The organism is Tamlana crocina (assembly GCA_040429635.1).
Lineage (GTDB): Bacteria > Bacteroidota > Bacteroidia > Flavobacteriales > Flavobacteriaceae > Flavisericum > Flavisericum crocinum.
Genome location: CP158972.1, coordinates 1,978,089 through 2,439,461, shown reverse-complemented (window position 1 = coordinate 2,439,461; position 461,373 = coordinate 1,978,089). Strand labels below are relative to the sequence as shown.

402 protein-coding genes, 2 tRNA genes, 1 other RNA gene and 3 pseudogenes (1 of these 408 cut by a window edge) are annotated in these 461,373 nt (G+C 37.5%); 250 read left to right on the top strand and 158 right to left on the bottom strand.

All coding sequences use genetic code 11. The features are described from left to right. Nucleotides 1-106: 106 nt before the first annotated feature. The 9 genes from ABI125_10855 to ABI125_10815 all read left to right on the top strand — a co-directional run bounded on the left by ABI125_10855 (nt 107) and on the right by ABI125_10815 (nt 9,375). A complete protein-coding gene (locus ABI125_10855) occupies nt 107-1,171 on the top strand; it encodes a hypothetical protein (GenBank protein XCF05222.1) in 1,065 nt (354 codons plus the stop codon). A gap of 67 nt (nt 1,172-1,238) precedes the next feature. Then, complete coding sequence (locus ABI125_10850; GenBank protein ID XCF05221.1) at nt 1,239-3,200, top strand: AAA family ATPase; 1,962 nt, start codon at nt 1,239-1,241, stop codon at nt 3,198-3,200. An 80-nt stretch (nt 3,201-3,280) separates the two neighbouring features. Next, a complete protein-coding gene (locus tag ABI125_10845) occupies nt 3,281-3,868 on the top strand; it encodes an NUDIX domain-containing protein (protein XCF05220.1) in 588 nt (195 codons plus the stop codon). A gap of 22 nt (nt 3,869-3,890) precedes the next feature. Continuing rightward, entirely contained in the window at nt 3,891-5,132 is a 1,242-nt protein-coding gene (locus ABI125_10840) for a DUF6638 family protein (GenBank protein XCF05219.1), read from the top strand. A 61-nt stretch (nt 5,133-5,193) separates the two neighbouring features. After that, on the top strand, nt 5,194-5,550 hold the full coding sequence (locus tag ABI125_10835; protein ID XCF05218.1) for a four helix bundle protein: 357 nt from the start codon (nt 5,194-5,196) through the stop codon (nt 5,548-5,550). Between the two features lie 109 nt (nt 5,551-5,659). Beyond that, nucleotides 5,660-6,205, top strand: coding sequence for a hypothetical protein (locus tag ABI125_10830; protein XCF05217.1), 546 nt, complete (start codon nt 5,660-5,662; stop codon nt 6,203-6,205). 124 nt (nt 6,206-6,329) lie between these two features. Beyond that, nucleotides 6,330-8,024 (top strand): hypothetical protein, encoded by a 1,695-nt coding sequence (locus tag ABI125_10825; GenBank protein XCF05216.1) that lies wholly within the window; start codon nt 6,330-6,332, stop codon nt 8,022-8,024. A 5-nt stretch (nt 8,025-8,029) separates the two neighbouring features. Beyond that, nucleotides 8,030-8,818 carry a hypothetical protein gene (locus ABI125_10820; protein ID XCF05215.1) on the top strand — a complete coding sequence of 263 codons (789 nt, stop codon included), beginning with the start codon at nt 8,030-8,032 and terminating at the stop codon, nt 8,816-8,818. A 218-nt stretch (nt 8,819-9,036) separates the two neighbouring features. After that, entirely contained in the window at nt 9,037-9,375 is a 339-nt protein-coding gene (locus ABI125_10815) for a hypothetical protein (GenBank protein ID XCF05214.1), read from the top strand. A 21-nt stretch (nt 9,376-9,396) separates the two neighbouring features. Here the strand turns inward: ABI125_10815 and ABI125_10810 are convergent, their stop codons facing one another. Continuing rightward, nucleotides 9,397-10,416 carry a formimidoylglutamase gene (locus ABI125_10810; protein XCF05213.1) on the bottom strand — a complete coding sequence of 340 codons (1,020 nt, stop codon included), beginning with the start codon at nt 10,414-10,416 and terminating at the stop codon, nt 9,397-9,399. A gap of 111 nt (nt 10,417-10,527) precedes the next feature. On the opposite strand from ABI125_10810, the gene ABI125_10805 reads away from it, so the two are divergent. Continuing rightward, the gene (locus ABI125_10805; GenBank protein XCF05212.1) at nt 10,528-11,412 is read left to right on the top strand and encodes a chromosome partitioning protein ParA; all 885 of its coding nucleotides are present in this window, start codon (nt 10,528-10,530) and stop codon (nt 11,410-11,412) included. Between the two features lie 250 nt (nt 11,413-11,662). After that, complete coding sequence (locus ABI125_10800; GenBank protein ID XCF05211.1) at nt 11,663-12,238, top strand: Crp/Fnr family transcriptional regulator; 576 nt, start codon at nt 11,663-11,665, stop codon at nt 12,236-12,238. A gap of 164 nt (nt 12,239-12,402) precedes the next feature. Here ABI125_10800 and ABI125_10795 read toward each other — a convergent pair whose 3' ends face one another. The 5 genes from ABI125_10795 to ABI125_10775 form a co-directional block, all read right to left on the bottom strand. Continuing rightward, complete coding sequence (locus ABI125_10795; protein ID XCF05210.1) at nt 12,403-12,660, bottom strand: hypothetical protein; 258 nt, start codon at nt 12,658-12,660, stop codon at nt 12,403-12,405. Next, nucleotides 12,641-12,955, bottom strand: coding sequence for a thioredoxin family protein (locus tag ABI125_10790; GenBank protein ID XCF05209.1), 315 nt, complete (start codon nt 12,953-12,955; stop codon nt 12,641-12,643). The genes ABI125_10795 and ABI125_10790 overlap by 20 nt, the downstream gene beginning before the upstream one ends. 152 nt (nt 12,956-13,107) lie before the next feature. Further along, nucleotides 13,108-13,746 carry a peroxiredoxin gene (locus tag ABI125_10785; GenBank protein ID XCF05208.1) on the bottom strand — a complete coding sequence of 213 codons (639 nt, stop codon included), beginning with the start codon at nt 13,744-13,746 and terminating at the stop codon, nt 13,108-13,110. 194 nt (nt 13,747-13,940) lie between these two features. Continuing rightward, nucleotides 13,941-15,437 carry a Na+/H+ antiporter NhaC gene (gene nhaC, locus ABI125_10780; protein ID XCF05207.1) on the bottom strand — a complete coding sequence of 499 codons (1,497 nt, stop codon included), beginning with the start codon at nt 15,435-15,437 and terminating at the stop codon, nt 13,941-13,943. A gap of 122 nt (nt 15,438-15,559) precedes the next feature. Then, a complete protein-coding gene (locus ABI125_10775) occupies nt 15,560-16,759 on the bottom strand; it encodes an aminotransferase class I/II-fold pyridoxal phosphate-dependent enzyme (protein XCF05206.1) in 1,200 nt (399 codons plus the stop codon). 412 nt (nt 16,760-17,171) lie between these two features. Here ABI125_10775 and ABI125_10770 point away from each other — a divergent pair, with 412 nt between their 5' ends. The 10 genes from ABI125_10770 to ABI125_10725 all read left to right on the top strand — a co-directional run bounded on the left by ABI125_10770 (nt 17,172) and on the right by ABI125_10725 (nt 25,205). Next, on the top strand, nt 17,172-17,630 hold the full coding sequence (locus tag ABI125_10770) for an Lrp/AsnC family transcriptional regulator (protein XCF05205.1): 459 nt from the start codon (nt 17,172-17,174) through the stop codon (nt 17,628-17,630). Nucleotide 17,631: 1 nt separating this feature from the next. After that, nucleotides 17,632-18,258: a CPBP family intramembrane glutamic endopeptidase gene (locus tag ABI125_10765; GenBank protein ID XCF05204.1), complete on the top strand. Its 627-nt coding sequence runs from the start codon at nt 17,632-17,634 to the stop codon at nt 18,256-18,258. A 73-nt stretch (nt 18,259-18,331) separates the two neighbouring features. Beyond that, nucleotides 18,332-18,838: a hypothetical protein gene (locus tag ABI125_10760; protein XCF05203.1), complete on the top strand. Its 507-nt coding sequence runs from the start codon at nt 18,332-18,334 to the stop codon at nt 18,836-18,838. Between the two features lie 35 nt (nt 18,839-18,873). Next, entirely contained in the window at nt 18,874-19,566 is a 693-nt protein-coding gene (locus ABI125_10755; GenBank protein ID XCF05202.1) for a hypothetical protein, read from the top strand. Then, on the top strand, nt 19,542-20,342 hold the full coding sequence (locus ABI125_10750; protein XCF05201.1) for a histidine kinase: 801 nt from the start codon (nt 19,542-19,544) through the stop codon (nt 20,340-20,342). The genes ABI125_10755 and ABI125_10750 overlap by 25 nt, the downstream gene beginning before the upstream one ends. Before the next feature lie 83 nt (nt 20,343-20,425). Then, entirely contained in the window at nt 20,426-20,848 is a 423-nt protein-coding gene (locus ABI125_10745; GenBank protein ID XCF05200.1) for a PaaI family thioesterase, read from the top strand. A 2-nt stretch (nt 20,849-20,850) separates the two neighbouring features. After that, nucleotides 20,851-21,966: a chorismate-binding protein gene (locus ABI125_10740; GenBank protein XCF05199.1), complete on the top strand. Its 1,116-nt coding sequence runs from the start codon at nt 20,851-20,853 to the stop codon at nt 21,964-21,966. A gap of 52 nt (nt 21,967-22,018) precedes the next feature. After that, entirely contained in the window at nt 22,019-23,779 is a 1,761-nt protein-coding gene (gene menD, locus ABI125_10735; GenBank protein XCF05198.1) for a 2-succinyl-5-enolpyruvyl-6-hydroxy-3-cyclohexene-1-carboxylic-acid synthase, read from the top strand. A 131-nt stretch (nt 23,780-23,910) separates the two neighbouring features. Then, nucleotides 23,911-24,249, top strand: coding sequence for a DUF2853 family protein (locus ABI125_10730; protein XCF05197.1), 339 nt, complete (start codon nt 23,911-23,913; stop codon nt 24,247-24,249). Nucleotides 24,250-24,374: 125 nt separating this feature from the next. Further along, complete coding sequence (locus tag ABI125_10725) at nt 24,375-25,205, top strand: S1-like domain-containing RNA-binding protein (GenBank protein XCF05196.1); 831 nt, start codon at nt 24,375-24,377, stop codon at nt 25,203-25,205. Here the strand turns inward: ABI125_10725 and ABI125_10720 are convergent. Next, the gene (locus tag ABI125_10720) at nt 25,197-25,622 is read right to left on the bottom strand and encodes a hypothetical protein (GenBank protein ID XCF05195.1); all 426 of its coding nucleotides are present in this window, start codon (nt 25,620-25,622) and stop codon (nt 25,197-25,199) included. The genes ABI125_10725 and ABI125_10720 overlap by 9 nt on opposite strands. 216 nt (nt 25,623-25,838) lie before the next feature. On the opposite strand from ABI125_10720, the gene mnmE reads away from it, so the two are divergent. The 20 genes from mnmE (at nt 25,839) to ABI125_10620 (ending at nt 50,622) form a co-directional block, all read left to right on the top strand. Then, nucleotides 25,839-27,257 carry a tRNA uridine-5-carboxymethylaminomethyl(34) synthesis GTPase MnmE gene (gene mnmE, locus ABI125_10715; protein XCF05194.1) on the top strand — a complete coding sequence of 473 codons (1,419 nt, stop codon included), beginning with the start codon at nt 25,839-25,841 and terminating at the stop codon, nt 27,255-27,257. Between the two features lie 236 nt (nt 27,258-27,493). Further along, nucleotides 27,494-28,537, top strand: a complete 1,044-nt coding sequence (locus ABI125_10710; protein ID XCF05193.1) for a site-specific integrase — start codon at nt 27,494-27,496, stop codon at nt 28,535-28,537. Then, nucleotides 28,534-29,550, top strand: coding sequence for a DUF6617 family protein (locus ABI125_10705; protein ID XCF05192.1), 1,017 nt, complete (start codon nt 28,534-28,536; stop codon nt 29,548-29,550). Before ABI125_10710 ends, ABI125_10705 begins: the two co-directional genes overlap by 4 nt. Nucleotides 29,551-29,781: 231 nt before the next feature. Continuing rightward, complete coding sequence (locus ABI125_10700; GenBank protein XCF05191.1) at nt 29,782-30,081, top strand: helix-turn-helix domain-containing protein; 300 nt, start codon at nt 29,782-29,784, stop codon at nt 30,079-30,081. Continuing rightward, entirely contained in the window at nt 30,078-30,374 is a 297-nt protein-coding gene (locus tag ABI125_10695) for a helix-turn-helix domain-containing protein (GenBank protein XCF05190.1), read from the top strand. The genes ABI125_10700 and ABI125_10695 overlap by 4 nt, the downstream gene beginning before the upstream one ends. Next, the gene (locus ABI125_10690; GenBank protein XCF05189.1) at nt 30,361-31,281 is read left to right on the top strand and encodes a BT4734/BF3469 family protein; all 921 of its coding nucleotides are present in this window, start codon (nt 30,361-30,363) and stop codon (nt 31,279-31,281) included. Before ABI125_10695 ends, ABI125_10690 begins: the two co-directional genes overlap by 14 nt. A gap of 3 nt (nt 31,282-31,284) precedes the next feature. After that, complete coding sequence (locus ABI125_10685; GenBank protein XCF05188.1) at nt 31,285-33,099, top strand: DUF3987 domain-containing protein; 1,815 nt, start codon at nt 31,285-31,287, stop codon at nt 33,097-33,099. A gap of 254 nt (nt 33,100-33,353) precedes the next feature. Then, a complete protein-coding gene (locus tag ABI125_10680) occupies nt 33,354-33,653 on the top strand; it encodes a helix-turn-helix transcriptional regulator (GenBank protein ID XCF05187.1) in 300 nt (99 codons plus the stop codon). A 2-nt stretch (nt 33,654-33,655) separates the two neighbouring features. Beyond that, nucleotides 33,656-35,419: a class I SAM-dependent DNA methyltransferase gene (locus ABI125_10675; protein ID XCF05186.1), complete on the top strand. Its 1,764-nt coding sequence runs from the start codon at nt 33,656-33,658 to the stop codon at nt 35,417-35,419. 3 nt (nt 35,420-35,422) lie between these two features. Then, nucleotides 35,423-36,184: a hypothetical protein gene (locus ABI125_10670; protein XCF05185.1), complete on the top strand. Its 762-nt coding sequence runs from the start codon at nt 35,423-35,425 to the stop codon at nt 36,182-36,184. A 4-nt stretch (nt 36,185-36,188) separates the two neighbouring features. Then, nucleotides 36,189-37,232: a virulence RhuM family protein gene (locus ABI125_10665; protein ID XCF05184.1), complete on the top strand. Its 1,044-nt coding sequence runs from the start codon at nt 36,189-36,191 to the stop codon at nt 37,230-37,232. Nucleotides 37,233-37,257: 25 nt separating this feature from the next. After that, nucleotides 37,258-40,218 carry a type I restriction endonuclease gene (locus ABI125_10660; protein ID XCF05183.1) on the top strand — a complete coding sequence of 987 codons (2,961 nt, stop codon included), beginning with the start codon at nt 37,258-37,260 and terminating at the stop codon, nt 40,216-40,218. A gap of 15 nt (nt 40,219-40,233) precedes the next feature. Next, nucleotides 40,234-42,333: a Piwi domain-containing protein gene (locus ABI125_10655; GenBank protein ID XCF05182.1), complete on the top strand. Its 2,100-nt coding sequence runs from the start codon at nt 40,234-40,236 to the stop codon at nt 42,331-42,333. A gap of 20 nt (nt 42,334-42,353) precedes the next feature. Beyond that, a complete protein-coding gene (locus tag ABI125_10650; protein ID XCF05181.1) occupies nt 42,354-44,438 on the top strand; it encodes a DUF262 and DUF1524 domain-containing protein in 2,085 nt (694 codons plus the stop codon). A gap of 52 nt (nt 44,439-44,490) precedes the next feature. Further along, complete coding sequence (locus ABI125_10645; protein ID XCF05180.1) at nt 44,491-44,997, top strand: hypothetical protein; 507 nt, start codon at nt 44,491-44,493, stop codon at nt 44,995-44,997. After that, nucleotides 44,997-46,133, top strand: coding sequence for a protein kinase (locus tag ABI125_10640; GenBank protein ID XCF05179.1), 1,137 nt, complete (start codon nt 44,997-44,999; stop codon nt 46,131-46,133). The genes ABI125_10645 and ABI125_10640 overlap by 1 nt, the downstream gene beginning before the upstream one ends. Nucleotides 46,134-47,670: 1,537 nt before the next feature. Next, the gene (locus ABI125_10635) at nt 47,671-48,327 is read left to right on the top strand and encodes a hypothetical protein (GenBank protein XCF05178.1); all 657 of its coding nucleotides are present in this window, start codon (nt 47,671-47,673) and stop codon (nt 48,325-48,327) included. Between the two features lie 177 nt (nt 48,328-48,504). Further along, the gene (locus ABI125_10630; protein ID XCF05177.1) at nt 48,505-49,146 is read left to right on the top strand and encodes a DUF6266 family protein; all 642 of its coding nucleotides are present in this window, start codon (nt 48,505-48,507) and stop codon (nt 49,144-49,146) included. Between the two features lie 346 nt (nt 49,147-49,492). Then, a complete protein-coding gene (locus ABI125_10625; protein XCF05176.1) occupies nt 49,493-49,717 on the top strand; it encodes a hypothetical protein in 225 nt (74 codons plus the stop codon). Nucleotides 49,718-49,791: 74 nt separating this feature from the next. After that, a complete protein-coding gene (locus tag ABI125_10620) occupies nt 49,792-50,622 on the top strand; it encodes an IS3 family transposase (GenBank protein ID XCF05175.1) in 831 nt (276 codons plus the stop codon). 214 nt (nt 50,623-50,836) lie between these two features. Here ABI125_10620 and ABI125_10615 read toward each other — a convergent pair. Beyond that, nucleotides 50,837-50,921, bottom strand: a tRNA-Ser gene (locus ABI125_10615). Nucleotides 50,922-51,105: 184 nt separating this feature from the next. Between ABI125_10615 and ABI125_10610 the strand changes: the two genes are divergently transcribed. From ABI125_10610 to ABI125_10595, 4 genes are all read left to right on the top strand, one after another. Then, complete coding sequence (locus tag ABI125_10610; protein ID XCF05174.1) at nt 51,106-51,735, top strand: NAD(P)H-dependent oxidoreductase; 630 nt, start codon at nt 51,106-51,108, stop codon at nt 51,733-51,735. A 130-nt stretch (nt 51,736-51,865) separates the two neighbouring features. Further along, nucleotides 51,866-53,062: a DegT/DnrJ/EryC1/StrS family aminotransferase gene (locus ABI125_10605; protein XCF05173.1), complete on the top strand. Its 1,197-nt coding sequence runs from the start codon at nt 51,866-51,868 to the stop codon at nt 53,060-53,062. Between the two features lie 243 nt (nt 53,063-53,305). Then, entirely contained in the window at nt 53,306-57,181 is a 3,876-nt protein-coding gene (locus ABI125_10600; protein XCF05172.1) for a two-component regulator propeller domain-containing protein, read from the top strand. A gap of 390 nt (nt 57,182-57,571) precedes the next feature. After that, nucleotides 57,572-58,786 (top strand): T9SS type A sorting domain-containing protein, encoded by a 1,215-nt coding sequence (locus tag ABI125_10595; protein ID XCF05171.1) that lies wholly within the window; start codon nt 57,572-57,574, stop codon nt 58,784-58,786. Nucleotides 58,787-58,874: 88 nt separating this feature from the next. On the opposite strand, the gene ribB is transcribed toward ABI125_10595, so the two are convergent. From ribB to tpx, 6 genes are all read right to left on the bottom strand, one after another. Continuing rightward, nucleotides 58,875-60,035 carry a 3,4-dihydroxy-2-butanone-4-phosphate synthase gene (ribB, locus tag ABI125_10590; GenBank protein ID XCF05170.1) on the bottom strand — a complete coding sequence of 387 codons (1,161 nt, stop codon included), beginning with the start codon at nt 60,033-60,035 and terminating at the stop codon, nt 58,875-58,877. A 16-nt stretch (nt 60,036-60,051) separates the two neighbouring features. Further along, nucleotides 60,052-61,980, bottom strand: a complete 1,929-nt coding sequence (locus tag ABI125_10585; GenBank protein XCF05169.1) for an LptF/LptG family permease — start codon at nt 61,978-61,980, stop codon at nt 60,052-60,054. A gap of 156 nt (nt 61,981-62,136) precedes the next feature. Beyond that, complete coding sequence (locus ABI125_10580; GenBank protein XCF05168.1) at nt 62,137-62,772, bottom strand: outer membrane lipoprotein carrier protein LolA; 636 nt, start codon at nt 62,770-62,772, stop codon at nt 62,137-62,139. 8 nt (nt 62,773-62,780) lie between these two features. Continuing rightward, nucleotides 62,781-65,180: a DNA translocase FtsK gene (locus tag ABI125_10575; protein XCF05167.1), complete on the bottom strand. Its 2,400-nt coding sequence runs from the start codon at nt 65,178-65,180 to the stop codon at nt 62,781-62,783. 108 nt (nt 65,181-65,288) lie between these two features. Next, nucleotides 65,289-65,660: a diacylglycerol kinase family protein gene (locus tag ABI125_10570; protein ID XCF05166.1), complete on the bottom strand. Its 372-nt coding sequence runs from the start codon at nt 65,658-65,660 to the stop codon at nt 65,289-65,291. Beyond that, complete coding sequence (tpx, locus tag ABI125_10565; protein XCF05165.1) at nt 65,653-66,156, bottom strand: thiol peroxidase; 504 nt, start codon at nt 66,154-66,156, stop codon at nt 65,653-65,655. Before tpx ends, ABI125_10570 begins: the two co-directional genes overlap by 8 nt. Before the next feature lie 253 nt (nt 66,157-66,409). Between tpx and ABI125_10560 the strand changes: the two genes are divergently transcribed. Together ABI125_10560 and katG are read left to right on the top strand one after the other, a co-directional pair. After that, nucleotides 66,410-66,904: a fasciclin domain-containing protein gene (locus ABI125_10560; protein ID XCF07900.1), complete on the top strand. Its 495-nt coding sequence runs from the start codon at nt 66,410-66,412 to the stop codon at nt 66,902-66,904. A gap of 181 nt (nt 66,905-67,085) precedes the next feature. After that, nucleotides 67,086-69,266 carry a catalase/peroxidase HPI gene (gene katG / locus ABI125_10555; protein ID XCF05164.1) on the top strand — a complete coding sequence of 727 codons (2,181 nt, stop codon included), beginning with the start codon at nt 67,086-67,088 and terminating at the stop codon, nt 69,264-69,266. A gap of 76 nt (nt 69,267-69,342) precedes the next feature. On the opposite strand, the gene ABI125_10550 is transcribed toward katG, so the two are convergent. The 3 genes from ABI125_10550 to ABI125_10540 form a co-directional block, all read right to left on the bottom strand. Next, nucleotides 69,343-70,404 carry a hypothetical protein gene (locus ABI125_10550; GenBank protein ID XCF05163.1) on the bottom strand — a complete coding sequence of 354 codons (1,062 nt, stop codon included), beginning with the start codon at nt 70,402-70,404 and terminating at the stop codon, nt 69,343-69,345. 82 nt (nt 70,405-70,486) lie between these two features. Then, on the bottom strand, nt 70,487-71,227 hold the full coding sequence (locus ABI125_10545; GenBank protein ID XCF05162.1) for a hypothetical protein: 741 nt from the start codon (nt 71,225-71,227) through the stop codon (nt 70,487-70,489). Next, nucleotides 71,214-71,780: an RNA polymerase sigma factor gene (locus ABI125_10540; protein XCF05161.1), complete on the bottom strand. Its 567-nt coding sequence runs from the start codon at nt 71,778-71,780 to the stop codon at nt 71,214-71,216. Before ABI125_10540 ends, ABI125_10545 begins: the two co-directional genes overlap by 14 nt. Before the next feature lie 259 nt (nt 71,781-72,039). Here ABI125_10540 and ABI125_10535 point away from each other — a divergent pair, with 259 nt between their 5' ends. The 3 genes from ABI125_10535 (at nt 72,040) to ABI125_10525 (ending at nt 76,849) form a co-directional block, all read left to right on the top strand. Beyond that, a complete protein-coding gene (locus ABI125_10535; GenBank protein ID XCF05160.1) occupies nt 72,040-73,785 on the top strand; it encodes a leucine-rich repeat domain-containing protein in 1,746 nt (581 codons plus the stop codon). A 128-nt stretch (nt 73,786-73,913) separates the two neighbouring features. Further along, nucleotides 73,914-76,100, top strand: a complete 2,187-nt coding sequence (locus ABI125_10530) for a tetratricopeptide repeat protein (protein ID XCF05159.1) — start codon at nt 73,914-73,916, stop codon at nt 76,098-76,100. Continuing rightward, nucleotides 76,100-76,849, top strand: coding sequence for a LytTR family DNA-binding domain-containing protein (locus ABI125_10525; GenBank protein ID XCF05158.1), 750 nt, complete (start codon nt 76,100-76,102; stop codon nt 76,847-76,849). Before ABI125_10530 ends, ABI125_10525 begins: the two co-directional genes overlap by 1 nt. Before the next feature lie 85 nt (nt 76,850-76,934). Here the strand turns inward: ABI125_10525 and fumC are convergent, their stop codons facing one another. Next, entirely contained in the window at nt 76,935-78,332 is a 1,398-nt protein-coding gene (gene fumC, locus ABI125_10520; protein XCF05157.1) for a class II fumarate hydratase, read from the bottom strand. 212 nt (nt 78,333-78,544) lie between these two features. Here fumC and ABI125_10515 point away from each other — a divergent pair, with 212 nt between their 5' ends. Continuing rightward, nucleotides 78,545-79,186, top strand: a complete 642-nt coding sequence (locus ABI125_10515) for a peroxiredoxin (protein XCF05156.1) — start codon at nt 78,545-78,547, stop codon at nt 79,184-79,186. A gap of 94 nt (nt 79,187-79,280) precedes the next feature. Further along, nucleotides 79,281-79,460: a hypothetical protein gene (locus ABI125_10510; protein ID XCF05155.1), complete on the top strand. Its 180-nt coding sequence runs from the start codon at nt 79,281-79,283 to the stop codon at nt 79,458-79,460. 76 nt (nt 79,461-79,536) lie between these two features. Here ABI125_10510 and ABI125_10505 read toward each other — a convergent pair whose 3' ends face one another. The 4 genes from ABI125_10505 to prfB all read right to left on the bottom strand — a co-directional run bounded on the left by ABI125_10505 (nt 79,537) and on the right by prfB (nt 84,254). Next, the gene (locus ABI125_10505) at nt 79,537-82,062 is read right to left on the bottom strand and encodes an outer membrane beta-barrel protein (protein ID XCF05154.1); all 2,526 of its coding nucleotides are present in this window, start codon (nt 82,060-82,062) and stop codon (nt 79,537-79,539) included. A 119-nt stretch (nt 82,063-82,181) separates the two neighbouring features. Further along, on the bottom strand, nt 82,182-82,523 hold the full coding sequence (gene arsC, locus ABI125_10500; GenBank protein ID XCF05153.1) for an arsenate reductase (glutaredoxin): 342 nt from the start codon (nt 82,521-82,523) through the stop codon (nt 82,182-82,184). Further along, nucleotides 82,520-83,140 carry an HAD family phosphatase gene (locus ABI125_10495; protein ID XCF05152.1) on the bottom strand — a complete coding sequence of 207 codons (621 nt, stop codon included), beginning with the start codon at nt 83,138-83,140 and terminating at the stop codon, nt 82,520-82,522. Before ABI125_10495 ends, arsC begins: the two co-directional genes overlap by 4 nt. Nucleotides 83,141-83,143: 3 nt before the next feature. Then, a protein-coding gene (gene prfB, locus ABI125_10490) for a peptide chain release factor 2 (GenBank protein XCF05151.1) occupies nt 83,144-84,254 on the bottom strand; the annotation gives its coding sequence in 2 pieces (ribosomal slippage) (nt 83,144-84,190 and nt 84,192-84,254; 1,110 coding nt in all). Nucleotides 84,255-84,364: 110 nt separating this feature from the next. Here prfB and ABI125_10485 point away from each other — a divergent pair. Beyond that, nucleotides 84,365-85,522, top strand: a complete 1,158-nt coding sequence (locus tag ABI125_10485) for an ATP-grasp domain-containing protein (GenBank protein XCF05150.1) — start codon at nt 84,365-84,367, stop codon at nt 85,520-85,522. Between the two features lie 175 nt (nt 85,523-85,697). Here the strand turns inward: ABI125_10485 and ABI125_10480 are convergent, their stop codons facing one another. Next, nucleotides 85,698-86,021, bottom strand: coding sequence for a YbaB/EbfC family nucleoid-associated protein (locus ABI125_10480; protein XCF05149.1), 324 nt, complete (start codon nt 86,019-86,021; stop codon nt 85,698-85,700). A gap of 98 nt (nt 86,022-86,119) precedes the next feature. On the opposite strand from ABI125_10480, the gene ABI125_10475 reads away from it, so the two are divergent. The 3 genes from ABI125_10475 (at nt 86,120) to ABI125_10465 (ending at nt 90,797) form a co-directional block, all read left to right on the top strand. Continuing rightward, on the top strand, nt 86,120-88,171 hold the full coding sequence (locus ABI125_10475; protein XCF07899.1) for a S9 family peptidase: 2,052 nt from the start codon (nt 86,120-86,122) through the stop codon (nt 88,169-88,171). Between the two features lie 76 nt (nt 88,172-88,247). Then, nucleotides 88,248-89,288, top strand: coding sequence for a cysteine synthase family protein (locus tag ABI125_10470; GenBank protein XCF05148.1), 1,041 nt, complete (start codon nt 88,248-88,250; stop codon nt 89,286-89,288). Nucleotides 89,289-89,537: 249 nt separating this feature from the next. Then, a complete protein-coding gene (locus tag ABI125_10465; protein XCF05147.1) occupies nt 89,538-90,797 on the top strand; it encodes an aminotransferase class I/II-fold pyridoxal phosphate-dependent enzyme in 1,260 nt (419 codons plus the stop codon). Between the two features lie 55 nt (nt 90,798-90,852). Here ABI125_10465 and ABI125_10460 read toward each other — a convergent pair whose 3' ends face one another. Both ABI125_10460 and ABI125_10455 read right to left on the bottom strand, forming a co-directional pair. Further along, nucleotides 90,853-91,974, bottom strand: coding sequence for a GTP cyclohydrolase (locus ABI125_10460; protein XCF05146.1), 1,122 nt, complete (start codon nt 91,972-91,974; stop codon nt 90,853-90,855). Between the two features lie 26 nt (nt 91,975-92,000). Beyond that, nucleotides 92,001-93,011, bottom strand: coding sequence for a transporter (locus ABI125_10455; protein XCF05145.1), 1,011 nt, complete (start codon nt 93,009-93,011; stop codon nt 92,001-92,003). 142 nt (nt 93,012-93,153) lie between these two features. Between ABI125_10455 and ABI125_10450 the strand changes: the two genes are divergently transcribed. The 4 genes from ABI125_10450 to ABI125_10435 are packed head-to-tail and all read left to right on the top strand — an operon-like array spanning nt 93,154 to nt 98,612. Next, a complete protein-coding gene (locus tag ABI125_10450) occupies nt 93,154-93,417 on the top strand; it encodes a DUF4834 family protein (protein XCF05144.1) in 264 nt (87 codons plus the stop codon). 31 nt (nt 93,418-93,448) lie between these two features. Beyond that, on the top strand, nt 93,449-95,887 hold the full coding sequence (locus ABI125_10445; GenBank protein ID XCF05143.1) for a YfhO family protein: 2,439 nt from the start codon (nt 93,449-93,451) through the stop codon (nt 95,885-95,887). Then, nucleotides 95,880-97,157, top strand: a complete 1,278-nt coding sequence (locus ABI125_10440; protein XCF05142.1) for a glycosyltransferase family 4 protein — start codon at nt 95,880-95,882, stop codon at nt 97,155-97,157. The genes ABI125_10445 and ABI125_10440 overlap by 8 nt, the downstream gene beginning before the upstream one ends. Further along, nucleotides 97,158-98,612, top strand: coding sequence for a lipopolysaccharide biosynthesis protein (locus tag ABI125_10435; protein ID XCF05141.1), 1,455 nt, complete (start codon nt 97,158-97,160; stop codon nt 98,610-98,612). 84 nt (nt 98,613-98,696) lie between these two features. Here the strand turns inward: ABI125_10435 and ABI125_10430 are convergent, their stop codons facing one another. Further along, nucleotides 98,697-99,881 carry a hypothetical protein gene (locus ABI125_10430; GenBank protein XCF05140.1) on the bottom strand — a complete coding sequence of 395 codons (1,185 nt, stop codon included), beginning with the start codon at nt 99,879-99,881 and terminating at the stop codon, nt 98,697-98,699. Between the two features lie 222 nt (nt 99,882-100,103). Here ABI125_10430 and ABI125_10425 point away from each other — a divergent pair, with 222 nt between their 5' ends. Beyond that, complete coding sequence (locus ABI125_10425) at nt 100,104-100,973, top strand: cupin-like domain-containing protein (GenBank protein XCF05139.1); 870 nt, start codon at nt 100,104-100,106, stop codon at nt 100,971-100,973. Here ABI125_10425 and ABI125_10420 read toward each other — a convergent pair. Beyond that, complete coding sequence (locus ABI125_10420) at nt 100,970-101,866, bottom strand: LysR family transcriptional regulator (protein ID XCF05138.1); 897 nt, start codon at nt 101,864-101,866, stop codon at nt 100,970-100,972. The two genes, ABI125_10425 and ABI125_10420, sit on opposite strands and share 4 nt — an antisense overlap. A gap of 122 nt (nt 101,867-101,988) precedes the next feature. Here ABI125_10420 and ABI125_10415 point away from each other — a divergent pair, with 122 nt between their 5' ends. Then, nucleotides 101,989-102,573 (top strand): HPP family protein, encoded by a 585-nt coding sequence (locus ABI125_10415; GenBank protein ID XCF05137.1) that lies wholly within the window; start codon nt 101,989-101,991, stop codon nt 102,571-102,573. 2 nt (nt 102,574-102,575) lie between these two features. Here ABI125_10415 and uvrA (ABI125_10410) read toward each other — a convergent pair whose 3' ends face one another. Then, nucleotides 102,576-105,362: an excinuclease ABC subunit UvrA gene (uvrA, locus tag ABI125_10410; protein ID XCF05136.1), complete on the bottom strand. Its 2,787-nt coding sequence runs from the start codon at nt 105,360-105,362 to the stop codon at nt 102,576-102,578. A 237-nt stretch (nt 105,363-105,599) separates the two neighbouring features. On the opposite strand from uvrA (ABI125_10410), the gene ABI125_10405 reads away from it, so the two are divergent. Beyond that, a complete protein-coding gene (locus tag ABI125_10405; GenBank protein XCF05135.1) occupies nt 105,600-106,184 on the top strand; it encodes a sigma-70 family RNA polymerase sigma factor in 585 nt (194 codons plus the stop codon). Nucleotides 106,185-106,415: 231 nt separating this feature from the next. Here the strand turns inward: ABI125_10405 and nth are convergent, their stop codons facing one another. Further along, a complete protein-coding gene (gene nth, locus ABI125_10400; GenBank protein XCF05134.1) occupies nt 106,416-107,075 on the bottom strand; it encodes an endonuclease III in 660 nt (219 codons plus the stop codon). Nucleotides 107,076-107,110: 35 nt separating this feature from the next. Between nth and bcp the strand changes: the two genes are divergently transcribed. Next, a complete protein-coding gene (bcp, locus tag ABI125_10395; protein ID XCF05133.1) occupies nt 107,111-107,566 on the top strand; it encodes a thioredoxin-dependent thiol peroxidase in 456 nt (151 codons plus the stop codon). Nucleotides 107,567-107,727: 161 nt separating this feature from the next. Here bcp and ABI125_10390 read toward each other — a convergent pair whose 3' ends face one another. Next, nucleotides 107,728-109,191: a TonB-dependent receptor gene (locus ABI125_10390; protein ID XCF05132.1), complete on the bottom strand. Its 1,464-nt coding sequence runs from the start codon at nt 109,189-109,191 to the stop codon at nt 107,728-107,730. A gap of 93 nt (nt 109,192-109,284) precedes the next feature. Here ABI125_10390 and ABI125_10385 point away from each other — a divergent pair, with 93 nt between their 5' ends. Further along, nucleotides 109,285-110,046: an MBL fold metallo-hydrolase gene (locus ABI125_10385; GenBank protein ID XCF05131.1), complete on the top strand. Its 762-nt coding sequence runs from the start codon at nt 109,285-109,287 to the stop codon at nt 110,044-110,046. Nucleotides 110,047-110,055: 9 nt separating this feature from the next. Continuing rightward, entirely contained in the window at nt 110,056-110,556 is a 501-nt protein-coding gene (locus ABI125_10380; protein ID XCF05130.1) for a hydrolase, read from the top strand. Nucleotides 110,557-110,559: 3 nt separating this feature from the next. On the opposite strand, the gene ABI125_10375 is transcribed toward ABI125_10380, so the two are convergent. Beyond that, a complete protein-coding gene (locus tag ABI125_10375) occupies nt 110,560-110,928 on the bottom strand; it encodes a DNA topoisomerase IV (protein XCF05129.1) in 369 nt (122 codons plus the stop codon). Between the two features lie 37 nt (nt 110,929-110,965). After that, a complete protein-coding gene (locus ABI125_10370; GenBank protein ID XCF05128.1) occupies nt 110,966-111,361 on the bottom strand; it encodes a helix-turn-helix transcriptional regulator in 396 nt (131 codons plus the stop codon). Nucleotides 111,362-111,650: 289 nt separating this feature from the next. Here ABI125_10370 and ABI125_10365 point away from each other — a divergent pair, with 289 nt between their 5' ends. The 5 genes from ABI125_10365 (at nt 111,651) to ABI125_10345 (ending at nt 115,935) form a co-directional block, all read left to right on the top strand. Beyond that, nucleotides 111,651-112,796: a M14 family zinc carboxypeptidase gene (locus ABI125_10365; protein XCF05127.1), complete on the top strand. Its 1,146-nt coding sequence runs from the start codon at nt 111,651-111,653 to the stop codon at nt 112,794-112,796. 70 nt (nt 112,797-112,866) lie between these two features. Beyond that, nucleotides 112,867-113,346 carry a winged helix-turn-helix transcriptional regulator gene (locus tag ABI125_10360; protein XCF05126.1) on the top strand — a complete coding sequence of 160 codons (480 nt, stop codon included), beginning with the start codon at nt 112,867-112,869 and terminating at the stop codon, nt 113,344-113,346. A gap of 176 nt (nt 113,347-113,522) precedes the next feature. After that, complete coding sequence (locus ABI125_10355; protein XCF05125.1) at nt 113,523-114,974, top strand: MBOAT family O-acyltransferase; 1,452 nt, start codon at nt 113,523-113,525, stop codon at nt 114,972-114,974. Nucleotides 114,975-114,979: 5 nt separating this feature from the next. Continuing rightward, nucleotides 114,980-115,393, top strand: a complete 414-nt coding sequence (locus tag ABI125_10350; protein XCF05124.1) for a hypothetical protein — start codon at nt 114,980-114,982, stop codon at nt 115,391-115,393. After that, on the top strand, nt 115,369-115,935 hold the full coding sequence (locus ABI125_10345; GenBank protein ID XCF05123.1) for a hypothetical protein: 567 nt from the start codon (nt 115,369-115,371) through the stop codon (nt 115,933-115,935). The genes ABI125_10350 and ABI125_10345 overlap by 25 nt, the downstream gene beginning before the upstream one ends. Nucleotides 115,936-115,942: 7 nt before the next feature. Here the strand turns inward: ABI125_10345 and ABI125_10340 are convergent, their stop codons facing one another. From ABI125_10340 to ABI125_10280, 13 genes are all read right to left on the bottom strand, one after another. Next, on the bottom strand, nt 115,943-116,887 hold the full coding sequence (locus ABI125_10340) for a hypothetical protein (GenBank protein XCF05122.1): 945 nt from the start codon (nt 116,885-116,887) through the stop codon (nt 115,943-115,945). Between the two features lie 4 nt (nt 116,888-116,891). After that, nucleotides 116,892-117,941, bottom strand: coding sequence for an HTTM domain-containing protein (locus tag ABI125_10335; protein XCF05121.1), 1,050 nt, complete (start codon nt 117,939-117,941; stop codon nt 116,892-116,894). 3 nt (nt 117,942-117,944) lie between these two features. Beyond that, nucleotides 117,945-118,385, bottom strand: coding sequence for a hypothetical protein (locus ABI125_10330; GenBank protein ID XCF05120.1), 441 nt, complete (start codon nt 118,383-118,385; stop codon nt 117,945-117,947). A gap of 81 nt (nt 118,386-118,466) precedes the next feature. Continuing rightward, nucleotides 118,467-119,291 (bottom strand): cupin-like domain-containing protein, encoded by an 825-nt coding sequence (locus ABI125_10325; protein XCF05119.1) that lies wholly within the window; start codon nt 119,289-119,291, stop codon nt 118,467-118,469. A gap of 87 nt (nt 119,292-119,378) precedes the next feature. Then, nucleotides 119,379-120,536, bottom strand: a complete 1,158-nt coding sequence (locus ABI125_10320; GenBank protein ID XCF05118.1) for a GNAT family N-acetyltransferase — start codon at nt 120,534-120,536, stop codon at nt 119,379-119,381. A gap of 14 nt (nt 120,537-120,550) precedes the next feature. Then, entirely contained in the window at nt 120,551-121,705 is a 1,155-nt protein-coding gene (locus ABI125_10315) for a GNAT family N-acetyltransferase (protein ID XCF05117.1), read from the bottom strand. Nucleotides 121,706-121,725: 20 nt separating this feature from the next. Next, complete coding sequence (locus ABI125_10310; protein ID XCF05116.1) at nt 121,726-122,628, bottom strand: GNAT family N-acetyltransferase; 903 nt, start codon at nt 122,626-122,628, stop codon at nt 121,726-121,728. A 1-nt stretch (nt 122,629) separates the two neighbouring features. Further along, the gene (locus ABI125_10305; protein ID XCF05115.1) at nt 122,630-123,802 is read right to left on the bottom strand and encodes a GNAT family N-acetyltransferase; all 1,173 of its coding nucleotides are present in this window, start codon (nt 123,800-123,802) and stop codon (nt 122,630-122,632) included. 41 nt (nt 123,803-123,843) lie between these two features. Next, on the bottom strand, nt 123,844-125,094 hold the full coding sequence (locus ABI125_10300; GenBank protein ID XCF05114.1) for a GNAT family N-acetyltransferase: 1,251 nt from the start codon (nt 125,092-125,094) through the stop codon (nt 123,844-123,846). Nucleotides 125,095-125,097: 3 nt separating this feature from the next. Then, nucleotides 125,098-127,755, bottom strand: coding sequence for a peptidoglycan bridge formation glycyltransferase FemA/FemB family protein (locus ABI125_10295; GenBank protein ID XCF05113.1), 2,658 nt, complete (start codon nt 127,753-127,755; stop codon nt 125,098-125,100). Between the two features lie 5 nt (nt 127,756-127,760). Then, on the bottom strand, nt 127,761-128,402 hold the full coding sequence (locus ABI125_10290; GenBank protein XCF05112.1) for an acetyltransferase: 642 nt from the start codon (nt 128,400-128,402) through the stop codon (nt 127,761-127,763). Nucleotides 128,403-128,487: 85 nt separating this feature from the next. Further along, a complete protein-coding gene (locus ABI125_10285; protein ID XCF05111.1) occupies nt 128,488-129,111 on the bottom strand; it encodes a sugar transferase in 624 nt (207 codons plus the stop codon). Nucleotides 129,112-129,277: 166 nt separating this feature from the next. Continuing rightward, nucleotides 129,278-130,447 carry a glycosyltransferase family 4 protein gene (locus tag ABI125_10280; protein XCF05110.1) on the bottom strand — a complete coding sequence of 390 codons (1,170 nt, stop codon included), beginning with the start codon at nt 130,445-130,447 and terminating at the stop codon, nt 129,278-129,280. Between the two features lie 515 nt (nt 130,448-130,962). On the opposite strand from ABI125_10280, the gene ABI125_10275 reads away from it, so the two are divergent. The 5 genes and pseudogenes from ABI125_10275 to ABI125_10255 all read left to right on the top strand — a co-directional run bounded on the left by ABI125_10275 (nt 130,963) and on the right by ABI125_10255 (nt 139,117). After that, nucleotides 130,963-132,588, top strand: coding sequence for a right-handed parallel beta-helix repeat-containing protein (locus tag ABI125_10275; protein XCF05109.1), 1,626 nt, complete (start codon nt 130,963-130,965; stop codon nt 132,586-132,588). Nucleotides 132,589-132,781: 193 nt separating this feature from the next. After that, nucleotides 132,782-134,683 (top strand): hypothetical protein, encoded by a 1,902-nt coding sequence (locus tag ABI125_10270; GenBank protein XCF05108.1) that lies wholly within the window; start codon nt 132,782-132,784, stop codon nt 134,681-134,683. Between the two features lie 447 nt (nt 134,684-135,130). After that, nucleotides 135,131-136,111, top strand: a complete 981-nt coding sequence (locus ABI125_10265) for a leucine-rich repeat domain-containing protein (protein XCF05107.1) — start codon at nt 135,131-135,133, stop codon at nt 136,109-136,111. Between the two features lie 494 nt (nt 136,112-136,605). Next, the gene (locus tag ABI125_10260; protein ID XCF05106.1) at nt 136,606-137,784 is read left to right on the top strand and encodes a T9SS type A sorting domain-containing protein; all 1,179 of its coding nucleotides are present in this window, start codon (nt 136,606-136,608) and stop codon (nt 137,782-137,784) included. A gap of 135 nt (nt 137,785-137,919) precedes the next feature. Next, nucleotides 137,920-139,117 (top strand): annotated as a pseudogene (locus ABI125_10255) (IS256 family transposase). 58 nt (nt 139,118-139,175) lie between these two features. Here the strand turns inward: ABI125_10255 and ABI125_10250 are convergent. The 11 genes from ABI125_10250 to ABI125_10200 all read right to left on the bottom strand — a co-directional run bounded on the left by ABI125_10250 (nt 139,176) and on the right by ABI125_10200 (nt 151,464). Continuing rightward, nucleotides 139,176-140,564 (bottom strand): phenylacetate--CoA ligase family protein, encoded by a 1,389-nt coding sequence (locus ABI125_10250; protein XCF05105.1) that lies wholly within the window; start codon nt 140,562-140,564, stop codon nt 139,176-139,178. Nucleotides 140,565-140,615: 51 nt separating this feature from the next. After that, on the bottom strand, nt 140,616-141,590 hold the full coding sequence (locus ABI125_10245) for a DUF2334 domain-containing protein (GenBank protein XCF05104.1): 975 nt from the start codon (nt 141,588-141,590) through the stop codon (nt 140,616-140,618). Nucleotides 141,591-141,633: 43 nt separating this feature from the next. Continuing rightward, the gene (locus ABI125_10240) at nt 141,634-142,749 is read right to left on the bottom strand and encodes an EpsG family protein (GenBank protein XCF05103.1); all 1,116 of its coding nucleotides are present in this window, start codon (nt 142,747-142,749) and stop codon (nt 141,634-141,636) included. A 16-nt stretch (nt 142,750-142,765) separates the two neighbouring features. Further along, entirely contained in the window at nt 142,766-143,647 is an 882-nt protein-coding gene (locus ABI125_10235) for a glycosyltransferase family A protein (GenBank protein XCF05102.1), read from the bottom strand. Then, on the bottom strand, nt 143,634-144,737 hold the full coding sequence (locus ABI125_10230) for a glycosyltransferase (protein XCF05101.1): 1,104 nt from the start codon (nt 144,735-144,737) through the stop codon (nt 143,634-143,636). Before ABI125_10230 ends, ABI125_10235 begins: the two co-directional genes overlap by 14 nt. Then, the gene (locus ABI125_10225) at nt 144,730-145,713 is read right to left on the bottom strand and encodes a glycosyltransferase (GenBank protein XCF05100.1); all 984 of its coding nucleotides are present in this window, start codon (nt 145,711-145,713) and stop codon (nt 144,730-144,732) included. The genes ABI125_10230 and ABI125_10225 overlap by 8 nt, the downstream gene beginning before the upstream one ends. Before the next feature lie 4 nt (nt 145,714-145,717). After that, complete coding sequence (locus ABI125_10220; protein XCF05099.1) at nt 145,718-146,794, bottom strand: polysaccharide pyruvyl transferase family protein; 1,077 nt, start codon at nt 146,792-146,794, stop codon at nt 145,718-145,720. Between the two features lie 29 nt (nt 146,795-146,823). Beyond that, the gene (locus ABI125_10215) at nt 146,824-147,588 is read right to left on the bottom strand and encodes a formyl transferase (protein ID XCF05098.1); all 765 of its coding nucleotides are present in this window, start codon (nt 147,586-147,588) and stop codon (nt 146,824-146,826) included. Then, complete coding sequence (locus tag ABI125_10210; GenBank protein XCF05097.1) at nt 147,573-149,111, bottom strand: oligosaccharide flippase family protein; 1,539 nt, start codon at nt 149,109-149,111, stop codon at nt 147,573-147,575. Before ABI125_10210 ends, ABI125_10215 begins: the two co-directional genes overlap by 16 nt. Further along, nucleotides 149,111-150,391, bottom strand: a complete 1,281-nt coding sequence (locus ABI125_10205; protein XCF05096.1) for a nucleotide sugar dehydrogenase — start codon at nt 150,389-150,391, stop codon at nt 149,111-149,113. The genes ABI125_10210 and ABI125_10205 overlap by 1 nt, the downstream gene beginning before the upstream one ends. Before the next feature lie 77 nt (nt 150,392-150,468). Beyond that, nucleotides 150,469-151,464 carry an SDR family oxidoreductase gene (locus tag ABI125_10200; protein XCF05095.1) on the bottom strand — a complete coding sequence of 332 codons (996 nt, stop codon included), beginning with the start codon at nt 151,462-151,464 and terminating at the stop codon, nt 150,469-150,471. 1,051 nt (nt 151,465-152,515) lie between these two features. Between ABI125_10200 and ABI125_10195 the strand changes: the two genes are divergently transcribed. The 4 genes from ABI125_10195 to ABI125_10180 all read left to right on the top strand — a co-directional run bounded on the left by ABI125_10195 (nt 152,516) and on the right by ABI125_10180 (nt 158,824). After that, nucleotides 152,516-153,646, top strand: a complete 1,131-nt coding sequence (locus ABI125_10195) for an aminotransferase class I/II-fold pyridoxal phosphate-dependent enzyme (protein ID XCF05094.1) — start codon at nt 152,516-152,518, stop codon at nt 153,644-153,646. Then, nucleotides 153,643-155,592, top strand: coding sequence for a nucleoside-diphosphate sugar epimerase/dehydratase (locus ABI125_10190; GenBank protein XCF05093.1), 1,950 nt, complete (start codon nt 153,643-153,645; stop codon nt 155,590-155,592). The genes ABI125_10195 and ABI125_10190 overlap by 4 nt, the downstream gene beginning before the upstream one ends. A 90-nt stretch (nt 155,593-155,682) precedes the next feature. Beyond that, nucleotides 155,683-156,405: a polysaccharide biosynthesis/export family protein gene (locus tag ABI125_10185; protein ID XCF05092.1), complete on the top strand. Its 723-nt coding sequence runs from the start codon at nt 155,683-155,685 to the stop codon at nt 156,403-156,405. Between the two features lie 16 nt (nt 156,406-156,421). After that, entirely contained in the window at nt 156,422-158,824 is a 2,403-nt protein-coding gene (locus tag ABI125_10180) for a polysaccharide biosynthesis tyrosine autokinase (GenBank protein XCF05091.1), read from the top strand. A gap of 81 nt (nt 158,825-158,905) precedes the next feature. On the opposite strand, the gene aroB is transcribed toward ABI125_10180, so the two are convergent. Beyond that, the gene (aroB, locus tag ABI125_10175) at nt 158,906-159,973 is read right to left on the bottom strand and encodes a 3-dehydroquinate synthase (protein ID XCF05090.1); all 1,068 of its coding nucleotides are present in this window, start codon (nt 159,971-159,973) and stop codon (nt 158,906-158,908) included. Nucleotides 159,974-160,057: 84 nt separating this feature from the next. Here aroB and ABI125_10170 point away from each other — a divergent pair, with 84 nt between their 5' ends. Next, nucleotides 160,058-161,230 carry a proline dehydrogenase family protein gene (locus ABI125_10170; GenBank protein XCF05089.1) on the top strand — a complete coding sequence of 391 codons (1,173 nt, stop codon included), beginning with the start codon at nt 160,058-160,060 and terminating at the stop codon, nt 161,228-161,230. Here ABI125_10170 and ABI125_10165 read toward each other — a convergent pair whose 3' ends face one another. The 4 genes from ABI125_10165 to ABI125_10150 all read right to left on the bottom strand — a co-directional run bounded on the left by ABI125_10165 (nt 161,231) and on the right by ABI125_10150 (nt 164,623). After that, nucleotides 161,231-162,301, bottom strand: coding sequence for a polysaccharide biosynthesis protein (locus tag ABI125_10165; GenBank protein XCF05088.1), 1,071 nt, complete (start codon nt 162,299-162,301; stop codon nt 161,231-161,233). A gap of 119 nt (nt 162,302-162,420) precedes the next feature. Continuing rightward, on the bottom strand, nt 162,421-163,017 hold the full coding sequence (locus ABI125_10160) for a sugar transferase (GenBank protein ID XCF05087.1): 597 nt from the start codon (nt 163,015-163,017) through the stop codon (nt 162,421-162,423). Beyond that, nucleotides 163,007-163,390: a hypothetical protein gene (locus ABI125_10155; GenBank protein XCF05086.1), complete on the bottom strand. Its 384-nt coding sequence runs from the start codon at nt 163,388-163,390 to the stop codon at nt 163,007-163,009. Before ABI125_10155 ends, ABI125_10160 begins: the two co-directional genes overlap by 11 nt. Nucleotides 163,391-163,423: 33 nt before the next feature. Next, on the bottom strand, nt 163,424-164,623 hold the full coding sequence (locus tag ABI125_10150; GenBank protein XCF05085.1) for an alanine dehydrogenase: 1,200 nt from the start codon (nt 164,621-164,623) through the stop codon (nt 163,424-163,426). Nucleotides 164,624-164,790: 167 nt separating this feature from the next. Between ABI125_10150 and ABI125_10145 the strand changes: the two genes are divergently transcribed. Continuing rightward, complete coding sequence (locus ABI125_10145) at nt 164,791-167,217, top strand: outer membrane beta-barrel protein (protein ID XCF05084.1); 2,427 nt, start codon at nt 164,791-164,793, stop codon at nt 167,215-167,217. Between the two features lie 485 nt (nt 167,218-167,702). On the opposite strand, the gene ABI125_10140 is transcribed toward ABI125_10145, so the two are convergent. From ABI125_10140 to ABI125_10130, 3 genes are all read right to left on the bottom strand, one after another. Further along, nucleotides 167,703-167,843: a hypothetical protein gene (locus tag ABI125_10140; GenBank protein ID XCF05083.1), complete on the bottom strand. Its 141-nt coding sequence runs from the start codon at nt 167,841-167,843 to the stop codon at nt 167,703-167,705. Between the two features lie 185 nt (nt 167,844-168,028). Further along, nucleotides 168,029-168,433 carry a tRNA (adenosine(37)-N6)-threonylcarbamoyltransferase complex ATPase subunit type 1 TsaE gene (tsaE, locus tag ABI125_10135; protein ID XCF05082.1) on the bottom strand — a complete coding sequence of 135 codons (405 nt, stop codon included), beginning with the start codon at nt 168,431-168,433 and terminating at the stop codon, nt 168,029-168,031. 91 nt (nt 168,434-168,524) lie between these two features. Continuing rightward, a complete protein-coding gene (locus ABI125_10130; protein ID XCF07898.1) occupies nt 168,525-170,078 on the bottom strand; it encodes a bifunctional response regulator/alkaline phosphatase family protein in 1,554 nt (517 codons plus the stop codon). A gap of 91 nt (nt 170,079-170,169) precedes the next feature. Between ABI125_10130 and ABI125_10125 the strand changes: the two genes are divergently transcribed. From ABI125_10125 to ABI125_10000, 26 genes are all read left to right on the top strand, one after another. Next, nucleotides 170,170-171,390 carry an HD domain-containing protein gene (locus ABI125_10125; GenBank protein XCF05081.1) on the top strand — a complete coding sequence of 407 codons (1,221 nt, stop codon included), beginning with the start codon at nt 170,170-170,172 and terminating at the stop codon, nt 171,388-171,390. 53 nt (nt 171,391-171,443) lie between these two features. Beyond that, nucleotides 171,444-172,466, top strand: coding sequence for a UDP-3-O-(3-hydroxymyristoyl)glucosamine N-acyltransferase (gene lpxD / locus ABI125_10120; GenBank protein XCF05080.1), 1,023 nt, complete (start codon nt 171,444-171,446; stop codon nt 172,464-172,466). After that, nucleotides 172,457-173,863: a bifunctional UDP-3-O-[3-hydroxymyristoyl] N-acetylglucosamine deacetylase/3-hydroxyacyl-ACP dehydratase gene (locus ABI125_10115; GenBank protein ID XCF05079.1), complete on the top strand. Its 1,407-nt coding sequence runs from the start codon at nt 172,457-172,459 to the stop codon at nt 173,861-173,863. Before lpxD ends, ABI125_10115 begins: the two co-directional genes overlap by 10 nt. A 9-nt stretch (nt 173,864-173,872) precedes the next feature. After that, nucleotides 173,873-174,658 (top strand): acyl-ACP--UDP-N-acetylglucosamine O-acyltransferase, encoded by a 786-nt coding sequence (gene lpxA / locus ABI125_10110; GenBank protein ID XCF05078.1) that lies wholly within the window; start codon nt 173,873-173,875, stop codon nt 174,656-174,658. A gap of 3 nt (nt 174,659-174,661) precedes the next feature. Then, on the top strand, nt 174,662-175,228 hold the full coding sequence (gene efp, locus ABI125_10105; protein XCF05077.1) for an elongation factor P: 567 nt from the start codon (nt 174,662-174,664) through the stop codon (nt 175,226-175,228). Nucleotides 175,229-175,295: 67 nt separating this feature from the next. Next, entirely contained in the window at nt 175,296-176,234 is a 939-nt protein-coding gene (locus ABI125_10100; protein XCF05076.1) for a UDP-3-O-(3-hydroxymyristoyl)glucosamine N-acyltransferase, read from the top strand. 95 nt (nt 176,235-176,329) lie between these two features. Further along, a complete protein-coding gene (sucD, locus tag ABI125_10095; GenBank protein ID XCF05075.1) occupies nt 176,330-177,202 on the top strand; it encodes a succinate--CoA ligase subunit alpha in 873 nt (290 codons plus the stop codon). 135 nt (nt 177,203-177,337) lie between these two features. Next, nucleotides 177,338-177,919, top strand: a complete 582-nt coding sequence (locus ABI125_10090; protein ID XCF05074.1) for a DUF4082 domain-containing protein — start codon at nt 177,338-177,340, stop codon at nt 177,917-177,919. Nucleotides 177,920-178,032: 113 nt separating this feature from the next. Beyond that, nucleotides 178,033-178,779 (top strand): 3-oxoacyl-[acyl-carrier-protein] reductase, encoded by a 747-nt coding sequence (fabG, locus tag ABI125_10085; protein XCF05073.1) that lies wholly within the window; start codon nt 178,033-178,035, stop codon nt 178,777-178,779. Between the two features lie 154 nt (nt 178,780-178,933). Continuing rightward, entirely contained in the window at nt 178,934-180,877 is a 1,944-nt protein-coding gene (locus ABI125_10080; GenBank protein XCF05072.1) for a VWA domain-containing protein, read from the top strand. An 8-nt stretch (nt 180,878-180,885) separates the two neighbouring features. Further along, nucleotides 180,886-181,656: an SDR family oxidoreductase gene (locus tag ABI125_10075; protein XCF05071.1), complete on the top strand. Its 771-nt coding sequence runs from the start codon at nt 180,886-180,888 to the stop codon at nt 181,654-181,656. A 45-nt stretch (nt 181,657-181,701) separates the two neighbouring features. Beyond that, nucleotides 181,702-182,517, top strand: a complete 816-nt coding sequence (locus ABI125_10070; GenBank protein XCF05070.1) for a prohibitin family protein — start codon at nt 181,702-181,704, stop codon at nt 182,515-182,517. Between the two features lie 321 nt (nt 182,518-182,838). Beyond that, nucleotides 182,839-183,696: an ATP phosphoribosyltransferase gene (hisG, locus tag ABI125_10065; GenBank protein XCF05069.1), complete on the top strand. Its 858-nt coding sequence runs from the start codon at nt 182,839-182,841 to the stop codon at nt 183,694-183,696. A gap of 121 nt (nt 183,697-183,817) precedes the next feature. Next, complete coding sequence (gene hisD, locus ABI125_10060) at nt 183,818-185,101, top strand: histidinol dehydrogenase (protein ID XCF05068.1); 1,284 nt, start codon at nt 183,818-183,820, stop codon at nt 185,099-185,101. A 106-nt stretch (nt 185,102-185,207) separates the two neighbouring features. Further along, a complete protein-coding gene (hisC, locus tag ABI125_10055) occupies nt 185,208-186,254 on the top strand; it encodes a histidinol-phosphate transaminase (protein ID XCF05067.1) in 1,047 nt (348 codons plus the stop codon). Nucleotides 186,255-186,340: 86 nt separating this feature from the next. Continuing rightward, the gene (gene hisB, locus ABI125_10050) at nt 186,341-187,477 is read left to right on the top strand and encodes a bifunctional histidinol-phosphatase/imidazoleglycerol-phosphate dehydratase HisB (GenBank protein XCF05066.1); all 1,137 of its coding nucleotides are present in this window, start codon (nt 186,341-186,343) and stop codon (nt 187,475-187,477) included. A 65-nt stretch (nt 187,478-187,542) separates the two neighbouring features. Next, nucleotides 187,543-188,136 carry an imidazole glycerol phosphate synthase subunit HisH gene (hisH, locus tag ABI125_10045; GenBank protein XCF05065.1) on the top strand — a complete coding sequence of 198 codons (594 nt, stop codon included), beginning with the start codon at nt 187,543-187,545 and terminating at the stop codon, nt 188,134-188,136. A 14-nt stretch (nt 188,137-188,150) separates the two neighbouring features. Then, nucleotides 188,151-188,507, top strand: coding sequence for a four helix bundle protein (locus ABI125_10040; GenBank protein XCF05064.1), 357 nt, complete (start codon nt 188,151-188,153; stop codon nt 188,505-188,507). 43 nt (nt 188,508-188,550) lie between these two features. Further along, the gene (gene hisA, locus ABI125_10035; protein XCF05063.1) at nt 188,551-189,282 is read left to right on the top strand and encodes a 1-(5-phosphoribosyl)-5-[(5-phosphoribosylamino)methylideneamino]imidazole-4-carboxamide isomerase; all 732 of its coding nucleotides are present in this window, start codon (nt 188,551-188,553) and stop codon (nt 189,280-189,282) included. A 52-nt stretch (nt 189,283-189,334) separates the two neighbouring features. Further along, nucleotides 189,335-190,090: an imidazole glycerol phosphate synthase subunit HisF gene (hisF, locus tag ABI125_10030; protein ID XCF05062.1), complete on the top strand. Its 756-nt coding sequence runs from the start codon at nt 189,335-189,337 to the stop codon at nt 190,088-190,090. Between the two features lie 58 nt (nt 190,091-190,148). Further along, on the top strand, nt 190,149-190,742 hold the full coding sequence (gene hisIE / locus ABI125_10025) for a bifunctional phosphoribosyl-AMP cyclohydrolase/phosphoribosyl-ATP diphosphatase HisIE (GenBank protein ID XCF05061.1): 594 nt from the start codon (nt 190,149-190,151) through the stop codon (nt 190,740-190,742). A 15-nt stretch (nt 190,743-190,757) separates the two neighbouring features. Beyond that, entirely contained in the window at nt 190,758-191,537 is a 780-nt protein-coding gene (locus ABI125_10020) for a tRNA pseudouridine synthase A (protein ID XCF05060.1), read from the top strand. Nucleotides 191,538-191,706: 169 nt separating this feature from the next. Then, nucleotides 191,707-192,213: a Dps family protein gene (locus ABI125_10015; protein XCF05059.1), complete on the top strand. Its 507-nt coding sequence runs from the start codon at nt 191,707-191,709 to the stop codon at nt 192,211-192,213. A 119-nt stretch (nt 192,214-192,332) separates the two neighbouring features. Next, on the top strand, nt 192,333-192,557 hold the full coding sequence (locus ABI125_10010) for a hypothetical protein (protein ID XCF05058.1): 225 nt from the start codon (nt 192,333-192,335) through the stop codon (nt 192,555-192,557). A 43-nt stretch (nt 192,558-192,600) separates the two neighbouring features. Then, nucleotides 192,601-193,155 carry a hypothetical protein gene (locus ABI125_10005; protein ID XCF05057.1) on the top strand — a complete coding sequence of 185 codons (555 nt, stop codon included), beginning with the start codon at nt 192,601-192,603 and terminating at the stop codon, nt 193,153-193,155. Nucleotides 193,156-193,234: 79 nt separating this feature from the next. Beyond that, complete coding sequence (locus tag ABI125_10000; protein XCF05056.1) at nt 193,235-193,915, top strand: DUF2461 domain-containing protein; 681 nt, start codon at nt 193,235-193,237, stop codon at nt 193,913-193,915. Here ABI125_10000 and ABI125_09995 read toward each other — a convergent pair. Together ABI125_09995 and ABI125_09990 are read right to left on the bottom strand one after the other, a co-directional pair. Then, nucleotides 193,908-194,354 carry a hypothetical protein gene (locus ABI125_09995; GenBank protein XCF05055.1) on the bottom strand — a complete coding sequence of 149 codons (447 nt, stop codon included), beginning with the start codon at nt 194,352-194,354 and terminating at the stop codon, nt 193,908-193,910. The genes ABI125_10000 and ABI125_09995 overlap by 8 nt on opposite strands. 7 nt (nt 194,355-194,361) lie before the next feature. Further along, entirely contained in the window at nt 194,362-194,778 is a 417-nt protein-coding gene (locus tag ABI125_09990) for a glyoxalase (GenBank protein XCF05054.1), read from the bottom strand. A gap of 129 nt (nt 194,779-194,907) precedes the next feature. Here ABI125_09990 and ABI125_09985 point away from each other — a divergent pair, with 129 nt between their 5' ends. From ABI125_09985 to leuB, 6 genes are all read left to right on the top strand, one after another. Beyond that, nucleotides 194,908-195,795, top strand: a complete 888-nt coding sequence (locus ABI125_09985) for a DUF72 domain-containing protein (protein XCF05053.1) — start codon at nt 194,908-194,910, stop codon at nt 195,793-195,795. Nucleotides 195,796-195,935: 140 nt separating this feature from the next. Beyond that, entirely contained in the window at nt 195,936-196,322 is a 387-nt protein-coding gene (locus ABI125_09980) for a hotdog domain-containing protein (GenBank protein ID XCF05052.1), read from the top strand. 219 nt (nt 196,323-196,541) lie between these two features. After that, nucleotides 196,542-197,945 (top strand): 3-isopropylmalate dehydratase large subunit, encoded by a 1,404-nt coding sequence (gene leuC / locus ABI125_09975; protein ID XCF05051.1) that lies wholly within the window; start codon nt 196,542-196,544, stop codon nt 197,943-197,945. Nucleotides 197,946-197,998: 53 nt separating this feature from the next. Continuing rightward, nucleotides 197,999-198,598 (top strand): 3-isopropylmalate dehydratase small subunit, encoded by a 600-nt coding sequence (gene leuD, locus ABI125_09970; GenBank protein ID XCF05050.1) that lies wholly within the window; start codon nt 197,999-198,001, stop codon nt 198,596-198,598. Between the two features lie 32 nt (nt 198,599-198,630). Next, nucleotides 198,631-200,148, top strand: coding sequence for an alpha-isopropylmalate synthase regulatory domain-containing protein (locus ABI125_09965; protein XCF05049.1), 1,518 nt, complete (start codon nt 198,631-198,633; stop codon nt 200,146-200,148). A 19-nt stretch (nt 200,149-200,167) separates the two neighbouring features. After that, the gene (gene leuB / locus ABI125_09960) at nt 200,168-201,223 is read left to right on the top strand and encodes a 3-isopropylmalate dehydrogenase (GenBank protein ID XCF05048.1); all 1,056 of its coding nucleotides are present in this window, start codon (nt 200,168-200,170) and stop codon (nt 201,221-201,223) included. A gap of 277 nt (nt 201,224-201,500) precedes the next feature. Here the strand turns inward: leuB and ABI125_09955 are convergent, their stop codons facing one another. The 3 genes from ABI125_09955 to ABI125_09945 all read right to left on the bottom strand — a co-directional run bounded on the left by ABI125_09955 (nt 201,501) and on the right by ABI125_09945 (nt 203,555). Continuing rightward, a complete protein-coding gene (locus ABI125_09955; protein XCF05047.1) occupies nt 201,501-201,929 on the bottom strand; it encodes a DUF4268 domain-containing protein in 429 nt (142 codons plus the stop codon). 163 nt (nt 201,930-202,092) lie between these two features. Then, nucleotides 202,093-202,767 (bottom strand): ZIP family metal transporter, encoded by a 675-nt coding sequence (locus ABI125_09950; protein XCF05046.1) that lies wholly within the window; start codon nt 202,765-202,767, stop codon nt 202,093-202,095. Between the two features lie 56 nt (nt 202,768-202,823). Then, complete coding sequence (locus ABI125_09945; protein ID XCF05045.1) at nt 202,824-203,555, bottom strand: methyltransferase domain-containing protein; 732 nt, start codon at nt 203,553-203,555, stop codon at nt 202,824-202,826. Between the two features lie 155 nt (nt 203,556-203,710). On the opposite strand from ABI125_09945, the gene ABI125_09940 reads away from it, so the two are divergent. Both ABI125_09940 and ABI125_09935 read left to right on the top strand, forming a co-directional pair. Next, nucleotides 203,711-204,868 (top strand): class I SAM-dependent RNA methyltransferase, encoded by a 1,158-nt coding sequence (locus tag ABI125_09940; GenBank protein XCF05044.1) that lies wholly within the window; start codon nt 203,711-203,713, stop codon nt 204,866-204,868. Nucleotides 204,869-204,890: 22 nt separating this feature from the next. Beyond that, on the top strand, nt 204,891-205,532 hold the full coding sequence (locus ABI125_09935) for a hypothetical protein (protein ID XCF05043.1): 642 nt from the start codon (nt 204,891-204,893) through the stop codon (nt 205,530-205,532). Between the two features lie 141 nt (nt 205,533-205,673). Here ABI125_09935 and ABI125_09930 read toward each other — a convergent pair whose 3' ends face one another. Beyond that, complete coding sequence (locus ABI125_09930; protein ID XCF05042.1) at nt 205,674-206,468, bottom strand: cation transporter; 795 nt, start codon at nt 206,466-206,468, stop codon at nt 205,674-205,676. A gap of 99 nt (nt 206,469-206,567) precedes the next feature. Here ABI125_09930 and ABI125_09925 point away from each other — a divergent pair, with 99 nt between their 5' ends. From ABI125_09925 to ABI125_09915, 3 genes are all read left to right on the top strand, one after another. Beyond that, nucleotides 206,568-208,340 carry an ABC transporter ATP-binding protein gene (locus tag ABI125_09925; GenBank protein ID XCF05041.1) on the top strand — a complete coding sequence of 591 codons (1,773 nt, stop codon included), beginning with the start codon at nt 206,568-206,570 and terminating at the stop codon, nt 208,338-208,340. A gap of 357 nt (nt 208,341-208,697) precedes the next feature. After that, the gene (locus ABI125_09920; protein ID XCF05040.1) at nt 208,698-209,330 is read left to right on the top strand and encodes an acyloxyacyl hydrolase; all 633 of its coding nucleotides are present in this window, start codon (nt 208,698-208,700) and stop codon (nt 209,328-209,330) included. Nucleotides 209,331-209,380: 50 nt separating this feature from the next. Then, on the top strand, nt 209,381-209,899 hold the full coding sequence (locus tag ABI125_09915) for a DinB family protein (GenBank protein XCF05039.1): 519 nt from the start codon (nt 209,381-209,383) through the stop codon (nt 209,897-209,899). 37 nt (nt 209,900-209,936) lie between these two features. On the opposite strand, the gene ABI125_09910 is transcribed toward ABI125_09915, so the two are convergent. After that, nucleotides 209,937-211,145, bottom strand: coding sequence for a multidrug effflux MFS transporter (locus tag ABI125_09910; protein XCF05038.1), 1,209 nt, complete (start codon nt 211,143-211,145; stop codon nt 209,937-209,939). 101 nt (nt 211,146-211,246) lie between these two features. Here ABI125_09910 and ABI125_09905 point away from each other — a divergent pair, with 101 nt between their 5' ends. Further along, nucleotides 211,247-211,831, top strand: coding sequence for a Crp/Fnr family transcriptional regulator (locus ABI125_09905; protein XCF05037.1), 585 nt, complete (start codon nt 211,247-211,249; stop codon nt 211,829-211,831). Nucleotides 211,832-211,939: 108 nt separating this feature from the next. After that, nucleotides 211,940-212,338, top strand: coding sequence for a hypothetical protein (locus tag ABI125_09900; GenBank protein ID XCF07897.1), 399 nt, complete (start codon nt 211,940-211,942; stop codon nt 212,336-212,338). Here ABI125_09900 and ABI125_09895 read toward each other — a convergent pair whose 3' ends face one another. After that, nucleotides 212,339-212,896: a biopolymer transporter ExbD gene (locus tag ABI125_09895; protein XCF05036.1), complete on the bottom strand. Its 558-nt coding sequence runs from the start codon at nt 212,894-212,896 to the stop codon at nt 212,339-212,341. It lies immediately after the preceding gene. 211 nt (nt 212,897-213,107) lie between these two features. Between ABI125_09895 and ABI125_09890 the strand changes: the two genes are divergently transcribed. Beyond that, nucleotides 213,108-213,776, top strand: a complete 669-nt coding sequence (locus tag ABI125_09890) for a hypothetical protein (GenBank protein ID XCF05035.1) — start codon at nt 213,108-213,110, stop codon at nt 213,774-213,776. A 6-nt stretch (nt 213,777-213,782) separates the two neighbouring features. Here ABI125_09890 and mgrA read toward each other — a convergent pair whose 3' ends face one another. Further along, the gene (gene mgrA / locus ABI125_09885; GenBank protein ID XCF05034.1) at nt 213,783-214,796 is read right to left on the bottom strand and encodes an L-glyceraldehyde 3-phosphate reductase; all 1,014 of its coding nucleotides are present in this window, start codon (nt 214,794-214,796) and stop codon (nt 213,783-213,785) included. Between the two features lie 197 nt (nt 214,797-214,993). Here mgrA and ABI125_09880 point away from each other — a divergent pair, with 197 nt between their 5' ends. From ABI125_09880 to ABI125_09860, 5 genes are all read left to right on the top strand, one after another. Further along, on the top strand, nt 214,994-216,553 hold the full coding sequence (locus ABI125_09880; GenBank protein XCF05033.1) for a DEAD/DEAH box helicase family protein: 1,560 nt from the start codon (nt 214,994-214,996) through the stop codon (nt 216,551-216,553). Nucleotides 216,554-216,642: 89 nt separating this feature from the next. Next, nucleotides 216,643-217,557 (top strand): EamA family transporter, encoded by a 915-nt coding sequence (locus tag ABI125_09875; protein XCF05032.1) that lies wholly within the window; start codon nt 216,643-216,645, stop codon nt 217,555-217,557. Continuing rightward, entirely contained in the window at nt 217,547-218,392 is an 846-nt protein-coding gene (locus ABI125_09870; protein XCF05031.1) for a DMT family transporter, read from the top strand. Before ABI125_09875 ends, ABI125_09870 begins: the two co-directional genes overlap by 11 nt. Before the next feature lie 235 nt (nt 218,393-218,627). Next, the gene (locus ABI125_09865) at nt 218,628-219,674 is read left to right on the top strand and encodes a glycosyltransferase family 9 protein (GenBank protein ID XCF05030.1); all 1,047 of its coding nucleotides are present in this window, start codon (nt 218,628-218,630) and stop codon (nt 219,672-219,674) included. Between the two features lie 85 nt (nt 219,675-219,759). Further along, nucleotides 219,760-220,587, top strand: a complete 828-nt coding sequence (locus ABI125_09860) for a dienelactone hydrolase family protein (GenBank protein ID XCF05029.1) — start codon at nt 219,760-219,762, stop codon at nt 220,585-220,587. 46 nt (nt 220,588-220,633) lie between these two features. Here the strand turns inward: ABI125_09860 and ABI125_09855 are convergent, their stop codons facing one another. Then, on the bottom strand, nt 220,634-221,458 hold the full coding sequence (locus tag ABI125_09855) for a DUF1853 family protein (protein ID XCF05028.1): 825 nt from the start codon (nt 221,456-221,458) through the stop codon (nt 220,634-220,636). 112 nt (nt 221,459-221,570) lie between these two features. On the opposite strand from ABI125_09855, the gene ABI125_09850 reads away from it, so the two are divergent. The 4 genes from ABI125_09850 (at nt 221,571) to ABI125_09835 (ending at nt 223,827) form a co-directional block, all read left to right on the top strand. Continuing rightward, a complete protein-coding gene (locus tag ABI125_09850; protein ID XCF05027.1) occupies nt 221,571-222,128 on the top strand; it encodes a DUF4251 domain-containing protein in 558 nt (185 codons plus the stop codon). Nucleotides 222,129-222,250: 122 nt separating this feature from the next. Then, entirely contained in the window at nt 222,251-222,874 is a 624-nt protein-coding gene (locus ABI125_09845) for a hypothetical protein (GenBank protein ID XCF05026.1), read from the top strand. Between the two features lie 158 nt (nt 222,875-223,032). Then, nucleotides 223,033-223,461 (top strand): peptidylprolyl isomerase, encoded by a 429-nt coding sequence (locus ABI125_09840; GenBank protein ID XCF05025.1) that lies wholly within the window; start codon nt 223,033-223,035, stop codon nt 223,459-223,461. Between the two features lie 165 nt (nt 223,462-223,626). Next, the gene (locus ABI125_09835; GenBank protein ID XCF05024.1) at nt 223,627-223,827 is read left to right on the top strand and encodes a CsbD family protein; all 201 of its coding nucleotides are present in this window, start codon (nt 223,627-223,629) and stop codon (nt 223,825-223,827) included. A 71-nt stretch (nt 223,828-223,898) separates the two neighbouring features. Here ABI125_09835 and ABI125_09830 read toward each other — a convergent pair whose 3' ends face one another. Next, a complete protein-coding gene (locus tag ABI125_09830) occupies nt 223,899-224,288 on the bottom strand; it encodes a hypothetical protein (GenBank protein XCF05023.1) in 390 nt (129 codons plus the stop codon). Nucleotides 224,289-224,290: 2 nt separating this feature from the next. Beyond that, complete coding sequence (locus tag ABI125_09825; protein ID XCF05022.1) at nt 224,291-224,596, bottom strand: HPF/RaiA family ribosome-associated protein; 306 nt, start codon at nt 224,594-224,596, stop codon at nt 224,291-224,293. A gap of 175 nt (nt 224,597-224,771) precedes the next feature. Here ABI125_09825 and ABI125_09820 point away from each other — a divergent pair, with 175 nt between their 5' ends. The 4 genes from ABI125_09820 (at nt 224,772) to ABI125_09805 (ending at nt 227,527) form a co-directional block, all read left to right on the top strand. Then, nucleotides 224,772-225,689 (top strand): mechanosensitive ion channel domain-containing protein, encoded by a 918-nt coding sequence (locus ABI125_09820; GenBank protein XCF05021.1) that lies wholly within the window; start codon nt 224,772-224,774, stop codon nt 225,687-225,689. A gap of 45 nt (nt 225,690-225,734) precedes the next feature. Continuing rightward, nucleotides 225,735-226,400, top strand: coding sequence for an FAD-binding oxidoreductase (locus ABI125_09815; protein XCF05020.1), 666 nt, complete (start codon nt 225,735-225,737; stop codon nt 226,398-226,400). A 179-nt stretch (nt 226,401-226,579) separates the two neighbouring features. Continuing rightward, entirely contained in the window at nt 226,580-227,086 is a 507-nt protein-coding gene (locus ABI125_09810) for a peroxiredoxin-like family protein (protein ID XCF05019.1), read from the top strand. Nucleotides 227,087-227,122: 36 nt separating this feature from the next. Continuing rightward, the gene (locus ABI125_09805) at nt 227,123-227,527 is read left to right on the top strand and encodes a VOC family protein (GenBank protein ID XCF05018.1); all 405 of its coding nucleotides are present in this window, start codon (nt 227,123-227,125) and stop codon (nt 227,525-227,527) included. A 317-nt stretch (nt 227,528-227,844) separates the two neighbouring features. Here ABI125_09805 and ABI125_09800 read toward each other — a convergent pair whose 3' ends face one another. From ABI125_09800 to ABI125_09790, 3 genes are all read right to left on the bottom strand, one after another. Continuing rightward, nucleotides 227,845-228,744 (bottom strand): EamA family transporter, encoded by a 900-nt coding sequence (locus ABI125_09800; GenBank protein ID XCF05017.1) that lies wholly within the window; start codon nt 228,742-228,744, stop codon nt 227,845-227,847. A 449-nt stretch (nt 228,745-229,193) separates the two neighbouring features. Further along, nucleotides 229,194-232,766 (bottom strand): hypothetical protein, encoded by a 3,573-nt coding sequence (locus ABI125_09795; protein ID XCF05016.1) that lies wholly within the window; start codon nt 232,764-232,766, stop codon nt 229,194-229,196. Continuing rightward, the gene (locus ABI125_09790; GenBank protein ID XCF05015.1) at nt 232,763-233,881 is read right to left on the bottom strand and encodes a metallophosphoesterase; all 1,119 of its coding nucleotides are present in this window, start codon (nt 233,879-233,881) and stop codon (nt 232,763-232,765) included. Before ABI125_09790 ends, ABI125_09795 begins: the two co-directional genes overlap by 4 nt. A 767-nt stretch (nt 233,882-234,648) precedes the next feature. Here ABI125_09790 and ABI125_09785 point away from each other — a divergent pair. The 3 genes from ABI125_09785 to ABI125_09775 all read left to right on the top strand — a co-directional run bounded on the left by ABI125_09785 (nt 234,649) and on the right by ABI125_09775 (nt 236,883). Then, entirely contained in the window at nt 234,649-235,266 is a 618-nt protein-coding gene (locus tag ABI125_09785) for a VTT domain-containing protein (GenBank protein XCF05014.1), read from the top strand. A gap of 74 nt (nt 235,267-235,340) precedes the next feature. Then, a complete protein-coding gene (locus ABI125_09780) occupies nt 235,341-235,637 on the top strand; it encodes a DUF3817 domain-containing protein (protein XCF05013.1) in 297 nt (98 codons plus the stop codon). After that, nucleotides 235,630-236,883, top strand: coding sequence for a mechanosensitive ion channel domain-containing protein (locus tag ABI125_09775; GenBank protein XCF05012.1), 1,254 nt, complete (start codon nt 235,630-235,632; stop codon nt 236,881-236,883). Before ABI125_09780 ends, ABI125_09775 begins: the two co-directional genes overlap by 8 nt. Nucleotides 236,884-237,125: 242 nt before the next feature. Here ABI125_09775 and ABI125_09770 read toward each other — a convergent pair whose 3' ends face one another. From ABI125_09770 to ABI125_09760, 3 genes are read right to left on the bottom strand one after another with little or no spacing between them, the layout of a single operon-like run. Further along, nucleotides 237,126-237,617, bottom strand: a complete 492-nt coding sequence (locus ABI125_09770) for a GNAT family N-acetyltransferase (protein XCF05011.1) — start codon at nt 237,615-237,617, stop codon at nt 237,126-237,128. Between the two features lie 40 nt (nt 237,618-237,657). After that, entirely contained in the window at nt 237,658-238,284 is a 627-nt protein-coding gene (locus ABI125_09765; protein ID XCF05010.1) for a hemolysin III family protein, read from the bottom strand. Between the two features lie 3 nt (nt 238,285-238,287). Continuing rightward, complete coding sequence (locus ABI125_09760) at nt 238,288-238,968, bottom strand: DUF4294 domain-containing protein (protein XCF05009.1); 681 nt, start codon at nt 238,966-238,968, stop codon at nt 238,288-238,290. Between the two features lie 103 nt (nt 238,969-239,071). Here ABI125_09760 and ABI125_09755 point away from each other — a divergent pair, with 103 nt between their 5' ends. The 5 genes from ABI125_09755 (at nt 239,072) to ABI125_09735 (ending at nt 244,411) form a co-directional block, all read left to right on the top strand. Then, nucleotides 239,072-240,160, top strand: coding sequence for a M42 family metallopeptidase (locus ABI125_09755; protein XCF05008.1), 1,089 nt, complete (start codon nt 239,072-239,074; stop codon nt 240,158-240,160). 150 nt (nt 240,161-240,310) lie between these two features. Next, nucleotides 240,311-240,862: an NUDIX domain-containing protein gene (locus ABI125_09750; protein XCF05007.1), complete on the top strand. Its 552-nt coding sequence runs from the start codon at nt 240,311-240,313 to the stop codon at nt 240,860-240,862. A gap of 59 nt (nt 240,863-240,921) precedes the next feature. Then, entirely contained in the window at nt 240,922-241,410 is a 489-nt protein-coding gene (locus ABI125_09745; protein ID XCF05006.1) for a biotin/lipoyl-containing protein, read from the top strand. Between the two features lie 5 nt (nt 241,411-241,415). Beyond that, nucleotides 241,416-242,858 carry an acetyl-CoA carboxylase biotin carboxylase subunit gene (gene accC, locus ABI125_09740; GenBank protein ID XCF05005.1) on the top strand — a complete coding sequence of 481 codons (1,443 nt, stop codon included), beginning with the start codon at nt 241,416-241,418 and terminating at the stop codon, nt 242,856-242,858. Nucleotides 242,859-242,860: 2 nt separating this feature from the next. Beyond that, nucleotides 242,861-244,411 (top strand): acyl-CoA carboxylase subunit beta, encoded by a 1,551-nt coding sequence (locus ABI125_09735; protein XCF05004.1) that lies wholly within the window; start codon nt 242,861-242,863, stop codon nt 244,409-244,411. 8 nt (nt 244,412-244,419) lie between these two features. On the opposite strand, the gene ABI125_09730 is transcribed toward ABI125_09735, so the two are convergent. The 3 genes from ABI125_09730 to ABI125_09720 form a co-directional block, all read right to left on the bottom strand. Continuing rightward, complete coding sequence (locus ABI125_09730; protein ID XCF05003.1) at nt 244,420-245,013, bottom strand: acyloxyacyl hydrolase; 594 nt, start codon at nt 245,011-245,013, stop codon at nt 244,420-244,422. Between the two features lie 189 nt (nt 245,014-245,202). Beyond that, nucleotides 245,203-245,781, bottom strand: a complete 579-nt coding sequence (locus ABI125_09725; protein XCF05002.1) for a YceI family protein — start codon at nt 245,779-245,781, stop codon at nt 245,203-245,205. 148 nt (nt 245,782-245,929) lie between these two features. After that, complete coding sequence (locus ABI125_09720) at nt 245,930-247,906, bottom strand: dehydrogenase E1 component subunit alpha/beta (protein ID XCF05001.1); 1,977 nt, start codon at nt 247,904-247,906, stop codon at nt 245,930-245,932. Between the two features lie 138 nt (nt 247,907-248,044). Between ABI125_09720 and ABI125_09715 the strand changes: the two genes are divergently transcribed. From ABI125_09715 to ABI125_09690, 6 genes are all read left to right on the top strand, one after another. After that, nucleotides 248,045-248,998 (top strand): 2-oxoglutarate and iron-dependent oxygenase domain-containing protein, encoded by a 954-nt coding sequence (locus ABI125_09715; protein ID XCF05000.1) that lies wholly within the window; start codon nt 248,045-248,047, stop codon nt 248,996-248,998. Nucleotides 248,999-249,030: 32 nt separating this feature from the next. Next, nucleotides 249,031-249,360, top strand: a complete 330-nt coding sequence (locus tag ABI125_09710; protein ID XCF04999.1) for a translation initiation factor — start codon at nt 249,031-249,033, stop codon at nt 249,358-249,360. A gap of 4 nt (nt 249,361-249,364) precedes the next feature. Then, nucleotides 249,365-250,306, top strand: coding sequence for a DUF1835 domain-containing protein (locus ABI125_09705; GenBank protein ID XCF04998.1), 942 nt, complete (start codon nt 249,365-249,367; stop codon nt 250,304-250,306). Continuing rightward, entirely contained in the window at nt 250,296-251,171 is an 876-nt protein-coding gene (locus tag ABI125_09700; GenBank protein XCF04997.1) for a nucleoside phosphorylase, read from the top strand. The genes ABI125_09705 and ABI125_09700 overlap by 11 nt, the downstream gene beginning before the upstream one ends. A gap of 39 nt (nt 251,172-251,210) precedes the next feature. Then, nucleotides 251,211-252,065 carry a substrate-binding domain-containing protein gene (locus tag ABI125_09695; GenBank protein ID XCF04996.1) on the top strand — a complete coding sequence of 285 codons (855 nt, stop codon included), beginning with the start codon at nt 251,211-251,213 and terminating at the stop codon, nt 252,063-252,065. 97 nt (nt 252,066-252,162) lie between these two features. Next, nucleotides 252,163-253,536 (top strand): TlpA disulfide reductase family protein, encoded by a 1,374-nt coding sequence (locus ABI125_09690; GenBank protein XCF04995.1) that lies wholly within the window; start codon nt 252,163-252,165, stop codon nt 253,534-253,536. A gap of 32 nt (nt 253,537-253,568) precedes the next feature. On the opposite strand, the gene ABI125_09685 is transcribed toward ABI125_09690, so the two are convergent. Continuing rightward, nucleotides 253,569-255,149 (bottom strand): NAD(P)H-hydrate dehydratase, encoded by a 1,581-nt coding sequence (locus tag ABI125_09685; GenBank protein ID XCF04994.1) that lies wholly within the window; start codon nt 255,147-255,149, stop codon nt 253,569-253,571. A 343-nt stretch (nt 255,150-255,492) separates the two neighbouring features. On the opposite strand from ABI125_09685, the gene thrA reads away from it, so the two are divergent. The 3 genes from thrA to thrC are packed head-to-tail and all read left to right on the top strand — an operon-like array spanning nt 255,493 to nt 260,165. Continuing rightward, complete coding sequence (gene thrA, locus ABI125_09680) at nt 255,493-257,937, top strand: bifunctional aspartate kinase/homoserine dehydrogenase I (GenBank protein ID XCF04993.1); 2,445 nt, start codon at nt 255,493-255,495, stop codon at nt 257,935-257,937. 3 nt (nt 257,938-257,940) lie between these two features. After that, on the top strand, nt 257,941-258,870 hold the full coding sequence (locus ABI125_09675) for a homoserine kinase (protein ID XCF04992.1): 930 nt from the start codon (nt 257,941-257,943) through the stop codon (nt 258,868-258,870). A 2-nt stretch (nt 258,871-258,872) separates the two neighbouring features. Next, nucleotides 258,873-260,165, top strand: a complete 1,293-nt coding sequence (gene thrC, locus ABI125_09670; protein ID XCF04991.1) for a threonine synthase — start codon at nt 258,873-258,875, stop codon at nt 260,163-260,165. 161 nt (nt 260,166-260,326) lie between these two features. On the opposite strand, the gene ABI125_09665 is transcribed toward thrC, so the two are convergent. Continuing rightward, nucleotides 260,327-260,824, bottom strand: coding sequence for a CAP domain-containing protein (locus ABI125_09665; GenBank protein XCF04990.1), 498 nt, complete (start codon nt 260,822-260,824; stop codon nt 260,327-260,329). A 163-nt stretch (nt 260,825-260,987) separates the two neighbouring features. After that, nucleotides 260,988-261,632, bottom strand: a complete 645-nt coding sequence (gene pdxH / locus ABI125_09660; protein XCF04989.1) for a pyridoxamine 5'-phosphate oxidase — start codon at nt 261,630-261,632, stop codon at nt 260,988-260,990. A gap of 82 nt (nt 261,633-261,714) precedes the next feature. On the opposite strand from pdxH, the gene ABI125_09655 reads away from it, so the two are divergent. Both ABI125_09655 and ABI125_09650 read left to right on the top strand, forming a co-directional pair. Continuing rightward, nucleotides 261,715-262,125, top strand: coding sequence for a hypothetical protein (locus ABI125_09655; protein XCF04988.1), 411 nt, complete (start codon nt 261,715-261,717; stop codon nt 262,123-262,125). Nucleotides 262,126-262,168: 43 nt separating this feature from the next. Further along, nucleotides 262,169-262,582, top strand: a complete 414-nt coding sequence (locus ABI125_09650) for a hypothetical protein (protein ID XCF04987.1) — start codon at nt 262,169-262,171, stop codon at nt 262,580-262,582. On the opposite strand, the gene ABI125_09645 is transcribed toward ABI125_09650, so the two are convergent. The 7 genes from ABI125_09645 to rpsA form a co-directional block, all read right to left on the bottom strand. Beyond that, nucleotides 262,579-263,484 (bottom strand): ribonuclease Z, encoded by a 906-nt coding sequence (locus tag ABI125_09645; protein XCF04986.1) that lies wholly within the window; start codon nt 263,482-263,484, stop codon nt 262,579-262,581. The two genes, ABI125_09650 and ABI125_09645, sit on opposite strands and share 4 nt — an antisense overlap. After that, complete coding sequence (locus tag ABI125_09640; GenBank protein ID XCF04985.1) at nt 263,481-263,957, bottom strand: DUF3291 domain-containing protein; 477 nt, start codon at nt 263,955-263,957, stop codon at nt 263,481-263,483. Before ABI125_09640 ends, ABI125_09645 begins: the two co-directional genes overlap by 4 nt. A 1-nt stretch (nt 263,958) precedes the next feature. Beyond that, complete coding sequence (locus ABI125_09635) at nt 263,959-264,291, bottom strand: ribonuclease Z (GenBank protein ID XCF04984.1); 333 nt, start codon at nt 264,289-264,291, stop codon at nt 263,959-263,961. A 3-nt stretch (nt 264,292-264,294) separates the two neighbouring features. Further along, nucleotides 264,295-265,224, bottom strand: a complete 930-nt coding sequence (locus ABI125_09630) for an aspartate carbamoyltransferase catalytic subunit (GenBank protein ID XCF04983.1) — start codon at nt 265,222-265,224, stop codon at nt 264,295-264,297. 155 nt (nt 265,225-265,379) lie between these two features. Beyond that, nucleotides 265,380-265,919, bottom strand: a complete 540-nt coding sequence (pyrR, locus tag ABI125_09625; protein ID XCF04982.1) for a bifunctional pyr operon transcriptional regulator/uracil phosphoribosyltransferase PyrR — start codon at nt 265,917-265,919, stop codon at nt 265,380-265,382. Nucleotides 265,920-266,022: 103 nt separating this feature from the next. After that, nucleotides 266,023-266,904: a hypothetical protein gene (locus ABI125_09620; protein XCF04981.1), complete on the bottom strand. Its 882-nt coding sequence runs from the start codon at nt 266,902-266,904 to the stop codon at nt 266,023-266,025. Nucleotides 266,905-267,042: 138 nt separating this feature from the next. Beyond that, nucleotides 267,043-268,875, bottom strand: a complete 1,833-nt coding sequence (gene rpsA / locus ABI125_09615) for a 30S ribosomal protein S1 (protein ID XCF04980.1) — start codon at nt 268,873-268,875, stop codon at nt 267,043-267,045. A 461-nt stretch (nt 268,876-269,336) separates the two neighbouring features. Here rpsA and ABI125_09610 point away from each other — a divergent pair, with 461 nt between their 5' ends. Continuing rightward, complete coding sequence (locus tag ABI125_09610) at nt 269,337-269,717, top strand: LysM peptidoglycan-binding domain-containing protein (GenBank protein ID XCF04979.1); 381 nt, start codon at nt 269,337-269,339, stop codon at nt 269,715-269,717. Between the two features lie 142 nt (nt 269,718-269,859). Here ABI125_09610 and ABI125_09605 read toward each other — a convergent pair whose 3' ends face one another. After that, on the bottom strand, nt 269,860-271,725 hold the full coding sequence (locus tag ABI125_09605) for a hypothetical protein (protein ID XCF04978.1): 1,866 nt from the start codon (nt 271,723-271,725) through the stop codon (nt 269,860-269,862). 128 nt (nt 271,726-271,853) lie between these two features. Between ABI125_09605 and ABI125_09600 the strand changes: the two genes are divergently transcribed. Further along, complete coding sequence (locus ABI125_09600) at nt 271,854-272,678, top strand: hypothetical protein (protein XCF04977.1); 825 nt, start codon at nt 271,854-271,856, stop codon at nt 272,676-272,678. On the opposite strand, the gene ABI125_09595 is transcribed toward ABI125_09600, so the two are convergent. From ABI125_09595 to ABI125_09585, 3 genes are all read right to left on the bottom strand, one after another. After that, nucleotides 272,632-273,258 (bottom strand): MarC family protein, encoded by a 627-nt coding sequence (locus tag ABI125_09595; GenBank protein XCF04976.1) that lies wholly within the window; start codon nt 273,256-273,258, stop codon nt 272,632-272,634. The genes ABI125_09600 and ABI125_09595 overlap by 47 nt on opposite strands. Before the next feature lie 23 nt (nt 273,259-273,281). Then, nucleotides 273,282-274,268 (bottom strand): aldo/keto reductase, encoded by a 987-nt coding sequence (locus tag ABI125_09590; protein ID XCF04975.1) that lies wholly within the window; start codon nt 274,266-274,268, stop codon nt 273,282-273,284. Between the two features lie 124 nt (nt 274,269-274,392). After that, complete coding sequence (locus ABI125_09585; GenBank protein XCF04974.1) at nt 274,393-275,013, bottom strand: L-threonylcarbamoyladenylate synthase; 621 nt, start codon at nt 275,011-275,013, stop codon at nt 274,393-274,395. Between the two features lie 251 nt (nt 275,014-275,264). On the opposite strand from ABI125_09585, the gene ABI125_09580 reads away from it, so the two are divergent. The 6 genes from ABI125_09580 to ABI125_09555 all read left to right on the top strand — a co-directional run bounded on the left by ABI125_09580 (nt 275,265) and on the right by ABI125_09555 (nt 280,407). After that, nucleotides 275,265-275,630, top strand: a complete 366-nt coding sequence (locus ABI125_09580; GenBank protein XCF04973.1) for a nuclear transport factor 2 family protein — start codon at nt 275,265-275,267, stop codon at nt 275,628-275,630. A 10-nt stretch (nt 275,631-275,640) separates the two neighbouring features. Beyond that, nucleotides 275,641-276,240 carry a YdeI/OmpD-associated family protein gene (locus ABI125_09575; GenBank protein XCF04972.1) on the top strand — a complete coding sequence of 200 codons (600 nt, stop codon included), beginning with the start codon at nt 275,641-275,643 and terminating at the stop codon, nt 276,238-276,240. Between the two features lie 60 nt (nt 276,241-276,300). Continuing rightward, nucleotides 276,301-276,735, top strand: a complete 435-nt coding sequence (locus ABI125_09570) for a universal stress protein (GenBank protein ID XCF04971.1) — start codon at nt 276,301-276,303, stop codon at nt 276,733-276,735. A gap of 170 nt (nt 276,736-276,905) precedes the next feature. Next, nucleotides 276,906-277,520 carry a fumarylacetoacetate hydrolase family protein gene (locus ABI125_09565; GenBank protein ID XCF04970.1) on the top strand — a complete coding sequence of 205 codons (615 nt, stop codon included), beginning with the start codon at nt 276,906-276,908 and terminating at the stop codon, nt 277,518-277,520. Between the two features lie 247 nt (nt 277,521-277,767). Next, nucleotides 277,768-279,687: a DUF294 nucleotidyltransferase-like domain-containing protein gene (locus ABI125_09560; protein XCF04969.1), complete on the top strand. Its 1,920-nt coding sequence runs from the start codon at nt 277,768-277,770 to the stop codon at nt 279,685-279,687. Between the two features lie 57 nt (nt 279,688-279,744). Continuing rightward, the gene (locus tag ABI125_09555; GenBank protein XCF04968.1) at nt 279,745-280,407 is read left to right on the top strand and encodes a 3'-5' exonuclease; all 663 of its coding nucleotides are present in this window, start codon (nt 279,745-279,747) and stop codon (nt 280,405-280,407) included. Between the two features lie 7 nt (nt 280,408-280,414). Here ABI125_09555 and acs read toward each other — a convergent pair whose 3' ends face one another. The 4 genes from acs to ABI125_09535 all read right to left on the bottom strand — a co-directional run bounded on the left by acs (nt 280,415) and on the right by ABI125_09535 (nt 286,007). Beyond that, complete coding sequence (gene acs, locus ABI125_09550; protein ID XCF04967.1) at nt 280,415-282,322, bottom strand: acetate--CoA ligase; 1,908 nt, start codon at nt 282,320-282,322, stop codon at nt 280,415-280,417. Nucleotides 282,323-282,439: 117 nt separating this feature from the next. After that, a complete protein-coding gene (locus tag ABI125_09545; protein XCF07896.1) occupies nt 282,440-284,137 on the bottom strand; it encodes a sodium:solute symporter family protein in 1,698 nt (565 codons plus the stop codon). 22 nt (nt 284,138-284,159) lie between these two features. Further along, nucleotides 284,160-284,414: a DUF4212 domain-containing protein gene (locus ABI125_09540; GenBank protein XCF04966.1), complete on the bottom strand. Its 255-nt coding sequence runs from the start codon at nt 284,412-284,414 to the stop codon at nt 284,160-284,162. Nucleotides 284,415-284,648: 234 nt separating this feature from the next. After that, entirely contained in the window at nt 284,649-286,007 is a 1,359-nt protein-coding gene (locus ABI125_09535) for an alanine/glycine:cation symporter family protein (GenBank protein ID XCF04965.1), read from the bottom strand. An 89-nt stretch (nt 286,008-286,096) separates the two neighbouring features. Between ABI125_09535 and ABI125_09530 the strand changes: the two genes are divergently transcribed. Further along, nucleotides 286,097-287,197: a heparan-alpha-glucosaminide N-acetyltransferase domain-containing protein gene (locus tag ABI125_09530; protein ID XCF04964.1), complete on the top strand. Its 1,101-nt coding sequence runs from the start codon at nt 286,097-286,099 to the stop codon at nt 287,195-287,197. Between the two features lie 65 nt (nt 287,198-287,262). Continuing rightward, nucleotides 287,263-288,384: a formylglycine-generating enzyme family protein gene (locus ABI125_09525; GenBank protein ID XCF04963.1), complete on the top strand. Its 1,122-nt coding sequence runs from the start codon at nt 287,263-287,265 to the stop codon at nt 288,382-288,384. A 120-nt stretch (nt 288,385-288,504) separates the two neighbouring features. Here ABI125_09525 and tnpA read toward each other — a convergent pair. The 10 genes and pseudogenes from tnpA to ABI125_09475 form a co-directional block, all read right to left on the bottom strand. Further along, nucleotides 288,505-288,870: pseudogene (tnpA, locus tag ABI125_09520) on the bottom strand (IS200/IS605 family transposase). A 120-nt stretch (nt 288,871-288,990) separates the two neighbouring features. Further along, complete coding sequence (locus tag ABI125_09515; protein XCF04962.1) at nt 288,991-290,019, bottom strand: AraC family transcriptional regulator; 1,029 nt, start codon at nt 290,017-290,019, stop codon at nt 288,991-288,993. 196 nt (nt 290,020-290,215) lie between these two features. Beyond that, nucleotides 290,216-290,374, bottom strand: coding sequence for a hypothetical protein (locus ABI125_09510; protein XCF04961.1), 159 nt, complete (start codon nt 290,372-290,374; stop codon nt 290,216-290,218). A gap of 187 nt (nt 290,375-290,561) precedes the next feature. Continuing rightward, entirely contained in the window at nt 290,562-293,156 is a 2,595-nt protein-coding gene (locus ABI125_09505; protein XCF04960.1) for an ATP-binding protein, read from the bottom strand. Between the two features lie 7 nt (nt 293,157-293,163). Continuing rightward, nucleotides 293,164-293,610: a response regulator gene (locus ABI125_09500; protein ID XCF04959.1), complete on the bottom strand. Its 447-nt coding sequence runs from the start codon at nt 293,608-293,610 to the stop codon at nt 293,164-293,166. A gap of 14 nt (nt 293,611-293,624) precedes the next feature. Then, complete coding sequence (locus ABI125_09495; GenBank protein ID XCF04958.1) at nt 293,625-294,185, bottom strand: AraC family transcriptional regulator; 561 nt, start codon at nt 294,183-294,185, stop codon at nt 293,625-293,627. Between the two features lie 96 nt (nt 294,186-294,281). After that, nucleotides 294,282-294,890 (bottom strand): nitroreductase family protein, encoded by a 609-nt coding sequence (locus tag ABI125_09490; protein XCF04957.1) that lies wholly within the window; start codon nt 294,888-294,890, stop codon nt 294,282-294,284. Nucleotides 294,891-295,030: 140 nt separating this feature from the next. Next, nucleotides 295,031-296,032 carry an NAD(P)/FAD-dependent oxidoreductase gene (locus ABI125_09485; protein ID XCF04956.1) on the bottom strand — a complete coding sequence of 334 codons (1,002 nt, stop codon included), beginning with the start codon at nt 296,030-296,032 and terminating at the stop codon, nt 295,031-295,033. A gap of 475 nt (nt 296,033-296,507) precedes the next feature. Then, a complete protein-coding gene (locus ABI125_09480) occupies nt 296,508-296,984 on the bottom strand; it encodes a lipid-binding SYLF domain-containing protein (GenBank protein XCF04955.1) in 477 nt (158 codons plus the stop codon). 343 nt (nt 296,985-297,327) lie between these two features. Further along, a tRNA-Arg gene (locus ABI125_09475) sits at nt 297,328-297,401 on the bottom strand. Between the two features lie 271 nt (nt 297,402-297,672). Here ABI125_09475 and ABI125_09470 point away from each other — a divergent pair. The 7 genes from ABI125_09470 (at nt 297,673) to ABI125_09440 (ending at nt 304,237) form a co-directional block, all read left to right on the top strand. Then, nucleotides 297,673-298,665 carry a GntR family transcriptional regulator gene (locus ABI125_09470; GenBank protein XCF04954.1) on the top strand — a complete coding sequence of 331 codons (993 nt, stop codon included), beginning with the start codon at nt 297,673-297,675 and terminating at the stop codon, nt 298,663-298,665. A gap of 12 nt (nt 298,666-298,677) precedes the next feature. Continuing rightward, nucleotides 298,678-299,826 carry a galactokinase gene (gene galK, locus ABI125_09465; GenBank protein ID XCF04953.1) on the top strand — a complete coding sequence of 383 codons (1,149 nt, stop codon included), beginning with the start codon at nt 298,678-298,680 and terminating at the stop codon, nt 299,824-299,826. 17 nt (nt 299,827-299,843) lie between these two features. Then, nucleotides 299,844-300,866, top strand: coding sequence for a UDP-glucose--hexose-1-phosphate uridylyltransferase (locus ABI125_09460; GenBank protein ID XCF04952.1), 1,023 nt, complete (start codon nt 299,844-299,846; stop codon nt 300,864-300,866). 234 nt (nt 300,867-301,100) lie between these two features. Continuing rightward, complete coding sequence (locus ABI125_09455) at nt 301,101-302,663, top strand: hypothetical protein (protein ID XCF04951.1); 1,563 nt, start codon at nt 301,101-301,103, stop codon at nt 302,661-302,663. A 105-nt stretch (nt 302,664-302,768) separates the two neighbouring features. Further along, complete coding sequence (locus ABI125_09450) at nt 302,769-303,350, top strand: cyclic nucleotide-binding domain-containing protein (protein ID XCF04950.1); 582 nt, start codon at nt 302,769-302,771, stop codon at nt 303,348-303,350. 82 nt (nt 303,351-303,432) lie between these two features. Continuing rightward, nucleotides 303,433-304,047: a hypothetical protein gene (locus ABI125_09445; GenBank protein ID XCF04949.1), complete on the top strand. Its 615-nt coding sequence runs from the start codon at nt 303,433-303,435 to the stop codon at nt 304,045-304,047. Further along, a complete protein-coding gene (locus tag ABI125_09440) occupies nt 303,986-304,237 on the top strand; it encodes a DUF6326 family protein (protein XCF04948.1) in 252 nt (83 codons plus the stop codon). Before ABI125_09445 ends, ABI125_09440 begins: the two co-directional genes overlap by 62 nt. Here ABI125_09440 and ABI125_09435 read toward each other — a convergent pair. After that, nucleotides 304,234-305,431: pseudogene (locus tag ABI125_09435) on the bottom strand (IS256 family transposase). The gene ABI125_09440 and the pseudogene ABI125_09435 sit on opposite strands and share 4 nt — an antisense overlap. A gap of 129 nt (nt 305,432-305,560) precedes the next feature. Here ABI125_09435 and ABI125_09430 point away from each other — a divergent pair. Then, nucleotides 305,561-305,806 carry a DUF6326 family protein gene (locus ABI125_09430; protein XCF04947.1) on the top strand — a complete coding sequence of 82 codons (246 nt, stop codon included), beginning with the start codon at nt 305,561-305,563 and terminating at the stop codon, nt 305,804-305,806. 202 nt (nt 305,807-306,008) lie between these two features. Here ABI125_09430 and ABI125_09425 read toward each other — a convergent pair whose 3' ends face one another. From ABI125_09425 to ABI125_09415, 3 genes are read right to left on the bottom strand one after another with little or no spacing between them, the layout of a single operon-like run. Further along, the gene (locus tag ABI125_09425) at nt 306,009-306,776 is read right to left on the bottom strand and encodes an FAD-dependent monooxygenase (protein XCF07895.1); all 768 of its coding nucleotides are present in this window, start codon (nt 306,774-306,776) and stop codon (nt 306,009-306,011) included. Next, nucleotides 306,773-307,144, bottom strand: a complete 372-nt coding sequence (locus ABI125_09420; protein ID XCF04946.1) for an NAD(P)-binding protein — start codon at nt 307,142-307,144, stop codon at nt 306,773-306,775. Before ABI125_09420 ends, ABI125_09425 begins: the two co-directional genes overlap by 4 nt. Next, complete coding sequence (locus ABI125_09415) at nt 307,141-307,557, bottom strand: hypothetical protein (GenBank protein ID XCF04945.1); 417 nt, start codon at nt 307,555-307,557, stop codon at nt 307,141-307,143. The genes ABI125_09420 and ABI125_09415 overlap by 4 nt, the downstream gene beginning before the upstream one ends. Before the next feature lie 82 nt (nt 307,558-307,639). On the opposite strand from ABI125_09415, the gene ABI125_09410 reads away from it, so the two are divergent. Continuing rightward, on the top strand, nt 307,640-308,272 hold the full coding sequence (locus ABI125_09410; GenBank protein XCF04944.1) for a TetR/AcrR family transcriptional regulator: 633 nt from the start codon (nt 307,640-307,642) through the stop codon (nt 308,270-308,272). Between the two features lie 123 nt (nt 308,273-308,395). On the opposite strand, the gene glyA is transcribed toward ABI125_09410, so the two are convergent. Then, nucleotides 308,396-309,667, bottom strand: a complete 1,272-nt coding sequence (gene glyA, locus ABI125_09405; GenBank protein ID XCF04943.1) for a serine hydroxymethyltransferase — start codon at nt 309,665-309,667, stop codon at nt 308,396-308,398. A 205-nt stretch (nt 309,668-309,872) separates the two neighbouring features. Between glyA and fahA the strand changes: the two genes are divergently transcribed. Then, a complete protein-coding gene (gene fahA, locus ABI125_09400) occupies nt 309,873-311,156 on the top strand; it encodes a fumarylacetoacetase (GenBank protein ID XCF04942.1) in 1,284 nt (427 codons plus the stop codon). 213 nt (nt 311,157-311,369) lie between these two features. Then, complete coding sequence (locus tag ABI125_09395; GenBank protein ID XCF04941.1) at nt 311,370-312,554, top strand: hypothetical protein; 1,185 nt, start codon at nt 311,370-311,372, stop codon at nt 312,552-312,554. Between the two features lie 66 nt (nt 312,555-312,620). Here ABI125_09395 and ABI125_09390 read toward each other — a convergent pair whose 3' ends face one another. From ABI125_09390 to ytxJ, 3 genes are all read right to left on the bottom strand, one after another. Further along, on the bottom strand, nt 312,621-313,715 hold the full coding sequence (locus ABI125_09390) for an adenylate/guanylate cyclase domain-containing protein (protein ID XCF04940.1): 1,095 nt from the start codon (nt 313,713-313,715) through the stop codon (nt 312,621-312,623). Between the two features lie 69 nt (nt 313,716-313,784). Continuing rightward, complete coding sequence (locus ABI125_09385; GenBank protein ID XCF04939.1) at nt 313,785-314,192, bottom strand: gamma-glutamylcyclotransferase family protein; 408 nt, start codon at nt 314,190-314,192, stop codon at nt 313,785-313,787. A 3-nt stretch (nt 314,193-314,195) separates the two neighbouring features. Beyond that, a complete protein-coding gene (gene ytxJ / locus ABI125_09380; protein ID XCF04938.1) occupies nt 314,196-314,585 on the bottom strand; it encodes a bacillithiol system redox-active protein YtxJ in 390 nt (129 codons plus the stop codon). Between the two features lie 203 nt (nt 314,586-314,788). Here ytxJ and clpB point away from each other — a divergent pair, with 203 nt between their 5' ends. The 5 genes from clpB (at nt 314,789) to ABI125_09355 (ending at nt 323,839) form a co-directional block, all read left to right on the top strand. Then, nucleotides 314,789-317,395 (top strand): ATP-dependent chaperone ClpB, encoded by a 2,607-nt coding sequence (gene clpB / locus ABI125_09375; protein ID XCF04937.1) that lies wholly within the window; start codon nt 314,789-314,791, stop codon nt 317,393-317,395. A 355-nt stretch (nt 317,396-317,750) separates the two neighbouring features. Beyond that, complete coding sequence (locus ABI125_09370; protein ID XCF04936.1) at nt 317,751-320,276, top strand: PIG-L family deacetylase; 2,526 nt, start codon at nt 317,751-317,753, stop codon at nt 320,274-320,276. A gap of 116 nt (nt 320,277-320,392) precedes the next feature. Beyond that, nucleotides 320,393-322,105: a sodium:solute symporter gene (locus tag ABI125_09365; GenBank protein XCF04935.1), complete on the top strand. Its 1,713-nt coding sequence runs from the start codon at nt 320,393-320,395 to the stop codon at nt 322,103-322,105. Then, nucleotides 322,083-323,069 (top strand): Gfo/Idh/MocA family oxidoreductase, encoded by a 987-nt coding sequence (locus ABI125_09360; protein XCF04934.1) that lies wholly within the window; start codon nt 322,083-322,085, stop codon nt 323,067-323,069. The genes ABI125_09365 and ABI125_09360 overlap by 23 nt, the downstream gene beginning before the upstream one ends. Nucleotides 323,070-323,143: 74 nt before the next feature. Continuing rightward, nucleotides 323,144-323,839 (top strand): DsbA family oxidoreductase, encoded by a 696-nt coding sequence (locus tag ABI125_09355; GenBank protein ID XCF04933.1) that lies wholly within the window; start codon nt 323,144-323,146, stop codon nt 323,837-323,839. Nucleotides 323,840-323,924: 85 nt separating this feature from the next. On the opposite strand, the gene ABI125_09350 is transcribed toward ABI125_09355, so the two are convergent. Then, nucleotides 323,925-324,773, bottom strand: a complete 849-nt coding sequence (locus tag ABI125_09350) for a DUF2911 domain-containing protein (GenBank protein XCF04932.1) — start codon at nt 324,771-324,773, stop codon at nt 323,925-323,927. 195 nt (nt 324,774-324,968) lie between these two features. Between ABI125_09350 and ABI125_09345 the strand changes: the two genes are divergently transcribed. The 16 genes from ABI125_09345 (at nt 324,969) to ABI125_09270 (ending at nt 337,344) form a co-directional block, all read left to right on the top strand. After that, on the top strand, nt 324,969-325,625 hold the full coding sequence (locus ABI125_09345) for a TetR family transcriptional regulator C-terminal domain-containing protein (protein XCF04931.1): 657 nt from the start codon (nt 324,969-324,971) through the stop codon (nt 325,623-325,625). Between the two features lie 8 nt (nt 325,626-325,633). Continuing rightward, nucleotides 325,634-326,944, top strand: a complete 1,311-nt coding sequence (locus ABI125_09340; GenBank protein XCF04930.1) for an AarF/UbiB family protein — start codon at nt 325,634-325,636, stop codon at nt 326,942-326,944. Continuing rightward, entirely contained in the window at nt 326,944-327,579 is a 636-nt protein-coding gene (locus ABI125_09335) for a flavin reductase (protein XCF04929.1), read from the top strand. The genes ABI125_09340 and ABI125_09335 overlap by 1 nt, the downstream gene beginning before the upstream one ends. 29 nt (nt 327,580-327,608) lie before the next feature. Next, complete coding sequence (locus tag ABI125_09330) at nt 327,609-329,033, top strand: SDR family oxidoreductase (GenBank protein XCF04928.1); 1,425 nt, start codon at nt 327,609-327,611, stop codon at nt 329,031-329,033. A gap of 26 nt (nt 329,034-329,059) precedes the next feature. Further along, on the top strand, nt 329,060-330,592 hold the full coding sequence (locus tag ABI125_09325) for a cryptochrome/photolyase family protein (GenBank protein ID XCF04927.1): 1,533 nt from the start codon (nt 329,060-329,062) through the stop codon (nt 330,590-330,592). After that, nucleotides 330,582-332,081: a deoxyribodipyrimidine photo-lyase gene (locus ABI125_09320; protein ID XCF04926.1), complete on the top strand. Its 1,500-nt coding sequence runs from the start codon at nt 330,582-330,584 to the stop codon at nt 332,079-332,081. Before ABI125_09325 ends, ABI125_09320 begins: the two co-directional genes overlap by 11 nt. A gap of 84 nt (nt 332,082-332,165) precedes the next feature. Further along, a complete protein-coding gene (locus tag ABI125_09315) occupies nt 332,166-332,594 on the top strand; it encodes a hypothetical protein (protein XCF04925.1) in 429 nt (142 codons plus the stop codon). After that, the gene (locus ABI125_09310; protein ID XCF04924.1) at nt 332,591-332,863 is read left to right on the top strand and encodes a TIGR03643 family protein; all 273 of its coding nucleotides are present in this window, start codon (nt 332,591-332,593) and stop codon (nt 332,861-332,863) included. The genes ABI125_09315 and ABI125_09310 overlap by 4 nt, the downstream gene beginning before the upstream one ends. Nucleotides 332,864-332,900: 37 nt before the next feature. Continuing rightward, a complete protein-coding gene (gene folE, locus ABI125_09305) occupies nt 332,901-333,596 on the top strand; it encodes a GTP cyclohydrolase I FolE (GenBank protein XCF04923.1) in 696 nt (231 codons plus the stop codon). Between the two features lie 4 nt (nt 333,597-333,600). After that, complete coding sequence (locus tag ABI125_09300) at nt 333,601-333,825, top strand: hypothetical protein (protein XCF04922.1); 225 nt, start codon at nt 333,601-333,603, stop codon at nt 333,823-333,825. Between the two features lie 165 nt (nt 333,826-333,990). Next, the gene (locus ABI125_09295; GenBank protein XCF04921.1) at nt 333,991-334,206 is read left to right on the top strand and encodes a hypothetical protein; all 216 of its coding nucleotides are present in this window, start codon (nt 333,991-333,993) and stop codon (nt 334,204-334,206) included. A gap of 23 nt (nt 334,207-334,229) precedes the next feature. After that, nucleotides 334,230-334,913 carry an SDR family oxidoreductase gene (locus tag ABI125_09290; GenBank protein ID XCF04920.1) on the top strand — a complete coding sequence of 228 codons (684 nt, stop codon included), beginning with the start codon at nt 334,230-334,232 and terminating at the stop codon, nt 334,911-334,913. Nucleotides 334,914-334,931: 18 nt separating this feature from the next. Beyond that, entirely contained in the window at nt 334,932-335,108 is a 177-nt protein-coding gene (locus ABI125_09285; protein ID XCF04919.1) for a Lacal_2735 family protein, read from the top strand. Continuing rightward, entirely contained in the window at nt 335,095-335,556 is a 462-nt protein-coding gene (locus ABI125_09280; protein XCF04918.1) for a TspO/MBR family protein, read from the top strand. Before ABI125_09285 ends, ABI125_09280 begins: the two co-directional genes overlap by 14 nt. 4 nt (nt 335,557-335,560) lie before the next feature. Next, nucleotides 335,561-336,043: an SRPBCC family protein gene (locus ABI125_09275; protein ID XCF04917.1), complete on the top strand. Its 483-nt coding sequence runs from the start codon at nt 335,561-335,563 to the stop codon at nt 336,041-336,043. Further along, on the top strand, nt 336,040-337,344 hold the full coding sequence (locus ABI125_09270; GenBank protein ID XCF04916.1) for a deoxyribodipyrimidine photo-lyase: 1,305 nt from the start codon (nt 336,040-336,042) through the stop codon (nt 337,342-337,344). The genes ABI125_09275 and ABI125_09270 overlap by 4 nt, the downstream gene beginning before the upstream one ends. A gap of 251 nt (nt 337,345-337,595) precedes the next feature. Here ABI125_09270 and ABI125_09265 read toward each other — a convergent pair whose 3' ends face one another. Beyond that, nucleotides 337,596-338,495 carry a mechanosensitive ion channel domain-containing protein gene (locus ABI125_09265; protein ID XCF04915.1) on the bottom strand — a complete coding sequence of 300 codons (900 nt, stop codon included), beginning with the start codon at nt 338,493-338,495 and terminating at the stop codon, nt 337,596-337,598. 388 nt (nt 338,496-338,883) lie between these two features. Here ABI125_09265 and ABI125_09260 point away from each other — a divergent pair, with 388 nt between their 5' ends. From ABI125_09260 to ABI125_09215, 10 genes are all read left to right on the top strand, one after another. Continuing rightward, nucleotides 338,884-340,989 (top strand): bifunctional aldolase/short-chain dehydrogenase, encoded by a 2,106-nt coding sequence (locus ABI125_09260; GenBank protein XCF04914.1) that lies wholly within the window; start codon nt 338,884-338,886, stop codon nt 340,987-340,989. Between the two features lie 78 nt (nt 340,990-341,067). Further along, nucleotides 341,068-342,348 carry a sugar isomerase gene (locus tag ABI125_09255; GenBank protein ID XCF04913.1) on the top strand — a complete coding sequence of 427 codons (1,281 nt, stop codon included), beginning with the start codon at nt 341,068-341,070 and terminating at the stop codon, nt 342,346-342,348. 95 nt (nt 342,349-342,443) lie between these two features. Beyond that, entirely contained in the window at nt 342,444-343,814 is a 1,371-nt protein-coding gene (locus ABI125_09250) for an FGGY family carbohydrate kinase (GenBank protein XCF04912.1), read from the top strand. A gap of 91 nt (nt 343,815-343,905) precedes the next feature. Further along, nucleotides 343,906-345,195 (top strand): class II aldolase/adducin family protein, encoded by a 1,290-nt coding sequence (locus tag ABI125_09245; GenBank protein XCF04911.1) that lies wholly within the window; start codon nt 343,906-343,908, stop codon nt 345,193-345,195. 41 nt (nt 345,196-345,236) lie between these two features. Next, entirely contained in the window at nt 345,237-346,652 is a 1,416-nt protein-coding gene (locus ABI125_09240; protein ID XCF04910.1) for a hypothetical protein, read from the top strand. Between the two features lie 210 nt (nt 346,653-346,862). Further along, nucleotides 346,863-347,744, top strand: a complete 882-nt coding sequence (locus ABI125_09235) for an AraC family transcriptional regulator (protein XCF04909.1) — start codon at nt 346,863-346,865, stop codon at nt 347,742-347,744. Between the two features lie 138 nt (nt 347,745-347,882). Next, nucleotides 347,883-348,665 carry a glucose 1-dehydrogenase gene (locus ABI125_09230; GenBank protein XCF04908.1) on the top strand — a complete coding sequence of 261 codons (783 nt, stop codon included), beginning with the start codon at nt 347,883-347,885 and terminating at the stop codon, nt 348,663-348,665. A 24-nt stretch (nt 348,666-348,689) separates the two neighbouring features. Then, on the top strand, nt 348,690-349,550 hold the full coding sequence (locus ABI125_09225; GenBank protein XCF04907.1) for a fumarylacetoacetate hydrolase family protein: 861 nt from the start codon (nt 348,690-348,692) through the stop codon (nt 349,548-349,550). A 4-nt stretch (nt 349,551-349,554) separates the two neighbouring features. Continuing rightward, nucleotides 349,555-350,706: an alpha-hydroxy acid oxidase gene (locus ABI125_09220; protein XCF04906.1), complete on the top strand. Its 1,152-nt coding sequence runs from the start codon at nt 349,555-349,557 to the stop codon at nt 350,704-350,706. 177 nt (nt 350,707-350,883) lie between these two features. Beyond that, nucleotides 350,884-351,600 (top strand): hypothetical protein, encoded by a 717-nt coding sequence (locus ABI125_09215; GenBank protein ID XCF04905.1) that lies wholly within the window; start codon nt 350,884-350,886, stop codon nt 351,598-351,600. A gap of 227 nt (nt 351,601-351,827) precedes the next feature. Here the strand turns inward: ABI125_09215 and rocD are convergent, their stop codons facing one another. After that, nucleotides 351,828-353,072, bottom strand: coding sequence for an ornithine--oxo-acid transaminase (gene rocD / locus ABI125_09210; protein ID XCF04904.1), 1,245 nt, complete (start codon nt 353,070-353,072; stop codon nt 351,828-351,830). 245 nt (nt 353,073-353,317) lie between these two features. On the opposite strand from rocD, the gene rlmD reads away from it, so the two are divergent. From rlmD to ABI125_09195, 3 genes are read left to right on the top strand one after another with little or no spacing between them, the layout of a single operon-like run. Next, the gene (gene rlmD, locus ABI125_09205; protein ID XCF04903.1) at nt 353,318-354,730 is read left to right on the top strand and encodes a 23S rRNA (uracil(1939)-C(5))-methyltransferase RlmD; all 1,413 of its coding nucleotides are present in this window, start codon (nt 353,318-353,320) and stop codon (nt 354,728-354,730) included. 15 nt (nt 354,731-354,745) lie between these two features. Further along, the gene (locus ABI125_09200) at nt 354,746-355,288 is read left to right on the top strand and encodes a DUF6452 family protein (GenBank protein XCF04902.1); all 543 of its coding nucleotides are present in this window, start codon (nt 354,746-354,748) and stop codon (nt 355,286-355,288) included. Then, nucleotides 355,254-356,036 carry a DUF6048 family protein gene (locus tag ABI125_09195; GenBank protein ID XCF04901.1) on the top strand — a complete coding sequence of 261 codons (783 nt, stop codon included), beginning with the start codon at nt 355,254-355,256 and terminating at the stop codon, nt 356,034-356,036. Before ABI125_09200 ends, ABI125_09195 begins: the two co-directional genes overlap by 35 nt. Nucleotides 356,037-356,322: 286 nt before the next feature. On the opposite strand, the gene dnaK is transcribed toward ABI125_09195, so the two are convergent. Further along, the gene (dnaK, locus tag ABI125_09190) at nt 356,323-358,233 is read right to left on the bottom strand and encodes a molecular chaperone DnaK (protein XCF04900.1); all 1,911 of its coding nucleotides are present in this window, start codon (nt 358,231-358,233) and stop codon (nt 356,323-356,325) included. Nucleotides 358,234-358,535: 302 nt separating this feature from the next. Here dnaK and panB point away from each other — a divergent pair, with 302 nt between their 5' ends. The 9 genes from panB to ABI125_09145 all read left to right on the top strand — a co-directional run bounded on the left by panB (nt 358,536) and on the right by ABI125_09145 (nt 366,095). Further along, on the top strand, nt 358,536-359,354 hold the full coding sequence (gene panB, locus ABI125_09185; protein XCF04899.1) for a 3-methyl-2-oxobutanoate hydroxymethyltransferase: 819 nt from the start codon (nt 358,536-358,538) through the stop codon (nt 359,352-359,354). Between the two features lie 44 nt (nt 359,355-359,398). After that, complete coding sequence (locus tag ABI125_09180; protein XCF04898.1) at nt 359,399-359,752, top strand: four helix bundle protein; 354 nt, start codon at nt 359,399-359,401, stop codon at nt 359,750-359,752. A gap of 9 nt (nt 359,753-359,761) precedes the next feature. Further along, nucleotides 359,762-360,460: an RNA pseudouridine synthase gene (locus tag ABI125_09175; protein ID XCF04897.1), complete on the top strand. Its 699-nt coding sequence runs from the start codon at nt 359,762-359,764 to the stop codon at nt 360,458-360,460. Between the two features lie 28 nt (nt 360,461-360,488). Further along, nucleotides 360,489-361,865, top strand: a complete 1,377-nt coding sequence (locus ABI125_09170; GenBank protein XCF07894.1) for an aldehyde dehydrogenase — start codon at nt 360,489-360,491, stop codon at nt 361,863-361,865. A gap of 85 nt (nt 361,866-361,950) precedes the next feature. After that, nucleotides 361,951-363,033, top strand: coding sequence for a glycine cleavage system aminomethyltransferase GcvT (gene gcvT, locus ABI125_09165; protein XCF04896.1), 1,083 nt, complete (start codon nt 361,951-361,953; stop codon nt 363,031-363,033). A gap of 24 nt (nt 363,034-363,057) precedes the next feature. After that, a complete protein-coding gene (locus tag ABI125_09160; GenBank protein ID XCF07893.1) occupies nt 363,058-363,897 on the top strand; it encodes a sugar nucleotide-binding protein in 840 nt (279 codons plus the stop codon). A 43-nt stretch (nt 363,898-363,940) separates the two neighbouring features. Then, nucleotides 363,941-364,234 carry a 4a-hydroxytetrahydrobiopterin dehydratase gene (locus ABI125_09155; GenBank protein XCF04895.1) on the top strand — a complete coding sequence of 98 codons (294 nt, stop codon included), beginning with the start codon at nt 363,941-363,943 and terminating at the stop codon, nt 364,232-364,234. An 88-nt stretch (nt 364,235-364,322) separates the two neighbouring features. After that, the gene (locus ABI125_09150) at nt 364,323-365,042 is read left to right on the top strand and encodes a YebC/PmpR family DNA-binding transcriptional regulator (protein XCF04894.1); all 720 of its coding nucleotides are present in this window, start codon (nt 364,323-364,325) and stop codon (nt 365,040-365,042) included. 69 nt (nt 365,043-365,111) lie between these two features. Next, nucleotides 365,112-366,095 (top strand): Gfo/Idh/MocA family oxidoreductase, encoded by a 984-nt coding sequence (locus tag ABI125_09145; GenBank protein ID XCF04893.1) that lies wholly within the window; start codon nt 365,112-365,114, stop codon nt 366,093-366,095. Between the two features lie 335 nt (nt 366,096-366,430). Here the strand turns inward: ABI125_09145 and ABI125_09140 are convergent, their stop codons facing one another. After that, a complete protein-coding gene (locus tag ABI125_09140; protein ID XCF04892.1) occupies nt 366,431-367,174 on the bottom strand; it encodes an NYN domain-containing protein in 744 nt (247 codons plus the stop codon). A gap of 163 nt (nt 367,175-367,337) precedes the next feature. Between ABI125_09140 and ABI125_09135 the strand changes: the two genes are divergently transcribed. After that, nucleotides 367,338-369,902 carry a zinc-dependent metalloprotease gene (locus tag ABI125_09135; GenBank protein XCF04891.1) on the top strand — a complete coding sequence of 855 codons (2,565 nt, stop codon included), beginning with the start codon at nt 367,338-367,340 and terminating at the stop codon, nt 369,900-369,902. Nucleotides 369,903-370,100: 198 nt separating this feature from the next. On the opposite strand, the gene ABI125_09130 is transcribed toward ABI125_09135, so the two are convergent. From ABI125_09130 to ABI125_09110, 5 genes are all read right to left on the bottom strand, one after another. Beyond that, nucleotides 370,101-371,183: an iron-containing alcohol dehydrogenase family protein gene (locus ABI125_09130; GenBank protein ID XCF04890.1), complete on the bottom strand. Its 1,083-nt coding sequence runs from the start codon at nt 371,181-371,183 to the stop codon at nt 370,101-370,103. A 111-nt stretch (nt 371,184-371,294) separates the two neighbouring features. Further along, complete coding sequence (locus ABI125_09125; GenBank protein XCF04889.1) at nt 371,295-371,999, bottom strand: HAD family hydrolase; 705 nt, start codon at nt 371,997-371,999, stop codon at nt 371,295-371,297. After that, nucleotides 371,990-372,718 carry a 3-deoxy-manno-octulosonate cytidylyltransferase gene (gene kdsB, locus ABI125_09120; GenBank protein ID XCF04888.1) on the bottom strand — a complete coding sequence of 243 codons (729 nt, stop codon included), beginning with the start codon at nt 372,716-372,718 and terminating at the stop codon, nt 371,990-371,992. The genes ABI125_09125 and kdsB overlap by 10 nt, the downstream gene beginning before the upstream one ends. A gap of 119 nt (nt 372,719-372,837) precedes the next feature. Next, a complete protein-coding gene (locus ABI125_09115; GenBank protein ID XCF04887.1) occupies nt 372,838-373,413 on the bottom strand; it encodes a DUF4126 domain-containing protein in 576 nt (191 codons plus the stop codon). Nucleotides 373,414-373,474: 61 nt separating this feature from the next. Then, nucleotides 373,475-374,908 carry an ATP-binding domain-containing protein gene (locus tag ABI125_09110; protein ID XCF04886.1) on the bottom strand — a complete coding sequence of 478 codons (1,434 nt, stop codon included), beginning with the start codon at nt 374,906-374,908 and terminating at the stop codon, nt 373,475-373,477. A gap of 132 nt (nt 374,909-375,040) precedes the next feature. Here ABI125_09110 and ABI125_09105 point away from each other — a divergent pair, with 132 nt between their 5' ends. The 4 genes from ABI125_09105 (at nt 375,041) to ABI125_09090 (ending at nt 377,807) form a co-directional block, all read left to right on the top strand. Continuing rightward, nucleotides 375,041-375,778 carry a hypothetical protein gene (locus ABI125_09105; protein ID XCF04885.1) on the top strand — a complete coding sequence of 246 codons (738 nt, stop codon included), beginning with the start codon at nt 375,041-375,043 and terminating at the stop codon, nt 375,776-375,778. Next, entirely contained in the window at nt 375,762-376,589 is an 828-nt protein-coding gene (locus tag ABI125_09100) for a DUF3822 family protein (GenBank protein XCF04884.1), read from the top strand. Before ABI125_09105 ends, ABI125_09100 begins: the two co-directional genes overlap by 17 nt. After that, nucleotides 376,589-377,134 (top strand): 16S rRNA (guanine(966)-N(2))-methyltransferase RsmD, encoded by a 546-nt coding sequence (rsmD, locus tag ABI125_09095; protein XCF04883.1) that lies wholly within the window; start codon nt 376,589-376,591, stop codon nt 377,132-377,134. Before ABI125_09100 ends, rsmD begins: the two co-directional genes overlap by 1 nt. 154 nt (nt 377,135-377,288) lie before the next feature. Then, the gene (locus tag ABI125_09090; protein XCF04882.1) at nt 377,289-377,807 is read left to right on the top strand and encodes a nuclear transport factor 2 family protein; all 519 of its coding nucleotides are present in this window, start codon (nt 377,289-377,291) and stop codon (nt 377,805-377,807) included. Between the two features lie 116 nt (nt 377,808-377,923). Here the strand turns inward: ABI125_09090 and rnpB are convergent. Continuing rightward, nucleotides 377,924-378,275, bottom strand: an RNA gene (gene rnpB, locus ABI125_09085) — RNase P RNA component class A. Between the two features lie 240 nt (nt 378,276-378,515). Here rnpB and dnaX point away from each other — a divergent pair. Further along, the gene (dnaX, locus tag ABI125_09080; GenBank protein XCF04881.1) at nt 378,516-380,234 is read left to right on the top strand and encodes a DNA polymerase III subunit gamma/tau; all 1,719 of its coding nucleotides are present in this window, start codon (nt 378,516-378,518) and stop codon (nt 380,232-380,234) included. An 18-nt stretch (nt 380,235-380,252) separates the two neighbouring features. Further along, on the top strand, nt 380,253-380,834 hold the full coding sequence (locus ABI125_09075) for a tRNA-(ms[2]io[6]A)-hydroxylase (GenBank protein XCF04880.1): 582 nt from the start codon (nt 380,253-380,255) through the stop codon (nt 380,832-380,834). Here the strand turns inward: ABI125_09075 and ABI125_09070 are convergent. From ABI125_09070 to ABI125_09055, 4 genes are all read right to left on the bottom strand, one after another. Further along, on the bottom strand, nt 380,831-381,415 hold the full coding sequence (locus ABI125_09070) for a porin family protein (GenBank protein ID XCF04879.1): 585 nt from the start codon (nt 381,413-381,415) through the stop codon (nt 380,831-380,833). The genes ABI125_09075 and ABI125_09070 overlap by 4 nt on opposite strands. 170 nt (nt 381,416-381,585) lie before the next feature. Beyond that, on the bottom strand, nt 381,586-382,491 hold the full coding sequence (locus ABI125_09065; protein XCF04878.1) for an exopolyphosphatase: 906 nt from the start codon (nt 382,489-382,491) through the stop codon (nt 381,586-381,588). A 1-nt stretch (nt 382,492) separates the two neighbouring features. Beyond that, nucleotides 382,493-384,559: a polyphosphate kinase 1 gene (ppk1, locus tag ABI125_09060; protein ID XCF04877.1), complete on the bottom strand. Its 2,067-nt coding sequence runs from the start codon at nt 384,557-384,559 to the stop codon at nt 382,493-382,495. A gap of 91 nt (nt 384,560-384,650) precedes the next feature. Then, on the bottom strand, nt 384,651-385,136 hold the full coding sequence (locus ABI125_09055; GenBank protein ID XCF04876.1) for a histidine phosphatase family protein: 486 nt from the start codon (nt 385,134-385,136) through the stop codon (nt 384,651-384,653). 507 nt (nt 385,137-385,643) lie between these two features. On the opposite strand from ABI125_09055, the gene ABI125_09050 reads away from it, so the two are divergent. From ABI125_09050 to ABI125_09025, 6 genes are all read left to right on the top strand, one after another. After that, nucleotides 385,644-386,168: a hypothetical protein gene (locus ABI125_09050; GenBank protein ID XCF04875.1), complete on the top strand. Its 525-nt coding sequence runs from the start codon at nt 385,644-385,646 to the stop codon at nt 386,166-386,168. A gap of 30 nt (nt 386,169-386,198) precedes the next feature. Next, complete coding sequence (locus ABI125_09045; GenBank protein XCF04874.1) at nt 386,199-394,103, top strand: gliding motility-associated C-terminal domain-containing protein; 7,905 nt, start codon at nt 386,199-386,201, stop codon at nt 394,101-394,103. A 103-nt stretch (nt 394,104-394,206) separates the two neighbouring features. Then, on the top strand, nt 394,207-395,127 hold the full coding sequence (locus ABI125_09040) for a type IX secretion system membrane protein PorP/SprF (protein XCF04873.1): 921 nt from the start codon (nt 394,207-394,209) through the stop codon (nt 395,125-395,127). Nucleotides 395,128-395,139: 12 nt separating this feature from the next. After that, entirely contained in the window at nt 395,140-397,068 is a 1,929-nt protein-coding gene (locus ABI125_09035; GenBank protein ID XCF04872.1) for an OmpA family protein, read from the top strand. A gap of 67 nt (nt 397,069-397,135) precedes the next feature. After that, on the top strand, nt 397,136-399,067 hold the full coding sequence (locus tag ABI125_09030; GenBank protein XCF04871.1) for an OmpA family protein: 1,932 nt from the start codon (nt 397,136-397,138) through the stop codon (nt 399,065-399,067). A gap of 127 nt (nt 399,068-399,194) precedes the next feature. Then, nucleotides 399,195-399,755 (top strand): hypothetical protein, encoded by a 561-nt coding sequence (locus ABI125_09025; protein ID XCF04870.1) that lies wholly within the window; start codon nt 399,195-399,197, stop codon nt 399,753-399,755. On the opposite strand, the gene ABI125_09020 is transcribed toward ABI125_09025, so the two are convergent. The 8 genes from ABI125_09020 to ABI125_08985 form a co-directional block, all read right to left on the bottom strand. Then, nucleotides 399,739-401,277, bottom strand: a complete 1,539-nt coding sequence (locus ABI125_09020) for a GH3 auxin-responsive promoter family protein (protein XCF04869.1) — start codon at nt 401,275-401,277, stop codon at nt 399,739-399,741. The two genes, ABI125_09025 and ABI125_09020, sit on opposite strands and share 17 nt — an antisense overlap. 83 nt (nt 401,278-401,360) lie before the next feature. Next, entirely contained in the window at nt 401,361-402,500 is a 1,140-nt protein-coding gene (bshA, locus tag ABI125_09015; GenBank protein XCF04868.1) for an N-acetyl-alpha-D-glucosaminyl L-malate synthase BshA, read from the bottom strand. Nucleotides 402,501-402,518: 18 nt separating this feature from the next. Next, entirely contained in the window at nt 402,519-405,437 is a 2,919-nt protein-coding gene (locus ABI125_09010; protein XCF04867.1) for a glycoside hydrolase family 3 N-terminal domain-containing protein, read from the bottom strand. A gap of 121 nt (nt 405,438-405,558) precedes the next feature. Further along, nucleotides 405,559-406,044: an ABC transporter ATPase gene (locus tag ABI125_09005; GenBank protein XCF04866.1), complete on the bottom strand. Its 486-nt coding sequence runs from the start codon at nt 406,042-406,044 to the stop codon at nt 405,559-405,561. A 26-nt stretch (nt 406,045-406,070) separates the two neighbouring features. Next, a complete protein-coding gene (locus tag ABI125_09000) occupies nt 406,071-406,865 on the bottom strand; it encodes a (Fe-S)-binding protein (GenBank protein XCF04865.1) in 795 nt (264 codons plus the stop codon). 47 nt (nt 406,866-406,912) lie between these two features. Beyond that, nucleotides 406,913-408,226: a (Fe-S)-binding protein gene (locus ABI125_08995; GenBank protein ID XCF04864.1), complete on the bottom strand. Its 1,314-nt coding sequence runs from the start codon at nt 408,224-408,226 to the stop codon at nt 406,913-406,915. 12 nt (nt 408,227-408,238) lie between these two features. After that, nucleotides 408,239-409,201, bottom strand: coding sequence for an MlaD family protein (locus tag ABI125_08990; protein XCF04863.1), 963 nt, complete (start codon nt 409,199-409,201; stop codon nt 408,239-408,241). Between the two features lie 51 nt (nt 409,202-409,252). Further along, nucleotides 409,253-410,350 carry an N-acetylmuramoyl-L-alanine amidase gene (locus ABI125_08985; GenBank protein XCF07892.1) on the bottom strand — a complete coding sequence of 366 codons (1,098 nt, stop codon included), beginning with the start codon at nt 410,348-410,350 and terminating at the stop codon, nt 409,253-409,255. 163 nt (nt 410,351-410,513) lie between these two features. Here ABI125_08985 and ABI125_08980 point away from each other — a divergent pair, with 163 nt between their 5' ends. After that, complete coding sequence (locus ABI125_08980; GenBank protein ID XCF04862.1) at nt 410,514-413,273, top strand: putative LPS assembly protein LptD; 2,760 nt, start codon at nt 410,514-410,516, stop codon at nt 413,271-413,273. Nucleotides 413,274-413,302: 29 nt separating this feature from the next. Beyond that, the gene (locus ABI125_08975) at nt 413,303-413,683 is read left to right on the top strand and encodes a RidA family protein (GenBank protein ID XCF04861.1); all 381 of its coding nucleotides are present in this window, start codon (nt 413,303-413,305) and stop codon (nt 413,681-413,683) included. Between the two features lie 56 nt (nt 413,684-413,739). On the opposite strand, the gene ABI125_08970 is transcribed toward ABI125_08975, so the two are convergent. From ABI125_08970 to ABI125_08950, 5 genes are all read right to left on the bottom strand, one after another. After that, entirely contained in the window at nt 413,740-414,618 is an 879-nt protein-coding gene (locus ABI125_08970) for an RsiV family protein (GenBank protein ID XCF04860.1), read from the bottom strand. Nucleotides 414,619-414,633: 15 nt separating this feature from the next. Continuing rightward, nucleotides 414,634-415,089 (bottom strand): pyridoxamine 5'-phosphate oxidase family protein, encoded by a 456-nt coding sequence (locus ABI125_08965; protein ID XCF04859.1) that lies wholly within the window; start codon nt 415,087-415,089, stop codon nt 414,634-414,636. Between the two features lie 129 nt (nt 415,090-415,218). Further along, a complete protein-coding gene (locus tag ABI125_08960; GenBank protein ID XCF04858.1) occupies nt 415,219-415,497 on the bottom strand; it encodes a hypothetical protein in 279 nt (92 codons plus the stop codon). Between the two features lie 175 nt (nt 415,498-415,672). Continuing rightward, complete coding sequence (locus ABI125_08955; protein ID XCF04857.1) at nt 415,673-418,036, bottom strand: UvrD-helicase domain-containing protein; 2,364 nt, start codon at nt 418,034-418,036, stop codon at nt 415,673-415,675. Nucleotides 418,037-418,150: 114 nt separating this feature from the next. Next, nucleotides 418,151-419,710, bottom strand: a complete 1,560-nt coding sequence (locus ABI125_08950; protein ID XCF04856.1) for a hypothetical protein — start codon at nt 419,708-419,710, stop codon at nt 418,151-418,153. Between the two features lie 83 nt (nt 419,711-419,793). Between ABI125_08950 and ABI125_08945 the strand changes: the two genes are divergently transcribed. Further along, on the top strand, nt 419,794-421,374 hold the full coding sequence (locus ABI125_08945; protein ID XCF04855.1) for an FMN-binding glutamate synthase family protein: 1,581 nt from the start codon (nt 419,794-419,796) through the stop codon (nt 421,372-421,374). 6 nt (nt 421,375-421,380) lie between these two features. Then, nucleotides 421,381-421,902, top strand: coding sequence for a hypothetical protein (locus ABI125_08940; protein ID XCF04854.1), 522 nt, complete (start codon nt 421,381-421,383; stop codon nt 421,900-421,902). A 1-nt stretch (nt 421,903) separates the two neighbouring features. Here the strand turns inward: ABI125_08940 and ABI125_08935 are convergent, their stop codons facing one another. After that, the gene (locus tag ABI125_08935) at nt 421,904-422,815 is read right to left on the bottom strand and encodes a patatin-like phospholipase family protein (GenBank protein ID XCF04853.1); all 912 of its coding nucleotides are present in this window, start codon (nt 422,813-422,815) and stop codon (nt 421,904-421,906) included. Between the two features lie 210 nt (nt 422,816-423,025). Here ABI125_08935 and ABI125_08930 point away from each other — a divergent pair, with 210 nt between their 5' ends. Next, nucleotides 423,026-429,109: a PKD domain-containing protein gene (locus tag ABI125_08930; protein ID XCF04852.1), complete on the top strand. Its 6,084-nt coding sequence runs from the start codon at nt 423,026-423,028 to the stop codon at nt 429,107-429,109. 10 nt (nt 429,110-429,119) lie between these two features. Further along, on the top strand, nt 429,120-430,115 hold the full coding sequence (locus ABI125_08925) for a PorP/SprF family type IX secretion system membrane protein (protein ID XCF04851.1): 996 nt from the start codon (nt 429,120-429,122) through the stop codon (nt 430,113-430,115). 28 nt (nt 430,116-430,143) lie between these two features. On the opposite strand, the gene ABI125_08920 is transcribed toward ABI125_08925, so the two are convergent. Both ABI125_08920 and ABI125_08915 read right to left on the bottom strand, forming a co-directional pair. Beyond that, complete coding sequence (locus ABI125_08920) at nt 430,144-432,141, bottom strand: M1 family metallopeptidase (GenBank protein XCF04850.1); 1,998 nt, start codon at nt 432,139-432,141, stop codon at nt 430,144-430,146. A 46-nt stretch (nt 432,142-432,187) separates the two neighbouring features. Beyond that, on the bottom strand, nt 432,188-433,876 hold the full coding sequence (locus tag ABI125_08915) for a histidinol-phosphatase HisJ family protein (GenBank protein ID XCF04849.1): 1,689 nt from the start codon (nt 433,874-433,876) through the stop codon (nt 432,188-432,190). Nucleotides 433,877-434,028: 152 nt separating this feature from the next. Between ABI125_08915 and recG the strand changes: the two genes are divergently transcribed. Then, on the top strand, nt 434,029-436,191 hold the full coding sequence (recG, locus tag ABI125_08910) for an ATP-dependent DNA helicase RecG (GenBank protein XCF04848.1): 2,163 nt from the start codon (nt 434,029-434,031) through the stop codon (nt 436,189-436,191). Nucleotides 436,192-436,419: 228 nt separating this feature from the next. Continuing rightward, a complete protein-coding gene (locus ABI125_08905; protein ID XCF04847.1) occupies nt 436,420-438,594 on the top strand; it encodes a DNA mismatch repair protein MutS in 2,175 nt (724 codons plus the stop codon). Nucleotides 438,595-438,667: 73 nt separating this feature from the next. On the opposite strand, the gene ABI125_08900 is transcribed toward ABI125_08905, so the two are convergent. After that, nucleotides 438,668-440,209, bottom strand: a complete 1,542-nt coding sequence (locus ABI125_08900) for a thiol-activated cytolysin family protein (protein XCF04846.1) — start codon at nt 440,207-440,209, stop codon at nt 438,668-438,670. 309 nt (nt 440,210-440,518) lie between these two features. Between ABI125_08900 and ABI125_08895 the strand changes: the two genes are divergently transcribed. The 3 genes from ABI125_08895 to ABI125_08885 all read left to right on the top strand — a co-directional run bounded on the left by ABI125_08895 (nt 440,519) and on the right by ABI125_08885 (nt 444,949). Continuing rightward, entirely contained in the window at nt 440,519-442,399 is a 1,881-nt protein-coding gene (locus tag ABI125_08895; protein XCF04845.1) for a tetratricopeptide repeat protein, read from the top strand. Between the two features lie 114 nt (nt 442,400-442,513). Next, nucleotides 442,514-442,930: a DCC1-like thiol-disulfide oxidoreductase family protein gene (locus tag ABI125_08890; protein XCF04844.1), complete on the top strand. Its 417-nt coding sequence runs from the start codon at nt 442,514-442,516 to the stop codon at nt 442,928-442,930. 120 nt (nt 442,931-443,050) lie between these two features. Continuing rightward, nucleotides 443,051-444,949 (top strand): mucoidy inhibitor MuiA family protein, encoded by a 1,899-nt coding sequence (locus ABI125_08885; protein ID XCF04843.1) that lies wholly within the window; start codon nt 443,051-443,053, stop codon nt 444,947-444,949. A 41-nt stretch (nt 444,950-444,990) separates the two neighbouring features. On the opposite strand, the gene ABI125_08880 is transcribed toward ABI125_08885, so the two are convergent. The 3 genes from ABI125_08880 to glmM form a co-directional block, all read right to left on the bottom strand. Then, nucleotides 444,991-445,803: a sulfurtransferase gene (locus ABI125_08880; GenBank protein ID XCF04842.1), complete on the bottom strand. Its 813-nt coding sequence runs from the start codon at nt 445,801-445,803 to the stop codon at nt 444,991-444,993. Between the two features lie 140 nt (nt 445,804-445,943). Beyond that, nucleotides 445,944-447,269 (bottom strand): dicarboxylate/amino acid:cation symporter, encoded by a 1,326-nt coding sequence (locus tag ABI125_08875; protein ID XCF04841.1) that lies wholly within the window; start codon nt 447,267-447,269, stop codon nt 445,944-445,946. A 191-nt stretch (nt 447,270-447,460) separates the two neighbouring features. Then, nucleotides 447,461-448,849 carry a phosphoglucosamine mutase gene (gene glmM, locus ABI125_08870; protein XCF04840.1) on the bottom strand — a complete coding sequence of 463 codons (1,389 nt, stop codon included), beginning with the start codon at nt 448,847-448,849 and terminating at the stop codon, nt 447,461-447,463. Nucleotides 448,850-448,935: 86 nt separating this feature from the next. Here glmM and ABI125_08865 point away from each other — a divergent pair, with 86 nt between their 5' ends. The 3 genes from ABI125_08865 to ABI125_08855 all read left to right on the top strand — a co-directional run bounded on the left by ABI125_08865 (nt 448,936) and on the right by ABI125_08855 (nt 452,018). Then, complete coding sequence (locus tag ABI125_08865; protein XCF04839.1) at nt 448,936-449,532, top strand: acyl carrier protein phosphodiesterase; 597 nt, start codon at nt 448,936-448,938, stop codon at nt 449,530-449,532. Continuing rightward, nucleotides 449,529-451,223 carry a gamma-glutamyltransferase gene (gene ggt / locus ABI125_08860; GenBank protein XCF04838.1) on the top strand — a complete coding sequence of 565 codons (1,695 nt, stop codon included), beginning with the start codon at nt 449,529-449,531 and terminating at the stop codon, nt 451,221-451,223. The genes ABI125_08865 and ggt overlap by 4 nt, the downstream gene beginning before the upstream one ends. 96 nt (nt 451,224-451,319) lie before the next feature. Further along, complete coding sequence (locus tag ABI125_08855; GenBank protein ID XCF04837.1) at nt 451,320-452,018, top strand: hypothetical protein; 699 nt, start codon at nt 451,320-451,322, stop codon at nt 452,016-452,018. 296 nt (nt 452,019-452,314) lie between these two features. Here the strand turns inward: ABI125_08855 and ABI125_08850 are convergent, their stop codons facing one another. Both ABI125_08850 and ABI125_08845 read right to left on the bottom strand, forming a co-directional pair. After that, a complete protein-coding gene (locus tag ABI125_08850) occupies nt 452,315-452,539 on the bottom strand; it encodes a hypothetical protein (GenBank protein XCF04836.1) in 225 nt (74 codons plus the stop codon). Nucleotides 452,540-452,684: 145 nt separating this feature from the next. After that, nucleotides 452,685-453,209: a hypothetical protein gene (locus ABI125_08845; GenBank protein XCF04835.1), complete on the bottom strand. Its 525-nt coding sequence runs from the start codon at nt 453,207-453,209 to the stop codon at nt 452,685-452,687. Nucleotides 453,210-453,321: 112 nt separating this feature from the next. Between ABI125_08845 and uvrA (ABI125_08840) the strand changes: the two genes are divergently transcribed. The 5 genes from uvrA (ABI125_08840) to ABI125_08820 form a co-directional block, all read left to right on the top strand. Continuing rightward, a complete protein-coding gene (gene uvrA / locus ABI125_08840; GenBank protein XCF04834.1) occupies nt 453,322-456,153 on the top strand; it encodes an excinuclease ABC subunit UvrA in 2,832 nt (943 codons plus the stop codon). Between the two features lie 114 nt (nt 456,154-456,267). Next, nucleotides 456,268-456,435 (top strand): lmo0937 family membrane protein, encoded by a 168-nt coding sequence (locus ABI125_08835; protein XCF04833.1) that lies wholly within the window; start codon nt 456,268-456,270, stop codon nt 456,433-456,435. Between the two features lie 156 nt (nt 456,436-456,591). After that, nucleotides 456,592-457,281 carry a TIGR00730 family Rossman fold protein gene (locus tag ABI125_08830; protein XCF04832.1) on the top strand — a complete coding sequence of 230 codons (690 nt, stop codon included), beginning with the start codon at nt 456,592-456,594 and terminating at the stop codon, nt 457,279-457,281. A gap of 226 nt (nt 457,282-457,507) precedes the next feature. Next, nucleotides 457,508-460,246, top strand: coding sequence for a metalloprotease (locus tag ABI125_08825; protein ID XCF04831.1), 2,739 nt, complete (start codon nt 457,508-457,510; stop codon nt 460,244-460,246). 164 nt (nt 460,247-460,410) lie between these two features. Continuing rightward, nucleotides 460,411-461,373: the 5' portion of a thiamine pyrophosphate-dependent enzyme gene (locus ABI125_08820; GenBank protein XCF04830.1), read on the top strand. 1,449 nt of this gene lie beyond the right edge of the window; the window shows 963 of its 2,412 coding nt (coding positions 1-963); the start codon lies at nt 460,411-460,413; its stop codon lies beyond the right edge, outside the window.

Genomic DNA, 461,373 nt, shown 5'->3' with positions numbered 1-461,373 from the left:
GTAACGGAAAGCCCGACCCTTGTGGTAACGCCCAAAAAATTAACTAAAATATGAGTGTGTTCGTAGCAAAACTGCCTACTGAAGACTGAGAACTGAATACTAAACCATGTCCATAAACCATATTGTAACCCCTTTAGATTCTGCAATTTTAGACTCGAAAGAGCAATACGTGTTTTACCATAAGATGGTCGATTTTGCTTTTAAGGAACTCATTGTTGCGGTGCAGCGCCAAAACATTTGTAATGCTGATGAAGTGAAATTGTTTAAGCAATATTGCGATTTGTTACTGTACTCGGTTGAGGCTATGCGCATCAAGTACATGTATGACGATGAGGATAATATGAAGGTGGATTTGACGGATTCTGGGTTTCCGAATTATTTGGAGTTTCGGTATTTGTTCAATGATTTGGAATTGCGAGACGAGTACATTGGCAAATTAACGCCCATAGCCAAACTGAAAGAGGAATTTTTGGATACGTTGCTGCGGAAAAAGGAACCTGTAAAAAAGAGTAAGCTGTTTCAGGCATCTTCTATTGTGTATTATACTTCGGTAAACAAGCAATATATTTTCAATCGGTTTGTACAGGGGAAAATATTAAATGCTCAGGAAGATTCGCCAGCAGATTTGTTAACGAGTTGGAGTTTTTATGATGTCTCACACAACCGTCCATTTATCTGTTTTATGTACTTTGATTTTGACGGCAAAAGCATCAACGATTATAAAGACGAGATTTATGAGGTTTTAAAAACGGTGGCCGATCGCGACATGAGCCTGGACATGATGGCACATACCATTGACCGAAAACTCCCGAAAGTATTTCCAAAATTGATAAAACGCATCGATTTGGGACCTTTGCACAACGTTTTTGCCAAGGATGAAAACAAAATTACCCACGCCATTTTAGAAAGTATTGGTAAAAAGGAAGTGGCGCTGGAATCGTATGCCCTGTCACTGAAAGTCCACGAAGTGGCCTCGGAAAGTGAATTTAAGGAAGGCGGATTTTTTAGCAAACAAATTTTACAAAAATGGGGCGATGTGTTTAAACAAAAATATGTTTTGGCACCACATCGGGTCATTCAATTGCTGTATAACAAAACGCCAGAAATTATGAACAGTTTAGCTAAACCGCCTATTGAAGTGGCTGAATTAAAAATAGATTTAAAAAAGTAAACAGTCGCAGTCACAGTATTCAGTTTTCTAAACTGATACTGAGACAGGAAACTGAAAACTAGAAAACATGGAACACAACTCAACATTCCCCATAAAATTATCAGAACTCGATGTGCTTCGCGATGAGGCCACTTCCTATTTAAAAAGTGTGCAATGGGAGCAAGGTTCGCGAGCCAAAAACCGAGATAAAGATGCCAAGGACGAGTCTATTTTACTATATCTATCGAGGGTGAATAACGGAACGCAAACAGCGCAGATTACTTCGGTCTCCAAAACCATATTGGCATTAAAAAAACGCTTGTTGCCCGATTCGGTGGCCATTCCTGTTTTTTTGAACCAAGCGCTTTTTGCAGTTCAGGAAGGCATCACTTTGGGCATTTGGGTAAAAGATAGTTATTCCGATTCTTCGGGGCTTTCGCGATTAAATGAAAGCAAATCGGCCTTAGATACCAACGGAAAGCGGGAGTACGAAAGCAAGATGCACACCGCTACGGCGTTTATGTTATTTGCTTCGGCCTATAAAATATTGAACGATTTAAAACCATACGCTTCGGATGATTTGAGTGTCATGAAACAAAAGTTTGCTGGCATTCCCGAGGTGTCGTTTTTGTTGCCCATCAAAGGTATTTCGTGTGCTTTATTTTACTACGATAAGTATTTGGGGCATCCCGAAATTATCAAGTCCGACAAGGATGTGATTGATTTTACGGTGGTGTATTTTGAAGCTTTGATTGATGAAATACAACTTCGGAAAAGCACTTTGGAATATACCGATACCATTGTGGATCGAACCTACAAACTTGAAAAATCGGAGTTTGCCATTTCGGGCTGGAACAACGTTTTTGAGGGCACGGCAAAAAGTGTGGAATTCAATAAAATACAATTCGAACAAATTGTTGGTAATCGTGATGCGAAACATTTTGCACGCCGACTCACCGAGCGTTTGTTGAGTTACGATTTTACCGCAAAGAAAAATCCGTTTCAAGAATTGGGCGGTTTTATGCCTGTTTTTATGGGCTACGGTATTCCGGGTACTGGAAAAAGTATGCTCATCGCCGCTATTGCCACCCGGTTGAAGGAACACTGCGATACTTTGGATATTCCATTTTTATTCCACCCGATGCCCGATACTTTGATTAGTACCTTTCAAGGCGGTTCGGCCGAAAAAATGGTAGAGTGGATGAAACCCATGCAAGACCCCACAAAACTCATTTTTGCACCCATTGACGATGCCGAAAACAATTTGCAGGAACGTACCGCACAAGGTGTTTCGGCAGGTGTAAAGGAAGTCATTGGCGTGTTTTTGCGATATACCGAAGGTGCCTATGCTGTAAATTACGGCAACAGTTCCATTGGGCTGTTTACCAATTTGCCAGAAATGTTGGATAAGGCTGTGATTTCACGTGTTCAGGGGCGTTTTAAAATCGATGGTGCGCGTACCGAAACCGATTTTTTGGACCAAGACCATTTATGGTGGCGGAAACTGGACGATACCATGCCCGATTTTGTAAACATGCAAGGCCCTGAAAATTACAGCTATTTGCAAGACCAAGGTTTAGCAAAAAATATGGGTGAAATTCTCAACACGGTAGAAAAGCCTACTGAAGCGCGCGTACATGAAATTTACGATAGGGTTGAAAAACAATTTAAAACCAATCAGCATTTATTTTACGCGCATTTGTATAAAGACATGCAAAAGGCGTTTCCATTTTTCTCGTCACGTGATGTTCGGAACATTCAAAGTGCCATTTCGTTGCGACTGACCGATTTTGATTTGGATGAAAACTGGTTCGAAAACCCCGAAATTTATTTTAAAAAAGATTATGACACCAAATTCAACATGCTTCAAGAATTGATGCGGGCCAATATGAAAGGGTTGGATTTTTCAGAAATCCGTCGTCAAGAAGTGGTGCGCTACCTGGATAATGTTGCCACCATTGCCGATACCGATTTTAAACGAAAAGTTGATGCCCGAGTGAACCAATTGAATATTGAAACCGAAGCGAGAAAGACTTTTGAAAGCTTATAATGGGTGTTGGGCTAACAAGTGAATAAACAAGGAGTATGTCGGTTTCAGAAAAAGGAATCGTGGAAAACTAAAAATGAAGAATGAGCGATAAACGAATAAAAAACATAGAAAAGAAACTGCTGTCCGATAATTATTATATTCTAAACCGGGTCACTTTTGATTATTTGACGAGCAGCGGAACATGGGTGAACCAAATGCGCGAGGTTTATGATAGGGGCGACGGCGCAGGAATCCTTCTTTATAATAAGGAAAAGCAAACGGTTATTTTAACCAAGCAGTTTAGAATGCCCACCTATTTGAACGATAATAAAGACGGCTTTTTGGTTGAAATCACGGCTGGCATGTTGGATAAAGATAACCCCGAAGCCTGCATTATCCGTGAAACCGAAGAAGAAGTGGGCTACCGATTAAAAGAAGTAAAAAAGGTTTACGAAGCCTATTCGTCGCCCGGGGTAATGACCGAAAAGATGCATTTTTTTGTTGGCGAATACACCGATGATATGAAGGTAAATGATGGCGGAGGATTGGACAGTGAACATGAAGATATTGAGGTTTTGGAGTTGCCATTTGAAAAAGCAATAAACATGCTCAACAATGGTAAAATTGAAGATACCCGAACCATTGTGTTGTTGCAGTATGCGCAAATTCATAATTTGTTGGGTGTTTAAATTGAAGGTAATTTGTGTCTAAATGAACAAACTAAAAACAGCAAATCTATTTAAAAGTGAACTCATTCCGGTAAGCGGAAAACTGGTGGAGCGTTACAATAAATGCTTGGTGAAGCTTGGCTTTTCGGAAACGAAATTAAAGACTTTCCATATTGACGGAATGGGGTGGAGCCCCGAAGTGGCCGAAGAAAAAGCTGAACAATATTATATGTGCAACGGTGAGGCCAATCCGTGTGGCATCATTATTTCACCGTTACAAAAAGGAAAGCCCGTGTATTTGCCTGCCCACACTTTTGATCGTGATATTATGAAATTCGTGTTTAAAGTCCACGGTGAAAAAATAAAGGACATTACTCGCGATTGTGCTATTTGTTTGGATTTCGACCAAGGCATCGATGCGTTCTACGAGCCTTTGGATGTACTTAAATACGATAAAGTAACCGTTCATTTCCATTTAATCAACGATTTGGATAAAATCCAAAAACAGCAGTTAAAATTGGTCGATACGTTTAGTAAGGGCAATAATTTTATTGATGAAAATTTGCATCAGCAATTGTTGGAATCAGCCCAAAAGCATGGCGATTTGCGGTATCGAGATTTAGAGTTGCACGAGCTGGAATACACTACCGATTCTTTCTTTACAAGATCGTTTGGCGGCGTTTACGTATTGCGAGATTTTATAACGCCCATTGTGGTGTTCGAAGATGAAAAGTGGTACAAGGAAGCCATCAAGGATACGAGCCATGACGTTTTGATTTATCACATTTCACAGCCCCAACTTATGGAAAAACTACGCGACCACGTTATTGTGGAGTGCGATTTGGAAAAAGTGATTAAAACAAATCAGTACGATCGCATTAAAAAATTTGAGTTGGCACAATGTTTAAAAAAACCGCAACACCCTATCAATGATATTTTAAACGATTCCATTTTATTTAAAAGTTACCTGAACAAATTGGATATTGATTCGCGCAAAAAAGTGATGGGCGTAGAGCGCTATTTGGAAAAATTAGAGGTGAGCAACGAATTTAAAATAGGCGATGTTATCGATTTAAAATTCTATGAGGCATTGCACCAACCACATTCGTCGTTGGAAGCAAAACACCAAGACTTAATTTGGAAACTATTGGTAAACATTTCACCAAAAGACGTGCTGTTTTGGTATTGGTACGATAAGGAAACGTTTTATGGTGCCTATAAAAATTGGGACGATTCCTTAAAAGATTGGGTTGTGGGGACGATAAGTGGGAACGTTGGTGGTTAGAAGTTAGAAGTTTGGAGCTTGGAGATGTAAGAAGAAAGCATGAAGTTTAATTTATTTATAAATGAAATTTAAGTTTGAAGATTTAATCATTTGGCAAAAAGAAATGGACTTAGGGGAAGACATGAATATTTTGGTATCTAAGTTTCCTAAAGATGAAAGGTATAATTTGTCATCGCAATTAAAAAGAGCTTCCGATTCTATTGCGTTAAATATTTCAGAAGGTTCAATTTTGCAATCTGGGCCAGAATATAGAAAATTTTTAGGATACGCTATAAGATCTTTGGCAGAAGTAGTAACTTGTTTGCACAAAGCAAAAAGTAGAAACTATCTTGAAGAAGATATTTTTAGGCGATATTACAAAGACTGTTTCGATTTAATAAATATGACCATAGCTTTCAGGAATAAAATAAAAAATTAAAGCGCAAGAGTAAGAAACTTCCAGCTTCCAACTCCAAGCTTCAAACAAAAAAAAGCAGCATGAGTAAGCAGCTTCAAGCTTCTAACTCCATGCTTCAAACTTTATAACTATGACACTAGAACTAATCATCTTCATCGCATCCATACTTTTTGGAGCATTGATTTACTGGCGCGAATCCAACGGAAACGGTTTATACCGGTTTTTCAACAAACTGATGTATTCGAAAGAATTGCAAATGAAACCATCCGATAAAACCGGATTTGTGTATCAGCAAAAATTTATTATTCGGTTGGTATTCATAGGCTTTTTGTTTTTGATAGGCATCGTTATCACACAGTTTTTAATCCCTATTGACGTGGCCACGGTATCCATTTTTGCTTCCATGATTTTCGGCACATTACTAGGTACGTATTTAGCCAATTTTATTTTTAAATCGAGTGAAGTGATAGACGAAAAAAGCGATTCGTTGGAAGGTATGGTACAGGATACTATTGAAAAAGGAAAGGATTTTATTGAGGATTTAAAAACCAAGGACGCCAATGAAACTGATAGTTTGGATACTGAGCGTAGTCGAAGTGTGGAATCAAAACAAGAATCCCTGAAAAAAGAAGAAAAAAGTGCTCGTGAACGGTTGAAGGATAAAGGGTTGCTTTAAATTTAGAATTAAAATGTCACACTGAGTGCAGTCGAAGTGTCTGTTGAAACGAAACAAGTTAAATTAAAAAAGATTCTGCCGAAGTTCATCTTGAGAGATAGCCGAAAGGTGGGAATGACAAAACATGATAAAAAACTACTGGAATAAAGGCAAAAAACAAAAAACAATAATCATAATTGTTTCCATTATTTTATTAATTGCGCTTTTTGTTTTGCGCGACGATTACCAACCTGCTTTATTATTTATAAGGAAATATATTTTTGTTATCCTGTTAAGTGCCACTGTACTGTTTTTTGGCCTTCGGAAGTTTAGAAAATCGGCCAGTACGGGTGGTAGATTGGGCATTTTGGCGTTGTTGCTCATTTTCTTCGGGCTGCTGTATGTAGTGGGTTGGCATTTCAAAATGTACGATTATATGAAAACCTACAATGTTTTCAACCATTTGAATAAAGTTGAAATCAGCGAGTTGCCATTAACACAAAATGAGCGCATTCAGCCATTACGCAATATTTTTTCCATGGCTAATGAAAGTGTGGGCGAAACCAAAGATGTATCGCTACCACATTTGGTGCGTATTGGTAACGAAAATAAATGGACCATGGCCATCCAGCCCACTGAAAAATACATGTGGCAGGGCATGACCGATAATACCGAGGAAGTGTTTGCGGTATCGAGTACCACACCGTTCCCGAGATTTTCAAGTGAAAACCGAATTCCCGTTACCTTTTCCATTGGTGAATCATTGAAATTTAGCCGAAATACCTATAACGCGGTGGTGCAGCGTTTCAATATTTTCCAATTGTTCACCATGGAACCCAGCGACACCTATTACATGAAAAACGATTCTGGGCAATGGGTAGAAGTGGTGAGCTTAATAAAGTGGAAAGGCTTTTTGTTTCCGTACCCAACCTTTGGCGGCGTAATGGTCATTGACAATGGCGAGCATGATTTTAACGATTACATCGAGCGTATTTTAATCGGGAAAGGCACTTATGTGAGTCCAGAGTACATGAAAAACCACCCTTATTTAACACGTCAAAATACCTTAGCGGAAAAGGTGTCGAGGTTGCAAGCAGAATCCTTAAAGTTTTTGGGCGGATTTAGCGATCCGTTGCCATGGAATATGGAAACGGCGGTGAAAATCCCGACCATGCCTAAAGACCAAAACCAGCAGCCCTATGTTACCGATTTCGATTTTTCGGAAACCGATGTGGAGGCTTACAGTGGTCTGTACCATTGGTTTGGTTTGGAGCCCGTTGGCGACGAGCGTACCAGTTTAAGTTTCAGCGTTTTTGTACCTGCCGATGGCACCGACAAACTGTATTATTATAATCATGCCGCAAAAAAGCAAGGTTACGCTGGGGTTTCGGCCATGCCGTTAAAGGTAAAGGAATCGCGAAAGGAATACGATTGGAGTGCCAATACACCAGTTGAATTTCGACCTTACATAAAAAATATAGCTGGTAAAAAGCGTATGTTTTTTATGGGAACGGTTTCGGCCATTAGTGATAATAATGCGCAACAGTTTGACGGTTCGGCTACACCCGATTTGGTGCTGGTAGATAGCGAGTACCGCGATGTGGTTTGGATTGATGTAAAACACCCCAGCCAGTGGGATAAAACGGTTTACCATCAACTTAACGAAGCCTGGCGAGCCAGTGAGGGCATTGGCTATTATTTTGTTGAGGAAAAGAAAGAAATTGATTTTGGTGAAGCCGTAAAAGATTCTATAAACCAAATGGTTCCTGATACGGACGTTAAGGCTGAATTGCTTGAAAAATTGCAAAAGCAGATTGATTCTTTGAAGGCTGCTAAGTAAATTTTATGTCCATTACATCTTTCTTTTATTCCAAAAAGAATCTTTCCATAGGTAAAATTCATGTTGAAAATATTGATTTTCATTGTGATGATATTGGGATGTGCAGCCTCAGCAGAATTCATGATTTTGAATATCGTCATGTTTCTATTTCGAGTGATGTACTTTGGGAAGATTTATTAAATGAAACCTTTAATTTGACTTTTCTTAGGCTATTAAGCAAGAAAATAATCAGGGTAGAAGTAGTTAATTTTCAAGAAAGTTATTTTGGCAATTTTTACAGTCATAAAAAAAGAGTCTTTTCAATCAAAAAGGAAAGAGAAACGGATGACAACGATTTTTTTTCAAATGTAATTTTAGAGGTCATCGGTAAATTATTAAAGAAGAATAAGGGTACAGTTTATCTTCATCAAGTTATTACTGAAATTTACAATGTTCTAATTGGGGAATATGAGCGCTACTTGAAACCTGAAAAACAAATGCTGCTGCGCATACTTAACCTTTATACTGAAAGGTACGATTGGTTGAAATTTGATGAGGATTATAGCTTGCTGGGAACTCAATTTAAACATAAAATAAACATTGAGCCCATTTATATTCCACGGTTGAAAATGCAATACAAAGATATATCGGATTTTCAAAAAAAGACATTAAAAGGTAATGCTCCATATATGCAATTTAAAAGGCGGATGGGTGAGGTTTTAGAATTTAACAATCAAGCTCGTTGTTCGATTTTTTCTAGGCGTAAAAGCAGATATGATAAAGGAATTGAGTTTGCTGTTCCAACAAACTTTTAATCACTTGTTTCTTTCACTGTAACAAATACTAAAGTTTAAAGACCTATAAATAAAGGTCAATTATGGGTTACATGGGATTTGGGATGCAAAAATGGATTTACTCAAGAAATTCCAAAAGGGTCCTTTTCGAGCGGAAAGGCGTCCCTTCGTTTAATCCTCTGCAAAGTTATTCCAGAACATTTTCAATAAAACCTAACATTTCAGTAAACAAAACCTTTATGGGGATTTTAAGTTTTGTTATTGGTATCATATTACTTTTCATTGGTACTTTTTCATTTGTGAGCTTCAACCATTATTCAAAAGCGCACTCGCAAGAAATGAGTGATTTAGAAGCCTACGAAGATAAAAAAGCATTCCGTTTTCTTATAGCTTCAGGAAAAGAAAGGTTGAAAATGAACCAAATACATGGGGCGTATTCAGAGTTTAAATTGGCATATAAGATTTATCCAAACAATAAAGAATTGCATGATTACATATCTGAAACTTTGTTGGTTTTATGCGAAACTGACCAAAAATATTGTTTGGAATTGAGTGCTTTTTTACTGGAAAGGTTATAATATATTTTCGGTAAAAAAGCACTATTTTTTATTGGCTCGAATAAAATCCGTAATCAAATAAGTAATGAGTTTTCCAACTTGGTCGGCCGATTTTTTTTTGGGTGCTGCTTCGCAAATATGCAAATACGTAGCGTACTGGTTGTTCGCAAAATGGCTCACAAATTGTCGGGCTTGGGTAACGGTAAATCCGCTGGGCGTTTGGGCGCTACTGGGTATGTTCTCAATGGCATCGCAATCTATTTCAATACCGAAGTGGTTTGCGGTAATGTGTTCGGTGGCCCGTGCCAATTCCTTTTTAAATCGGCGTTCATTTCTAATTTCCAAACTTTCAAAAGTGTTGTAATCCAAATATTTTGAATTTTCAAAAGTGTTGAAAATGGCATCTGAAGTATAATTTTCATGCAGCCCGAAAACGAAATAATTTTCCAAAAAGCCTTCCGCGAAAGCGTAACTGAAACCGTTTCCGCTGTGCCGCCCTTCAACAGACCTAAAATCGGTATGGGCATCTAAATTAACTGCATTTATGGAGGTGTTAAGAGCCAAGCTACTGCCTTTTATGTTTCCGTAGGCATTGTTGTGTCCGCCGCCAATTACGATTGGAATTTTGCCCGCCGAAACAATTTGATGGATTATGTATGATACTTCGGCATCAATTTTTTCAACCCATTTTCTGGCTTTTAAAACATCCTTCTTTTTCGTTGGTTTTAATTTTGCAATTTCATTAAGTTCTTCGGTAAAATCCAAATGGCCTAAAATCAAAACATTAGAAGCATAGGTGTGTTTATTGCTCTGTACGTTTAGCAGACTTTTTAGAGCCGTATTCCAAGCGCTTGCAGTACCCGTTTTTCCGTGGTTGGCAAACACACCAACATCTTCGGGCAAACCTAAAATCACATAATTAACATCCAAATTACAAAGTTGTTCGTATATATTGGAAATGCTGGTTAATGTTTGAACATGTTGACCAAACTTAGACTCACCAGAGCGTTTACTTAAAAGTTTGTTTCGGGCGGCGCTATTAAACAAAACGAGTTTATCCATAGGTTTCTTAAATGGGTTTGAATATTAAAAATACGGCATTATTTGTTTATAGTTTTATAAAATTAATTAGATTAAACAAAAATTTAACCTTAACACATTAAATTAAAGATTATGGAAAATAGCAAAAGCAACACGGGGCTTAAAGTGGCATTGGGCATTGCACTGGTTTTATTTTTAGCAACCGGTTTTTATACAATGAATTTGTATAAGAAAAGTAATGAAACCCAAAAAGAACTAACCGCTGAAAAAGAATTGGTAATGAACGATTTAAACGCCATGGCCAAGCAATATGATGAAGCCATTGGTGAAAACGAAATAGCCAACGCCGACTTGGTAGAGGCTAGAGCAAGAATACAAGGGTTAATCGATTCGTTGAAAATTTCTGAAACCAACGTAAAAAGCTTGTGGCGATATAAAAGTAAATACATGTCGTTACAAAAGGAAATGGATGTACTGTTGGCACAAAACGACTCGTTACGTATAGAGAATTCTTATTTGGCAACTTCGCTTGACAGCACAAGAGTGCGTTTGGAAGAGCGTACCATTTTCACCGATTCGTTATTGGTACAAAACAACGCTTTGGCCGAAGTGGTTGAAAATGCGTCGGCTTTAAATACCGTAGGACTTAAAGGTTTTGGGGTTATTGAAAGAACTTCGGGCAAATTAATCCCAACAGAACGTGCCAGAAGAGTAGATAAAATTAGAGTGTGCTTTACAGTAGCCAAAAACGCTTTGGTTTCTGAAGGCGACCAGGAGCTTTATGTACAGGTTATTGGCCCAAAAAACAATATTTTAGGATTGAACGAACAAGTACAATTTGGTGAAAAAACGTTGAATTATAGCGTAATTAGTAAGTTCAATTATGAAAATAGCAGTTTGAATGTTTGCGAATTTGTGGCCTCAAAAGGAGACAACGATTTTGAAGAAGGCCGCTATGTGGTAAACGTATTCAATGAAAAAGACTTGGTTTCAACCTCTGAATTTACATTAAAGTAAATCTTTATTTAACACTTAAGGTTTAGCCATAAAAGCTCCGAACGAAAGTTCGGAGCTTTTTTTATACTTTTGATTTTCAGATTGGTTTTTAACTATTGTATATACAACTAAACTAGTATATCTGCTCATGACAGATTAATTATGAGCAAGAAAGAAAAAGATATTACTTTAGAAGTACGGAAAGTAAATTGACGTAGTGAAAGGATTAAAAAATATAATAACATAAGGTTTGTTTCAGCCAACCCAAAAGATGAATAGCAGTTTTGAATTTTTAAATTCCGTTGGAGAAATTCCAGAGGATTTGTTCAAGGAACTTGAAGGTATTAGCGAGCTCAAAAAGGTTAAAGCTGGGCATCAAGTTGTAAAATTCAATGAGGTGCCGACCAAGGTGTATTTATTGGTATCGGGGATTATTCGTTGTTATTTAAGTTCCGAATCGGGAAAGGAGTATAATAAGAGTTTTTATTTCCCAACGTCTTTTATGGGGCCCTTAACGGCTTTGGTAAAAAAACAACCCTCAAGGTTTGTGTTTGAATCTATTTCAGAATGTGAACTTTATGAGGTAGATTACGCCCAACTGATGCAACTGTATAAAAAAAGCACTGCCCTTAAAGTGTTTTACAGTAGGGTTTTAGAAATGGTTTACATGCAGTACGAAAAGCGTTTGGTAGATTTAATTTCTTTGAATGCCACTCAGCGTTATTTAGAGTTGCGAAAGCAAAACCCTAATATAGACAGCTTAATTTCACAATACCATATCGCCTCATATTTAGGTATAACGCCGGTTCAGTTAAGCAGGATAAGAAAAAAAATAGGTGCGAATTAACATTTGTTATTTTCAAAAACACGGTTAAACTATATATTTGAGGAACTTCTTATTATGTAAAGTTCCATCATAAGAAATGATTAATAGCTAACCAACCAAAAAAACAGGTGAAATTTATTTTACCTGTTTTTTTTATCCTACACCTAAATGGTGGATACTATCTTTTACTTGTCAATGGAGCCCAACACCCTCGACATAAAGGTATTTAAAGCTTCTTTTTTGTCAGTGCCATCCTTTATCATTTTATTGACCTCTAGGGCACCATACATGTTTGAAATCAGTTCGCCGATAACATCCAATTCTTCATCCTTTAATGAAGGAACTTCCGTTAGGGCTTCAAGGGTTTCAACGGTTTCGATCACATAATCTTCGTCGTTTTCCTCAATAAACTGCGTTAAATGTTTAATTACCGGTAACTTCATTTACTAAATCTTTTAATACATCAAACTTATTGGTTTGAACTTGATTAACAAACGCACCATTTTTAAAAGTGGCGAATGTTGGTAGATTATCTACAGTTGCTAATTTTCGTGACTCCGGAAATTTTTCGGCATCAGCAATAACGAAAGATGTACTTTCATTTTCCGTAGCCAACTTTTTAAATTTCGGTTTCATAATTCTGCAATTCCCGCACCAAGTGGCCGAAAACTGAACGACAACAGTTTTATTACTCGAAACGATTTCGTTTAAATTGTCTTTTTCTAATTCTTTAACCATTTTTATATTTTTTAAGTAGAGGCTGTCTCAAAAGATGTCATTCTTAACTAAGTGAAGAATCTTAAAAAGATGAATTCTTAGTTTCAGTATGATGCGATTTCTCGACTCCGCTCGAAATGACAAAAGTACTTTTAAGACAGCCTCTGTATAAATTAGTTTTTAGCTAAATACTCTGCAGTAGCTTTAGCATTGGCGTTCATAGCCTCTTTACCTTCTTCCCAGTTTGCTGGACAAACTTCACCTTTTTCCTGTACATGTGTTAGGGCGTCAACCAAACGGATGTACTCGTTTACATTTCTTCCTAAAGGCATGTTGTTGATGCTTTCGTGCTGTACCACACCGTCTTCATCAATAATGTAAGTAGCTCTGTAAGTTACATTGTCACCTTCAACTTGTACAGTTCCGGTAGCTTCGTCAAAAGTTTCGTTGGTAATATCCAAAATACCTAAAATGCTAGATAAGTTTCTGTTGCTATCTGCAATAATAGGGTAGGTTACACCTTCAATACCGCCGTTATCTTTAGCAGTGTTTAACCAAGCAAAGTGAACTTCTGGAGTATCGCAAGAAGCACCGATTACCACTGTGTTACGTTTTTCGAATTCTGGTAAAGCGGCTTGGAAAGCGTGCAATTCTGTTGGACATACAAAAGTGAAATCTTTTGGGTACCAAAATAAAACTACTTTTTTCTTGTTGTCTCTTGCGGTTTCAAGAACGTTCAATTTAAAAGTGTCGCCCATTTCGTTCATTGCGTCAACATTTAAATCTGGAAATTGTTTTCCTACTAGTGCCATATTTTTTTCGTTTTTTAAATTATTAATTTGAAGCAAAACTACTAGAATATACGTGTTGACAAAATAAAGTTTGATTATATAATTTTATAATGCAATAAGCATTGTGAATAGCAATAAAAAAGATGGTTGAAAATTAATAATCACGTAAAATATCACGACATAAAATGTGAAATTCTTGGTTTTTGTGCTAAAATTTATGAATATTTTGGAGAAGCGATAAGTTGCTTAATTTTAATTTTAAAAGCAGCGAATATTAAAGTTATAAAAGGGCTTAACCAGTTGAAGATGGCGTAGAAAAAATAGTCGGCAACGGGTACCCCAAGTACGCCCGAATGGTAGGCTCCGCAAGTATTCCAAGGTATAAGCACCGATGTAACTGTACCGGAATCTTCAAGGGTTCTACTCAAGTTTTCAGGAGCAAGACCTTTTTCTTGAAATGCTTTTTGATACATTTTGCCAGGAACAACAATGGCTAAATATTGGTCGCTGGCCAAGGCATTCAGACCAAGGCAACTTATAACGGTACTGGCAAAAAGCCCAAATACCGAATCGAATAAATTCAATATCGATTTACTTATTTTGGCCAATGCGCCAATGGCGTCCATAATGCCGCCAAAAACCATGGCACAAATAATCAGCCAAATCGTGCCCAACATACCGCTCATTCCACCGGAAGAAAACAGGTCGTTGAGCTCTGCACTACTCGTTTCTACCGACGCATCAACGGTTATAGCATTCATAACACCTTTGTAGGCTGAAGTAAAAGTTAGGGATTCGGCATCAGCCACCGATAAAACGATATGGTGTTGGGCGATTATTGCAGCCACGGCTCCCAAAAGTGTACCAACCAATAGCGCAACTAAGGGCGATGTTTTCTTTACAATCATTAAAATCACCACTACCGGTACTAAAAATAGCCATGGTGAAATATTAAAAGCTTGATCTATGGCGATTAATTTATCTGAAACATCTGGTGTTCCTGTGGTGTTTGTATTTAATCCGATAATGGTGAATACTATAAGCGTAACCACTACCGTTGGTACTGTAGTTAAGGCCATATAGCGAATGTGCGAAAACAATTCACCACCAGCCATGGCAGGGGCTAAGTTTGTGGTATCACTTAAAGGTGACATCTTATCTCCAAAATAAGCTCCAGATAAAACGGCACCAGCTGTCATTCCCACCGATACATCCAAGGTTTTTGCAATTCCAATTAAGGCAATACCAACGGTGGCCGAAGTGGTCCACGAGCTTCCTGTTGCTACAGAAATAATGGCACATATAATGACGCAGGCTGCCAGAAATATAGTGGGGTTTAATATTTGTAAGCCGTAATAAATCATGGAAGGAATGATGCCGCTAATTAACCAACTGCCGGCCAAAGCCCCCACCATGAGAAGTATTAAAATAGCACCAACGGTAGATTTTATGTTTTCGGCCACTTCTTCCAGCATTTGTTCGAAAGAGACTTTATTGAAAAAACCAACAAGAGCCGCTACAGCCGCACCAAGCAATAAAATAAACTGATTGCTGCCGCTCAAAGCATCGTCGCCATAAACAAAAAACACATTGTAAAATAACATGCCCACCAAAGCAAAAACCGGTATAAGCGCTTCCCAAATGTTAAGTTCTTTATTTTCAATAATATATTGGTTTTTGGGTTCGCTGGTTTTTATGTTTTGGCTATCCATAAAGCATGTTTAAAATTAACATTGTAATGTTACAACTTTCACATAAGGTATGCAAATACTTCAAAATGGAGATATTCTACAATGTCAATTGAAGTTAATTGTATAGGTTTTAGGATGTATTTTTAGAGGATTTTTAAGCTTTTCATGCAATGGTTCATTTTGGCATAAGTACGTTCAATATCGGCATCCAGCCCAATGGAAAAACGTATCAGTCCGTCGCTCAAGCCCATTGCTTTTTGTTCGTGCTCAGGGATTTCCGAGGAAGTAGAACTGCCTGGAGCGCTAAAAAGCGTTTTATAAAAACCGAGACTTACCGCTAAATAACCTAAGTTTTTGTGCTGCATGAGTTCCATAAGTTGGTTGGCTTTTTCCAACGAACCCACATCGATGGTGAGCATGGCGCCATAGCCATATTCGGCATTCATCATTTGTTTGAAAAGGTTGTGCGATGGATGCGATTTTAATCCGGGGTACACGGTTTTCAAACCGTCGTTTTCAAATTTTTCGGCCAAAAACAAGGCATTTTTACTATGCTGTTGCATACGGATATGCAATGTTCTTAGGTTTTTTAAAACGGAAGCTGCTCGTAAACTATCCATGGTCGAGCCCAAAAGCATGGATGCGCCGTTGTTTACATTCCGTAGTTCGTCAATAAAATGTTGGGTACCGCAAACCACACCGCCAACGGTATCGCTGCTGCCGTTTATAAATTTGGTTAAGCTATGAATGGTCACATCGGCGCCCAAAACCGCAGGAGAAATGGATAGCGGCGAAAAAGTATTATCGACCACCAATTTTAAATCGTGCTTTTTCGCCAGTTTGGCAAGGGCTTTAATATCGGCGACTTCCAACAACGGGTTGCTTACCGATTCGCAATACAGCACCTTTGTTTTTGGGGTAATGACTGCTTCAACTTGATGCAAATTCATAATGTCAACAAAAGTGGTTTCGATACGAAAACGCGGAGCAAAATTTTTAAAAAAGGCATAAGTGCCACCGTAAATGGTTCGGCTGGAAACTACATGGTCGTCCGCTCCGCAAAGTTGCAGCATGGTAGCGGTAATCGCGCCCATGCCCGAAGCAAATACACAGGCTGTTTCGGTGCCTTCCATGGCCGCCAAAGCCTGACCCAAATATAAATTTGAAGGCGACGAGTGCCGCGAGTACAAATAGCAACCATCGGCATTGCCTTCAAAAGTATCGAACATGGTTTTGGCCGATAAAAAGGTATAGGTGGATGAATCGGAAATGGATGGGTTAACGCCTCCAAATTCGCCAAAGTATTGTAGATCCTGTATTTGATTTGCCGGTTTAAAGTTCATGGTGTTTGGTTTTTAACGTTAGTTCGATATAAAAAGTGTTGATTTTTAGAGGGTTGACTTAGAAACACCCCTAAAGTCCCCTCTAGGGGACAATCCTGCCGAGTAGATTCCTCCCTTGAGATTAACGAAATTAAAGCACGTCTTTAATTGAAGTTAGAGAGCATAGCTCTTATTAAGGAGGGTGTTTTCAATCAAAATATTTTCAACCTTAATATAATCAGTGATTTGAAATAGGTTTTTTTATAGTTTAAGTTATATCGAACTCACGTTTTTATGTAAATTTATAATTAATTGGTTATAAAATCAATAAAAATTGATATTATTAGAAAATAAATCTATAAATTGTATTTATTATAATATTTGTTTTTATTCTAAATTCACGTTCAACCAAAAATCAGAAAAATATTCAGCCATGATATTTGATGCCACCGATAAAAAACTGTTAGAGTATTTGCAAACCGACAGCAAACAGACCAACAAAGAGCTTTCGGTTAAATTGAATCTTTCCGTCACCGCCATTTACGAGCGTATTAAAAAACTGGAACGGGAAGGTTTTATTGAAGGTTACACCGTGTTGCTCAACAAAGAAAAGATTAATAAAAATTTTATGGTATTTTGCCATGTAAAATTGGTGCAGCATAGCCAAGAACACGTTATGAGTTTTGAGCGTGAAGTCGCCAAGCTCAATGAAGTTTTGGAGTGCCACCACGTTAGTGGGGATTACGATTATTTATTGCGGGTTTTGGTAGCCGATATGCCCGCTTTTCGCAAGTTTATAGTTGAAAAATTGACTACCATTAGCTATATTGGCAGTACGCACAGCATGTTTGTCATCAATAAAGTAAAACATACTACGGTTATTAAGTTTTAATATGCATTCCGCCCAGATAAAAACCATAGAATTTTTTGCCATTTTTATAGCCACGCCAATAAGTTTTGCATTTGGCTATCCGGTTTGGCTGAAGTTGAGTGTTGGCGTTTTGGGATTTGCTTACGTCGTTTTTGTACTGCTGAAGGTTGAAAAGGAAAGATTCAGACTGTCTAAATCCATAAACTGGAAACGCTTTTGGAAAGAAACGGCCGTTACCTTTTTGCTTATAGCAGGCATTTCGGTTATTTATGTTTGGGCAACCAATCGCGATGCCCTTTTTGATGTGATGCTGAATAAACCGAGTTTATGGCTTTTACTGTTGTTTATTTACTGTGTGTTTTCGGTTTATCCGCAAGAGGTGCTTTACAGAACGTTTTTCTTCAAGCGGTACGAGCCATTTTTCAGTAGTAAATGGATGGCTATTTTTACCAATGCTCTGGTTTTTTCGTTGGGGCATTTGTTTTTCAAAAATCCGTTGGTGTTGTTTATAACCTTTGTAGGCGGGTTGCTGTTTGCGCATAGTTTCTATAAAACCCAATCTACACTTTTGGTTTCCATCCAGCATGCCATTTACGGCAGTTGGCTATTTACGGTTGGCATGGGCGGTATTTTAGGATTTCCTGTGTGATATCTGTATTTATATTCTGCAATAAAATCTTTTTACTATTTTAGTCGGGCTATTATTAACCAAAACCATTAATATGAAAAAACTAATCTACCTGATTTTAGGCTTTTTGGTAGGAGCCGTTTTAACCTATTATTTTTGCCCGAGACCAGAAGGGGAAGAGGCCGAACCCAAAATTGTTAAACCCAAAGGCGTTATTTCGGTGGAACAAGCCACTGTTTTAAGCGATAACTGGACCCGATACCGCAAAGCTGCCGTAGATTCTGCCGCACAGGCACAAGGCCGTGAGCAAGACGACCGTTCGGTATTTTGGCCGTTGGAAGATGTGGAGCTTTACCTTGAATATGCCAAACATTATTCCGATAGCTTGGGCTATAGAATGACGGGCATACAAGTATATTTGGGCGTTTATGGAAAAGAGGCCGGTTCAGAAAAAAGCAATTTAACCACCATGTTTATGGCGCCCACAGGCGTGAAGTACGACTCAAAAAGCAGCTCGACACCTTTTAAATTGCGTGGAGACGACAAACCACCTGTGCCACCGTTAAATGAAGGAGAAGGCGGGAATGGAGGTTATCCATGATAGCATTGGAAGAGTTTTTATTTAAAAATTATACGTTGTTAACACACTCGGTTGAGGCCATTGCGGCTTTAACCGGTGTGTTTTTTTATAGAAAATATCGAAATACTTCAACCAGATATTTTATTTATTTTCTAGTTTATATTATACTGTTGGAAAAGTCTGGAACTTATACTTGGTATGTACATCCTGATAGATTTTTGGAATTTCTTTTAGGGACGGTCATACAGAAAAATTACTGGATGTTTACAATAGGATGGAGCATTGTGGCCGTGATGTTTTTTGGGTTTTATTACCGAAAAATTTTAGAAAATGAATCTTTTAAAAAGGTTGTAAAATACACTAGCTATGCTTTTTTATTCTTTTCGTTAAGCTATATTTTATTGCATTGGGATGCCTTTTTCAATATGTTTTTTCCTGTTATAAAAGTATCTGGAGGCATAGTGGTTTTACTGTGTACGGTATTCTATTTTTTTGAAACCTTGCAAAGCGAAAAAATTTTGACCTTTTATAAATCCATTAATTTTTACATCAGTATGGCTTTATTTATTTGGTTTTTAGTGATCACCCCCATGGTGTTTTTTGATAAATATACAAGTTATGACCCACTAGTTTATGAACGGGATTGGAACTATATTCGCCTTAGAAGGTTGGTTTTTTTGTCATGTAATATATTTATGTATTTAACCTTTACTTTTGCCTTAATATGGTGCAAACCGGAGAACGATTAGCCAGCACCGCCTCCGAGCGGTATTTATTAGTATATATGATAGCCGTTTTGGTTATTGTAAGTACTTTGATTATCGTGTTTTTTGTGGTGTTTTTAAAACGGAAAAACAAACTGCTACAAGAAAAAATGGAACAACAGCGTGCTTTTGAGGCCGAAATAGCCCAAGCCCAAACCGAAACCCAAGAACAAACCCTAAAGAATGTTGGGTGGGAGTTGCACGATAACGTAGGGCAATTGCTGTCGTTTGCCAATATGCAGCTCAGCATTTTAAAAATGCAGGTTTCGGATGATGTAAAGGAAAAGTTTAAGGACACCACCGATGCCCTAAAGGAAAGTTTGGCCGAAGTGCGGGCGCTTTCAAAAACGTTGAATAACGATGTGATTTTAAATAATGGTTTTGAAAAATCAATCACCAATGAATTAAACCGATTGAAGAAGATGAAATTTGAGTCGGCCGAATTGAAAATCATTGGTGAAAAAAGACCTTTTCCGAATCGAAAACACGAAATTATTGTATTCAGGATTCTTCAGGAGTTTTTATCGAATTCCGTAAAATATTCCAAAGCCAAAAACATCGAAATCATTTTGGATTACCAACCCGAAACCTTGCGTGTTACCGCAACCGACAACGGCCAAGGCTTTGATATTAACGATGTTGAAAAAGGCTCGGGGTTAATCAATATGAAAAGCCGTGCCGCTTTAATAAACGCCCAATTAGATTTAAAATCGAAACCTGACGAGGGCACGGCGCTTTCCATTATGTATCCGTTGGGTTAACCAATGGGTTTTAACAACTCTTTACCATCTCATTTTAGTAGGGTTTTGTACTTTTACGGGCGCAAAAAAGAATAGAAAAACACATGAAGTTATCAAAAGAAGCCGTTTTGGAACAAGCCAACAAAGTGTGCAAAAACACGTTGATGGAAACCTTAAATATTGAAATGATTGATTTTGGAAAAGATTTTCTAGTGGCCCGTATGCCCGTTAATTCGCGAGTGTACCAGCCCGATGGGGTTTTGCACGGCGGCGCTACGGCAGCTTTGGCCGAAAGTGTGGGGAGTTTTGCTTCAAATATTTTTCTGGATTCCGACAAGTTTTTTGTGCGCGGTATAGAAATTACTGCCAACCATGTTAAAAGCGTAAAAGATGGATACGTTTATGCCAAAGCGACCTTTTTGCACAAAGGGCGTACCACCCAATTGTTGGATATTCGGGTAACTGACGATGAAGATAATCTTATTTCTATCTGTAAACTATCCACCATTTCCCTGCCTAAAAAATAAGAATGATTCAAGCTGAGTTTTTTAAGCGTATCGTAACCCAATACCAATCCAATCTTCCTTTTGTAGCTTACCGAAAACCCAATAGGCAAGAGGTAAATGCTTTTATCCAGCAAACGGACGATTTGTTTTTTTCTGAAGATTATTCCGAAACGGGGTTTGTGTTCGCACCGTTTGATGACGCAGAAAAATCGGTGTTGATGCCGTTGGGGCATTCCGAAGTTTTAAAGTCGACTTATGAGGTTTCCGAGGAAAATAGAATCACTGAAGTTATTGGTGTTTCCGATGCATCGGAAAAGGAAAACCACATCGATTTAGTAAAAAAAGGGATTAATGCCATTGAAAACGATGTGTTTAAAAAAGTGGTGCTTTCAAGAAGTGAAACGGCACGGCTTTCAGAACACAATCCCATTGCCATTTTTAAAAGGCTGTTGAACACGTATCCATCGGCATTTGTGTACTGCTGGTTTCATCCCAAATTGGGGTTGTGGTTGGGCGCAACGCCCGAAACTCTAATAAAGATTGAAGGTGCGCAGTTTTCAATCATGGCGCTTGCCGGAACGCAAAACTATAACGGCACGCTCGACGTCAATTGGCAAGAAAAGGAAAAGCAGGAGCAGCAATACGTTACCGATTTTATTACCGAAAATTTAAAACCCGCTGTGGAACGCTTAACGGTATCGGATACCGAAACAGTAAAGGCGGGCAATTTGGTGCATTTAAAAACTATGATTTCGGCACGTTTAAAAACTGATGTGGCGTTAAAACAAGTCATTGATGCATTGCATCCCACACCTGCTGTTTGTGGTTTGCCTAAACTGGTAGCTAAACAGTTCATTTTAGAACATGAAAACTACAATCGGTCTTTTTATACGGGTTTTTTAGGCGAACTCAATATGGAAAAAACAGCCAAACCACGCTCTGGAAAACGCAACATAGAAAATAGGGCGTACGCCATAGCTAAAAAAAGTACGCAGCTTTATGTGAATTTACGGTGCATGCAAATAAAAGACAAAAACGCTATAATTTACGTTGGAGGTGGCATTACCGAAAGCTCCAATCCAGAAAGTGAGTGGCAGGAAACCGTACAGAAATCCTTAGTGATGAAAAACATTTTATAAGCATTTTTATTGGCTGAGTAATTTGTTATTTTTGGCTATTGATTAAAACTACATGACCTATCCAAAAATACCTCTAGCACAAACTACTGTCCAATTGTGCAAAGCCAAAGGCATAAAGCATATTGTAATTTCACCGGGTAGCCGTAATGCGCCATTAACCATTGGGTTTACAAACGACGATTTTTTTAATTGCTACAGCATTGTTGACGAGCGTTGTGCAGCGTTTTTTGCATTGGGCATTGCCCAAAAGTTGCAACAACCCACGGCTGTGGTTTGCACTTCGGGCAGTGCGTTGCTTAATTATTACCCGGCGGTGGCCGAAGCTTTTTATAGCGATATTCCGTTGGTAGTCCTTTCGGCCGATAGGCCAAAACACTTGGTTGGTATTGGCGACGGACAAACCATTAACCAAAAAAATGTGTTTGATAACCATATTTTGTATTCGGCCAATTTAAAGCTCGATTTAAAGGATGAAAAGAATGTGCCTAGCCACGAGGAATTGCCTATTTTCAAAAATCTGGAAAATAAATTCGAGCGGTTTTTGGGCCTTCAAAAGGATATCCAAATTTTTAATGAAGAGGAAATCAACACGGCTATTAATTTTGCACTTTTAAAAAGGGGGCCAGTGCATATCAATATTCCGTTGGATGAACCGCTTTATGAAACTACCGATAAACTTTCGGTAAACCCGAAACCCATTGAGGAAAACGAAAAGGAGCTGGAGATTGAAGACTACGTATTAAAATCTTGTTTGGAAGACTGGAATTCGGCCACTAAAAAAATGATTTTGGTTGGGGTAAACCAACCCAACCAGATTGACAAAAAATGGCTGGACGAGTTGGCGCAAGACGATAGTATTTTGGTTTTTACTGAAACCACATCCAATTTGCACCACTCCGGTTTTTTTCCCAGTATAGACCAGATTATCGCACCGCTTTCCTCTGAAGAACAAAAGGAATTACAACCCGATATCTTGCTCACTTTTGGCGGTTTGGTGGTATCAAAAAAAATAAAGCAGTTTTTGCGGAAGTTCCAGCCCAAACACCATTGGCACATAGACCCCAAAACGGCATATGACACATATTTTTGTTTAGAAAATCATATTGAAGCGACGCCAAATCAGTTTTTTGAAGCCTTTTTACCTAAGGTGACGCATTATGTAAAAAGTGGCTATAAAACCCAATGGACGTTGGTAAAGCAACGCAGATTAAAACGGCACAAAACCTATTTGGAGGAAATTCCGTTTTCAGATTTTAAGGTATTTAGTAGAGTGTTGAAGTCTGTTCCGGAACATTCGGTGCTGCAAATGGGCAATAGTTCGGCTATTCGTTACACGCAGTTGTTCAAACTCGATAAAACTTTAGAGGTGTATTGCAATCGAGGCACTAGTGGTATTGATGGTAGTACATCAACCGCTATTGGGTTTGCCGTAGCTAGTGAAAAACCGACTGTTTTCATCACTGGCGATTTAAGTTTTTTGTATGACAGTAATGCCCTTTGGAACAATCATATTCCGAATAATTTTAGAATCATCGTGATAAACAATCAGGGTGGTGGTATTTTCAGAATTTTGCCCGGGCATAAAAACACCGAAAATTTCGATACCTATTTTGAAACCAACCACAATCATACCGCAAAACACCTTTGCGATATGTATGGTTTTAATTATGAAACTGCCCACGACGATGAAGGCTTAAAAACAGCCTTAAGCTCATTTTATAGTGAAGGCAGTCAGCCAAAATTGCTCGAAGTATTTACGCCCAAAATCGTAAATGACGAGGTGCTTTTAAGATATTTTGAATTTATAAAATAGTTTTCTTCCAAAAAAAAATGATTTAAGAGGAAACAAGTGACGTGTAAGGGTTTTATGTGTCTAAAAAAATAGTTACCTTTAAACGGTTATCAATTAACTGTTTCACTAATACTTAAAAAACAAAAATCATTATGAGTAAAAGAGACGAGCTTATTGCAAAATATGCTGAAGATTTAAAAGAAAAGTGCGGCGTTAGCGCAGACATGGATTTGTTAACGAAAGTTACCATTGGTTGTGGGCCTTCAATTTATAACGCCGATGCAGCCACGGTTTCTGGATCGGACGAGTCGGAATTAGAAACTGTAAAAAAGAACTTTTTAATTAAAAAATTAGGATTAAAGGATGGCCCTGAGTTAGATAAGGGTATTGATTCCGTAATGGAAACCTACGGAAAATCCAACCGCAATAAGTATCGAGCCGTGGTGTATTATTTATTGACCAAACATTTTAAGAAAGAGTCGGTATATTAAAACCGGAATTACATAAATATTAAAAGCGTTGCATGTTGTAACGCTTTTTTTTTTTCGATTTTACAGACTAAGAAATTATTGTTTGTAATTATGATTATAAACAACGTTATCACTACCTTTGCAGCATGATTAGATTAGGCGAAATAAATACCATGGAAATACTTCGTGAAACGGACCACGGGGTGTATTTGATTGATAAGGATGATGAAGAAGTGTTGCTTCCAAACCGCTACGTCCCCGAAAGTTTTAAAATTTGGGACGAGCTGGAAGTTTTTGTCTATTTAGATAATGAAGAGCGCCCAGTAGCTACTACCGACAGGCCTTACATCATGAAAGGCGATTTTGCATTGTTGCGCTGCAATCAAGTTACAGAATACGGCGCTTTTTTGGATTGGGGTATGGTAAAGGAATTGTTTTGTCCGTTTAAAGAGCAGGCCTTTAAAATGAAACCTGGAGGTTGGTATTTGGTATATTGTTATTTGGACGAAAAAACCAATAGGTTGGTGGCTTCGAGCAAAACCAATCGGTTTTTGGATAATAAAAAATTGACCGTAAAGGAATTTGACGTAGTTGATTTAATTGTGTCGCATCCGTCGGATATGGGCATGAATGTTATTGTCAACAAAACGCACACAGGCTTAGTTTACAAAAACAATATTTTCAAGGATTTAAGTGTTGGTGATAAATTGAAAGGTATTGTTAAAAAAATCCGATCAGGAAACAAACTCGATATTACTTTAGAGCAAGTAGGCTACCGAAATATAGAGCCCAATGCCGAAAAGGTTTTACAGGAACTTCAAGACAATGGGGGCTATTTGGATTTAACCGATAAATCGTCACCCGAGGAGATTAAGGAAGTTTTGAAAATGAGCAAAAAGAACTTCAAAAAAGCTATCGGGAGTTTATACAAACAACGCAAAATAGAATTAGAAAAGGATGGTATTCGTCTAGTTTAACGAAAACGTGCTGCTTTTCACTTTTTCAGAAACGGTTTTTATGGCTTCCGTAATGGTGTTGTAATCTATCTTTTCAGAAACGCAAAATCCATTTTCTATTTCGGCATTCATTTTACTGGCCAAATCGTGTCCAACCACGCCATAGGCTTTCAAGTTTTTCGCTTGTGTTCTAAAATATGGGGCGTCCATTAGGTTGATTGAATAGGAATTTATCCTATTGGCTACAATGCCATACGGTTTTGTATTACCAAAATAGCTTTCCAATTCATTAATAATGGTTGCAGAATTGTTCATATCAAAATGAACGCCTTCACGCAACTCAACAACGGCAATGTTTTCAAAAAAATAAACATCGCCCATTTTATTTTCAACAGTTTTTAAGATTTGATTGGCAAAATCGGTTTCTAATAATTTCATTTTAATTTCAAATAGGGTTAAAAAAAACACTTTGTAAGTGTTTGAATATTAGACACGTTAAGGTGAAAAAGTCACATTTTAGGTGCTATTTTTTTAGAAAATTCATGCAAAAGTACTGTGTAAGCATAGTATTTAGGGTTAAAATTTAGTTAAACTTTAAATTGATAAAATCGTTAATTTTTAATTAAGCGATTCTATTATTAGTATTTTTGTAATATGATAAATAATGATACCATTGTTGCTTTGGCAACACCTTCGGGAGCTGGTGCTATTGCTGTAATTCGCCTATCGGGCAGCGAAGCCGTTGATATTGCCGAAACGTGCTTTAGGTCCATAAAAAAAGGTAAGCGCCTTAGCCAACAAAAAACACATACCATCCATTTGGGGCACATTGTTGATGGAAACAAAACGGTAGACGAGGTGTTGTTGTCTGTTTTCAGAAACCCTAATTCGTACACAGGTGAAGATGTAGTTGAGGTGTCCTGTCATGGGTCGAGTTATATCCAACAAGAAATTATCCAATTGTTTTTACGGAAAGGCTGTAAAATGGCATCGGCGGGCGAATTTACTTTGCGTGCTTTTTTAAATGGTAAGTTAGATTTATCTCAAGCTGAAGCTGTTGCTGATTTAATATCTAGTGATAATGAGGCCTCTCATCAAATTGCCATGCAACAAATGCGCGGTGGGTTTTCTTCTGAAATTGCTAAGCTTAGAGAAGAACTTTTAAATTTTGCATCTCTAATTGAATTGGAATTAGATTTTGCAGAGGAAGACGTTGAGTTTGCTGATAGAAGTCAGTTTAAAGATTTAGTAGAACGTATCCGATTTGTTTTAAAGCGTTTGATTGATTCGTTTGCAGTTGGTAATGTTATAAAAAACGGAATTCCAGTGGCTATTGTAGGTGAGCCTAATGTAGGCAAGTCTACACTTTTAAATGCATTATTGAATGAAGAGCGCGCTATAGTTTCAGATATTGCTGGAACAACTCGTGATACTATTGAAGACGAAATTAGTATTGGAGGCATCGGTTTTAGATTTATTGACACTGCAGGAATAAGAGATACAAAAGATGTTGTTGAAAGTATAGGTATAAAAAAAACGTTTGAAAAAATAGATCAGGCTCAGGTAGTTATTTATTTATTTGATGCTGCAGACTTTAAAGCGAATAGCTCAAAATTTAAAGTTGAAATTGAAAAAATTAAAAATAAATATCCACAAAAGCCACTTTTAATCATAGCCAATAAAATTGATACGCTTTCTGAAAGCGAGGTTAAAAGTTTAGATAAAGACCTAGCTATTATTTCCAAAACAAGTGAAAAATCTCATGGGCAATTACTTTCAGCAAAACAGAACATAGGAGTAGAGGCGTTAAAAAATAATCTTTTAAGTTTTGTTAATACTGGTGCGCTTAGAAATAATGATACTATTATAACTAATTCTCGTCATTACGATTCTTTATTAAAAGCTTTTGAAGAAATTGATAAAGTAAAACAAGGTTTAGATACAGGTTTATCAGGAGATTTGCTGGCTATAGATATCCGTCAAGCTTTATATCATTTTGGTGAAATTACTGGCGAGATTACTAATGATGATTTGTTAGGTAATATTTTTGCTAATTTTTGTATCGGAAAGTAATTACACTTCCTTTAATTGGTTAAACCCTTCTTTTATTGGTGTTTACGAAGATTTAACTATTCTTCTTTGTTGCTAATTTGTCCTTTTTTACGTATCTTTCGTTTCTAATTTGTTGTTATAGAAACAAATTTTGTTGTTAACAACAAGTTTGCTGTTACAGAAACAACTGCAAATTTTTTTGAGATATGAAGGTTACACTAAGAAAACGCAATCAAGGTGGTAAGACCAGTTTATACTTGGACTACTACCACAAAGGCAAACGTAAAACAGAGTATTTAAAACTCTATTTAGACCCTAATGCCAAAACCAAGGATGAAAAGGAAGTCAATAAAAAAACGCTTCAATTAGCTGAGACAATCAGAGCACAGCGACAAATCGAAATCCAAAACGGTGTTTATGGCTTCCGTGACAATGAGAAATTAAAAGCCAGTTTTACCAACTACGTTCAGCTTCTTACCGATAAGCGAAAAGACAGTTCAGGTAATTACGGAAATTGGGATAGTATGCTAAAGCATTTGCAATCCTATATTCCTATGGACATCACCTTTGCGGAAGTTGATAGAAAGTTTGTCCAGGGCTTTAAAGAATATCTTGATAAAGATGCCAAAACAAAGAGTAACCAGAACTTATCTCAAAATTCAAAGTACTCCTATTTCAACAAATTAAGAGCTGCATTAAAACAAGCTGTTAAAGATGGTATCATTCCAACCAATCCTTCTGAAGGTGTAGATGCATTCAAACAAGGAGAACCTCAGCGAGAGTTTCTAACGCTTGAAGAATTGCAAGCTGCGGTACAAGCGGAATGTGAAATTCCACTAATGAAAACAGCATTTATATTTTCTTGTCTTACCGGATTGCGTTGGTCAGATGTAAATAAGTTGCTTTGGTCAGAAGTTCAGCATTCAAATGAAATGGGTTACTATATCCGTTTCAGACAAAAGAAAACCAAAGGAGCGGAAACCCTTCCTATTTCAGAACAAGCCTTCGGCTTGCTCGGTGAACGTCAGGATAAGGACGAAAGAGTATTTAAAGGATTACGTTATTCAGCTTGGCACAACTTAAAGTTGCAGCAATGGATGATGAGAGCAGGAATTTCTAAGACAATAACCTTCCATTGTGCAAGACACACCTACGCTACACTACAGCTTTCCGCAGGAACAGACATTTACACGGTTTCAAAATTACTTGGTCATAGAGAATTGAAAACCACTCAGATTTATGCTAAGGTAATCGACCAACAAAAGAAAGAAGCCGCTAACAGAATTAAACTGGATTTATGAGTAAGCAAAACAACACCTTAGATAAAATCCTTGATTATGAGTTAAGACCTTGGCTTGCTCAAAATAGTATGGATGATGTATTTGCTTCAAAATTCAGAAGTTTAAAGGAATACACACCTCAACAGCCTTTACAGTTTGAAATTGAATTTTTCAGACCATTTGACAATAAAACCAAATACTATTCAAGGCTTATTCTGAATACCGTTAAATCTGATTTCGATACGATATACCAAACCATTGATGAAGATAGAAACGAGAACCTAATCCGCTACTATCTTAATGACACCCTCAATAAGAGACTAAAAACACGCTTGAAAGACCTTGGAGAACTTTTAAAGAAAAAGGATTATGCACTTGCGTACATAAATCCAAAAAACACCTCGCATCAGTTAGACCAGGTACATAAAGCAAACACCTATATTATGCAGTTGCTCAAACTTGGCTATATGCAGCTGTATTTAGAAATTCAGGAGGCTTTTAAAGATTGGGTTGATGATGTGTTTATTATGGAGGACTTCTACACCCAATTATTAAATGAACCTATTCCCGAACAAATTCACATCAGGAAACTACAAGTTATAGAGGTTACTCCCGTACCAGTAAGGAAGCCTCAACCAAAAACAACGGACAAAACCATTCCATTCAATTCTTTCACTTACAAACAGTACAACACCGCTCCTGATAAACTTATTGATTTATGGGATAGCTTAAAGCTCAACAATTTTATTAGTGCTGATACTCCATTGGCAACTTTCAAAAAAGTATTCTCAGGAACAGAAATTAATACACCTATTACTTGGACAGGAAATATCAGTGAGCTTTTTTACTTCGTAAAACGCATTCACAAAGATTTACAACTGGTTGAAGATTTAAAGCAAAAGCAATGGCAAGTGACTTGCAATTGTTTTGTTGATGAAAACGGAGAACCGTTCGACCGTTCAAAATTCAGGTCATTAAAACGCCCAAATCTTACAGGTGATAAAATAGATAATGCCGTAAACCTATTAAAATAGGTTGCTCTGCACTTTACACTTCCTATTCTTTTTCAGTTTTTATTTAGCCCTTATTCTAATCCAATAAGGGTTTTTGCTTTTGTTTTCCCACTCTGCACTCTGCACTCTACACTGCACCTTGTTTCTGCACCCCATAACAGCCTTAAAGTCAATCTACTTTAGCACTGTATTCGGACATCGAATATGACTTTAGGCCTGAAGTCTTTTACAAATTTTCAAACCCATATTAAGATGGAAGAGATTTTAAAAAGACTTGAAATTATCGAGAAACACGTATTAGACCAAAATCTAATACTAAAGAATGTACTCAACTTCAACGAAGCTTGTCAGTACTTGGAATTATCGCAATCTCACTTGTATAAACTCACAAGTGCGGGAAGCATTCCACATTACAAACCCAACGGTAAAAAACTCTATTTCAACCGTGAGGAATTAGACCAATGGCTATTGCGTAACCGCAATGCCACTACTGATGAAATCGAACAGAGAGCAGCTGATTATCTAATCAAAAAAGGGAGGGTAAAGCTATGACTGAAATAATCGATTTATTGGTGGCACTCTCTCAGGAAGTTAGAGACCTAAGAACACGTATTGAATTGCTTAATGCAACAAAGGTTGAATACCTTAAAAATGCGTGGGTAGACAATCAGGATGTTATGCAGATGCTACACATTAGTCCACGCACTTTGCAAACATTCCGAACCAACGGCACAATTCCATATAGTAAAATAAGCGGGAAGTTTTACTACAAGGTAGCCGATATTGAGGAGCTTTTACAGGCTAACTATTACAACCCAAACTTCAAGTGTGATGGACGTAAATAGAGAAGCCATATTAAGCAAAACACATTACGGCCTAAATATTTATGCCTATGTGTTAAGACAGTACTATCCGGGCGAAACAGTTCTTTCCCTTTCGGGAAGGGACTGCAAACCCACTAAAAACCCATTTAATGCAGGCAAGCCTACATTATGGGTTAAGGTAGTAGATAATTGTGCGGTGCATACCGATAGCGAAGAAGCTATTGCAGACGGCAATGTATTTGATTTTGCAGCACTACATTTTAAGCTTTCTGGTCAGGAATTACTGGATAAGCTAAATGAAGAATTGCATTTGCGTATTGGTCAGAAAAACGGTTTTTACAATCAGGAGGAAGTAATATTTACAGAACCTGAACCCGAAATTATAAAACCAAAACCACCAGTATTCAGCTATTACAAAAAGCCTGTTACCAATGTAGCACCTACAAAAGAGATAACCTTGATAGAAGTTTACAACCTCATCCAAGGCAATGAATTTGCTACGTGTACAAGTACACTTCGCAATATTCAAGATGTAAAGGAAGCCCGAAAATACAAGGCGTTTAATTTCGATTATGTCACCTTCTCAGGTGCGTTTTCAAAACGAAATGATAAAAACCTCAAAAAGCATTCAGGACTTCTAACGATTGACTTTGACCACATCAGTAATATTTCCACACTAAAAGAAGAACTTCTTAAAGATGAATATTTTGAAACCGAGCTTCTTTTTACATCCCCTTCGGGTGATGGGTTAAAATGGGTTATTCCAATTGAATTAACCAAAGTCAAACATCAAGATAATTTCAAGGCGGTTGCCAATTACATCCAACATACATACAGCTTGGAAGTAGATGGTTCAGGTAAAGACATTTCAAGAGCCTGTTTTTTACCTCACGACCCCAATGTATTTATCAATCCAAAATATTTATAGATAATGGAAAAGAAAACATTTAATCCGTTGGAATGGATGGATAATTCAAACCAACAACAGCAACATACGGAACAGAACTACCAACCAGTTACAGACGATAATTCAGAAGTTGAAAAAGTCATTCAGAATATAGAAGCTAATCATATTGATATTGCTCCCAATTACAACGATTGGATAAATATCGGTTTCGCTTTTGCTGATGAATTTGGAGAGTCTGGAAGAAGCCTATTCCATAGAGTAAGCCAATATTATTCAGGTTACAACACTAAAGAATGTGATAAGCAATTTGATAATTGCCTAAAGTCAAAAGGTCAAGGTGTTTCATTGAAAACCTTTTTCTTTCTTGCCAAGCAAGCAGGCGTTTCAATTGTAACACAATTCAATGAACAATATAACGCTAAAAGTAGCAATCACAAATCATCAAAGGCTACACCAGTACAAGAATACCAGGAAGAAGAACCGATTAAGGAAGTAATGCCAACATTCCCTAAATCCTTATATCCTGAGCTTCCCGAATACTTACAACAAGTGGTTGATGTAGCTACATCAGACGAAGAAAGAGATATTTTACTCTTAGGCTCATTAGTGGCTATTAGTGCGTGTTTCCCAAAACTATACGGTATTTATGACGGTAAGAAAGTATTCTCCAATCTATTTCTATTCATTACAGCACAAGCATCCGCAGGTAAAGGGCGTTTGGTGCATTGTCGTCAATTGGTAAATCCTATTCACAAGGAATTACGAGAAGAAGCCAAATTGCACAAGCAACATTTTGAATTAGAAATGGCGGAGTATAACGCTAATAAAGGCAAAGTTGAAGGGGTTGAAAAACCAGCCAAACCACCTGAAAAAATGCTCTTTATTCCTGCAAACAATAGTTCTACAGGTGCATACCAATTATTGGGTGATAGTGATGGTAAAGGGTTGATTTTTGAAACCGAAGGAGATACTTTGGCACACGCCTTTAAAAGCGATTACGGAAATTATAGTGATGGTTTCAGAAAAGCATTCCACCACGAAACTATTTCCTATTACCGCAGAACCGACCGTGAGTTTGTAGATATTGAAAGTCCTTGTCTTTCAACCGTCCTTTCAGGTACGCCAAAACAAGTTTCGGCTTTAATACCAAGTGCAGAAAACGGCTTGTTCAGCCGCTTTATATTCTACTTTATGAATGTTAAGCCTGTTTGGAAAAACGTATTTGCAAGCACTACTGATAACGGATTAGATGATTACTTTGAGAATTTAGGCAACCAGTTCTACGAACTGTATAAGTTACTCAAAAGCAATGGTGATTTTCAGTTTTACTTAACCGCAGACCAACAAGAGCAATTCAATCAGTTCTTTAGTGAGATACAAGTAAAATACCTCAATCTACAAGGGATGGACTATATGGCTACCATTAGAAGATTAGGGCTAATTGCATTCCGTTTCTGTATGCTCTTTTCAGCGTTAAGGATATTAGAAACTGGAGATACTTCAAATAAACTCATTTGTGAGGAAAGAGATTTTCAAACTGCATTGGCTATGATTAAAGTATTGGTAAAACATTCCAGTAAAGTATTTGGTGAGCTTCCACAAGAAGAAACCAAACCTACCCGAATGAACCGTAAAGAGAAATTCCTATACGCTTTACCAAGGAACTTTAACCGTCAGAAGTATTTGGAAGTAGCCAAAAAACTAAACATTCCTGCAAAAACAGCCGAAGGCTATATCACTGGTTTTATAAAGTCCAACCTCATTCACCGTGAGCAACAGGACAACTATATAAACCTATCTATTGAGGAAAATGAGGATGTTGAGGAAATCAAGGATTAATCATCCTTAGTTTCCTCGGTTTCCTTAAAGTCCTTAATTCAATGAACAGATTATAAGTAGGTTAAGATTGTTTGTTTTATTTTCCCTTTTTACGGTTTTCCTTATTCTTTTTTCACAAATTATTCTTACATTGGACAAAATTTGACAAGTCAAAATATAAAAGGCGTGAAATGTCCAACTGTTGTAGTAAAATCAATAGTTTTTAAGAAAAAGGCATTCCATCTGACCATTGAAAAATTAATAGACATCATCAGATGAAATTAGGTAATCGCATTAAAGAGTTGAGAGAAAGCCAAGGTTTATTACAACGGCAACTCTCGGCACAGTTAGAAATTGACACACCTATGTTTAGCAAGATTGAACGTGGAGAACGCAGAGCTAAACGGGAACAAGTGCTTAAAATAGCGGAGTTGTTAAAGGTAGATGAACAGGAATTATTAGCGTTGTGGTTAGCAGACCAAATTTTAGAAATAACCACAGATGAACAACAAGCATTGCAAGCCTTAAAAATGGCAGAAAAAGACATTAAAAATAAGTTTTCAAACAATCAATAAGAATGACACAAACACAACATAACGCTATCGTAAATTTCATTTGGAGTATTGCAGATGACGTTTTACGTGATGTATATACAAGGGGTAAATACAGAGATATAATTCTACCATTTACGGTATTAAGAAGGTTAGATGCTATTCTGGAGCCTACTAAAGACAAAGTACTGGAAATGCACCAAAAGCTAAACGAAATGAAGATTGACAACCAATCTGCTCAACTTCGTAAAACAAGCGGTTATGTGTTTTACAATACTTCTAACTATACGTTTAAGAGATTATTAAACGAACCAGGTAATATCCGTCAGAATTTAGAAACCTACTTAGATGGCTTTAGTAGTAATGTGCAGGATATTATTAGCAAGTTCAAACTTCGCAATCAATTAGAAACATTAGAAGAAGGCAATATTACCTTTCCTTTAATTGAAAAATTTTGTTCCAGTACCATTAATCTTAGTCCTAACCCAATAACAGACAAAGATGGTAACATCGTAATAGAAGGTTTAACCAATTTGGGTATGGGGTATGTGTTTGAAGAACTGATACGAAAGTTCAATGAAGAAAACAATGAAGAAGCAGGAGAACACTTTACGCCAAGAGAAATTATAAAGCTAATGACCCACTTAATTTTTGAGCCTTTAAAAGGAAAAATTAAGGACGGTACATATTTAATTTATGACCCTGCTTGTGGTTCGGGTGGTATGCTTACAGAGGCTGAGAAATTTGCGAAGGAGATAAATTCTAAAGCTACTTTTCATTTATACGGTCAAGAGGTTAGTCCTGAGACTTATGCTATATGTAAGGCGGATATGCTCATCAAAGATGAAGACCCAGAAAAAATAGCTTTTGGTTCTACATTAAGTAAAGATGGTTTTCCAAATCTACAGTTCGACTTTATGCTTAGTAATCCGCCTTATGGTAAAACGTGGAAGGTAGATAAAGACGCTATTCTCGACAAAAAAGACATTATAGACCCTCGTTTTTCTGTAGGAGTTCCACGTCAATCAGATGGTCAACTTCTTTTTTTGATGAATATGATTTCTAAATTAAAGACAGGTACACCTTTAGGTAGTAAAATAGCTACTATTCATAATGGTTCTGCTTTATTTACTGGTGATGCAGGTAGAGGTGAGAGTGAAATTAGAAAAGATATAATAGAAAGGGATTTAATTGATGCAGTGATAGCATTACCAGAATCTCTTTTTTACAACACAGACCAAAATACATATTTATTGCTACTGTCAAATAAGAAAGAAGAACACCGCCAAAATAAAATACAACTTATAAATGCTCAACATTTATATTCTAAGTTAATTAAACCATTAGGAAAAAAGCGTTATGAGCTTTTAGAGGAACATATACAATTTATAATAAAGGAATATTTTAATTACGAGAATAATGAAGTTACCAAGATTATAAATAAAGATGATTTTGGACATCAAGAGATAACATTTTACAATTATTTAGAAGATGATAATGGTAAACCTATTTCCGATAAAAAAGGGAATTTAAAATTAGATAAGGAAACAAAAAGTGTTGAGTATTTGGCTTTAAATGAAGATGTAACAGAGTTTATGAAAAATGACATACTTCCATACCAACCTAAAGCAGTAGTTGATGAAAAAGCAACTAAAATTGGTTATAAAATTAGTTTTCTCAAGTATTTTCATCAGGAAAAGAAACCAAAAGATTTAAACCTTTTAGTAGATGAAATCCTCACTTTAGAAAAACTTTCAGCAGACCATTTAGAAAAAATAATAAACATATAGGTAATGAGAAAATATAAAGCATATAAAACTACAAAGTATGATTGGTTAGGTGAAATTCCCTCTCATTGGTCTGTTAGAAAAACTCGTTTCATTTTTGAGGAATTAAATGATAAGAGCGAAACTGGATTAGAAGAATTATTGTCTGTTTCGCAATACACAGGTATCCGTCCAAAAAGAGAATCAGTAGATGAAGAAAAAGACAACCTTACTAATGCTTCCTCATTAGAGGGCTATAAAATCGTTCGGGAAGGTAATTTGGTTATGAATATTATGCTTGCTTGGAACGGAAGTTTAGGTATTTCAAAATTCAATGGAATTGTTAGTCCGGCATATTGTGTTTTCAAATTGAATAACTCAATTGAATTCAATCCTAAATATTACCACTATCTATATAAAACTGAAAAATATAAAGCTGAATTTAAGCGTACATCGACTGGTATTATTGATAGTAGGCTAAGATTATACCCTGACAAGTTTTACTGCATACCTTCTATTGTTCCTCCAAAAGAAGAGCAGGATGCGATTGTAAATTTCATTGATAATAAACTGAAACAATTGAACCTTTTAATGAAGAGGTATGAAATGTTATTTGGAAAAATAGATAGAAAAAGAGGTTTAATTAAGGAATATAAAGACTCTTTAATTGAAACTTGTGTTTTAGGTCAAATTGAAATCATCAATAAGGATTTGAATGATGATTTAAAAGAAACGGAAGAATTAGTAATTGAGGGAAATTCCCAATTCGATAAACACGAAATCGATTAAAAATATGTCAAGTAATAAGCCCATAAAACCAAGTGATGAACTAAGCGAGTTTATTTTATACACCGCACCGAGTGGTGAGGTACGTATCGAAATATACGTTCAAAATGAAACCGTTTGGTTAACGCAACAGAAAATAGCCGATTTATTTGGAGTAGATAGAACCGTAGTAACCAAGCACCTTAAAAATATTTATATAGAAGGTGAGTTAGAAAAAAACGCAACAAGTGCAAAATATGCACAAGTTCAAAAAGAGGGAGAAAGAGAGGTAAAACGGAATATTGAGTTTTATAACCTTGATGCTATCATTTCTGTAGGATACAGGGTTAATTCTACCAAGGCAACACAATTTCGTATTTGGGCTACCAAAACCTTAAAGGAATACATAATTAAAGGTTTTGCCATAGATGATGAACGCCTAAAACAAGGTAAAACTGTTTTTGGTAAAGATTATTTCAGGGAGTTATTGGAGCGTGTTCGTTCCATACGTGCCAGCGAACGCAGAATATACCAACAAGTAACCGATATTTTTGCCGAATGTAGTATTGATTACGACCCACAATCGCCCATCACGAAAAAATTCTATGCTACGGTTCAAAATAAATTTCACTTTGCCATTACTGGCAAAACAGCAGCCGAAATTATTTATTTAAAAGCCGACAGTAATAAAGAAAATATGGGTTTAACCACTTGGAAAAATGCACCTGATGGTAGAATCTTAAAATCTGACACAAGTATTGCAAAAAATTACCTGCAAGAAAAAGAAATCAAACAATTGGAGCGTACCGTAACAGGGTATTTTGATTACATAGAAGGCTTAATAGAAAGAGAAAACACCTTTACTATGGAGCAATTGGCATTAAGTGTCAATAAGTTCTTAGCATTTAACGAATATAAAGTGTTGGAAGGCTTAGGGAAGAAATCAAAGAAGCAAGCCGAAAACAAAGCCTATTCAGAATACGACAAGTTTAACAAAACCCAAAAAATAGAATCTGATTTTGATAAAATGGTAAAGGGATTAAAAAAAGGAAAGAAATCAAAAGACGATTAATCAGTACAACAAGAAATCGCTATTTATGCATACATCCGATACATCAGAAAAAGGCTTAGAAACTATCATAGAAAAACATTTGATAGACCATAATGGATATAAACCAAGTTATAGTGCAGATTACGATAGAAACCTTTGCATTAATAAAAAATTGTTGTTTCAATTTTTAGCAGACACTCAACCCAATGCCTATGAAACCATCCTAAAAAGAGGGGAACATAAGTTTATAAAGCGATTGACAGACCAAATTCGTCAAAAAGGCATTATAGAAATACTTCGCAATGGTATTAAAGATTTGGATTTAAGAGTACAACTCTACTATAAAAAACCAACCTCACACTTAAACGAGAAGGCTCAAAAGCTTTACAACGGCAATATCTTTTCTGTAACGAGGCAACTCTATTACAGTAAAGAAAATAGCAACTCTTTAGATATGGTGATATTTATAAACGGCTTGCCTGTAAGTACTTTTGAGTTAAAGAACCAATGGACAGGTCAAAATGTAAAAAATGCCATTCGCCAATACCAAACAGATAGAGACCCTAAAGAACCTTTATTCGCATTTGGTAGATGTATGGTTCACTTTGCAGTAGATGCAGATTTGGTGTATATGACCACGCACCTAAACAGTACCAAAACATTCTTTTTGCCATTCAATAAAGGAAACAATGACGGAGCAGGAAACCCTGTAAACGAGCAAGGTTTAAAAACAGATTACCTCTGGAAAGATATTCTAACAAAAGACAGTTTTAGTAACATCTTAGAAAATTATGCTCAAATCGTAGAAGAAAAAGATGAAGATACAGGAAAGGTAAAACGCAAATTAATTTTCCCAAGATACCACCAGTTAAGAGCAGTTAAAAAATTATTGCATCACGCCAAAGAAAATGGTGTTGGGCAAAAATACCTAATACAACATTCAGCAGGTTCTGGTAAATCCAATTCTATTACTTGGTTAGCCCACCAATTAGTGAGCTTGCACGATACCACGAATACAGAAACGGTATTTGATAGTGTTATTGTGGTTACAGACCGTAGGGTTTTAGATAAACAAATTAGAGACAATATCAAACAATTTGCTCAGGTTAGTAGCGTAGTTGAAGCCATAGACAAAGGAAGCCGTCAATTAAAACAGGCTTTAGAAGATGGTAAAAAAATCATCGTAACAACGGTTCAAAAATTCCCTTTCATTATGGATGAAATAGGAACCCTACAAGCTAAAAAGTTTGCGATTATTATTGATGAAGCTCATAGCAGCCAAAGTGGTGAAACCGCAAGTAAAATGAATTGGGTGCTATCAGAAAAAGAAATCCCTTACGGTGAAGAACAAGAACCACCAACTTCTGAAGACCTTATCAACGAATTGATAGAAAACCGTAAAATGCTAAAAAACGGCAGCTATTTTGCGTTTACAGCCACACCCAAAAACAAAACCTTGGAAACTTTTGGTACACAAAATACAGAAGGAAAATTTAAGGCTTTTGATAATTATACAATGAAACAAGCTATTGAGGAAGAGTTTATTCTTGATGTGCTTAAAAACTATACGACATACCAATCTTACTACAAATTAGATAAAGCGGTAGAAGATAATCCAGAGTTTGAAACACGACAGGCCAATAAAAAATTAAGGGCCTATGTAGAAAGCCACCCATTTTCTATAATGGAAAAGTCTAAAATTATGTTAGACCATTTCCATTCCGATATTAGAAGGCAAATAAATGGTCAGGCTAAAGCTATGGTCGTTTGTAAAAGTATAAAAAATGCCATCCTCTACTATCAAGCGTTTAAGGAATATCTAAAAGAAATTAATTCACCATACAAAGCAATAGTAGCATTTTCAGGTACTAAAGAAATAGATGGTGTAGAAATGGACGAAGCCAAATTAAATGGATTTCCAAGTAATGATATACCAAACGAGTTCAAGAAAAAAGAATACCGCTTTTTAATAGTAGCCAATAAATTTCAAACAGGTTTTGACCAACCTTTATTACATACAATGTATGTAGATAAAAAATTAGCAGATGTACAAGCCGTTCAAACCTTATCAAGATTAAACAGAGCCTACAAGCCTTATAAGGAAGATACTTTTGTAATGGACTTTTTTAACACTACAGAAGATATTAAAAAAGCTTTTGAGCCATTTTATACTACAACAGTACTTAGTGAAGAAACAGATGCCAATAAGCTAAACGATTTGCAAGATGCTTTAGATAATGCACAAGTGTACTCTCAAGATGATGTTGTGAATTTTACAGATTTATACTTTAAAGAAGCCGACAGACAAGAATTAGACCCTATTATTGATAAGTGCGTTGCAGAGTTTAAAAATCAATTGGGAGAAGATGCTCAAATTGATTTTTATGTAAAAGCAAAATCCTTTTTTAGAACCTATGCTTTTCTCTCAAAGTTGTTATCATTTAATAATGCCTATTGGGAACGATTATATTGGTTTTTAAAATTTTTGATACCCAAAATAAAACCTGAAGAAATTGAAGATTTAGCTAAGGGAATTTTAGAAGCAATAGATTTAGATAGTTATAGACTTACTCGTACCACCCAAGAAGATATTAAATTAAAGGGAGAAGAGGAATTAGACCCTACACCGCCTGTAATGAAAGGTAAAAAGGGTGAACTTGGATTTAATGAATTAGATGCTATTATAAACGACTTTAATACAAAGTTTGGTATTGATAATTGGACAGATGATGATAAGGTGAAAAACTTTTTGTTTGAGCAATTACCAGCAGACTTTGCTCGTGATGAGGATACAGTTAATGCAGTAAAGAATAGTGATAAACAAAATGCAAAAATTACTTCCGATAAGAAAGTTGAAGATTTAATGCAAGATGTGATATTTCAGTATACAGTCTTGTACAAGAAATTTACTGATGACCCTGACTTTAAGCGTCAATATTTAGACTTCGTATTCGATAAAATATGGAATCAACAAAACAATCAAAACAGCTCGAATGTGAATAAATAAAAGCCTTATACCATTATGCAAAATCACTGTTTCAACATCCTAACCTTTAACCATCCGCAGGAAGAACTAACACTCTACTTTACTAACGTAGAAGATGAAACCCTATCAAGGATAAATCATAGATTAGTACCTGATGAGGTTATTGAGAAGTTTGGGGAACAGGAGCATTATTGCACATCATTCACAAAAGAAGTAGAAGGTTTTTATCCAGTTACCAAAGCAGTAAATCCACGCTATGAGGTTAAAGATGATGAAAACGGAGAAGAACGCTCATACTTTGTGCATAATTCGGCTTTATCGGTTTCCATATTAAAACGGTATTACAATTACTTAATACACGAATATTTCAAAGGGCAAGGCTTTTTGGTCAAACCTAATTTTATCAGCGATACAGAAGTTTGGCTACCAAGTAAAAAATCAGATAGAACAGGACAATTTAATTTATTCGACCGCTATTCGCTGAAAGTACAGTTCAAGACAGTAACAAAACAACTGGATTTACTCGTAACCTTTGAAGGTATTTCTAAAGTCTATAAACAATCAGTAGAAGTATTACAAGAGTCCGTTTCACCAACAGCGTTTAATTGGGTAATCTTTGATAATGGGCTGTATAGGTTTGATGAATTGCCAAATGCAGGTAAAAGAGCTTACGACCAAGTATTTCCTGTATGGAATTTCAATACTCGTGATGCATTAGGAGAAACCACGGAAGCACCCGATAAGTCCAACAAATACAAAAAATTCAAGGATGCTATCGACTTCTTTTATAATACCTATCTAAATACCGAAGCATTTAAAAAGCTTATCCCTATCAATTCCAATGGCTTTATTCCAGTAGAGGAAATCAAGATGGGGAGAGTAAAAAGCAATAGCAATCAGTTATTGTTTGGAGAAGGCAATACTGACATTGTTCCAATGAACGGTATGAAAAATCACGGTCCTTTTGATTTTAGCGATACTTCCAATATTCATTTCTTTTTCATTTTTCATAAAGATGATTATCAAGTGGCTAAGAAAATGGACGGCTTCTTTAAAGGTACGGAAAGAGGATTTGGAGGCTTATCAAAATTCATTCATACACCTTACCATACAGAAAAGGGATTTAGTATAATGTTTGAGGATAAAGAAAATCCTTGGTCTGAAATCTACCATAAAGTAACAGAAAAGCATTTTGAACCCGATATTCAATACATAGCAATTTACATCAGTCCGTTTTCTAAAAACTCACCCGATAAGTCCAGGAGAAAGATTTATTACAGACTGAAAGAACTATTACTCAAAAAGGGAATTTCCTCTCAGGTGATAGATGCTGAAAAAGTAATGACCAACGACAAATATTACTTTAGCTTACCCAACATTGCCATAGCCATATTAGCCAAATTAAACGGTATTCCTTGGCGTTTGGATAATACCATAAAGAAAGAATTAGTAATTGGTGTAGGTGCGTTTAAAAACCCTGATTTCGATATTAAATACATTGGGAGTGCATTCAGTTTTTCTAATAACGGAAGATTTAACCGTTTTGAATGTTTCCAACAAGACCAAACCAAAGAGTTAGCAGGTTCTATCATAAGAGCCGTAAAAGAGTATGCAGCACTAAATCCTGAAATAAAACGATTGGTAATTCATTTCTACAAGACAATGGGTAGAGCAGAATTAGAACCTATTGAAAATGGTTTGAAACGTTTAGGATTAAGCATTCCGGTATTCATTGTATCTATTAATAAAACAGAAACCTCTGATATTGTGGCATTCGATTTAAACTGGAAGGATTTAATGCCATTAAGTGGAACATACATCAATATAGGTTACAACAAGTTTCTATTGTTCAACAATACTCGTTACAGTAATAATAATTTTAATTATTATGATGGTTTCCCATTCCCGATAAAACTAAAAATCTACTGCACTCAAAAAGAATTGGTTGATGATTTTAAAACAGTTAGAGAACTCATAGACCAAGTATATCAATTCAGTAGAATGTATTGGAAATCGGTACGACAACAGAATTTACCAGTTACCATTAAATACCCTGAAATGGTTGCAGAAATGCTACCACACTTTGACGGTAACGAAATACCCGAATTTGGAAAAGATAACCTTTGGTTTTTATAAGGATAAAGATTTAAAAATATATGGAAGCAACACAAGCACAACTATTAAGCTTATTAGACGGCAAAAAACAGTTTACAATACCAATTTACCAAAGAACTTACTCTTGGCAAATAAAGCAATGTCAGCAATTATTTGATGATATTTTAAGAGTTGGTAATGATGTTACAGAGCTTTCTCATTTCATAGGCTCAATAGTTTATTTTAAACCAGGTAACTCTCCAATTACCAGTGTGCCTGAATTGCTTGTAATAGATGGTCAACAAAGACTGACTACTGTTTCTTTAATGCTTCTTGCTTTAATTCATTACTTGAAGGAACACGAAGATGTTTCGTTAGAAGATGAGACTTGGGAAGAGATACAAGAAACATATTTAGTGAATAAACATAGAAAGGATGACTCTAAGTTTAAGTTGCTTTTAACTCGTAAGGACAAAACCACATTTACAAAACTCATTGATGAAATTGATATTGATGGAGAATACAGTAAAAGAGTATTGGAAAACTATCAATTCTTTAAAGGTAAGTTTCACTCTGAAAATGTTCAGGCCATTTATCACGGTATCAAAAAGTTGATTATAGTTGATGTTATACTTGAAAGAGACAAAGACAATCCTCAGCTAATTTTTGAAAGTTTAAACTCAACAGGTTTAGATTTATCACAAGCCGATTTAATACGTAATTATATTCTGATGGGTCAGCCGTTAGAGCTGCAAAATGTACTTTATGAAAAGTATTGGTATCCAATGGAACAAAGCTTTGGAGAGAATATTGGTGCTCTTGCTTGGTTTATCCGTGATTACCTTACAATGAAGGAATCATCAATTCCTAAAATCAATCTTGTTTATGAGACCTATAAACGCTTCTTAAATTCTAAAAATGGTTTTAAATCTATTGAAGATGCAATTAAGAGTTTACACAGATATTCAAAATTCTATGTCCGTATAGCATTATTAAAGGAACAAGACACCGATATAGCTAAAAAATTAAAAGAGATAACAAAGCTTAAAATAGATACATCATATCCTTTCTTATTGGCTGTATATGGTGATTTTGAGGAAGAACAAATAAATAAAGATGAGTTTATTGAAATAATATCCTTGGTTTCAAACTATGTGTTTAGAAGAGCAATTTGCGGTATTCCAACAAACAGCCTCAATAAAACTTTTGCTACTCTTTACAAACGAATAAAAAGAGAAACCTATTTGGAATCAGTTAAAGCTGCATTCTTGTTAATGGATGGTTACAGGCGTTTTCCTTCGGATGCTGAATTTACCAAGGAATTACAGGTTAAAGATGTTTATAATTTCAGGTCAAGAAATTATTTACTGGAATCACTTGAAAACTGGAAACGAAAAGAATTGGTTAATGCTGAAAACTATACAATAGAACACATTTTACCTCAGAACCCAAATGTATCTCCACAATGGAAACAAGAACTTGGAGAGAATTGGGAAAGAGTAAAAGACAAATATCTGCATTCGTTGGGTAATCTGTCGTTAACCGGATATAATTCAGAATTATCGGATAGACCATTTGCGGATAAAAAATCTATTGAAGGTGGTTTTGATACAAGTCCTTTGTTTTTGAATGCCTCAGTAAGAGAAGCTACAACTTGGAATGAAGATGCTATTCTTAAAAGAGCTTCCAAATTAGCTGAAAGAGCCTGTACAGTATGGCAAAAGCCTAATTTATCTAATGAAAGATTAGAGTTATACAAAGAGCCTGAAACTACCAAAGAACAAGCGGTTTATAACATTGAACATTATGACCACTTACAAGGTGATATGTTAGAATTATACAAGAATCTTGAAAAACGAGTTTTAAATTTAGATGCTTCGGTAAGAGTGGAATTTAAAAAGCTCTACATAGCATTTAAAGCACAAACAAATTTCGTTGATGTAGTTCCTCAAAAGAAAAGATTACGCCTTTCATTGAACACTGAATTTGACCGTATTAAAGACCCGAAAGGTATTTGTAAAGATGTATCTGGTTTAGGTAGATGGGGTAATGGTGATGTTGAAGTAGGATTAGAAAATCTTAGTGATTTAGACTACATAATGGAATTGATTGAACAAGCATTTGAAGAACAAGTAGAGGCTGTATAACGTATAAAATTAGACTGCTTTTTAAGCATAAAAAATATATTAAAAAAAATAAATGAACTATTTAGGCATAAACTGTAGTGTACAAAAAGGATTAGGTCGGGTTGCAATAGTTATAATAAATGAAGAAAATGAAGGCTTTAATTTTGTTTATAAAAGTCCTTCTGTATTTTCATTTAAGCAAAATTCAGCTGAAATTCTTAATTGGCATAGAGATAATGTTATATCTCTCATTTCACAATTTAACATCAAAGGTATTGCAGTAAAAAAGACTGAAAGAACAGCTTTCTTTTCAAGACCAAAAAATTCAGATATTTTCAAACTTTACTTGGAAGGTGTATTACTTTCTTTGGCTGGAAACATCGGTGTTTTTAATAAACATTTTTATAAAAATGAAATACAGGCTTTAATAAAAACGCCCAAAATATTTGATAAAAGTATAGATGAAATTTGTGAAACAGAAGGCATCACTAACTGTTTTGATGACATAGATAAAAATGACACAGAAGTAGTTAAAGACACTCTTTTATCAGTAATCGCATTAAAAAATAGCATTTCATAATGATTAATACTATAGTTGAAATAGAACATATTGAAGATTTTTCTGAACAAGGTTTTTACTCTCGTTCATATCTTGCTTTCGACAAAAGATTGAATAGACACGTTGCTGTCAAAGATATTATATATGAAAACCTTACTTCAGAAAGCGATTTTGAAAAATATTTTGAAGAAGCTTATAAGGTTTCAATGGCTGCTCATCCTCGTGTTTTACCTATCTTTTATGTAGGTCTGGACCATAACGATAGTGAAGTTATACCCCGTATAGTATCAAGTTTTTTTGGAAATGGTTCCTTAAACGGTTATCTGGAACAAATAGCAAAACAAGGGCGTTCAATTTGTTTAGATGAAGCAATTCGTTTTTCTCACGACATCATTCAAGGGATGATACATTTACATATGCTCGATATTGTTCACTTAGATTTAAAAGCATCAAATATTTTTATTGGTGATGATAGAAAATTAGTTATAGGTGATTTTGGTCAAGCAAAATTTATTAAAGACGGTATCATCAAAAATGCATCAAATATCTATCCTGCGATTACACCTAAAGAAGTATTAAAAAAGAAATCAGCAGACAAAACAGCCGATATTTATCAGTTTGGTATGTTGCTCTTTTCTATATTTTGTTATCCAATTTATAGGGATGCTATTGACAACAATTACCAAATAAATACTGAAACACTTAAAACCCTTTTTAGGGATAAACCAGACAATGTAGATGAGCTTAAAAAGGATTTCAATTCTAATATAAAGAGATATTTTAAAGATGTTAATGATGGTGCTTTCCCCGATAAATCATCTTATCCTGTATTTGTTCCCAAAAAAATTCAAGATATAATACACAAGTGTCTCGCTCCAGATGTCGAAAATAGATATAACAACTTCTATGAGATACAGTCGGAACTAAATGAGTTTATATTTCCAAAGGATGTAAGTCAACTGTTTCAAGACTTTTCAGCTAATGCTATCTGTTTTCAAAAAGATGAAAAACCTTGTGTTTTAACTATTAGTGAAGCATCCAACAAATATAATATTAACGCCACAAAAAATGGTCGTTCAGTCAGTAGTTGTTGTAAATCAGGGGTTACAACTGCGAAACTTCAAAATATATTGTTTAAATTAGCGGCTCAGATATGAGCCGTTTTCATTGTAAATATTGTTCAAGACCAATGCCCGTTTCTTTTTTAGAATACCGGTCAAATTCTTATTGCAATAAATGTTTTGAAGAGCGTTCCACTAATTCCAAAGGTGCTAAGAAAGAAATTGAAACCTTTGAATTTATGGGGGAGTCAATTCAATTAGAAGTTTCTATTAAGAAAAATCAAGGTGAGTCATATAGATTGTGAAATCAGTCTTGATAATAGTACATTTGGATATTCCCCACCGCACAGCCATTTGCTTCCAGTAGGTTCTTTTCGTTCGCTCGTACCTCACTTACTACAATCATCCACTTCCTGCAACGCACAGCAAGAGAAGTCCTTCATTCCTTTCCGTTGCACTACAATCCATTCAGTCCTGCACTTGCTTTTCCCCACGCACATCCAAACGCAGGTAAAGCGGTGTTCCGCCTTCGGTCGTCAGCAAATAAAATCGCCAAACCATTACAGCACATTTTTTGGAATACTTCAATTTTTAAAGGTCAAAAAAAGAGCTATAATGCCCTATGGGTGCTTCGCTAAAGCTACGCAGTTTGTCACTTTTATTGCGTTCCTCTGTCAGTTGTCACGGTAGTTCCCTTGTCTTTTTTGCCACTTCCTTCCGTTCCTCCAGTCAGTCGCAAAAAATCCAACCACTACCCATAATTTTGCTCGCCTGCGGGTCGCTACGGGCTGCGGCTTAATGCTGTTTGATTTGCCTCCGCTATCGCTATGGCTATTAAAGCGGTAAGCCTTGTGTAAGTTCCGTTGCACTACGCCTTTTTGTGTAAAGAAAAATTACAAAAAGGCTACGTTCCACTTCACACATAGCTACAAACCACCCTTATCAGGGTTACTGTTGGTAGCACCCTTGCTCCACTCGCAGGCGGCTCGCGTTGCTTGTCCAAAGTCCGCAATCCGTTCGTACCTCACTACTTGCAGCCTTCGTCCAGCCGATTAGCTCAAGGCTGTTTTTACCTGCGTTTACGCACAGTTACAACCTCACAAGGAAGTATGTTACATATTACCGAACAGTTCAACATTTTATAATTAAGCCAGTAATTAAACTTCAATTATATGCTTGGGATAAAAGATACCATTGTTCGATTTGAAATAATTAACCAAAAAAAAATCAAACATATAGCAAAGGTACAGGCTTGCGGATGCGAGAGCCACAAGGGTACGCTACGCCTGTTGGAATAAAAAATCTCCACCCCATAGGTAGTATTTTTTATCCAGAGCCCTTGCAGCAATCGCACCGTTCCTGAAACACGGCACTATGTTTAATTTAAATTATTTCGTTATGTGCAAAACATTCTTTTCACTTCGTTGTGGTAGTCGTTGGCTACTTTTTGGTATTCGTACTACCGTTTCACCATTCTTTATTGGTGCTGTTCATTGTGGCGTTACAGATTATATTATCCGCCTATTTTGGTTAGAGTTATCATTATCAGAGCTTCCCTTTTAGGGGGCTCTTTTTTTTGCTCTTTTAAAATGAAAAAGAAGTCTATAAATAAAAGAGAGCAGCAAAGATAGGCGTGTCCGCTCAAGCCCACCGCACAAACGGATTATCAAGGTCAAGCCCTACGGGTTTTGAAAAAAATCTCCACCCTTTGGGTTGTATTTTTCCCAAAAACCTTGACAACCCTCCCGAACACGCCTTTTCAAGAGCTTTCTCTTTTCTTTTTTTTCCTTTTTTCTTTTCTCTTTTAAAAATGAATGAGCGAAGCGTAGCGAGCAAATATTTAATGGCTCACTATATGAAAACGTTTCGCATCAAAACCCACCGATTAAATCAGAATTATTCTGAACCTCATTTCTTTATACTGAATAAAGGATTGAATAGCGGAAAACCGCTGAATGAACCTTGTCCGAATTGCTTTGTCTGCATTACAACCAATGACACCGAAAAGGATTTTATGTATTGGCTTTGCTTCGGATTATGGAAGTCTAAATCTTTCCATTACTACCTCAAAGGCTCTGTAATTCCATTCATCACGATTGGAGATATGAAAAAGCACCTTCGGGATAATGAATGTATTGCAAGCAAACATCCTCAGTTATTTCACCAGTCAATTCACCACTTGAAATTGTTGGAAGTAAATGAGGAAAAACTCAAACTTTCATTAAAAATGATAGATACCGCTAAGAAGGCAATCTTCTATAAGTTGATGAATAAAACAGGTGTAGTTTAAATACTGCATCTGTCATAAAATCCATTTCTTAAAGGCAAAAAAGAGCAAAGAAAAGCAACAGAAACCCTGACTGAACTACTGCACACTTATTGAAGTATCTTAGATATTAAAGGGCAAAGCCGAGTCAAGTCCGTGCCAAGTCCGAACATTTGTTTAACCCCAAAAATATTAGAAAAGATGGGAAAAATTAATCAAGGTATTCTCGGTGGTGTCTCAGGACAGGTTGGGAATGTAATCGGTGGAACTTGGAAGGGCATTGATTACCTAAGAATTAAACCTTCCAGTGTAGCGAACCCAAGAACCGAAGGACAAGTTGACCAACGTTCAAAGTTTTCAACCGTGCTTCGCTTCCTGCAACCAATGACAGACTTCTTGCGTGTTGGTTTCAAATTATATGCTAACAAGATGACTCAGTTTAACGCTGCAATGTCTTACAACTTGAACAACGCAATTACAGGAGCTTATCCGAACTTTGCGATTGACTACGCAAATTCATTGGTTACTCGTGGTAATCTTACAGGTGCAGTAGATGGAGCAGTTTCTTCTCCAAGTGCAGCTACAGTAGATGTGACCTGGACAGATAACTCTGGAAGTGGTAGTGCCTTAGCTACTGATAAAGCAATGATTTTGCTTTACAACGCTACAAGAGGTGAAAGTGTATTTACAACAGCTGGACCCGCAAGGTCAGCCGGAACAGAAAGTATTTCCGTGCCTTCTGAATACACAGGTGAAGATGTTGAGGTATTCTTAGGGTTTATCTCAGAAGATGGCTCTAAAGTAGCGAATAGCTCTTATTTAGGTTCTGTAACAGTTGCTTAATAGCGATTGACGTTTTCTCAGAAAACCGTCCTTTTTTAGGGGCGGTTTTTTTATCTTTACACCTCTCGATTTTCCTATCTTTAGTCCTTAATTAGCTATAATTCAACACTTTTTGTTGCTTATTTGTATCTATTGATAGCTAATTAATTGATAATCAGTAGTGCATTACATTTTGTATCGGAAAATAGTGGAGTCGCTACCTTTACTAGGACACAAAATTTAAGACCGTTTGTTACAAAACAAATATCTTAGAAACATGAAAAAACGATATTACAGCCCGAATTAAAGGAACAGGCAGTTCGCTTAAGCTACCAGCGAGAGAACATAAAAAGAGTTAGCGGACGAAATGGGCATAGAGGCCCAAAGGATCTACAAATGGCGCAGGGCAGCCAAAACAACCACGTCCCCTAAGCCAGAAAAACCAATATCCGATGATGCCTTGGAACTTAAAAGACTGCGCAAATCCCTTAAAGAAAAGGAACTTGAACTTGAAATACCTGTACTGAGCGCAGTCGAAGTATTAAAAAAGGCCGTGCACAAAATACCCGAAAACAGTGTTTTCTCCTCTTAATATCAAATCTTCAAGAGCGATGGGAAATCTATGGATTTATAGCCAGCTATAAACATTTATACCCCATCGAGAGGATGTGCAATGTTTTTAAAGTAAGTAGGAGCAGTTTTTATATATGGTATACATCTGGCCCGTCAAAACGGGCACTGGAACATGGCCTGTTTACAGATTTGATAAAAAAGGAATTTGATCTGAGCCAACAACGTTATGGCTCCACAAGGATAGCGGAGCAACTAAAGCGCAAAGGCCATTGTATATCCAGGTGCAGAGTAGCGAAAATCATGAGGGCGAACAATTGGGTGAGCAAACACAAAAGGAAGTTTAAGGCAACCACGGATTCCAATCACAAATATCCGGTCTGCAGAAATTTACTCGACAGAAACTTTAATCCTAGCAGGCTAAATGAAGCTTGGGTCAGCGATATTACATACATCCAGACCAACCAAGGTTGGCTGTACCTGACAACCATTATTGATTTGTTCGACAGGCACGTTGTAGGTTGGTCATTGAGCACAAGCCTGCATACGGGCCAAACTGTTGTGCCGGCATGGAAAATGCCCACTGGCAAACGAAATATAGGCAACAATTTAATTTTTCATTCAGACCGAGGGATACAGTACGCCTCAAAAGCATTTAGAACATTTGTTAAATCCAACCCGTTGGTGACCCAATCCATGAGCAGAAAGGGAAATTGTTGGGATAATTCAGTTGCTGAATCCTTCTTCAAAACATTAAAGGTTGAACTTGTCTATGATGATGGTTTTAAAATTATGGAACAGGCCAAGACCGCTGTTTTTGAGTACATCGAAATATGGTACAACAGAAAACGATTACACTCATATTTGGTATATAAAACCCCTTGCGAAGTAGAACTAGAATTTTATCAATTTAAAAATGTAGCATAGGTCTTAGAAAAAATGTCCGACTTTTTGTTGCAAGTCCAGTTCAGAGGAGTCAAGAATACAGAATTCTTCCTCTTTAGATTGACACAAATTTTTGCCTAAACACAACTTTTAGGCATGATCCTCAAATAGCTCAAAGAAATGCTGAAGAACTGTCAACTATGTTGTCAACTAAAAAGCAAAACCCTTGTAAATCAATTGTTTACAAGGGTTTTTGCGGAGAAAGAGGGATTCGAACCCCCGGAGGTGTGACCCTCAACAGTTTTCAAGACTGCCGCATTCGACCACTCTGCCATTTCTCCTTGAGTGCCTCATCAAGCTATTTGCTTGAATGCGGGTGCAAATATAAAACCCTTTTTTAATTCTTTCAAAGAAAAGTGCAGTTTTTTTAAAATAATTTTCTGTGAGGCCACGCCATCATATTTTGCAAGGTTATTTGTAAAAAACAAAACACAAACCTTATTTTTGCACAAATTATAATTTATAATGGATACCATAAAGCAGCTAAAATGGCGTTACGCTACCAAAAAATTCAATGCAGAAAAAACACTGCCCGAAGACAAATTAAACGTAGTAAAACAAGCCTTTAACCTCACGGCTACCTCGTTTGGTCTCCAAACCATTAAACTCATTATTGTTAAAGATAAGGCCATGCGTGCACCGCTGCAGCAGTACGCTTATAATCAAAAACAAGTGGTCGATGCCTCGCACTTGCTAATCATTTGCATTCAGGACAATATCCTGCAAGACGACGTTACCGACTTTTACAACAACATAAAAGGCATCCGCAATACACCCGACGAAATTTTAAAACCGTACCGAGAGGACCTCATAAAAATGATAAAAGGCATGTCGGTTCAAGAACGCCAAAAATGGTCCACTAACCAAGCCTACATCGCATTGGGTAATTTAATGACGGTGTGTGCCATCGAGGGTATCGATTCGTGCCCCATGGAAGGTTTCGTGCCAGCCAGGTACGACGAAATCCTTCAGCTTGAAGAAAAAGGACTAAAATCGGTATTGCTATTGCCTATTGGCTACCGCGCCGACGACGATATGTTTTCAAGTTTCAAAAAAGTGCGCAAACCTTTAGAAGAGGCGATTATAGAAATTTAATTTTTATGGGCGTTACCCAAGGGTCGGGCTTTTCGCTGTATCTTTTTATCGTCCCTCAAAAAAGGATGCCGCTTCAATCCCTAACGCAAACCAGCAGTTTCAAAATTTAAAAGAAAGAACAAAATATATTATGCCAGGATTCGAACTATTTGGAGAACAAGAAAGAAAAGAAGTTAACGATGTTTTAGACAATGGCGTGTTAATGCGCTACGGTTTCGATGGTATGCGAAACGGCCATTGGAAGGCCAAAGAACTAGAAGCCGAACTTCAAAATACTCTACAATCCAATCACGTTCAATTGGTCTCCAGCGGAACAGCCGCAGTGTCCATAGCTTTAGCTTCTGCTGGTGTTGGTGCGGGAGACGAAGTAATTATGCCCACCTTTACCTTTGTAGCCAGTTTTGAGGCTATAATGATGTTGGGAGCTATTCCGGTTTTGGTAGATATCGACGATACTTTAGGGTTAGACCCCGAAGCAGTAAAGGCAGCCATTACACCAAAAACCAAAGCCGTAATGGTAGTGCAAATGTGTGGTGGTATGGCTAGAATGGACGCTTTGCAAGAAATCTGTAAAGCCAATAAGTTATTGTTAGTAGAAGATGCCTGCCAAGCCATAGGTGGTACTTACAAAAACAAACCTTTGGGAAGTATTGGCGATTTAGGCTGTTTTTCATTCGATTTTGTAAAAACCATAACCTGTGGCGAAGGTGGTGCAGTGGTAACCAGTAATAAGGAATATTACACTAATGCAGACCATTATAGCGACCATGGCCACGACCACGTAGGGAATGACCGTGGTGCGGAAAGCCATCCGTTTTTAGGTTATAATTTTAGGATTTCAGAATTGCATGCCGCAGTAGGTTTGGCACAAGTGAAGCGTTTGCCCGAATTCATCGAAACGCAAAAGAAACATTTTAACATCATAAAAGATGAATTGAGCCATATTCCTGAGGTTACTTTTAGAACCGTTCCCGAGGGTGGTGAGGAAAATTACGGATTTCTGAGTTTCTTCCTTCCTGATTTGGAATCGGCGACCAAAGTTTCAGAAGCATTTAAGCAAAATGGTGTTGATGCTTGTTTCCATTACTACAATAACAACTGGCACTACATCCGAAAATGGGATCATTTAAAGAATCTAAAATCATTATACCCCATTTCAAAAGAAGTGAAGGATGGGCTGAAATATCTTCAAACTAAAGATTTTTCACAATCCGATAACTACATTGCTCGAAACATTTCCTGTTTAATAAAGTTATCGTGGACTGAAGAGGAAGTGAAAATCCGCGCCCAAAAAATGGCTAAAATCATCTCGGAAGTTCTCAGTTAATCTAAAAGAACTCCAGATCGCTTTGCGTCGTGGTTTTCGTTGATATTGCGGTGCGATGAGCGCAGTCGAATTTGTCATTCCCGTGAAGAAGGGAATCCAAATAAAGGAATTTCAATTTTCAGACCCAATTTTAAAGGACTTTATAACAGTTAAGATGTCGTGGTTTTGTTTATGTGAACCTCGGCTTCAAGAAATTCTTTATTGTTCGCTGTATTTTTGTAGATTTATAGGGAAATCCTATAAATGAGTACATTAAGAACGGTTCTGGTATTATTGATCACGTTTGCTGTTTTTGCCCAAAACCATAAAGAACAGATGGCTTTTAGGGGACTGACGGTAGAGCACGGTTTGTCGCAAAACAGCGTTATCAGTATGGTTCAAGATTCCATTGGCTACATGTGGTTTGCCACGCAAGACGGTCTTAACCGTTACAACGGCCGATCTTTTAAACATTACAGTAAACAGTTTGAAGATATTACCCGAGGCACATTTAGCAACTTGGGAAAGGTGTATATTGATGCGCAAAACCGCTTGTGGATCATTACCCATTCTGGGCAATTGGAACTTTACCGAACACAAACGGATGATTTTAAAATTGTTAACCTTCCGTTTAAGGCCAGTTCTATTTTTCAGGACGAAGCTTTAAATCTTTTTATTGGCACTTATGGCAACGGACTTTTAAAAGTCGATGCAAAAACTAAAGACACCCTTAAGGTTTTTAAAAATGAAGATGCCAAAACTACTGTTTATCATATTGCGCAACAAGGCAAAGACGTTTTGGCTGCAGCTTCAAACGCGGTTTTTCGGGTTTATGGCAATGGACGCTATGTAAAAATTCCCGTAGAAATTTCTTCGGAAACCAATTTCAGCGTATTGGAAAACGATGGTAATGGTGGGGTTTGGCTAGGTTCGTTTGGCAATGGTCTCTTTTACATGCCCGTAAATAACAATCAATTTAGAAAATACAGTCACCCCAATCTTCCAGAAGATTTAAACATTGAAGATTTGTTAATAGATAGCAAAAACCGCCTATGGATTGCTACCTATGGCAATGGGGTTTATTTAATTGATTTCCCCGCCAAAAGTGTCAAAAATTTTAAGGCCAATAAAAACAATCCGTTTGCCATCCATTATAACGATATGCTTTGTTTGTACGAAGACATCACTGGGGTAATTTGGGTTGGCTCGGATGGAACTGGCGCCAGTTATTACGACGAACACCTAATAAAATTCAATATTTTAACCAACAACCAAGTGCCACGGTCGGTGAATGTAGATATGGTAAGAAGTTTTACAACTGATTGCAATGATAACTTTTGGATTGGGACTTCCGGAAAAGGACTAACCTTTGGCGATACCAAAAATGAAACTTATAAAACTTTAACCACTGATAATTCTGATCTTAACAGCAATCGCATAATAAGCTTAAATATTTTTGAAAACGATCTTTGGGTAGGGCACCAAGGCTACGGACTAAATATTATTGAAAATTTAAAGCATTATAGTTTTTATCCTGAATTGACAGGTTATACCATTTGGCGCATTTTGCCCGAATCGAAAAACCGAAGATGGTTAGCTACAGAGCGGCAAGGTGTTATTTTGTTTGATAAAATCCAAGGCATTCTCAAGGAAATTAATATTGAAAATTCGGGGTTGACCGATAACAATATTCGGGCTTTAATTAAGGGCGAAAATGGTGATTTATGGATTGGTACCGATAATTCGGGCGTATTCAAATGGCATGCCAAAACCGATAAGGTTGAAAAAATTAAAGATCTGGAGGATAAAATAAAATCGTTGCTTTTGGTTGGCGAAACGCTTTGGGTGGGCACTTATGGCAATGGTTTAAAAAAATACAATCTAGTAAATCAATCCATAAGAACTTATACTAAAAGCGATGGTTTGCCCAACCAAGTGGTTTATGGCGTGTTGCCCGATAGCGATCAAAATTTATGGTTGAGTACCAATAATGGTTTGTGCCGTTTCGATCCCAAAAACGAAAAATTTGAAGGATTTAGCGTTGATGATGGTTTACAGGATACCGAGTTCAATACTGGGGCTTATTTTAAAGATGGGCACGGTACCATTTATTTTGGGGGGCTTGAAGGGCTCAACTGGTTCAATCCAGAGCAATTAACTTATAATTCGGCTAAACCCAAAACCATTATTTCGAAGTTTGAAGTTTTTTCAAAGGAATGGCCTTTAAATCAAAATTCCGAATTAAAATACAACCAAAATACCGTAACGTTTACGTTTTCCAGTTTGCATTTTTCGCAACCAGAGCGTAATTTGTACAAATACAGACTCCTAAACTATAACGACGAGTGGGTGGCACCGAAAAACGTTAATTTTGCACATTACACCAATTTACCGCCAAATACCTATACTTTTCAAGTTATTTCTTCAAATTATGATGGTGTTTGGAATAACGAGCCCGCTTTTTTTTCGTTTACCATTCTAAAGCCCTGGTACTTAACAGACGGTATGAAACTGGCTTATGTATTGCTATTTTTACTTATAATGTTCGGGGTTTATAGGTATTTAAAATTTCGATGGAATATAAAAACCCAGTTGCAGCTCGAGCATGCCGAAACTGAGCGATTAAAAAAGCTGGACGAGTTTAAAACGAAACTTTATACCAACATTTCACATGAATTTAGAACACCGCTTACACTTATTTCGGGACCTATAGACCATCAATTGTCCAAAGGCCATTTAAAACCAGAAGACCGAAAGGAATTGGGCTTGGTGAAACAAAATGCCAATAGGCTGCTTAATCTGGTAAATCAGATGGTGGATTTATCAATGATTGATTCCGGACAGGTACGTTTAAAAGTTTCAAAAGGCAATTTGAACATCCTTTTAACCCAAATTGTTTCGGCGTTTCGGTATAAAGCTTCTGAAAAACATATTGAAATAGACAGTAAAATTGATCGCTTAAATTCGGTTTGGTATGACCCTGATATCATTGAAAAAACGGTTTCAAACTTATTTTCAAATGCTATTAAATATGCAACGAAGAACAGCAGTATTATTTTTGATGCCAACCGTAAGGAAGATAATTTGGTGCTTTCGGTAATCAATACCACCAAGGAAATTTCAAAAAAAGACCTCGGAAAACTTTTCGAGCGGTTTTACCAAGATGATACCACGGCCGAAGGTGTTGGGGTAGGGCTGGCATTGGTAAAGGAATTGGTAACACTTTCAAAAGGAAGAATAATTGCGAACAGTATCGATACCAATAAAATTCAATTTACGGTGACGCTTCCGGTAAGTAAAAAGGCATTCCAACCTTCAGAACTATATAAAAATGACATTGAAGAGGAGTTGCTTTGTGATGGACATGCTGAAGCAGATTTGAACGACGATAGCCCCAGTTTGCTTATTGTTGAAGATGATGCCGATATACGGGCGTTTATAGCTACTATTTTTAAAAGCAATTATAAAATAATTGAGGCCAAAAACGGAAAAATAGGCGTTAAAAAGGCACTGAAGCAAATCCCCGATTTGATTATCAGTGATGTGATGATGCCGATCCAGGATGGTATTTATTTGTGCAATACTTTAAAACACGATGCGTTAACTAGCCACATACCCATAATACTTTTAACGGCCAAAGTGGGCGAGCAAAACATAAAAGAAGGCTTAAAAACGGGAGCAGACGCTTATGTAACTAAACCTTTTGATACAGAAACCCTAAAGTTACGGGTTGAAAAATTGATTGAAAACCGCGAAAAACTTCAAAAGCATTTCAGTAAAGGGTTTACGGTGAACCCCGATATTCAAATTTCTTCCACCGAAGAAGACTTCTTGAAACGTTTAAAAACGGTGCTGGATGATAATTTAATCAACCCCGATTTTACAAGTGTGGCTTTCGCCGAAAACATGGGCATGAGCAGAACGCAATTGCACAGAAAATTAAAGGCCATTGCCGGTGTGAGCACTTCAGAATTTATTAGGTCGCAACGTTTAAAGCTGTCCATAGATCTTTTGATAAAATCAGATTCAACAATTTCAGAAATCGCTTATCAAGTCGGTTTCAATACGCCATCCTATTTCATTAAATGCTTTAAGGAAGTTTATAATTGCACGCCAAACGAATACCTTCAGAAAAACTGAATGTTTTTAAATACAGGTTTTTAAAGGCTTTTTTAGGGATGTAACATTTATTGCATACTCTGTAACATATCTTCTATCGTTATAGAAATTCTGTGAGTACATTAGCAAAACCAAATATTTATGCCAGGTTTGAAATGGTCGATTCTGTTGCAGATAACAATGAGGAAAAAATATATATGAGTATTGACCATTTGGAAAAGGGTACTTATATCCTACATATTTTACTGAAAAACAAAATAGTTAAAACGATAACTATCACTAAGGAATAAAAGAGGCTATTAATCAATCCTTTGAATAGGGGGATAACAAAAAATGTAGAGTTGTCCCCTTATTATTCAAAAACAGTCCATTAAAATGCGTTGCTTTTACATAAATATAATCACCCTTTTTTTGTCCCTCGTACATTTGTGCGCGCAACCTACCTTTAAGTTGGATTCCATTCATCAATATTCGTGGGATGAAGGTCTAACCGATTGGAAACATAATACAAGAGACCTTTATAAATACGATAACGGCGGAATAAAAGAAACCAATCTTTTACGCCTTGTTTTAAACGGAGATGTTTGGGAAAATTTTTATCAATTCAACAAGTCGTACGACGGTAATAACAATTTAACGGAAAGCATATTACAAAATTGGGGAGACGGTATGTGGAATAACGGATCGAGGGATAGTTACACCTACGATGCTTCGAACAACACCAAAACATTTAGTTATGCCATATATTCGGGGGGCAATTGGATGGTTTTCAACGAGAATGTTTATGAATATAATTTACGAAACGATATTGTTGAGGACCATAGCACCAAACTTGATTTCGCCACTTTGATGATGGTTAACGATCAACGTTTAAATTACTTGTACGACGCCGATAACCTTCTTGAATTTGAAATATTGGAAGAATGGCGTGATGTCATTACAGATTGGGAAAATGAAGAACGTAAAAAATATACCTACAATATCGATGAGCAGATTATTCTAATTGAAATTTATGGCTGGAGTGTCAGTTCAATGGAGTGGGGTGCGCCTTACCGCCAAACCATTATTGACTATAACGAAAGTAATTTGCCCACGGTAGTAACCGAACAGACTATTGCATCGGGTTCATGGGTAAACACGGTAAGGGTGGAGAACACCTATGACGGCAATAACAATCTAGTTGAAATTTTGGGGCAGGAATGGAACAGTAGCACCGAAGAATGGGAAAACTCATATCGGCAGCTGAGAGGTTTTGACACCAATAACAACGAAATTGAATTGATTTTTGAATCGTGGAATGCTTCAACCGAGATGTGGGAAGGATTTTTAAGATTGGTTAAATTTTGGTCAGAAGAAGGTGCTTTAAATGTTGAAGATTCAAATCTTCAAGCCGAAAATATAGTAGTTTACCCAAATCCGGTTATAGACGATGTAACCATTAAAGGGAACAACCTATTAAAATCTTCAGTAAATGTTGTGCTGTTTGATGCTTATGGGAATAAAGTGAAACAAGAGTCAATTAAAATTGGAACAAAGGAATTGAAAATGTCTTTACAAAATTTAAGCTCGGGCATCTACTTTTTATGGTTTGATGACCAAAGGATTTATAAAATGGTAAAACAATAAAATATTTAAAATTAATTGAGCGCTATTAATCAATTAGGGAGACCAGCGAAAGTTGGAAAAAAGAGGGTGGGAGCCCTCTTTTTTATTTTTAATATTTTAAATAATCTACAATCTCCAAACCGTAGCCGATAAGCCCCACACGTTTGGTTTCTCCGGAGTTAGAAATTAAACGTAGTTTGTGAATGTTAAGGTCGTGCAGTATTTGTGCCCCAATACCAAAATCTCTATTATCCATAGCTATTTTAGGTGCTTTGGCAATAGTGTTTGGTTTTTGTTCGGCTTTTAAATATGATAGTCGCTTTAGGATATTGGTAGATTGCGATTCCTGATTTATAAAAATGATAGCGCCTTTTCCAGCGTCATTAACCACTTTGAACATATTGTCCAATTGCTTGTCGGCATCGTTGGTTAATGTACCAAGAATATCGTTGTTAACTAATGTTGAATTGATTCGTGTTGGAATCTCCTCGTTATCTTTCCATTGGCCTTTTGTAAGTGCGATATGCACTTGGTCGTTGGTGGTTTGTTGGTAAGCGCGCAACCTAAAATTACCAAAACGGGTTTCGATATCGAAATCTTCTTTTTTCTCAATCAACGAATCGTGCTGCATTCGGTAAGCCACTAGGTCTTCAATAGAAACGATTTTTACATCGAGTTTCTTCGCGATGTCATAAAGCTGTGGCAATCGGGCCATCGAGCCGTCTTCGTTCATGATTTCAACAATAACCCCTGCTGGATTTAATCCGGCTAGTCTGGCAAAATCAATGGCCGCTTCGGTATGCCCCGTTCTTCTTAAAACGCCACCTTCTTTGGCTACCAATGGAAAAATATGTCCTGGTCGAGCCAGTTCAAACGGTTTGGTATCACGGTCAATTAATGCTTTTACGGTTTTAGATCTGTCGCTGGCTGAAATTCCTGTAGTAACCCCATTACCTCTTAAATCAACAGATACCGTAAAGGCCGTTTCCATGTGATCGGTATTGTTTCTAACCATCATATCGAGATCGAGTTCTTTACAACGGGTTTCAGTAAGTGGCACACATATCAATCCGCGGCCTTGGGTGGCCATAAAGTTGATCACTTCTGGAGTTACTTTATCGGCAGCAGCCAAAAAATCACCTTCATTTTCACGGTTTTCGTCATCAACAACAATAATAACTTTTCCGTTTCTTATATCATCAATAGCTTCTTGAATGGTATTCAATTTTATTTCAGAGGCGTTTTTCTGTGTCGTGGTTTCTGTTGTCATGCGGCAAAGATATTGCTTATTTTAAAGAGTCTAAACAATTTCGTTTTAAGTCTTCCTTTATTTTTTGATTGAGGAAGAGGAAGGTTATCATATAAAGTGGAAGCCCAATTATTAAAAGTAAAATTTTTGGTCGTTTTCGGGTTTTGTTGATATGGCTGTAAAACTGAAAGGCGTTTTTTATGGATTTTATGTAATAAATCACGAATAAAATTAGTGATACTATACTAAGTTGAATGGCCGAATCTGCCAACGAAGGCAATTTGTTATTTCTAAAAACGAAAAATAAAACCAACAATACCGCCCCAATAAAATAAAGCGTTTTTGCAAATGTTACATGGTTTTGGTAATCTTGAACAATGTCTTCAGATTTTAGGAATTCATCTTTAATAATGACGCCGTTGTCCTTTAGTTTTTTGGTTTCAATCCCTCTGGCTTTTAAAATTTTTATGGCTTCAAAACGAACGGGCTCTTCGTGGCCCAAACTCTCATAGTTATTGATAATATCGACAAGTTCTTCATTTTTTTGGTTGGAAAGAAATTTATAATCAACCGAGTTTTTTTCCTTTATTTTAAAGATGCGTTTAAGTGGTTCAATTACACTGTCAAAATCAAATAGACCTTTATCTTCCGTCGCTCTTTTGGTTAAAAAGATACCTAAGGGCAACATCACCAAAGTAGAAAACCAACTAGCTAAAATAGGGTTGAATCCACCATTTTTAGCACTGTTGGTGGCAAAAATCCCGATGAAATGGTATGACAAAAACAACACAATAGCAATAACCATGGGCAGCCCAATACCACCTTTTCGGATTAAAGCACCCAATGGAGCACCCACAAAAAACAGGATAATACAGGCAAAGGCCAAAGCAAACTTTTCGTGGAACGAAATAACATGCTTGTTAAGCCACGATTTGGAGTTTTTTAAAGTGACTTCTTTGGATGAAATGAGTTGCTTTGAAGAAGCAATGGTTCGCAACGCAGATTCTACCATCTCGATTTTCTTTTTAGTATCGAAAATATTTAGAATGGCCCCGGTATATTCTTCTGTTATGCTATCGTTCTTTTTAGAATTGACAGGCGTTTTTTGAATTTGTGGCAGGCCCGATCTTACCTCTAAATTTTTTGCAAAAGTTTCATGCTCTTCATCACTTTTTTTAACGAGTGAATCGATGGTTTTGTTCAAATCAACCACATCGAGCATATTGTACTTATCGGTTTGCGATTGCTCATCAAAATCAACTTGATTCATATTCGACAAATCAATGTTGATAATCTTCTTTTCAAAAGCACTTTTGGCGAAGGGTTGCCGTTCTCTGGTTTTTAGGTTTTTGGTCTCCACATCTTGGTAAAGGTTGCCATCGAGAAGAATAAGCTTTAAAACGTTCGAATTTTCCGCACTGGTTAACTCACCGGTTTTCGATTTTATTACCGTTGTGTTTTTTCGGCCGTTATTGCCTTTTATATGGATGGTAACATCTTCCAAAAACTGTCCGCGGTCACCACTCTTCTTTTCAACTTTAATATTGTAATCGGTGCCTTCAATAGCATTGAACTGCCCTTCGGCAATGGCCATGGCTGGTTTTAACTTAGCGATATTTCGGCGCAAATTATAAGAATTGAGCTCGGCCCACGGAATAACGTTGTTCGAAAAGAAAAACGTAATAATACCCAGCATCACAATAAAAATACTGAGCCCAGACATGGCACGTTGCAACGAAATTCCGGTAGATTTCATGGCAGCAAACTCATAATTTTCGGCAAAGCTACCAAATACCATAATGGATGAAAGCAGAATGGTAAGCGGTAATACCAGCGGAATAAGCTTCGGCATAAAATACACCAAAAACTTAACGATAACAATCAGATCTAAATCTTTACCCGCCAATTCCTTTATATAAAGCCAGATGGTCTGTAAAATAAAAATCAGCATGAGTATAATAAACACGCTGAAAAAGGTTTTTAAGTAGGTTGTTAGTATGTAGCGATCTAAAATTTTCACTCGTTAGGCGATAATCGGGATGCAACCGTTTTTCTTGTTTGCGGAAACACCCCAAAATTGTTGATGTTTTTTGAAATATGGTAAATAGATCAGACCGTTGTTTTAGTCTAATTTATTAATGTAATAGTCTTTGTATTTACTGGCATCAAAGGTAAACAAGCTTTTTGATATGGGCGTATTCGTTTTAAAAGAATTAACGGTTAGTGTGGTTTTTGTACCGTTTTTTCCAACTTGAATCAGGTTATAAATATGTTTGGTATTGGCATCAATCCCTAAGAGGATATTTTTGATTTCTGAATTCGAATCGATGGGAGTCAACTTTACATACTGGATTTTTCTTCCGTTTATGTTCTGTTGAATATCGGTTTGGTAAGTATAACCGTCTTCGTAGAACGATAACATTTTGCTTGGGGTAATGGCGTCGTTTTCCTCATCAATGGTTGATGTAATGGTCACTTCCTCGTCTTCTGGGCTAATGCTATAAAGGGTTTTTCCATCAAAAAGACGGGTAACCCCCAAAATATTCAAACGGTATTTTTCGCCCTCCAAAACCACATCGCCTTTGGTTTCCTGTTTAATGTTTTCAGAAAGGTTTTCTAAAGTATATTTAAAATCGAGTGAAATATTCTCATAGGTTTTTACCTTTTCTGAAACTTCGTTTAAAAGTGTTTTGGCTTTATTTTGAGCAAAAACATTAACGGAAAGGGCAATCATTGCAAGCGCAAATAGTTTTTTCATTTCAAGTATTATATTTCGTTTTCTAAAAGTTTTTCTAAAGCTGTAATATCGGGCACCAAAACCTGTCTGGCTTTACTGCCTTCAAAAGGACCAACAATGCCTGCAGCCTCCAATTGGTCGATTAAACGTCCGGCACGGTTGTAGCCCAATTTTAATTTTCTTTGCAATAGCGAAGCCGAACCTTGTTGTGCCGTTACAATTACTATGGCTGCATCTTTAAATAGGGCGTCGCGATCGGCTATATCTACATCAATACCTGTGCCACTTTCTTCGCCAACGTACTCGGGAAGCATATAAGCATCGGGGTAGGCTTTTTGTGAACCGATAAAATCGGTAATGCGTTCCACTTCGGGAGTATCCACAAAGGCACATTGCACACGAATAAGGTCGTTACCTTGGGTGTAAAGCATATCACCACGGCCTATAAGTTGGTCGGCACCAGAGCCATCCAAAATGGTTCGGGAATCGATTTTTGAAGTTACCCTAAACGCGATTCGAGCTGGGAAGTTAGCTTTGATGATACCCGTAATAACGTTAACCGACGGACGTTGCGTGGCGATAATTAAATGGATACCAATGGCACGGGCCAGCTGTGCCAAACGGGCTATAGGGGTTTCTACCTCTTTACCAGCTGTCATAATCAAATCGGCAAACTCATCAACAACCAAAACAATATATGGTAAAAATTGATGGCCGTCGTTCGGGTTGAGCTTTCTTGCCTTGAATTTAGCATTGTACTCCACAATGTTTCGGCACATGGCGTTTTTCAACAACTCGTAGCGGTTGTCCATTTCAATACATAGCGAATTTAGCGTATTGATAACCTTGGTATTGTCGGTAATAATGGCATCTTCGCTATCGGGCAGTTTCGCCAAATAGTGGCGCTCAATTTTATTGAAGAGCGTCAATTCCACTTTTTTCGGATCTACCAAAATGAATTTCACTTCGGCAGGATGTTTTTTATAAAGCAATGAAGTAAGAACGGCGTTAAGCCCCACCGATTTACCTTGCCCCGTGGCACCGGCCATAAGCAAGTGCGGCATTTTTGCCAAATCGACCACAAAGGTTTCGTTGCTAATGGTTTTTCCGAGGGCGATAGGGAGGTGCATTTCAGAATTTTGAAATTTCTTCGATGCAATGACCGAGCGCATGGAAACAATAGTCGAGTTTTTATTGGGCACTTCAATACCGATAGTTCCTTTTCCGGGAATTGGCGCAATAATTCGAATACCCAAAGCAGACAGCGATAAAGCAATATCGTCTTCCAGGTTTTTAATTTTTGAAATTCGGATACCGGCATCGGGCACAATTTCATAAAGTGTTACCGTTGGCCCAATGGTAGCTTTAATGCTGGAAATACCAATTTTATAGTTGCTGAGGGTTTCAACAATGCGGTTTTTGTTTTCCTCAAGCTCTTCTTGATTGATTTTAATGCCTTCGGTATCGTATTTTTTTAGAAGTTCCAAAGTAGGGAATTGGTATTTTGCCAATTCTAAAGTCGGGTCGAATTGTCCAAAATCCTCAACCAATTTATTGGCAAGGTTATCGGTTTCTGAGATTTCTTCCTTTACTTCTTCAACTTTTATTTCAAGGTCTGTTTCTTCGTCTTCACTTTCGTTTACACGAACTTCCAAAGGAGCAGGTGTTTCCTTTTTAGTGTCCTTAACAGGTTTTAATTCGGGTTCAATATCTTCTTCATCATCATCCAAAGGAATTTCGAAAGCCGATTTTATGGCTTCGGCTTCTTCCGTTAAATTGTTGTCCAAAGGCGCTATTACATCTTCTTTCATGCTTGAAAGTTCTTCTTTAATGTCTTTCTTGGCCGATTTAAAAAGCATTGAAAAACTTTCGAAAGTGAGCTTAAAACGAATTGCCAAATAGGTAATCAATCCGAATAAAAGAAGTAGGGCAACACCAATTTTTCCGATGTAATCTTGTAAAAAAGTGTTGAGTTCAAACCCAACCGTACCTCCTAAAATATCGTTTTTGCCGCCAAAGAATCCTAAAAGAATCGATGTCCATATTATAATAAGGATGCCCCAAAACCAATGTTTTCTCAGTTTGGCTTTGTTGATGTTCATCAGCACATAAACGCCCGATAGAAAAACCAATCCTGAAAATATAAATGAAGCTACCCCAAAACCACGTTGGATAAAAAAATCGCTGAGCCAAGCCCCCGATTTACTAAGCCAGTTTTGTGTTTTTACTTCACGAGACGTGAATTCCGTAAGTACACTTTGGTCTGCTTTGCCCGTAAATAAAAACGATACAAAAGCAATAAAAAGGAGCAAACCTAATATAGCCAAGAAACTGCCCAAAACCAATTTTTGTTGGTTGTTTAGGTTAAATTTTGGCAGTGCCAACCTTTTTTTTGTTGTTGGTTTAGATTTGGTTTTCCTTTTGGCCATTAATGCGGGAATGTGGAATTGAAGTTATTGAATGGGTTTAATGCTAAATGGTTTAACAACTCAGCAAAAATACAAATTACTAACGTTTATCCTAGAGGGAATATTATTTTAAAAAATCTTCGGAAGGTAAATGATCAGCCCCACAATTACAGCAAAAACAGAGGCGATAAAAACCGCCCCTGCTGCTAAATCTTTTATTTTGCCTATTTTAATGTGGTATTCCGGGTGTATAAAGTTGGCTATTTCCTCAATGGCTGTATTGGCGCCTTCAATACTCATTACTAATGCGATGGCTAGAACTTGTATCATCCATTCGGTGGTTGAAATTTCAAAGTAAAAACCAGCTATGGTAACCAATACACCAATGCAAAACTGAATTTTTATACTGGGTTCGGTCTTTAATAACAACAACGCACCTTTAAAGGCGTAGCGCACACTTTTTGCCCGGTTAATTAAAAGTGGTTCTTTTTTATTATTCATAAAGAGCTTCTAGTGCTGCTTTGTAGTTGGGTTCATCTACGGTTTCGCTTACTTGTTCGGTGTATTTTACCGTGCCGTTTTCATCTAAAACCATCACGCAGCGGGAGTGCAGGCCTTCCAATGGGCCATCAACAAACTCCAATCCGTAGTCTTTTCCAAATTGCCCGGTTTTAAAGTCCGATAAACTCTCTACATTTTCAATGCCCTCTGCGGCACAAAAACGGGACTGCGCAAAAGGCAAATCGCGAGATATGCAAAGTACTTTAGTGTTTTCCAGTTCGCTGGCTTCTTTGTTAAATTGTCTTACTGATGCGGCACAAGTGCCTGTATCTACACTCGGAAAAATGTTCAATACCAGTTTGCTGCCTTTGTAGTTGGTTAAACTTTTTGTGGATAGGTCGGTTGCTGTCAATAAAAAATCGGGAGCTTTACTTCCGGTTTCAGGTAAGTTTCCAGCGGTGTTTATTTTGTTTCCTTTTAAAGTGATAGTTGCCATGTTATTTTGTTTTAAATTAAGTGATAAAAATAAGGAATAATTGTGCGTTAAATTGAAAATGATAAGTGAAATTTTAGCCCGTTTGTTAATATTATGTTAAAGCATCTGTTTTTAAAAACCGCAAAGTATTATGAATCGTTTGTAGTGTATAATCTAAAAAATCAAAATTATGAAAAAGTCAAATTTAATTGTCGCATTTGTTTTTACACTATCATTGTTTACAAGTCAATACATCACGGCTCAGAATAGTACGATGAAGGAAGATACCAAAATGGTTGGTGGTGCTGAAATGTACCCAAGTAAAGACATTATTGATAATGCTGTTAATTCAAAAGATCACACCACTTTAGTTGCAGCTGTAAAAGCAGCCGATTTAGTTGGAGTTTTAAAAAGCAAAGGACCTTTTACTGTTTTTGCACCAACAAATGATGCCTTTAGTAAACTACCCGATGGAACAGTAGATAGTTTACTTATGAAAGAAAACATGGCTGCATTACAGAATATTCTAAAATATCATGTGGTTTCAGGAAAATGGAGCGCTAAAGACATTATGGGAATGATAAAAAAAGGTAACGGAAAAGCTGAAATAGAAACCGTGAGCGGTGGAAAGCTAACAACTTGGATTAAAAACCACAATGTTTATGTTACTGATGAGAATGGAAACTCATCACAAGTTACTATTGCAGATGTAAACCAATCTAATGGCGTTATCCATGTTATTGATACGGTATTATTGCCTAAGTCTTAAAAAAAGATAGTATAATTATTAATTTAAAGCCATTCTTTTTAGATGGCTTTTTTTTATTGTTTACATTGTGTTGATAGGTTTTTTCAATAAACGGATAGTTTAAAAAAATGAATTTCGTATAGATTCAGGTTTAAAATTATTAATTTTATGGAAATGAACAACTAATAAAATCAAATTAATAATGGAGAATAAAATGCACTCAAATGGTTCGTCAATGGGCAAGTGTCCTTTTGGCCACGGAAGTAACACTGCTTCTAGTAAAACGGTTACAGAATGGTGGCCCGAAACTTTAAACTTGGATATTTTACACCAGCACGACACCAAAACTAACCCGTTTGGAAAAGATTTTAATTACCAAGAAGAATTAAAAAAACTGGATGTTGAAGCATTGAAGAATGATGTCCGTAATTTGATGACCGATAGTCAAGATTGGTGGCCTGCCGATTGGGGGCATTACGGAGGTTTAATGATTAGAATGGCTTGGCATGCCGCGGGAACGTACAGAGTAGCCGATGGCCGTGGAGGCGGAGGTACCGGAAACCAACGATTTGCGCCACTTAACTCTTGGCCCGATAACGCAAGTTTGGATAAAGCACGACGTTTACTTTGGCCGATAAAGAAAAAATATGGCAATAAAGTTAGTTGGGCAGATTTAATCATTTTAGCCGGTACAATGGCCTATGAAAGTATGGGGCTGAAAAGTTACGGATTCGCTTTTGGACGAGAAGATATATGGCACCCTGAAAAGGACATTTATTGGGGGGCTGAAAAAGAATGGTTAGCGCCAAGTGATGAGCGTTACGATAGCGTAGATAAACCCGATACCATGCAAAATCCGTTGGCAGCCGTGCAAATGGGGCTAATTTATGTAAATCCTGAAGGTGTCAATGGAAATCCAGACCCTTTAAAAACAGGAGCGCAAGTTCGGGAAACTTTTAAACGTATGGCTATGAACGATGAAGAAACAGTGGCGCTCACCGCTGGCGGACATACCGTTGGTAAAATGCACGGTAATGGCGATGCCAGTATTTTAGGTGAATCTCCCGAAGGAGCCAATGTGGAAGAGCAAGGTTTTGGATGGACCAACCCTACAAGAACTGGAGTTGGTCGCGATGCCGTTACCAGTGGTATAGAAGGGGCGTGGACTACCCATCCTACCAAGTGGGACAATGGCTATTTTGAAATGCTATTTAAACACGAGTGGGAGTCGGTTAAAAGCCCTGCGGGAGCTTGGCAGTGGGAACCTGTAAGTATAGCAGAGGAAGATAAACCCGTTGATGTTGAGGATGCTTCAATCCGTAATAATCCTGCAATGACCGATGCCGATATGGCCATGAAAATGGATCCTATTTACCGAGAGATTTCTTTGAAATTTAAAGAAGATTTTGAAGGGTTTTCAGATGCTTTTGCCCGTGCTTGGTTTAAATTAACGCACCGCGACATGGGACCTAAAGATCGTTGGTTTGGTCCGGATATACCTCAAGAAGATTTAATTTGGCAAGACCCTATTCCGAAAGGAAAGAAAGATTACGCTGTTGAGGCGGTTAAAGCTAAAATTTCAGATTCAGGATTAAGCATTTCTGAAATGGTTTCAACAGCTTGGGACAGTGCCAGAACGTTTAGAGGTTCAGATTTTAGAGGAGGGGCTAATGGTGCTCGAATCCGTTTAGCACCTCAAAAAGATTGGCCTGGAAACGAGCCAAAACGATTACAAAAAGTATTGTCTGTACTCGAACCGATTGCCAAAGAATTTGGAATCAGTGTTGCCGATACTATTGTTTTAGCTGGAAATGTAGGCGTTGAAAAAGCCATTAAAAATGCAGGCATGAACGTTAATGTGCCATTTGCTCCAGGGCGTGGCGATGCTACGGCAGAAATGACCGATGTGGAGTCTTTTGAATATTTGGAGCCAAAAGCCGATGGTTTTAGAAATTGGCTGAAAGAAGAATATGTGGTGAGTCCGGAGGAATTGCTTTTAGACCGTACTCAACTTATGGGTCTGACCGCTCCTGAAATGACTGCTTTAATTGGCGGCATGCGTGTTATTGGGACAAACCATGGCGGTACAAAGCATGGCGTGTTTACGAAAAACGAAGGTGCTTTGACCAATGATTTCTTTGTGAATTTAACCGATATGGCCTATAAATGGAAACCTGCAAAAGACGGTATTTATGAAATTGTAAACCGTAAAACGGGTGAAGTAAAATGGACAGCCACTCGTATTGATCTTGTTTTTGGTTCAAATTCTATCTTAAGATCTTATGCCGAAGTGTATGCTCAAGATGACAGTAAAGAAAAATTTGTGAACGATTTTGTTGATGCTTGGGTAAAAGTGATGAATGCCGATCGTTTTGATCTGTAAGTTTTCAGGTTGAATTACTACTGAATAGAAATTAAAAAGGAGCTGCTTTTGTTTTAAAAGCAGCTCCTTTTTTTTGCTAATCCATATCAAATCTTAGTCCGATGGAAATATTATTTTGGTCAGTTAATTGGTCTTTAAATAGGGGAGATAAATCGTATTTTGCATACAGTGCAACGTCGTCAAAAGCAATGTAACCACTTATTCCGTAAACTAAATTTGAAGTATTAAAACTGTGTTTCTGTTTGTCTTTTTTACGTTCGCCACCCATAGTATATTTTAGTTTTTGGCGAGTGCCAACATTAAAACCGCCATAACCACCAAAACCTATTTTGAACTTATTACTTGTTGAATATCTAAAATAGTTGTCGCGTTCAATCTTTTTTGAAGGCCCTAATTCAAAATGAACGGGAAACACCAAATTAGTTATCGATAGTTTTGATTTTTTAAGATTAGAAGGAAATTCCTCTAGAAAAGTTTGGTCATTTTGTTGAACAAAATATTGGTTATCGTTTGGTTTTAATCCGTTTATTTGAAAAGAAACCCCATATTTAAGTCTCAAAAAATTTGAGTTTTCAAAAACTCGGGTTTTCCAAGCCCACCCTGCTTCAAAGAACCGTGAGCCACCAAATTTGTATGGAGAATCGTTTAAACTTTCACCCTCAATAAAGGCATTGTTCAGTCCAAAAGCCAAAACGAACTCGCTGCTGGTACGCCTGTCGTATTTTTTTGGTTTGTCTTTGGGTTGTGTAATCGTATATGTCTCATCATTAATGACGATGCCAAAAACGTGTTTGTTTGCGGTTCTGTTCAAGCCGTAATCATTACGCTTTAAAAGTTCAATTTTATTGTTAACAATGGCTATTCGGTTTTCAATATTCAAAGCCGCTATTTTGGCCGCTTCCATTTTTAATTCCTGTGCCTCTTTTAAAGTGATTTCGCCGTTTTCAATTTTGGTGTTGATAGCTTCAACTTGAGTTTTTAAATGTTCTTTTTCTTCTTTTTCAATGGTTAACTTGACCTTTTCCAGCATCTCAATATTTTTTTCGTTCTTGATGGCCGGAATACTGTCTTGTGCAGGGATGAGTTGCACGCATAACGTGAATACCAGTAATATTAAGTACTTAATAATTGTTTGCATAACTGTTCGTTTTTAATGGGCTAAATTGGTTTTAGCATTGATTGATTGATTGATTTTCAGTATTTAAATTTGACAGAAATTACTAATCATTGCGTTGGGCTACCGCAGTTTTTACAGTGTTGTAACTTGCTTTTATGGCTTCAAAAACTTTGGTTCTAAAGGACTGATCGAGTTCGGCCTCAACACCTTGAAGCAATGCGTTGGCATCTACAACGCCAGTGTTTTTATCGATTATTCGATTTAATTTTATTTCCCGCTCGGCTATTTTTAAGAGCGCATCGATATCGGCATCTGTTACCTCTTGGGTTTGTTTGAGTTCGTGAACCTGCGCTACCACGTCTTGTATTTTTTGTTCCTCGAAAGTTAGAGATGAATTAATTGAGGGTTTGTCTAAAACCTTAGTATTTGACTTTTCGGGTACAGAAACAATCTCTGTTTGGGTATTGTTGAAATCTGGAGTAATTGTTGTGGTCTTTTCAGCGGGCTGCGTTTTCATGGGTTTTGGTTCTGGTTTTTGGGTATCAACCATTTTTACATCTTCAATGTTGTTGTTTGGTAAGATGTCGTTCTGTTCAGTTTTTGGAGTTGTAACTATTTTTTGTTCTTTTTCAATCGTGCTATTGGTGCTGAAAAATGGAGTTGCAACAAATGCTACACCAACAATGCTTGCGGCCACACCCAACCACCAATAGAGTTTGTTGTTATTGGGCTTTTGTTCATTATCCAAACGGTTTGAGAGTTTTTCCCAAGCTTGTTTTGAGGGCTGTAAGCTGCGTTTTTCCAGTTTATTTTTTAACTCCTCTTCGTATTTAAGTGGTGCCATAACTCGTTACTTTATTTATCTTTTTAATTTTCTCCTGAAGCATTTTTCGTGCTTTAAACAGTTGCGATTTTGACGTGCCTTTCGATATGTTGAGTATTTTGGCTATTTCAGGATGTTTGTAGCCTTCAATGGCATACATGATGAAAACCACTTTGTAGCCCTCGGGAAGTCCGTCGATTAATTCTTGAATCATGCTGACTTCAATATCAACATTGATGTGGTCTGCGTAAGCGTCTTGGATCGGAATGTCTTCCATTGAAAACTCAATCTTTTTTTGTTGCCTTAAAAAGGAAATAGATTGGCGAACCATAATTTTGCGGATCCACCCCTCAAAACTGCCTTCATTTTTAAAACTGGATAGGTTTTTGAAAACTTTAAAAAAGCCATCTAGCATCACGTTTTCGGCATGTTGTAGGTCTTTTATATAGTATCTGCAAACACTGAGCATTTTTGGAGCATACATCTCAAACAAAACGTGTTGTGCCTCACGATTCTGCTTAACAGCCTCTTTTATAAGCTGTGTTTCGTTTTTATGGAGTTGTATAACTTTCAAAAAAGATTTCATTTTTGCTTTCTATTTATAAAGACGCAGTTTTTTTGTAAAGGGTTGCCTGAGCAGTAATTATTTTTTTGTATTTCGGATTTAAAGTTAAGTATATAAATGTTTTTTTTGTTTTTAAGGAGAATGATGACGAAAATAGACCCAACCATAACGTTTACAGTTTTAAATACTTCAAAAAACGATTCTCTATTTATTGATGTGGGCATTAAGATTACTTTGGCTGTTTATTAACCCAAAATAATCTAAAAACATGAAAACAAATCTACTTTCTTTAATTGCCATATTTATAGTTGCGATTGGCTATTCGCAAACTTTTACGGATAATTTTATAAGCTATACTGTTACTTCAGCAACTACAGTTGAAGTAGCTGACTATGATGATGTAAATGGAAGCCCAACAGTAGTCATACCAGCTTCTGTAAGTTATAATTCTACAAATTATAGTGTAACAAGTATCAAATTTCTTGCTTTTCAAAATAGCACAATTACGAGTGTTGATATACCAGACAGCGTCACAATAATAGGTGTTGGTGCTTTTAGTGGCAGTACATTAAATACGGTTAGTATTGGCGATAGTGTTGTTACTATTGAAGGCAGTGCTTTTTTAAATTGTTCTTTAACTAATGTCACTATACCAGATAGTGTTACAAGTATTGGCAATTACGCTTTTCAGAATAACTCACTGGTAAATCTTTTTCTTGGAAATAGTGTAGCAACCATAGGAAATTGGGCTTTCACAAGTAATCAGTTAACAGCGCTTACCATCCCAAATAGCGTAACAACTATTGGAGATTTTACTTTTCAAGGTAACCCGTTAGCGTGTATTATTTCAGAAGCTACGGTACCACCTGCAATAACAACCAGTACTACTTCTGGTATGGATACGTTTAATACCAATCGTAGTAATATCGACTTATCAATACCAACAGGTACAGCAAGTACTTATGCGGCTGAAACATGGACTGGATTTAATAGTGTTACTGAAGGACTTGCAGGTACTTTTACAATTGATAACATCACCTATCAAATCAATCCTACACCAAATAATGAGGTTACAGTTATCGATTATAATACTGCTGGCGGAACAGTAGTGAATATTCCAGCTATGGTATCAAGTGCTTGTACTTCTTTTTCAGTAACTACTATTGGTGATTATGCTTTTCAAAATAAGGGATTGACTTCTGTAACGCTTCCGGATAGTGTTCTTATTATAAGGGAAAACGGCTTCTTTAATAATAGTATAGCAACTGTAACAATTCCAGATAGTGTCACTCAAATTAGTGATGGTGCATTTGCCAACAACAGTTTAACAAGTGTCGTTATTGGAAACAATGTTACAAGCATAGGGGAATACGCTTTTAGGTTTAACAGTATAGCAAGTTTAACGATTCCCGATAGTGTATTGAATATTGAAGAACTTGCTTTTGACTCTAATGTGATAACCAATTTAGATTTGGGTAATGGGGTTCAAACTATTGGAAATCTTGCGTTTAGGTTTAATCCTGGTTTACAGTCTGTAACTATTCCAGCCAGTGTGACTTCTATTGGCGAAGGAGCATTTGCAACACCAACATTAACGGAAGTAATAGCTTTGGGCGCTACACCTCCATCCATTATAACAAGTGGCACAACTACCGATACTTTCTCTACAGACCGAAGTAACATTCACCTGTACATTCCATCAGGTACAATGGGAGCTTATGTTACAAATTCTGGGGCTTTATGGACAGGTTTTAATCCAGTAACCGAAGGCGCTTTGGGGATTTCTGATTTTGAGCTTGATAATGATATAAAAGTCGTTTCAACCTTAAATCAAATTGAAATAAAACATTCCGAAAGCATCCAGCTGCAAGGTTTTAATATTTATGGAATGTCTGGTGCCAAAGTAATGGAAGGGAACAAAAATACTTTTACCACAGAAGTGCTTTCAAAAGGCATTTACATAATAGAACTGAATTTTGATAAAGGCAGGATGGCAAAAAAGTTTGTAAAGTAGATGATGCGTATAAACTCCACTACTTTTTAGGCTCATTCATTTTTTAATAACCGCAAGCATTTTATTCAGTTGCTTGCGGTTAGTTGTTAAATATATTGTTATTTAGCGTTTAGTTCGGTTGATTCTCTATGAAAGTATTTCAAATCTTTAGTGTTGTTTTAGTGCTTTTTTTGTCTTTTGGCAAAGTCGCTCTATCCCAAAATAGCCCAATAGATAGTCTCAAAATAGAGCTGATGGAGCATAGCGCAAACGATACTACAAGGGTACATCTTTTAAATGCATTGGCTTTTTCTTATTTTACCAGTGATGTTGCTTTATCTGTTGAATATTTGGAAGAAGCTAAAACAATCGCCGAAGTTATACATTTTGAAAAAGGAAAAGCAAGGAGTGTATATATTAAAGGGATAACAGAGGCTATACAATCAAATTATAATCAATCACTTAGGTATTATGACGAAGCGTTGAAACTATATGAAAATATTGGTTTTACAAAGGGAGTAGCAAATTGTTACAATGCCATTGGGATAGCATATAAAAACAAAGGAGAGTTAAAAACGGCAACTACATACCTTAAAAAAGCAATCGATATAGACGAGAAAATAGGAAGTAGCAATCTTTCTGCTAGCTTATTAAATTTAGGAACGGCTTATTCGGATTTGGGAGATTTTGATGAAGCCATTATCTATTTAAAAACGGCACTATCAATTGCCGAAAGTGAAAAAAACGAACAACGGGTTGCCTATAGTTTAAATAATTTGGGCACTATTTATAACCTTCAGGGCAATTCTCCTCTTGCTTTAGAACACTATAATAAATCTTTGTCCATCCATGAAAAACTTGGAGATAGCATCAGTATTGCCCATAACTTTTCAAATATGGCCTCTCTTTATAAGCTTCAAAAAAATAGTGAAAAGGCAATAAGCTATTATGAAAAATCTTTGGGTATTTACGAGCGAATCAATAACAGGCATCAAGTTGCCGCAACATTAAATGGCATTGGAGGAATCTACGAGGAAAAGGGAGATTACAAAAAGGCTCTACACTGTTACCTTAAAGCATTACGCATTGGTAAAGAGCTTGGGGCGAACAGCGAAACGGCATATATTTTAAACAACATAGGTGGCATTTATTTCGTGAATGGAGATTATGAAAAATCAGAACAACACTTCAAGGAAGCAAAAAATGTCAGCTTAGAAAATGGAAGTAAGGAAACATTGTGTGGAGCTTATTTAGGACTAGCTAGAATTAATATACATCAAAGAGATTATGGTATTGCTTTGGGTAATGTGCTCAAAGCAAAGAGGATTTCTGAAGAATCTGGGTTTTTAGAGTCTCAAAAACAAGCTTTTGAGATGCTTTCAGAAATTTATGCCAAAACAGGTGATTATAATAATGCATTTAAAAGTCATCAACAATTTAAAATATTAAACGATAGCCTGTTCAATAAGAAAAATATTGAGAAGATTGCACAACTAGAGTTTGAATACAAGTACCAACAAGCATTGGATTCTGCTAGCATAAGAGAATTGGAACTAACAAAAGCCGTAACCGATACCAATAAAAACTTAGCAAAAACGCAGCGTGATTATTTATGGGCTATTATAAGTGTGCTTTTGGTTTCAATTCTATTGGGCTCTTCAATTTTTTATGAAAAACTAAAAAACGAAAAAGCCAAAACGCAAAACGCCGTTATAGAACAGAAATTACTACGCTCGCAAATGACACCTCACTTTATATTTAATTCCTTATCGGTTTTACAGGGTATGATTTTAAATAAAGAAAAAACTAAGTCGATTCGTTATTTATCAAAATTCTCAAAGTTACTACGTATTACACTAGAAAATTCAAGGGAAAAAATGGTTTTGTTGTCACAAGAATTAACAGCCATAAAAGATTATTCGGCACTTCAAAACTTGGAAAGCGATAATTACAAATGTAATGTCTTAGTTGAAGGTATTATTGATGTTTCATTGTTTAAAGTTCCACCAATGCTCATCCAGCCATTTGTTGAGAATGCCATAGAGCATGCGTTCATCAAACAGCAAGACAATCGAAAAATTGAGGTTAAATTAGACTATGTAGACAAAAAATTAATTTGTACAATTACCGATAATGGTATAGGAATTAATTCTATGCCAAAGGGCAAAAATAAAAACAAGAATTCACTAGCCACAACCATAACATCCGAGCGTTTAAAAATATTGTCTAAAGATTTTAAAATGAAAGGATCTGTAACTATTGAAGATCGGCAGAAATATAACGAACCAGGCACAATGGTAACCTTAATCATTCCCCATGTTTTACTTAAAGTATAATGAAGACAATAATAGTAGAAGATAAGCCATATATTAGAAAAGGGTTGCTTAATTTATTGCAATTAACAGATATAAAAGTGGAAGTTGTAGGCGAATGCGGAAGCGTAAAAAAAGCCGTTGTTGTTGCTCGTACATGTAAACCAGATTTGGTGTTTTTGGATATTAACCTGACCGACGGAAATGCTTTCGATTTTTTAGAGCAAACCGAAAACCTTAATTTCAAGGTTATCTTTATTACGGCTTACGAGGAATATGCCTTAAAGGCTTTAAAGATTGGAGCGGTTGATTATCTTTTAAAACCTGTAGATCTGGAGGAACTTGAAATAGCTTTACAAAAAGTAAAAAAAATTCCTTTAGCAAAGCAAAAAGAGCAAGTTAAAGTAGTAAAGCAGGTGTTTTCTGGAGAGAAGCCCAAATTGATATTGTCGCTTCATGATAGTTTTCAGGTAATCGATTTAAGTGAACTTCTTTTTTGTGAATCAGATAAAGGATATACAACGTTTTATTGTGTTGGAAGTAAAAAATATATCGTTTCAAAAACCTTAAAGGATTTTGAGGAACAGCTTTCTACCTATAGTTTTGTGAGACCCCATCAATCGTATATGGTAAATTTGGAGTACATCGACAAATATGAAAAATCGGGTACTATTCATTTAAAAAACGGTAAAAAAATTCCTGTATCGGCTAGAAAGAAGGAACATTTTACAACAACATTTTTAAATTGGATGAATCGTTTTAGAATAGGTTAAAAATAAAATCCTTGAACAGTTTAAATTATGTCCAAGGATTTTAAGAACCTATATTTTAATAAAAATCACAACTATAGGTAGTATCTCACTTCAAACTACCCACCATATCTTCTGGTTTTACCCATTCGTCGTATTCTTCGGCAGTAACGTAGCCTAAATTAATGGCTTCTTCTTTTAAAGTCGTACCATTCTTATGAGCGGTATTGGCTATTTCTGCAGCTTTATAATAACCTATTTTAGTATTCAAGGCGGTAACAAGCATTAAAGAATTGTTCAGTAATTTAGTGATTACATCGTGGTTCGGCTCGATGCCAACAGCACAGTTTTCATCAAAACTTACGCAAGCATTTCCAATAAGTTCAGCAGATTGCAATACATTGGCAGCCATTACAGGCTTGAATACATTAAGCTCGTAGTGACCTTGTAAACCACCAACAGAAACCGCAACATCGTTACCCATAACCTGTGCGCATACCATGGTTAAGGCTTCGCATTGTGTTGGGTTAACTTTTCCGGGCATAATGGAACTTCCTGGTTCGTTGGCAGGAATAATAATTTCTCCAATTCCCGAACGTGGTCCAGAGGCCATCAATCTAATATCGTTGGCTATTTTATTTAAAGACACCGCCAATTGCTTTAAAGCACCGTGGGTTTCAACCAAAGCATCGTGCGCCGCTAACGCTTCAAATTTATTGGGAGCCGTTACAAACGGAAGTCCAGTAAACTCAGCAATGTATTCTGCTACACGTTTACTGTAGCCTTTTGGTGTGTTTAACCCGGTTCCAACGGCAGTTCCGCCAAGTGCCAATTCACTTAAGTGTGCTAAGGTGTTTTCAAGGGCTTTTAATCCGTAATCCAATTGCGCCACGTAACCAGAAAGTTCCTGACCCAATGTTAAAGGTGTAGCATCCATTAAGTGGGTTCTACCGATCTTAACCACATTTTTAAAGGCATCCGATTTTTTCTTTAGGGTATTGCGCAATTGCTTTACCCCAGGAATAGTAACTTCAACTATTTTCTTGTAAGCGGCAATGTGCATACCTGTTGGGAAGGTATCGTTAGAAGATTGCGATTTGTTAACGTCATCATTAGGCTGGATGGTTTTCTCGCCTTCGCCGATTACTTTTCCGGCCAATTGGTGCGCTCTGTTGGCAACCACCTCATTAACGTTCATGTTACTCTGCGTACCCGAACCGGTTTGCCAGATTACCAACGGAAATTGGTCGTCGTGCTTGCCTTCTAAAATTTCATCACAAACTTTAGCAATTAAATCACGCTTTTCAACAGGCAACACACCCAACTCACAATTAGTATAAGCAGCGGCTTTTTTTAAGTATGCAAAACCATAAACAATTTCTAAGGGCATAGATGCCGCAGGGCCAATTTTAAAGTTGTTTCTGGAACGCTCGGTTTGTGCGCCCCAAAGTTTATCGGCAGGCACTTGAACCTCGCCCATGGTATCTTTTTCTATTCGGTAACTCATTTTGATTATCGTTAAATTTTAAAGTGGCTAATTTAATGTTTTTAAGGGCTTTTTGGTGTGAAATTTTAGAGTTTTTATTAAGGGTTTTTAACATATAAATAACGGTTTATAATTTAAAAACCGCTAACAATTAAGTACATTAGCTTAGCAAATACGAATACATTTTGTGTTTGATTTTTAATAACTTTAACTAAATAAATAAAAACAATATCATGGCAACAATTAGATTAGGAGACGAAGCCCCAAATTTTACAGCGCAATCTACCGAAGGTGAAATCAATTTTCATGAGTGGCTTGGCGATGGTTGGGGGATTTTATTTTCGCATCCGGCAGATTACACGCCCGTTTGTACTACCGAATTGGGTACTGTGGCAAAATATAAAGAAGAGTTCGAAAAGCGTAACGTAAAAGTGGTAGCACTTAGCGTTGACGGATTGGAATCTCACAAAGGCTGGGTAAACGATATTAACGAAACCCAAAACACTACGGTAAATTTTCCGATTATTGCAGATGAAGACAGAAAAGTATCTGAACTTTATGATATGATTCACCCCAATGCCAGTGAAAAATTTACGGTACGCTCGGTATTTGTAATTGGTGATGACAAAAAAGTAAAGCTTATCATTACTTATCCGGCATCAACAGGACGGAATTTTGAAGAACTACTTCGTGTTATTGATTCGTTGCAATTAACGGCTTACCATAAAGTGGCCACGCCAGCTAACTGGAAACACGGTGAGGATGTGGTGATTTCGCCAGCGGTAACCAATGAGCAAATTCCAGATTTATTTCCTAAAGGGCACAAAGAAGTAAAGCCTTATTTAAGAATGACCCCGCAGCCGAATTTAAATTAGTGGAAAACTCTGTTAATAAATATTACGCCAATATTGTATAACAAAGGGCTTTGCACTATCTTTGCGTAAGATTTTTTAAAAGACACTTATTATTATGTTTGATTTTGACCAATATTTAGGCTTTTTAGCATTCTTAACTATCTTAACTATAGGGTTTTGGTTAATGATATTCTTGTTGACTTTTGTAATTCCTTACTGGATTGGAGGTTCGCTAATTGAAAGATTAAAAGAAATTAGAGAAGAAAAGAAAGCGAAACGCGAAGCGGCTCAATAATCACTCTAATATTTAAATACAAAAAAAGGAAGTTCAAGTTGAACTTCCTTTTTTTGTTGGCACCCATGTGGTGGGCTTAAAATCCCATATCGTCATCATCATCTCCGTTATTCTCACCTCTATTGCGTTCGCTGCGTTTCTTTTGTTGGTTGAAACGATACATTAACGACAGGTTGATTTGGCGTTGTCGCCACTGTCTTTCGCTATATCTTTCGTAAGAATCAGTGGTCGTGGTGCCTTGGTACTTTCTGGAATTTAGCAAGTCTCGCACGTTTAATGATACGGTCGCATTGTCATTGAAAATTTCTTTACTGAAAGCGAGGTCTATAGATAAAATACCGTCTCGTTCACCTTGCGTACTTTCTCTAGCACCCATATAAAAAGCATTGGTTTGCCAATCTATTTTGGCAGGTAATGTTATCTTACTACTCAATCGCCCAAACCAACTGGTATTTTTCACGCTATAGTCTTTACCATTAAATTCTCCATCGGTTTCAAATTGAAAAATATTAAAACTAGAATTTAACCTAAGCCATTTGTTGGGGTTGTAAAGCAAGCCAAATTCACCACCTGTTCTTTTGTTGGTCGATAAATTTACAGGAATGGTTCTAATGATATCGATACCATCAGTGGTTTGTAGTCCAGTATTTTCCTCAACACGCTCAAACGAATCGGTTTCATGTTGGTAATATACCGATGTGGTAAGTGTTAATTTGTCCCAACGTTTTAAATAGCCCAAATCGAAAGCGCTGGCAAAAGCAGGGCTTAAATTAGGATTGCCCTGAAAAATATTGGTTCTACTGGAACGCGATGGGAAGGGGTTGATGTACCACCCTCGCGGTCTATTAATCCTTCTGTTGTAGCCAAATGTAATGCTTTCTTCGGCATTGTCTTCATCGCCAGATAAATTATAAATAACGTTTACGGTAGGGAAGAGGCCCAGGTAGTTGTTGTTAAAATCTGTATCAATGGGGAAACCATAAAATTCTTCAAGTTCTTGGGCTGTTAACCTGGAATCTATTTTTCCTTTTAGCTGCGTGTTTTCCAAACGCAGTCCTAAAAGAAATGAAAATTGACCAAATTTGGTGCCGTATTGTGAGTAAAAAGCGTTAACGTTTTCGCTATAATCAAAAACATTCGATAGCGCATCGTTTACTTCCAAATTACCATTGTCTAGATTTTCTTGTTCCAATAAGTAATCAGTAACCGAGTTTTCGAAATTACCCCTGTAACCAGCTTCAAATCTAGCATTTTTACCTATGGGAAGCACATAATCTATTTGAAATAACGATTCGTTTTCGTCTTCATCTTGCGTGATGTTTTCAATTTGAAAAGGTTCGGCATTGGGTTGGCTGATAATATAATCTTCGTTATAATATGTAAACTGCTCCTTGTTACCGGTCTCAATTTGAATGTCGGCAGTAAGTTCATGACCGTTATCATCAAATTTTGTAATGTAATTTAAAGCAAACTGAAAATTTCCGCCATCTTCATTTTCCTTTTCCACACGTTGGGTTTGCTCCACTAAGTTATCATCAATAAAACGATCGCTTATGTTTATGCCAGTATCCCTATCTTGTCCGTAACGATAAAACACAGTGCCTGTTAGTGAGGTTTTTTTAGAAAGGAAATACTCCATGCCTAAACTAGTATTGTAGTTTCTGTTCAGGCGTTCAACATCTTCGTCTTCGCGAACCCTATCGACTTCATCTATATCTGCGTTAAAATAATCAGTATCACTAAAGCTGTTTCTTGGCGAATCAAAATAGCGGAACCCTAAATTAGAAAATAGGTTGAACTTTTCTGTACGGTAATTAAGATTAGTTGAAAGCCCTGCATTATCGGGATTTCCGACGGTTAAATTTACCGAACCATTAAAGCCTAAAGTTTCTTTTTGCCTTAAAATGATATTTAAAATTCCGGCAGTACCCTCGGCATCGTATCTGGCCGATGGCGAAGTAATCACTTCAACCCGCTCGATAGCTTCTGCAGGTAGTTGGCTCAACACGTTGGTGTCACCAAAACCGGCCATGGCAGAGGGTTTTCCGTTAATTAAAATCCTAACGTTTTCATTGCCCCGTAAGCTAATACCACCTTCAATATCGACGGATACGGAAGGCACGTTGTTCAACGCGTCGCTTACCGTACCACCGGCTGTGGTAAGGTCTTTTCCGATATTATAGATTTTTTTATCGAGCTTAATTTCAACAGTAGTTTTTTCTGCAATCACTTCAACGGCTTCGAGGGCTTCCATATTGACTTCCAATGAAATGGTGCCTAAATTTATGTCGTTGGACAAATCTTTGTTTTCGAGGGTGATTTTTTTGTATGAAATATATTCGATGGTAATATCGTAAAGCCCATTTTGCACAGGAATGCTGAATTCGCCATTTAAATCGGTAATGCCACCTTCAACTATTTTGTCCTTTTTTTTGCTAAAAAATGCCACAGTTGCATATTCCAAGGGTTGTTGGGTTTCTTTGTCGATAACTTTTCCTGAAACAATTATTTTTTTGTCGGGCAGATTTGTGATGCTTTTAGGTTGGGCAAAAGCAATTGAAAAAATAAAAAGAGAAAAAATAGTAACTAAGGTTCGGGTCATGATTAGGTTTGATTAATACATATAAATACTCAAACTATAGACACTGTTAGAAGTCTATAGTTTAAAACGGAACCTGTTAAATTGAAGTTAATTAAAATGAAGAAATGTTAAAAACAAAATTAAAGTATGTCATTGATCTTTTCGGTAGGTCGTCCAATTACAGCTTTATCGCCATTTATCACAATAGGGCGTTCAATGAGTTTTGGATTTTTAACCATGGCAGAAATAATTTCAGCATCACTTAAACCTTTGTCTTTAAAGTTTTCTTTCCAAACGGCTTCATTTTTTCTAACCAGCTCAATTGGTGAAATGCCTAATAAATCAATGATCTTTTTAAGTTCGCTTTCGGTGGGTGTATTTTCCAAATATTTTACAACTTCAAAATCTTTTCCAGATCCTTCGAGTAGTGCTAAGCCTTGTCTAGATTTTGTACATCGGTTGTTGTGGTATATGGTAATCATGATAAGTTTATTTGATAGTTTTTTAATGCTTCTTTAAGCTGCTCTGGATTTTTAAAATGAATGCCGTTAATGCCCAATTGGTGGGCTGCTTCAATATTTCTTAAATTATCGTCAATAAAAATGGCATTTTCGGGAGCGATATTGAAGCGATTTAACGTGATGTCATAAATTTCCTTGAACGGTTTTCTGGTCTTTTCATCGCCCGAAACGACAATGCCTTCAAACCACTTTAAAAACTGAAATCTGTTTTGCGCAATAGGGAAGGTTTCGGAACTCCAGTTTGTTAACGCGACAATTTTAAATTCCTTCGAATCGATTAATTGTTTCAAAACATCAACTGTGCCTTCAATGGCACCGCCAAGCATATCTTCCCATTGGCCATAAAACAGTTGAATATATTCTTCGTATTCCGGAAATTTTTTAACCAAATCGGCGGTGGCTTTTGCTAACGGATAGCCCGCATCTTGGTTTTCATTCCAATCGCTTGTGCAAATATTTTCCAAAAACCATTTTGTTTTTTCCTTATCGTCATTAAAGGCTTTCAGGAAAACATACTCTGGATTCCAGTCTATTAAAACACCTCCCAGATCAAAAATGATAGTGTCAATTTTAGCCATAATCTATAGAGTAGAGGAGTCTTCTTCTTTTTGGCCCATCATCATTAAGTATGCTTTTAGGAACGCATCAATGTTGCCATCCATAACGGCATCCACATTTCCGGTTTCGTGTCCGGTGCGAACGTCTTTAACTAATTTATATGGATGCATCACATAATTTCGAATCTGGCTGCCCCATTCTATTTTCATTTTCCCGGCTTCAATATCGTCGCGCTGCTCCATTTGCTTTTGCAGTTCGATTTCGTATAACTGAGACTTTAGCATTTGCATAGCGCGAGCACGGTTGTCGTGCTGTGAACGGGTTTCTGAACAGGATATTTGAATACCAGTGGGCTTGTGTGTTAACTGCACTTTGGTTTCCACTTTGTTTACGTTCTGTCCGCCAGCACCGCTAGAACGGGCTGTGGTGATTTCGATATCGGCAGGGTTGATTTCAATTTCAATGGTGTCATCAACCAACGGATAAACGTAAACGGATACAAAACTGGTGTGACGTTTGGCGTTACTGTCAAACGGGGAAATGCGTACCAAACGGTGTACGCCGTTCTCGCCTTTTAGCCAACCGAAGGCAAAATCGCCGTCAATTTCTAAAGTAACGGTTTTGATACCAGCCACGTCACCTTCCTGAAAGTTAAGTTCCTTGACTTTAAAGCCGCTTTTTTCGGCATACATTAAATACATGCGCATAAGCATGCTGGCCCAATCGCAGCTTTCGGTGCCACCCGCGCCAGCCGTAATTTGTAACACGGCGCTCAGACTATCTCCCTCGTCAGAAAGCATGTTTTTGAACTCCAGTTTTTCAATAAGTTCTAAGGCTTCCTCAAACTTGTTTTCTACGTCTTCAGCACTAGCTTCTTCCTCTTTGAAAAACTCGTAAAGAACTTCGAGGTCTTCCACTAAAGTTTTGCCACTATCATAGTCTTTTATCCAACTTTTTTTCTCCCTGAGTGATTTCATCACCAATTCAGCCTGTTTGGAGTCGTTCCAAAAATTGGGGTCGAAAGTTTGTTCTTCTTCGTTTTGTATTTCTATCAGTTTGGCATCTATGTCAAAGATAGTGCCTAAGTTTGTCTAGGCGGGTATTCAGATCTTTAATTTGATCGGATGTTATCATTATAATTTGTTTTTTGCAAAAATAGTGTTTAATGGGTAGAAAGTTGGATTATCTAGCTTTTGTTTTTACTGTTAAATATAATTACTATTTTTCGGTTGAATAAAAATAAATTGAAGCCAGCTTTAAGTGCTTCGCTACCAGTTTACATGAAAAAAAGCTATCCTAAATTTTCTGTGTTACTTCCCGAAGGCGATAGTAACTTACTGCCTTTTGTAGTAAATTGTTTATCCCGAAAAAGAGGGGTAAATATCTATGTAATTTCAAATAACCCGAAGGCAGAGGTTAGAAAATCGAATAAAATCAAAAACTTTTCCAGTTACCCAAAGGCAAAATCAGAAGAGGAATGGGTTGCTAACTTAAACACAGAAATGAAAAGGTTTAAGATAGATATTATTTTACCTTTTGATGAGTTTGGGATACAGGCTGCAATTAAATTTAAAAATCAAATTCTACAAAATGAAAAGCTGGTGTTTTTGCCCAGTTTAGAGCATTTTTTGCTATCGAACAACAAAGGCGCTTTGGCTCAGCATATGAAAGAGCATGGTGTTTCCGCTCCAAGTACGTTTCTGTTTGAAAAATACGAGATTTGCAAAAAATCACCTATTGATTTCCCTATTATATTAAAACCCCTTGAAGGCTATGGAGGTGGTCGTGGTATACATAAATTTGAAGATAATGATTCTATGCAATCGTTTTATTCTTCAAATACGGTGGAAGTGCCTTATTTGATTCAGAGTTACATTGAAGGTTATGATATTGATTGCAGCGTTTTGTGTAAAAACGGAGAAATTTTGGCATATACTATTCAAAAAGGCTTTTTAGCTGGGACTGAAAAATTTGGACCCAATGTAGGGGTTGAATTTTTATACAGGGACGACATGCTTAACGTGGTGAAGCGTTTAATGAAATCACTAAACTGGAATGGTGTGGCCCATATCGATATGCGGTACGATAAAAGTGATGGGAGTTATAAAGTTGTTGAAATCAACCCTAGGTTTTGGGAAACCACCGAAGCTTCCGAAATTGCTGGTATAAATTTCCCTTTTTTGTACTGCTTGTCCTTTTTGGGAGTTGAGTTTAACCAACCGAAGTTTCAACAAACTAAGTTTTTAAATTTAATAGGATTGAGTAAATCCATAAAAAAGAACAAGTGGTTTGTATTCAACCTAAAATTTATTCTTGGAAATACGCCTTTAAAATATTATTTAACAGATCCAAAACCTATGTTGAGTATTGTTTTTAACAAATTGAAAAGTGTTTTTAGGTAATTCGAAAATAAGAGGGCTTATTAATTTATGGCCCATGTAAATCAGCTATGATTTGGTGTCTTTATCTATTAAACTTTATATTCTTTTTCGGTAGAAGGATAATTGGTTATTTTCGTTTAAAAATCTAAGAAGCCAAACTTGAAATTAAGTCTATCAAAAAAATATTTAGGGTATTCTACTTAAACAAATCCATCCCCGGAATATTAGGCATGCCTTCCTTAGCTAGCGCTGCCAGCTCGGCTTCATTCACTTTGGTAGCTTTTTCAATGGCTTTGTTTAGGGTAAGGATTAAGTAGTCTTCAAGCTGCTCTTTGTCTTCAAGCAATTCGTCGGCCATTTCAATAGATTTTATGGTTCGGTTGGCCGTTAAAGTAATTTTTAACTTTCCGTCTTTACTGCTTTCGTCAACCAAAACGGTATCCAATCGCTTTTTGGTTTCTTCTACTTTCTTTTGGGTTTCTTTTAGTTTGCCCATCATGTTCATCATATCACCAAACATATCTTTTTAATTTTGAAGTTGCCATGCAAAACTATATAAATTTCCTATTTTTGAGCCCTTAAATTTCAAGAATAAAATTGTTTCCGTTGAAAAATATCATGCAAGCCCCAGTAGCAAAAAAAATACCTGAAAGGTTAAGTATTCATGGCGATACTAGAATTGATAATTATTATTGGTTGAATGACCGTGAAAACCCAGAGGTTATAGACTACCTAAATGCTGAAAACGCTTATACGAAGCAGCAAATGGAACACACCGAAGCGTTTCAAAAGCAGTTGTTCGAAGAGATGAAAGGCAGGATAAAGGAAGATGATACTTCGGTGCCATATAAACTCAACGGATACTGGTATTTAACACGTTACGAAAAAGGAAAGGATTACCCTATTTATGCTCGAAAAAAGGACTCTTTGGATGCACCGGAAGAAATATTGTTCGATTGTAACAAAATGGCCCATGGGCACGCATACTTTAATTTAGGAAGCATAGCCATAAGCCCTGATAATACCATGGCGGCCTTTTCGGTGGATACCGTGAGCAGGCGCCAATACAACATTCAGGTTAAAAATTTAGTGACAGGCGAGGTGTTCTCCGATAAAATATTGAATACCACTGGTAGTGTGGTTTGGGCCAACGATAACAAAACTTTGTTTTATGCGATGAAGGACGAAGTAACCCTGCGTTCGCATAAAATCTTTAAGCATGAACTGCATACCGATACCAAAACTGATGCAGAGGTGTACCACGAAACCGATGAAACTTTCCATACGTTTGTGTACAAATGTAAATCAAAGAAATATATTGTTATTGGTTCGTCCAGTACATTGTCTTCGGAATACAGGGTACTGAATGCCGATACGCCGAATGGCGATTTTAGGATTATTCAAGAGCGTATGCCCGATATGGAATATTCAGTATCCCATTATAATGACAGTTTTTATATTATTTCGAATGTCGATGGCGCTACCAATTTCAAACTTTCAAAAACCGATGAAAACAAAACAGGAATTGAACATTGGAAAGACGTTATTACACACAGAAAAGAAGTGCTTTTAGAGGATATCGAAATTTTCAAAAATTATTTGGTGCTGAATGAGCGGGAAAACGGACTCAATAAATTACGAATAATGAGTTGGGACGGAAACGAGGATTATTACTTGCCGTTCAATTCTGAAACTTACACGGCTTACGTGGGCAATAATTCCGATTTTGAAAGTCCGGTGTTACGTTATGTGTACAATTCCTTAACTTCTCCAACAGCGGTTATCGATTATAATTTCAAGACGAAACAAAGTGAAATAAAAAAAGAACAACAGGTTTTAGGTGGTACGTTTAACAAAGAAAACTACGAATCAAAGCGTGTATGGGCCACCGCAAGAGATGGTGTTAAAATCCCAATTTCGTTGGTGTACAGAAAAGGAGTGAAGTTAGATGGCTCCAATCCGTTGCTCCAATACGCTTATGGTTCTTACGGCTCTACTATAGACCCTTCATTTTCTAGCATCCGATTGAGTTTATTGGATCGTGGATTCATTTATTCCATTGCGCATATTCGTGGTGGTGAATATTTAGGAAGGGATTGGTACGAAAACGGAAAATTGTTGACCAAAAAGAACACCTTCACCGATTTTATTGATTGTTCAAAATATTTAATCGAAGAAAAATATACGTCGAACAAGCATTTGTATGCTTACGGTGGTTCAGCTGGAGGATTACTCATGGGGGCGGTAATAAATATGAATCCCGAACTTTATAACGGTGTTTTGGCAGCAGTACCCTTTGTTGACGTGGTAACTACGATGTTAGATGATACTATCCCTCTAACAACTGGAGAATATGACGAATGGGGAAACCCCAATCAAAAGAAGTTTTACGATTATATGAAATCATATTCACCTTACGATAATGTTGAAGCTAAAGACTACCCGAATATGTTGGTCACTACCGGCTTGCACGATTCTCAAGTACAATACTGGGAGCCTGCAAAATGGGTAGCGAAGTTACGTGAGCTAAAAACAGACCATAATAAATTGCTGCTGCATACCGATATGGATGCGGGGCATGGCGGTGCTTCTGGGCGTTTTGAGAGTTTAAAGGAAGTGGCCCTAGAGTACGCCTTTTTACTAGATTTAGAAGGAATTCATGGTCAGTAAAAAAAAAAGTTTTATTTTTGTTCGATTTTAGGCTGCATTTTCATTTGAAAAAATGGGCAGTTTTTAAAAAGCTTATATGGAACACAGAAATCAAGTATTTGATAATGTATTAGATTTAGTAGGCAACACACCGCTTGTTAAACTCAATAGAATAGCTTCCAAATTTGATGGCGATTTTTATGCAAAGGTTGAATCCTTCAACCCAGGGCATTCTTCAAAAGACAGAATAGCACTTTATATTATTGAACAGGCTGAAAAACAAGGCATTCTTTCTCCGGGTGATACTATTATAGAAACCACTTCGGGCAATACGGGGTTTAGTATTGCTATGGTGAGTATTATCAAGGGGTACGATTGCGTTTTGGCGGTAAGTTCAAAGTCGTCGCCAGACAAAATTGATATGCTAAAAACCATGGGGGCAAAGGTTTATGTTTGTCCCGCGCATGTAAGTGCAGACGATCCACGTTCATATTATCAGGTGGCCAGAAGGCTTCATGAGGAAATGAAGGGGTCTATCTATATAAACCAATATTTCAATCAGTTGAATATTGATGCGCACTATCATTCTACTGGCCCAGAAATATGGAGGCAAACCGGAGGTAAAATCACTCATTTGGTAGCTTGTAGTGGTACCGGAGGAACCATTTCGGGTACGGCCAAATATTTAAAGGAGCAAAATCCAAATATTAAAATTATTGGGGTGGACGCTTTTGGATCGGTTTTGAAAAAATACCACGAAACCCGTGAGTTTGATGAAAAGGAAATCTATCCGTACCGAATTGAAGGTTTAGGAAAGAACTTAATTCCAGCGGCAACAGATTTTGATGTTATCGACGAGTTTATAAAAGTAACTGACGAAGATAGCGCACATACCGCAAGGCAAATCGCAAAAACCGAAGGGATGTTTGTTGGCTATACTTCGGGTGCTGCCACACAGGCGTTGTTGCAATTGGGAGAGGAAAACCGATTTAAAAAGGGCGATTATGTGGTGGTGATTTATCCCGATCATGGCGCACGATATATGAGCAAGGTTTATAGCGATAAATGGATGGAAGACCAAGGCTTCTTTGATAGTGTTAATGAGGCTTCGGCGCAAAACATCCAGTACATAAAATAAGAATATATCAAGCAAATAAAAGAGATGTTTTTTGCGACAAAAGCAAAATGGCATCTCTTTTTTTATTTTATCAATAATTGAACAATAAAAATTATGTTCAAAGCAGATAAATATTTAATTTTGCACGAACTAACTAAGAGCTAAAGCTTTCTTTGAATTTTCTAAACACACGGTGTTGTATTCCCATAAAGCGTTTATTTGGTTGTAGTTACGTTTTAACTTTAATTAGCAATAAGAAGATTTTAGTAAATGAAGGATTTATTTGATAAGATTTACAAAGACAAAGGGCCATTAGGGAAATGGGCTTCCCAAGCTGAAGGTTACTTTGTGTTTCCTAAATTGGAAGGGGAAATTTCTAACCGAATGAAATTTCAAGGAAAAGAAGTGATTACTTGGAGTATAAACGACTATTTAGGCTTGGCCAACCACCCAGAGGTAAGAAAAGTAGATGCTGAGGCGGCTGCACAATACGGATCGGCGTACCCTATGGGAGCGCGAATGATGTCTGGACACACCGATCTGCATGAAAAACTTCAGAATGAATTGGCTTCTTTTGTAAACAAAGAGGCAGCTTATCTTTTAAACTTTGGCTATCAAGGTATGGTATCAACCATTGATGCACTTGTTGCCAAAGACGATATTATTGTTTATGATGTAGATGCGCATGCTTGTATTATTGATGGTGTTCGTCTTCACATGGGGAAACGCTTTACATACAAACACAACGATGTTGAAAGTTTAGAGAAAAACTTGGAGCGTGCCACGAAAATGGCTGAGCAAACCGGAGGAGGGATTTTAGTGATTTCTGAAGGTGTATTTGGTATGCGTGGTGAGCAAGGGCGATTAAAAGAAATTGCTGCACTTAAAAAGAAATACAAATTCAGATTGTTTGTTGACGATGCCCATGGTTTTGGTACTTTAGGTGCTACAGGCGCTGGGGCGGGCGAGGAGCAAGGCGTACAGGATGATATCGACGTGTACTTTGCTACTTTTGCAAAATCGTTGGCCAGTACAGGAGCTTTTATTGCCGGTGACCAAGAAATCATTGATTATTTAAAATATAATTTACGTTCGCAAATGTTTGCCAAATCATTGCAAATGCAATTGGTGGTTGGTGCATTGAAACGTTTGGAAATGTTGAAAACCATGCCAGAGCTAAAAGCGAAGCTTTGGGAGAATGTTAACGCATTGCAGTCGGGCTTAAAAGAGCGTGGTTTTGATATTGGAACAACCCAAAGTTGTGTGACTCCTGTTTACTTAAAAGGAAGTATTCCTGAGGCTATGGCTTTGGTTAAGGATTTGCGTGAAAACTACGGAATATTCTGTTCTATAGTGGTTTACCCGGTGATACCTAAAGGAATGATTTTATTAAGATTGATTCCTACAGCAACACATACTTTAGAGGATGTTCGTGAAACGCTTGATGCTTTTGATGCTATTAGGGAACGATTGAATAACGGAACTTACAAGCGTCTTTCAGCTGCGGTTATGGCAGCGATGGGGGAGTAAAATAGAAATAAATACCAATAAAAAATCCGATTCTAAACTTAGAATCGGATTTTTTTTATGCTAAATCTTTTCTGTAGGTTTTTCTTCGTTTATAAACTTCAGGGTCAAAATGTTTCCATATTTTCTTTATGGCTTCGTTGTCTTCCAATTCTGGGGTTCTGTAGCACATCTCTATTCCTTTTTGTTTAAAGGTGTGGTAGTACTGGTTAAAAATAACTGCGTGTACACCTTTGTTTTGGTAATCGGGGTGTACGCCAATCAAATAAAAACTAGCATCTTTGCTGTGTTTTTTTGCGTGTAAAATATGCCTGAAACCAAATGGGAACAGTTTGCCGTTCATTTTTTGTAATGCTTTTGAAAACGATGGCATAACAATGGCAAAAGCTATCATTTCGTCGTTTTCATCCATGACAAACTTGATGTATTCGGGATTTATAAAACCAATAAATTTCTTTTTGAAATACGCTTTTTGAATATCGTTAATAGCAACAAATGAGGACAGTTTCGCGTAGGTTTCATTAAACAGGTCGAACATCCTATCGGCATAAGGCATCACATCTTTTGTAGAAGTGAAGTCTAAAGCTCTAACCTTGTATCGTCGTTTTATTAGTTCATTCGCTTTAAGGAAAAACTCGGGCTTTACGTTTGAAAATGGAAATCGACTTTCGCTATACGATTTTTCAATTTTAAAGTTCGCTGCCTCGTAATGCTTTATGTAATAAGGGTGGTTGTACCAGGTTATCATAGAGCCAATAATGTCGAAGCCCTCGGTTAAAACCCCAACTTTGTCCAAATTTGAAAACCCAACGGGGCCTTCGGCATATTCCAAATTGTGTTCCTTTCCAATGGCTTCCACTTGGTCGAGTAGTGCTTTAGATACTTCTAAATCATCTATAAAATCGAACCACCCGAAGCGCATTTTCTTTTGGTTTTGTCCGTTTATTTCCAACCAATTGGTAATAGCGGCAATTCGGCCAACAATTTCATTGTTTTTATATGCTAGAAACAATCGGGCTTCGGCATCGTTAAAAACGGGATTTTCATTTTTGTCGAAGGTTTTCATTTCCTGGCTGATGATGGGGGGCACCCAGTATTTTGAGCCTTTGTATATGGAGAAAGGAAACTTTACGAAGGCTTTAAGCTCTTTTTTAGTTTTTACTTCTTTGAGTGTTACCATTGGTTTTGGTAGGGTTGGTTTATAATTTAGTTGAAATCTATTTCTGTTTTTTGTCTTCTTTGCAAAGGTTCGTCAATATTGTCTTTTTTACTCTTTTTCGATTTTCTATTTCTGTTGTTTCGGCGTTGCAGTTCGTCTTCCATCGAAGTGCCATTATCCACTTCTTTGTCTTTGTGGAAATCCAATCGGTAAGACATTCCGAAATTTACACTGAAAACAGAAGGCGTGTCTTTGGTGTTAAAAGTTAGTGCTGTATCCAATTGAAAATCTTTTCCCAGCAAGTAGGCGCCGCCAAACCTAAAGAGGTTATCGGCGTAAAAATCACTCTTAATACCTTGCGTTTCACCAAAAACAACCCATTTTGGACTGAAAGAATGTGTCAAGGTTAAAATATATTGAAAATCGGATTGGTCTGTTCCAATACGGTCTTTTATAAAATTCATTACAAAAACCCATCCGCCCGAAAAGTTATTTTGGGTGGCAATCATCACTTTTGGACTAAAACCTTCAATGCCAGGTGCGGTGTATGGGTTGTTTTCGGTATCATAGTTAGCACCCGCATAAATGGCAACGGCAGGAATTAAGGTTTTCCATTTAAATTGCCGGTTGGCTTTCCAGCTGTAAAGATTGGGTTTGTCTTCTTCTGCATTTTTATAAGGGTCGTAAAGTAGGTATTTTGCCCCAATGGCTGCAAACTTAAAGTTGGCGCGGTCTTCTTCAGCATTAAAGTTCGATGCAAATGTTTTGGTGTCGTTTTGGTAGGTGCCTTCAATGTTAATTTCCAGTTGTTCAAAAAACAGTCCGTAGCGAGCGGCAAAATCAATTCCGAAACCGGAAACATCGTATGCTGGGGCAGGAGTGCGCTCTTCTTTAATGATATAGGGGCCAACTTCCAATTGGGCTACATTGGTGCCTACTGAAAAGGCGCTCCGTGAAACACCGGGACGGTTGGAATTAATAACATCTGTATATTGCGAAAAGCCTTGGAGAGCTGTGAGGCTTAATAAAACGAGTAAAGCAGATTTTAATGGGCTCATGAATTGTAGGTTTGCTAAATCTTGTGAGATTTTGGTTAAAAGCATTTCCAAATATAGATATTTTATAGATTTTTTATCATTTTTCAACTGTAATTAAACCAGTAGAATTGTATTTTTGTTTTAAATTTCAAACAAAAAGAAAATGGGTTTATTAAGAACCATACTCATTATAGCTCTGGTTTATTATGCCATAAAAATATTATCTCGGATTTTTGCGCCTTTTTTAGTGAAATATGCCGCGAAAAAAGCGGAAGAACGTTTTGGGGGGCAGTTTGGTAACTTTCAGAATACTGGCCGAAAAGAATCCGTGAAAAAAGAAGGCGAAGTAACCATTGATAAAATTCCAAACAGGAAAACTTCAAATAAAGAGGTTGGGGATTATGTGGATTTCGAAGAAATTGATTAATTTTCGATTTCATTTTTCTTAAAAAAAATTCATGCCATTTTCTTTTAAAAGATTCCTTCCACACATACTTATTTTATTAGGGTTTGTTGTTGTTTCTCTAGCTTATTTCTATCCCGTTTTACAGGGAAAGGCTATATATCAAAACGATATTGTACAGTTTATTGGAATGAGCAAGCAACAAAAGGATTTCAAAGCCGAAACTGGCGAAGAAACCTATTGGACCAATGCTGCTTTTGGAGGGATGCCCACCTATCAATTGGGTGCGCGTTACCCGCATAACTACATTAAAAAATTAGATTTAGCGCTTCGGTTTTTACCTCGTCCTGCCGATTATTTATTTCTTTATCTCATAGGGTTTTATGTGTTGTTACTTGCATTAAAAGTTGATTTTAAACTAGCCGCTTTGGGCGCATTGGCTTTTGGTTTTTCAACGTATTTAATCATAATTTTAGGCGTGGGGCATAATAGTAAGGCGCATGCTATAGCATACATGCCGTTGGTGCTTAGTGGTGTTATTCTGGTCTTTAGGAAAAAGTACGTGTTAGGCTTTTTATTAACCACGGTGGCAATGGGGTTGGAACTGGTGGCCAATCACTTCCAGATGACTTATTATTTAATGTTTCTCGTTATTATTCTTGGAATAGCGTATTTGGTTGATGCTTACAGAAAGAAATTGTTGCCGCATTACTTTAAATCTGTCGGCATAATGGCCGCTGCGGTTGTTTTGTCTATAGCCTTGAACGCGACTAACATTTTGGCCACTAGCGAATATGTGAAGGAAAGCAAGCGTAGTAAAAGCGAGTTGACCATTAATGCCGATGGCTCTCCGAAGGAAAATTTATCCTCGGGGTTGAGCAAAGATTATATAACCCAATTCAGTTATGGGTTTGCCGAAACCTTCAATTTATTTATCCCAAGATTTATGGGTGGCGGAAATGCCGAAGACGTTGGAAAAGATTCTGCAACCTACGATGCTTTTAGGAAATTAGGCGCTACTACCACGCAAGCTGCACAAGAAGCCAAACGGGCACCGATGTATTGGGGCGACCAACCCATTGTTGAGGCGCCCGCTTATGTAGGGGCTGTGGTTTTATTTTTGTTTGTTTTCGCTTTGTTTTTGGTTAAAGGCCGATTAAAATGGTGGCTGGTTGGCGGCACCGTGTTTTCGTTGCTATTGTCTTACGGAAAGAACCTAGGTTTTTTAACTGATTTCTTTATCGATTATGTACCAATGTACAACAAGTTTCGGGCGGTAACTTCTATTCAAGTGCTTTTAGAACTTTGTGTTCCAGTGCTTGCTGTTTTCGGTTTGGTGCGCTTATTTAATGATTTTGAAAAGAAAGAAGAAAAACTGAAGGCGCTAAAATATGCCACTGCCATTGCTGGTGGATTGGCATTGGTTTTTTTGCTGTTTAAATCCTTGTTATTTGATTTTGTTGGTGTAAATGATGGTTTTTACCGCCAAAACTACGGACAAGCCTTTGTCGATGCGCTTAAGGAAGATAGAAAAACCTTATTTGTTGAAGATACGATGCGAAGCTTGGTTTTGGTGCTGCTTTCTGCAGGGGCTATTTTTATGTTCCTAAAGGAAAAATGGAAACAGCAATGGGTAATCGGTGCTTTTGCCATTTTGATTTTGTTCGACTTGGTTGGTGTGGACAGGCGTTATGTCAACGATGATGATTTTGTGCCTAGCATAGCTATGAGCAAGCCTTTTGAAGCTACCGAGGTTGATAATTTCATTTTAAAAGACAAGTCGCATTATCGGGTGTTCGATTTGGTTTCGGGGCCTTCAAAACCATCGTATTTCCATAATTCACTAAACGGTTATAACGCAGCTGAATTAAGGCGGTACAGTGAAGTGTTTAGTTTTTATGTGTCAAAAAACAACCTAAACGTGCTCAATATGCTCAATGCAAAATACATTGTGGCGCAAGATGAAAAGGGCAATGCGTTTCCGTATAAAAATGATGAGGCCAACGGAGCAGCTTGGTTTGTAGAAAGTTTAGAAAAAGTCAATTCTGCCAATGAAGAAATTCTGGCTTTGGATAGTTTGGATAATAAAAATAAGGCGATTTATTCTGCTCAAAAATCATTGGAATCTTTGGATGGACTGGAAACTAATTATGATCCTTTGGATTCACTTTCAAATATTGAAATAAAAGAAGTTAAGCCTAATTATTTAAAGTATCAATCGAATAATGAAAACGATGGTTTTGCGGTGTTTTCTGAGATTTATTATCCTGATGGTTGGAAAACATTTATTGACGGAAAAGCCGTTGACCACATGCGCGTCAATTACATTTTAAGAGGCATGCCGATTCCGAAGGGAGAACACGTTATTGAATTTAAATTCGAGCCAGACGTGGTTAAAACCGGGAGTTCAATTTCATTAGCGGGTTCGATATTGTTTGTGCTGTTGTTGGTCGGCGGATTGTTTTACGAGTTTAATAGGAGTAAAAGTGCCTAAAAAAGTACTCATTATAACTTACTATTGGCCACCAGCCGGCGGGCCAGGCGTGCAACGTTGGTTGAAATTCGTTAAATATCTGCCTCAGTTTGGTGTTGAGCCTATTGTGTATATTCCTGAAAAGCCCAATTATCCTTTGGTTGACGATAGTTTAGAGTCAGAAATTCCAAATGGCATCACAATACTGAAACAGCCCATAAAAGAGCCTTATAGATTGGCTAAAGTGTTCTCGAATAAGTCATCAAAAACCATCAGTAAAGGAATTATTCCTGAAGAGAAAGAGCAATCGCTTCTTGATAAATTAATGCTTTTCGTACGGGGTAACTTTTTTATTCCAGATGCAAGAGTGGGCTGGGTAAATCCATCCGTAAAGTTTCTTTCGGAATATATTCAAACTGAAAATATAGAAACCATAATCACTACGGGGCCGCCGCATAGTTTGCATCTAATTGGTTTGCAGTTGAAAAACAGATTGAATATTAAATGGTTGGCAGATTTTAGGGATCCTTGGACTACTATTGGGTATCATAAAGCATTGAAACTAACTAAATCGTCTGCAAACAAACATAAGCTTTTGGAAAAGCAGGTTTTGAATACGGCAGACCAGATTATTGTTACTAGTGAAGTGACAAAAAACGAGTTTGAAGAATTAACAAATAAGCCTATCGAGGTTATCACTAATGGTTATGACGATGAAGCTATGGTCGATTTTCAAATGGACAAAAAATTTACTTTGGCACATATTGGCTCGCTGTTGTCTAAAAGAAATCCTGAAAATTTGTGGAAGGTTTTGGCTGAATTAATCAATGAAAACGCTGATTTTTCAAAAGATTTTCAGCTTAATTTGGTCGGTGCAGTGAGTGAAAATGTAAAGAATTCACTTAAAAAATACAGTTTAAGTGATTATGTAAATGAAATTGGTTATGTTTCACACAAAGAATCAATTGTGTTTCAAAAAAAATCACAACTATTGTTGTTGGTTGAAATTGATTCCGAAGACACCCAATGCATCATTCCAGGTAAATTGTTCGAATACATGGTTTCCAATAGGCCGATAATCGCATTGGGGCCAAAAGGCTCGGATGTTGAAAAAATCATCAGGGAAACCAATACCGGGCAATATTTTTATTATAGTGATTATGGTTCATTAAAAAATACTATCTTACAGTATTACGACGCGTATAAAAATAAAGGCATACAGTCGTATCCCATAGGTTTGCAAAAGTACCACCGGGAAGCGCTAACGCAATCTTTATCAAAATTATTATAAATGGGCATAGTTGCACTACAATCCTTTAAAAACATTATTTCTACCTATTTGGGCTTTTTTATTGGAGCAATTAATACCCTGTTTCTTTACACCGAATTTTTAAGTGATGAATATTATGGCATGGTAGGCTACATGCTCTCTTTGGCCTACGTCATTATGCCGCTCATGGCTTTTGGGGTTCATAATACTTTAGTGAAATTTTATTCTACTTTTAAAACTCGGATTTCGGTAAATGGTTTTTTAACGCTGATGTTGTTTTTGCCTATTACTGTGATCATTCCGTTGGTGTTTATTATTTATTCATCTTATGATTTTATTGGCAATTTTCTATCGCAAACCAATGCCATTATTAAGGATTATTTATGGCACACCGTAGTTATAGCGATTGCTTTGGCTTATTTTGAAGTGTTTTTTGCTTGGTCTAAAGTGCAGATGAAAACCGTGTTCGGTAACTTTATGAAAGAAGTATTTCATAGGGCAGGGGCGATGGTATTACTGTTTTCCCTTCATTTTGAATGGATAAATCTTGAGCAATTTATGGTTGGGCTGGTTGTGGTTTATGTATTGCGGATGTTGGTGATGAAAATTTTTGCTTTCAGTGTTCGCTGGCCAGTACTTACTTTTAAAAAGATTAACGGATTATCGCGGATTTTAAAGTATTCATTTTTAATTATAATAGCTGGTTCCATTGCTACCATACTTTTGGATGTAGACAAAGTGATGTTGGGGCAGTACATCAAAATTGAAGAAATAGCCTATTATAATGTGGCCATTTATATTACGGCGGTTATAGCTGTGCCCCAGCGGGCCATGCATCAAATATTATTGCCTTTATCGGCTAAATATTTAAACGAACGGGATTTTGAAGCTCTGGGCGACCTGTATAAAAAAAGCTCGCTAAATCTTTTTATTGTTGGCGGATTTATTTTTTTGCTGATTGTTTTAAATATCAATCAGTTGTATCGCATAATTCCAGAGGAATTTAGCGTAGGGCTTTTTGTGGTGTTTATCATTAGTTTGTCCAAACTGTACGATTCGTTGTTGGGGAGCAATAATGCCATCCTGTTCAATAGTGACTACTACAGAATGGTTTTGGTTTTGGGGGTAGCATTGGTCATTTTGATGGTATTGCTCAATATGGTGTTTATTCCCAAATTGGGCATCAATGGCGCAGGATTGGCTACTTTTTTAGCGGTTTTTTTATACAATTCGGTTAAGTTGTATTTCGTTTACCGAAAGTTTAAAATTTTTCCATTTACACGCTTTACTTTAAAAATAGCAGGGCTTATTTTATTTAATATACTGCTGTTTTATTTTTGGGAGTTTCCGTTCCATCCTGTTGTTAACATCGCTTTAAAATCAGCATTAATTACAGCGGTTTATGCTTTTGTAGTTTTAAAGTTTGATTTTTCAGAAGACATTACCGCATTGATCAAACGCTACATTAAAATTTAAGATGCTTTTTAAAAGAGAAAACCCCGCGATGTTGCTTTGAGGCAAACTAATCACAGGGCTTTCCAAACTAACCAACCAAAATTTTTAAAATCGTCTTGATCTTGTATTGTTATTAGAGCGGCTTGTGTTATTTGCGGCTCTAGTCTTTTTATTATTTGTCGCCTTTGTTACTGTGCGTTTTTGAACCGTTTTTGGTTTATTAACTGCTTTGCGTTGTGTAACTTGGGCATTTCTTGTGTTTGAACTTCTAGTATATGTACGTTTATTTGTGCTTTTTGGTTTTTGTACTACCGTATTATTTTTATGTGGTGTTGAAATCCGGTAGCTAGAGTTGTTGTTTCTGTTAGGGGTATTTCTAACAGTTTCTCTTGTTCTTTGGGTTTTGTTAATTTGGGAATTGTTCCTTGATGGTGTTCTTACCACTTTATTGTTTTCCCGCTTAACGACTTGCCTTTTCACATTTGGAGTATTTCTTTTTATAATATTATTACTGTTTCGACGAGTCGTTTCGTTTTGTGTTACATAACGTCTGGAAGTGGTGTTTCTGTTTACCGTGGTAATATTTCGTTTACTGCGATTTACGGTAGCATAACTCCTGTTTCGGTTAATGGCATGTCCACGTCTTGAAGCTACAGATGTTCTCGGTCTATAATTATTGTAAAATGGTCTGTTATAAACATACCGAACAGGCTTGTAGTAACGCCTGTATGGTCTGTTGTAAACCACGCAGTAGTCATAAGCTGGTACGCTATAGTAGCGGTGCCAAGGTCTGTAAACATAGTTTCTGTTATAAACATTGATGAAACCAGTGCAGTGCGAAAATACATTTCGCCTGTTATAGTGCACGTAAAGTCCGCCTACACGAGATACATACCCGAAATTATTGTAAAACACATTAATGTTGCCAACCTGGCTAATCCTACCGTAATAATCGTAAAAAATGGGTGTGTTTTCAATTTGAATAATAGCGCCAAACTCATCATATTGCACATAGGCGCTATAGTTGTATCCAGAATTAAAACTTAAATTAACGTTAGGCGCCCCAATGGAAACGCTAAAACGTGGGTTGTTATGTAAAATATTAAAATCGAATTGCCCATCTGGGAATACAGAAAACTCAATGCCGTTTTCAACAAATATGAAAGAGTTGCCATAACCTCTATTGTAGATGTTGATTTCCTCTAAATGTTCTGAATTGGTGGTTGTGGCTGCGCTAACGGAAAACCCTGTAAGGGTTAAACCTGCTAATAAGAATATAAACTTTTTCATAATATATAGTTTTAAAATGTAACTCGTTTAAAGAATTACAAACAGCGTGCCAAAAAGCAGAAAGGGGATTTTAGGTGTTTTATGATGTTGTTTTTCAGTTTTTTTACATATTTGCGTTTTTAATCCTAAAATTTTACATATTACCGTTTAAGTTAATTTTTATTTGTTTATATCGCTTAATGCACATAATTTAGAATGTATTAATCTTGTAAGCTATTTTTTATGGATGTTTTAGATCAGATTTTATCAAAGAGTAAACCTATTGAGGAAACAATAGATTTTGATGCGCAACGGTTTAAAAAATATTATTTAAATAAGAATAGGCCAGTGGTGCTAAAAGGATATGGTGATAATTGGGTGGCCAAGGAAAAATGGACGCTCGATTTTTTAGCAAATCTTGAAGTGAAAAATCCGGTATCTTTAGAAATTGGGGCGAATAATCAGCAGGAAACCAACTTTGTAAAAGAAAATTTAAAAACCTACATAGAAAGTATAATTAAAGAAGAGCATAAGGACAAAAAAGACAGGGCATATCTCACGTTGTTTAATATTTTTGATCGCTTTCCACATTTAAAAAAGGATGTCGATTTATCCATATTAACACAATTTACCAGAAAAAATAATATTTATGCTTGGATTGGCCCGGAGGGTACGGTAACAGGATTGCACTATGATTCTTTAAATAATTTGTTGGCTCAAGTGAAAGGCCGAAAACAGGTTGTTTTGGTAGCTCCCAAGGACAACAAAAATATGTACATAAGTGATAAGTTTGAATTAGGGGCTACGTCAAGCGAAGTAGATATTAATAATTACGACGAGTCTAAGCACCCCAAGTTTAAAAATGTTGAGTTTTTCAGCACGATTTTAGAGCCTGGTGACGTGCTGTTTATTCCTAAGAAATGGTGGCACTATGTAAAATCATTAGATACTTCAATAAGCATCAGTAATTTTGGTGCGCTTTTATTTGATGTGCTTTTTACTGAAACTATTGAGAGTATCCAGTACAGCTTACATTGTCGAGGATACTATAAAAAAGGCAATTGTACTTGCCATAAAGAGGTTGATGGTAAAGTGTTGAGTAAGTTCGGTTAATTTGAAGAAACTAACAAAAAGTGTTCTTTAAAGTTTGAAACAAAATCATTCATGTGTTTTTTGTTTTCGTCACTTTTCCGGATTACTAAATAATGATTCCTTTTCAAACCTTTGCCTATTTGCTTGTAAACTAAGTTTTCAGAAAGTTTAAATGCCTTTAAAGCCCATTTGGGCATGCAGGTTATTCCTAAGTTGGAATCAATCATTTCCAGGGCTACCTGTGTGAGCGGTACAGCAGATATTTTTAACGGGGAAATTTTATTGGGTTTTAAAAATTGTTCGTGAACCGATACGGTTTCAAGCGGGTAGGAGTGGATGATTAAATGCTGGTTGGTAAAATCGTCTGCGGCTAAGTATTTTTTGTCATTCAAAGTATTTTCTTTGTGCATAATGGCGAAAATTTCATCTTCGAAAAACTTGAAACCTATTAGATTCTTGTCTGTGGGTTTTGAGGTAACAATTGCTGCATCAATTTCTTTAGATTGTAATTTTTCAATGGGCTGATGGGTGGATTCCAAAATCAATTCAATATTAATTTCGGGGTACAGCCTCCCCATTTTTTGAATAAAATGAGGAAAACCATGGTAAAACGAGAAACACTCGGTGCTTACCTTTATGGAACCGGTAGATTTTGTTTGTATTTGCTTTATGTTATCTAAACCTTTTTCAATGCTTTCAAGCACATTGTTACCTATATGGTAAAGTTCCGTGCCCTCTTCGGTTAGCGTCCATTTATTGCGGGCCCTAAAAAATACTTTAAAGCCCAATTGCAGTTCCAATTCTTTTAGTTGATGGCTTAAGGCAGACTGGGTCAAAAACAATTTTGAAGTAGAGTTGGCCAAACTTCCTTCTTCGGCAATGGTTTTTATGAGTTTGAAATACTTTATTTCCATTTGACAAAACTACAATTTTGTAAAGGATTGATGCTTGATTTTATTTCAATTATAAATTAGAATCATTCAATTATTTAAGGTGAAAATCGTGTTGATATTCTATAATATTGCAAAAAATATCTATGATAAAACAGAAGATAAATAGAACCATTCGTCTTTCTAAATACATTTTATACAAGGAAACCTTGGTAGATTACAAAGAAAAGTTTTGGTCTTTTATTGGTGCGTTTATGGGCATAGGCTTAATAGCCATAACACAATCTCGTTTCTTGCCAGAGGTAGAAAGTTTGTTTTTAATAGGTTCGTTTGGAGCTTCAAGCGTATTGATTTATGGGGAAATACAAAGTCCGTTGGCACAGCCCAGAAATTTAATTGGCGGACATATTATTTCAGCGATTATAGGTGTGAGTGTGGCAAAATTATTCCCAGATATTTTGTGGTTAGCGGCTTCGTTGGCGGTAGGCCTTTCCATTGTTGTGATGCAGTACACCAAAACATTGCATCCGCCCGGTGGAGCAGCAGCCCTAATAGCAGTTATCGGTGGAGAAAAAATTCAGAGTTTGGGGTATTGGTATGTTTTGGCGCCGGTGCTAACCGGAACGCTTATCTTGTTGGTTGTAGCTTTGGTGTTCAATAATATTACAAGTAACAGATCTTATCCTGTTAAAGGTAGGTACGTGAATTTTCCGTGGCAAAAGAAACGCTAGTCCTAATTAAGTTTCGGGGTTAAATACCTTCCAATTTCTGAAGATTTGCACTTTACTATTTCTTCGGGAGTACCTGAGGCTACAAGATTTCCGCCATTTTCGCCCCCTTCGGGCCCTAAATCTATAATATGGTCGGCACATTTTATTAAATCAATATTGTGCTCAACAACTATAATAGAGTGCCCTTTTTCAATTAAGGCGTTAAACGATTTCAATAGTTTTTGGATGTCATGAAAATGAAGCCCAGTTGTGGGTTCATCAAATATGAAAAGGGCTCTTTCTTTGTTACTTCCTTTACCCAAAAAGGTGGCGAGTTTAATACGTTGGGCTTCCCCTCCTGAAAGGGTAGAGGAGCTTTGCCCTAAAGTAACATAGCCTAGCCCAACATCTTGCAATGGCTGAAGTTTATTTTTTATTTTGGTTTGTTCAGTTTTTTCAAAAAATAAAATGGCATCATCAATGGTGAGGTTTAAAACGTCGTCGATACTTTTGTCGGCAAAAGTGACTTCCAGAACTTCTTTTTTAAAGCGTTTGCCTTTACAGGTATCGCACTCTAAATGCACATCGGCCATAAATTGCATTTCAATGGTAACTTCGCCCTCGCCTTTGCAAGTTTCACAGCGTCCGCCATCCACATTAAATGAAAAATGCTTGGCTTGGTAGTTTCGAATTTTGCTCAATTTTTGTTTTGAGAACAGTGCCCGTATATCATCATAAGCTTTTATATAGGTCACCGGGTTAGATCGTGACGACCGCCCAATAGGGTTTTGGTCAACAAACTCGATGTGTTGGATGTTTTTGAAATTCCCATCCAATTTTGAAAACTGCCCTGGTTTGTCGCCAAAATCGGTGAGTTCTTTTTGTAATGCCGGAAATAGTATCTTTTTTACCAAAGTACTTTTTCCACTACCAGAAACACCCGTAACCACGGTAAGCATTCCCAAAGGAAAACGTACATCGATATTTTTCAGGTTGTTTTCACGAGCGCCAATAACATCCACGTAATATTTTGATGTTCTTTTGGCCTGTGGCACTTCAATGTTCAAATCTTCATTGAGGTATCGGGCGGTTAGGGAGTTGGAAGCCAAAATGTCGGTAAAACTGCCTTCGGCCACCACGCTGCCACCAAAAGTCCCCGCTTCGGGACCTATGTCTATAATGGTGTCGGCGGCTTTCATAATATCTTCATCATGCTCAACCACAATAACGGTATTGCCCAAATCGCGCAATGATTTCAATACCGAAATCAACCGTTCTGTGTCTTTGGGATGCAAGCCTATACTAGGTTCATCTAAAATATACATCGAGCCCACCAAACTACTACCCAACGATGTGGCCAGATTGATGCGCTGACTTTCACCACCCGAAAGCGTATTCGATTTTCGGTTTAGTGTTAAATAATCCAAACCTACATTGGCTAAAAATGAGAGGCGGTTATTAATTTCTTTCAGTAATCGGTCGGCAATTTTGGTGTCGTAATCGTTCAATTCCAATTGTTTGAAGAAACTCGCCAGTTTGCTCAGCGGCATTTCCACTAAATCGGTAATGGTGGCACCCGCAATTTTAACATAATTGGCTTCGGGGCGCAAGCGTTTTCCGTTGCAGGCTTTGCATTTTGTTTTTCCGCGGTAGCGCGACAACATCACCCGGTTTTGTATTTTGTATGCCTTGGCCTCCAGTTCTTCAAAAAAGGAATTTAAGCCTTCAAAATATTTATTGCCATCCCAAATCAATTGTTTTTGTTCGGCACTCAACTGAAAATAGGGCTTATGAATGGGGAAATCAAATTTATGGGAATTGTTCACCAATTGGTCTTTATGCCAACTCATGCTTTCGCCACGCCACGGAAAAATAGCGTTTTCGTAAACCGAAAGCCCTGTGTTGGGAATCACCAAATCTTCGTCAATTCCAATAATATCTCCATAACCTTCGCATTTTGGGCAGGCGCCATAAGGGTTGTTGAAACTGAACAAATGTACATTCGGTTCCAGGAAATTAATGCCATCCAATTCAAATTTATTACTGAATTGCCGCTGTTTTCGGTCTGATAGGGTTTCAATAAAACATTCGCCTTTGCCTTCAAAAAAAGCAGTTTGAATGGAATCGGCCAACCGGTTGAAGAAATCTTCGTCGTCTTTGGTAATGATCCTATCAACTACCAACAACACCTCGTCTTTTTCAGAAACCGATTCTATTTCGTCAATCCTTAAAACGTCGCCGTTCACCTTCAGTCTGGCATAGCCTTGCTGTGACAGAGTTTTGATTTTGTTTTCCATGCTGCGGCCTTCTTCCAAATATATGGGAGAGAGCAGCAACAATTTTGCCCTTTCGGGGAATGATTTTAGGTAGTTTAAAACATCGGTAACCGTATCTTTTTTAACTTCATCACCAGAAACGGGCGAATAGGTTTTTCCGATTCTGGCGAACAATAGTTTTAAATAATCATAAATCTCGGTTGTCGTACCAACGGTTGAACGCGGGTTGGTGGAATTCACCTTTTGTTCAATGGCAATGGCCGGTGCAATACCTTTTATATAATCGACTTTTGGTTTGTTCAGTCTACCTAAAAATTGCCTGGCGTAACTCGATAAACTTTCAACGTAACGACGCTGGCCTTCCGCATAAAGCGTGTCGAACGCCAAACTGGATTTTCCCGAGCCGGAAAGACCCGTAATCACCACTAATTTATTTCGGGGTATAACAACATCAATATTTTTAAGGTTGTGCAGTTTTGCACCTTTTATGATGATGTTTTCTTTGGGGTTTACTTCAGAAATGCTAGTATTCATGGGTTTTAAAGGCAATAATCCTGCAAAGATAGCATAACGAACCGAGCATAAAAAATGCAATATTGCTTAACGAAACGTTAAAAATAATCATTAATTTTTGTTTTTTAGGAACGATTGTTGTTATCTTTGGGAAGATAATAGCCATTAAATCAATTTCTGCCTATAGCATAATTTTACTTTTAAACATTTAACCCCAAGCTAAGAAGCCTTTGTTTCTATGCACTAAAAGTAAATATTATGCAACACGAACTTATTACCGATGCTGCTTTGGTAAGTAGCTATATTAAGGGCAACGAAACAGCTCTTGAGACCTTAATTGTTAGGCATAAACAAAAAGTTTACAGTTTTATTTATTCGAAAGTTTACGATAAAGATGTCGCTGAAGACATTTTTCAGGATACCTTTATTAAAGTGATACGTACCCTTAAGCGAGGGTCGTATAATGAAGAAGGTAAGTTTTTGCCTTGGGTAATGCGTATTTCGCACAATTTGGTTATTGATTATTTTAGAAAAAATAACAGAATGCCCAAATTTGATAATGCCGGTGAATTCAGTATTTTTTCTGTGCTGAGCGATTCCTCATTGAATGCTGAAAAGAGTATTATAAAAGAACAGGTTGAAAATGATGTTCGCCGCTTGGTTGAAGAATTGCCCGAAGACCAAAAAGAAGTGCTGCTGATGCGTATTTATAACGATATGAGTTTTAAGGAAATATCGGATAGGACAGGGGTGAGCATTAACACGGCTTTAGGGCGTATGCGTTATGCTTTGATCAACTTGAGAAAAATAATTGATAAACATAATATCGTTTTGACGAATTAAAATACAATAAAGTAATTTTTGTTGCGTTATTGATTTGAATTAACCCTTAAATTGATAAAATGGCAAAACTTTACTCTGAGAATTCTATTAATAAAATAGAAAAATTACAACCGAAGGAAGAAACGGTTAATTTTCTTCTAAACTATTCTAAGGCTTTAAGTGTTATAAGTTGTAATAATTTGAAGTTTGAAGCACTTCAAAATTGAGTTTATGAAAGCCCTGATTGAAAAATCAGGGCTTTTTTGTTTTATGGTATTCGTTAATTACAGATTGCCTGCCAATGGTTTTGGTAATGATGTCCTTTTCCAAATCCCAGCCTCTTGCCGGCGAATATTCCCTCCCGTACCATATAATCTGAAGGTGCAAATCGTTCCAAAGTTCTTTTGGAAATAAGCGTTTGGCATCCTTTTCAGTTTGGTTGACGTTTTTACCGTTGCTCAAGTTCCAACGAAACATCAGTCTGTGAATGTGCGTATCGACTGGAAAAGCGGGTACACCAAAGGCTTGCGACATTACCACACTGGCCGTTTTGTGCCCCACAGCAGGAAGCGCCTCCAAGGCCTCAAAACTCTGGGGTACTTCACCGTTGTGTTTTTCAATAAGAATTTTTGATAAACCGTAGATGCCCTTGCTTTTCATTGGCGATAAGCCAACAGGTTTAATAATGTCGCGAATTTCATCAACCGAAAGTTTTACCATGTCGTGAGGGTTGTCGGCCTTTTCAAAAAGCAGTGGTGTAATCTGGTTTACGCGCACATCGGTACTTTGTGCCGACATTAATACGGCAATCAGTAATGTGTAAGAGTCTTTGTGGTCTAACGGAATGGGAATTTCGGGATAGAGTTCGTTTAAGGTTTTTATAACAAATTCAACCTTCTCTGTCTTGGTCATAAATTGTACATTTGTGAAAAACCAAAGTTAATACTATGAATACATTAAAGCAAGGTGATGCCGTGCCAAATTTTTCGGTAAAGGATGAACAAGGAAACATAGTTTCACTAAGTGATTATAAAGGAAAAAAGTTAATTGTGTTTTTTTATCCCAAGGCCAGTACACCTGGCTGTACCAACGAAGCTTGTAACTTAAGGGATAACTATAAAGCCTTACAAGGTGAAGGGTATGAACTATTAGGAGTGAGTGCCGATAGCCAGAAACGACAGTCTAATTTTAAAAATAAATATGATTTTCCGTTTCCGTTATTGGCTGATGAAGACAAAGAGGTAATCAATGCATTTGGCGTTTGGGGGCCTAAGAAATTTATGGGGCGCGAGTTTGACGGCATCCACAGAAAAACATTTCTAATTGATGAAAACGGAGTAGTAGAGCGTGTTATTGATAAGGTTAAAACAAAAGACCACGCAGCCCAAATATTGGAAAGCTAGTTAATGAATGATAGTGTGAAAAAGAGGTCTTTAAAGTTTAAATTGTACCTGTTTGTCACATTAAGCGTAGTCGAAATGCATTAAAAATCAATATGCTAATGTTTTCGACTGCGCTCAAACTGACAATATTCAAGACTTTTTAAGTAGCTTTTTTTGTTGTTTTATTTTCTACGCCTGCTTAGGGTGAGCGGCTTTCGTGTGTAGCCGAAAAGTCGGTAATCCTTAATCAGTTCAGCAACGCCTTCAGGAACCATGTCTTCCCAGCCAACTTCTCCTTCAGAAATCATTCGTAAAATTTCTCGAGAGAATATATTCATTATATCTGAGTCGTAATCTTTAATATCGAGTACCTTTCCGTTGTACTTAAAGAATTTGTACAACTCTTTCATTCGCGGATACACTTTTAAATTTTCACTATTAATAAGTTCTCCAGTTTCGGGGTCGAGCATGGGGTACAAGTACACTTTTAAATCTTTAAAGAATAATTTGCCAAAAGCTTCCAGAATACCTCCGCTAATGTGACGATAATATTTTTCATCAAAAATTTCAATCAAATTACTAACACCCATGGCAAGTCCCATTCGGGCTTTCGTGTAGTTGGAGAAGTATTCAACCACCTTGAAGTATTCCTGGAAGTTGGATATCATAACCGAGTGCCCTAGAGAGCATAACAAATCTGCTCTATCAATGAAATCCTGTTCATCAATCTCTCCTTCAGCCCTTAGGTTGGATAGCGTAATTTCAAAAACCGTAACCGTTTTATCCTTGTCTACCTTATTTTCTTTGATGAACATTTGGTATGATTTCTCATACATTTCCATATTCACTTTGGTTACAGGCCTAAAGCTTCCGCGAAGTGCCAAAATATTCTTTTTGTAGAAAACCTTAGCGGGTAATACGTTGGTGCCATCGGGGCCAAACATTACCGCATCGGTCATACCGTTTTTAACCAATTGCAAACTCATTAATCGGTTGTCCACATTTTTAAAAACAGGGCCTGCAAAATTTATGGTGTCTATTTCCAGTTGGTCTTTATCCAAATGATCGTAGAGGTAGCGCAGTAATTTTTTTGGCTCATTATACTTGTAAAAAGCACCGTAAATAAGATTGGTGCCAAGTATACCTAAAGTTTCTTGTTGCAGTCTAGCATCGGTTTCCTTAAAACGAAGGTGAAGGATTATTTCGTTATAATCGCCTCCGGCTTCAACTTGATAACGAATGCCTACCCAGCCATGACCTTTAAACTGTTTGGCAAAATCGATAGTGGCTACTGTGTTCGCGTACGTGAAAAATATTTTGTTCGGGTTTTTTTCACGGGTTAGCCTGGTTTCAATGAGATTCATTTCATGGGCCAGCATTTTGCGTAAACGGGGCTGTGTTACATAGCGACCGTCGTCCTCAGCGCCGTAAATAGCGTCACTAAAATCCTTATCGTAGGCAGACATCGCCTTGGCGATAGTTCCAGAAGCACCTCCGGCCCTAAAAAAATGCCGGCAAGTTTCTTGTCCGGCTCCAATTTCGGCAAATGTACCGTAAATATTTTCGTTTAGGTTGATGCGCAATGCCTTAGATTTTAACGATGGGATATCATCAAACTCTTTATCTCCTTTTGTAGTAATCTCCATGCTTTTCAGGTTAAATTCAATAAAAAGTAAAGATATTAAATTACTATTTCAAACGAAAAAATAACCTTATTTTTGGCTAAAAATTACGATATTTTGAAAATTACCTTTCTTGGTACGGGTACTTCGCAAGGAATCCCCATTATTGGGAGCGACCACCCTGTTTGCCTGAGCAAAGATCCGCGCGATAAGCGACTTCGGGTTTCTGTTTTGGTGGAATGGGACAACTTTACGTACGTGATAGATTGCGGTCCGGATTTTCGATACCAAATGCTCAGGGCTAATTGCAACAAAATAGATGGTATTTTGTTTACGCATGAGCATTCCGACCATGTTTTGGGTTTGGATGATATCCGTCCGTTTTACTTTCGGCAAGGCGATGTTCCTATTTATGCTCATAAAAGGGTACTGAAAGAAATTAAAAAACGATTCCATTATTTTTTTGAAACCGAAAATAAATACCCAGGCGCACCCAGCGTTGAAGAAAATATTATAACAAACCAGCCATTTGATCTGAATGGATTAAAAGTTGTTCCTATAGAGGGTAAGCATGCCGATTTACAGGTGTTTGGGTTTCGGTTTAAGGATTTTGCGTATTTAACTGATATGAAAACGGTAGAAGATGCGGAAGTTGAAAAATTGAAAGGCTTGAAGGTTTTGGTGGTAAACGCGTTGCGAACCACGCCGCACCGTTCTCATTTCAATTTAGAGGAGGCTTTGCGGTTTATAGAACAGGTAAAACCTGAAAAGGCGTATTTAACACATATCAGTCATCTTTTGGGATTTCATGAAGAAGTTGAAAAAGCATTGCCTGAAAATGTATTTTTGGCTTATGACGAATTACAAATCACAATATAAATTTAAAGGATGAAACAAAAAATATTCATGTATCTTTTTGTGTTTTCGGTATTGCTGGTACTTTTCCAGTTCATGAATTCCAAACGTGTTTTTGAGGATATGAACCAAAAGCTAGGTACGTACAAAGATTTATCCAAAAAATATAAAGACTCAGTTGCAGTTCTTCAAGATGAGATTTTGGAACTCTCACACTTCAATTTATACAGAAATGAAGATGCTATCAGTTATTTTGAAAACGATGGCTATAATATTGATGAACTGATTCCTTTTATAAAAGACGAACTTTACAAGTTAAATGAAGTAAAAGGGCAGCACCCCATTGTGCCTTATGCAGCCAGCGAAGGCCGGAAAATGATGATCAATACCGTAAAGATGCTAAATCACAAATGGATTATTGCCGATTTTTCGGATGGTGAATATTGGGGCGAAATTTTCTTGACTTATGAATTAACGCCCGAAAGAGAATTAAAATTCAACCTTGTAGAGTATTTTCTTTACCCTTTTGATTAAAATTTATTCAGCGCGATAGGCAACGCCTTTTTGTTTTTTCGACTCCCCAACATATGAATATTCATAGGTGTAGGATGAATCGGTTGTGGTTAGGATTTTAAGGTGTACATCCTTTCTTTCGGCCATGTTTTTCGGATTGATGGTTTTAAAAATCACTTCGCAATCGTTAATCCAACGCAATTGAGCAGAATCTATTTTGTTGTCGTAAACCTCAACCTGAAGGCTTCCGCTGCGCTCAAATACCGATTTGTAAACGGTGCCTTCAATCTCTACTTCGCTGTAAAAGTTACCGGTTTTAAAATCCTGGCAATTTCTTTGGGATTCATAGCAATTAAATAAGAGCAAGCAGGCAACAAAAGGTAAAAAGCGCATAACATTAAATTTTTAGGCAAATGTAGTGAACGGCTGATTAATTCTTGAAATTTTTGAACGTTCCGTCCGAATAAAAAATAACAATACGTTCAATGGACTTGCCTTCGTTGTTTTCGATTTCTATTTGACGGTTGGTTTGAGGGGGTGCCGACGGGGCGACAGCTTTATCCGGAATATTGTTTTGTGCTTTTTCGTTTTTGGTGGTTTCAGAAGGAAAATATCCTTTTCCGTTAAATAGCCAATAAAGGTCAACATCGGGGAAGGTGTGCAGTACTTTTAAAATAAAATCTAAACTCGGTTTGTTTCTGCCAGATAAAATATGGGAAATACTGGAACGTTGAACACCTATCTTTTCAGCGAAAGAAGAGGCAGATTCTCCATAGTAATCAATGACTTTTTGGAGTCTTTCAATAAAATCTTCATTGTTTATCATTGTAAACTTTTAGTTAAGATTATTGGTGTTACAAATGTAATCATTTGCCTTTGATTTCAAAAAAATATTGAATTAAACCACTATTTAAGCTAAACCTTATGTTTACATTTTAGTTTATAAAATGCTGAAAACAAATATTTTAAATGTATTTTGTAAATGCACTAAGATTTTTGGCGATAGAGTGTTTAGGGGAGTGAATTTTCTTGTTTAATAAAGTAAACAAATGAATAAAAAACCTTGTTTACATTTGTAAAATTCTATTTGTTTACATTTGTGACAAATAAAAAACATGAAAATAGAAGCCCTTAAAAGCCTTTTTAAAAAACATAAAGAACTGGCGTTAAGTCACCGTTACATTACCAATAAACATATTGAGCCTCTACTCGAAAAATTTGATAATTCCGTTTGGCGTGAAACTATTGGTCAGTCGGTTTTGGGTAAACCTATTTATGGTTTAAAAATAGGTACAGGTAAAAAGCGCGTGTTGATGTGGTCTCAAATGCACGGTAACGAATCGACCACCACCAAGGCGTTGTTTGATTTGTTAAACACTTTATTGGCCAATTCATCTGGCGTAAACGATATCTTAGAGAGCTGTACACTGTATGTCATTCCTATTTTAAATCCGGATGGCGCCGAGGCTTATACTCGGGTGAACGCTAATGAAATTGATTTGAATAGAGATGCGCAAAATCTTACTCAACCAGAGAGCAAGGTGTTAAGGGCTGTTTTTAATAGCTTTAAACCTCATTTTTGCTATAACCTGCATGGGCAACGTACTATTTTTAGTGTCGGAAAGCGCAATAAATCGGCTATAGTGTCCTTTTTATCCCCAGCGCAAGATGAGGGTTGTACGGTTACGGAAAACCGAAAAGTCTCAATGGAAATTATTGCAGAAATGAACCGGTTTTTACAGGAACTGATACCAAGCCATGTGGGGGTTTACGATGATGCTTTTAACTTAAATTGTGTTGGGGATACGTTTCAGTCTGAAAATGTACCGACTATTCTTTTTGAGGCGGGGCATTATCCTGGTGATTACGGAAGGGAAAAAACACGTGAGCTCATATATATATCGTATTTAACGTCGTTACAATATATCTCCAATAATAAAATAACCGGACAGTTATATGAGGCATATTTCGATATTCCAGAAAACGAGAAGTGCTTTTTTGATGTTATAATTCGAAACGCTAAAATTGGAGTCGAAAAACATGATGTGGCTATTCAATTTCAGGAACGATTAATAGAGGGGAGAATTCAATTTATCCCCAAAGTGGTTGAAATTGGGGATTTAAATAATTTTTTTGGTCATAAAGAGATTGACGTTCAGGGTAATGAAGTAAAAACAGTAACAGGAGAATTGCTGAAAATAGACAGCGAAAACGTTTTCGTGATGATAAAAAATAAAAAAACTTCATTAATATCGGAATAAAGCATATGGTTTGCGTGTTATTTTTAATGAAAATGTATTATTTTTGGTCTTTATTTAAGAAAAGTTAATTATGGGGAAAATTAAATTAGACGAAATTGATCATCAAATTTTAGATATGCTGATTGATAATACAAGAATTCCGTTTACGGACATCGCAAAGAAATTATTAATATCTGCTGGTACAGTGCATGTTCGTGTAAAAAAAATGGAGGAATCCGGAATCATAAAAGGGTCTTCTTTAATGTTAGATTATAAAAAATTAGGGTATTCGTTTATTGCCTATGTTGGAGTGTATTTAAACAACACATCCCAAACTAAGTTTGTTTTAGAGCGTATCAATGAAATTCCTTTTGTAACGGTGGCGCATATTACTACCGGTAAATTCAATATTTTCTGTAAAATTCGAGCAAGAAGTACAGAACATGCCAAAGAGGTTATTTTCCTTTTGGATGATATTGAAGGTGTTTACAGAACCGAAACCATGATTTCTTTAGAGGAAAGCATTAATGATAAAAAACGTTTGATGCATTCTATATTTAACGATTTGTAAAAATAAAGAAATCCTAAATATCAATTAAAAGTCCTTTAATCAAAGGGCTTTTTTTGTGCGCTACAATCAGGTAGATTAAAATGCATTTCAAAGATTTTTTTTGACAATGTTAAGTCGTTTTAAGATGTTTGTATATACAGCTATTAATAATATTACTAACCAAACCCTCTCTTCCAATGGTATTCAACTCACTGGAGTTTTTTATATTCTTAGTATTTGTTTTCTTACTGTATTGGTTTGTACTAAAGAAGACCTTAAAGGGGCAGAATGTCCTATTGCTCGTTTCAAGTTATGTGTTTTACGGATGGTGGGACTGGAGGTTTCTGTCGTTAATCCTTTTGAGTACAGTAGTCGATTATTTGGTGGGACTTGCTATAGACCGCCATCAAGAAAAGAAAAAAAGAAGAAGATGGCTTTGGGTTAGTGTCTTTTTTAACGTAGGGCTTTTAGGCTTTTTTAAATATTTCAACTTTTTTGTGGATTCATGGGTAGATATGTTTACCATGTTTGGTTACAACATAAAAAGCACTTGGACTTTGCAAGTGTTGCTTCCTGTAGGTATATCGTTTTACACCTTCCAGACAATGTCCTACTCGTTCGACATTTATTATAAACGACTCAAGCCAACCACCGACTTTTTATCATTTGCTGCTTTTGTTAGCTTTTTCCCTCAGTTGGTTGCGGGGCCTATTGAACGAGCCTCCAATTTATTGTCGCAAATACTTAATAAACGCACTTTCGACTATAACCAAGCGGTTGGTGGCTTAAAGTTGATATTGTGGGGATTGTTTAAAAAGATAGTGATTGCAGATTCATTGGCGCCCATGGTAGATGATATTTTCGCCAATTACTCTAGCTATCCGGCTTCAACATTGATTTTGGGTGTTACCATGTTTAGCTTTCAAGTGTATGGTGATTTTAGTGGTTACTCCGATATCGCTATCGGCACCGCAAAGCTTTTTGGTATTGAATTGATGTCTAACTTTAGGTTTCCGCATTTTTCGAGAAATGTAGCCGAATATTGGCAGCGATGGCACGTGTCTCTGTCAACATGGTTTCGTCACTATATTTATATTCCGTTAGGTGGATCACGTGTTAGTAAGTTAAAATCGGTAAGAAACATTATTATCATTTTTTTGGTGAGTGGTTTTTGGCATGGTGCCAATTGGACCTTTATTTTTTGGGGAGCATTCCATGCGGTAGCTTTTATTCCGGTGTTTTTAATGGGTAGAAATACCATTTACAAAAACAGCGTGGTTGGCGAAAATTCCTTTTTCCCATCATTAATTGAAATAGGACAGCTCCTGCTAACATTTGGTATCGTTACGTTTTCGCGTATCTTTTTTAGATCGGAATCCATAACGAGTGCTTTCGGGTTTATAGAGCATATTTTTTCAAATTTTTCTTATGCTGAATACATGAATCCACAAGGGTACCGTATGATTGATTATTATTTGCTTATGGCCGCGTTCGTTTTGTATGAGTACCGAATGAGAAGGGATGAGCGTTCGCCGTTTAAGTTTAAATCGAAATATTTGAGGTTTGCCGTTTACACCATTATTATATTATTGATGATGCTATTTTATGACGATGGTGTTGATAGGTCGTTTATTTACTTCCAGTTTTAAACACAATGAAAAAGTTTGTACTGAAAATCGGCTTATATATAGTGCTAGTACTTTTAGCGCTTGAAGGGCTGGTGCGTGTTTTTCATTTGTATAATGATGTTCCGTTGCATTTGTTCATAGACGAGTACGGTATCCAAAAAACTGTTCCCGGTCAAGTTGGCTTTTCGGTTACGGGAAACCGAAGGATGAATTTTTGCGAATTCAGAATCAACAAATCGGGCTTTAACTCTTATCGTGAGTTTACGCCATCGGCCGATAAAATTGAAATTGCGTTAATAGGTGATTCATTCATTGAGGGGGTTAATCAGCATTATTACGATTCCACCGGCAAAAAGATTGAAAACAATTTAATTAAAAATATAGGGGTTTGCGAGTATGGCCGAGGGGGGATGATATGTCTGATCAATTACATATTTTAAATTCATATAAAAAAGATTTCGACCTGATTGATCATGTTTTTATATACATGAAGTTTGAAAATGATTTTAAAAGGCGTGAAATAAAGCCTGACCATGCTTTGGTGAATTTAAAGCACACCTTTAAATTCAAAATAAAAAATTATATACGATTATTAAAATATGCTAATGGCATTGGCCTTTTTGATGTGGTTAAAAATATGATATACGGTAAAAGGCCACAAAATAATGGAGAAGAGGAGCCCGGTCCTGAAGAGGAGTATAAGTTGGCGTTGGAGTATTTAGATAATTTCAAAGCGGTTGTGGGGCGTTATGGTTTCAATAAGGAAAAGAATACCTTTTTATTGGATAAGCGCAAAACCAGCCCTTTGTTTATTGAACACTGTGATAAAATGGGTTATAAATATTTAGATTTTGGACCAGCTTTTGAAAAAGAAACCAAGCCTACCATTTTGATTTACGATAGACACTGGAATGATAGGGGGCGAACCATTATAGCCTCTGTGGTGGCTGACTACATCAAGAAAATTGATTCTCGCCTGTAAGTCAACTTTATTGTTTTTTTAAGTATTCAGCTATTACCGAAGCCAAAATATTACGTCCGTGGTTATTCCAATGCTGATCGTAGATTAGCGTTGTTGGTTTTTTGGAGGCTTTCATAGCGGGGCCGAAGTCTAAATACTTGTACCCAATTGAATCGCAATGTTTTAAAAATAGGTCACTCGTTTTTTCGGAATTAAGAAGAAAAATCGTTTTGTTTTTGTCGACCGGAAATGTGCTAGTTAGGGTTTTAAAGTTTTCTAAATAGGTTTTGGTGTCTTCTTCAGAAGCGTGGTCGTCAACATATTCTCTTTCTTCGTTACTGTGCCCCGTCAAAGTATTTTTTAATCGCAAAAAAGCTCTAAATACTCCAATGTTTTGGGCGTAAGTGAGTAGTTTAATGTTGTCTTTTATTTTGTAAACCAATCTGTTTTGAAGGTTAACACGGAAATGGTTGGGCTTGTATTCGCCCCTTTCCAAATCAGTATAAAATTTCATGTAAATGAAAGTGTAATCTATATACTGAAATTGGTCTTTATACGCTTTGATTAAATGAAGTTGGTCGGCCAAATCGTAGCCCGAATAACCGTATTCAAAAACCTTTACTTTGTTATTCAATAAATCTTCAATTTTCTTTCCTGTAGATTCATAGAAGTTTTGGTGAAACCCTTCGATAAACGAATCGCCTATCAGGGCTATTTCGATATCTTTTTCATTAGGGGTAAATTCTCGGTACGAGTTAAACCCAGAACTGTTTATGTGATATTGGGCAAAGTTCATACGGCGGTTACCTGTTACGTAGTAGCCGTTTTGGTTTGGAGTATTTACCTCGACATTCAGTTCGTTAATTTCATACGGCGGGTATTGTTGGTACAAATGCAAAACACGTACCAGTCCTTCTAAACAAAGACAGATTAAAAAGGCATACAGTATTATTTTTCCAATTAACCGTTTCATAATTTTACTGATTGCTCGGTTTTAAGTTTAGGCGTTTTACAAAATCAATTTCATTAACTAGACCCATCACGTATTTGAAAATGGAGTGCCAATCAATTAAACAAAAGCATATTAAACGATATTGTCTGAATGAAATACCCATTAATTGACCTATTGACATGTGGAAAATAATGGCCGAAACCAAATAAATATTTCGATATTTACTGTTGATAAACACCACAAAGCCTAAAAGTTCAAAAAGCAAGGATCCAACTGATAATAAGATAATTAAAAATTTGTTATCTGTAATATACTGCGCAATATTGTTCCATTTTTTAACGGTTTGGTAATTACCGTAAGTATGGGCCACAAATCCAAATTCGTCCTTCCATAATTGTTCTGGTTCAGTTTGGTTGTCTGAAAACACTAATTGTTTGTCTCCATTTTTAAAGGAATCGGTATGTTCGTTTAAGTAGAAACTTAGTGTTGATCCGTTAAGCCACTTGATACCATGACCGTATCGCAATTTTGAAATGCCTGCCGAAAAATAGGTCAATACTAAAAGCAGTAAAATAAGATTGGTGCCCCAATTTGGAGTCATGTTTTGAGCTTCTTTTTGTTTGAAAAAACCAACAATCCAATGGTCAATGGAGATTCTCATCGACCCCGGCACCAAGGCTAAGGCGAAAATAACTTGACAGGGCAGTGACATATGGTGGTCAAAAAGACCATAGCCTTCTCCCATTCCGAAAACAGTAAAACCAACTATGGCAAGAAAAAACAAGCTTAATCTGCCCAAAAAGCCAATTACGGCACAGATACCAGCAACTAGGATGGCGTATTTTATAAGATTGAATTCATTTTGACTTAGTGTAAATAATGCATCGGGTAGCATATTCAAAAACCAAGTTTTTGAAAGCGAGTATGAAGCATCAAATTCAGAATAAAAACCATAGCCAAAATTTTCGAGTATTTTTTTTGTGAATAAAAAAGGGAGGGTTATCCTTAAGATACTAAGTGGGTTTTTGGTAAAGAGCTCAATTACGAAAAGTATTTTTATAATAACTGATTGCATATGTTATTTTGATGTTTGGTAAGCTGAAACGTAGCTTTTGGTTTTCGTATCAAAATGTCCAATGGTTTTTGGTCCAGATTGTGGTTCCCGATTGTGGTTCACTTTTACTGCACTCAATACAATTTTGTCAAAAGACAGGTTGTGTTCAACAGAAATGCTTTCGGTAAAATCATTAAAAAACTCATCCATTCTATTTTGAAAGGCTTCCGGGCTTTCAGATAATTTATCGGTAAAAGGGGAGATGTCTTCTGAAGAACCATAAACTTTGCTAAAAAAATGTCTGATAAAAAATTCATCGGGCTTACCGTAATAGTCGGTAAGGTCGGTGGCTATGGAATCTTTTACTCCTTCAAACTTAAGTAGGTACAAGTTGGTGTTATCATCAATATAATGCCCAAACATAGGAGCGCAAGTGTAAGGGAAGCTCTCTATGCCAAATACCATCACAAAAACATTTGGTATCAAAACCAATGCGATTATGACGGACTTGTAAATTTTTTTGATTTTCTGTGGAAACATATGAGGTTATTTACCGCAGCAAAAGCAGTTTTTAGATTTGTAATATCCTCTTCTGTGCAGGTAGTCAACGGCTCTGATTTTAAACATTTCGAAGTTTGAAAATCCAAAATCACTAATGCTGATAGAGGTATCCAACGATTGTACGTAGTGCCACCACTTAGATGGTACGTGCAGGACATCGCCTGGTTCTAATATTACCTTTATAAATCGGGCTTTTTTGAAATTAGGGAATTTTTCAGCGTTATAATTATTGATATCTACCTCACTGGCTTCACCACCGTTAATGTACTTTGAACTGGCATACATTTTTTTATTGTCTTTTGGCGAAACAATAATAAACATCTTTTTGCCTTTAATTTGGGCATACATGTTTTTTCCTGTATCGTTGTGGAAACCCGAAACGGTTCCTTTAGGGCCAATCCAAGCAGTAACATCGTTAATATCAACATGATTTTCAAAAAATGAAAAGTCGATATCATTTTTAAGGTCTGGGAAATATTTAAAAATATCCATAGTGGTCAGGTAGTCTTTTATGTCTTCCTGTTTCTCCTCGGCATCTTTTAACTTCTGTATGAACGACTGAAATGACGATTTTTTATACCGATTATCGTCCTGTATAAAGTTTCCGGAAAGCAAATCGACTTCTTTTTCATTTTTTAGTTTTAAAAAGAAATCTAAATCCCATGTTTTGGTAGCACCCCAATCTTTGGCCATACCTTTAATTAATACGGGCTTTTTGTTAAAATATTTATTTTTGAAAGTTTTGGAGTCTAATGAAGTTACCTCGTCAACAGGTTGACTAAGTTCAAGTACCTCGTTTAAAATATTCATACAGAAAAGGTTAAGTTAATTAGTGTAAATATCTGTTTAATTTTGTTCAATTTTTATAATAATCGATAAATTGTCAGATAATTAGATTTATGGGGTTGGTATAACAGCTACAAGGTGCGTTTTGTTTTTGTAGTCAATTACAAATGTGTTAGGTGTTTCACCCTTAAACAATTTAAGTTCGTCTATGTGCGCTTTTTTGGCATACAAAAACTCGAAAACTATTTTTTTGATGGACGCATGTTCCTTTGAGTAGATGTCTATTGGTTCAAGGTTGTTTGTCGATGTTTCTAAATCTTCTTCAATTGTGTAACTTACCTCTTCAGGAAATGTGTTTTTCCTGTTTTTTAAGGCTTTCAGTTTTTTAACATACTCATCAATGCCATAGCGTTTTAGTATGTTTTTAAACTGAATTTTATTGACTTCCAGAGTGCTCGCTAGTACTTGGCCAAATTTGCTTTTGTCATAAATAATGTGGTGTTCAAAATCGTAGATTAAATTGCTCCAACGTCTTTTGTACTCCAAGGTGCCGTAGGCCATATCGAGCATTAAATAGTTGTTATTTAAAGCCCATTCCAGTAATTTATAAATGGAGATATTGCCTAATGCAAATTTTGAATAATCAATATCGTAAGAAGGGATGGAAACGAATAAAATATTGTTAAAATGATGGTTTATACAAACATGCACCGGAATATTATTTTCGTAAATCACAAATATGGAAGCCTTCTTTTCAAGCACCATGTTATAAGTGCTTTCTAGGTAAAAGTCCCAATTATTGAGTATGTCGTTGCTTTCGTTTCTTTGGTCAAATCTAATGGAGAGCATTTTGTGGAGCTTGTCCATATAGTAATTGTAATCGTCTTTTGAGATGCTGCCGAAAAACATTTGATAGCTTACCGTAAAACAGTCTTCGAATCGCTTTTTTAACCGGCGGATATTGGCCCGAAAACTTTTACTGTACTCTTGGGTTAAAAAGCCATCGATGTTATTCATGTTTTTCAAGTCGATGGCATAACCGGTTATTTTTTTCTGTGGTACTTTTTTTATTTCTAAAGAAGGATTGTCCAGAAGCTCTGGCTTTAAATATAATGGGAATAGTTTTGTTGAAACTGGGTTTTTGGTTTCTGTACAATCTTGATTATGTTTGTAATAAACACTGTTATTGCAATTGTATGTTAAGGCTTTGTAATAGGAGGGGACCTGGTTGTGTTCGGTTAGGGTGGCGTAAAAATCAATGTACTTCATCGGTTTCATGTTACTTATTCCAATATGATTTTTTCAGTATTTTGTTGTCCCATTAAAAGGAAGTTTTTTGAATCTATTTGAAATATTTTCAATTGGCTATAATGCTCCTTGTTCAAATATAAAAAATCGTTTACTGGTTTTTTTAGAAAATCAAAGTTTGGATGGTTTAAAGTGATGGGAGAAAGTAATCTGCTTTTATCATTATTTGCATCCATGTGTTCCACTTTATATTCAGGAAACACTTCAAACGGATGACTTGCTGTGCTTTTGTTTTCTCTTAGCTTTTTATATGCCTCGTCTATTTTTAAGGTTTTAAGTAGGTTCTTCAGTTTTATAATTCCCATTTGAACGCTTGTTGCGAAAATGGCGGCTAACGAATTTTTGTGGTGAATAAAATGATAATCGTAATGATACTTATTATTGCACCAAATTTGCTTGTACTCAAGGTCGCCATTGCCCATATCCATTATTAAATAATCGTTTTCACAGCACCACTCCAAAAGTTTATAAACCATCATGTTGCCCAAACTGAATTTAGAGTAAGTGATATCATAACAGAAAATATGGCCGATAAATACTTTGTTGATATGGTAGTTTATTGATATGGCTACCATTCGGCCAGATGCGTAAGTGATAAATAACGAAGCTTCTTTGTTTAAGATTTTGTCATAAGTAGATTCGTGGTATTGATGCCATTTTTCTAGAATTTCGGTACTGTCGTCCTTTTGTGAAAAACGGAGCTCCAACATACTTTTTAGGGTACTCATGGCCCGATGGTAAATCTCTTTTTCAATGGCTCCGAAAAATAGTTTGTATTCTACATCAAAGCAGGATTCAAACCGTTTTATCCGTCGTAATATGGGTGAACGGGTTTTCGACTTTATGTTCTTTTGGAGATATTGGTCTGCAGTTTCACAGCCTTCAAGGTTTATGGCAAAACCATCTAAATTGGTTTGCTCGATTTTATTGATTTTAAGGGTATTGTCTGACAACTTATAACCAAAGTATTTGGGAAACAAAGTGATGACATAAGCCTTGCTTTGCGTTTTTTTTACGCTCTGCTTAAAAATGTCTTGTTGGTTACCAAAAGAAATCGATTCGTAGCAATCGGGAATTTGGTCCTTTTGGTAAAATGTGTTGTAAAAATCCTGTTTTTTTAAAATCGGCATATAGCGTTATTTAAAATAGCTTATTTATTTTTTTGAATACGATCTTTTAGAGCTTTGACCGTATTCTTTAAATTGATTTTTCCTGCTTCAAATTGGGCAATGGTATAGGCCAATGTAGATTTCTTTTTGTAAAAAACCAAGTATTCAATATCGTAAATAGAGTTGCACCATTTACTTTTATAATCGAAAACCCCGATGCCTAAATCAATATAGGGATATTGGTTTTCAATGGCCCAATTTAATAACATGTAGTTATCGATATGTCCCAAGCTGTATTTCGTGTAATCAGTATCAAACGAATGGGTTTCACTAAACAGTATTGTGTTGTTGATGTGCCGATTTACCGAAATGCTAATTGGTTTATCATCCGCATAAACCACAAATAAAGAAGATTTTTTAGCTCTTATCGATTCGGCTAAATCATCTGTGTTTTTATCCCACTCCATCAAAAACACATGGTCTTCAACTCGGCCGTCAAAGCGCCCTAAAATCATATTTCGAAGAGCGCTTAGAAGATTTTTACATGTTTCATCACTTATGTCTCCAAAATGATACTCGTATTTAACGGCATGTGCATCTTCAAGCTTTTTCATGGCGCGCTTTAAATTAACGCGCAGTTGTCTTTTGGTGAACTTTTTAAGGTAATCGTCGGTTGAATTGGAATCGGAAACCAACATAGCACCGCCCGAAAAACCATAATGCTCTATTTTTTTTACCTTATAATTGTCTTCATCAACCAGTTCGGCGTTAAGAAAGGTAGGGAAGAGGCTCATATAGCACACTTTGGGCAATTGGTCTTTGTTTAAAACATTGGGGTTTTTAAATTCTGATTTTTCGTAGCTCACCGATTTTAAGCAACCAGGAATAATGCCCTTACTACATTTGTAAAAATCCCATAAAAATTGATTTCTTTTTATGACCATGTTAGTTGTCTTTTTTAAAAATGAGTTTAGCGCTTTTTTTTATCCCCTGAAAAACAAATGTCTTTTCAGCGTTTATGACGTTGAATATTTTAACCTTACTAATATGTTCCGTCGAGGCATATAAAAATTCGTTGAGCGGTTTTTGCAAAAAAGCATATTCGGTATTACTTATTTTTATAGGTTTTAACTCTTCGTTTATTGGCGTTGGCGTATTGTAATCTTCAAATTTATATTGGTCTAGATCGGCTTTGTTATTTTTTTTTGGTTTAAATGAGGATAGTAGATTTCTAACCGTATCCATCACTTCTTTTTCAATCAGGTAATTGATAAAACGATATTTGTGCTTTAAATAAAATGTGTAAAGTTTTACAATGAAATTATCGTTTTTAGAAATAACTAGGGTATTGAAATTATAAGTTAAGTTGCTCCATTTTATTTTATAGTCAAAATTGCCGTAACCCATATCGAAAAAGGAAATGTTGTTTTTTAAACACCACTCCAATTGCCTGTATATTTCAACATTGCCCAAACTGAATTTGTGATAATCCAAATTGTACGACGAAATGGCGCTATACATGATGGTACCTTGATGGAAATTTAATGAAATTTCGATGGGTTCTTCACCGCTGTAAATCACAAAAAGTGAGGCGCTTTTGCTATTTATTAAATTAAAGCAAATATTTTTATAATAGTCCCAATCTTCAATCACGCGGTTTCTTCCTTTTCGTTCCTGAAACCGATTGTGTATCATGTTTAAAAGGGCGTCCATTAAATGGTTATAAGTGGAACTTTCAATGGAGCCAAAAAACATTTTATACTTTATATTGAAACAGTTCTCCAGCCTTTTTAATGTTCTTAGTGTGTTTTTTTTAAAGTTGGTTCCGGCGTTTTCTTTTAAATAATTGTCAATATCCGAAATAGGTTGAACATTAATACTATAACCTTTTTTATGAAAAACTTTTCGTGCGGTTAGTTGCGGAGGTGAGGTCACGTTTAAATAATCGGGGACCAGTATTTGGGTGTGAATTTTTGAATCTGCAACCTCGATTTCATTTGATTGATGAATAACCGAACCATCATTCTTTAGCTCCAAACGATTAATTGCCTTTGAAACTTTTCCCTTTTCAAATAAATCCGAATAAAAATTATTTTTAATGCGTAGGTTGGTTAACATAAATTATGTTGTATGATTATTTCAATAGTGAACGAACTTAGTTATGACGCAAGTTCGTAAGCTTGCGCAGCATTTTTACCTTTAAAAACAAAAATGATTTTGGGGCTGTTTTTAATCTTATACAATGTAAAATTACTAATGTGTTCGTTGTTTAAATATAGAAAATCGTAAATACTTTTGTTTAAAAAACTCACATTCTCGTTAAAAGGAATATTTTCTAAGTTTTCTGTCGGGGTTTCCTCAAAATTAAATTCAACTTCCTTTATTTCAGCTTCTATTTGTTTTGTGGTGTTTGGAGTCAAATAGTGTTTGAATTTGTTGATGGTTTGGGTGAGGTTTTTGTCCCTAGCATATTGCTTGAACTTTAAAAATAACGACAGACCATTAGCCAATAAAGTTGAAGGGATTGATTTGGCATCGTATAAAATATGGTAATAAAAATGGTATTGTTTATCGCCCCAGCGCTCTTTGTAATCGTAATAACCTTTTGAAAAATCGAAGGTTTTTATATTGTTTTCAAAACACCATTTAAAAAGTTCCATTAAATGGATTTTACCTAGATTAAACTTGTAGTAATCAATATCAAACGAGGTCATAGCAAAAAATAAAATATCGCTAGACAAGTAATTCAATGAAATAGCTATGGGCTTTTCAGCTTGATAAATAACAAATAACGACGCTTTTTTCTCTAAAATTAACTCGTAAACGGAATTGTAGTAAAAGGTCCATTCCTGTTCTTCAAGATTGTTGTTGGCTTCCGATTTTTCATCAAAACGTTTTTTCAACATGTCGTAAAACACATCAAAAACCAAGTCGTAATCCTGTTTTGAGATGCTTCCTAAATAGTGCACATACTTTACATCAAAGCAATTTTCCAGATTGCGTTGGTAGCTTTTAAATTTGTACCTACTTTTTTTACTGAAGGTTTTTTGAAAATAATCGTCAAAGTTTTTATAATTACCTAGTTGGGTAATAAAACCAGTGTATTGCCTTATTTTTTTTAGTTTGAAACTTTTGGGGACTTCGTTTTGTAATTCAGAGTACTCCGGAATATCATAAATAAGAAAGGTTTTCTTTTTTCCTGGGGTCCAATCCGCATTTAAGTTGGTTTGGTAAGAAATCCCTTTGGTTAAATTTTGCCCTAAATTGGTATGTAAAGGTATATTTTTACGAGGCTTAAAAAAAGAAACTCCGTTTATAAAATCGAAATGATAGGTTTGCTGATTTTTAATAAAGTTAGCAGACCATAGTTTTGTAAATGTTTTCGATGTAAACGGATTGTCAACTATCACGAATTAGTACTTTATTTCGTCTAACAATCGGTACGAAGGGAAAAAATCGGTTTCTTGAACAATTCCCTTTTCTTTTGTCAATTGGTCGCACACTTCTTTGTTTATTACTAGTTTCCAAAGATAAAAATCCTTGAAATCTTTTGAAAAGGACGATTTGAAATCAAATAGCGAGTCGTCGTCTCGACCGCCCAATCCACCTCCTAAATTGAAAAAAGTAAAACCTTCGTTGGCAGCCTTAAGGCGCATTTCGTCTATTAATAATTTTGTTGGCATTAAATCCAGATACTTTGTTTTTGATCCAGATAGATGGTAGTGTACTATGGATCCTACCGATATAAACATACTGGATGCAATAACCTCTTTGGTGTCATTATGAATGGCAGAAACAATCGTGGTTTTAAAACTGTCGCTTTCCGCAAGTTTATGAAAATATTCTTTGCTAAAATAATAAGATTTTTTTGCGTTAACACGATCCATGTTTTCATAGTATAGTTCTATGAATTTGTCGACACAAGCCTTAGAGTCTCCTGTTTTAATGTAGCAGTGTTTTCTAGCTTTATTAAGATGGGTTTTTAATCGGCTTCTATAATTTGCCCTTAGTATATCCGGGTTTTGGTTCAAATCTATATTAACGACTTTACCCTGGTGAATGGTTTGCCCTAAACCTTTCAGTATATTTTTTTGTGAATCGATATAAGGGTTGAGTCTGCCAAAAACAGAAATAATATTGTTGCTTTTAAAGTAGTCGGTTATTTTTTTTATAAATTCCGAATTATCAAAATCAGAAGGAATGTTTCCCGTAACAATTGGGCCAACATAGCCGTAAGTTGATGTGGCATCTTTATATTCACAGCCATTAATATATCTAACCAAAAGGGGAAGGGCGATTATAAAATCTTTAGTGACATATTTCAACAATATAGGATGTTCATTACTGTACTTAGCAATCTCATGGTAACCATAAGTGTGATAAAAATCGTAATTGTTCGATTGTTTTACGCAAGCATCCCAGTTCTTTTTATCGGTAATCACTTCAAGTTCACAGGTATCTTTGTCTAAAAACGAAAAGCCTTCTTTTTTTGGAGAAACGTATTCTGCTTTACCAGATAAGTCATCATGTAAAATTTTAGACAATAGTTTCGATATCCAGATAATTCTGCCACAATGCTCTACGTGCCAAACAGGTGCGTTGTTGATAACGTTCCCGGCCAAGAGTGGCCCCATAATATGGAGGTTCTTTTGTGTTTCAAGATTTTTATTGACCTTAAAGCCTATATTAGACGCGTTGGGCACACAGTATACTTTTTCAAGCACATTTTTAATTAGTGGTGAAAGCTTTTTACTGTAAAGGTTTTTTCCTCCAATACAATTAATAACAAGGTGGAAGTTTTTGGGATGAATTTCTTCCTCCTGTGTATGGGTATTTAAAAATTGAAGTTGGTATTCTGGTTTGTTTTTAATTTTTATTAAATCCGTAAATCTTCCAGCGATATGTTCAAAACGGTTCAGGCTCTTTAACCACTTAATGGTGTCTGAATAATGAACTCCTGCACAACGCTGTTTTTGCCCAATTTGATTACCATAGTTGCAGGCGAAATTAGCTAGTTCATCTTCGCTTAATTTACTGAGCAGGTTACCAAATGCAGCAGAGATTTTTTCAACTGTTGAAGCAGCACCTAACTGAATGGAATCCGATAAATCGATATCCTTAAATGCAGCGTCGGCAATAGCTTTTGCAGTAAGCTCTTTTTCGCTTTCAAGGCTTAGTAAGTTAACGGGTTTAAAGGCTTCTTTGCGTTCATAATCTATGTAAGCATCGGGAGCCCGCCCTAAAGTGGATAGGAAAACATAATTGATTGGGCGCGATTTGTTTTCGGCATTGTCATTTAACTTGTATAACATTTCAAGGGCACTGGCATTGGCACCTACAATCAATACATTGGTTATTTCGTCTTTAGGCCTTTTTCCTAAAAACGAATTTATTTTTTTCAGATTTTTGTTGACACTAGGATTGTAAGGCGTGTTAACCAACATTAAACCTTCTCGTTTTATAATATTTTGGTCTTTGTAAAGTTTTCGGGTAGGTAATGAGCCGACAGAAAGCACCACTTTTTTTGAAAGCACATATTCACCACTTTTTAAACTAATGTTGTAAACATCATTTTTTTGAACCAAATCTATCGCAGTACCCTGAAGAAAGTTGACTTCAGCCTTGTCCTTTAAATGGTTGACCTTGTTTTTTATTTTTTCGTTTATGTAGCACCCAAAAAAACGACGCGGAACAAATAGTTCTTCCCATTCGCCATTTTCGATAGCTTCAGCATGGTCAATAATCCACTTTTCGGTTAAAGTACCTCCTTCCGCTTTCATTTCTTCAAGTAGCCAGTCTTTGTTAATATTAAGCCAATTTATAAAAAGGCTTAACTCGGGCTCTGGTAAAAAGTTTCTGAGTGAAGTTATTAATAGGGTAGAGAAGCCCGACCTTTTTCCATAAGGAATACCGGTGTTGAACTCTGAAAATTTTTCTATTATAGTAATATGAATCCTTTTTTTTATGCTTGTCTTCTCCTCTAATAAACTCAAAAAATTAAGCAGTGAAAAGGATGTTGAAATCCCAGAGCCAATAAATGTTATATCAGATGTTTTTATAAGATTTTTCAAAATAACTAAGGTTTTACTGTTTTAATGATTTTACCTGGGTTACCAACAACCGTAGAGTAATCAGGCACATCTGCAATGATAACTGAACCGGCACCAATAGTGCACCATTTGCCTATCTTGACTTTTGGGATTACAACCGCACCTACGCCTACATGAGAACCTTCACCAACCTCAACGTGTCCGCAAAGCGCTGCTTTTGGTGAAACATGGGCGTAATCGCCAATAATATTATCGTGGTCAACACTAGCACCCGTATTGATGATTACATGCTTGCCTATTACTGTATTGGGTTGGATGATGGCTCCGGCGAAAACCACTGTGCCTTCACCAACTTTTGATGTGGGTGAAATAATCGCTGAATGGTGTATGGTTTTTTCAAATTTTGATTTTAAAAAATTAGCTATTTCAGCACGTTCGGAATTTTTACCAATGGCAATGATAACGGGGTCGCCATTATGAGGAAATTTTTCAATATTTTCCCTTAACCCCATGGTCACATTTTTAGAAGCTCTATGGGTTTGGGTTGGTTTGTCGTCAAAAGTATCAGTAACCGTGTAGCCATTTTGCTCAAGTACTTCCTTGATAACTTGAGAATGGCCGCCTGCTCCATAGATTCGAACGTTTTTGTTTTCTGATTTTGGGCTCATTATTATAATAGTTTGTTGTGGTAATATTAAAAAAATAAAAACAATGTTAGAGTTTTGTCTTCCGAATGTTTTTTACCTGAACATTTTATAGAATACTGTTTTTTCTCAGCTCATCCAAATAAGGCTGGGCTTTTGTAGCATCAGTTGCAATGTCTTTTGAAGCTAAGACTTTGTATATGGTTTTAACCAAAATTTTCAAATCTGTTTTCAAAGAAACTGTTCTTACGTATTCTACGTCTAATTTTAATCGGGGATCCCAATCTAAAAAATTTCTTCCGTTTACTTGGGCGAGTCCGGTAATACCTGGCCTTACATCATGTCTTAGTCGCTCTTCCTTTGTGTAATAAGGCAGGTATCTTGGCAGTAAGGGTCTTGGACCGATAATTGACATGTCTCCCTTTAGTACATTGAATAATTGGGGGATTTCATCAATGGATGCCTTTCTAACTATAAGTCCAACACGGGTTAGTCTTTCGGAATCGGACAATAAATTTCCGTTAGCATCCTTTTTGTCGTTCATGGTTTTGAACTTGATAATATTAAAAATCCGCTCGTTCTTTCCTGGTCTTTTTTGAAAGAAAAACGGTTTACCACTATTAACTATAAACAATAAAATGGTAGTGATTATAATAATTGGGGAAAGTAAAATCAAAGCAAAAAATGCAGCAAAAAAATCCAGAAAAGGCTTAAGTGTTGTTTTGTAACTCATTACAGTTAAAGTAGGTTCAACAATTTTTGGTCTATTTAAGAAGAGGGAAACTCAATAAAACCAGTCAAATATATAATTATCTACAACAAAAAGTAGCTTTGTTTTTATAATTCCGTTAACATTTAAGGTTTTCTCGTTGAGGGGAGTTTTTTCTTAATGCATTTATTTAATTTTTTTTGTTTTTCAAGTTTTTGTATTCTTCTAAAATAGCAGACCAAACTATTTTTTGTTCATATTTTTCCACTACAATGGATCTTGACTTCTTTCCCATGACTTTGACGTTCTCCTTGTTATTCAATAAAAAACGCATTTTGTCGTAGATAGCCTTATGGTTTTTGGTGGGAATAATATAACCGTTTTCACCATTTTTGATAACTTCATTACATCCGTTTATATCAGTAACTACACTAGTTAGACCCATGGCAGCGGCTTGTAAAACGACATTGGGAAAACCCTCTCTGTAGCTTGGAAAAATTAAGGCGTTAGCTATTGAAAAGTACGGCCTTACATCTGCAACCCACCCAGTTGTTATAATATTTTTATTAGACTTTATAGACGCTTCTGTTTCCGGGGATAAGGGGTCTAAATCATTCTCGTACCATCCAACAAGTAAAAGTTTAATGTTGTTTTGGGGATTGGCTACTAAATTAAATGCTTTTATTAACTCATTTACACCTTTATCTTTAACTAGTCTGCCTACATAAATGAACACATAATCGTCATCGTTGAGACAGAGTTGTTCCTTTGATCTCATTTCTTTTTTGAAAACATCATCATAAAGTTCAGGGTCAAAATGGGTTGTATCTATGCCATTGGAGCTTCCATTTGCTAATACTTTTAATTTGTTTTTAGTGGTAAATTTATTTTCAAGAATAATATCTACCAAACCATAGGAGTTAGGGTAAATTTTGGTGGCGCATGAATATGTTAGTTTTTCAACCGCGTTAAGGACGAAGCGTTTAAAGCCTGTAGCCTCAACCAGTGGCAGTCCAGCAATTGTATGCAGTCTATGTGGGGTTTTTGCTAAAAAAGCAGCAAGCATGGACAGGGTTCCTGCTTTAGGGGTATGTGAATGAACAATAAATGGTTTTTCTTTTTTTATTATATTATATAATTTATAAACAGCTATTAAATCTTTTACAGGTGTTATTTTCCTTGTCATTTCAACAGGGATAACTTTTACATTTTCCCTTTTTCCTACGTCTTCTAAAAAACCATCTTCCGGAGAAGATATTCCAATAACCTCAAAATGTTCGCTGACATATTTTAATTGACCTTTTAATAAACTTGCAAGAGACATAGGGACTGTTGTAACTCTTAATATTTTTTCTTTCATAAAACTTAAATAGGTTGAGAAATAGCTTTTTGTTTTGTAAATGAATTCGTATCGGAAGTAATATTTAAATGCTTTAGTTATTTTAACCTAGGAATAGTTCATATTCAATTAAAAGCTTAAAGTATTCGAATTTATCATGCTTAAATAATAAGTGTCAAATATATAATTATCTGTAATAAAGAGAGTGTGATTGATTATAAATCCGATTATAATTGTTTTTTTCTCGTTGAGCAACGTTTTGGATTGGGCTGATGTTCTTCATTGTTTTTGTAATAAATCGGACGAACAGCATTGTGCGAAATACCCTCTTATTGTTTTTTTGAGTGGCTTTTTTCTGCTTAAATAGTTATTAATATGTTGATTTTCTATTAGTTATTAACATTTTTGTTGATAAGTGTAGATAAATTATATTTTTGCAATCGAAAAATAATTGTGGTGTTAAACGTCCAAAAAGCGTTTTTCATCGTAAATGAAGGGATTAAATTTTTAAATTAAATAAAAAAAGGAATTGCAAAATGAAAAAAACAATTAAATACTGCCTTTTTGCGGTACTCTCGCTAGTTCAGTTTCAATCATGTGCCCATGAAGAACTTTTCGTTGAAGGGATTAACATCCAACAAGAAGAATTGATTGAATATGTTAATGAAGATTCAGCTACAAAGGATCCCGTGTTTTATTTTGACCCGAAGCGTTGGGGTATTGTAGAAGGGGGCGTATCTGATGATGTGGCTGTTAAAAACAGGGAGATTTTCAATGCTATCATGGAAAAACTAAGTAGAATGGGAATTGCCAAAATGGAGGTAGGGCCCATGGATGCTTATTTTAATGTAAATGCACGAGTTAATAATTACGAGATTAAGTTTCAAACAGCCATTCGTATTCCGTCTAATTTTGAATTAGTTATGAGTGATGAAGTGTTTTTGAGGGTGCAACCTAATTCAGCACATACGTACAGCTTAATGATGGTATTTAAGGGTGAGAACATTAAAATATCAGGTGGTAATTTGATAGGGGACCGCTGGGAGCATGATTACACTCCTGAAGTTGACCTTTATGGCAATGAATGGAATGCTCATGATTGGGGACATATTATTCAAATAGCTGGAGGTAAAAATATTGAAGTCAATGGTGTTAAAATATCTAACGCTACTGGAGATGGCATCGTTGTTTGCGAAAGTGTTATAAGAACAGATGCAAATGCTGTAATTTCGGAAAATGTTGTAATAAAAAACTGCGATATTTCTGAAATTAGGCGAAATGGATTAAGTTTTCTTGATGGTAATGGAATTCTTTTAGAAAACTGTAACGTTAGAGAAACTGGAAAGGGGCCTGAAAATCCTAAAGGTGTTTACAATACAGCGGGGGCCTACCCTAAATATGGTATTAGTTTTGAAGCTTACAGAGGGCGAGATGAGGATAATAATTTAATTGAATATCAAAGGATTGAAAACGTTGAAATCAGAGGCAATAGGTTTACTGGTAATTATGGAGGTGATATTAATTTGTACACATGTTCTAATGTTAATATTCATAATAATTATTTTGATTCGATGATAGCAAACATTGCATCCCATAGTATTACAATTAAGGACAATGTAATGGAGGCCAGAAAGGAATCTGATGGTAGCTATTATGAATTTGGACTTTTATTCAAATCAAAATTAGACCCACATGGAAATGAAATGAATTATGATTATACAATTTCTGGAAATGAAATTAAAAATTACATAAATGCTATTGTTCTAGGGGGTGAAAACTATAAAGTAGAGAATAATAAATTAATTGATTTTAAAGCGGGTATTACATTTTATAAATATTTGAATGGAGCTCAATTATCCAATAACACTTTTGAGTCAAGTGTTGAAGCAAGTTCTGGTTATGCATCTTTGGTCGCAAATACTACGGATGTTTCTGTGATAAACGAGAATATTTCTGTACTTTACAGACCTTTAAATATTAGTGGTTTGAAAGCTAATGTTTTAAGAAATCTCACTTTTGATAATTGTATTTTTAATTCAATTGATGGTAAACTTAATAGTATATCTGGATCTGAAAATATAACGGTAAAAAACTCTCGTTTAAATACTCAAATAAATGTGTTTAATTCATTAAACATTAACCTTCTGAATAATTTATTTTAAAGAAATCATATTTTGGTTAATTACCTATACTCCGCAATTTTTTTTGCGGAGTTTTTTATGACATAAACGAACGGAACATCGATAAAAAGCAGAGTTAAAGTGTGTTTCATCGATTTTTTTGTGTTTTTTGTCGTATTTATTTTTTTTGTTACATAATTTAGCAAAAAATAACCACCCCCAAATCGTTTTAAAAATGAAAAATTTATCGAAGAAAATGTTTGTAGCATTTATTTTTTTTATTTCATTAATTGCCTGTAACAAGGAAGAGGTTTTCTTGGAAAAGGAGGCTGAAATAGAAATTGTTGATGACAATGAAGAAGAACAAGAAGGCGAAAACGAAGATGTGATTGATACTTCTGAAGATAGTGAAAGAGATCCTGCATTGCCTTGTGAGTTTGAGTTAGGTGAGGCCTTAACAAATCAAACTGTTGTAATAAATTGTGCTTTAGATTTAGGTGGGGCTACTGTTGTTTTACCAAGTGGAGTTACTATTGTGTATGAAGGAGGAGAAATAACCAATGGGACGATTTACTTTTCTGATGACTCGATGATTGATCCCGAACTCTTAAATCAAACCCTGAATTTTGATGGTGCGATGCCACGCTTAACCAATCCGCTTTTTGTTTTTGAACCTGAAAAATGGGGCATAGTTGAAGGTAAGGTTTCCGATGAAATTGCGTTGAGTAATAAACAAATTTTGGTGAAAGTAATTTCTCTTATAAAAAATATGGAAGGAAATATTTTCTTGATAAATGATATTGATGCTTATTTTGATGTTAGTTCAAGTGTTAACAACCCTAAAATAAAATCAGAGAACTCTATTGTAATTCCTTCAAATTTCGAATTAAGAATGACTGATAATACATTTTTGAGGGTACAACCTACAAATGCTCATGCTTATAGCTTGATAATGGTTTATAAAGGAGAGAATATAAAAATCACAGGAGGCAATTTGATAGGAGATCGTTGGGAGCATGATTATACTCCTGTAGTTGATTTGTACGGAAAAACTTATTATTCCCACGATTGGGGTCATGTTACGCATGTTTCAGGGGGCAAAAATATTTTGTTAGAGGGTATAAAAATTTCTAACGGCGCTGGAGATGGTTTTGTTGTTCATGGTAGTACCATTAGGGCTGAAGATGGTTCTCCTGGTGATGCTGTTATTTCTGAAAATGTAACTGTAAGAAACTGTATTGTTGATGCTTCTAGAAGGAATGGCTTAAGTATTCTTGATGGTGACGGAATTCTTGTTGAAAACTGTCAGATCATCAATACGGCACTAGGGGAGAACCCTTCTGGAGTTGATTATAGTTCAGCGGGAACATGGCCTAGACAAGGGATTAGTTTTGAGGCTTGGCGAGTTAGAGAAGATGATGGTACACTTAAAGAGTATGAAAAGATTGAAAACGTAACCTTACGGGGCAACACTTTTAAAGGTAATGCCGTTGGTGATATTGTTTTTTTTACATGCTCATTTGTAACGGTTGAAGAGAATTATTTTGACTCCATGGTAACCAACATAGCCTCTCACGACATAGTAGTTAGAAACAATACTTTTGAAGCAAGAATTGAAAACGGCCAACCATTTGAGCACGCCATGATATTTAAATCAAGATTAGATCCATTTGGAGATGAATTCAATAGAAATTATCAAATTTATGGAAATAAAATTAATGGTTATAAAAATGGTATAACTTTAGCTGGTGATAATTATGATGTCCACGATAATAATCTTACTGAGTTTAAAACTGGTATTATTCTCGGAAATAAATTGCATGGCGCCGAAATTTATAATAATAAGTTAAATACAGATTTGCCTACTAGTTTTGGGTATGTGTCAAGAGGGGCAGACATAGTTAATGTTAATATAAGAAATGAAGAAGTTGATGTTACTCGAAGGCCAATTGACTTATATGATTTAATTGCAGATTCATCAAAGAATATTATTTTTGATGAGTGCAGCTTTAGGTCGTCAGACAATAAAGCAAATAATATTGATGGATGTGAAAATATTACTATTCAAAACTCAACAATCAATACAGATATAAACGTTGTTAATTCAAAAAATATACAACTGAAAAACAACAAATAAAATTAAGGTCGCTAGTTTGATTTTCTAGATAACCGTCGCATCTTTTTTTATAAAAAAGTTTAAATCTCCAAAAGTTACTGCTTTTGGAGATTTTTGCTTTTATAAGTTTTAATACTGATGTTTTACTGTTTGTTGATAGGGGTGGACAGCGTATGATAAGCCTAATACGGTCTACATAGATTGTTTGTTTCCATGTTGAGTCAGTATCTATTGTGTTAATCATCCCTGTTTTCTACGATGATATCCTCTCTGTTTTGTAAGTATTGACCTTGTTTTTTATTTTTAACGTGTTGGTTTACTATAAGTTATTAACAATTTTATCTTAGGTTCAGTTAATATCCTATTTTTGCGTTTTAAAAAATATTTTTTCTATTCGACGTCCAAAAATTGCTTTTTGTCGTAAATAAAGGGATTAAAATTGTAAACCATAAATAATAAAATTGTAAAATGAAAAAGCCTTATTTTCTTTTAATGACCCTGCTTTTTAGTGGTGTTCTATTCTCTCAACAAACCTATGTCCCTGACGATAATTTTGAACAGGCCTTAATAGAATTAGGTTATGATAATATATTGGACAATTATGTGTCCACAAATAATATCAGTAGAATTACGTATTTAGATGTTAGTTCTAAAGAAATTTCAAATTTAATTGGTATAGAAGCATTTGTTGCCTTAAAAAAACTGAACTGTAATTTTAATGATATTCAAACTTTAAATTTAACCTCTAATACATCTTTAGAAGAGTTGCGGTGTGCTTTTAATAAAATTAGTGATTTGGAATTTGATAATAACACTACTACTTTAACTTATTTGGATTGTGGTTTTAACAACGTTGATGATTTAGAAATTAGCAATAATCTTTTGAGTACTTTGTATTGTGATTATAATAGCCTTAGCAGTTTAAATTTAAATAGTAATAACTCAATAACTAAATTAAATTGCTCTTATAATAATTTGACGGCTCTAAACGTGAAGAACGGCAACAACGCCAACTTCACTTATTTTGATGCAAGGAACAACCCGGAGCTTTCGTGCATCGAGGTGGACAACGCTTCCTACAGCACATCGAACTGGCCGAACAAGGATTCGGGCACGGGCTACAGCAACGATTGTGAAGGAGGAAGTTCCCCAGGCCTTACTTACGTCCCCAATAACAATTTTGAGCAGGCTCTTATAGATTTGGGGCATGATGATGTTTTGGACGATTACGTGGTTACCGCCAATATCAGTGGAGTTACCACGCTTAACGTTTCGGACAGGGGCATATCGGACATGACCGGAATAGAGGACTTTGTCTCGCTTGTCACGCTGTCCTGTGGTTCCAATGGACTCGGCGTTCTGGACTTTCGGGCAACGCTTTGCTTGAATATTTGTACTGCCACAACAACAAGCTCACCGACCTTGACCTCAGTGGGGCCGCCAAATTAAAGGTGCTGTCTTGTTACCTAAACGATATTTCTGTCCTCGACCTAAGTGCGGCACCATCGCTAAGGGCCCTGTCGTGCGGGAGCAATGCCCTGACGGCTCTAAACGTGAAGAACGGCAACAACGCCAACTTCACTTATTTTGATGCAAGGAACAACCCGGAGCTTTCGTGCATCGAGGTGGACAACGCTTCCTACAGCACATCGAACTGGCCGAACAAGGATTCGGGCACGGGCTACAGCAACGATTGTGAAGGAGGAAGTTCCCCAGGCCTTACTTACGTCCCCAATAACAATTTTGAGCAGGCTCTTATAGATTTGGGGCATGATGATGTTTTGGACGATTACGTGGTTACCGCCAATATCAGTGGAGTTACCACGCTTAACGTTTCGGACAGGGGCATATCGGACATGACCGGAATAGAGGACTTTGTCTCGCTTGTCACGCTGTCCTGTGGTTCCAATGGACTCGGCGTTCTGGACCTTTCGGGCAACGCTTTGCTTGAATATTTGTACTGCCACAACAACAAGCTCACCGACCTTGACCTCAGTGGGGCCGCCAAATTAAAGGTGCTGTCTTGTTACCTAAACGATATTTCTGTCCTCGACCTAAGTGCGGCACCATCGCTAAGGGCCCTGTCGTGCGGGAGCAATGCCCTGACGGCTCTAAACGTGAAGAACGGCAACAACGCCAACTTCACTTATTTTGATGCAAGGAACAACCCGGAGCTTTCGTGCATCGAGGTGGACAACGCTTCCTACAGCACATCGAACTGGCCGAACAAGGATTCGGGCACGGGCTACAGCAACGATTGTGAAGGAGGAAGTTCCCCAGGCCTTACTTACGTCCCCAATAACAATTTTGAGCAGGCTCTTATAGATTTGGGGCATGATGATGTTTTGGACGATTACGTGGTTACCGCCAATATCAGTGGAGTTACCACGCTTAACGTTTCGGACAGGGGCATATCGGACATGACCGGAATAGAGGACTTTGTCTCGCTTGTCACGCTGTCCTGTGGTTCCAATGGACTCGGCGTTCTGGACCTTTCGGGCAACGCTTTGCTTGAATATTTGTACTGCCACAACAACAAGCTCACCGACCTTGACCTCAGTGGGGCTGCCAAATTAAAGGTGCTGTCTTGTTACCTAAACGATATTTCTGTCCTCGACCTAAGTGCGGCACCATCGCTAAGGGCCCTGTCGTGCGGGAGCAATGCCCTGACGGCTCTAAACGTGAAGAACGGCAACAACGCCAACTTCACTTATTTTGATGCAAGGAACAACCCGGAGCTTTCGTGCATCGAGGTGGACAACGCTTCCTACAGCACATCGAACTGGCCGAACAAGGATTCGGGCACGGGCTACAGCAACGATTGCGTTGTATCTAATAAAGTTTCGCAGAAAAAACAATCTGACGATAATGCCTTATTGAGTATGAATCAAGTTGAAAAGAAGGATTATAAGTTATATCCAAATCCAGTTGAAGATGTTTTGAATATTGTATTAAATAATGGGCTTTTACTTAAACAGGTAAAAGGCTATTCTGCTTATGGACAATTAGTTTTCGTTGAGAAGAAATTAAGTTTGGATTTAAATACTTTAGTTAAAGGCATTTATTTTATAGAAATCGAAACTAATAAAGGAATCTTTACCGAAAAAATCATGGTAAAATAGAACCTGTTTGATTGTATCCAATTAATCATCCTAAAAAAATAAAATTAAGGTAGTATCTCACAAAGTGTGTAAAGTTTAAATATCGAGGGTTGCAACCCTCGATATTTTTTGTTTATTTTTAAAATTTACATACTCATAAAGAAAGAAGGTTTTCTAAACGACGACTTTTTAAAACAGTTCAAAACAGGAGACGAACTGACCTCCTTTCTAAAATCCATCCAAAAGCGGGGCATCGAAAAGATGCTTGAAGGCGAGATTGATGCGCATCTGGATTATGAAAGGCAACAACAATCCGATAACAGCAATACCCGCAATGGTTACGCCTCAAAAAAGGTAAAGACCTCTTTGGGAGAGGCCAGTATCAAAGTGCCCAGGGACAGAGAAGCGTCATTCAACCCCATGTTGGTGCCCAAACGTGCCAATATGGTCGATGGCATAGAAAACGTCATTATCAGCCTTTACGCCAAGGGCATGAGCAATTCCGATATCGAAGAACAGATCCGTGAAGTCTATGGTTTTGATGTGTCCACATCCACCATATCACGTATCACAGATAAAGTGACCAATGATATTGTTGCCTGGCAAAACAGACCATAGGAGCCTGTATATCTGATTACTTGGATGGACGGTATTGTGTTCAAAGTTCGGGAGAACTCCAAGGTCATCAACAAGACCATGTACATTGCCGTGGGACTGCGCAGGGACGGTAAAAAGGAAGTCTTGGGGCTATGGCTTGGCAAGAATGAATCAGGCAGCCTTTTGGATGGGTGTCCTGACCGATATAAAGGCCAGGGGCGTTCAGGATCTGCTTATCACGGCCGCAGATAATCTTAACGGTTTTACCGATACCATTAAAAACGTTTTTCCTGAATCCAAGACCCAAATCTGCGTGGTGCACCAGATTCGCAACGCTTGCCGCTATGTGGTGTGGAAAGATAAGAAGGCGTTTGCAAAGGATATGAAAAACATCTACGATGCACCCACCAAAAGTGCAGCAAAAGCCGCTCTGGATGACTTTGCCCAGAAATGGAAACACAAGTACTCTTACGCTATCAAAAGCAGGGAAGATAACTGGGAAGAACTTACCGCTTTCTTTGAATTTCCTTTAGAAATCAGAAAAATCATTTACACCACCAACCTTATTGAAAACCTTAATGGAAAAATCAGGAAATACACCAAGAACAAACTCTCCTTCCCAACAGACGAAGCCGTTATGAAGTCCACTTTTTTAGCCCTTCGAGAGGCTACCAAAAAATGGTCGATGCCCATTAGGAACTGGGGCATTATTCTAAACCAGTTTTTGACTATATTTGAAAAAAGGGTTCAACTTTAAAAAAGCCAAACCCTCGATTTATAACTTACACACTTTACGGGATAGTGTCTATATTTTACTATTTGTTCAAAGAATTTTTTACAATTCTAAACTTACCACTTTTTTCTACATCAATATTGGTAACGTATTCTAAACTAATTTTCATTTTTTTTCCAACTCTATCCCTGAGGTTTTCTAAAAAAATACTTTCATATTCAGAGTCATATTGTTTGTCATCTTTTACAATCAAAACAATTATGCTATCAATTGAAGATTGCTGAACTTGAAATCTAATTATACCTTTTACACCTTTTAAGCAGTTTGAAATATTCCCTAGGTTGATTTTTCCATTTTCTTCAGAAAATATATAATCTGATATTCTGCCAAGAACTTTTTTGACAAGCGGATTGTTATTGCCACAATTACAGACCTCATCTTGAGACGGTAGTTCGATTTCATCACCAATGTCATACCTAATTAGTGGGGTGCCACTAGTATTAAAAGGGGTTACAACAAGTCGTCCTTTTCTAGATGGCATATCATTTTTATCTAAAACCTCAAAAACACCACTTTGTAACTCCATGTGAAGTTTTTTGTTTTTGCACTCAAGAATGAACGGAGCCCCTTCCGAAGAAGCATATTGGTTGTACAAATTAGTTTTAAAATAACCTTCTAAAACGTCTCGTATATCGTCAGTTATAGTTTCTGCCGTTGGGAATATCGCTTTTATTGTATTAGCAGGAAATGCTATGTTTTTGTTTAGCCCATATTTTGCTATTTCATATATAGTAGAAGGAAACCCAACCATATATTCTGGTTTATATTTTATTAAGTTATCTAGGTAAAAACCTAAATATTTATGATGTATATGAAATGTGGAATAGTATCTAACCTTGTGTAAGTTATCTGTTTTCCAAAACCGACAATTCTTTACATCTTTTGAGGTTAGGAGGTTTTTGCCACTGAACCAAGCTGTTTTTTTTCCAAGTTTGTAGCCGTACCAATTCCTAAAATTATCTAATATGGCAAATCGTTCTTGAACATCATCCAATGTATACCTAACTTCCAAAGATTTACCAGTAGTACCTCCTGTTTTACTGATTTCGCCTTCCTTTTTAGAAATGGTGTAAACCGATTCTATCTCGTCTCTTAGTGCTTCTTTATTAATTATAGGAAGATTCTTTAGGTCCTTGATAGACTCTATGTTGTCTACATTAATGTCCTTTAACAATTTATTATAGAATGGCGATTTTTCTTTAGCCTCATGTATAAAAACTTTCAGCTTATTAAGTTGGATGTTTTCTAATTCAGCTAAAGTTAAGTTTTCGTTTTGCTTGTAATAGTTAAGATACTTTCTGTATTTCCCACCATATCTTTTTTTATATGAGAGATAGTTGAAGAAACTGATCATGAATTCTTGAAAAAAAATGGGGCTTTGAAAGAATATCTTCTCACTTAATGATTTCATATAGTTAATTTTTGATTTAAGATAAAACAATCTATAACTTAATTAAGTTTTTTACTGCTTAATGAGCAATTTATTGGTTAAGGATGTCATGGTTTCACTTTCAAAATTATATTTTTCATTGAGTTTTATGAAATGCTCATAAATTGCGTTTAGTGTCTTTAAATTTTCATTGAGATTGTCTCCAAAATTATGAGGGTGCCACCATAAATGATATAGTTTGTTATTTTTAGCCGCATGGGTCATCGCTGTTTTTATTCGATGCAATTTTAAGGGCTCCAAACACATTAATTTTTTGTTATGGGGTCTTAAAAATCTCGAAGATGGGAGATTTAAACAATGTTTTGAATCTTTTAGTAATTCGTCAAAATGATAGGTGTGATATCCAAATATATTGAAGTAGCTATCTAATAAACGTAGTGCTTTTGGAAAATATCCCATTTTTTTGGGTATAAACACTTTGGAATTTTCATTTCCTCGGTATGATTTTATTCCGTTATTTGCACATATCTTTAGGTAATTGTGGTCAACTTGATTTCTCGGAAAAACAATACTTTCGATTTTGATTCCTGAATCTCTAGCGATATTAATTGCAGCAATGAGATCGGCCTGAAATTGGGTAGTGTCCTGGCCTTCTTCAAGACAATAATAATGGCAAAAAGTATGAGTGCCAATTTCATGATTCTTGTTCGAGGCAATTCTTTTTACAATATCATTTGCATAATGATATGGGTCTTTAATTTCATTTATTCCAATCATATCTATTAGCCGATATGGATTGAACTTTTCGTTTGAATACGAAGGTTTTATTTCGGGAATATACTGTTTCAGTTCTTTTTTTGATTTGCTGAAAAGAAAGCCTACCGTAGCAAATGTCAACCTAATACCATACTTATCACTTAAATTTAGCATCATGTTTATAGCTTCTCTGGTATTATTAAGATTTTCCTTATAATCGTTTACTTCTTTTACATCAAAAATACCCCAATGCAATTCGAAATCTAAAGATATTACAAATTTACCGTTCATTTATTAGTTGTTAAATTATTAATTTTGCCTTTTTAAAGGAAGTTTATATAAAAGGTAAAACAATATAGTTTAATGAGAAATACCCAATTGTAAATAAAGTTATATAATGTAAACTTTTTTTTGGGAATGAGTTAACCATAATGTGAGTGAATAATAGAGGTATTACTATCCAACTGTAAACCCCTATTCTATCCGAATAAGGGATGTTAAAATTCCAGAAAAATACAATTGAAGAAAACACAAAATATTTTATCAAAAATAAGGTTGTATCGTTTTTCAAGTTGCCTAATTTAATAAACAGAAATAAGAACAAAGAGTTGTATATAACAAAATCAGGCCTGAAACCAATTCTATAATTTGTCTCTCCTTGAAAATATAAACTTTGAACATCTTCTGTTCCAATTGAAGCCAAAAATGCTACTTTATTAAAACCAAAACCTGCAGCGGCCAAACCTATGCCTAAAATATAGAATAAGATAAAATAATTTAGTTTTAGTTTTTGACCAAAATGAGCTCCTAAAATGCAGGCGATGGGAATCAATACAGTGCCATGACAAAAATATGCGAGTAATAAAAATAAAAAGGCCTTCTTGTAGTTTTTTGAATCCATGTAATAAATACCAAATAAAACGAAGGGCACTGCCAAACCATTACGGATGGTGTTAACTTGATGCGTAAAGAAAACGAATGAACTTGCAATCATTAAAAACATTAATAAACTACTTCCTGAATAACCGTCATTAGTAAACTTCCGGACAAACTTGTACATACTAACATTAAAAATTATTGAAATTGCCAATGTGAAAATTGTAAAATTCTTAAACGGCAAAATCAAGAACATAATTAGTTCAAACATTAAATCTGTCTCGAAAAAGCTGAAAATTTCAAAAGGATTATTTAATCGAGTGCCTTGTAGAAAGTAAAAAAAATGATAGTTCCATGTATCTGTGCCTATTTTTATACCTCTGGTACCACATAAAAAAATGATGATAGTTACGAATGAGATTAAAATATTACGGTCCGATATGAGATAAAGAGTTTTGTTTTTAGTATATAGGTGTCTTACAATTAAGGAGCCAAAAAAAACAAACAAAAAAAGTAACCATGAATAAATAACAAAATAGTCCGCAGTTGTGAAATTTTTGAAAAAATAATTCATAAATACTTTTTAATGTTTATTTTTTTGCAACAATACTCGCTATTACACTTTCATGATGGTGAATATCGATAGAACTCATTGCACCAGACCTCCTCTTTACAAGAATATGCATCAACCCTGTATAATTAAATAATAGATAGGTTATAAGTTTAAAGGATTTCAAAAAATAGTAAAAAATACAGTAATGTAATCCTATAATTTTTCTGTTTTTCCAATACAGTTTTAGCGATTGTCTAGTCGAAATCAAATATTTCTTTAACGACAATTCACTTTCCTCTCTATAATATAGGCCTAAAAAATCTATATTACAAAAATGACTAGTCTCAACTGTTCTGACCCACAAGTCAAAGTCTTCTGTGCGGGTTAGCTTTTCGTCGTATTTATTTTTTTTAAACCATTCAGTCTTGCCTGTAATGGTTGGATGAACGGCCCAGCCACCAAAAATAATTTGTTTAAGCAAAACTTTTTTTTTCGCATAACCTTTTCTTATGCCTATTATTTGATTAGCCCCATCAATGGCCACAAGCCCGGTCCCCAATAAATCTACCTCTGGGTTATCCAATAAAAACTCAACTTGGATTTTTAGCCTGTCAGGATGCATCATATCATCAGCATCCATTCTGGCATAAAACACCCCATTAGCTAGCTTTGACAATTGATTTAGACGTGTAGGCAACTTAAAATTTTTGCCATCGCTAAAAACTTTTATTCTTTTATCTTTAGCTTCAAAATCTTTGGCAATTTCAACAGATTTATCAGAACTCCCATCGTCCATTAGCAAAAGCTCCCAATTTGAATAAGATTGACAAATTACTGATTTTATTGCACTTGCAAGATGTTTTTCAGTGTTATAAAACGGAATTCCTATTGTGACTAAGGGTTGGTTATTTTTTTCCATAAAATGTTTCTAATTTTTTTACACTAAGATCTATGTTAAAACCTTTTTCCGACAAAATTTTTTCTCTCGTTGTCGCTTCAACCTTAGGTTGTTTTGAAATGCTATTTATTTTCTTGAACCAGTTTTCTAAATCATCATTTAGGTCGCAAAACTCAATTAATCCCATTTTTAAATCTACTTCAGGTGAAATATTTGAGGATATTAAAGATGGTGTTCCACAAGCTTGAGATTCAACCAAAACAACCGGAAACCCTTCAAACAAAGATGGCATAATCATCATTGAAGAATTTTTCAAGATGGTAGCAATGTCGCTGCGTGTTCCATAGAGAGTAACTTGTTTCTCTAGATTTAGTTTTTCGACCAGCTCCCTTAATTCTTGATCCAAATGGCCTGACCCAACAATAGCTAGGTGAAAATTGAAGTTTTTTGATTTTAAATATTCTGCAAGCTTTAGAGTAAACCTATGGTTTTTAACCGGGCTCAATCTACCTATTTGAGTTATAACTATCGTATTTTCATCAATATCCTTATTGTTGAAAACTACTTGACGATTTATGCGCGTTTCAGTTATAAAAGCGCTTAAATCAATAGCATTGGGAAGAAAAGTAACGTTCTCTTCTTTTGGGAATAAAAATTTTCCTGCAATGTCTCCGCAAGCTATAAAATGAGTTGCATATTTAGAGATTAATTTTTTAGATATGGAATGGTATATCTTCCCTATAAGTTTGTTACTATTTGCATCGCTTGTGTTATGGGAGTGGGCAATTCTCATCTCGATGCCTCCATGATACCCGGCAAGTAGATGAAATGCGTTACTAAACATTTGGTGGCATTGTATTGCATAAAATGTTTTTTCATTTTTAAAAAGTTTGTAAGTAGCCCAAGTTCGACTTAATGGATTTTTGCCGGATACCCTAAAAATCCTACCTCCAAGCGACTTTATTTCGTCATCATAATCGCAGTGCTCGTCTGTGAAGTACAAAAAATCAAATTGGTATCTGGTTCTATCTAGCTTTCGGTATAAGTTCATGAGCATGGTTTCTGCACCGGCTCTGTTCATACGTCCAACAACATGTAAAATTCTATGCATAACGTCTAATTTTTGAGGCTAAAGCGTAAGCGTTCTTGTAAAATCTATGATATATGTTAAGATTGGCCTTCATTATATAAAAAGCCATTTTATTTGAAGAAATTAAATATTGTTCGTCCTTGATTCTCTTTATAATCCTAAAGGCTAATGGAGGTAATTTCAATTTACCCCGAGAGCTCATCTTTATGGTTGTTATATAGGATTCTAAAATGATTTCCCTAAGCTTGTTACTGTAAATTTTCGATACACTTTTATCCTTTTGTAATTCTGACAATCCATCAATAATTGCTAGCCTATCATTGATACTCTTATCTTTAATATTATTTAGGCTGGCAATACTACCTTGTCTAATTAAATAATTGTAAAAAGCATTTGGTATGGTAAAACATGTTTTTGCCTTTAGCAAAGCCCTGGGCGTAAACTCAAGGTCTTCATATAAAATGCCCTCAAAAAATTTTAACTCGTTTTCAATTAAAAAATCCGTTCTATAAATAAATTTCCATATGTAGAACAGGTTGTTCAGGTGGTTAGTGAACATTTCTTCACCAGATATTGGGTTGTCTATTTTTGTTGGGATAAATTTTCTGTAAGAATTGTTGTTTACAATAACATCGTGTCCCAACCAAAAAATATCAGATTTATGCAGTCTTAAAAGACTGAAAATTTCGCCTAAACAATTTTCTTCAATCCAATCATCAGAGTCTACAAACCAGATATATTCACCTTGGGCATGCACTAACCCAGTATTTCTGGCACCGCTCAAGCCCTTGTTCTTTTGGGTAATAATTTTTAGAGAAGGAAACTCTTTTTGAAGTTTCTCGCAAATCTGTAGGCTGTTATCCTTTGAACCATCGTTAACAATTACTATTTCATAATCTGATACGGGAACATCTTGATTATAACAGCTCCTAATGCATTTTTCAACATATTGCGATACGTTATAAACGGGTATAGCTATGGTTAACATTGGTGCCATCGTACTATTTTTTTTCTTTTATTATATTTATTGCCTCATTGTATCGAGGTAAAAGGTTTTCTTTCTTTTCGGAATTGTCTTGTTCTTTTAGGGTTTTTAAGGATTTTGTAATTATGTCCTTTGAAAAATTTTCAATTAAAAGAATTCTCTTAGATTTTTTAATCCATTCAAATGAAGATTTTATTTTATGGTTATTGTTTAAAAAAACAATAGCAGGAGTGTTGGTGATAAAGCAAAAAATCATACCATGCAATCTATCAGTAATTACGACTTCAGCACCTTTAAAATCCTCCCAAATACTAAAAAGTGCTTTAGTACGGCTAAACAGAGATAGGTTTTCTCCTCCTATGTGAGTATCTCTGGTCGTTTTTTTATCAAAACATTTGTCAATAATTTCAAATAGAATTTCCTCTTCCTGTTGGTTTAGTTTTTTTTCTTTGTCGTTTCTCAGACAAATTATAGCGCCATTTCTTTCTTTAGAAGGAATGGTTTTATCCAAACTCAACACGATATCAGGCACAAGTACGGATTGGTTGTTTTTAAAATGTTGAGTGAAAAATTTATACGTTTTTTCCTCTCTTGCCAATAAAATTAAATTTTTATGTTTGGAATATACCCTTATAGCCTTGTTCAGACCCTTTTTTCCTTTTATAGTCTCGCTAAAATCTATGGTTTGAGGAAATGAAACAACCATGTTGTTTCTGAAATTACTGATTACCATTTGTCTAAAGTGCTCAATCATAGGGTAGAGGTCTCCCATATTTCCTCCACCAACAGTTGTAACGATATCACCTTTTGCTATTATTTTTTTTACAAAGGCTATCCCCTCAATTGTTTTGCTTATTGGGATTTCAGTAACTAAATACTCTGGGAAATTATTTTGGAGGAATTTATGTTGGGCATGCGTTATGGCAACGTCTCCTAAATTCCCGTAATCGGCTGCCAGAAAGATAAACACGCGCTTTGATGCCACACGAGGTTGTTTAAAGCTAAATGCATTTAAAGGTTTAAAGCTATACATCATCAAATGTGTAGAAGCCTTTAAATTGAAAGGAATAAGTTTTTTTATAGAGCTAATCATTTTTCTGTTGTTTGATTTGGGAATAACAATTACTTTACACCGTGGAATATTCTATGCTTTAAATAAAACCAGATAGTTGGATGGCTCCATAATTTACTGTCCAAATTATTGGTTACGACTTTAGCTTGCCCAATTAAGATACTATCTATGGCCTTTTTCATAAGTTCGATCCCTTTGGCCATCTGAAGGTAAGTATAGGAAACAAAATTATCGTTATCATTTGTTTCTATTAATTCTTGAAAAAGAATCCCCCCTGTATCTATACCAGGATCTACCAAATGAACACTAACACCACAATGTCCATCTTTATTTATTTTTGACCAATATGCCCCATGGACTCCTCTATAAAGTGGGGTCATTCCAGCATGTGTATTAATAAATGTTCCGGAAATGGAATTCAAGACCTTTTTTGATATTATACGGGTGCCATTTACTATAACCAAATCTGGTGCTATTTCTTTTAAAATGTTTATACAATCTTCTGAGTTTACCGATGATACATTTATAGTCTTTTCTGGTTCAAATTTTTCAAAAGACAATTTGTTTTTCTTAACAATTTCATCTATTCTATTTTTTGATTCTCGATTTAGGTAAGGAATTACCAACTTTTTAAATAGCACTTGTCCAATTACCGTCGTCAATCCAAGTTTTTTTATCCGTCGTTTTAAAAAGTTTTTTTTGTCCGTTGGTGCATCAACAATAATATGAGAAATGTTATAATCCTTTTTAAGAGCATTGTAGTTGCAATAGGAGGAATTTCCTTCCCCCGCCATCATTATTATTTTTTTGTCCATTTTCTTTTAATTTTTCTTGTAAGAGGAAGTTTATTTAACAATTGCGCCGTTAAAGATTTTTCATATTCAGTCATTATTTTCATAGAGCTTACAGCATATACAGCACTGTAAACTAGTGCACTTAAAAGAGCCACGAATATACTCTTACTTGGTAAAAACATGTTACAAATAAGCCCAATAGTTATCAAAAAAGCACAGTTCACAAATAGAGGAAATATTTCTTGGTAGTATCTAAACATATTGAGTTTTGCCTTTTTTACGTAGTAGGAATACATCATAGCACGCTCAATAAACATGAAAATTACTGTAGTTAGAATCATTTCAAGAACCCCTATTTTCTGGACCACTATAAAACCTAGTGAAGTACCGATAATTGTTAAACTCAAAAGTAATTTCCCTCGGTATGCTATTAGGTTTCTGGCTTCAAGTATATTATTTGCAAAACCTTGGGATAGAATAGGGGTAAGCCCGATCATTATAACCACGGCATAATAATATGCCATATAGTATTCTTCTCCAACCCAAAAGTAAACAAAGTCTTTTCCAACAATAACAAATGCCCCAAGAATATAAAGTAAAATGATAAGAATTATTCTAGATATCTTAATAAACGTATTAGTGAGTTGTTCTGAAGGTAAATTTTTCACAGTCATTTGAATGGCTCTTGGTAAAAAAACCGACTCAATTGCACTTGAAAAAGCGCCATAATAATTACCTAAAGTAATACCAACAGCATAAATGGCAACTACTGTTGTTGAATAATATAATCCAATAATTAACTGCCCAAATTGCCACCTTAATTGATTTACTATTGCAAAAACAAAAAGCCAAAGTGAAAAGCTTAAGGTTATTGAAAACAACTTTTTGTCAAGACTGTGCAATTTAAAACGAATTTTTAAAATTTTAAATGCAATGAACATGTTGATAGAGATAACCAATAGGTTCATAATGGTATCTAAAACCACAAGGCTTATTGAATCACCTCCATAAAGCAACACAGTAACAACTAAAACGCTTCTTAAAATATACCTAAAAATATTAGTCACTTTAGGAAGTATAAACTCTTCATAACCATAGCAAATTCCAGCAAAGGAACCTCCTGGGAGCGTTATTGCCAAATTAAAAATTAAGATAAGCATCATGTTTTTTGCTTTTCCCATTTGACCTCCAGTTAATGTGGTACCATATAAGTTTTCTAAATTAAAGTATAGAAAACACCCAATAATAGTAATTAAAACTGAAATACATAAATACATGATAAAGCTATGAGCCAAAAAGTTTTCTTCACCTTTTCTGTCATTTTCAGCTCGATATTTAGCAATGAATCTTATAATGGTATTATTCAGACCAAAATCCAATACGCTCATATAACCAACTAAGGCCCCAATCATGGTATAAAGACCATATTCAGCACTTCCCAAAGATCGGATAATAAACGGTGTGAGTACCAATCCAACTATATTAGTCAAGAATATAGTAGCATATGATAATGCAGCTCCGCCCTTAAGTTGATTGATTTTCATCAGAGTCGTTTACAGTTAGGGGCTTTAATGACGCCTTTAACATCATATAAAACACCGCTTGTGTTCAGCAGGCTATTTAGGTCTTGGTTAAGAAACTCTTTATGCGCTACTGTTAAAACTACAGCATCAAACTGTCCTTTAGGAAGTTCTTGGGTAGTTTTTAGTCCATATTCATGCATCACTTCTTCGGGGTTCGCCCAAGGGTCATAAACAATGACATTGCTACCGTAGCTTTTAAGTTGATTTATGACATCTACTGCTTTGGTGTTTCGTACATCAGGACAATTTTCCTTGAACGTAATGCCTAGTGCCAAAATGTTCGACCCTTTAATTTTTAGGTCATTTTGAACCATAAGCTTAATCACTTCAGAAGCGACGTATTGTCCCATGCCGTCATTTACACGGCGACCGGCTAAAATGATTTCAGGGTGGTAGCCCACTTCTTGAGCTTTTTGGGCTAAATAGTAAGGGTCAACCCCAATACAATGGCCACCAACTAAACCGGGTTTAAACGGTAAAAAGTTCCATTTGGTACCCGCTGCCTCCAAAACGGAATGCGTATCGATATCCATTAGGTTAAAGATTTTAGCCAATTCGTTAACGAAAGCAATATTGATATCGCGTTGGGAATTTTCAATAACCTTAGCGGCTTCTGCCACCTTAATGGTAGGGGCGAGGTGCGTGCCAGCAGTAATTACACTAGCATAAAGCGCATCGACTTTTTTACCAATTTCTGGTGTAGATCCAGCAGTTACTTTTAAGATTTTATCAACCGTATGCAACTTATCACCCGGATTTATACGTTCTGGAGAATATCCTGCATAAAAATCTTCATTGAATTTTAATCCGCTAACCTTTTCCAAAACGGGGATACATTCATCTTCTGTAACACCAGGGTAAACAGTTGATTCATAGATGACAATATCACCCTTTTTTAGAACCTTTCCAACGGTTTCACTCGATTTATACAACGGTGTTAAATCTGGTCTGTTGTTTTTATCGATAGGTGTGGGAACGGTGACTACATAATAGTTGCAGTGTTTAATGTCTTCTAAATTCGAAGAACAAAAAAGACCAGTTTCATTACTGTTAGTCTCTTTTAATACCGATTTTAAAGTATCGGATTCGACTTCTAATGTAGAGTCATTCCCGTTTGATAACTCTTTAACCCTGGCTTCGTTGATATCGAAACCAACAACATTGTATTTTGTAGCAAACAGCCTAGCTAATGGCAGGCCTACATAGCCTAAACCAATAACAGCAATTTTTATATTATTCATTTTTTAATGTATTTTGTGATGTTTCCCTTGAAAAAGTAATATGGCCCTAACAACCTAATTTAATAATCAGCAAAAAATTAAAGATTATCCCAATACCATGAAACGGCTTCTTTTAAACCAGTATTGATATTGTATTTAGGTTGGTAATTCAATAAGGTTTTTGCCTTATCAATTGATGCCAAAGAATGCGGTATGTCGCCAGCTCTATTTTCTCTGTGCTTGATTTCAACGTCTTTGATGGATTTATCAAATTCTGAAAGATACTCTTTTAATAAAGTGGCCAATTCCAAAAGCGTAGTGCGTTCTCCAAAGGCCACATTGTAAACCGTGTTCAGCGCATTTTCATTATTGGTCGTTATAGCATTGAGGTTCATTTGGACCACATTGTCAATATAGGTAAAGTCTCTAGAGTAACTGCCATCTCCATTAATCATTGGAGATTCATGTTTAATAAATTGCTGAACAAATTTTGGAATAACCGCAGCATAAGCCCCATTTGGGTCTTGTCGGCGTCCAAACACGTTAAAATACCTTAAGCCAATAGTATTTAAGCCATATGTTTTATGAAAAATATCGGCGTAAAGTTCGTTTACATATTTAGTAATAGCGTATGGTGAAAGTGGCTTACCGATAACATCTTCAACTTTAGGCAACGCTTCATGGTCGCCATAAGTGGATGAGCTTGCGGCGTAAACAAAGCGCTTAACCTCGGCATCTCTGGCGGCGACTAACATGTTTAAAAAACCAGAAACATTAACATCGTTTGTGGTTATAGGGTCTTTTATGGAACGTGGTACGGAACCCAAAGCAGCTTGGTGCAATATAAAATCAACACCCGAACAGGCCTTATGGCAGTCCTCAAGGTTTCTAATGTCACCTTCAATCAACTTAAAGTTTTTGTTTTCTAGGAAAGGTTCTATGTTTTTTCTTTTCCCTGTAGAAAAATTATCTAAGCATACCACATTTGTGTTGTGGCTTAATAATGTTTCAATGAGATTTGAACCTATGAATCCAGCACCGCCAGTTACAAGTATTTTCTTGTTTGTCAACATGTTCAGTTGCTCCGTAGTCATTATAAATTTGGGTTTTAATTATTTCGAGACAAATATTAAAAAAAATATCCAACAAACTACACTATTTATATCAAGGTTTGGTTTTTTCCGACGAAACACAAAAAAGTGCTAAAAATCTCGATGAGTGCATCGCTTTTTTAATTTAAACCTCATGGCGAGGAAGGTAAGACTGGCCATCTGTTGAAGGCACCCCCCGTTGAACAGCGCTCATCAGAATGAAGATAATCTAGATGATGTAAAGTATCAGATCATAACGAAGGTGTCTGTGACTATCTTTTGAATAGAGAGTGGATTATCAATTAACAGATTTCAGTACTACGACTTAGCTAAGCACAGGCTGCTGCGCTCGGATTACCTAACCTTTATAGGAATGACGCCGAAATAAAATCCGTCTTCATAACGAGGGAGGGGCAACCAGAGCTATCTGTTGAATATAACCTCGAACACCAATTAAAGAGGTTCTTTCGTTGTTTGTGAGGTAGCTCATCAAACTGACGAACCATAAATTAAATTATTTAAGGTTAATCTAATGTATCCATGAAAAGATATGTTGTTTATACAACTTCAGTTTACAATCTATATTGCCATACATACTATGCTGATATCTTTTTGTTTCTTATTAATGTGAGAAACCACAGCATCGATAATGTGCACGGTTTTTCTTTTGTAAAAAATCACAAATGTAGTTAACCGATTTTAATCACTCTTTTAGCGAAATAACTAAAAACTAGACCTTGTGATATGAAACTATTACTAAATTTACACCGTAGTTAACAAAATTGAATTGATTAATAGCAGGTTGATTTAATTGAATTAAAAACAAATTAAAACATATAGTTGTAGTTAAACTCTCAAAACTATTGCTTCTTATATTTAATTAGGATTATAGGTTATATGTTTTAGTATGTTATTGATAAATAGTTATTAGTTAAAATAATTTTGTTACATGAATAAAGAGGGAAATATCCAAAACATTTTTAAAGCATGTAACTGTTGTAATCCAAACAATTACGACCTAGGTCTTTTTGTGCGGAATTTAAAGTAAAATTTAATGTTGACAAAAACCAAAATATATCTTTCTTCTCCCCACATGGGAGGTACAGAACAGAAGTTTGTTAATGAAGCTTTTTCTACCAACTGGATAGCGCCTTTAGGGCCAAACGTAAATGGTTTTGAAAATGATATTAAACAATATATTGGTAACGAAAAGTATGTTGCCGCGTTAAGTTCTGGTACAGCAGCCATACATTTAGCTTTACAATTATTGGGTGTAGGCCAAGGCGATGAAGTGATTTGCCAAAGCTTTACTTTTTCAGCTTCAGCAAATCCTATTATATATCAAGGAGCAACTCCGGTGTTTGTTGACAGCGAATCTGACACTTGGAACATGTCGCCCGAATTACTGGAAATTGCTATTCAAGATAGAATCCAAAAACACAAAAAGCCAAAGGCTATCATAGCTGTACACTTATATGGTATGCCGTATAAAGCTAAAGAGATTAACGCTGTAGCTGAAAAATATGACATACCTGTGGTTGAGGATAGTGCAGAAGCATTAGGAAGTACTTATTTTGGTGCTTATTGTGGTGCGCTTGCCGATATGGGGATTTTCTCATTTAATGGAAATAAAATCATTACCACTTCCGGTGGAGGAGCATTGGTTGTAAATACTAAGGAAGAAAAAGAAAAAGCAGTGTTTCTATCTACCCAAGCTCGTGATAATGCACCTCACTATGAGCATTCTTCTATCGGGTTTAATTACCGAATGAGTAATGTTTTGGCTGGTATTGGAAGAGGGCAGATGGAGGTTTTGAATGACCGCGTTACTGCTAGAAGGCAAAATTTTGAATTTTATAAAAAGCATTTATCACACATTGAAGGGATTTCATTCTTGGAAGAGCCTGAAAATGTATACTCGAACAGATGGATTACCTGTATAACAACAAAGTCGTACGAAGCTAGAGAGCAAATACGATTAGCTTTGTTGGAAGAGGATATTGAATCCAGACCATTGTGGAAGCCTATGCACATGCAGCCTGTGTTTAAAAACAGTGTACATTTTACCAATGGTGTTTCAGAAGATTTATTCAACCGCGGACTTTGTTTGCCAAGTGGATCAAACCTAACTCAAGAAGATTTAGATAGAATATTAAGTACTATATTAAAAACCCCAAACTTATGATTAATAATTACTTTACTTATTTATCGCAAAAATACGCTTCTAAATGGCTAGTATTTGCTATCGATATAGCTATGGTTATGTCGGCTTTTTTTGCAGCATACTTTATTAGATTCAATTTTACATTGGATTTTAATTTAGAACAATTTGTGCTCCAGTTGCCATTTGTTTTAACCATAAGCGTGCTTAGTTTATTGGCAGTAGGTTCTTTTAAAAGTGTGATTAGGCATACTGGGTTTGCTGATGTAATCAATGTGTTTAAGTTTGTGGTTGTAACTACATTAGCTTCTGGTTTCTTTGTGCTTTTAAATAGAGCTTTTGATGTGGTTCCTGGTTTTACCATTCCGCTTTCAATAATCATCATTCATGCTTTGTTGAGTTTTGTGGCATTAAGTTCGAGCAGATTATTGTTTAAGATAGCTTACAAATACTTAAGCTGTAAGTTTCTGTCCACTAAACGTGTTATGATTTATGGAGCCGGTGATTCTGGTATAGTAACTTATAATGCCTTGGTAAATAATATGTCAACCAGTTACAATGTAGTGTCTTTTATTGATGATGATATCAAGAAAAGTGGTAAGCATATTAATGGATCCCGAATCATTCATGGCTCTATGGTTGATACTGCTTTTGTTATAAAAAATGATATCGACGAAATTGTTGTTGCCTCACAAACTGTTGACAAGAACAGGATTATGGCTTTAATCGATAAATTGGCTGATACCAATACTAAAATCACCAAGGTGCCACCTATTGAAAGTTGGATCAATGGTGAGTTAAGTACTAAGCAAATTAAGCAGTTCCAGATTGAAGATTTATTAGGTCGTGCGCCTATCCAAATCGATAATCCTAATTTATTGGACGAGTTTAACGGTGAAACCATTTTGGTTACCGGAGCTGCTGGATCTATAGGTAGTGAGTTGGTTAATCAACTTTCAAATTATGATGTAAAGCATTTGGTCTTAGTGGATCAGGCAGAATCAGCATTGTATGATGTTCAGCAAGATTTAAAACGTGCAGGAAAGTATAATTTTACAGCTATTGTAGCAGATATTAGAGACGGTTTGAGGATTGATACTATCTTTCAAAACCACAAGCCTACTATGGTGTTCCATGCAGCTGCTTATAAGCATGTGCCTTTAATGGAAGAGTCTCCTTACGAGGCCATTAAAATCAATGTTAACGGAACCAAACTATTAGCCGATACAGCTTCAAGGTACAATGTTAAAAAGTTTGTTTTTGTATCTACGGATAAAGCGGTTAACCCAACAAGTGTGATGGGAGCCACTAAGCGAATGGCAGAAATGTACATTAGTTGTCTTCAAAAAGAAAGCAAGACTAAGTTCATCACCACACGTTTTGGTAATGTATTAGGTTCTAATGGTTCAGTTATTCCATTGTTTAAAAAGCAAATAGAAAATGGAGGGCCGTTAACCTTGACCCATAAAGAGATTACTAGGTATTTTATGACCATACCAGAAGCGTCTCAATTGGTTTTGGAAGCTGGAACCATGGGGAAAGGCGGTGAGATATTTATTTTCGACATGGGTGAATCTGTAAAGATTTACGATTTAGCCAAGAATATGATTAAGCTTTCAGGATTAAGATTCCCAGAAGATATCGACATAAAAATTTCAGGCTTACGTCCAGGCGAAAAACTTTACGAAGAGTTATTGGCTAACGGAGAAAATACGCTTTCTACCTACCATAAGAAAATTATGATTAGCAAGACCAGAGAATTGGACTATGCCAAGATTAAGAATGAAATTGAAGAACTTTGTATTACAAACCGCTTCCAAAATAATAATATTGTTATGAAAATGAAGCGATTGATACCGGAATACAAATCAAATAATTCTGACTACGAAAGATACGATAAGAAAGTTCAAATTTACAAGAAAGCAAAAGGATTATCTACTAGTTCAGATAAAAGCACAGTAAACCTATAAATAACTAATTTTTTTACTACCTTCCCTCCCCAAATTCAAATTATAATGAATCTAAAATCTTGTACTATTAAAGTACTAATCAAGCTTTGTGTGATTAGTACTTTATTTGCAACTTCATGTTCGCCTAAAAAAGAAGTGGCCTATTTTCAGAATGCCAAAAATTTTGAAACCATAGTTGACACCGATACTTTTGAACCGAAAATAAAGATTGACGACAACCTGAGTATTTCTGTGTCAACTTTTGATATGGAAGCGTCAAAGCCATTTAATTTGTTTAGAGAGGCTGGTTCTGCAGGTCAAATTATAAATTACTTGGTTGACGTAAACGGAAATATTGAATTTCCTGTTTTAGGAAAGATTAAAGTTTTGGGCTTAACGGTAAGTGAAGTAAGAGACCTTATCCAACAAAAGCTAGAGGAAGGTTATCTGAAAGACCCCGTTGTTATTGTTAGAATTTTAAACTTTAGGATTTCCGTTTTAGGAGAGGTAAGAAACCCTGGCACATTTTCAATTACCGGAGAAAGAATTACATTATTGCAAGCTTTGGCAACGGCAGGTGATTTGACTATTAAAGGCCGTAGAGATAACGTGTTAGTAGTTAGGGATTTTAAGGGTACTAAAACTTACACCCGTGTGGACTTGACCAACAAAGAACTTTTCAATTCTCCCGTTTACTTTTTAACCCAAAACGACATTATTTATGTAGAGCCTAATCATTCTGCGGCATCTGGTTATTTTGTTGATGCTAGGTTAGGAACGGTACTTTCTATTTCTTCATTTATCTTGGGAATAGTGATTCTTGTAACACGTTAAATATTAAACTATCATTATGACTACAAATAATCAAAGTTCCTTTTCTGAGTCGTCCAGTTCTCAGGATTTTAACTTAAAGAAAACCCTGTCATCATACACAAAACGTTGGCCCTGGTTTTTACTATGTTTATTATTATCTGTAGGCATAGCATTTACTTATATCAGGTACACAACACCACAGTATGAGGCATACGCTAAGGTGAAAATAGTTAGTGATGATGAAGGTTCGGGAGCTGGAGCAGCATTTAAGGATTTGCCTATGTTTTCAGGGACTGAAAGCGCTAAACTTGAAGATGAGGTGGCTATTGTTACCTCAAGAACAATCATTCAAGATGTTATTGAAGAATTAGATTTAAATATCCAGTTTTTTGTTCAGGGTAGAGTCCATGAAACAGAATTGTATGACAAAGCCCCTTTCAACATCAATTTTATTGAATCGGATTCAATAATCAACAGTTCTTGGTTGAACTTTTATATTGAGCCATTATCAGATGTGGAATTCAATTACAAAGCTTACGAAGATGATACTCCAAAGAAAATGGAATTTGGCGAAAGTATAAAAACTAAAATAGGGGGGGTAGTTATAACGCCTAAAAGTGAAGATACTTCAAATATAATAGGCAAAAATATCCGTGTTCAAATAACACCAATTTCTAGTTTGGTGCCGTATTTTAAGTACAAAATCAAACTCGAGCCTATTGAAAAGAACTCAAGGATTGTAAAGGTCTCAATGCAGGACCCCGTGAAATCTAAAGCGATTGATTTCATAAATACCTTGATAGCGGTTTATAACAAAAACACCATTAGGGAGAAGAACATAAAATCCAAAAACACTGCCGATTTCATTGATGCCCGTATAAAGTTAATAGAAGCCGATTTAGCCAAAGTGGACGATGTTGCTGAAAGTTACAAAACGGGCAATAAACTTACCGATGTAGCTTCAGAAGCCAATATGTACTTGGGTGTTAGTGCTCAAAGCGAACAAGAATTGAACATTGTGAAAAATGAGTTGAATACTATCAACTTTATGACAGGTCAGTTGGGGGAACCTGGCGATTCCTTTGACCCTCTTCCTACAAACTTGGGGCTTGCCGATGAATCTATTACTGCCACGGCTGCCAAGTATAATGAGTTATTAACTGAAAGACAAACGCGTTTAAGAAGCTCCAGTGAGAAGAACCCCATAATTATCAATTTGGATGAGCAATTAAGCACACTCAGAAATAGTTTAAGACAAAGTTTGGATAACTCAGCCAAAACCGTAAAGTTGAGAATGAATAGCTTGCAAAACCAGTTGAGTAAGGTTAATTCGAAACTTTATGCCGTTCCTGGGCAAACTCGGGAATTACGGGATATTGAAAGGGAACAAGGTACTAAAGAACAATTGTATTTGTACCTTTTGGAAAAAAGGGAAGAAGCCACCATATCTTTAACGGCTACTTCTCCAAATGCTGTTGTAGTTGAACAAGCTTACGGGTATTCATCACCAGTATCGCCTGACAAAAACCTTATTTACATCGCTTCAATTTTTATAGGTTTGCTTTTGCCTTTTAGTGTTATTTATGTCCGAGATTTATTGGATAACAAAATTCACAATAAAGAAGATTTGGTTGGAACTATAAGCAACATTACTGTTTTAGGGGAAATACCTAGACTAAAATTGGGGAATACTCAAAATGCTTTTGTTCAAAAAAACGACAGGTCTCTGTTGTCTGAATCTTTTAGAATCATTAGAACCAATTTTGATTACGTTAGGCGAGCCAGAAGCTTAAAAGCTTACGACAATGTTATTTTTGTAACTTCTACGGTCAATGGAGAGGGTAAGTCGTTTTTTAGTGCCAATCTAGCCCTTACTTTAGCTAATACCGGTAAGCGTGTTTTGTTGATGGGAGCTGATATTAGAAACCCGAATACAGATATCATAAAAGCAAAAGCCAAAGCCAGCGAGGGTTCAAAAATTGGATTGACGGAATATTTGAATGACGATTCAATAAGCGTTCAGGATACTATTAATACTTTTGATTTGGATGGTAATAATATGGATATGATTTTGGCCGGAAAAATTCCACCAAATCCAGCAGAGTTATTGATGAGCGAGCGTATGAAGCCATTGTTTGACGAAGTTTCAGTTGACTATGATTTTGTGATTGTTGATACTGCTCCTGCTATGCTTGTAACTGACACCTTATTGATCAGTCAATTCGCAGGACACACCATTTACTTAACACGCGCTGGTTATACCGAGAAGTCCATTTTAAATTTCACTAAGGAATTACATGAAAAGAACAAGTTAAATGGAATGATGTTGGTAGTTAATGATGTAGACCAGTCTAATTTTGGCTATGGTGCTCGCTATGGCTATTATTCAGCTGATGAAAAAAAGGGCTTTTTTAAGCGTTTATTTTCAAAGGCAAGTTAATTTTAAAAACTTTAAGTTAGAACATAAAAAAAGTGAAATCGTAAGATTTCACTTTTTTGTTTTATAAAATTTACAATGATGTTATTTTGAGTAATATTTAAAAGATTCAATAATCAAATCTTCATCAACGGTACAATCTAATTGGTGCTTTCCTATGGCTTCTAAAAGCACGAAATTGATGCTGCCATGGCTATTCTTTTTATCGTATTTCAGTAAATCAATTATTGGGGCATAATCGCTTTGTTCGATAGTGACTTTTCCGTAGTAACCCAAAAACAAATCTTTAATATTATCAACTTGTTTTTCAGGGAAACCAAGAAGTTTTGATGAAATATAACACTCCAAAATCATCCCCACCACAATAGCTTCGCCATGTAATAAAGTTGTTTTTTCAGGGTGACTTAAAAAATACGATTCTACCGCATGCCCAAGAGTGTGGCCAAAGTTTAACGTTTTTCTAAGACCATTTTCAAAAGGATCTTGCTCAACGACGTTCTTTTTTATGATTACCGATTCGTGAATCAAACGGTCTAAATCCTCCAACGATAGGTTCGATAAATTCAAAAAGTTACTCCAATAATCTTCACCAGTAATGAGTCCGTGTTTTAACATTTCTGCCAGCCCCGAACGCATTTGGTTTTGTGGTAGCGTATCTAAATACTCCGTATCGATTAACACTTGATGTGCATTGCTGATCACACCAATTTGGTTTTTTAAAACACCAAGATCAACACCAGTTTTTCCGCCAACAGAGGCATCAACCATAGAGAGCAGGGTAGTGGGAACGTTAATGTAGGCAATGCCACGCTTAAATGTACAAGCAACAAAACCACCCAAATCGGTAATTACCCCACCACCAATATTGATTAACAAACTTTTTCGGTCGGCATTGAGCTCCGAAAGCGTATTCCATACACCAACACAAGTGTCAATGGTCTTGTTGATTTCACCAGATTCTATTTCAATAATTTCAATTTCGGTATTGGTTGAAAGTTTACTTAAAAATTTGGGCAAACAATGCTCGTGCGTATTCTCATCAACCAAAATAAAAATCTTAGAGAAATTTTGCTCTTTTAGGTGTTGGTTTAACGAAGTATAGCACGTTTCGTTGAAATGAATAACGCTATCGTTAGCGGTAATAGAATCCATAAAATATTAGGTATTTTTTAACGCCGTGAAATTAAGGAGATTTTACAAAAAATGATAACTTCGTTATGTAATATTTGAAATTTAATGAATACAGACTTAATATTCGATAACACCCAAATTGCATTTTCCCTAAAAAGTGATTCAGAATTAGAACGCGCCTATTATTTGTTCAAAATGATTTCCATCGAACCTTTAGTTAAAATAGGAACGGTGGTCACTAATTTTGCAATTAAAACTCATTTACCGGTGGAAGGAATCATAAAAGCTACGGTTTTTGACCATTTTTGTGGCGGTGTTAGTGAGAAGGATTGTTTATCGGTTATTGAAAGAATGTATGAAAAAGGAGTGAGTTCTGTGTTGGATTATTCTGTGGAGGGCAAAGAAACCGAAACTGAATTTGATGCCGCGAAGGATAAAATTTTAAAAATTATCGATTTTGCAAAAGAACGGGAGGCTATTCCTATTGCAGTGTTCAAACCTAGTGGATTCGGACGTTTTGCCCTTTATGAAAAAGTAGGGAGCAAAGTTACTTTGACTAATGAAGAGCAAGCTGAATGGAATAAAGTTATTGGGCGTTTTGATGAAGTCTGTAAAAAAGCTAAAAAAAACGATATTGCTGTTTTGATAGATGCCGAAGAAAGTTGGATGCAAGCCGCTGCAGATGATTTAGTCACCCTAATGATGGCCAGATACAACACCGAAAAACCCATTGTTTTCAATACCTTGCAAATGTATCGCCACGACCGTATGGCGTTTTTAAAACGGGAACATAAAAAAGCGATAAAGGGCAATTATTTTTTGGGCTACAAATTGGTTCGTGGTGCTTACATGGAAAAGGAGAACGACCGTGCAGAGGCTATGGATTACAGTTCGCCCATTTGTTTCAGTAAATTCGCTACTGATGACAATTTCAATAAGGGTTTGCGGTATATGATGGAAAACTTGGCGCGCATATCCATTTTTGCGGGCACCCATAATGAAGATAGTTGCTATTTATTGATGCGTTTAATGGCCGAAAAGGGTATTTTAAATAATGATCCACGGATTTGGTTTGGGCAACTTTATGGAATGAGCGACCATATTAGCTTTAATTTAGCACACAAAGGATATAACGTTGCCAAATACATGCCATTCGGCCCAGTAAAAGATGTGGTGCCCTATTTAATTAGAAGGGCTGAAGAAAACACTTCGGTGGCAGGACAAACAGGAAGGGAATTGGCATTGTTGACTAAAGAAAAGAAGCGCAGAAAAACTTAGTTACACATTGTTTTTCAAAATAGATTTGATTTCGGAATATGGGGTGTAAAAATTAACCTGCTCCAATGATTTGAAATCAATGGCCTCAAATTTCTGCTTGTTTTTTTCCTTTACGGCCCAAATATCTTCAACGAGTGTAGGTTCTAAATATTCGTTTTCTGAAATCATTTCTTCGAAGAGTTTCTCGCCGGGGCGCAGGCCGGTATTCTTTATTTCAATATCGCTTACATTCTTATTGTAATACTTTAACATGCGCTGTATAATATCAACAATTTTAATGGGTTCGCCCATGTTGAAGGTGAAAGTATTGGTTGTGTTTTTATCAAAATCTGCCATTTTTAGAATTAAGTAACAGGCTTTGCGTTTACAAATAAAATATCTGGAAATATCCTTTTGAGTTAGTGTTATTGGGCTTCCGTTTTTCAGTTGCCTTTTGAAAAGAGGTACCACCGAACCATTAGAGCCTAAAATGTTTCCAAATCTAGCGTTCAGAAAAACAGTATGGTATTGTGCATTTAAATAGGAAAGGTGCTTTTCGGCAATCCGTTTGGTCATTCCCATAACACCCGATGGATTCACAGCTTTATCGGTTGAAACGAAAATAAATTTCTTAACACCATATTGTATTGAAAGTTCGGCTAATTCTTTTGTGGCAAAAATATTGGTCTTAATGCCTTCAAGCGGATGTTCTTCCATTAAAGGCACATGCTTATAGGCTGCGGCGTGGAAAACGAGCGTGGGTTTATACTTTTCAAAAATAAAATGTATCGAAGCCGAATCGTTAATGTTTAAAAGGTGGTAGCTGGTGTGGTTTTTATGGTTAAGTTCAAATGTTTTTATTAAATCGTAAAGTGGCGATTCTGCCATATCGACCAAAATCAAGTGTTTATAATTACAATTTAAAAGTTGTTTGGATAGTTCAGCACCAACCGACCCTGCTGCGCCGGTTATTAAAACAGTTTCATTTGAAAAGTTAAAATCGTTATTGTAGGCTGTAGGTTTGGCTTTAGTTTGAAACAAACCACTGTCAATTAATAATTGATCTATTTGAAGAGCTATTTTTTCGTTCATTAAAACAGTGTCGCTAAAGTAATGGTTTAAGGTTTTATTATGCACACAAAGTATGAATAATAATTAATTTATGCCAAAATCAAGGTTGATGACGGAAAATTGATTGCGTAATCCAGAATTTATTTGGTTATCACTTTTACAACGGTAAGCGTAATAAGTTTTAGGTCGAAAAAAAAGTTTCTTCTTTTTATGTATTCTTTGTTGAATTTTAATTTATCGGGAATAATGGTTTCAATAAAAAAGGCTTCCGGGTCTTTTGCGGCTTTTAAAAGTTCTACTTCGTTTCGGTATTTTAAGGAGGCTAAGCCAGTGATGCCTGGACGAACTTGGAATATTTTCATGTCGTCTTCATTGTAAAAGTTAACATAATAGCGCAATTCTGGGCGTGGCCCAACAAAACTCATGTCGCCTTTTAAAATGTTGATAAGCTGAGGGAATTCATCGATTTTATAACGTCTTAAAAAATAACCGATTTTAGTAATGCGAGAATCGTTATTGCCCAAGGTGAGTAGTCCGCCTTTTTCAGATTGCACGCGCATGGTTCGGAACTTGTAAATATTAAAATCCTTATTGTTTTTGCCTACACGTCCTTGAATAAAAAAGACTGGGCCTTTCGAATCTAATTTGATTACAACTGCTATAAGTAAGAGGACAGGAGCAAGTGCGATAAGGCCTATGGCTGAAAAAATAATATCGAACGAACGTTTAATAATCACCAGACTCTACGTTTAAGTTGGTAACCGTAGCCGTACTATCGCAGTTTTCAACAGTTAATAGAATTTGTTCGTTTTTAAGTTCGCCCTCAATTAAATATTCAGCGCAAGGTTCTTTTCTCGGTTCGCTTTTCGAAAAATTAATATCCCCTTTTTTAAATATCGTTTGAATAGAAGTAGAATCTAAAGCATGTTTGCTCAAACTATTAAGCACTTCGGGTGAAAAAATGATTTTTTTGGTATTGATGTTTTTTAAAACACGTGCTTCGGGACCATAACTGCAAGAGGTTTTTTTTCCGCTTAAAAAAAAGGCCAAAAGAACCAATCCAATGGCAAAACCACCTAAATAATAGCCAATACGCTGTATTAGTTTCATATTAGTATGAGTGAAAAAAATGTAGAATTCAGGTTAAAAAATAAGCAAATTAATGTCGTTGTAGTCCAAATTGAACCATTCTGCAACCGACCTATTTGTTAAAATGCCGTGGTAAAAGTACAATCCATTTTTTAAACCTTTGTCAAATCTTAAAGAATTTTCAATACCGCCATCTTCACCAATTTTAAGTAAATAGGGGGTAAAGATGTTACTGATTGAAACCGAGGAGGTTTTAGGATATTTGGCTGGTATATTGGGAACGCAATAGTGAACCACATCGTGTTTTACAAACGTGGGCTGTCTATGATTGGTGACCTCGCTAGACTCAAAACAACCGCCCATATCAATGCTAACATCTATTATTATAGCACCCTTTTTCATGGTTTGCACCAATTCTTCCGTAACTACAATAGGCGCTCTGTTGATGCCCCGTACGGCACCAATAACCACATCGCATCGTCTTAGTGCTTTTTTTAGGTTTTTGGGTTGTATAGTAGAGGTGAAAATAGGCCTGCCCAAGTGTGATTGCAATTTTCTTAATTTAGTAATGGAGTTATCGAATACCTTAACGCCAGCTCCCAAACCAATGGCACCGCGTGCCGCAAATTCACCTACGGTACCTGCTCCTAAAATAACGACTTCTACAGGTGGCACACCACTAATGTTTCCAAACATGAGGCCGTTGCCGCTTATTGGATTCGACATCAATTCAGATGCGATTAATATGGATGCCGTACCCGCAATTTCACTTAACGATTTTACAGCAGGGTAATTTCCATCTGAATCGCGAATAAATTCAAAGGCCAAAGCCGTTATACGTTTCGTCGCTAAAGTTTCAAAGTATTTTTTTGATTGCGTTTTTAGCTGCAATGCCGATATTAATATGGTTTGTGGGTTTATGAGTTTAATCTGATCAAGTGTGGGCGGTTCAACCTTTAAAATCATCGGGCAAGAAAAAACCTTTGCGGTATCTTTGGTGATTTCGGCACCTGCTTCGCTGTAATCCCGGTCGGTAAAACTAGCGCCTTCTCCCGCTCCCGATTCCATTAAAACCCGGTGTCCATTGCTGGTAAGTGCATAAACGGCATCAGGGGTTAAACATACCCGTTTTTCCTGAAAAGCGGTTTCTTTAGGGATACCTATAAACAGTTCACCTTTCTTTTTAAAAATTTCAAGTGTTTCTTCTTGGGGCAACAATTGCTGCTTCGTAAAAGGAGAAAGGGATTTGGCCATGGTAATTGGGTTAAATCAATCAGGTTATAAATAAAATATAAAGGTAAATTAAAAAAATAAGATTTTAAATATTTTGTTTGACATAAGAAAAAACATCTATTTTAGGTGTGGGTTTTCCTCATTTTGGTTTAATATAATTATTTTAAATTTGCTTTTTAAATTGCTTTATGACCAAACACCTACTATTGTTTTTTGGGTTGTTTTCTGTTTTTGGCTTCTCTCAAGAATTCAGTATTTCCGGCCAAGTTAAAGATGTAAACAACCAGCCTGTTTCCTATGCCAATGTAGTTTTGGTTACAATTGAAAATACAGATCCTGCCACGGGAACCATTACAAATGGCGAAGGTAGTTTTCTAATTGAACACATCACTCCGGGTAAATATTTGCTAAAAATACGTTTTTTGGGATTTTCTGAATACTCCAAAGAAATTCAAGTTGATGGGGATATCAATTTAAAGACCATCATGTTACAGGAAAACCTGGAGGAACTTAAGGGGGTAACGGTTATAGCCAAACGGCCAACGGTAACGCGTCTTGTAGACCGATTGGTATTTAATGTTGAAAATTCCACGCTATCAAACAACAATGCCTTGGATGTATTAAAACATACACCGGGAGTTATTGTGAGCGATAATTCCATCTCGGTAAAAATGTCAGTTCCCGTAGTTTATATTAATGATAGGAGGGTGCATTTGTCCATTACTGAAGTGCAGCAATTACTGGAAGGCACTTCAGCAACCAATATCAAATCCATCGAGGTCATTACAAACCCTCCCGCGAAATATGAAGCCGAGGGCGGTTCGGTTTTAAACATTGTTACCAGTAAAAATTTAGTTTCTGGTTATAACGGTAGTGTATTTGGAAATTATAAGCAAGGCAGTGAATATCCAAAATATTCATTGGGTACCAGCCATTTTTTCAAAACAAAAAAGCTTAACACCTATTTCAATTATAGCATCAGCCCAAGGAAAGATTACAGAAACATTGACGAGTTTGTTAATTTTATTGAAAATGAGCAGACTGTAACGAGTTGGGCAACGGATTATAGACGAACTCGAAAATCAGCTAACCATAATATTAATACCAATATCGAATATCAGTTTGATGAAAGAAATAGTTTGGGTTTTACAACTAATATGCTGATTTCTCCGCGAGAACATTCCAAAACTTATGTAAATTCTAATACTGAGGTTTTTGATAATAACAGGGAGCTAGACTCAAGTTTTACGACTGAAAATCGATTGGTTGAAGAAACGTTCAACCTGGCGTTCACATTAGATTATTTACATAAATTTAAAAAGGAAGGAGAAAAATTATCGGCCAATGCTCATTTAACCGATTACGATTTTTCCAACTTTCAAAATGTCGATACCGATTATTTGTTTCCTAACGGAAGTTTGATTAGAAAAAACAGATTTCAAACCTTTACCAGTAAAAGAATAAAACTGCACACAGGGCAAGTGGATTATGAGCTGCCATTAGCCAATTCTGGTGTGTTTCAAACCGGCGCTAAAATATCGGTAATCCATTCTGAAAATATTTTAACCCAATATGGCTACGAGAACGGCGAGCGTTTTGAGGATGTTCAAAATTCCGATACTTTTCTTTACGATGAGCATAATTACGCGGTATATTCTAGTTATGCCAAAGATTGGAACAAATGGAGTTTGAAGCTGGGACTTAGAGCTGAATTGACCGATGTGGAAAGTAGTTCGATATCTACTAATTCGGATTTTAACAATAATTACATCAAGTTTTTTCCAACATTTCATGTTATGCACAATGTGGATGAAAACAATGAAATATATTTCAACTATAATAGACGGATTTTTAGACCCAGATATGGGCAGCTAAACCCGTTTAAGTTTTTCATGAACGATAATACATATATAACAGGCGACCCTAACTTAAAACCTCAGATTGATGATAGCTTTACGTTGGGCTACACCTTAAATAATGCCTATACTTTTGAACTGTATTATCGTTATGAAAATAATCCAGCAATAGAGATTGTATTTCAGGACAATGACGAAAATTTACTGATGTTGATCAATACCAACATTGACCGAAGTATTTCTTATGGTTTAGATTTTACTACATACAAGCAGTTAACAAAATGCTGGAGTATATATGCGCTGTCTTCAGTGTTTCATTATGACAACCAGTTTTATGCTTTAGAGAGCAACAACGCGCTTCAAAATATAGATTCGTGGTCTTTCTACGGGCATTTGATAAATTACTTTTCACTATTGAAAGACAAAAGTTTGACTACCGATTTGTCATTGATGTACATTTCGCCAATTGCTAATGGGGCTTCAAAAATAAGCAACAGATTTGGGTTTGATATTAACTTAAGAAAAACGTTTTGGGAGAATAGAGCATCTATGAGTGTTGGGGTAACTGATATTTTTAACACTCAAAATTTCAATGAAACTACAAAATATTTGAATCAAGATATCTTCTTGCAATCACGCTTGGAAAACAGGCTATTTACCTTTGGGTTCAACTATAAATTTGGCAACTATAAATTGAAAAATGGCCACAAAGAAATTGATAGTAATGAAAGAGACCGTTTAAATGGGGTAGATAAATAGATTAAAAATAATCCTTTACTTTTCCCCAGAAATTTTTTGGAGACATTTTAAATTCCTCTTCAAGCTCTTCTAATGATTTGTTAACTGAGTTAATCTTATTAAAAATTTGTGCCCTAACCAAATATATGGTAGGTATTATTATAGCCATTATGGGTATCAAGTAAACTAATTGGTTCGAGTCAACGTAGTTCAAATCATCATTTAAAGTGATAAATATTTGATATGAGTACATGGCAATGGGAACTAGCAAAACATGGTACCACCAGTGTCTACAGGTAAAAAACCAGATAAATAATAAAAATAAAGGAATAATTTTGCCTGTAAGCGTCCAGGCAAGGACAAAAGCACTTTCGTAATATTTGCTTTCGTAAGTAAATAAAAAAGTGTTCCAAACAGGAACGTTTGGAACACTTTCGTATAAATAAAATAAATAAGGTGTAATGGCAATTAATGTAGCAACAATACTGCCAATTAACAAACTCTTATTATCCGGCCGATGGAACTTTGATTTGGTCTTTTCTGATTGCTGTTTGTTGCTCATCTACGTTGTACTGGTTTGCTGCTTGAGCCATAAATAACATTCCTCCGAAAATTGCAAATGCAATTAAATACTTTTTAGTTTTCATAATTTTAGGGATTTAATTAATTAATACTTCAAATTTAGATAAACACTCTTTTTGATCCAATTCAAAAATGTTAAAGAAATGTTAAAAACAATGTTTTTTGAAATTTTAGTTGTGGGTATCCCGTAAAACCAAAAAAATCGGCTGAAATATGCTATTTAAAAGACATAGGGTTATTGATTTTTTTCTTATTCAAGAGTTAAAACTCTTAGGTTGTGCTCTTTAATTTCTAATTTAATTTTATCAAATGTATCGAACAAAATGGGCTCTATTTTTTCGGGCCACTCGATTAATTTCCAATGATTGGATTCTAAATAATCTTCAATTCCGAAATTATAGGCCTCTTCCAAATCCTTTATTCGATAGAGGTCAAAATGATAAATTTTATCATTTTCTAGATCATATTCATTAACAATGGAGAAGGTGGGGCTACTGGCTATTTCAAAACTCCCCAAAGTCTTTACAATGGTTTTAATAAGAGTGGTTTTACCAACTCCCATGCTACCGTAAAACAACAAAGTTTTTGATTTTAAATTTGTTACGACTTTCTTCGCAACATCTTCAACTTCGTCTAGGTTATAACGTATCTCCAAGATTAATAAAATTTAGAGCAATAATAGTAATAAAATTTTATTATTCCTAAAAAAACATGTATTTCATCGGGTTTATTTGCTTTTTATAGATTTACCTAGGGTTGAAAACCACAAACGGGATTATCATTTCTTCTAAGGAAACCCCGCCGTGCTGGTAGGTGTTCCTATAATAACTAACGTAGTGGTTATAATTGTTCGGGTAGGCAAAGAACAGGTCGCTTTTGGCGAATATGTACGAGCTGCTCATATTTATACTGGGCAGGTGAAGTTCCTTGGGATCTTTAGCAACCAAAACATCTTTATCGTCGTAAGTGAGGCTTTTCCCTGTTTTGTAGCGAAGGTTTAAACTCGTATCCCTGTCTCCAATAACTTTTGAAGGTTTTTTAACATTTATAGTACCATGATCCGTAGTTAATATTAGTTTGAAGCCTAAACGTTGCGCCTGTTGTATCATTTCAAAAAGGGGAGAGTTTTTAAACCAGCTTAAGGTAAGGGATCGGTAGGCCTTATCGTTTGAGGCTAATTCCTTTACCACATCCATTTCGGTTTTTGAATGCGACAGCATATCCACAAAATTATAAACAATAACGGTCAAGTCATTGTTTTTTAGTGATTTGAAATTATCAGCAAGTTTCTTTCCTGTTTTTAAATTGGTTATTTTATGGTACTCGTACTCTAAGTGGGTAAGTCCTAAGCGCTTTATTTGAGTTTCTAAAAAGTCTGCTTCGTGTAGGTTCTTGCCGCCCTCATCGGTGTCATTTTTCCAATACTGTGGAAAGAGTTTTTCCATATCACTAGGCATCAATCCCGAGAATATGGCATTTCTGGCATATTGGGTAGCAGTTGGTAAAATGCTGAAAAAAGCTTCTTCTTTTTCCTTTTTATAATAATTGTTTATTACAGGTTCGAAAGCTTTCCACTGATCGTAACGCAAATTATCAATGACCACCAAAACGGTGGGTTGCTCTTTGCTAATTTCTGGGACAATCTTTTCCTTGAAAAGCGTGTGCGACATGATGGGCGCATCGGTATTGGGCTTAAACCAATTGGCATAATTTTTTTCAATAAACTTTCCGAATTGGATGTTGGCCTCGGTTTTTTGCGATTCCAAAATTTCGAACATGCCCACATCTTCAATGTCTTCCAGCTGAATTTCCCAATAAATCAGTTTTTGGTAGAGGTTTGCCCATTCTTCATAACTGTTTACCATGGCCATATCCATAGCTATTTTTCTGAATTCCTGTTGATAGTTTGAGGTGGTTTTTTCCGAAACCAAACGGGAGTGGTCTAAATTTTTCTTTAAACTTAAAAGGATTTGGTTGGGGTTTACTGGTTTTATAAGGTAATCGGCAATCTTGTTGCCAATGGCTTCCTCCATAATATATTCCTCCTCGCTTTTGGTAATCATCACCACGGGCAGGCTATCTTTCTTTTCCTTAATGCCGTTTAAGGTTTCCAAACCGGTTAAGCCTGGCATGTTTTCATCTAAAAATACAATGTCGAAACTCTTTTCCTCTAAAATATCAATAGCTTCAGATCCACTTTGGCAACTGGTTACTTGGTAATTTTTCTTTTCCAAGAACAATATATGTGGCTTCAGTAAATCTATTTCGTCATCAACCCAAAGTATTTTTATCATATTTATGATGTTTTAAAGTATTATGTTTATTTTTCCGTACCACCTTTAAAAGGTTCGTATGGTTATATTTGTAGAACTCAATGAAAATTAATAAAGTTTGAACAAACTTAAAATATTAAACGACCCAATTTACGGATTTATTACCATTCCTAATTCGTTAATTTTTGATTTAATACAGCATAAGTACTTTCAGCGGTTACGTCGAATAACCCAAATGGGCATGTCTTATTTGGTGTATCCTGGGGCGCATCATACGCGGTTTCATCACGCTATTGGTTGTGTGCATTTAATGCAACAAGCTATTAATGTGCTTCGTTTTAAAGGGGTTACGATTTCAAAGCAAGAAGAAAGCGCACTTTATATAGCTATTTTGCTGCACGATATTGGTCATGGTCCGTTTTCGCATGCCATGGAAAACAGTATTGTAAATAATGTGTCGCACGAGGAAATTTCGTTGCTGTTTATGGAGCGGTTAAATAAAGAATTTAACGGAAGTTTAACGCTCGCCATTGAAATTTTTAAGGACGAATATCCCAAAAAATTTATGTGCCAGCTGGTTTCGGGTCAATTGGATATGGATCGGGCCGATTATTTAAAACGTGATAGTTTTTACACTGGGGTTGCCGAGGGGAACATAAACAGCGAGCGCTTAATTACCATGCTTAATGTAGTTGACGATGAGTTGGTAGTTGAAGAAAAAGGTATTTATAGCGTTGAAAAATTTCTTATTGCACGGCGTTTAATGTACTGGCAGGTTTATTTGCATAAAACGGGACTGGTGGCTGAGCAATTATTGATTCGGGTTTTAAAGCGCGCTCAAGAGTTGTACGATGGCGGTGAGCCTTTGGCAGGTAGCGATGCCCTAATGTATTTTTTGAAGAATAAAATCACTCCCGATAATTTTGATGAACAAACGTTAGATGTGTTTAGCCAACTGGATGATTATGATGTTATTGCCGCTATGAAACATTGGCAAAAACACGACGATTTTGTGCTGAGCAATTTAAGCGAAATGATTATTAATAGAGAGTTGCTGAAAATAAAAGTAAAAAACAAACCCGTTAAGCCAGAAAGCCTTCAAAAGCATATAAAATCCTTAATTGAAAAGCATAATATAAATGAACACGAAGCCCGATATTTTGTGTTTACAGGAGACATTTCAAACCAAGCGTACCACATAAAACATAAGGGGATAAATATTTTACATAAATCGGGGAAGATTGAAGATATTGTTAAGGCCTCAGACCAACTTAACTTAAAAGCCTTATCAAAACCAGTAACCAAATATTATATATGTTACCCAAAACGTAAACTTTAACACATTTTTTCTATTTTTGCGTATTCAAACAAAAACATCTAACTTTTTTCAGTGTGAAGTTTACAGCACAACAAATAGCAGGGATTTTAGAAGGCGATGTAGTTGGAAACCCAGAGGTTGAAGTATCTAAAATAGCTAAGATCGAGGAAGGTTTTGAGGGTGCGTTAACTTTTTTGGCAAATCCAAAATATACGCCACACATTTATAAAACAAAGGCATCGGTAACTATTGTTAATAAAACGTTTAGACCGGAAGATAGCCTAACTACAACCTTAATAAAAGTAGATGATGCCTATTTGGCGTTTTCAAAAATATTAGAATACTACAATTCCGTAAAGCTCAACAAAGTAGGCGTAGAACAGCCTTGCTTTATTTCAAATTCTTCAAAATACGGCGATAACGTTTACATTGGCGCTTTTAGTTACATTGGTGAGAATGTGGTGATGGGCGATAATGTTAAAATTTTTCCGAATACTTATATTGGTGACAATTCGGTGTTGGACGACAATACTATTGTCTTTGCCGGAGCAAAAATCTATTCTGAAACCATAATTGGAAAAAATTGTGTTATCAATGCAGGTGCGGTAATTGGAGCCGATGGTTTTGGTTTTGCACCAAATGAAGATGGGAGTTACAGCAAAATTCCACAAACAGGAAATGTAATTATTGAAGATTTTGTTGATGTGGGGGCTGCGACAACCATAGATCGCGCTACTTTTGGATCAACCATAATCAGGGCAGGAGTAAAACTCGATAACCAAATCCAAATTGGACATAACGTAGAAATTGGAAAAAATACGGTTATCGCTGCACAAACGGGTATTGCGGGATCTTCAAAAATTGGGAAAAATTGCCAAATTGGTGGTCAAGTGGGCATTGTAGGCCACATTACTATTGGCGACAATGTGAGGATACAAGCGCAATCGGGCATTGGCCGAAACGTAAAGGATAACGAAATGTTACAAGGTTCGCCCGCCATAAAATTGAGCGACTACAATAAATCTTATGTTCATTTTAAGAACTTACCAACTATAGTTAAAAATATAAACGAACTAGAAAAGAATAAATGGGAATAATAAATACTGAAAACAACCAAAAAACCATTAAGGAGGCCATTTCTTTAACGGGTGTTGGATTGCATACAGGGAAAGATGTTACCTTGACTTTCAAGCCAGCAGAAGCCAATTTTGGTTTGGCTTTTAAACGTGTTGACCTAGAAGGCGAGCCAATAATTGAGGCCGATGCCAACTATGTAACCAATACCCAACGTGGTACTTGCTTGGAAAAAAATGGTGTAACTATTCAAACTTCAGAACATGTTTTGGCCGCTTTGGTGGGAATGGATGTTGATAATGCTATTATTGAATTGAACGCATCCGAGCCTCCAATTATGGATGGTTCTTCCAAATTTTTTGTTGAAGCTATTGAAAAATCGGGCGTTGTGGAGCTTGATGCCCAACGTGAGGTTTTCGAAATCACAGATATTGTTTCTTATGTAGATGAAGAATCTGGAAGTGAGATTTTAGTGATGCCAGCTAAAGAGTACCAAATTACCACTATGGTGGATTTTGGCACTAAAGTTTTGGGTACACAAAATGCGACTTTAAGTCAAATTTCAGATTTTAAAAATGATATTGCCAATTCCAGAACATTCAGCTTTTTGCATGAAATTGAAATGTTATTGGAAAACGGACTTATAAAAGGGGGCGATTTGAACAACGCCATTGTTTATGTAGATAAGGAATTGTCTCCAGAAACCATGGAAAAGTTAAGAGTAGCTTTCAAAAAAGATAATATTGCCGTAAAACCAAACGGTATATTAGATAACCTAACCCTACATCACCCTAACGAAGCAGCTAGACACAAATTGCTCGATGTATTGGGCGATTTAGCTTTAATCGGCACAAGAATTAGAGGTAAGGTAATTGCCAACAAACCAGGGCATTTTGTGAATACCCAATTCGCTAAAAAGCTTTCAAAAATTATAAAAAACGAAAGACGCAACAATGTACCTAATATCGATTTGAATCAACCGCCATTAATGGATGTGACTCAAATTATGGCTATGTTGCCGCACCGTCAACCATTTTTGTTGATTGACAAGGTTTTTGAGCTTACAGATAAAAATGTAATTGCAACAAAAAACGTTACCATGAACGAGGAGTTTTTTAAAGGACACTTTCCTGGAGCTCCCGTTATGCCCGGTGTTTTAATAGTTGAGGCTATGGCACAAACCGGAGGGATTTTGGTTTTAAATACGGTGCCAGATCCAGAAAATTACTTGACGTTCTTCATGAAAATGGACAATGTTAAGTTCAAACAAAAAGTCATGCCCGGCGATACGTTAATTTTCAATTGTACGTTAATAACACCTATACGTCGAGGTATTTGCCATATGCAAGGTTATGCTTACGCTAACGGAAAACTTTGTGCAGAAGCAGAATTAATGGCACAAATTTCTAAAGTAAAATAAAATTATAAAATGAATCAACCTTTAGCATATGTGCACCCCGGTGCCAAAATTGCAAAGAATGTAGTTATTGAGCCCTTTGCAACGATACATAATAATGTGAAAATAGGTGAGGGTACTTGGATTGGTAGCAACGTTACCATTATGGAAGGCGCCCGCATTGGCAAAAATTGCAATATTTTCCCAGGGGCAGTGATTTCAGCCGTGCCACAGGACTTAAAATATAACGACGAAGACACCACGGTTGAGATAGGTGATAACGTTACCATCCGCGAGTGTGTGACCATAAACCGCGGTACGGCAGACCGAATGAAAACCGTAGTAGGCGATAACTGTTTAATTATGGCTTATTGCCACATCGCGCACGATTGTATCGTAGGTAACAATTGCATCTTCTCAAACAATAGCACCTTGGCAGGTCACATTACCATTGGCGACTATGTGGTTTTAGCGGGTATGACGGCTGTTCATCAGTTTGTTTCCGTTGGAAATCATGCTTTTGTAACCGGAGGTTCTTTGGTTAGAAAAGACGTTCCGCCTTATGTAAAAGCGGCTCGCGAACCACTTTCGTATGTGGGGATTAATTCGGTAGGGTTGCGTCGTCGTGGTTATTCAACCGAAAAGATCAGGGAGATTCAGGATATTTTCAGAATTCTCTACCAAAAAAATTATAACAATACACAGGCTGCCGATATTATCGAAGCAGAAATGGAAGCCACGCCAGAACGCGATGAAATTCTTCAATTTATTAGAAATTCGCACCGTGGTATAATGAAAGGATATTTTAAATCAAATTAAAACATGGCAACAACATCAGATATTAGAAACGGATTGTGCATTAGATACAATAACGATATTTATAAAATTGTAGAATTTTTACACGTAAAACCAGGAAAAGGGCCTGCTTTTGTGCGCACCAAATTAAAAAGTGTAACCAACGGAAAAGTGATTGACAACACATTTTCTGCTGGCCATAAATTGGACGACGTTCGTGTGGAAACCCATAAATTTCAGTATTTATACAATGATGGGGAGTTTTATCATTTTATGAATGAGGCAGACTACACCCAAATAAGATTGTTGGAGGCCGCATTAGATCGTCCAGATTTAATGAAAGAAGGCGAAGTGGTAACCGTAATTATTAACACGGAAGATAACGCACCGCTTTCGGTTGAAATGCCAGCAAGTGTTATTTTGGAAGTTACCCACACCGAGCCTGGTGTAAAAGGGAACACAGCCACTAACGCAACAAAACCAGCAACGGTTGAAACAGGCGCAGAAGTGAATGTACCTTTATTTATAAATGAAGGTGACAAAATTAAAGTGGAGACCGAAAAGGGAACTTACAAAGAACGCGTAAAGGAATAAAAATAGTTGGCAGTTAACAGTCAAATGGTTAAAACTGAATACTGCGACTGAGACTGAATACTGATTTATGAAATTCCCTCAAGAATATACCCTGAGCCAAATTGCAGAATTAATTGGCTGTAAGTTTGTTGGTAATGCCGATTTTAAGGTTTTGGGCATGAACGAAATCCATGTGGTCGAACCCGGAGATATCGTTTTTGTGGACCATCCTAAGTATTACGATAAAGCTTTAAATTCGGCAGCGACCATTGTCTTGATCAATAAGGAAGTGGATTGCCCTGAAGGTAAAGCATTGTTGGTGAGTGACGATCCGTTTAGGGACTTCAATAAACTAACCGATTATTTTAAGCCGTTTAAAGCTTCAAATGCCACGGTTTCATCTTCAGCTAAAATAGGAAAAAACACTGTTATTCAGCCTAACAGTTTTATTGGTCACAACGTAACTATTGGCGATAATTGCGTTGTCCATTCCAATGTAAGTATTTATGATGATGCCGTTATTGGTGATAACGTCACCATTCATGCCGGTACGGTTTTGGGCGCCAATGCTTTTTATTATAAGAAAAGAGCCGAAGGCTACGACAGGTTAAAATCGGGTGGGCGAGTAGTTATCGAAGACCATGTGGATATTGGAGCTGCTTGCACGATTGACCGTGGCGTAACAGCTGATACGAGAATATGTGAGGGTTCAAAAATCGATAATCAAGTGCAAATTGGTCATGATACCGTAATTGGTAAAAAGTGTTTAATAGCATCGCAAGTTGGTGTGGCCGGTTGTGTGGTTGTTGAAGACGAGGTTACCATTTGGGGACAAGTAGGTATTACTAGCGGTATTACTATAGGAACAAAAGCCGTTATTTCTGCAAAAGCGGGCGTTAGTAAATCGTTGGAAGGCCATAAGAGTTATTTCGGCATTCCGGCTGATGATTTTCGTTCGAAGTATAAAGAACTAGCTTCTATCAAAAAAATTCCTGAGATAATTGAAAGCTTGAAAAAAACTAAGTAAAAATACTTAAAATAAATGTTTTGTTTTGCTTTAAAAATTTAATTCAAAAAATTACATTTGCGTACAATATAAATTAATCAAAAAAATAATCACTTATGAGTGTTTTAGTAAATAAAGATTCGAAAATAATTGTTCAAGGATTTACAGGAAGCGAAGGTACGTTCCACGCTAGTCAAATGATTGAGTATGGTACTAATGTTGTTGGTGGGGTAACTCCGGGTAAAGGAGGTCAAACGCATTTAGATAAGCCTGTATTCAACACCGTTTTGGAAGCCGTTGAGCAAGTTGGTGCAGACACAACCATTATTTTTGTTCCGCCAGCATTTGCCGCCGATGCCATTATGGAGGCTGCCGATGCCGGTATAAAAGTGATTATTACTATTACTGAAGGAATTCCTGTTGCTGATATGATTACAGCATCAAACTATATAAAAGGTAAAGATTGCCGATTAATCGGCCCTAACTGTCCAGGGGTTATTACTCCGGGTGAAGCAAAAGTCGGTATCATGCCAGGTTTTGTTTTCAAATCAGGAAAAGTAGGTATCGTTTCTAAATCAGGAACGTTGACTTACGAAGCAGCCGATCAAGTAGTAAAACAAGGATTGGGAATCACAACGGCTATTGGTATTGGTGGAGACCCAATTATTGGTACCACTACAAAAGAAGCTGTTGAATTACTAATCAACGACCCAGAAACAGAAGCTGTTGTTATGATTGGTGAAATTGGCGGACAATTGGAAGCTGACGCAGCAAACTGGTACAAAGAAAGCGGAAGTAAAAAACCAATTGTAGGTTTCATCGCTGGAGAAACTGCTCCTGCTGGTCGTACTATGGGGCATGCTGGCGCTATTGTTGGAGGAAGCGACGATACTGCCCAAGCCAAAAAGAAAATCATGAGAGAATGCGGTATCCACGTGGTAGATTCTCCTGCTGAAATTGGAAAAAAAGTAGCCGAAGTGATGGGCTAATAAAATTCATATGAATAATTAAAAATCCGTTGGTGTAAAAGCTAACGGATTTTTTTTGTAAATAAAATCAAGATTTCTAGGTAACAAATTTAATGCTTTGTTGATATAAGGGTGAATCCATAAAAACTAGAAATCATGAAACCTCAAAATTTAACTTTCACATTAATTATTTTATTGATTTGTTTAATGAGTTGTTCAAAGAGCGATGATGAAGCCGTTATTGAGACAACACCTGAATACCCTATGAAATCCCTTATTGAAAGTGGCGATTTAGAATTAAAATATACCAAAAAGAATAGCCCGAACACTTTCGAAATGGGCTATAAATTTAAAACCTTTAAAAATGGAAATATTACTGCTTTGGGCATACGTGTTCCTGAAAACGATGCTTACAGGGTTACGCTTTGGAATGCCAATACTGAAGAAATTTTAGTGACCACCAATGTGGTGTCCTCCTCAGGCTTGTTGTCATTTGAAGATATTCCACCTGTTTATATTGAATCAGGTACAGCTTACTTCGTTTCTGTAAACACCAATGATTATTATTCTTTTGGAAGTTCCGGTAATAACGTTGGTAATTTGTTTCCGGCGGAAGCCAATAACGTGTTAGTGTTAGGGTATGCTTCGTATTTAGGTACGCAGCAAGCATTACCTGCAAACTTTGTTGAAGGAGCGTATTTGGGAATGGTCGACATCAAGTTTATGCCAAACAATTAGTTCATCACACAAACCCACACCTCGCAATATTTTGTGAGGTTTTTTTATTTGAAGCCGTTAGTATTTCATATATTTGATATTCTATTTTAAACAAAAACAAACCAATTATATTAATGAAATTATTAGAAGGAAAAACCGCTATAATAACCGGTGCGAGTCGAGGCATAGGAAAAGGTATTGCCCAAATATTTGCAAAACAAGGAGCCAATGTGGCATTCACTTATAGCTCTTCGGTTGAAGCAGCTAAAGCTTTAGAAGACGAATTGAATGGCTTAGGTGTTAAGGCCAAAGGTTACCAAAGTAACGCGGCTAGTTTTGAGGAGGCCCAAAAATTGGCAGATGATGTTGTTAAGGAATTTGGTAGTATCGATGTATTGGTCAACAATGCTGGTATTACAAAAGACAACCTATTGATGCGAATTTCCGAAGAAGATTTCGATACGGTTATTGAAGTGAACCTAAAATCGGTTTTCAACATGACCAAAGCTGTACAACGCACCATGCTGAAACAACGAAAAGGCTCAATTATCAATATGAGTTCGGTGGTTGGTGTAAAAGGAAATGCGGGCCAGACCAATTATGCGGCATCAAAAGCGGGTATTATCGGATTCTCAAAATCGGTAGCATTAGAATTGGGTTCAAGAAATATTAGAAGTAACGTTGTGGCACCAGGTTTTATTGAAACTGAAATGACAGCTAAACTTGATGAAAAAGTGGTTGACGAATGGCGTGCTGGAATTCCTTTAAAACGTGGTGGTTCTCCAGAAGATGTAGCTAATGTCTGTGTATTTTTGGCCAGCGATATGAGTGCCTACGTTACAGGGCAAACGTTAAATGTTGATGGCGGAATGCTAACTTAATTGTAAATTTCTTGCTCAGCTAAGAGGAAGTTCTATTCAATTAAACAGAAAGCAAAGATTTTAAATGCAAACAGAAACAATAGTTTATATTATTCTTGCTGGAATTATAGCTTTTGTTTTTGCATATTTTCAGTATAGATATAAAGAGAAAAGCATGACCAGATTAGGCATGCTTTTCTTTTTTTTAAGGTTTGTAACGGTATTAGCGGTAATACTGTTATTAATCAACCCGAGTTTTGATAAGGTTTCAATGTTTATTGAAAAGCCTAATTTAGTGGTTGCTGTTGATAATTCCAGTTCCATTAACCATCTTAACCAAAGAGAAAAAGCCGAACGTTTTATTAATAGTATTGCTGAAAACCAGTCGTTAAACGATAAATTCAATATTGAGTTTTACACTTTTGGCGAATCGTTAAAAGCTAGTGATTCACTATCTTTTGCTGAAGAAGAAACCAATATTTATGACGCTTTTAAGCAATTGGCGCAAATTTATAAGCAAACCACAACGCCAACCTTATTGATTTCAGATGGTAATCAGACTTTCGGGAATGATTATCAATTCATAAGCAGTCAGTATAAGCAGCCCGTGTTCCCCATTATTCTAGGCGATACCGTTCAGCACACCGATTTGAAGATTCAACAACTCAACGTCAATAAATACGCATATCATAAAAACAAGTTCCCGGTTGAAGCCATTTTGGTTTACAGCGGAAATGACAACGTGCGTTCTAAGTTTGAAATTAGCAGAGGAAACACTATTGTGCATTCGGAGGTGGTTGGCTTTTCAAAATATGAAAATTCTAAAATCGTTAACTTAAATTTACCAGCCAGTAGTATTGGCCTAGTGAATTACAAAGCGACTTTAGTGCCTTTGGGTGATGAAAAAAACAAAGTAAATAATTCGAGAAATTTCACTGTTGAAGTCTTAAATCAAAAGATAAAAATAGCCATTGTAAGCGACATCATCCATCCTGATTTAGGAGCGTTAAAAAAAGCTATTGAAACCAATGAACAACGTTCTGTTTCAATTTTTAATTCAGAATTAAAAAATATTGAAATAAATGATTTTCAGTCATTTATTATATATCAACCAAACAATAAGTTCAAGTATTTGTTTGAGCAATTAGATGCTGAAAGCAAAAATCAATTTATCGTTGTTGGCCCAAAAACCGACTTGAATTTTTTAAACAGTGCCAATAAAAATTTCACTTTTGAAATCATCAACCAAACGGAAGATTATCAAGCTGAATCGAACAGAAATTACACACCTTTTTTAGTACAAGACATCGGTTTTGAAGATTTTCCGCCACTGTATTCAAATTACAGTCAAATCAATTTTTTTGTGCCTTTCGAAACTATTTTGAATAAAACTATTAATGGTATTTCAACGGGAAGTCCGCTATTGGCCACTTTCGAAAAAGATAATAGAAGGCAAGCGGTCTTACTTGGTGAAAACATTTGGCAGTGGCGGGCACAAAGTTTTTTGAGCCAACAATCATTTAACCAATTTGACGGTTTTTTGGGTAAGCTCGTTCAGTATTTGTCCACGGACAAACCTAAAAGTAGATTGAATATAGATTACGAATCGGTTTTTATGGGCGGCGGCAATGTAGTTGTCAAAGCTGAGTTTTTCGATAAAAACTATATTTTTGATGCTAGGAAATCGCTCGAAATTACCGTTACAAACAACTCCACAAATGAAAGCAAAACAGTACCGTTCGTTTTAAAAAACAACAATTACCAAGTAGATTTGAGCGGGTTGCCTCCTTCCGGATATAGTTTTACCGTACGTGTTCAAGGAGAAAACCTATCGAAATCTGGAAGTTTTCAAATTTCAGAATATAATGTGGAGCAGCAATTTTTAAACGCTGATGTCAATAAACTGAAACAATTGGCCGAAAACAGCTCAGGGGCAAGTTATTTTATTGAGAATTCAAATCAAGTTTTTGGCGATTTGTTGAACGATAAACGTTTTGCTCCATTACAAAAAAGCGTAAAAAAAACCATACCTTTGGTAGATTGGAAATATCTTTTGGCCATTTTGGCGTTAAGCCTAGGTTTGGAGTGGTTTTTAAGAAAATATAACGGATTAATATAAAAAAGTTAATGGACAACGAAAATAAAACAGCTTTGGTTACAGGGTCGGCATCTGGTGTTGGTGCTGCATCGTGTATTGAATTTGCTAAAAGAGGGTGGAATGTAGTTGTTAATTATTCTAAGAGCAAAGACAGTGCTTTAGAGGTTGTTAAAACATGTAAATCACTAGGAGTGGAGGTATTGCTATGCAAGGCGAATGTGGCAAATGAAGCTGACTGTAAACGAATGGTTGAAGAAACCGTTCAAGCTTTTGGGAGAATTGATGCTTTGGTAAATAACGCTGGAGCCACAAGGTTTTGCGATTATAACGATCTGGAAGGATTAAGTAAAAAGGATTTTCAGGATCTTTATGAGGTTAATGTTGTTGGAGCGTATCAAATGGTAAAATTTACTTCTGCTCACTTAAAAAAGAGCCAGGGCGCTATTGTTAATATATCATCCATTAGCGCCATATCTGGTGTGGGGAGTTCAATAGCTTATGCAGCTTCTAAAGGAGCGCTTTCAACAATGACCTTATCATTGGCGCATGCGCTATCACCAGAAGTCAGGGTTAATGGTGTTTGTCCCGGGTTTATTCAAACAAGATGGACTAAGGGCTTTTTGGGAGAACGATATGATGCCGTAAAGGAAAATATTGAAAAAGCTTCTTTAATAAACAAAACCTCATTGCCCGAAGATATTGCAAAGGGGGTTATTTATTTGGCGGTCGATGCCCAAACCACATCCGGGCAACTTTTAACCATTGATGGTGGGCAATTAGTAAACCAGGGGAAGCTCTAAGAGTACATTACAAAAAACAGCTGACTAATTTAATATAAAGATAACATGGAAAAATTACCTAAAATAGCACTGCCTTTTGTAGTCGGTGCCATTGTTTTAATAATCATTTTAACCAAATCAGCCGTAACCATAGGTTCGGGTGAAGCTGGCGTACTGTATAAAACTTTTGGAGGAGGTGTAGTTACCGACGAGCCGCCATTGGGAGAAGGGTTTCATATTGTAGCGCCCTGGAACAAAGTTTATGTTTATGAAGTACGTCAACAAGAGCGTATGGAAAAGATGAATGTCTTGTCATCCAATGGGCTGGATATCAAACTGGAGGCTTCCGTTTGGTTTCAGCCTTCATATAACGATTTGGGCAAACTGCACCAAGAAAAAAGTGAACAATATATAGATCGTGTATTGTTGCCGGCCATTCGTTCGGCGGCACGTAGTGTGGTGGGGCGCTATACGCCAGAGCAATTGTATTCTAGTAAGCGTGATGCCATTCAACAAGAAATTTTTGAGGAAACCCAAAAAATTGTGGACGACCAATACATTCAATTGAACGAAGTTTTGGTTCGTGACGTAACGCTGCCACCAACCATTAAAGATGCCATTGAACGTAAATTAAAGCAGGAGCAAGAATCGTTAGAGTACGAATTTAGATTGGTAACTGCTGAAAAAGAAGCCGAAAAAGTGCGTATCGAGGCCCAAGGTAAAGCAGATGCCAACCGTATTTTAAGTGCATCGCTAACCGATAAAATTTTACAAGACAAAGGTATTGATGCCACCATAAAATTGTCGGAATCCTCGAATAGCAAAGTGATTGTTATCGGTTCGGGCGATAGTGGCATGCCTATCATTTTAGGAAATCAATAAACAATTCAATGTTTAGGTTTTTCTTTTAAGAATAATTTAAATTTTTATTGCTAAATATCAATATTGAAAAAATGTTTTAAGAATCCTCTTTAATATTTGGTGTTTTTAGTATAAATTTTTGATATTTGCATCACAACAAAATAAAGTACATGACTTTTATTCATACACATCATCATTTTCAAATTGGCTCTCAAGCGAAGTGAAGATGTATTGAATAAATTCAACATATTTTAAACCCGTTTGAGACAATCGAACGGGTTTTTTCATTCCCGTGAAAACGGGAATCTATCCCGTAAACGGATAACCTTTTAAATTAAAGAAATGAACAAATTAAGAGTTGCAGTACAAAAATCGGGTAGGTTAAACGAAGACTCGATGCAAATTTTAAAAGACATCGGTATTTATATCGATAACGGAATTGATCAATTAAAAGCTTCGGCAAAAGGGTTTCCAGTCGAAGTGTTTTACTTACGAAATGGCGATATTCCGCAGTATTTAAAGGATGGTGTGGTTGATGCCGCGATTATAGGCGAAAACGTTTTGGTAGAAAAAGGAGAAGGTATTAATGTGGTTGAAAAGCTTGGCTTTTCTAGTTGCCGCGTTTGTATAGCCGTACCAAAGGGCGATAACTATAATGGCATCAAAGATTTGGAAGGTAAGCGTATCGCAACATCGTACCCAAATACCGTACAATCGTTTTTAGATAAAAACAATGTCAATGCCAATTTGCACATTATTAATGGTTCGGTTGAAATTGCACCAAATATTGGTTTGGCAGATGCTATTGTCGATATTGTATCGAGCGGCAGTACCTTGTTTAAAAACAACTTGAAAGAGGTAGAGACCATTTTGAAATCGGAAGCTGTTTTGGCGGTTTCACCTGTGTTGAGCGCTGAAAAACAAGCTATTTTAGATAAAATTCAGTTTAGGATCCAGTCGGTTTTAAAAGGAAGAAGTTCCAAGTATGTTTTGCTTAATGCTCCGAATGATAAGGTTCAGGATATTATTGATATTTTACCGGGAATGAAAAGCCCAACCGTATTGCCTTTGGCCGAAGAGGGGTGGAGCTCAATCCATTCGGTAATCAATAAAAACGAATTCTGGGAAGTTATTGACGATTTAAAAGCTAAAGGCGCTCAAGGGATTTTGGTTTGCCCAATTGAAAAAATGGTGCTGTAATTAGTTTTTTATTCTGAATTGTCACACTGAGCGCAGTCGAAGTGTCTTTTTAGAATCTCATTTTTAGCTTTATAACTTTAAAAGATTTTCACCTTCGTGGAATTGAAAAAGAGAGGTTTCAATGCAAATAATTAATAATCCAAATAAAAATACTTGGGCCGATATTTTAAAACGGCCTACGCAAACCGTTGGCGATATTGAAGGTATCGTTAATGAGGTGTTTGCGGAAGTGCGTGAGAATGGCGATAAAGCTATAAAAGCATATACCGAAAAATTTGATGGCATCGCTTTAAACAATAATGTAGTTTCGGAAGCTGAAATACAGGAAGCTATTACCCAAGTACCTGAAAACCTTAAAAAAGCCATAAATCAGGCCAAACAAAACATTGAGGCTTTTCACCGTGCCCAAAAAACCGAAAAGGTTGAAGTTGAAACCACCAACGGGGTTCTGTGCTGGCAAGAGAAACGTCCCATTCAAAAAGTGGGCTTGTACATTCCTGGCGGGACCGCCCCTTTATTTTCAACCGTTTTAATGTTGACCGTACCAGCTCAAATAGCCGGCTGTAAAGAGATTGTTCTGTGCTCACCACCCAATAAAAAAGGGGATTTGGCGCCAGAAATTTTGTTTGCCGCACATCTTTGTGGGGTTACAAAAATCATAAAAGTAGGGGGAATTCAAGCTATTTCCGGACTCACTTTCGGCACAGAATCCATCCCACAAGTTTATAAAATATTTGGTCCGGGTAACCAGTTTGTTACCGTTGCCAAACAATTGGCTACTAAATTTGGTGTGGCTATCGACATGCCTGCCGGGCCTAGCGAGCTATTGGTTGTGGCCGACGATTCTGCAAACGCCGCTTATATCGCTTCTGATCTGTTGAGTCAAGCCGAACACGGTACAGATAGTCAAGTGATTTTGGTATCGACATCGAACGCGTTGATTGAAAACGTTTCCAAAGAAGTTGAAACACAACTGAATGTGTTGCCACGTAAAGCCATTGCTGAAAAGGCAATAGCTAATTCAAAACTGATTTATGTCAGAAATGATGAAACGGCCCTTGAAATGATTGACGAATATGGCCCAGAGCATTTTATCGTTTGTAGCCAAAATGAAGATTTGTATGTAAATGGCATCAGTAATGCCGGCTCTGTATTTATAGGCAATTACACACCCGAAAGTGCTGGCGATTACGCATCGGGCACCAACCATACTTTACCCACCAACGGATTTAGCAAAGCGTATTCGGGGGTGAATCTAGATAGTTTTCAAAAGAGTATGACCTTCCAAAAAATATCAAAGGAAGGTATTTTTAATATCGGAGAAACCATTGAACTCATGGCAGAGGCCGAAGGTTTACAGGCGCATAGAAATGCCGTGAGTATTCGATTAAAAGATTTAAAGTAAAACGTTTTACTATGTCAGGCTGAGCGCAGTCGAAGCCTATAAATATTGGCACTAAAATTTTAAGATGCTAAAATAGCCGGATAATTATCGGGACGGCACTAGAGAAATGAATAAATTCAATTTACAAAATATAATTCGCGAGAATGTAAAAGCCATGAAGGCTTACAGTTCCGCACGTGACGAATACGTTTCAGACGGCTCTAAAATGATTTTTTTAGATGCTAATGAAAACCCGTTTGAAACAGGGATTAATCGTTATCCTGATCCGCTGCAACGTCGATTGAAAGCGGTTTTGGCAGAGCAAAAAAACGTTTCCGAAGATCAAATCTTACTCGGAAATGGCAGCGATGAAGTTTTAGATTTATTATTCAGGGCATTTTGCGACCCAAAAATAGATAACATCATTACTTTGCCGCCTACTTATGGGATGTACACAGTGCTTGCAAATCTTAATGAAATTGAAGAGCGTAAGGTAGAGTTGAATGTCGATTTTCAGCCCGATGTTGATGCGATTTTAAAGGCGATTGACAATAATTCAAAATTGTTATTTATTTGCTCACCAAATAATCCAACGGGTAATGTCATTGCTTCAGAAAAAATCAAAACCCTGCTTGAAAAGTTTAATGGTTTGGTTGTTATTGACGAGGCGTATATCGATTTTTCGAATCAAGAAAGTTGGATTTCAGAATTATCAAATTACCCCAACTTAATTGTTACCCAAACCCTCTCCAAAGCTTATGGTTTGGCAGGGGTACGTTTGGGACTTTGTTATGCTTCCGCAGAAATTGTTTCCGTTTTAAATAAAATTAAACCGCCATACAACGTTAACGAATTAACTCAAAAAAGAGCTTTGGAGCGTGTTTCAGATTTAGATGCCGTTAGTTCTGAGGTGAATTCAGTATTAAACGAAAGAGCAAAACTAATTGAAGCGCTTAAAACCATTAGTTTTGTCGAAACCATTTTTCCAACCGAAGCAAATTTTGTTTTAGCGCGGGTAGATGATGCGACAAAACGATACAATGAGTTGCTGAAAAAAGGTATTGTAATTAGAAACAGAACCACCCAGCCGCTTTGTGAAAACACACTGCGTTTTACCGTGGGAACGACGAATGAGAATGAGGAATTGATAAAAGCTTTAAAAGAATTAAAATAAACTAACTTTTACACACCCGAGTAAAAGTTCCTCCCCGAGCTTGCATTGAGCGCAGTCGAAATGGGGAGGTTAGGAGGGGCTTTAGCATGAAAAAAGTACTATTTATAGATCGCGACGGCACATTGGTTTTAGAACCACCAGTAGATTATCAATTGGATAGTTTAGAAAAGCTGGAATTTTACCCAAAAGTGTTTCAATACATGGCAAAAATTGCTGCTGAATTGGATTTTGAACTCGTTATGGTGACCAATCAAGACGGGCTGGGAACCGATTCGTTTCCGGAAGACACCTTTTGGCCGGCGCAAAATAAAATCATCAATGCGTTTAAGAAGGAAGGCGTTGAGTTTTCTGAAATCTTCATCGACAAAACATTTCCGCATGAAAATGCGCCCACGCGTAAACCAAGAACCGGACTATTGACGAAGTATTTTTCGGAAGAATACGATTTGGAAAATTCGTTTGTTTTGGGCGATCGAATTACCGACATGGAGTTGGCCAAAAACTTGGGCGCTAAAGGAATCTATCTATCTGAAGATCCAGAATTGGGTGCCGATGAAATAGAAACAGATAAGCAAGACATTCTAAATTGTATCGCTTTGACCAGCACCGATTGGCAAGAAATTTACGAGTTTTTAAAACTTAACGATAGAGTTGCAGAAATTACCCGTAATACCAACGAAACCCAAATTTATATCAAATTGAATTTAGATGGTTCGGGAAAAAATGATATCGATACCGGATTATCATTTTTCGACCACATGCTTGATCAAATTGGTAGACATGGCGCAATGGACTTGACTATTAAAGTGAATGGGGACTTGGAGGTGGACGAGCACCACACTATTGAAGATACCATGATTGCTTTGGGCGAATTGTTCAACAAAGCTTTAGGAAATAAATTAGGAATTGAACGTTACGGATTCTGTTTGCCCATGGACGACTGCCTAGCGCAAGTGGCGGTAGATTTTGGAGGAAGAAATTGGTTGGAATGGGATGCCGAATTTAAGCGCGAAAAAATCGGCGATATGCCCACAGAAATGTTTTTCCATTTGTTTAAATCGTTTACCGATGGGGCTAAATGTAATTTAAATATAAAAGCAGAGGGCGTAAATGAGCACCATAAAATTGAAGGCATTTTTAAAGCTTTTGCCAAAGCAATGAAAATGGCGGTAAAACGTGATGCCAACAAAATGTTTTTACCATCAACAAAAGGGATGCTGTAATATTTATTTGCTTTTGTACAGTCAACAAACAGCAACAAACAACTAGCAACCAACAACAAATAGAAATGAAATTAGTAATTATTGATTACGGAGCGGGAAACATCAAAAGTATTCAATTCGCTTTTAGGCGATTGGGGGTTGATGCGATATTATCCAACAATCCTGAAGAAATAAAATCGGCCGACAAAGTGATTTTTCCAGGTGTTGGGGAAGCCAGTTCGGCTATGAAAATGCTAAAGGAAAGCGGCTTAGATACACTCATTCCTACTTTAAAACAGCCCGTTTTAGGAATCTGTTTGGGCATGCAGTTACTGTGCAAGCATACCGAAGAAGGTGACACTGAAGGTTTGGGTATTTTTCAAACCAACGTAAAACGCTTTTCGAATGATGTGAAAGTGCCTCAGATGGGCTGGAACGTGATTAAAGAATTAAAATCCGATTTATTTAAGGGTATCAACGAAAACGAATACATGTATTTGGTGCACAGTTACTACGCAGAACACTGCGATGAGACTATCGCCAAAACCGATTATGGTATCAATTACGCTTCGGCATTGCAACACAATAATTTTTATGGTGTACAATTCCACCCAGAAAAAAGTGGTAACGAGGGCGCTAAAATATTAAAGAACTTTTTAAAGTTAGATGTTAAAGGTTAAATATTAAAAGTTTAATGAAAAATCAATTAATTGAAAGAACAAAAAGGTTTGCTTTAGATTGTTGGACGTTTTGTTTTAAAGTTCCAAAATCGAGAGAATATAATGCTTTTGTCAATCAATTAATTAGGAGTTCGAGTTCGGTGGGTGCCAATTATCGTGCATCGCAAAGAGCAAAGTCAACGGCAGATTTTATCAATAAGTTAAAAATCGTAGAAGAAGAAGCTGACGAAAGCGTTTATTGGTTAGAAATTTTTGAAGAGATTTTACCAGAACAGAAAGGTGAAATTTTAAAGTTAATAGGTGAAGGTAAAGAACTTTTGGCCATTACTGTTGCATCAATAAATACGGCAAAGAAAAATCAAAAGAATTAGGAGGAGACTTCTAACTTTTAATATCAAATATTTAATATTAACAATGAGAATCATACCAGCCATCGATATAATTGACGGAAAATGTGTCCGATTAACAAAGGGAGATTACGACACCAAAAAAGTATATAACGAAAATCCGTTGGAAGTAGCCAAAATGTTCGAAGGAGCGGGCATTCAATATTTACATTTAGTGGATTTGGATGGCGCTAAAGCGCAACATATTGTGAATTACAAAGTGTTGGAACAGATAGCCACAAAAACCAAATTGAAAATCGATTTTGGTGGAGGTTTAAAATCTAATGAAGATTTACACATTGCTTTTAATTCTGGTGCTCGGCAGATTACCGGAGGAAGTATTGCTGTTAAGGACGCCAAAACTTTTGAAGGTTGGATAAACAAATACGGCAGCGAGAAAATTATACTCGGAGCCGATTGCAATAATGGAAAAATAGCCATAAGTGGCTGGCAGGAAGAGAGTTCGCTAGAGTTGATTTCGTTTATAAAAGGTTACCAAAAAAAAGGTATTCAGTATGTAATTTGTACCGACATAGCAAAAGACGGTATGCTTCAAGGGCCGTCGGTAGATTTGTACAAACAAATCATTTCAGAATGCAGTAACTCGAGCAAACAATCCATAAAATTAATTGCTTCCGGCGGAATTTCACATATTGATGAGTTGCCTGTTTTAAAGGAATTGGGCTGTGAAGGTGTCATCATCGGCAAAGCGATTTACGAAAATAAAATCAGTTTACAGCAATTAGAAAAATTTGTCTAAATGACTTGTTTTTCTATTTCCGCAGTATCGGAAATTATAAAAAGAATTTTGAATGCTTACAAAACGAATTATTCCCTGTTTGGATATTAAAAACGGACGAACCGTTAAAGGAGTCAACTTTGTGGATTTACGCGATGCCGGCGACCCAGTAGAGTTGGCGAAGCAATATGCTGAAGTTGGAGCCGACGAACTGGTGTTTTTAGATATTTCGGCCACCTTAGAAGGACGTGCCACCACTTTGGATATGGTTTTACGTGTTGCCGAACAAGTGAACATTCCTTTTACGGTTGGTGGAGGTATTTCGAGTGTGGAACATGTTGACGATTTGTTACAATGTGGTGCTGATAAGGTGTCCATTAATTCTTCGGCAGTGAAACGTCCGGAATTGGTTAATGAACTAGCTGATAAATTTGGGAGCCAATGCGTAGTGGTGGCTATTGATGCCAAACAAATTGATGGCAACTGGAAAGTACATTTGGCGGGAGGAACCATTCCCACCGAAATCGATTTGTTCGAATGGGCAAAAGAAGTTGAAGAACGTGGCGCTGGTGAAATTTTATTTACTAGTATGGATCATGATGGTACAAAAAACGGATTTGCCAATAAGGCCTTGGCTAAATTGTCCACCGAATTAAATATTCCTATTATTGCATCGGGTGGTGCAGGAAATGTACAGCATTTTGCCGATACATTTATTGAAGGAAAAGCTGATGCCGCTTTGGCCGCCAGTGTTTTTCATTTCGGTGAAATCCCCATCCCAGAATTAAAAAAAAAGTTGAAAAAACATAATATTGAAGTGCGATTATAACGTCACTTCATAGAGGAACGTCGAACTAATCTCTTAAAATGAACGGCAAAAGATAATTATGACTATAAAATACGATGCTCACGGTTTAGTACCTGCTATTATTCAGGATGCTTCAACAAAAAACGTTTTGATGTTGGGCTATATGAATGAGGAGGCTTATCAAAAAACATTGGAAACCCAAAAGGTGACTTTTTACAGCAGAAGTAAAAAACGTCTTTGGACCAAAGGTGAAGAAAGCGGAAACTTTCTAAATCTTGTTGATATAAAGAACGACTGCGATAACGACACCCTTTTGGTTCGAGTAAATCCAGCTGGGCCTACTTGCCATAAAGGTACCGGTAATTGTTGGGGAGAAGACAATAAACCTTCCTACGGGTTCTTTTCAACTTTAGAAGATGTGATTGCAGAACGTGTTGCCAATAAAGACACCAACAAATCTTATGTGGCGAGCCTATTTTCAAAAGGCATCAATAAAGTTGCCCAAAAAGTAGGCGAGGAAGCTGTGGAAACGGTGATTGAAGCCATGGATAATAATGACGAGTTGTTTCTTTACGAATCGGCCGATTTATTATTTCATTATTTAATGCTGCTTCAAGCCAAAGGGTTTACCTTAAAGGATATTGAAAACGAACTAAAAGGAAGGCACAAGTAAAACTATTGTTCCGTTTTGAATAAAAAGTTCTTCTACTTAATCAAGATCCAGTATTTGGGCTATCGTTTTCATGGATGGCAAAAACAACCAGATGTAAAAACATTGCATCTTATGGTAGATCGTACCATGAATTATGTGCTTGAAGGTAAACCTTTTAAGACTTTAACTTCAGGTAGGACCGATGCCATGGTTTCGGCAGAGCAGGCGGCCTTTGAATTGTTTTTGGAAGAACCCATTGAAGATCAAGAGTACTTCCTAAAATGGTTCAATTACAATCTGCCGCAAGATATTCGGGCCTTGAGTATTAAAGAAGTCGATAAGAAATTCAATATCATCAACCACTCTAAAGTAAAGGAATACCTGTATTTGTTTACCTATGGCGAAAAATGCCATCCGTTTTGTGCCCCCATAATGACTACCATTTTAGATGAATTGGATGTTGATATTATGAAACAGGGCGCCAAGTTATTTGAAGGTGAACATTACCTAAAATCCTATTGTTACAAACCATCAGAAACGGGTGTTTATAACAGAAAAATATTGACCTGCGAAATTGTAGAAAACACGTTGTACACGGCCAATTACTTTCCTGAAAAAACATATTTATTGCGTGTTCGGGGCAAAGGGTTTATGCGCAACCAAATTCGGTTAATGATGGGCACGCTTATTGATTTGGGCAAAGGCAAACTTTCGCTGAACGATATCGAAACTAGTTTGCAGCCCGATAGCAACTTAAAAATGAATTATATCGCACCCGCTTCCGGGTTGATTTTGAATAAAATCGATTTCGAATAAAGCATTTTTTTCTTCTTAACTCCCCTTAAAACTTTTAACAACCCCCAATTTTGTTAACATAAATTTATGTTAATGCGCCGCCTATTGGGTTAAAGCCTGTTAAAGCACTTGACTTTTTAGTCCTATCCTTCATAGTTTGATAATAGAAAAATTTAAAAATCAAAATATTATGAACTATTTGAATATGAAAGATGAAGAACTTTTAAAAGTGGTTGTTGAGCTCAATATTTTGTTAGCGGATTACCACATTTATTATCAAAAATTAAGAAGCAACCATTGGAATATTCTTGGTAAAAACTTTTTCGATTTGCATTTGAAGTTTGAAGAATTGTACAACGATGCCAAGGTGAAAATCGATGAAATTGCCGAGCGTATCTTGACATTAAGATACCATCCCATGAGTAAATTGGAAGATTACCTAAAAGTATCATCTATCACCGAAGAAGTACCGTTGAAATCGGATACTGACATGATTACCGAAACATTAAAGGATCACAAAAAACTATTAAAACAAATGTCGAAAGTGGTCGATGTGGCCAATAGTGTTTCAGACGAAGGTACGGTCGATTTAATTGGCGCATACATCAGGGAACTGGAAAAACACAGTTGGATGCTCGATGCGTGGAATAAAGATTCAACAGCTACTTTAAAGGAAAAAGTGGTCGAAATATCCTAAAAAACAATTTAGAATTTAAAGGTTGTTCCGTTCAAATGAGTTCCTATTTGTTTGAATCAAAGCAATCTTAAATGGTAAGATCTAGTAATTTAGAAAGGTAACTTTTAAAATCAAAAATCATGAAAAAGACGCTAATTAGTTTAATGTTTTTGTTCGTTTTATCAACCGTTTTTGTGGGTTGTAGAGATGAAAAGAAAACAGCAGACGAAAAAATAGAAAGCGCCATTGAAGAGGTGAAAACCGAAATTAAAGACAACTCTAAAGAAATATCAGACGATGTGCAAGATGCCTTGGAAGATGTTGAAGATGAAATCGAAGAGACCAAGGAAGAATCACAAAAATAATTTTAGGTTAAAATCAAGCAACTTTTAATATAAAAAAATAAAGATGAAAAATTTAGCATATATATTGGCCATGTCTGTTTTTACTACAGCCTGGGCACAAGAAACTCCAAAAGAAGTAAAACAGGAAACTCAAGTTAAAACCGTTAAATATGATGACGGTGAGGCTACTACCGAGAAAAAAGTAAAAGTGGTAACCCGAGAAACGGCCGATGTAAAACTTGACGAAAAGGACAAAAAGAAGGTCAATCAACAGCGTGTTAAATCCACCAAAAAAGTGGAGAAAATGTTGATGGTTGATGATGATAACGATTCAGAATTTGATTTGCTGACCAAAACCACACATTTTGTGAACGATGATGGGCAGTACAAATTTACGCCAAATAGCCGAGGTTTTGATATTGCTTTTGATAATGACAACAATCAGTTTGTTGAAATAGGAAGCGCATGGACAACCCAATCTAGAGGCAACTACATTATAAGTGGTGAAGTGCAAAATGGTATAGGGTATTTCAATAAAAACGGTGATTTTGTAATTGAATATTACGATGAAACGTCCAACCAAATAAAAACAAAAATTTACACTAAGGGTAGCCTTTAATCAAGTAAACACAATATGAAAAGAAAAGTCTCGACTAGGTCGGGACTTTTTGTATTTTAGTACAATTAAAAATATTGTTATGAGTGTTGTAATTTCAAAGTCGGTTTTCACCTTTTTAAATAAATTAGAAAAAAACAACAATCGGGATTGGTTCAATGAAAATAAGGCTGAATTCAAATCGGTTGAAAAAGAGGTAAAGGCCTTTTACAATGCTATTTTTGAAAACCTGAATAAACATGACGATATCGATAAACTCAAAATATTTAGAATTTACAGAGATGTTCGTTTTTCAAAAAATAAGTTGCCTTATAAAACACATTTCGGAGGTTCGTTCCACCGGACAAAACCAAAATTGCGAGGTGGTTACTATCTGCACATCCAACCCAATAACGAGAGTTTTTTGGCCACCGGGTTTTGGGAGCCCGCTAAAGAGGATTTGCTTCGAATCCGGAAGGAATTTGAAATGGACGATGCCGAAATCCGGGATATTTTAGCCAATAAAAAATTCAATAGTGTTTGGGGCGATGCCTTTGTGGGTGACGAGGTTAAAACCGCACCCAAAGGCTTCAGTAAAGAACATCCATCTATCGATTTAATCAAGAAAAAACAATACATCTTCACAAAAAAATACACCGATGACGAAGTAATGGATTCCGGGTTTTTAAACGAAGTGGATACTTCTTTTAAAGCCGTGCGTCCTTTTTTCGATTACATGAGCGATGTACTCACTACCGATTTAAACGGTGTGTCGGTTATATAATTTCAGTAATGACGTATTTGGTTTGGTTAAACTCAAAACGATCCTTTTTAGATTTGTTTTTTAGCAATTGGCCAATGGGCGACCTTAAAGAAATGGCGTAATAAACCTCGTTACCCAATTCAATTTTTCCAATACTTGTAGAGAGGAAAAAATTCATTTGTTTGGTTTTAACAATGCTGCCCAGTGCCGCGTAGGTTGTACTTACGTTGAGCTTAATTTGTTTTAAAAATGCTTTGGCTTGTTGCGCATCGTTTAAATAACCCATGTTTTTTTCGAGGTCGTTTAACAGCTTGCCGTTGCCAGAATCGTCGTCTTCAGAATCGCCCTTGTCATTACTTTCAATAGATTCTTTTATTAAATTAATCTCTTCTTTGTAATCGTTAACACGTTTGTCTATCCGCTCGTTACAAATTTGCAGAAGCTGTTGCTTTGTGGTCATTTAAATGCTAAACGGCTTTTAAATATTCCGGCTTTTCAAACAATTGGATTTGGCTTAAAAGCCGTTCCTTGACGATGTTCATCATACGTTTGTTCAGTGCCGATGAGTTTTCAATGTAAACCAAATATTCTTCAACCGTAAATTGCCCAATAACCATTCCTTTCAATGAGTTTCTAAACTTCATGTCTTTTTGGATGGCATTTTCAATATAGAGTTGTCGCTTTTCCAAAGACAAGTCGTAAAAAACCGATTTGTGCTTAGCCACATAATTCCTGAAAACTTCAATGAATAAATCGTTTTGAAATTTAATGACAGGGCGTAAAACGAGATTCTGAAAGCGCTCGTCGCTGCTCATGTTGTCGTTAATAGTGTTGCTTAAAATTTCTGGACGAATACTTTTAATTTGGGATTGTCGAGTGTTCATTTTGGAAAGTTTTCAATAAAGTTAAATATTATAAAAAGCTATTTGGGCATCGTATTTTATTATTATCAACCAGTTTATTAACAATTCTATTTTTCTACTTTTACTCAACCATACAAACCTATTGATAACATGAAGTTTGGAAGCGTTGAACATCCAGAACAAATCGATTTTACTTTACCGAAAGACCACCCGAAAACCAAAACGGTATTAAATAAAGTGAAGGATGACAATGTGCCCGAAATTTATGTGGGATGTGCTAAGTGGAACCGTGCCGATTTAAAAGGATTTTACCCGCGCGGGACTAAGGATGAGTTGGGGTATTACTCGTCGCAATTCAATGCTATTGAGCTAAATGCCACGTTTTACAGGATTTTCCCTGCGGAACAGTTTTCCACTTGGCACGACAAAACGCCAGAGGGTTTTAAATTTTTCCCGAAGCTAAATCAGGAAATTAGCCACTGGAAACGATTGAACGATACAAAGGAGGTAGTTGAAAATTACCTTTACAATGCCTCCAACCTTAAGGAGAAACTGGGCACCGTTTTTTTACAAATGCACAATAATTTTGCACCGAAGGATTTTGATAGGGTGGTGGACTTTGTAGAAAATTGGCCAAAGGAAATTCCGTTAGCGGTCGAGTTTAGGCATACCGATTGGTATAACGACAATAAGGTTGCAGAGGATTTATTTCAGCTTTTGGAAAGCCATAACATTTCGAATGTGATTGTCGATACTGCAGGCCGTCGCGATTTGATGCACATGCGCCTTACCAACCCAACGGCTTTTGTGCGCTACGTAGGCGCGAACCACCCCACCGATTACAGCAGATTGGATGATTGGGTAGAGCGGTTAAAAACTTGGAAAGCACAAGGCATTAAGGAAATTGATTTTTTCACCCATCAAAATATTGAAAAGGAATCGCCTTTGCTTTCGGCATATTTTATTAAAAAGTTGAATGATGAATTGGGATATCAGCTTAAAATTCCGAACGAAAAAGAGCAACAAGAATTATTTTGACAGTGGTAGATTTTGAACATTAAATTTGCCAAGACGTCAGTTCGAGTGAATTTTTCGAATGAAATGAGAAAAATTTGTATCGAGAACCAGAATTTTATCAAAATGTAAAAATATTTTATTAAAAACAAGACAACAAACACATGAGATTTCATACAAGAAAATGGGTTAAACCCGAAGATTTAAACGCCAATGGTACTTTATTTGGCGGCCGATTATTGGAGTGGATAGACGAAGAAGCCGCTTTGTACACCATCATCCAGTTGGAAAACCAAAAAGTGGTGACCAAATTTATGAGTGAAATAGACTTTAAAGCCTCGGCAAAACAAGGTGATATTGTTGAAATTGGCATTGAGGTGGTTAAATTTGGTAAGGCGTCTTTGGTGCTTAGCTGCGAGGTAAGAAACAAAATGACCCACGAAACCATTATTACCATATCAAATATTGTAATGGTGAATTTGGGGGAAGACGGTAAGGCCAAACCACACGGAAAAACCAAAGTGGAATACGTATCTGACCGATTGAACTAAGCGCTTTAAAATTTATAACCATATAGCGGTTCCGTTAAAAAATTATTGATTATTTCTAAATCCATTAATAATTATTTAAAAACAATTGATGTTGGGGGTTAATTTCAGCAAGATGTTTAAAAAACAAACAGTTTTTCGTAAATTTGCAGGCATTTTGGCGTTTTCATCAAAGCCCAAAAGTATATTCTTTTAAGACATAAAAATTAAATAAAACATAATATGAGTAAGACGTTGTTCGACAAAGTGTGGGATTCACATGTTGTTAGAAAAATAGAGGATGGTCCGGATGTATTTTTTATAGATCGTCATTTTATACATGAAGTTACTAGTCCTGTGGCTTTTGTAGGTTTAAAAAGCAGAGGGATTGGAGTGATGTACCCCGAAAAAACTTTTGCTACTGCAGACCACAATACGCCAACTTGGAACCAGCATTTACCAGTTGCTGATCCACTTTCGGCCAATCAGCTTGAGGCTTTGGCTAACAATGCAGCTGAGTATGGTATTTCGCATTGGGGGTTAGGGCATAGAAACAATGGTATTGTTCATATTGTAGGGCCTGAAAATGGTATTACTTTACCAGGATCAACTATTGTTTGTGGTGATTCGCATACTTCAACACACGGTGCTTTTGGTGCTATTGCATTTGGTATCGGTACATCGGAAGTAGAAATGGTGTTGTCTACGCAATGCATCATGCAGCCTAAACCTAAAAAGATGCGTATTAACGTAAACGGAAAGTTAGGTTTTGGTGTTACTCCAAAAGATGTGGCACTTTACATTATTGCACAACAAACCACATCTGGTGCAACAGGTTATTTTGTTGAATATGCTGGAGATGTGTTTGAAGATATGTCTATGGAAGGCCGTATGACGGTTTGTAACCTTTCTATTGAAATGGGTGCCCGTGGCGGAATGATTGCTCCAGACGAGAAAACTTTCGAGTATATTAAAGGAAGAAAGCACACACCTAAAGGTGCCGATTGGGATAAAGCCATGGAATATTGGCAAACCCTTTACACTGAAGAAGGTGCTGAATTCGACGCAGAGTTCAACTATGACGCTGCCGATATTGAGCCTATGATTACCTACGGAACCAACCCGGGCATGGGCTTAGGTGTGACTAATTCAATCCCAAAGGCTGAAGAGGTTGAAGGTAATGTAAATACCTATAAGAAATCTTTAGGTTACATGAAATTTAACGAAGGCGATAGCATGATAGGGAAACCTGTTGATTACGTTTTCTTAGGATCATGTACCAACGGACGAATTGAAGATTTTAGAGCATTTTGTTCTATTGTAGAAGGACGTAAAAAAGCCGACAATATTACGGCTTGGTTGGTGCCTGGATCGCATAAAGTGGTCGATCAAATAAAAGAAGAAGGTTTAGATAAAATATTGGAAGCCGCTGGTTTTGTATTAAGAGAGCCAGGCTGTTCAGCGTGTTTAGCAATGAACGATGATAAGGTTCCTGCCGGTAAACTTGCGGTTTCAACGTCTAACCGTAATTTTGAAGGGCGTCAAGGACCAGGTTCAAGAACGTTATTGGCATCTCCACTTGTAGCTGCGGCTACGGCTGTTGAAGGTGTGGTAACCGATCCAAGAACGTTATTAGAATTAGTTTAAAATTAAAAAGAATTACTGCCGAAAATTAATTGGCAGACTGAATACTAGACATTATGGCTTACGATAAATTTGAAGTATTAACCAGTACAGCGTATCCTTTACCGATAGAAAACGTAGATACCGATCAAATTATTCCTGCACGTTTCCTTAAAGCTACGGAGCGTAAAGGATTTGGAGATAACTTTTTCCGCGATTGGAGGTACGATTCAGAAGGGAATCCTATTGCAGATTTTCCTTTAAACGATTCAAAATACGAAGGTTCGAAAATATTAGTTGGAGGCAAGAACTTTGGTTCGGGGTCTTCAAGAGAGCACGCGGCATGGTCGGTTTACGATTTTGGTTTACGTTGTGTAATTTCATCCGCATTTGCAGATATCTTTAAAAACAATTGTTTAAATATTGGTGTATTGCCAGTTCAGGTTTCTGCAGAATTTGCTCAAAAGTTGTTTGATGCCATTGAGGCCGATCCTAAAACAGAAATTAAAGTAGATTTGCCAAACCAAACCGTAACTTTATTGGCTACTGGCGAATCAGAATCATTCGATATCAATGGTTACAAAAAAGGAAATATGTTAAATGGTTTCGATGATATCGACTATTTGCAAAACATGAAAGAAGAGATTGCTTCTTTTGGTGAAACCAGACCTTTTTAAGCTAAACCATTAATAAAGCCTATTCATTTTCAATGAAGAAAATTGAGATTATGGACACGACACTGCGCGATGGTGAACAAACCTCGGGCGTGTCGTTTTCTGCTTCAGAAAAACTAACCATAGCAAAGCTTTTACTCGAAGAATTAAAAGTTGACCGTATTGAAATAGCCTCGGCAAGAGTGTCCGAAGGCGAATTTCAAGCTGTAAAAGATGTGACGCGATGGGCTTCTGAAAATGGTTTTATCGAAAAAGTTGAAGTCTTAACTTTTGTTGATAAAGGTGTTTCCATAAATTGGATGATTGAGGCGGGAGCAAAGGTTCAAAATTTGCTCACAAAAGGTTCATTAAATCATTTAACCCATCAGCTTAAAAAGACTTCAGAACAGCACTTTAAGGAAATTGAAGACACCATTGCTTTAGCTACTTCAAAAGGTATTGAAACCAATATCTATTTAGAAGATTGGAGTAACGGTATGCGTAATTCTAAAGAGTATGTTTTTCAGTTTTTGGAGTTTTTGGCATCGCAAGATGTAAAGCGCATCATGCTTCCCGATACCTTAGGCGTTTTAACACCCAATGAATCCTTTGCTTTTGTAAATGAAATAAAGGATAAATACCCGAATTTACATTTCGATTTCCACGCACATAACGATTACGATTTAGGAGTGGCCAACGCCATTGAAGCCGTAAAAGGTGGTGCGGATGGTTTACACCTCACTATTAATGGTATGGGTGAGCGTGCCGGAAATGCACCCATGGCTAGTACTATTGCTGTAATCAACGATTACATGCCTAATGTAGAAATTGGCGTGAATGAAAAAGTACTTTATACAGTAAGCAAGCTGGTAGAGAACTTTTCGGGAATTACCATTCCGGCCAACAAGCCCATTATTGGAGCCAATGTATTTACCCAAACAGCAGGGATTCATGCCGACGGCGACAATAAAAAGAACTTGTACTTTAGTGACTTAATGCCAGAGCGTTTTGGACGTACCAGAAAATACGCTTTGGGCAAGGCTTCGGGAAAAGCCAATATCCAAAAGAATTTACAGGAATTGGGGCTTCAGTTAAACGACGAAGACCTGAAAAAAGTAACCCAACGCATCATCGAGTTGGGCGATAAAAAACAAGTGGTTACCAAGGAAGACTTACCGTATATCATTTCCGATGTTTTGGATTACGATTACGAAGAAAAGGTAAAAGTGAACACTTACGTGCTCAACCACGCCAAAGGCTTAAAACCTTCAACAACCGTTTCCTTGACTATTGAAAACGACACGTTTGAAGAAATTGCCCAAGGCGACGGACAATTTGATGCCTTCATGAATGCCATCAGAAGCATTTTCAAAAAACAAAAACGCGGTATTTTGCCCGATTTAATTGATTATGCGGTGCGTATTCCTCCGGGAAGCCGTTCGGATGCCTTGTGCGAAACCATCATCACTTGGAAAAGCCCCGAAAAGGAATTTAAAACCCGTGGTTTGGATTCCGATCAAACGGTATCGGCTATAAAAGCCACCGAAAAAATGCTGAATATTATTATTAATTAAGATCTATAAATACAAACACATGAAATTTAACATAGCCCTTTTAGCCGGAGACGGTATAGGACCAGAAGTGATAGACCAAGCGGTAAAAGTAAGTGATGCCGTGGCTAAAAAATTCGGACACGAAATTACGTGGAAACCAGCCTTAACTGGAGCTGCAGCCATCGATGCCGTTGGTGAACCTTATCCAGATGAAACGCACGAAATTTGTGCTTCATCCGATGCGGTTTTATTCGGAGCCATTGGTCACCCAAAGTTCGATAACGATCCTTCTGCACCTGTACGCCCAGAGCAAGGTTTGTTAAAAATGCGTAAAAAATTAGGCTTGTTCGCCAATGTACGTCCTACTTTCGTATTTCCTTCATTATTGGATAAATCGCCTTTGAAGAAAGAGCGTATTGAAGGAACTGATTTAGTATTTTTCCGTGAATTGACTTCCGGTGTTTACTTCGGTGAAAAAGGAAGAAAAGATGACGGTAATACCGCTTACGACACCAACGTTTACACTAAAGAGGAAGTGACGCGTTTGGCTCGTAAAGGTTTTGAAGCCGCGATGCAACGTTCAAAAAAATTATGTTGTGTGGATAAAGCCAACGTTATGGAAACCTCGCGTTTGTGGAGAGAAACCGTTCAAGGTATGGAGAAGGAATACCCAGAAGTAGAGGTATCTTATGAGTTTGTTGATGCCGTAGCAATGCGTTTGGTACAATGGCCAAAAGATTATGATGTATTGATTACCGAAAACTTGTTTGGAGATGTATTGACTGATGAAGCTTCTGTAATCTCTGGTTCTATGGGATTAATGCCATCGGCATCTTTAGGAACAAGCGTTTCTTTATTTGAGCCTATCCACGGATCTTACCCACAAGCGGCTGGAAAAAACATTGCTAACCCAATGGCGACTGTATTGTCGGCTGCTATGATGTTCGAAAACTTCGGATTGGCTGAGGAAGGAAAAGTAATCCGCGATGCCGTAAACAAAGCTTTGGCTGAAGGTATTGTTACCGAAGATTTAGCTGAAGGCGGAAAAGCCTATGGCACTAAAGAAGTAGGGGATTGGTTAGCTGCTAACATCTAATAAAATTGAGGATTTAAATATATTTCATTAAAAAAGGTTCGATGTAAAAATCGAACCTTTTTTGTTTGCATTTTATTAATTAATTCTCAACGTTTAGTGACAGAAGCTCGTTATCGTCATGCTGAACTTGATTCAGCATCTCTTATTATTTGTAAAAACCATTTTACGTTGTGTTTCTTTAATAGCACTTCGACTTGCTTTGCAAGGTACTTTCAAAGAAAATATATTTTCTTTTCAACCAATGCTCAGTGTGACAATTCAGGATGATTATAAAATATTATCCTTCAATAATATCTTTATACTCTTCAAAAAAGGCTTCAAACAAAGTCATTTTTTCATTAAAGAATTCCATAACATCGCGCCACGAGTTTTTATTGTGGATGGATACTTTTTGCTCCAAAGGAACGTAAATACGGGAAATTTCTTTGTAGTTTTCAAGAATATATTCTTCTTCGAAAATGGCATCGGGTAGATATTCTTCGGTTAGTATCGATTTCAAGGCTAGTAATTTTTCCCAATAGTTTATACGGTTTTCCAAATCGTCTTCCAAATCCAAAGCCACCAATGCTTTTTTATTATCAAAGTGGAATTTAAAACTTAGACCTTTCAATTTGGTGTCGTATAGAATCCACTTCCGTGGAAACGATTTCCCAAAACTGGTCCAAAACTCCTGCCGTAATAATCTCGATTCTTCTTTACTGAACATGAAAAATGCTATTTTTGGTTCCTACATATCGTGCTTTTAGGATTAGATATTTCTCGCAAAGTCGCAAAGTCGCAAAGTCGCAAAGCAAAACAACTTACTTGTTCCGGTTAAAAAACTTAGCGTCTCGGCGTCTTTGCGAGCTGACATTTATACGAGGATATCCTTAAATCAAATACGCAATACCAACCCCTAAAACAATAGCAATAAATTTAGATAAATTAAACTTATGGCCATCGCTGCTTTCAAACAAAATGGTGGTCGAAATATGGAAAAATATACCAATAACTATCGCATTTATAGCATGCGAATATTGCGCAATGGAAGTTGATTCATGTGAAATCCACGTACCCAACGGTGTCATTAAAGCAAACACAACCAAAAAAGCTGCCATTTGTATTTTGCTATAATTACTCTGAATTAAAAAGAGCGTAATTATAAGCGCAATGGGAATTTTATGAATCAAAACACCGTAAACCATATCGTTGTGGTCGTGTATCGAAAAGCCTTCCAAAAAACTGTGAATGCACAAACTAATAAACAACAACCACGGAAAAGTAGCTTCATTTTTATGAATATGAACATGCCCATGTTCAGCCCCTTTCGAAAAAAGCTCTAATATAATTTGCAATAAAATACCGCACATAATAAGCACTCCGGTAAACTTTGGTGCTAAATGGAGGTACACTTCCGGCAGCAATTCGAAAAGGGTGAGTGCCAATAAAAACGCCCCACTGAAGGAGAGTAATAATTTAGTGTTCCAAGATTTTTGCTTTTTAGCAATTGTGGCCAGAAAAAAGCCCAAAATCACTGCCAATATGGGAAAAAGAAATTTATTCATTTAATTGTATTCTATTCACAACAGTAAAAATACTCAAATGCCGATTATCGGCTGGTTTACTTAAAAATCATCACCAAGCGTTCGGAGGTTTTAGGGCTAAATTTTCGTAGTTTATAATCACCAAAAACATCCAACAAATAGACGCCCGCTTGTTCAAAAAGCAGTTCGAAATCCTGTAAAGTAAATGCGCGCACCCGCTCCTGAAAATGGTAATCCTTATCGCCAACAGCAAACCGAATGTCCTTTATAATATAATCGCCGTCAACATAACGCTTTAATCGGAACTCAATATCATCAACCACTTTAGTTTCTTCAGGCACCAAATGGTCTATAACATATTCGCTGTTCATAAAGTCGATCACCGCAAAACCGCGCTCGTTCAAATTGGCCTTAATCGCCTTAATGGTTTTTAGGTTATCGGCATCGTCCTCAAAATACCCAAAACTGGTAAACAGATTGAATACGGCATCAAACTGCTTATGGTAAGGCAGGCACATATCGTGTACATCGAAATGCAAACGGTGGTTTTCAAACTTTTTGGCAAAGGCAATACTGTTTTCGCTCAAATCAACACCCGTAACGTCGTAACCAATTTTGTTCAAATAACGGGCGTGGCGGCCCTTTCCGCAGGCCAAGTCCAAAATAGTGCCGTTTTCAGGAATGTTTAAATAATCGGTAAGCGTTTCCATAAAGGCATGGGCCTCGGTTGCATCCCGATCTTTGTATAAAATATGGTAGTAAGGCGTGTCAAACCACGACGTAAACCATGTAGATGTATTGTTGGTCATAAATTTTTTTTGGGGTTCCCCTGTCGGGTCAGGCTTTCCGCTATATCTTTTTAAAATATAAAAAGGATGCCGCTGCAATCCTTAACCCATTATCTGCTTTTGCTAGTGTTTAACCGCAAAATTACATTATTTTTGCAAGGTATCAGACTAAAAAAATGGAAGAAAATTTCAACATGGTCGCCAAAACCTTATTTGGCTTTGAAGATTTATTGGAAAACGAATTAAGACAAATGGGTGCACAAAGCATCAAAAAAGGGGTGCGTAACGTGTCGTTTGTTGGTGACAAAGGGTTTATGTACAAAGCCAACTTGGGGCTGCGCACGGCCATAAAAATATTAAAGCCCATTCACAGCTTTAACGTCAACAACGAAAAAGATCTTTACAATAAAATCTATGCCATGGATTGGGGCAAATACCTAAAACCAAACGGCAGTTTGGCGGTTGATGCTACCATCCACTCGCATCTGTTTTCGCATTCGCTCTTTATTGCCCAAAAAACAAAGGATGCCATTGTTGATAAATTTCGTGATACCGATGGGCAACGTCCCGATGTCGATTTGAAATTCCCAGATTTAAAAATCAATGTGCATGTTGATCGGAACCGCTGTACGGTGTCGTTAGATGCTTCAGGCGACTCACTTCATAAACGTGGTTACAAAACCGCTACCAATATCGCTCCGATTAACGAAGTGCTCGCGGCCGGAATGATTATGCTTTCGGGATGGGACGGGCAAAGTGATTTTATGGACCCCATGTGCGGTAGTGGTACCATTTTGATTGAGGCCGCTATGATTGCCTGTAATATTCCGCCAAATTTGATGCGAAACGAATTTGCTTTCGAACGTTGGCCCGATTGGGATGTCGATCTGTTCGAAAAAATAGAGGAATCGTTATTGAACAAAACCCGCGATTTCCATCATAAAATCATCGGTTACGACAAAGCGCCCAGTGCCGTTCTAAAAGCCAAGGACAATGTTAAGAACGCCCAGTTGGAGGATTTTATTGAAGTAAAGCACGAAGATTTTTTCAAAACGCAAAAGCCGGGCGACAACAAATTGCACATGGTGTTTAACCCGCCGTATGGTGAGCGTTTAAATATCGATATGGAGAAATTCTATGCAGAGATAGGCGATACCTTAAAGCAAAATTACCCCGGCACCGATGCTTGGTTTATTACCAGCAACCTCGATGCTTTAAAACATGTGGGCTTGCGCCCTTCCAAAAAAATACAGCTTTACAACGCGAAACTGGAATCGCGTTTAGTAAAATATGTGATGTATGAGGGGAGTAAGAAGGGAAAATATATGAAGTAGTTGTATGCAAGTTTAAATCAGAATGGATAAAGAAATATTTGAAAAAAGTTTTATTGAAAAATTAGATAAAAACTTTTCTGAACTATCAAAAAATTTTGATTTTAGATTCAGGATATTTTCTGAGTTCAACACGTTAATTTTTGAATTAAATAAATGCTTAATACTTGAATTGAATAGAGCATCAATAACTCTCACAAATCATTTACTTGAACGACTTTTAAAATTGTCACTTATATACAATGAGCCCGGTTTTAGACCAATACCAATTGAGGAGTGGAATGAAAAATTTGGAGAACCAAATAAAAAGTATAGTTCAATCTCTTTAGGTAATTCCATTGAGTTGTGTAAAAAGAAAGGCCTAATATCTGATTCTGAAAAAGATATTCTTTTTGACACAATAAGAGTTTTGATGAGAAATGGATTTTCTCACGCGGATTCAACTGATATTTTAGCAGATATACCTGATGAAACACCCATGTTCGTTGGAAATATAAAGAGGCCTAATGACAAACTGAAAGAAGTTGGATTGAATCAAAAAATAATCCCAACATTTCAAGCCTTACAGATGGAAAGTTTCGCTAAAGAAAATGCTAAACCCTATTTCCATTTTGTTTTTGAATTAATTCATAAAATAGAAACTCGGATAATTGAAAAAAAAATATAACCAGCATTCAACACTTAATAAAGATAATTACGAGGGATTAAACTGCATCCGAATTTTCTCTGGATTATCAACACCTGTCCTTAGTTAAAAATTATTAATTTTTAACATGCAGCTGACAGTTACCAAAGACTGTTACAAAAACTATTTCCCTAATTTTAAAATTCGAATCGCTCCTTGAATAACCAGTATAAAAACAATCGAACCAATTATTAAATCGGGTTTGTTGGAGTTCAGCCAGTTAACTAGCACTCCTGCGGTAATAACACCTAAATTAATGATAACATCGTTTGAAGTAAATATCATGCTGGCTTTCATGTGGGCTTCTTCTTTGCTTTTCGATTTTTGTAATAGATAAAGGCAAACACCGTTTGCAATTAAAGCCAAAACAGATATCCAAATCATAACCGAAAAATCAGGAAATTTTTCTGTTCCAAAAAAACGCCTTAAAACTTCAATAAATCCAATTATAGCTAACACCATTTGAAAATATCCGGCAAGTTTGGCAATTCGTTTTTTTCTAACCAAAGTACCGCCAACTGCAAAAAGGCTGATACCATAAACAAACGAATCGGCCAACATATCTAAACTATCTGCCACCAATCCCATCGATTTTGAAATAACTCCGGTAGTTATTTCTATAACGAAAAAAATAAAGTTAACGGCCAGTACAGTCCACAATAACTTTTTTTGATTTGTATTTTCAGTAACCTCAAAATCTTCAACTAATTCAGAGGATATCTTTTTGCCTCCTAAATTCAATTGTATAATGGCTTTTTCGATAAGGTTATCTTCTTCTTTATGATAGACTAACAGTTTCCGATTGGGAATATCAAAATCCAGATGTTTTATGCTTGATATGCCATCTAATTTCATCCGGATTAAATTCTCTTCCGAAGGACAATCCATTTTGGTAATTTTGAATTCTGTTTTTTGCATAGGATAATTTTGTTGCAAACAAATATAACAAAACCTAAAAAGTCAAAATCCACGAAAAGAATAACTAATTTAGCTTACGTTTGTTTTAATTACTTTTTAATGCAGCATATAAAAGAATCCTCCGTAAATAAAAAGGACCCCAAATCTAAAGTTACCATTGGCCAAGCCTTTAAAACCATTATTTGGCCACGACGCAATCTAGTTTTTATTGGCTTAATTCTTATCGTAATTAGAAGTTTGGCCGGTTTAATATTGCCGTGGCAGAGTAAAGTGTTGCTGGACGACGTTGTACCCAGCAAAGACTTAAGCAAAGTTTATACTTTGGTAGCCATCGTCCTATCGGCCATTTTGGTGCAGGCGGTCACCTCGTTTGCGCTTACCAGAATTTTAAGTGTACAAGCCCAATATTTAATTAGTGAGTTGCGTGCCCAAGTACAGAAAAAAGTACTATCACTGCCCATCAGTTTTTTCGATAATAACAAATCGGGGGCTTTGGTTTCCCGAATTATGAGTGATGTGGAAGGCGTCCGCAATTTAATCGGTACAGGCTTGGTGCAATTGGTTGGTGGTTCTTTTACGGCCATCGTTTCATTGGTTATCCTTATCAAACTTAATGCGTGGATGACACTTTTTGTATTTGTGCCATTATCCATTTTTGGGTACATTGCTTTGCGGGCGTTTAAATATATCCGGCCTATTTTTAGAAAACGAGGGAAAATAAATGCCGAAGTTAAAGGCCGTCTAACCGAAACTTTGGCTGGCGTTAGGGTGATTAAAGCCTTTAATGCCGAAAACCAAGAAAATGAAGTGTTCGAAAAAGGGGTGGATAAACTCTACCAGAACGTAAAAAAGAGTTTAACGGCCACGGCTTTAATGACTAGTTCGTCCACTTTTTTAATTGGTGTTGCTACTACGGGTATAATGGGCATTGGTGGTTATTACATGATGCAAGCTGAAATGACCACGGGTGATTTTCTATTTTTCACCTTAATATTAGGTTTTATGATTGCGCCCATTGTACAAATGAGTAATATCGGGAGTCAGCTTACGGAAGCTTTAGCGGGATTGGACCGCACGGAAGAACTGATGAATATGGCTGCCGAAGCCGACAATGAAGACCGAAATATTATTTTGAAAAATTTAGAGGGGCACATCGAATTCAAAGAGGTTTGCTTTGCTTATGAAACTGACAAAGACGTCATCCATAATATTAGTTTTAAAGCACCTGCAGGTTCGGTAACGGCTTTGGTTGGCAGTTCAGGTTCCGGAAAATCGACCATTGCGAGCTTGTCAGCAACGTTTTTAAATCCGCGTTCGGGAATCATAACCATTGATGGCAATGACCTTTCGAAAGTAAATTTAGAGAGCTACCGTCAATATTTGGGTGTTGTGCTTCAAGACGAATTTTTGTTTCAAGGCACTATTCGTGAAAACATCATGTTTCCGAAACCCAACGCTTCAGAAGAGGAACTTCAAAATGCGGTAAAGGCAGCATTTGTAAACGAATTTACCGATCGGTTTGAAAACGGATTGGAAACCTTAATCGGCGAACGTGGCGTAAAACTTTCCGGTGGACAGCGCCAACGATTGGCTATTGCTCGAGCTATTTTGGCCGATCCAAAAATTATTATTTTAGATGAAGCCACTTCAAATTTAGATACCGAAAGTGAAGCGTTAATTCAAAAAAGTTTGGGGGAATTAGTAAAAAACAGAACCACTATTGTAATTGCCCACCGATTGAGTACCATTCGCAAAGCCGACCAAATTTTAGTGGTGGAATCGGGCCGTATTGTGGAGCGTGGCACGCACGATGAACTTATAAAATTAAACGGCCGTTATTACGATTTATACACCTATCAAGCAAAAATTTAACCACGGGTTTTTACCACATAACTTAACCATCATCGATTTACTAATAGGGTTGGTCTTGTTTTTTTGTTTTAGGTGAGAATTAATGTTAAATTTTAATGTACTCCCTTTTTGAGACAGTGACGGAAAGCGTTTGTTTTTGTTTTGAATCTTCATTTAAAAAACGCTTTCAGAATGAAATTATTTAGCCCTAATTGCCAACAGCTACCTTCTTAGCGTTGGGTTGTTCTAGGGAATTAATTGAATTTGGCGATTAAATATTTAATTCTGTCAATCGAAAAATTTCAAAATTAATATTGTGAGTTAGTATCTGCAATATTAATAGCGTCGAGTAAAGCTATTTTAGATTAAAATTTAGCCATGCGGGGCTTTGTTTATTTCGTTCTTTTCATTTTGATGTCCAATACCCATATTCTCAGCGCCCAAATTAAAAAGGAGAATTTTAAATTTGGATTATCATACGGCAGCGGTACGCAAAATAGATACCCATATAAGCTTAGTGACCACATGCACACTGTTAATTTTTACAAAGCCCAGTTAAACTATCGGTTAAAACAAAAACGGAAATGGGCATACGAGATTAATTTGGAGCCCAATTTTAATGTGGTTCGTCATCAGTTGATAGATGCATCAGTTATAAATGGTAAAGACGGTGACAATTATTTAGAGTTAAGGGAACACTATGCACAAAGGCAAGACCTAAAAGAGTATGTTTTAAATATTGGTATTATAATGCGATATTATATTAGTAAGGACCTTAGTTCTTATGCAATTGGAAGTATGGGGCCAATGATTGGAAATAAGGCGACCGAAAGACTGGCGAAAGGCTTTGCGTTTTCAGATGTTTTTGGGATTGGCTTGTCGTTTCAAATTGGAAAAACGACCTTTGATTTTCGGTATTCGATGAGACATACGTCCAACTTAAATTTCAAAATGCCAAACAAAGGACATAATACCATGAATATGGAGTACGCCGTATTGTTCCATCTTTAGAGAGTTTTAGATGCGACAACTGACCGATAAAATCTATAAAAATTAAACTGATGAAAATTACAGATATTGATAAAAATGAATATGCCGATTTTTACAGCGGCTACTTGAGCTTAGTGCCTAAACGAACTACTTTGCAAGATGGATTTAAAGAAGGGTTGGTTAGTGTGTCCGACTTTTTTGAAAATATTCCAGCCATCAAACTGAATCATGCTTATGCCCATGAAAAGTGGAGCGTGAAAGAAGTATTTCAGCATCTTATTGACACCGAACGTGTGTTTCAATACCGTTGTTTTTGTATTGCCAGACAGGACAAAACAGCTTTGCCAGGATTTGAACAAAACGACTACATAGCTCCTTCCATGGCAAAACACAAAAATTTAGAAGCCTTAATTGAAGAATTCAAAACCGTTCGCCATAGTTTTATCAGTTTATTGGATTCTTTAAGTGATGAGGATTTAAAACATATTGGTAATGCCAATTCTAATCCGATGTCTGCCAGAGCTGCTGCTTTTGTGGTTTTGGGGCATTATCTTTGGCATATCAATATTATTAAAGAGCGCTATTTATAACTTGATTCGATTGAAAAGCGCAGAAACCATGGCGAAATTAAACTAGTTTGCTTGCGGGCTTCTGCTTTCTCAAGAACACAAATACTAAAAGCGATAAGATACCAAATACCGAAAAGCCCACAAATAGCGGTAGTACGGAAGATTGCACAAAACCTCCAATGTAATTGGCTATAGGTACGGCAAGCACGGTAGATAAAAAACCGTTAATCGCTGCGCCAATACCAGCAATATGTCCCAGAGGCTGCATAGCCAAAGCTCGTAAATTTCCGAAAAGGAAGCCCACTGCAAAAAATTGTAGTGCAAAAAAGCCTAGCAATATGTAGATGCTAGGATTGTTTCCAGACCAAAACAAAATCACGTAAAGTACCGAAATAAAGGCATAAGCAATACAAGCCATAAACGCCATGTGCATCATGCCAAACCGAACTACCAATCGGCTATTTAAAAAAGTGGCCAATCCTATTGAAATTGCCAAGCTGGCAAATATATAGGGGAACATTTCGGCAAGGTTATACTGCTCTTGAAATATTTGCTGCGAAGTACTTAAATATACCATAAAAGAGCCCGTGATAAACCCCGAAATTAAGGTGAATGCAATAGCGTCTGTATTTTTAAAAAACTCTTTGGTACCGTTAACAAACAAACTGGACGAGAACCGAATGCGTTTTTCTTTTTCTAGGGTTTCCGGTTGTCTTGACCAAAACCAAAACATAATGAGTACACCAAAAATAAGGTTGAAATAGAATACCGAAGTCCAATCGAAAAACTGCATTAAAAACTGTCCGAGAGTGGGGGCTATAACCGGTACCAATAGAAAAAACATAACAATTATAGAAATGATTTTAGCCATGTAATCGCCACTAAATTCATCCCTAACCATAGATATACTAATTGTTCTTGCCGATGCCAATCCGAAACCTTGCAAGGTTCTGCCCAAAATCATCATTTGAAAACTTTCGGTGCTTACACAAATAATACTGGCTATTATAAAAATAAAAAAACCAGCGTAAACCAGTGGTTTTCTTCCAAAACTATCTGATAAAGGGCCTAAAATCAATTGACCAAAACCAATCCCTAAAAAAATCATGGTAATCAGTAATTGGTTGTCATCAGACGAGGTAACTCCCAAAGAGGCTCCAATTTCCGGCAAAGCAGGTAAAAGGGCGTCGATGGATAGCGCTACTATAGACATTAGCGAAGCCATTAGGGCAATAAATTCAAACTTTAAATGTTGGGGTTTTTGCATGCCGCAAAATTACGGTAAATAAATTCACTAAAAAGAGGTTAACCATTTATTAACACAATACTATTATTGTTAAATTTGATGACTGAAACAATAGCCACAACATGAGCATTCAGCCACTTTTAAACTACATAAACAAGCACGTAAAACTCACCGACGAAGAAGCCGAAATTTTGGAATCAAAAGTCACTGTTAGAAAGTATTTAAAAGGACAATACGTCGTGCAACAAGGCGATATTTGTAAAATTGAATGTTTTGTAGTAAAGGGTTGCACTAAGATGTTTCATGTGGATGAAGCAGGACAGGAGCATATCGTTATGTTTTCGGTTGAAGATTGGTGGACGGGCGATATGGGAAGTTTTATTACCCAAACCCCGGCCGATTTCAATATTCAGTGTATCGAAAATACCGAGTTAATACTGTTCCATTACGATACTATTGAAGCGCTTTACACCGAAATCCCAAAACTGGAACGCTTTTTCAGGTTGATTATTGAACGTGCTTTTGCATCATCACAAAAGCGTATTGTTAGGAATTTTAGTCTTTCAGCAAAAGACCGCTACTTGTATTTTAAAAATCAATATCCAGAAATAGAACAACGTATTCCTCAATATATGATTGCTTCGTATTTGGGCATTACCAAAGAATTCCTTTCAAAAATTAAGAGCGAAATTGCGCTTGAGGCTTAGATTTCAAACAAAAATGCGATACGGTTTTCAGTAACTATTCGCAAAAACTAGAAAATTCTTAAATTTATACAATAACCTGTTTTTAAGGAAAACCAAAATGGTTTGAGAATTTTAATATCCATATTGCTTTTAGCGCTCATTGGTTGTAAAACTGAAGAAAAACGTTTTGAAGACCGATTTATTTGGGATTCGATAGACGTAACCGCTACGGCATACAATTCGCTGGCTTACCAAACCAATTCCAATCCGCATATTACTGCTTTTGGCGACAGCTTAAAACCAGGATTAAAATACATTGCCGTATCACGCGATTTGTTACGAAAAGGATTAAAGCATAACACCCCGATAAAAATTGAAGGTTTAAAAGGGCTTTACTTTGTAAAGGACAAAATGCACTACAGATGGAAAAACCGCATAGACATCTATATGGGTGTAGATGTAAAAGCCGCCAAGCAATGGGGCCGGCGGCGTGTTTGTATTGAGTACGGTATTCCTAAAATCGAGTAGTTATTTAGTTTCGGCTTCCGATAAAATAAACGGATACGCCTCCCGGGTTTGTTTCAATTCTTCCGGGTTTAAATCGTCACTTTCTTTTTTCAGGACGTTTTTGGCATAAGTTTGGCGTAACTCATAATACGCTTTAGTAAGCTCGTTTTGCACGGAAACAAATTGTTTATATGTGGTTTGTTTGCCATGTTGAAGGGATACCACCGCTTTTGTAGGATTATCGGATGCATCGGCACTTTTTCCACCACGGCAATAGTCACAGGAATTATCGCCGTTATTGTCCAAAAAATCTTTGGTGATTTGCTTCAACTCTTCAATTGGAATGATGTCTTTTTCAACCATAATCTCATCGTTGTTGTTAATTTCAATCCGCAAAATATTGCGCTCGTGTTTAATGCTACTGCAATCCATTCCTGGTGGACATTCTTCCGGAAGCATTCTGTTAATGCCTTCATCAGAAGAAATGGTGGCGGTTACCAAAAAGAAAATCAACAGTAAAAAAGCGATGTCGGCCATCGAACCCGCATTCACCTCGGGCATTTGTTTTGAAAGTCTCATAATTTAAGTCTAAAATGTTAATAAAAACTTAAATAGCAAAAACAGTACCATAAACCTTTGGTTTGTAACTCCCTATATTTTTAATGCTGAAGGTATTTTAGGAATGATTATTGCTAAAATCTTCATAAATAATTACCAGATGGGGACAAATTGCGAAGAAAAAAATATCTTTGAAATAAAAACCAGAAAACACGACTTACAAAACCTACAGATGAAACCTTATTTTTTATTTGTGTTGATGCTTTTTTTATCGCTATCGGCCCATGCGCAAGTGGATAGCAGAAATAAATCTGTGGCGATCCCAGCAATTGAAGCCGAAACCGACTCTATTGATGCAAGTCCGTTAACGCCTTCAAAACCTATTGAAAACGACCCTTTGGGGCTGAATACTCCAAAAGTGACACCCAATTTGGAAATGCCTAAAAAGGAATTCTCGATGTTTCCGAAAGAAGAATTCGGCAATCCGGGCGAACTGTACACCAAGCAACTCGACAAAAACATCAATGATATTAAATCGCAATTGGAACTGGGGACAAAAGGCAGTAAAACCGACCAGTATTTCGGGGTTGTTGAAACCGAATCAGATCACGCTATTGTTCAGTACAGGGATTTTGGCGAAGAAGATGGCGATTTAATAAGGGTATCTTTAAACGGAGATATTGTTGAATACCGAATTACACTAAGGAACCACTTTAAAGGCCTGAAGTTAAAATTACAAAAGGGCAAAAACACCATTGAATTTTTAGCGATAAACGAAGGCTACCTGGTGCCCAACACAGCTCATTTTCGTGTAAGAGACGAAATGGGAGCGGTTTTAGCTTCCAATCATTGGAATTTATCAAAAGGAGTAAAGGCTTATATTACTGTGGTTAAAAAGTAGTTTTTCTTAGTTCACAATCCCATCTATCAACCTTAATTCTTCATCCGTAAAACTTAATTGTTCTAAAGCCTTTACGTTATCTTCTAATTGATTTGAAGAACTAGCACCAACCAAAACAGAGGCTACTTGCGGTTGTCTTAAAATCCAAGCAATAGCCATTTGCGAAAGTTTTTGTCCGCGTTGTTGGGCAATCCCATTTAGTTTTTGGATTTTTTCGAGGTTTTTGTTTACCGTTTCCTTTTCCAAATACGTTAAATTTTTCGAAGCCCTGGAATTTTCAGGAATACCATTTAAGTACTTATCAGTAAGCATACCCTGCGCTAATGGCGAAAAAGCAATGCAACCCACGCCGTTTTCATTTAAGGTGTCTAAAAGTCCGTTTTCCACCCAACGGTCAAACATCGAGTAACGCGCTTGGTGCAGAATAAATGGAACGTTTAAACGCTTAAGGATTTCTGCCGCTTTTTGCGTTTCTTCGGGCTGGTAATTGGAAATGCCAACGTATAACGCTTTTCCTTGTCGAACAATATCGGCCAGTGCACCCATAGTTTCTTCCAAAGGCGTTTCAGGGTCGGGACGATGGTGGTAAAAAATATCAACATAATCTAACCCCATACGTTGCAAACTTTGGTCTAAACTTGAAATGAGATATTTGCGCGAACCCCAATTGCCATATGGCCCAGGCCACATATCGAAACCGGCTTTAGTGGCTATAAACAGTTCGTCCCTATAAGGTTTGAAATCCTTTTTGAAGATGGTGCCAAAGTTTTCTTCGGCCGATCCGTATGGTGGACCATAGTTGTTGGCCAAATCGAAATGCGCAATACCTAAATCGAAAGCCGTTCGTAAAATATCACGTCCGTTTTGAATAGCATCCACAAAACCGAAATTGTGCCATAAGCCAATCGATAAAGCTGGTAATTTTACACCGCTTTTTCCGCTTCTGTTGTACACCATCGAGCTGTATCGATCAGGGTTTGCCAAATAGTTTTCTACTCCCGATTTATCGTTTATTTCCATCTTTAAAACCTAATTTGCTGGTAAAAATAGAAATTTCAATTCAGTCACCATACTTTTCAGAAACAAATAAAAAAACGCCAAACCGCTAAAAATATTGACATTATCCCATATTGTTGAAAATGCTTGATAAATTAATGCCCAACTTACTTGATAAACCCTATAAAGATGTTATTTTTGCACGTTGCAAAATTTAAGGTATGTCGGTTACAAAAGCACAATTAGAATTAGAAGAACGGTCGGAAGGCAAAAAATTATACAGTTACCAAAAAGGGGCGATAGACAAGATTTTTACTGCATTTGAAGAATCGCGAGACGATTATCATCTACTTTATCAATTGCCAACTGGTGGCGGAAAAACGGTTATTTTTTCCGAAATCGTTAGGCAATACCTGAAGCACCATAAAAAGAAGGTGTTGGTAATGACGCACCGTATTGAATTGTGCAAGCAAACCTCGAACATGCTTACTGAGTTCGGTGTACTTAATAAAGTGGTTGATAGCAAGGCAAACCTTGACGACCAAGCCGATTACAGCTGTTTTGTGGCCATGGTGGAAACCTTAAATAACCGATTGAACGACGATAAACTCGATATTTCGGATATTGGTTTAGTGATTATTGATGAGGCGCATTACAACTCGTTTACTAAACTGTTTAAGTTCTTTAGCCAATCGTTTATTTTAGGAGTTACCGCAACACCGTTAAGTTCTAGCATTGAATTGCCAATGACCGATAATTACGATGAATTGATTGTTGGTGAAAGTATAGAATCACTTATTGAGAACGGCTTTTTGGCCCGTGCCGAAATGTTTACCTATAATGTGGGATTAACTTCTCTGGTTGTGGGTGCCAACGGTGATTATACCGTAAAATCTTCAGAAGATCTTTATACGGCCGACGACATGCTTTCTAAATTGATGCAGGCTTATGAAGAACGCTCAAAAGGAAAAAAGACCCTTATTTTCAATAACGGTATTAACACCTCATTGCACGTTTATGACACGTTCAGAAGGGCAGGATACCCCATTGCGCATTTAGACAATACCAACACAAAAAAAGAGCGCGCCATGATCTTAAAGTGGTTCAAGAAAACACCGGGTGCCATTTTAACTTCGGTAAGTATTTTAACCACAGGGTTCGATGAGCCGTCGGTTGAAAGTATCATCTTAAACCGAGCAACAAAATCGTTGACTTTATATTACCAAATGATTGGTCGTGGGTCGCGTATTTTTAAAGATAAAACATCGTTTACCGTTATTGATTTAGGGAATAACTTCCACAGATTTGGACCTTGGGGCGATAATTTAGATTGGCAGCGTATTTTTAAATCGCCCAATTATTATTTGGATTCCATTTTAAGTGATGACGAACTGGAAAGCAATTTCAGATATGAAATGCCGGACGAATTGCGTGCCGAATTTTCAAAATCGAAGGAAGTGTACTTCGATATCCAAAAAACTTATGTCGATTCCATTAGAAACGGTGAATCCTCAAAAGTGGTTTTAGAACGTTCCATCGAGCAACACGCAAAAATCTGTATTGAAAATAGCGAAGATGTTTACGATGCTTTGGGGCTGGCTAAAATGTTGGGAGACGATATCGATTTCAGGATTGGCCGATACACCAAATGTATCAGTAAAAGCACCTACAATTTTGTGGAATGGTTAAAGGGCGATTACCGAAAGAAGCTCAACTCATATTTGCGTTCAAACTTTGATGAAGTATTTGAGGAAATACACGGTTATCCGCCAGAAGATTAAATTCCGGTAAACATTTATTACTAACGAGAATTAGCCCTAAAATAAGGCGTATATTTGCCTTTCATTTTTAAAAATAAGTTTCATTTTTCATGGGGGCAACTCGTAAAACATTCAGTATTGTACTGGCCTTTTTTGCTATCTATGTGATCTGGGGTTCTACTTACTTGCTCAATAAAATTGCGGTTTCAGAACTGCCGCCGTTTAAATTGGCTGCTATCCGGTTCATTTTTGCAGGTGCCATCATTTTTATAATCGCTAAACTTTTAAAGGTGAATATTTCTATCACCAAAGAGCAGTTTAAAAACACGGTAATTGCCGGTTTTTTATTCTTGACCTTCGGAAATGGGGTAGTGGTTTGGGCGCTTAAATTTGTTGATAGTGGTTTTGCCGCGCTTGAAATTTCGGCGCAACCTTTAATCGTCCTTTTGCTGATGCGTTTCCTCCAAGGAAAAAAAATCGCAACGATGGCCTACATTGGTGTTGTTTTGGGTTTTATAGGGATTTACCTTTTGGTAAGCCAAAAACAGCTTATTAGCCAAGACGGACAAATTATTGGCATGCTCATGATTTTCACCTGTATGGTCAGTTGGGCTTATGGAAGTTTATTTGTTGGCAAAGCCAATTTGCCGTCCAATTATTTTGTGAATACGGGCTATCAAATGTTGTCCGGCGGAACCATGTTGGCTATGGCGAGCTTGTGTTTTGGCGAAACTTGGTCCTTACCCAACACTTGGAGTGTCGATGTACAATGGGCTATGTTACTTTTAATAGTTTTTGGAAGCATAATTGCTTTTACTGCCTTCAACTATTTATTGAAAGAAGTATCGCCCGAAAAAGTAGCGACCAACACTTACGTAAACCCTATAATCGCCCTCATTTTGGGTTGGTATATTTTAGATGAAACCATTACATTTCAATCGATAATCGCTGCTATCGTTCTGCTAACGGGCGTTTATTTTATCAACACCAACCGCGTGGTAAAACCCAGAGGCATTGGACGTTAAAAAAGGGATAAAATACATGTTGATCAGTACCGTGGCTTTTGCTTGCATGAATGCCACGGTAAAACATTTAAGCGAAGTAAGCTCGTATCAAATCGTGTTCTTTAGATCGCTGGGGTCGTTGTTCTTTACTTTCGGATTTTTAATCAAAAACAAAATCCCCATCATCGGTAAAAATAATTTCCTACTGATTATGCGCTCGATAACGGGAGCAACATCTATGCTATTCTTTTTTATGTCGGTAAAATACTTAACGGTAGGTACAGCCGTATCGTTACGTTACATAGCACCCATTTTTGCCGCTATTTTTGCCGTGTTCTTATTACGCGAAAGAGTACGCCCCTGGCAATGGGCGTTTTTTTGCGTTTCGTTTATTGGGGTTTTAGTACTAAAAGGTTTGGACACAGAGATAAACACCTATGGACTGGCACTTATTTTAATGGCGTCAGTTTTAAGCGGTTTGGTTTATGTGATTATCAGTAAAATTGGTAATAGCGAGCATCCGGTGGTTATTGTTAATTATTTTATGGTTATTGCTACTGTTATGGGCGGTTTATTATCCATTGGTAATTGGGTAACCCCTCAAGGCTGGGAATGGATATTTCTATTTAGTTTAGGTGTTTTTGGCTACTTCGGTCAAGTGTTTATGACTAAAGCATTCCAAACAGCAACAACAAATGTCGTGGCCCCTATAAAATATGTGGAAGTGATTTTTACCACTATTTTGGGAATTACGCTTTTCAACGAAATCTATACATTTTGGAGTTTACTAGGTATTTCATTAATTATCGTTGGAATGGTGCTGAACGTTTGGTACAAATCGAAATTTAAGCGGTGATTTTTTAGTTTCAGGTTTCAAGTTTCAGGTTTCAAGTTCAAAATAGATTTAGCTTTGTGAGAGATTTGGCAATTCGTGCTTTCATTTATAGTCAGCAATATTTTCTTTTTCAATTTCAAACAGAAAGTTTTGCGCCTTAGCGACTTTGCGAGAAGCTCCATTACAAAACATTTATTTTGCCCAACATTTAAGGGATTTGTATTTTTGCCCGATTTTAATTTGAATTTATCAGGATATGGGATTTTCTGCGCGCGTAAATAGTTTTAGGAGACGAGTAATGCACAAGCTTACCAAAGGCGTGGGGAGTTCTTATACAGAACCCGAAAAAGGTTCAGTTAAACAAGAAGACGTTAAAAAAGTGTTGATTGTACGCCCAAACCACCGCTTGGGCAATCAATTGCTATTAACGCCCATTGTTCAGGAAGTGATTGAAACTTTTCCTGATTGCGAAATCGATTTGTTCGTTAAAGGCGGTGTGGCACATCCTGTTTTTCAGAATTATGGCCATGTAATGCAAATCATAAAATTGCCAAAAAAACCATTCAATAATCTGTTGAAATACATTGCCGTTTGGTTCAAAATAAAGGCAAAACGATATGATTTAGTGATTAACGGTGATAAAGATTCGTCTTCGGGCCGTTTGCTCACCCAATTGTCCAGAGGCCGATTAAAGGTTTTTGGTGATGTACACGAGGAAATTACCAAAAAACATAGCGATTACGAACACATTTCAAAATATCCCATATACAATCTGCGGTATTTCTTGAATATAATCGGCTTACAAAAAAATGAAAAACCGCTTCCGGTTCTCAATATTAAACTGAATGAGGAAGAAATAGCCAACGGAAAATCCATTTTAGACGGTATTATCAAAAACGATAAAAAAACCATCTGCATTTATACCAATGCCACGGGACACAAATGCTATTCTGAAACTTGGTGGAATACATTTTACAGTCGACTTTTAAAAGAATACCCCGACTATAATATCATTGAAATGCTTCCTATAGAGAACATTTCAAAAATCAATTTTAAGGCGCCCCATTTTTACAGCAAGGATATTCGCGAAATGGGCGCCATCATTAAAAACACATCTATTTTTATTGCTGCCGATAATGGCGTAATGCATTTGGCCAGCGCATCTTTAACACCAACGGTGGGCTTTTTCTCGTACACCAATCCGAATGTTTATGGACCTTATGGCAATGGTAGTTTACCATTGAATACTAACGAGACCAACATCGAAGATTGGATTCGAGCTATCGACAAAATTCTCAAATAGAATTTTACCCATAATTATTTTCATAACTCTTTAAAATATCTTAAGTTAACTACAAAGTTAAAACCAATCTTAAAGCATTTTAAAAATGAAAAACTTGTTTTTAGTGGCCGTAATGGCCGTGCTTGTTTTTGCCTCCTGCAAGGACAAACAAAAATCTTCAGACACAGAGAAAACCCTAACCGAAACGATTGAATTGGAAGCCAAAGAAGTGGAATACAGCACAGATTCCATTACTATGAAAGGCTATTTGGTGCATAATAAAAATACAGCCGAAAAACGCCCGGGTATAATCGTAATCCACGAATGGTGGGGCCATAACGATTATGTTCGCGAACGTGCCGATATGTTGGCCGAATTGGGATATACCGCCATGGCTATTGATATGTACGGAAATGGCAAAGAGGCAGCGCACCCCGAAGATGCTGGTAAATTTTCGGGAGTGGTTCGTAATAACGTTCCTTTGGCTACGGCGCGCTTCGATGCAGCTTTAGAGGTGTTAAAGAACCATCCCTCGGTAGATGCTTCACAAATTGCAGCCATTGGTTATTGTTTTGGTGGCAGTATGGCGCTTACCATGGCCAATACTGGAAAGGATTTGGATGCCGTTGCCGCATTTCATAGTGGTGTAAAACTCCCCGTAATGCCCAACGACAAATTAAAAGCTAAGGTTTTGGTAGCCAATGGTGGTGCCGACCCATTCATTCCACAGGAAACAGTAGATGCCTTTAAAGCAGCAATGGATAGTATTAATGCCGATTACGAGTATATTGAATTTCCTGAAGCACAACATGCTTTTACCAGTAAAGGAGCCGATGCTTTGGGCGAAAAATTCAATCTGCCATTAAAATATAATGCTGAGGCCGATGCCCAATCATGGCAGGCCTTAAAAGATTTATTGGATGAAACCTTTTAGTCTATAAAAGTAAAATCGTTTCAATAAGTGCTTTGTAGTTTAGGGTTTAATCCCACCAAACTACAAAGCACTTTTTTATTTCGCCGTTAGGCCATTTTATCCAACACATGGATGCTATTTTTTCAGTAATTAATGCCTCCTTTTTTTCGTAAAATGAATTATAGTTTAACCAATTTACGCCAGCAACGGGTTCTATAAGCCAATTATGTTTGCTGGGAATATAGAATTTACATGCAGAAAAGGTTTCAATTTCATAAAACCTAATGTAAAATCCTTTTACACAATCCCGATTAATCTTTTTAAACGGAATGTCTTTACTTTCAAAAGGCAAAAACAATTGGGCTTTAAAATAAACTTGTTGCTCGACGGTTTTAACATCGATATTTAACCGTTCTAAAACGGGCAAGGTATAATTGTTGTAGAGTAGGGGCAGTTGTTTTTCTTTTAGCTTACTGAGTTTTTTTATAAGCGAATCCCTGCGGTTGGGGCCAATCCAACGTTCAATTTCATCGTGACCCTCACGTGCATCGTACAAGTAAAATTTGTAAACAATTTCCAAGTGAATTGGGCGATTGTACTGTTTTAAAATACAGTCTATTTCACCCAAAGTGATTTTATCTTTTTGGATTTGGATGTTTTCACAACAGACTTCTATGTCATCATTTCGACTCAATTCGGCACTTACAAAGCGTTCCACCCGTTTACCCAAACGTAAATTTTCCGGTAAAGTGCCGTTAAAAATAAATGTGTTTTGGTTTTGGTTTTGAATCTGAAACTGTTTCAAACCCAAAACGGCATCAGCTTTCCAAAGTAAGGGCGTATTCAAAAAACCTTGCAACTGAAGTTGAGTTTGCTTCCGTTTTAAATCCATAGCAAACGAAAATACACGAATTTCTATTGATGCGTTAATATTTTATCAAATTTGAGCGTTTTTACCCTAAAAAAGGAACACATTTTGTAATTTACAGATAAAGATTGGAATCATGAAAGCAAACATCTTTATAATTGCCACCCTTTTTTTGTTACTATTATCCTGCGGTTCTTCCAAAAACGCACCCACAGAAGCCGAACTGGCTAAATTGGAACAATTTGTAAACAACAAGCAAATAATTATTGAGTCCGATTGGGCCTATCCGCAAGCCACCATGGCCATGCAGCAAGTGGCTAATTCCGGACTTTTATTACCCGGAAATAATGCTGCCAATATCAGTTTGGTGGGCAATCACAATTTCTTAAAAATTGAAGGCGATAGTGTCACCTCGTATTTGCCATATTATGGTGAACGCCAAATGCAAATTAATTATGGCGGCATGGATAGTGCCATTGAATTTAAAGGCTTGATGGAGGATTTTAAAGTAGAAAAAAACAAAAAACAGGGTTACAATATCTCTTTTAATGCCAAAAGCAACAACGAGAATTTTCAGGTGTTTATAACTGTTTCGCCTAACTTAAAAAGTGATATGGCACTAAATGGGACGGGACGTTTCCCCATCCGATATTCGGGAAATGCGCAAGCTATCACCGAGAGCGAAAATGAATAATTTACGTATTATTCAAAATGTGCATTTTATCTATTCATCGTGAAAAAGGAGTTTTCAAACGATTTTATTTAAATCAAATGGGGTAGTTGTTTAGTTTTGAATGAATTAAATGTTTTAGCCCCATGAAAAAAATATTCACATTCGTTATTTTAGTTGGCTTTTTAAGTGGTTTTCAAATGACTAATGCTCAGGAAACTGCTGAAAATTTGGAAGCCATTCCCTCCAATTATAAAAAAAGGAGTCCTATTTACGATTATTCCGAAAAACAATTAAACAATGTCGATACCATTCCCGATTTCGCATCGCGCAGTACTAAGCTAAAAATCACGGGAACTATTTATAAAAACGATGGCATTACACCAGCAAAAAATGTGTTGTTGTTTATACACCAAGCTGATGAAGACGGTAATTTCGAGTTAAAACGTGAAAACAAAAAACGTTACGTACACCACCGCGGGTGGATAAGAACCAATGCCGATGGTAAATATACTTTTTACACCTTTGTGCCCGGATCTTATATTTACGGCAGTGAACTGCGCCAAATATTGCCCATTTTAAAAGAACCCGGAAAACCGGAATATGCCGTTGAAAGTTTTGTTTTTGATAACGATCCGCTGTTAAAAGGTTCTTGTCGCGAAAAAATTGAAGCTACCAATCCTAACCGTATTCTGAAACTTGATAAAAAAGAAGGGTTATTCGTTGCCCAACGCGATATTGTTCTGGGCAAGGAGCAAGCGGAATATTAAAAAATATAACCAACTTTACTAAACTAAAATCGCCAAGGTAAATCGCCTTGGCGTTTTTTATGTCCAAAGAATTCATTTTCAAAAGAATTGCTGTTTTATTCTTTCAACCATTTTATGAATCATACCTTTGTGCTAATTTTTAAATTTAAAAAGATATTATGAGTAAAGTAAAGGCAAATGATACCATCGAGGTGCATTACACTGGAAAATTAACAAACGGACAGGTATTTGATAGCTCCTTGGAAAGAGAACCATTGCAAGTTCAATTGGGACAAGGGCAACTTATCCCTGGTTTTGAAAAAGCTTTGGTAGACATGGCCGTAAGTGAAAAGAAAACCGTAACCATTGCTAAAGAAGAAGCCTATGGCGAAGTACACGAGCAATTGTTTCAAAAAGTACCAACTGCCGATCTTCCAGAAAGCATTAAACCTGAAGTAGGGATGGGGCTTGTAGGCTCTAGGCCAGACGGTGGTGAACAACAGTTTAGAATTGCCGAAGTAAACGACGACCATATTGTTGTAGACGCCAACCATCCATTGGCCGGACAGGATTTGGTTTTTGAACTGGAATTGATTGCTATTAAGTAATTAGCAAACACATATTATTAATAAAAAAGTGCTCCAATTTAATTGGAGCGCTTTTTTATTTTTGAGCCAATATTTGAATGGATTGAAACAAAGCAAACCATTGATGTTCAGTAATTTTAAAATACAAAACAAGAATAATTTGTTTAACCTTAAAATTATAATATTATGAGCAAACCATGGCAAGATAAAGCTAAAGGCAATTGGAATATTGCCAAAGGAAAATTGAAACAGAAATGGGGAGAACTTACCGATGATGATTTAGATTATAAAGAAGGTAAGGAAGATGAACTATTAGGAAAAATTCAAAAACGTACAGGTGAATCCAAACAACGCGTAAACGAGTTTTTAGATAACCTAAAATACTAATCTCCATTAGTCATTTGATAAAGAAAAATCCCGTTTTTACGGGATTTTTTAGTTTTAAAATAAAATGTCATTCAAGGATTTCGAGAAACATTTCCCGTATCACTATCAATAAAGCTTAAAGCGGTTGAAGGATTTTTTATCTGCTTGGCCTTGTGCCGGGTAAATACAATGGCTCCATTCAGTGCTTTTGGGTTTTCTCGTAAAATGGTAATACAATCGTCGTTGTCAAAACTGGAAACATCGCCTTCAACTTCATCTTCATTAATAATATCCTGTAATGTCACACCTAAACGCGAACACAATTCTGCCCATTGCGTACCGGTAAGCTGCTGTTTGGAAATATCAATCTCCAATAGACTCTTTTTAGAGGCTTGTAAATAAGCCAAAGTCTGTACATCGGTGTAATTTTCACTATTGTACACACAGGTAATTTCTCTGCTGTCGTCACTAAATACTCCCATGATTAATGTGTTTTCATTTTCTCTTTACGCTTTTTAAGCTGTCTAGTCAATTCAGTGACCGATTCATTTACAGCGTCTTTAAAATTACCATGTGAAGCTTCAGCAAACAATCTTGGCCCAGGTGCACTTAGCCTGATGCCACATTTCTTTCCTGTTTCATCTGAAGTTGTGTTTTCGGCCTTAAAAAACACATCGGCACGGTTTACAAATTCAAAGTTGGTAAAAATGCTTTCCAAACGTTTTCTGGTGTGGTTTTCCAAAGTCTCACTTGCCGCCACGTCGTGGTATTCAAATATAATATGGTTCATAATTTTATGGTTTTACTCAAAGTTAACCAGAACCCATAAAATCAGTTGACTTATTCGCTACCAATATGTCCTGTTTTGCTCCAAATATCATTTGGAATAGTCTTTACCGCTTTTAAGTTAAAAGAGGAGGAAAAGAAGTTTTATTTTTATAAAAGTTGAACAAAAATTCTGTACCATGCTCTTAGTTTTACAATCTACTGCCGAAACCATTACTAAATCCATAAGCAATTATTACGAAAGTTTTATTGAAGTTTTGCCAAGAATAGCCTTGGGTATTTTTGTGATTATTTTGGGGATTCTAATCGCCCAATTACTCACCAATTTATATAAGAAACGAATTTTAAAGAAAGCCGAAGATCCTCTAATGGCTAAATTTTTAGCTCAAGCCATTAAATTGGTTTTAATCGTAATTGCAGTATTGTTGGCACTTCGGGTAGCGGGCTTGAACGGTGTGGCTACAGGAATACTTACTGCTGCTGGTGGGGCGGCCATTATTTTAGGTTTTGCCTTTCAGGATATTGGAAAAAACTTTTTGGCTGGTATTATCCTGGCTTTCAATCGTCCGTTTAACGTCAACGACACGGTTAAGGTGGATGAGTTTTTTGGTAAAATAAAAGGACTGAATTTTCGATATATGCACATGAAATCGTTCGATGGTCGCGATATTTACGTTCCTAACAGCGATGTATTGACCAAACCAGTAGAAAATTATACTGCAGATGGTTTCTTTAGAAATGAATTTGTTGTTGGCATAGGCTATGAAGATGACATTGAAAGTGCCAAAAACATTATTCAGCAAATATTGGATAAAAACGACTACATCGTGAATGACGACGAACACGAAAATTTTGTTTACGAAGACGAATTGGCTGCCAGTACCGTTAATCTCAAAATTTTCTTTTGGGTGGATACGTTCGATTACCGAAAATCGGCAATCGTAGTCCGCGGAAACTTGATGAGACAGATTAAAGAAACCCTCGAAAAAGAAGGCTTCAACCTGCCTGCCGATATTAAAGAGTTGAAACTTTACGGAAACGAAGAAGACATTCCATTACGTGTACTTACCGATTCTCCGGATGAACAAACAGAATAATAAATTTAGCTAAACTCACTATTCAAATTATAAAAAAACAAAATCATGGAACATAAAGTCACACTCCGAAAAATAGAACATGTTAACCACAACGTTCTGCATTTGGTAACCGATAAGCCCAAAGGCTATCAATTTACACCAGGGCAAGCCACGGAACTGTCTATCGACAAACCCGGTTGGGCCGATAAAAAACGACCATTTACCTTTACCAATTTACCTGTGGACAAAGAATTGGAATTTACCATAAAGGTCTACCCGTCACACAACGGCGTTACCGAGCAGCTTGAAAAATTACAGGTGGGCGACCAATTATTAATCGGTGATGCTTGGGGCGCTATTCAATACAAGGGAAAAGGCGCGTTTATTGCCGGTGGAGCAGGGGTCACCCCTTTTATTGCCATACTGAAAGATTTAAAGCAAAAGGGGAAATTACAAGGCAACCAACTATTTTTTAGTAATAACGAAGAACGGGACATCATTTACAAAAACAATTTAGAAGCTTGGTTGGGCAACGACCTACACTTAATTCTTTCGGAAGAAGAACACAGCGATTATGCCCACGGATTTATAGATAAAGCTTTTTTGGAAAAACACAATCTCGAAGTCAGTAAACCCGTGTACCTCTGTGGGCCACCACCCATGATGGAATCCGTGGAAGCCAATCTTTACAAAATGGGATTACCAAAATCGCATTTGGTGGTTGAGGAATAAATGTGAGTTCTTCATTTGATTACTATAGACTTCATATTCAAGTGTGTTGAAGCAGACCTATTTAAAACCCATGAGTTCACAGAAAGATATCAATGAAAACCATTCAAGTCAATTTATGAACGATTAGCGTCAATACATTCAGGATGGAGATTGTATATTAAAAATAAAATTAAATATACATGATAAAACCTAGAGAAACAGCACCTGAATTATCAATAAAATTAGTGAACGATACCACTTGGACGCTCAGAGAGCAAAATCCGGAGCATTTTAACTTGATTTTATTTTATCGAGGTCAGCATTGCCCGATATGCAAAAAACAGCTAGAAGAACTTCAAGCAAAGCTATCCAAGTTTAAGGATCGTGGTATTAACATCATCGCCATCAGTACAGATACAGAATCCGCAGCCAAGACTACGTACCAAGAATGGAATATTTCCGATATTCCTATTGGATATGGCTTGCCTATTGACGAGGCCAAAAATTGGGGATTGTTCATTTCTAAAGGCATTAATGATGAGCCAAATCACTTTGCGGAACCTGGGCTTTTTCTTTTGACGCCAGAACATACCGTTTACTGGCAATCGATACAATCCATGCCTTTTGGAAGGCCTGATTTCAATGATGTGCTTAGAGGAGTTGACTATATTTTAAAAGAAGACTACCCTGCAAGAGGAGAAGCATAGTAAAGAAAAGTAACTAACAATTAAAAAAGTAAAGACATGAGAGTACAACCATATTTAGCATTTAATGGCGACTGTAAAAATGCCCTAGAGCATTATAAATCTATTTTAGGGGGCAATATTATTAATGAACAAACCTATGAGGATGTTCAGACGGATATTCCAGAGCATTACCGGAAAAAACTTCAACATGCAGAATTGAAGGGAAGTGGTTTTCATTTGATGGCTTATGACGCCTCACCAGATACACCACTCACCAATGGTTCAAATATAAGCGTGAGCATAGACGTCGATTCGAAAGAGAAAGCTAAGGATATATTTACAAAACTTAGTGAGAAAGGTAAAGTTCATACAGCGTTTCAGGATATGCCCTGGAATGCCTGCTATGGTAGATGTTCAGACCAATTCAATATCAGTTGGATGGTCAATTACAAAAAAGATTAACAACGAGTTCTCATTTAAAAAAGCAAGGTCTAGAACCTTGCTTTTTTACTATTGTTATAAAACGAAAAAAACAGAGATTTCCGTCATTGCGAACAAAGTGAAGCAATCTCATGAAAAGGAAACCCTAAATTAACAGATTACTTCAGTCATACTTCCCTCGTAATGACGTTTGATTGATTATTTCGAATTAAAACGAAAACATAAAGCTTCCGTCATTGCGAACCAAGTGAAGCAATCTCATGAATGGAACTCTGAATAAACAGATTACTTCAGTCATACTTCCTTCGTAATGACGGTTTTTCGGTTGTCGCTAAGTTTTAAGAATACAAAATCAAAAACACCCCCAGCATTATGCCACACAGCGGCACCAATTTTTTACGCTTATTGTGTTCCTTAAACACCAAACCACCTACAACTACGGCAATTAAAATCTGACTCCGCTTAATGGCCGAAAGCAACATAATTAAAGCCTCGGGGTCTTGCAGCGCTTTAAAGTAGAAATAGTCCGCGGCCTGTAACAAAACACCAACGGCAATAATACTCCACCTGAATTTAAATGCCTTGCGTTTTTCGGGCTTCGGAAAAAAAGTAATACTCAAAATAACCAGCAAAATAAACACGGTGTAAAAACAGAACCAAAACTGTAGGGTTTGCGGGTTTAGACTTAAACTTTGTATTAAAAACTTATCGTAGAGTCCGCTACTGGCACCCAAAAACGTAGCGACCACTATGGCTAAAATCCAACGGTTATTTTTAAAGATGATGCCTTCTTTTTTTCCTATTTTGGAATACAAAATCATGGAAAAAATAATCAGGAAAAACCCAAGCCATTGCAGTAGGTTAGGGCGCTCTTGATAAATAAGCATGGCGCCAATAAAGGTAAAAAACGGTCCAGCAGACCGAATGGGCGTTACAATAGTAATAGGCAAATGTTTTAAGGCGACATAGGCCAACACCCACGAACAAGCCATGATGGCCGACTTAATAAAAATATAGCCATGTGTTTGCCAACCGATATCCTGAAACTGCAACCCATGCGCCGCGGCATACTCGGGATAAACCATTGCCCATAAATAAAATACAGCTAAAAACACAAAACCACTCGACACCGTACCAAACAATACCGGATACACCTCGTTACCCTGTACGGCATGTTTTTTGCACAAATTGTGCAATCCTAAAAAAAGTGCGGCCAAAAGCCCTAAATACATCCACATAATCGGGCGCGAAAATAAGTATTTATGTGGGTTTGGGCATGGGTACCTGAGGTTAATTTTTTAATCCTCTAAAAAACGCAACACCGCGCCATAAAAAATCACTAATTTTAAGTATCATTTAAACCATAATTAAAAACTAAAAAGTATGCTTTTTATATTCAAATTGTTATTTGTGCTTCAAATACCTACAGATATCCCAAACCCGGACAATAACAAGCCCTTAGACTTTTCAAATCCCTTTGAAATAATAGTATTTATTGTTTTACCCATATTAGTCATATTGTTGTATATATTTTGGAAAAAACATAAAAGGAAGGATAAGTAAATTGTAGTATGCCCAAAACTTTCTTTGCAATGTTAATGGAACACTTATTATGCAATTAACCTGTGCTGAGCGAAGTCGAAGTATAGGAGGGAAGCATAATGTGTGTGGAATGGCTAGAGAGTTGTCAATTTAATATTTTATTTGCTTTTATTATTGCTTTCTTTAACTCAAACGGTTTAGAATTTGAATTAATATAAGCATTTTGTACATCATTAATTAATAGATTAATATAAAACAAATCAGATTTATCCTTTTTGATTTGTTCCCTAATTTTGTTCAAAATTTTCATAATCTCACTAAAACTATCATCTTCTTTTTCAATAAGACTCAAAATTAAATTATCGTAAAATGAACGAGCAAAATGAGAGTCAATACGGTCAATATTTTCTGAATAAAAAATGAAATACAATGAATCTAAATTTTCATAATTTTTAATATTATAAAAGTTCTTATTGTTTAAAAACCTTAAAGATGATAATGAGTTGTCTTTTAGAAACTTTATTAAATAATCAATAGCGTTATCGTCATTTAATTGTAATAATACGTTTAAAGCATCTGACTTAAACTTATCTTCATTGGATTTAAGATATTCCAACGCTCTTTTAATACAAAATTCTTTTTCCCAATTATTTTTTACTAATATTCCAATAGCGGACCAATATACCCAATTATCAGAATTAACACAGACCTCTTTTAAAATATTGATATCTCCTGACGCTAAAACATAACTTTCCATTTTGCGAGATTCATTATGTATAGAATCTCCTCCTTCTTTAAAATATTCTCTAATATATATATAACTAGATTCTAACTTCTCCTGAATTGCATAGGCAATATGTTTCGAAAGTGAAAATGAAAAAAGATTCCCTTCCTTTATATTTTCTACAATTTTATTGTTAAAGACTTCATCATTATTAATGTCCTTTTTTAATTGTAAAAAATTATCATCAGGTTCACTAGATTTATCTAATTCAAAAAATCTGATACTTTCTAATAGAAAATTTTGTGGCAAAACTATGTTTAATAATTGTTTAAAATAAAATACAGTTTTTAGTTTTAAAAAATCTTTGTGATACGAGTATGAGCCTGTTGAATGCAATTTTATTATTTCATTAAAATTGATTTTTGATGCAATATTTTTAACCCAATCTTCTATTAGTTTCTTTTGCTCAACTGACAGATTATAATCCCATAAAGAACTTTTATATCTTTCTATTAATGATTGTAACTTTGACAAAACAATTGATTTATCATCTAAAGCTTTTTCAACAATAGTAAAGTTTATTGTTTGATAACGATATTGAAATAACAAATGGCTTAAAAACGATATTTTAGAATTGATAAAATTCCAGGCCCCATTTTCTTCATACCATTTATTTTCTATTTTTCGAAGAGTTTGGTTGTCAATTTCTTCATTTATACTAAATACTTCTTTGATTTCTTCTAAGAATCGCTCAGAATTGAAAAGAATATCAATATTGTCTTGTAATTGAAGTTTATATTTTTTCCTGCTTTCGATTGATTGCTCTTCGGTTACTACTTCTTCTTTAAAAACGAATCCATTGTCAATCAATTTATCATTTAGAATTTTGGCAACATTACGCGAATTTATGTTACCTATAAAATTTCTAAACCTTTCCACTTCGTTAATATCAATAGTATTTGAAAGAATAAATTCAACTAATAAATTGATGGATTCCTCATTAACAATTTTAGCAATAAAATAACTTGTATCTTTAAAAGAGTCTCTATTTAAGAGGTGTTCTATAGTTTTTAGTTCCTCGTTACTATCTTTTATTATTTTATAAAATAAGTCCTCTCTAACTAAATACTTTAATTCTTTCTTTACACTATCTAAAAATTGATTTAAAAAGTTATTGTCATTCTTAATAAAGAAGATACATTTATTAATAAATTGCTCAGTTATATTATTATAGTCAGTAATATTAATTTTACTATCAAAATAATACTTTGCAATTTCAATAAAGTTATTTGGATTTTGAAGTTTTAAAACTAGACTTTCAACAATATATCGATTCCCTCTAATTACTTCATCTGAATCACTTCTTGGGAGTAAATTATGAGCTCTTAAAAATTCTTCTTTTATATAACTGTAATATTCATCGATGTTTAATTGAGTTTCAATCAAACTTAATATACTCCTATTTACCTCTTTATTAGTCTCTTTATGTTGAGACTTAAAAATCATGTCAAAATAAATTTTGTCAGTATGTAATTCCTGATAAATTATGCATTTTATTATTTGAGATTTAATTCCAGCCTCAATATCTTTTTGTTTAAGAAGTGATAATAAAAATGATTTAAATTCATTCTTTAAATCAATTGGAATGTCAAAATAAGTGATTAATTCAATAGCAGAATATCTTACACGAAAATGGTATAAAGAATCCGAAATGATATTTTTTAGATATAGAAAATTATCTCTGTTATTACCAAATTCTGCTATCTCTTTAACCTCAAAAGTTTTGTTAGTATTAATCCATAATGTTTTATCAATACACTCTTGTCTAAAGTAAGATTGAAAAACATCAACTTTTAATATATCATTAAATCTATTAGAATCCGATTTAAACAAAACATCAACTTGATTCTTTTTTAACCAATCAATTAATTGATTATAAATATCCTTCTGAGGGTCTAATAGGTCTATTGTAAAAGCTAAAGAATTAAATATCGAAGGATGAATAGCATTAATGTTTTCGATTTTAATAAAATCTAAAATTTCATTAAAGCTAATATCAATCAAAGATTTTGCAACTAAATATTCTTGAATTTGTCTATGTATAAAACTCCACTTTTTAGTTTCATTATCTTTAACAATTAAAGAGTTTTCAATTAAATCTTCATAGTTTTCGTTTAATATTTTATATAAATCTTCATCGGTTGTAAAGTTTCTCTGCATAATTTCATTTACAACAGCAACAGTTTTAAGTGAATGAATAATTCTATGCTTATTTATAATACCTCGCTTTTTAAACTTCTCTTTATCTCTATCAATGATTTGATTAATATATAAATCCCAAATCTCAGAATAAGACTCTGGATATTTCCCTTTCTCAATAAAATATTCTGCAAATAAATCAAGAAAAAACGGAGAATTTAAAGCGTCAATAAATTCATCATTATTATATTGAAATGGTAAAACTATATCATATTTATTTTTCAAAATTGATTTAGCTTGACCAAAGGTTAGAGATTTCAAAAAATAGATTTCAAAGTCTGTTATTTGTATTAAATATTTATCGTAAATATTAGTTCTACAACTAATTACATATTTGATATTAATATCTGAATTGTCTTGAATAAAGGTTTCAAAAGTTGAAATAAAATCTTGAATATCAACTATTTCATCTAATCCATCTAAAATAAAAATAACTTGTGGTAATTCTTTCCATTCTTTGAACTGAATAAAATCATAAAAATTATCACCTTTTCTGAAATATTTTAAATCAATAAAAAGCGGAACAATTCCAGAAGAATCTTTCACTTTCCATAATTCGGAAAACAAATTTTTTAACTCGGTTGTTTTTCCAATTCCAGGATTGCCAAGTAGTACAATCTTTGAATTGTTATTAAGACTTTGCAGAAGAGTCAAGTCACTAACATCATCATCAAATAAAGACGATAGATTGTTTCCACCAAAATGTGTTATATATCTTTTTTCGTAGTGATTCATTTGAAGTTTTTAAATTTATCTTCATCTAAGCTCTTTAAAAATGAAGCAGGTGAGGTCTCTTGTAAACTAAAAGGGTATCCCTTTCCACCATGCCTTTCGTTACAATCAATACCTAAATCATCTCCATACCTAACATCTGCGACAAATTTTGTCTGATCGTATTCATATTTCCTGTAATGGATTTTTTCAACTTTATTTAAACCAAAATTTATATCTAAAACTTTATAACCAGATTGATATTTAGAATCAGAATCTTCAGGCTTGTTAAGTGTAGCTCTTCCTCTAAACCCAAGACAACCACCAACTCCATTGTAATGCAATTGCGAATCATTTGAATGATGGTGTCCATATAAGAGTAGTTCAATGTTCTTTGTAGTTAGGATTCTTTCAAATTCAATTCTTTCTTTAAAATCCTCTACTGAATGATGATGTAAACAAATATTTATATTTGATCCCATACTGTCAAGATTTTTCAGTCCAGAATATATTTGATTTACTCCAAAATAATGATAATTATGAGTATCATCTTTTAATTCACATGTAGAACATCTCCACGAATCGTTTAGTAATATAAAACCAACTTTATATCCATTTTTTAATTCATGTAAGTAAGTCGATTCATTGTTAGAGAATTTATAATTTGGAGTTGATTTATGAATCTCAAATTCAAATTCTTTGAAATACCTTAATCTTTCGTTTTTATAATTAAAATTATGTCTTGTATCATGCAGATACTTATCTATATTAGACTCATTTATGTCCTTTTTCATACTCTTTTCATTAACCCAAAGAATATCATTTTCATTAATATCATGGTTTCCAGGAATAAATAAAAACTGAGTCTTTTTTATATTTAAAGCTGCTGCGATAGGCTCAATAAATTCTTTATCAAAAATATTAAAAGGATTAGTATAGGTACTACTAAATCTTGGCATTTTCAAAAGTGAATGACCTCCACAATCAACCAAATCTCCAGTAATTACAATTAGTTCAATAGGGTTATTCTTAGAATGATATTTAGACAAATCATTAATTAATGCTTTTCGAAAATTATTTTCGAATTCTTTAAAGTTTTTTTCTGATAAATGTATGTCTGTTAAATGGACTATCTGCATAAGAAATATTGAAGCTTAAAAATAGTAATAATTAACTTACTAAGAAGGTTTTCGGTATCATAAAATTTTGGCTAAAACAATAGGCGAGTGTAACGACTATATTTTAGGGGTTTAGCAATACAGTTTTTTAAATGTTTCTATTTTACATAATATTACTACATAGTCTTAATAGTTCAAATGTTTCCTAAGATATAGTGGAGTGAGCCGTTAATTGTTTCCAAAATTATATGCAGCCTTGATTTTTTGTTTCTTTTGCATCAAGGCAAAAGATAATGCACAAAAAGAAAACTTTAATTTAAGTTCTACATATAACAAGTGTATAGAAATTTGCTCGCAGAGAAATTTTATACTCTTGTGGCAACTTAACGAGAATTGCGTAAAATTTTTTTTGACGTAATTTTTACAAATACGCGAATTTTAAAACAGTGCAAAAAGTGAAGCTTTTATATGGCGTTGGCAAGCGATGGATAATTATGTGTAAAATAAATTGTGGTAACAATTTAAAAAAGTTTAATGACCCAAGCACAATGTTTCATTCATATTTCTACACGTTCTGGGATATTTTACATAATAGAGAATTATAGCTATCAAATGTACATTTAAGATAAACAGCTATACAAACACATTTGAATTATAATTTACATTATGTAAAATATAAAATCACAAAACCCCACTACCACTGTTAAAATAAGATTAAATATAATATAGTATTTTACAGAAGTCCGATCTTGTAGTATCTTTGTACTCCCAAAAATCTTGGATTGGACATGAAACCGAAATCAAAAAACAAATCTGAAAAATCGCGTTGGCAGTTACTGCACCAGTATTACAGCTATACGGGGTTTTATACGTTTGTTTGGCAAGCCGTTAAAAAGGCTTTGCCGTACATTATTGGTATTGTAGTTGCGCTTTATGTAATCAATCATTTTTTTGATATTAATGCAGCATTAACCAGGCTCACCGAAATATTGCCAGCTTATGGCGTACTCAGTTTCTTTTTTGTTTCCGAAACGCTTTTGGGGCTTGTTCCGCCAGAAATTTTTATTGCTTGGGCCGGAAAAATGTACGCGCCTTGGCTGTATTTAAGTCTGTTGGCATTATTATCTTATAGCGGAGGTTTATTGTCCTATTGGATGGGACACACCATGACCAAAATTCCATCGGTTCACAATTATTTGGAGCAAAAAATGGAAAAACAGCTAAAAAACTCCAAAAAATGGGGTGGTTTTTTAATCGTTGTTGGTGCCCTATTGCCACTACCCTTTTCCATTTCCTGTATTGCGGCGGGCATCATCAAATTTCCGTTCCGTAGCGTAATGCTTTACGGTTCGTTAAGGTTGTTGCGCTTCGTTATTTACGGCATCCTTATTTTCAACGTGGTTTAGTCATAGCCTAAAAAAGTCTTAAATCGTATCGCTATTTGGGTGTTGTGTTCTACTTTTGCACAAAACAAATCAACATGCTTTCATTTAAAAATATTTTCCGAATTGTAGCACTGCTGGAAGGTGTTTCGTATATCCTTTTACTATTTATCGCCACCCCTATAAAATATATGGCCAACGACCCGCAATACGTAAAAATGCTGGGGATGCCACACGGTATTTTATTTATTGCCTATGTGGCCATGGCGTTTATGCTGAAGAACGACTATAAATGGAACAACCGCACATTTCTGGTCGTTTTGGTGGCTTCCATAATTCCTTTCGGAACCTTTTATGTGGAAAAGAAATTCTTAAAACCTGCCCGTAATGGATAGTTTAAAGCACTGGCTGTACGACTATTTAATGGAACTGGGCACTACGGAAGTCGCAGCAAAATATTTAAATATGCTGCTGTTGTTATTGGCACTGCTCATTTTAATTTTTATAGTCGATTTTATTACCCGAAAGCTGCTTATTGGGGTGTTCTCGCAATTTGCTTCAAAATCAAAGACCAATTTTGATGATCTGTTGGTAGCCAATAAAGCGCCGAGGAATATTGCACACATCGTTCCGCTATTGATTGCTTTGGAATTTGTACCCATTGTATTGGCCGATTTTCAGTTTTATGAAGAGATTGCCGAAAAAGGTTTAAAGGTATTTGGCATTATTTTGATGCTATGGATTGTACGTAGCTTGCTCAATACCGTAAAAGACTATTTAAAAACACTAAAACAGTTTAAGGACAAGCCCATTGCCAGCTACATTCAGGTATTTATGATTTTTGCTTGGGTGATTGGCATTTTTTCTTGTTTGGCGATTATCACCGAAACCGATTTTATAAAATTCATCACCGGATTGGGTGCCGCTTCGGCCGTAATTATTTTGGTGTTTAAGGATACCATTTTGGGTTTTGTGGCTAGTATTCAAGTCTCGATTAACGATATGGTACGCATTGGCGACTGGATTACCTTTGAAAAATATGGTGCCGATGGAGATGTTACCGAAATTACTCTGGCGACGGTAAAAGTCCAAAATTTCGATAAAACCATCACCACTATTCCCACTTATGCGCTGATTTCCGATTCGTTTAAAAACTGGCGCGGTATGACCACATCGGATGGCCGACGTATAAAACGGGCGCTTTACATCAAACAGGATGGAGTAAAATACCTTTCGGAAGAAGACGTTGAAGAGTTAAAAGACATACAGTTGATATCCAGCTATTTGGAAACCCGTCAAGCGGATATCAAATCGTACAACACCGAACGGAACATCAACAAAGACATATTGGTCAACGGTAGAAATCTGACCAACTTGGGCGTGTTTAGAAAATACATCGATTCGTATTTAAAACAGCATTCGGCCATCAACAAAGACATGATGATTATGGCCCGACAATTGGCACCCACCACACAGGGTATTCCTTTGGAAATTTATGCCTTTAGTAGCGACAAACGCTGGGAAAACTACGAATACATCATGTCTGATATTTTCGACCATTTGATAGCTTCACTCCCCTACTTCGGTTTGGAAATTTTTGAACTGCCGAGTAATTCGGTGTTTAAGGCTCATCACGCTTGATAAAAATATACTCTCGCAGAGGCGCTAAGACGCCAAGAAAAATCTAAAATAAAGTGAACAAGGGATAATGGATTTTCGTCAGTTTGAGTGAATTTCACGGTTTGAAATGAGTGAAATTTATATCGAAAACAAGAAAATTTGCAGCAAAAATGTGGTTTTCGGTAGTTCTATTGAGCGCAGCTGAAGTGGCGGATAAAAAAAAACTTCGCGCCTTTGCGCCTCTGCGAGAATCTTCAAAGCAATCAAAGCATCTTCACCATTTCAAAATCATCCATAATGAAGCCATTTCCAATATCAATAACAATTGGGTTAGTAACCTTGAATCCTAACTTTTTATAAGCCTCAATAGATTGGGTATTGTTGTTATTTACGGTCAATCGGATACTGTTTTTACTTTTGGTTTTTGCTTGCTCTTCCACAAAATCAATCGCTGCCTTGCCTATCTTTTTTCCGCGATAATGGCTCAAAACATAAATCTTGCTTAAAAATAAGGCTGTTTCTTCAGGTTTTATGGCGAGATAGCCAACCGCTTCACTGACGTATTTCAGTAGAAAATATTCAAATCCGTTGGCGATTTGGTATTCAATGGCAGCTACCGACTGAAATTTATCCAACATATAATCCACTTGGGCTTTTCCTATGATGGGAATATAATGTTCATTCCAAATCGCGTTGGCCATCGTTTCGATGGTTTGATAGTGTTCATTGGATTTTGCAGGGGTTATTTCAATCATAATTAATTGATTAAGAGATTCCCGTTTTCACGTGAATTTATCAAATCACATAAAAATAAACCATAAAAAAATGGCAAATGGCACCTGCCAAAACAAACAAATGCCAGATAACATGGTTAAACGGAATGCGCTCCACCACGTAAAAAACAATGCCCAAAGTATAGGCCATTCCACCAGCGAATAGTAACAAAATGCCATTACTGTGCATCACTTCCGATAGCTGACTAAAATCGAAAACAATCAGCCAACCCATTACCAAATACAACAGTGTGGAAAAGACTTCAAATTTCCCGGTAAAAAACAACTTCAAAATAATCCCGAAAAAGGCAATGCCCCAAACGGTATAAAACAGCGTCCACCCTTTGCTGTCCAACAACGAAATGAGTAAAACAGGCGTGTATGTGCCGGCAATCAAGAAATAAATACTGATGTGGTCCAGGATTCTAAAAAAATGTTTACGGCTTTCACTTTTTGTGGCATGATAAAAGGTTGAGGCAGTAAAAAGCACAATAATCGAGCTGCCGTAAATAATAGCGCTCAACAGACTATAAGACGTTTTGTGTGTATCGAATAAAATCAACAACACCAACGCCACAATGCCAAACAAAGCACCAATGGCATGCGATACGGCATTGAGTTTTTCTTCTAAGGGCGTTTGTCTGCGCATTTACTACTGTTTTTTGTCATCTGAAAACACCCATTTGTTCGACAGTTCGTAAAAATCGAATTTCAAAGCCGGGGTTTGTTTTTCCAATCGGCCACTCTGGAAGTTCCTTTGCAAAATATCCTCTATCAAATAATCTTCCTTAACATTCATGGGGTCGAACTCACGTTTTAATGAAATATCGAACATGCTTGCGGTGGTGTTGTACCAAAAGGCGCGCCAACCGCTTCGGAGTTCCTTCACCAAATCGAATGCGGTGGTTCCCGTTTGGCGGTGAATCAATTTAACGAGAATCTGTCCTTCGGTACGGGTCATTTTTTTCAGTTCTTCAGAAAACTCCCCTTCAATGTATTTTTGGACTATTCGGGTATATCGTTTTTTATCACGATTGCGTTTCAATTGCGCCATCCGTTGGTTCATCGAGTCCAATCGTTCAGCAGCCAATTTGGCATACGGGTAAACTTTTATGGTTTTTCGGCGTAAAATCAAATACCGGATGCGGTCTTCCCTGCTATCAAATTTCAGCTTGTGCAATAGCATCACTTCATCTAGGTCAATCGCTGTTCTGGGCACCGAATCGCCTTCAATAATCAGGTAGTCCACATCCGTCGAATCGGTTTCAAATTCATTTACCTGAGCTACCAACACCGTGGGAATGAGTAGAAATAAAAATCTTAAATAATTCATCTGTAAAACATTGGAGCATTTAGTATGCCAAAATTAAGAATTTACAGAGTGTAAAACATTTTTTTTCTTTGGATATTACTATTTTAGTGCAAAACTTTAATATATGGCGAAGAAGAGCATACTGAACAAAAAGTCGATGGATTTTTTGGAAAAATATTTAAATAATGCCTCTCCTACCGGATACGAATGGACGGGGCAAAAACTGTGGATGGATTACCTGAAACCCTACGTAGATGATTTTATTACAGATACTTACGGAACCGCTGTGGGCGTGATAAACCCCGAGGCTAACTACAAAGTGGTGATTGAAGGGCATGCCGATGAGATTTCGTGGTATGTGAATTATATCTCGGACAATGGACTCATTTACGTCATTAGAAACGGTGGTAGCGACCACCAAATTGCTCCGAGTAAAGTAGTGAACATCCACACTAAAAACGGTATTGTAAAAGGTGTTTTTGGATGGCCGGCTATTCACACACGCGATAAATCGAAAGAAGAGGCACCAAAACCCGATAATATTTTTATCGATTGCGGTTGTGCCAATAAAGAAGAGGTTGAAAAATTGGGCGTACATGTGGGCTGCGTGATTACTTATCCAGACGAGTTCCATATTTTGAATGACGATAAATTGGTATGCCGTGCCATTGATAACCGAATGGGCGGATTTATGATTGCCGAGGTGGCCCGTTTATTGAAAGAGAACAAAAAAGAGTTGCCGTTTGGGCTTTACATTACCAATGCGGTACAGGAAGAAATTGGTTTGCGTGGTGCCGAAATGATCACCCAAACCATTAAGCCAAACGTGGCCATTGTTACCGATGTTACCCACGATACCACTACCCCAATGATTGAGCAGAAAAAAGAGGGCCTATTGGAAATGGGCAAAGGCCCTGTAGTGGCGTACGCACCTGCCGTTCAGCAAAAATTACGTGATTTGATTACCGATACGGCCGAAAAGAAAAAGATTCCGTTCCAGCGTTCGGCACTGTCGAGGGCTACCGGAACCGATACCGATGCGTTTGCATACAGTAACGGCGGCGTGGCTTCGGCATTAATTTCGTTGCCATTACGCTACATGCACACCACGGTAGAAATGGTACACAAAGATGATGTTGAAAACGTTATTAAACTGATTTACGAAACACTACTTCAAATAAAAGCTGGCGATACGTTTAGCTATTTTGAGTAATATTTTTAAGGAGGTTTAAAAAAAATATTTTTGTCATTTCGAGCGGAGTCGAGAAATCTCATAACATTGAAGCTGAATAATTTATACGTTTCGCGATTCTCAACTTTGCTCAAAATGACATCCTTTTTTTGACAATCTCTCCATTCAACTATGGACGAATACATCGACATTGCAGACAAACAAGGCAACCTTTTGGGGCGTTCCGAATTAAAATCGGTGATTCATCAAAAAGGCTATTACCACCACACGGCTCATATTTGGTTGTACACCGAAGCGGGAGAAATCCTGTTGTCGCAACGTTCTGCCCAAAAATTGATTTGCCCGTTGATGTGGGATGTTTCGGTGGCTGGACATATTGATGCCGGCGAAACCCCAAAGCAAGCCGCTATTCGAGAAACCAAAGAGGAAATAGGTTTGGATATATCTGCATCCGATTTAAAAAATATTGGCGTCTTTGAGTGTTTTCAATCCTATGAAAGTGGCATTCAGGACAATGAATTCCACAATACTTTTATAGCTGAATTAAAGGTGCCTCTTTCAAAATTAATTCCGCAAGTCGGCGAAGTTGATGCTCTTAAATTGGTGACAATTGATGAACTTCAATCTTTGATAGATACCATTTCCGAAGACAACAATCATTTTGTGCCTTCAAACAAAAGTTACTACCAATTGGTGCTAAATCAAATAAAAGAAGCACTTTAAAAGGGTGTATTGAATCTACGCTTTAAATCCTTATATTTACTCATACCAACATGCAAACTATGAGTAAACACTTTAAGGCTACGGTAAATTCGGCTTTTCATTTTGATATATCGGAAAGCGATGTTTCAAATTTAGATGCCCTTGAGACTTCAAAAACGGGCTATCACATCCTCTATCAAAATAAACCTTACGAGGCTAAAATAATTTCTTCCAACTTTAACGGAAAGTCCTATAAAATCAGCGTCAATAACAATAATTATGATGTTCAAATCAGCGACGAATTGGATGTGATGATAAAAGAGATGGGGTTTACGGCTCGCGCTTCAAAACTAGTCGATGTCATTAAAGCACCCATGCCCGGACTTATTTTAGAAATACAGGTTGAAGTGGGCCAAACGGTTAAGGAAAACGACCCGCTATTGATATTGGAAGCCATGAAAATGGAGAACAGTATGGTATCGCCAAGAGATGGTGTTATTAAATCCATCGCCATAAAACCGGGTAATGCCGTTGATAAAAATCAGTTACTCATTGAGTTTGAAGCATAAAATCTATGAAAAAGATACTTGTAGCCAATCGCGGTGAAATCGCTTTACGGGTGATGAAAACCGCACAAAAGATGGGCATAAAAACGGTGGCTGTTTATTCTGTGGCCGATAGAAATGCACCACATGTAAAATTCGCCGATGAGGCCGTTTGCATTGGCGAAGCCCCTTCAAGTGAATCGTATTTACTAGGTGATAAAATTATTCAAGTGGCCAAAAAATTAAATGTTGATGCCATCCACCCAGGCTATGGTTTCTTAAGTGAGAATGCCACTTTCGCGGAACTTTGCGAAGCCAACCATATCGTTTTTATCGGTCCACGTTCCAAGGCCATAAAAATTATGGGAAGCAAATTGGCGGCCAAAGAAGCCGTAAAACAATACGATATCCCTATGGTTCCTGGCATTGATGAAGCCATTGCCGATGTTGAAAAAGCCAAATCCATTGCCAACCAAATAGGCTTCCCAATTTTGATAAAAGCTTCGGCAGGTGGCGGCGGTAAAGGCATGCGTATTGTTGAAAAGGAAAGTGATTTGGAATCGCAAATGAAACGGGCCATCAGCGAAGCTGAATCGGCTTTTGGCGATGGTTCCGTGTTTATTGAAAAATATGTGAGTTCGCCTCGACATATCGAAATTCAAGTATTGGCCGATAGCCATGGCAATTACCTACACTTTTTTGAACGCGAATGCAGCATTCAACGCCGACACCAAAAAGTGGTTGAAGAAGCGCCCTCCTCTATTTTAACGCCTGAATTACGAAATAAAATGGGCGAAGCGGCCATTAAAGTGGCTAAATCCTGTGATTATTTGGGAGCCGGAACGGTGGAATTTTTATTGGACGCCGACCACAATTTCTACTTTTTGGAAATGAATACCCGTTTGCAAGTGGAGCATCCGGTCACCGAACTGATTACAGGTGTAGATTTGGTGGAGCAACAAATTAAAATAGCTCGAGGTGAAGCTCTTCAAATACAACAAAACGATTTAAAAATTAATGGTCACGCGCTAGAATTGCGGGTGTATGCCGAAGATCCAATCAATGATTTTCTACCCAGCGTAGGTAGATTGAGCACTTATAAAACCCCAACGGGTAAAGGTATTCGAGTTGATAATGGGTTTGAAGAAGGTATGGACGTGCCCATTTATTACGACCCCATGCTTTCTAAATTAATAACATACGGTAAAACCCGAGAGGAAGCCATTCAATTGATGGTTGAAGCGATTGATAATTATCAAATCGAAGGTGTTGAAACCACGCTTCCATTCGGGAAATATGTGTGTGAACATGAAGCCTTCCGCAGCGGAAATTTCGATACGCATTTTGTGAAACAGCATTATTCCCCCGAAACAATAAAACAAAGGCAGGAAGCCGAAGCCCAAATCGCTGCATTGATCGCTGTGAAGCAGTACCTGAAAGAACAAAACCTATTACGTTTACCAAATCACTAATTATGCAATCCAAACAAGATAAAATAGACGAACTGAATAAACGTTTGGCTCTAGCCAAATTAGGCGGAGGACAAAAACGCATCGATAAGCAGCACGCCAATAAAAAATTAACGGCTCGTGAGCGCATTACCTATTTGCTCGATGAAAGTTCGTTTGAAGAAATCGGAGCATTGGTTACCCACCGAACCACTGATTTTGATATGCAAGACCAAGTGTATTATGGCGATGGTGTCGTAACGGGTTATGGCACTATCGATGGCAGATTGGTGTATGTTTACGCCCAAGATTTTACCGTTTTTGGTGGTTCACTTTCCGAAACCCATGCCGAGAAAATCTGTAAAATCATGGATTTGGCCGTAAAAGTCGGAGCGCCCATTATTGGTTTAAACGATTCAGGTGGGGCACGTATTCAGGAGGGAGTTCGGTCGCTAGGTGGATATGCTGATATTTTTTATCGGAATGTGCAGGCTTCGGGTGTAATCCCTCAAATTTCGGCAATCATGGGGCCTTGTGCTGGAGGCGCCGTGTACTCCCCTGCCATGACCGATTTTACTTTGATGGTTGAAAATACAAGTTATATGTTCGTTACGGGACCCAATGTGGTGAAAACGGTAACGAATGAAGAGGTTACTAGCGAAGAACTGGGCGGCGCATCAACGCACGCCACAAAATCGGGCGTGGCACATAAAACCTCGGCTAATGATGTAGAATGTTTGAATGACGTGAAAAAATTGCTCAGTTACCTACCTCAAAACAATACCGAAAAACCCAAACCTCAAACCATTGAATTACAGGATGAAATTAGAGAAGTACTCTCGGACATCGTTCCCGAAAACCCAAATAAACCTTATGATATGCATGCCGTGATTTCAGGAGTTATTGACAAAGATTCCTTTTATGAAATCCATAAAGATTACGCCGGAAGCATAATTGTAGGCTTTGCCCGTTTGGGCGGACAAAGTATTGGTATTATCGCCAATCAGCCCATGGCATTTGCAGGTGTTTTAGGCGTTAATAGTTCGCGGAAAGCGGCAAGGTTTACACGGTTTTGTGATTGCTTCAATATTCCGCTTTTGGTATTGGTAGATGTGCCAGGCTTTTTACCGGGCACCGACCAAGAATGGAATGGTATCATCATCCATGGGGCAAAACTTTTGTATGCACTAAGCGAGGCCACTGTACCCCGTGTAACGGTAATCACTCGTAAAGCCTACGGTGGCGCCTACGATGTGATGAATTCCAAACACATTGGCGCTGATTATAACTTTGCTTGGCCAGACGCTGAAATTGCCGTAATGGGTGCCAAAGGTGCGAGTGAAATTATTTTTAGAAAGGAGATCTCTAAATCTGACAATCCAGAGGAAAAACTAGCCGAAAAAGAAGCCGAATACGCCGAAACATTTGCCAATCCGTACCGAGCAGCACAACGTGGTTTTATTGACGAGGTGATTCTTCCTAAAGATACCCGACGAAAATTGATTAAAGCTTTTGCCTCATTGGAAAACAAAAAGGTGGAACACCCCAATAGAAAACATGGTAATATTCCGCTTTAAACAAAAAATTACAGTTGGTATAAAATAGAAAGCTCTGTATTGGTGGTGTTATGGCCACTGTTCGGATATTTCATCTCAAGATTGGAAGTATGCCGTACCGAATACTGAAACCCAACCTGCCAACGGTTTATTTGATAGGACAGGCCAAGCCCAAACACATCGGAAAAGGCATAGCCTTTTGCCAAACGCTCTGTAGCTTTATCTGAAATCATAGGGCCTACACCTCCTATGGCGAAGGTGCTCAAATCTCCAATTAATTTATATCGAACTACAAATCCGAGGTTCAGCACATATTCTTTTACGGTTCTTTTTTGCAGAAATAAGTCCCTTTTTTCTTCCCAATTCTCGTAATCACCCGGTTTAACAAACCACTGGTTTAGCATTTGGTGTTCGGCTACATTGTAGCTCGGTTCAACCTGAAATTCAAACGCCCATTTACGTTTTTCTTTTAAAGTATAGTTTAATATGGCTTTGTAAAAAATCACTTCATGCGAATAATCGCTAAGATTGAAGGGATATCGGTTTTGTGAACCCGTACCTGAAGCAAACCCAATTTTGATGTTTTCTTTTTTTAATTGTGCGGTACTTGAAAACGGCAACATGCCTAAACATATTAATAGAAATAAATACTTAATCGGGATTTTTTTCGGGGCAACGTTCATTAATTCTTTGTAAACGGTTTAGAATAATTTTGCAAATATAGCATTCTAAAAAACAAAAGAAGCACCCATTACAGATGCTTCTTGCTATCAATCTTAATTTTTCTTTTTCAAATATTTTTGAATTCCTTTTTAGAATTGTAAATCGGCTACCAAATCGAACTCATCGTAAATGGCTTTATCTTTTAACCCATCGAAAAAACTAGACGAACCGTAACGGATATCGTACTTGGTTCTGTCAACTTTCACTGAAGCAGTTGCTTTGTTTCCGTAGATGGAAATGGTAAAATTGATAGGGTGCGTAATGTCTTTTATGGTTAAATCGGCCGCTACGTCGTAAGCGTTTTTACCTGAGGCTTTTACGTTTTTGAATACCAAACTAGCTGTTGGGTGATTTGCCACACCAAAAAAGTCATCGGCTTTTAAGTGTCCATCCAATTTTCCTTTGTACTCACCTTCCAAATCGGTAGTGTTGATGGTATTCATGTCGATTACGAACTCCCCGCCCACTAATTTGTCTCCGTCAAAAGACAAAGTTCCGGATTTAACATCGATCGTTCCTTCGTGCGAACCAGTTACTTTGTAACCTTTCCAAACCACTTTACTTTCTGAAATTTTCACTTCCTTTTTTTCAACATCAATTCCTGTAAAAGAAAATGCTGTAAACGCCGCTACGGCCACTAATACTAATGTTTTTAATGTATTTTTCATTCTGAAATATTTTTTAATAATTAATTACAATGCAAATTTCAGAAAGAAAACGAACATGTAAAATGAAGTAGTTTAACAAATGATGTTAATCTAGATTAACATTTCATTTATAGTGAAGGTTGTTTGGCCGAAACGCAACTCGGAGGATTTAGTAGGCCAACAAATCCAATAAAGCCGATTCAAATTTACCTTTTGAAAAATATTGTTCTTCCAATTTATTGGCAAAAGGAATGGGCGTATCTAAACTGGCCACTCGTTTTACGGGGGCGTCCAAATATTCAAAACAATGTTCCATAATCAATGCCGAAATATCACTGGCAATGCCACCAAAAAGAGAGTCTTCTTGTAAAATGATGCATTTGCCTGTTTTTTTTACGGAATTGAAAATGGTTTCGGTATCCAATGGTTGAAGCGTTCTTAAATCAATAAGCTCGGCAAAGATTTCAGAATGTTTCTCCAAAGTTTCCAAAGCCCAATGTACGGCAGCACCGTAAGCTATAACAGTAATATCTCGTCCTTCTTTTAATATTGACGCCTTCCCAAAAGGTAACGTGTAATAATCAGTGGGCACGTTTTTCCGAATGCTTCGGTACAAGCCTTTATGCTCAAAAAACAGTACAGGGTTGGGGTCATTAATCGCCGTAGCCAAAAGTCCTTTGGCATCATATGGAAAAGCTGGATAAACCACTTTGAGCCCCGGTGTTTTTGTGAACCAAGCTTCGTTGGTTTGCGAATGGAATGGCCCAGCACCTACCCCGCCACCGCAAGGCATCCTAATCACCACATCGGCATGTTGCCCCCAACGGTAATGACTTTTCGCTAAATAATTAACGATAGGATTGAATCCCGAACTCACAAAATCGGCGAATTGCATTTCAACAACACTTTTCATTCCTGCAATCGAAAGCCCCATGGCCGTTTCAACAATGCCCGATTCACAAATGGGCGTATTCCTTACCCGATCGCGGCCAAATTGCTCCACAAAACCTTCGGTTATTTTAAAAACGCCGCCATATTCAGCAATGTCTTGCCCCATAATTATCAAGTCTTCATGACGTTGCATGCTTTGCTTCAACCCTTCGGAAATAGCATCGATAAACCGGATTTCTTTTAAGCTTGAATTTTTTTTAATCTGCTTATATTCAGATTTTTGAAAAACATCATTTAACTCATAAGTTTCATTTGAATCAATTTCGTTTTCAGCAAACGAAACTTCTAAATGCTCATTGATTTCCTCTGTAATTGATACTTTTATGGCATCGATTTCTTCTTCCGATAAAAATTCATTTTCCTTTAGAAAAACTTCATAATTTGATATCGGGTCTTTTTCGACCCAGGTATCCAAAAGTGCCTGCGGAACATACTTCGTGCCACTGGCCTCTTCGTGTCCGCGCATTCTAAAAGTTTTGAACTCCAACAAAACGGGACGTGGATTTTCCCGAATGCTATCGGCAATTGCTTTAATTGTTGTGTAAACTTCAACAATATTGTTTCCGTCAATAATATGCGATTCCATACCGTAGCCAACACCTCGATCGGCCAAATTTTCGCACCGGTATTGTTCGTTTGTTGGGGTCGACAGTCCGTAACCATTATTTTCAATACAGAATAAAACAGGCAATTGCCAAACCGATGCGATGTTAAGCGCTTCGTGGAAATCGCCTTCACTAGTGCCACCTTCGCCTGTAAAAACGGTTGTTACCTGTTTTTTGTTTTTTAGCTTTGAAGCCAGTGCAATACCATCGGCCACTCCCAATTGTGGCCCTAAATGGGAAATCATCCCAATAATTTTGTATTGCTGTGTGCCAAAATGAAACGATCGGTCTCGTCCTTTTGTAAAACCCGAAGCCTTACCCTGCCATTGCGCAAATAAACGATACAACGGTACATTCCTACTAGTAAAAACACCAAGATTTCGGTGCATGGGCAGTATGTACTCATCGTTTTTCATCGCCATGGTAACACCAACGGAAATGGCTTCTTGGCCAATGCCCGAAAACCATTTGCTGATTTTGCCCTGACGTAATAAAAGCAACATTTTCTCCTCAACCATTCTGGGTTTCAGAAGGTTTTTATAGAGGTTGACCAATGTAGACCTTTCAAGGTTTTCGATGGTGTATTTCATGAGTTTTTAAAAATATTCAGCAAATCAAATATACCATAAAAAGTGAATAATAGAGTTGAATGAACCGGCTTTAACTAGGGTCGAAATCTTGTAATGTTTTTGTACATTTGTTATAATCACTAAAAAATTCAAATCTACATGAATACAATACCGAGTGTCAATTTAAAAGACTTTATTTCTGGCGACTCTACAAAAAAGCAAAACTTTGTTGATGCCATTGGCGAAGCTTATGAAAATATTGGTTTTGTGGCATTAAAAGGTCATTTTTTGGACGATGCCTTGGTGGATAACCTGTACGCCGAAGTAAAGAATTTTTTCAACCTTCCTTTAGAAACCAAACAGAAATATGAAATTCCTGGTATTGGTGGGCAACGTGGCTATGTGTCCTTTGGAAAAGAAAGCGCCAAAGGAAAAAAGGAAGGCGATTTAAAGGAGTTTTGGCATTTTGGACAATACGTTGAAGACAACGACAAATTAAAAGCTGAATACCCTGAAAATGTAATTGTCGAAGAGCTGCCTAAATTTAATGAAGTGGGCAAAGAAGCTTACAAAACGCTCGAAAAAACAGCTAAATATGTATTGCGTGCTTTAGCACTACACATTGGGTTAGAGGAAACTTATTTTGATAACTACATCCACAATGGCAATTCTATTTTAAGACCCATTCACTACCCGCCCATTACCCAAGAACCTAAAGAAGCGGTGCGTGCAGCCGCCCATGGCGACATTAATTTAATAACTCTTTTAATGGGCGCACAAGGTCGCGGATTGCAGGTGCAAAACCACAAAGGCGAATGGATTGACGCCATCGCCGAACCAGACGAATTGATGATAAATGTTGGCGATATGCTATCGCGACATACCAATAATAAATTGAAATCGACCATTCACCGTGTAATCAATCCGCCAAAAGAACTTTGGGGCACCTCGCGTTATTCTATCCCGTTTTTTATGCACCCCATAAGCGAAATGAAACTTGATGTTTTGGAGGAATGTGTTGATGACCAAAATCCCAAACAGTTTGCAGATATTACAGCAGGTGAATTTTTAACCGAACGATTAATAGAACTCGGACTCATAAAAACAAAATAGCTTATATTTAAAGAGCTACACATAAAAAATACATGGACTTAAAAGACCAACTAAAAAACCTTTTTCCTGAACACGTTGAAGAAGAAACAGTTTCAGAAGACAGTAACGAGCCTAATATTTGGATACAGGATGACCCCATGATTTGCAAGTACGAAAAACGTAAGGGCAAGCCCATTACCATTATTGAAGGCTATACGGGCGCTCAGGAAGATTTTAAAATTTTGGCGAAAGATATTAAAACCCAATTGGGCGTTGGCGGGAGTTTTAAAAACGAGAAAATTATTATTCAAGGGGATTATCGCGATAAAATCATGGAAATCCTCAAAGAAAAAGGCTTTAAGATAAAACGAGTTGGCGGATAGGCAAATGGACAAAAGAACACTTCATATCACCAACGGTAGTGTTTTAACCGAGTTTTTAAAAGAAATAAAGGTTGAAGGCGAAATACTTACATGGCAAGAAATGTTATGTGAGGGGCCTACTATTGAGTATATCGATTCTGAGGATTTTTTGGAAATCCGGAAAACCTTCTTCAATGATTTTTATGATATTGAAATCGATGAAAAAGCCGTTAAAAAAGAACTCAAAAAACTGAATGAATCCGAAAAATATTCAGAAATAGTGCTTTGGTTTGAGTACGATTTGTTTTGCCATATAAACATGGTGGCTGTGATTAGCCTCATTCAACAGAAAAAAATCAGTATTCCACTCTACTTGGTTTGTAGTGGGCGCGTTGAAGATAGCAAAGGCTTAAAAGGACTTGCTGAACTTTCCCCAAAACAGCTTTTGGAACACTATAAATCGAAAGTGTTTTTAAACAAAGAAGATATTGAAATGGCTATGACCATTTGGGGCATTTACTGCGGTATTGACCATAATTTATTAAAGCCCTTTATTGTAAAATCTTCCTCTTTCGATTATTTGAGCAGTTGTTTAAAGGCGCATTTGAAACGTTTTCCAAACTCTGTTGATGGATTGAACACCTTAGAGCGAAATATTCTTGAAATTATTGAAAAATACAGCATTACCTCAAAACACCATTTATTGGGTTACGCTTTGAATTACCAAGGCTTTTATGGTTATGGCGACCTTCAACTGAAACGGATTATTGATGAATTGGAAGTGTTCTACACCGTTAACGATGGAATCATCGAATTAAGCCGAAAAGGTCACGAGGCTTTGATGGGGCATCATAATTTTTCCACTGAAATTGACCATCAAATGGTTTTTGGTGGCGTTAGGAAAATCGACTTCCTATTCAGTAAACAGAAAAACAAACTCATAAAATCCGTTTTTAATGCCCATTAAGGAATCCGAACTTATTTTAAATCCAGATGGGAGTATTTATCATTTGAATTTAAAACCTGAGCACATTGCCAATACCGTAATTTTTGTGGGCGACCCAGACCGAGTAGAGCGCGTTACCTCCCATTTCGACACCATTGAATTTGAAACCCAAAAACGCGAATTCAAAACCCAAACAGGTGTTTTTAACGGCAAGCGCATTAGTGTGATTTCAACGGGAATTGGCCCCGATAATATCGATATTGTTTTAAACGAACTCGATGCTTTAGTAAACATCGATTTTAACACCCGACAAATTAAAAAAGAATTAAACAGCTTAAACATTGTGCGCATTGGCACCTCTGGGTCACTTCAAAAAGACATTTCTGTTGATTCTTTTTTGGCTAGTCGTTACGCTTTAGATCTTAACGGCATGCTTCAATCGTATCAAATTGATGCTATTTCCCATCCTGATATTGAACAGGCCTTTATTGAACAAACCCAATGGAGTGTCAATAAGGCCAGACCTTTGGTGATTTCCGGAAGTGAAAAACTGTTTCAGGTATTTGCAGACTCTAATTTGAGTTCCGGACTTACCGCAACGGCAGGTGGATTTTATGGGCCGCAAGGAAGAACGCTTCGTCTAAAACTTCAAGACGCCGACTTAAATTCAAAAATGGACGCTTTTCAGCATAAAAACATAAAAATTACTAATTTAGAAATGGAAACCTCGGCAATTTATGGTTTGTCCAAATTATTGGACCACGAGGCCATTTCATTAAATGCTATTATTGCCAATCGTGCCGTGGGTACATTTAGTAAAAACCCATTGAAGGTAGTAGACAATTTAATTGCGTTTGCCCTTGATAAAATAGCGGAAAAATTATAAATTAAAAGAACAATTTGTTAATTACAAAAATTTATAGGAGTGAAAGAGATTAATATCGGTGGTGTGCCAGAGCACTTTAATTTGGCCTGGCATTTATCCTTGAAAGATGGTGAGTACAAAGAGAAAGGCATCAATCTTAGGTGGCAGGATTATCCCGGGGGTACTGGCGCCATGTGCAAGGCCTTAAGAGATGGTGAGATTGATATGGCTGTTATTTTAACCGAAGGCATCATAAAGGATATCATTGCGGGCAACCCCAGCAAAATTGTTCAAACTTTTGTCGATACTCCATTGGTTTGGGGCATTCATGTGGCAGCGCATTCTGCATTCAATAACATAAACGAATTAAAGGGCACCAAAGCTGCTATTAGCCGATATGGTTCAGGTTCGCACCTTATGGCTTATATCAATGCAGAGTATCATGATTGGGATTTAGAAAACGATTTAAACTTTGAGGTCATAAAAAACCTTGATGGTGCCGTAAAAGGCCTTACCGATGGCGATGCCGATTATTTTCTTTGGGAAAAATTCATGACCAAACCCATTGTAGACAAAGGGGTTTTTAAACGCATAGGCGAATGCCCAACACCTTGGCCTTGCTTTGTAGTTGCCGCTCGCGAAGACTTTTTAGATTCCCATACCGAAGAATTAAAAACCATTTTAGACATAATAAACAACACTACTGCCGATTTTAAACACATCCCCAGCATTGATAAAACCATAGCGAACCGCTACGGACAAAAATTGGAAGACGTGCAGGAATGGCTCAGTATCACCGAATGGTCTCAAGAACCTATTGATGAACAAACAGTAAATACCGTGCAAGACCACTTGTTTTCGCTCAATATTATTCCAGAAAAAGTGGCTTACAATCAATTGGTTAAAAAACTGTAAACCCATTTATTTCCATTACTCGCTTTGTAAACTATTGTTAAAAATTAACAGCGTAATGGAGCAATACGTATTTTTACAAAAATTGAAAAACAGACGAATGAACAAAATAGTTTTTATGGCCTGCGCCATGGCTTTAATAGGCTGTAAAGAACAGGCAAAACAGGAATATGCCATTATATCGGGAAACATCACCAATAAATTACCCAACGACCTCACCATTAACAGTTACGACCAAAGTTTTTCCGAAGCTTTAGATATTTCCGCCGATGGTAGCTTTACGGACACCCTAAACACAAACGGAGCCAGTTATATCCTTTACGATGGAAAAAATCCGGTATTTTTACACGTTGAACCGGGCTACCAATTGAACATTGATTATAATGCCGCTGACTTTGAAAATTCCTTGAAAATTTCAGGGACCGGTTCTGAAGCTAGCAATTACCTAACGGAGAAAAGAAAACAGGAACAACAGTTTTTTGGTAATGCCCAATCCACTTATACTTTAAATGAGACTGATTACAAAGCTAAACTGCTCACCATGAAAAAGGAACAAGAATCCTTTTTGAAAGATTACAAAAACATTCCCGAAAATTTTGCTGAAAAGGAAAAAAGAAACATCCACTACACTTATTTGAGATTGCTGAGTGTTTATGAAGCTGCCCACAGCCAATTCACCGGAAATCCAAGCTTTAAAGTTTCAGACAACTTTTTGAATGAATTGGACAATTTAGACTATAATAACGGAGAGGATTTTGAGTTTTCCATGCACTATAAATTTTTGGTATCAAATCACTACAAACTCAAGGCGGACAGTATCTCCAAAGCCGATGGTTCGGCTAGTGACCTGACTTATTTAAAAACGGTTGCTAAAGCTGAAAATGAAACTATAAAAAACGGATTGTTGTTTGATTTTGCAAACATGGGGTTGTCGCGTTCTACTAACCCCGATGAAGTTTATAAACTCTTTACCGAACATTCTACAGATAAAAAGAACAATGAAATAATTGAAGAAAAGTATAAAAAACTTACGGCACTTGATGTGGGCAAACCTTCCCCTAAATTTAATAACTATAAAAATTATGAAGGAGGAACAACATCGCTGGACGACCTAAAAGGAAAGTACGTTTATATTGATGTTTGGGCTACTTGGTGTGGGCCGTGCATCATGCAAATTCCAGCGCTAAAAGAAGTCGAAGAGAAATACCATGATAAAAACATTGAATTTGTCAGTATTTCAATTGATAAAGCATCAGATTTTGACAAATGGAAAATAATGGTGGAAGAAAAAGATTTAAAAGGCGTACAGCTTTTTGCTGATAAAGATTGGACTTCTTCATTCGTAAAAGATTATGGCATTCAGGGCATACCGCGATTTATTTTAATCGACCCACAAGGCAATATTGTAGATACGAATGCTCCGCGCCCTTCTGATCCTGCGTTAATTGAACTATTTAGCCAATTAGAATTGTAGGGTCTGGTCACAATAAGATTTAAAAAAGCCGCTTAATTGCGGCTTTTTTTATTGGATGTTTCAGTATTATTTTCGCTTTCTCTCTGTTGTTTTGGTTCGGGTTTTGCAAACAAATCTATAAACGCCTTCCCTAAATACTCAATAATATGACTGGCTATTAAACTTTGATAGCCAAAATCAGCAACCGCAATATCTGCAGATCTACCATGGAGATAAACCCCAAAAATACTCGCCACCAACGGATGGTAGCCCTGTGTAATAAGCCCCGTTATAATTCCGGTAAGTACGTCGCCACTACCAGCGGTCGCCATACCTGGATTGCCAGTACTGTTCACATATAGTTTTTCATCAAAAACAGTTATAGTATGCGCTCCTTTTACAACAATAACCAGGTTGTGCTTTTTCGATAAGGCTTTTACTTTTTTAAGTTTATCAAAATCATCGGTCCATGTGCCAATTAGTCGCTCCAATTCTTTAGGATGCGGCGTAACAACAGTTGGTGATTCTGGTAGCAATTTCAATAACTGTTTGTGTTTTGATAAAATATTAAGTCCATCGGCATCAATCACCAAAGGTGCGTTGTTAGTTTTTAAAAAAGCTTCGAAGGCTTTAGTGGTTTGCTGTTCCTGTCCTACTCCAACACCAAAAGCGATAACCGTAGGTTTAATGTTGAAGTCAATATTGGTTATTGTTTCATCACTACTGTCTGTGATTACCATAGCTTCCGGAAAAGAAGTCTGCAAGGGCAAATACCCACATTTTGGAACATAAGCGGAAACCAACCCAGCACCGGCAGAAAGTACAGCCCTACTTGCCAAAGTTACCGCTCCTATTTTTCCGTAGCTTCCGCCAATAATCAACGCGTGGCCAAACTGCCCTTTATGTGCAAATTTATCCCGCGGGATATAATTAGGTAATACCTCGTGCTTACCGATTAATTCGGTTTCGGTTTCTGTGGTGAATAAAAACTCTTGATCCAAACCAATATCCAAAACTTCCCATTGCACGGTATATTTGGCCGTTTCGGGCAGAAAGAACACCAGCTTTGGTGAAGCAAAACTTAAGGTGAACCCAGCCCAAACCACGGCGTTTTCATCTTCGACGGGCTTATCGGTGAAAAGTCCCGACGGAATATCAATTGATAAAGTAAATGCTTTGGTTTTTCTAAAATGGACAAACAGTGCTTTAACCCAATCATCAACCGGTCGATTCAATCCAATACCAAAAACGCCATCAACAATAATATCTTCGGGCTGTATTCCAGGGAAATCCTCTTCGCATTTTAATAATGTTGGCCATTCTTTGGTTACGTTTTTTATTCGATCGTAATTAATCAAAAAATCCTTTGAGCGTTTGTCACTGCAATTCACCACATAGGTTTTTACATTGTAACCGTGGGTAATTAAATGTCGGGCAATAACGAGTCCGTCACCGCCATTGTTGCCAATGCCGCAAAATATATGGATAGGCACCTGAGCGCCCTGCATGCGCAAATGCAGCCAATTGAAAATTTGGGTGCCGGCGCGTTCCATTAAATCGGTTGACGAGATGTTCTGTCTTTCGGCCGTTAGTTTATCACCTTTATAAATTTGTTCTTTTGAAAAGATTTTCATTTTTAATTCGGTTGTAGATTTTCTAATTCTTTTGAGGGTTTCCCTCTTTTTTTCTATGAAACTTTAAACAATATAAGAATACCGCAAAAAGCGTGTTTTAGTTTTTTTATTAGCTTAAATGTAATACTTTTGAAGGGTATTTTTATAACACCCATGAATTATTTAAACCAAAATACTACAAAGTCTGTTTCTTTTTTCTCAGGAAAAAGCATCACTTTTTTTGGTACAACTACAAATATTACAACCCTTTGGGGTTGCTAATTATATATTCCTCGGGCTATCTTTGTAATTTCAGAAATTACAGTTTTTCAATTATTTTTTCAATTATTCAACACATTAAAACATGAAGGTTTTAAAATTTGGTGGAACTTCAGTAGGTTCTTCAAACAACATAAATAAAGTTATAGATATTTTAGAAAATTATGGTAAGGAAGATGCCATAGTTTGTGTGGTTTCGGCCGTTGGAGGCATAACAGACAAATTGCTTTTGGCGGGAAAACAGGCCCAAAATAAGGAGGATGCTTTTCATGACACATTCGAAACCATAAAAGAAACCCACTTCAGCATCATAAACGAATTGAATTCAACCAATAACGCCCCCATTATCAATTACGTTGATGAAAAACTGGGCGAACTTAAAAGTTTGTTGGAAGGTATTTATTTGATTAACGAACTTTCACCAAAAACCTCCGATAAATTAGTAAGTTTTGGTGAATTACTTTCCTCATTCATTATTGCTGAAACAATGAAAAACAGAGGGCTTTCTGCCAATAGAAAAAATTCACAAGAATTGGTAGTTACCAACTCCAATTTCACAAAGGCAGAGGTTGATTATAAAATTACCAACAAGAATATACAGGATTATTTTAAATCGGCACCACAGAATATTACCATTCTTCCCGGCTTTATTTCCAAATCTAAAACCGGCGAACAAACCACTTTAGGTCGTGGCGGCTCAGATTTTACAGCGGCTATTATTGCTGCGGCTTTAAAAGTTGCCCAACTTGAAATTTGGACTGACGTTAGCGGTATGTTTACCAGCAACCCGAAAATGGTAAAGCAGGCCTACCCTATTAAAAAGATTTCGTACCAAGAGGCTATGGAACTTTCTCATTTTGGGGCGAAGGTATTGTATCCGCCAACGGTTCAGCCAGTTTTAACTTTAGGTATTCCTATCCACATTAAAAACACTTTAGAGCCCGAGGCCGCAGGTACTGTTATTTCACACGACCCCGTAAATGCCAATGGGCCTGTAAAAGGGATTAGCAACATTAACAATATTGCTTTGTTGACTTTACAAGGCAGTGGCATGGTGGGTATTCCTGGGTTTTCAAAACGTTTGTTTGAGACCTTGTCTCAAGAAAAAATCAATGTTATTTTAATTACCCAAGCATCCTCCGAGCATTCTATTTGTTTAGGCGTTGAAGCTAAAGATGCCGAAATTGCCAAAACAGCTATCGATGCCGTTTTCGAAAACGAAATTGCACTGAACAAAATAGACCCCATTATTGTGGAAACCGGCTTGGCCATTATTGCATTGGTGGGCGACAACATGAAAAACCACCAAGGTATTAGTGGTAAAATGTTCAGCAGCCTCGGCAAAAACAACATTAATATTAGAGCGATTGCACAAGGTGCTTCAGAAAAAAATATTTCAGCAGTGATTTTAGAAAGCGATGTAAAAAAGGCGCTCAACACCTTGCACGAGCAGTTTTTTGAAACCAAAACTAAACAGCTTAATGTGTTTATCACCGGGGTTGGTAATGTAGGTGAACGCTTGGTGGAGCAAATAAAACAACAAAAGAAATATCTGAAGGAAAACCTGAAAATTAAACTTCGTGTGGTGGGGTTATCCAACTCCAGAAAAATGATTTTTAACGATGAAGGTATCGACCTAAAAGATTGGAAAAACCAATTGGCCAATGGCGAAAAAGCCACTTTGCAAGGGTTTTTCGAAAAAACAAAATCACTCAATTTGCGTAACAGCATTTTTGTTGATGTAACGGCCAATAAGGCTGTAGCCGATATGTACGCTAATTATTTAAAACAAAGTATTGGTGTAGTGGCCTGTAATAAAATTGCTTGCTCAAGTGATTTCGAAAATTATAAATTACTCAAACGTTTGTCGTTGGAATACAATGCACCGTTATTGTTCGAAACCAATGTTGGAGCTGGTTTACCGATTATCGACACCTTAAACAATTTAATTGCTTCGGGAGATAAAGTAAATTCCATCCATGCGGTACTTTCCGGAAGTTTAAACTTTGTGTTCAATAACTTTAACGATAAAACTAAATTCCACGATGTAGTAAAACAAGCTGGGGTTGAAGGTTATACCGAACCCGACCCAAGAATTGATTTAAGCGGTGTTGATGTGGCTAGAAAAATATTGATTTTGGCTAGAGAAAGTGGCGTGGAAATGAACTTGGAAGATATTGAAAACATATCGTTCTTATCTGAATCCGGATTAAAAAGTGATAGTGTCGAAGATTTTTATGAAACTTTAATTGCAGACGAGGCACATTATCAAAAATTATATGCTTCTGCCAAAGCAAAGAACTGCCAATTAAAATATGTAGCGAAATTCGATAATGGAAAAGCTAGCGTGAGTTTGCAGGAAATCCCAGAAGGCCATCCATTTTACAATTTGGAAGGAAGTGACAACATCGTCATGTTTTACACCAAAAGATACGCCCAACAACCTATGATTATTAAGGGAGCCGGTGCTGGTGCTGATGTTACGGCATCTGGATTGTTTGCAGATATAATTCGATTGGGCAACGATTAAATTATGGAAGAAATTAAAATATTTTCGCCCGCTACCGTAGCCAATGTGGCTTGTGGTTTTGATGTGCTCGGTTTTTGTTTGGATAGTGTTGGTGACGAAATGGTGATTCGTAGAACTCCCAAAAAAGGTATTCATATCACGCACATTGAGGGATTTAACTTGCCCTACGAAACTGAAAAAAATGTAGCAGGTGTATCGGCTTTAGCCATGTACAATGCCATTAATGTTGATTTTGGTTTTGAAATAGAAATCTACAAACGCATCAAACCCGGAAGCGGCATTGGCAGCAGTGCCGCCAGTGCCGTGGGAAGTGTATTTGGCATGAATGAAATTTTGGGTAGGCCGTTCAATAAAACACAATTAACGGAATTTGCCATTAAAGGCGAGGCTTTGGCCAGTAAATGTGAGCATGCCGATAATTTGGCCCCTGCCCTTTTTGGTGGCTTTACGCTCGTAAAAAGCGTTGCGCCATTGAATATTTTGGAAATCCCCTCGCCCGACGATTTATTCGCTTCTATTATTCATCCGCAAATTGAAATAAAAACCGCCGATTCCCGTGCTGTTTTGCCCAAAGAAGTGACGCTTACCGATGCTATTACGCAATGGTCTAATTTAGGCAGTTTAATACACGGGCTACATACCAGTAATTACGATTTAATAAAAGACTCCCTTCATGATGTTATCGTGGAGCCCCATCGTAGTAACTTGATTCCACACTACAACGAGGTTAAAAATGAAGTGCTAAAAGCAGGGGCTTTAGGCGCTTGTATTTCGGGGTCTGGTCCATCTATTTTTGCATTAAGCAAAAGCATAGAAACCGCTAAAAGTGTGGCCGATGCCATGAATAAAGTCTATTCGGCTACCGAATATAATTTTGATATTCATATTTCAAAAATCAATACTGAAGGTATAAAAATAATTGAACAACACTAACAATGAATTATTATTCACTTAACCATAAAGTTCCTAATTCAACATTCAAAAATGCCGTAATTAAAGGCTTGGCTCCCGATAAAGGCTTGTATTTTCCAGAAAGTATTACGCCACTGCCAAAGTCTTTTTTTGAAAATATTGACGATTTAAATTATTCGGAATTGGCTTTCGAGGCCATTAAACAATTTGTTGTACCCGAAATTCCAGAAGATGTTTTAAAAACAATCGTTGAAGAAACCTTGTCTTTTGATTTTCCTGTGGTTAAATTGAATGACCATATTTCGACGTTGGAATTATTTCACGGTCCAACCATGGCCTTTAAAGATGTTGGTGCCCGTTTTATGGCGCGTTGTTTAGGCTATTTCAATAAAAACAACGACAAAGAAGTAACCGTTTTGGTGGCCACTTCGGGTGATACCGGTGGTGCAGTTGCGAACGGATTTTTAGGGGTTAAAGGGGTGAATGTAGTGATTCTTTACCCTAGTGGAAAAGTGAGTGAGATTCAAGAAAAACAACTTACCACTTTAGGCCAAAACATAAAGGCCTTGGAAGTTAACGGTACTTTTGATGATTGCCAAGCCATGGTAAAGAAAGCTTTTCTCGATGAAAGCCTAACAAGCCAAATGCAGCTCACTTCTGCGAACTCTATTAATGTGGCGCGTTGGTTGCCACAACTATTTTATTTTATGTTTGCTTATAAGCAATTGCATAATCAACATGAAGATATCGTATTTTCGGTGCCCAGCGGTAATTTCGGAAACATTTGTGCCGGAATGATGGCGCAAAAATTAGGGTTGCCCATCAAGCATTTTGTAGCTTCAAACAATGTAAATAATGTGGTAACGCGTTATTTAATATCGCAATTGTACGAACCAAAACCTTCTATACAAACCATCAGTAACGCGATGGATGTTGGCGCACCAAGTAATTTTGTCCGTATTCAGGAAATTTACAAAAACGACTTCGAAACCTTAAAGGAAAATTTATCGTCTTTCAGTTTCACCGACGACGAAACCAGAGCAGCGATGCTCGAAATTTTCGACAATTATAATTATGTGGCCGACCCGCATGGTGCCGTTGGATATTTAGGATGCAAATCGTACTTAAAGGAAAACCCGAAGGCGCATTGTGTGTTCTTGGAAACCGCGCACCCTACCAAGTTTTTGGATGTGGTGGAAGAGGTTGTAAAAGAAGAACAACCATTGCCGGAGCAAATACAATCGGTAATGGGCAAGGAAAAGGAATCGGTTATGGTTTCAACCTACGAAGATTTAAAAGACTTTTTGTTGAAGTAATATTGAACATGGTTACATAAAAAAATCCCCTCGTAATAAAGGGGATTTTAGTCCAAACTAAAATTTAAATAACTTATTGAGTTATCAGTGTGTCCTCTTAAGTTTCTTTAATGGCTATTAATTGAAATTAAAAAGGATGCTTTTAATGTTTTTTGGGTGTTTTATTTCTTAATGAAGATATTGGTATAATACCATCTACCTTCTTCGTTTTTTTCGGCCGATACATCAAAGTTTGTGTAATCGCCTTCCAAGTTGTTTTTATGCGCTTCACTTTTAAGCCAAGCTCGTACTACGGACTCGGCAGAGCTATAACCGTAAGCCACGTTTTCTGAAACTCGTTTTGCTCCGGCGTGAGATTTTAGGTAATTGCTCCGTGAATAAAAATTATCGTGGGAAACCTCTCCACTATCCACCATATAATCGGTGTGGCTAAAGGCTACAGATTTTACAATATCCATATCTTCTAAAGGATTTAAACCCTGTGAAATACGGTGGTCGTTAATGAGTTCTAAAATTTCTAGTTCAATTAACTTGGCTTGTTGGGCAACTAGTTTAAGTTCTATAGCTTCTGCATCATCATCTAAGTTATGGGTAGAGCACGATGAAAACGAAAGCATAGCCAACAAAGCCAATAACGGCAGTTTGATTGGTAACTTCATGTGGGTTAAGTTATTTTAGATTTGGGATTGTAAAATTATAATCCTAACCCGAAGTAAATGTTAATAAAAAGTTAAAATCGACTAAAAACATGTCTTTAATCGATTTTTAATGTTTTTAATCGTTAAAATGTAGTTTTTTGAAAGAATTTATTTTCAAATAAATTTATGGTGCCAATCGATCTATTTGCCAATTAAAATCTTCCAAAAGTTTATAGCGAATACGGTCATGAAGTCTATTGGGGCGTCCTTGCCAAAATTCCATTTCAACAGGCTTTACAATGTAGCCGCCCCAATGTAATGGCCTTGGTATTTCCTTTCCAGCAAACTGCTTTTCTAATTTTATAAGTTCTTTTTCTAAATCTTTGCGATTTACCACTTCACTTTGATTGGACACCAAAGCCCCTAATTGACTTCCTCTTGGTCTGGATTCAAAATAACCATCGCTTAAATTCTCAGCTATCTTTTCAGTTTTTCCTTTTATAATGACTTGCCGTTCTGCTCCATGCCAAAAAAATGACAGACAAACGTTAGGATTTGCGGCAATGGCCTTTCCTTTTTCACTATTATAATTGGTGTAAAAAATAAAACCTTCAAAAGTGTATTTTTTGAGTAACACCACTCTGTTTTTGGGAAAAGCATCTAAGCCAATAGTTGAAATGGTCATGGCATTGGTTTCATTCTCTGGAAAATGCGCATCAACTTCGTAAAACCATTTTTGAAACAGTTCAATAGGGTTTTCGGGTACTTCAGACAAAAGTAATTCTGCCTTTTCATAAGATTTCCTGTAGTTGCTTAAGTCCTTTTCCATAAATACAAATTAACAAAAAAACGCTCTAGCTTTGTAGCAACATGATATTAAAATCACTAATTTTATAGTATGAATTTTCTTTATGACTTTCGAAGAAAAAAAATATTACAGTGATTTAAAACCCCACAAGTTGCAAATGCCTTTTGGTAATTTTTACTTGTGTGATGGTTTTGTTGTTTCCGAATTAAACGAAGGTATTCATTTTGATTGGGAGATGATAAAGACTGTAATGGATAAAGTTATTGAGTATTATGGAAAAAACACAAAATGGGGATATATTTCGCATCGTGTAAATTCGTATTCCATGGATCCCCAGACTTGGGAATTAGTAGACCAAACTTACAATAGTGTTATATCTTCGGGGGCTATTGTGTACTATAATAAAATGACCTCAATCAACGCAGCCTTAGAGAAGCATTTTGCTCCTGTAAATATAAAGCGCTTTGACTCATTGGAAGCAGCCATTGAATGGACCTTATTTGAGAAAAAATAGTTGAAAACAATCTGTTGAATCAATAAAACTTCGTTTGATTTCCATGTATTTAGAAACTTCAGAGTATTATAAAAACAACCCTTCACATAAGTTAACGCTTCCGTTTGGAACGTTTTACCTTTTTGAAAAATTTTATGCTTCTGAAATAAACGAAGGCGAGCATTTAACTTATGAAAAACTCAGGCTTTTAATGGTCGAACTTATAGGCTTTTACGGAAAAAACACTAAGCTCGGATTTATTGCAAACCGCATACACTCCTATTCTACCGATCCGGGCTGTTACAATAGGATTGATGACGAATTTAACATAATAATTGCCAGCGCCTTTGTGGTTTATAACAACTTTGCTTTCGGAAATGCCAGTTTAGAAAAACAACTGACTAAAAAAAAGATCAAAAGGTGTACTTCCATTAGCCAAGCTATAACCTGGATTTTAAACTTGAAGGAGTTGAATTAAAACTCAAAAGTTTTGCCGTCTTTAGCCAGTTCAACATTTGGAAAAACGTCTTCGGCTTCTTCCTTAAATACTTTTAGATTATCGTATCTCGTGGAGTAATGCCCCAAAATTAAAGTTTCTACATTCGCTTTTTGGGCAATAAGAGCCGCTTCGCGTGCGGTAGAGTGTTTTGTTTTTACCGCCAAATGGGCATGTTGATTTAAAAAAGTCGATTCGTGATAAAGTACAGTGGTATTCTCTATTATGGGCACGATATCTTCCTTGTACATGGTATCGCTACAAAACGCATAACTCTTTGGTTTTGGCCCTGGCTTGGTTACCGCTTCGTTTTTAATAAGCTCGCCATGTTCATTTTCCACATCAAAACCTTGGGTAAGTTTTCTGTAATACGCTACGTTAATATTAGCCCTTTCCACGGCATGTATCTTCAGTTTTCGAGAGCCTTCTTTTCCCTTAAACAAATACCCGTTGGTGTAAATTCGATGATCTAACGGAATGGTGTGCACTTCCACCTTATCGTCTTCAAAAATTAATTCTGATTCTTTTGAAGTGAGTTCATGGAAAATCAATTTGTAATTGGTCCACGAATCGGCCAACTTCATTTGAAGCGTAACCACTTCTTTAATGCCTTTTGGGCCATAAATATGCAGGTCGGTCTCACGGGTAAGCAACCTAAACGTTGATATCAATCCCACCAGACCAAAAAAATGGTCGCCATGCAAATGCGAAATAAAAATATGCTTAATGCGATTGAATTTTATTTTATGTTTTCGCAATTCCACCTGCGTACCCTCGCCACAATCTATTAAAAACATGTGATTGTTTATTTCCAATACTTGCGAGGTGGTGTTGTTTAACGTTCGGGGCGTGGCACTGTAGCAGCCTAAAATGGATAGTTTCATTTTGTTTTAAGCTGTTTGTAGTTTAGGGCATCTACGATGGTAAATTTGCTTTTAAAAGTAAAGGCAAAAGGGGTTTCACCGTGAGCGTTTAAATAATCCAAACGTAACTTAGCGTCATTAAAAGTTGGCATATACCCCACAGGTACATACCAAAACGCCATGTGGGCCATCTTCACTTTACTGAACCATTCCTTTTTCCGTTTGAAAACTTCAATGTGGTTGGACCGGTATGTGTAATTAAATAACGATTCCTGATTTTCCCAAACGGACATATTAATTAAAAGCGAATCATCTTGAAATATAGCGGCCGCTTCGTCTTTATCTTCATCTTTTAAGCGCCAAACAAATCCGTCGCTTTGGTCGGCTATGACATTCATTCTATCAACGTTGTTCACAAAATCTTGCATAATGGGGTCGTCCATTAGAGCTAAACGCTTGGCAATATTTACTTGTGCAAGATGGTATGCTGTCATATTAAAACCCTAAATCGCGCTCCATTTCTTCCATTTCTATAATATCATGGGCTTCCTGAATGGTGGGCACCACAACAATTTCATCTGGAACACTATCTAAATCAATTTTATTGTTAACGATTACGAACGATTTTTTTGAACCTCGATGTGTATTCGAAATTTGCAAAAACTCCACTATATCATCTTGTCTTAAAGGTTTTAATGAGGTTAACACCACAATAATATTATAGTTTTTTATTTTTGAATACGACTCCTGAATTTTTTTCACTAATTCTACAACCGTAGCTTGTTCTTGCGTGATTATAGAGATATTTCCGTTTTGGTCTAAAATCATAATCTACTGTTTTATTTTTGAAGCTAATAAGTATATCACGGCCATACGCACCGCTACACCGTTCTGTACTTGGTCTAGAATAATCGATTGACTGGAATCGGCCACATCACTGGTAATTTCCACGCCTCGATTTATAGGGCCTGGGTGCATGATGGTGATTTCTTTATCCAATGAATCCAATAAATCTTTGCTTACTCCAAACTGTTGGGTGTATTCTCTTGTTGAAGGAAAGTAACTGATATCCATTCGCTCGTTTTGCACACGAAGCATATTTGCTACATCACACCAATTTAAGGCTTTACGTAAATTGGTTTCAACTTTTACTCCAAGGCTATCTATATATTTTGGCAACAGTGTTTTCGGGCCACAAACCATCACTTCGGCGCCTTGTAATTGTAATGCGAAAATGTTCGACAGCGCTACTCGGCTATGCAAAATATCACCAACTATCACTACTTTTTTTCCGCCAACTTCACCTAATTTTTCGCGGATGGAATACGAATCCAATAAAGCTTGTGTAGGGTGTTCGTGAGCGCCATCGCCAGCATTTACAATACTCGCTTTTATGTGCTTGGAAAGAAACACGCCTGCCCCCGGGTTGGGATGGCGCATCACCACCATATCCACTTTCATAGATAAAATATTGTTTACCGTATCGATAAGGGTCTCCCCTTTTTTTACCGATGATTGCGCCGATGAAAAATTAAGCACATCGGCCGACAAACGTTTTTCAGCCAACTCAAACGATAATTTAGTTCGGGTGGAATTTTCAAAAAACAGATTGGCTATGGTGATATCGCGTAGCGAAGGTACTTTTTTAATGGGCCGGTTAATCACTTCCTTAAAATGGTCGGCCGTTTCAAAAATAAGTTGGATATCTTCGGGTTTAAGATATTTTATTCCCAATAAGTGGTTTACACTTAATTCGCTCATTCTAAAAGTTTAAAGTTTAAAGTTTAAAGTTTAAAGTTGCTTGTGCATTCTTTTAACCAACTTCAAGTTATTATTTTATGTTTTAGATTTTGACTACACTTCGACTGCGCTCAGTGTGACACTCAATCTGGCATCAAACTTCAAGCTTATGCCTATCATTTTTCAATTAAGTAAACCGAATCTTCGTTATCGTGCTCTTTCCAGTTTACCCTTACTTTTTCTTCGTTTATAACGTCTACCTGACGGCCTCTATAATTGGGCTGAATAGGCAAATGCCTACTGAAACGCCTATCGATTAAAGTCAGCAGCTCTATTTCGTTGGGACGGCCAAACGACTGAATGGCGGTTAGTGCCGCACGAATACTTCGGCCGGTGTAAAGTACATCATCAATAAACACAATGTTTTTATCTTCTACCAAAAAGTTGATTTTGGTTTTGTTGGCTTCCAAGGGTTTGTCGCCTCTTCTAAAGTCGTCCCTAAAAAAAGTAATGTCTAAATACCCCAATTGGATATTTTTAACTTTGTAATCTTCCTTTAAAATTTTTGCCAATCTGTCTGCCAAAAACACGCCACGAGGCTGTAAACCAATAAGTACAGTGTCGCTAAAATCGTTGTGTTTTTCAATAAGTTGGCAAGCCAAACGGTGAAGAATGATGTTTACCTCTTTTGCGTTAAGTAAAACTTTTTGACTCATATTTAATCCAAACGTATCTGGTAAACAAAGGTAGTGCAAAAAATTAGAAGTTGAAACGAATGCATAAAAAAAGCCCCGCATTTGTGCGGGGCTTTTGAGGTTGCTATTTTAAAACTTTTAATCCCTTTTTGAAATGCTTTAACGTTGTTTTTTTGTTTGCCTTTGTTTTAAACGCTGCTAAAGGCTGGTTATTTTCGGCACTATAGACATAGTTTAAAACTACAACATTAACATTATCCCTCATACTAGCTAAAGAATGACCTTCGTCATTAGACTTAACTAAAGGGCGAGAAAGGTAATTATATGGTTTGGTGTACAGTATATTGGGAGAAGACGACATTATAGCTCTATCAATTTCTTCTTTTGTAACTATTTTATAATTATAACTATATACCGATTCCATTTGATCTTTTAAATCGTCGGTTACTAGACTTTCATCAACCAGTAAAGTACTCGTTTCTACATTTTCCCTAAACGCTTTAATAGTATTTTGGTTGTTTTCTTTCCATGTTTTAGCATCAAAAACCGTTTCTAAATCCTTCTGTAACCAATATAAACCTTGTTTGTAGTCTGCCATGGTTAACTTCTCATCGTAATTACCAAACTTTTTAAAATGAGTAAATGTTTTTTTGTTAAGTAAGCCTATACAAAAACACCCAGCAGGAACATTAGCTCGATATAATTTTTCTGAAAACATCAAGTAGGCATAATTGTCCCTTTTCAATTTGTCCTTTTCATATTCTCTTAATTCATCTTTCGAAACAAAAGTAATATCCTCTGAATAATACCAATACTTCTGCATAGCCTCTTTTAAATCAACTCTCATTCGCTGATATAATGGGTCGTCGTAATCATGTAATACAACTAATAAGGGTAATGTTTTAATTATTTCTGCTTCTGGTTTCCTTTTTTTAGTTATTCCATATTGAGCATGCACTGAAATAAGCATCAAAAATGCGATAAAAGTTAAGTGAAGTTTTTTCATTTTAATTTGTAAATATAGTTGTCGTCAAAAATAGAATTATTTTTACAAGTTTCGGTTTTATTATAAAAAAAGCCCCGCATTTCTGCGGGGCTTTTGTTCAATAGGATGAAAAGATTCCTGCCTGCGCAGGAATAGGAATTACTTCTTCCCGTCCATTTTATCCTTAAGTGCTTGTAAAGCATCGTTAGCATCACCTAAAGTTGGTTTTGCTTCTGCAGCAGCAGCTTCAGCTTTTCTAGCAGCTTGTTTTACAATCTTAGCTTCTTCTTCCTTGAAAACAGCAGTATGAGAGGCTACAACGCGCTTAAATTCTTTGTTGAATTCAATGATTTTAAACTCGGCTTTCTCTCCTTTTTTCAATTTGCTGCCATCTTCTTTTTCTAGGTGACGTGCAGGTACAAAAGCAACGATATCTTCGTTAAACTCTACAGTAGCACCTTTGTCAACGATTTCAGAAATTTCAGCTTCGTGGGTTGTATCTAAAGCGAACTCAGTTTCGTACTTGTCCCATGGGTTTTCAGTAGTTTGTTTGTGACCTAAAGATAATTTACGTCCTTCAACATCCAACTCCAATACAACAACGTCTAACTTATCGCCTACGTTACAGAACTCACTTGGGTGCTTGATTTTCTTAGTCCAAGATAGATCTGAGATGTAAATCAATCCGTCAATACCTTCTTCCAATTCTACGAATACACCAAAGTTAGTGAAGTTACGTACAATACCAGTGTGCTTAGAACCTACTGGGTATTTACCTGTAATATCAGTCCATGGGTCTGGAGTCAATTGCTTTATACCAAGAGACATTTTACGGTCTTCTCTATCTAGAGTTAAGATTACCGCTTCAACCTCGTCACCTACAGATACGAAATCTTGTGCAGAACGTAAGTGTGTAGACCATGACATTTCAGAAACGTGAATCAATCCTTCAACACCATCAGCAACTTCGATAAATGCACCGTAATCTGCGATTACAACTACTTTACCTTTTACTTTGTCACCAACTTTTACTTCATCAGCAAGAGCTTCCCATGGGTGCTTGCTCAATTGTTTTAAACCTAATTGGATTCTTGATTTATCTTCATCAAAATCAAGGATTACCACGTTAAGTTTTTGGTCTAATTCTACAATTTCGTTCGGGTGGTTGATACGAGACCAAGAAAGGTCTGTAATGTGGATCAATCCATCTACGCCACCAAGGTCGATAAACACACCGTAAGACGTGATGTTTTTAACCACACCTTCTAATACTTGACCTTTTTCTAATTGACCAATGATTTCTTTCTTTTGCTCTTCAATATCAGCTTCGATAAGCGCTTTGTGAGACACAACTACGTTCTTGAACTCGTGGTTGATCTTAACCACTTTGAATTCCATAGTTTTGTTTACGTACTGATCGTAATCTCTAATTGGCTTAACGTCAATTTGAGAACCTGGTAAGAATGCTTCGATACCGAATACATCTACAATCATACCACCTTTAGTTCTGCATTTTACAAAACCGTTTACAATCTCGCCAGTTTCGTGTGCTTTGTTTACGCGATCCCAAGCTTTGATTACACGCGCCTTACGGTGAGATAACACTAATTGACCAGTTGCATCTTCGCGAACGTCAATCAATACCTCTACCTTATCGCCTACTTTTAAATCTGGGTTGTAACGGAACTCGTTTAATGAAATAACACCTTCAGATTTTGCGTTGATATCGATAATAGCATCGCGATCTGTAATGTGTACCACTTCACCAGTTACCACTTCGTCATCTAAAGTGTCAACAAAGTTCTCGGCTACTAATTTTTCAAATTCTTTTAATTGTTGGTCGTCAACCTCGTCAATACCTTCTTGGTAGTTGTGCCAGTTAAACTCCTTTAAGAATTTTTCAGGGTTTGCTTGTGCTTCAGATACTACCGGAGCTTGTGCAGTTTGTGCTTCAGTTGCTTCAACTTCAGCTTTGTTTTCGTTTTCAGCCATTTATGCTAATTAACTTGAATGCTTTGGTTTGCAATGGTTTAAAACCAAACAGCATTCGGGATTTGTATTCTGTATGCCTCGGAAGATTTAAGCGATAAACACACAGAAGCGTTATAAATTGATTTTTAAAATGTTCCCTTTTATCTTTCCGTTTTCGCTAAAAGGAGTGCAAAAATACATATTTTCAATCAATTAGCCTAATTGCAACGTTATTATTTATGCCATTTGAAAGAAGCTACAATTATTAACCATAAAATAGATAAATATAATGTGGCTTTTTTCTATATTTAACAAATGTATGTCAGGTTGAGCGGAGTCGAAACCTAATTATAACCTTCGTTTAACAAGGCCTTTCGGCCTTAGTTTATCTTGAGCGAAGTCGAAAGGCTCAAGGTGACAACAGTCGATAATATTGAAAATAAAGTGTAACAAAAAATTAAAACAAATAAAACTTAATACCTATGACAGCAAAAGCAAAATACCAACCCGTTTTAGATTTGGGCGAAAAACTGAACGTTACCGACGGCAAAGTGGAAGAAGAAAATGGAAAACTGAAAGTGTGGGGCACCGCAAAGTACCAATATGAAAAAAACCTGATTTGGGATAAAATCAAGGAAATTGGTGGCGAAAACCCCGCCGATATTATGGCCGATATAAAAGTGGCCGACACCTCGGTATACGCCAGGCACACCGTAAAAAGTGGCGAAACTTTAGGGAAAATAGCGAAGCAGTATTACGGCAACCCCGCCAAATACCAAGATATTTTTAAGGCCAATTCTGATATTTTGAAAAACCCAGATGTGATTTACCCCGACCAAGAATTGATCATTCCGAATATATAATTCTCTGTTTAATAAAACTGAAAAGCGAAACACCTATTGGGGTTTCGCTTTTTTTATGTGGTTGAATGAAGGATTAAAGGAATATAAGAACTAAATTACAGTGTTAACAAGTATACAAGCAAACCTAATTAATGCCTAAAAGCTATACAATGTTAGAGATATGTCGAATATAAATCTTCGCACCATAACTAGGTATCCCTCGTAACTTTACACCTTTAATTTTTGTATCAATCGTTTTAATCAATTTTGAGTTAATATCCTTTAGGGCATCCTTTACTGGCTTATTTGTATTTTTACTTTCGTGCAATTCAAGTATCAACTCTTTATCGTTAAATTTCATTATAACACCATCAATATCAGTTACAATTCTTTTATTTGGAGGTAAAGAATAATTATAAACTTTTATCCTTGATAAGCAAATTAAAACAGTTCCATCAAATTTTCTGAAGGCGGACTTTCTTAGCTGATTTAATTCATGTATTCTATCTATATCTTTTTCTGTTTTTATTGCATTATCGAAATTTTCCTTAAGCGGATTTAGATTTCCTATTTTTATTCCAAAATAGTCATATTTTCCGAAAGAATGATTGTCTATATCAAAATGATACTTGCTATCTAAATGATAACGTAATGCAGCCCATAGAATATTTTTAAAAATTGGTAAATTTTTATTCAAAAGTGCTTTTTTGATGTTAGAAGAAATATGTTCCCTTATTGGTTTTTTGAAATCTTTTTTTTGTTGTTCGGTTATGTTCAGAGAGTTTAAGTTGTCATCAATTATTTTGTTTATTTTTTTGGTTTTATTAAATTCATTTGTTGCTGTACCAATAATTTGTTCTAGAACAATGTTACCTATATTAAATATGAAGGTAGAAAAATTTTTAATATTAAAAGTTTTATCCAAATAAAAGTCAATGACTCTTTTGTCTGTAAAAGGGTTTAGATCTATTGATGCTTCAACACCATTAATTCCATTTTTTACTTTTAAAATTTGTTTAGTCGCACTCGAAACTTCTTCAAAAACCATGTTTTTTTTATCTAATTTAATCCTCAGAAAATGCTGTAAATCACATAATGTAGGGTTATACAAGCCATTGCTCAAGGCCTGATTCAAACTTTTGACGACATCTGAATCGATTGTCTTAGAGGCGTTTATTTCATAAGACCTTTGCTGCGTTTGGCTCTTTATATTTAGATATAGATTATCATAAAGTATAGAGATAAGTGGTTCTAATATAATTGAAATCCTCTTGTTTTGATAGTTATTTTCGAACGAATCCAATGACAAAACTGTAGAGAGAATATCTAAGCTGAAAGGAAGAGAACTATTTCTAGAATCCAAAGAAATTATAGAAATATCTCTAAGAATATAATAAATGTTTTTTAATCGAGAAATTTGGTTTGAACTTGCTATTTGGTCATTTTCATCTTCAGGTAAAAGTAAGAGTTTATATATTTTAATTAGTTCTTCTTGTCTATCAATACGTCTAGTAAATGTTTTATATATTCTAACAAAACTGATTATGTGATGAAATTTAACATAATCAAAATTAGTGATTACCTCTTGCGACCATTTTTTTAGCCGTTTGTCCTTTATACAATTTAACAGCTTTCTTTTAAAAGACTTATTATGAATACATTCGAGTAGTAGCGTTTTTTCATCACCAATGGTATTTTTACAGTGACCGAAGTTAGAAAGTAAAATCCAAGTTTTAATTATATCATTTCCAAAATGTTTATTTCCATCTATCGTTATGTTTCCTTGAGCGTTGGTTGTCCCTTTAAACGTATTTTCGATTAGTTCTGAAATTACACATTGTAATATTAAGTAATCAAATCTGCTATGATTAGAGTTTTTGAAAGCGTGAGAAATTAAACCTAAATGAGCTGTCTTCTTTTGTCTATCAATTTCTTTAATATCAATATAATGTTGATACAATTTTGCACTTAAATCAAGAAAGTTTACCGTAACCTTTCCTAGAATTGGAATGTCTTCCTTTATTCTCATTTTTTGTTCTTCAATTTTACTGCACCACAAGGTAAGATGTCCTTGTTTGAATTATTTTATCCCACGAAAGCCAATTTAGAACTTTTCCCTCTAATACGACTCTCTTTCTTACAATTATTATTAAAGAATTGTCAACAATTAAAGACAACAAAATATTCCGTAACTTTAAAGAACCAAGCTTCCACGCCATGCTAGTTAATATTGAACAACAACTTTTAAAACAGCGCAACAAACGCAGCAAAGCCAACGACATTTTGCTACAAGTGCAGCAGGTTTTGACCGATGATGCCCAGCACGAAGATGCTATTCGCGAGGCTTTGGTAAATGAGAAAAGTCAAGTTGGGCACAACCCCTTCAACCTCAATTTACTCGAAACCGATAAGATTTTCCATATCGAAGACATCAAAAAAATATGCGTGGTGTACCGCCTTCGGTTTTTGGAGAGCCATTTGTTTAAAGGCGAGATACCCAACGAAGCCATTAATAAAATCAAAAAATTGGAAAAAGCGCACCAATGCACTTTGGGCGATTTTAAAATTATGGCGCCGAGCAAACTCTTCCGACTTGAAAATTACGACGACCCGCTCTTGTTTGCACCTATGGGCAATGGCTATTATTACCTCATTCACAAATGGGGCAACGATTTAAGCGTGTGGCGCAAGTGGCTCATGTATCCCTTCCGAAATTTAGACACGCTGATTGTCACCACCGTTTTGGCTGCATTTTTATTGGCATTGAGCTTTCCAGAAAGCTATTTCCACCCCGAGTATAAAACCACGCAATTTATCTATTTGTGCTTCTTTTGGTTTAAGGTGATTGGCTTTTGCCTTATTTTCTTTGGGGTAAGCCGTGGGAAGAACTTTAATTCGCCATTTGGAACAGTCGGTTTTCTAATCGGTAATTTGCTTATTGAAGCATCGGCAAATCAAACGATATTTTTATCCCCTGAATGATCATGCTGGTACCGATAATGGCAATGATTAAACCCATAATTTTACCAATTACTGAAATAACGTTTCGGCCCAAGTTTTTAACTATAAAGCCGCTTAAATTAAAGGCCAGATAATTGAGAAAACACATTACGGCGTAAATGGCGATAACAATAGCGATTTTTACATACCCCGCATTAGACACGAAGTTCATGGCCGTAACAATGGTTCCGGGGCCAGCAATAATAGGAATGGCCAATGGTGAAATGGCAATATCTTCATCCAACTTGGTTTTGTTTAAATGCTTCACGTTCGATTTTTTCGATTGCAGCATTTCAAAACCTACATAGAAAATTAAAATGCCCCCCGTAATTTTAAACGCCGGAATGGTAATACCGAACAATTGGAAAATAAACTTGCCCAAAATCACAAATACCAAAACGATAATAAAAGCCACGAAAGCTGCTTTTCGGCTGATGGCCCGTTTTTCGGTAACATCGGCTTCGTCAACCAACGACATAAAAATCGTCATGTTGGAAATGGGATTGGTAATGGCAAAAAAACCAGTAAAGACCGTTATTGAAAACGCTATTAAATGATCCATTAACTTTTAAATAATTTATAGGGTTAATATACGCCACGAATGGCATCGTGGACTTCATTTTGATAAAGTTGCTTTAATTTTTCGTGAAGCTGCGGCTCCAATGGGTCAAGGCTTGACACCGAGGCATTGCCCAATACTTGTTCTGGACGACTTGCCCCCGGAATAATGGTGCTTACGGCGTCGTGATCTAAAATATAGCGCAATGCCAATTGTACCATATTTAAGTCTTCTGGCAGCAGGTCCTTTTTTATGGTATCAACCAGTTGCACTCCTTTTTCAAACGGTAAACCAGCAAAGGTTTCGCCCACATTAAAGGCTTCCCCATTTTTGTTGTAATTCCTATGGTCATCGGCAGCAAAAGTGGTGTTCTGATCGAACTTTCCAGTAAGCAATCCGCTCGCCAACGGTAAACGCACGATTATACCAACCCCTTTTTCTTCAGCTTTCGGAAACAGTTCAGTAACCAATTTTTGCCTGAAAATGTTAAAAATAACCTGTAAAGACAAAAGGTCTTCCTGTTCGAGGCAAATCAAACCTTCCTCAACGCTTTCTACACTAGCACCAAAATGTTTTATGAGTCCGTCGGATTGCAATTCGCGCAACCAATCAAAAACATCGCCCTTCATCAAATAATGCGTGGGAATACAGTGTAGTTGCATTAAATCTAGAGATTCAACCCCCAAGTTTTTAAGCGAAGCATCTACAGCACTGTATAAGGCCGCTTTCGAGTATTTATCGGGAAACACATTGGCTGCACGCCCAAATTTTGTAGCCACCCGAATGGGGGCATCTGTGGTTTTTAGAAACTCACCTATTAGGGTTTCGCTTTTTCCGTTGCCGTAAACATCGGCCGTATCAAAGAAGTTGATCCCATTTTTTACGGCTTCGTTTAAAATATTGAACGCCGTTTCTTTAGAGATGTCGTTGCCCCAATCGGCACCCAATTGCCAGCATCCCAACCCTACTTCACTCACTTTAAATCCTTGATTTCCTAATATTCTGTTTTTCATTTATGTTTATAATTTAATTAAAGGTAAAACCCAGTAATTTCGTTATACGATTAAAATGATGACATTTCTAATCTCAATAATTATCGGGATTCAGAATGACTCTTTTTTTTTGGACAGGTTTATTTTAAAAAATCTCCAAATCGCCTTTGCCCTCGCGAACCACGATTGGCGTATCTTCCGACAGGTCGATAACCGTGGAAGGTTCATTGCCACCATAACCTCCATCGATAACCAAATCGACCAGGTTGTCCCATTTTTCGAGAATCAATTCGGGGTCTGTGGTATATTCCAACACTTCGTCTTCATCACGAATGGAGGTTGAAATAATTGGATTACCCAATTGTTTTACAATTTCCAAGGCAATATTATTATCCGGCACACGGATACCTACGGTTTTCCTTTTTTTAAATGGATTGGGCAACGATTTAGATCCCGGAAGAATAAAGGTATAGGGGCCAGGAAGTGCCCGTTTCAAAATTTTAAACACCGAAGTATCAATCTGTTTTACGTAATCGCTTAAATTACTTAAATCATGGCAAACAAACGAAAAATTGGCTTTTTCAAGTTTCACTTCCTTGATTCTGGCCACACGCTCCAAGGCTTTTATATTAGTAATATCGCATCCCAAACCATAAACGGTATCGGTGGGATAAATAATGAGGCCGCCACTTCTTAAAACACGCACTACTTTTTCAATTTCCCGCGGATTGGGGTTTTCTTCGTAAATCTTTATAAATTCTGCCATATGGTATTGCTTCCTTTTCAGTTTACAAAATAAGCATATTTTATTGTAATTTGAACTCAAATTTTAAATGATCAAACCGGAAAATTCGAAGTCTAACAGTTTATAGAAGCCATTTTAGCTTTACCCGAACAAAAACTTTTAAACCGAATAACAATGAAGCTATTTCATTTTTGAAAACCCTAACAATCCCTTAACGCAAACACATTACTTTTTTTAGTAACTTTAAGAGTCAACTAAAAAAACTAAAAATCATGAGTACAAAAGACGTAGCAAACCAGTGGGCACAAATGTGCAGAGAGGGCAAAAACCTAGAATGTATCGAGCAACTGTATGCCGATGATATTGTAAGCAAGGAAATGCCGGGTTACCCCGAAGAGCAAGTTAGCGGTAAGCAAAACGTGTGGAACAAAAGCAAACAATGGTTGGATAATGTTGAAGAATTCCACGGAGGCAACATTTCGGATCCCGTAGTGGCCGAAAACCACTTTACCAGCAAAATGACTTTCGATGTTACTTTTAAAGACCGTGGACGCCAGCAAATGGAAGAACTGGGTGTTTTTGAAGTAAAAGGCGGAAAAATTGTTAACGAACAGTTTTTCTATTCTATGGAACAATAAATAGAGCAATATGGAGAAAACTTCTGCAGTTGAAGAATACATTGAAAAACACAGTAAATACAGCGAATCTCTAACACTTTTAAGGGATATTATTACCACCACAGACGTTGAAGAAACCATAAAATGGGGAGCGCCCGTTTATACCGTAAACGGCAAAAATGTTTTGGGTTTGGGCGCTTTTAAAAACCATTTCGGTATTTGGTTTTTTAACGGGGTATTTTTGAAGGATGCGCACAATGTTTTGGTCAATGCCCAAGAAAACAAAACCAAAGCCTTGAGGCAAATGCGCTTTGAATCAATAGACAATATTGACAAAAACATGGTATTGGCCTATGTTAAGGAAGCGATAGACAATCAAAAGTTGGGCAAAGAACTGAAACCCAACCGAAGTAAAAAGAAAACCGTTGTTCCGAGGGAACTGCAACAAGCATTAAACGCAAATGGCGAACTAAAAACAGCATTTAAAAACTTAACGCCTGGCAAACAGCGCGAATATTGTGAACACATCGAATCGGCCAAACGCGATGCTACCAAACAAAGTCGCATCATCAAAATAACACCCATGATTTTAAATGGTGTTGGCTTGCACGACAAATACAAAAACTGCTGAATCGTTCACTCCAAAATCCTTAAAATTTTGTAACTTAATAGTGGTTTAATTTTAATTAAAATGAAAAACATTCTGGTCACCATAGATTTTGACGGAAACGAACAAATTCTGCTCGACAAAGCCACCGAATTGGCCGAAAAATTCCAATCTAAAATATGGGTGCTCCATATTGCTGCTCCCAATCCAGACTTTGTGGGTTATGAAGTCGGCCCACAGCATGAACGCGATTTAAGGGCCAATGAATTGTGGGACGAACATAAAAAAATCCAGCAGTACAGTGCCGCCCTAAAAGAAAGCGGACTAAACGCCGAAGCATTGCTCATTCAAGGGGCTACGGTTAAAACCATCATGGAAAAAGCCAACTCATTAAACATCAACCTCATCATTGCCGGTTACAACGATCACAGCTTTTTGTACAATGCCATTATAGGGAGTGTTTCCAAACAAATTATTCAGGAATCTAAAATACCTGTGCTGATTGTTCCATTGAGTTAAAACTCGGTCTTCTCCAAATCACACTATGATTTCATAACCATGGCTCTCCAACGTATTTCTTTATAGCAACGGACAGTGAGCATCGGCACCAATTCAGGTTACTACTTTTATATCCATTTTAATTGGGTAATTTACTAATTTTACACTTCTAACTTTAAACTAAAAATAACATGAAAATACTTGCTATTGGCAAAAACTATGTTTCTAATCCTGATGAAATCAGTGCCAACAAAACCGGAAACCAGATTATATTTTCTAAACCGGAATCAAGCCTTGTAAAGAACAACGATAATGTAGCCTACCCGAGTTTTACTAAACAATTGAATTATGAAGCGGAATTGGTGGTTAAAATTGGTAAAAAAGGAAAAGATATTAGTTTGGATAATGCCGCTTCTTTTATTTCGGAAATTGGTATCGGCATTGATTTTACGGCAAAAGATATTTTTAATGCCAGTAGAGAAAATAAAGGCCCATGGGATTTAGGAAAAGGATTTGATGGCGGAGCTCCGATTTCAAGTTTTAAACCGGTTTCCAACTTTCCAAAACTAGACGACATCAACTTTAATTTGGTTATAAACGGTGAAGAAAAACAAGTTGGAAACACCTGTTTGATGATTTACAATTTTAGCGATATTATTGCATTCACTTCAAAATTCATGACTTTAGAGCCAGGCGACCTTATTTTTACAGGTACGCCAGCCTCTGGAACGGGAGAAATCCATAAAGGCGACCACATACAAGCCTCCATTGAAGGCGATCTGCTTTTAGATTTTAAAATGGTTTAATATCAACAATCTGTTATGGATTTTGAACATGATATATAGTTTTGGCGTCAGTTCGATTGATTCCGAAGCCATAAGGAATTGTATCGAGAACTTTTTGGGTTGAAAAATTCGAATTCTCGATAAAACTTTTTCTCATTTTCAATCGAAAAATCCACTCGAACTGACGAATTTATAGAAATCCATAACCATCTACAATTAACGATTACTATAAAAAGCTTCACTCCAACTACAATATCAAAAAGACTACATGAATAATTCCATTGCTTATCGCGTTTACGATTTTTTAAAAAACTTCCCGCCTTTCAACCATTTAAAAGCCGACGATTTACTGAAAATTTCAACGGAAGTTTCCATCGTTTATTTGGAAAAAGGTGACACTATTTTTAAAAAGGGCGACCCGTTCAATAATGTGTTTTATATAGTAAGAAATGGAGCGGTAACCTTAATCCACACCACCAACGAAAATGAACAGGTTGTGGTAAATATTAGTGATGGTGGCGACCTTTTTGGGCTTCGTCCGCTCATTGCACAAGAGTCGTATAAATTAACGGCCAAAGCCAACGAAGAATCCATTGTTTATGCAATTCCTATTAATATTTTTCGTCGGGTAAGTGCGGACAATACGAATGTTTATAAATTCTTGATTACGGCTTTCGCCACGAATACCTTCGACCCCTATACGGCTGAAGAAAACAGTAAAATTTTCGTGGATTATTTGCCCAATACCTCAAAAGACATTGAGTATTTTCAAACAGCAAATTATACCAAGAATCCCATAACCTGTCATCACCATTCCACTTTAAAAGAGGCCGCCATAAAAATGAAAAATCATAAAATTGGTTGCATTATTGTGGTTGACGACAATGATAAACCCGTAGGAATCATTACCAATAGCGACATTAAAAACAAAATTGCCACGGGCATTTTTCCCATCGACACCAATGTAGGAAATATTATGAGTACGCCTGTAATCACTTGTAAAAGAGATTTAACCGTTGCCGAAGGCCAATTAAAAATGGTTCAGTATAACATTGGGCATTTGTGCATCACTAAAGACGGCACCGAAAACTCCAAACTCATTGGGGTGCTCACCCATCATGATGTTTTGGCCACTTTGGGAAACACGCCATCCGTTATTTTAAAGGAAATAAAACGAGCCAAACGCACCAAAAAACTCAGGGCGGCAAGGCTTAAGGCCAATCATTTATTAAAAAGTTATTTGGAGCAAAATATGCCCATTGGCCATATTACAAAAATTATTGCCCAAATTAACGACGCCGTTACCGTTCGTGCGGTTGAAATTGCACTAAAGAAAATGCCTAAAAAGCCACCAGTAAAATTCTCTTGGATTGCATTGGGCAGCCAAGGGAGAAAAGAACAATTATTGTTTACTGATCAAGATAATGCCATTATTTTTGAGGACGTTCCTGAGGAAAAACACCAAGAAACGCAAGATTATTTTGTGGAACTTGGGAAACTGGTTAGCAAGTCGTTAAACAAAATAGGCTTTGAATATTGCGAAGCCGGTATGATGGCCAGCAACCCCGACTGGTGCAAAACCATCACCGATTGGAAAGCCCAATTTGGCGATTGGATTTTGAATACCGACGACAAAGCCATATTGCTGTCTTCCATCTTTTTCGATTTTAGTCATGTTTATGGGAAAAAAAGTTTGGTAAACGAACTATCTGATTCCATTTATGAAACCCTCGAAAAAACCTCGATGTTTTTTAAATTTTTGGGCCGCGATGCCTTGAAAAATCCACCGCCATTAGGTTTTTTCAAGCAATTTGCCGTTGAAAAAGACAACCAACAAAAAGATCTTTTCAATATTAAAAACCGTGCTATTATGCCGTTGGTGGATGCGGCCCGACTGCTCATTTTACAAAATAAAATAAAAGGGGTCAACAACACGGCCGAGCGTTTTGAAAAACTAGCCGACATTGATTATAACAACAAAGAACTTTATCAATCTTGTGCATACGCATTTAAAGCCTTATCGAAATTTAAAACCAAGCAGGGCTTTTTGCACAACAATACGGGCAAATTCATTGAAATAGAAACCCTCACCAAAGAAGAGCAATTGAAACTGAGACGCTGTTTTAAGCCCATCCATGATATTCAGGAAGTGCTTAAAGTCCGTTTCGATTTAAAAAATTTTGTATAAACCCATAGCGTGTTAAACCGAAAACAAACAACAAAACTCTAAAACTGAAACAGAAACATGGCATGGAATTGGTTTTTTAAAAAGAAAAAGGAGTATCCCGATTTTTGGTTGGATTATTTAGCCCACTTTAAGAAAAAGAAGAAAGGCGACATCGAGAACACCCGGTTTGTAGCTTTTGATACAGAAACGACAGGATTCGATAAAATAGAAGATCGGGTATTATCGATTGGTGCAGTGGCCATCATTGGAAAAACCATTCCGGTGAACGACACTTTAGAAGTATATTTAAAACAAGATGTTTTTAAAGCCGAAACCGTAAAAATACACGGTATTATACGCAACGGTTCCGAAGAAAAAATATCAGAACTCGAAGGGATAAAGCTATTTTTGGACTATATAAAAGATGCCGTTTTAATTGCCCATCATGCCAGTTTTGACCGGGATATGATGAATAACATGTTGTTAAGGCATGGCCTAGGAAAACTAAAAAACAATTTTATTGATACTGGTGTTCTTTACAAAAAGTCGTTACATGTAATCTATAAAGACAACACCAAACCCTATACATTAGATTATTTATGCAGCGAACTGAACGTTCAACCTATAGATAGGCACACCGCCACTGGCGATGCGCTTATCACGGCTTTGGTATTTTTAAAAATATTGGCTCGTTTAGATAAAAGAAAACATCTTAATTGGGGTTATTTGTTGAATAGATAAATATAAATTACAAAGCATTATCCATAATATCCTGAACCACTTCCGGATTCAATAGCGTACTGGTATCGCCCAAATTACTGGTGTCTTTACTGGCTATTTTACGTAAAATGCGTCGCATAATTTTACCCGAACGCGTTTTTGGCAAGCCTTGCGTAAACTGTATTTTATCGAGCTTGGCAATAGGCCCAATACGGTCTGAAATTAACTGATTAATTTCTTTACGCAGGTTATTATGGTCTCGCGATTCCCCTGGATTGGTGAGCGTAATGTATCCGTAAAGCGCACTGCCCTTGATATCGTGCGGGAAGCCTACAATGGCCGATTCGGCTACTGCTGGATGCTCGTTAATGGCATCTTCAATAGGTGCTGTTCCTAAGTTGTGTCCGGACACTATAATCACATCATCTACCCTACCCGTAATACGATAGTACCCCACCTCATCACGCATGGCACCATCTCCTGTGAAATAATTGTTTTCGTAAGCCGAAAAATAGGTTTCTTTATAACGTTCGTGGTTGCCCCAAATGGTACGTGCAATAGAGGGCCACGGGAATTTAATACATAAACGCCCTTCCACTTGGTTGCCCTTTAACTCTTTGCCACTTTCATCCAATAACGCAGGTTGAATGCCAATAAATGGCAAGGTGGCATAGGTGGGTTTTGTAGGTGTAACATAAGGAATTGGCGTAATCATAATCCCTCCGGTTTCGGTTTGCCACCACGAATCTACAATAGGGCTTTTGTTTTTACCAATCACATCGTTATACCAGTGCCAAGCCTCCTCATTGATAGGTTCACCTACACTGCCCAACACTTTTAATGACGATAAATCGTATTTTTCAACCAACTCGACACCTTGTTTAGCCAAGGCACGAATGGCTGTTGGAGCGGTGTAAAACTGATTGATTTTATGCTTTTCTACGATTTGCCAAAAGCGCCCGAAATCAGGATAGCTCGGCACGCCTTCAAACATTACGGTAGTAGCCCCATTGGCCAACGGACCATAAACAATATAGCTGTGCCCAGTAATCCACCCAATATCGGCCGTGCACCAATACACGTCGTTTTCCCTGTATTGGAACACATTTTTAAAGGTGTAAGCCGTATAAACCATATAACCGGCTGTGGTGTGCACCATCCCTTTGGGCTTTCCGGTAGAACCGGAAGTATAAAGAATGAAAAGCGGATCTTCGGCATCCATTACCTCAGCTTTACAATCGTCTGAAGCTTCATCCAAAAGCGGTTGCAGCCATTGGTCGCGACCTGCTTTCATTGAAATTTCTGAGTTAATGCGCTTAGCCACCAAAACGGTTTTTACCTCGGGGCACCCCTTCAAGGCCTCGTCTACTATCCCTTTAAGGTCAATGGTTTTGGCGCCGCGGTACGAACCATCGGCTGTAATAACCATTTTACAATCGGAATCATTGATTCGGGTGGCCAATGCGGTAGATGAAAATCCGGCAAAAACTACCGAATGAATAGCACCAATTCTGGCACAAGCCAGCACGGAAATAGCCAACTCCGGAATCATAGGTACATAAATACAAACACGGTCGCCTTTTTTGATGCCCTGCTGTTTCAATATATTGGCAAACTTATTTACACGTTTATGCAATTCACTATATGTAATATGTTCTGATGCTTCCTCCGGATTGTTAGGTTCAAACAAAATAGCAGTTTTGTCTCCTCGCGTGGCCAAATGCCTATCGATGCAGTTTTCGGTAATATTCAGTTGAGCACCCTCAAACCATTTGATTTCGGGTTTGCTGAAATCCCAACTTAATACATTGTCCCATTTTTTGCGCCACATAAAGTGCTCTTCAGCGACTTCTTCCCAAAAATTTTCGGGTTCACGTATTGATTTTCTATAAACTTGGTAATATTCTTCTAAGTGTTTAATGTGATAATTACTCATGAATTGTCTTTTATTTTGTATCGTTTAGCGTTCTCTAAATTAAAAATTAAAACGCGCTTTTCTTATTTTTTTCTACCAACAACTTGGCTGCATAGCTAAACTCAATTTTTCATTCCATTAATGGGTCGCTGCTCCCGCTCCACTGGGAATTCTTATATTTTCAACAATATCCTGCACTTCTTCAGGTGGGTTAGGCGTAAATTTCATAATAATTATAGATACTATAAAATTGAGTACCATAGCTACCGTACCAAAGCCTTCGGGTGAAATGCCAAACCACCATTCACTCTTATCGGGTACCGCATCATCAAACCACCCCAAACGGTATTTTATCATGTAAAGCAACATGGTAGTTATGCCAACAACCATTCCTGCAATGGCGCCTTCTTTGTTCATTTTTTTGTAGAAAATCCCCAAAATGATAGCTGGGAAAAACGATGCTGCAGCCAGCCCAAATGCCAAAGCTACGGTCGCTGCGACAAACCCAGGCGGATTAATTCCAAAATAGCCCGCAACGCAAACGGCAATTACTGCCGACAAACGTGCCGCAATTAATTCCCCTTTTTCAGAAATATTGGGATTAATCATTTTTTTAATCAAATCGTGCGACACGGAAGATGAAATAACCAATAACAGTCCCGCAGCCGTTGATAAAGCCGCGGCCAGTGCACCTGCAGCTACCAAAGCAATAATCCAGTTGGGTAGTTTCGCTATTTCGGGGTTTGCTAACACCATAATATCGTTATCCACTAACAATTCATTTTTACTTTCGTCGGCTACATATTGAATATTTCCATCGTTATTTTTATCTGTAAACGCAATAAGCCCTGTGGTTTCCCATTTTTTAAACCATTCTGGCATATTACTATACGGTTTGTTCGACACCGTTTCAATCATGTTTGTTCTAGCAAAAACCGAAACCGCTGGTGCTGTAGTGTATAAAATAGCTATGAGCAACAATGCCAATCCGGCTGATTTTCGGGCATCCTTAACTCGTTTTACTGTGAAAAAACGAACAATAACATGTGGTAATCCTGCTGTACCTACCATAAGTGCCAAGGTAATGGCAAATACATCAATTGTAGCTTTTGAGCCTTCGGTATATTCCGCAAAGCCGAGTTCGGTACTGAGTCCATCTAATTTATCCAATAAATAGGTGCCTGAACCATCGGCCAAAGTACTACCGAAGCCTAACTGTGGGATAGGATTGCCCGTCATTTGAATCGAAATAAAAATAGCGGGCACCATAAACGCAAAAATAAGCACGCAATACTGCGCTACTTGCGTATAAGTGATACCTTTCATCCCACCAAGTACGGCATAAAAAAGAACGATAATCATCCCGATAATCACTCCGGTATTAATATTCACTTCCAGAAAGCGCGAAAACACCAGTCCCACACCCCGCATTTGTCCAGCGACATAGGTGAACGACACCAGCAGTGCACAAATAACGCCCACCAATCGGGCAGTGTTGGAATAGTAACGGTCGCCAATAAAATCGGGAACGGTAAACTTTCCGAATTTACGTAGATACGGTGCCAATAATAGTGCTAGCAACACATAACCGCCTGTCCATCCCATTAAATACACGGCACCATCATAACCGGCAAAAGAGATGATTCCAGCCATAGAAATAAAGGATGCCGCACTCATCCAATCGGCGGCCGTAGCCATGCCATTTGCAAGCGGCGATACCCCACCACCAGCAACGTAAAAATCTTTTGTAGAACCTGCTCTAGACCAAATGGCGATGCCAATATATAGTGTAAATGTAACTCCAACGATGATGTAGGTCCAATTCTGCACATCGATACTTTCTGCCAAGGCTATAAAATTACTTATCGTACCCATACTTTTTATCTAATTGGTTCATAATTCGAACGTAAACAAAAATGAGTACTACAAACACATAAATGGCGCCTTGTTGTGCAAACCAAAAGCCCAATTTGAAGCCTCCGAGTTTAATTTCGTTTAACGTGTCCTTTAATAAAATACCCGCACCAAACGATACGAAAAACCAAATAGTTAAAAGGATGAATAAATACCTAATGTTTTCTTTCCAGTAGGCTTTTGCCTTGTTTTTTGTCATATTAGTTTAGTGTTTTAGTGGTTCAATCTGTGGTGTACGAAATTCAATAAATCAAAAAAGAAAATGCTTCAGGGAAACAGTTTTCCGTATAACGGTAAATCGCCCCTTAAAGACACTTCAATAAAATTTTAGTAAATTTTTTAAGAACTTCAACAAAAAATCTTTCGTAAAATGCTAATATAATATTTAGATTGTTAAAATCAATTGCAGGTCACCATTTAAAAATAAAATGGTTCAAACTGTATTTTTAAAATAAGTTTTGATCTGTACCATCACTCTTGGAGCTAATTTTATAGTGGCCAACATTGTGGGAATGGCCATTAGCGCAAAAACGCCATCAATTAAATTGAGCATGGCACTAAACGGAGAAACTGCTGCAACAATAATGCTTAAAATATAAAAATAATTATAGTAGTGCTTTTTATCGGCTCCAATTAAAAACGACAAGCATTTGGTACCATAATACGAATACGAAAATAATGACGACACACTAAATACAAATACACAAACCATAAGTAAATAACTACCATAATTGGGCATAGCGTAACTGAATGCCGCAGCCGTTAAGCTTACGCCATTATCAGAGGTGGTTTCCCAGACACCAGTTACTAAAATAGCCAATGCGGTTAAGGTGCAAACCACTAAAGTGTCGATTACCGGCCCGAGCATAGCAACTAAACCTTCGTGCACGGGTTCATCTGTTTTTGCTGCACCATGTGCCATGGGTGCCGTACCAATACCAGCCTCGTTTGAAAAAGCACCACGACGAATACCTAATAAAATTAAAGCCCCTAAAACACCTCCGAAAAAAGAATCGCCTTTATAAAATTCCGCTGAAAAGGCATCGGTAAAAATCATTATAATATACTTCGGAACCGAGTGGTAATTTGAAACCAAAACAAGGATAACCAACATAAAATATAGTAACACCATTGAAGGTACTAATTTTGAGGCCGCATTGCTAATTCGTTTTAAACCTCCCAAAATAATAACCGCAGTTACTGTAACCAGAACTGCAGCTAAAATCAGGTTAGACCTTAACCCGACTTCAACCCCATTTGGAATTAATACAATGTCATTTATCGCCTGAGTCAACTGATTTACATTTACCACCGGAAGCGCTCCTACCATGCCAAAAACACTAAACATAACTGCCAAAGGTTTCCAAGATTGCCCCAACCCTTCCACGATAAAATACATCGGGCCGCCCTGAAGCTCGCCATTGCTATCCTTTCCTCGATACATGACGGCTAAAGTACAAGTGAAAAATTTTGTAGCCATTCCCACAATGGCACTCACCCACATCCAAAACATGGCTCCCGGACCACCAACCGAAATAGCTACCGCCACACCGGCAATGTTACCCATGCCAATGGTAGATGCCAAAGCCGTGGAAAGTGCCTTAAAATGTGAAATCTCACCCGGGTTATCGGGGTCATCATATTTCCCTCGAAGCACATCGAAGGCAAGACCCAAATGCCGAAACGGCAAAAACCGCGATAAAACCAACAAGTATAAACCACCGCCAATCAACAAAATAACCAAGTGCAGCCCCCAAGCATAGTTGGCAAAAGCTTCGATGAGTTTTTCCATAAACTGTAAAATTTTATAAATATATCATTTTAGGGCCGTACCATTTCAATTATTTCAGAGTATATTTAAGCATTCAAACCAACTTTGTATTGCAGACCAACCGTTTATATTTTATCGATGCCGTGCGGGCATTTGCTATTTTGATGATGCTTCAAGGGCATTTTATCGATACCTTGCTCGCTCCTATTTTTAGAGACAACGGAAATATAGCTTATAACGTTTGGTCATATTTTCGAGGCATTACCGCCCCCACGTTTTTCACTATTTCCGGACTTGTTTTTTCCTATTTACTTTTAAAGGCTCACCAAAAGGGCTGCGACAAGCCTAGGATAAAGAAAGGACTTTTTCGTGGCATGCTTCTAATTGGTATTGGTTATAGCTTGCGCATTAATGTTTTTAGTTGGCTTAGCGGCAAGTTTAACCCTTATTTTTTTGCAGTCGATGTACTGCAGTGCATTGGCTTGTCCCTTATTTTTTTGGTATTGCTTCATTTGGTTTTTAAGAAACATAGCTATGTGTTTTCGGTGGTGTTATTTTTAATAGGCTTTGTTTGTTTTTTGTCCGAGCCACTTTACAGAAACCTAACTTTAGAAAACACGCCTCTGTTTTTAGCTAACTATATGAGCAAAACCAACGGCTCGGTATTTACCATTTTGCCTTGGTTCGGGTATTCGGCCTTTGGGGCTTTTATCTCTACTGTGTTTTTTAGGCATGTGCACCGCTTCCGATTTAAAGCCGTAACCATTCTCACCTTTCTTTTGGCAGGGTATTTTTTAATAGGCCATTCGTCTTGGCTTTTAATGGAGTTTTATAGTGTTTTTGATATTGAACTCTTCAAGCTAAGTGCCAACTACAATTACCTGTTTACCCGACTGGGCAACGTGCTTATGCTATTCGGAGTTTTTTATGCTTTAGAAATGTTTTTAAAACAATCAATAATTGCAAAAATTGGAGAAAAGACTTTGTCTATTTACGTTATCCATTTTATTTTGCTCTACGGAAGTTTTACCGGTTACGGCATCAAGTGGTTTTTAAAGCAATCCCTATCTGCAACTGAAGCTATTGTAGGGGCCATTTTATTTATACTTGTTGTATGCTTCCTTTCGTTTAATTACGCAAAAACCAATACATTTGTTTACAATTTAGTTAGAAAGTTTTTTGATAAACTGAAACTTCAATGGAAAAGGTAACATAACCTCTTCCACTAAATTTACGTTCCATCGACAATCATTAAAACGTTAAAGAATTTAAAATAATGAAAAAAAAATCCATTGCCTCCATATTTACCGTGGTACTTTTATCTGTTGGTTTTATTGGATGTAAAAATCAGGAAAACTCAAAAAAGACAACTTCAACAAACAATACAGAAAAAGAAGTTCATCTAGAGTCACCACCAACCTCTAAACCAGGAAGCACTCCCGAAGGCATGGTATGGGTTGAAAAGAAAACTTTTACCCAAGGCGCCAAGCCCGAAGACCAATTTGCTATGCCCCGTGAAAAACCAGCCCATCAAGTCACCGTTGATGGTTTTTTTATAGATATTACAGAAGTCACCAATAAGCAATTTAAAGAATTTGTTGACGCTACTGGTTACAAAACCATTGCTGAGCGACCTATTATTTGGGAAGAAATGAAAAAAGATTTACCCCCCGGAACACCAAAACCACACGACTCGGTATTGCAACCTGGCAGTTTAATCTTCAACAAGAATGTAGATAAGGTGGCGAACATGGGCGATTATAGCCAATGGTGGACATGGAAAGTTGGTGCTAACTGGCAACACCCAGAGGGTCCTGGCAGTAGTATTGAGGGTAAAGAAAATTTTCCTGTCGTTCACATTGCATATGAAGATGCCATGGCTTACTGCGAATGGGCCAATAGAAGACTACCTACCGAAGCCGAATGGGAATCTGCTGCACAAGGTAACAGTGCAAACAACACCTTTACTTGGGGTAACGACCCTAGCCTATTAAACCAATATGCTAATACGTGGCAAGGGGTTTTTCCCATTAAAAACGAACCTAAAGATGGCTTTGAATTTATCGCTCCGGTAAAATCATACCCGCCAAACGATATTGGAATTTACGATATGGCAGGCAATGTTTGGGAATTGACGAGCGATTTATTCAATGTAAACTATTATAAAGAGTTAGATACATCGAAACCAATTGTTAACCCAAAGGGTGCTGCAAAAAGTTATAGTCCCAATAACCCTTATCAAATAGAACATGTTATTAAGGGTGGCTCATTTTTATGCCACGCCTCTTATTGTGCCAGTTTTAGGATTTCTGCCAAAATGGGAAACAGTATAGATTCTGGATCAGACCACATGGGCTTTAGAACTGTGGCAACGCCACATATGCTTAAAAATGAATGACCCCACAGCAAGGCAAGCTGCGCGGTATCTCAATTATTCAAACAGCCTCAATTGACTTGAATGGATCTGTTTATTTTCTTTTTGTTTTCCTTGATTCATTAAATAGTTCTTTATCACTTATTCGTTAGCATATTGACCCAACGTATTTACATAATACCCTTTTATCCAAAACTGACCGCCCCATAATTGCTCTTTTACTTCTGGATGAAGACGAAAGATTTCCCTTGCCAATATACTCTTGACCGTTTGAACTATCTTTTTTGGAGAATACACTGGGATACTTTGAACTAAAAAATGAACGTGGTTCTCATCTAAACCTGTCTCTATAAAATAGATCTCATATCTGTTTTCTATCTCTGAACACACTAAAGCTATTATACTAGAATTAACACGGTCAGTCAAAATTGAATGCCTATATTTTATTGGATAAATTACATGATACAACAGCAAGCTTTTATTAGGTCGCTTGTGGATATGTTCACTCATAAATCCAATATATACTTTTTCAAAGTATTTTGTAAAACTCTCCGTTTTTCAAACTTTTCTGCTAAACCCCTCAGAAAGCTGACGAGGAATTCTTTAGATTAAATAACACACATTTGCTTATTAAGCTGATATGGGTAGCACTTTTTGGGCTTCTTTGTATTCTCTCGGACTACAGTTAAAGCTTTCTTTGAAAATTTTTGAAAAATAGCTTCTACTTGAAAAACCAATACTATAAACAATCTCAGAGATATTCATATCGGTATGTTTTAAATATTCTTCTGCTTTTTGAACGCGCACCCACTTAATGTGGGTAGAAACGGTACGGCCATGCATTAACTTAAAGCCTTCCTGAAGTTTTAAGGCTGTTATACCGAACTGTGAACATAAGAATGATATAGATAATGGCCTATCGAAATTTTCTTCAATATACTCCGAAACTTGCTTGATGATTTTCATCTCGCTTGTGGTAAGTATACCAAGATGTCGATTTCTGTTTTTTTCGTCGTCGGCGTGTTGCTGTATTTCAAGAGCTAAAATTACATTAACTAATCCTTGAATCAAAAGGGTTCTTACTAATCCTTTTTGTCTAATGGCATGAATTTGCTGAATTTTTTCGGCAATCTTCAAGTTTTGCGACCCCACATATACAAAGTTTTCCAACCTCTCATCCTTTATGAATGTGTTGTATAATTTTGTTTTTAGATCATTGCTTATGGGTTTTTTGGAAGAACGAGATGTTTGAACAGTGATTAATGTAATATTAAGTCTTTCATTCTTTTTGAAGTAAAGCACGTTTTCCTCCTTTGGCTTACTTGAAATAATTCCAGTTTGAAAACTTTGTAACTCCGTTTTTTTACCGTCGATGCCGAAACTATGGGTTAGGCTACCCTGATAACAATATGCAAAATAGATAGGGTTTTTTCTTGGGGTGTTAATAGAAATAGCAATATCGTCATAAAATTTCAGATCAAATTCAATATAGGAAATACCGCCAGATAGCACTACGCCCTGTATTGTTCCTTGTCCAAATTTATTTCTTATTTCTAAAGTATACTCGTTCGACTCTTTTAGTATAGCCCCTCCAATATTGGTTTTAAGTTGCTCAAAAGTTTTTTCAATCGTGTCTGCATTTAAATATATCGTTTTCATAAGATTAAATTTTAAGGTTTAGAATTTCGTGTTTATCGTTAATGCCGCTACTACGGTGAGGACAATTATATCAATCAATAAAAAGTGGATCGTCATATCTACTCCAAAAAGAAAGAAACCTGTACCCCAAGCAATAAAGCATAGTACTACTGTATAAGCTGCTATTCTTAACATTTGGGTGATTTTGGTTTGACATTTAACTTTCTATTGTATTGTTCTCTTTTCCTATTACTCTCCAAAACACATTCTTTAAAAAGTTGCTTCCCATAAAGTATGTTCTTGGCCATGATTTTCCTACTCTAGCAAATTGTTTTGAGGGCTTTTTAAAAGTGCTGTTCATACCTACTGTACTCATAGTTAAAAGGATTATAGTTTGATTTTTACGAATAGTGTAAAATTCGTTACAACGCAGCAATATTTCGTTACATAACTTTTGGATTGTGTTATATAACTTTAGGATTTTGGAAATAATTAGTTAAAAAAACTATAAAAGAAGAGGTGTTTTACTCGGTAAGAGTAAAATTGTGATAAAAAAGTGCCCTTTAAACTGGTAAAAAGACTATAAACTGTGCACCCGAGCCAACGCTAGATTTTGCAATGATATACCCATTATGATTTTCCACTATTTTTTTACAAGTAGCCAAGCCAATACCGTTACCCGTATATTCTGTTTTTTGATGTAGCCGTTGGAAAACTTCAAATATTTTTTCGGCATATTGGGAATCAAAGCCAATACCATTATCTATAAATGAGATTTTATGATAAAATTTCTTTTCTTTAGGCAAGTGGATAGGTAAACCCGAAGCATCAATAAGTTCATATCGTATTTCAATTTTTGGAGCCGCAGTAAGGTTTCTATACTTTAATGAATTGGAGATTAAATTGGTAAACAATTGTTCCATCTGGAAAGCGACTCCTTTTAAAACTGGAAGTTTATCAGCTGTCAATTCTGCCCCTGTTTCTTTTATTACCGTAGCTAAATCTTCTTCTACGTTACTTAAAGTTTCATCTAGATTTATGTTTTCAAAATCTGTTCTGCTGCTATCAATCCTAGAATAGGACAATAGGTTTTTAATTAGCGACTGCATACGCTGTACAGCATTGGTAACCTTTTTAAAATAGGACTTACCCTTATCGGAAAGAGCCTCTATTTCCCGGTCTTCTATTCTAGATATAAACAGTTGAATTTTACGCAACGGCTCCTGTAGGTCATGACTGGCTACTCTATTAAAAGCTTCGAGTTCTGCATTACTTTGCTTTAATTTTAAGTTGCTGTTCAGTAAATTTTCTTCAGCTATGATACTGTCTGTAACATCTTGAACAACCCCCACCATAACCATTTTTCCATTTTTATTTACAAACTGCCCATTTGTTTTAAAATACTTTAAGCCTCCTTGTTTTGTTATAATACGGAAGGTATGTTCTAAAGAGCTAAATTGAGTTATGGATTTTAGGTTTCGTCTATCATAAACTTCAATATCCTCTGGGTGTACATATTCCCTGAACCCTGATAAAGGTGTTTTTTTGTTCTCTGAAATTCCCCCCAACATATTATAGAAGTTTTCAGAGGGCTCCAAATCGTCGGTTTCTGGGTCCCAGATAAAACTGCCTATTTTAGCTAAATTTTCGGCGTCTGATAAAATGGAATTTTGAATAACAAGTTCTTCGTTAAGCTGGGTTAACCGATCGGACGTTTTTTTCTCTTCGGTTATCTCTCTTAATGTTACCGTAACTCCATCTCCAAGCTTTATAGCAGTAGCCCTAAACCACTGCTCACGGTTGTTTTGATAATATGGTACTTGATAATGCTGGGTTGTGCCTCCTTCAACCACATTAGCCAAGTGCTCAAGTACAACTGGGTTAAAAATATCGGGGTATACCTCTGAAACTTTTTTGTTTTTAATTTTCTCAGGAATATCGCCCGTAATAGGAGTTACGTTTTCATTGACAAATGATATATTGAAATCATTTATTTTTCCTTCTTTATTTCTTACACTTTTAAAGTGTATAACCACATGCGATATACTTTTAAGTATGTTACTTAAAAAAGCACGGTTGTTTAATAGTTCTAAATTATGCTTTTCTAGTCGTTTTTTGAACAGTAACTGCGCTTCCTTGGCATTTTCTTCGGCTGTTGTGTTTCTCGCTGTTACCAATATACCACCCTCTAATGGGGTGACTAAAGAATGAAACCACATTTTTTCATTTTGTATCATCAATGGCCTATCGAACACAACGGTCTTTCTCTCCTTATAACACCTCTTCATTTCTTTCATATCCCCATTTTCAACGAGAACAGGAAAAACTTCAGAAACCTTTTTACCTATAATCTCATCTGGTTCTAAACCGAAATAATCACGATTGCACTCATTAGCAAATACAATTTTATAATCTACCAATTCATTAGCATTGTTAAATATTGGCTCATAATAGTTAATAACATTATCGGTAGTAGAAAGAATATTTTTTAATAATGCTTCAGACCGTTTAAACCTCAGTTTATTTCTATATATCCTTAAAAACGAAATAAATGAAATAAGAAGGGCAAAGAAAGCTAAGATTAATGAAGTTAGGGGCGCTAAAAATTTGTGCGATGCATATTCTGATTTTCTTTTATGCATTAAACGCTCCTCTTCCTTAAGTATTTGGTTTTCTATAACACGAATATTGAAAAGTGTTTTAGAAATTTTTTCTTTTTGTAATTCTCTTGCCTCAAAAAACTCTTGGTCGCTCTCTAAATTTAGTGTATCCAATACATAGAGTTGGCTGTTCAACTTATTCAACAAACTTCCTAACGGTTTTAGTTTGGTTTGTTGCATAGGGTTATCAACCGTTAACTTTTTTAAGCTATCTATTAATTTTATGCCTTCCTGCGAATATCTCTTAAGGGTATTGCTAGCATTAGGTTTTTTTAAAAGTTCCTGTTTAAAGTCTTCAGAATCTGCTTTTATCGCGTGTCTGGAAAGGCTACCCAGTACATTATAAACGTGTACTGTATGGGTTATCATTTCAGCAGACTCCTGTAATTTGATAATTTGTTTATAAGCCATACTTGCCATAACCAACAGCAAAGCAAAAGCCGAAATCAATAAAATTATATAAGTTTTAGTAGAAGTATAAACACGTTTAAAGTCCATAACTTGTTTAAATTCTAAATAAAAAAGTCTCTTTGTTTAAGTTAGAAGTATGGTACTGCCAGTTAAGTTTCAATACCTTTTCAATAGATTCCTTAAGTTTTATATAACTTGGGGGCTTATTAATATAAATATTCGCTCCATTTAAAAAGGTTTCCTCTACATCAATATCAGAAGAGGAGGTTGAGTATATAGCAACGCATAGATGGTTTAACCTTTCGTTGCTTCTAATTTCCTTTAAACATTGCATACCGCATTTTATGGGCATGTTAAGGTCTAAAAATATAAGATTTGGAAGTATAACGTTAGGCAGGTTAAGGTAATCCATAAGTTCTTTACCGTGACTGAACAACGAAAGTTTGGTGCGAATATCGATTTCTTCTATAGCTTCACTAAATAACATTCTGTCATCTTCATCATCATCTGCCAAGACAATATTCAAGAGGGATTTATTCATTTATTTACGGTCTGTTAACCAACTTTAAGTTCGTATTTTTTTTTATTTACCATGATATGCTGGAAAGTGGTTGGGGTTAAACCGGTAACTTTTTTAAACTGACCAGATAAATGGGCCACACTACTATAATTTAATTGAAATGCTATTTCTGTTAAAGTTAAGTCTGTATTGCAAAGATACTCTTTTACTATATCAACTTTTCTAAGAATGGCATAATTTTCAATAGATGTATAAGTGCTTTCTGAAAAAACCTTAGATAAATGGGTGTAAGAATAGTTTAAATTTTCGGATAAATACGTAGACAGCTTTAAGGCACTTTTAGATTTATCCCTTAACATTTTATCGATGCTGCTCTTTATGCGCTCAACTAAATTTGATTTTTGGTTTGTTATTATTTCTATACCGTATTTTTTAAAGGCACCTTCAAGGAATTCTTGTTTGTGCTCAGGTAACTCTTCGCTAATTTCAACCTCATTAATACTGTTAATGGTGTAGGAGATATCCAAAGCGTTGAGGTGCTCTTTTAAAAATGCTGTACACAGCTTATCAAAATCGTATTTTACGAAGAGAGTCATTGTATTTTAGTTTTTTGGGGACGAAAAATAGTAAACTTTAAAGGTACTACTATATTCCCGTCAAAACTAATTTTTTAATACTATAAATTTAAAGTATTAACCGCCCCACGATTCCTTGTAAGCAAAAGTTTTAACCGGATTTCTTTCCCGTTGTGCAATCTCTTCCTCTTGCAAATCGGGTGGTAAATCATTTAAAGCACCTCCATAATATCCCATGGCTATTGCTGTAGTGATATGAAAATTATTGGGCACCTTAAAAATCCGATGGGCTTTTTTCCAATCCACACCCGCCATGTGATGCAAACCAATTCCTAAATACTGAGCCTGTACTGTAACATTCCCTAAACAAAGCCCTAAATCATGCAAAGCATGAAAATTTTCTTTACCGTCTTTGGTATTTTTCTGGAACGCGGTTAACATTAAAAGCGGTGCATTGTTGGCCCATGTTTTATTGAAATCACTCAAGCAGTCATAAATCAACTGATAAGCTTTCGTACCCTTTTCTGCAAAAACAAAACGCCATGGTTGAAGGTTATTTGAACTTGCCGACCACCGGCCCGCTTCAAAAATCTGGTCTAAGTCAGACTCATCAATGCGTCTTTTTTTAAAAATTCGTGGGCTATAGCGCTGTTTTAGCAATGCAAATATTTCACTATCTGTATCGGCAATATTCTCCATTCTTATTTGTTCTACTTCATTTTCCATAACCTGAGCTTATATTTATTTGCTTTTACTAAGATATAAAAGCGCTTAACTTAATTTTACCTCAATTAACCTGATTATTAATTCAAAAACATTAACTCGCACTATAAACAATTGAATTTCAATTTTTTTTTCATAAGTTATTATAGCATATTCTTGATGTCGTATGCCCATGTAGGATAAACAAAAACCATTTCCCTTAACGATTTTACCGTTAATTGCTGATGCATTGATAGGGTAAATAAATTGATTGATTCCGCAGCATTGGGCCCCAAAATATGCGCACCTACTATTAAATTGGTTCGCTTATTAATTAAAATTTTATAAGCATATATTTTATTGTTAACGCGCTTTGAATTATACCAATATGGCACAGCGTCGTGCTTAACAATTATATTTTTATATTTCTTCTTGGCTTCTGTTTCAGACAGGCCCACAGAAGCTAAATTTGGCAGTGTAAAAACAGCCGAAGGCACAGCGGAAACATTTAGTTTTTCCCTGGTTTTATTCAAAATATTATGCGCTACTACTTTAGCTTCCATGCCAGATAACGGAGACAAAGGCAAACTATGTGCAGACACATCTCCACAGGCATAAACACTTGAATTGCTTGGGTTTTTCAAATACGCATCGACCACAACTCCTTTATTATTATATTTAACATTTCCTTTTTCTAAATCCAGTTCTCCAATAGCAGGAATCCTCCCAGAGGTGTTAAATATCATTCGTGCCTTTAAAGTTTGGTTTTGCCCATTTACACTATAATTGAGACAATAATTTTTACGTAATTTCTCAACCGAATCTATTTCGGCATTGAAAATCATGTTTATTCCCATTTCTTTGGAATATTCAACAAGTTGGTCAACCAAGTCCGCATCAAACGTCTTTAATATGCGCTCTTCCTTTTCGATAATAGTGACTTTACACCCGTACCTAGCCGCCATATGCGCTAATTCCATTCCAACATATCCTCCACCAATAAAAGCGACACTCTTAGGCAATTTTTTTAGCAACAAAAAATCATCGCTAGTGTACAAGTAACCGGTATTCTGTATATTTAAGGGCCTTGAAACTTTACCTGTGGCGATAACAATCTTATCGGCTCTTATGGTTTTGCCTTCCACGGTGAGTGTATTTTTGTCCAAAAATTGAGGTGACTAATGGAACAAAGTTACCCCTAACTCTTTTAATTTATTTTCGGTCCCCGCTGGAACCTTGTCAGTGAATTTTCTTTTAAATTTTTGGTTTTTTTCCACTTCAATTTCGGCAATGAATCGATACCTTTTCCCTTTAATTTATTGGCCATTTCTAAAATTTCGGTCGGCCCCAAAATTATTTTCTTAGGATTACACCCCTTGTTAGCACAAGTCCCTCCGTATTCCCTATTGTCGGCAATAGCAACCTTTAATCCTGCTTTGGCGCATGTAGAAGCTACTTAACGTCCAGCTACAGCACTTCCAATTACAAAAACATCAAATTTTATTTCCATATTCCTTTAGATTAAATTCTTTTCGAAATCACCCTCGCGTCCCTTAGTTTTATTGAAACCTCCAATCCTCTATTAACTGTATAAAAAAAGGCTGACACTCGGCCAACCTTTTAATTTCAGCACTTAAAATATTATTCAAACGGATCGTATTCAAATTTTTGGCCACCAATAGAAGCATCCGCCATTAAACCAGCCTTGGGCAACGTAAATACTATTACGCCATCATCGTAACTAGCGTCCTTAGATTTACCCTCCTCGGCGATAACTGCAGAGGCCTCAGCAGAAAACTCATAGTTTCCTTCTTTAAACTCTTCTAACGCGACTTCCGTTTCAAAAAATATTACCTGAATTACAGCTTGGCCCCCAGCCTGTAGGCCCACATTTACTTTTTTTAAACTAGCCATACCAACAGCCACACCATTTTCATACACTACGCCATTGCCACTCGCTCCTCCTACAATTAAACCTCCTTTTCCCACGTTCGGAAAAATCGCGTAACCTGATGAGTTGTCGAAAAATACTTTTATCCCAGCGTCTTTGGCTATTAAGGTTGCTTTTGCTTTTTCAGCATCGGCCATGATTTCACTATCTTTCTCAGTTTGTGCCATTGCCCCACTTGTTGTTAATATTAGGCAAAATGCCACGATTGTTTTTAAGGTTTTCATAATTATGTTTTTGGGTTCGGAACTAAATTATAAATAACCAAAGGCATCATAGTGCTATATCCAACTGAATATTAACTCTATAACACATTACTCTTTTATTAGTTTTTATAATATTATCTGTTATGCCTGCTCTTATAAATGTAAGAAGTAGAGGTGTTTGCCGTACCGATGCACAATAGGGCTGTTGTGCAAACTATGTGCAAACAATTTGTAGAAAATAACAGCTTCTACTATTCCTTGAAGATATAAAACAAAAAACCCTCACTAAATATAGCAAGGGTTTTTGTGATCGCGACAGGATTCGAACCTGTGACCGTCTGCTTAGAAGGCAGATGCTCTATCCAGCTGAGCTACGCGACCTATTAGAAAACTCATTTATTTTCCGGTGCGCAAATATAAAAATTAACTCTAAATCTAACCAAAAGAAATACCATAATTTTAAAATAATTAATTACGGAACCGAACAAACACTATTAACCCCTTATTTTTCAACAAGTTAAAGACGGGTTCTAGCTTGATTTTATCAGACGAATTTTAATTTTAAAATTTCTTGTTGCCTAATGCAAGGAAATTTTAAAAAATCCTACTGGTACCTACCGGTTTGTTTTTTTATTATATTTGCACCATGAGCATGATTGAAATAAAAAATAAGGCAGGAAAACCAAAGTACAGACAAATAGTAAATTCTATTGAAAACGCTATTGTATCAGGAAAACTCAAAAAAGGAGAACAACTACCCTCTTTAAACAGTATCAGTGAGGCTCAAAACGTTTCAAGAGACACTGTTCTGATGGCTTTTAATGAACTAAAAACCAGGGGTATTATCGAGTCGGTTGTCGGTAAAGGCTATTTTTTGGTTAACGACAATATTGAAATAGCCCAGAAAGTTTTTCTTCTGTTTGACGAATTAAATTCATTTAAAGAAGACCTGTACAGTTCGCTCATTAACAATCTCGAAGAAGATATTCGGGTAGACACCTTTTTCCACCATTTTAATAAAGACATGTTTCGAAAACTGATTGAAGAAAACAACGGGCTATACAATTATTACGTGATCATGCCTGCTAATTTGGAACAAACTAATTTGGTATTGGAAAAACTCCCAAAAGACAACGTTTATATCTTGGATCAAACTCACCCCGAACTATCCGAATACTACGGTATTTATCAAAATTTTGAAAAGGATATATTCAACAATCTTGAAAAAGCCCTAAACCTCATTTCAAAATACAAAAAATTAATCCTTATTTTCAATGAAGACAAGCAACCGTTAGGCATGCTCAAAGGTTTCATCAATTTTTGCAAAAAGTATTCAGTAAAAAATGAGATTATCAGTTCCTTTAAAAATAGAAATCTAAGCCATGGTGAAATTTACATTATCCCAGACGACAAAGACTTGCTCCGAATCATAAAAAAAATCAAAACCGATAGCCTCAAGCTGGCTGAAGATGTCGGCATCATTTCATACAATGACAACCTCTTAAAAGAAATAGTAGAAGGCGGCATTACCACCATTTCAACCGATTTTCATCACATGGGCGAACAATTGGCAAACATGATCATCAACAAGCAGCAATTACAAATAGAAAATAAGAACGAACTTATTTTAAGAAACTCACTGTAACACCATATTAATATGAGTAATCAACTAACTAATGAAGTAAAAGCGCAATTTTTGGCGCATTTCAAAACCGAGCCACTACTTATTTTTTCCCCCGGAAGAATCAATATTATTGGGGAACACACCGATTATAACGACGGTTTTGTGTTTCCAGCAGCAGTCGATAAAGGCATTGCAGCAGCCATTCAAAAAAGCGATTCCAATAAAAGTATGGCTTATGCTTTGGACTTGGATAGTAAAATCGAATTCGATTTAAACAATTTAAAGCCATCCAAAGAAGGCAGTTGGGAAAACTATGTTTTTGGTGTTGTGGCCGAAATACAAAACCGCAATAAAGTAGTCGGTAATTTTAATATTGTGTTCAAGGGCGATATTCCTAGCGGAGCTGGCATGTCTTCCTCTGCCGCGCTCGAAAACAGTGTGGTTTTTGGTCTGAATGAATTATTTGACTTGGGCCTTTCAAAAGAAGAAATGATTCTAATTTCACAAAAAGCAGAACATAACTACGTAGGAGTAAAATGTGGTATTATGGACCAATATGCGAGCATGTTCGGCATAAAAAACAATGCCTTGCTTTTAGATTGCAGAAGCGTAAAAGCCAAACCTTACGAAATCGATTTTAAAGACCACCAATTAATGCTTATCAATACCAATGTAAAGCACAGTCTTTCAGACAGTGCTTATAACGACAGGCGTTCGGCATGCGAAAATATTGCCGAACTTCTTGGAATCAAAGCGCTTAGAGATGCTTCCGAAGATGATCTTAAAACCATAAAGGATAAAGTAACTCCCGAAAATTACCAAAAGGCACTGTACGTTATACAGGAAAACGAGCGTGCCCAAAAAGCCTCAAAAGCTATTGAAGACAACGATTTGGAAACCTTAGGAGAATTGATATATGCTTCCCATGATGGGCTTTCAACCCAATTCAAAGTGAGCTGCGACGAACTCGACTTTTTAGTCGAGCAGGCAAAGACCAACAAAAAAGTTTTAGGCGCTCGAATGATGGGCGGTGGTTTTGGCGGATGCACCATTAATTTAATTGCAAAGGATGAAGCCCAAAACTTTGCTGAAACTACATCAAAAGCTTACGAAAAAAAATTCAATAAAGCGTGCTCGGTGTATTTTATTCAATTGGAAGATGGCACCCATATAGTCAACTAATCAAACAAAGAACTAAAATGAACAATACAGATTTACAAGATTACTCACATAAACGATTAAATATATTAACGGGCGAATGGGTTTTGGTTTCACCACATCGTGCCAAGCGCCCGTGGCAAGGACAAAACGAAGCCGTAAATAACGAAGTGCGTCCCAGTTACGACGAATCGTGTTACCTCTGTGCTGGAAACACTCGTATTAACGGTGAAGTAAACCCCAACTACGAAGATGTTTTTGTGTTTACCAACGATTTTGCAGCTCTGCAAAGCGACTCAAAAACCTTCTCTGTAAACGACGGACTTTTAACTGCGGTAAGCGAAACGGGCATTTGTAAAGTGATTTGTTTCAGTCCAGACCACTCTAAAAGTTTGGCCGATATGTCGCCAAAAGAAATAGAAAAAGTGGTACTGGCGTGGCAGCGTGAATTTAAGGAACTAGGTAACAACCCAAACATCAACTACGTTCAAATTTTTGAAAATAAAGGCGCTGTTATGGGCTGTAGCAATCCGCACCCACATGGTCAAATTTGGAGTCAGTCTACCTTGCCCAACGAAGTAGACAAAAAAAACACACAACAGCTCAACTATTTTAACAAAAACAATAGCAGCCTTTTGGGCGATTATTTAAAACAGGAACTGGAAAAACAAGAGCGCATTATTTTTGAAAATGACACTTTTGTGGTTTTGGTTCCTTTCTGGGCGGTATGGCCTTTTGAAACTATGATTGTCCCCAAAAAACACCAATCCAACATTTTGGAAATGGATGCCAACGAAGCGTATCAATATGCCGAAGCCATTGCGGTTATCACCAAAGCATACGATAAAATTTTCAACACATCGTTCCCCTACTCCAGTGGTATCCATCAAGCACCAACAAACGGAGAAACCAACAAGCACTGGCATTGGCACATGAGTTTTTACCCGCCTCTTTTACGTAGCGCAACGGTTAAAAAATTTATGGTAGGTTACGAAATGTTCGGGTCGCCACAGCGTGATATTACTGCTGAATCAGCTGTAAAAATGATTAAAGCACTACTTTAAATTTCAAATAACTTTTTACAAAAACCTGCCCTTAAACGGCAGGTTTTTAATTTTTAATTCCATCTATACTAAATCATCCCTTCAAAAGTTATATTTTTAGCCCTTAAAACATTGGCTTCAATGTAACATCCATCACTGAAATTTTGTCACACGGCGAAATGATTATTAGGATGTTACACGTCTGTGCTGAGCGCAGTCGAAGCATGACCATTGAAAAACAATAGACATCAACACATGAAACGTTACTTTTACTCGATATTGGTTTTAGGATTTTTAATGCTTTGGAGTTCGTGCCGAAAAGATTTCGAATTTTCTCGCAGTAAAGGTAACTTAGAATTCTCGGCAGATACACTTTATCTGGACACGGTATTTACAAATATTGGATCAAGCACCTATAAACTAAAGGTTTACAACCGAAGTAATGAAGATATTGTTGTGCCTAGTGTCAGACTAAGATTGGGTAACAATTCGGGCTATCGTTTGAATATTGATGGTATAGCGGGAAAATCTTTCGAAAATATTGAAATTCTATCAAAAGACAGTCTGTTTATTTTTGTGGAAACCACTTATGATATTGAAAACCTGTCAGTTGACAAAAACCAATTTCTTTACATAGATGCCATTAAATTTGATGTGGGCAGTTACGAACAAAACGTTGAATTGGTTTCACTCATTCAAGATGCTATTTTTGTTTACCCCGACCGAGATGAAACTACAAAAGTTATCGAAACGATAAAATCCTTTGATGGAAACGAAGTGGTCGACACGGGTATTCAAGGCAGAATACTGCAACCTAACGAACTCAATTTCAGTAACGAAAAACCTTATGTCATTTATGGTTTTGCTGTTGTGCCCAATGGAGAAATTTTAAACATAGACGCTGGTGCAAGAGTACATTTTCATGATAATTCTGGGTTAATTATTCCTGCCGGAGCTTCGCTCCACGTTAACGGCAATGTTAGTTCTGACCCCGATTTACTGGAAAACGAAGTCATTTTTGAAGGCGACCGTTTAGAACCCCTTTACAGCGATGTGCCTGGGCAATGGAGCGCCATTTGGTTGTTGGAAGGCAGCACAAACAACATTATAAACTACGCCACTATAAAAAATGCAACGGTTGGTATATTAAGCGAGGGCGATCCGAACTCCAATAAATTAACCATCACTAACTCCCAAATATACAACTCCAGTAGTTTTGGTATTTTAGGCCGAAACACCAACATTATAGGAGAAAACGTGGTAATAAATAATTCCGGGCTATCTTCGTTTGCTGGCACTTTGGGCGGAAAATACAATTTTACCCATAGCACCATAGCCAATTATTGGAACAACAGTGCAAGACAGTTTCCGGCCGTATTGCTTAACAATTTTGTTTTGGATGAAGATGACAACGCCACACTGGCCGATCTTACCGAAGCCAACTTCAATAATTGCATCATTTATGGAAACGACAACCCTGAAATACAAATGGAAGAGATTGAAGATGATAACGTAGTTTTCAACTTTAAATTCACCAATTGCTTGATTCGTTTTGACAGCCGAAACACCAACCTAACTGGTCTTAATTACGATTTTAACAATACCAACCACTATGAGGGTAACATCTTTAATGAAGACCCAAACTTTTTTAATACCAGTAAAAACCAGATGTTCATAGGTGAAGCATCGGCGGCCATCAACCAAGGACTAGCAATTTTTGCTACACAAGTACCCTTCGATATTTTAAATGTGGACCGAACTGCTTCTCCTGATTTAGGTGCTTATCAGCACATTATATTTCCAGAGGAAGGGGAATAATGTTTTTACGCAGTTGAAATAAGTCGCCTGTGCTAAACTTGTTTCAGTATTAAAACGACGCACACCCTTGAGGTTGCCTGTAATTACAAGAAATTAAAATAAAAAATGACAAATTTATTAATTGACTTTATCTCTAAATACATTGATTTAGATAAAAACGAGAAGGATGTTATAAATTCGTTAGATATTTTCTATTCACAAAAAAAGGGAGACATTTTACTAAGGGAAAATGAAAAATCCAACAAAGGGTATTTTGTTATAAAAGGGTGTATCCGCCAGTACTACAATGTAGATGGAAACGAAAAAACAACAGCTTTTTATACAGAGTTAGAAGGGCTAACACCTACTTGTGTGTTAACCAACAAGCCTTCAGAATATTATATAAGTTGTGTAGAAGATTCTATATTGCTAATTTCTACTCCAGATATGGAAAAAGAAGTTTTTGAAAAATTTCCAAAATTTGAGAAATTATGTCGAATATTATCCGAAGAAAACCTATCCAAACAACAAATAGATTTTGATAGTTTTAAAATCTCCTCGCCCGAAGAACGATACCTAAATTTACTCAATAAAAAACCTGACCTTATTCAAAGAATCCCGCAACACCAATTGGCCAGTTTTTTAGGTGTAAAACCACAATCTTTAAGCAGAATAAAAGCAAGGATTATAGAAAAAGCAAAACAATAAACTGTTCTTCACTTTAGTGAACGTTTTGAAGGTATAAACCTCTCTAATTTTACATCATCAATAAATGACTAAAATTATGAAGATGCTCAAAACAATCTTGTTAGTGTTATTTTTCACCACCTGTAACATTCTAAATGCTCAATACACCAAAGAAGAAATAAATAAACATCCTTGTATCATAGGGAGTACCGCTTTTGTGTTGATGAATTTCGTTCCTGATGATGAAAGTCCAAATTTTGCTCAACTAAATATTGGCTACAGAATAAGCACAAAAGATGTAGTTTCGTTAGAATTAAAACAATGGCGATATTTTGAACCTTTAGGAATACCTTGGGGCTCTTCAAAGGCCGACCCAAACGAAAATTTCCTAGGATATATAAGAGAAAAAGGATTTGCCATTACTTATCAACGTTTTTTGTGGAAAGGTTTGTACGCCGCAGTTCATGTAATGAGCGCCTGGCAAGATTTTATAAATCAAAATGATAAAAAAATTGATAGCGGTTTTCAAATTTTTAATACGTATAGAATTGGTTATCATTTTAATTTCTTCAAAAAAAGATTTTTTATAGAACCTTCATTGGCTATTACACATCGTCCATACCATACCGAAATGCCCGTTGGGTTTAAACAGCAAGATGACAAATGGTCTAAGTTCTTTTTTGCAGAACCCGGGTTGCATTTTGGATTTAATTTTTAGAAGTGTGGAAAAGAATTTAGTTTCAAAACTTTGGGTTTCATTGACGGTAAATTATATTTTTTGTGATGTATTTTCGTTATATGATTCTGTTTTTCTAAACGAGCTTCTTAATGGAAATGTTGGAGGAATTGAATTTAGACACTATCCCGAAAAGTGTGTAAGTTATAAATCGAGGGTTTGGCTTAATTAAAGCCGGACCCTTTTTTCAAATATAGTCAAAAACTGGTTTAAAATAATGCCCCAGTTCCTAATGGGCATCGACCATTTCTTGGTAGCCTCTCTAATGGCTAAAAAAGTGGATTTCATAACAGCTTCATCTGTTGGGAATGAGAGTTTGTTTTTAGTGTATTTTCTGATTTTTCCATTAAGGTTTTCAATAAGGTTCGTAGTGTAAATGATTTTTCTGATTTCTAAAGGGAATTCATAGAAAGCTGTAAGTTCTTCCCAGTTGTCCCTCCAGCTTTTAATAGCGTAAGAGTACTTGTGTTCCCATTTCTGGGCAAAGTCCTCCAGAGCGGCTTTTGCTGCGCTTTTGGTAGGTGCATCATAGATGCTTTTCATATCCTTTGTAAACTCCTTCTTGTCCTTCCAAACCACATAGCGACAAGCATTTCTAATTTGATGCACCACACAGATTTGGGTCTTGGATTCAGGAAAAACGTTTTTAATGGTGTCGGTAAAACCGTTAAGATTATCTGTGGCCGTGATAAGCAAATCCTGAACGCCTCTGGCTTTCATATCGGTTAGTACACTCATCCAAAAGGTCAGCCGATTCATTCTTACCCAGCCAAAGCCCTAGGACTTCCTTTTTACCGTCTCTACGTAGTCCTACGGCAATGTACATGGTTTTGTTAATGACTTTGGAGTTCTCCCGAACCTTAAATACAATGCCATCCATCCAAGTAATTAAATATACGGGCTCCAATGGCCTGTTCTGCCAGGCAACAATATCATTGGTAACTTTATCCGTGATGCGGGATATGGTGGATGTGGATACATCAAAATCGTAGACTTCACGGATCTGTTCTTCGATATCGGAATTACTCATGCCCTTAGCATAAAGGCTGATAATCACATTTTCTATGCCATCGACCATGTTGGTGCGTTTAGGGACGAGCATGGGGTTAAAAGAGGCTTCTCGGTCTCTGGGAACTTTAATATTGGTCTCGCCCAATGCCGTTTTTATCTTTTTGGAAGCGTAACCGTTACGGGTATTGCTGTTATCGGATTGTTGGTGCCTTTCATAATCCAGATGCGCATCAAGCTCGCCTTCAAGCATCTTTTCAATGCCCCGCTTTTGGATGGATTTTAGAAAGGAGGTTAGTTCGTCTCCTGTTTTGAACTGTTTTAAAAAGTCGTCGTTTAGAAAATCTTCTTTCTTCATAAGTGTATAAAATTTAAAATTAAACAAAAAAATATCGAGAGCTGTTAACCCTCGATATTTAAACTTTACACACTTAGTGAGATACTACCTGAATTTACTGAATCGTCTCTCTTAGGGTTTTCTGTTATTATGGAAATTCCTATGTTAATGATTATAATTACAATGATATTGAATAACAAGGCTTTTAGAATTATAAATGTAAGCGTTAGTATTCTTATGATTATCGTTCAAATAGGAAGTTTAGCCACAGGTACAAATAGCAAACATTATATATTTTTCAGCATTATAGAAATTGGGATATTACTACTGATTATCTATCTCGTTTCGAAATATAGATATCAGGGAAAAACTACAGGCAACAACGATAGGAAATAGCTCCATTAGTGCAAAATTTCAAAGTTTTGCTCTATGTTTTAACAATGAAAATCTAGCTAACCAACGTGCTTGTGTATGGTTTGTTGCGTGGTTTAAGAAACTTATTTAGTAAATAATTACCGACCAAGAAAGTCCGCGAGAACTTTCGTAAGTAGTAGAGAACCAAGCAATGAATTATATACGGTGTTCTCTGTAGTTATTTTCAATAGTTCAGCTTATAAATAGAAGTCGATTGTTTTTCAGTGATTATTTTTGGTATTAGTTTCATAATGTTATTTCTGAAAAAGATTCCAACTCTGTTATCTAAGTGAGCTGTTTTACCAACTGTCCAGCTTGTATTTATAACTTTTTCGACTTTCTTTTTTCTTATTTTTTCGAGTTTTTGAAATACTAATTTTGTATTGTTTTCAGTTGATAGACATTCTGCAATAACAAAAGCAGTTTCAATGGCTTGACAAGCACCTTGCCCTAAATTTGGTGTAGTTGCGTGAGATGCATCTCCGATTAAACATACATTTTTATAATGCCAACTTGAAATTGGTTTTAAGTCCATCATTTCATTGAAAATCACATTCCTTTTCTCTGTAGTAGATATTATTTTTTTAATTAATGGACTGAAATCTGAAAATAATTCTTCCAAATGAGCATTATAAAATTCCTTTTTATAGTCAGTTTTATAATTTGCAAGTGCGTACCAATACACTTCATTTTCATTAATTTTAACAAAGCCAAAACGTTTTCCTTTTCCCCATAACTCGTTCAATTCTGCTTGATATTTTTTTGGAATATACATTTTTACTATTCCTCTCCAACATACTTGTTTCGCTTTTCGTATTTCAGTGTTGTCAATGATTGATTTTCTAACCACAGAATGAATCCCATCAGCACCAATTAAAATATTTGTAGTGTATGAAGTGTCGTCTTCAAAAGTGAAATTTACTTCATCTTTTACTTGATTTAATGACTTTATTTTTTTCCTAAATGTATTTTTATGTCATTTAATTCATTGACCAAAATATTATGTAGAGTGGCTCTATGAATAGCATATGTTTTGACCTTATGTTCAAGTTCTGCGTTTTCTAAATTCACCTTGGTAATTGTATTTAATTTTTCATCCGTTATAAGCATAGAATCTGTATAACTACCTAAAGTTGAAATCTTATTATAAATACCTAATCTTTTAAAAACTTGCATTGCGTTAATTGCTAAATTAATACCAGAACCTGCCTTTTTAAATTCTTTCGATGCTTCAAATATTTCTACCTCAAACCCTTTTTGTTTTAAAGCAATGGCAGTAGTTAATCCTCCAATTCCTGAGCCTATTATTGATATTTTCATTTTCTAAGTTTAATAATTAATGAAATTGCGAATCCTAAAAGTGCTATGCCTGTGAATACAATTGGCACTATAAAAAAATATTTAATTGATAAAACGAATGAGGTTACACAAATTATATTGTTAAGAATTATAATGTTAGTTGGAATAGTTGATGCTTGGTTGTTTCTCAAAATTAGAATATTTAATAGTCCATATCCAAAAAGTAATATTCCCATCATTAAACTAAAACCTTGATGAAAGGAAAATATATTGGTTTCACTTCCTAATACTTCTATTGGGCATTCTTTCATTTTAATGATGAAATCATTTTGTGATTCCGTTTTTGTACTTGTTAAATCTGTAATTGTGTGACCAATACCAACGAATATTAACGACCAACTTGCTATTTTACTGCTAATTTTTTCAACTTTCATTTCTACTAATTTTAAATTAGGTCAAAAGTACTAATTTATTTTGTTTTTAGGTCAAGTATACTATTTTATTTATCTTTGTAAGATGAAAAAAACCAAAGAAATAATTTTAGAAACTTCTTTAGAATTATTTAATTCACTTGGCTTGTCTAAAGTGACGCTAAGGACAATTGCCAATAAGATGGAAATAAGTCAAGGGAATTTAAATTATCATTTCAAAAAGCGTGAAGATATTATTGAGACTTTGTATTTTCAATTGGTACAAAATATTGACAGTAGTATGTCAAGCATTAAAGAATCTAAAAACCCTTTCCAGTTGTTAATAAGTATTTCTCAAACAATAATGTTTAACTTTTATGAATATCGTTTTTTCCTTCTTGATTTTGTTCAAATTATGCGTGAAAACGAAAAGGTAAAAACTCATTATTCTGAATTATCTACTCGCAGAGAACAGCAGTTTTTAATGATTTTTAAGTTGTTAATTGAAAATGATTTAATGCGAAAAGAAATGTTGCTAAATGAATATAAAAATTTGTATAAACGTTTTCAGATGTTAAGTGAGTTTTGGATTTCTGATGTTGAAATTCATAATTCTAAGACTACAAAAAAAGTAATTCCAAAATATTCGGAAATTTTAACTCAAGCAATTTTTCCTTATTTAACCTCAAAAGGTCAAAAAGAATATCATTCTATTCTTTCAGTATCGGGTGATTTTTAATTACAGAGAACACGCTACTTTTCATATACAAACCGTTAAAAGAAACATTAAAAATCAACTTTTAAAGCAAAAAAAATCCAGCTAAAAAGCTGGATTTTTTATATCATCTATTTTAAAAGAAAACTATACAAACAAAGGCTTGTCCTTCATCATGCTGTTTACTCTTTCTTTTATAGTTTCTAAAGTTGCGTCATCCTCAAAGTTGGTAATTACTTCATCAATCAACTCCACAATGGCCAACATATCGTTTTCTTTCAAACCGCGAGTGGTTACCGCAGCAACACCCAAACGGATACCAGAAGTTACAAATGGTGATTTATCATCAAATGGCACCATGTTTTTGTTTACGGTAATATCAGCTTTTACCAAAGCTTCTTCCGCATCTTTACCAGACAGGTTTTTGTTTCGTAAATCAATCAACATACAGTGGTTATCGGTACCACCAGAAATGATGTTATACCCTTTTTCAACCAAAGCATCGGCCATAGTGCTGGCGTTTTTCTTCACTTGCAATTGGTAGTTTAAGAAATCGTCAGTTAAAGCTTCCCCAAAAGCAATCGCTTTAGCGGCGATAATGTGCTCCAATGGACCACCTTGGTTTCCTGGGAATACCGAAGAATCCAATAACGACGACATTTTACGCAAGTTTCCGTTTTTCAATTTAATTCCGAAAGGATTATCAAAATCCTGCCCCATCATAATCATACCGCCTCTTGGTCCACGTAACGTTTTGTGGGTTGTAGTGGTTACAATGTGGCAATGCGGAATCGGGTCGTTTAAAATTCCTTTGGCAATTAAACCAGCTGGGTGTGAAATATCGGCCATTAAAATAGCACCAACGCTATCGGCTATTTCCCTGAAACGTTTAAAATCGATATCGCGAGAGTAAGCAGAAGCACCAGCGATAATCAATTTTGGCTGTTCTTTGGTAGCAATTTCTTGAATTTTATCATAATTCAACACTCCGGTTTCCTGCTCTACCCCATAAAACACCGGGTTATAAAGTTTACCAGAAAAGTTTACTGGCGAACCATGCGTTAAGTGCCCACCGTGCGATAAATCGAACCCTAAAATTTTATCTCCCGGTTTTAAACAACAAGCAAAAACTGCCGTGTTGGCCTGGCTACCAGAGTGTGGTTGAACATTAACATAAGCCGCGCCAAACAAAGCTTTTGCTCTATCGATAGCTATTTGCTCTACTTCATCAACCACTTCGCAACCGCCGTAATAACGTTTTCCGGGGTATCCTTCCGCATATTTATTGGTTAATACCGATCCAGCAGCTTCCATCACTTGTTCGCTCACAAAGTTCTCAGAAGCAATCAACTCAATACCATGTAGTTGACGTTCTTTCTCGGCTTGTATTAGTTCAAAAATTTGTTCGTCACGTTGCATATTAAAAAATGTTCTAGTTAAATATTCGGCAAAAATAACAAATAGATTATTTATACCCATCAAAAAACGGTTAATTAGCACGAAGTTATAAACCATCTTTTTAACTGTTAAAACTATCCTACATTTTTTTATATTTTTTCAGATAAAATAAAAAAATTATGTAGGTTTGATGAGAATACTATAATAATAAACACCGAATAAAGTTATGCCATTATCCGCTAACAATCCAGATAGAACTTCGTGGTTGCACGTTGATAAAAACTCCGATTTCCCGATTCAGAACATTCCGTTTGGGGTGTTTTTAACTCGCGACGATATCATTACCATTGGAACTCGAATTGGTGATACCGCCATAGATTTGGGTGCATTGCACCAGTTGGGATATTTTGAAGGCATTGCCTTAACGGACGATATTTTTCTTCAGGATTCGTTGAACGATTTTATTGCCGACGGAAGAAAAACATGGCGAGCCGTTAGAAACCGCATTGCCGACATTTTTGATAGTAATAACGACACGCTTAAAAACAACAAAAGCCATAAAGAAATCGTGCTATTTCGATTAGATGAAATTGAAATGCAATTGCCCGTGCAGATTGGCGATTACACCGATTTTTATTCCAGCATGGAACACGCCAAAAATGTGGGCAGTATGTTCCGGGATCCCGACAATGCTTTGTTGCCGAACTGGCTGCACATTCCCGTGGGGTATCATGGAAGGAGTTCTTCTATTATTCCATCGGGCATTCCCATTCACCGTCCGCAAGGCCAAACCTTACCCAACGGTGCTACCGAGCCCATTTTTGGCCCTAGTAAATTAGTGGATTTTGAATTGGAAATGGCTTTTATTACTACCGACGCCAACGATTTGGGCGAACCCATCCCCATTGATGAAGCAGAGGAATATATTTTCGGTTTGGTATTGATGAACGATTGGAGCGCACGCGACATCCAAAAATGGGAATACGTGCCATTAGGCCCGTTTTTAGCAAAAAGTTTTGCCACGTCCATTTCGCCGTGGATTGTTACACTCGATGCTCTAGAGCCTTATCGCGTTGCTGGGCCGAAACCTGTAAAACCACAAATGGACTACCTAAAATATAAAGGCAAAAAGAGCTACGATATTAATTTAGAGGTGGCCATTCAACCCAACGGTGCCAAAGAAACCGTGGTGAGCAAAAGCAACTTTAAATACATGTATTGGAACATGGTACAACAATTGGCGCACCATACCGTAAACGGATGTCCGGTTAATTCGGGCGATATGATGGGGAGCGGCACCATATCTGGCCCCACCGAAGACAGTTATGGCTCTATGTTAGAACTGACTTGGAAAGGCGAAAAACCCATTACCTTGAAAGATGGCACCGAACGTAAATTCATTAACGATAACGATACCGTGATTATGCGAGGTTACTGCGAAAAAGATGGTACCCGTATTGGTTTTGGCGAAGTGTCCACCAAACTGCTTCCGGTTTTTGGCAAGAAATAGATATAATCAATTATACAAATATTTGAATTTCAGTAAAAAGTGCTCCCTTAGCGGAGCATTTTCATTTTTAAATATAGTTAAATTTTAAATATTTTTCATACAAATATCAAATTAATTTTTCATTTAGTCGGATTAATTAGTTTTTAATCGGAAGTTTAATTATTTTGGCATCAAAATTGAAAAGCCTTCCAAATAAACCAAAACGATTAACCTATGAAGAAATTTTTACTTTTCAGCTTAGTGGCTCTCATGGCACTATCGTGCAGTACGAGCAAACAAATAGAAAAAGCCGTAAGTGTGGGCAATTACGATCAGGCTATTTCTTATGCCTTGGATAAATTACGCACCAATAAGGACAAAAAAGGAAAAGCCGATTTTATAATCATGCTCCACGAGGCCTACAATAAAGCCACCGCCCGCGATTTGGATAACATCGATTTCCTCAAAAAAGACAACAATCCCGAAAATTACATTCGTATTTACGATGCCTATGTGGCTTTGGATAACCGCCAAGAACGTATCAAGCACATTTTGCCGCTTTATGTTAACGGGAAGGAAGTCCGTTTTAATTTTTCAAATTACCACAACCAAATTATTGGAGCCAAAAACGGTGCTTCAGAACAACTTTATATCAACGCCACTAATGTTTTAAAGTCAAAAACAGCCCATAAAATGGATTACCGTTTTGCGTACGACCAATTTCGTGATATTGAAGATATCAACCCGAATTATAAAGATGTACGCCAACTTATGGAAGTGGCACACCAAAAGGGGACAGATTTTGTTTTGGTTGAAATGATAAACGATACCCGAAAAGTGATTCCGCAGCGATTGGAAGACGATTTGTTGAATTTCAGCACTTACGGATTGAATAACCTATGGACGGTGTACCACAACAACCCCACAAACGAGGTAAAGTACGATTACAATATGCGCGTTAATTTGCGGGAAATAAACACTTCGCCCGAACAAATAAGAGAGCGCCAAATCATTAAGGAAAAGCAAATTGTAGATGGCAAAAAACTATTATTGGACGAGAAGGGCAACCAAGTTAAAGACAGTTTGGGCAATACCATTGAAGTGGACAACTTAAAAACCGTGCGTTGCGAGTTTTATGAATTCACACAATTTAAGGCGGTTAAAGTGGCCGGAAATGTGGAGTATTACAATTTAAACACCAAACAGCTTGCGGATGCCTTTCCGGTGGATAGCGAGTTTGTGTTTGAACACATTTACGCCGATGCCCGTGGCGACCGCCGGGCTTTGGAAACCACACTTCTCCCCTTTTTAAACAACAGACGTGTGCCCTTCCCTACCGAAGAACAAATGATTTTCGACACCGGAGAAGACCTTAAACTCCAACTCAAAAATATTATGAATTCGTATTCTTTGAATTAAAATATAGAAAAATGCCCAACTTGAGTTGGGCGTTTTTTATATCATTTGTCCCGCCCCATAACAGCATCAGCTAGGAAAACCAAAAGCAACCGTATACAATTCCAATGCCTCAGCTTTACCCCGCAGTTCCGTTTCCCCTAAAGAAGTCAAAGTATAAGTGTCATCAAGTTTTAAAGCCTCCACCAACACTTTGGAAATCAAAATTTCAACTCCAAAACTGTTGCATAATGCTTGGATACGCGCGGTAGTATTGAGCACATCGCCAGTAAAAATGATGTCTTTTTTAAGGCTTCCTATTTCGCCTGTGGTGACTTTGCCCATGTGGAAACCCGCTTTAAATGTCGGCACTACTGCAAACTGTGTTTTGTACCACTCGGCACGTTGCTGCAAGGCGGTTTTCATTTGCATAAAACAGGCTAAACAATTGTTGTTTTGCAATCCTTTTTTTAATGGCCACGACACCACAATCTCATCGCCCACATATTGGTAAATTTCACCCGAGAAGTCAATAATCGCCCCCGACAAATCGCGATAATAGGCATTTAGCAAATCAAAATATCTAACATGCCCTAACTGCTCGGCGATCGTGGTTGAGGATTTCATATCCAAAAACATAAAAATACGTGTTTCCTCTTGGGGTTTATGGTATTTTCCGGTGAGCAAATTGCGTAATACGCCATGCCCCATATTTTCGCTCATCTCCACATAAAACAACGAAATACCCAACGATACGCCCAATTGCAAAGCCGTACTCCAAAAAGTCAGGCTTTTTAAAAATACCGCGAACTTAGTCCAAACCGCTTCGCTAAAAACAGACACGCCCAACTCCAAGCTGGCCGCCACGGGAAAGGTAAATGATAAAATAACAAACAAGAGTAAAATGTAAATACACAACTTGCCCAACATTTTTTTTGCAAAACTATTTTTGGTAAACAACGGATTAATCACGTAAAGTTCAATCGTGCCAATAATCAGCCCCAAAACAAAAATGGTACTACATGCAAAAAGCAACACCCTAAGATTAACTTTTATAGCGCCTTCGGCCACGGTGGTAGGTGCTGCGGCGTATTCAATAAACAGAAAAACGAATGCCAACAGCAACCAAATAACACCAAACGGCAATATTCTGGAAAGGTTGTACTTAATGCGCGATGCGAGCATGGTGGTTGGTTAATGCAGAAAACGAAGTTAACCTTTCTTCATAAAAAAAGAAAGTCTGCCCCAACGTTTTTAGCTATCCGAAACGTGTTTTAAAAAATCGCCCGATTTAATTTGCTGTAATCCATCAAGCGGTAAATTATAAAGATAAACAACGGTTTCAATCGTTGCACCATCTTCTAAAAAAGCAGTAACTTGTTCTTTTTTAAACAAATGCGGTTCGGGATAGTTGATACCAGTGCCCTCGTAGTCATCAAGCACTTTAAACACGGCAGCATCGTGTATTTTGAATATTTTTCCGTGTACATTTTCAGAAGTGTTTTCACTTAAAACTGCGCCGGGGTACCAAGATATTCTGTAAAGTTTTCCGTGGAAATAACCATTGCCCAAACACTCAGAATGAGCGTGCAAAAAACTGGCCATATCGTTGCCGGTGTCTTTCAACAACGTGCCGTAAACAAACAAATAAGTAGAAGTCATGGATTAAACAAACTGACCTAAATCCAGATTGTTGATGGCTCCGTGGCTATCGTGCGCCACAACACTTCCATTTTTAATGGCCAACAATTGCGGCGATTCATGAAGCACTTGAAACTTAGCCGCAATTTCATTGGAAACCTCACGAAAGGCAATTAAATCCAAATAGTATAAATCGGCATCGGTGTCGTTTAAATTGTAATCGGCCTCAAATTGCTTTTTTACCATACGGCTAATACCACAACGCGTAGAATGTTTAAAGATGAATTGTGTTTTTTCGTTTGATTTTTGCTGAATATCGTCCAGCTGATTAACGGCGTTCAATTCAATCCAAGGCAAGGCCTTTTCTTCTTTGGGTTCGTCTGAACCTCCAAATAATTTATTTAATAACCCCATAAAACTTCTCTTTCTTTTTAATCATTTTTAACTCAGTCGAATCAAATTTCAAATCTTACAAACGGACAAAAAGTCACTACAAATCAGTATTTAACAGACATTTTGTCTCCCTTACTACATTGGTAAGATAATTGACTTTGTGTGGTTGTAAAAGTAAAAAACAAATCAGGTTCTCTAAAAGGGAATCTAAAAAAAATACAAATATGAACCTAAACAATTATACCATAAAATCGCAGGAAGCCATCCAGCAAGCGCAACAAACCGCGCAAGGCTTGGGGCACCAACAAATAGAAAACGAACACCTTTTTAAAGGCATTTTTGAGGTGGATGAAAACGTTTTACCTTTCATTTTGAAAAAATTGAACGTTAACGTTTCAATACTTCAACAAGCTTTAGACAAGCAGCTGGAAAGTTTTTCTAAAGTTTCGGGTGGCGAACTGATGTTGTCTCGTGAAGCTGGAAAATCGCTTAACGAAGCATCGATTATTGCCAAGAAAATGAAAGATGATTATGTATCGATTGAACATTTGATTTTGGCGATTTTTAAATCGAATAGTAAAATAGCACAGATGTTGAAAGACCAAGGTGTTACCGAAAAAACCTTGAACGCTGCTATTGCTGAATTACGCCAAGGCGACCGCGTAACATCGCAAAGCCAGGAAGACACCTACAACTCTCTGGGCAAATACGCTAAAAATTTAAACCAACTGGCCAAAGATGGCAAGTTAGATCCGGTAATTGGTCGTGATGAAGAAATACGAAGAATTCTTCAAATTTTATCACGTCGTACCAAAAACAATCCGATTTTGGTTGGCGAACCCGGTACGGGTAAAACGGCTATTGCCGAAGGTTTGGCTCATCGAATTATTGATGGCGATATTCCTGAAAACTTAAAAGACAAACAAATTTTCGCGCTCGATATGGGGGCACTTATTGCCGGCGCAAAATACAAAGGTGAATTTGAAGAACGCCTAAAAGCCGTTATTAAAGAAGTAACCAGTAGCGATGGCGATATCGTACTGTTTATTGACGAAATCCACACCCTTGTTGGTGCGGGTGGCGGACAAGGTGCTATGGATGCTGCCAACATTTTAAAGCCTGCCCTAGCCCGTGGCGAACTGCGCGCTATTGGAGCAACCACTTTAGATGAGTACCAAAAATACTTTGAGAAAGACAAGGCCCTGGAACGACGTTTCCAAAAAGTTACGGTAAATGAACCCGATACCGAAAGTGCCATTTCCATACTTCGCGGTATCAAGGAAAAATACGAAACACACCATAAAGTGCGTATAAAAGATGATGCCATTATCGGTGCGGTAGAATTGTCGCAACGCTACATCACCAACCGTTTTTTACCTGATAAGGCTATCGATTTAATGGATGAGGCTGCTTCAAAAATGCGCATGGAAATCAACTCCAAACCCGAAGAACTCGATGTTTTGGACAGAAAAATTATGCAGCTTGAAATTGAAATCGAAGCCATTAAACGCGAAAAAGACGAAGCGAAATTGAAAAGCCTGCGTTCCGATTTAGCAAACCTAAAAGAAGAACGTAACGAAATCAATGCCAAATGGAAAAGTGAAAAAGAAGTGGTCGATAATATCCAAAACACCAAACAGGATATTGAAAACTTCAAATTGGAAGCTGAAAGGGCCGAGCGTGAAGGCGATTACGGAAAAGTGGCCGAATTGCGCTATGGTAAAATAAAACAAGCCCAAGAGCAACTTGAAATCTTTCAAAAGCAATTGCAGGAACAAAGTGAAAATTCCTTAATAAAAGAGGAAGTCACTTATGATGATATTGCCGAAGTGGTTGCCAAGTGGACAGGCATACCCGTTACCAAAATGCTGCAGAGCGAACGTGAAAAACTTTTGAAGCTTGAAAACGAATTGCACAAGCGTGTGGTTGGCCAAGAGGAAGCCATTGAAGCCGTAAGTGACGCCGTAAGACGTAGCCGTGCCGGATTGCAAAATCCACAAAAGCCAGTCGGCACCTTTTTGTTCCTCGGAACCACTGGTGTTGGTAAAACCGAATTGGCAAAAGCATTGGCAGAATACTTGTTCGACGACGAAAACGCCATGACCAGAATTGACATGAGCGAATACCAAGAACGCCACGCCGTAAGTCGATTGGTAGGTGCGCCTCCAGGATACGTAGGTTATGATGAAGGCGGACAACTGACCGAAGCCGTGAGAAGAAAACCGTATTCGGTGGTACTGCTAGATGAAATTGAAAAGGCACACCCCGATGCATTCAACATCTTGCTACAGGTATTGGATGAAGGCCGATTAACCGACAACAAAGGACGAGTGGCCGATTTTAAAAACACGATTATCATCATGACTTCCAACATTGGAAGCCACATTATTCAAGAGCGTTTTGAAGCCACAAAAGACATAGAAACGGCCATAGAAGTCGCCAAAGTAGATGTATTGGCGTTGTTAAAACAATCGGTGCGGCCTGAGTTTTTAAACCGAATAGACGATACTATTATGTTTACACCTTTAAGCAAGGAAAACATAATTGATATCGTGGGGCTTCAACTAAAAAACATCACTAAGATGATAGCCAAACAAGGTATCACTTTTGATGCTACACCAGAAGCCGTGAGTTACTTGGCCGACAAAGGTTACAATCCAGAATATGGTGCCCGACCTGTAAAACGCGTTATCCAAAAAGAAGTGCTTAACGCTTTAAGTAAAGAGATTTTGGCGGGGAAAGTCACAACAGATAGCATCATTTTACTCGATGCATTTGACGATAAACTGGTGTTTAGAAACCAAGGCGACCTCGTTCAAGAAAAATTTTAAGATTTATTAGTTTGATTGACTACCCGAGTAATCGGGATAAAAAAAAGCAACACAGTCCATAAAAAATACTAGTGTTGCTTTTTTTATTTAAAACTGTAAACCCTTCAAACATTTCGTGCCTAATCAAAAACATGATAATAACGGATGGATTCCATTCAACAGTTATTCTTCGAGCAGCATGCACGCCCCATTATTCCCGCCGAACCGCAAAAACCAAGTCCCGACTCTGAAAAAATGAGCTATAAACAAATTTAAAAATCAACAGTGTGTCGCTATAGCTTAACCGTTAAATAAAGTTTAAAACCAGCCCAAACGCTGGTTTCTTTTTTATATTTGGTTTCTTTAACATAACACGATGCAAAGAACTTTACTCTACCTGTTTTTATTCGTATTTACTTGGGCTTCTCTTCAAGCCCAAAAACCTAAAACCCCATCTTCTGCCGAAATTTATAAATCCATCCAAAAACTTAATGTTTTGGGCTCGGTGCTTTATGTGGCGGCACATCCCGATGATGAAAACACCCGATTGATTTCGTACATATCCAATCATTTAAACGTCAATACGGCCTACTTGTCGTTAACCCGTGGCGATGGCGGACAAAACCTTATAGGTCCTGAAATCAGGGAACTTTTGGGCGTCATCCGCACCCAGGAACTTTTAGCGGCCAGACGTGTTGATGGTGGCGAACAAGTATTTTCGAGGGCCAACGATTTTGGTTATTCCAAACACCCCGACGAAACTTTCGACATTTGGAATAAAAACGAAGTATTGAGCGATGTGGTTTTGGCTATTAGAAAGTTTAAACCCGATGTGATCATCAATCGTTTTGACCACCGCTCGCCCGGCACTACCCACGGCCACCATACCGGTTCGGCCATGTTGAGCATGGAAGCATTTGATTTGGCCAACAATCCATCTGCCTTTCCCGAGCAACTTGAGCATACTTCCATTTGGCAGCCCAAGCGCATATTTTTTAATACCAGCTGGTGGTTTTATGGCAGCGAGGAAAAGTTTGAACAAGCCGACAAAAGCAACATGCTCAGTTTCGATATTGGCACCTATTATCCACTCACAGGCATCTCAAACAACGAAGTCGCTGCTTTAGCACGGAGCCAGCATTTAAGTCAGGGCTTTGGTACCAACCTACAACGGGGCAATCAAAACGAATACATCGAGTTTTTAAAGGGCGAGCCACTTTTGAACAACAACGATATGTTTTCGGGTATCGATACCTCTTGGAACCGCATTAAAGGCGGAAAGGCCATCGGTAATATTTTGAATGAAGTAGAAGCGAATTTCAATTTTAAAAACCCTTCGGAACATATTCCGCAATTGGTGGAAGCCTACAAATTGCTTCAGAATATTGAGAACGAGTATTGGAAAACCCAAAAATCAAAAGAGCTAAAATCGATTATTGAAATGTGCGCTGGTTTGTATTTAGAGGCTTCAGCCGATACCAGTATGGCCACACCTTCTGAGACTATTAACGTAAACCTTGAAGTGCTGAACAGAAGCGATGTGCCCATTACTTTGATGAGTTTAATTACCCCAAACCACCCCAACATTTCAAAAAATATCGCATTAAAAAATAACGTAAAATATAATTTTAAAGAACCAATAAAAATTGAAAGCGAAGCTGCTTACACCTCACCGTATTGGTTGGAAAAGAAAGGTTCTTTGGGCATGTACCGAGTGGATGACAAATCACTCATCGGTCTCCCCGAAACGCCAAAAACTTTAAAAGTCGATTTCCATTTGCAAATTGCAGGCACACCGTTTACATTTTCAAAAAATATTATTCACCGCTACGCCCAACCCGACAAAGGTGAACTGTACCGTCCGTTTGAAATCATTCCCGAAGTATCGGTTGCCCTTACCGAAAAAGTGATTATTTTCAGCGATGATAAACCACGCGACATTCACGTTACGGTAAAGGCCGGCCGCGATAACTTGACGGGCTACGTACAAATAGCGCATCCTGAAAACTGGAGCATTTACCCCAAAAAGCAAAAGATAAACATAGCTAATAAGGGCGAAGAACAAACATTGGTTTACACGGTTATTCCGCCAAAAAACCAAAATGAAGGCTTCTTAAAACCCACGGCCCATATTGAAAATAAAACCTACTCGAAAGAACTTATTGAAATTGATTATAATCATATTCCGTTTCAAACGGTTTTATTGCCCAGCGCAAGTAAAATTGTGCGTTTAGACATTAAAAAGAAAGGTGAAAATATTGCTTACATTCCTGGTGCGGGCGATGTGGTTCCTGAAAGTTTACACGAAATTGGGTACAACGTTAGCGTGTTGAATCCTTCTGAAATTACTCCCGAAACCTTAAAACATTTTGATGCCGTTGTAGTCGGCATACGGGCATACAATACCGTAGAAGAACTCAAATTTAAACAGCAAATACTTTTCGATTTTGTGGCCGATGGCGGAAACATGATCGTACAATACAACACCAATCGAGGCTTAAAAACTGAAGAGTTGGCTCCGTATGAACTGCACGTATCGCGAGACCGTGTTACCGACGAGCATGCCGAGGTACGCTTTTTAAAACCCGAGCACCCGGTTTTAAATGAACCCAATAAAATTACCCCACAGGATTTTGAAGGCTGGACACAGGAACGCGGACTCTATTTCCCAGATTCTTGGAGCAAGGAATTCACACCCATTTTATCGCTTAACGATAAAGGCGAAAGCCCTAAAAACGGTAGCTTATTGGTTGCCAAACACGGAAAGGGCTATTACATTTACACCGGATTAAGCTTTTTTAGGGAATTCCCTGCCGGCGTTTCCGGGGCCTACCGACTATTTGCTAATATGCTTTCCATTGGCAAAACAGATATCAATGAACAAGCGCAACTCAACGATTAATCATGGAAGACAATAAAGCCCCGAAACAAATTTGGCAAAAATGGTATTCCGTAGTTTTAATAGCCAATGCCATTTACTTTTTTGTGTTTTACCTCATAACCAAATCCTTTTAAAATATGCAGATTTTAAGTTGGATTGATTGGACTGTTTTAAGTTTAACACTCGCCGCTATTGTAGCCTACGGTACCTGGCAAACCCGTGGTAGTAAAAATGTAACGGACTATTTACGTGGTGGGAATACCTCCAAGTGGTGGACTATCGGGCTATCGGTAATGGCCACTCAAGCCAGTGCCATTACGTTTTTATCTACCCCGGGACAAGCGTTTAATGACGGTATGGGCTTTGTTCAGTTTTACTTTGGGCTTCCCATTGCCATGATTGTAATTTGCATGGTTTTTATACCGTTATATCACCGATTAAAAGTGTACACGGCCTACGAGTTTTTGGAAAATCGCTTCGATTTAAAAACCCGAACCTTGGCGGCCATTTTATTTTTGATTCAACGCGGCTTAGCTGCCGGAATCACCATTTTTGCACCAGCCATTATTTTGTCCGTTGTTTTGGGCTGGGATTTATTAACGCTTAATATCGCCATTGGCGTGCTCGTAATTATTTACACCGTTTCGGGCGGTACGCGGGCCGTTAACGTGACTCAAAAACATCAAATGTTGGTGATTTTTATTGGAATGCTGGTCGCTTTCTTTTTGATTGTTGACAAACTTCCGCAAGATATTACCTTTAAAAAAGCACTTGATATCGCTGGCGCCAATGGCAAGATGGAGGTGCTCGATTTTTCATTCAATTTAAATAATCGTTACACCTTTTGGAGCGGCATTATTGGCGGTACTTTTTTGATGCTTTCGTATTTCGGAACCGACCAAAGCCAAGTTCAGCGCTACCTTTCGGGGAAATCGGTTAAGGAAATGCAATTGGGACTTATTTTCAATGGACTGCTGAAAATCCCCATGCAATTTTTCATTCTTTTGGTGGGCGTTATGGTATTTGTTTTTTATCAATTTAATGCCTCACCAGTAAATTTCAACCCAACCGCCACCGATTTGGTTTTAAGCTCGGAATATGCTGAGGATTACAAAACCCTTCAACAAGAACAACAAGCCGTTTTTAACGACAAGCAAAACATCATAGCCGCTTATATTAACGACGAAAACCCCAAAGCAGCCAACTACATCGCTTTGGCCAACGAAGCCCAAAACGATATACGCGCAGAAGCCAGAGCACTAATTGATAAAGCTTCAGAAAACCAAGATGTAAAAGTAGAAAGCAACGATAAGGATTATGTGTTTATTCACTTTATTTTGAACAATTTACCTCGCGGACTTATCGGGCTTTTATTGGCGGTTATTTTAAGTGCTGCCATGTCTAGCACCGCCAGTGAGCTCAACGCTTTGGGCTCGACCACCACCATCGATTTATACAAAAGAAACACCAGCGATAAAACCGAAGAACACATGGTTAAGGCCTCAAAATGGTTTACCTTCGCTTGGGGCATCATGGCCATTGCCGTGGCTTGCGTAGCCAATTTGGCTGAGAATTTAATTCAGTTGGTAAACATCATCGGCTCTATATTTTACGGTAATGTTTTAGGGATATTTCTGTTAGCGTTCTTCTTTAAATTCGTTAAGGGCAACGCCGTTTTTATTGGGGCACTTATTACACAAACCATTGTGATTGCACTTTACTTTTTAAATGAATTTGAAATCATTAACCTACCATTTTTATGGCTAAATTTTGTAGGCTGCATTATCGTGATTGCTCTAGCTTGTTTAATTCAATTAACACAAAAAAATGACACCAGAGAAAGCATTTAAGAAAATAAAATGGGGCATTATTGGCCTCGGAAAAATAGCCGATAAATTCGCTACCGATTTGGCAACCATAAGCGATGCCGAACTGTATGCTGTGGCTTCGCGGTCGCAATCCAAAGCCGATGAATTTGCTAAAAAATACCAAGCGACAAAAGCTTACAACAGCTACGAAGCTTTAGCCAAAGACCCCGATATCGATGCGGTTTACATAGCTACGCCTCATAGCTTGCACAAAGACAACGCCATCATGTGTCTAGAAAACGGCATGGCTGTTTTAGGCGAAAAACCTTTTGCCATGGATGCCTCCGAAGTAGGCGACATGATTGCAAAAGCCAAAGAGAAAAACGTACTGTTAATGGAAGCGCTTTGGACCTATTTTTTACCACATTACCAATACGTTTTAAAAGAACTTAAAAATAAAACCTTTGGCAATATTGTAAAATTAGAAGCTGATTTTGGTTTTACGCGTCCGTACGACACCAACACCCGACTCTTTGCTAAAAATTTGGGCGGCGGTAGTCTGCTCGACATTGGCATCTACCCTATTTTTGTTGCGCTTTCTACTTTAGGAATGCCGAAAAATATTGAAGCCGATGCCACCTTTTTTGAGAATGGCACCGATAGCACCTGCCACATGCTTTTCGATTATGAAAATGGAGCAAAGGCCGAATTAAAAAGTTCTCTGATTGAAGAAACGCCCACCCAAGCCATTTTTCATTGCGAAAAGGGCATTTTAAAAATTAATACGCAATTTCATGCGCCATCTACGGTCTCCATTATAAAAAATGGAAAAGAAGAAGTTAAGGATTTTAACTATACCACTATTGGCTATAATTACGAGGCCATCCATTTTAATGAACTACTAAGAAAAGGAAAAACAGAAAGTGATATTATGACTTTCGATTTCAGTAAAAAACTGATTAAAACACTTGATGAGGTTCGGGAAATTATTGGGCTTGATTATTAAAACCTTTCGTTTCTTTAGCATGAAAGTTTCTTTGGCTTAAAACGTCTAAGTCAAGAAATAAAATAGCAAATATTATGCATATAAAAATATGGTCCGATATCAGATGTCCATTCTGCTACATCGGCAAAAAACATTTTGAATCCGCCCTTAAGCAATTTCCAAATAGTGACGAGATTACAATAGAATGGAAAAGTTTCGAGCTAGACCCGAATTTAAAAACCGCGACCGATAAAAATGCAATCGAACATTTTGTTGAAAGCAAAGGAATTGACCCAGAGCGAGCCAAACATATGTTTAATAATGTTACCGCCATGGCATCACAGGCAGGTTTGGATTTTAATTTGGAAGCCTCTGTTCCGGCGAACACATTGAAAGCACACCGTTTGCTTCATTTTGCTAAAAATCAAGGCTTAGGAGACCAAACCAAAGAAGTGCTTTTAAAAGCCCACCTTAGCGAAGGAAAGAATGTGGACGACGTAAACACACTCACCTCCTTGGCCTCTGGTTTAGGAATGGATGCCGAAAAAGCAAAAACCATGTTGGACTCGGATGATTTTACCTATGAAGTGCGCAAAGACCAAATGGAAGCCCGCAATCTAGGCATTAACAGCGTGCCTTTTTTCGTGATAGACAATCAATACGGTATTTCTGGGGCACAACCAGTGGAAGTATTTACCGAATCGCTTGAAAAGGCTTGGAAAAACAAACAAGGTAAACTTGAGATGGTTCCGGAAGGCCATAGTTGCGATATAGACGGCCACTGTAATTAAGCTTATTTTGAACTAAAAAAAGAGGCTGAATTCGAAGTTTAACACAACGAATTCAGCCTCTTTTTTAATTGCTTGGAACACTACATTACATCGCCCCCCACTCTTTCAGTGAATCTTTATTCATTTTAACGTAATCGGCATTACCGGCAGCTTCGGCCGCAGCCAACGATTTTTTAGCAGCAGCAATAGCACCTTTTTTATCACCAGCTTTGGCATAGATCAACGACTGTTGCCTCAATTGCCAAAATGGAGCTTTATCGCCCGCCATAGCAATCGCTTTATCAATCCACGTTTTAGCCTGATTGATGTCTTTGCCTTCCTGTAAATAATATACCGCAGACTGGAAATAATCGCCCGAACTTGGTCCGTTCATCACTTTTGAAATGGATTTAGACACCAAATCGTCAGTAGGCACCTCTATTTTCACCCCAGCATAAACATCTTCCCACAGCATGCCTAAAACGGCAGAACTACTGGTTAAATCGTCAAATGTTATGGTAAACGTTTCAATTTTTACAGGCATTTTGTAAACCTCTGCGGTGGCTTTTGCGGCTACTTTACTTTCGTCCCAATTTTGTGGTGTTCCCCAATTTTCGGTATCCGAATAAAAATAAACCTCCCACGATTCCTTTCCAGGTTTAGTAAAAATAGCATAGCTTCCCGCTTTTAAAGTTTGTCCGTCCACAACGGCATCTGTACTTAAGCTAATCGTAGTATTTTTGTTTGCTCCCGTTCTCCATATTTTATCATAGGGCACCAAATCGCCAAAAATAGTTCTTCCTCTCATATTGGGTCTGGAATATTCCAACGTTACGTCGGTCAACCCCACTTTTTGTTCCGTTTTAGAAAACGGACTAGGCGCTGGGGTTTCCACTTGAGCTTTTGCGCTGTAGACCGCTGTAAAGGCCAATAGCACTAGTAGTAATTTTTTCATTTTTAGTTTTATTTAAGTTAAACATGTCGTATAAAAGTACACATCACCTTCCATATTACTGTTAACAAAACCTTAAAAGTAAATGGTTATTTATTTCTAAGGGCGCCTTTCACAAAAACTCCATCCTAAAACATTTTGTTTAACTTTTTTAAGTTTTAATTAAACATTTTGTATATTTGTGAAAAACACACTGTTATGGCAAAGAAAAAAAATATCAGCAGCGACAAAATCATAAGTTTTTACATGGATTTTATTTTAGAACACGGTGAAAACCCCAAATCGGTTTACGCTTTTTCTAAATTCCATAATTTTGAAGAAGCCCAATTTTACGAGCACTTTACATCCTTCGAATCGGTCGAAAAAGGGATTTTTGAAGCTTTTTTCACGAATTCGTTGACCGTATTAGAAAAAAACGAAGACTACCAAATCTTTGACGCTCGGAACAAACTCCTCAGTTTTTATTATACCTTCTTTGAAAACCTCACTGCTAACCGGAGCTATGTGGTATATGCCCTAAACAAGCATAAAAACGAATTGAAAAACCTACGTGCCTTATCTGGATTAAGACAGCTTTTTACAGCGTATGTGAATAGTTTAGGCATTCAAATGCTAGATTTAAAGGAAAAGCGCTTAGAACGTCTACAGGAAAAAGCGTTGAAAGAATCGGCTTGGGGCCAACTATTATTTACTATTAAATTTTGGATGGAAGACCAATCGCCCGCCTTCGAAAAAACCGATGTTTTTATTGAAAAATCGGTAAACACCAGCTTCGACGTACTGAATATTGCGCCATTACAAAGCGTTTTAGATTTAGGAAAGTTCCTTTTCAAAGAAAAAATACACATGAACTAAAAAGCGCCATGAAAACAATTGATAGCATACCGACCTCGAAAATATCCAGAGCCACCAAATTGGTTTCCACAGGGGCCAAAGTGGGCGTAAATTACTTGAAATATTACGGCGATAAATTGGTAACTAATGAAGGCGAAGCCAAAGAACGTTTAAACAAAAATAATGCGTCCGATATTTACGATGGTTTAAAACAATTAAAAGGCAGTGCCCTTAAGGTGGCCCAAATGCTAAGTATGGAAAAAAGCATTTTGCCCCGTGCCTATGTCGAGAAATTCTCTTTAGCGCAATTCTCTGTGCCGCCACTTTCTCCGCCATTGGTCACCAAAACCTTTAAAAAATATTTTGGCAAAACACCAAATGAAATCTATGATACCTTTAACGCAACGTCTGTTAACGCGGCAAGCATTGGCCAAGTGCATATTGCCGAAAAAGATGGGAAAAAGCTTGCTGTGAAAATCCAATATCCAGGCGTTGCCGAAAGTATTGCTAGCGATTTGGCCATGGTAAAACCCGTGGCTATTAGCATGTTCAATATTAAAGGAAAGGATTCCGATAAATATTTCAAAGAAGTCGAAAATAAATTAACCGAAGAGACCAACTATATTTTGGAACTTCAACAGAGTGAAGAAATTGCCCAAGCATGCAGGCATATTCCAAACTTAAAATTTCCGAAATATTACGAAGCGTTGTCGTCAGAGCGCATCATCACCATGGATTATATGGAAGGCGAACACCTTTCGGAATTCGCGCTGCACAACTCCAACCAAAGCACAGCCAACAAATTGGGTCAGGCCCTTTGGGATTTTTACATGTATCAAATACATAGTTTAAAAAAAGTACATGCCGATCCACACCCGGGCAACTTTTTAATTTCAAAAGAAGGTGAATTGATTGCCCTAGATTTTGGATGTATGAAGTCGATTCCTGAAGATTTTTATGTACCGTATTTCGAGTTGGCTAAACGCGAGAATATCAACAACAAAGTTATTTTCGAAAGAAAATTATTTGAATTGGAAATTTTAAAACCGGAAGACTCACCTGAAGAATTGGAATTTTTCACTAAAATGTTCCATGAAATGTTAAGTTTATTTACCCAGCCGTTTCAACAAGACCATTTCGACTTTTCGGATGCAGAGTTTTTCGGAAAAATAGCCGACTTGGGTGAGCGCTATTCCAAAAACACCGAACTAAAAAAAATGAATGGCAATCGCGGCTCCAAGCATTTCATATACATTAACCGGACGTTTTTCGGACTTTACAATTTAATGTTCGATTTAAAAGCTCAAAATATAACAATTAATAATTACTTGAAATTATAATGACCTACTTTAGTGCTTCAGATATAGAACAGCTCGATCATATTTACAAGATAAACTTGATTAATAGTTGCTCGGGTTACAAATCTGCCAATCTACTTGGAACCCGATCAGCGCAGGGTATCAAAAATGTTGCAGTGTTCAGCTCAGTAACCCACTTAGGCTCCAGCCCTGCTCTGCTCGGTTTCTTTTTACGCCCCACTACAGTGTTAAGAAACACCTACCAAAATATTAAAGACACCGGTTTTTACACTATAAATCATATTCATGAAGAAATTATTCAAGATGCCCACCATACCTCGGCCAAATACGAATCTAACGTTTCAGAGTTCGAGGTTACCAATTTAAAACCAGAATATAAAAACGATTTTCATGCGCCGTTTGTTGAGGGTGCACCCATACAACTAGCGATGGAATTTGTTGAAGAGTACCCCATAAAAGCAAACAACACTATTTTGGTAGTGGGCAAAATTAAAGCACTTTACGTTGAAGATGGCTTAATTGAAAACGACGGATTCATTAATCTATCTTTCGCCCAAGTAGCCGCCATAAATGGATTAGACGGTTACACTATACCCCAAGCACGTGAACGCTACGGTTACCAACGACCCAAAAATTTAGTTACGAACAAGGATTAACTCCTTAATTTTTAATAAATTAAACCCATATGACTATTCTTGTTACAGGAGCTACGGGCTACATTGGCAAACGCCTCATCCCCTTTTTGTTAAATGAAGGGCATACCGTGTTTTGTGTAGTACGAGATAGACTAAGGGCAGATAAAAGCTATGCTGACGAAGAGAACGTCCATGTAATTGAGGGCGATTTTTTAAAGCCAGAAACGTTGGAAAATATCCCAAAGGATATTGATGTAGCCTACTATCTAATTCATTCTATGTCCAACTCCTCGAAAGATTTCAAATCACTTGAAGAGCAATGTGCGCAAAATTTTAAATCGGCCATTGAAAACACAAATGCGAAACAAGTCATATACCTTAGTGGCATTACCAACGAGAAGAAGCTTTCAAAACACTTGCAGTCTAGAAAAAATGTTGAAGAAGCGCTAGCCTCAACAAAGTACGCATTAACGGTTTTTAAAGCAGGGATTATTGTTGGTTCCGGAAGCTCATCCTTCGAAATTATAAGGGATTTAGTTGAAAAGCTACCTTTTATGATTGCTCCAAAATGGCTAAACACCAAAACACAGCCTATTGCGGTAAGGGACGTCTTGGCCTTTTTAACTCGGGGAGCAGGCAAAACCGAACTTTATAATACATCTTATGATATTTTTGGTCCGGAAATTATCACATACAAAGAGATGCTGCTTCAGTTTGCCGAAGTACGTGAATTAAAACGCTACATACTAACCGTTCCAGTGATGACCCCAAAATTATCGTCGTATTGGTTGTATTTCGTTACCTCAACATCTTACAAACTCGCCACGTCGTTAGTAGATAGCATGGGCGTTCAAATTATTGGAAAACCAAGTAATATTAACAGCATTCTTGATGTTCACCCCATAAGCTACAAAAAAGCGGTAAAACTGGCGTTCGAAAAAATTGAGCAAAACAGTATAGTATCCAGTTGGAAAGATTCCATGATTAGCAGTGGCCGCCTTCGGAAAAATTTGCACAAATACATCAACGTACCTCAATTTGGCTGTTTTCGGGATTATAAAGAGCGTAAAGTAAATGACGAGAATATCACAATCAACAAAATTTGGAGCATTGGCGGTACTACAGGTTGGTATTACGGTAATTTTCTTTGGCGTATTCGCGGATATATCGACAAACTTTTTGGCGGTATTGGTTTAAGGCGCGGACGCACCAATCCGTCTGATTTGAATGTTGGCGATGCGCTCGACTTTTGGCGCGTTATTTTCGCCGACAAAAACAAAAAGAAGCTCTTACTATACGCAGAAATGCGACTACCCGGCGAGGCATGGCTCGAATTCAAGATTGAAGACAATTTGCTAAAACAGACCGCCACATTTAGACCTCGCGGACTTTGGGGCCGACTGTATTGGTACAGCGTGTTGCCGTTTCATGGCGTTATTTTTAAAGGCATGATTGACGAATTGGCCAAAGCTTAGCCTAATTTTTCATTTTAATAGATTTTATGAAAACCCTCCGACTCATACTTGGCGATCAACTCAATATAAAACACTCTTGGTTTAAAAACACCGAAGACAATGTGTTATACTGTCTTTTTGAAATGCGACAGGAAACTGATTATGTGGTGCACCACATTCAAAAAGTGATTGGCTTTTTTGCGGCAATGCGTCAGTTTTCAGAAGATTTAAAAAGTGCTGGACACCGTGTTTATTACTTAAAAATCAATGATGAAAACAATCAGCAAAAGTTAGCTGAGAACCTATCCGAAGTCATTGATAATGAAAATATTCAAAAGTTTGAATACGTCCTTCCCGATGAATATCGATTGGACGAGCAGTTAAAAACATTCTGCAACCAGTTGAATATAGAATCCCAGTCCGTTTCCGCAGAACATTTTTATACCAGCAGAGAGGAATTGGCTCAGTTTTTTGAGGGCAAAAAGCAGTATCTCATGGAAAACTTCTACCGATACATGCGTAAAACACATGAAATTCTGATGGTTGGCAATCAGCCCGAAGGCGGTAAATGGAACTACGACAAAAGCAACCGAAACAAATGGACTGGTGATACTGAAATTCCGCAGTACAAATGGTTTAAAAACGACGTAGATAGTGTGATTGAGGATATTGAACAAGCTAATATTAAAACCATTGGCGAATTTAAAAGCAAAACCTTTCAATACCCCATTACTAGAAAGCAAGGATTGGAACAACTCAAATATTTTTGCGAACATCTACTGGTTCACTTTGGCGATTTTCAGGATGCCATGCATACCAACCAAACGTATTTATTCCATTCTCGGCTATCATTTGCCATGAATTTAAAACTTCTTTCTCCAAAAGATGTCGTGAATACGGTTATGAATTATTACCGAAAACACCGCGAGCACATCGATATTTCGCAGGTTGAAGGTTTTGTGCGACAGATTATTGGGTGGCGCGAGTACATGCGCGGCATGTATTGGATGCTCATGCCAGGCTACAAAACCAAAAACGAACTAAAAAACAATAACCCCTTGCCCGAGTTTTTCTGGACGGGCAATACTAAAATGAATTGCTTAAAACACGCCATTACCAACTCATTGGAAAATGGATATGCCCATCACATTCAGCGGCTCATGGTAACTGGAAATTATGCGCTTTTAACCCAAACCAATCCCGATGAAGTAGACCAATGGTATTTGGGCATTTATGTTGATGCCGTTGAGTGGGTACAGCTCACTAACACCCGTGGGATGAGTCAGTTTGCAGATGGCGGAAAAATTGCCACTAAGCCTTATGTTTCCTCAGGCTCCTACATCAGTAAGATGAGTAATTATTGCGACAACTGCCATTACAACAAAAACAAAAAAATTGAAAAAAATGCCTGCCCGTTCAATAGCCTGTATTGGAACTTCTTGGATGAAAAACGTCAATTTTTAGGCAACAACTACCGCATGAAAATGATGTACAGTGTTCTCGATAAAATGGATGATTCACAAAAAGAACAAATTAAAAAACGGGCGCAACATATCATAAATAATCAAGATGAATACTAAGCCCGAAATTCATTTAGTGTGGCTAAAGCGCGATTTGCGCCTACAAGACAACGAAGCCATCTGCAATGCCTTAAATTCTGGTGGAAATCTATTGCTGCTATACTGTTTCGAACCTTTACTGTTAAACGATCCACATTACAGCCAGCGGCATTGGGATTTTATAAAACAGTCTTTAACCGATTTAAACCATTCGTTGAAACCATACCACTCGAAAGTACTCGTGGTACAATCGGATATTATTGCGGCGATTAACCAAATTCTATCTGCCTACAAAATAAATAATGTTTATTCGCACCAAGAAACTGGCATACTGGCTACTTTTAATCGCGACAAATCCTTTAAGCGCTTTTGCAAAAACAACTTTATCAATTGGCATGAAAATATAAACAATGGCGTACAACGCGGACTAAAAGACCGCAAAAAATGGTTGGAACTTTGCGATATTTTCTATGATATGGAGCCATTGCCTTTCGCCCCAAAAGACAATCAGCTTTTAGATTTAAACGCTATTGGTCAACTAGAAAAAAACTTCAATGTTCCCAGTTTGAAAACCGACACAAATACGCCATTTCAAAAAGGCGGTCGCACAACTGGTTTGCGTTACTTAAAGTCGTTTTTAAAAGAACGCTACAAAAATTACATGTTCCATATCTCGAAACCAGAATTGAGCCGAACATCATGCAGCCGACTGTCGCCATACATCGCATGGGGCAACTTGTCGATTAGAGAAGTATTGCACCAAACAAATGCCGTTAAAAAAACCATAAAAAACAAGAAAGCACTCAACGCCTTTACCTCTCGCTTGCGCTGGCAATCACATTTCATTCAAAAATTTGAAATGGAGCACACCATGGAAAACGCTAGCATCAATAAAGGCTACCACAAGTTAAAAAAGAACATTTCATTGGAATATCAAGAGGCGTGGAAAACGGGGAAAACGGGATTCCCATTGGTTGACGCCTGTATGCGCTGCTTAAATGAAACGGGATATTTAAACTTTAGAATGCGGGCCTTGGTGGTTTCATTTTTTACGCACAACCTCTGGCAGCCTTGGCAAGAGGCCACAACACACTTATCGCAAATGTTCCTTGATTTTGAGCCCGGCATTCACTTTCCGCAGTTACAAATGCAGGCCGGTGAAACTGGTATTAACACGCTTCGTATCTACAATCCCATTAAAAACAGTTTAGAATTCGACCCTGATGGAACATTCATAAAAAAATGGGTTCCAGAATTAAGAACATTAGAGATTCCTTTTATCCATCAGCCCTATTTAATGACCAAAATGGAGCAACAATTTTACAATTTTAAACTTGGCGAAGATTACCCCAATCCAATTGTAGATATCGATGCTACCCGAAAAAGGGCTTCTGATACCCTATGGAATCTTCGTAAAGACAACCTTGTGAAAAATGAAAGCAAAAGAATTTTAAAAAAACACACATTGGCCAAACGCAGCAATTTTACAGATATCCGCAACAACAGCTAACTTTCATTCATTCAGTTTATACAGTTAAAACATTTTGTTTAACTTATTTTTATTATAGTTAAACATTTTGTATCTTTGAATGGAATGATATTCGATTCAACATATAATAATAAAGAGCACAAACCACTATTGGAAGATATGGTGGGCAGGCCCTTTACACTTTTAGAGTCCTTTAAGATGAAAGGCGTGGGTTCAAAACGTATGATTATTAGTGAGGTGAGTCCAAATCTAGCACCCTATATGAATTTAGTTTCGGATGTTAATTATGCGAATATCGAGCTAAGAAAAAAAGGCATCCTAATTCATATCAATAAAGGACTTAAAACCTATACTTGGGCTATACCCTATTTTCAATTAGTGGTATACCGAACCAACGGCATTAGTATACACGCTCAAGGTAATTTCATACATTTTAAAAACAACAAAACATTTAGGGAGAATAAAAGGTTTTTCGATAAAATGTTGGATAAAAAAATAAAAAACGCGTCGCAATTTAATTTCCGTAACCCATGACATTTACAGCACGAGAAGAAGACCGAATTATAGAAATGGCATGGGAAGACCGTACCACCTTTGAAGCGATAAGGTTTCAATTTGGCTTGAAGGAACAGGACGTGATTGAATTCATGCGAAAAAAATTGAAGCCCAAAAGTTTTATAATGTGGCGCAAACGCGTTCAGGGGCGAAAAACCAAACATGAAAAATTGAGGCATTTTGAAGTCCGCAGCTTTAAATGCTCCAGACAAAAACCCATTTCCCAAAACAGGATATCAAAACGCTAAGCCGTGATGTATTCGATATCAGAAAAACACAAAAAATATGAGCACAGGAACAATTAACGGTAAACTTTACGGGCATAGTCCAAATGCGCTATCGGTTGACGATATAGGAGACGACCATTTGTATACAGGGCTAGAAACCCCAATGAAAGCAGATGCCCATAGTATTAGCGACGACGAAAAAAAACGGCGGCTTACCCTGTTGTTCGAAGAAGTTTTGGATGTTTTAGGACTCGACCTTAACGACGACTCCTTAAAAGGCACGCCACAGCGTATCGCTAAAATGTATATTGATGAAATTTTTTCAGGGTTAAACCCTAAAAATAAACCGAAAGTGGCGTTGTTCGAAAACAAGTACCGATACCACCAAATGCTGGTTGAAAAAGATATTTCATTTTACTCGAATTGCGAACACCACTTTGTACCCATTATCGGAAAAGCCCATGTGGCCTATATCTCGTCCGGCAAAGTTATTGGGCTTTCGAAGCTAAACCGCATCGTTCAGTATTATGCTAAACGTCCGCAAGTTCAGGAACGTTTAACCAACCAAATTGCGGAAGACCTGAAACATATACTCCATACCGAGCACGTTGCCGTAATTATTGAGGCCAAGCATCTTTGTGTATCATCGAGAGGCATTAAAGACGACACCTCAGTAACCATCACCTCTTATTTTGGAGGGCAATTGAATACACCCGAAAAAATTACTGAATTTCAAAACTATATTAAAAGCTAACATTATGGACATCATTAACGAAGCATTAGCATTTGAACAGCGTAAAATGAAGTCGCTATCAACCAGCGACCGTGTTAAAATATCTAGAGAAGCCAAACGACTCATCTTAGATTTGAATAAAATTTACAAGCAGAAAAAAGATGAAAACATCATGGATATCATGAAACGACTTACTGCGATAAAACAAAAAGTTGAAAAACGATTAAAAGGTGCGCCATTAACCGCATAAAGTTTAAGAACTACTCAAATTTTGGTTAAAACCACCACGTTTTATTAAAGTTTTTATAAAAATTGGTAGTAAAAACATCATATTTCGTAGATTTTATTATATTGTCAAATTAGTGAAACAGCACATGTTTCAGATACACTCAATATACAGGATAAAATAAAAACTATGGAGATTATTGATCGAGCTTTAGAATTTGAGCAACGCAAGCACACTTTTAAAACAACAAGCGAGCGTATTGAATCGTCTAGAGAAGTTAAGGATTTAATACTAAGCTTGAACACTGTTTATAAAGAAAAGAAAGATCCAAAAATTATGGATCTTATGAAGCGATTAACAGCCATTAAACAAAAAATTGAAAAACGGCTCAAGGGCAGGCCATAACCCATAAAATGCCCTGAACCCATATGAAAACAGTTATTATAGTTGGTGGAAGTAAGGGCATTGGTAAGGCCATTGTAAAAACACTTGTTAGCACACACAACGTGGTTAACTTAAGTAGAACCACGCCTCCCGAATCCCACCCCAATTTAAAACATCATTCCTGCGACATCCTAAAAGACGATTTACCGGAAATTAAAAGTGCAGATGCTTTAATTTATTGTCCGGGCAGTATTAACCTAAAACCGATTTCCAGATTAAACACCGAAGACTTTCAGACCGATTTCGAAATCAACGTCTTGGGTGCCGTAAAGGCGATACAACAGTACCTTCCAGCATTAAAAGCTTCAAACAGTCCTTCCATACTACTTTTTAGTACCGTGGCCACCCAATTGGGCATGCCTTTTCATGCGAGTATAGCCACCGCCAAATCGGGCGTTGAAGGACTTGTAAAATCATTGGGAGCCGAACTCGCCCCAACCGTTAGAATCAATGCAGTTGCGCCAACAGTAACCGATACCGATTTAGCTTCAAATTTATTGCGAAATGAAAAAATGATTGAAAATATCACCAATCGCCATCCTTTAAAAAAATATTTAAACCCGAAGGAAGTCGCCGACATGGCCTCCTTTTTAATATCAGATAAAGCCGCTTCCATTTCTGGGCAAATATTCAAAATGGACTGTGGCATAGTAAGTTTCAAAATATAAATTCTTAAACAATTAGCTATGTTCAGTTTTTTCAAGAGAAAATCAAAAAAAGAGAAATTAGAAGAACAGTTTAAAAAATTAATGCGAGAGTGGCACCACCTCTCCGCCATCAATAGAGCTGCCAGTGATGAAAAATACGCACAAGCACAAGAAATTGCCAAAATTTTGAACGGAATGAAACATGAAGCTGCTTAAATACATCATATTCTTTTTAGTGATAAATTTCGGTGCTTTGGCCCTTGGCAGTTGGCTGATGGATAACGGTCCACAAACCGAATGGTACCAAAATCTAAACAAAGCCCCCTGGACACCACCGGGTTGGGTTTTTGGTGCGGCCTGGACCACCATTATGCTCTGCTTTTCCGTTTATATGGCCATTCTTTTAAAAATACACCCACACAAAAAAGTGGTCATTTTGTTTTTAATCCAACTGGTTTTAAACGTGGCGTGGAATTATCTTTTTTTTAATCAGCATTTAGTAGCCATAGGTTTAGTGTGTATTGCTCTGCTAACAATCATTATTTTTAAATTCCTATACGATTTTAAAACTATAATGTGGGCCAAACAACTTTTAGTGCTCCCCTATTTCATTTGGCTATGTATTGCTACGTCTTTAAATGCTTATATTTTAATTTACAATTAAATTGATGAAACTATACCGGTTACACAAAACACAAAAACTTCCCATCACGATAGCCGAAGCATGGGATTTCCTTTCCAACCCCAAAAATTTAAAGACCATCACTCCAGATTATATGGGGTTCGAAATTCTTTCGGGAGCCGACCGCCCCATGTATGCCGGGCAAATTATTCAATACATTGTAACACCCGTTTTGGGCATAAAAACCAAATGGGTTACCGAAATCACCCATAGTATGCATCAAAAGTATTTTGTCGATGAGCAACGTTTTGGTCCTTATGCCCTATGGCACCACAAACATTTTTTAAAAGAAATTGAAGGTGGTGTTGAAATGGAGGACATTATTGATTATAAATTACCTTTCGGAATTTTGGGCCAATGGGTACAGCCCATTGTTGTTAAGCCGAAACTGGAAGAAATATTCAACTACAGACAACAAAAACTTGAAATGCTTTTTGGTACTTTTACTAAAACCGGACAACACCAATGAAACAGCCCATAAATATATTTTGGTTCCGTCGTGATTTAAGATTGGATGACAACCTCGGATTTTATGAAGCTCTAAGAGGCGAACACGCCGTATTACCCATTTTTATTTTCGACAAGAATATTCTTGACAAACTGCCCGAAGATGATGCTCGCGTCAACTTTATTTTTGAAACCCTTCAGGCCATGCGCGACACCCTTCAAAAGGAGCACAACAGTAGCATTGCCATATATTACGATACGCCCAAAACCGTTTTCAACAATCTGATTGAAACCTATACAATCGATACCGTTTTTACCAATCATGATTACGAGCCCTATGCCACAGAGCGTGATAACCAAGTCGAATCCTTGCTAGAGGATAATGGTATTTCTTTTAAAACCTTTAAAGATCAAGTCATTTTTGAAAAAAGCGAGGTGGTAAAAAACGATGGCGACCCGTATGTGGTTTACACGCCGTACATGAAAACTTGGAAGGAAAAATTCAAAAGCCACAATCTGGAGATTTATTACACCAATAGTTATTTAAAGAATTTGGTAGAACACACCAGACTGCCCAATGTTTCTTTATCCGACATGGGGTTTAAAACAGCTTCGCAAAAAATAGAAGATTACAACGTAACACCAACCCTTATTCAAGAATACGAAAGCAAAAGGAATTTCCCTGCACAGGATGCTACCTCCCATTTGGGACCGCATTTACGGTTTGGTACCGTTAGCATCAGAAAAATGATAAAAAAAGCCATCGCCGAAAACAACGAAACCTTTTGGAAAGAACTCATTTGGCGAGAGTTTTTCATGCAAATTCTTTGGCATTTTCCGCATACGGTTACGGAGAGTTTTAAACCCAAATACGACCGCATTGACTGGCGCAACAACGAAGCTGAATTTAAACTTTGGTGCGAAGGAAAAACGGGTTACCCCTTGGTTGATGCCGGTATGCGCCAACTCAACCAAACCGGCTTTATGCACAATCGCGTACGGATGTTGGTGGGCAGCTTTTTATGTAAACACCTGCTTATCGATTGGCGCTGGGGCGAAGCCTATTTCGCCGAAAAGCTGCACGATTACGAAATGGCAAGCAATGTAGGCAACTGGCAATGGGTCGCGGGCAGCGGTGTTGATGCTGCACCATACTTTAGAATTTTTAATCCCACTACACAAATTGATAAATTCGATAAAAATTTAAAGTATATTAAAACTTGGGTGCCCGATTTTCAAGAACTCACGTATCCCGAAAAAATGGTAGACCACAGGTTTGCTCGCGAACGCTGTTTAAAGGTTTATAAAACGGCGTTGGACTAGCGAAGCTTAAAATTAGCTTTGCGAAAATTTTGGCTATTTTCGTTTAATTATGTTGTAATAATTATAACTGACCGTAATGTAGTTGTGCTTAAAGTATTAATTTAGGCCAGATACGAAAAAAAGGATTGATGATAATATTTACAGTTTGGCTTTTGCTTTTCAATTGTTCTAAATCAATATTCAATTCAGAGTGTACCTGCTCCTAAAAATAAGATAACATAACTTACAATCTATTGATTGACTGGTACATGTTAAGACTCTTCACTGTCCTTTTCAACATTGAGGTGTAATTCGTTTTTATTGAAATCCAACGTACGAATTGGGAATGGGATATTGATTCCTGCTTTATCAAAGTTCGCCTTAATCAGTTTTATGGCTGTATGTTTTGCGGTGTGTTCATGTTTAGGTTTAGATAAACTTATCCAAAAACGCGTCATGAAATTAATAGAGCTATCTCCAAACTCGGTAAAGAAAAACTCTACATCTTCTCCTGGCTTTTGCTTGAAGTTTTCTGAAATAATCTTTCTAACCAAATCTTCAACTTTTTGCAAATTGCTTTCGTACCCAACACCGCAGGTTACCGTAATTCGACTTCTATCGGTAATCGAATAGTTAGTAAATGCATCATCTACAAATTTAGAGTTGGGAACAATTACATAATTATTGTCTGGTCGCCTCAATACAATATTTCTTAGGCTAATTTCTGAAACGAATCCTTTTATATTATTCGTTTCAATATAGTCATTAATCCTAATTTTCGGCATGAAAGACAGCACCAAACCGCCCACCGTGTTGCTTAATGTACCTTGCAAAGCCAAACCAATGGCTAGACCAACTACACCTGCACCAGCCAAAATACTGGTTAACACCTTGTTAAGATCTAATACCCCCAAGGCAACAAAAAAACCAATCAATATCACTGTAATAAAAATTATTTTAGCGATGATATCCTGAATGGACTTCTGTTGTATTCTTGATAAAATAAATTTTCTAAAAACCTTTCTCGCTCCCCTAGCTATAAAATAAAACGCAATCATTACCAATATGGCCAAAGCGAGATTTGGCAGCTTTAAAATAATGGCTTCCATCCAGCCATCTAATTTATCCCATAGGCTATTTACAGCCTCTTCTATTGAAAATTTTTCTTCCATTTTTGTCATTTTGATTTATTTAAACTTTTTTCTTAATTTACCTTTAGAGCCTCATCAACTACAATCTGTTTTTATCCAAGTAAACTTGTTAAACACTAACGGAGCGCTCGAATAATATATAATGAAAAAAGAGAACAGATTAACGTTTTAGAGCAAAAAGTTAACCTGTTTCATTTGCAGGCTGAATTTAGTACTCATTCCTTCATTTTCACTTTTAAAAGTGAGCGATAAACATGATGCGTAAAATAGATATGTGTTTTTTTACATTTGTTCCTCTGTAATTAGAGATTTTCTAAAAAAAACATATAAATCAAAAATTACAGTACAGTACAGGATAGAATCATTCTAACCTTAACATATCTTTGTAGTATAACTTTTTAAAAACAACATGAGCACAGTAACAAAAAACTTCAAATACGTAGATTATCTTTGGGATAATGAAAAAGCAGAAAGCTTAGGAGACGACCAAGTCGCTTTATTCTTATACCGTTCTAACATATTAGGAGCAGATTTAAGAATCACAAATTATGGCGGTGGAAACACGAGCTGCAAAACCATTGAAAAAGACCCTTTAACCAATGAAGAGGTTGAAGTGATGTGGGTAAAAGGTTCCGGCGGGGACATCGGTACCTTAACCCGTTCTGGTATCGCTGGTTTGTACACTAATAGATTGCGTGATTTAAAAAATGTTTACGGAGGATTGGAAGATGAAGACCGCATGGTTGGCTTATTTAACCATTGTATTTACGATCTGGACAGTAAAGCGCCATCTATCGACACGCCTTTACATGGTTTGTTACCGTTCAAGCACATAGACCACCTGCACCCCGATGCCCTTATTGCCGTTGCTGCCGCTAAAGACAGCGAAAAAGTAACCAAAGAAATTTGGGGCGACACTATGGGATGGGTGCCTTGGCAACGTCCTGGTTTCGATTTAGGTCTTCAATTGGAAAAATGCTTAAACGACAACCCGGGCATTAGAGGCATTGTTTTAGGGAGCCACGGATTATTTACTTGGGGAGATACTTCTTACGAGTGTTACATGAACAGTTTGGAAGTTATTGAAAAGGCTTCTGAATATATCGAAAATAAAATCAAGGAAAAAGGTTCGGTGTTTGGAGGACAAAAAGTAGAGAGCCTTCCAAAAGAAGAGCGTTTGGAAAAAGCAGCGCAATTAATGCCTTTATTAAGAGGGTTATGCTCTTCTGAAAACCAAATGATAGGTCACTTCTCTGATATCGATGTAGTGATGGAATACATTAATAGTAATGATTTAGAAAGATTGGCCCCAATGGGGACTTCTTGTCCAGACCACTTCTTGCGTACCAAAATCCAACCATTGGTTTTAACTTTAGATACCAATGAAGATTTATCGGATGCCGATGCCGTACTTAAAAAATTAGAGCCTGCATTCGAGCAGTACAGACAAGAATACGCCGATTACTACAATACTTGCAAAAGAGACAACAGCCCGGCCATGCGCGACCCTAACCCGGTAATTATTATTTATCCAGGCGTAGGTATGTTCAGTTTTGCAAAAAACAAGCAAACTACACGTGTAGCGAGTGAGTTTTACATCAACGCCATTAACGTAATGCGTGGTGCCGAAGCGATTACTGAATACACGTCCTTACCAAGACAGGAAGCTTTTGATATTGAATACTGGTTATTGGAGGAAGCTAAATTGCAGCGTATGCCAAAAGAGCAACCATTATCCCGTAAAATAGCATTGGTTACTGGTGCTGGTGGAGGTATCGGTAAAGCGATTGCCGATAAGTTGGCTGCCGAAGGTGCCAACGTGGTATTGACCGATATTAACGAAGACAGCCTAAAAGAAGCCCACGCTACTTACAAGCGCGATGTATCAACTTATGCCGTGTGTGATGTTACCAATTACGATTCTATCGTCAACGCATACAAAAAAGCATGTGTTGAGTTTGGCGGGGTAGATATTATTGTACACAGTGCAGGATTGGCCATTTCTAAACCAATCGAAGAAACTTCACAAAAAGATTGGGATTTGTTGCAGAATGTTTTGGTTAAAGGCCAGTTTGAATTGGCTAAAGCTGGCGTTGAAGTGATGCGCAAGCAAAACCTTGGCGGAAACTTCATCAGTATCGCCAGTAAAAACGGATTGGTTTCAGGACCAAACAATGTAGGCTACGGTACGGCTAAAGCGGCACAACAGCACATGTCACGCTTATTGGCCGCCGAATTGGCAAAAGATAAAATCCGTGTAAACGTAGTAAACCCAGATGGTGTTATTGTGGGCAGTAAAATTTGGGAAGGTGCTTGGGCCGAAGGTCGCGCCAAAGCTTACGGTATTACCGTAGAGGAGCTTCCTGCACACTACGCCAAAAGAAACCTGTTGAACGAGATTATATACCCAGAAGATATTGCCAACGGCGTGTTTTCATTGGTAGGTATTTTAGATAAAAGCACCGGAAACATCATTAATGTGGACGGCGGAATGGCAAATGCCTTCGTAAGATAGTTATTAGAGTTAGTTTTAGTTGAAAAACTTCCATAGCATATCAAATATATATGGGAGTTTTTTTTTAAATTTTAATCCATGAAAATAGAACAGAACCATATTCAAGATTCGAATAAAAAAAGCCTTCAATCGCACCAAGAACAATTCGATTTTTTATCGAATAACTTATCAAAAAAAGGTGCCAATGTGCAAGGTATTATCAATAAACTAAAAGACTTCCAAGTAGCTATACCAAGTTGGGCATTGGGTGCTGGCGGTACCAGATTTGGACGTTTTTCATTTTACGGAGAGCCTTCAAGCTTAGAGCAAAAAATTCAGGACGTGGGTATATTGCACGCCCTTACGCAAACGGCAGGTGCAGTTTCGCTTCATATTCCTTGGGACATTCCACAGGATTATGCTGCCATTAAAGAAATCGCCAACGGATTGGATATTAAGTTCGATGCGGTAAACTCCAACACGTTCCAAGACCAAAAGGATGCCAAGGAAACTTACAAGTACGGTTCGTTGAGCAACACCAGCGAAGCGGTAAGGCAACAGGCTATTCAGCATAACCTGGATGTGATCAACATCGGTGATAAATTGGGCTCAAAAAGTTTGACCGTTTGGTTGGCCGATGGGTCTTGTTTCCCTGGCCAGAACAACTTCCAAACAGCCCTTCAAAATACGGAGAACAGCTTAAAGGAAATCTACAAAGGCTTACCCAATGATTGGAGCATGCTCATTGAGTACAAACCTTACGAGCCAAACTTCTACAGCACGGTAATCCAAGATTGGGGCACCTCGTTTATGTTGGCCAATGCTTGTGGCGAAAAAGCCTATTCGTTGGTGGATTTGGGCCACCATTTGCCAAACAGCAATATCGAGCAGATCGTTTCCATATTAATGTCGAAAGCCAAATTGGGAGGTTTCCACTTTAACGACAGCAAATATGGCGATGACGATCTAACCGTGGGAAGCATCAAGCCCTATGCCCTATTCCTAATCTTTAACGAATTGGTTTATGGTATGCAAAACAATCCGAACAATCCAGATTTGGCTTGGATGATTGATGCCAGCCATAACGTAAAAGACCCGTTGGAAGATTTAATACAATCCCTAGAGGCTATTCAGGAAGCTTACGCCAAAGCTTTGTTGATTGACCAAGCGGAGCTGAAAGCCGCACAATTAAACAACGATGTGGTAAAATGCCAAGAGATCCTTCAGGATGCCTACAGAACCGATGTTCGTCCACTATTGGCCGAAGCCAGATTAAAAGCTGGCGGTGCGCTAAGCCCTATAAACGCTTACCGTACCTTGGATGTAAGAAACCAGCTTATAGATGAAAGAGGCAAACACACCGTGGCCACCGGATTATAATAAATTTAAATGCCCTTTAATTAGGGCATTTTTAAACCCCAATACTAAACCAACACTAACCCACCAAAAAGTTATTTCAAAACTAAATTGACGAAATGATAAACGTAACGGCGGTATTTGACATAGGAAAAACCAATAAGAAATTCTTCCTTTTTGATAAAGACTACAAAGAAGTCTATAAAGAATATTCCAAATTCGATGAAATAGTTGATGAAGATGGCCACCCAACCGAAAATTTAAGCGCATTGCAAAATTGGCTAAAAGGCGTTTTCGAAAACATTCTCAATGCCAAGCAGTTTAACGTAACGGCCATTAACTTTTCAACTTACGGTGCCAGCTTCGTCCACCTCGACCAAAACGGCGAGGTACTCACACCGCTTTACAATTACACCAAGGACATCGACCAAAGCGTGATAGATTCCTTTGTTGAAAAATATGGGCCGAAAGAAGAATTCCTGAAAACCACCGGCTGTTTCGATTTAAGCCTTTTAAATTCCGGTCTGCAGTTGTACTGGATCAAGCACACCAAGCCCGAAATATTCAAAAAGATAAAGTACTCGTTGCACCTCCCGCAATATCTCAGCTATATTTTTACGGGCATTCCATTGAGCGAATACACCAGCATTGGCTGCCATACCGCACTTTGGGACTATACCATAAAAGATTATCACAGTTGGGTCTACAAAGAGGAATTGCATAAAATTTTGCCTCCCATCGTTTCTACCGAAACCAGCATCAACATGAACTACAACGGAAAACGCATCAAAATAGGTGTGGGCATTCACGATAGTTCTTCTGCCCTGTTGCCTTATGTGCGCAGCGTAAAGAAAAAATTCGTATTGGTCTCAACCGGAACTTGGAGCATTACACTAAACCCATTTGCGGAGCACGCCATAGTTGAAGATACCGATGCTGAAGATTCCATAAATTATATGCGGATCAACGGGAAACCCGTAAAGGCAACACGTGTGTTTCTGGGCAACGAATATAAAATCCAGGTAGCCAAATTGAGCGAACAATTCGGGGTTGATGAAGATTACCACCGTCACGTAAAGTTTGATTACGACCTGTATTCTGAAATCATTCACGACTTTAAGCACATGTTTAAATGGGAAAGCATACAAGATGAAAACATGCCGGACAAAACCGAAATCACCTACGATAAATTTGAACATGCCTACCATCAATTAATGACCGAGCTTGTACTTTTACAGGTAAAAAGTATCCGCGACGTAGTTGGAGGTGCGGAGATAAAACGGCTTTATGTGGATGGCGGCTTTAGCGACAACGACCTTTTTGTTAAACTGCTGTCGCACTATTTCAGAAACATGAAATTGCGAACCACCGACTCATCATTGGGCTCGGCTTTGGGCGCTGCCATTTCAATTTCAGACAAAAAATTGAATTCCAAATTTCTCAAAAAAAATTACTCATTGAAAAAGCACGTTCCGTTTATAACCAAATAAAAACTGGAAACCATTTGTTTTTGAAAGTAAACTGAACAACAATTCAATAGTAATACTGGTGAGAATGTAACATGTCATAAAACCTGTAAAAATGTCGAAAAACCTCAAATTAGAACATCCCAGAGACCAGATTACTAGAATTATTAGTAGAATTTACAAACGTGGAATGACCACTACATCGGGTGGCAATATTTCAATAATTGACGATAATGGCGATATTTGGGTAACCCCATCGGCCATTGATAAAGGGTCACTTAGAGCCTCTGATATTATCTGCGTAAAAAAAGATGGCAGCATTGTTGGCAAACATAAACCATCCTCAGAGTTTCCATTCCATAAAGCTATATACGAGGCCAGGCCAGACATAAAATCGGTTATCCATGCCCACCCTCCTGCTTTGGTATCTTTCAGTATTGTTCGAAACATACCTAATACCAATATTATTTCGCAAGCCAAACATATTTGTGGCCCAATTGGATATGCCAAATACGAATTGCCCGGCAGTGATAAATTAGGCGAAGTAATAGCCGATGAGTTTAAAAAAGGGTATAAAGCTGTTATCATGGAAAACCATGGTACGGTATTGGGCGGAAGTGATTTAACCGATGCTTTTGAACGCTTTGAAATGCTGGAGTTTTGTGCCCGAACTATTTTGTACGGTTCGCAAATTGGCACCCCAAACTATTTAACCGACGAAGACATCAACAGCTTCGAGAAACAGGCGGCACATATGCTTCCCGAAATGGAAACCACAGAGCATTTACCCGATGAGGTTGAAAAGCGCTTACAAATTTGTAATATCGTTAAACGTTCCTGCGAGCAAGGCTTGATGATCAGTTCATACGGTACGGTTTCTATGCGATGGAAAGACAACGATTTTTTAATCACTCCTACCGATGTAAGCCGTTGGGATATGAGTTTGGAGGATATTGTACAGATAAAAGGCGGCAAAAGGGAAAAAGGGAAAATACCGAGCAGGGCCACTTGGATTCATGAAGAAATTTACAAAAATAACCCAAACGTAAATTCCATTATCATGACGCAATCGCCGTATTTGATGGCCTTTGGAATAACAAAATCTTATTTGAATGTGCGAACCATACCGGAGAGTTGGATCTTTTTACAAGATATTCCATCGGTAAAATATGGTACACACTTTAAGTTTAACAACAACTCCGAAATAGTTGAAAACTGTACCACAGCTTTAATTATTGAAAATGACTCTGTAATTATTACCGGCGATAAATTACTACAAACTTTTGATTACCTTGAAGTCGCCGAATTTAGTGCAAAATCGATTGTTATGGGCGCCTCACTTGGTGAAATGGTTCCTATAAACGATGAACAAGTTGAAGAATTGAGAAAGAAATTTTTAACCTAATGAGCAAAATAAGTCAATACTAACTAAACAAAATTCCATATATGGCATTATCACACGTAGAAGAAGAAATTATTGAAGACATTGCAGGAGGCGAATTTGAACGCACCCCTGTACCCAAATCCAATCTAAAAAGCTGGAAAAGTTTCCTTGGGATGTATGCGGGTGAGCATGCCGCAGGAACCGAATTTATGATTGGGCCGTTATTTTTAACCGCCGGTGTCAGTGCTTTCGATCTGTTGGTGGGCCTGTTGCTCGGGAATTTGTTGGCCGTTTTGTCTTGGCGCTTCCTTACGGCCGAAATTGCCGTTAAAAACAGGCTGACGCTCTATTTTCAATTGGAAAAAATAAGTGGGAAAAACTTGGTAACCGCTTACAATCTGGCCAACGGTGTCCTCTTTTGTTTTTTAGCGGGATCCATGATCACGGTTTCTGCCACGGCAGTTGGTATCCCGTTCGATATGCCCATGCCAAAACTTGACGATACCCTGCCCAATGGCCTAACTTGGATCATTATCGTAATTTTGATTGGTGCCGTAATTTCCATCATTGCTGCCAGAGGTTACGATACGGTTTCTAAAGCCGCAAATTGGATGTCGCCCGTCATTGTATTGGCTTTTATTGCATGTGGCGTTGTTGCACTAAACCAATTGGGCGTTTCCAGCTTTTCTGATTTTTGGGATATTTGGGGCGAGGGAAAAGAGCCTTTCCCCGGCCAAATAAAATATACCTTTTGGCATGTTCTGATATGGTCGTGGTTCGCCAATAGTGCCATGCATATCGGCATGTCCGACCTTTCGGTTTTCAGGTTTGCAAAAAAGGCCAGTTCCGGATGGACAACGGCCGCCGGTATGTACGTTGGGCACTACATGGCCTGGATCGCTGCTTGCTTATTGTATGCCGTTTATTTAAAGACCCCAGAGGCGCAGGCCTTTTTGACCAACGGTGAAGCCCCTCCGGTTGCCCCCGGCCCTCTGGCCAATAATGCCATCGGTGTTTTTGGGATCATAGCTGTAGTGCTTGCTGGATGGACAACAGCCAATCCTACCATTTATAGGGCCGGCCTAGCCTTTCAGGCCATTCTGCCCAAGCTGTCAACAGCAAAAGTGACCATACTGGCGGGCTCAATCGCTACCATTGCCGGTTTGTTTCCGGCCTTTGCCATGAAACTCCTTGGCTTCGTGGCCCTGTACGGCTTTATCCTATCGCCGGTTGGCGCCATTATCGTATTCGAACATTTCTTCCACAAGAAGGTAGGCATCGTTAAAAACTACGCCGAAGAAGCCAATATTAAGTTCAATAAATCGGTGTTTTGGGCATGGGCAGTGAGCTTCGGCATATTTTACTTCATATCCATTCAGTTCGATGTGTTTCTGTCATTTGTAACCCTACCCGCTTGGATACTCTGCGGGGTTCTGTTCTTGATTTTTAGCAAACAATTTCAGAGTAAAAGACATTAGCGTTAAGCTCTAACTTTTCAAAAAAAGCTTCCAATTTTAATAGAGGAAGCTTTTTTGTTATTATAATTATCCCTCTGTTGTTAATACCTCATTTCGTTTAACTATGATAGAGGTGTATTAAATGTTACTTCTTATATCTTGTACTATTTTTGCCTATACACTAATTATAAACTATATTTGAGCTAAATAACATGAAGTGTATTTTTAAACATGAAACTTCACCTTTTAGATCGGAGTAATCTGGGAAACATTTCGTTTGCAACTAAGGTTAACGAGTACCCTTACTTTTTAAAAATTTGGCATTATCACCCAGAATTGGAACTGGTAGTGGTTTTAAAAAGTGAGGGTACTTGTTTTATTGGCGATAGCGTTGAAAAATTTGGTATTGGGGACGTTGTGCTAATTGGTGAAAACCTACCGCACATGTGGCAGAATGATGAAGACTATTTCCTTCAAACTTCAAAACAAACTGCCAAAGCCATTGCCATACACTTTAAAAAAGATTATCTCGGCCCCAAGTTTTTCGAAAAGCCAGAAATGATCCATATTTTGGAATTATTTGAACGTGCCCGTTTTGGACTAAAGTTTTTGAATATTGATAAAAACGTAATTTCAGAAATTCATAACATGCTGAAATTGGAAGGCTTTGAAAAAACCATGGCTTTTCTACATATATTGAACAAATTGGCCAAACACAAAAGCACCATGCGCTTGTCCAGCCAAGGATTTGTCAATTCGTTTCAAGCTTCAAAGAGTGATGCACAAGACAACGTGCAAGCCTATATTTTTAAAAATTTCAACCAAGATATTTCTCTCGAAAAGGCTGCTGAAATCGCCAATATGAACCCTTCGGCCTTTAGTCGCTTTTTCAAAAGAGTGAACCGCAAGACCTTTTCAAAATATGTTACCGAAATCCGTATCGGTTATGCCTGTAAACTGCTTCAAGAGAATAAATTCAATATTTCAAGCGTTTGCTACGAATCTGGTTTCAACAATGTTTCAAACTTCAACAGGCAATTTAAACTCAGCATGAACTGTACCCCTTCAGAATATGTCGAAAAACGTAAAAGGTCTAATCTACCGCAACAATAATTGCCAAATATGATACCGCAAACACAACAAGGCAAAAAAAGTATCACAACTAATCATATATTAAGAATATCGTTGCTTAAATTCAACGTAATTTTGTATGCACTATATCAAGCGGTATAAATTCGAAATTAAACAGTTATGGCGAAATTCAGCTTAAAGAATAAAACGGTACTTGTTACTGGTGGTGGCAGTGGTATTGGCGAAGCCATTTCTGTAACCTTTGCCCATCAAGGCGCAAAAGTCCATATTATGGATTTTGATTTTAAATCTGCACAATTTGTGGCTTTTAAAATTAAAAAAATTGGAGGAAAGGCAGAAGCTCATCAATGCAATGTAGCCAATCAGCAAAAAGTACTCAACATCACCAATAAAATAGCCGAAAACGACACTATTGATATTTTAATAAACAACGCCGGAATTGCCCACGTGGGAAATATTGAAGCCTGTGAAGAAGCCGATTTAGACCGTCTTTACGACGTGAACATTAAAGGCGTTTACAACTGCATAAAAGCAGCTATACCATTTATGAAGAAACAACAAAACGGGGTAATTTTGAATTTGGCTTCCATTGCGTCAACCGTTGGCTTGAACGACCGTTTTGCCTATTCGATGACCAAAGGTGCGGTATTGACCATGACCTACTCCATTGCCAAAGATTATATAAACGATGGCATCCGCTGTAACTGCATCGCTCCTGGGCGTGTACATACGCCGTTTGTGGACGGCTTTATAAAAAATAACTACCCCGGAAAAGAGGAAGAAATGTTCGAGAAACTTTCAAGAACACAACCCATTGGACGCATGGGAAGCACCCAGGAAATTGCCGATTTGGTGCTGTTTTTATGTTCGGACGAAGCCGGATTTATTACAGGTTCCAATTATGCCATTGATGGTGGTTTTGTTACCCTAAATGGAAATTAATCAAAAAATAACACGACATCAATTATGAAATTAATACGATTTGGTGCTGAAGGTGCAGAAAAACCAGGAGTACAATTGGCCAACGGAACAAAAATAGATGTTTCGGCATTTGGCTCAGACTATAACGAAGATTTCTTCGGAAATAACGGTATTGAAAAACTAAAAACTTGGTTGGTGGCAAACCAAGACAGTTGCCAGGAAATTGACGATAATGTAAGGTTGGGTGCACCGCTGACCCGTCCGTCAAAACTGGTTTGTATCGGGTTGAATTATGCACAGCACGCCGCCGAAGCCGGAATGGAAGTACCAAAAGAGCCTGTGCTGTTCTTTAAATCGACCACCGCTATAGTTGGACCCAACGACAATATTATGCTTCCAAAAGGCAGTACTAAAACTGACTGGGAGGTGGAGTTGGCTATCGTTATTGGCAAAGAAGCATCGTATGTTGAAGAGGAAGATGTTTTCAACCATATTGCGGGTTATGTTCTTCACAACGACGTAAGTGAACGTGCTTTTCAAATTGAGCGTTCCGGTCAATGGTGTAAAGGAAAAGGTTGTGATACCTTCGCCCCCATTGGTCCTTTTATTGCAACAACCGATGAAATTGAAGACCCAAACAATCTTAATTTATGGTTGAAATTAAATGGTGAAGTCATGCAAAATAGCTCTACTTCCGATTTTATTTTCAACGTTCAGCAATCCATCAGCCACATCAGTCAATTTATGACACTATTGCCTGGCGATATCATTTCAACAGGAACGCCGTTTGGAGTTGGTTTAGGTCTAAACCCTCCCGTGTATTTAAAAGCTGGTGATGTGGTTGAGTTAGGCATTGAAGGCTTGGGTACTTCAAAACAAAAAGTGATTCCTTTTAAAAAACAATAATAAAATGGCAGAAATTAAATTTGATACCCGTTACCCTTCAATCGACGATTTAAGGACGAGAGCCCAAAAGAAGATTCCTAAATTCGCTTTTGAATATTTGGACGGTGGGTGTAATGAAGATGTAAACCTAATACGAAACACATCGGAAATTAGAGATGTACAATTAAAACCAAGATACCTGAGGGATTATACCGGGTCTTCTTTAAAAACCAAACTTTTTGGAATAGAATACGATGCACCTTTTGGTATTGCCCCTGTTGGGCTTCAAGGTTTAATGTGGCCCAATGCCCCAGAAATATTGGCAAAATCGGCATTTGAACATAATATCCCATTCATTCTAAGTACAGTAACCACTACAAGTATTGAGCGTGCCAGTGAACTTACCGAAGGAAAATCTTGGTTTCAACTTTATCACCCAGCAGAAGACAAACTTAGAGACGATATCATAAATCGTGCCGCCGCCGCCGAATGTCCTGTTTTGGTCATTCTTTGCGACGTACCTACTTTTGGCTTTAGACCACGCGATATTAGAAACGGTTTGGCCATGCCTCCAAAAATGTCTGTTAAAAATATTTTACAGATTTTAGGAAAGCCACATTGGGCATTTGAAACCTTAAAACACGGCCAGCCCAACTTTGAAAGTTTAAAACCTTATATGCCTAAAGGCTTGGATTTAAAACAACTGGGCAAGTTTATGGACCAAACCTTTAACGGTCGCTTAAACGAGGAAAAAATAAAACCAATCAGAGATATGTGGAAAGGCAAGTTGGTTATTAAAGGGGTAGCTTCAGAATACGACACTGAGCAGGCCATAAAACTTGGTTTAGACGGTATTATAGTTTCAAACCACGGAGGTAGACAATTGGATGCTGGTGAATCGACCATAAAACCATTATCGACTATTGCTGAAAAATATGGCAATCAAATAGAAATTATGATGGACAGCGGCCTGCGCTCTGGCCCAGATATTGCCAGAACTATGGCTAGTGGTGCCAAGTTTAGCTTCTTGGGACGTTCGTTTATGTACGGTGTTTCAGCCTTGGGTAAAAAAGGAGGTGACCACACTATTTCCCTTTTGAAAACAGAATTAAAACAGGTTATGGACCAATTATGCTGTGAGACCACAGCCGATTTCCCTAATTTTTTAGTGAAATAAACCATTTCAAATTTATACTCCAAAATTCTAAACACCCGTTTAGCCAATGCTCTTCGGGTGTTTTTTTTTGCTATAAAGGCATTTGTTGGCCCGATATATTCGCTGTCGGGCAAAATCTTTTTTTGAAAATCGCCGTCAGTTTTCGCTATATTGTAAAAGCAACCAAAAGTCAGAGACATGCAAGACAAACCCCTATTGTCATCCGATTATAGAATCCGAAAACTTATCGGCACATTGGGTTTGTTATTGCCCATTGTTTTGCCCATTATTAAGGGAGAGTTTTTAGCCTCAATAAGCCATTATTACTACGATAGGCTAACGTCGCAAATACTGATAATCATTCTCGCTACTTTTGGGCTATTTTTAATTTCATATCGTGGCTATGTATTCGATAAAACTTCAGAAAAAATAAGTGATGATGTTTTGACCAACATAGGTGGTTTTGCTGCATTGCTAGTAGTTTTCATCCCAACATCCTGCAAAAATAGTTCGAGTGCCACTATCGATTTTCTTTGTTCGAATTTTGAAAACATCCCGCTCCCATTATTCGGGCACCACTCAACCACTTTAAATGCCATTCATTTTATAGCTTCGGGCGTTTTTATTCTTTGTATGGGCTGGATGTCGCGTTTTAAGTTTATTAGAGACGAAAACGACCCTAACAACACAATCTACAAATGGTGTGGAAATTTGGTGTTTATTTCAGTAGCGCTGATTATCATTTTCGTAGTTCTCGAAAAATTTACAAATATTCCAATTCCACTAAAAGACCACTATGTTTATGTTTTTGAAACCACTGCCATTATCCCTTTCGGTATTTCTTGGCTGTTAAAAGGTGAAGCTTTTGAAGATATCAAAACCATTACCAAACGTGTGGTGAAGCGCGAGGCATGAAATACTTGTTTATTGCGGCATATCGTCATCTATCCTACTGTGGCTTATAACATCGTATTTCCTAAAATGTTGATGGAAATCAATTATCATGTCTTAATTTTTCCAAATGTAAAAAAGCGAACAAACTAACATTCTAAACTTGGTTTGGCTGTTGTTTTAAAAGGTTTATAAAAAAAGCGCATCAAAATGATACGCTTGGTTAATTATGCAATCTTTAATTTTTTGTTTTAATTTTCAAAAGCCTTGAGAGTTTCCGTGATGATACCCACACAATCCAAAATCTGTGCTTCTGTCATCACCAATGGTGGTGCAAAACGAATAATGTTTCCATGCGTTGGTTTGGCCAGCAAACCATTGTCCCTGAGTGCCAAACAAATGTTCCAAGCGGTATCGCTATCTTCATCATCATTGATAACGATAGCATTGAGCAATCCTTTGCCACGAACCAAATTAACAATATTGCTGGTTTGAATGTATTTGTTCATTTCACTTCTGAACAATTCCCCCAAAACATGGGCGTTTTCAGCTAAATCCTCATCTCGAATTACTTCCAAAGCCGCCATGGCCACCGCAGCTGCCACAGGATTTCCGCCAAACGTACTGCCATGGTTTCCGGGTTTGATAACTCCCATTATATCATCGTTGGCCAAAACCGCTGATACAGGATATACTCCACCACTTATAGCTTTCCCGAGGATTAAAACATCGGGCATTACGTTTTCGTGGTTTACCGCTAATAATTTCCCTGTACGGGCTATGCCGGTTTGTACTTCATCGGCAATAAACAATACGTTGTATTTTTCGCAAAGGGCTTTAGCTTTTGAAAGATAGCCTTCACTGGGCACATAAACCCCGGCTTCCCCTTGAATGGGTTCCACTAAAAATCCCGCAACATTTGGGTTTTCTTTCAACGTGCTTTCCAAAGCATCTAAATTATCGTATTCAATTTTTATAAAACCTTTAGTGTATGGCCCAAAGTTTTTTCGTGCCACTGGGTCGTTTGAAAATGAAATAATCGTGGTGGTTCGTCCGTGGAAATTATTTTCACAAACCACTATTTCGGCTTCATTTTCGTCAATGCCCTTTACTTCGTAAGCCCATTTTCTACAGATTTTCAAAGCCGTTTCCACAGCTTCGGCACCGGTATTCATTGGCAATAGTTTATCGAAGCCTAAAAACTCGCAAGCAAACTTTTCAAACTTCCCCAGCATATCGTTGTAAAACGCACGCGAGGTTAAGGTTAAGGTTTGCGCTTGCTCTACCATCGCATTTACAATTTTGGGGTGGCAGTGCCCTTGGTTAACGGCCGAATACGCCGATAAAAAATCATAATATTTTTTGCCCTCAACATCCCAAACATGAACACCTTTACCTTTGGCCAATACCACGGGCAATGGGTGGTAATTGTGTGCGCCATATTTGTTTTCTAAATCTATCGCCTGTTGCGAAGTCAATTGGTCTAAAACAGCCATTTTAATAAAATTTAATATTGAAAAAAATAACCATTCCTTCTATACCTTTATTCTTTCGGAATCCCGAGCGGGACGAAAAAGCAGCGTGGGAGAGAAATCATCCTTTAGAGGTTGCAAATTAATAAATATTACTTGCTTTGTAAAATATTTTGTGGCCCAAGCTGTTGTTTTTGCCGTACAAAAGCGTTTAAAAAAATCATGATTCGTTAATCGCAAATAGCAAATCCTTTCATTACTTTTGCAGTATGCCAAGAAAAAAATCGAGAAAACAAATTTTTGAGCATCTGGAAGTGATTGATGCCGGAGCAAAAGGAAAAACCATTGCTAAAGCACCCGACGGAAAAGTGGTGTTTTTGCCCAATGCCGTGCCGGGCGATGTGGTTGATGTGCAAACCTTTAAAAAGAGAAAAGCCTATTACGAGGGAAAAGCGACCGTTTTCCATAAACTATCGAAAAAGCGTACCGAACCCGTTTGCGAACATTTTGGTACATGCGGAGGCTGTAAGTGGCAACACATGGCCTACAAACATCAATTGTTTTACAAGCAAAAGGAAGTGACCAACAACCTTACACGCATCGGCCATATTGAATTACCCGAAGTCACCCCTATTTTAGGTTCTGAAAAACAATATTTTTATAGGAATAAAATGGAATTTTCATTTAGCGATAGTCGATGGTTAACGCTTGATGAAATTCAGTCGGGAGAAGATTTGGGCGATAAAAATGCGCTGGGCTTCCATATCCCCGGTATGTGGGATAAAATTTTAGATGTAAAAAAGTGTCATTTACAGGAGGACCCTTCCAATGCGATTAGAAATGCCGTAAAGCAGTTTGCTATTGATAATGACTTAGAATTTTTCAATACCCGAAACCAATCTGGTTTACTGCGTACTTTGATGATTCGCACCTCGACAACAGGTGATGTTATGATACTCATCCAGTTTTTTAAAGAGGATAAAGCTAAACGGGAGCTGTTGCTCGATTTTATTGCTGAAGAATTTCCGCAGGTAACTTCGCTACTTTACGTCATCAACGAAAAAGGCAACGACACCATTTACGACCAAGAAGTGATTTGCTACAAAGGCGAAGACCATATTTTTGAGGATATGGAAGGCTTGAAGTTTAAAATCAACGCCAAATCGTTTTATCAAACCAATTCCGAACAAGCTTACGAATTATATAAAATCACACGAAATTTTGCCAATTTAACCGGAAACGAATTGGTTTACGATTTGTACACCGGCACCGGCACCATTGCACAATTCGTGGCCAAAAAAGCAAAAAAAGTAATTGGTGTTGAGGCCGTTCCCGATGCCATTTCTGCAGCGAAAGAAAATGCACAATTAAATGGCATAAATAACGTTGACTTTTTTGTGGGCGATATGAAACATGTTTTCAATGCGGAATTTATCAAAAAACACGGTAAACCCGATGTAATCATTACCGATCCGCCACGCGATGGTATGCATAAAGATGTTGTGCAACAAATTTTGAACATCGCTCCTAAACGTGTAGTTTACGTGAGTTGCAACAGTGCCACCCAAGCGCGCGATTTAGCGTTAATGGATGCCCATTACAAAGTAGTAAAAACCCAAGCGGTAGATATGTTTCCGCAAACCTTCCATGTTGAAAACGTGGTGCTTTTAGAACGCCGATAATTGATTTTATAACACATGAAATATTTCAAAATTTTAATCATCCCCGCATTACTTATTGCAGTGCTTTCGATAAGTTGCGAGCGTGATGATATTTGTCCGGCCAGTACGCCTACTACACCACATTTAATCATCGATTTTCTGGACGTTAATAACAACGATAATCCCAAAAATGTTTTCGATTTGGTAGTAGCCGGTACAGATAACGAATCCATCCTGCCAGGGTACGCCTTTGTAAGTGCATCAACGGTATATCTCCCATTAAAAACCGATGCCAACAGCACACAATTTGTTCTTTTTAAAGAAGCTGAAATTAATGATAACGGTACGGAGGAAGATAGTAGTGATGATTTTATTGAGGGTAATCCAGATGTAATCACCATCAATTACAGCCGCGAGCAAGTGTTCGTTTCCCGTGCCTGCGGGTACAAAACCGTTTTTAAAAACGTTACCCTAACCATTGAACCCGACGAGGATAATTGGATGCTTTCCAGACAACCCTTAACCGATAACCAATCTGTAGAAGATGAAACCACAACACACTTTAATATTACGCATTAGTAGCCTTTTCGCCATTATACTTTTCAATGTTTCGGTTAGCGCTCAAAATGACAATATTGCTAGCGTTGAAACGGACACTACAAGAGTAAAACTAAAATACGGACTAAGAATTGGTGGCGATTTCGGGAAATTAATTCGTTCTTCACTTGACGATGATTATGCCGGCTTTGAAATTCAGGGAGATTACCGTTTAAAACGTGATTTGTATGTGGCCGGTGAAATAGGTTTTGAAGAAAAAAATACAGTAACCGATTATTTAGATATAACCAGTAAAGGCTCGTATATAAAAGCTGGAGTTGATTACAATATGTATGACAACTGGTTGGATATGGATAACATGATTTACGCCGGATTTAGAATTGGTGCAGCCAGTTTTAGCCAATATTTAAACAGCTTTACGGTGTATAACACGAACCAGTACTGGGCACCGCAACTCACTTCGAGTGACGGCGAATCCTTTAGTGGATTAACAGCCATTTGGGCAGAAATTATTTTAGGCATAAAGGTAGAGTTGATTAACAACCTGTATATGGGGCTAAATGCGCAATTGAAACTAAAAGCCAGCGAAACCGAACCCAACAATTTCCAAAATGTTTACATTCCTGGATTTGGAAAAACCTACGATAGCAGTGGTATTGGCGTAGGATACAGTTATTTTTTATCGTACCGTATTCCGTTGTATAAAAAGTATAAAGATGTTGAAAAGATTGAGGTTGAAGCTGAAGTAGAGCCTGAAACTGAGAACTAATTTAGAAATAAACATCTTTAATATCTAGCTGTAAACCAAAATTTTAAAGCTATTATTGGAGCATTCTTGTAAAAGTTAACTAATTTTGAGGCCAGAATTAAATAGGTAGTATCTCACCAAGTGTATAAAGTTTAATATCGAGGTAATGTTCTTGATATTTTTTGTTTAATTTTAAATTTAAAACAACTTTTTAGCTATAATTTATTGACGAAATAAAAAACGCAATCATTAATTTGATTGCGTTTTTACTTCTAACTTCAGTCTTAGTCTTCCGACTTCTAGCTTATTATTTCACTTCTTCAAAATCTACGTCTTCCACGTCGCTACCTTCGTTTGATTGGCCGTTTTGGCTCGCATCAGGTCCAGGTTGCGCTCCGCCAGCTTGTTGAGCTTCGGCTTGTGCTTTGTACATTTCTTCAGAGGCTACTTTCCAAGCTTCGTTAATTTTTTCTAAAGCGGGCTTGATTTGTGCCAAATCTTTAGTTTCGTAAGCTTTTTTCAACTCTTCCAAAGCATCTTCTACTGGCTTTTTCTTATCATCCGATAATTTATCACCAAACTCTTCCAATTGCTTTTCTGTTTGGAAAATCATAGAATCGGCTTCGTTCAATTTTTGGGCTTTTTCAGCTGCAGCTTTATCTGCTTCCGCGTTTGCTTCAGCATCAGCTTTCATCTTTTCGATTTCCTCTTCAGTCAACCCAGAAGACGCCTCAATTCTAATATCCTGTTTCTTACCAGTGGCTTTATCTTCCGCAGATACTTTGATGATACCGTTCGCATCAATATCGAAAGTCACCTCAATTTGTGGTGTACCACGACGTGCTGGTGGAATACCATCTAAGTGGAAACGACCAATGGTCTTGTTATCGGCTGCCATGGCTCGTTCACCTTGTAACACATGGATTTCTACAGATGGCTGATTATCGGCCGCTGTTGAGAATACCTGTGACTTTTTAGTTGGGATGGTGGTATTCGCCTCAATTAATTTGGTGAACACGTTACCCATGGTTTCGATACCAAGTGATAATGGCGTTACATCCAATAGAAGAACGTCTTTTACATCACCAGTTAATACTCCACCTTGGATACCGGCACCTAGAGATACTACCTCGTCTGGGTTAACCCCTTTACTTGGTGCTTTTCCGAAGAATTTCTCAACGGCTGCCTGTACCGCTGGGATACGGGTTGAACCACCTACCAAAATAACCTCGTCGATATCAGATTTTGATAAACCTGCTGCTTTTAAAGCTGCCTCGCATGGCTCGATAGTACGCTTTACTAAATCGTCGATTAGTTGCTCAAATTTAGAACGTGTTAACGTACGCACCAAGTGCTTTGGTCCACTTGCCGTAGCAGTGATGTATGGTAAGTTAATTTCTGTTTGTGCAGAAGAAGATAATTCAATCTTTGCTTTTTCAGCAGCTTCTTTTAAACGTTGTAAAGACATAGGGTCTTTACGTAAGTCCATGTTTTCTTCAGCTTGAAACTCATCAGCCAACCAGTTGATAATTTTTTCATCTACATCGTCACCACCTAAGTGTGTATCACCATCGGTAGATAGTACTTCAAATACACCATCACCCAATTCTAGGATAGATACATCGTGCGTACCACCACCAAAATCGAATACCACTATTTTTTGGTCTGTTCCTTTTTTATCCAATCCGTAAGCTAATGCTGCTGCAGTAGGCTCGTTAATAATACGCTCTACTTTTAAACCAGCAATTTCTCCGGCCTCTTTAGTCGCTTGACGCTGACTATCATTAAAGTAAGCAGGAACGGTAATTACCGCACGGCTTACGTCTTGTCCTAAATAATCTTCAGCAGTCTTCTTCATTTTTTGAAGAATCATAGCCGAAAGTTCTTGTGGCGTGTACAAACGACCTTCAATATCCACACGTGGCGTATCGTTATCGCCTTTTACTACTTTATATGGTACACGCTCTGCTTCGTTTTTAGATTCAGAATATTTATTACCCATAAAACGTTTAATTGAATAAACCGTTTTTGTAGGGTTAGTTACAGCTTGACGCTTTGCAGGGTCTCCTACTTTAATCTCGCCGCCTTCAACAAACGCAATTACAGATGGTGTAGTACGCTTACCTTCGGCATTTGGGATTACAACAGGCTCGTTCCCTTCCATTACCGAAACGCAAGAGTTTGTTGTTCCTAAATCAATTCCAATAATTTTACTCATAACTATGCTTTATTTGTGTTTTATAAATTTCCGCTTGCGCAGAAACGTTGTGTTCAATTTTAAATTCGGTTTGTATAAGTCAATCATTATGCCAACAAAAAAATACTGACACAGTGTCATGCTTTTATTTGTGTTCGGTCATAGTCGATGTTCTCAGCTCAAAAATCTTTTCTAACCTGCCAACCTGATTGGTTTTTCTAAAGATATTAGTACTAAGCAATGTAATCCCCTTCAAAAGAAAAGTTTAACAGTATATGGTTTATTTACTATTTTTGTCTGACAACTAATTCATAAAAATTAAGATGTCTACATCAAAAAAAGAATACAAGCGCATTACCGTAAAAACGTTGGTTGATATGAAAGCCAATGGCGAAAAAATATCAATGCTTACGGCCTACGATTATACCATGGCCAAGATAGTAGATAGTGCCGGTATTGATGTTATTTTGGTTGGTGACTCGGCCAGTAATGTTATGGCTGGCCACGAAACCACTTTGCCCATTACTTTAGACCAAATGATTTACCATGCCTCTTCGGTAATCCGTGCGGCAGAACGCAGTTTGGTGGTAGTCGATTTGCCTTTTGGAAGCTACCAAAGTGACCCCAAGGAAGCGTTGCGTTCGGCCATTAGAATTATGAAGGAAAGTGGTGCGCACTCCGTTAAATTAGAAGGAGGAAAAGAAATAAAGGATTCCATAAAACGTATTTTAAACGCTGGAATTCCAGTAATGGGGCACTTAGGCTTAACCCCACAATCTATTTATAAATTTGGAACTTATACTGTTCGTGCCAAAGAAGAAGAGGAAGCACAACGATTGATTGAAGATGCTAAAATGCTCGAGAAAATTGGTTGTTTTGCCATTGTTTTGGAAAAAATTCCAGCAGCTTTGGCAAAACAGGTGTCTGAAAGTGTGAGCATCCCAATCATTGGTATTGGTGCCGGAAATGATGTGGACGGGCAAGTTTTGGTTCTGCACGATATGTTGGGCATGACACACGAGTTCCACCCTCGATTTTTACGCCGTTACCTGAACTTGTACGACGATATGAGTAACGCTATTTCCCAGTACGTCGACGATGTGAAATCAAGGGATTTTCCCAATGACGAGGAGCAGTATTAATCTAGAAAGATTAGAAGAGTTAGATTTCTTAGATTAACCGATATATGCACAAATTCAAGGAATTGGAAATTTGGAAACGCAGTAGATTGTTTTGCTCTTCAATTTATGGGTTGACGAGCCAATTTCCAGACTCAGAAAAATTTGGAATGACCAACCAACTCAGACGGGCATCAGTTTCCATTCCATGTAATATAGCTGAAGGTTCTTCCCGAAAATCTAACAAAGATTTTTCTAGATTTTTAGAGATTACACTTGGGTCTTGTTATGAAATTGAGACACAACTATTGATTTCTTTTGATTTAAAGTTTATTTCAGAAGATGAATTAAAGCAAATGACTTCCGAATTGTCTGAAATCATAAAAATGGTTTCTAAATTCAAATCAATACTCAAAATCTAAAATTCTAGCATGTCTAAAGTTTTATCTAACAAATCTAATATACAGGTTCTTTACGAAGACAACCACATTATCATCATAAACAAACGGGCTGGCGATATTGTTCAAGGTGATAAAACGGGGGACAAACCGCTTAGCGATGTGGTTAAGGAATATATTAAGGACAAATACAACAAACCGGGCAATGTGTATTTGGGCACTGTACATCGGCTGGACCGTCCCACAACCGGGCTCGTAGTTTTTGCTAAAACCAGTAAGGCACTGCCACGGCTTAACAAACTGTTTGTTTCAAAAGACATTAAAAAAACGTATTGGGCTGTTGTAAAAAACCAACCACCCAAAGATGCCGACACCCTCATTAATTGGCTGAAGAAAAACCCAAAAAACAACAAATCGACCGCTCACACCAAAGAAGTAAAAGATAGCAAAAAAGCCATTTTGCATTATCAACTGCTAAAGACATTGGATAATTATTTTCTGTTGGAAGTGAATCTGGAAACCGGGCGCCACCATCAAATTCGCAGCCAACTATCGGCCATCGGATGTCCTATTAAAGGCGATTTAAAATATGGTTTCGACCGAAGTAACAAAGATGCAAGCATTCACCTGCACGCCAAACATATTGAATTCATTCATCCCGTAAAACAAGAGCCCGTTTCTGTTTCTGCCCCCCTACCCGATGATGTGATTTGGAGGGCTTGTTCAGAATAATTTTCTATATTTATAGAAAATTCTTTTGATTTCCATTCCAAACATTTTAGCTGCACAAAAAGACTTTTTTGCTTTACAGAAAACAAAAGAAGTCCATTTCAGAATCGACCTGCTTAAAGCCTTAAAAACCGAAATTCAAAGGAATGAACAGGCTATTTACGACGCTTTAAAAAAAGATTTTAAAAAATCGGAATTCGAAACCTTTTTAAGTGAATTCGGTTTAGTCATTTCAGAACTGAACTTAGCCATAAAAAACCTAAAAAAATGGAGCAAGCCCCAACGGGTAAAATCCTCCATTTTAACGTTCCCGTCATCAGATTACATTTATAAAGAACCTTATGGCAATGTGCTCATTATTGCTCCTTGGAATTACCCGTTTCTGTTGGCTCTCTCCCCACTAATTATGGCTATTGCTGCTGGTAATACGGTAGTTTTAAAACCCAGCGAACTTACGCAAAATACTTCAAAATTATTGACTAAAATCATCAGCACCGTATTTCCAAAAGAAATAACCATTTCAATTGAGGGCGATGCCGAAACAGCTACTCAATTACTCGCCCAAAAATGGGATTATATTTTTTTTACTGGTAGTGTTTCCGTGGGGAAAATTGTGGCAAAAGCAGCCGCTAAACATTTAACGCCGGTTACCTTAGAGTTAGGCGGTAAATCGCCCTGCATCATTGACGGTTCGATTGATTTAAAACTCACCGCCCGCCGATTGGCATGGGGCAAATTTTTAAATGGCGCACAAACCTGTATCGTGCCTGATTATGTCTTTGTTCATTCCAATATTAAATCTGATTTCATTGAAATTTTAAAAGCTGAAATCATAAAAATGTATGGAGAAAACCCAAAAACGTCACCCGATTTCCCAAGGATTATCAATCAAAAACATTTCGATAGGCTCAATAATCTTTTAAAAAATAAAACGATTGTTTTTGGAGGTGAAACAGATGAAAAAATGCTTTACATTTCACCTACAATCGTTGATAATCCTAGTTTTGAAAGTCCTATAATGAATGAAGAAATATTTGGCCCCATCCTTCCTATTCTTAGTTATAATTCAGAATCGGATATCAAAAAAATCATTCTCAACCAACCTAAACCTTTGGCCTTTTATGTGTTTTCGAAACATAAATCATTCGTTGAAAAAATGCTTAAAACCTATAGTTTTGGTGGTGGCGTAGTTAACGATACGCTTATTCATTTTGGCAATCAAAATCTTCCGTTTGGAGGTGTAGGATCTAGTGGTATGGGACAATACCATGGAAAGTATGGTTTTGATACGTTTTCGCATCACAAATCGGTGATAAAACGAGGCACTTGGTTCGATCCATCTCTTCGCTATGCTCCCTATAAAGACAAACTAAACCTAGTAAAAACGCTGTTTAAGCTCTTCGGTTGATTATTTTAGAAAACTTTAAAATTTCAAAAAAAACTAATCCCTAAAATTTCGATACATTTGCTTTTCAAATTTTGAATAAGCATTTATGAAGAATACAGCCCTAACCCAAACACACGAAGCGCTTGGCGCAAAGATGGTACCTTTTGCAGGTTTTAATATGCCCGTACAATACGAAGGCGTTAATGCAGAGCACGAAACCGTACGCCATGCGGTTGGTGTTTTTGATGTGTCTCACATGGGTGAGTTTTTAATTGAAGGCGAACAAGCCTTGCAACTCATTCAAAAAGTATCTAGCAATGATGCTTCAAAGCTTACCATAGGTAAGGCGCAATACAGCTGTATGCCCAACGAAAATGGCGGTATAGTTGACGATTTGATTATCTACCGCATTAAAGAAAACACCTATTTGTTGGTGGTTAACGCCAGTAATATTGAAAAGGATTGGAATTGGATTACATCGAAAAACGATGTTGGTGCGACCATGCGTAATTTAAGTGACGATTATTCTCTATTGGCTATTCAAGGCCCCAAAGCTGTCGAGGCCATGCAAAGTCTAACCAGTGAAGATTTATCGGCTATTAAATTCTACAATTTCGTAGTGGGCGATTTTGCGGGTATTGAGCACGTTATTATCTCCGCGACAGGTTATACCGGAAGTGGCGGATTTGAAATTTATTGCAAAAACAGCGAAGTGAAGCAAATTTGGGATAAGGTTTTTGAAGCTGGAAAAGATTTCGGTATTAAGCCCATAGGTTTGGCAGCCCGCGATACCCTGCGACTGGAAATGGGCTACTGCCTCTACGGAAATGATATTGACGATACCACTTCGCCCATTGAAGCCGGTTTGGTATGGATTACCAAGTTCACTAAAGATTTCACAAACTCGGAAGCCTTAAAGGCTGAAAAAGAACGTGGCCCAGAGCGCAAACTTATCGCTTTTGAATTGGACGAACGCGGTATTCCGCGCCAAGGTTACGATATTGTTGATAACAACGGGAAAACCATAGGCAATGTCACTTCGGGTACTATGTCGCCATCAATGGGCAAAGGCATTGGTTTGGGGTATGTGCCTGTCATTTTTTCGGAAGTTGGTAGCAAAATAAATATTCAAATACGCAAGAAAGCCATACCTGCCACCGTTGTAAAATTACCGTTTTACAAAGGGTAAAATACATTTTCAGTGCGAACGGATATGGGCAGAAGTGAAAATAACAAACATAGAATTCTAATTATTGGCGCCAGCGGTTTTTTGGGCGGCGCTATTTATAAAGAGCTCTGCCCCTATTTTAAAACTTACGGCACTTACAACGTTAGCAACAAATCATTTGAAAAGAATCAACATTTTTTTCAGTTTAATATTGAAGAAGATGATATTTACGAAATATTGGATTTGGTTCGCCCTACGGTGATTGTTTCCGCTTTGCGTGGTGATTTTTCAAAACAAGTATTGATGCATCAACATTTGGCCGAATATGTGTTCGCCAAGAAAGTGAGGTTGCTGTTTTTATCGTCAGCCAACGTGTTTGATGCCTACTCCAAATACCCAAGTTACGAAGACGATAAAACCTATAGCAACAGTATTTATGGGCATTTCAAAATAAAAATTGAAAACATGTTGTTGCGATTGCCCAAAAAGCAAGTTTCTATTTTAAGGTTGCCTATGGTTTTTGGAGCACAATCGCCCCGAGTGCAGGAAATTATCCAGAACATAAATACCGACGAACCGATTGAAATTTTCCCAAATTTAATCATGAATGTAACCACCGACTCGAAAGTCACACAACAAATTCATTATATCATAAACCGAAACAAATGCGGTATTTTCCATCTGGGAAGCAATGATTTGGTGCACCACGACGATTTTATCAAAGAAATTATTGAACATCTTGATGTAAAAAAGCTCCCGATTTTTAAGCAAGTTTACACCACAAATGATGACCGTTATCTGGCTGTTCTGCCAAAAACTAACAAGCTGCCCAATCATCTACAGCTAATGAGTCAGGATATTTTAACGGAATTAAAAATAAGTTGACTGGAAGTGCTTAAATCACTACTTTTAAACAAAACACAATATTATGAGCAAACTTTCAGAACAAGACATAGAAAAAAAATTACTTCGATTTCCAGATTGGGAATACTTTGATAATGCCCTTCACGCAGAATTCGAATTTGAAAATTTTAAGGATTGCTTTAGCGCCATGAGCCGTATTGCTTTTGAGTGCGAAGCATTAAACCACCACCCCAATTGGAGCAATGTGTATAATGTGCTTTCTATTTCGTTATCTACCCATGATGCTGGCGGAGTTACCGATAAAGACTTTAAATTGGCCGAAGCCATCGAAAATATTGTAGAGCCCGAAGACGAATAATAGTTTGTTTTTGGTCGGTAGATTTTTAAATTTGCGAAACAATATAATCCACTCCTTTACAGGGACAGAAGAATAAACATTTTTAATTATGGGAAGAGCTTTTGAGTTTAGAAAAGCAAGAAAAATGAAACGTTGGTCTGCCATGAGCAAAGCCTTTACACGTATTGGTAAAGATATTGTAATGGCCGTTAAGGAAGGTGGGCCAGATCCAGACAGCAACTCGCGTTTAAGGGCGGTAATACAAAACGCCAAGTCTGTAAATATGCCAAAAGACAATATTGAGCGTGCCATAAAACGAGCCAGCGATAAAAGTCAGGGCGATTATAAAGAAGTGGTTTTTGAAGGCTATGCACCGCACGGTATAGCTGTCTTGGTTGAAACGGCAACCGATAACAATACCAGAACCGTAGCCAATGTGCGCAGTTATTTTAACAAATGCGATGGCAGTTTGGGCACATCGGGTTCGGTGGTTTTTATGTTCGACCACACCTGTAATTTTAGAATTAATGCTGAAGGATTAGATCCTGAAGAAATTGAGCTGGAATTTATCGATTTCGGTGCCGAAGAAGTATTTGCCGATGATGATGGCATTTTAATTTACGCCCCTTTTGAAAGTTTTGGTGCCATTCAGGCCGAATTGGAAAAACGAGACATTGAAATTTTGTCGTCTGGATTTGAGCGTATTCCGCAGGTAACAAAACAACTTACCCCAGAGCAAGCTGAAGATGTTGAAAAACTCTTGGAAAAACTGGAAGAGGATGACGACGTACAGAACGTGTACCACACCATGGAAGAATCAGCGGAATAAACTATATTTTTACAGAGTGCTTTTTTAAGCACTCTTTTTTTATCAGTGACAATCAAAAAAAACAAATCTGTGGAAAATAATAAAACCATAAAATGGGGCATTATTGGCTGTGGTAATGTTACCGAAGTAAAAAGTGGCCCGCCATACCAATTAACCGATGGGTTTTCCATTGCAGCAGTAATGCGCAGGGATAAAGAAAAATTGAAAGATTACGCCAAGCGCCATAATATAGAAACCATTTACACAGATGCCGATGCACTGATAAACGACCATAATGTTGATGCCGTTTATATCGCTACCCCACCCGACACCCATAAAAAATATGCCTTAAAAGTAGCTGAAGCCGGTAAACCATGCTGTATTGAAAAACCTTTATCGCCAAGGTACTCTGAAAGTCTGGAGATTGTTGAGGCGTTTAAAAATAAAAACTTACCACTATTCGTAGCTTACTACCGAAGATCGCTTCCTCGATTTTTAAAGGTGAAGGAATGGCTCGATGCTGGATTTATTGGCGATGTGAGGCATATCAGTTCGCATTTAAGCAAACCTGCCAGTGAAACCGATGCACTTAAAGCTTACAACTGGCGTACTGACGCCAAAATAGCTCCTGCTGGATATTTTGACGATTTAGCCAGCCATGGCTTAGATTTATTCGCTTTTCTCTTGGGCGATTTTAAGGAAGCCAAGGGCATTAGTCTAAACCAACAAAAACTGTATTCTGCAAAAGATGCCGTAACGGCTTCATGGTTGCACGAATCGGGCGTGACCGGTTCTGGGGTTTGGAATTTTGGTTGCAATGGTCACCTGGACAAAACCACTATTTATGGCAGCAAAGGCACCATTGAATTTTCGGTATTTCATGAAAACCCGATTATTTTAAAAGCTGATGATAAAAGCGAAGAATTATTTATTGAAAACCCAAAACACATTCAGCAATACCATGTTGAAAACCTTCGCAATGATTTAATTTTAGATAAAATGAAACACCCTTCAACGGGTGAGACTGCATTGCATACCAGTTGGGTGATGGATAAAATTCTTGGTGAGTTATAAATAACTATACGACAAGAGTTTTAGAAAAACTTAACTCGTTTTTAATTTATCTTTTCTTAATTAGTTATCTGGAAGTGTTACAAATCCAAACCAAATCATTAAAATATATATGATGCACATCAGTGATGAGAAATTGAAGAACCAATCCCCGAACTTAAACATCCAAGGTGCTTTATCAAATATTTGGGGATTGTTTCTTTGATGCCATTCCCTCATTTTAGTCATTATCATTTTTCCAGCAAATTTTGTTAAAAAAAATCCAAAAAGAAAGAATAGGGAAAGCTTAATCTTAAAAGGCATTTTGAAAATTTTAATATTGAAAAACTGAATATTTATTACCTAGACTTAACATTTCTAACATAAATCAACTTAAATCTGGAGTTGGATTGGTTACGCTCTTCCAATTCAAATTGCGGTAACGATTTAAACAACGGTGTCAACTTTTGGAAACCAAAATTACGCGAATCGAAATTAGGCTGCTTCTTTATGATTAATGTGCCAACATCGCCTAAAAACGCCCAGCCATCATCATCTGCCGCATCATCAACGGAGTTTTTCAGTAGTTTAATAACTTTTGGGGTAATATTATATAAGTTCGATTTTTTTCGTTTACGCCCTTTTTCATCTTTATCGTTTTCATCGCTTCCTCCTAAAATTTCCAAATAGATAAATTTATCGCAAGCCACGATAAACGGGTCGGGCGTTTTCTTTTCCCCCATTCCATAAACCACCATTCCTGCCTCGCGCAATCTGGTGGCCAGTTTCGTAAAATCACTATCGGATGATACCAAACAAAAACCGTTCACTTTTTCAGAATACAAAATATCCATGGCATCAATAATCATAGCCGAGTCTGTGGCATTTTTTCCACTGGTATAACTGTATTGTTGTATCGGGTTTATAGCATGCTCGAGCAAAACTTTTTTCCATTTGGTGAGGTATGGTTTGGTCCAATCACCGTAAATTCGTTTTATAGTGGGGGTGCCATATTTGGTGATTTCTTCCATCATTTCGCTAATGTACTTTGACGGGATATTGTCGCCATCAATCAACACGGCAATTTTAATGTCTTTTATCATAATGGTTAAATATACCGAAATTAAACAGCTGGTGTCAATTCTGTTTTCATTTTTTAACTTTTATTTTGGTTCTGTCCCTTTAAATTATAACTATTTTTAGAGCGACTAATTCAAATAATTATAAAAAATGATTTCAAAAAAGCGTAGCCTAATTTGGGCCTGCATGATATTTGCAATTTGTTTTGTGCTTTCTCCAACTAACCTCGACGCCCAAAACAAAAAAAAGAAAAGAAAAAAGGAGGACAAAACAGAGTCTGTAACCACTGCCGAAAAAACGGGTAAGGCAAAAAGCATTGCCGAACTGGTAAAATCCAGCAAAAAAATAGACGGGCTTTTTCCTATTTATCAAGATACCATCACAGGATCTATACAACTCGTAATTTCTGAAGACCAAATAGGTAAAGAGTACATTTATTTTAGCCAAATTGCCGATGGAGTTATGGATGCTGGCCGAATGAATCGTGGCTCTTATAGAGGCTCTAAAGTGTTCAAAATTGAAAAATACTTCAATACGATTGAATTTATTACACAAAATACTTCGTTTTACTTTGACCCGGAAAATGCCTTATCCAAATCTAAGGATGCTAACATCAGTCAAGGGGTATTGGCGAGTATCAAAATAGAATCTCAGGACACAGAAAAAGGCTTGTACCTGATAAAAGCAGACGACCTCTTTTTAAAGGAAACATGGTCTCAAATTAAACCTCCATCAAACCCAAAAAATTCTTCATCGGCGTTTAAATTAGGAAGTTTAAGCAAAGAGAAAACTAAAATTAGGAAGATTAAAAACTACTCAAAAAATACCGATTTGGTTATTGAATATGTTTACTCTACACCCCAGCCAACAAACAATGGCTCTAATGCGGTTGCTGATGCACGGAACGTAAGTATAAAAGTATACCACAGCTTGATTTCTATACCTGAAAACGATTACCAAGTTAGGTTTGACGACCCTCGTGTTGGCTATTTTATGACTCAAGTAGACGACCAAACATCTACGAGTACAACCCCCTATCGGGATATTATACACCGCTGGCACCTAAAAAAGAAAAATCCTGAATTGGAAATTTCAGAGCCCGTTGAGCCTATTGTTTGGTGGATGGAAAATTCTACCCCAGTAGAATGGCGAGAAACGATAAAAGAAGGTGTTTTGCAGTGGAACAAAGCTTTTGAAAAAGCAGGCTTTAAAAATGCAATAGTAGTAAAGCAACAACCCGACGATGCCACTTGGGATGCCGGCGATCTACAGTATAACGTTTTGCGTTGGACTTCTTCTCCTAATCCGCCATTTGGAGGTTATGGACCAAGTTTGGTGAATCCAAAAACCGGTCAGATTCTAGGAGCAGATATTATGCTGGAATTTGTGCATTTTACAAATCGCGTATTTTACGATAAACTTTACGACCCCATTAGTTCGAGCAACCATAATATTTCAGAGCACTCAACTGAGGTACACCATCAGTATTGCTCAATGGGTCATCAGCTGCATCAAGATTTACAGTTTGCGCATGCTGCATTGGCCACAGGCGATTCTGACATGGAACTGAAACGCTTGAAAAAAGAAGCCATGTTGGCATTGATTATGCATGAAGTTGGCCATACTTTAGGGTTAAATCACAACATGAAGGCTAGCCAATTATTCTCCCCTGAACAATTGTCTAATCCCGAATTTATTGAAGGCAAATGTTTGTCTGCTTCAGTAATGGACTATGCAGCTTTAAATATCACCAAAGATCGCTCCAAACAAGGACAGTATACTGATGTTACAGTAGGGCCTTATGATATTTGGGCAATCCAGTTTGGCTACACCCCTTTTAAAACCAAACAAGAAAAGCAAGATTTGCTCAACAAATCCACAAACCATGAATTAAATTTTGGTAATGATGCAGACGATATGCGCTCTTCCAGTGGGGGCATTGACCCTCGCGTTATGGTTTCAGACCTATCCAGTGATGCCATTAGCTATGCCGTTGATAGAATTGAACTATCCGACGATTTAATGGGCAAACTAAAGTTTAAGTTTGTTAAAAATGACCAATATTATGATGCATTAAAAAGGGCTTTCTTTCTGTTGAACTCCCAAAAAGGCACCATGGCCAAGGTTATTTCCAGGTACATTGGCGGCGTTTATGTAGAGCGCAACTACCCAGGGCAAGAACAAGGCAAACAACCCTACACCCCGGTGAGTTTGGAAGATCAAAAAAGAGCTATGGCTGCGCTTAAAAAATATGTGTTTGCGCCAGATGCTTTTAAAAGCCCGAATGAACTCTATAATTATTTAGCGGAACAGCGTCGTGGTTTTGATTTTAGAAAAGGCCCGGAAGACCCTAAAATTCATAATATGGTTTTAGGTTACCAGAAGCAAGTATTGGATCATTTACTACACCCTAACACGCTTCAACGCATAGTGGATTCAGAGTTGTACGGAAATGAATATACCCTATCGCACTTTATGAAAGATTTAAATGATGCTATTTTTAAAGCTGACGTTTACAGTACACAAATCAACTCGTTCAGGCAGAATTTGCAGTTGGAATATGTAAACAAGTTAATAGCTATTTTGTCAGGAAAGTCTAGTGATTCTTATGTGAATAATGCCAAGTCTATGGCTTTATACTATTTAAATGAAATTAAAAATATGGCCAATAATACTGGCGACCTTGGCACAAAAGCCCATAAACTACATTTGAGAACTATAATTGAAAATGCACTGGATGAGATGAAATAAGATTAGTTCCCAATTTAATAAAATGAAAAAAGCTACTGCTGTTTAAGAGTAGCTTTTATTTTATAACGAGCAAATGTTTCTTTTTAGGGACAAATAATTGTTTACTTTATGTTTCATTAACTCACTAATAAAGAAACAAATACCGTGCCAAACCATTGGATTTCAATACATCAAAAATGGCTGTGACTGTACTAAAATTTACATTTTTTGATAAAGCGATTTTAATTTTTCGCGTGAAATGAGTTTTTCCCAATTCTTCCCTAGCGCATTTTCCCATAGCGGAGTTAAGCTTAGGGCTATGTTAATCATAACATCAAAGTCTTCATCGCTTAAATGAGCACAAATGCCTTGTGGCAATTCAATGTTATGTTTTGCCTTCATTTGTTTAAAAAGCTCAACGCCATCTGGGTAGAATTCCTCTAAATGGTCAAAAACGATGCAGTTGCCAATACCGTGTTTGGTGCCCAATAAATAGGCCAAACCATAACTCATGGCATGTGCCACACCTACTTGAGAGTAGGCGATACTCATGCCGCCATGCCAGGAGGCCATCATTAGTTTTTCGCGTGACTCTTCTTCAGTTAAATTATTGTCCAAAAACACTTCTTTGCAAAGCCGATATGCCATGTCTCCATAACTTTGACTAAACGTGTTCAAGTAACTGCCACTTAACGATTCTATACAGTGGATATAGCAATCCATACCCGTGTAAAACCATTGATTGTGCTCTACTTCTTCCGTAAGGTCGGAATCTAAAATAACCTGATCGAAAGGAGTGTAGTCTGAATTTATGCCTAACTTTCTAGTGGGGCCCGTTAACACAGTGGTTCTAGATACCTCGGCTCCAGTTCCTGAAATGGTAGGAATCCCCACATGGTAAATGGCCGGATTTTTTACTAAATCCCAGCCTTGGTAATCTTTAGATTCGCCTTCGTTAGTGAGCATAATGGAAACAGCCTTAGCCAAATCGAGCAAGGTACCCCCACCAATACCAATGATGCCTGATGGACGCTCTTTCGACATTAAAATAATGTCTTCAACCAATTGATCTACCTGCGAAGTTTTAGGTTCTTCTTCTGCGGAAATAAAAATGATCTTATCGTCGTAAGACAATGAAATCCTTGATAATAATGATGTGTTGCCCTTAAAAACATCATCAACCAAAAAAATAAAAGGCGCATGGATGCTCAAGCGCTTTGGGGCAATTATTTCGTTTAATTGGTTGAAACTACCTCTGCCAAAAATAACTCTTGGCACCATTGGAAAGTTTTTATGACTCATTTAAGTTAATTTTCTTCTTTTTTCAAAAAGCAAAAGTACTATTATTTTAAATTATGCTCCTTTTAATTAAACTTTAAATCTATTTTCCTAACTGCAAACCCTGTAAGGTTTTTATTTTAAAATTGTTAAGAGTTTCTTTAATGAACTTATGGTTTTGTAAGACTTGCCATTTTTTTCTTCCTCTGTTACTTCTTCGTGCGCCCAAGTGGTGTGAAAAGGCACATGGATAGCATTGGCTTTAATGTTTACCAATGGCAATACGTCAGATTTAAGTGAATTACCGACCATTAAAAATTCTGATGGCGATATATCTAAATGATTCAGCAATTTTGAATAATTAGGTTCTTTTTTATCGCTCAACACTTCAATATGATGGAAATACTTGGTTAATCCCGATTTTTCCAATTTGCGTTCCTGATCTAACAAATCGCCTTTTGTTGCTAAAATCAACCTATACTTTTGCGATAGATTTTCTAACACTTCCTCTACCCCATCAAGTAGTTCAACGGGCTTATTAAGCATGTCTTTTCCAATATTTAAAATGGATTCAATAATATTGGGTGCAACTTGATAGTTTGACAATTCTAAAGCCGATTCTACCATCGATAGCGTAAATGCCTTAACGCCGTAGCCATACAACCCCAAATTGTCGATTTCCATTTTAAACAACTCTTGGTCTATTTTATTGGGCGTCTCGTATTTGGAAAGTAATTTGGCAAATTCGGCTTCGGCTTCCCTAAAATAGGTTTCGTTAACCCATAGGGTATCGTCGGCATCAAAGCCAATAACTTTTATGTTACTGTAATCTATTTCCATATTTTTTTGGCGCGCTCTAAATCTTCGGGCGTATCGATTTCAATGCCTTCACTATCGGTTTCAATCATTTTAATGCGCTTGCCATACTCCAAATAGCGCAATTGTTCCAGTTTTTCCGAAGCTTCCAATGGCATCATCGGCAAGTTATAAAAATCCAAAATAGCCTGTTTTCTAAAAGCATAAACCCCTTTATGTTTATAATATTTGACGCCCACATTTTTGGCACGCGCATACGGAATGGGGCTTCTTGAAAAATACAGCGCAAAGTTGGATTTATCAATAATAACTTTTACTGTATTAGGATTTTGTATTTCGTCTTCATCAGTGATTTCTACCATCAAAGAGGCCAAATCCACTTCTTTTTTGGTGTCGTTTTTAAAAACATCAATAAGCTTTTCCAGAGATTCGCGATCGGTAAAAGGCTCGTCGCCCTGAACATTTATCACCACATCAATATCCATGAACTCCACAGCTTCAGCAATTCGGTCGCTTCCACATTCGTGCTCCTTTTTGCTCATTATGGCCTTGCCGCCGTTATTTACTATTTCTTTAAAAATAATATCGCTATCGGTCACTACAAATACATCGTCGAACAGGTTGGTAGCCACCGTAGCTTCGTAAGTGCGGCGTATTACCGATTTTCCGCCAAGATCCTGCATAAGCTTCCCGGGGAAACGTGATGCGCTGTAGCGGGCAGGTATCATTGAAATTATTTTCATTTTTAAATACTCTTTATTCTACACAATGAAATTCAGTTGAAACGGGTGAGCCCTTTGAAATAAGGTACCCATAAAATTGAAATTCAACATTAATTCTGTTGTCAAATGTACTATAAATATCAAAGGTTTTCGGTATTAGCCGATTTAAACTTTTTGTACAGTTTGAAAATTACAAATAATATGAAGATTACCAAAAAGGCCGCCAAAATGGGTGCAAATAGTGAAATGATTGACATGGCTACCGATGTGCCCGTTTCTAGCGCAGAAACAACAGGGTTGCCCAAACCGCCTGTGGTTGCTGTTGATGCCAATCGTGTGGTACTTGATGTACCTGCCACTGCGGCTGCGGTACCCCCACCCGCGATTATGGCCAACGACCATGTTACCACCGGACTTAAATCGGCCACTGTTGAAAGCATGATTGTCGTGCCTGCCAATGCCGCCAAAGGCACAGCAATACTGTCCAGCAAATTGTCGATGTAAGGAATAAAATAGGCAAAGACTTCAACCAAAGTGGCTACGCCCAAAGTGATTAATGCTGCGGTACTTCCAACCCATTGCCACGATTCGTTGAGTTGCCAAACGTCAAAATACGAGGCTAAACTCAAAGCGAATAACGGTAAAAACACCCTAAAGCCCACCGAAGCTGATAGACCGATGCCAAGACAAATACTGATTATGGTTTCCACAGACATAATATTAATGACAACGTGTATTACTCGAATTTTGAAATATTGAAAACAGAAAGCTCCATTACTATAAAAACTTTTCTTCAAAAAACTCATCCTTAAAACCAATAAGATACAACTTTTCTTTGGCACGCGTAACGGCGGTGTACAGCCAACGTAAATATTCCTTATCGATGCCATTGGGCAAATACGGTTGCTCTACAAAAACGGTTTGCCATTGCCCGCCCTGCGATTTATGGCAGGTTATGGCATACGAAAATTTAACTTGCAAGGCATTAAAATGTTTGCTTGCCTTTACTTTTAAAAACTTTTTGTATTTACTGGTTTCGCTTTCAAAATCTTTCATCACTTCTTCATAAAGTTTATTAGAGTCTTCATAAGAGAGCGAAGGCGTTTCGGCGTCAATGGTATTCAACAGTAAAACGGTTTCAAAGGGTTGCATACGTGGGTAATCCACCATCCTTACCTTTACTTCGGCAAAACGGAAACCGTACAGCTCTTGTATTTTGAAAATTTCCAAAACCTCAATAATATCGCCATTGGCAATAAAACCGGCTTCAGTTGTGGGTTTTATCCAGAAATAATTGTTTTTAACCACCATGAGGTAATCGCCCGGTGTCAATTCGTTTTCATTGAATAAAATCCGACTCCTAATTTGTTGATTGTACAAATTGGCCCGTTTGTTACTTCGTACCACAATGGCGGTTTCTTCCATGCCATTTTCACTGTAAGCTTCATTAATGGCATCCATAATTTCGTAACCGTCCACCAAACGCACAATATCCTTATAAGGTGCCAAATCGAATTTAAAGCTGTCGAAAATCTCATTTAAAAGCAGTTCTCGCAACACGGTGGCATTGGCCAAAATACCTGAATCTTGCTCTTGGCGCACCACCTCATCGAGTTCCATTTTGGCAACTTCTTTATTGTAATTGAGTCCGAGGTTGTCTTCGTTCAAAGCCGGACTCAAATCCAATTTTACGGGCGGCAACTGTGCGGTATCGCCAATTAAAAGTAATTTGCATTGGTGGCCGGAATAGACGTATTGCATCAAATCGTCCAGCAAGGATCCGTTTTCAAACAATTTCGATTCTCCCGGAGTATCGGGTATCATTGAGGCTTCGTCAACAATAAAAATGGTATTTTTGTGTTTGTTGGGCTGCAAAACAAATTTGACTCCTCCGCCCCTTTCTTTCCTCGGGAAATATATTTTTTTATGGATTGTAAAGGCTTCCTTCCCCGAGTAATTGGAAATTACTTTGGCAGCCCTGCCTGTTGGAGCCATTAAAACCGCACTTTTTTTAGCTTTCCATAAATTACTTACTATTGACCCCACAATAGTGGTTTTTCCCGTACCGGCATACCCCTTCAACACATAAAGCGCATTGGGGCGTTTGGTAAAAATAAATTCTGCCAATTGTTGCAAAACAACATTTTGTTTTAGTGTAGGTTGAAACGGAAACTGCTGTTTTAAAAGCGAATAGAACTCGGGAGCTGTCATTTGAGGGTTTTCGGGGTTAATAATTTATTCAAATATAAAAATGATTTTACCGAACATTGTTTTTACGATTAAAAAAAAATTGTAGATTTGCTAAATACCGTTAATAAACTTTATTTAATTAAATAACAAACTATGTTGAATTTTATTCTGATTGCTGTTGCAGTAATTTTAGTTACAATTGGCTTGGTGAAGCTGGTTGACAAATTTATACCTAATAAATTAAAACCCGTTTTAAACATATTACTTTGGGTGCTTATCGCTTTTTTGGGTTACCAAACTTACATGTCTATTTATGAGCCTATCCAATTTAACAAAGAAAAAAACAAGCGTTATAAAGTAGTTATTGAAAGTTTAAAGGATATTAGAGACTCTCAATTGGCACACAAGCAAGTTACAGGAAAGTTTGCAAAAAACTTTGACGATTTAATCAAGTTTATTGATACTGCCGAGTTTACCATTACCCAAAGACGCGATTCCAGTGAGCTTGACCAAGAAATGACCAAGCGTTACGGCGTTGATACTTTTAAGGATATCGTGATTATAGATACATTAGGTTATGTGCCTGTAAAAGATTCTTTATTTAAAAAGTCTGATCGTTACAAAAAAATGATGAATGTTCCTGTTGGGGAAGATGGTGCCAAATTTAAAATGGAAGCTGGCCATATTGAACAAAACAAGCTTTTAATCCCAGTGTTTGAAGCTTCCGTAGAAAAAGACGTTATTCTTTTCGACCAAAACAAAGACCTTTTGGTACAAGAAAAACAAGTAGTATCGGTTGATGGTGTTAACGGCGATGCCTTAAAAGTAGGCTCAATGAACGAAGTTAACACATCTGGAAACTGGCCAAAAACCTATGGTGCCAACGAATAAAAACACTACCCAAAACAACATATTAGAACTGTCCATTCAAATAAGCTTGAGTGGACTTTCTTTTTGTATATTAAACCGAAACATCCAAACCGTAACCTTTTTAAAAACGGTGAGTTTTGGCAAACAACTTATTCCCTTTGAAGCGCTCGACCAATTGAAACACTTTTTCGATACCGAAAGCGCATTACAGCACGATTTCAATGAAGTTCGGGTGATTCACGATAATAATTTATCGACACTAGTGCCAAAGTCTTTGTTTAACGAAGAGCATTTGGCCGATTACTTAAAGTTCAACTCGAAGATTTTAAAATCGGATTTCATCACGTTCGATTCCATTGAAATCAATCGTAGTGAAAATGTTTATGTACCTTACATCAACATCAACAATTATATTTATGACAAGTTTGGCGATTTCACCTTTAAACATGTTTCTACCGTTTTAGTTGAAGAAATTTTAAAAACGGAAAAAAACTTAGACACTACAAAGGCTTACGTAAACGTTAGTAGCGACCATTTTGAAATTTTAATTGTAAAGAACGGTAAATTGTTATTGTACAATTCGTTTGCATACAGAACCAAAGAAGATTTTATTTATTACATTCTATTCTGTCTGGAGCAATTACAGTTAAGTCCCGAAACAACCAACCTAATCTTTTTGGGCGATATTGATGCCAACGACGACCTTTACGTTATCGCATATAAATACATAAGATTAGTATTTTTGGGCAAACGCGAAGACAATTACAAATACGATTTTAACGCCCAACCCGTAAACGCACACAGTAATTATACCATTATAAAAAGCTTTTAATGCGAATTATTTCAGGATTATACAAAAGCAGAAAAATAGTTGCTCCCAAAAACTTACCAGTGAGGCCTACTACCGATATGGCCAAAGAATCGTTGTTCAATATTTTGAACAATTTGTATTATTTTGATGAAGTTACGGTGCTCGACCTCTTTGCCGGAACGGGAAATATCAGTTACGAATTTGCATCACGTGGCGCTCAACAAATCACGTGTGTGGATCAACATTTTGCCTGTATTAAGTTTATAAACGAAACAGCCAAAAAGTTTGAAATGCCCATTGAAACCATTAAAGCCGATGTGTTCAAGTTTTTAGAAAAGGCCAGCTTTAAAGTGAACATTGTATTTGCCGACCCACCTTACGATTTTACGGATGAAGACTTTGCTAAAATTCCACAATTGGTGTTCCAAAATGACTTTTTGTTGGAAGATGGTATTTTGGTAGTGGAACATTCCAAACACACCAACCTTTCGGAAGTGGAGCATTTCAGCTATTCTAAAAGTTACGGCGGTAGTGTATTCAGCTTTTTTGAAAAAAACGAAGCCTAATTCTTATTAATATCTTTTTTTTCAGTACTTTAGGGTTCTCTTTAAGAGTCCCAGACTTTATGCAACACTAACTTTCTCTCAAAAAGGGAACATTTCTTTTTCTTGAACTTATTTATGGTTTGTATTGAATACTAACTTTAAAACCATAAATAATATGAAAAAACTTCTTTTACTCGGTTTGGCAATTATTGTTTTTATTGCTTGCCAAAACAAACCACAACGTTATTTTGAAGAATCAGCAGAAATTGAAACCGTAAAAGCGGGCATTAAAGCTTACGAAAACCAAGATTGGGAAGCCTGGAAATCGCACTTTGCCGATACCGCTAAAATTTTCCACAACACCAACAAGCCGGCTTCACCATCTGAAATGATAGAAGGTATGCAGCAAATGCTATCCAATTTTTCGTCTTATGGGTTTTCAAAAGAAGGCGGTATACATGAAATGGTTATCGATAAAGACGGAAAAACTTGGGTAAACTATTGGGGAAATTGGGGCGGAAAAGCCAATGTTACCGGAAAACAATTGGTCATTCCCGTTCATTTAACCCTTGAATTTGTTGATGGTAAAATTGTTCAGGAATACGCGTACTACGATACCAGCGGAATATCCAAAACCCTTCAGGAAATTGAAGCTGCTAAAGTGATGGCCGATACTACTTCAATGAATAACTGATTATAATCGTTCAATCAGTCGTTCACTAAAACAGGTTAAATTATTAATTAAAAACAATCTACCTTTTAACCAACTTACTTAACAAAACCCCTTCTTCAATTTAAGAAGGGGTTGTTTATTTAAGCAAATCTATAAGCCGAATTCTGTTCATTCTGAACTCGTTTCAGAATCTCTCCAAAACAAAACCAGAACGTCCCTATCATTTATCTGAATGCACTGTTACCAGTACACTTTAGCTGCCTACCCTCCAGCATCAAACGTGCCGCTTTTAAGCGCTGGTTTACATGGCATTGCACCACATAGAGTTTACCTGATTTCACTACAGCATTACCTGTACATTCTTTCTGTTGCACTTTTCCTGACCTCTCGGCCGGTGGCCATTAACCACTATGTTGCACTACGGTGTTCGGACTTTCCTCCCTTGTGCTGAAACAAGTTCAGCATTCGAGCGATAAGGCGATTTACTTATTGCAAAAGTACAATTGAAAATGCTTAAAAGCTAGGTTTTGTTGGGAAAGAATTGAAGGTTAACCGAAGTTGTAATTTTAACTTATAAAAGCTAGCGCTCATTTGTAACGAGTGCTTTAAATTGTTGTTGATAACTACTAGCAAATTCTACATTCTGTATTTTCAATTATAAATGGAATGATTAACTTTGTTTCTGTTATCAAGGCATCAAAAAAGATGCTGAACTAAATTCAGCAAGATTTGGAACACTTTGTAGTATCGGCACGCAAATACAGACCCCAAACGTTTAAGGACGTGGTTGGGCAGCAGGCCATTACAAACACCTTATTGAATGCCATTGAAAACAACCACTTGGCCCAGGCTTTGTTGTTTACCGGTCCGCGTGGTGTGGGTAAAACCACTTGCGCCCGTATTTTGGCCAAAATGATAAACAGCGACGGTAGCGAAAAGGAAGACGAAGATTTTTCGTTTAACATTTTTGAGCTGGATGCCGCTTCGAACAACTCGGTTGACGATATTAGGAACCTCACCGACCAAGTACGCATTCCGCCGCAAATAGGAAAATATAAAGTATATATTATTGACGAGGTGCACATGCTCTCGCAGGCCGCTTTCAACGCCTTTTTAAAGACCTTGGAAGAACCACCCAGGCACTGTATTTTTATTTTGGCTACTACCGAAAAGCATAAAATCATCCCAACCATTTTATCGCGTTGCCAAATTTTCGATTTTAAGCGTATTACGGTAAACGATGCCAAAGAATATTTAAAGTATATTGCCGACGAACAAGGTATTGATGCCGAAGACGATGCCCTGCACATTATTGCCCAAAAGGCCGATGGTGCCATGCGTGACGCACTTTCAATCTTTGACCGTGTGGTGAGCTTTTCGGGGAAAAATTTAACCCGCCAGGCCGTTACCGAAAACCTGAACGTGCTGGATTACGAAACCTATTTTGAAAGCACCGACCTGATTTTGGAAAACAAAATACCGGAGTTGTTATTGTTGTTCAACAATACGCTTTCCAAAGGGTTTGATGGGCACCATTATATAGCCGGATTGGCCTCGCATTTTCGAGATTTAATGGTTTGTAAAAATCAGCAAACTATTCCACTTTTGGAAGTGGGCGAACAAACCAAAGCCAAATACCAAGAGCAATCACAAAAGGCCTCTCAAGATTTTTTATTGCAGGGCATCAATCTCGCTAACGACTGCGACCTCAAATACAAAAGCAGTAAAAACCAACGATTGCTCGTCGAACTTTGCCTCATGCAACTTGCCTCTATCACTTTTGATGGAGAAAAAAAAAATAGCAAACATTACATAATTCCGGCGTCGTACTTCAAAAAGAAGGGCATTACGCCCATTCCGGTTAAAACGCCTGCACAAGATCAAGTTGTGAAACCTCAGACCAATGTTGAATCCAAACCGGCTCCAACAAAAAAAGTTGAACAATTTCAAGCCAAGCAGCCTCCAAAAATTGAACTCAACAAAGATTCAAAACGCACTTCTGGTTTATCCTTAAAAAGTATCCGTGAGAAAAAAGCCCACCAAATCAAACAAATGGAAGTGGTGGTTAACGAGGAAGATTTACCGAAAGAACCGTTTACCGAAAAGGAATTTATACGGGTTTGGAAGGCTTACATCGATAAAATTACTGTCGATGGACAGCATAACCTAGCCTCTATTTTGTCGATAGACCAACCTAAAATTAAAGGAACCACTGCTCATTTGGAGTACCCCAACGAAACCAATAAAGTGGAAGTTGAGCGCCAACAATACGACCTTTTGGGCTACATAAGGAAAGAACTGAATAACTTCGATATCAATCTGTCGATAACCATTAACGAAGTTAAACAAAAACAATATGCGTACACACCTTTAGAAAAATTTGAAAAACTAAAGGAAAAGAACCCGAATCTTGATGCTTTAAGAAAAGCTTTCGATTTGGATGTATAATGAATTAAAATAGCTGCTATGCTCGGATTAAAACTGCCAACCGACCCACGTTGGGTTAATATTGTAGAAAAAAATATTGAAGAAATACTAACCGATCACGCCTTTTGCGAACAGAAGGCAACAAGCACAGCCATTTCGTTAATTGTAAGTTTTCCTGAATATACTGAATTGGTGCAGGAAATGACTGCTCTGGTAAAAGAGGAAATCAGCCATTTTAAAATGGTTCACGATAAAATTATTGAACGGGGTTGGACTTTGGGGCGCGACCGTCGTGACGATTACGTGGTACAGCTAGTTAAATTTTTCCCTAAAGGGGGTAGTCGAACCACGCAACTGGTACACCGATTGCTATATGCAGCCTTAATTGAAGCGCGTAGCTGCGAACGTTTCAGGTTGTTATCGGAAGAGCTTGAAGATAAGGAATTGGCCGAGTTTTACCGAAAACTTATGGTGAGCGAAGCCAATCATTACACCATGTTTTTAGGTTTTGCCAGAAAGTATGGCAATAAAAAAGAAGTTGACACCAAATGGCAGCAACTTCTTGAATATGAAGCGGAAATAATGCGCGATTTAGGAAAAAGCGAAACTATTCACGGTTAAAATTTATAACCAACACCTATTTGAATGTTTCGGTTTTTGGCTGAAACTCCGGTATTTTCGTGAAACACATTGCCCAATCCGTAGTTGTATCTGGCATCAACATACAGCGCATAGTTTATTTTGTATTCTACACCTGCAACGGCCGAATAGGCTAAATCGACCATATTGTCACCCACTTTATGCACTTTCCATCCTATTTGCGGCCCTAAACCGGCATGGATTTTTTCACTGAATCTAAACCTAAAAAATACAGGCATTTGTATATAATCGAGATGAAGTACTTCTGCTCCAGCACCTTCAGCCGAAAACTGTAATTCTGGAACAATAGAAAACGTTTTTGACAAACCTATGTTGGCGAAAAAGCCAATGTAAATGCTGTTTCGGTGTTTGTTTTCCATAATGGGCGCATCTTCAAAATCTAAATGCGAAATGGTATAACCACCACGTACCCCATATTTTACACCCTGAAAAGTGAAGGTGTTTTGCTTGGGCTCTTCGGTATTAACATTGAGTGAATCTTGATTTTGGGAAAAACCGTAAACGGAAAAACTAAGTACAGTTAAAAGTAATATTTTTTTCATCTGTTGTTTATTTGTAAATCTATCAGATGCTTTGGGCCATATTCAAAAGTCGCTGAAATTCATCATTATGGCTTGCTCATTATTAATAGATTTGGGTTATAATTAATAATATGCACGAATATAAATTATAATTTCAAAACAAAGCAACTAAAAGGCTGAAGTGCAAAATTTTACTGTGTATTGCTAGAAACGGTATCGTAGTATATACTTTTTATAATGCCGTCGGCCAGTCCAATTTTAGGCACAAAAATATCTTTTGCACCGCTCCATTTCATAGCCGAGAGGTATATGCGCATGGCCGGAATAATTACGTCGGCACGGTCTTGATTAAGCCCTAATTCTGAAATACGTTCTTCGTAAGAATACGACTGAAGCGTGTTGTAATACGAAGTCATATAAAAATACGAAAGCGGTTTCCCTAAAGCTTTTCCAGAGATTTTAAATATTTTGTTGATGTTTCCACCGGACCCCAAAACCGAAATTTTTTCGTACTCTTTAACGTTTTCACCAATCCATTCCCTTAGTTCTTGCCACGATTCGTTTAAAACCATATCGTTGAGCAAACGCACCGTACCTATTTTAAAGGAACGCGAAGCTACTTGGTTACCACGGTCTATTACGGTAAACTCGGTACTACCACCACCCACATCAACGTATAAATACGTTTTGTTGGGGTCTATATACTTGTCCAAATCAGTGGCCGCAATAATGGCCGCTTCTTCTTCGCCCCCAATTACATCAATACTAATGCCCGAATGTTCCAACACCTGTTCAACAATTTTTTTACCGTTGGCCGATTCCCTCATGGCCGAAGTAGCACATGCTTTGTATTTAACCACTTTATGAGATTTCATCAGCAATTTAAAAGCCAACATGGTATCGAGAATACGTTCGGTATTTTCTTTGGAAATTTTATTCTTTACAAAAACATCTGCACCCAAACGGATTGGAACACGCACCAACGAGTTTTTTTTAAACGTTACGGGCTTACCTTTTTGTTCAATAATGTTTGAAATAAGTAACCTTACGGCGTTTGAACCAATGTCGATGGCTGCATACTTTTTGATTGAGAGCATATTAGTCTTCTAATTTTTTTTGGTAATAATCGTAAATAGCAAACTGCGATCTTACTTTGGGTTTGTTGTTCACGAGATATTTATTTTCCTGTTCGTCGTTAAGCAAACGGGCTTTAACATTATCGTTCCAACTGATGTTGAAGGTATCAATAATTTCCTGTTTAATATCGGCATCATAAATGGGGCAGCTAACCTCTACCCTATTTTCAATGTTTCGGGTCATCCAATCGGCAGACGAAATATAAAGTTTGGATGCTTCATCCTTTCCAAAGATATAAATTCTTGAATGCTCCAAAAATTTATCGACTACACTGATGACTTCGATATTTTCGCTCATGCCCTCAACACCGGGAATCAAACAACAAAGCCCTCTAACAATCATTTGCACTTTAACACCCGAACGGCTGGCTTCGTATAGTTTATCGACCATGGGGTAGCTCGAAATACTATTCATTTTTAGCCTGATAAGTCCTTCTTCACCATTTTTAACTTTTTCGATTTCCTTATCGATTAATTTGAAAATTTCCTTTTTGGTATAATGTGGCGAAACAATAAGGTGCTTGTATCGGTTTATTCTGTAATTGGCTTCAAAAAATGAGAATATTTTATCGACATCCTTTAGTATTTTTTGATTGGCAGTAAACAAGGTATAATCGGTATACACTTTGGCGGTAGATTCATTGAAGTTTCCTGTGCTTATAAAACCATAGCGCTTTACTTTTTTGCCTTCTTCGCGCTCAATGACACACATTTTACTGTGCACTTTTAGTCCAGGAACACCAAAAATAAGGTTAACGCCCTCATCCTTCATCTGTTGGGCATAATCGATATTAGCCTGCTCATCAAAACGGGCACGGAGCTCAATGGATACCGTAACCGATTTTCCGTTAATGGCAGCATTAATAAGTGAACTCGCAATATGCGATATCTCCGCCAAGCGATATATGGTAATCTTAATGGTTTTTACAGTTGGATCTAAAGCAGCTTCGCGTAAAAATTTCACCACGTACGAAAAGGTTTGGTATGGTGCATGCAGCAAATAATCCTTTTTCGCAATAGGCGGAAATATACTGTCCTGAAGACTTAAGTTTTTTATGGGTAAGGCTTCAATTTTATCGTACATTAAATCGGTTCGTCCCAAACTAGGGAAACCCATATAGTCTCTCCTATTATGGTATCGCCCTCCTGGAATGATACTATCAGTACTATCGATACCCATTTTTTGCATTAAATAATGAAGCGTTTCTTCGTCAATAGTTTTATCGTAAACAAACCTTACCGGTTCTCCCACTTGTCTGTGTTTAACACTATCGGATATTTTCTCAATAAAACTTTTACTCAAATCGCTTTCAAAATCCAATTCGCCATCTCGGGTAATCTTAATCATGTGCGCCGAAATGCTCTTATAATTAAATATGTTGAAAATATCACTGAGGCAATGACGCAGCAAATCATCAATCATAATAATATAATCTTTGCCATCCTGTTTGGGCAGTACCACGAAACGATCTACCGTTTTCGGAATTTCTATAAGCGCGAATTGTTTCTTGTTACCGGGCATCACCATTTTTACGGCCAAATATGCGGCACTGTCTTTTAGATTTGGAAGTACCACCGAATCATTTAAAATAATGGTAACCAACGCAGGGCTAACCGTTTTAAGGAAATATTCCTTTATATAATCGTGTTGCTCACTAGTAATTTCCGTTTCGTTGATTATATAAATGTTTTCTTCCTTAAGCTTTTCGCGAATGGCATTGAGTACACGTAAGCTTTCGGTTTGTTGATCAATAACGATTTGTGTGATGATTTCGAGCAATTCTTCTGCACGTATGCCCCCCAATTCGCTCTTTCCTCCTTTTCCGGCCTCAACAATACGCTTAACTGTAGCATAGCGCACTTTAAAAAATTCATCTAAATTATTGGAGAAAATGCCCAAAAACCGAAGTCGCTCAATCAACGGAACCGTTTCGTCTTCAGCTTCTTGCATTACTCGCGCATTAAAATGCAACCAACTTATTTCTCTGTTTATGTATTTATTATCTGTAGGAATTTCTAATTCAGCCATTAAAATGTATGCTATGTATTTTGAAAAACAAATATATTCTATTTAAGCCAAAAACGAATGCCCAAACCATTAATAAACTGCAAAGAATACCTTATTTTAAATCTTTTGGAAAAATGGTCATTATCGTTTTTCCTGGTTTTAGGTCGGCCCAAGAATTGATGTCAAATTGCAACATCACGGTGCCCGTTGTTGGCACGTTAACAATATATTTATCTCCAAACGTATTTACAAATGCCGTAATAGCGTGGTTGTGCCCAAAAACCATTAAACGATCAACGGCATCATTACAATCTTTAATGACTTGGGTAAGAAGTTCTCCCGAGAAATCGTAAAGATTATGTTCAAATTGCACAATATCACTGCTGATGTTTAAATTCTCAATAAAGATTTCTGCAGTGGTTTTGGCTCTTACGGCATCGCTCGAAATCACTAAATCTATGTTAAAATTTTTATTTTTTAAATGATTCGAAACCAAATTGGCATCATTTAAGCCCCGATTTTTTAAAGGTCTTTCGTGGTCAATGACATCATATTCCCAAGATGATTTGGCATGCCTAACTAAAATTAATTCTTTCATATCAATCGATTAAATGCGTTTTTTGTCGTTAAAAAGTTGTTTTTGTCGATAAAATTCAATTTATTTGCTCATTAAAGCTAATTAAAAATAATGACTAAATCGTAAAAAAACGAAGTTGCATCAATTAAAATTATTAAATTATTCATTATAAACATTTTAACATATTGAATATTCAATCGTTAAAAAACTCATAAAGCCGATAAGATGTCAACAAAAAACTTTTAAACGAATTTATAAGTGATTTACCATGAAATTTTGAACCGTAATTAATATATGTGTTCTTTTGTTTTACCTACAAAAAATTAAAATTATGACCCCAAATCTAATTTCTCGATTAAATGTAGTATTGCTAGCCAATACTATGTCTGTACAACTATCCCTCTTCAAGATTATATTTAACGGTTTGCTGATTGGCAAATTTAGGCATGCTTTGCGTTAATTTTATCGTTGCATACTGTAATTAAATACTGTTATCTGTCGTATCGCCAACTTTATTATTTCTTAATTATGAAAAATAAAACTACTCCATCATTTTTCCTTTTATTCCTGTTTTTGTCCATTTTGTTCTTGTCTAGCAACCAAGTAGTAGCTCAAGAGTATGATATTTATGAGCTAGAAAAAGAAAATCCGTCGGTTAGTAAATCGACCAAAAAAGTTAATAAAAGTAAAAACAGGGCTGAGTTTTATGACCTTTACCAAAACTTGCACACAACCATTTATGTTTCGAACAACACAGTCGATAAAGTTTATGGTGAAGGTGGCATCAAACGAATTACATTAAGCGACAGCAATTCTTTTGCTTTCTTAAATACCGATAACGATCAGTTTAAAGAAGTTAAATTAATAATTGTAAAGTTGAAATCGAAAAACGATTTGAACCAAGTATTGGACTTAAGTAATAGACCTCATTTTGTTAAACTGAAATATGTTTTTCTAAAATGCTACTTCGAATATACTGATGAAGATATTCAAAACTTTATAAAAGTTACCCCCAATGTTAGAGTTTTCCATATCTCGGCAAACCCTTCATAATACAATAATCTGATTTAAAAAGGTTAAAAAATGAGAAACATCTACTCTAAAACAACTTACAAAAGCAAGACTTCAATTAATTTATTGTGCTTAGCTTTTATGCTTATTATATCTGTTTTAGACAGTTATGGTCAAGTTGTATTCAACCCAAGAACATCCAGTGCTACCCCTACCCAAGAAGTATATAGCGTTAAAGGCGACTTTGCCATGATTGGTAATGCCAACCTTAAGTTGGTGAACTACAGTGACACAGCCGACAATGATGATGACATGGAGTACGTTGATGTTGATGGAATTGCAGAAACAATCAATTCTTCGTCAGCCAACCTACTATTTTCTACTGAAAATGGGGCTGTGCCAGAATGTTCAAACATTCTTTATGCTGGTTTATATTGGGTAGGTCGTGCAGATGCCGGAGCCGACACCAATGCTGATGGCGATAATAATCCCAATACGTTTAATGTAACCCATAATGGATCTCCAAAATCCCTAAATAAAACCCAAGTGCGTTTAAAAGGACCTGGAGACACCACATATCAGCTTATCTCAGCTTCAACCAACCCAAACCCCGAAATAAATTATCCTACAAATGGAAATAACCGCAATATCTATGTTGGCTACTCCGAAGTTACTGATTTTGTTAAAGCCCGTGGTTTAGGTGAATATACTGTTGCGGATATCGCCTTAAGAGAAGGAAACATTGATGTTACTGGGTTTTCTGGCGGGTGGGGCATGGTTGTAGTCTATGAAAATTCTAAAATGAAATGGAGAGACATTACGGTTTTTGATGGCTATGCCTATGTTGGTGCCGGCGGATTGCCACAAACCATTTCAGCTTCTGGCTTTGATGCTGTTCAAAATGGTGATGTAAACTTAAAATTGGGACTAATGGCTAGCGAAGGTGAAGTAGGTTGGGCCGGAGATTTCTTTTCTATTGAGCAACAAAATTCTGGTATTTTTCAACCCCTATCACATAGCAGAAATACTACTACTAACTTTTTTAACTCTTCAATATTAGTCGATAACGATGGAGATTCATTTGATGACCCTAGAGATGAATCTAGACAAAATAATGCTGGTCTAGACGTGGTGGTATTCAATGTTGACAATTCAGGTAATTCACTGATAGACAACGGACAAACCTCTACTAGATTTCGATATGGCACTGTGAATGACTCTTATGCTATATTTAACGTTACATTTGCCGTAGATGCTTATATTCCGGAGCCTGAAGTCGTTATTACCAACACTTCAATAAATGGGAATCCTCCAAGTGGAACAAACTCATCTTTACAACCTTCACAAAGTGCTATCTTTACCATTGATATCAGAAACACAGGGACCGAAGATATTACTAACGGGATCATCACTATTCCGCTCACAGAAGCTATAGACCCTACTAATCTAAATCTCAGTTCTAACGTTTATCCGCCGCTAAACAACACAACAAACCCAAATACGCCATTTTATGATTCTAGTGTTGGCCCATTTGGAAGTATCATTTGGGAAATAGGAGGTTTACCTCTTCCAACCGATCCTGATACTGTTTTGGCAGATTTAAGTTTTTCATTAACAGTTACAACCGATTGTTCTATATTGGGAGATAGTAATTTCGAACCCAATGTTTCCGTTACAGGAAACATTGGCGGTGAAGGAGCCATATCGGGTGTGGCATTTATTACCGATTTAATTTTAGGGTATCAAGAAAATGGGACATGCGTCGGTGAACCAATTACCGGAGAACTTCAAATACCCATTGATTATGAAGATTACGTTAACTCACCTCCTACCGCCAGCAATCCAGAACCTATAAATTTGGAATGTACGGATACCATCCCAGACCCAGATTTCAATGTTGTAACTGATGAGGCTGATAACTCTGGTATCCCTCCAATAGTAACTTGGCTATCTGATGTTTCAGATAATGGAGCTTGTACCGAAGTAATCACCAGAACCTATAGAGTTACTGATGATTGTGGTAATTTTATTGATGTTGAACAAACCATTACTATCACAACTCCCGCCTTCACCATCGCCGATGCAGACGGAGGAAGTACTGTGGAATGTATCGCCGATGCCACCGAAACCTTTACTCTACCAACGGTTACGGATGCCTGTGGCAATACCCTGTCGCCATCGGCTGCAGTGGTTACCGAAGACCCAGACCCACTGACCTGTGAAGGAACAAGAACATACGCTTATACCTATGAGGACTGTGCAGGAAACACCGCTACTTGGGCATTCATTTACACCATCAACACCCCCGCCTTCACCATCGCCGATGAAGATGGGGGGAGCACCGTAGAGTGCATCGCCGATGCCACCGAAACCTTCACCCTGCCAACAGTTACCGATGCCTGTGGCAACACCCTGTCGCCATCGGCTGCTGTGGTTACCGAAGACCCGGACCCGCTGACCTGTGAAGGAACAAGAACATATACTTACACCTACGAAGACTGTGCAGGAAATACCGATACTTGGGCATTCATTTACACCATCAACACCCCCGCCTTCACCATCGCCGATGAAGATGGGGGGAGCACCGTAGAGTGCATCGCCGATGCCACCGAAACCTTCACCTTGCCAACAGTTACGGATGCCTGTGGCAATACCCTGTCACCCTCGGCTGCAGTGGTTACCGAAGACCCGGACCCGCTGACCTGTGAAGGAACAAGAACATATACTTACACCTACGAAGACTGTGCAGGAAATACCGATACTTGGGCATTCAATTACACCATTGAACGTACTGCGTTTACATTACCGGCAAACGGAGGCGAAACAGTAGCCAACCTTGCGGAAGCAACAGAACCCGTGCCACCAACTGTTTTCGACAATTGTGGAAACGAACTGACGCCATCTGAACCGGAAAAATCGGAAACACCAGATTGCCAAGGTTCGGTTGAATATGCCTTTAACTATGTTGACTGTGCAGGAAATATTGCAGAATGGACTTATACCTATACCGTGGAACTGGCTCCGTTTACACTGCCAGAAGACGACGGCAGCACCATAAGCTGTATTGAAAACGCCACAGTGCCTACACCGCCCACTATTAACGACGCCAATGGAAACAATATCGTTCCCGTAATGACCGAGAATGCCAACCCAGAATGTGAAGGGGAAAAAATATATACTTTTACCTATACCGACTGTGCTGGCAACTCCGACGTTTGGAACTACACCTATACCATTGATATTCCCGCATTTACCATTGCAGATGCAGATGGGGAGAGCACTGTGGAATGTATTAACGATGCCACCGAAACCTTCGCCCTGCCAACAGTTACCGATGCCTGTGGCAATACCTTGTCGCCATCGGCTGTTGTGGTTACCGAAGACCCGGACCCGTTGACCTGTGAAGGAACGAGAAAATACGAGTACACCTACGAAGACTGTGCAGGAAATACCGCTACTTGGGAGTACACTTACACCATTGATACTCCCGCATTTACCATTGCAGATGCAGACGGAGGGAGTACCGTGGAATGTATCGCCGATGCCACCGAAACCTTCACCTTGCCAACGGTTACCGATGCCTGTGGCAATACCCTGTCGCCCTCGGCTGCAGTGGTTACCGAAGACCCGGACCCGCTGACCTGTGAAGGTACGAGAAAATACGAGTACACCTACGAAGACTGTGCAGGAAATACCGATACTTGGGCATTCATTTACACCATTGAACGTACCGCGTTTACATTACCGGCAAACGGAGGGGAAACAGTAGCCAACCTTGCGGAAGCAACAGAACCCGTGCCACCAACTGTTTTCGATAATTGTGGAAACGAACTAACGCCATCGGAAGCAGAAAAATCGGAAACACCAGATTGCCAAGGCTCTGTGGTATATAGTTTTACCTATGAAGACTGTGCCGAAAACACCGCAGCTTGGACTTATACCTACACCGTAGAACTGGCTCCGTTTACACTACCAGAAGACGATGGCAGTACCATAAGCTGTATTGAAGACGCAACAGTGCCCACGCCGCCCACTATTAACGATGCCAATGGTAACAATATCGTACCCGTAATGACCGAGAATACCCCAGGCTGCGAGGACGACAAAATTTACACTTTTACCTATACAGATTGCGCAAATAATACTGGTGTTTGGACTTATACTTATGTCTTTGACTTACCAACAATCAATTACAATGAACCCGAGGAACTTGAAGTAGATTCCTGTGATTTTGAAGACCAAGAAGCAATTAACAACGCGTTTACCACTTGGGTTAACGAACAGACTGATGCCATAGCATTTAGTGGCGGATGTGATCCCCAACTAAGCAACAACAGTACATCTGTTGCCATCCCACAATATTGTGATGGCGGAACGGCAACCGTGGCCTGGACCATTACCGACCGTTGCCAAAACATCACGGTCTCTGCCGATTTTATTTTAAACAGACAACAGAACGTGGAGCACGAAGAGCCTAAGAACGAAACCGTGAACGCATGCGTTTTTTACAGTGATGACCCGATAGCCGCTCAAGAGACTTTGGACAACGCCATTGCTGAATGGGTAACCGCCCAAACCGAATTGAACAGAACTACCCTAATCGGTGGATGCTCGCCGACCGTGTCGCACAACTTCGCCGAACAGCCACAGAGCATCGATTTGTGTACGGGAGGGGCTATTACCGTAACATGGAGCATCAACGATTTTTGCCAAGGGCACACGCACGAGGCGACTTACACCGTTGTGGCACCGGAAGCGTTGATCTACGATAATCCCCAAGATGACTCATCTACCGCTTCTGAGTTTGACCACCCCGATGCCAACGTGGCGCAACAGAACCTTGATGACGATATCGCGGCATGGGTAGCGGCTCAGAACGATGCCATTATCAATAGCTTTGACGGCGGTTGTAACCCTATCGTTACCAACAATTTTACCGACCAGTCCCTTTCATTTTGCACCTCGGGAAGCATAGAAATTACATGGACAGTCGAGGATTTATGCGGGACTACCCAAACAAAGGCCACCTATACCTTTACACAACCTGACGGCATCAGTTTCACTAACCCGAGCAATGAGACCTTTAGCACATGCAATTTCTTCAACGAAGACCCTCAGGCTGCACAAAACGAACTTGACACCGCTATTGCCGATTGGGTAACCGAACAGACCGATATTATAATCCAGAACCTTTCTGGAGGCTCTCCGGATGTGACCCACGATTACAGTGGTGCGACCATTGACCTTTGTGAAGGTGGAAGCATCAACGTTGAATGGAGTATCGACGATATTTGCGAGACCATCAATGTCTCTGCTTCGTATTCAGTTGTACCTGCAGAAATCATCGCATATAGCGCTCCGTCCGATTTAGATGCACAGTCCTGTGACTATGCCGACCAAAATGAAGTGGATACCGCATTCAACAATTGGGTAGCGACACAGACCGCGGCCTTTGGGGTTATTGGAGGTTGCAGTCCAACACTGGCAAACAACAGCGCAACTGCCACCATCCCGCAACTGTGCGACGGCGGTTCGGCCTCCGTTACCTGGACCATTACCGATTTGTGTGAGACCATTAATGTTTCTGCCGATTTTACAATAACACCAACGGCCACGGCTACATTTACAAATCCATCCAATGGCTCTTCGGATGCATGCGATTATAGCACCGACAACCTTGCTACGGCACAAAACAGCTTAAATTCAGACATCATTACATGGGTAAACACCCAAACCCAGAATATTGACGGTAATTTTTCTGGAGGTTGTTCTCCAACGGTTTCCAACGATTTTGAAAATCAAACTATCGACTTCTGTACTGGCGGAGCTATTACCATTAATTGGGAAATAACTGACTTATGCGATACCATCAATGTAAGTGCGACTTACACCTATACAGCACCACAGGCTCCAGCTTTTGTACAAAATCTTCCAACAGATATAACCGTTGAATGCGATGCTGTTCCTACTGCAGATGCATTAACGGCTTCGAATTCTTGTGGTGTTATAGATGTAACCTATACGGAAGACAGAACCGATGGAGATTGCCCAAGCACTTATACCTTATTAAGAACTTGGAGCGCAACTAATATATGTGGTGTTACTACAACACACCAGCAAACCATTACCGTACAAGATACTACGCCTCCTGTGCTTACTTTACCAGATAACGTAACCGCAGAGTGTAGTGACGATTTAACACCAATAGCTTTCGGTGAAGCTACAGCAACCGATAATTGTGATGCAAATCCTATTATTACTTATGAAGACAATATCACAAATGGTGCTTGCCCTGGTGATTATACCATAACCCGTAGATGGATGGCTACTGATGCCTGCGGAAATGTAGCAACTGCCGACCAAACTATTTCAACATCAGATACTACAGCACCGGTATTCGATCAAACGAATCTTCCCGGAAATGTAGTGGTTGAATGTACTGGCGTGCCAGAACCTGAAATATTAACCGCAACCGACAATTGTGGTACTGCTGTGGTTACTGTTGAAGATGTAAGAACCGACGGAAACTGTTCAGGAAACTACGTTATCACGAGATCATACACCGCTACTGACGAATGTGGGATTACCAATACCCATGTTCAAACCATTACGGTACAGGACACCACACCACCAGTGTTTGTTGAAGATTTTCCTTTAGCAAGAATTGTGGTTGAATGCGATGCCATTCCAACGCCTGAAACCTTAACAGCTACCGATACTTGTGGTTCGGCTACAGTTTCAGTAAGTGATACAAGAACCGATGGTACTTGTCCGAATAGTTACACTTTGGCCCGTACATGGACGGCTGAAGACGAATGTGGATTAACAACAACGTTCACACAAATCATAACCGTTCAAGATACAACGCCACCAACTTTTGTGGAAACTTTACCGCGCGATGTTACTGTAGAATGCGATGCCATTCCAGATGTTGCTTCTATCACCGCAACTGATAATTGTGGTGATGCCGTAGTAACTGTAAACGATGTAAGGACCGATGGCAGTTGTCCAAACAGCTACACCATAGAACGTACTTATACGGCTACCGATGAGTGTGATTTAACCACCACACATAAGCAAATCATTTCGGTGCAAGATACAACTGCTCCTGTGCCTACAACAGCTTATCAAGAAACCATAAACACTAGCTGTATTGATATTGAGGCTGCCCCTGAATTGGAGTTTACCGATAACTGTTCAACCAACGTTATTGTAGAGTTTGAAGAAACAAGTACTTTCGAAGAAGGCGTTTTTGCAGATTACCAAGTGATAAGAACTTGGACGGTACGTGATGCTTGTAATAACGAAGCTGTTTATACACAAACTGTAAATGTGACTTTAGATATCATCGAAACCCAAGTTGTCGCTGACGACAGATGTTTTGATGACGGCCCAGTTAACCTTAGAGATTTCCTTTCAGAAAGTGTAACCTCTGGGACTTGGGAAATTATTGAAGGCAACCCATTAGCCACTGTTGAAGGTGACATTTTCGACCCAACAAACTTGGAGGATGCTTATACCGAAGAGTTCAACCCGAACACCGAAGGCATCACTTATCTGTTGCGATTCACCGGGTTTGAAGATGGCTGTATGAACGTTACCGACGTGACCATGGTTATTGATGCCAAATGTAAAGTATTGCCATGTGGCGAAAGCGATATAATCATTTCAAAAGCCATTACCCCAAATGGTGACTTCATAAATGACACTTTCGATATTTCTGGTATTGAGCTATGTGGCTTTATTGCCGAAGTAAAAATATTCAACCGTTGGGGGGCTTTGGTTTATGAATCCAACCGATATACATTGGGAAGCAAAAAAACCAATGGTGAAACAGGCGACTGGGACGGAAGTTCTCCAAGTTCATCCTTCGGAAGCTCTGGCAAGTTACCAAACGGCACCTATTATTACATTATAAATTTAAGAGATAGTGGACTCAGTCCATTAACAGGCCCCATATATTTAGGAACCAAATAAACATTAACCTATGAAATGAACCTTAACGGTATTTCGAAATTTAGCCGAAATGGTTGTTATGGTGAATGACATCTGAAAAAACAAGAACGTAAAATTTAAACAGATGAAATTTATTAAAACTAATATAATTGTTATTGCACTATTTAGCTGTGTTTATTCAGTGGCGCAACAGTTGCCGCAATTTACCCAGTATATGTACAATACCATCTCTATAAACCCCGCTTACGCCGGCAGTAGAGAAGCGCTTAGTATTGTTGGTTTGCACCGTAGCCAATGGGTGGGCTTTAAAGGCGGGCCAATAACCCAAACCCTATCCATACACACCCCGTTGAGAAACGACAGAATTGGCTTAGGGCTCTCGTTCATGGAAGACGACTTGGGCCCAGAAAACTTCACATATCTATATGGAGATTTTTCATATGCTATCCCAACAGGCTACAATAGCAAACTGGCCTTTGGCATAAAAGGTGGGTTTACCCAATACAGTTTGGATGACGATTTTAGAAACGATGTTTCGAATGATGATTATTTTGACTACTACGAAAACAAATGGGACCCTAACATTGGGCTTGGGGTGTACTGGAGCAGTAACCGGGTATATTTTGGCCTTTCGGCCCCCCGCATATTAAAAACCGACAAAAACAAAACCAAAGATTACGAAGCTCTGGAAGTCATCAGTTACTATTTTACCGGTGGTCTTGTATTAGATTTGAACAAAAGCATAAAATTTAAGCCAGCATTTTTAATAAAAGCCACCAATGGGGCTCCTGTTTCATACGATCTTACTGCCAACTTCCTTTTCAATGAAAAGTTCTGGTTTGGCGGATCATATAGGATTAACGAATATACCGCGGCCATTGGAGGTATTGTAGATTTTCAGGTATCGAGACAATTGCGTGTAGGTTATGCCTACGAAAAACCGCTGTCTGAAATTGCCGATCACACCACCGGAACCCACGAAATTCTCTTGATTTACGAATTCAAATTCATAAACTCAAAACTAAAATCACCAAGATATTTTTAATACTAATTATCTATGAATCGTAAAAACTGCATATTAGTTGGTATCGGAATCTTAATGAGTATTTCGGTGTTTTCTCAACAAGGAAAACAAAAAAGAGCCGATACCCTCTTCAACAAATTTTCATTTGTAAAAGCGGCCAAAGTTTATACAGAGCTGGTTCAAAATAATTACAATAGAGATTATGCTACCAGAAAACTGGCCGATTGTTATGCGCTTTTAAGAGACCCCAGAAATGCCTCTCGATACTACAAGAGTGTGGTGAAGCAAAAAAATGTTCCGGTGGAATATTATTATAAATATGCCCAGTCGTTACGGGGTATGAAAAAATACGATGAGTCACAAATCTGGCTTCAACGGTTTAAAGACTCCGGTGGTGTTGTAGATGCCGACGATTTTTCAAAAGACATCAATTTTATTACCAGTGTATTTGGCGCCAAACAACAGTATTTTTTAGACCGCGTTCGGTTCAATTCCAAATACAGCGATTTTGGTGCTTTCGAGCATAACGGAAAAGTATATTTTGCCTCATCACGTGATGAGGGCGTGGCCATTAAACGTGTGTATGGCTGGAATGAACAGCCTTTCCTTGATGTTTACGTTGCCGAAACTGGCAGTAGACGAAATGTAGACCATACCGCCAAAATAAAAGGCGACGTTAATTCCATTTACCATGATGGGCCAGTGACTATCACCAAAGATGGTAAAACCATGTATTTTTCCCGAAATAATTTTAAGGACGATATTGAGGTGAAAAGTAAAGGAGGACTGACCAACATGAAAATCTATCGGGCCACATTAGTTGATAGCGTTTGGACCAACATTGAAGACCTATCCATAAATGGCGATAATTTTTCAACCCAACACGCTGCATTGAATAAAGACGACAGTAAACTTTATTTTGCTTCAGACCGCCCCGGTTCCATTGGCGGATCTGATATTTGGGTGGTCGATATTTTCCCAGATGGAACTCTAAGAAATTTACAAAATCTTGGCGATGTGGTAAACACCAAAGGGGCTGAAGGCTTTCCGTTTATCAACAATGAAGATATTTTATTTTTCTCTTCAGACGGACATACGGGTCTTGGATTACTTGATGTTTTCGCTAGTATTAAAGATGAGGAAGATGAATCGAAAATTGTTGATGTTATAAACCTTGGAATACCAATAAACTCCAATAGTGATGATTTTGCTTTCACGATGAATCAAGATGGTATTACTGGGTATTTTGCTTCAAACCGACGTGGTGGTCGTGGCAGTGATGATATTTATGCGTACCACCGAGAACCTGTTTTGCATGTTGAGGGCGTGGTTACCGATGCCATTAACTCCAACCCGATTCAAGGTGCAAAAATTACACTTTATGATGAAAACGACCAGCCAGTGGCAGATATGCTTACCGATGAAAATGGCTATTATCAAATCAATATAGATAGAAACAGAGACTATAAAATTGTTGCCAGTCAAGACCAATATATTGACGATTACAGAAAGTTTACATCAAAAAATATTCAAACCGAGCTTATCACGATAAATGCTAATCTGTTGCTGAACCCTGTTCAGGATGTGGTAAAACTAGCCAAATTGGATTTGAACACCATTTATTTTGATTTCGACAAACATACCATCAGAAAAGATGCCGCTGTTGAATTGGATAAAATTGTGAGCTTGATGAAAAACGATTATCCTGAAATGGTCATCCGTATTGAATCGCATACCGATTCGCGAGGAAGATTGTCTTACAATGATAAATTGTCAATCGACAGAGCCAATGCCACATACGAATATTTAATTTCAAAAGGCATAGCTCCAGAGCGTATTACCGAGCACCAAGGTTTTGGTGAACGCCGATTAACCAACGGTTGTGAAGATGGTGTAAACTGTGAGGAAGAACAGCACCAAAAAAACAGACGTACCCAATTTATTGTGGTTAAAATGGAATAAAACGTTACAGCCCTTTATGATAAAACCACAACATACCGCATAAGATTTTTTAATTAAAAAAGTCCCCATGAAATTAAAAAACTACATTATAACCTGCTCTTTAGTGTTATTGGCATTAAACGTCAATGCCCAAGAAAGTGCGCTAAAAAAAGCCAACAGCAAATTCGATAAATATGCTTTTGTAGATGCAGCAAGCGCCTATAAAGAGCTTATTGAAAAAGGCTATCATACAGATTATGCCACTCGGAAGTTGGCCGATTGTTACGCTTATATACGAAGTCCTGAAAAGGCTGTAGTGTATTACGAGATGGCAGTGCAGCAAGAACATGTGCCAATAGATTATTATTATAAATATGCCCAAGCCCTTCGAGGTATAAAAGACTATAAAGAGTCTAGAGTGTGGTTGGAAAAATTTTATAATGCTGGCGGAACCATAAATGAAAGCTTATACCGCAAAGATGGAGAATTTCTGAATTCCATTTTTAATGCCGAGCATCAATATTTTCTTGAAGATGTCAATTTTAATTCGAAACTAAGTGAATTCGGGGCTTATGAAAATAACGGTAATTTGTATTTTGTTTCCTCACGTGACGAAGGCGTTGCCATAAAACGTAAGTATGCATGGAATAAAGAACCTTTTTTAGATGTATACGTTACTAATAAAAATGCTTTGGACACCATCAAAATCGACCACTCCAACAAACTAAAAGGTAAAGTGAATTCGGTTTATCACGATGGGCCAATCACCATCACCAATGATGGGAAAACCATGTATTTTTCAAGAACCAATTTTATAAAAAACACTTTAAGTCGTGATAATTCGGGTATTTCAAGCCTTAAAATTTACAAAGCAACATTAGTTGATGACTCTTGGACAAACATTGAGGAGTTACCTTTTAATGATGACACCTATTCCAATGGCCACCCCGCTTTAAGCGCCGACGGTTCTAAATTATATTTTGCCTCTAATATGCCAGGTGGTTTTGGTGGTACCGATCTTTATTATGTTGACATTAACAATGATGCTACTTTCGGAAAACCCCAAAATTTAGGAAGCACAGTAAATACCTCAAAAAATGAACGTTTTCCATTTGTTAATAATGAAGGTGCGCTATTCTTTTCTTCCGATGGCCACCACGGATTAGGCCTATTGGATATATTCGTTGCCGTTACCGATGCAAACAATGGTTTTGTTAACGTGGTTAATCTCGGTGTTCCGGTGAATTCCAGTAAAGACGATTTCTCCTTTTTTGTGGACGACAGTGGCACATCGGGCTATTTTGCCTCAAACCGAAACGGCGGGCTTGGCAGTGACGATATTTACGCTTTTAACAGAAAATTACGCACAAAACTGGAAGGCACTATTTACGATGCTGAAAACAATGTACCGTTACCAAATGCCATAGTAACCCTAATGGATTCCAGCGGAAAAGAAATCGCGTCTTTCCCAACGAATGAAAACGGAACATATGAAGTCAATATAAATCAAGACACCGATTATATAGTGAATATTTCAAAAGAAGGCTACTTAAACCTAACTACTCCGGTGAGCTCGAAAGGTTTGGCGCCATCAGTTAAAAGTCTTACTGTTGACTTTTCATTGGAACCAACGGCCAAACCCAAAAAAGAAGAACCGATTAGCGATCTCGGCCCTATTTACTTTAATTTTGATAGTGCCAGCATCAGAAATGAAGACACCACCGAGTTAGACCGCATTGTTGATTTGATGCAGAATCAATATCCAGAAATGACTATTGAAATCCAATCGCATTCCGATTCGAGAGGACCTTCATCTTATAATTTAGTTTTATCTGAAAGACGAGCCAAATCCACTTATGATTATTTAATTTCTAAAGGTATCAATGCAGATAGAATTGAATCCTACAAAGGTTATGGAGAGAATAAACTGATGAATGGATGCGACGGCACAATTAAGTGTACCGAAAATCAACATCAACTTAACAGACGAACCAATTTTATAGTCATAAAGATTAAATAAAATTTCAACAACAAGCCCCGGTTATTCCGGGGTTATTTTTTATCCTATTTTGCCTGCTATATTTTTGTGATTAATATTTTACTTGAAAGCATTAATGGTTTTGTTTTGTTTTCACTAAAATGGATATATGGAATCAAAACACAAAATACCCCAACATATTAAAAAAGAAGTAAAAACGGCACTAAGTTATTTTCCCGAACTAAATGACGTTCATATCGAGTTTAAGTTCAAGAGGAATATCAAAAAATCGACGATGCAAGCCCAACCTCAATTTGCTAGTTTTTTTAAGTCGAAAAAACATAGAAGTTACGTTATTCTAATTAGCGAGACCTTTAAGATTTCTGATAAGACCTTTTTAACTAAAAATATTCCTTCTGATATATTCATTGGTTGGATTGGGCACGAACTTGGCCATATTATGGATTACCAAAATAGAAGTAACATCAACCTCATTGGTTTTGGAATAAAATATTTAATTTCTCAAAATCACATTGTGGAAGCCGAACGCACCGCCGACACTTACGCTGTACAGCACGGCATGGGTGAATACATTTTAAAAACTAAAAATTTCATATTAAATCATGCCGACATCACCCCTATTTACAAAGCACGAATAAAAAAATATTATTTATCTCCCGAAGAAATTATGGAGTTGGTAAATAACCAAGAGGCTATACCTTCAGTTTAAGCTTGGTTACAAAAGCTTCCCATTCGGTAAATTTTTCTTCTTTCATAACACGCTCCATCTTTACTTGTCCGCCTTTTTTCTTGTTTTTCGCATTCCATTCATAAAAAACCTCAGGGCTTACCAATTTTACTTTCAAACCGTTAAGCGCTTTGCTACGGGCCACTTTATAGTTTTTATTGGCTTCTTTTAATGTATCATCTAAAGTTCGGGCTACTTTATCTGTGTTCAAATCTTGATGTTCTGCACCTAAATACCAAAAATGGTAAAATTCACCATCGTCAACCCGCTTGGCACAAATGGTATATTCTGGAATTTTGGTTGAAAATTGCTCCTCTAAAACACGCATGGCATCGTCCATTTTATTAACTGATAATTGTGAACCCACCGTATTTAAAAAGAACTTGGTTCGCCCGGTTATTTTTATTTCGGCACGTTCAATATCCGTAAATTCAATAGTATCGCCAATAATGTAACGCCAAGCGCCACTCACCGTACTTATAATGAGCACATAATCTTGATTAACCTTTACTTGGGAAATATTCACTGAAGGCGCATCCTGCACCAACGAGCCATCTTCGTTGATATATTCGGGTTTAAAGGGAACAAACTCAAAATAGATACCGTGTTCGGTATTGAGTTGCATGGCATCGGTGTCTGGTCTTATTTGTGTAGCAATGTAGCCCTCGGAAGCCAAATACGTGTCGATTACAGTGACCTCCTTTCCCATTAACGCCTTAAAGCTTTTTTCGTAGGGGCCGAAAGCCACACCGCCCGAGGTGTAAACTTGAAGATTGGGCCAAATATCGTGGATGTTGTTCAAATTATGATATTCTATCACTTTTTGAAGCATAAGCTCTATCCACGACGGAATACCACTTAAGGCTCCAATATCCCACTCTTTAGCACGTTTGGCTATATTCAAAACCCGCTCGTCCCAATCATCAATTTGGGCAATATCTTCTCCCGGTTTGTAATAGCCCCTAAACCAAAACGGAATATTACTTGCGCTTATACCGCTGATTTCACCTTCCAAAAAATTTTCATTTTTTTCCAAATCAGTAGAACTGCCCAGCATCATAATTTCCTTTTCGAAAAAATCGGCTGGCAAATCAAAATTTTTAAGCGCCAAAACTTGTTTGATTCCTGATTTTCGGATAGTCTCAATCATAGCATCGGTAACAGGAATACGCTTGCTTGATTTCCCTGTTGTACCAGAACTCAATGCGAAATAGGATAACGTTCCCGGCCAAGTAACATCATCTTCACCATCCTTTATTTTATGCCACCATTCGTCGTTTATTTTATTGTAATCGAAATACGGAATCGTTTCAGCAAATTCGGTTTCCATTTTATCTGAAGCTAAAATAGCTTCAAAATTATAATGCTTTCCAAATTGGGTATCCTTTGCTTTTTCGAGGAGTTGCTTTAAAGTGTTTTTTTGAGCTTCAATATGATTGGTTTCCGAAAATAATGTGTCGGTTAAATCAATCACCCCTTTTATAATATTACCAAGTATTGCCATGTTGTAATTTTTATGTGAAAATTACTGTTTTTGGCTCTACTTTAGTAACTCAAAACGTTTATATTTTGATGCTTTTTGTAGAATTACAGCACCAAACATTTAGACAAAGTATCTTGATAAATAGCCTCATATTTTGGAACGATACTATGCAAATCAAACTTCAAAGATTCCTTTCTAGCAGCATCTTTAAATTGTTTCAATCGTTTTTCGTCGCTTAAAATATGAATCGCATTTTTGCTCATATCTTCAATATCGCCCACATTGCTCAAATAGCCCGAAACCCCGTGAACGTTAACTTCCGGGATACCACCAGTATTACTCGATATTACCGGAACGCCCGATGCCATAGCCTCCAAAGCCGCCAATCCAAAACTTTCAGTTTGTGAGGGCAATAAAAACAAATCACTAAAACACAATATTTTCTCAATTTCATTGCTTTTTCCAAAAAATACAATTTTGTTCAAAATCCCCAATTCGTTGCACATGGCCTCCACTTTTTCTTTTTCAGGCCCTTCTCCAATAAACATAAGTTTAGCGGGCATTTGCTTTTGGATATTATAAAATACGCTGATAACATCCTGCACCCGTTTAACTGGTCTTAAATTACTGATGTGGGTGATTATTTTTTCGTTTTCCTTGGCCATCATTCCCCTTTGACAATCGGGAAAGCCATTATGTCTATACTTTTCCAAGTCGATAAAATTGGGCACGACGTGGATATTGTTTTTAATGTTGAACAGACGCAACGTGTCATCCTTCAAGCTTTTTGAAACAGCTGTCACCGCATCCGATTTATTAATGCTGAAGGTCACAGCCGGCTTGTAAAACGGGTGGTTGCCCACCAAAGTAATATCGGTGCCGTGCAAAGTAGTTACAATAGGTACATAAATCCCTTCTTCCTGGAGCATTTTTTTGGCCATATAGGCTGCATAGGCGTGCGGAATGGCATAATGCACGTGAAGGATTTCAATTTCATGAAGCTTCACCATATCGACCAATTTGCTAGACAATGCCAACTCGTAAGGCTGATAATGAAACAGCGGATATTCAGGAACGTTTACTTCGTGATAGTGTACATTGTTGCTTATAAGCTCCAACCGAACGGGCTGGCTGTAAGTAATGAAATGGATTTCGTGTCCGCGTTTAGACAATTCCAACCCCAACTCTGTGGCTACTACTCCACTACCTCCAAACGTTGGGTAGCAAACAATTCCTATTTTCATTTTTTCGCTTTTACTGTTTTAATCAACTATCGCTTCATAGATTAACTTCTGAATGTCTGTTCTGATATTCTTTCTGAGCAATAAATTCTGCCCCGCATTGGGATAAGTTCTATTGGCCAAAAATACATAAACAATCTCTTCGTCTGGGTCTGCCCATGTATAGGTTCCGGTAAAACCCGAATGCCCAAAACTGCTTTTGGATACACAGCCGCAGGTTGGCCCTTCCTCACCCAATTGTGGTTTATCGAAGCCTATACCGCGCCTATTTCCTTTATGGCAATAGTAGCAGGTATTGAATTTATCGATGGTTTCGGGCTTTAAAAATTGTTTCCCGCCGTAAAACCCCTTTTGCAGATACATTTGCATTATCTTAGCCACATCGTTGGCATTGCTAAATACGCCAGCATGCCCACCAATACCATTTTGCATAGCAGCCCCCATATCGTGCACATAACCATGTACCTCTTGAAAACGGTAATAATCATCCACCTCGGTAGGTACAATCTTTTTACTGCTTATTTTATGATATGGGTTGTACATGGTGTTATTGGCTCCCAAAGGCTCATAAAAATGCGATTGGGTTAACTGTTCCAATGTTCTGTCGTAATGGTATTCAATAAATTTCTTTAAAATGTAATATGGAAAATCGCTGTAACGGTACCTTAAGGATGAAAGCAATTCGGAATCTTTAATAATCTCAGGGATGGAATCTTGATAATCGGTTCGCAAAAAAAGGTCTTTAGCCACTTCTACATTAAAATCATCGTTACGCTCCCTTCTGTAATAATCGGCACTGGGATGTTTAGTCAAACTATCCAAAGTGCGGTAGTAAAAAGGTTCCCATGGCCGCAAACGGGCATAATGGGACAACATACTCTTTATGGTTACATTGGCTTTGTTAGAGGTTTTATATTCAGGCAAAATCTCAGAAAGTTTTGTATCCAATGAAATAATGCCTTCTTCCTCAAGTTCCATCACCAAAGGCAATGTGGCCAATATTTTGGTTAACGATGCTAAATCGTAAATATCATCAGAAGCAACTTCTTCCTTTCCTTTATAGGTGTGTTTACCAAAGTTTTTATGGTACACCACTTTTCCTTTTCTGGCCACTAGAATCTGTGCGCCCGGTGTCATCATCGAATCGACCGCAATGTTGGCTATGGAATCTATCCGATTTAACTTTGCGGTACTCATCCCCACCCGCTCTGGGATGGTGTAGCCCAATCGTTTGATATTGTTCCATTCTATGCCTTCCCCCGTTTTAAAATACGGTTGAATGGAAACCGGCAACTGACCTTTGGCATCAATAGCACCAAAAATGAGTTGTGCCGACTTTTGTTGTGCCACTTCACTGTTTTGATAACTAACAATGATGCTCGAAATGTTATCTATGCTTTTTAAACCTGAAAGCGCATAAGGTTTTACGAAAGCATCTAAAATAACGGTATTGGTCTTGGCAATTTCATCAATCCAAACTTGTTCCTGTTGCGAAAGTTCGAAAGGTTTCCACGGACTAGCATTGGAGCGATGAAAACCAACAATCACCGTATTATAAGGCTTTAACCGAGCCGTTAATTCGAATAAATTTTCCGCTTCAATTAAATGAACTTTGCCATATTTCTTTAGTTCGTTATAAAATGGCATACCCTCATCATCTCCAAACTTAACATAAGCGATGGATTTGGTTTCCAAATCTTTTAAAGGCAGTAAATTATTGTCATTTTTTACAACGGTGATGGCATTTTCAAAAAGCACTTCATTTAATGCGTCATCCTTAATACGGTTTAAATCATTCGATAAATCATGAAGTGCAATGGGCGAATAATCCTGCAACCCCACTTTGTATTTAGCCATCAAGATTTTTTTAACCGAATGTGCCAATCGGTCTTCCGTAATTTGTCCGCTGTTATAGGCTTCCATAATTTTTGAAACGCCTTGCTCCACGTCTTCCGACATTAACATGACATCATTTCCAGCCATGAATGCGGCCAAATCAATTTCGCCTGTTTCATCAAAATCGGCCGCCCCTTTCATGGTCAATGCATCAGTAAAAATCAATCCCTGAAAGGCCAACCGTTCCTTTAAAATATTGGTAACGATGTTTTTAGAAAGCGATGACGGGTAGCCTTCGCGCGTCTCTAAACTGGGTACATTCAAATGCGCCACCATAACGCTCGATAAACCTTCTGTTATTAACTTTTTATATGGGTATAACTCAATGGAGTCTATTCGTTTTTTATTGAAACTAATAGTTGGAAGCGTTTTATGCGAATCTTGGTCAGTATCGCCATGTCCCGGAAAATGTTTGGCATTGGCCAAAACACCCGCACTTTGCATGCCTTTCATAAAGGCCAAAGCTTTTTCGGTAACATTATCTCGGTCCTCCCCAAAAGAACGGTTACCAATAATAGGGTTTTGCGGGTTGGTATTGATATCTACATCGGGTGCAAAGTTAAAATGAACTCCCAAACGCTTGCAATGTTCACCGATTTGGCGTCCGGTTTGCTCCACTAATTTGTTGTCTTTAATGGCACCTAAAGTCATATTCCACGGAAAAGCATAAGTAGAGTCGAGACGCATGCTCAACCCCCATTCAGCATCCATACCAATTAACAACGGAGTTTTTGAGACCGCCTGCAATTCGTTGTTAAGTTTTGCCTGACGGTATGGCCCTCCGTTGGAATAGATAATGCCCCCAATATGATGGTCTTTAATAAGCTGTACTATTTTGTTTTTTGTGGCTAAATCTTGGTTGGACATAACCTGTACCATGTACAACTGCCCTATTTTTTCCTTTAATGTAAATGAAGCATACACGCTGTCTACCCATTTTTGTTGCGCTGCAGAATCTGTCGCCAATAAGGGGTTGACAGATTGTTGGGCAAATGAAAGAAAAGCATAAAAGAAAAATGGAATATTAATTAAGATTTGACGCATAAAATAGTTGTTAACAATAATCATCAGCTCTAACCCACTAATAATTGTGCCAAAATAATGTTTTTAAAAAGAAGATAAAAAGACTTTAAGATAGATTAACAAAAGATAATAAGCCCGCCTTTTACTTTAAAAAACGGCTATGCCAACTATCGGAAGCAGGGACTTCCCAATTTTCTTTAAACTCGGCAATATTAGTGACTAAATTATTGAATACAATGGTATTTTTAGATACCGCTTTGTCTTTTGCCATTTTTTTGAAATCGACCAATGATTTGTAAGCCACGTATTCGCCTTGCTTGTACGATACATTCATTTTATCCATTAAATCGACATTATAATCTTTCTCTAACTGCTGAATAAAATGCACCGAAGCATCGATAGAGCAACCTGTTGCCTTATTCAAGTCTTGGTTTAATCCAACGATTATAAATCGGTTATATTTAATCGAGTACCCTGCATTTAAATCACTACCATGCGCTGTCCAGTTTTCAATAAAGATGTCTAGTTTCTCTTCAATTTCTTGAATTTCCTCTGGAGTAAATGATCGATTCGCTTGGTAAATCCAAATTCGTGATTCTTCCGGTAATGTATTAAAATCTACTAACATTTTTAATCTTATTTTGGGACTGACATTTATAAGTTTTGAGCTTGCGCGATAATTTCGGCCACGTCCATAACACTTATGTCGCTTTCTTTCTCTTTAGCTTTCACGCCATCGGTCATCATGGTATTACAGTATGGGCATCCTGTAGCAATAATTCCGGGGTTGGTTTCTAAGGCATCTTCCGTTCGCAACACGTTAACATCTTTATCGCCTTTTTCGGGCTCTTTAAACATTTGAGCGCCTCCAGCGCCACAGCACAACGCGGTTCTTCGGTTGCGTTTCATTTCCAACAATTCTACGCCCAACATTTTTAAAAGTTCCCTTGGCGCTTCGTAAACCTCATTGGCACGTCCCAAATAACAAGGGTCGTGAAACGTAATGCGTTTGCCCTTGAACGCACTATCGCTTTCAACTTTCAATTTTCCCGTTTGAATGAGTTCTTCAATAAATTGTGTATGGTGTTGCACTTGGTAAACCCCACCCAACCCGGGATATTCGTTTTTTAGTGTATTGTATGAATGCGGACAAGCCGTAACAATACGCTTAACCTCGTATGCATTTAGTATTTCGATATTGGCCACAGCCTGCATTTGGAACAAAAACTCGTTTCCGGCACGTTTGGCTACATCGCCAGTACAGCTTTCTTCGGTGCCCAAAACTGCAAAATCAACATTGGCTTTGTTCAAAATTTTCACAAAAGCCCGCGTTATTTTTTTTGCCCGATCATCATAGCTTCCCGCGGAGCCTACCCAAAAGAGAATTTCCGGTTGTCGCCCTTCCGCCATGCATTCGGCCATTGTGGGTACTTTAAGTGTATCGCTCATAATCGTTTGCTTTATTGAATCTGTTTAGTTCAGAGAAAAATGGATTTTTATTCATCCATCCATTTTAATCGGTCCATTTGATTGTATGGCCAAGGCGCGCCATTGTTTTCAATATTGGTCATCATGTTATTCAGTTCTACTGGAGCTGCACTCTGCTCCATCACCAAATAACGACGCATCTCTAAAATAATAGACAATGGATCAATACTTACTGGGCAAGCCTCTACACAGGCATTGCAAGTGGTACAGGCCCAGAGTTCCTCTCGGGTAATATAATCGTCCAGAAGTTGTTTGCCATCGCCTTTAAACTCACCCTTGTTGGCATCGATATTTTTCCCCACTTCTTCCAATCGGTCGCGGGTATCCATCATAATTTTTCTTGGCGATAGTTTTTTGCCCGTCAAGTTAGCCGGGCATTCGCTGGTACAGCGTCCGCATTCGGTACAAGTGTAGGCATTCAGTAATTGCACCCAGTTTAAATCCTGCACGTCACTCGCCCCGAACTTTTCGGGCACATCGTCTTCTTCGCCTTCCGCTGGCGCAGCAAACGGATTGGCATTGGGGTCCATCATCATTTTAACCTCGTTGGTTACAGCCTCTAAATTATTAAGTTGCCCTTTGGGCTGTAATTTTCCGTAGTACGTATTCGGGAATGCCAATAAAATATGTAAATGCTTTGAAAAATACAGGTAATTCAAAAAAACAAGGATACCAACGATGTGCAACCACCAAGCGGCTCGTTCGATAAAGCGTAACGTTGATTCTGGCAACCCACCAAACCAAGGCGCTATAAACTGGCTGACCACGTTTCCGGAATTGAGTTCCTGAAAATTTGTATCTGTAGCATTCATCACTAAAAACAGCAACATCAAAACCATCTCGAAATACAGAATGAAATTTCCATCGTTTTTAGGCCAAGCCGTCATTTCGCTTTTCCAAAAACGTGCCAATTTTATAATGTTTCTGCGTACCCAAAAAATAACTACGGAAACAAACACCAAAATGGCTAAAATCTCGAAGATTCCAATTAAGGCACCATAAACAGAAACAGGCAATACTTTTAACCCTATTCTATGGGTGCCAAAAACACCATCAATAATAATTTCTAAAACCTCCAGATTAATGACAACAAAACCTATATAAACGATAACGTGCAATATGCCTGAAATAGGTCTGCGCACCATTTTACTTTGCCCCAGCGCAATCCTGGCCATGTTGCGTAAACGCTCAGACTTATTATCGCTAACATCTACATCTCTACCGAGCTTAATGTTTCGGATGAGTTTTTTAACATTTTTGGCAAAATAACCAATGCCCAGTATTAATATAACTGCAAAAATGGCGTTAGGTAAATAGTTCATATTTGCTGTTGGTTAGTTGTCTTGCTTAATTTCGTTCCCTTCCGCATCATATTGTTTGGGCTTTTTTCCAAACAATGAGAAATGTACATAGCGCTTTGGGTTTAACTTCATGTCTTCCAAAAGTTGCTCCAATTGCAGGGTGGCGCCCTCTAAATTATCGTACAATCCTTCGTCTTTCAAAAATTTACCGAAAGTACCTTCGCCGTCTTGCATGCCGCCCATAAGCTGGTTGAAGTTTGATAGTGTAGATTCTAAATCGGCAATGGTTTTGTCTAAATTTGAATTTGCAATTTTATCGGTGACAACAGCTAAATCTCCTGTAAGTTTATGGGCATTAAAAAGCACGCTATCAATACTTTCTTTATTTGAGTCAATTATTTGATTTAAAGCATTTGATGTACTCTTAAATGATGTGATAGTTAAACTTAATTCAGAGATGCTGGTTTTTAAATTTTCTTTGGTTTTTTCATCAAAAACATCATTCATATTTGTCAATAAACCATCAGCACTTACCATCATTTTTTCAATTTTTTCCTGTAATGGCGTCAACCTTTGATTCACTAATTCCGATAGGCCGTCTTTGGTTTTTCCCACTAAAACATCTCCTGTTTTAGCTTCTTCAGCACCATCAAAAGCTGGCACAATAGCTATGGCCTTTCCGCCGATAAGTCCGGTTTCATACAATTCGGCCGTACTGTTTTTTGAAAATGGAAAATCTGTGCTTACTAGCAATTCCACCTTCAATTTGCCAGAGCCGTCCTCTTTAAAACTAATATTTGAAACTTTACCAACGCTCAATCCGTTGATAGTAACCGGCATTGAAGGTGTTAAGCCCTCAACGTTATCATACGAGGTGTAAAGAGTCTTGGAGTTGTCGAATAAATTTTGACCTTTAAGATAATTAAACCCAAAAACGAAGAGTAAAATTCCTAAAACTACGAGTATGCCTGTTTTGACTTCTTTTGTTATTTTCAAGGTAAATATGTTTGGTAAACAAATTTAATACAATTTTAAAAAGAACAGCCTTTAATTTGCGGTTGATTTTAGGGCATCGACCAAGGGAATCTTCTCTCCGTTTTTAAACGCTACAATAAAGCAGGAACCGTAACCTTTATTTCTGGCCTCATTTTCAAATTGTTGCGCATCACTGTAATTGGATGACTGCCCATAAAAATATTTATACAGACTGCCCTCCTTTAATTTTGAAATTTGATTCAATCCTTTAAAATTATAGGGTTTGGTTTCCAGAGATTTTGAACTGGCAGCAATTTGCACTTTAAAGGAAATATCGCTGGATGTTGTTTCAGCTGCGCCTGGTGAATTATCAACCACCTCAAAATGATCAACATTTTTATCGAGGCTGTTTTTGTAATCCAAAATAGCTCCTATTATAGCTTTAGAAATTTCATTTTGCCCCTTTTTTGAATTTAAGTAAGCGCCCTCTTGCCTATAAGTTAAAAATCCTATTTCCACCAAAACACTGGGCATAACCGTTTGGTGCAATACGATAAACCCCGCCTGTTTTACGCCTCTATTTTTTCGTTTTAATGCATTGGTAAACTTATCTTGAATGATACTGGCCAATAAAATACTTTGGTCCAAATACTCCTCTTGGCTCAACAGAATACTCATCACCGATTCTGGCGAGTTGGGATCGAAACCTTCGTAGTTTTTTTCATAATCGTCCTCCATAAAAATCACCGAGTTTTCTTTTTTGGCAACTTCGAAATTCGTTTCGTTTCTATGTGTCCCTAATACAAAAGTTTCCGTACCGTGTGCCGCAGAACCATGGGCGTTGCAATGTACCGAAACAAATAAATCGGCCTTTGCTTTGTTGGCTATTTTCCCTCTAACAAACAAATCGATAAATTTATCGGTCTTTCGGGTGTAAACCACTTTTATATCGGGGTTTTTCTCCAGTTCTTCACCAACCGCCAAAACCACTTTTAAGGCGATGTCTTTCTCCAAATAACCATTGCCCGTGTTGCCCGAATCCTTGCCGCCATGCCCGGCGTCGAGCACTACAACAAATTTTTTATCCTTATTTACTTCGTTATCGGTAAATGAAGAAAATGTTAATACTATTATAAAAGATACGAAAAGTAATATGTGGTGCGTTTTCATTTGGTACATCATCATTTTGAACAGCTCAACAACCCATTTTGTTGGTATCGCTATAATTAAAACGGGCATTGATGCCGCTTTATTTCGCTATAAAACTAAAGGGGTTTTTAATTTTAAATTTTTAATTGAATATTAAATCAATCCCAGAAAAATATATGTAATTTTGGCATTTCAAAAACCGAGCCATACTTTTACAAAAATACATTTAAAAGCGTTGCGTACAAACAACTTTAAAATACTTTTTGCATTAAGTTTTACAGTGTTTATCAACACGTTAAGCTTCGCCCAAGATATAAAACCCAAACAGGATTCCATTAAGCCCGTAGTGGAAGAAAAACTTGTTATAAAAACCGACAGCACAGCTATAACCGAAACGATTGCCATTGAGCAAGATAGCACCGTTACAGACTCCATAAAACCCAAAAAAGAACTTTTGGAACACACGGTAACCTATCATGCCGATGACTATACACGTTTCGACCAAAAAAAGCAGAAACTGTACCTTTATAACAATGCCAGAATCGATTACGGTGATATGAACATCACTGCAGGCGATATTACCATTGATTACAATAAAAATACCGTTTACGCCAAAGGAGTAAAAGATAGTGTTGGCGAATACACCCAAAAACCCGTTTTTACACAAGGCAGTAACGTGGTAGAGCCCGATTCTATTATTTTTAATACCGAAACCAAAAAAGCCCTGATTTATAATTCGAAGACCGAACAAGGCGAAGGTACCGTTATTGCTTCGGTTACCAAAAAGGAAAACGATTCCGTTTACTTTCTAAAGAATGCTAAATACACTACGGCCGAAAATTTAGAAGATCCCGAATATTACATCAAACTTAGAAAGGCCAAAGTAGTTCCCGGAAAAAAAATTGTAACCGGATTGGCCAACCTGTTTATTTACGATGTACCTACCCCACTGGGTTTGCCTTTTGGTTTTTTTCCTCAGAGTGAAAAACATACTTCGGGCGTTATTATCCCTACTTTCGGTGAACAAAACAACCGTGGTTATTTTTTACAGAACGGCGGTTACTATTTCGCCATTAGTGATTATGTCGATTTGGCTGCTTTGGGCGATTATTACACCAACGGTAGTTACGGTATTCGTATGGAAAGCGCCTATAAAAAGCGCTATCGATTCAACGGAAATTTCAGTTTTAGATTTGAAAGCTTGATAAACAGCGAACGGGGTTTTCCCGATTACAGCAAGAGCACCATTTACAACCTAAGGTGGTCGCACAGCCAAGATGCCAAAGCCAGCCCTAATTCCAGATTTTCGGCATCGGTAAACTTGGGTAGTAGTAATTATTACCAACAATCGAACAACCAAGTTAATGTTAGTAACCGATTGAACAATACATTGCAGTCTTCGGTATCATACTCAAAAACCTTTCAAGGCGAACCGCAAGTTAATGTCAGCTTAACGGCTACCCACCAACAAAACACACAAACGCAATCCATAAACATGACGCTGCCCACGTTACAGGGAAGCGTTGGCAGAATGTACCCCTTTGCATCCAGTGAAGGCACTAAAAAAGGACTCATACAAAACATCAACCTACAATATAATTTGAGAGGAGAAAATAGAATTTCTACTACCGATTCACTGTTCTTTAAAAAAGAAATGTTTGACGATGCCAAAGCGGGCTTTCAGCATACCATTCCGTTGAGTACCAATTTTAAGGTATTCAAGTATTTTAGTATGAGTGCCAGCACCAATTTCAATGAAGTGTGGACCTTTAAAACCATCAACCGTTCTTACGATTTGGAAGAAGATGAGGAAGTTATAGAAACCGTGAACGGATTCGATTCCTTCAGAACGTATAATTTTAGCACCAGTTTAGGAACCACTATTTACGGTACTAAAAACTTTGAAAAAGAAGGCGAAGACCGAAAGATAAAGGCCATTAGGCATGTTATCCGTCCGTCGATCAGCTATAACATCAACCCAGCGTTTGACCAATATTACGATACTTATGAAGGTGACGAAATTATTGATGCCGATGGCACTACGAGACGTGAATTGTTAGAATACACCCGTTTTGAGCAAGGTATTTTTGGAACGCCCGGAAAGAATTTTTCAAGTTCAATGGGTATTTCGGTGTCGAATAATATAGAAGCCAAAGTAAGAGATAAAGACAGTACGGCCACAGAACCCAAAAAAGTGGTTATTTTCAACAACCTAAACTTTAGTACCTCTTACAACTTTGCCGGCGATTCGCTGCAATGGAGCCCCATAAGAATGAATGGTGGTACGCAACTGTTCAAAAACAAAATGAGCATAAACTTTAGTGCCACCTTAGACCCTTACGCGTTGGATAACAACAATAATAAAATTGACAAGTTCAATATCGATAACGGCGGAAGCCTTTTTAGACTTACAGGAGGTAACATAAACGCCAGTTGGTCGTTTTCTAGTAAAGACAGCGCAGGCAGCAAAGATGACAAAAACATTGAGGAAAACCTTCGTGGCGGTGGCAGGGCGGATGATTTGTTTGGAGTCGCTGAAGATTTCTCCAACCAACAATATGACGACGAGGAGGAAGACGAAGATAAAACCCCAAGTGAGTTTTATAACTTCAAAATCCCTTGGAGTTTGAGGTTGGCCTACGCGGTAAATTACTCCAATTCGAGGCGGCAGAATGAAATATCGTCGCACTCGCTCATGTTTTCGGGCGATATTGAATTATCTGAAAAATGGTCGGTGGGAGCTTCGTCGGGTTACGATTTTAAAAACTTGGGCTTTACCACTACCCAACTCCGTTTTGAGCGTGATTTATTAAGTTGGCGTATGAATTTTAGCTGGACGCCGTTCGGAGCTTACAAATCATGGAATTTCTTTATTGGTATTAAATCCAGTCTGCTAAAAGATTTGAAATACGAAAAACGCAGACAGCCCGATATTCAATTGTAGGTTTGCTTATCTTTACAAAAAGGCACAAAATGAAAAAAATTATTACTACCACAAACGCCCCCGCTCCTATTGGGCCATATAACCAAGCGGTTTTAACAGGCAACACCCTTTATATTTCGGGACAAATTGCATTGAATCCAGAAACAGGCCAATTGGTGTTAAACAACATAAAAGATGAAACCCAACAAGTGATGCAAAATTTAAAAGCGATTTTAAAAGCAGCCGATATGACTTTTGAAAATGTGGTGAAATCATCAATATTCATTTCAGATATGGATGATTTTCTATCAATTAATGAAGTTTACGGTAGCTTTTTTGATGAAGCCACTGCTCCCGCACGAGAAACGGTACAAGTGGCCAAACTGCCAAAAAATGTGAATGTTGAAATTAGCATGATTGCTGTACAATAAATTCCAGTTTGTAAGCAACCTTAAATTGTTTTTAATTTTTTCAGTTAGTTTAGGGATTACAATATCAACGGATTTGTATCATATTTTTTAAGCACGGGCAAAAGTTCCAATAGGGAAACTTCAATGGAATAAGTACCGGTATATGACGGGCAGATAACACAGTCGTCAAAATAGAATTCCACATTCATATCGTTGATTACAAAATTATTCTTAGCGGCCATAAAATCTTCAGAAGATATCTCCCAACATTCGTAGTATATCTCGCCACTTGCTATTTTATTTTTAATGGATGTATTAATCCTTTCTATGAGTTCTTCCTCAGAACCTTCTACAAAAAAATCTTCAAAATCCATAAACGTACTTGTACTGAGATTATAGTTAAAACAATCGAAAGAATAACTCGGAAACAAGGTGCCCGAATAGAAATTTTCCTTATAAAACAGTACGCTTATTAGCTCGTCGTTTAGATTATATATTTTATAGTCTATAAGCCTTTGTTCTCTGAATTTTATAGACCCTATACTGTCGCAAAAGGCTTTGGTTTGTAAAATATCCGATTCGGTTTTAGAAATGTTGACATAGTAGTTATTAATAAAATCGTTAAAACTGCTATACCTTAAATTGAAGGATTCATTAAGTTGTGGATACCTAAAGTTAATAACATAATCATCTCTTTTTACCACATATTTTTTTTCTAAAACCAACCCTTCTAGAGTTTCTTGGTCATCTTTTTTCTCAATGAGTTGTTTTTGTTTGTTCTCAATCGAAATGGCTTTACGTGTTTCCCAATCACTATCTTCCAATTTTATGGTGTCCCCTAAGAATATTTTTCCCTGCGGATCAACATCATCAACAGTTATTGGATAGTCGCTTTTTTTATCTGTTTTGCAATTTATAAAAGCGATCAGTATAAAAAGTAAACATACATATCTCATGGCTAATATGATTAGTTAGTTATCCCTCATTTTACCTGTAAGCTCTTCCACTTTTATTTCAAAAACAATGGGCAAATCATCATTTGCAATTTTACTGGAAAACTCACTTATAAAATCCAGTTTACGATGTTCTTTATTAATTATTAAGTCTTTAACACCTAGAGAAAACAAGTGTAATTGCACTTTTGCAGTAGCCCCAGAAAGCTCTTTGTAAGTACCATGGGCCAAAATAGAATTCCAAGAATTTACGGAGTCTATTTCTGAAACTCCTAAAGACACCTGTTTGTGAAGCCTCATCGCTCTTATCTTGTGCCCCTCGCCAGAATAGCTAATTATAACCCCTATATTTTTATCATAAAAATAAGTAATGGGCACAACAAAGGGGCGGCCTCTGTAAATATAGGATAGGTTACCAATGAAATTTGAAGCCAAAACGGCAATCGATTCGCTTTTATCTAATGTCTTAATCATTTCTTTAGTTTTTAAGTTAGTTGTTGCAGTTAAATTACTCGATACAAACCATATAGACTATGACATAAATCAGGTTGATGCTGTTTGCTTCTCTTGAATTAATCAAGAATTATAGTATTGAAAATACTATTACTTTTTATTGGGAATAACCAAAAACGGCACTTTTAAATGAAATCCGATTTGATTTACAGTATTCTTAAAGAAGAAACTTTCAAAAAAAGAATGTTTATTGTTTATAATAGCCAATAGGTTGATTTTATTCTTAACCTGAAATGTATTTATGACTTCTGTAATTTCCATACTCTTTACGTTATGAAACAGGAAAGCCGATGTACCGAATAGCGCTTCTAATTTGGCCTTATTTTCTTTTTGGTTTTTGAATAATTCGTAGCCTGTACCTAAGCGCATGGCATTTAATCTTGCTTTATTACCTGAAACTATGTGTTCAAAATGATATTGAAAGCTCAACACCCATATACCAAGCTTTAACCAATAGCATTCTAATAGTTAAATTGCGGCTTGGCAACCAGCCTAAAACCTTTATGTTAAACAAATCAATAATTACAGTTAAGTGAAGCTAGCACTAGCCCACAACCTCCAATTTAGCAAAACGCAGCAATAGCTTTTTAACGCCACCGTGCTGAAACTTAATTTCGGCTTTGGTATCGGCACCTGTGCCTTCTATTTTTAAAACCTCACCCGTACCAAAACGGATGTGTTTAACCGTGTTCCCCACAGCCAATTTGCTATCGAATAAATTGGTGCTTTGTTGACTACTTCCATTGGTTTGCGCAACGGGCTTTAAGTTTTTAGGTTGCGACGCTTGGAATTTTTCGGGTTCGCTTTTTGCTTTACCTTTCTTAAAAACAGGTTGTTTGGCTGGTTTGTAGCGCACTTTATTTTGGTCTGAACTACGGATTTGCTCGGGCGCATCGCCAAAAATATCGGCATCAAGCATCGGGTTGAAACGGCGTTCTTCAATGGGCGTGACAATATCGAGATACTGCTCGTCGATTTCCTCAATAAAACGGCTCGGTTCAGAATCAACCAATTTCCCCCAACGGTAGCGCGAAAGCGCATAGGTTAAATACGCCTGTTTTTCAGCGCGAGTTAAGGCCACATAAAATAACCTACGCTCCTCCTCCAACTCGCTTCGCGTATTCATACTCATGGCACTCGGGAACAAATCTTCCTCCAAGCCCACAATATAAACATACGGGAATTCCAGACCTTTGGCCAAGTGTATGGTCATTAGCGCCACTTGGTCGGCGTCTTCTTTTTCGTTGTCCAAATCGGTTGCCAAAGCCACATCTTCAAGGAATTCGGCCAACGAACCTGTGGCATCGGCCAATTCTTTTTGGCCTTCCACAAAATCTTTCATACCGTTTAAAAGTTCCTCGATATTTTCCATACGGGTAACGCCTTCCGGTGTACCATCTTTATTGAATTCCTTAATCAATCCGCTAGTTCGGGTAACGTGCTCGGCCAATTCAAAAACATCGGCCGTTTGGTTCAATACTTGGTAACTTTCAATAAGCGTTACAAAATTTTGAAGCTTGTTTTTTATGCCTGAATTGACCTTAATATCGGTTTTATCGATATTTTTCATCACCTCAAAAATGCTGCGTTTATAGCCATTGGCAGCAACAATCAAGCGGTCGATTGTGGTTTGGCCAATTCCCCTCGGTGGAAAATTGATAACACGTTTTAAAGCTTCCTCATCAGCCGGATTGATAATTAAACGTAAATACGACAGCACATCCTTGATTTCCTTGCGTTGGTAAAATGAAAGTCCACCATAAATCCGATATGGAATATCGCGTTTACGCAACGCATCTTCAATGGAACGCGACTGCGCATTGGTACGGTACAAAATGGCAAAATCACTGTTGTTGAGCTGGTGGTTCATTTTGTTATCAAAAATCGTACTGGCCACATAACGGCCTTCGTCAGCGTCGGTCAACGAACGGTTTACTTTAATTTTTGGGCCGTCGTCATTGGCCGTCCAAACCACTTTTTCAAGTTTCGTTTGGTTTTTGTCGATAATGGAATTCGCCGCATTGACAATGTTTTTGGTAGAACGGTAGTTTTGCTCTAATCGGAACACTTTTACATCGTCATAATCCTTTTGGAAATTCAGAATATTGTTGATGTTAGCTCCACGGAAGGCATAAATACTCTGGGCATCGTCGCCTACCACGCATATGTTTTGGAATTTATCGGAAAGCGCGCGAACGATTAAATATTGTGAATGGTTGGTATCCTGGTACTCATCAACCAAAATATACTTAAATCGGTTTTGATATTTGGCCAACACATCGGGAAAACGGGTAAGCAATTCATTGGTTTTTAATAGCAAATCATCAAAATCCATTGCTCCTGCTTTAAAGCAACGCTCTACATATTCTTTGTAAATATCACCCATTCGCGGACGCCGTGCCATGGTATCGGCCTCTATTAATTCCTGATTTTGAAAATACGCCCGAACGGTAATCAAACTGTTTTTGTAGGACGAAATTCTGGAACGAATTTGCTTGTATTTGTAGATATCCTTATCGAGGTTCATTTCCTTGATAATATCTCGAATCAACCTATCGGAATCCTGCGTATCATAAATTGTGAAATTACTCGGATAACCCAATTTATCGGCCTCGATACGTAATATTTTAGCAAATACCGAGTGAAACGTCCCCATCCAAAGGTTTTTAGCTTCGCTGGCACCCACAATTTGCGAAATACGCTCTTTCATCTCACGCGCCGCTTTGTTGGTAAAGGTGAGCGACAAAATATTAAAAGGATCAATGCCTTTGCTCATCATATAAGCAATTCGGTAAGTGAGCACACGGGTTTTCCCCGATCCCGCTCCCGCAATAACTATCATGGGGCCATCAATTTGTATAGTAGGCTCTAACTGTGCATCGTTCAACTGGCTTAAATACTTCTCCAAAATCAATTTTATTTTTAAAGGCTAAAATTAACCATTGCCCCCCGTTTACAACGACAGATTTATTAATAATTATAAACAATTATGCAATGTGGCATTTTGGTTTTGCTGAAGTCGCTAATTTTCCTTTTCACCATCGTTGGCAATGGCCGAACGCAGTCCGCTTCTTATACTAAGCCATACAAAGTTAAAAACCGATTTGGTTTTATCGCGTTCTACTTGCTCTGCATGGCCATATCTGTAACCATCTTCGTTTTCTTTACTGTCGTTTGAAATGAACCAATTGATTAATCCGGATAGAAATTTCTTTTTCTCCCTGCCGTCTTCCTTTAGCATAGACACTTTAAAATTGTCGTACTTTATTTTTAAATCTATGTTCGACAGCGTGGGATTACCATCAATAGTAAAAAAGGTTTGGTACAGCTCGCCATTAAAACGGGTATTTAAATTAGGTTCACTAAAACTGTTCATGCTGGCTGCTGTTATGTGCCCCAAATCTGCTTTAAATACAAAACGGTCTGTGGTGTCCTGCACTTTAAAATGCCATTTAACTTGCAACGAACTCCCTTCCATAAAATCGGTATTTACGTCAATTAGGCTTTCTGTATCCGAACTATAAGAATTTCCTAAATTGGCAATTGTAGCATTAAAATTTGTGAAGTTTATGCGGCCCGCACCATTGTCTTTTTTCACCTTTTCGGAATAAACAATAACGCCTTGGTTAATGTTGAGCGTATCGATACCCAAATTAAACTTCAAATTCCGTAGCATTTTACCATATAGTGGTTTTGGCTCTAAATCATCGGCTACCAATTTGTCTCTGTAAATTTCAAAATGAGGCTGATTAACATCAACCCGTTCTGCATTTATACCTACTACCGAGGAATTCAACAATTTCAAATCCTGCCCTGCTACGCTAACCGAATTAAAATGAATATCAACATGGTCGCGTTCCGTTTCAACAACTTGGCTTAAAGCGGCTTTATCGAACTTGGTTTTTATTTTTACATTGTTCAAAAATGAAGCTGTTTTTGTTATCGATAACGAATCAACGAATACATCATCATAATCATTCAAAGCGTATTTTATGTTTTTTGCATCCACCGAAAAACCATCAAATTCAACGGTTTCGTTTTCATTTTTATGGAACTTCAAACCGTCCACTTTCAAATTGAAGTCTGGCGAACTAAAAACCAGCGAGTCGTCCTCTTTTTTCACCACCAAAACATCAGCCTTTTTAATCAAAATTTGCCCTACTTCAATATTTTTCTTCATTTCACCGAGCATCTTCTGCCTGAAATCAGCCTGATTCACCTTGTCGTTTTTGATGTATTTCACAACGGGATTCTGGATCAACAATGTTTCAACTGCAATTTTTTCATTAAAAAGACAACCCCAATAACTTAGGTTTTCAATCGATATTTGACCAATATGCCCTTGCACGATAAGTTCGCCAGTGGTTTTCCCATAAACTTCCCATTTGGAAGATTTTAAGTCCACATTTCCCAATAAAATATTAACATCTAGGTTGGAATAACCCAATTGAATATGGTTTGGCAATTCTCTCAAGGCCTGCTCAATCTTTTTCTCAATGCGCCATTGAGCAACAAAAAATCCCACAATAATTATGAGAATGAAAACCAATACGACTGATAGAATTTTGTGTTTTTTCCGCATATTGTAAAGATATACGTTCAAAACTTCAATAACAATAAAATTTAAATATCTTTACTTCTCAAACTTGATTGCCTTTCAATAATATGGATTCTTTTTTACAATTTATTTCTGAAATTTCATGGTGGATGTGGATTCTAATCGCCCTGGCTTTAATAGCCATTAGGGATGTTTTCATCCAAAAAAAGCACACCATTAGCCACAATTTCCCCATTGTGGGGCACTTGCGTTATCTCTTGGAAAGCATTGGCCCTGAAATGCGCCAATATTTTGTAGCCAACAACCGCGAAGAACTGCCTTTTAATCGTATTGAACGGGGTTGGATTTATGCTTCGGCCAAAAAGGAAAATAATTACGAAGGTTTTGGCACTGACCGCGATATCTACGAGCATCAGCACATTTTCATCAACAATGCCATGATGCCCTTTAAAATTACAGAAGACCACCCCAACCATATCGATAAAACCTTTTTACCCTGCGCCAAAGTTATGGGTGAGTTTAACAAACGGAAAAAGCCCTATCGCCCGGCTTCGATTATTAACGTTTCGGCCATGAGTTTTGGATCACTATCCGCAAAAGCCGTGGAGTCGTTAAATAAAGGCGTAAAAATGGCCGGCGCTTACCATAACACGGGCGAAGGCGGCCTATCGCCATACCATAGTTATGGCGGCGATGTTATTTTTCATTTTGGTACGGGCTATTTTGGGGTACGTGACGAAAACGGCAATTTTTCCATGGACAAGATGGTAAAACTTGTAGAAGATAATCCTTTTGTCCGTGCTATTGAGATCAAGTTATCGCAAGGTGCTAAACCCGGAAAAGGCGGTGTTTTACCTGGCGCAAAAATATCCCATGAGATTGCAAAAATCAGAGGGGTTGAAGTGGGCAAGGATGTATTGTCTCCACCCAATCATTCTGCATTTTCTAATGTAAAAGAAATGGTCGATTTTATTGAAGACATCGCCGAGTCCACAGGGCTGCCTGTTGGCATAAAAGCTGCCATTGGAAAACTGGAACAATGGGAAGAACTGGCCCAAATCATGCTAAAAACAGGGAGAGGCCCCGATTTTATTACCGTTGATGGTGGTGAAGGTGGCACGGGGGCTGCCCCGCCCAGTTTTGCCGATCACGTTTCCTTGCCTTGGGTTTACGGATTTAGCGATTTGTACAAACTATTTCAAAACCATGCATTGACCGAACGTATTGTTTTTATTGGCAGTGGCAAACTTGGGTTTCCCGGTAAAGCGGCCATGGCGTTTGCAATGGGTGCCGACTGCCTAAACGTTGCCCGCGAAGCCATGATGAGCATTGGCTGCATTCAAGCACAAATTTGCCATACCAACCGTTGTCCAAGTGGTGTGGCTACACAAAGTAAATGGCTACAAGGTGGCATTGACCCCACTTTGAAATCAGTCAGATTGGCACAATATTTTAGAACCTTTAGAAAAGAATTTATTGAAATCACTCATGCTGCGGGCTACGAGCATCCCTGCCAGTTCACCATGCGCGATATAGAGATGAATGTAGATGACCATAACCTTTCAAAAGAACTGCAAAGAACATACATGTACGAGAAAACCCCCGTGCCTTTTAGTGGCATGCAAAATTTAAAAGATTGTTTATATTTGGGAGGAAAACCAAATGAAACACCACCAAAAAATACTTAACCGAAAATGGAAGTCAGCCGAATTATAGATTTATTTTTATACGCCATCCCCACATTAATCACGGGACTAATAGCCTATTATTTTTTTAGGGAACATACCAAAAACGAAGATGGTCGCAGGCGATTTTTACTAAAGAAAGATTTGCAAGTAAATGCCATGCCACTACGATTGCAAGCCTACGAACGCATGGCTCTTTTTTTGGAGCGCATATCGCCCTCTAAATTGTTGATTCGTGTACAACCAACTTCTTCCAACAAAGAAGATTATGAGTCTTTATTGATTCAAAATATTGAGCAAGAGTTTGAGCACAATTTATCTCAACAGATCTATATTAGCGATAAATGTTGGAATATTATTACCACAGCTAAAAATGCGACCATTCAACTGATTAGAAAAGCTAGTATGCTTGAAAAAACCGATACAGCCAACAAGCTACGTGAGGTGGTTTTAACCGAAATGATGGAACGCCGCTCGCCTAGCGATGCCGCCCTTTCTTTTGTAAAGGAAGAAGTTGCTGAACTTTGGTAAATCAGCCCATTCGTAATTCGTTGGAGCGTGCCTCTTGGCACTTTTTCTTAGCGTTAAAATAGCCTTGCTGCCACCACTCGGTCATTAATTTTTTATTGAAAATCAAAGAGTTTTCGGTAAGTTTTGATGGTGTATAATACAGGTTTAAGTCCACATTATTATTTTTTGCAGCCAGTTTACCGATAATGATATCACTACGTTCCACCTGATCCAATAAGTGGCCAAATAAATTAATCATTAGTGAATACGGATTTTTACCCAACACTTTATTGTATTCCATATTTTCCGATTCTAAAATAACAGCATCAACCTCTGTGGCCCCGCGCAAAATGGCCTCCCGTATGGGCACCACGCAGCCCAGGCCGCCGTCGGCATATTCAAAACCATTTTTTTTCACCAAGGACATGAACGGAATGTAATTGCACGAGATCCATATCCAATCGCAAAACTCTTCGTAATCAAAATCCTTTATCGATTTATACTCCACGCCATTTTTAGAAAGATTGGAAACGGTAACCACCACATCTTCCTTGGTTTCCCTAATTAGATTAAATTCTTCATAAGTAAAATGCTTCCTGATATATTTTCGTAAAGCCTTACTTTCCCCGAACGTACGTTTCATTTTTATAAACTGCCACAGTGAGTTTAAAAAATCGATGGATACGAATTCCCTGGTACCGCGTTTTCTAACAACAAAAGGGTTGACACTAAAAATATTGCTTTGGTTTACATTGGTAAAAACCTGATGGATTTTATCAATTTTTCCGGCCGCCAAATGCGGAACGAGCAAACTCCCCGTTGAAGTGCCCAAAAACATATCGTAATCCCTACCTTCTTCCTGTATCAAATACTGGGCAACGCCCCCGGCATAAGCGCCTTTACTACCACCTCCGGAAATTACTAATGCTCTCATTAAATTTGGGTCAAATTGGTTTAGTTACACCTTAAATATATTATTTTCTTATGAATTTCCACACAAATACTTCCAACTTGAGTCAACTGACTTAGCTAATGACCATTACACGGTATTTTTCTTTCCGTTTAACCATTAATTGACAAATTTTAACAAGCCTTTAAAAAGAATATTTATTTTAGTCTTTGCTATTAACAATATTTCTTTTGCATGAAGAAGACTACTTTTCTTTCAGTCATAACATTTTCAATTTTAACCTTTTCCATTTTCGCTTGGAACAACTTTGAAGCCAAAATTGAAGTACAACCATTCAGCAGCATTAGTGACGTCAATTTTATGCCTCCCGCGGCAACTATTTCGGGCACCGCACAGGTTTGCAGGAACGACGCACAACCCCAAATTACCTTTACGGGCTCTGGAGGAAATTCGCCTTACACGTTTACCTACACCATTAACGGCGGCGGAAATTTAACGGTAAGCACCTCGGCCACCGGAAACAGTGTTTCTGTTGATGTGAGCACGGCCAACGTAGGCACTTTCACTTATGAGTTAGTTTCTGTTGAAGACACTTCGGAAACCACAAGCGCCAGTGGTTCGGCTACCATTACCGTTAGTGAACCTACGGTAGATTTTAGTTTTGACAACAGCGGTGCATGCTCGGGCACACCAGTTAATTTTACACCAAACGTGAGCGGCAATGCTCCTTTTACCTATAATTGGACTTTTTTTGATGACGGCAGTACCAGTACGGCTACCAACCCCACTCATACCTTTACATCATTGGGCTGTGGCTCGCAAAATATTAATGTTACGCTTACCGTTACCGATGCCAACGGGTGCACCAATTCTATAACAAAAGCCGTTACCGTTCAGCAAAAACCACTAATGGAATTTACCGATTTGGACCAGCCCTTCGATATGTTCAATAACTGCGGAAACAACACGACCGACCCCACTTACACCATTAACGTAGATATTGACAACGTTTCGGCAGCATGTATCAATTCTTATGATGTGGATTGGGGCGATGGTAGCCCTGTTGAAACCAATGTAACGTTTCCCGCCACACACACCTATACCCAATTAGGCTCGTTCAATATGGATATTACCGGACACGGCACCAACTGCGACAACACCGTAACCTATTTGATAAAAAATTCCAGTAACCCCACGGGAGCCATCGTCAACCCCGGAAATACGGTAAATTTATGCACACCCGTAAACCCCATTGAATTTGCCATCGGCAATTGGGGAACCAACCCGCCTGATACCGAATATTTTGTGGATTACGGCGACGGCACCACCATAAACTATACCCAAGCCCAATTGGAAGCCTCTACCTATTACAACGCTGCCGACCCAATAAATTCCCAAGATTTCCCAATTGCACACACTTATACTGAAACCAGTTGCCCGAGTAGCTATACGGTTTACCTAAACATAACAACCTCCTGCGGACAAACCAATTTTACAGCTGGCCCTATCATCATTTTAAGAAAGCCCGAAGTAGATTTTGAAGATCCGCCCACAAGCTGTGTCAATACGGCTGTGCAGTTCAACAATACCTCTTTGGACGGTTACAGCAATAATTGTAGCGTTAACGATGGCTACTTTTGGGATTTTGGCGACGGCACCACTTCAAACGACAGAAACCCCACGCACACTTACACCGCACCGGGCACTTACACGGTCTCATTATACGCCCAAAATTCTTGCGGCATTACCGATACTGTTACCAAAACCATTTGCATTGAAAGCCCACTAGCTGCTGCCTTCACAATAGACAATAACAACGGATGTTCTCCCTTAACCTTACAAACCACCAACACCATCGATTTAAGCAATAGTTGCGGAAACGAGCAATATTTATGGGAAGTGAATTACACTTCCGGGTTTTGTGGAACAGTGCCCGCCCAATGGGAATTTACCAACGGAACGGATGAAAATTCAGCAGAACCTGCATTCAACTTTACAACGGCCGGAACTTATACCATCACCCAAACGGTTACCAATTCCTGCGGAAGCGATAGTACTTCTGAAACAATCGAAGTGAAACAACCGCCCACTGTACAATTATCCACCATTCCTGATGGCTGCGGAACGGCCACCATTTCACCTTCGGCCACGGTTGATTTATGTGCGCCAAGTTCCGAAACACCAACATATATCTGGACTTTTACCGGAGGAAGCCCAGCGTCATCCAATACGCTGGATCCAGGCACTATAACCTATGCTACGCCCGGAACCTATCAAATTTCATTTAGCGTGACGACCAGTTGTGGCACCACTACTGAAACCGAATCGTTTACTGTAAACCCTGTGCCAACCATTACGAATACCGATTTGACCCAAACCATTTGTTCGGGCACCGATACTGCTGAAATTAATTTAACTGCCGACCTTGCCGGAACTACTTTTTCATGGACGGCATCGGCACCAACAGGCGTTACCGGATTTATCGCCCCAGGAAATACAGACACCATTCCCATCCAGACTATTTTTAATGCCAATACCACTTCCGAAGAGGTCACCTTTACCGTTACCCCTTCGTTGAATGGCTGCGACGGGCCTTCGATAAATTTTGTGATCACGGTTGATCCCGCTCCAGAATTCACCAGTCACCCACAATCTGAAACCATTTGCGTCAATGGCGCTTTAGCCCCGCTTTCTGTTTCCGTTAATGGGCCAGGTACGCCAACGTACCAATGGTACAGCAATACTGTAGATTCGAATACGGGAGGCACGGCAATTTCTGGTGAAACCAATTCAACCTACACACCGCCCAACAATCCATCAGGAATAACCTATTATTATTGCATCGTGTCGTTTAGCGCAGGTGCGGGCTGCAACGAAATTGTTTCGGATGCGGCTCAAATAGAAATTGTTGAGGGCATTCAAATCGATTCAAATCCTACCCCAACGCAAAGCTTATGTTTGGGTGGCGATTTGCCAAACCCTTTAACAGTAAGCCATTTGGGAGGCACGGGTACTATTTCGTATCAATGGTTTTCAAACAGCACGAACAGCAATACGGGCGGCACGGCCATTACCGGAGCGACAAATATAGATTACACGCCACCAACCTTCACCACCTCAGGCACTTATTATTATTACCTTGAAATTTCCTTAAACGGAAGTGGCTGCAGCGGTATTACCAGTAATGTCGCTGAAATTATAGTCGTGGACGACCCTGTGATTACCACACAGCCATTGGCCACCCAAACCCTTTGCCAAGGCATTACGCCCCAAACTCTCGAAGCTATAGTTTCTGGTGGATTAGGTAGCAATTACAATTATCAATGGTACAGCAATACCACCAACAGCAATACGGGTGGCTCGGTTATTTCCGGGGAGACAAACAGCAGCTTTATCCCACCGACCGATACTGTGGGCAGCTTTTATTACTATGTTGAAATCACCCAATCCGGAGCCGGATGTAGCGTAGTGAGCAATGTGGCCGAAGTTAATGTTAATGCTGCCCCAAACATCACCTCTCAACCCGTTTCAGAAGTGTATTGTTTTGGTGAAACCATCAATCCACTTTCCATTTCTTATGCCAATGGCGTGGGCACACCTGCCATTCAATGGTACGAAAATACGGTGGACGACAACACTACGGGAACGCCCATTTCTGGGGAAACCTCTACCAGTTTCACCCCGCCTTCAGCAACAATTGGAACGGTTTATTATTATGCTGTTGTTACTTTTTCATCGGGTGGCTGTACTGAAATCACCTCAAATACCGCAGAAATCACCATCAACCAAACGCCAAATATCACTCCGAAATCAGCAACCATTTGCAGCGGAAACGCTTTCAATATTTCACCCGACAATTCCAATGGCGACATTACTCCAACGGGCACCACTTATACGTGGACTGCCCCAGTGATTTCACCCGCTGGTACTATTACTGGTGCTTCCGCTGAAAGCAATCCGCAAAGCAATATCGGCCAAACACTAACCAACACCACCACAACCCCATCAACCGTAACATATACCGTTACGCCCACATCGGGCAACTGTGTGGGCAACACTTTTGATGTTACCATTACCGTCAATCCCTCTATTAGCATTACTTCCACGCAAACCAACAGCGATTGTTATTTGGCAAATTCAGGTGCTTTGGAAATCGAGATTACTGGTGGTGTACCGTTTTCAACCGGTAACCCGTATCAAATTACTTGGAGTGGACCAAATGGTTTTTCAAGCACCGATGAAGATATTTTCAACTTAGCTCCAGGTAATTATACTGTTGATATTTTAGATGATGGCGGCTGCCCGTTCACGGAAACCTTCACCATTACCGAACCCGATGAACTTATTTTCAGTAATATCGATTTCGACCCTGAAACCATTTCCTGCTTTGGAGCCGATGATGGCAGCATCGGCATCGATATATCGGGAGGCACGCCACCGTACAATTACAATTGGACCAGAAACGGTAGTGCCTTTTCAAACTCGGAAGATTTAACGAACCTCGCTCCTGGAACTTATGAGGTTACCGTAATTGATGCCAATAACTGTGCGCCCATTACCCAAAGTTTTTCTGTAATCGAACCTTCGGAATTAAACGTTAGCCTGGTAAATCAAGTCAATATTATTTGCTTTGGAGAGGCTACTGGCGAAATCAACATTTCGGTTGCTGGCGGAAGAACCATTGAAACATCTCCCGGAAATTTTGATTATTCCTATTCGTGGACGGGCCCGAACGGCTTTACGAGCAGCCTTCAGAATGTAACCGCTTTGTTTGCCGGAACCTATAATGTAACAGTAACCGATAGGTCGGGATGTACCGATACTTTGGAAGTGGTTTTGATTCAATCTGATGAAATCATTATTGATTACAGCACCACCGAAATTGAATGTTACGGCGACAACAATGCCTCGATTACCATCAACAACATTTCTGGCGGTAACCCACCGTACCAAGTGGCCTGGAGCAATTTGGGGTCGGGCATGTCCCAAACCAATCTCTCGGCCGGCACATACACCATAACCGTAACCGACGATACCAATTGCGAAAAAGAAGCCATAATCGTTATTGATGAAGCGCCTATTTTTAGGATTTCGCCCATGGTTGAAAACGTATCCTGTTTTGGCGAAAACGACGGACGCATCATTTTGAATTTGGAAGGCGGTATTGAACCCGTAAATCTTACTTGGAACGACGACCCAACGGCCGGAGTGGAACGCAACAATATTGGCCCGGGCACTTACACCGTTACCATTACCGACGGTACGCCCTGCGAAATTACCGAAACCTTCACCATTACCGAACCTGCCGAATTAACCCTTTCGGCCAACACCACCGACGCTTTAGATTGCGATGAGGCCAACTCTGGAAGCATCAATTTAATTGTTACCGGCGGTTCGTTGCCGTTTACTTATTCATGGTCCAACGGAGCGACTTCCGAAGATTTAAACAACATCCCACCGGGCAATTATGCCGTTACGATAACCGATGCCAATAATTGTCAAATTTCGGGCAACTGGAATATCAACCGTTTTGAACCGATAGCTTTGGAAGTGGGTACCGAAACGGATTTCAACTGCGACACCCGCGAAGTGAGCCAGTCGTTTATTGCACAAGTTTCGGGCGGTGTTCCGCCGTACAGCATTCAATGGTCAAGCGGAACGGTGAGCGGCACCAATGGAGAACGGATGAGTACCTCAACAAACGGCTTGGTTTCCATTGATGTTACCGACAGCTTGGGCTGCATGGCCCATTTTTCTTATAATGTGGATATTCCAGAGTTGGGCGATGCCGATTTCAATATTACTTCGAGTGCCTATAGTTCCTTCGGGTTTTATTCCATCGAAGATCCGATAGCATTTACCAATTTAGGCGATGGCGATTATATTTCTGTGACTTGGGATTTTGGCGATGGCGGTTTTTCTTCCGAAGAAAACCCCAGCCACACCTATATTAATAAGGGGAGTTATGAAGTAACACAAACCGTTACTTACCCTTTTGGCTGCGTGTACACCAAACATAGCACTTTGGTTATTGAAAAAGGATATAGCCTGATTATGCCCAACGCCTTCACACCCAACAACGATAATATGAATGCTTTTTTTGCACCAGAATCCATTGCATTAAGTAACATGGAATTCAATGTTTACGATACTTGGGGCAGTTTAATTTATTCTGAAAAAGGCGACAGTATAAAAGGTTGGGACGGTAAAGTGAACGACAACGAGGCCGAAAATGGCAACTATTATTTCACCTTTAGCGGCCAAACATTTTACGGAAAAACCATTACCCAAAAAGGTGCCTTTGTATCCATTAAATAAGCAACCAAACATGAAATTAAAACTATACACCCTCATTATACTTTGTTGCTTTTTTATAAAAGCCCATGCCCAAGACCCCGTATTTTCCCAATATTTTTTGGTACCCGAAACTTTAAACCCGGGCTTTTCGGGTTTTGAGGAAGCGTCATATTTTGGTTTGATTCACCGTACACAATGGCCCAGCCTCAATTTACGCGTAGATACCGAATATGCGTTTTATAATACTTGGGTTGAAAATGTGGGCGGCATAGGTTTCAGTATTTTAAATCAGCACGAAAACAATACGAAATACAACCATTTACAAGGCAACGTTAATTTTGCCTATCATGTGAAATTAGCTAACGATTGGTATTTTCGTCCGGCTATTGAAGTGGGTTTCGGGTCGAAATCGTTCAACTTTAGCAATTTGGTTTTGGCCGACCAGATTAATATCCATGCCGGAACGGTAAGCGGCAGTACCTCTGATCCTTATGCCATGAATGCCAATCGAAAAATCAACTTTTTGGATTTTACAACGGGCTTTGTTTTCGACAAAAAGAATATATACAACGATAGCGAAATATGGCTCGGGGCTTCCATAAAACACCTTAACAAACCCAATATTTCGTTTGTGGAAAATGGCAATGTGCCGTTGGATATTTTTTATTCGATACATGCCAATTACAAATTTCCGTATTACGATTATAACGACCTGTTGCTCTCTGCCAATTACATGCAGCAAGGCCCGTACAACCGACTCGACTTCAGCGCTACCGCACAATTGGAAAAGTTGATGCTGGGCGTAATGGCCGTGACCAATCCCGCTAAAAACGAGGGCAATAGCCACTTACTTACTTCAGTGAATGCTTTTGTTGGATTGGAATTTGAACAATTGCGATTTGGGTTTTCATACGACATTAATACGACGAAAATTGGGAGAACCGATGGCGTTTATGAGCTTTCGATTACCTATTTGGCAGGTTGTTTGATTTGTAGAGACCCGGCGCGATTGGAACGTAGGAAATAGAAAGAATTCTCTTTTAAATACGACACACTTATTGCTCCATTTGACTTTGAAGCGATTTAGCAAACTTCACCATTTGCCAATTATGATGAATTGTAGCCTGTTGTAAATACGCTTTGCATTCGTCGTTGCAGGCTTGAATTTGGGTTAAATATTGAAAAGCATTAATCCGCGTTTCAAATCCGTAATTGGGGCTGGTGTAGTCTGTCAGCTCTTTTAAGTATTTTGATTGGTTTTCGGGCTCGAAATCATCGGAGAGTAAAGCTAAAGTGAGCCAAAGAATCCTCACATTTTTATCATTAAATCCAATGATGCCTTTGGTTTGGTTCAAATATTCTTTTCTATCCTGCGGAAAGTTTTTCCAAAGGTTGAATAAAGCCGCTTCAACAGTGATATACGATTCGTCATGAAGCAGTGTTTCGTATTCTGATTTTAATTCGGAAGGAATGCGGCTCAATGATTGGGCTATAGCTTGACGAACTTTAATTGGATTTTGAAAATGTTCAGCTGTTATCTGGTTCGGGTTTTGAAAAATGATTTTCCGTTTCGCTTCATCTGAAATTCCCGAACTTAAATATTCTTCACATTTTGAAGTGTACGCCTCGCAATCTACCATTAAATATTCTTGAATAAACGCCGATTGCTTTAGACTTTCCATGGCTAAATCGTAATGAAATTTTTCTGAAATTAGCCAAATATCAACAAAAGCATCTAAATCCTGTTTACTAAACTTTTCAACTTCCGAAATAAAATCTTCGGTCACAACATTTTGATAAGCATGCCTCTTCAGGTAACTTTTAGTTGCCTCTTTAAAAGCCTTATCGCCTACTGTTTCCCTAAGCAAATGCAGAACCCAGGCCCCACGCTTATAAAATGTGGTACTGCTTGATTTAGGGTCTAACAAAGACGTACCGCCCCCCACTTTATCCTGTTCCTGCAACTCTTGGGCGTATTCATAAAGTTGCCAATAGTAATAATCGTCGCCAAATACGCCGCGCTCCGCCAGCAAAGCGTAATAAGTAGCGAAGCCTTCTTGTAGCCAATGGTGCGTCCCGGACGTTTCGGTCACCAAATTACCAAACCATTGGTGCGCCAATTCGTGGGCGTTAACGTTTACATAGTTTTTATCGACAAATGCAATGGAATCAATCACAAAAGCATCCGAAAAAATAGTGCAGCTTGTGTTTTCCATACCGGCGTACAGAAAATCCTTAACCGGAACTTGCTTGTAATTTTGCCAAGGATACGGCACACCAATTTCTTCTTCCAAAAAATCGAACATTTGTTTGGTGTATCGGTAAGTGGGCTCCACTTTAAGTGAATCTTCAGGGTAATAATACATTTCCAACGGGATGCCGCTTTTTGAATATTCCACCTTTTTATGGTATTTGCCAATAGCCAGAGCCACCAAATAGCTGCTCATGGGGTGTTTCATATCGTAATGCCAAACTGCAGTTGAGTCGTTTAATTGTTTAGAAGTTAATTTACCATTCGCGACAACTTCAAAATCTTTTTCAAAATTGATGGATAAATCGAACTCGATTTTATCATTCATGTCATCAATACTGGGCAACCAATTACTGGTGTATTTTCCTTGACCTTGGGTCCAAATTTGCTGCTTCTCGATACTATTCAGACCAACATCGGAATCACTCGAAGTGACGTTTCTTTTATTTCCCCAATCGATAAAGTACAAGGCTTTTTTAGGTTTTGCAGAATACTCAAAATTGAGTTGATAATCTTTACCTGTTTCGAAATGATTTTTAAACCAAACTTGCGCTCCGTTGTTGCTGTACCTAACGGGGTCTCCATCCAAAGAAACCCCAGAAAACCTCATGTTAATCGCATCCAAAAAAATGGAATCTATCGGCTTTAAAACCTCAAACCGATAGTTAACAATTCCATTTACACGTGAAGAATCAGGCGTAAACGAAATCTTTACATAAGCCGATTTAAAATCAACAACATCAACCTGTTGTCCCCAAGAACAGGCAGCAAAAAAGCAGAGCAAAAAACCAAAACGTTTCATGCGTTTCAAGATAGCAAAGATTAGTCCAAAAAAGAAAAATTCCCGACTAGAAACTATGAAACTCTATTAAGTTTGCTTCGTAGTATTGGTCGCCCAATTTGGTGAGTAGGTTTCTAACCACATTGCTATCGCCATCAATAGCAATGGCTGAATACCCCACATCATTCATTTTCCCTAACCTTAAATCCTTAATGTTGATGTTCTTTGAAGCTAAGGCCGACAATAAAATCAACAATACGCCCGGAGCATTGTGGTGCTTAGTTAAAATGACCTTTTCGCTCAGTCCTAAATTCAAGCTTACACCGTCCATTTCCAACAAATACACACCGCCGTTGTTATATTGCGGCAATAAAGCATCTTCTTTATAAGTCAGTTTTTTGAATAACCCCGAATCGGTGCCGTTTATGAAGTCAATAGCACTTTGAATGTTTCCATTTTTGTTATCGATAGACAGAAAAGCCTCGGCCGTACCATCGTGATTGGATTTTAAGCGAGCCGTTTCAACGTTAATGCCTTCGGAAGCCAAAGTATTGAATAACGAAGAAATAACGCCTGGCATATCCAAATGTTCTGAAAACAGTCCGTTAACCTTTCTTTCTGGCCGTTTTGGAGCCTCATCGGTAACTGTGATGGATTTACCCCATTTTCGAATTCTAATAGCGTTATATTCACCCATTCCAGTAGAATTCTTGTACAGATCTAAAAATTCGGTGAACGAACCTCCAAAAGAAAAATCGGGAATGATTCTACGGTGAGTATCATCCAATCTCTGGTTGAGCAATTCAATCCCTTTGTTTAAAATGGTGTATTTTACTTTTAGTTCGTGGTCGTCGTAAATGGTGCGGTTTTCGGGAATTAACTTCGAATAGCTCACATAGCTTTCGTAACCTGCCTCTTGGATATATTCCAAACTCTCTTTGTAATTCAAGCCATAATAACGCACGTGATGGGTATCTGTACCCACACACACCGGAATTTGAAGCTCTCTAGCACGACGTAAAATATTTTGGGTTGGGTACACGCCCACCCCTTTAAATTTTCCGGCCATGTTTACATCTAGCGATAAATTTCTATCAGCAATCAATTCCAAAAGGGTACGGAATTTATTGGCCAACGGATGCGCACTGGTTTCAAAATTCACCAAAGCCTCGGGCATATCTACATTCAGTTTTGGCAAATCAATATGACCTATAATTTGAATCATATCTCCAAAACATTCAATCATTTGAATCATTTCATCAAAATAACCTTCCCAATAAGCTTCAAGGCTGCCGCGCATTTTCAGCAATTCTTCGGCCTCTTCCTTCGAACCATCATAAGGCAAACCTTCGGGTGCAAAATGTACCGAACCGATTACATAATCGGCATCTTCAGCCTGAAAAATTTTAGAACGGCTCCATTGCAAGCCCAAATCGGGGCCCATCCACTCCAACTCCACACCGTATTTGATGTTAATACGTCCTGCGTATTTTTTACGAAGATTGGCGATGCGTTTCGGATAATTTAAGTAAGAACGGTTTCCGCGGATAAACTTCACATTGGTATCGCGCTCAGCAATGTACCTAAAGTTGGTTAATCGTGGCGAGTGGATAATAAACGTGATGCTGGGATTGCCCGCTTCAATAGCCTTATCGATAATATCCTCTAACTTATCAATACCGTGTTTAACGTGGTCTTGCTCCGTTCCCGCATGAATACCATGGGTTTCCCAAATAAATTCGTTCAGCTTTCTCATTGGTCAATAAACTTAATTATCCTTTAAAGACGCCAAATTTAACCAATGAAAAAGAATTTTTAGCTAAAATGTTTCGGTTTTTGAATCTGCGTACCATGAAATGAAAAAATGAGGCTTGATATATTTTGATTGAATTACGTAAATTCGCCCTCATGTCTGTTAACCTTCAAACGCCCATCGATTATTTAAAAGGGGTTGGCCCCAACCGTGCCGATTTACTGCGCAAGGAGCTTGGCATACATACCTATCAGGATTTAATCAATCTGTTTCCTAATCGATATATCGACCGAACACGATATTACAAAACCAACCAACTACAGCAAAGCAACGCCGATGTTCAGGTTATTGGGAAAATCACCAGTTTTAAGGAAGTGGCCCAAAAACGGGGCAAGCGTTTGGTAGCCACCTTTCAGGACGATACGGGCACCATGGAACTGGTTTGGTTTCGTGGACATAAATGGATCCGGGAAAGTTTAAAGCTGAACAAACCCTATGTAGCATTTGGTAAAACCAATTGGTTTAACGGCAAATTCAGCATGCCGCACCCCGAAATGGAATCGCTGGAAGAGCATGAAAAAAACATCCGATCGGCCATGCAGCCGGTTTATCCTTCCACTGAAAAATTATCCAACAAGGGCATTACCAACCGGGTAATTATTAAAATAATCCAGCAACTTTTTATTGAAACTAACGGACGCTTTTATGAAACCCTATCGGAACCGATTCTTACCGAATTAAAATTAATTTCGAAAAGCGAAGCACTGTTCAATGTGCATTTTCCTAAAAGTCAGGAGCTGCTCGCCAAGGCTCAATTTCGGCTAAAATTTGAAGAGTTATTTTACATCCAGTTGCAATTGATTATTAAAAACCGATTGCACAAAAGCAAAATAAAAGGACTCCCTTTTGAAAACGTGGGACACTATTTCAACACCTTTTTCAAGGAGCATTTACCCTTTAATTTAACCAATGCACAAAAACGGGTTTTGAAGGAAATCCGGTCAGATTTAGGCAGTCAGGCACAAATGAACCGACTTTTACAAGGCGATGTGGGTTCCGGAAAGACCATAGTAGCGTTCATGTCAATGCTCATGGCGCTTGACAATGGTTTTCAAGCTTGTTTAATGGCGCCGACTGAAATTTTGTCAGTTCAACACTATAATGGATTATATGAATTATGTAAACTATTAAATATCAGCATTTCACTATTAACAGGTTCAACTAAAACTTCAGAACGAAAAATTATTCATGAAAATTTAGAAAATGGCGATTTACAGATTATTGTAGGCACCCATGCCCTACTTGAAGACAAGGTAAAATTTAATAATTTAGGGCTCGCCATTATTGACGAACAACACCGTTTTGGAGTCGCCCAAAGAAGCAAATTGTGGCACAAGGGCCCGAAAAGCCCAGCTCTATCCTCTACCGAAAATTCTTCAAATAATAATCAAGGGGCTTCCACTATCCCACCCCATATTTTGGTGATGACCGCGACGCCCATTCCGAGAACCTTAGCCATGTCGGTTTACGGCGATTTGGATATTTCGGTTATCGACGAGTTGCCTGCCGGACGAAAACCCATAAAAACGGTACACCGTTTCGACAAAAATCGCTTAAATGTATTCCGTTTTGTAAAAGATGAAATAGCCAAAGGCCGACAGGTTTACATTGTTTATCCACTGATTCAGGAAAGCGAATCGATGGACTACAAAGATTTAATGGACGGCTACGAAAGTATTTCGAGGGATTTTCCCATGCCCGATTATCAAATTTCCATCGTTCATGGTAAAATGAAACCCGAAGACAAAGATTACGAAATGCAACGGTTTATTAAGGGCGAAACCCAAATTATGGTCGCCACAACGGTAATTGAAGTGGGCGTAAACGTACCGAATGCCTCGGTAATGATTATTGAAAGTGCTGAACGTTTTGGACTATCGCAACTCCACCAATTGCGCGGTCGTGTGGGGCGTGGCGCAGAACAGAGCTATTGTATCTTAATGACCGGGCACAAACTGAGTGACGACAGCAAAACCCGATTACAAACCATGGTTAAAACCAGCGACGGCTTTGAAATAGCAGAAGTTGATTTAAAACTCCGTGGCCCTGGCGATATTATGGGCACCCAACAAAGTGGTGTGCTCAACCTCAAAATTGCAGATATTGTAAAAGACAAGTATATTTTGCAGGCTGCCAGACATTTCGCTAAAAAGACCCTCAACGAAGACCCAAACCTTTCGAAAGACGAAAACCGAGTGATTTTGCACACTTATAAACAGCTCAGCAAATTCAAAAATATTTGGAATTATATAAGCTAATTCCAGAAAAAAACCCAACCATTTCTGGTTGAGCTTAAATATTACTGTTGTTTGTTGATTGATTGTGTTGAAGTTATGGAGAAAACCGCTCCTTGGATGTTATCGTTATGTTAAAGAAACGCACAACACTGTTAATTAACGGTTTATTAAGAATAATTTTTATGGACAAACATCTCGGCGAGATTAATTAACTTTGCAACCTTTACGTACGTTGAGGACGAAGAAACCATGATTAACATTCACGAAAAAACATTACAGGATTTAGAATTCCCAACCGTTTTACAACAGGTAAGCGAGCATTGCATCACGCCACTTGGAAATGAAAGAGCGCTCGAAATTGAACCCTACAAAACCAAGGAACAACTTCTTTTTTCGCTGAATTTAACCAACGATTACGTATCGTCTTTCTATAACGACAACCGTATTCCAAACCACAGTTTTGATACCATTTCAAAAGAAATCAAGCTTTTAAAGATTGAAAACACTTTTTTGGAGGTGCATGGTTTAAAAAAAATTACAGCCATGTCGGCCACTGTTAATGAGTTGGTCATTTTTCTAAAAAAGTTTGAAGAATACTATCCACATTTAAACGACTTCGCCTCACATATTGAAGTCACCAAGGTTATTATTGAGAAAATCAATGCTATTATTGACCGTTTTGGTGATATAAAAGACAATGCCTCCGAACTGCTTTACGAACTACGTCAATCCATTAACAAAGTAAAAGGCAAAATAAATGCCAGTTTCGCTACGGCACTCAATATGTATCACGGGCTGGAATATTTGGACGATATTCGGGAAACGGTGGTGGACAACAAGCGTGTTTTGGCGGTAAAAGCCATGTACCGCCGAAAGGTAAAAGGCTCGATAATGGGCGGCAGCAAAACGGGCAGCATAGTTTACATTGAACCCGAAGCCACTATACAGCACACCCGCGAACTCAACAATTTAGAATACGAAGAAAGCGAGGAAATTGTTAGAATTTTAAAGGAAGTTACCAACTTTATCCGTCCGTTTACACCGCTTTTAAAAGACTATCAGGAGTTTTTAATCAACATCGATGTGATTTCCGCAAAAGCGAAATACGCCCAATCGATGGACGCCATTCTTCCTGAAATTTCGGAAGACCGAAGCATGTATCTGCGTGATGCCTATCACCCTCTGCTATATTTAAACAACTTAAAAAAGCACGAAAAAACCTTTCCGCAAACGGTTACCCTAGAAAACGACAGCCGGATTATCGTTATTTCGGGGCCAAATGCCGGCGGAAAAAGTATCACTTTAAAAACAGTTGGGCTGCTTCAGGTGATGCTGCAAAGCGGCATGCTTATTCCTGTACACGAGCGTAGCAAGGTGTGTTTGTTCGACAGGGTGTTGAGTGATATTGGCGACAACCAATCCATCGAAAACCATTTGAGCACTTACAGTTATCGCTTAAAACAGATGAATTATTTTCTAAAAAAGTGCAATAAAAACACGCTGTTTTTAATCGATGAATTCGGTACCGGTAGTGACCCCGAGCTGGGCGGAGCTTTGGCTGAAACTTTTTTAGAGGAATTTTACCATCGTGAAGCCTTCGGTATTATTACCACCCATTACTCCAACTTAAAAATATTGGCCAATGAAATGCCGCACATGCTCAACGCCAATATGTTGTTCGATGAGCGCACCTTGGAGCCTTTGTTCAAATTGGTTATCGGTCAGGCCGGAAGTAGCTTCACCTTTGAAGTAGCACAGAAAAACGGTATTCCGTACAGCTTAATCAACAGGGCTAAAAAGAAAATTGAGCGCAGCAAAGTGCGTTTTGACGCCACTATTGCTAAGCTTCAAAAAGAACGTTCCAAACTTGAAAAAACAGGCCAGTCACTAAAAGCCAACGAAAAGAAAAAAATTGAGGAAGCCGATAAACTTGAGGAAATCAACAGCAGAATTCAAAAGAAACTGGAAAGCTACCAAGAATTGTACGATAGCAACCAGCGCCTCATTTATTTGGGCCAAAAAGTAAACGACCTAGCTGAAAGGTATTTCGAAAACAAGCAAAAAAAGTCATTAATGTCCGAGCTTTTCAAATTGGTACAAATTGAAAATTCCAAACGTAAACGGGTTTCAGCCAAGCAAAAACGCGTTGAAAAAGCCAAAGAAAAGCAAGTCCAGCAAGAAGTAAAAAAGAAGGTTGAAGTTATCCGCAAAAAGAAAAAAGCCGAAAAATCGGCCACTGAGCACAACAAAAGCGAAAAGCCCAGACACATTTTAAAAGTGGGAGACCGGGTGCGGATGGAAGACGGGCGTGCCATTGGCAGCATCGATAAAATTGAAAAAAACAAAGCCGTGGTCAATTACGGCATGTTCACCACAAACGTGAGTTTAGACCAATTGGAGCTGGTGGAAGCCGTAAAAAAATAACAGCCAGCACCAAGTTGATGAACCACAACTTAAGATGCCGACTGCAAAAATACTTTGAGAACCTAAAGAATCGTTATTTTTCCCTTACCGAAACTTGAGTACACACAATGACTGTTTTAGAGCAATACACCTCGTATGTCCTTTCTTTGCTGACATAACCCAAGCTATACTCTCCCAAAGATTTCCAAACAAAGTCCCAAAACTCAAACTGCACTTTTACACCATGCGAACCGTTTGGTGGCGTTATTCCTATTTTGGTATCATTTTTACTCAACTTTTTCCAACTAGTGTATTTTAAATTTTGCGTTCCTTTTTCTTTATAGGCCAATCGGAACCGGGCATCTGTACCATAATTATTATCCAAATACACATTTTTGTGCACATAATCTTTTGTGCTGCAATCTTCAATGGTATAATCTGTGGTGTACCCCATTTTAGCAAACGAATTATCCTTTAAATACCTTACCGTATAAGCAATGGGCACCCCCGGATTGTTTCGGCTATACACCGCATTATCACCCGTAATGATATTTTTTAATGAAGCAAAACCCGTGGCGTTAACGGCTTCCGAAGCCACTTCGGCATTACCGCCAATGGTCACGACCGTGATACTCGATGTTTTTAAAACTTCATCATACTTTGAGTTTACAGTGCCTGAACCGCTTGCCGCTCCCGTAGCATATTCCAAAACCAAATCCAAATCAATAGATTTATCCATATTGGTGGACTCCATTCTAAACATAATAATGCGTCCGTACGACACCGAGTTGATGTACGCAGGTGGCGTATCGTTATTAATGGCCGACTCTACTTGGTTTAAAGTCACATTGGGTCCAAAAACGCTAGCGGCCGAAGACGGCGTATCCATCGTTACGGTATAAAATACCTGTTTGTAAACCATGGCAGCAACTCGTTTTGTAGTGCTGCTCTCGTACTCTAACTGTGATGCTACCGAACCATTGGCCCATTCAATATTCAACCCCACATCCAAACTCAATTGCTTTGAAGAATACGATGTATTGGATTGATATGTAGAATTTGAAGCATTTACGTAACCCTCTTGGTAGGCATTGGCATTCCACCACTCCAAAGCATCATCAATACTCGCTTGCACGCTGGAGTTTTTTGGGTCTTCTACCTCAATATTTCCTTGCTCTCCCATGCCGGGCAAATCAATACGCAGCTTAACGGGTGCACGCCCCAAAGTTATGGGGTCTGGCATACCATCAAGCATACCTTGATTGCCCACCACCAGAGCACCCGGCCAAATAATGCCGTTTGTTGGCCGAAGTATCGCTACATCATCAAAATTCGATTCTAAATTGTATTCTTTAGTTTCGCACGATTGGTAACGTCCCAAACTCGGTGAGGTTGTTGTCATATTATCCCGTGTTAATGTACGTTCGGAAGGCGCCCCGCCAGTATCCTTTACATTTAATAGAGCATTGGCGTTGTAACTTAAATTTGCAATTAAATCTACAATTTCTGTGGCCTCAGGGTTTGTTACCGGTCCCGGATCAGATACTTCATCTTTACTGCATCCGTAATATGTTGTTAAAATGATTAGAGCAATCACTTTAAAAACAATTTTGTTTGTTAATAGCTGTGTTTTCATAATTTGTGTTTTTTGTGATTCAACATGATAAAATTAATGGCAACCCCAGCCGAAAACTAATTTTTGGCATGGACAAACTATGGACAACACCTTAAGAACCAACATATTTTAATCATGGACTTCAGCATCTACGCAAATTAACACTAATATATCAAGGCATTGATTTTCAGAACTTTGACAACAAGAGTTATTTATTAACTTCAAAAAACAGCATGGACAACTTACAGACAATTAACATTTTGAGCATTCCATAAAGGTTTCACGGCAAAGCATTTATAGTTAATTTAGTGAAGATTAAAACCGTGATATATGAAAGCCAAGTACCTTCTCAATATTTTGATTTTGATGTGTTTTCAATTTTCAATTTCGCAGAATGAACAGAAAGTTGATAGTTTAGAAAATGTCTTTAAAAAATTAGATGACAGCATTTCTAAGGTAAAAATACTTGAAGAACTATACTATGCCGAAATCTACACAACTCCCAAAAAAGGCTTGGAATATGCCCAGAAGGCCTTAACGATCTCAATGGAAAAAGAATATTGGTCGGGCGTTGGGGTTGCCTACTACCATATTGGCGTTTACCACAAACTCACTTTTAATATCGATTCAGCCTATCATTATTATAACAAATCTTTAGAAGTTTGGAACAAACATCCAGATTTAGAACGAAAAGCCTCTACACTATCGTCTATTGCAGGATTAGAACAGGAAAAAGGTAATTTCTTAAAAGCCATACAAATAACCAAAGAAACAAATAAAATCAATAGAGAGAATGGATTTTGGCTAAACTATGGAAATGGGCTCTCGAGTCTTGGAGATTTATACCGCATAATTGGAAATTACAAATTAGCATACGAAAAATCAATTGAAGGCTTACGGGTGCTTGATACTATTGAAGAAGAGCCATGGCGCGATGCTGATGTACAACGTCAAATAGGAAATATAGAAACCAATCGTGGTAATTATAATGAAGCTTTAAAGTTTCTAGAAAAAGCTCTCGAAACATATAATATCACAAACGACAAGATTTACCAGGGCCATACTATTGTCGATATAGGCAATGTGCATCACGAGCTAAAAAATCATGAAAAGGCCTTAGAACTCTATCAAAAATCTTATGATATTGGCTTAGAAATCGGCGTTATAGATATGCAAGCCAACGCGCTCTCCAACATGGGCATGAACCATACTAAACTTGGAAATTACAACCAAGCTATAACCTATTTAAAAAAAGCAATTGCCCTGAACAAAACCAACAATTCAATGTCTAACTTAGTATCATCATTAGGCGAAATGGGTAATGCTTACAGTGCAAAAGGCGACTTCAACAAAGCCATGACCTACTTTAATCAAGCTATAAAACTAGCTGATTCTACAGGGTTGATAAGTTTAAAATCCATGGCATTAGCCTACAGATCTGAAACCTTCGAAAAACAAAGAAACTATAAAAACGCACTGTTAGATACCAAAAACTACAACGAAATTAATGACAGCATTTTTACAAAACAAAAATCCTTACAAATAGAAGAACTAAAAACCATTTACGAAACCGAAAAAAAAGAAGCCGAAATTGCTTTGCAGAAAGAGGAAATCAAGACCCTGAACCAAAATATCGAAATCGAAAATTTAAGAAAAGGGCTTTATGCCGGCGGCATGTTCACCTTTGTGGCCGTATCGGCACTCTTGTTTTTCGGCTTTAAACAACGTATTAAAAAGAACCAGATTGAACGTGAAAAACAGGAAGAAATCTACAAACAGGAAATAGCCTTCAAAAAGAAGGAACTGGCCTCACAAACACTTCATTTGGTGCAAAAGAACACCTTTATCCAAGAACTGAAGGACAATCTCGAAAAAATAAAACAATCGCCCGAACTGTTCAAAATTGAATTTAGGCGACTGGTAATGCTTCTGAAAAAGGAAAGTGCCGAGGACAAAGACTGGGAAGTTTTTAAATCGTACTTTACCGAAGTGCACAATAATTTCGATATGAAACTAAAGGAAGTTTATCCCGAAATTTCTGAAAAGGAAATCAGGCTGGCCTCCTTTTTACGGATGAACCTGTCCACAAAGGAAATCGCATCAATGCTCAACGTACTACCTGACAGTGTGTTAAAAAGTAAATACCGCCTGAAGAAAAAACTTAAACTCGATAAGGAAACCGACTTAACGGGCTTTTTAAATAGTTTGTAATACTGTATCTTTGTGCAGTCATTGCTAGACCTTTAAGGTCTAGCAATCTGTTTAATTTTAGTTATAATTCAAAAGATTACTTCGGTCATTCCTACCTCGTAATAACATATTACTATGATAAACATCCCAAAAAACAAGAACTTAATCCTTTTTGATGGTGTTTGCAACCTGTGCAACAGTAGCGTGCAATATGTTATAAAACACGATAAAAACAATTTATTTTTGTTTACAGCATTACAAAGCGATACCGGTAAAGAAATTATTAAAAAATTCAACATCGATACCTCAAAAACCGATTCTGTTTTACTTTACAGTCCCGAAAAAGGTATTGACTACAAAAGCACTGCAGCATTAAAAATTGCCTTGAAATTAGGCTTCCCCAGAAATTTAATGGGTGTATTTTTCATTGTACCTACCTTTATTAGAAATTGGGTTTACGATTTTATTGCCAAAAACCGATACAAATGGTATGGCAAACAAGAAGCCTGCATGATCCCGACCCCAGAATTGAAAAGCAAGTTTTTAGACTAAATCCTAACTTCTCTAAACCAAACACCCCATTAACCTTCATTTTAGGCGTGTTTGCTCATTGCTTATTTTCATTCGTTCAGGGTTTAAATAGTTTTACAGTAAACTTAATAACTCAGCGTCATGAAATATTTTATTCTTCTTTTTCTACTAAGCCACACCATTTCCTTTTCTAGCAACACCAAGCCTATTCCCTCAACGGTAAAAGACGTTACTGTATTTGTAAATGGTGCCGAAATTACCAGAACCGCCAATATTACTCTACCTATTGGCACTACCCAATTCACATTTGGAAAGCTTTCACCTTATATTCAAGAAAACAGCATTCAGGTTTCAGGTTTAAAAAATGCTTCCATTATTTCCATAAATTACGGTATAAACTACATTACCAAACAGGACAAAGCTGAAGATATTGAAGCGTTTCAAGATAAAATCAAAACGCTCAACGACCTCATTCAGCTTGAAAACGATTTAATTTCCGGCTATGAAGAAGAGCTGAACATCATCACTGAAAACCGACAATTGGGAAACAACAATCAAGTAGTCAACCTCGAAAAACTAAAGGAGTTTACGGCTTATTACAGAAAACGGGTTACCGAAATAAAAAACGCCATACATAAATCGGTTAAAAAGAAACGCGAATTGGATGTTGAAATTAACGAAATTAAAAACCAATTGAGAGAACTGAATGTTGACGACAAAGTGCAAACCGGCGAGATAAAGCTCAAACTTAACACCGCAAACGCCGTTCAACTAAACTTGACCATTAAGTACAATGTTACCAATGCCGGTTGGTTTCCGGTGTACGACCTAAAAGCCCAAGATATAAACAAGCCCTTAAAATTGGCGTACAAAGCCCATGTGTATCAAAATACGGGCACCAATTGGGAGGGCATTAAGCTTACGCTATCCACTAACGACCCACACACCAACAACTTAAAACCCGAATTAAACCCTAAATATTTAAATTTTACGAGCGGTTATTACCAAAGCGAGAACACTGTAAAAAAATACAATTACCAATACAATCCGTTTATACAAACTGTAAGTGGCATTGTTACCGATGCTTCGGGCGTCCCTCTTCCTGGTGCAAATGTTCTTGTTAAAGGCACTAGCAGAGGAACTACCACAGATTTTGATGGCGCCTATTCCATACAAACCAATGGCGGTAAGGCATTGGTATTTTCGTATGTGGGTTTTAAAAGCGAAAGTTTACCCATACACTCCAGCATTATTAATTTGAATTTGGAGGAAGATGTTTCTGCTCTTGATGAAGTGGTTGTGGTTGGTTATGCTACACAGAAAAAAAGTGATGTAACTGGAAGTGTTTCTTCAATTAGAATTAATGAAAATTACAATAATTATAAAAAGGAAAAAGAAACCAAAACCGCAACTGGCGATCTTATTCTTGAAGGCATAAGCAACACCAATTTTGAAATACAAAAACAGCAAACCATTCCTTCTGACGGCGATGTTTCAGTAATTGAAATCGATCATTTTGAAGTGCCCGCCACTTATTCTTATTTTGCCGCACCTATTGTAAATGAAAACGTATTCTTAACAGCTAAAATTGGCGAATGGCAACAATACAACCTTCTGCCCGGCGAAGCTAACATTTATTTTGAAGGCAGCTATTCCGGAAAAACAAGCATAAACCCTTATGCCACAACCGATAGTTTAACCGTTTCACTTGGTATAGACCCAAACATCAACATAAAACGCAAGGCTACCAATAATTTCAAAAAAGTGAATACAATAGGAAGCAATAAAATAGTGAATAAAGCTTATGAAATTGAACTTAAGAACAACAAAAAATCGTCGATAGATTTAACCATTATGGATAGAATTCCGATAAGCCAAAACAAGGACATAAAAGTTGATGATATAGAGTATGACGATTGCGATTACGATTCCAAAAAAGGATTGCTTAAATGGAAGGTAAAAATAATACCCAGTGAAACAAAGATATATAAGTTCGCGTACAGCTTGAAATATCCAAAATATAAATCGATAAATTTGTAAGCAGTTTTTTTAACGAGGCCTAATTTTGAACCTATTGGGCCTCATTCTTTTACCAAACTGCCCCACTCCGTCCAAGAACCATCGTAAACCGATATGTTATTATAACCAGCAATTTCGGCACCCAGCGCTAAAACACAGGCTGTAATGCCCGATCCGCAAGAAAAAACAATGGTAGTTTCTTTTTCTTTGGCTAGAGGTGAAAAGACTTTTTCCAAGGTTTCTTTCGGTTTTAATAATCCGTTTTCAAGCAAATCGGTATAGGGCAAATTTACCGAATTAGGAATCGTACCCATAAGTAAACCTTCTCGGGGTTCGGGTTCTACACAATTAAAACGTCCCGAAGAACGTGCATCGATTATGGTGTGCGTTTTATTTTTCGAAGCCACTTTCATGTCTTCAAAAAACAGCATCGTTTCTGGACGTAATTGAGCAATGAAATCACCGTTTTTACCATTGTAGGGCTTCATATTTTCAATAGCTCCATTCGCATCCTTCCAAGCCGGAAACCCACCATTAAGGACGGCTACATTATCAAAACCAAAGGATTTGAACAGCCACCAAACCCGAGCACTCGAATAAATTCCTTTGTCGTCATAAACCACAATCGCGCTATTATTGTTAATTCCTAAATTTCTGGCTTCAGTTTGAAATTGTTTTGCGGAAGGAAACGTACTGGGGAACGGGTCGTCCAGATTGCTAAACTTCTGTTTGATGTCAAAAAAACGGGCATTCAAAATCTGGTTTTGGGAAGCATCAAAGGTTTTATTGATGGTGCCATCCAACACGATTAAAATTTCGGCCTCCAAATTTTCTTTCAGCCATTCAACGGAAACTATGGGCGATTTTAGTTTCATAATTCAAAAGTTAATAGTTTAAAAGACCCTTCGACTTGCTTTCTAAGGTGATTTGAAAGAAAATATTGTTTCTTTTCAATCAATGCTCAGGGTACACGATTCACAAAGTTTTCTATAAAAACTTGTTCTCTGTTTATTTCTTACTTCACTTCCTCGTAATTATCGTCCCACTCCTTGGGTTTGGGATCGTGCAATTTATCCAACGATTTGGCCACCATCATCGATACAGTGGCATCGCCGGTTACATTTACTACGGTACGGCACATATCCAAAGGCCTATCAACGGCAAAAATAAGTGCCAAGCCTATCGGCAACAATTCCGCCGGAAACCCAATCGATTCCAACACGATAACGAGCATCACCATACCCGCACTCGGTACCGCCGCACTACCAATAGAGGCCAGCAACGCCGTTAGAACAATAACCATTTGGTTCGTAAAAGTTAAACCTTCTGGCCAAATAACCTGCATAATAAAAACAGCAGCTATGCCCTGGTACAAACTAGTGCCGTCCATATTTACTGTAGCGCCTACGGGCAACACAAAACCAGACACTTCTTTATCGACACCAATATGTTCCTCAACGCGCTCCATGGTAACGGGCAATGTGGCCGCACTACTACTGGTTGAAAACGCCAATAATTGCGCAGGACTTAACTGCTGTAAAAACCATAATGGCGATTTTTTCGTGTAAACACTCACCATAACCAAGTAAAAGCAAATCATTAAAATGAGTCCGCCCACAACGCAAAGTGCATAATAAAGTAGTTTGACTAAAATTTCGGTATCATCAAATGCAATAATAACGTTGGCTAGCAGAGCGAAAACGGCATAGGGAGCAAAAAGCATGATTAAATCGACCATTTTCATAACCACTTCATTGAGCGAATCGAAAAAATCGATTAAAGGTTTGGCCTTTTTTTCTCCAATCAATAACAAACAAATCCCCACAAACAAAGCGAAAAATATCACCTGAAGCATAGAAGCCTCAGCAAACGATTGAAAAATGTTACTCGGAAAAATATCAACCAATGCCTGCAGTGGCCCAGCATCTTTTTGCGCGGTTGCTTTGGCCAACTTATCAGTAACGCCGGCATCGTTTTCGTATTTCAGTTTTATCTTTTCAATGGTATCCTGCGGCATGCCCACGCCCGGCTTAACCGTATTTACAATACCCAAACCAATAACAATCGCCACCACGGTGGTACATATATAAATAGATATGGTGCGCAGCCCCATCGATTTTATTTTTGAAATATCCTTTAAATCTGAAATCCCTTTAATTAACGATGCCAAAATCAACGGTACGGCAATGAGTTTTAAAAGATTAATAAAAATGGTACCGAAGGGTGAGATCCAATCAGTTACAAAACCCTTTCCGCCATCAACGGTATTCATGATAAAACCAAAAATGATCCCGAGAACCATTCCTGTAATAATTTTCCAGTGTAATGCTAGTTTTTTCATAGACATATTGAACTTCAAAAAGAATGAAGTTTTTAATTTCACATTTTATGATTGTGAAGATAAGTTTTTCTAATTGGTAAAAAAAATCATCCCGAATTCCATAAAACAGAACTTCGGGATGACATTAATTTTCAAAAAAACAATAACAGATTTTATAGATATTGTTTTAAACAAGTCTTGTAGATATTATTCTAAATATTGGCTATTTCTCCAAGCTCTGCAATAAATTTATCTGCCAAAGCATCGGCCTCGTCTTGCGATTTCGCTTCAGTATAAATTCTGACAATGGGTTCGGTGTTACTTTTTCGTAGATGCACCCAACTTTCGGCTAAATCGATTTTTACGCCGTCAATTGTGGTGAGTTTTTCGTTTTGGTAGCGTTCTTCAATGGTTTTTAAAATACCGTCAACATCCAAACCGGGAGTCAGCTCAATCTTCTTTTTACCCATAAAATAGCTTGGGTAAGTTTTTCTTAGCTCGCTAACACTCATATTTTTTTCGGCCAATAGGCTTAAAAACAAAGCCACGCCTACCAAGGCATCTCGCCCATAGTGGGACGCTGGATATATGATACCGCCATTGCCTTCTCCACCAATAACCACATTGTTCTTCTTCATCAACTTAACTACGTTAACCTCCCCAACGGCACTAGCTTCGTAAGTGCCACCGTGCTTTTCTGTAACGTCTCGCAGGGCACGCGTGGAGCTCATATTGCTCACCGTATTGCCCGGTGTACGGCTTAAAACATAATCGGCACAGGCCACTAAGGTATATTCTTCGCCAAACATTTCACCATTTTCATCCATAAAAGCCAAACGGTCTACATCTGGATCCACAACAATTCCGAAATCAGCTTTATGTTTTTTCACGGCTTCCGATAAATCCGTTAGATGTTCCTTTAAAGGCTCTGGATTATGTGGAAAGTGGCCATTGGGCTCGCAGTGGATTTTAACCACTTCCACACCTAAACGCTCCAATAATAACGGAACAGCGATGCCTCCTGTAGAATTTACACCATCAACCACCACTCTGAAATTGGCTTCTTCAATAGCCTTTACGCTTACCAAATCCAAATCGAGCACTTCAATAATATGCAAATCGATGTAAGCTTTATTTTTGGTAACCTTTCCTAAACTATCCACATCGGCAAAATCTATAGCGCCACTTTCAGCTATTTCAAGGATTTTCCCTCCTTCAACCGCATCCAAAAACTCGCCTTTTTCATTTAAAAGTTTCAGGGCGTTCCATTGTTTTGGGTTGTGACTGGCCGTTAGAATAATTCCGCCATCGGCATGCTCCATAGGTACGGCCACTTCAACGGTTGGCGTTGTAGATAGCCCCACATCAACCACATCAATGCCCATTCCCACCAAAGTGTTCATCACCAGGTTTTGAATCATTTTTCCTGAAATACGGGCATCGCGGCCTACCACCACTTTATGGTTGTCCTTTTCACGTTGTTGTTTCAGCCAAACTCCATAAGCCGAGGCAAATTTTACCGCATCGATGGGCGTTAAATTTTCTCCGGCCTGTCCGCCAATAGTACCTCGAATTCCCGAAATAGATTTTATAAGAGTCATAAAGTCAGTTTTAGTTTATAAAATTTCCAGACAAATATAGCATTTCAAAACGGGTTTTCTTAAAATGGAATTCGTAAATTTCAACCATGAACTACCTTGCCCATATTTACCTTTCTGGTGACAATGATTTAGTGACTATTGGAAATTTTATCGCAGATGGCATAAAAGGAAAAAAATACAAAAAATACCCCAAAAACATTCAAGTGGGCATTTTGCTGCACCGTTTTATAGACACTTACACCGATGCCCATGAAACAGTAAGGCAAAGCACCAAGCGATTGCACAGTAAATACGGACATTATTCTGGGATTATTGTAGACATTCTGTACGACCATTTTTTGGCCAAAAATTGGCATAAATATTCGGCCGTTCCTTTGGCTGAATATGTTGAGGCGTTTTACGAATCTTTGGAAACCTATTATGAAATCCTTCCGCTTCGGATTCAAAAAATGATGCCGTACATGCTGGCCGATAACTGGTTGCTGAATTATAAATCGATTGAAGGCATAGCAAAAGTTTTAGATGGCATGAACCAACGCACCAAACACCGTTCGGGCATGAATGAGGCTGTTGTAGAACTGGAAGAGTTTTATACTGAATTTGAATGCGAATTCTCCACGTTTTTTGATGAACTCATTGCGTTTTCAAAAGAAAAACTACACGATTTAAATGAGATTTTATGACCCGATATTGCTTTCTGATTCTATCTATTTTATGTTGTTTCATTTCCTGCAAGAAGAAACCTGAAACCCAGCCCAAAAAAGGAGTCATTGCAAAACATGCCATGGTAGTATCGGCGCGGGCCGAGGCTTCCAAAATTGGGGTTGATATATTGCAACAGGGCGGCAATGCGTTTGATGCCATGATAGCCACCGAGCTGGCCTTGGCCGTGGCCTACCCCTATGCCGGCAATCTGGGCGGCGGCGGTTTTATGGTATACAGAAAATCCAACGGCGAAACGGGCGTTTTGGATTACCGCGAAAAAGCCCCTTTGGCCGCCACAAAAAATATGTATTTGGATGAAAACGGAAACGTCATTCACGATAAAAGCACACTTGGCGCCATGGCTGTGGGGGTTCCCGGAACGGTGGCCGGCGTGTTTGCCGTTCATGAAAAATTCGGGTCGCTTCCCATGGAAACCATTTTAAAACCAGTAATCGACCTCGCTTACAAAGGTGTTATTGTTACTGAAAAACAGTCCAAAAGAATAAAAGAATACCAACCACTATTCCCAAAAGTGAACCCAGATTCCATTCCATTTGATAAAAATTGGAAAGTTAACGACTCCATTAAATATCCCGTTTTAGCTCAAACTTTGGAACGGATTTTAAAAAACGGTCGTGATGAATTCTATAAAGGCGAAACGGCCAAAACTTTAGTTCATTTTATTCGGGCAAACGGAGGCATCATCACCTTAGAAGACCTAGAAAAATATGAAGCCAAATGGCGGAACTGCATTCGTTTTACTTATGACGATTTAACCATTTATTCGGTACCCCCGCCCTCCAGTGGCGGTATTTGTTTGGGACAGATTATGAAAATGGTGGAACCTTTTCCCTTGGATGAATACGATCACAATTCACTAAAATACATTCAAGTGATTACCGAAGCCGAAAGACGGGCATTTGCCGACCGCAGCTTTTATTTGGGCGACCCCGATTTTGTTGAGATTCCTGAAAAAGCTTTGATTGACGAATCCTATTTAAGCCAACGTATGGCCGATTTTTCATTTGAAAAAGCTACCGATTCCAAAGCGATTTCACACGGCAACATCGAAATTATTGAAAGTGATGAAACCACCCACTACTCCATCGTTGACACCTTTGGGAATGCCATAGCCGCAACAACGACACTGAACGGGGCCTATGGTTCAAAACTCTATTGCCCCGAACTTGGTTTTTTCCTCAATAACGAAATGGACGATTTTAGTAGTAAACCCGGCCATCCCAATATGTTTGGGTTAATTGGTGCCGAAGCTAACAGCATCGCTCCCGAAAAGCGCATGCTCAGTGCCATGACACCCACCATTGTTGAAAAAAACGGAAAGTTTTACATGTCGGTAGGCACACCTGGAGGCTCCACCATCATCACTTCGGTGTTGCAGACCATTTTAAATGTCCACGAATTTGACATGGGCATGCAAGAGGCCGTTAATGCGCCTCGGTTCCATCACCAATGGCTGCCCGATTATATTCGGATGGAGCCCTATTCGTTCAGCAAAAATATCATTGAACAACTCAAAGAAAAAGGGTATTCCATTAAAGAAGAGCATGCCCCAGTAATTGGGCGTGTCGATGGAATACTGGTTTTAGAGGACGACACGTACGAGGGTGGTGCCGATTATCGAGGGGATGATACAGCCATCGGTTTTTAGCGATTTTCTTTTTCTTAACGTATCATATTTAATAATTTAGGCGTTCTTTTACTATAGTATCGAAGAAGAATAATGGGTAAAAAAACAAAAAAAACATTGAAAATTATTGCTGGTGTAGTTATCTTTTTCACACTGCCCAGCTTACTGTTTTTCGGTTATTTATATGTTAAATACGACGAACCCCTCCCTATTGGCATTGAAGGTTCACAAGCTGATGCCTTGGCAAACAAAATGTTGAACGCCTTAAATTATGAAGCCTATAAAAACACCAGTCATTTGGAATGGACGTTTAAAAAAAGACGCCATTACGAATGGAACAAAGAAAAAAATACCTGTGCGGTGTATTGGAAAGAAAACAAAGTGGTCCTTAATTTGAGTGACTATTCCAAAAGCGAAGTGTTTATCCATAATTTCAGAAGTGAAAACGATATGGTGGCCGATTTACGGAACAAAGCCATTGGCTATTTTGAAAATGATTCGTTTTGGTTAGTAGCACCTTACAAAGTATTTGACGAAGGCACCAAACGCACCATTGTAAAAACTGAAAACAACAAAGAAGCGTTGTTAGTTACCTACACTACGGGCGGTTCTACACCTGGCGATTCCTATTTATGGCATTTGGACGATAACGGCATGCCGACCCATTTTCAAATGTGGGTTGATATTTTGCCCATCGACGGCCTTAGCGCCACTTGGAGCGATTGGACCACCACCGAAAGTGGTGCGCAACTTCCAACTTTCCATAAGTTTTTGTTTTTTGGTTTGGAGCTTGATGGTGTTAAGGGGAAAGAATAAAATACCAATTCTACTCTAAAGGTTTTTGTTTTGTTCCTCTAAAATTGATAATTTCTATCAATTATTTTTGTGGTTGAATTCTATAAACGATATAATTATTCTTATCGACGAGCCCTTTATGTACATTTTGAAACTTTGATGTTTGCGGACAAATTTTGGGATATTTGCTTATTCGGTCTAAAAAATCCTTTAAATTTTTCTCTAAATTTAAAATTTCATTTATTGTCCATTCTTCTTCCAAATATTCTAATACAGTGTCAAACCTTTTTCTGCTTGGGGTGTCCAAACAATTCTTATCACCATTTTTCGAACCGTTTCATTACAGTTTCGTTTTCGGCATAATTACCTTTTTCTGCTTGCTTCAAACCTGTTTCAACTTCTTTTTGTTCATGTTCGGACAGATCATTCCACCAATCCACTTGTTCTTCTTCAAAAACGGCTTTTAGCTTTTTTAGCAGGCTTTCTTTTTGCGTTTGCAGTAAAAGATGCATCAACTCTAATTTTGTGGCTTCAATATTCATAATATTAACTTTTACTATAACAAAGATAACTTTTTATACACAAACTTTATTCCTAACTGAACTCACCCAATAATGTGTTTTCACTTGTAAAGTTTTGGTGTTTTTTGGGCTTTCAAAATTTCACAAAGAAAACACCAAAACAAATCTATTTTCCCCGTTGCCCCACAAACTGATGGCTCTTTGATTTAAACAGCACATTAAAACTGGTTAAACTGCCGTAAATTCGGGTGATGTATTGCTGTAAATCCACCTTTTGCTGTTCATCCAAATCACTAGCGTTGATGCGTTGTTCCATAACACGCAGTCGGTCGCGCACCATAATAATTTTATTGAAAAACTTATCGATGGGCAACTCATAAGGTTTTAAGCTATCGTCTGCTGGTTGTAAAATAATGGTGCCGCCTTTATATTTATCGGCAATGGGCACTACTTCACTCACATCGCTCCAACGTTTTAGAATTTGCACTAAGCTACTTTCCACTTCGGCAAAACTAATGGTATCCACATCGCCATCGGCCGCTTCAATCACTTCAAAATCACTATCCAAATCAATGGTTTCCAATCCGTTTTCGATAAAAGTGACCCAATAGTGTTGAGAAGTTACATTGGTTACCACACCTTTTCCGTATTCAGGGTGATTAATCCTTGAGCCTATGCCTAATATTTTCATGTCTATATTTTTTAGTATAAATGGTTGTTTCTTCTACAATTATAAGAAATCAGAAATAAAACTTCACAACAATTTAACAACTAATATTGTACCTTTGCACTTTTGCCATTTTATGAGTGAATTTACCGATTTTATTGAAGTTAAGGGCGCACGGGCGCACAACTTAAAAAACATTGATGTATCTATTCCGCGTGAAAAACTGGTGGTGATAACGGGGCTTTCGGGCAGCGGAAAATCATCATTGGCCTTCGACACCATTTATGCCGAAGGTCAGCGCCGTTACATTGAAACGTTTTCGGCCTATGCGCGACAATTTTTGGGTGGATTGGAGCGACCTGATGTGGATAAAATCGACGGCCTTTCACCCGTAATTGCCATCGAGCAAAAAACCACCAGTAAATCGCCACGTTCTACCGTTGGCACCATTACCGAAATTTACGATTTTCTGCGTCTCCTCTTTGCCCGTGCGAGCGATGCTTACAGTTACAACACTGGCGAAAAAATGGTGAGTTACAGCGATGAGCAAATAAAGGAACTCATAATCAGCGATTTTAAGGACAAACGCATAAATGTTTTGGCGCCAGTGGTGCGCTCGCGTAAAGGGCATTACCGCGAAATGTTCGAGCAAATCGCCAAACAAGGTTTCGTTAAAGTGCGTACCGATGGCGAAATCCGTGATATTGTAAAGGGCATGAAGCTGGACCGTTACAAAACCCACGACATAGAAATTGTGATTGACCGTTTGGTAATAAACGACGATGTAGATAACGACAAACGCCTTACCGAAACCATCAATACAGCCATGTACCACGGCGACGATGTGCTTTTGGTAATTGACCAAGATACGAACGAAGCCCGTTATTTCAGTCGGAACTTAATGTGTCCGTCAAGCGGAATTTCATACCCCAACCCAGAGCCGAACAACTTTTCGTTCAACTCACCCAAAGGTGCTTGTCCCAATTGCAATGGTATTGGTACACTTTATCAAATCAACGAAAAAAAGATTGTTCCGAATGAAAATTTATCGATAAAAAATGGGGCTTTGGCGCCACACGGCCCTGAAAAAAACAGTTGGATTTTTAAGCAGCTGAATACCATTGCACAGCGTTTTAGCTTCAGTCTTTCAGATGCTTATAAAGACATTCCCGAGGAAGCCAAACAGATGATTCTTTACGGCGGAAACGAAAAATTTTCGGTGGAAAGTAAAACCTTGGGCGTTACCCGCGATTATAAAATAGACTTTGAAGGCGTAGCCAACTTTATTGAAAACCAATATAAAACGGCAGAATCGACCTCGTTAAAACGTTGGGCAAAAGATTATATGGATAAAGTGAAATGCCCTGTATGCGAAGGTTCCCGTTTAAGAAAAGAATCGTTGTACTTTAAAGTCAATGAAAAAAATATTGCCGAATTGGCCAATACCGATATTGTTGAACTAGCCGATTGGTTCAATAATTTGCACCAGCACCTTTCGGAAAAGCAACTTAAAATTGCAGAAGAAATTTTAAAGGAAATCAAAGCACGTTTACAGTTTCTGTTGGACGTAGGCTTGGATTACCTATCCTTAAACCGAAGCTCCAAATCCCTTTCTGGGGGTGAGGCACAGCGCATTCGGTTGGCCACGCAGATTGGTTCGCAATTGGTCGGCGTGCTCTATATTTTAGATGAACCGAGTATTGGCTTGCACCAACGTGACAATGAAAAGCTGATTAATTCGTTGGTGTCACTTCGTGATATTGGCAATTCGGTAATCGTTGTGGAGCACGATAAAGATATGATAGAACGTGCCGATTACGTGATTGATATCGGCCCCAAAGCCGGTAAGCACGGTGGTGATATTATCAGTATCGGAAATCCGGACGAGCTAAAAAGTCACAATACGCTTACTGCCGATTACTTAAACGGTAACAAAGAAATTGAAGTACCCAAAAAGCGACGTGAAGGCAACGGCAAGTTTTTAGAACTGAAAGGCTGCACAGGCAATAACCTTAAAAATGTATCTGTAAAATTTCCTTTGGGAAAAATGATTGGTGTTACTGGCGTTTCAGGCAGTGGTAAATCCACATTAATCAACGAAACCCTCTACCCTATTTTAAATGCCCATTATTTCAATGGCGTTAAAAAACCGATGCCCTACAAAAGCATAAAAGGTTTGGACCATATCGACAAAGTGATCGACATCAACCAATCACCCATTGGAAGAACGCCACGAAGTAATCCGGCAACTTACACCAAAACTTTTGATGAAATCCGTAGCCTATTCGCAAAAATTCCCGAGGCCATGATTCGCGGTTATAAACCCGGAAGATTTAGCTTTAACGTAAAAGGCGGTCGCTGTGAAACTTGCCAAGGCGCCGGTTTACGGGTTATTGAAATGAATTTCCTGCCCGATGTTTATGTCGATTGCGAAACCTGCCAAGGCAAGCGCTTTAATCGCGAAACGCTAGAAATTCGGTACAAAGGCAAATCCATCAGCGATGTTTTGGATATGACTATTAATGAAGCCGTTGACTTTTTTGAGCACATCCCGAAAATCCATAAAAAACTAAAAACCATCAAGGATGTTGGTTTGGGGTATATCACATTGGGGCAACAAAGCACCACGCTTTCTGGCGGTGAAGCGCAACGTATCAAACTAGCCACCGAACTCTCCAAACGCGATACCGGGAACACCTTTTATATTTTAGACGAGCCGACTACCGGACTCCATTTTGAAGATATCAGGGTGCTAATGCAAGTGCTGAATAAATTGGTGAACAAAGGCAACACGGTACTAATAATTGAGCACAACCTCGATGTTATTAAAACCGTTGACCACATTATCGATATTGGCTATGAAGGCGGAAAGGGCGGTGGAAAAGTTGTTGCAGAAGGCACTCCTGAAGAAATTATAAAAAACGAAAAAAGCTATACGGCCAAATTCTTGAAAAAGGAATTAAAGTAGCAAAATGTGCCATGTGCTCAAAACCTAAAGACTTTAACCCAATTAATATTATTCTAAAAAATTCGTGGGTTTTTTTGTATATTTAAAAACATATAAACCATAAATTTTTTAATTATGAAAGGTATTCTCTGGTTAGTAGCTGTGATTTGTATTATAGCATGGTTATTGGGCTTATTAGGTATCGCGCCTGGTATGGGTACCAGTAGCCTTATTCACATATTGCTGGTAATAGCAATAATTGTTATTCTTTATAATATAATAAGCGGCAGGAAACCACTATAAACACAAAATAATTTATCTGAAAGGCAAACCATCAGGTTTGCCTTTTTTATTTCCATTGGGTGAATTTTAATTATTTGAACATGACTCCAACCTTTAAAGTTTCATATTTTAATATTATTTTGCACCTTTCAAAAGAAAATAATTTAAAAGAAAAGCATGAGAAAAGAGCACCACCACAAAGGTTGGAACGAGATAAAAACTAACGACTCTTGGGCCATTTTTAAAATTATGGGCGAATTTGTTAACGGATTCGAAAAAATGAGCAAAATTGGTCCTTGTGTATCCATTTTTGGATCGGCGCGAACCAAACCCGAGCAGAAGTACTACAAATTAGCCGAAAGCATTGCCCAAAAAATTGTTGAGGCCGGTTATGGCGTTATTACCGGCGGTGGCCCCGGTATTATGGAAGCCGGAAACAAAGGCGCCCATTTGGGTGGAGGCACTTCAGTGGGTCTTAACATAGACTTGCCTTTTGAGCAACACGACAACCCATACATTGACCCAGATAAAAGTTTAGATTTCGATTACTTTTTCGTTAGAAAGGTGATGTTTGTAAAATACTCGCAAGGCTTTGTGGTTATGCCTGGAGGTTTCGGCACTTTAGATGAATTTTTTGAAGCCTTAACGCTCATTCAAACACATAAAATCGGGAAATTCCCAATCATTTTGGTCGGTACCGATTTTTGGAAAGGCTTAATGGATTGGGTAAAAAGCACCTTGTTGGACACTTTTTCAAATATTAGCGCTACAGATTTAGACCTCGTACATTTGGTGGACACCGAAGACGAAGTAATTGAAATCCTTGATAATTTCTACAAACATTCGGGATTAAGTCCGAATTTTTAAACCTAAAAGTAATTTTACCGAACTATTTACTTATGCGTGCATAATAAATACATAGGACTGCTTATGCCCACATATATTTTATTATCTTGCAACGCCTTGCGCGAATTTGCTAACCTTTAACGCTATTTAAAAATTGAAAATACACTTTTTTTGTCTTGTTTCTTTTTTGCTGATGCCCTTTATTTTCTTCAGTCAAAATAAAATTGACCTAAAAGCCGTATTTGATGTGGACAACAAGCAAATTAAGATTTCCCAAACCATCGTTTATCACAATACCACCAACAGAACGTTGGAAACCATTTACCTGAACGACTGGAGCAACAGCTATTCCACAAAAAAGACCCAGTTAGCCATTAGGATGGCCGATGAATACAAAAACGATTTTCATTTAGCAAAAAATGAAGATCGGGGGTTTTCGGTGCTCTCATCCATAAAACAAAATGGAGAGGAATTACATTTTCATCCCTTAAAAAATCAAATTGACGTTATAAAAGTCGCGCTCAACGAACCCACAAAACCCAATGGTTCGTATACCATCAAGTTGGAATATATTGTGCAAGTGCCCAACGCAAAATTCACCAGTTATGGCGTTACGGATGATGGCGATTTTAATTTAAGGTATTGGTACATAACACCAGCAATTTACGATGGTGAATGGCAATATTATAGCAACAAAGATTTGGATGATTTGTACATCCCTAAAGCGGATGTATTTTTGGAAATTGAACACCCAAACGGCTATGTTTTAACTACCGAACTCAACACCAGCCATATCGAACAACTGCCCAACAGACAAATTGTATCTTTGGAAGGTAAGGATTGGGTGAACAACAAACTGTTTTTAAGTCGGAATTCTACATTTAAAACCATCCAAGCCGACGATTATGCCATCGTTTCAAACATTGAAGACAACGACCTAGAGGTTATCGATAAGGTTTTGATTACCGAAAAAATAAAGAATTTTATTTTCGATAATTTTGGAAAATACCCGCACAAACGGCTTTTGGCAACAAAAATAGACAACGATAAAGACCCCATTTACGGACTCAATTTTCTTCCCAGTTTTATAAAATCATACCCTAGCCATTTTCAATACGAACTAAAGCTTTTAAAAATTGTATTGCATAATTATTTGGAAAACACTTTGTTGATAAACCCCAGAAAAGAACAGTGGTTACTCGACGGCATCCAAATTTATTATTTAATGAATTATGTAGATCAGCACTACCCAAACATGAAGTTTTTAGGTAACATAGCTGATATTTGGGGGATTCGGGCGTTTCATGCAGCCGACATGAAGTATAACGACAAATACATACTGGCCTTTATGCTCATGGCGCGCACCAATCGCGACCAACCTTTGGCCATGCAAAAAGATTCGCTGTTAAAATTCAACCATAATATTGCGAATAAATACAAGGCCGGCGTTGGACTGAAATACCTCGACGATTTTGTAAATCAAGATATTGTAAAACTAAGTTTGGAATCCTTTTTGGCTGAAAACAAATTGGAACACACTTCAGCTGAAGCTTTCGAAAGTTACATGAAATCGAAAACCGATAAAAACATCGATTGGTTTTTCAACGATTATTTAAAAACGCGTAAAAAGATAGATTTCAAAATCAAGGATGTTATAAAAACCGAAGATTCCATTACGGTAACTATCAAAAATAAACGGGACAACAATATGCCCGTATCGCTTTACAGCCTGTACAACGACCAAATAGTAAACAAAACCTGGGTTGAAAATATTGATGGAGAAAAAACCATTACGCTTCCCAGAGAGGGCGCCAACAAACTTGTTTTAAATTACGATAATACCATACCCGAAATTAACCAACGTGACAATTGGAAATCGCTAAAAGGCTTCTTTTTCAACAACAAACCTTTACAATTTAGGTTGTTTAAGGATATTGAAGACCCGTATTACAACCAGGTGTTCCTCATGCCTATTGTAGAATTCAATAACATTTACGATGGGGTAACTTTGGGAGCAAAAGCCTACAACACCACCGTTTTAAGAAAGCTTTTCAATTATAAAATCACTCCGGTGTATTCCTTTGGGTCCAAATCTTTGACGGGTTCGGCTTCGGTATCAAAAACCCATTATTTCGAAAACAGCGATTTATATTATATGAATTACGGTATTGTGGGCGGATATTCGTCGTATGCCGAAGACTTATTCGTTACCCGGGTTACACCGTCGCTTACATTTATGTTCCGCGAAAGCGATGACCTGCGCTCCAACAAACGCGATATGCTACGGTTTAGGTATGTAAACATCAAAAGGGATAAGGACGAAAACAACATTTTTACTTCCACCGAACCCAACTATAGTGTCTTCAACGCGCGCTACATCAATTCTAACGACAACCTTATTAATTTCAGTAGTTGGTACACCGATTTCCAATTGGGGAAAAAGTTCAGTAAAGTGTCGTTTAATTACGAATACCGCAAACTGTTTGAAAGCAATAGGCAGCTAAATTTACGAGTGTTTGCCGGAGCATTTTTAAAGAATAATACCGACCCGAGTTCTAATTATTTTAGTTTCGCATTAGATCGTCCAACCGATTATTTGTTCGATTATAATTATTTGGGACGATCGGAAGCCACGGGTATTTTCAGTCAACAATACATTACTGCAGAAGGAGGTTTTAAATCGAAACTGGAAACCCCGTTTGCCAACCAATGGATGACTACGCTAAACGCCAGTACAACCATTTGGAATTATATTTTAGCCTATGGCGACATAGGATTGGTAAAAAGTAGGCACAATCCCTCTACATTTGTGTACGACTCTGGCATCCGTGTTAATTTAGTGACCGATTATTTCGAAATCTATTTTCCCATTTACTCCAATTTGGGTTGGGAAGTTGGTCAACCACACTACAGTCAGAAAATACGCTTCAAATTCACGCTCGATCCACAATCGCTTTTAGGGCTGTTTAGGCGACGTTGGTTTTAAATTATTTTGAATTATTCTTATTTTTTAACTGATTTAAATGAATTTTCAACAATACAAACATCGAATCAGCATTTTTTTTATATATTTCACATAGGTTTAACAGCCTCTAAAATTGCAAAAAAGGTAAAATTTGCCTACTTTTGCGCAAGCTAAACTTAGACCCTATGCATACGCTAACCGATTTGGAAAACAACCTATCATTCGAAGATTTTAAAACCGAAGTCATCAACGACTATAAAATAGCGTTAATCAGTAGAGAGTGTAGTTTGTTAGGCCGCCGGGAAGTATTAACGGGAAAAGCCAAGTTTGGCATTTTTGGTGATGGCAAGGAAGTACCGCAATTGGCCATGGCCAAAGCCTTTAAAAAAGGCGATTGGCGCTCGGGCTATTACCGGGACCAAACCTTTATGATGGCTTTGGGCGAATTGACTGCCGAGCAGTTTTTTGCCGGACTTTACGCCAACACCAATATCGAGCTAGAGCCCATGTCGGCCGGACGCCAAATGGGCGGGCACTTTGTTACTCACAGTTTAAACGATAACGGCAGTTGGAAAGACCTCACCAAACAATACAATTCCAGTGCCGATATTTCGCCCACGGCTGGGCAAATGCCAAGGCTATTGGGCTTAGCACAGGCATCGAAAATTTTTAGGAATGTAAAAGGCATCAACAGCACCAAGTTTTCAGAAAACGGAAACGAAGTCGCTTGGGGCACCATTGGCAATGCCAGTACCAGTGAGGGCCTATTTTTTGAAACCATAAATGCGGCCGGCGTATTGCAAGTTCCGATGGTGATTAGTGTTTGGGACGACGAGTACGGTATTTCGGTACATGCCAAGCATCAAACTACCAAAGAAAACATTTCAGAAATATTAAAAGGTTTCCAACGTGATAATGATAGTAAAGGCTATGAAATATTACGTGTAAAAGGTTGGGATTATGCCAATTTAATGGAAACCTACCAAGAGGCTGGCGCCATTGCCCGTGAGGAACACGTTCCGGTATTAATCCATGTTACCGAAGTAACCCAGCCCCAAGGCCACTCTACTTCGGGTTCGCACGAGCGTTACAAAACCGCAGAGCGATTGGAATGGGAAACCCAACGCGATTGCAACACCAAAATGCGC

Bases quoted from the DNA above. Each gene is read 5' to 3' on its own strand.
- ABI125_10855 (XCF05222.1), top strand. From the start codon at position 107: ATGTCCATAAACCATATTGTAACCCCTTTAGATTCTGCAATTTTAGAC.
- ABI125_10850 (XCF05221.1), top strand. From the start codon at position 1,239: ATGGAACACAACTCAACATTCCCCATAAAATTATCAGAACTCGATGTG.
- ABI125_10845 (XCF05220.1), top strand. From the start codon at position 3,281: ATGAGCGATAAACGAATAAAAAACATAGAAAAGAAACTGCTGTCCGAT.
- ABI125_10840 (XCF05219.1), top strand. From the start codon at position 3,891: ATGAACAAACTAAAAACAGCAAATCTATTTAAAAGTGAACTCATTCCG.
- ABI125_10835 (XCF05218.1), top strand. From the start codon at position 5,194: ATGAAATTTAAGTTTGAAGATTTAATCATTTGGCAAAAAGAAATGGAC.
- ABI125_10830 (XCF05217.1), top strand. From the start codon at position 5,660: ATGACACTAGAACTAATCATCTTCATCGCATCCATACTTTTTGGAGCA.
- ABI125_10825 (XCF05216.1), top strand. From the start codon at position 6,330: ATGATAAAAAACTACTGGAATAAAGGCAAAAAACAAAAAACAATAATC.
- ABI125_10820 (XCF05215.1), top strand. From the start codon at position 8,030: ATGTCCATTACATCTTTCTTTTATTCCAAAAAGAATCTTTCCATAGGT.
- ABI125_10815 (XCF05214.1), top strand. From the start codon at position 9,037: ATGGGGATTTTAAGTTTTGTTATTGGTATCATATTACTTTTCATTGGT.
- ABI125_10810 (XCF05213.1), bottom strand. From the start codon at position 10,416: ATGGATAAACTCGTTTTGTTTAATAGCGCCGCCCGAAACAAACTTTTA.
- ABI125_10805 (XCF05212.1), top strand. From the start codon at position 10,528: ATGGAAAATAGCAAAAGCAACACGGGGCTTAAAGTGGCATTGGGCATT.
- ABI125_10800 (XCF05211.1), top strand. From the start codon at position 11,663: ATGAATAGCAGTTTTGAATTTTTAAATTCCGTTGGAGAAATTCCAGAG.
- ABI125_10795 (XCF05210.1), bottom strand. From the start codon at position 12,660: ATGAAGTTACCGGTAATTAAACATTTAACGCAGTTTATTGAGGAAAAC.
- ABI125_10790 (XCF05209.1), bottom strand. From the start codon at position 12,955: ATGGTTAAAGAATTAGAAAAAGACAATTTAAACGAAATCGTTTCGAGT.
- ABI125_10785 (XCF05208.1), bottom strand. From the start codon at position 13,746: ATGGCACTAGTAGGAAAACAATTTCCAGATTTAAATGTTGACGCAATG.
- nhaC (XCF05207.1), bottom strand. From the start codon at position 15,437: ATGGATAGCCAAAACATAAAAACCAGCGAACCCAAAAACCAATATATT.
- ABI125_10775 (XCF05206.1), bottom strand. From the start codon at position 16,759: ATGAACTTTAAACCGGCAAATCAAATACAGGATCTACAATACTTTGGC.
- ABI125_10770 (XCF05205.1), top strand. From the start codon at position 17,172: ATGATATTTGATGCCACCGATAAAAAACTGTTAGAGTATTTGCAAACC.
- ABI125_10765 (XCF05204.1), top strand. From the start codon at position 17,632: ATGCATTCCGCCCAGATAAAAACCATAGAATTTTTTGCCATTTTTATA.
- ABI125_10760 (XCF05203.1), top strand. From the start codon at position 18,332: ATGAAAAAACTAATCTACCTGATTTTAGGCTTTTTGGTAGGAGCCGTT.
- ABI125_10750 (XCF05201.1), top strand. From the start codon at position 19,542: ATGGTGCAAACCGGAGAACGATTAGCCAGCACCGCCTCCGAGCGGTAT.
- ABI125_10745 (XCF05200.1), top strand. From the start codon at position 20,426: ATGAAGTTATCAAAAGAAGCCGTTTTGGAACAAGCCAACAAAGTGTGC.
- ABI125_10740 (XCF05199.1), top strand. From the start codon at position 20,851: ATGATTCAAGCTGAGTTTTTTAAGCGTATCGTAACCCAATACCAATCC.
- menD (XCF05198.1), top strand. From the start codon at position 22,019: ATGACCTATCCAAAAATACCTCTAGCACAAACTACTGTCCAATTGTGC.
- ABI125_10730 (XCF05197.1), top strand. From the start codon at position 23,911: ATGAGTAAAAGAGACGAGCTTATTGCAAAATATGCTGAAGATTTAAAA.
- ABI125_10725 (XCF05196.1), top strand. From the start codon at position 24,375: ATGATTAGATTAGGCGAAATAAATACCATGGAAATACTTCGTGAAACG.
- ABI125_10720 (XCF05195.1), bottom strand. From the start codon at position 25,622: ATGAAATTATTAGAAACCGATTTTGCCAATCAAATCTTAAAAACTGTT.
- mnmE (XCF05194.1), top strand. From the start codon at position 25,839: ATGATAAATAATGATACCATTGTTGCTTTGGCAACACCTTCGGGAGCT.
- ABI125_10705 (XCF05192.1), top strand. From the start codon at position 28,534: ATGAGTAAGCAAAACAACACCTTAGATAAAATCCTTGATTATGAGTTA.
- ABI125_10700 (XCF05191.1), top strand. From the start codon at position 29,782: ATGGAAGAGATTTTAAAAAGACTTGAAATTATCGAGAAACACGTATTA.
- ABI125_10695 (XCF05190.1), top strand. From the start codon at position 30,078: ATGACTGAAATAATCGATTTATTGGTGGCACTCTCTCAGGAAGTTAGA.
- ABI125_10690 (XCF05189.1), top strand. From the start codon at position 30,361: ATGGACGTAAATAGAGAAGCCATATTAAGCAAAACACATTACGGCCTA.
- ABI125_10685 (XCF05188.1), top strand. From the start codon at position 31,285: ATGGAAAAGAAAACATTTAATCCGTTGGAATGGATGGATAATTCAAAC.
- ABI125_10680 (XCF05187.1), top strand. From the start codon at position 33,354: ATGAAATTAGGTAATCGCATTAAAGAGTTGAGAGAAAGCCAAGGTTTA.
- ABI125_10675 (XCF05186.1), top strand. From the start codon at position 33,656: ATGACACAAACACAACATAACGCTATCGTAAATTTCATTTGGAGTATT.
- ABI125_10670 (XCF05185.1), top strand. From the start codon at position 35,423: ATGAGAAAATATAAAGCATATAAAACTACAAAGTATGATTGGTTAGGT.
- ABI125_10665 (XCF05184.1), top strand. From the start codon at position 36,189: ATGTCAAGTAATAAGCCCATAAAACCAAGTGATGAACTAAGCGAGTTT.
- ABI125_10660 (XCF05183.1), top strand. From the start codon at position 37,258: ATGCATACATCCGATACATCAGAAAAAGGCTTAGAAACTATCATAGAA.
- ABI125_10655 (XCF05182.1), top strand. From the start codon at position 40,234: ATGCAAAATCACTGTTTCAACATCCTAACCTTTAACCATCCGCAGGAA.
- ABI125_10650 (XCF05181.1), top strand. From the start codon at position 42,354: ATGGAAGCAACACAAGCACAACTATTAAGCTTATTAGACGGCAAAAAA.
- ABI125_10645 (XCF05180.1), top strand. From the start codon at position 44,491: ATGAACTATTTAGGCATAAACTGTAGTGTACAAAAAGGATTAGGTCGG.
- ABI125_10640 (XCF05179.1), top strand. From the start codon at position 44,997: ATGATTAATACTATAGTTGAAATAGAACATATTGAAGATTTTTCTGAA.
- ABI125_10630 (XCF05177.1), top strand. From the start codon at position 48,505: ATGGGAAAAATTAATCAAGGTATTCTCGGTGGTGTCTCAGGACAGGTT.
- ABI125_10625 (XCF05176.1), top strand. From the start codon at position 49,493: ATGGGCATAGAGGCCCAAAGGATCTACAAATGGCGCAGGGCAGCCAAA.
- ABI125_10620 (XCF05175.1), top strand. From the start codon at position 49,792: ATGTGCAATGTTTTTAAAGTAAGTAGGAGCAGTTTTTATATATGGTAT.
- ABI125_10610 (XCF05174.1), top strand. From the start codon at position 51,106: ATGGATACCATAAAGCAGCTAAAATGGCGTTACGCTACCAAAAAATTC.
- ABI125_10605 (XCF05173.1), top strand. From the start codon at position 51,866: ATGCCAGGATTCGAACTATTTGGAGAACAAGAAAGAAAAGAAGTTAAC.
- ABI125_10600 (XCF05172.1), top strand. From the start codon at position 53,306: ATGAGTACATTAAGAACGGTTCTGGTATTATTGATCACGTTTGCTGTT.
- ribB (XCF05170.1), bottom strand. From the start codon at position 60,035: ATGACAACAGAAACCACGACACAGAAAAACGCCTCTGAAATAAAATTG.
- ABI125_10580 (XCF05168.1), bottom strand. From the start codon at position 62,772: ATGAAAAAACTATTTGCGCTTGCAATGATTGCCCTTTCCGTTAATGTT.
- ABI125_10575 (XCF05167.1), bottom strand. From the start codon at position 65,180: ATGGCCAAAAGGAAAACCAAATCTAAACCAACAACAAAAAAAAGGTTG.
- ABI125_10570 (XCF05166.1), bottom strand. From the start codon at position 65,660: ATGAATAATAAAAAAGAACCACTTTTAATTAACCGGGCAAAAAGTGTG.
- tpx (XCF05165.1), bottom strand. From the start codon at position 66,156: ATGGCAACTATCACTTTAAAAGGAAACAAAATAAACACCGCTGGAAAC.
- ABI125_10560 (XCF07900.1), top strand. From the start codon at position 66,410: ATGAAGGAAGATACCAAAATGGTTGGTGGTGCTGAAATGTACCCAAGT.
- katG (XCF05164.1), top strand. From the start codon at position 67,086: ATGGAGAATAAAATGCACTCAAATGGTTCGTCAATGGGCAAGTGTCCT.
- ABI125_10550 (XCF05163.1), bottom strand. From the start codon at position 70,404: ATGCAAACAATTATTAAGTACTTAATATTACTGGTATTCACGTTATGC.
- ABI125_10545 (XCF05162.1), bottom strand. From the start codon at position 71,227: ATGGCACCACTTAAATACGAAGAGGAGTTAAAAAATAAACTGGAAAAA.
- ABI125_10535 (XCF05160.1), top strand. From the start codon at position 72,040: ATGAAAACAAATCTACTTTCTTTAATTGCCATATTTATAGTTGCGATT.
- ABI125_10530 (XCF05159.1), top strand. From the start codon at position 73,914: ATGAAAGTATTTCAAATCTTTAGTGTTGTTTTAGTGCTTTTTTTGTCT.
- ABI125_10525 (XCF05158.1), top strand. From the start codon at position 76,100: ATGAAGACAATAATAGTAGAAGATAAGCCATATATTAGAAAAGGGTTG.
- fumC (XCF05157.1), bottom strand. From the start codon at position 78,332: ATGAGTTACCGAATAGAAAAAGATACCATGGGCGAGGTTCAAGTGCCT.
- ABI125_10515 (XCF05156.1), top strand. From the start codon at position 78,545: ATGGCAACAATTAGATTAGGAGACGAAGCCCCAAATTTTACAGCGCAA.
- ABI125_10510 (XCF05155.1), top strand. From the start codon at position 79,281: ATGTTTGATTTTGACCAATATTTAGGCTTTTTAGCATTCTTAACTATC.
- ABI125_10505 (XCF05154.1), bottom strand. From the start codon at position 82,062: ATGACCCGAACCTTAGTTACTATTTTTTCTCTTTTTATTTTTTCAATT.
- arsC (XCF05153.1), bottom strand. From the start codon at position 82,523: ATGATTACCATATACCACAACAACCGATGTACAAAATCTAGACAAGGC.
- ABI125_10495 (XCF05152.1), bottom strand. From the start codon at position 83,140: ATGGCTAAAATTGACACTATCATTTTTGATCTGGGAGGTGTTTTAATA.
- ABI125_10480 (XCF05149.1), bottom strand. From the start codon at position 86,021: ATGTTTGGTGATATGATGAACATGATGGGCAAACTAAAAGAAACCCAA.
- ABI125_10475 (XCF07899.1), top strand. From the start codon at position 86,120: ATGCAAGCCCCAGTAGCAAAAAAAATACCTGAAAGGTTAAGTATTCAT.
- ABI125_10470 (XCF05148.1), top strand. From the start codon at position 88,248: ATGGAACACAGAAATCAAGTATTTGATAATGTATTAGATTTAGTAGGC.
- ABI125_10465 (XCF05147.1), top strand. From the start codon at position 89,538: ATGAAGGATTTATTTGATAAGATTTACAAAGACAAAGGGCCATTAGGG.
- ABI125_10460 (XCF05146.1), bottom strand. From the start codon at position 91,974: ATGGTAACACTCAAAGAAGTAAAAACTAAAAAAGAGCTTAAAGCCTTC.
- ABI125_10455 (XCF05145.1), bottom strand. From the start codon at position 93,011: ATGAGCCCATTAAAATCTGCTTTACTCGTTTTATTAAGCCTCACAGCT.
- ABI125_10450 (XCF05144.1), top strand. From the start codon at position 93,154: ATGGGTTTATTAAGAACCATACTCATTATAGCTCTGGTTTATTATGCC.
- ABI125_10445 (XCF05143.1), top strand. From the start codon at position 93,449: ATGCCATTTTCTTTTAAAAGATTCCTTCCACACATACTTATTTTATTA.
- ABI125_10435 (XCF05141.1), top strand. From the start codon at position 97,158: ATGGGCATAGTTGCACTACAATCCTTTAAAAACATTATTTCTACCTAT.
- ABI125_10430 (XCF05140.1), bottom strand. From the start codon at position 99,881: ATGAAAAAGTTTATATTCTTATTAGCAGGTTTAACCCTTACAGGGTTT.
- ABI125_10425 (XCF05139.1), top strand. From the start codon at position 100,104: ATGGATGTTTTAGATCAGATTTTATCAAAGAGTAAACCTATTGAGGAA.
- ABI125_10420 (XCF05138.1), bottom strand. From the start codon at position 101,866: ATGGAAATAAAGTATTTCAAACTCATAAAAACCATTGCCGAAGAAGGA.
- ABI125_10415 (XCF05137.1), top strand. From the start codon at position 101,989: ATGATAAAACAGAAGATAAATAGAACCATTCGTCTTTCTAAATACATT.
- uvrA (XCF05136.1), bottom strand. From the start codon at position 105,362: ATGAATACTAGCATTTCTGAAGTAAACCCCAAAGAAAACATCATCATA.
- ABI125_10405 (XCF05135.1), top strand. From the start codon at position 105,600: ATGCAACACGAACTTATTACCGATGCTGCTTTGGTAAGTAGCTATATT.
- nth (XCF05134.1), bottom strand. From the start codon at position 107,075: ATGACCAAGACAGAGAAGGTTGAATTTGTTATAAAAACCTTAAACGAA.
- bcp (XCF05133.1), top strand. From the start codon at position 107,111: ATGAATACATTAAAGCAAGGTGATGCCGTGCCAAATTTTTCGGTAAAG.
- ABI125_10390 (XCF05132.1), bottom strand. From the start codon at position 109,191: ATGGAGATTACTACAAAAGGAGATAAAGAGTTTGATGATATCCCATCG.
- ABI125_10380 (XCF05130.1), top strand. From the start codon at position 110,056: ATGAAACAAAAAATATTCATGTATCTTTTTGTGTTTTCGGTATTGCTG.
- ABI125_10375 (XCF05129.1), bottom strand. From the start codon at position 110,928: ATGCGCTTTTTACCTTTTGTTGCCTGCTTGCTCTTATTTAATTGCTAT.
- ABI125_10370 (XCF05128.1), bottom strand. From the start codon at position 111,361: ATGATAAACAATGAAGATTTTATTGAAAGACTCCAAAAAGTCATTGAT.
- ABI125_10365 (XCF05127.1), top strand. From the start codon at position 111,651: ATGAAAATAGAAGCCCTTAAAAGCCTTTTTAAAAAACATAAAGAACTG.
- ABI125_10360 (XCF05126.1), top strand. From the start codon at position 112,867: ATGGGGAAAATTAAATTAGACGAAATTGATCATCAAATTTTAGATATG.
- ABI125_10355 (XCF05125.1), top strand. From the start codon at position 113,523: ATGGTATTCAACTCACTGGAGTTTTTTATATTCTTAGTATTTGTTTTC.
- ABI125_10350 (XCF05124.1), top strand. From the start codon at position 114,980: ATGAAAAAGTTTGTACTGAAAATCGGCTTATATATAGTGCTAGTACTT.
- ABI125_10345 (XCF05123.1), top strand. From the start codon at position 115,369: ATGTCTGATCAATTACATATTTTAAATTCATATAAAAAAGATTTCGAC.
- ABI125_10340 (XCF05122.1), bottom strand. From the start codon at position 116,887: ATGAAACGGTTAATTGGAAAAATAATACTGTATGCCTTTTTAATCTGT.
- ABI125_10335 (XCF05121.1), bottom strand. From the start codon at position 117,941: ATGCAATCAGTTATTATAAAAATACTTTTCGTAATTGAGCTCTTTACC.
- ABI125_10330 (XCF05120.1), bottom strand. From the start codon at position 118,385: ATGGTATTTGGCATAGAGAGCTTCCCTTACACTTGCGCTCCTATGTTT.
- ABI125_10325 (XCF05119.1), bottom strand. From the start codon at position 119,291: ATGAATATTTTAAACGAGGTACTTGAACTTAGTCAACCTGTTGACGAG.
- ABI125_10320 (XCF05118.1), bottom strand. From the start codon at position 120,536: ATGAAGTACATTGATTTTTACGCCACCCTAACCGAACACAACCAGGTC.
- ABI125_10315 (XCF05117.1), bottom strand. From the start codon at position 121,705: ATGCCGATTTTAAAAAAACAGGATTTTTACAACACATTTTACCAAAAG.
- ABI125_10310 (XCF05116.1), bottom strand. From the start codon at position 122,628: ATGGTCATAAAAAGAAATCAATTTTTATGGGATTTTTACAAATGTAGT.
- ABI125_10305 (XCF05115.1), bottom strand. From the start codon at position 123,802: ATGTTAACCAACCTACGCATTAAAAATAATTTTTATTCGGATTTATTT.
- ABI125_10290 (XCF05112.1), bottom strand. From the start codon at position 128,402: ATGAGCCCAAAATCAGAAAACAAAAACGTTCGAATCTATGGAGCAGGC.
- ABI125_10285 (XCF05111.1), bottom strand. From the start codon at position 129,111: ATGAGTTACAAAACAACACTTAAGCCTTTTCTGGATTTTTTTGCTGCA.
- ABI125_10280 (XCF05110.1), bottom strand. From the start codon at position 130,447: ATGAAAGAAAAAATATTAAGAGTTACAACAGTCCCTATGTCTCTTGCA.
- ABI125_10275 (XCF05109.1), top strand. From the start codon at position 130,963: ATGAAAAAAACAATTAAATACTGCCTTTTTGCGGTACTCTCGCTAGTT.
- ABI125_10270 (XCF05108.1), top strand. From the start codon at position 132,782: ATGAAAAATTTATCGAAGAAAATGTTTGTAGCATTTATTTTTTTTATT.
- ABI125_10265 (XCF05107.1), top strand. From the start codon at position 135,131: ATGAAAAAGCCTTATTTTCTTTTAATGACCCTGCTTTTTAGTGGTGTT.
- ABI125_10250 (XCF05105.1), bottom strand. From the start codon at position 140,564: ATGAAATCATTAAGTGAGAAGATATTCTTTCAAAGCCCCATTTTTTTT.
- ABI125_10245 (XCF05104.1), bottom strand. From the start codon at position 141,590: ATGAACGGTAAATTTGTAATATCTTTAGATTTCGAATTGCATTGGGGT.
- ABI125_10240 (XCF05103.1), bottom strand. From the start codon at position 142,749: ATGAATTATTTTTTCAAAAATTTCACAACTGCGGACTATTTTGTTATT.
- ABI125_10235 (XCF05102.1), bottom strand. From the start codon at position 143,647: ATGGAAAAAAATAACCAACCCTTAGTCACAATAGGAATTCCGTTTTAT.
- ABI125_10230 (XCF05101.1), bottom strand. From the start codon at position 144,737: ATGCATAGAATTTTACATGTTGTTGGACGTATGAACAGAGCCGGTGCA.
- ABI125_10225 (XCF05100.1), bottom strand. From the start codon at position 145,713: ATGGCACCAATGTTAACCATAGCTATACCCGTTTATAACGTATCGCAA.
- ABI125_10220 (XCF05099.1), bottom strand. From the start codon at position 146,794: ATGATTAGCTCTATAAAAAAACTTATTCCTTTCAATTTAAAGGCTTCT.
- ABI125_10215 (XCF05098.1), bottom strand. From the start codon at position 147,588: ATGGACAAAAAAATAATAATGATGGCGGGGGAAGGAAATTCCTCCTAT.
- ABI125_10210 (XCF05097.1), bottom strand. From the start codon at position 149,111: ATGAAAATCAATCAACTTAAGGGCGGAGCTGCATTATCATATGCTACT.
- ABI125_10205 (XCF05096.1), bottom strand. From the start codon at position 150,391: ATGAATAATATAAAAATTGCTGTTATTGGTTTAGGCTATGTAGGCCTG.
- ABI125_10200 (XCF05095.1), bottom strand. From the start codon at position 151,464: ATGACTACGGAGCAACTGAACATGTTGACAAACAAGAAAATACTTGTA.
- ABI125_10195 (XCF05094.1), top strand. From the start codon at position 152,516: ATGTTGACAAAAACCAAAATATATCTTTCTTCTCCCCACATGGGAGGT.
- ABI125_10190 (XCF05093.1), top strand. From the start codon at position 153,643: ATGATTAATAATTACTTTACTTATTTATCGCAAAAATACGCTTCTAAA.
- ABI125_10180 (XCF05091.1), top strand. From the start codon at position 156,422: ATGACTACAAATAATCAAAGTTCCTTTTCTGAGTCGTCCAGTTCTCAG.
- aroB (XCF05090.1), bottom strand. From the start codon at position 159,973: ATGGATTCTATTACCGCTAACGATAGCGTTATTCATTTCAACGAAACG.
- ABI125_10170 (XCF05089.1), top strand. From the start codon at position 160,058: ATGAATACAGACTTAATATTCGATAACACCCAAATTGCATTTTCCCTA.
- ABI125_10165 (XCF05088.1), bottom strand. From the start codon at position 162,301: ATGAACGAAAAAATAGCTCTTCAAATAGATCAATTATTAATTGACAGT.
- ABI125_10155 (XCF05086.1), bottom strand. From the start codon at position 163,390: ATGAAACTAATACAGCGTATTGGCTATTATTTAGGTGGTTTTGCCATT.
- ABI125_10150 (XCF05085.1), bottom strand. From the start codon at position 164,623: ATGGCCAAATCCCTTTCTCCTTTTACGAAGCAGCAATTGTTGCCCCAA.
- ABI125_10145 (XCF05084.1), top strand. From the start codon at position 164,791: ATGACCAAACACCTACTATTGTTTTTTGGGTTGTTTTCTGTTTTTGGC.
- ABI125_10140 (XCF05083.1), bottom strand. From the start codon at position 167,843: ATGAAAACTAAAAAGTATTTAATTGCATTTGCAATTTTCGGAGGAATG.
- ABI125_10115 (XCF05079.1), top strand. From the start codon at position 172,457: ATGGGAATAATAAATACTGAAAACAACCAAAAAACCATTAAGGAGGCC.
- lpxA (XCF05078.1), top strand. From the start codon at position 173,873: ATGAATCAACCTTTAGCATATGTGCACCCCGGTGCCAAAATTGCAAAG.
- efp (XCF05077.1), top strand. From the start codon at position 174,662: ATGGCAACAACATCAGATATTAGAAACGGATTGTGCATTAGATACAAT.
- ABI125_10100 (XCF05076.1), top strand. From the start codon at position 175,296: ATGAAATTCCCTCAAGAATATACCCTGAGCCAAATTGCAGAATTAATT.
- sucD (XCF05075.1), top strand. From the start codon at position 176,330: ATGAGTGTTTTAGTAAATAAAGATTCGAAAATAATTGTTCAAGGATTT.
- ABI125_10090 (XCF05074.1), top strand. From the start codon at position 177,338: ATGAAACCTCAAAATTTAACTTTCACATTAATTATTTTATTGATTTGT.
- fabG (XCF05073.1), top strand. From the start codon at position 178,033: ATGAAATTATTAGAAGGAAAAACCGCTATAATAACCGGTGCGAGTCGA.
- ABI125_10080 (XCF05072.1), top strand. From the start codon at position 178,934: ATGACCAGATTAGGCATGCTTTTCTTTTTTTTAAGGTTTGTAACGGTA.
- ABI125_10075 (XCF05071.1), top strand. From the start codon at position 180,886: ATGGACAACGAAAATAAAACAGCTTTGGTTACAGGGTCGGCATCTGGT.
- ABI125_10070 (XCF05070.1), top strand. From the start codon at position 181,702: ATGGAAAAATTACCTAAAATAGCACTGCCTTTTGTAGTCGGTGCCATT.
- hisG (XCF05069.1), top strand. From the start codon at position 182,839: ATGAACAAATTAAGAGTTGCAGTACAAAAATCGGGTAGGTTAAACGAA.
- hisD (XCF05068.1), top strand. From the start codon at position 183,818: ATGCAAATAATTAATAATCCAAATAAAAATACTTGGGCCGATATTTTA.
- hisC (XCF05067.1), top strand. From the start codon at position 185,208: ATGAATAAATTCAATTTACAAAATATAATTCGCGAGAATGTAAAAGCC.
- hisB (XCF05066.1), top strand. From the start codon at position 186,341: ATGAAAAAAGTACTATTTATAGATCGCGACGGCACATTGGTTTTAGAA.
- hisH (XCF05065.1), top strand. From the start codon at position 187,543: ATGAAATTAGTAATTATTGATTACGGAGCGGGAAACATCAAAAGTATT.
- ABI125_10040 (XCF05064.1), top strand. From the start codon at position 188,151: ATGAAAAATCAATTAATTGAAAGAACAAAAAGGTTTGCTTTAGATTGT.
- hisA (XCF05063.1), top strand. From the start codon at position 188,551: ATGAGAATCATACCAGCCATCGATATAATTGACGGAAAATGTGTCCGA.
- hisF (XCF05062.1), top strand. From the start codon at position 189,335: ATGCTTACAAAACGAATTATTCCCTGTTTGGATATTAAAAACGGACGA.
- hisIE (XCF05061.1), top strand. From the start codon at position 190,149: ATGACTATAAAATACGATGCTCACGGTTTAGTACCTGCTATTATTCAG.
- ABI125_10015 (XCF05059.1), top strand. From the start codon at position 191,707: ATGAACTATTTGAATATGAAAGATGAAGAACTTTTAAAAGTGGTTGTT.
- ABI125_10010 (XCF05058.1), top strand. From the start codon at position 192,333: ATGAAAAAGACGCTAATTAGTTTAATGTTTTTGTTCGTTTTATCAACC.
- ABI125_10005 (XCF05057.1), top strand. From the start codon at position 192,601: ATGAAAAATTTAGCATATATATTGGCCATGTCTGTTTTTACTACAGCC.
- ABI125_10000 (XCF05056.1), top strand. From the start codon at position 193,235: ATGAGTGTTGTAATTTCAAAGTCGGTTTTCACCTTTTTAAATAAATTA.
- ABI125_09995 (XCF05055.1), bottom strand. From the start codon at position 194,354: ATGACCACAAAGCAACAGCTTCTGCAAATTTGTAACGAGCGGATAGAC.
- ABI125_09990 (XCF05054.1), bottom strand. From the start codon at position 194,778: ATGAACACTCGACAATCCCAAATTAAAAGTATTCGTCCAGAAATTTTA.
- ABI125_09985 (XCF05053.1), top strand. From the start codon at position 194,908: ATGAAGTTTGGAAGCGTTGAACATCCAGAACAAATCGATTTTACTTTA.
- ABI125_09980 (XCF05052.1), top strand. From the start codon at position 195,936: ATGAGATTTCATACAAGAAAATGGGTTAAACCCGAAGATTTAAACGCC.
- leuC (XCF05051.1), top strand. From the start codon at position 196,542: ATGAGTAAGACGTTGTTCGACAAAGTGTGGGATTCACATGTTGTTAGA.
- leuD (XCF05050.1), top strand. From the start codon at position 197,999: ATGGCTTACGATAAATTTGAAGTATTAACCAGTACAGCGTATCCTTTA.
- ABI125_09965 (XCF05049.1), top strand. From the start codon at position 198,631: ATGAAGAAAATTGAGATTATGGACACGACACTGCGCGATGGTGAACAA.
- leuB (XCF05048.1), top strand. From the start codon at position 200,168: ATGAAATTTAACATAGCCCTTTTAGCCGGAGACGGTATAGGACCAGAA.
- ABI125_09955 (XCF05047.1), bottom strand. From the start codon at position 201,929: ATGTTCAGTAAAGAAGAATCGAGATTATTACGGCAGGAGTTTTGGACC.
- ABI125_09950 (XCF05046.1), bottom strand. From the start codon at position 202,767: ATGAATAAATTTCTTTTTCCCATATTGGCAGTGATTTTGGGCTTTTTT.
- ABI125_09945 (XCF05045.1), bottom strand. From the start codon at position 203,555: ATGACCAACAATACATCTACATGGTTTACGTCGTGGTTTGACACGCCT.
- ABI125_09940 (XCF05044.1), top strand. From the start codon at position 203,711: ATGGAAGAAAATTTCAACATGGTCGCCAAAACCTTATTTGGCTTTGAA.
- ABI125_09935 (XCF05043.1), top strand. From the start codon at position 204,891: ATGGATAAAGAAATATTTGAAAAAAGTTTTATTGAAAAATTAGATAAA.
- ABI125_09930 (XCF05042.1), bottom strand. From the start codon at position 206,468: ATGCAAAAAACAGAATTCAAAATTACCAAAATGGATTGTCCTTCGGAA.
- ABI125_09925 (XCF05041.1), top strand. From the start codon at position 206,568: ATGCAGCATATAAAAGAATCCTCCGTAAATAAAAAGGACCCCAAATCT.
- ABI125_09920 (XCF05040.1), top strand. From the start codon at position 208,698: ATGCGGGGCTTTGTTTATTTCGTTCTTTTCATTTTGATGTCCAATACC.
- ABI125_09915 (XCF05039.1), top strand. From the start codon at position 209,381: ATGAAAATTACAGATATTGATAAAAATGAATATGCCGATTTTTACAGC.
- ABI125_09910 (XCF05038.1), bottom strand. From the start codon at position 211,145: ATGCAAAAACCCCAACATTTAAAGTTTGAATTTATTGCCCTAATGGCT.
- ABI125_09905 (XCF05037.1), top strand. From the start codon at position 211,247: ATGAGCATTCAGCCACTTTTAAACTACATAAACAAGCACGTAAAACTC.
- ABI125_09895 (XCF05036.1), bottom strand. From the start codon at position 212,896: ATGAGACTTTCAAAACAAATGCCCGAGGTGAATGCGGGTTCGATGGCC.
- ABI125_09890 (XCF05035.1), top strand. From the start codon at position 213,108: ATGAAACCTTATTTTTTATTTGTGTTGATGCTTTTTTTATCGCTATCG.
- mgrA (XCF05034.1), bottom strand. From the start codon at position 214,796: ATGGAAATAAACGATAAATCGGGAGTAGAAAACTATTTGGCAAACCCT.
- ABI125_09880 (XCF05033.1), top strand. From the start codon at position 214,994: ATGTCGGTTACAAAAGCACAATTAGAATTAGAAGAACGGTCGGAAGGC.
- ABI125_09875 (XCF05032.1), top strand. From the start codon at position 216,643: ATGGGGGCAACTCGTAAAACATTCAGTATTGTACTGGCCTTTTTTGCT.
- ABI125_09865 (XCF05030.1), top strand. From the start codon at position 218,628: ATGGGATTTTCTGCGCGCGTAAATAGTTTTAGGAGACGAGTAATGCAC.
- ABI125_09860 (XCF05029.1), top strand. From the start codon at position 219,760: ATGAAAAACTTGTTTTTAGTGGCCGTAATGGCCGTGCTTGTTTTTGCC.
- ABI125_09855 (XCF05028.1), bottom strand. From the start codon at position 221,458: ATGGATTTAAAACGGAAGCAAACTCAACTTCAGTTGCAAGGTTTTTTG.
- ABI125_09850 (XCF05027.1), top strand. From the start codon at position 221,571: ATGAAAGCAAACATCTTTATAATTGCCACCCTTTTTTTGTTACTATTA.
- ABI125_09845 (XCF05026.1), top strand. From the start codon at position 222,251: ATGAAAAAAATATTCACATTCGTTATTTTAGTTGGCTTTTTAAGTGGT.
- ABI125_09840 (XCF05025.1), top strand. From the start codon at position 223,033: ATGAGTAAAGTAAAGGCAAATGATACCATCGAGGTGCATTACACTGGA.
- ABI125_09835 (XCF05024.1), top strand. From the start codon at position 223,627: ATGAGCAAACCATGGCAAGATAAAGCTAAAGGCAATTGGAATATTGCC.
- ABI125_09830 (XCF05023.1), bottom strand. From the start codon at position 224,288: ATGGGAGTATTTAGTGACGACAGCAGAGAAATTACCTGTGTGTACAAT.
- ABI125_09825 (XCF05022.1), bottom strand. From the start codon at position 224,596: ATGAACCATATTATATTTGAATACCACGACGTGGCGGCAAGTGAGACT.
- ABI125_09820 (XCF05021.1), top strand. From the start codon at position 224,772: ATGCTCTTAGTTTTACAATCTACTGCCGAAACCATTACTAAATCCATA.
- ABI125_09815 (XCF05020.1), top strand. From the start codon at position 225,735: ATGGAACATAAAGTCACACTCCGAAAAATAGAACATGTTAACCACAAC.
- ABI125_09810 (XCF05019.1), top strand. From the start codon at position 226,580: ATGATAAAACCTAGAGAAACAGCACCTGAATTATCAATAAAATTAGTG.
- ABI125_09805 (XCF05018.1), top strand. From the start codon at position 227,123: ATGAGAGTACAACCATATTTAGCATTTAATGGCGACTGTAAAAATGCC.
- ABI125_09800 (XCF05017.1), bottom strand. From the start codon at position 228,744: ATGTGGATGTATTTAGGGCTTTTGGCCGCACTTTTTTTAGGATTGCAC.
- ABI125_09795 (XCF05016.1), bottom strand. From the start codon at position 232,766: ATGAATCACTACGAAAAAAGATATATAACACATTTTGGTGGAAACAAT.
- ABI125_09790 (XCF05015.1), bottom strand. From the start codon at position 233,881: ATGCAGATAGTCCATTTAACAGACATACATTTATCAGAAAAAAACTTT.
- ABI125_09785 (XCF05014.1), top strand. From the start codon at position 234,649: ATGAAACCGAAATCAAAAAACAAATCTGAAAAATCGCGTTGGCAGTTA.
- ABI125_09780 (XCF05013.1), top strand. From the start codon at position 235,341: ATGCTTTCATTTAAAAATATTTTCCGAATTGTAGCACTGCTGGAAGGT.
- ABI125_09775 (XCF05012.1), top strand. From the start codon at position 235,630: ATGGATAGTTTAAAGCACTGGCTGTACGACTATTTAATGGAACTGGGC.
- ABI125_09770 (XCF05011.1), bottom strand. From the start codon at position 237,617: ATGATTGAAATAACCCCTGCAAAATCCAATGAACACTATCAAACCATC.
- ABI125_09765 (XCF05010.1), bottom strand. From the start codon at position 238,284: ATGCGCAGACAAACGCCCTTAGAAGAAAAACTCAATGCCGTATCGCAT.
- ABI125_09760 (XCF05009.1), bottom strand. From the start codon at position 238,968: ATGAATTATTTAAGATTTTTATTTCTACTCATTCCCACGGTGTTGGTA.
- ABI125_09755 (XCF05008.1), top strand. From the start codon at position 239,072: ATGGCGAAGAAGAGCATACTGAACAAAAAGTCGATGGATTTTTTGGAA.
- ABI125_09750 (XCF05007.1), top strand. From the start codon at position 240,311: ATGGACGAATACATCGACATTGCAGACAAACAAGGCAACCTTTTGGGG.
- ABI125_09745 (XCF05006.1), top strand. From the start codon at position 240,922: ATGAGTAAACACTTTAAGGCTACGGTAAATTCGGCTTTTCATTTTGAT.
- accC (XCF05005.1), top strand. From the start codon at position 241,416: ATGAAAAAGATACTTGTAGCCAATCGCGGTGAAATCGCTTTACGGGTG.
- ABI125_09735 (XCF05004.1), top strand. From the start codon at position 242,861: ATGCAATCCAAACAAGATAAAATAGACGAACTGAATAAACGTTTGGCT.
- ABI125_09730 (XCF05003.1), bottom strand. From the start codon at position 245,013: ATGTTGCCGTTTTCAAGTACCGCACAATTAAAAAAAGAAAACATCAAA.
- ABI125_09725 (XCF05002.1), bottom strand. From the start codon at position 245,781: ATGAAAAATACATTAAAAACATTAGTATTAGTGGCCGTAGCGGCGTTT.
- ABI125_09720 (XCF05001.1), bottom strand. From the start codon at position 247,906: ATGAAATACACCATCGAAAACCTTGAAAGGTCTACATTGGTCAACCTC.
- ABI125_09715 (XCF05000.1), top strand. From the start codon at position 248,045: ATGAATACAATACCGAGTGTCAATTTAAAAGACTTTATTTCTGGCGAC.
- ABI125_09710 (XCF04999.1), top strand. From the start codon at position 249,031: ATGGACTTAAAAGACCAACTAAAAAACCTTTTTCCTGAACACGTTGAA.
- ABI125_09705 (XCF04998.1), top strand. From the start codon at position 249,365: ATGGACAAAAGAACACTTCATATCACCAACGGTAGTGTTTTAACCGAG.
- ABI125_09700 (XCF04997.1), top strand. From the start codon at position 250,296: ATGCCCATTAAGGAATCCGAACTTATTTTAAATCCAGATGGGAGTATT.
- ABI125_09690 (XCF04995.1), top strand. From the start codon at position 252,163: ATGAACAAAATAGTTTTTATGGCCTGCGCCATGGCTTTAATAGGCTGT.
- ABI125_09685 (XCF04994.1), bottom strand. From the start codon at position 255,149: ATGAAAATCTTTTCAAAAGAACAAATTTATAAAGGTGATAAACTAACG.
- thrA (XCF04993.1), top strand. From the start codon at position 255,493: ATGAAGGTTTTAAAATTTGGTGGAACTTCAGTAGGTTCTTCAAACAAC.
- ABI125_09675 (XCF04992.1), top strand. From the start codon at position 257,941: ATGGAAGAAATTAAAATATTTTCGCCCGCTACCGTAGCCAATGTGGCT.
- thrC (XCF04991.1), top strand. From the start codon at position 258,873: ATGAATTATTATTCACTTAACCATAAAGTTCCTAATTCAACATTCAAA.
- ABI125_09665 (XCF04990.1), bottom strand. From the start codon at position 260,824: ATGAAGTTACCAATCAAACTGCCGTTATTGGCTTTGTTGGCTATGCTT.
- pdxH (XCF04989.1), bottom strand. From the start codon at position 261,632: ATGGAAAAGGACTTAAGCAACTACAGGAAATCTTATGAAAAGGCAGAA.
- ABI125_09655 (XCF04988.1), top strand. From the start codon at position 261,715: ATGACTTTCGAAGAAAAAAAATATTACAGTGATTTAAAACCCCACAAG.
- ABI125_09650 (XCF04987.1), top strand. From the start codon at position 262,169: ATGTATTTAGAAACTTCAGAGTATTATAAAAACAACCCTTCACATAAG.
- ABI125_09645 (XCF04986.1), bottom strand. From the start codon at position 263,484: ATGAAACTATCCATTTTAGGCTGCTACAGTGCCACGCCCCGAACGTTA.
- ABI125_09640 (XCF04985.1), bottom strand. From the start codon at position 263,957: ATGACAGCATACCATCTTGCACAAGTAAATATTGCCAAGCGTTTAGCT.
- ABI125_09635 (XCF04984.1), bottom strand. From the start codon at position 264,291: ATGATTTTAGACCAAAACGGAAATATCTCTATAATCACGCAAGAACAA.
- ABI125_09630 (XCF04983.1), bottom strand. From the start codon at position 265,224: ATGAGCGAATTAAGTGTAAACCACTTATTGGGAATAAAATATCTTAAA.
- pyrR (XCF04982.1), bottom strand. From the start codon at position 265,919: ATGAGTCAAAAAGTTTTACTTAACGCAAAAGAGGTAAACATCATTCTT.
- ABI125_09620 (XCF04981.1), bottom strand. From the start codon at position 266,904: ATGAAAAAACTTCACTTAACTTTTATCGCATTTTTGATGCTTATTTCA.
- rpsA (XCF04980.1), bottom strand. From the start codon at position 268,875: ATGGCTGAAAACGAAAACAAAGCTGAAGTTGAAGCAACTGAAGCACAA.
- ABI125_09610 (XCF04979.1), top strand. From the start codon at position 269,337: ATGACAGCAAAAGCAAAATACCAACCCGTTTTAGATTTGGGCGAAAAA.
- ABI125_09605 (XCF04978.1), bottom strand. From the start codon at position 271,725: ATGAGAATAAAGGAAGACATTCCAATTCTAGGAAAGGTTACGGTAAAC.
- ABI125_09595 (XCF04976.1), bottom strand. From the start codon at position 273,258: ATGGATCATTTAATAGCGTTTTCAATAACGGTCTTTACTGGTTTTTTT.
- ABI125_09590 (XCF04975.1), bottom strand. From the start codon at position 274,268: ATGAAAAACAGAATATTAGGAAATCAAGGATTTAAAGTGAGTGAAGTA.
- ABI125_09585 (XCF04974.1), bottom strand. From the start codon at position 275,013: ATGGCAGAATTTATAAAGATTTACGAAGAAAACCCCAATCCGCGGGAA.
- ABI125_09580 (XCF04973.1), top strand. From the start codon at position 275,265: ATGAGTACAAAAGACGTAGCAAACCAGTGGGCACAAATGTGCAGAGAG.
- ABI125_09575 (XCF04972.1), top strand. From the start codon at position 275,641: ATGGAGAAAACTTCTGCAGTTGAAGAATACATTGAAAAACACAGTAAA.
- ABI125_09570 (XCF04971.1), top strand. From the start codon at position 276,301: ATGAAAAACATTCTGGTCACCATAGATTTTGACGGAAACGAACAAATT.
- ABI125_09565 (XCF04970.1), top strand. From the start codon at position 276,906: ATGAAAATACTTGCTATTGGCAAAAACTATGTTTCTAATCCTGATGAA.
- ABI125_09560 (XCF04969.1), top strand. From the start codon at position 277,768: ATGAATAATTCCATTGCTTATCGCGTTTACGATTTTTTAAAAAACTTC.
- ABI125_09555 (XCF04968.1), top strand. From the start codon at position 279,745: ATGGCATGGAATTGGTTTTTTAAAAAGAAAAAGGAGTATCCCGATTTT.
- acs (XCF04967.1), bottom strand. From the start codon at position 282,322: ATGAGTAATTATCACATTAAACACTTAGAAGAATATTACCAAGTTTAT.
- ABI125_09540 (XCF04966.1), bottom strand. From the start codon at position 284,414: ATGACAAAAAACAAGGCAAAAGCCTACTGGAAAGAAAACATTAGGTAT.
- ABI125_09535 (XCF04965.1), bottom strand. From the start codon at position 286,007: ATGGAAAAACTCATCGAAGCTTTTGCCAACTATGCTTGGGGGCTGCAC.
- ABI125_09525 (XCF04963.1), top strand. From the start codon at position 287,263: ATGAAAAAAAAATCCATTGCCTCCATATTTACCGTGGTACTTTTATCT.
- ABI125_09515 (XCF04962.1), bottom strand. From the start codon at position 290,019: ATGAAAACGATATATTTAAATGCAGACACGATTGAAAAAACTTTTGAG.
- ABI125_09510 (XCF04961.1), bottom strand. From the start codon at position 290,374: ATGAGTACAGTAGGTATGAACAGCACTTTTAAAAAGCCCTCAAAACAA.
- ABI125_09505 (XCF04960.1), bottom strand. From the start codon at position 293,156: ATGGACTTTAAACGTGTTTATACTTCTACTAAAACTTATATAATTTTA.
- ABI125_09500 (XCF04959.1), bottom strand. From the start codon at position 293,610: ATGAATAAATCCCTCTTGAATATTGTCTTGGCAGATGATGATGAAGAT.
- ABI125_09495 (XCF04958.1), bottom strand. From the start codon at position 294,185: ATGACTCTCTTCGTAAAATACGATTTTGATAAGCTGTGTACAGCATTT.
- ABI125_09490 (XCF04957.1), bottom strand. From the start codon at position 294,890: ATGGAAAATGAAGTAGAACAAATAAGAATGGAGAATATTGCCGATACA.
- ABI125_09480 (XCF04955.1), bottom strand. From the start codon at position 296,984: ATGGCACAAACTGAGAAAGATAGTGAAATCATGGCCGATGCTGAAAAA.
- ABI125_09470 (XCF04954.1), top strand. From the start codon at position 297,673: ATGATTGAAATAAAAAATAAGGCAGGAAAACCAAAGTACAGACAAATA.
- galK (XCF04953.1), top strand. From the start codon at position 298,678: ATGAGTAATCAACTAACTAATGAAGTAAAAGCGCAATTTTTGGCGCAT.
- ABI125_09460 (XCF04952.1), top strand. From the start codon at position 299,844: ATGAACAATACAGATTTACAAGATTACTCACATAAACGATTAAATATA.
- ABI125_09455 (XCF04951.1), top strand. From the start codon at position 301,101: ATGAAACGTTACTTTTACTCGATATTGGTTTTAGGATTTTTAATGCTT.
- ABI125_09450 (XCF04950.1), top strand. From the start codon at position 302,769: ATGACAAATTTATTAATTGACTTTATCTCTAAATACATTGATTTAGAT.
- ABI125_09445 (XCF04949.1), top strand. From the start codon at position 303,433: ATGCTCAAAACAATCTTGTTAGTGTTATTTTTCACCACCTGTAACATT.
- ABI125_09440 (XCF04948.1), top strand. From the start codon at position 303,986: ATGACAAATGGTCTAAGTTCTTTTTTGCAGAACCCGGGTTGCATTTTG.
- ABI125_09430 (XCF04947.1), top strand. From the start codon at position 305,561: ATGGAAATTCCTATGTTAATGATTATAATTACAATGATATTGAATAAC.
- ABI125_09420 (XCF04946.1), bottom strand. From the start codon at position 307,144: ATGAAAATATCAATAATAGGCTCAGGAATTGGAGGATTAACTACTGCC.
- ABI125_09415 (XCF04945.1), bottom strand. From the start codon at position 307,557: ATGAAAGTTGAAAAAATTAGCAGTAAAATAGCAAGTTGGTCGTTAATA.
- ABI125_09410 (XCF04944.1), top strand. From the start codon at position 307,640: ATGAAAAAAACCAAAGAAATAATTTTAGAAACTTCTTTAGAATTATTT.
- glyA (XCF04943.1), bottom strand. From the start codon at position 309,667: ATGCAACGTGACGAACAAATTTTTGAACTAATACAAGCCGAGAAAGAA.
- fahA (XCF04942.1), top strand. From the start codon at position 309,873: ATGCCATTATCCGCTAACAATCCAGATAGAACTTCGTGGTTGCACGTT.
- ABI125_09395 (XCF04941.1), top strand. From the start codon at position 311,370: ATGAAGAAATTTTTACTTTTCAGCTTAGTGGCTCTCATGGCACTATCG.
- ABI125_09390 (XCF04940.1), bottom strand. From the start codon at position 313,715: ATGCTCGCATCGCGCATTAAGTACAACCTTTCCAGAATATTGCCGTTT.
- ABI125_09385 (XCF04939.1), bottom strand. From the start codon at position 314,192: ATGACTTCTACTTATTTGTTTGTTTACGGCACGTTGTTGAAAGACACC.
- ytxJ (XCF04938.1), bottom strand. From the start codon at position 314,585: ATGGGGTTATTAAATAAATTATTTGGAGGTTCAGACGAACCCAAAGAA.
- clpB (XCF04937.1), top strand. From the start codon at position 314,789: ATGAACCTAAACAATTATACCATAAAATCGCAGGAAGCCATCCAGCAA.
- ABI125_09370 (XCF04936.1), top strand. From the start codon at position 317,751: ATGCAAAGAACTTTACTCTACCTGTTTTTATTCGTATTTACTTGGGCT.
- ABI125_09365 (XCF04935.1), top strand. From the start codon at position 320,393: ATGCAGATTTTAAGTTGGATTGATTGGACTGTTTTAAGTTTAACACTC.
- ABI125_09360 (XCF04934.1), top strand. From the start codon at position 322,083: ATGACACCAGAGAAAGCATTTAAGAAAATAAAATGGGGCATTATTGGC.
- ABI125_09355 (XCF04933.1), top strand. From the start codon at position 323,144: ATGCATATAAAAATATGGTCCGATATCAGATGTCCATTCTGCTACATC.
- ABI125_09350 (XCF04932.1), bottom strand. From the start codon at position 324,773: ATGAAAAAATTACTACTAGTGCTATTGGCCTTTACAGCGGTCTACAGC.
- ABI125_09345 (XCF04931.1), top strand. From the start codon at position 324,969: ATGGCAAAGAAAAAAAATATCAGCAGCGACAAAATCATAAGTTTTTAC.
- ABI125_09340 (XCF04930.1), top strand. From the start codon at position 325,634: ATGAAAACAATTGATAGCATACCGACCTCGAAAATATCCAGAGCCACC.
- ABI125_09335 (XCF04929.1), top strand. From the start codon at position 326,944: ATGACCTACTTTAGTGCTTCAGATATAGAACAGCTCGATCATATTTAC.
- ABI125_09330 (XCF04928.1), top strand. From the start codon at position 327,609: ATGACTATTCTTGTTACAGGAGCTACGGGCTACATTGGCAAACGCCTC.
- ABI125_09325 (XCF04927.1), top strand. From the start codon at position 329,060: ATGAAAACCCTCCGACTCATACTTGGCGATCAACTCAATATAAAACAC.
- ABI125_09320 (XCF04926.1), top strand. From the start codon at position 330,582: ATGAATACTAAGCCCGAAATTCATTTAGTGTGGCTAAAGCGCGATTTG.
- ABI125_09315 (XCF04925.1), top strand. From the start codon at position 332,166: ATGATATTCGATTCAACATATAATAATAAAGAGCACAAACCACTATTG.
- ABI125_09310 (XCF04924.1), top strand. From the start codon at position 332,591: ATGACATTTACAGCACGAGAAGAAGACCGAATTATAGAAATGGCATGG.
- folE (XCF04923.1), top strand. From the start codon at position 332,901: ATGAGCACAGGAACAATTAACGGTAAACTTTACGGGCATAGTCCAAAT.
- ABI125_09300 (XCF04922.1), top strand. From the start codon at position 333,601: ATGGACATCATTAACGAAGCATTAGCATTTGAACAGCGTAAAATGAAG.
- ABI125_09295 (XCF04921.1), top strand. From the start codon at position 333,991: ATGGAGATTATTGATCGAGCTTTAGAATTTGAGCAACGCAAGCACACT.
- ABI125_09290 (XCF04920.1), top strand. From the start codon at position 334,230: ATGAAAACAGTTATTATAGTTGGTGGAAGTAAGGGCATTGGTAAGGCC.
- ABI125_09285 (XCF04919.1), top strand. From the start codon at position 334,932: ATGTTCAGTTTTTTCAAGAGAAAATCAAAAAAAGAGAAATTAGAAGAA.
- ABI125_09280 (XCF04918.1), top strand. From the start codon at position 335,095: ATGAAGCTGCTTAAATACATCATATTCTTTTTAGTGATAAATTTCGGT.
- ABI125_09275 (XCF04917.1), top strand. From the start codon at position 335,561: ATGAAACTATACCGGTTACACAAAACACAAAAACTTCCCATCACGATA.
- ABI125_09270 (XCF04916.1), top strand. From the start codon at position 336,040: ATGAAACAGCCCATAAATATATTTTGGTTCCGTCGTGATTTAAGATTG.
- ABI125_09265 (XCF04915.1), bottom strand. From the start codon at position 338,495: ATGGAAGAAAAATTTTCAATAGAAGAGGCTGTAAATAGCCTATGGGAT.
- ABI125_09260 (XCF04914.1), top strand. From the start codon at position 338,884: ATGAGCACAGTAACAAAAAACTTCAAATACGTAGATTATCTTTGGGAT.
- ABI125_09255 (XCF04913.1), top strand. From the start codon at position 341,068: ATGAAAATAGAACAGAACCATATTCAAGATTCGAATAAAAAAAGCCTT.
- ABI125_09250 (XCF04912.1), top strand. From the start codon at position 342,444: ATGATAAACGTAACGGCGGTATTTGACATAGGAAAAACCAATAAGAAA.
- ABI125_09245 (XCF04911.1), top strand. From the start codon at position 343,906: ATGTCGAAAAACCTCAAATTAGAACATCCCAGAGACCAGATTACTAGA.
- ABI125_09240 (XCF04910.1), top strand. From the start codon at position 345,237: ATGGCATTATCACACGTAGAAGAAGAAATTATTGAAGACATTGCAGGA.
- ABI125_09235 (XCF04909.1), top strand. From the start codon at position 346,863: ATGAAACTTCACCTTTTAGATCGGAGTAATCTGGGAAACATTTCGTTT.
- ABI125_09230 (XCF04908.1), top strand. From the start codon at position 347,883: ATGGCGAAATTCAGCTTAAAGAATAAAACGGTACTTGTTACTGGTGGT.
- ABI125_09225 (XCF04907.1), top strand. From the start codon at position 348,690: ATGAAATTAATACGATTTGGTGCTGAAGGTGCAGAAAAACCAGGAGTA.
- ABI125_09220 (XCF04906.1), top strand. From the start codon at position 349,555: ATGGCAGAAATTAAATTTGATACCCGTTACCCTTCAATCGACGATTTA.
- ABI125_09215 (XCF04905.1), top strand. From the start codon at position 350,884: ATGCAAGACAAACCCCTATTGTCATCCGATTATAGAATCCGAAAACTT.
- rocD (XCF04904.1), bottom strand. From the start codon at position 353,072: ATGGCTGTTTTAGACCAATTGACTTCGCAACAGGCGATAGATTTAGAA.
- rlmD (XCF04903.1), top strand. From the start codon at position 353,318: ATGCCAAGAAAAAAATCGAGAAAACAAATTTTTGAGCATCTGGAAGTG.
- ABI125_09200 (XCF04902.1), top strand. From the start codon at position 354,746: ATGAAATATTTCAAAATTTTAATCATCCCCGCATTACTTATTGCAGTG.
- ABI125_09195 (XCF04901.1), top strand. From the start codon at position 355,254: ATGAAACCACAACACACTTTAATATTACGCATTAGTAGCCTTTTCGCC.
- dnaK (XCF04900.1), bottom strand. From the start codon at position 358,233: ATGAGTAAAATTATTGGAATTGATTTAGGAACAACAAACTCTTGCGTT.
- panB (XCF04899.1), top strand. From the start codon at position 358,536: ATGTCTACATCAAAAAAAGAATACAAGCGCATTACCGTAAAAACGTTG.
- ABI125_09180 (XCF04898.1), top strand. From the start codon at position 359,399: ATGCACAAATTCAAGGAATTGGAAATTTGGAAACGCAGTAGATTGTTT.
- ABI125_09175 (XCF04897.1), top strand. From the start codon at position 359,762: ATGTCTAAAGTTTTATCTAACAAATCTAATATACAGGTTCTTTACGAA.
- gcvT (XCF04896.1), top strand. From the start codon at position 361,951: ATGAAGAATACAGCCCTAACCCAAACACACGAAGCGCTTGGCGCAAAG.
- ABI125_09160 (XCF07893.1), top strand. From the start codon at position 363,058: ATGGGCAGAAGTGAAAATAACAAACATAGAATTCTAATTATTGGCGCC.
- ABI125_09155 (XCF04895.1), top strand. From the start codon at position 363,941: ATGAGCAAACTTTCAGAACAAGACATAGAAAAAAAATTACTTCGATTT.
- ABI125_09150 (XCF04894.1), top strand. From the start codon at position 364,323: ATGGGAAGAGCTTTTGAGTTTAGAAAAGCAAGAAAAATGAAACGTTGG.
- ABI125_09140 (XCF04892.1), bottom strand. From the start codon at position 367,174: ATGATAAAAGACATTAAAATTGCCGTGTTGATTGATGGCGACAATATC.
- ABI125_09135 (XCF04891.1), top strand. From the start codon at position 367,338: ATGATATTTGCAATTTGTTTTGTGCTTTCTCCAACTAACCTCGACGCC.
- ABI125_09130 (XCF04890.1), bottom strand. From the start codon at position 371,183: ATGAGTCATAAAAACTTTCCAATGGTGCCAAGAGTTATTTTTGGCAGA.
- ABI125_09125 (XCF04889.1), bottom strand. From the start codon at position 371,999: ATGGAAATAGATTACAGTAACATAAAAGTTATTGGCTTTGATGCCGAC.
- kdsB (XCF04888.1), bottom strand. From the start codon at position 372,718: ATGAAAATAATTTCAATGATACCTGCCCGCTACAGCGCATCACGTTTC.
- ABI125_09115 (XCF04887.1), bottom strand. From the start codon at position 373,413: ATGTCTGTGGAAACCATAATCAGTATTTGTCTTGGCATCGGTCTATCA.
- ABI125_09110 (XCF04886.1), bottom strand. From the start codon at position 374,908: ATGACAGCTCCCGAGTTCTATTCGCTTTTAAAACAGCAGTTTCCGTTT.
- ABI125_09105 (XCF04885.1), top strand. From the start codon at position 375,041: ATGTTGAATTTTATTCTGATTGCTGTTGCAGTAATTTTAGTTACAATT.
- ABI125_09100 (XCF04884.1), top strand. From the start codon at position 375,762: ATGGTGCCAACGAATAAAAACACTACCCAAAACAACATATTAGAACTG.
- rsmD (XCF04883.1), top strand. From the start codon at position 376,589: ATGCGAATTATTTCAGGATTATACAAAAGCAGAAAAATAGTTGCTCCC.
- ABI125_09090 (XCF04882.1), top strand. From the start codon at position 377,289: ATGAAAAAACTTCTTTTACTCGGTTTGGCAATTATTGTTTTTATTGCT.
- ABI125_09075 (XCF04880.1), top strand. From the start codon at position 380,253: ATGCTCGGATTAAAACTGCCAACCGACCCACGTTGGGTTAATATTGTA.
- ABI125_09070 (XCF04879.1), bottom strand. From the start codon at position 381,415: ATGAAAAAAATATTACTTTTAACTGTACTTAGTTTTTCCGTTTACGGT.
- ABI125_09065 (XCF04878.1), bottom strand. From the start codon at position 382,491: ATGCTCTCAATCAAAAAGTATGCAGCCATCGACATTGGTTCAAACGCC.
- ppk1 (XCF04877.1), bottom strand. From the start codon at position 384,559: ATGGCTGAATTAGAAATTCCTACAGATAATAAATACATAAACAGAGAA.
- ABI125_09055 (XCF04876.1), bottom strand. From the start codon at position 385,136: ATGAAAGAATTAATTTTAGTTAGGCATGCCAAATCATCTTGGGAATAT.
- ABI125_09050 (XCF04875.1), top strand. From the start codon at position 385,644: ATGAAAAATAAAACTACTCCATCATTTTTCCTTTTATTCCTGTTTTTG.
- ABI125_09045 (XCF04874.1), top strand. From the start codon at position 386,199: ATGAGAAACATCTACTCTAAAACAACTTACAAAAGCAAGACTTCAATT.
- ABI125_09040 (XCF04873.1), top strand. From the start codon at position 394,207: ATGAAATTTATTAAAACTAATATAATTGTTATTGCACTATTTAGCTGT.
- ABI125_09035 (XCF04872.1), top strand. From the start codon at position 395,140: ATGAATCGTAAAAACTGCATATTAGTTGGTATCGGAATCTTAATGAGT.
- ABI125_09030 (XCF04871.1), top strand. From the start codon at position 397,136: ATGAAATTAAAAAACTACATTATAACCTGCTCTTTAGTGTTATTGGCA.
- ABI125_09025 (XCF04870.1), top strand. From the start codon at position 399,195: ATGGAATCAAAACACAAAATACCCCAACATATTAAAAAAGAAGTAAAA.
- ABI125_09020 (XCF04869.1), bottom strand. From the start codon at position 401,277: ATGGCAATACTTGGTAATATTATAAAAGGGGTGATTGATTTAACCGAC.
- bshA (XCF04868.1), bottom strand. From the start codon at position 402,500: ATGAAAATAGGAATTGTTTGCTACCCAACGTTTGGAGGTAGTGGAGTA.
- ABI125_09010 (XCF04867.1), bottom strand. From the start codon at position 405,437: ATGCGTCAAATCTTAATTAATATTCCATTTTTCTTTTATGCTTTTCTT.
- ABI125_09005 (XCF04866.1), bottom strand. From the start codon at position 406,044: ATGTTAGTAGATTTTAATACATTACCGGAAGAATCACGAATTTGGATT.
- ABI125_09000 (XCF04865.1), bottom strand. From the start codon at position 406,865: ATGAGCGATACACTTAAAGTACCCACAATGGCCGAATGCATGGCGGAA.
- ABI125_08995 (XCF04864.1), bottom strand. From the start codon at position 408,226: ATGAACTATTTACCTAACGCCATTTTTGCAGTTATATTAATACTGGGC.
- ABI125_08985 (XCF07892.1), bottom strand. From the start codon at position 410,350: ATGAAAACGCACCACATATTACTTTTCGTATCTTTTATAATAGTATTA.
- ABI125_08975 (XCF04861.1), top strand. From the start codon at position 413,303: ATGAAAAAAATTATTACTACCACAAACGCCCCCGCTCCTATTGGGCCA.
- ABI125_08970 (XCF04860.1), bottom strand. From the start codon at position 414,618: ATGAGATATGTATGTTTACTTTTTATACTGATCGCTTTTATAAATTGC.
- ABI125_08965 (XCF04859.1), bottom strand. From the start codon at position 415,089: ATGATTAAGACATTAGATAAAAGCGAATCGATTGCCGTTTTGGCTTCA.
- ABI125_08960 (XCF04858.1), bottom strand. From the start codon at position 415,497: ATGCGCTTAGGTACAGGCTACGAATTATTCAAAAACCAAAAAGAAAAT.
- ABI125_08950 (XCF04856.1), bottom strand. From the start codon at position 419,710: ATGCGGAAAAAACACAAAATTCTATCAGTCGTATTGGTTTTCATTCTC.
- ABI125_08945 (XCF04855.1), top strand. From the start codon at position 419,794: ATGGATTCTTTTTTACAATTTATTTCTGAAATTTCATGGTGGATGTGG.
- ABI125_08940 (XCF04854.1), top strand. From the start codon at position 421,381: ATGGAAGTCAGCCGAATTATAGATTTATTTTTATACGCCATCCCCACA.
- ABI125_08935 (XCF04853.1), bottom strand. From the start codon at position 422,815: ATGAGAGCATTAGTAATTTCCGGAGGTGGTAGTAAAGGCGCTTATGCC.
- ABI125_08930 (XCF04852.1), top strand. From the start codon at position 423,026: ATGAAGAAGACTACTTTTCTTTCAGTCATAACATTTTCAATTTTAACC.
- ABI125_08925 (XCF04851.1), top strand. From the start codon at position 429,120: ATGAAATTAAAACTATACACCCTCATTATACTTTGTTGCTTTTTTATA.
- ABI125_08920 (XCF04850.1), bottom strand. From the start codon at position 432,141: ATGAAACGTTTTGGTTTTTTGCTCTGCTTTTTTGCTGCCTGTTCTTGG.
- ABI125_08915 (XCF04849.1), bottom strand. From the start codon at position 433,876: ATGAGAAAGCTGAACGAATTTATTTGGGAAACCCATGGTATTCATGCG.
- recG (XCF04848.1), top strand. From the start codon at position 434,029: ATGTCTGTTAACCTTCAAACGCCCATCGATTATTTAAAAGGGGTTGGC.
- ABI125_08905 (XCF04847.1), top strand. From the start codon at position 436,420: ATGATTAACATTCACGAAAAAACATTACAGGATTTAGAATTCCCAACC.
- ABI125_08900 (XCF04846.1), bottom strand. From the start codon at position 440,209: ATGAAAACACAGCTATTAACAAACAAAATTGTTTTTAAAGTGATTGCT.
- ABI125_08895 (XCF04845.1), top strand. From the start codon at position 440,519: ATGAAAGCCAAGTACCTTCTCAATATTTTGATTTTGATGTGTTTTCAA.
- ABI125_08890 (XCF04844.1), top strand. From the start codon at position 442,514: ATGATAAACATCCCAAAAAACAAGAACTTAATCCTTTTTGATGGTGTT.
- ABI125_08885 (XCF04843.1), top strand. From the start codon at position 443,051: ATGAAATATTTTATTCTTCTTTTTCTACTAAGCCACACCATTTCCTTT.
- ABI125_08880 (XCF04842.1), bottom strand. From the start codon at position 445,803: ATGAAACTAAAATCGCCCATAGTTTCCGTTGAATGGCTGAAAGAAAAT.
- ABI125_08875 (XCF04841.1), bottom strand. From the start codon at position 447,269: ATGAAAAAACTAGCATTACACTGGAAAATTATTACAGGAATGGTTCTC.
- glmM (XCF04840.1), bottom strand. From the start codon at position 448,849: ATGACTCTTATAAAATCTATTTCGGGAATTCGAGGTACTATTGGCGGA.
- ABI125_08865 (XCF04839.1), top strand. From the start codon at position 448,936: ATGAACTACCTTGCCCATATTTACCTTTCTGGTGACAATGATTTAGTG.
- ggt (XCF04838.1), top strand. From the start codon at position 449,529: ATGACCCGATATTGCTTTCTGATTCTATCTATTTTATGTTGTTTCATT.
- ABI125_08850 (XCF04836.1), bottom strand. From the start codon at position 452,539: ATGAATATTGAAGCCACAAAATTAGAGTTGATGCATCTTTTACTGCAA.
- ABI125_08845 (XCF04835.1), bottom strand. From the start codon at position 453,209: ATGAAAATATTAGGCATAGGCTCAAGGATTAATCACCCTGAATACGGA.
- uvrA (XCF04834.1), top strand. From the start codon at position 453,322: ATGAGTGAATTTACCGATTTTATTGAAGTTAAGGGCGCACGGGCGCAC.
- ABI125_08835 (XCF04833.1), top strand. From the start codon at position 456,268: ATGAAAGGTATTCTCTGGTTAGTAGCTGTGATTTGTATTATAGCATGG.
- ABI125_08830 (XCF04832.1), top strand. From the start codon at position 456,592: ATGAGAAAAGAGCACCACCACAAAGGTTGGAACGAGATAAAAACTAAC.